Source organism: Streptomyces drozdowiczii (assembly GCF_026167665.1).
In the GTDB taxonomy this organism is placed as follows: Bacteria; Actinomycetota; Actinomycetes; order Streptomycetales; family Streptomycetaceae; genus Streptomyces; species Streptomyces drozdowiczii_A.
This window is the reverse complement of sequence record NZ_CP098740.1, coordinates 3260313-3721685: the sequence shown is the minus strand read 5'-3', so window position 1 is coordinate 3721685 and position 461373 is coordinate 3260313. Positions and strand designations below refer to the sequence as shown.

Sequence of the window (461373 nt, the reverse complement as noted above, 5' to 3'; positions counted from 1 at the left end):
AGACCGTGCCGCCGGCCTTGTAGGCGGTCGAGGAGTCCCACAGGGGCGCGCACGACGCGGAGTCCGCGGCGGCCGGTGCGGCGGTGGCGGCGCCGGGCAGGAAGGCTGCCGTGGCGACGACCGCGCTCAGTACGGTCAGGATGCTCTTGATGCGGTTCAGCGCTGCTCACTCCTTCGACAGGACGGGCATGGTGCGCCGCACACCTCGGCGGGCGGGCCGTGCGGGCATCCCTGCACCCAACCGTCGCTGGTCTGAACCTGTCAAGGTCTAGACCAGGCGGCCCCGTCGGGCGCGAACATGCCGGAGGGCCGGGGCTCAACCGCCGCCCCGGCCCTCCTGTGCGCCTGTACGACTACAGGAACGAGTTGATCTCGATGGTCTCGGTGCGGCCGGGGCCGACGCCGATCGCGGAGATCGGGGCGCCGGACATCTCCTCCAGCGCCTTCACGTACGCCTGCGCGTTCTTCGGCAGGTCGGCGAACGTCTTCGCCTTGGTGATGTCCTCGGACCAGCCCGGAAGCATCTCGTACACCGGCTTCGCGTGGTGGAAGTCGGTCTGGCTGTACGGGAGCTCCTCGACGCGCTTGCCGTCGATCTCGTACGCGACGCATACCGGGATCTGCTCCCAGCCGGTCAGCACGTCCAGCTTGGTGAGGAAGAAGTCGGTGAGGCCGTTGACCCGGGTCGCGTACCGCGCGATGACCGCGTCGAACCAGCCGCACCGGCGGTCACGGCCGGTGGTGACACCGCGCTCGCCGCCGATCCGCCGCAGCGCCTCGCCGTCCTCGTCGTGCAGCTCCGTCGGGAACGGGCCGGCGCCGACACGGGTCGTGTACGCCTTGAGGATGCCGATGACCCGGCTGATCTTGGTCGGCCCGACGCCGGCACCGGTGCAGGCGCCGCCCGCGGTCGGGTTCGAGGAGGTCACGAAGGGGTACGTGCCGTGGTCGACGTCGAGCAGCGTGCCCTGGCCGCCCTCGAACAGGACGACCTTGCCCGCGTCGATGGCGTTGTTCAGGACGAGCGTCGTGTCGGCCACGTAGGGCTTGAGCTGCTCCGCGTACTGGAGCATGTCCTCGACGACCTTGCCGGCCTCGATGGCGCGCCGGTTGAAGACCTTGGCCAGAAGCTGGTTCTTCTGCTCCAGGGCCGCCTCGACCTTCTGCTCCAGGATCGACTCGTCGTAGAGGTCCTGGACGCGGATGCCGACCCGGTTGATCTTGTCGGCGTACGTCGGGCCGATGCCGCGCCCGGTGGTGCCGATCTTGCGCTTCCCGAGGAACCGTTCCGTCACCTTGTCGACGGTGACGTTGTACGGGGTGATCAAATGAGCGTTGCCGCTGATCAGCAGCTTCGACGTGTCCACGCCGCGGTCGTTCAGCCCACTCAGCTCGGAGAGCAGGACCGCCGGGTCGACGACGACACCATTACCGATCACCGGAGTACATCCGGGTGACAGGATGCCGGAGGGGAGGAGATGCAGTGCGTACTTCTGGTCACCGACGACCACCGTGTGGCCGGCGTTGTTGCCGCCCTGGTAGCGCACCACATAGTCCACGGATCCACCGAGGAGGTCGGTGGCCTTTCCCTTGCCCTCGTCACCCCACTGAGCACCGAGCAGCACAAGTGCGGGCACAGGCGTACACCCCTTCCGGGCGGGGCATGTCCAAGGTCAGGGGGCGTACGAAAACGCCGTACATGCCGTACGTCGTTGTACGGCACAGTCCGAACCGTCGAACCGGGTGCCCCGGAATAGACGAAACCCCTGGCGCAATAGCGCAAGGGGCTCTTGCACCAAGATGCTACCCGAGGAAGGACCGAGGTGTCGGCTGCCCAGCCCCCCGGTAACGGTGCGCCCCACCTGCTGGTGGTGATCGATCCGGTCGCCCGCCGGACGGACGGCGAGTCCGTCCGCATCGCGAAGGACGTGCTGAGCGCGGGCTCGCACGCCAAGATCTGCCTCCCGGACAGCCCCGGCGAGTTCGCCCGGGCCCTGTCCCGCCGCGGCGGCCGGCGGCCGGTGGTGATCGGCGACGACCGGGCGCTGCGGCGCGCCGTGTCGCTGCTGCACCGGGAGCGGGAGCCCGCCATGAGCGCGCTGTCGCTCGTCCCCGTCGGCGCGTCGGGTGCGCTGGAACTCGCCCACTCGCTCGGCGTGCCGAACAGTGCCGTGGCGGCGGCGCGGACGGCGCTGGACGGGGCGGTACGGCGGCTCGACCTGCTCGTGGACGACAGCGACGGCGTGGTCCTGGGCGCGCTGCGCATCCCCGCGCTGAACGGCGCCCCCGGCACGGGCGCGGACCGCCCGGGCGTGTCCTCCGTCTGGGACGCCTGCCGCTCCCTGGTCCGCACCCTGGTGCGCCCCGCACCTCCGGAACCGCCCGCCGTGCCGCCGACGCACCGGCTGCGCGTGGAGGCCGACGGCGTCGTGCTGAACGACCTCGACCGCCCGGTCGCCTCCGTGACGGTGACGTCGGGCTGCGGCGACGACGGCTTGGCCGCCGTGACGATCGACGCGCCGGACACCGCCCCGGTCACCACGGAGGCCAAGGCGGTCACGGTCTCGGGGGCGGACTTCCGCTACCGGGCGGACATACAGGTCGCGGGGCCGGTGCGGACCCGGACGTGGACGGTCCGGGCCGGGGCCTGGGGGCTGATGCTCCCGGCGGGATAGCGGGCGCGGGCGGTCAGGTGCCCGCGCCGGGGCTGCCTGCCGGCAGGTCGAGGGTCTTGCGGTGCTCCTCCCAGCGACCCATCAGCCCCTCCAGCTCCGACTGCAGGAACTCGAAGAACGCCGCCGTCTCGGCGATCCGGGCGCCGGCCGGGGTGTGCTCGCCGAGCGTGCGCGCGCCTTCCTTGAGGGTGCGCTCCCAGCGGGTGAGGACCTGGTCGCGGCTGGCGAAGGTGGTGTACCAGATCTCGTTGTGCAGGCGGTACCGGTCGCGGCGCGAGCCCGGTTCGCGTTCGCGGCCGACCATGCTGACCTGCGTGAGGTAGTTGATCGCGCCGGATACGGCGGCGGGACTGATCTGCAGGGCCAGGGCCAGCTCCGCCGAGGTCATCGAGGCGTCGTCGTCCGCGAGCAGGGCCGCGAAGACGCGCGAGGCCATGCGCTGCATGCCCGCCTCGGTCATCTCGGACGCGAACCGCTCGACAAACCGGGCGACGGCCTCGGCGTCCCGGTCCCCGGGGCCCCGGACCGCGCCCTCGGCCGCGCTCTCCTCCGCGGATTCGCCGCTCATCCCACTCCTCTTCCTCCGTGCGCCAATGCATGTCACTCCTTCGAGTTTATACGGTTCTTTAACTTCACAATTTTGTGAAAGTAGCCTACGTTCAAAATCATGACGAAGGCAATCACCGTGGCCGGACTGTGCAAGTCGTTCGGCCGGACGCAAGCGCTGGACGGGCTCGACCTGGCCGTCGAGACCGGTGAGGTCCACGGCTTCCTCGGGCCGAACGGATCGGGGAAGTCCACCACCATCCGGGTCCTGCTGGGGCTGCTCAGAGCCGACTCCGGTGCGGCCCAGCTGCTCGGCGGCGACCCCTGGCGCGACGCGGTCGAGCTGCACCGGCGCGTGGCGTACGTGCCCGGGGACGTCACGCTGTGGCGCAACCTCTCCGGCGGCGAGGTGATCGACCTGTACGGGCGGCTGCGCGGCGGTCTCGACGGGGCCCGGCGGGCGGAGCTCGTGGACCGCTTCGAGCTCGACCCGACGAAGAAGGGGCGGACGTACTCCAAGGGGAACCGGCAGAAGGTGGCCCTGGTCGCGGCCTTCGCGTCGGAGGTCGATCTGCTGATCCTGGACGAACCGACCAGCGGGCTCGACCCGTTGATGGAGGAGGTGTTCCAGAGCTGCGTGGCCGAGGAGCGTGAGCGCGGCCGGACGGTGCTGCTCTCCAGCCACATCCTGAGCGAGGTCGAGTCGCTCTGCGACCGGGTCAGCATCATCCGCCAGGGCCGGACGGTGGAGACCGGATCGCTGGCGGACATGCGCCATCTGACACGGACGCACATCAGCGCCGAGCTGATACGCGATCCGGACGGCCTGACACGGCTCCCCGGTGTCCATGACCTCGATGTCGAAGGGCGGCGGGTCTCGCTCCAGGTGGACACGGACCAGCTGGACGCCGTCCTCAAGTCCCTCTCCACGTCCGGTGTCCGCTCACTGACGTGCACCCCGCCCACCCTGGAGGAGCTGTTCCTCCGCCACTACACGGCGGACGCCGGGCAGTCGTCGGGGGTGGTGGCGCGATGACCGCCGTACCTCTCGCGACGAAGGCGGGTGTGCGGCGCCGGGCCTCCACCGGGCAGCTCACCGGTACCTGGGCCCTGCTCAGGCTCGCCCTGCGGCGCGACCGCATCGTCGTCCCCGTCTGGGTGCTCGTTCTCGGCGGCTCCTTCTCCTCCGTCGGTACGTCCATCTCCTCGCTCTACGAATCCCCGGCCCAACGAGCCGAGCTCGCCGCGTCGATGAACGGCAACAGCTCCGTGCGGGTGATGTACGGGCCCGTGTTCGGCGACTCCGTCGGAGGGCTCGTCAGCTGGCGCATGCTCGCCTTCGGCGCGGCGCTGGCGGCGGTGATGAGCCTGGTCGTCGTCGTGCGCCACACCCGGGAGGAAGAGGAGACGGGTCGCCAGGAGATGCTCTCCTCGGCAATGGTGGGGCGCCGCGCTCCGCTCACCGCCGCACTGCTCACGGCGCTGATCGCCAACGCCGGGCTGGCACTGGTGATCGCGGCCGGAATGGCCGGCTCGGGTGCGGGGGGCGCGGGAGCGGTGGCGCTCGCGACGGCCGTCGCCGGGGTCGGGTTGCTGTTCGCCTGCACCGCTGCGATCGCCGCCCAGTTCACCGAGAGCGGGCGCCTCGCGAAGGGGGTCACGGCGGCGGTGGTGGGTGCCGCGTTCGTCCTGAAGGCGGCGGGCGACTCGGCGACGGACGACGGCTCCTCCCTCCTCACCTGGCTCTCCCCGCTCGGCTGGGCGGAGAACGTCCGGCCGTACGCGGACGAGCGCTGGTGGGTGCTCCTCCTGATCGGCGGCGCGGTGGCGGTGCAATGCCTCGTGGCGTACGCGCTGACCGGGCGACGGGACGTCGGCATGAGCTTCCTGGCGGCGCGTCCCGGGCCGGCGCGGGGACGGATGTCCACCGCCTGGGATCTCGCGATACGGCTGCAACGCGGTGCGCTCCTGGGGTGGACGGCGTCCTTCGCCGTGGTCGGCTTCGTCTTCGGCGGACTGGCCGACGGGGCGGCGGACCTGGTCGGGGACAACGAGAAGGCGCGGGACATCTTCGAGCGGATGGGTGGGCAGTCCGGCCTCACCGATGCGTTCCTCGCCTCGATGGTCTCCGTGCTCGGCACGGTCGCCGCTCTGTACATCGCCGCGTCGGTGCTCCGGCTGCACGGTGAGGAGACCGCCGGACGCGCGGAGCCGGTGCTCGCGGGCGGGGTCGGCCGGCTCCGCTGGGCGGGGGGCCATCTGCTCATCGCCTTCGGCGGGGCGGCCCTGATCATGGTGGTCGGCGGTCTCGGCCTGGCCGCGGGATACGGCCACGCGCTCCCGGCCGTGCTCGGCGCCTGTCTGGTGCAACTGCCCGCCGTCTGGCTGCTCGGCGGGATCACGGCCCTGCTCCACGGGGCGATACCGAAGGCGGCTCCGGCGAGCTGGGGCGTGGTGGGGCTCTGCCTGGCGCTCGGCTGGATCGGGCCCGCTCTGGACCTGCCGCAGCCGGTGATGGACGCCTCGCCGTTCACGCATCTGCCGAAGCTGCCGGGAGCGGGGATGGAGTGGGGGCCGGTGCTGCTCCTCACCGCGCTGTCGGCGGCGCTGGTGGCCGCGGCCTCGGCGGCGTTGCGCCGCCGGGACCTGGTGACGTGAGGCGGGGCGGGCGCGCACGCAAGGACCGCCCGCCCACGGCCTCACACCTCGACCCGCAGCTCCTTGAGGCCCCTGATGACATAGCCCGGGTTCCACTCGGGCTCCGAGGCCAGTCGCAGGCCGGGTGCCTTGCGCAGCAGCTCGCCGAAGGAGGCGGCCAGCTCGACCCGGGCGAGCGGGGCGCCCAGGCAGAAGTGGATACCGGCGCCGAAGGTGATGTGCGGGTTCTCCCGCCGGGCGAGGTCCAAGGTGTCCGGGGCCTCGAATCGGGCGGGATCGCGGTTGGCCGAGCCGAAGAGCAGGGCCACCTCGGAGCCCCGCGGAATGACCGTGCCGTCGATCTCGATGTCGTCCAGGACCCAGCGCTCGAACATCTGGAGGGGGGTGTCGTACCGCATCAGTTCTTCCAGCGCCGTGGGCAGAAGCCCGTGGTCGGCGCGGAGGGCGGCCAGCTGCTCGGGGTGGCGCAGCAGCGTCCACCAGCCGTTGACCGTGGTGTTGACGGTCGCCTCGTGCCCGGCATTCAGGAGGAGGACGCAGGTGGAGACCATCTCCTGCTCGGTCAGCCGCTCGCCCTCGTCGTGGGCGGCGACGAGGGCGGAAATGAGATCGGTGCCCGGGTGTGCGCGCCGCTCGGCGATCAGCTCGCGCAGATACGCGGAGAACTCGAGGGAGGCGCGGACGGCTGCGCGGGCGGTGTCCTCGGACGGGTTGAGCTCGAACATCCCGCAGATCGCCGCGGACCACGGCCGCAGCGGGGCCCGGTCGGACTCCGGGATGCCGAGCATCTCGGCGATCACGGCCACGGGCAGCGGCTCGGCGACGGCCGCCAGCAGGTCGCCTCCGCCCTGCTCGACGAAGTCGTCCACGAGTCCGGCGGCCAGTCGCTGGACGGTGGGGACGAGCTGTTCGACGGTGCGCGGGGTGAACGCCTTGGACACCAGGCGCCGGATGCGGGTGTGGTCCGGCGGTTCGAGGTCCAGCAGCCCCTGCCCGTTGAGCGTCTCGAACGGCTCGTGCTCCGGAGGCGGGGGCGTCCGGCCGAACTCCTCGTGCGTGAACCGGTGGAGGTAGGTGCGGCCCAGCCGCCGGTCCCGCAGCAGGGCCGACACGTCGGCGTAGTGCGGGACGAGCCATTGGTCGGTGGTCTCGAAGTAGTGCGCCCGGCCGGTGGCCCGCAGCTCGGCGTAGGCGGGGTACGGGTCGGCGACGAACGCCGCCGACCAGGGGTCGAACGGGGCGGGAGAGGTGGTGGGCTGGTCCATGGGCCGACGCTAGACCACGGTGCTCAGGAAGGGGTGACCAGGCGGGCCTCATAGGCGAAGACGGCGGCCTGGGTGCGGTCGCGGAGGCCGAGCTTCACCAGGATGCGGCTGACGTGGGTCTTGATGGTCGACTCGGCGACGACGAGGTGTCCGGCGATCTCCGCGTTCGACAGGCCCTGGGCGATGAGGACGAGCACCTCCGTCTCGCGCTCGGTGAGCTCGCCGACCCGGGCCAGGGCCGGAGGGCGGGGAGCGGAGGCGAGTCTGGAGAACTCGGTGATCAGGCGCCGGGTCACGGTGGGGGCCAGCAGCGCCTCGCCGGCGGCGACCACACGTACGCCGTCGGCGAGCTGGCGGGCCGAGGCGTCCTTGAGCAGGAAGCCGGAGGCTCCTGCCCGCAGGGCCTGGTAGACGTATTCGTCGAGATCGAAGGTGGTGAGCACCAGGACCTTCGCGTCCTCGTCCGCGGTGACGATCTCGCGGGTCGCCTCGATGCCGTTGAGCTCCGGCATGCGGATGTCCATCAGCACCACGTCGGGGCGGAGCGCGGCGACCTGGGAGACGGCCTCACGGCCGTTCACCGCCTCGCCGACGACCTCGATGCCCGGCATGGCGTTGAGCAGGACCGAGAAGCCCTCGCGGACCATCATCTGGTCGTCCACGATCAGGACCCGGATCGGCGGGGCGGCGGGCTGCGTGGTCATGCCTGCTCCTTGAAGGCGCCGGGCGCACCGGGCGCCGTCTGCTGGGCCGGGATGAAGGCCGTGACCTCGTAACCGCCCTCCTCGGTGGCCTCGGCGGTCATCTCGCCGTTCAGCATCGCGACCCGTTCCCGCATGCCGGTGATCCCGTGCCCGGCCCCCGGCGACGGCTTCACCGGAGCGGTCGGCGGCCCGTTGACCACGCGCAGGCCGAGCCCGCCGAGGACGTAGCCGATCTCGACCCTGGCCGTGGCGCCCGGGGCGTGCCGCAGGCTGTTGCTGAGCGCCTCCTGGATGATCCGGTACGCCGACAGCTCGACGCCCTGGGGGAGTTCGCGGACCGCGCCGGTCACCGCCTTCTCCGTCACCAGGCCCGCGTCCCCGACGTTGGCGAGCAGCCGGTCGAGGTCGGCGAGGGTGGGCTGCGGCGCGTCCGGTGCCTCGTAGTCGTCGGCCCGGACGACGCCGAGCACCCGGCGCAGTTCGGTGAGCGCGGCCACGGCGTTCTCGCGGATCGTGACGAACGCCTGCTCCAGCTCGGGTGGCGGGTTCTCCACCCGGTACGGGGCGGCCTCGGCCTGGATGGCGACGACGGACATGTGGTGGGCGACCACGTCGTGCAGTTCGCGGGCGATCGTGGTGCGCTCCTCCAGCAGCGTGCGCCGGTCGCGCTCGACGGCGGTGACGGTGCGCTGCACGGTGACCTCGTGCTGCGCCTCCCGCCGGACCTGGACCAGGCTCACCACGAGCAGCGCGAACGCCGAGACCACCGCCATGCCCGCGGTGTTCGGCCCGCCGGCCCCGCCGGTGACGACGCCCTCCACGACCAGGCCCAGCAGCAGTGTGAGCACCCACATCCAGGCGGCGGTGCGCGGCCGGGTCCTGGCCGCGACGACGAACAGCACCACCAGGTGGGAGACGAAGACGCTCGGCGACCACGGTTCGTAGCCGCCCACCACCACGCTCACCGGCATCAGGACCATCGACATCCAGAACGCCCCGACCGGCCTGATCAGCGTCGTCGCCACACAGACGGCGGGCAGCAGCCCGGACAGCAGGACCCCGGCGTTGCCGCTGACGGCGAACCCCGCCATGAAGGTGATCAGCGCGACGCCCAGCACCACCGCGTGCGGGGTCCACGCGGCCCGCGCCGCGAGCCGTCGCGGCAGCCGCCCGGTCAGCGGCCCGTCCGTGCGCATCGGTGACATCGGCCGGTAGGCGAAGGCGTCGTCGAAGAGGTCTTCCCAGAGGTCGTCCACCGCACGCGCGGCGAGCCGTAGCTCGGGGCTTCTGGTCTTGGTCTCGGTCACGCCTCAACGGTAGGCGGGGCGGCGGGCCGGGTCGTCAGCAGTGTTGCGGATTCCCGGCCGTCCGTCGCAAGTACTACGCGCCCGCCGCCACGCGGCTACCAGGCGAGCTGGGCGATCTCCTCCGCGACCACCGCGCACGCGTCGGCGGCCGGGTCGATCAGGGGGAAGTGGCCGACGTCCGGCAGCAGGGTCAGCCCCACCGTCTCGCCCTCCTTCGCCGCCGCGTCCACGAACGCCTCGGAGACGGCCGCCGGGACCGTGAGGTCCGTCGTGCCCTGGACGACCACGGTCGCGATGCCCGTGGGCAGCAGCCGGGACGGGTCGGCGTACGCGCTCCGCTCGGCGAAGTCCTCCGCCGCCCCCAGGAGCTGCCCGATCGCCCCCGAGCACACGTCGAGCGCGACCGCCGAGCCGAAGTCCGCGATCGGCGCCAGCGCCACCACGCCCCGCAGCGCGGGCGGCCTCGGGAGCCGCCACGGCGACCCCTCCGGCAGGACGTGCCGGGCGGCGGCCCACAGGGCCAGCTGCCCGCCCGCCGAGTGCCCGGTGACGACGATCCGGCGGACGTCCGCCGCGGGCAGCTCCCGCGCCAGCAGCTCCGGCAGCGCGTCCATCGCGGCGGCGACATCGTCGAAGGTCTCCGGCCAGCGCCCCGCCACCGGACCGGTCCCGCGCTGCTGCGGAAGCTCGCTGCCGCGCCGGTACTCGACACTGGCCACGGCGAACCCGCGCCGCGCCAGGAAGTCCGCGAACGGCGACACATGGGCCCGGTCGTACGGAGCCCGCCACGCGCCGCCGTGCAGCACCACCACGACCGGCGCGCCGGTGCGGCCCCCGCGCGGGGCGTAGAAGTCGATGACCTGGTCGGGATGGCTGCCGTAGGCGGCGGACGCGTCGGGGGCGACGGCCGGATGCGAGAAGGCCGACTCGGTCTCGGCGGCGTCCCGCTCGCGCGCGGCGGAATCCGACATCCTGCTCCCACCCTCCCTGTCGTCCGGCCCAACTGGCCTGACCTGCGGGGACGGTACCAGTACGGCGGAGCGCCCCGCCCACCGGGAATCGGCGCCCCGCGCACCGCGTCGGCCCCGCCCCGCGCGAGCCCCCGCACGGCGCCGTCCGGTGACCGGGGCGAGCCGGTCACCGGACGGATGCGGCAGCCTACGCCGCCGGAGCGCCCAGAACCTCCGCGAGCACCCGCGCCGCGCGTTCCGCGTCCGCGAACCCCACGTACAGCGGTGTGAAACCGAACCGCAGCACATCGGGCCGGCGCAGGTCCCCGACGACACCGCGCGCGATCAGTTCGGCCATCACGGGCTCGGCGTCGTCGCACCGCAGCGCGACCTGGCTGCCCCGTTCCGCGTGGGCGGCCGGGGTGACCGAGGTGACCCGCCCCTCGGGGGCGTACGCCTCGACGCACTCCAGGAAGAAGTCCGTCAGGGCCAGGGACTTGGCCCTGACCGCCTCGATCCCGACGCCGTCCCAGACGTCGAGGGACGCCTCCAGGGCCAGCATGGACAGGATGTCGGGCGTGCCGACCCGGCCCCGGACCGCACCGTCCGCCGGGCTGTACCCGGGCGTCATCGCGAACGGGTCCGCATGCGACGTCCACCCCGGAAGGGGCGAGTCGAAGGACGCCTGGTGGCGCTCGGCGACGTACAGGTAGGCGGGCGAACCGGGGCCGCCGTTGAGGTACTTGTACGTGCAGCCGACCGCCAGGTCCACGCCGTGCTCGTCCAGGCCGACGGGGAGCGCGCCCGCGCTGTGGCACAGGTCCCAGACGGCGATCGCGCCCGCGGCCCGCGCCGCGGCGGTCAGCCCCGGCAGGTCGTGCAGCCGGCCCGAGCGGTAGTCGACGTGGTTGAGCAGGACGGCGGCGGTCCGCGGACCGAGCGCGTCCGGCACGTCTGCGGGGGCGACCGGCACGATCCGGTGGCCGGTCATCCGGGCCGCCGAAGCGGCGATGTAGCCGTCGGTGGGGAACGTCCGCGCGTCGACCAGGATCTCGTCGCGGCCCTCCGGCGCCAGCCGGGTCGCGGCGACGAGCGCCTTGAAGACGTTCACGCTGGTCGAGTCCCCGACGACGATCTGGCCGGCCGCCGCACCGACGATCGGGGCGATGCGGTCACCGATCCGTTCCGGCGCCGTCCACCAGCCGCTCTCGCCCCAGGACCGGATGCGCAGCTCGCCCCACTCGCGGGTGATGACCTCCTGCACCCGGGCGGGCACATGGCGCGGCAGCGCGCCGAGCGAGTTGCCGTCGAGGTAGACGGTGTCGTCCAGGGTGAACAGCTCGCGCAGCGGTGCGAGAGCGTCCTCGGTGTCGAGCGCCTGTGCGCGCTCCCGCAGGTCAGACATGGCTGCGGGCCGTCCAGAGCTCGGGGAACACGTTCTTCGTGGCGCGCTTCTCCAGCCAGGCCACGCCCGCCGAGCCGCCGGTGCCGGTCTTGGAGCCCATGGCCCGCCGGGTCGCGAGGAGATGGTCGTTGCGCCATCGCCACACCAGCTCGCCCACATCGGTGAGCACCTCGCCGAGGCGGACCAGCTCGTCGTTCTGGTCCGGGTTGGCGTAGATCTCCGCCCAGACGGCCTCGACCTCGGGCGACGGCTCGTACTTCCGGGTCAGGTCACGGCCCAGCACGGATTCCGGGATCGCGTGCCCGCGCCGGGCGAGCAGGGCGAGGGCCTCGTCGTAGAGGCCGGGCTCCGCGAGGGCCTTCTCCAGCTCCGCGTGGACGCGGGGCGCGCCCCGGTGCGGCACCAGCATGGACGCGGACTTGTCGCCGAGCAGGAACTCCATCCGCCGGTACATCGCCGACTGGAAACCGGAACCCTCGCCGAGCGAGGACCGGTAGGAGTTGAACTGGGCGGGGGTGAGCTGGGCGAGCGGCGTCCACGAGGCGTTCAGGGCCTCCAGTTCGCGCAGCGACCGCTTCAGCGCGTCCTGCGCGACGTCCAGGCGGTCCTCGCGCATCGCGTGCGCGGCGGTCTCCCACTCATGGACGATGACGGTGAACCACAGCTCCATGACCTGGGTGGTGACCAGGAAGACCATCTCGCCGGGATCGTCCGAGCGGAGGTGCTGGAGGTGGGTCAGGACATCCGCCTGGACATAGTCCTCGTACGGAGTCGTGCCCGCGAAGTCGAGGTGCGGGGTCGCCGCACCGGTGGCTTCGGGGTCGGGGTGAATCGTCGACATCGCTGTCTCCTCGACACGAGCTTCCGGGTAGCGGTCCGCCCCTTCCCCTCGGAAGTGGAGCCCCGGTCCCCTGTTCGCATACTAAACGCCTGCTCCGGACGCGCGCAGGCCCCGCAGCCGCGGATGCGGAACTGCGGGGCCTGCGGTACGGCGTCGGCTAGCCGAGGGTTTCGGCGGCGGTCGGCGAGGAGTCGCGCAGGAACGTCGAGCAGCGCTCGTACTCCTCCTGCTCGCCGATGGCCTGCGCGGCCCGGGCGAGGGCGTGCAGGGCGCGGAGGAAGCCGCGGTTCGGCTCGTGCTCGAACGGCACGGGGCCGTGGCCCTTCCAGCCGGCCCGGCGCAGCGCGTCGAGGCCGCGGTGGTAGCCGGTGCGGGCGTAGGCGTACGACTCGATGACCCGGCCGCCCTCGAACGCCTCGTCGGCGAGCTGCGCCCAGGCCAGCGAGGAGGTCGGGTACTTCGCCGCGACGTCGGCGGGCGCGGTGCCGGCGGCGAGCAGTTCGCGCGGCTCCGGGTCGTCGGGCAGGTGGGTCGGGGGCGGGCCCCCGAGCAGGTTCTCGTGGATCGACATGCCCCCAGTGTGCCTGGCACGGGGCTCCGCCGAGGACCCGGTGGGCCCGAATCCGGCCCCGGCCCGTGCGGCCCACGGACCCGCCGCGTCCCTCAGGCCGTGGTGTCCGGCGGGGCGGCCTCCGGTGCGGGTTCCAGCGGCGGGCTCGTGACGCCGCAGTGCACCGCGCACTCGGGCCGCGCGGTGTCCTCCACGGGGGCGGGTGTGCGTACGGTCGCCCAGGCGATCAGCGCGCCGAGCACCAGCAGCCCGGCGCACATCGGCATCGCCCGCCGGAACGTCGCGGCGAACTCCCCGGCGTCCCGGTACGCCTCCGGCCCCATCCCGGCGAGCAGCGGCAGCGCGGCGACCGCGATCAGTCCGGCGGCGCGTGCGGCGGCGTTGTTGATGCCGCTCGCGAGCCCGGCCCTGCCCGTGTCCACGGAGGCCAGGACGGTCGCGGTGAGGGGCGCCACGACGGTGACGAGCCCGACGCCCAGGACGGCCACGGCGGGCAGAACGTCGGTCAGGTAGCCGGTGACGGAGTTCGAGCCCTCCCCCACCCGCAGCATCAGCAGCATGCCGACGGCGGCGATCAGCGGCCCTGCGGTGAGCGGGATACGCGGCCCGATGCGCTGGCCCAGCTCGCCCGAAGCGGCCGAGAACAGCAGCATCAGGAGGGTGGTCGGCAGCAGCGCGGTGCCGGCGCCCAGCGCCGAGTAGCCGGCGACGACCTGGAGCTGGATCGCCGAGAGGAAGAAGTAGCCGCCGAGCGCCGCGTACACGCACAGGGTGACGACGTTGACGGCGGTGAACTGCCGGGACGCGAACACCGACGGCGGCAGCATCGGATGGGCCCGCCGCCGTTCGAGCCGCACGAAGGCGGCACCGAGGAGCACCCCGCCCGCCGCCGACCCGATCACGGCCGGGGAGGCGCCCTGCCCCGGCGCGCCGATCAGCGCGTACGTCACCAGTGCGAGCGCGAGGGCGCCGAGGGCCGCCCCGGCGACGTCGAAGCGCCCCTGGGCATTCGGATCGCGGGACTCAGGTACGTGGCGCAGCGCGACGGGCACGCAGACGGCGGCGAGCGGCAGGTTGAGCAGGAACACCCAGCGCCAGCCCGGTCCGTCGACGAGCCAGCCGCCCAGGAACGGCCCGACAGCGGCGCCGACCCCGCCGAATCCGGACCACAGCCCGACCGCGCGGGCCCGGTCGTCGGGATGGAAGCTCGCCTGGATCAGGGCCAGCGAGCCCGGTGTGAGCAGTGCGCCGCCGACCCCCTGGAGGGCGCGGGCGGCGATGAGGACGGGGGCGTTCGGCGCGAGGCCGCAGACCAGCGAGGCGGCGGCGAACCAGATGACGCCGACCACGAAGACCCGCCTCCGCCCGTAGCGGTCGCCGAGCGCCCCGCCGAGCAGGATGAGCCCGGCGAGGGTCAGCATGTAGGCGTTGACGGTCCACTGGAGCGCGGCCAGATCGGTGCCCAGGTCGTCGCCGATGCGGGGCAGGGCGACGTTGATGACCGTGGAGTCGAGCATGGCCATGCTCGACCCGAGCACCGTCGTCAGGACGACCCAGCGCCCGGTTGCGGAGGCCACCCTGATCGCGGGCCCGTCCGCCTCGCTCTTCTCCATGGCCTCAGCATCGTCGGCACCCGGCCGAAGGGCCACCGGGAGCCCTCAATCGGCGGCCCGTACCGCCTCGATGCCCCGGATCAGCGCGTCGAGCCCCGCCTCGACCTTGCTCCGCGCGCACCCGACGTTCAGCCGCACGAAGCCCTCGGCCCCGTACGTGCTGCCCGGCATCACCGCGACGCGCTCCCGCTCGATCAGGACGCGCTGCAACGCCTCGTCGTCCCGGACGCCCGCGCGCCGCAGATCGATCCAGGCCAGGTACCCGGCCTGCGGTGGCTCCCACTCCAGGGCCGGGAACGCGGTGTTCAGCCGCTCTGCGACCAGGGCCAGGTTCTCCGCGACGTACGCACGCACCGCGTCCAGCCACGGCCCGCCCTCCCGGTACGCGGCGATGTGCGCGGTCAGCGAGAGCACCGCCGGTGAGGCGAGGCCCTCCGCCGTCTCCATCCGGCGCAGATACTCGGTCCGGTCCTCCGGCCGCCCGATGAGGCCGTACGAACCGGTCAGCGCGGGGAAGTTGAACGACTTCGAGGCCGAGCTGATGACCGCCCAGCGCGCGTCTCCGCCCACCCGGGTCCACGGGACGTGCGGGCGTCCGTCGTGCACGAAGTCCGCGTGGATCTCGTCGCTGATCACGGCCACGCCGTGGCGCGCGGCGCGCTCGGCCATCTCGGCCAGCTCCGCCTCCGTCCACACCCGGCCGGACGGATTGTGCGGGGAGCAGACCACGAGGACCTTGCTGTCCGGCCGCGCGAGCTCCCGCTCCAGCACCTCCGTGTCCCCCAGCGGCACGCCCCGCAGCTCCCGCCCGAGCCCGTGGATCGCCTTGCGGAAACCGTCGTACGTGGGCGTGTGCAGGACCACGCCGTCACCCTCGGCCGTCCACATCTGGAGCAGCTGCGAGAGCTGGCTGAGCACGGACGGCCCGTACACCAGGCTCCCGGTGTCGATCTCGGTGTCGTAGCGCGTCGCGTACCAGTGGGCGACGGCCGACCGGAAGTCGCCCAGCCGCCAGTCGGTGTAGCCGAGCACCCCGTGTTCGAGCCGCGTCCGCAGGGCGGCCAGCACCTCGGGGGCGGTCTCGAAGTCCATGTCGGAGATGGTGAACGGCAGCAGCCCGTCCACCCCGAAGCGGTCCGCGACCCCGTCCCACTGGACGCACCAGGTTCCGCGGCGGTCGATCACGGTGTCGAAGTCGTAGGACGTGCTCACAGCTGTTCCCTCGGGTCGTGCGTGACGGATCCGGACATGCCGTGGGCCCGGCACCCCGAGGGGTGACGGGCCCACGCCACACATCCGTACCGGATTACTTCAGCTTGGTGCCGGTGGAGCGCAGGTTGGCGCACGCCTCCGTGACGCGCTTGGCCATGCCGCCCTCGGCGGACTTGCCCCAGCTGCGCGGGTCGTAGACCTTCTTGTTGCCGACCTCGCCGTCGACCTTCAGCACACCGTCGTAGTTGCGGAACATGTGGTCCACGATCGGGCGGGTGAAGGCGTACTGGGTGTCGGTGTCGAGGTTCATCTTCACGACGCCGTTCTCCAGCGCGGTGGTGATCTCCTCGGCGGTGGAGCCGGAGCCGCCGTGGAAGACGAAGTCGAACGGCGACGTCTTGCCGTACTTGGCGCCGACGCCCTCCTGGAGGTCCTTGAGGAGCTCCGGACGCAGGACGACGTTGCCCGGCTTGTAGACGCCGTGCACGTTGCCGAACGAGGCGGCCAGCAGGTAACGGCCCTTCTCGCCCAGACCCAGCGCCTCGGCGGTGCGCAGCGCGTCGTCCACGGTCGTGTAGAGCTCGTCGTTGATCTCGTGGGTGACGCCGTCCTCCTCGCCACCGGTCGGGGTGATCTCGACCTCAAGGATGATCTTGGCGGCGGCGGCCTTGGCCAGCAGCTCCTGGCCGATGGCCAGGTTGTCGGCCAGCGTCTCGGCCGAGCCGTCCCACATGTGCGACTGGAACAGCGGGTTCAGACCCTTGGCGACGCGCTCGGCGGAGATGTCGAGCAGCGGGCGGACGTAGCCGTCCAGCTTGTCCTTGGGGCAGTGGTCGGTGTGCAGCGCGACGGTGACGTCGTACTTGGCGGCGACGATGTGCGCGAACTCGGCGAGGGCGACGGCGCCCGTGACCATGTCCTTGTTGTACTGGCCGCCCAGGAACTCCGCGCCGCCGGTCGAGATCTGCACGATGCCGTCGCTCTCGGCCTCCGCGAAGCCGCGCAGGGCGGCGTGCAGGGTCTGGGTCGACGTCACATTGATGGCCGGGTAGGCGAACTTGCCTGCCTTCGCCCGGTCGAGCATCTCGGCGTATGCCTCGGGGGTTGCGATGGGCATCTGTCCGCTCCTTGGGATGTGCGGGTGTGCGTTGCTGGGTCCCTGACCTGGGGGCGACGTCATCGTCGCCCCCATCTTCCCAGACTCTGGTTCCGGCTCCACCCGGCGGTGTCCCCCAGGATCGGCGGTGCCCCTTCGCAGGGATACGACAAAGGCGGTCGGTTTCACGTGAAACCGACCGCCTCCGAAGAAACCCGCAGGTCACGCCAGGTCGAGGTCCGGGACCGTGTAAACGTGGACGTACGGAAGGCCCGCCTCGGCGATGGCCGGGGCGGCACCGCGCTCCACGATCACGGCCACGGCCACGACCTCGCCACCGGCCTCGCGCACGGCCTCGACGGCGGTCAGCGGCGAGCCGCCGGTGGTCGAGGTGTCCTCGACGACGAGGCAGCGACGGCCCTTCACGTCCGCGCCCTCGATCCGGCGCTGCATCCCGTGGGCCTTCTGCGCCTTGCGGACGACGAAGGCGTCCAGCTCCTGGCCCCGGGCCGCGGAGGCGTGGAGCATCGACGTGGCGACCGGGTCGGCGCCGAGCGTCAGCCCGCCCACGCAGTCGTAGTCCAGCTCGGCCGTCGCGTCGAGCATGACCTGACCGACCATCGGGGCGGCCTTGCCGTCCAGCGTGATGCGGCGCAGATCGATGTACCAGTCGGCCTCCAGGCCGGAGGAGAGCGTCACCTTGCCGTGAACCACGGCCTTGTCCTTGATCTGCTGGAGCAGCTCAGCACGTACGTCAGTCATGGCTACGAGGATAAGGCGCGCGTTTTCCGCGGCGGCCCGCCCGAGGCTGAGACCCGCCCGCCGGCCGGGGCCCCGCGCTCAGAGCCGGCGCCAGCTCCAGGTGGTGGCGATCTCCAGCGGCTCGATCGGGGTGACATAGCGGGGGTCGGTGTTCAGCCCGTTCGGCGGGCCCGACTGCGGCTCCACGCAGACCGCCTCGTCCTGCTCGTCGTAGATCACGACCCACTCGGACCGGCTCTTCACCGTCAGCTCCAGGCGTTCCGGCCAGGTGAGCGTGACGTCGACACCGTCCGGCATCCCGAAGCAGTCGTCCCACGGGCCGGGCAGGGGCGGGATCCGGCGCCCGGTCGGCAGGTGGTTCTCGCCGCGCTCCTCCTGCCAGGCGGCGTCGAAGTCGATACGGACCTCCTCGCCGGTGTCGAGGTGGCGGCGGAACCACGGGTGCCAGCCCGCCTGGGCCGGGAAGGAGTCCCCGTACGTCTCGATGCCGAAGGCCAGCGTGAGGGACTCCTCGGCCAGTTCGAAGGTCTGGGTCACCCGGCCCGGGTACGGCCAGGGGTCCGTCAGGTCGTAATAGAACGACGCCTGGGTCCCGGTCGCCAGGGCGGTGTGCCACGCCGTGTCGCGGCCGGTGCCGTGGATGGCGTGCGGTGGGGCAGTCAGCGGCAGCTGATGGAGGACACCGCCGTCGCGGAACTGCCCGTTCTCGGTCCGCCCGCACCACGGCACCATCGGGAAGCAGCCGTACCGCTCCCCCTGCCGCAGCAGTTCGCTACCGCCGATCCGCAGGCTGCTGATCCGGCAGCCGTTGGCGGGGTTCACGGTCAACTCTGTGTCGCCGACGGAGAGCCGGACGTCCTTCTCGCTACTGCTCACGGGACGACCCTACTGGCGCCGCTACCTCCGGCGCCGCAACGCCCGGCTGACGACCACCGCCGAGGCGAGGGCCAGCGCGGCGGCCGGGGCGACCCAGCGCAACGTCGCACCCGCACCGCCCGAGTCCGGCGAGGGCACGGGGGCGTACCGGCCGCGCGGCGGAGCGTGGTCGACCTCCTCCGCACTGCGCCCGATCATGGTGCGCCGGGCATGCGCGGCCTCGGCCGGCGGCTCGTCCGGCACGGTGAACTCGATCCCGGCGACCGGGTCCAGCGACGACGGCGGGACGGGCGCGTCGAACAGGGACTCCTGGTCCTGCGACGGCTCCTCGTCGTCCTGCGCCCCTTCCGGCTCCGCGCCCCGCTGCCCCGGCTGCTCCACGCCCGGCGCCTCGTCGGGGGCGGCCTCGTGCGTCGGCAGCGACTCCTCGGCGCCGCTCAGCGGACCGGAGCCGCTGAGCGGGGAGCCGGCCGAGGGCTCGGGGCCGGTCTGGTCCGCCTCCTCGGCGGCCTCTTCGAGCGCCTTCTCCACGGCCTCCCCGACGGCCAGCTCGTCGGCGGTGACCTCGGCGGCGCCCGGCGTCCCGGGTGCACCGGCGGACGCCCCGGCGCCCTCCGCCCCGGCGTCTCCCGCCCCGGCGCCTCCCCACGCCTCGTCGGCCGCGCCCTCGCCCTGGGCGGCCAGCGACTCCGTCACGAGCTGCTGGGCGAACCGGTCCAGCAGGCGGTGGGCCGTCGACAGCGCCGCGGCCGGCTCCAGGTCCCGCAGGCGGCCGTCACCGGTCGCGCCGCCCTCGAAGGCGATCGATGTGCCCTCGTCGCCCTCCGTCAGCCGAAGGGTCAGGGACAGCTTCGCCGAGCCGCCGCCCCGGGCCTCCGTGCCCTCGCCCTCCACCAGGACGGCGTGCACGGAGTCCACGTCCGGGTCGCCCGGCAACGGCGTGAGGCGCAGGGTGCCCCGGTACGTGATGGTGTGGCCGCCGGCCCGGATTCTGAGCCGGCCCGCCAGGGGGCCCGCCGACGCGTCGGCGTCCTGCTGGAACCCCGGTACACAGCGGGCGACCCGGACGGGGTCGCCCAGCGTCCGCCGCAGGGCCGGGACCGGAACCGGAACGAACACCTCATGCTCCATGGTGAACGAGCCTACTCAGCCCCGGCCGTCCCGTCAGCGCTTCCGCGCCCGCGACCGCTCCCGCACCCCGTCACCGCCATCGCCCGTGAGCGCCCGCTCGCCGCACCTCACCGCTCCTCCCAGTAGCGCGGGTGCACCAGCGTCGACGGCGCGAGGCCGGACAGCCGCCCGGCCTCCGCCCCGCGCCCCGCATCCAGCAGCCCCGGCCCGCTCAGGGAGCGCAGCGCGGGCGCGTCCGGGGCCAGGCCGAGCGGAGGCGTCGCCGCCCTCCCGGCCAGCAGGAACCCCCAGCCGCGGTCCCCGTCCGAACCGCTCCCGGCCCGGTCGGGGCCGGGAGCGAAGCCCGTCCGGCGGCCGCTGATCCGATAGGGGCGCGGACGCAGCCCGGCGGCCCGCATGGACGCCTCGACCGTCCAGTAGGTGCGCGGCCGTACGACGGGCGGTCCCGCGTGCACCACGAGCCGTCCGCCGGGTGCCAGGGCCTCGGCGACCAGGCCGTAGAACTCCGCCGAGTAGAGCTTCGTGCTGGCGGAGATCCCGGGGTCGGGAAGGTCGGAGATCACCACGTCGTAGCGGCCGCGGGCGGTCCGCAGCCAGGTGAACGCGTCCCCGGTCACCGTCGTCACGCGGGGGTCGTCCAGTGCGTGCGCGTTCAGCGCGGAGAGCGCGCGGTCCGTACGGGCCAGTCGGGTGACGGCCGGGTCCAGCTCGACCAGGGTCACGCTCCGCACGTCCGGGTAGCGCAGCACCTCCCGCGCTGCCAGCCCGTCCCCGCCGCCCAGGATCAGCACCCGGGCGTGCGTCCCGTTCATCGCCGGGTGCACCAGCGCCTCGTGGTACCGGTACTCGTCGCGGGAGCTGACCCGCAGCCGCCCGTCCAGATAGAGGTCCAGGGAGCTGCGGCCTGCCCCGGTCAGCACGACCTCCTGCACATCGGTCTGCACGGCGACCCGCACCTGGTCCCCGTACACCGCGCGGCGCGCCGCGCGCTCGAAGTCGTCGGCCAACAGCGCGGCCGTGGCCAGCACCGCGATCACCGTGACGTTGGCGGCGATCAGCAGCCACCGGGTTCTCGGGGTCAGGTCCCGCCGGAACACCCACAGCACCAGCGCCCCGCCCGCCGCCGCGTTCACCGCGCCGGTCAGCAGCGCGCCGGTGAGCTGGCCCAGCATCGGCAGCAGTAGGAACGGGAAGGCCAGGCCGCCGACGAGCGCGCCCACGTAGTCCGCCGCGAACAGATCGGCGACGGCCCCGCCCGCGTCCTGCCGGTCCACCCGCTGGATCAGCGTCATCAGCAGGGGGATCTCCGCGCCGATCAGGATGCCGATCGTCAGCGAGAAACCGACCAGCGCGTACCGCGACTCTCCGAACCAGGCGAACGACGCGTAGAGCACCAGCGCCGAGAAGCCGCCCACCAGGGCGAGCGCCGCCTCGATCAGCCCGAACCCCACCGCCGCCCGGTTGCGTAAACGTTTCGCGAGCAGCGAGCCGATCCCCATCGCGAACACCATCACGGAGAGCACGACGGACGCCTGGGTGACCGAGTCACCGATCAGATAGGAGGCGAGCGCCACCAGTTCGAGTTCGTACACCAGTCCGCAGGCGGCACAGACGAAGACGGCGGCCAGCACGAGGTACCGACCTGTCCTCGGCCGGACGGGAAGCCGCGCCGCGCCCCCTCGCAGCGACACCTGCTGGTCGATCATGCCGCGAACGCTACGTCACTGATCGCTTGCCGCTTGTCACCCACAAGGGTGTAACTGGCGCACCCGAGGCGCAGCGGTTGTGCGTCACACCGCCACCGCGGGCGTCCGTACGCCCACCCGGGTCCGCGTCACGACGAGCTGGCCCTCCTGCGGGTACGCGTGCCAGGTGCGCCACCGCACCTGGCCCTCCGTCCGCTGGGCGAGCATGGCCGTGAAGGCGTCCGGGCTGCCCGGAAACGTTCCGGCCAGGCCGTGGGGGTGGTCGGCGACGAGCGCCAGCAACTCCTGTGCGCGCCCGGCGAACGAACCCGCGTTCAGCGTCTCGACGCGGGCCGCGAACTCGTACTCCCAGTCGCCGATCCGCTTGGCGACGCCCAGCGGCAGCGGGGTGCTGCTGCCGGGCATGCAGGCGACGGTCTCGGAACAGCTGCCCTGCTCCTCCTCGAGGAGCACCTGGTGGGAGGCGCCGAGCAGCCGCAGTTGCAGGGTGGCGCCGGCGAGTTCGAGGTCGAGGACGGCCAGCGCGGGGAGCGGCTCGCGCCCCAGCGCCCAGGCCAGATCGGCGGCACGGGTATCGGAATAGGCCGTATGAAGGGTCGTGAGCATGGGTCGGCTCCGCAAACACGCGTGGACACATGGACAGGGGACGCCCCCGCGTCGTACGCGTGGGAGGTGGGAAGCGCCCGATCAGGTCCAACTGGGGTCCGAGGGCTGGATGTTCTCTCCCATGAGGGAATCACGAACTACGCCGCACTCACAGCGTTTTTGCCCAACTTGCCGGGGTTTCCATCCCCCTCGGGGGGCCTTCCGCTCACCTGTTCACCGCAGACCCGTGGGAGGCCCCAACAAAAAGGAACCCGGCGGGACTTGGCGCGTGCGCCGTGCGTCCCGCCGGGCTCCGGGGCGTGTGCGGGACACGCCCTCGCGGACCAACTGCCCCGTGTCAGCTGCCTCCGCCGCATCCGCCTCCGCCGCCGCAGGAGGAACCCCCTCCGCACGAAGAACCCCCGCCGCAGGAGTGGCCGCCCGAGTGGCCGCCCGAGTGGCCGCCCGAGTGCCCCCCGCTCCCGCAGGACGAGCCGCCGCCGTCCCCGGCCCACCAGCTGCCCCCGGCGGCCGAGCCGCGCGCCGCACCCCGCCGCCTGCCGCGCGCCGGCGCACGCCCCCGTCCGCCGCCCTTCGACAGCACCGCGACGAGCGCGAACACCAGCACGATCAGCACCACCCCGACCACTGCACCGCCCATGACCTCACTCCCTTCCGTCCCCGAAGCGAGGCCCCCGCTCCGCGCCCTTCCGGCGTGCAGGGGAGATGCCCCAGCCGCCGTACGGCCAAAGCAGACTTGAGCAAGTCCAGAGCTTGCGCGCAGGATGGCGGCCATGACACACGGACGACCGCTGCTCAACCGCCGCCTCGCCGAGTTCGGCACGACGATCTTCGCGGAGATGTCCGCGCTGGCCGTCCGCACCGGAGCCATCAACCTCGGCCAGGGCTTCCCGGACACCGACGGCCCCGAGGAGGTCCGCGAGGCCGCGGTGCGTGCCCTGCGCGCCGGACACGGAAACCAGTACCCGCCCGGCCCCGGCGTCCCCGAGCTGCGCACCGCGATCACCGGCCACCAGCAGCGGCGCTACGGCCTGGCGTACGACCCCGACACGGAGGTACTGGTCACCGCGGGCGCCACCGAGGCCATCGCCGCCTCGCTCCTGGCGCTCCTGGAGCCCGGCGACGAGGTCATCGCGCTGGAGCCGTACTACGACTCGTACGCCGCCTGCATCGCGATGGCGGGCGCGACACGCGTTCCCGTCACCCTGCGCCCCGACACCTCCGCAGGCACCTATCGGCTGGATCTCGACGAACTGCGCGCGGCGGTCACCCGGCGTACCCGGCTGCTGCTGATCAACACCCCGCACAACCCCACCGGCACCGTCCTCAGCCGCGAGGAACTGCACGCGATCGCGGAGCTGGCCCGCGAGCACGACCTGCTCGTCGTCACCGACGAGGTGTACGAGCACCTGGTCTTCGAGGGCGAACACCTGCCACTGGCCGGCTTCCCCGGCATGCGCGACCGCACGGTCACCATTTCTTCCGCCGGCAAGACATTCTCGTACACCGGCTGGAAGATCGGCTGGGTCACCGGAAGCGCGGAGCTGGTGACGGCGGTGCGCTCGGCGAAGCAGTACCTGACGTACGTCTCCGGCGGCCCCCTCCAGTACGCCGTCGCCGAGGCGCTGCGGCTGCCCGACAGCTTCTACGAGGAGCTGCGCGCGGACCTGCGCGCCAAGCGGGACCTGCTCTGCACGGGCCTCGCCGAGGCCGGTTTCGCCGTGTACCGGCCGGCCGGCACGTACTTCGTCACCACCGACATCCGCCCGCTCGACGCGACCGGCGACGGCATCGCGTTCTGCCGGGCACTGCCGGAACGCTGCGGGGTGGTGGCCGTCCCCAACGCCGTCTTCTACGACCACCGCGACCAGGGCGCACCCTTCGTCCGCTTCACGTTCTGCAAGAGGACGGACGTGCTCGAAGAGGCCGTCACCCGGCTCAAGCAGCTGTGACGCACGACGAGGCCCGGTGCGGGATTCCCGCACCGGGCCTCGTCGAAACGCCTGCGGCTCAGGCGTCCGGAGCGGACTGCTCCGTGCCGTCCTCGGACTTCTGCTCGGCCGGGGCCAGGCCCAGGCGCTCCAGCAGCCACTTGTCGAACTCGATCGAGGCGCGCACCCAGCTGACCGTCGAGGAGACGAAGTGCTCCAGGGAGACGCCGGTGCCGATGAGCATCTGCGCCTCACCGATCAGGCGGACCGACGGGCCGGCCTCCTCGGAGCCCTCCTCGGGCTCGTGGGTGTGCGTGTAGACCTTGGGCCACAGGGTGCGGCGGTTCCAGTCGTCGATCGCGTCGAGGAGGACCGGACGCTGGTCCGTGGCGTGCGGGCGGTCGTAGAACGTACGGACCGAGAAGACCTGCTGCTCGCCCTCGCCGCGGAACATGAAGTACGTGCGGAATTCCTCCCACGGCGCGGCGAGGTCGCCCTCGTCGTCGACGACGTACTTCAGCTCCATCTGGTCCAGCAGCTGCTTGACGAGGTCCTGGTCAGGGACGACGGGGCCCTCCGGTCCTGCCGCCTGCGGTTCGGGCTGAGCCCCGAAGTTAGGAATCGAGGACGGATCGATGCTCACCGTTATTTCCCTTCGTGCGGTTGACTGCCATCCTCTCTTATCGCGGGCGGGGCATGGCAAGCCCGGAAGGCCCCGATCCGCCACAAGCTGATATTCAGCCGGCGGGGACCGGGGCCGGGGCGTTCCGACTACGCCGTACGGATTCCGCTTATGACGCGGCGGCTGCTGGTCTCAGCTCGCCGCGCCCACGATCAGGCCGTCCTCGAAGCGGTCCACGCGGACCGTGTCGCCGTCCCTGATCTCGCCCGCCAGGATCTCCTTCGCGAGGCGGTCGCCGATCGCCGTCTGGATGAGGCGGCGCAGCGGCCGGGCGCCGTACGCCGGGTCGTTGCCCTCCTCGGCCAGCCAGGCCAGGGCCTCCGGGGTGACGTCCAGGGTGAGCCGCCGGTCGGCCAGGCGCTTGGCGAGCCGGTCGATCTGGAGGCCCGCGATGTGCGCCAGCTCGTCGCCGGACAGCGCGGAGAAGACCACCAGGTCGTCAAGGCGGTTCAGGAACTCCGGCTTGAAGGAGGCCCGGACGACCTCCAGGACCTGGCTCTTCTTCTCTTCCGGTTTCGTCAGCGGATCGGTCAGGAACTGGCTGCCGAGGTTGGACGTCAGGATCAGGATGGTGTTCCGGAAGTCCACCGTCCGGCCCTGCCCGTCGGTGAGCCGGCCGTCGTCCAGGACCTGGAGCAGGATGTCGAAGACCTCGGGGTGGGCCTTCTCGACCTCGTCCAGCAGGACGACGGTGTACGGGCGGCGGCGGACCGCCTCCGTGAGCTGGCCGCCCTCCTCGTAACCGACGTAACCGGGCGGGGCGCCGACCAGCCGGGCGACGCTGTGCTTCTCGCTGTACTCGCTCATGTCGATGCGGACCATGGCCCGCTCGTCGTCGAAGAGGAAGTCCGCGAGGGCCTTCGCCAGCTCGGTCTTGCCGACACCGGTCGGGCCGAGGAACAGGAACGAGCCGGTGGGGCGGTCGGGGTCGGCGATGCCGGCGCGGGTGCGGCGTACCGCGTCCGAGACGGCCTGCACGGCCTCGGTCTGGCCGATCAGCCGCTTGCCCAGCTCCGACTCCATGCGCAGCAGCTTCTGCGTCTCGCCCTCCAGGAGGCGGCCGGCCGGGATGCCGGTCCAGGCGCCCACGACATCCGCGATGTCGTCCGGCCCGACCTCTTCCTTGACCAGGGTCTCCTTGGGCTCGCGGGCGGCCTCCTGCTCGGCCTCGTCGGCCTCGGCCAGCTCGCGTTCCAGGCCGGGGATCTCCCCGTACAGCAGCTTCGACGCGGTGTCGAAGTCGCCGTCGCGCTGGGCGCGTTCGGCCTGGCCGCGCAGGTCGTCCAGGCGTTCCTTCAGCTCACCGACCCGGTTGAGGCCCTGCTTCTCCTTCTCCCAGCGGGCGTTGAGGCCGCGCAGCTCCTCCTCCTTGTCGGCGAGGTCGCGGCGCAGCTTCTCCAGACGCTGCTTGGAGGCGGCGTCGGTCTCGTTCCGGAGGGCCAGCTCCTCCATGTGCAGCCGGTCGACGGAGCGCTGGAGCTCGTCGATCTCGACGGGCGAGGAATCGATCTCCATGCGCAGCCGGGAGGCCGCCTCGTCCACGAGGTCGATGGCCTTGTCGGGCAGGAAGCGGGAGGTGATGTACCGGTCGGACAGGGTCGCGGCGGCGACCAGGGACGCGTCCGCGATCTGGACCTTGTGGTGGGCCTCGTACCTCCCCTTGAGGCCGCGGAGGATCGCGATGGTGTCCTCGACGGACGGCTCGGCGACCAGCACCTGCTGGAAGCGGCGCTCCAGGGCGGGGTCCTTCTCGATCCGCTCGCGGTACTCGTCCAGCGTGGTCGCGCCGACCATCCGCAGCTCGCCGCGGGCCAGCATCGGCTTGAGCATGTTGCCCGCGTCCATCGCGGAGTCGCCGCCGGCGCCCGCGCCCACGACGGTGTGCAGCTCGTCGATGAACGTGATGATCTGGCCGTCGCTCTCCTTGATCTCGGAGAGGACGGTCTTCAGGCGCTCCTCGAACTCGCCGCGGTACTTCGCGCCCGCGACCATGGCGCCCAGGTCGAGCGAGACGAGCCGTTTGTCCTTGAGGGATTCGGGAACGTCGCCCTTCACGATGCGCTGGGCGAGCCCTTCGACCACGGCGGTCTTGCCGACGCCCGGCTCACCGATGAGCACCGGGTTGTTCTTGGTGCGCCGCGAGAGCACCTGGACGACGCGGCGGATCTCCTGGTCCCGGCCGATGACCGGGTCGAGCTTGCCCTCGCGCGCGGCGGCGGTGAAGTCCGTGCCGAATTTCTCCAGGGCCTTGTACTGGCCCTCCGGGTCGGGAGTGGTCACCCGGCGCCCTCCCCTGCTCTTCTCGAACGCGTCCAGCAGCTTCTTCGCACTGGCCCCCTGCCCGTCGAGGATCTCACCGGCACGGCCGCCCTTCGCGGCGATCCCGATCAGCAGGTGCTCGGTGGAGACGTAGTCGTCGCCCAGCTCCTTGGCGCGCTGCGCGGCGTCCGCGATGACGGCGAGCAGTTCGCGGTTGGGCTGGGGCGGTGCGACGGTCGACCCGGTCACGCTGGGCTGCGCGGCCAGGAGCCGTTCCGTCCCGGTGCGTACGGCGATCTGGTCGGCCTCGACGGCGGCCAGCAGATCGACCAGATTCTCGTTGTCCTCGCCCGAGAGCAGCGCCAGCAGCAGATGCCCCGGGGTCAGATCGGGGTGCCCGTCCTTCACGGCCCTGCTGGTGGCCGCGTTGATGGCGTCCCTGCTCCTGTTGGTCAGCTCGGCGTCCACGTGCGCTGTCTCCTCCTTGCGATGACGAGTCCGTTCCCACTACTGACACGGTCAACGTGTACAAAGTTGAGTCTATTCCACTCAAGGCTGGCCGCGGCCAAAGTTGAGCGCATCCCACTCAAGGCGAAACGCGCCCCTGCCCCTCTTCCGAGTGAACCGGCCGTCGCGGGCACCCGCCACCGCAGGCCGTTCCCGCCCGCATACGCTGGGGCGCATGGCAGTCGACGTACACCAGCCGAGCCCCGAGTACCTCGCGTTCTGGCGCGAGAGCCATGTGTGCACGCTCACGACACCCCGCCCGGACGGCACGCCGCACGTCGTCCCGGTGTGCGTGACGTACGACCCCGAGGCGGGCCTCGCCCGGGTCATCACCAACAAGAACAGCCGCAAGGTGGCCAACATCCTGGCCGCGGGCCCGGACGGCGCCCGGGTCGCGGCGTGCCAGGTGCACCGCCGCCGCTGGGCGACCCTGGAGGGCGTGGCCCGGATCAGCGCGGACCCGGAGCGGGTCGCGGAGGCCGTACGCCGCCACACGGAGCGCTACGACCGGGTGCCGTCGCCCAACCCGGACCGGGTCGTCATCGAGATCACCCTCGACCGGGCGCTCGGCCGGGGCTGAGCGTGGTGCCCCCGGGCACAGCACAACGGCGCCACCGTGTTCAGGTCACGGTGGCGCCGTTGTGTGGGGGAAGTGACTGAGCGACGTGGAACGACGGGGGATCGCTCAGGCACTGTGGGGGGTGGCGGCAATGGTTTCGGGCTCGAACAGCTGGTGGTCACGCTGTGCGAGATTCACAAAGATCATGTCGTAGCGGATGGCACAGCGCACCGGCTGCGGCGCGCCCCGCGGCTTGCGGAGGCACCGGTAGGCGCGGACCTCCCCGTCGTCCTCGCGGGCGACGACGACCGGGTCGCCGAACAGAGTGACCATCAACGAGTCACCACGGTGCGGCAGCGCCGTGACGAGATCGATGAAATGCCACCCTGACCGGTAGGCGGTCGCCATCTCACGCCGGAAGGTCCGGTCGTCCGGGGGGTGGTCATGCTTTGTCCTGCGGAATCGAGTAACCCCACCCCACATCAGCCTGCGGCAGATTACCGACGGCTGCAGAGTCGCGGCCCCACGCGAGGTCTGACGGAGAGACCTGCGCCATGAGCAGTAGCGCAGCAGCCGCAACGACAGTGCCAAGCACTGAGCGAAGCAATCTCTTGTACATAGCCGGCTTCGTCCTCACCTGATGGAATCGTCTCCCCCGCTCCACTTGAAGACGATGGCTCATTCGGACACGTCAAAGCCACAGAACCGATGCATCATGTTCCTGAATGTTCAGGACCCTGGGGGGTGGAGCTTTGCCCGCAATCGACGCCAAAACGGCACATACTCACTCGGTCGCGAATCTATGCACCGATGGGGTCAGGCTGTACTCGGCCGCGCTGGGCGTCGGACGCATCGCCCGAACCGAGGTGGAACCGGCTCCGTGCCTGCTCGAATTCGGCCTATTGCTGCCCGACCCCGACGATGATTCCTGGCTCCGGCCAGTGCCGCCGTCCGCCGCCCTCGCCCAGCGGCTTCATCCCCTGGAGCGCGAGATCCAGGACCGTAGGCGGACGTCGGTGGAACTGACCGACGCGTTCGAACCGTTCATGGCGATCAGCGCGCAGCGGCCTGCGGCCACCCATGCGATCACGGTGCTGGAAGGCATCGACCGGATCAACGGGGCTCTGGATCTGGCCATCTCCGAGAGTCGGACGGAAGTGCTGACCGTCCAGCCCGGCGGCAAGCGCAGCGAGGAGGTCCTGAGCGAGGCCCTGGCACGCAGCAAACCTCTCATCGATTCCGGGATCAGCGTACGCACGCTATACCAGCACACTGTCAGGCACAGTCAGCGCACCTACGCGTACGTGGACCTCATGGCCGGCGCGCGTATGGAGATCCGGACGCTGGAGGAACTCATCGAGCGCCTCATCATCTGCGATGACACTGTGGCGTTCATTCCGGCCAGGGACGATCCGCCCATCGCCCTGGAGCTGCGGCACCCCGGGCTGGTCGCGTACCTGACGAAGGTATTCGAACAGCTCTGGAGCAGGGCTGTCCCACTGAACGAGGCGGCGCCCTACGATCCAGCGCGCGACGGCATCACGGGCGTGCAGCGCTCCATCGCCCAACTCCTGGTGGAGGGCCACGTCGATGAAGCCATAGCCCGCCGTCTCGGCATGAATGTGCGTACCTGCCGTGCCCACGTCGCGAAGCTGTCCGCCGTTCTCGGCAGCACCAGTCGCGCCCAACTCGGCTATCTGATCGCCCGGTCAGGAATCCTGGACCAGGATTCCTGACCGGCCGGCCCCAAAGATCCCCACCCCCCGGGCCGGGCGGGCGTGCCACGCAATGGGGGAGAGCATGGCCACGCCCCAGATCAGCCGGGGGAGTTCCCGGCTCCCCCGACACGTCCACACTGGCCCGGGAACTAGGCTGGCACCACCGTCATCTTGCTGCATTGCCAAAAGTGGGGGGTCACAAATGGGCAAGCACGAGGGCATATCGCATCAGCCGCACGGTGATCTGGAACTGTGCGAGGCCGGCGTCACGACGTACAGCGAAGCGCTCAGAGCCGGCCGGCTGCCCCGCTACGCTCTCGAACCCGCCCCGTGCCTCATCGAGTTGGCTCTCGTCCATCCCGATCCACAGGACGATGGCTGGATCCGACCGGTGCCTCCGTCCGCGGCGCTCGCCCATCTGCTCCAGCCGGTCACCCGCGAGATCCACGAACGCATCCGGCTCTCCGCCGCCCTCGCCGACTCCCTGGCACCCCTGGCCTCCGTCGCCAGCACCGACCCCAACCTCGCGATCACCGTCCTCGAGGGCCTTCCACTGATCGACACGGCCATCGAGAACGCTCTGGGCAACACGCGGGAAGAGGTCCTGACGCTGCAACCCGGCGGGACCGGACGGGAGGAGGAGAGGCTCTCGAAGGCGCTGGGCCGTGCCCTCGCCATGGCCGAACGCGGCGTGTCTCTGCGCCACATCTACCAGCACCCCGCGCGCTACAACCAGCCCATCAAGGCGTATCTGGATGAGATCCCGCCCGCCAACATCCAGGTCCGCACCATCGAGCAGACGGCCGAACGGCTCATCATCTTCGACCGCGCCGTCGCCCTGATCCCCGCCAGCGCCAACCGCGACGCCGCCTTGGAGATCCGCCACCCCGCCCTCGTGCGCTACCTGATCCAGGTGTACGAGGTGCTGTGGGCCCAGGCCAAGCCGCTCACCTCTCCCCTTCAGGCGCCCGCGCACGATACCCCGGTCACCGCCGCCCAGCTGAGCGTCGCCCGCCTCCTCGTCGAGGGGAACACCGACCAGATGGTGGCCCGCAAGCTCGGCATCAGCGTCCGCACCTGCCGTGCCCACATCGCCAAACTCATGCACACCCTCGACGCCACCAGCCGCACCCACCTCGGCGCCCTGCTCGTCCGGTCCGGCATCGCGGAGCCCGCCCGATGACGGCGGACAACGCGAAGCGGCCCGCCGCCCCCGGTTGACCGGGGTGGCGGGCCGCCTGGGCGCGGGGTCAGTCCTTGGGGCGCTTGGGGCGCCAGACCACCAGGGCGCTGGTCTGCTGCACGTCCTGGTACGGGACCAGATCGCGCCGGTACGACGCGTGGACCTGGGCCTCGCGCTGCTGCATGGCCGCTGCGGCTCCGTCCACGGCCGCCGAGAGTTCGGCGACGCGCTGCTGGAGCGCCGCGACCTGGTTCTCCAGCTCGATGATGCGCTTGATGCCGGCGAGGTTGATGCCCTCGTCCTGCGACAGCTGCTGCACCGTACGCAGCAGCTCGATGTCGCGGGCCGAGTAGCGCCGGCCGCGTCCGGCCGTGCGGTCGGGCGACACCAGGCCGAGGCGGTCGTACTGGCGCAGTGTCTGCGGATGCAGGCCCGAGAGCTGGGCCGCGATCGAGATCACGTACACCGGGGACTCGTCGGTCAGTTCATAAGGATTACGCCGTCGGCCGTCCACCTCAAGCTCCCTTCGCCGCCTGGAACAGCTCCGCCCTCGGGTCATGCCCCGCGGTCGCCTTGCGGTATGCCTCCAGCGCGTCCCGGGCCTCGGTACCGAGGTCGGTCGGCACGGTCACCTCGACGGTGACCAGGAGGTCGCCCCGGGTGCCGTCCTTGCGGACCGCGCCCTTGCCGCGGGCCCGCATCGTACGCCCATTCGGCGTACCGGCCGGTAGCTTGAGCGTCACGGACGGTCCGCCGAGCGTCGGCACCTTCACCTCGCCGCCGAGCGCCGCCTCCGTGAAGGTGACGGGCACCGTGACGGTGAGGTTGTCGCCCTTGCGGCCGAAGACCGGGTGGGCGTCGACATGGACCACGACGTACAGATCGCCGGCCGGTCCGCCGCGCTCGCCGGGGGCGCCCTTGCCGCGCAGCCGGATGCGCTGCCCGTCCGAGACGCCCGCCGGGATGCGCACCTGCATGGTCTTCGAGGAGCGGGCCCGGCCGCTGCCCTTGCAGACGTCGCAGGGGTCCTGGGCGATGAGGCCGCGGCCCTTGCAGTCCACGCACGGGTCGGTCAGCGAGAAGCCGCCGCCGCTGCCGCGCGAGACCTGACCGGTGCCGACACAGGTCGGGCAGACCCTGGGGGTGCCGTTCTTGTCGCCGGTGCCGGAACACGCCTTGCAGGGGGCCTGGCTGGACATCCGGAGCGGGACCGTGGCCCCGTCGACCGCCTCGGTGAAGCTGAGCGTCACCTCGGACTCGATGTCCTGGCCGCGCCGCGGCTGCACCCTCGTACCGGCGCCGCCGCCGCGGTTGAAGAGGCCGCCGAACACGTCGCCGAGGCCGCCGCCGCCGAAACCGCCGGCGCCGCCGCCCTGGCCCCCGCCCGGGGCGCCTCCGAAGAGGTCCCCCAGGTCGAAGTTGAAGTTGCCCTGGGCGCCGCCCGGCCCGGCCCGGAAGCCGCCGTTGCCGAAGAGGGCGCGCGCCTCGTCGTACTCCTTGCGCCTCTTGGCGTCGCCGAGGACGTCATTCGCCTCGGAGATCTCCTTGAAGCGCTCCTCCGCCTTGTCGTCGCCCTTGTTGGCGTCCGGGTGGAACTCGCGGGCGAGCTTCCGGTACGCCTTCTTGATCTCGGCGTCGGTGGCGTCCTTGGGGACGCCGAGAACCTTGTAGTAGTCCTTCTCGACGAAGTCCTTCGTACTCATCGACGTCCCTCCTTCCGGACGACCGGCCGGGAGCCCCCCGTCCGGGCGGCGCCGGGCCCGCAGGCCCTGGCACCGGCCGGGCGGGAGGCCCTGGTGGCCAGGCGGTGTGTTGCCAGGTGATCGGACGGAATGTCAGACCTCCTCGCCGCCACCGCTCTCCTCGTCGTCTGCCTTCTCTTCCTTCGCGGCCGCGGGAGCCGCCCCCGGCTGGGGTTCGGCGACCGCGACCCGCGCGGGGCGGATGGTGCGCTCGCCGATCCGGTAACCGGGCTGCAGGATCGCCACGCAGGTCGTCTCCGTGACGTCCGGCGCGTAGCTGTGCATCAGGGCCTCGTGGACCGTCGGGTCGAAGGGCTCGCCCTCCTTGCCGAACTGCTGGAGGCCCAGCTTCGCGACGACCGTCTCCAGCGATTCGGCCACCGACTTGAACCCGCCCACGAGCTCGCCGTGCTCCCGGGCCCGGCCGACGTCGTCCAGGACGGGCAGCAGCTCGGACAGGAGGTTCGCGACGGCGATCTCCTTGACCGTGACCCGGTCCCGCTCCACACGGCGGCGGTAGTTCTGGTACTCGGCCTGAAGCCGCTGGAGGTCGCCGGTGCGCTCGTTGAGCGCGGTGCGGACCTGGTCCAGCTGCGCGGTCAGGGCCGTGGTCTCGTTCGCGTCCCCGGCCGGGGCCGCCGCCTCCTCCTCGGAGGGGGTGGCGGCCTTCGGCTCGGCGTCGTCAGAGGTGGCGCCGGAGGGGACGTCGGGCTTCTCCTCGAAGCCCGGAGTCTCCTCGGTCACGCCGCACCGCCCTTGGAGTCCTTCTCGTCGTCCACGATCTCGGCGTCGACGACATCGTCCTGGGCGTCGCCCTGGGCCTGCTCGGCACCGGGCTGCGCGTCACCCTGCGGGCCGCCCTCGGCCTGGGCGTTGGCGTACATCGCCTGGCCCAGCTTCTGGGAGACGGCCGCGACCTTCTCGGTGGCCGTGCGGATCTCGGCGGAGTCCTCGCCCTTGAGCTTCTCCTTCAGCTCGGTGACCGCGGTCTCCACCTCCGTCTTCACGTCGGCCGGGACCTTGTCCTCGTTGTCCTTGAGGAACTTCTCGGTCTGGTAGACGAGCTGCTCGCCCTGGTTGCGCGACTCGGCGGCCTCGCGGCGGGCGTGGTCCTCCTCCGCGTACTTCTCGGCCTCCTCACGCATCCGGTTGACCTCGTCCTTCGGCAGCGAGGAGCCGCCGGTGACGGTCATCTTCTGCTCCTTGCCGGTGCCGAGGTCCTTGGCCGTCACATGCATGATGCCGTTGGCGTCGATGTCGAAGGAGACCTCGATCTGCGGGACACCGCGCGGGGCCGGCGGCAGACCGGTCAGCTCGAACATCCCGAGCTTCTTGTTGTACGCCGCGATCTCGCGCTCGCCCTGGTAGACCTGGATCTGCACGGACGGCTGGTTGTCCTCGGCCGTCGTGAAGATCTCGGACCGCTTGGTCGGGATCGTGGTGTTGCGCTCGATGAGCTTGGTCATGATGCCGCCCTTGGTCTCGATACCGAGGGACAGCGGGGTGACGTCGAGGAGCAGGACGTCCTTGACCTCGCCCTTGAGGACACCGGCCTGGAGCGAGGCGCCGATGGCGACGACCTCGTCCGGGTTGACACCCTTGTTGGCCTCCTGGCCGCCGGTCAGCTCCTTGACGAGCTCGGCGACGGCCGGCATGCGGGTGGAGCCACCGACGAGAACGACGTGGTCGATCTCGGAGAGCTGGATGCCCGCGTCCTTGATGACGTTGTGGAACGGGGTCTTGCAGCGGTCCAGGAGGTCCGCGGTGAGCTGCTGGAACTGCGAGCGCGTGAGCTTCTCGTCCAGGTGCAGCGGGCCCTCGGCCGACGCCGTGATGTACGGCAGGTTGATCGTGGTCTCCGTCGAGGAGGACAGCTCGATCTTCGCCTTCTCCGCGGCCTCGCGGAGACGCTGGAGAGCCATCTTGTCCTTGGACAGGTCCACGCCGTGGCCGTTGGCGAACTGCTTCACCAGGTAGTCGACGACGCGCTGGTCCCAGTCGTCACCACCGAGGTGGTTGTCACCGTTGGTGGCCTTCACCTCGACGACGCCGTCGCCGATCTCCAGGAGCGACACGTCGAAGGTGCCGCCACCGAGGTCGAAGACGAGGATCGTCTGGTCGTCCTTGTCGAGCCCGTACGCCAGCGCGGCGGCGGTCGGCTCGTTGACGATGCGCAGGACGTTCAGGCCCGCGATCTCGCCGGCCTCCTTGGTCGCCTGACGCTCGGAGTCGTTGAAGTACGCCGGGACGGTGATCACCGCGTCGGTGACCTTCTCGCCCAGGTAGGACTCCGCGTCACGCTTCAGCTTCTGCAGGATGAAGGCGCTCATCTGCTGCGGGTTGAAGCTCTTGCCGTCCAGGTCGATCTTCCAGTCAGTGCCCATGTGGCGCTTGACGGAGCGGATGGTCCTGTCGACGTTGGTCACAGCCTGGCGCTTGGCGACCTCGCCGACCAGCACCTCGCCGTTCTTCGCGAAGGCGACGACGGACGGCGTGGTCCTGGCGCCCTCTGCGTTGGTGATGACGGTGGGCTCGCCGCCTTCGAGAACGCTGACGACGGAGTTAGTCGTGCCCAGGTCGATGCCGACCGCACGTGCCATTTCGATTCCTCCAACTGACTACTTGAGTGGATCTGACTCAAGGATGCACGACTCCCCTCCCGGAGTCAACAGACCTGAGTCGACTCGACTCAACTTACGTGCACCCGCCCCGCGCCACCGACGACACCAGGCGCCCCACGCGCCGCACAACCCTCCCCCATCATGGCCGCATGGGATCGTTCTGTCACAAAATGCCGCGAGCAGCACAAAAGTGGCATTCGGTCCGCCGATTGCAGGCAGGTGCGAACGATGCGTACGCAGAAGCAGTGGGGAAGAGGACCCCGGCCGCCCCTCTGGCGACCACCCCGGATCCCCCTCCCGAGCGCCGAACGCACCCTCGATCTGGCCCTCGGTTCGGTCCTGCTGCTCCTCGCCTCCCCTTTACTGGCCGCCGCCGCCCTCGCGCTGGCCGTACGGGGCCGCCGCGTGACGCGGCGCTCCACGCGCACCGGACTGCACGGCGCCCCCTTCGTCCTGCGCTCCCTGGACACCCGGTGGCTGAAGCTGGACGTGGTTTCGCGCCTACACCATGTGGTGCGCGGTGAGCTCTCGCTCGTCGGGCCCGCCCCGCTCGCCCCGGGCGACGCCCGGAACGGCACCGGGGGCGCCCGGCACTGGCGCCAGGAGCTGAAGCCCGGGCTGACCGGTCTCGCCCAGGTGCGGCACCGCTCGACGATGCCGTGGGACGAGGCGGACCTCCTGGACCAGCACTACGCCGAGCACCGAGGGCTGCGGCTGGACCTCGCGGTCCTCGCCGAGGCCGTACGCGTACCCCTGCGCGAGGCGGCCCACACCCTGCCGTGGCCCGGCAAGGCACGCCTGAGCGACACAGATCACCGCCTGCCCGGCTACAGCACAGCGGAATAAGTGGGTAGTGTCGGCACGGACTGATTAAGTTACTGCTTAGTAGTAGCGATACTCGTAGTCCCGGCGGTCACTGGAAGACGCTGGATCGATCCCACCTCGCAGGCCCGAGGAGCCCCCAATGCAACTCGCCGCGATCATCGTGTCGCTGGTGCTGACCGTGGTCGGCGTTGCGCTCATCGCCCGAGCCGTCGCGCAGATCTACCGGTTCGTCACGCTCGGACAGCCGGTCCCGGCCGGCAGCCGCACCGACTCCGTGAAACAGCGCACGATCACTTTGGCCAAGGAGTTCGTCGGCCACACCAGGATGAACCGATGGGGCATCATCGGCGTCGCCCACTGGTTCGTCGCCGTCGGCTTCCTGACCCTGGGCCTGACCATCGTCACGGCGTACGGTCAGCTGTTCAAGGCCGACTGGGTCCTGCCCGTCCTCGGCGGCTGGCTGCCGTACGAGGTGTACACGGAGTTCATCGCGCTCGCGACCACCGTGGGCATCCTCGTCCTCATCGCGATCCGCCAGCTGAACCTGCCCTCCCGGGCCGGCCGCAAGTCGCGTTTCGCGGGTTCGAAGATGGGCCAGGCGTACTTCGTCGAGGCCGTCATCCTCGTCATCGGTCTCGCGATCATGACGCTCCGCGGCCTCGAGGGCGCGCTGCACCACGTCGACGGTTACGAGGCCGCGTACTTCGCCTCGTACCCGCTGGTCGCGGCGTTCAAGGGGCTCAGCCTCGGCACCCTCCAGAACCTCGTCTACCTCACCGCCATGATCAAGCTCGGCGTCACCATGACCTGGGCGATCACCGTCGGCCTCAACACCAACATGGGTGTCGCCTGGCACCGCTTCCTGGCCTTCCCGAACATCTGGTTCAAGCGGAACGCCGACGGCGCGGTGGCGCTCGGCGCCCTCCAGCCGATGACGACCGGCGGCAAGGAGATCGACTGGGAGGACCCGGCCGAGGACGCCGTCTTCGGTGTCTCCCAGGTCGAGCAGTTCTCCTGGAAGGGCATCCTCGACTTCTCCACCTGCACCGAGTGCGGCCGCTGCCAGTCGCAGTGCCCCGCCTGGAACACCGGCAAGCCGCTCTCGCCGAAGCTCCTGATCATGTCGCTGCGCGACCACGCGCACGCCAAGGCCCCGTACCTGCTGGCCGGTGGCGGCAAGGACATGGAGGGCGAGGAGAAGGCGACCGAGGAGCAGCTGAAGGACGTCCCCGCGGCCGCCCTCGCGGAGGCCGAGCGCCCGCTGATCGGCACGGTCGAGGAGAACGGCGTCATCGACCCGGACGTCCTCTGGTCCTGCACCACCTGCGGTGCGTGCGTGGAGCAGTGCCCGGTCGACATCGAGCACATCGACCACATCGTCGACATGCGCCGCTACCAGGTGATGATCGAGTCGGCGTTCCCGTCCGAGGCGGGGACCATGCTCAAGAACCTGGAGAAGAAGGGCAACCCCTGGGGGCTCGCCAAGAAGCAGCGCGTCGAGTGGACCAAGGAGGTCGACTTCGAGGTCCCGATCGTCGGCAAGGACGTCGAGGACCTCACCGAGGTCGACTACCTCTACTGGGTCGGCTGCGCCGGCGCCCTGGAGGACCGCGCCAAGAAGACCACCAAGGCCTTCGCGGAGCTGCTGCACATCGCGGGCGTCAAGTTCGCGATCATGGGCGGCGACGAGAAGTGCACCGGTGACTCGGCCCGCCGTCTCGGCAACGAGCCGCTGTTCCAGCAGCTCGGCGCGGAGAACGTGGCGATGCTGAACATGGCCTTCGGCGAGGACGATGAGGACGACTCGACCAAGAAGGCCAAGGCCGCGAAGAAGATCGTCGCGACCTGCCCGCACTGCTTCAACACGATCGCGAACGAGTACCCGCAGCTCGGCGGCGAGTACGAGGTCATCCACCACACCCAGCTGCTCCAGCACCTCATCGACGAGGGCAAGCTGATCCCGGTGACCCCGGTCGAGGGCCTGATCACGTACCACGACCCCTGCTACCTGGGCCGTCACAACAAGATCTACACGCCCCCGCGCGAGATCATCGCGAAGGTGCCGGGCCTCCGGAACGAGGAGATGCACCGCCACAAGGAGCGCGGCTTCTGCTGCGGCGCCGGTGGTGCCCGGATGTGGATGGAGGAGCGGATCGGCAAGCGCATCAACAACGAGCGCGTGGACGAAGCCCTCTCCCTCAACCCGGACATCGTCTCGACGGCCTGCCCGTTCTGCCTGGTCATGCTGACCGACTCGGTCAACGGCAAGAAGAACGACGGCAAGGCGAAGGAGTCGGTCCAGGTCGTGGACGTCTCCCAGCTGCTGCTCGACTCCGTGAAGACCCCGGCCGATCCGGCGGGCGACCCGGAGACGGCGGACGAACCGGAGCCGGAACCGGCGAAGTAGCCGGACCGGCGTCACGGCGCGGTGAAGCGGTCGGACCTGCCTCGGGGGCAGGACCGGCCGCTTCCGCGTTTGCCCGCCGGGAGGGTGGGGAAAGCCCCCCGGGGTTCCCTTAGGGGATGTCACAGCTGGGCGTCAAAGGCCCGCACTTCCCCGGCCCCGGGCCCTCGTAACCGGCGGACCGGGTACGTTCGATGACGTGGCTGGATTCAGGATCGGACGCGGCCGGGACAACCGCACCCCGCAGCAAGGGCAACAGCAACCGCGGCAGCAGCCGTACGGCAATCAGGCACCGCCGCCGCCGTACGGGCAGCAGCAATGGCCGCCGTCGGGAGGACAGGGCGCCCCGCACCACGCCGCACCGGGCTACCACGGCGGGCACCAAGGGGGCGGCGGCCACCCGGGCGGCGGCTACACGGGCGCCGGCCCGGACGAGCCGGAGTACTTCACCGACCCGGCGCCGTACCCGTATCCCCAGAGCCCCAACCACGGCGACCCGTACGCGAACAACCCGGGGCACACGCAGGCGTTCCGCGTGGACGAGGAGCCGTACAGCGACGGCAGCGCCTACCGCGCCGGCCACGCGCCCGCGGCTCCCATGGGCCCGCGCCTGCACTGGAAGCAGCTGCTGAGCGGCATCGTGACGCGCCCCGGCCCGACGTTCTGGCAGATGCGCGACTACGCGGTCTGGGGCCCCGCCCTGATCGTGACGTTCCTCTACGGCCTGCTGGCGCTCTTCGGCTTCGACCAGGCGCGCGACGACGCGATCCACGCCCCGGTCTCCAGCGCCGTGCCCTACGTCGTCCTCACGGGCGTCTGCTTCGTGCTCGGCGGCCTGGTACTCGGCGCGGTCACCCACACGCTGGCCCGCCAGCTCGGCGGCGACGGCGCGTGGCAGCCGACGGTCGGCCTGTCCATGCTGATCATGTCGATCACGGACGTCCCGCGCCTGGTCTTCGCGATGTTCCTGGGCGGCGAGAACGCGCTGGTCGTCATCCTCGGCTGGGTCACCTGGCTGGCCGCGGCGGCGCTCCTCACCTCGATGGTGAGCAAGTCGCACGACCTGCCGTGGCCGAAGGCGCTGGGCGCGTCGGCGATCCAGCTGCTGGCGCTGGTGTCGATCCTGAAGCTGGGCACGATCTGACGGCCGCGCGGCGTACAGCGAAAAGGGCCCCGGGACGACCGGAGCCCTTTTCGCGCCGCACGCCTGTTGTCACGCGTCGAGAACCTGCCCACTGCGCCGCACGACGGGCTTCTCGACACTCCACGGGAAGTTGATCCAGCGGTCGGTCTTCTTCCACACGTACTCGCACTTCACGAGCGAGTGGGACTTCTCGTAGATGACCGCGGAGCGCACCTCGGCGACGTGGTCGATGCAGAAGTCGCGCACCAGCTTCAGCGTCTTGCCGGTGTCGGCGACGTCGTCGGCGATCAGGACCTTCTTGTCCGAGAAGTCGATCGCGTTGGGCACGGGTGCCAGCATGACCGGCATCTCCAGGGTGGTACCCACGCCGGTGTAGAACTCCACGTTCACCAGGTGGATGTTCTTGCAGTCCAGTGCGTACGCCAGCCCGCCCGCGACGAACACCCCGCCGCGCGCGATGCTCAGCACCACGTCCGGCTCGTACCCGTCGTCGGCCACGGCCTGCGCCAGCTCGCGTACGGCGTGGCCGAAGCCGTCGTACGTCAGATTCTCGCGTACATCGTCGGTCATCGGGCCCTCACACCTGCGTCCGGTGGAAATTCATGAAGGAGCGCGACGCGGTGGGACCGCGCTGCCCCTGATAGCGCGACCCGTACCGCTCGGAGCCGTAAGGGAACTCGGACGGAGAACTCAGCCGGAACATGCACAGCTGGCCGATCTTCATTCCCGGCCAGAGCTTTATCGGCAGCGTCGCGAGATTCGACAGCTCCAGGGTCACATGCCCGGAGAAGCCCGGGTCGATGAAGCCGGCCGTGGAATGCGTGACCAGCCCGAGCCGGCCGAGCGAGCTCTTCCCCTCCAGCCGCGACGCGAGATCGTCGGGCAGCGAGATGACCTCGTACGTCGACGCCAGCACGAACTCCCCGGGGTGCAGGATGAACGCGTCGTCCCCCTCCGGTTCGACGGTGCGGGTCAGGTCCACCTGCTCGACGGCGGGGTCGATGTGCGGGTAGCGGTGGTTCTCGAACACCCGGAAATAGCGGTCGAGCCGCACGTCGATGCTCGACGGCTGCACCATCGACGCGTCGAATGGATCAATGCGTACGCGTCCGGCGTCGATCTCGGCGCGGATGTCCTTGTCTGAGAGAAGCACCCACCGAGGATACGCAGAACGCGCGGACCCGCCCTCATCGGGCCGCCCGCGCGCCTGTCGTCCGTCACCCGCCGCCGCTACCGCTGCTCGAACACCACGGGCACGGCATGCCGCAACCGGGCGCACCGGGGACACCGGATGAGCCGCCCGGGCCCGATCCGCCCTGCCCCGAGCTGCTGCATCGGAAACGAGCTGGTAGCGAAAACGTGCCCTTCGGCACAGCGGACGACGGTGCGCTCCATGGAGTCCATCAAGTCCCTTCCCCATCAAGCCGTGGACGAGACCGCCACATTAGGGGATGAACAGGACGCCACTCCACGCGGCACTCCGACCACCCACGCTACGCCCCCAACTCCCGCCCCACGCACAGCGGATCCGGGACGTCTCCGCGAGCGGATCGCAATGGGGTACAGTGTCCGAGGATGCGCCGCTGGATACAGCGTCGGTCATTTTCGCGGGTGTAGTTTAATGGTAGAACATGAGCTTCCCAAGCTCAGAGCGCGAGTTCGATTCTCGTCACCCGCTCTTGAAACAAGCTCCCAGGTCAGAGACCTGGGAGCTTCGTTGTTACCCGAGCCGCGTGTCAGCTGTGCTTCTGGCGTAGGTGGCGGGAGGCAGCAAGGCACGAGGACAGCCACGTCGCCTCATGGCGATTTATGATCAAGTCGCCGACGGTGATCACTCCGTCCATCACGCTGCCGACCCGTACTGAGTGGTCGCCGACGCGGAACATCTGCCAGTCGGCGTCGCTGTGCCAGAACCGGGCGGTCTTCTCTCCCCGGCGCTGGGCGAAGACGAGTTCCTCTCCGTGCTCGTTGAGGAAGTAGCCGACGTAGTCCTTTCCTGTAATCGCACCCCCGCACAAGCGGGCCAACAGCCGCTCGATCGCAGGCTGGTTGTCTTCGGTCATGCCGTGGGCTCCTCGGCCTGGTCAGGATCCTGCTGCGCCGACGCGAGGGCCAGCATCCGGGCTGCTGACTCCAGCAGGGTCTCGTACGTGATCACTTCAATGCGTGCCGCGTGTGTGTTGTAGGTGCGGAGTGTCTCCGCGATCTCCTTGGGGGTAATGCCACCACTGACGAATCGCGGATGCCCGATCACAACCGTTGCCGAGGCCCTACGGGTATCGACTCCGTGGTCCGCGAGGATGGCCTCGCGGTTCTCATCCATGGTGCGGAGGTAGTTTTGGGCCTGCGACACCGCGTGGTGGGCCGGGGCGCCCAACATGAGGTGGCCACTGCGCCGGATCACCAGATCCTTGATGTTGGCACGCTTGAGTTCCACCACATGAAGGGATCCGTCACCCCGCAGAAGCGGGATATCCAGAATCGTGTCTGCGGTGTACTGCCGGCGTGCCAGCTCTGCCACGTAGGCACCGCCGAAAATCCACTCCTGATTCTTCAGACGGGCGTGGAGGGCACTCTCCGAGCTCGTCCCGTCCTCCACCACAGCACGCAGAGCGTCGAGACCCGCTCGCCGGGCCTTCAACTCCAGCAACTGAGCCAGCAACCCCGCGTCGGCATCCGCGAGGAAATCGCCCACCATCCGCGCCGCCTCGGCCGAGGCCGGTCGCGGCAGGTCCCTCAGGACAAGCTCCATGTGCCCGTACTGCTGGAGTCTCCTCCTTTCTCGAGTGGGAAGCCGGATCCCACCCTCCTCTGTACCGAGGCCCAAGTGGTCCACGGACAGGGCTATACCGTGAAAGAGGTCCCGCACATCGGCTACGGTCGCCTCCGGGTCGCTCTCGGAGAGAGCATCCAGAACGGCCACGGCTCGATCGGCGCCCATGGCCACCAGCCTCCGCATGCCCTCCTCGCTACTACGCCGAGCGTCCTCGTCGTAATAGTTCTCCAGAATTTCGAGGAACAGCTCACCACCGGCATAGGCGGCAAAGCGCTGGAACCGCTGCGCAAGAGCAAAGTCTCCGACTAGGAGCGATTCTTGGGCGACATCTTCCAAGGTGTCCACCAGGGGCCTGCCTTTGCCGTACCCGGTCCTGCCGAAGGCAGGGCCCATGACGCGCAGTACTGCATCGATGCGCTCCAGCACGCTCGGGTGCTTAGTGAGCTCCCGAGCCCCGCTGACCATCTCCCGGAGCGTGGAACTAGATCGGAATGTCGTCATGCGGTGACCTTAGAAGGAGGCACTGACAACGACCGGGTTCAGTAGATCGCGGCCGGCCGGACCGGCTCAAGCAGACAGCGGAGCGGTAGGCAGGTACGTGCATACTCCAGTATGCTTGGCTCATGTCCTCAACGACTCGCATCACCGTCACCCTCCCTAGCGACCAGGTGGCGGAGCTCCGCAAGCTCACGGACAACGTCTCCGGTTACGTGGCGGAAGCCGTGGCCCGTCAGATTCGGCACCAGCTCCTGGGCGGCGACCTCCGCCGCCACGAGGAAGATCACGGCCCCTTCAGCAACGAGGAGCTCGCTGAGGCCCGCGCAAAGATCTTCGACTCCGCTGGTTCCTCCCAGGACGCGGACGCCGCGTGAGCGAGCGCATCGAGACCGTCATCCTGGACTCGGAAGGGCTCTCCGCCTGGATCGCGCAGGATCGCAAGCTACTTGCGATGCTTCAGGTCTTCCATGACATGGGAGCCGACCTGGTTATCGGGGCCAACACCATCGTTGAAGTCAGCCACTCCCGCACCAATATGCCGCGCCTGAACTGGGCTCTGTCCCGCGTAAAGGTGGAGCCGGTCACCGAACAGGCGGCGAAGGCGGCGGCTGAGCTTCTCAAAGGTGCCGGACTTCACGGGCACAAGTACGCCATCGACGCCACGGTCGCCGAAGTCGCCCTGCGCCAGCCGAAACCCGTCGCTCTGCTGACCTCCGACAGCGACGACATGGCCAAGCTCTGCGGCAGCCAGGTTCGCATCATCCCTCTCTGACCAGTCGGGCCCACCCGGATCACGCGGCGCACTGTCGGCTCTCGTGCCCAGCGGAGCGGACAACAGCGGTCAGATACGGCTCCCAGAGAGCGGGAGCCGCCCACCTGGCCAATCCGAAACCGCAGGTCAGGGCCCCCTGCAACCACCTAGGAACCGTTGATTCCCAAGCCCAGAGCGCGAGTTCGATGCTCGTCACCCGCTCTTTGATGAAGGCCCTGGTCAGTGACCGGGGCCTTCTTTGTTGTCTGGGCCTTTCGGAATGCGTGTGTTATGCGCGTCCTGATGGGGCGCCAGAAGCGGCTCTCGTAGACCGTACCGCCGCATCCCTCAGGCCACTGCCTGGGCGGCGTAGAGCGTGCCGAGGGTGGCGGCTAGGGTGCCGAGCAGGAGGCGGAGCAGGGTTTCGGGCAGGCGGGGTTGAAGCCGGGCGCCGAGATAGCCGCCGATCAGGCCGCCGAGGCCGCAGGCCAGGCCCAGCCACCAGTGGGGTGCCACGGGGCCCGGGCTTGCCAGGGCCAGCACGGCGTACGCGGCGGCCCCGGCGATGGACGTGGTGAAGGTCGTGGCGAGCGTGGCCGGTGCGATACGGGTCATCGGCATGCCGCGCGCGGCGAGGACGGGGCCGAGCAGGGAACCGCCGCCGATCCCGTAGATCCCGCCCACCGTTCCGACCATCAGGGCGAGGGCCGCGAGGGCGGGGGCCGACGGTTCGGCCGCGTCGGGACGCTGCCGAACCGGGTGCAGTGTGCGCAGGCACAGCCATGTGCCCAGTGGCAGAAGGAGAGCGGCGACCAGCAGCCGGAAGACGCCCGGGCCGGGGAGGGCGAAGACGCGGACGGCGGCGCCGGCGACGACACCGGGCAGCGTCCACAGGACGAGGCGCCGGGCCAGGCCGTCGCGGAGGGCGCCGTCGCGGCGGTAGCGCCAGAGTGCGCCGGGCCCGGCCACTACGTTGAAGAGCAGGTTCGTCGGCGTGACGGCGGGGCTGGGCACTCCGAGAAGGCTGAGCTGGACCGGGAGGAGGAAGACCGCGCCGGACACACCGACCGGTGCGGTCACCACCGAGATCAGCAGACCGGCCGCGAGCCCTGCCCAGATCGTCCAGTCCACCGCCGCCCCCGTCCGCCCTCGATGGCCCGGTCAGTATCGATGGACCGGGCCACATGGGCGGGGGCGGGCAACGAGATGTTCACGAACAGCAGGTGCATCCCGGCTTGCAGCCGCACGCGTCCGCCTCGGCCGCCACCGCGGGGTCCGGGGTGTGCCCGTGGGCGGTGGGCGCGCAGCAGCCCTTGCCCTGCCAGGCGTCGCGGCCTTCCTTGACGGCGATGGCGGCGATGGCGAGGGCGGCGATGGGGTCGGCCCAGGACCAGCCGAGGGTGGCGTTGAGGACCAGGCCGACCAGGAGGACGCCTGAAAGGTAGGTGCACAGGAGGGTCTGCTTGGAATCGGCGACGGCGGAGGCGGAGCCGAGTTCGCGGCCGGCGCGGCGCTGGGCGGCGGAGAGGAACGGCATGATCGCGAGGGAGAGGGCCGCGATCACGATGCCGAGGATGGAGCGTTCGGCTTCGCCGGTGCCGGTCAGGGCGCGGACGGCGTCGACGGCTACGTACGCGGCGAGCGCGAAGAAGGAGACGGCGATGATGCGCAGGGTGCGCTGCTCCCGCGCTTCGCGGACGGCGTGGTCGCGGGCGGAGAACTCCAGGCGACCGCAGCGGCGGAGGAGACCTCGATGATCGAGTCGAGGCCGAAGCCGATCAGGGCGGTGGAGGAGGCGAGGCTGCCGGCCGTGAGGGCGACGACCGCCTCGATGACGTTGTAGGTGATCGTCGCCGCGACCAGCAGCCGTATCCGGCGGGTGAGCGCGTCGCGGCGGGCCGGGGAGGGACCGAGGGATATCGATATCTCGGCGGTCATGATCAGCAGCAACTCTTCTCGTCGGCATCCGGGCAGGTGCGGTCGGTCTCGACGGCCACGACGGCGGTGCGCAGGTCGTCCAGGGCGTGGCCGAGCCGTTCGTCGGCGAGCTCGTAGCGGGTGCGGCGGCCGTCGGGGATGGCGACGACCAGGCCGCAGTCGCGCAGGCACGCGAGGTGGTTCGACAGCCGGGTACGGGAGACGCCGATCGCATCGGCGAGGTCGGCCGGGTAGGCCGGAGACTCCCGGAGGGCGAGCAGGATGCGGCAGCGGATCGGATCGGCGAGGGCGCGGCCGAACCTGGCCAGCACTTCGATGTCGGAGGCAACAGTCAGCACACGCCGACAGTACAGGTGATCCTGAATTCACGGAAGCATGGATCGTGCCGGTCGGCCGACCGACAACTCCGGGCGCATCCTCGCCGCGCACGGCGGGGATCTTGGTCGCCGGGTCGATCGCGCCTGGGCAGGGGCGCCGACGGTTGTCGCCCCGGCCGCTACGACGTCATCGGCGCCCTGGTCCGTCTCGTCGGCATGGCCGTGATCACGTACGCCCCGCGCGGGCCGCTGAGCAGCCACGACAACGGCACATCTACGCTGCCCCGGGGCACGAACAGGAGGTCGAGGACCGTGGCGGACGAGCAGGAACTGGCCGAGATCCAGCAGCGGCACTGGCAGGACACCTACACAGCCCATCCGGGCATGTACGGAGAGCGGCCCTCCGTCCCGGCCGCGTGGGCGGCCGACGTGTTCCGTGCGGCCGGTGCCCGTGACGTGCTGGAACTCGGCGCCGGGCACGGCCGGGACGCCCTGCACTTCGCCCGCGAGGGGTTCACCGTCCGGGCCACCGACTTCTCCACCGTCGGCCTTGAACAGTTGCGAGCGTCCGCCCGCGCCCAGGACGTCGACGGCCGGGTCGGCACGGCGGTGCACGACGTACGTGACCCTCTGCCCCTGGCCGACGCCTCCGTGGACGGGGTCTTCGCCCACATGCTGCTGTGCATGGCTCTCTCCACGGAGGAGATCCACGCGGCGGTCCGCGAGGTCCGCCGCGTCCTGCGGCCCGGCGGCGTGTTCGTCTACACCGTCCGGCACACCGGCGACGCGCACTACGGCGCCGGCACCGCCCACGGTGACGACATCTACGAACACGGAGGCTTCGCCGTCCACTTCTTCGACCGCGCCCTGGTCGACGACCTCGCCGCAGGATGGGCCCTGGACGATGTCCACGCCTTCGAGGAGGGCGACCTGCCGCGTCGGCTCTGGCGCGTCACCCAGAGCGTGCCCCGATGAGCACCGCGCCCGTGCCCGCCCTCACCGTCGACGGCACGGGCATGCTCTGCGTCACCCTCCTGCTGAAGCTGCGCAAGGAGATCGACGGCGCGGAACCGGGCACCGTCGTCCACGTCATCGCCACCGACCCGGCCGCTCCGCTGGACCTGCCCGCCTGGTGCCACATGACCGGCCACCACTACCTCGGTGCGGTCCCCGACCCCTCCGGGCGGTCGGTCTACGCGCTGCGGCTCGCCGCCGACGCCCGCCGCACCAGGCCGGACGCCCCGTGGCACACCGTCGACCGCTGAGACATTCCGCATCGGCCCCCGCTGATGCGCCGACCACCCCGAGCAGAGCGGACGACGGCGGTCGGATACGGCTCCCGGACGAGGCTCAAGGCCCTGTTCGGTGACCGGGGCCCTTCTTTGTGCGGCTCAGCTCGTCGGCCAATGGGGGTTCGGCAGGCCGTCGGGGCCCATGTGGGCGCGCTGCCAGAGCCTTGTCCAGGTGATCGGTGTCTCCGGGACGACGCGGTGCTGCTGCCCGCACGGGCACGGTGAGAGTGTCCACGCGCAGCCGTGGCACCGTTCCACCCAGCCGTGACCCGTCGAGTTCGAGACCGGGGGTCTCTCGTCACCGCAGGCGGGGCAGCCCGGGAGGTCGGCGCCGTCCAGGATCGCGTTCTGGCGCCGGACGTACTCGGGCAGCCGCAGTGGCGGATGGCGGAGCGGGTCCTCGTACCAGGCGCGGTTCGGGGCCTCCCTGTGGTGCCGCAGCCACCACGGTCGCGGGTCCGCCGCTGCTCGCCTCCCCGCCCGCTTCTCCGCCCGGCGTTGCGTGGCGTACTCCTCGGCTCGTGCGAGCCACAGCACCCGCGCCTCGTGCAGTTCCTCCACCGCTCGTACCAGCGCGTCCGGGTCCGCCTCCAGCCGTCGGGGGATCGCGGCGCTGAGCGTGAGGTGGTGGTACGTGGCCCGTACACCGTAGGGAGCGAAGAGCGTGAGGCAGGTCCGTAGCGCGCTGTGCCGGCGGTGGAGGGGGAGGCGGGCGTCGTGCGTGTGTGCTCGGTGGGTCAGGAAGCTGGTCATGGCGTGGGCGCCAGGCGCGGGGCCCGTGTCGGGGCGGCGGTGACGGCGGTGGCGTGTTGCGGCGTCCAGGTGCGGTTCACAGTAACTTCCTCGATCCATTGGGTAGTTACGGATATGGTCTACGGCAGCATCGCGTGTCGGTCACCGGCTGGGTGAGGCATGGAGGTGTCGGGACATGCCTTTGGAGGCATTCCTTGTCAGTCGAGTTGAATCACACGATCGTCCACGCCCGGAACAACCGGGAATCCGCAGAGTTCTTCGCGAATCTGCTCAGCCTCGAGATCACCGCCGAGTGGGGCCCGTTCATCGCGGTCGGTCTCGCCAACGGCGTCACGCTGGATTTCGCCACCGTTCCGGTGGACAGCATCACGCCGCAGCACTACGCCTTCTTGGTCTCCGAGGAGGAGTTCGACGCGGCGTACGCGCAGATCGGACAGCGCGGCATCGAGCACTACGCCGACCCGCAGCGAAAGCAGCCGGGCGCGATCAATCACAACGACGGTGGTCGCGGCGTGTACTTCATGGACCCTTCGGGCCACGCCATGGAGCTCATCACCGTGCCGTACGGCGGCTGGGCCTCGTAACCGCACGCGCCGAGGACCGCACTCCGTGCGGAGCGCGGTCCTCGGGCGGTGCCTGTGACCCGGCCCGCGCGGTGCTTCAGCCCCGGGCTTCGTCGTCCGTCTGCCCCGTGCTCCCGGCCGCGCGAGTCTTCTCGCGCATCTTGCGTACCAGCTCCGCCTTGCGGTCGGCGGCACCCTGACGGTCGAGGTTGCGGTGCGGGCCGTTGTTCTGCCGTTCGGCCCGGGACAGCTTCTTGCGCTGGCCGCCGCCCTGGCCCACGGGGTTGTTGATGTTCTTGCTGTCGGTCACGGGTTCTCCCGGTGTGAAGGGATCCAAGGATCCACGGTGGGGACGGGGGCTGTGACGCAGGACGTCGGCGGGGCCCGTCACGCTCTCAGCCGTGAGTCGGCGCCTGGAAGAACGTGCCGAGGACGTTACCCGGTCCTGTCGGCCCCGCACGCCACGCCTTCGGCGGACGCCGGCGTCGGCTGGTCCGGGATGTCGGTGCCGCCGACCGGGACTGCCCGGGAACGGACCCGGCTACTCGGACCGGATCCGGCTGCGCGACATCCTCGGCGCGGTGGCCGTCCGATACCGGGCGCCCGGCGGGAAGCGCGGGCCGCGGCCTGAGCAGGCGGGAGGGCCCGACCGGCACACGCCGGTCGGGCCCTCCCGCGTACCCGGTGGGACCGTCAGTGCTCGGAGTACGTGAAGTCGCCCATGGTCCAGGCGCTGACGTCCGCGATCGCGACGCGGTACATCCCGCCCGTCTCCGGGATCCCCACCGTACCCTGGAGGATCCGCGCCATGTGGAAGTGCAGATACTCCGGCGGGCTCTCCTTGCGGGCCGTGGCGGTGAACACGGCGGAGAACTCGCCCAGCCGGGCCGAGTCCGTCAGGACCTCCGACACCCGCTGCCGCCACACGGCTTCGGGCGCCAGGCGGCCGGTGATGACGGCACCACCGGTGACCACGGTGAGGGACATCTGGTTGCTGTGCCCGGACTCCACTAGCGTGGCGACGTCTACGAGCAGCTCGTCAGGCTTCGACATGAGAGCCGATCTTATTCACGGGTCGGCCCGGCGTCCCCCGGCCGTCGGACAAGCCGGTCGGCCACGGGGCAGCCGACTCCTCCGGCGCGGTCGATTACCTCCTTGGAGTGAATCCGAAAATCTGTCGTGGCCACGGTAGACATTGCGCGCTGGCGTGGCTAGGGTTCCTTCCGTAACCCAGAGAGACAGTGATACCCGGCAGAGACGGACTGCCGGTGGTGGACGTAGTCGCAGGACGGTGCGGCGGTGGAGTTCCGAAGCCAGGGTTGTTGCGTGACGGCGACGGGACTGACAGCCGGACCGGGTGGCCCGCGGAGAGGGGCCGCCGAGCGGGACCGTCGACACGACAGTCGCGGTGCCCGTGCAAGCAGTAGGCAGTACCCGCTGGTAAGAGATTGATCACCGTAAGAAAGAACGGAGGAGCCCGCGCCATCAGGATCGCCCGGGGACGGAGCCTTCGGCCCTCCCGGGTACCGCAGGACATCGATAGTGAGGTGGTCTCCGGTCAAGCAACCGCGATCTCCGCACTTCCGACAGCAGCCGGGTCGGAGCCGCGGATACAGAAGGCCGGTGCCGTGTCCGGACCGGCAGGTGGTGTAGTAGTTCCTTCGGGGCCTTGGTGCCGTCTGGCGCCAGGGCCCCTCAACGCGTTCCAGCGGATCCACGCGTTCCACAAGAGAGGTGCAAGTGACAGCAGACGACTCGTACGGCCGTCTTGACGACGACGACTACCCCGCCTACACGATGGGCCGGGCCGCCGAGATGCTCGGCACGAGCCAAGGCTTCCTCCGCGCCATCGGCGAAGCCCGTCTGATCACCCCGCTGCGTTCGGATGGCGGCCACCGCCGCTACTCCCGCTACCAACTGCGCGTCGCCGCCCGCGCCCGCGAACTGGTCGACCAGGGCACGCCCATCGAGGCCGCCTGCCGCATCGTCGTACTGGAAGACCAGCTGGAAGAGGCGCAGCGCATCAACGCCGAGTACCGCCGCGCGGCGGAGTCGGCGGACCCGCCGCGCGAGGCCTGAGGCGGCGCGGCGGTCACGCCGCCGCCCCCCATCTGGTTTCCGAGACCGGATCCGGTCGGACGGATCGGACTCGGTGAAGAACAGCGCCCAGATCAGGGCGCGGTCGGCGGTCAGCCGCGCGAGGAAGCCCTCCGATCCGTACGGGCCCTCGCCGCCCTACAGTAACCAACCCCCGCTCCCCCAGGTCCGGGACGGCCAGACCGTCGACTGCGGAGACCCACGACGGACCGTCCTTCGTAGGAGCGTCCGTCGGTGTAGCGGAGTGCGTCCCGGACAGGGAGGGTCCCCTGTTCCCACCATCACTCGATCGCAGTCATCCGCGTCTTGTGCATTTCGTAGTAGGTCCTGCTGCCTCTGTGGGGTTTTCCGGGTCGGTGCAAGAATTGGGCACCATTTGAATGACGATCTTGGAAGGAGGCGCGTCCATGCTCAAATGCCTCACGGGACACGCCACATCCGTCAGACCCTCGCGGTCACGCAGAGCGGCCGGCCGTTCATGTCTCTGACTCGGCGGACCGTCCTGACCGCTGCGACCGCGGCCGTCGCCGCCCCGCTGTTCACGCGTCACGGCTCCGCGCAAGCACCCGAGCCGATCGCGCTCGCTGCCGACCCTGTCGCCGCTCAGCCGGCAGCAGCCGTGCACGCGCAGAACAGGTTCGACCTCACGGCCGAGCCCGTCGATCTGTTCGGCGGCGAACTGCGGCTGGCTCAGGGCAAGGTGCATCAGCAGGTCGCCTTCGATGCGGTGACCGGTCTGGCGTACGTGACGCAACTCATCAGCGACGGGCGCCAACTCGCCGATGAGCCCGCTGTCGTGCCCGGCGTCGAGCGCGACCACCGGGGTGATCTCTGCGTCAACGAGGTCACCCCCGACGGAACCGTCCGTGCCGTCATGTATCTGCGGGGCGTCGGCCACGGCGGTGGGCTCGGCGTCGAACACGTCGATGACCGGGTCTGGCTCTGGCTGGAGACCGACGCGGATCCTGTCACCAGCGGCTTCGCGTACGGCAAGCGCATCGGCCGTGTCGCCTTCACCCCCGGCGCCATCGTGGATGCCGGGAGTCCCGACATCGAGGTGTTCGATCCGACCCCGGGGGCCTCGCACGTCACTCCCTCCCTGGACCTCGAACACGGCCGCATCGGCGTACGTCAGAGGGTGCCCGATACCGAGGAATACCTCGTCTACGACCTCGAAGCGTTCAAACGGCGCAGCTTCACACCGCTGTTCCGCTTCCCGGCCGTCTACCGCACCCAGGCATGGTGCCTGTACGGGGATCTCCTCTACCAGAACGAGGGCAACCCCTACAGCGCCGCCAATCCGCTCCCCGGCAATTCCTGGTGGAACGTCTACGACATCACCACCGGGCACACGATCGAGCGACGCTTCAACACCACCGCGCTCGGCCTCTCCCACCGCGAGACCGAAGCCATCACCGTTCGCCGGACGCCTGACGGGCCGCAGCTCGTCTTCGGCTTCGCCACCCGAGAACCAGGACCGCGTCAGATGACTCTCTTCGGCATCACCGCCACCACCGACGGCACCGGCGACCACGTCCCGTGGACCGACCTGAATTACGAGTCCGAGATCTACACCCCGCCCAGGAGCACCTACGTCCCTCAGTACCGCCAGGTCGGCAATCGCGTCGACCTCCACCTTCGGCTGTCCCGCATCGACGGCGTCCCGTGGACCAGTGGCGAGAAGGTCCTCACTCTCCCGCCGCACATCCGTCCCAACCGCACCCAGGGCTTGGTCGGCCAAGTCACAGGTGCCGGGGTGTCCGGTTCCCTCACTGTTCGCTGGGAGGTCCTCAGCGACGGTTCGTTGCTGCTCTTCGACGAGCGCCAGATCACCGGCTGGGTCGGTCTCGACGGCGGCTACTTCACCAGCTGAGGGGCCTTCGGACAGGGGTCGCACCACGCGCTGCCGCACGGCGCTGGTGCGCCCGGCCGCTCACCGTGACTCGCGCGTGCGTGCGAGCATGAGGTGTTGGTCGTTGGGTGCTGGGGGTCATGTCGTCGTGTTCGTGTCGCACTTCACGCTGCCCGAGGAGTTGGTGTTGCTCGCGCACGACCCCGTCGAGGGGCGGGTCGTGTGCCGGCCGTATTCTCTGCGGCTCGGGATCGCGGGGGCCGTGGCCGCCGAGCTGGTGCTGGCCGGGCGGGTCGTCGTACAGGACGGGAAGATCAGCGCGACCGGTGCGCCGGCGCTCGGGGACTCGTTTCTGGACGCGGCCCTGGCCGGGGTCGCCGGCCGTCGTAAGGGGCACAAGCTCCAGCGGTGGGTGCGCGAGGCCGCGGGCGTGAAGACCACTGCGGGCAGGACGGACGAGGTGTGGCGCCACCGGCTCGTCGCGCGCGGGGCCCTGCGCGAGGAACGCACCCGGGCCCTGGGGGTCATCGCGCAGCGCCGCCACCTCGTGGGTCCGGACGACCGGACGTCCCCCGCGCGCGAACGGGTGTCCGCCGTGGGGCACGGGACGACCGACGACGAGCGGGCCCGGCTGCTGGCGGCGCTCGTCGGGGCGACGCGGCTGGCCGGAAACGTACTGCCGGGGGACGAACTCTCCGAGCCGCGCAGTGAGGTGACGGCTTCCGCAGGACGGGACCCCATAGCCCGGACCGTACGGGATCTGGTCCGCGAGCGGCAGGCCGCACCGGGGCGCACACGCGGGGCCGAGCCGCTGCCCGAGTCCTCGGGCTGGAACCCGCTGAGCTGGATCTTCGACGGGGACGGCGGCGACGGCGGCGGGGACTGAGGGCGCGCGGTCCGCGTCGTAGCCTCGCGTCCATGCACAGCAGCCTGACGGCACACGCGCGGTGCCTTTACGGGGACGAGTTCCGGCCCACGCCCGAGTGCGGGCTGGAGCACGACCAGCACTACTTCATCGAGGAGCTGACGTTCGCCGACGCGGGCGCCATCCTCGCCATGCTGCGTGAACTGGCCCCGAACATCGTGGATGGCCATCTGCCCGTGTGGGTACGCAACCTGGCTTACCGGCTCGTGCTGTTGCAGCGGCCGGACGAACCGGTGCTGCTGCGGGAGGCGGCTCGGAGCCTGTGGCTGCACGGTCCGGACTGGGACGGCGTGGCCGCCGGGCTGGTGGAGCGGGCCGATGCGTTGGAGGCGCCGCGGTGACGGCGGCTCATGACCCGTACAGACCAGCCTCATTCGTATCTAGTCATGATCACACCGGGCGTTTAGCCTACGGACATGGTGTTCAAGCGCCTGCGGCGCATAGGCGGGGGCGGCTCTGTGCCGCTGGAGGTCGACACGCAGGTGGCGGCCGGATTCGTACAGCCCGGTGGGCTGCTGGAGGGTGAAGTCCTCCTGCGCGCCCTCGATCGCGAGGTCGAGGTGGGCGGCATCGAGCTGAAGATGTTCGCCGAGGTGACGCCCTCCTACGAGGGAGGCGAGACCCAGGAGACGATCTGCTGGCCCGACGCCTCCGCCTACTTCACGCTGGCCAAGGGCGAGGAGCGCCGGGTGCCCTTCCAGCACCGGCTGCCCTGGGACGTCCCGGTGACCGAGGTGTCCGGACAGGCCGTCGGTGCCGTTCTCGGGCTCGGCACGAAGGTGCGGATCGGGGAGGACGAGGCGGTCGGCGACCACGACCTCGTCCATGTCGCCGCGCTCCCCCTGCACGAGGCGGTCTTCGACGCGTTCGCCGCCGAGGGGTACCTGTGCGACGCCTGCGAGGTCACGGACGACCGCATCCCCACGGTGGAGTACGGGCTGTACCTGACGCAGACCTTCCAGCTCGCCGACCGCGTCGGCACCGGGGACCGGCCGTCCCGGCTGGAACTGAGCTTCGTCACCAACCGGGTCGGCTGCGAGATCTATCTGCGCCGGGCCGCACCCGCCCAGGACGACTGGGAGGACAAGCCGCCGGCCGGCAGCTGGGTCGCGGCCCACCATGACATCGGGCGGGTGGACTTCGCGGCCGAGGCCCGGACATGGATCGACCTGGTCACGAAGATGCCGGCTGCCTGACGGGACGCATACGGACAACGCTCTACGGACAGCTCTCCTCGGACTTCCCCGCGTTGACCTCGACCGGCTGCCCGTTCGGCTTCGCGCCCACCTCCGGCACCTGGGCGCGGACCTTCCCGTTCCGGTCGAGCAGCTGCATCCGGTTCCGGCCCGCGCTGTCGTGCGAGGTCAGGACGCTGAAGTCCTTGGCCTGGGGGCCGGGCCGGGACCCAGGGTTGCTGGGTCGGAGCCGTGAAGACGGGGCCGGCCTCGGCCGACGGTCACCCGAACGAGGTAATTGACCGATCGTTCCAATATCGCCTACGATCTTGGATGTGGCCAGGACCAAGGAATTCGATCCGGAGGCCGCGCTTCAGGCGGCCCTTGAGCTGTTCTGGCAGCGCGGCTACGAAGCGACGTCGATGGCCGACCTCGTCGAGCACCTCGGCATCGGTCGGGCCAGCATCTATGCCACCTTCGGCAACAAGCACGAGCTGTTCCTGAAGGCCATGGACCGTTACGCGGAGGGGCGCGATCCGCTCCTTCTCGCCGAACTGTCCCAGCCGGGGCCCGCCCTGCCCGCGGTCCGGGCCGTGGTGCGCCGCATGGCCCAGGAGGCCACATCGCTGGAGGCGCGGCTGCACGGATGCCTCATCACCAACACCGCCGCCGAGCTGGCACCGCACGACCCGGCAGCGGCCCGCCGGGTCGAGATCAGCTGGGAGCACCTCGAAACCCCCCTGCACTCCGCGCTCGTACGGGCCCAGGCCCAGGGCGAGTTGCCGGAGGACCGCGACCCGCGCGCACTGGCCCGCATGCTGCTCGTCCTTCTCCAGGGCATACGGGTCGTCGGCAAGGCGTCCAGCGATCCCGCCCGCGTACGGGACGCCGCCGAGCAGGCCCTGTCACTGCTGGACTGAATCCTGCCGCCCGAACGGCCCGCCGCCCCCGGCGCGGGCCGAGCCGAGCCGAGCCGAGCCGGCACCGCTCTCGCATGGCCAAATAATGGAACGATCGATCCATTAAATCACTCGCGCTGTTCTCCAGAGGAGCTGTGGAAATGAACCTCTTCATCGGCAGGTCCGTCCTCGTCACGGGCGCCGGGACCGGCCTCGGCCGTGCCACCGCGCTCGCCTTCGCCGCCGAAGGCGCGTCGGTGGTGGTCGCGGGACGGACCCGGGCATCCCTCGACGAGACCGTGCGGCTCATCGAGGCGAGCGGGGGCACGGCCGCCCCGGTCGTCGCCGACGTCACCGAATCGGAGCAGCTCCGCCGCCTGGTCGAAGAGAGCGTGGACCGCTTCGGAGGGCTTCACATCGCGGTCAACAACGCCGGAATACTGCGGGGTTCCGGTCCGGCGGCGGACGTGAGCGAAGAGGACTGGGACGCGGTGCTGCGGACCAATGTCACCGGGGTCTGGCTGGCGATGAAGCACGAGATCGCCCACATGCGTGCCCATGGGGGCGGCGTCATCGTCAACATCGCCTCCAATCTCGGGGCGCACCTGCGGATACCGAATGCCGCCGCCTACATCACGTCGAAGGCCGCCGTCTCCGCGCTGAGCCGCGCCGCGGCGCTCGACCACATCCACGAGGGCGTCCGCATCAACGCCGTCAGCCCGGGAGCCTCCGACGCGCCGATGTCCCTCCGCCCGGGCGAGACGGAGGCCGACCGGGCGGAGCGGGTGAAGTCGCAGAACCCGCTCGGCAGGCTCGCGGGGGCCGAGGAGGTGGCGGCCGCGGTGCTGTATCTCGCCTCGCCCGCCGCTGGAGCGGTCGTCGGCACGGACCTGGTCGTCGACAGCGGGGCGGCGGCGTGAAGGGGTCGCCACAGGGGGTGCGGCCGACGGCAGGGCGGCGCTCCGGACGCCCGGGGCGGCGGCGCGCCCGCGGACAGGGCCTAGCATCGTGGCCCACCGATCACTGGAGTAAGCCGCCATGACCTTGTCGCCGCGTATCGGGGTTGTCATCGTGACCATGGGGACCCGGCCCCGGGAGTTGGAGGCGCTGCTCGCGTCCGTGGCGAAGCAGGATGTGCCGGCCGCCCGCGTGGTGCTGGTGGGCAACGCGACCCCGCTGGACGACGTATCGACCGATGTCCTCGGCGCGGCCGCCGCACCCGGAGCGACCGAGGTGACCAAGGTGCCGCTCACGGAGAACCTGGGGTGCCCCGGCGGGCGGAACGTGGGCCTTCGGATGCTCTGCGAGGCGGACGAGGTCGACGTCGTGGTCGAGTTGGACGACGACGGGCTGCTCATCGCGACGGACGTGTTCCGCGAGGTGCGGCGGCGGTTCGCGGAGGATCCGCGGCTGGGGATCATCGGCTTCCGGGTCGCCGACGAGCACGGGCGGACCGAGCGGCGCTGGGTGCCCCGGCTGCGGGCGGGCGATCCGATGCACGGGGGGCCGGTGACCGCGTTCCTGGGCGGCGGGCACGCCTTCTCGGTACCGATGCTCCGGCGGATCGGGCTGTGGCCGGGGAGTTCTTCTTCGGGCACGAGGAGTCGGACCTGGCGTGGCGGGCGCTGGACGGGGGGTGGGCCATCCATTACGTGCCGACGCTCGTCCTCCAGCATCCTCGGACGTCGCCGGCCCGGCACGCCGTCTACTACCGGTTCACCGCGCGGAACCGGGTGTGGCTCGCGCGCAGGCGGCTCCCGGCGCCGCTGATCCCGGTCTACCTCGGGGTGTGGATCACGCTGGCCATGCTGCGGATGCGCTCGCTGACCGGGTTGAAGGCGTGGTGGGGCGGGTTCGCGGAGGGGTGAGGACGCCGGCCGGGGAGCGGGCGCCGATGAGCTGGCGGACGGTGTGGCGGATGACCCGGCTGGGAAGGCCGCCGGTGCTGTGAGACAGGTGGACGGCGGAAGCGCTCCGGGGCGGCCGCCGCCACCCCGGAGCACCCGTTGGGTCACGCCTTGCAGGAGACCGTCGGCCAGGTCCAGCTGCCGTTGGACTGGATGGTGACGCCGAAGTTGTTGCCGCTGCCGTTGGGCTTGGCGGTCAGCACCTGGGCGCTGGGGTAACTGGCGCTGATGTTCCAGGTGGAGAGGATCTTCTCCGGGGAGGGGACGTTCATGGTCACGGTCCAGTTGCCGGCGCCGGAGACCGCCACGTTGAGGTTGTAGCGGTCGCCCCACTTCTCGCCCGCGGAGAGGGTCGCTGTGCAGCCGTTGTTGCCGCCGCCTCCGTTTCCGCCGCCCCCATTGTCACCGCCGGAGCCGCCGGAGCCGCCGCCGGACGTGCTGCCCAGCGTGATGCTGGAGCTGCCGCTGCTCTGGTAGCCCTCGGTGGCCATGATCATGTAGTTGAAGCTGCCGAGGTTCATCCCGTGCTGGGCCCAGGCGTCGAAGTGGTTGCCGGTGGTGATGGTGCCCCCGGTCCGCTTGGACTGGCGGACGCTCCAGTACTGCTTGAAGGTCTTGGTGCCCTCGATCGAGGGGGCGTTGGTCCGGGTCGTCTCGTAGATGTCGTACGTGCCGCCGTCGCTGGTGACCGTGCCCTTGAAGGTCCCGGTGGGCCGGTACGTGCCCCAGTTGTCGACGATGTAGTACTCGACCAGCGGGTTCTGCGACCAGCCGTAGAGGGCCAAGTAGGCGTTGCCGGACGGGTTGAAGGAGCCGGAGTACGTCACGGTGCGGCGGCCGCCCGTGCTCCAGCCCTTGCCGGCGACGAAGTTGCCGGTGTTGCTCCAGGACGTTCCGTAACTGCCGCCGGAGCCGAGGTTCATGGAGACGGTGCCGGGGCTGTCGGTCCAGAAGGAGTAGTAGTAGCCGTTGTTCGTCCCGGTCTGGTTCGAGGTGACGGTCGTGTCGGCGGTGGCCGTGCCGGGCAGGGCGATCGCCGCGACGACCGCGATCACCAGGGCGAAGGCGCTGCGGATGAACAGCCGTAGGCCGTTCGGGGGTCTGGTGCGGCTCGTCGGATGTGCGGGGCTTGCGTACATGGGGATGTCCTCCTCGTCCCGTGAGCAGGTGGGCGTCGGCGGGGGCCTGCCGACGGCGCTCAGTGTTGGACCGCCCCCTGGGGGTGTCAATAGTTTCGGCATGAGTTGCGAAAGCTTCGATTGCCTTACTTAGAAAGGGAGTTGAGGTTCTTCGCAGCTCAACGGCCGGTGCCTCACCAGTAACCCGGGCTCGATTCGAGCGGAAGCAGGTGATCCCGTCGAAGCGAATGGCCGTCATTTCGAAAGTTTCGGGTCGGCGTGGCCGTCGATCAGCCTCTAGGGTTTGGCAGGTGGTGGTCGGTGAAGAAGTACGGGCGGGCGCAAGCGAGTCGGTGTGCGAGCCGTGGTGGCGGGTCCACCGTGTCCCGCTGGTCTCCGTCGCGGCGGTCCTGCCGCTGTACGCCGTGTGGGCGGCCGTCCTGGCCACCGGCGGGGGCGACCTCGCCGCGCAGCTCGCCTGGTCCGGGTTCACCGCGCGCCACCCGGGATCGGCGTACAACCTGTCCTGGTACGGGGGGACGCACACCGCGAACTACAGCGTCTTCTCCTCGTACGTCATGGCCCTGGTCGGCGTCCGCACGGTCTCCGTTCTCTCCGGGCTCGCCGCCACCTGGCTGCTGGCCCGGCTCTTCGTCCGTAAGGGGATGCGCAGCCCGCTCCCGCCCGCGCTGCTCGGCGCGTTCGCGCTGTGGTGCAACGTCGCGTCGGGGCGTACGACCTTCGCGCTCGGCGTGGCCGTCGGGCTCGTCGCCTGCCGGTACGCGGACCGGGCCGCGGCGGCCGTCGTCGCGGGGGCGCTGGCCACCATGGCGAGCCCGGTGGCCGGGCTCTTCCTGGTCGTCGTGGGCGCGGCCCACCTGCTCGACCGGCGGTGGCGCACGGGCGCCGTCCTGACGGTCCCGTTCTTCGTGGTCGTCGGCGCGACGACGTGGCTGTTCCCGTTCCGGGGCGAGCAGCCCATCCACGCGGACCGGGTGTGGATGCCGGTCCTCGTCTGCGCGGTGCTCGCGGCGGCGGCGCCCCGGACGCGGGAGTGGCGGCTGACGCGGTACGGCGCCGTGGTGTACGCGGTCGGCGTGGTGCTGACGTTCCTCGTCGCGTCCCCCATCGGCACGAACGTCGAGCGGCTGCTCGGCCTGGTCGCCGTGCCCGTGCTGTGCGCGGCGGCCCTCGACACGCTCCGGGCCGGGGCCCGGGTGCGTACGGGGTTCCTGGCCGCCGTCCTCCTGCTCTCCGGGCTCTGGCTCGTCGACAAGACCGTGGACGACCTGCGCGTGTCCACCCCCGTGCCGGCCTGGGCGTCCCGCACCGAGGGCGTCGTCGCCGCGCTCGACCAGCTGGGGGCCGACCGGGTCCGCGTCGAGGTCGTCCCCGCGCGCAACCACCGCGAGGCCACCGTCCTCGCCCCGCATGTGAACATGGCCCGGGGCTGGAACCGCCAGCTGGACGTCGAGCGCGGGCGCCTCTTCTACGAGGGGCAGCTCACCCCGGACCGCTACCGCGCCTGGCTCGACCGCTGGGCCGTGGGCCTCGTCGTCCTGCACCACGGGCGCCCTGACGGACCCGCCGAGGCCGAAGCGGCCCTGGTCAGGGGCGGGTTGCCGTGGCTGGAGCAGGTGTGGGAGGACGACGGCTGGACGGTCTACCGGGTCCGGGAGGCCGCCCCGCTCGCGACCCCGCCCGCCACGGTCACCGGCGGCGGCGACGCGGAGCTGGTCCTGCGCATGGAGCGGGCCGGCTCGGCGACCGTACGGGTCGCGCATTCACCCTGGCTCCGGGTGCGCGGGCCGGGCGGGGCCTGTCTGCGGCAGGACGGCGAGTGGACGCGACTGACCGTGCGGAGGCCGGGGACGTACCGGCTGGACTCGGCGTACGGGCTCGCCCGCTTCACGGGGCACGGCTGCTGAGGCCGGGGCGGCCTCCACCCACCCCGCGCCCCGGGGGCGCCCCGTGAGATCCCGGCAACACCCGGGCAATGAAATACGGCGGAAACACACGGGGTCCCTCGTCGAAACGCGAGCCGGTCACGCTCGCAGTCGCTCCCACCGCTCCCCGCCCCGAGGAGGGACTCCCCCGTGACCCCCGTGACCGTGGCCGCGCCCGGCCTGGACACCGGCGACACCGCCTGGCTGCTCGCCGCCACCGCCCTCGTTCTGCTGATGACGCCCGGACTCGCGCTGTTCTACGGCGGCATGGTCCGCACGAAGAGCGTCCTCAACATGCTGATGATGAGCTTCGTCTCGATCGCGCTGGTCACGGTGGTCTGGCTGCTCGCGGGCTATTCGCTGGCCTTCGGGGACGACGCGTTCGGCGGGCTGGTGGGGAATCTGGACCATCTGGGCCTCGCGGACATCGGGCCGGACGCGCTGACCGGCGGGGTGCCGACCCTGCTGTTCACCACCTTCCAGCTCACCTTCGCGATCATCACGGCGGCGCTGATCAGCGGTGCGGTGGCGGACCGTACGAAGTTCGCCGCGTGGCTCGTCTTCGTACCGGTGTGGACGCTGCTCGTATACGTGCCCGTCGCGCACTGGGTCTGGGGGCCCGGCGGGTGGATCAAGGACGCGCTGGGGGCGCTGGACTTCGCGGGCGGGCTCGTGGTGGAGATCGCGTCCGGTGCCTCGGGGCTGGCGCTGGCGCTCGTGGTGGGGCCGCGCATCGGATTCCGGAAGGACGCGATGCGCCCGCACAACCTGCCGATGGTGATACTCGGCGCGGGTCTGCTCTGGTTCGGCTGGCTCGGCTTCAACGGCGGTTCCGCGCTCGCCGCGAACGGGCTGGCCGCCGCCTCGATGCTCAACACGCTCGTCGCGGGCTGCACGGGGCTGCTGGGCTGGCTCTTCGTGGAGCAGCAGCGCGACGGACACCCCACCACCTTCGGCGCGGCCTCGGGCGCGGTCGCCGGGCTGGTCGCGATCACCCCGGCCTGCGGCACGGTCGGCGTCGTGGGCGGCGCGGCGGTCGGGCTCGCGGCGGGTGTCGTCTGCTCGTACGCGGTCGCGTGGAAGTTCCGCTTCGGCTACGACGACGCGCTCGACGTCGTCGGGGTGCACTTCGTCGGGGGCGTCGTCGGCACCCTGCTCATCGGCCTGTTCGCGACCACCGCGATGACCGGCGGCGCGGAGGGCCTGCTGTACGGGGGCGGGGCGGGCCAGCTCCTGAAGCAGACGGTGGCCGTGGTCGCGGTGGCGGCGTACACCTTCCTCGTGACATACGGGATCGGCAAGGCGATCGACCGGCTGATGGGCCTGCGAGCCTCCGCCGAGGAGGAGGTCACGGGCCTCGACCAGACGCTGCACGCGGAGAGCGCCTACGATCACGGCGCGCTGGGTCACGCGGCCCCGCAGTCGGCGTCGCTCCCCAGGGACAGGAAGACCGCACCGTGAAGCTCATCACCGCCGTCATACGCCCGCACCGCCTCGACGAGGTCAAAACAGCGCTCCGGGAGGTCGGCGTCCAGGGCCTGACCGTCACCGAGGCCGGCGGTTACGGCCGCCAGCACGGGCACATCGAGGTGTACCGGGGCGCCGAATACCGCGTCGACCTGGTGCCCAAGATCCGCATCGAGGCGATCGTGGACGACGCGGACGAGGAGGCGGCCCTCGACGCGGTCGTCCGGGCCGCCCGCACGAACCGGATCGGTGACGGCAAGGTGTGGGTCCAGCACGTCGAGACGGTGATCCGGGTCCGCACGGGCGAGCGGGGTCCGGACGCGCTCTGAGGCGTCAACGGCGTTTCAGCAGGCCCGTGTCCAGGGCTACCACCACCGCGTGGGTGCGGTCGTTGACGTCGAGTTTGGCGAAGATGCGCAGGAGGTGGGTCTTCACCGTGGCCTCCCCGATGAACAGGCGGCGGCCGATCTCCGCGTTCGACAGGCCGTCCGCGACCGCTTCCAGGACGTCCGACTCGCGGGCGGTCAGGGCGACCGGAGCGGGCCGCCGCATCTTCGCCACCAGGCGCTGGGCGACGCGCGGGGCGAGGACCGTCTCGCCGCGTGAGGCCGCGTGGATGGCGTCCACCAGCTGTTCGCGGGTGGCGTCCTTGAGCAGATAGCCGGTGGCGCCCGCCTCCACGCCGCGTTCGATGTCCGCGTCCGTGTCGTACGTGGTGAGGATCAGCACCCGGGTCGGGGCGGGGCCCGCGACGATCTCCGTGGTGGCGCCGACGCCGTCGAGGACGGGCATGCGCAGGTCGAGCAGGGCGACGTCCGGGCGGAGGCGTCCGACCAGGTCGACCGCCTCGCGGCCGTTGCTCGCCTCGCCGACGATGTCGAGCGTCGGCTCGGAGCCGAGCAGGGCGACCAGCCCCGCACGCATCACGGTGTGGTCGTCGGCCAGGATGATCCGCAGGGGTGCGGGGGTGGGCGTCATGGCACCTGGGGCCTCTCGTGGAGCGGGATGGTGGCGAGCACGCGGGTGCCGTCGCCGAGCGAGCTGGTGACGGTGAGCCCGCCGCCGAACTCCGCGAGGCGGCGTCGCATGCCGTCCAGGCCGAAGCCCCGGGAGTCCGCCACGACGAAGCCGCAGCCGTCGTCGGTGATCTCCAGCTCGACGCCGCCGGGGTGTGCGGTGAGGACGACGCCCACGGTGGTGGCGGCGGCGTGTTTACGTATGTTGGCCAGGGACTCCTGGGTGCAGCGGAGCAGGGCGACCCGGGTCGGCTGGTCGCAGTCGATGTCCGCCAGCTCGGCGGTGACCGTGAGGCCGGTGTCCTCGGTGAAGCGGTCCAGGGTGCGGCGGAGCGTCGCGGCGACGGAGCCCGCGGCGACCCCGCTGCTGGGGGCGGACCCGACCAGGACCCGGGCCTCGGCCAGGTTCTCCCGGGCCGTCTGCTCGATGGACTGCAACTGCTGGGCGCTGCGCGCCGGGTCCGCGGCGAGCTGGGACCTGGCCGCCTCGGCGAGGACGATGATCGACGCGAAGCCCTGGGCGAGGGTGTCGTGGATCTCCCGGGCGAGGCGTTCGCGCTCCTCGGCCGCGCCCTGGCGCCGCTGGCTCTCGGCCAGTTCGAGCTGGGTGCTCTGCAACTCGGCGCGCAGCGCCGCCCGTTCGTCGCGCTGGGCCAGGGCCCTGGGGGTGAGCACGGCCATCAGGACGGCGACCGCCCAGACGCCCAGCGAGGAGTAGGTGTTGTGGAGGAAGACCTCCGGCTGTCCGCCCTCCCTGAGGCTCCCGCCGACCGTGATCCCCAAGGCCCGAGCCCCGTGAAGAGGACGGCGCCCCGGGGGCTGTCCACGAAGACGATGAACTGCGCGAGCATCACGGTGTAGAGGGCGCCGAACCCGTCGCCCAGGTAGGCGAGGAGCCCGAGCCCCGCGGTGAGCACCGACAGATAGCCGTACGGGCCGGGCACCCGGCTCTCGGGGCGCAGCCGCACCCGCGCGTAGCAGGCGGCGATGGCGACCGTCACGGCGAGGATGCCGAGCTTCCGGTCCCCGGGCGACCCGCCCGCCATCGTGATCAGGGTGATCAGGGCGACGAGGCCCCAGGACAGGGCCTCCCAGCCGTGGAGCACCCAGATCCAGAGCGGGTCGCCGCGTTGGGGCCGTTGAAGCATGTCCGTCAGCCTACGGGGAGGGGTTCGGCGGCGACTGTGGCTTGGCGCTTCCGGGGCCAGGCGCGTTCGCCGAGGAGCAGCAGGAGCGACGGCAGGATCATCATCCGGATCACCACGGCGTCCAGCAGGACCGCGACCGCGAGGCAGAAGCCCATCTGCTTCATCTCCGTGAGGTGCAGGAAGACGAAGGCCGCGAAGATCGTGACCATGACGAGGGCGGCGCTCGTGACGACCTTCGCCGAGCGGGCGATGCCTTCGAGGACGGCCTCCCGGGCCGTCATGCCGTGGTCCATGGCCTCCTTGATCCGGCTGACGACGAAGACCTGGTAGTCCATCGAGAGGCCGAAGAGCAGCACGAAGAGGAAGAGCGGGACGCGGGAGGCGATGGCGCCGAGCGAGTCGAAGTCCAGCAGTCCTTCGGCCCAGGTGCCCTGGAAGACGAGGACGAGCGCGCCGAGCGCGGCGGCTGCCGAGAGCAGGTTGAGGACGACGCCGATCAGGCCGATGGCCGCCGAGCGGAAGGCGACCGCGGTCGTGACGAAGGTGAACAGCAGCAGGAAGCCGATCACCAGCGGCAGTTTGCCGCGTTCGTGGTGCACGTAGTCCTGTCCGCGTGCCACGTCACCGCTGACCGCCGTGTCGGCGCCGGCCAGCTTGCCGACGGTGGCGGGGATGTAGCGGTCGCGCAGGTGGTCCAGGGACGCGATGGCCTCGTCGGAGGGCGCGGGGTGCGGGACGGCGAGTTCGAGCACGGTGACCCGGCCGTCGGCGGAGGTGCGCAGGACGGGCTTCCCGGTGCGGGCGAAGAGCGGGTCGGCCTGGGCGCGCCGCCCGAGCTCGGTCAGCGCCGCCCTGGCCTCGGGCGCCCGGTCGGGGCTCGTACGGGTCACCACCTCGTGTTTCACGAGGAGTTCGGGGTAGGCCGCAGTCAGCCGGTCGTACACCTGCATGGCCGGGATCGAGCGGGAGAAGGTGTCCTTGCCGGGGTCGACGAGCTTGAGGCCCAGGGCGGGCGCGGCGATGGCGAGCATGACCAGGACCGAGGCGCACAGGGTGGCCACGGGGTGGCGCTGCGCGGGGCGCAGGAGGGCGGTGAAGATCCGGCCGTTCTCGGGCTTCGGGCGCTTGGTGGTGACCGGGGCACCGCGCTTCGCCCGGCGGGCGGCCTTCCGGGCGGCGCGGCGTTCGGCGCGGTGGCCCAGCTTGACCAGCAGGGCGGGGAGCACGGTGAGCGAGCTGAGCACGGCCACGGCGACGACCAGGATCGTGCCGGTGGCCAGCGAGGAGAAGATGACGTCCGTGGCGAGGTAGAGGGTCGCGGTGCAGACGATCACCGCGAGCCCGGAGACCACCACGGCCCGGCCGGCGGTCGCCGCCGCCAGCTCCACCAGGGCCTCGGGGCCGAGGCGGCCGCCCGCGCGGGCCCGTTCCTCGCGTTCGCGCTTGAGGTAGAAGAGGGTGTAGTCGACGCCGACCGCGAGGCCCATGAGCAGGATCATGTTGGTGCCGACGCCCGGGTCGGGCAGCAGGTGCGAGGCCAGCATGGACAGGCCCATCGTCGCGGCGATGGAGGAGAGCGCCAGCAGCAGCGGCACCCCGGCCATGACGACCGAGCCGAAGACGGCCAGCAGGATGACGAGCGTGACCGGCAGGGAGAGCCGTTCGGAGAGCGCGAGGTCGTCGCCGCGCTGGTCGTTGACGCCCTTGCTGATGGCCGGAGAGCCGGTCTCCTCGACGACGAGTTCGGGGTGGGCGTCGGCCACCTCGGCGGTCTCCGCGAGGAGCGGGACGACGTTCTTCTTGCCGTCCAGCTCGGCGCCCTGCATGACGACGCTGACCCGCAGGGCGGTGCCGTCCGCGGAGGGGACCGGCGCCTCCACCGCGCGTACCTCGTCCAGGGCCCGCATGCGGGCGGTGAGTTGGCGGGCGGCCTCGTTCGCGCGGGCGGTGTCCAGGGGGCCGGAGGCGGAGCGGATCAGGATGTGTTCGGTGGGGCGGCGCTGGAGGCCGGCGTCGGTGGCCATCGACTCGGCGTGACCGGCCTCGCCGACCCAGAAGTCCTTGGTGGTGGCGGCGTTGGAGCCCGCCGCGATGCCGGCTCCGAGGCAGAGCAGGACGAAGAGGAACCATCCGGTGATCGCGCGCCAGGGGTGCCGGGCGCTCCACCGGGCCATGTGTACGGGTCGAAGTCTCATGCCCTCCATGCTGTTTGGGAGGGGGGTGCGCCCGGCAGCCTCGACCGGTGGAACCGGGGGTCCACCGGTCGGTGGACCCCGGCCCGGACAGGCCCTAGGGCTCGGGCGCGGTGAGGTAGCGCTGGACGGTGGCCCCGAGCCAGTCCACGATCTCGTCCCGGTCGAGCGCCACGCTCGCCGGGAAGCGCAGTACGTAACGCGTCAGCGCGAGTCCCAGCACCGCCGAGGCGCACAACGCTGCCCGTGTCGCGGCCTGTTCGGGGCCGTGGCCGAGGCGGCCGGCCAGCGGGATGAGCTGGTCGCGCAGCACGGTCTGCATGCGCTCGGCGGCGGCCGGATCGGTGGAGCCGACTCGCAGCAGCGCGGTCAGTTCGCCGTTCTCCTCCCAGAGGGTGAGGAAGTGGCGCACCAGCGTGCGGCCGATCTCGTCGTGCGGTTCGAGGGGCAGGCCGGGCAGTCCGGGGTCGATGGCGACGGCCGCCGCGAACAGGCCCGCCTTGTTGCCGTAGTAGCGCATCACCATCGACGGGTCGATGTTCGCGTCCCCCGCGATGGCCCGGATGGTCGCCTTCTGATAGCCGTCGGCCGCGAACCGCGCGCGGGCCGCGGCGAGGATCGCGGCGCGGGTGGCGTCGGAACGCCGCGCGCCCTGCTGGTTCTCCGTGGTGCCGGTCATGCCAACGAGCGTAGGCCAACAACCGTTGACATACCAGAAGCGGGGTCCTACGTTAGCCAACACGCGTTGGCCAACAACTGTTGGCAAAGCGGCGCGACCGCACCCCTGAGAGGGGACCACCATGTCCGTGGAGCTCAACCACACCATCGTTCCGGCCCGTGATCCGGAGGTCTCGGCGCACTTCCTGGCCGGCGTCCTCGGCCTGGACGTCGATCCCCCGCTGGCGCACTTCACCCCGGTCAGGCTGTCGAACCGGGTGACCCTGGACTACGACCGGGCAGAGCGATTCGAGCCGCACCACTACGCGTTCATGGTCGGCGAGCGGGAATTCGACGCCGCGTTCGCCCGTATCCGGGACGGCGGGATCACCCACTACGCCGACCCCGCATGCCGGGAGGCCGGGCGGATCTACGAGAGCAGGCAGGTCCCGGGCCGCCGGGGCACCTACTTCCGCGACCCCGACGGGCACCTGATGGAGATCCTCACGCCGGGCGACACCGAGCGCCGATGACCACCGCCGCACCCGAACGACGGAGAAGCGCCATGTCACTGAAGAACGTCAACACCGCCTTGATCACCGTCTGCACGCTGTTCGTCCTCTACCTCGGGCTGACCTTCGTCCTGGCCCCCGAGGCGTCCACGCACGGGGTCGGCCTGCCCACCTGGCCCTCCGGAAACGGGGACGGGTTCCTGATCATGAAGGGCACCCGGGAGCTGGCCATGGGTCTGGTCATCGGCGTCCTGCTGATCACGGGCCACCGCCGCGCCCTGGGACTGGTCCTGCTGATGGAGGCGGTCGCCCCGTTCGGCGACATGATCAATGTGCTGGCCCACGGCGGACCGCTCTCCGCCGCGTTCGGCATCCATGGACTGACCAGCGCGTTCATCGCGGCCACCGGGGTACTGGTGCTTCGCGAGACAAGCCCGGCGCGCACCGCCCCGGTCCCGCACCCCGCCTGACTGGCCGTCAGAGCCGTTCCGCCAGGCGCGCCTTCGCCTCCGGCCACTCGTCCGCGAGCAGCGAGAAGTACACCGTGTCGCGCCAACTCCCGTCCGGGCGGCGGCGGTGGCGGCGCAGGACGCCCTCGTGGCGGGCGCCGAGGCGGGCTATCGCCTTCTGGGAGCGCTCGTTGAGGTGGTCGGTCTTCAGCTGGACGCGGCCCATGCCCAGGTCCTCGAAGGCGTGGGTGAGCAGGAGCAGCTTGGTCTCCGTGTTGACGGCGGTCCGCCAGTACGCGCGGCCGTACCAGGTCGAGCCGATCTCCAGGCGCTCGTGCTCCACGTCGATGTCGAGGAAGGACGTCCAGCCGATGGCCCGCCCGGTGGCCCGGTGGACGACGGCGAACGGGACGTACGAGGCGTTGGCGAGCATGGCGGCGAGCGCGGCCTCCATGTCCTGGCGGGTGCGGGGCACCGGGCCGCCGAGCCAGCGCCAGACCTCGTCGTCGTCCCCGCCGGCGGCGAAGAGGTCGTCCAGGTGGGCGGTGGCGAGCGGTTCGACGCGGACATGGCGGCCGGTCAGGGTCACGGGGAGGGGGCGCGTGGCGGTCATGCCCTCAGCCTACCCTCGTACGCACTAGCGTCAAACAGTTTATGCACTAGTGCGTATTGCCCGCGTCCTCCGTGTTCGCCTCCCCCTCGCGCTCGGCCGCCGTGCGCATGGCCGCCGCCATGGACCGGATCTCTGGCAGCTCGTCGTACAGCGCCTGGCCGGGGCAGCTCGTCTGGTAGGTGTCGCGGTGGCCGGAGATGACGTTCAGCACGGCCACCTCGCCCTTGGGGTAGCGGCTGGCGTCGTTGGTCGAGCGCAGCTTCACCTTGCCGCGCGGGTCCTCGCCGGGGCGCAGCTTCCAGGCCGCGATCGAGGCCAGCGCCCGGACCACGGGGGCCGGGACCTTCTCGCCGTCGCGGTAGTCGCCGAGGACCGCGATGCCCACGCTGTCGGCGTTGAAGCCGGTGGTGTGGGCGCCGCGCACCGAGCGCGTGATGCCGCCGGCCCGGCCCTCGTAGATCGTGCCGCACCGGTCGACCAGGAAGTTGTAGCCGATGTCGTCCCAGCCGCGGCCCTTGATGTGGGCCTCCTCGACGTTCCGGATCAGCTCGGGCGCCTCGGCGCAGTCGTAGTCGTTCGTCTCGCCCGTGTGGTGGACGAAGACCGCGCGGACGGCGCCCGTGTAGGCGGCACGTTCCCGGACGATGGACTCGTCCGCGTGCCAGGCCGTCCTGCTGACGATCACGGGCTGCGGCGCGGCCACCGCCCGGGTGCGCGGGGCGGCGGGCGGCTCGGCCAGGATGTGGGGCACCGGGGCGTCCCGCGGCACCAGCAGAGCCAGCGGGAGGACCGCGGCACCCAGCCATATTCGGTGGGGCCACATGGCTCCACCCTGCGGCTATCCCGCCCGGCCCGCAGATGAGGTGGCCGATCGGGTGAAATCGGCCCGGGTGGGGAATAGCCCCGGGCCGCGTCCGGACGGGGCCGCTCCGGCGATATCCTGGGGGAAGCAGCGGACCGGTGCGCCGGTCCCCGCGCGGCGGTGGGGCCCGCCGTACCCGAACCGCGGACGGTGAAACGCCCGCCAACGGTCCCTACTTGCGCAGACGCGCGCCCGTATCCGGCGGGCGCCCCGGCAGGTAGGAGACGTATGCCCGGCATCCTCACGAAGAACCCGCAGACCGCGGTCGTCGCCGTGGTCGCGCTCGGCGGCGCGACCGGTGCCTGCGCCCGCTACGGCGCCGGGCTGCTGTGGCCCACCGCGGCCGGCGGCTTCCCCTGGACGACCCTCGTCGTCAACGTGACCGGCTGCGCGGTCATCGGCGTGTTCATGGTGGTGATCAGCGAGGTCTGGGCGGCACACCGGCTGGTGAGACCGTTCTTCGGGACCGGGCTCCTCGGCGGGTTCACCACCTTCTCGACGTACGCGGTCGATATCGAACAACTCGTGTCCAAGGGCCGGGCCGGCACCGGACTGGTCTATCTCGGAGTGACACTGCTCGCGGCCCTCGCGGCGGTGTGGAGCGCGGTGTGGCTGACGCGCCGCGCACTGGCGTGGAGGCAGGCATGACGACACCCGTGACCGAACCGGGGCTGCGGCTGACCGTGCTGGTCGGCGAGTCCGACAGCTGGCACCACCGGCCCGTCTACACGGAGATCGTGCACCGGGCGCACGCCGCCGGGCTCTCCGGCGCCAGCGTCTTCCGGGGCATCGAGGGCTTCGGCGCCTCCTCGATGATCCACACCCAGCGGCTGCTGTCCCTGAGCGAGGACCTGCCGGTGGCGGTGGTGATCGTGGACGCGGAGGAGGCGGTACGGGCCTTTCTGCCGGAGATCGCGGAGCTGACCCATGGCTGCCCGGTGACGCTGGACGCCTGCGAGATCGTACGGAGCCCGGGGATACAGGGGGAGCAGGAGTGAACTGGCTGCTCGTGATCGCCGGGGCGGCGGTCGGCGCCCCGATGCGCTACCTGACCGACCGGGCGGTGCAGTCCCGCCACGACACGCTCTTCCCGTGGGGGACGTTCACCGTCAACGTGACCGGCTGCCTGATCCTGGGCACGCTGACCGGCGCGGTGGCGGCCGGGGCGGCCTCCTCGCATCTTCAGCTGCTGCTCGGGACCGGGCTGTGCGGGGCGCTGACCACGTACTCCACGTTCAGCTACGAGACGCTGCGGCTGGCGGAGGACGGGGCCGGGTTCTACGCGGCGGCCAACGTCGTGGTGAGCGTCGTCGCGGGCCTCGGCGCGGCCTTCGCGGGCGTCACGCTCGCCGAGGCCCTCTGGGCCTGACCCGGCGCTCGGACGGCGGCGCGGTGATGGTGACGGGGACGCCGGAGGGGGTCCGCGCGCCGGTGATCCGGCTCAGCTCCTCCCCGCCGGAGCGGACCTCCGCGATCCGCGGGGTGATGCCCGCGTCGGCCATCAGCCGGGTCATGTCGCGGCGCTGGCTGGGCAGCACCAGCGTGACGACGCTGCCGGACTCGCCGGCCCGGGCGGTGCGGCCGCCCCGGTGCAGGTAGTCCTTGGGGTCGGCGGGCGGATCGACGTTGACGACGAGGTCCAGGCGGTCGATGTGGATGCCGCGCGCCGCGACGTTGGTCGCGACCAGGACCGTGACGTGCCCGGTCTTGAAGCGCTCCAGGGTGCGGTTGCGCTCCGGCTGCGCCTTCCCGCCGTGCAGCCCGGCCGCCCGGACCCCGCTGTCGAGGAGATGGGCCGTCAGCTCGTCCACCGCCTGCTTGGTGTCCAGGAACATGAGCACCCGCCCGTCGCGCGCCGCGATCTCCGTCGTGACGGCGAACTTGTCGGACGGCCGTACGTGGAGCACATGGTGCTCCATCGTCGTCACGGCGCCCGCGGCCGGGTCCACCGAGTGGACGACCGGGTCGTTCAGATAGCGCCGGACGAGCAGATCGACGTCCCGGTCCAGGGTCGCCGAGAACAGCATGCGCTGGCCGCCCACCGGGATCCGGTTGAGCAGCTGGGTCACCTGGGGCATGAACCCCAGGTCGGCCATCTGGTCCGCCTCGTCCAGCACCGTCACCTCGACCCGGTCCAGGACGCAGTCGCCGCGCTCGATGAGGTCCTGGAGGCGGCCCGGCGTGGCGACGACGACCTCGGTGCCCCCGCGCAGCGCGGCCGTCTGGCGGCCGATCGACATCCCGCCGACGACGGTCGCCAGGCGCACCCGCAGCGGCTTCGCGTACGGGGTCAGCGCGGCGGTCACCTGCTGGGCCAGCTCGCGGGTGGGGACCAGGATCAGGGCGCGCGGATGCCGGGCCTCCGCGCGGTGCCCCGCCGTGCGCGCCAGCACCGCGAGGCCGAAGGCGAGGGTCTTGCCCGAGCCGGTGCGGCCCCGGCCCAGCACATCGCGCCCGGCCAGTGAGTTCGGCAGGGTCGCCGCCTGGATCGGGAACGGCTCGGTGACGCCCTGCGCGGTCAGCGCCGCCAGCACGGCGTCGGGCAGGTCCAGGTCGCCGAAGGCGGCGACGGGGGGCAGCGGCGGGGTCTCGGTCCGCGGCAGCTCGTACTCGCCCTGCCGCGCCACGGGCTTGCGGCCCTTCCCGCCGAAGCGGCGGTCGGGGGCGGCGGAGCGGCCGGCGCCCCGGGTGCGGAAGCCGCCGCCCGCGCGGGAGCCCGCGGCGTTCTGGCCACGGGAGTGGGAGGAGCGGTCGTGGGGGCGGGGGGTGCGGTCGCGGCTCAAGCGGAACCTTTTCGTCTGGGGAGGCGCGGCGTTCCGCGGGTCTTTCCGATGGTAACCGGGGCGGGTGCGGGGCGCCGGGCCCGAAAAACCGGCCCCCGGCAAGGACACTGACCGGCCGGTCAGTTGATGACTACCCGGGCAGGGGCCATAATGTGCGGGTAGCCCTTCACGCATCCCCCGTCGTGAAGGGCTACACCCCTTTGCGGGGCGCGCGTGGCAGCAGCGCGCACCGGCGTCTTCACGGGCAAGGGACTCCCCTCGTGGCCCCCTGCCCATGTTTTTTCGAGTTAACAGTGACGTAGAGTGTTTGCGCAAGCCCGCTCCGGACAGGGGTTCCGCGGTGGACGTGAATGTGGGGGCCGGATGGACAACGGCGTAGAGCGCGCGCCGGAGCTGCGGACGCTGCGCCAGAAGGTCGAGTACATGGTCGAGAAGACCTTCCCCGGCCGCAGGATCTCGGGCCGGTTCTTCGCCGACCTGGTCAAGGAGCGCGGCGGATCGCTCTCCCACAGCTACTTCTCCAACATCCTGGCCGGCAAGGTGACCCAGCCGTCCGAGGAGATCCTGAAGGCGCTCGGCCTGGGCTTCGGCGTGGACTGGCGGTTCTTCAAGGAGGAGTCCGAGGTCGTGGACGACGTCGTGGCCGGGCTCCAGTTCCTCGCGAAGCGGCGGACGGGCGAGATCAGCGGACTCGCCGGACGCGGGCTCGACGAGGACGGACTGCCGCCGGAGCTGCTGCGGTTCGCGATGTCCCTGCTGCGGGACGCCGAGGAGCGCACGCCCCCGGCCGGCGGCGGACAGCAGGGCTGAGCCATGTCCCTGCGGAAGTTGCGGAGGGAGTGCGAGGAGGGTCTCGCGGAGCTGCCGCTGCCCTCGCCGTTCTCCATACCCGGCCTGGTGGCCAACATGGAGGCTGCCCGGGGCCGGACCATCGTGCTGCACGAGATGCCCGACCGGCTGGCACGCGTCAACGCCGCCTGCGGACTGCGCCTGAAGAGCGGGGACACCAGCTTCGTGCTGTACCGCCGGCGCCCCACCGCGTACCAGACCCAGCACGTCATCCTGCACGAGCTGTGCCACGAGTGGTTCGACCACGGCACCTCGCTCGACGCCCGGCAGCTCCAGCGGCTGCTGCCCGTCTTCGACACCTCGCTCATCTCCCGGATGGTCGGCCCGGACGCGGTGCTCGCCCCGGACGCCGTGCAGGCGCGCGCGCAGTACGACACCCACGACGAACGCATGGCCGAATTCGGTGCCTCGCTGATCCCCCGGATGGCCCGGGACGTCACGAGCGATGACATGGTGGGGCGGCTCGCCAACTCGCTCTCGCGCCCGGTCGCCCACCGCCGCGGCGGCCTGTTCCGGCGTCCGTAGGATCCGTACCGCCCGGCCCGAATCCCCCCACCCCGAGGACTTCTTCCGTGACCCCGCTCGACCTCGCCGGCTATCTCATAGCGGGCCTGATGACAGCCGTCGCCCTGTGGCGCATGCCGGCCGCGCTCTGGGGGACGAGGAGGACCGGCGGCGCCGGGCGCTGTGGGGGTGTTACGCGGGATTCGCGCTGGCGCTCTGGACGAAGACCCGGTTCGTGCGCGTCGGGCTCAACGACAGCCCGGTGACCGACCTGTCCGTCCTCATCAAGCACTACACCGCGACCATCGCGATTCTGGCCATTCTCAGTTACATCGTGGCGATCTACGGCCGGTACGCGGACGAGGGCGCCATCCCCCGGCACGTACGGTTCGCGCGGCTCATCCAGCAGGTCGCGGCCAAGGCGTCGGTCGCCACGCTGGTGCTGCTCACCGTGCTGTTCTTCACCGTGGTCGACCGCTCCACCCCCTCGGACCGCTTCGTCGCGGACCATGCCGGGCAGTGGGGTGCCACGCTGTACATGAGCGTCTTCTACCTCTACCTCGGCGCCGCGTCCGCCGTCTGCGCGTACCAGTGGGCGCTGGCCACCGGGAGCGCCCGGATGCGCCATCTGCGCGTCGGGCTCGGGATGATGACGTTCGCGATGTTCATCGGCGTCGGCTACACCGTCAGCCGGACGCTGTTCCTCTGGGTCAGCGTCGTGGACCGGCCGAGCGAGTCCTTCGCGCTGCGCTTCGACGAGGTCACCGAGGCCGCCCAGCTCGTCCTGTTCCTCTTCTTCGCGGTCGGCGCCTCCATCCCGGCCCTGAGCAACGTCCGCCGCCGCGCCAAGCTCTGGCGGGCGCAGGTCCGGCTGCACGCCCTCTGGTACGAGCTGATGACCGCCTTCCCGGACCAGCCCTTCGAGCCGCCGCGCCCGCTGCCGCGGGAGCTGACCCGCTTCGACACGCCCGCCGACCTGCGCGTCGACCGCTGGGCGGCGGACATCGCGGACGCGGTCGAGAAGCTGCGCCACTACGTGCCGGACACCCTGCTGCCCGCCGCCGAGGCCGCCGGGGGCGGTTCCGGTTCGCCGCTCGCGGACGCCTACTGGATCAAGGCGGCGCTGACCGCCCGGGACGGCGGGGCGGCGGCCGGTGAGGCGGCGGCCGTCTCCACCCAGCACGCCACCGACCAGGACGGCGAGGTCGCCCGGCTGGTCCGGGTCGCGGCGGCGTACCGCACGGTCACGCCGGAGCGGGCGCGTCAGATCCTCGACATGTGCGACACCACGGGCAAGGAGCAGCCGGCATGACCACCATCGACCCCGCCGACACGGCGGCGGCCCCCGACCACGCCCTCGCGCGGCGGGTGACCGACGTCCTCCAGCCGCGCAACGTGCTGCTCGTCGGCATGCTCGCCATCGGCCTCGCGGCGGCCGGGGAGTGGACCGGACTGCTCTGGGGGCTGCTCGGCGCGCTGTGCGCGGGGATCGTGCCCGCCGGGTACATCGAGTGGGAGCGGGGGCGCGGCACCTGGGGCGACCGCCATGTCGTGGACCGCACCAAGCGGGCGCCGATCTTCTTCGTGATCCTGGGCTCCATCGGCGCCGGTTCGGCGGTCATGGTGCTGGGCGGGGCGCCGACCGGCATCCTGGCCGCGATGCTCGCGCTCTGGGCGATGACGGTCGTGCTGCTGGCCGTCAACACGGTGTGGAAGATCTCCGTGGACGCCTCCGTCGCCTCGGCGGTGGTCGCCCTGCTGGCCGCCGTCCACTCGCCGTGGTGGCTCTGCGCGTACGCGATGGCGGCCGCCGTGTCCTGGTCGCGGGTGGCGCTCGGCTACCACACGGTGGGCCAGGTGACGGCGGGTACGGCGCTGGGCGCGGCGACGGCGGCGGCGTTCCTGTTCGTGTGATCCGGTTCAGGGCTCCGGGGCCGGGTCGTCCGGCTCGTCCCGGGTCCGTGAGGCCATGACCGCGATGTCGTCCTCGGCGCCGGGGCCGAAGCGTTCGAGCACCCGGTCCAGGAAGGTCTCCAGATCGCCGTTGTCCGGCAGGGTCAGCGCCCCCAGCCGGGCGACGCTCGCGTCGATGTCCTCGCCGCGCCGCTCCACGAGCCCGTCGGTGTACATGAAGAGCACCGTGCCCGGGCCGCACTCCATCACCGTGGACCGGTAGCCGCCGAACCCGGTGCCGAGCGGCGGGGCCGCCGGTACGTCGCAGATCCGGGTGCCCGCCGGGCCCGGGTCGAGGAAGACCGGCGGCAGGTGGCCCGCGCTCGCCACCTCGCACAGCCCGCCGTCCGCGTTGACCACGGTGAGCAGGCAGGTCGCCGCCCGGTCTATCCCGGACCGCTCCACCATCCGGTCCAGCTGTTCCAGGATGCGGTGCGGGGGCAGTTCCTCGTCGGCGAGGAGGCGCAGCAGCGAGCGGTAGTGGCTCATCGCGACGGCCGCCTCCACGCCGTGCCCCATGACGTCGCCCATCGCCTTGAGGTGCCGCCCGTCGGGCAGCGGGATGACGTCGAACCAGTCGCCGCCCACCAGGACGCTGCGGTCGGCCGGCAGATAGCGGGTGGCGACCTCGATGTGCGGGTGGGGCGGCCGGGGCTCGGAGAGCAGGGAGCGCTGGAGCTCCAGGGCGATGGTGTGCTCGTGGGTGAAGCGGCGGGCGTGGTCGAGATGGACGGCGGCCCGCCCGGCCAGCTCCCGGGCCACCACCACGTCGTCGTCCGAGAAGACGGGCGAGCCGCCGGCTCTGAGCAGGCCGAGCACGCCGATCGGGGCGCCGCGCACGGAGATGGGGACGGCCACGGACGAGTGCAGTCCGAGCTCCCGGTAAGCGGCGGCCCGGTCCGGATGGGGTGCGGACCGCCTCAGCCGCTCGGTGTCGGTGAGGTCCTCGACCACGGGCTGGTTGGTGGCCAGGCACCGCGATACGGCGGCCTCCTCCTGGTAGTCGATGTAGTCACCGGCCACCCCGAACCTGGTGACCCCACCGCTCAGCCCGCGCACCGCCGACATGGCCGCGCGCCGCAGCCGGACCACGTCGGGCGGCGCCGGGCGCACCGGCGGAGCCACATCCGGGGGGAAGACCTCGACGGCGGCGATGTCGGCGAGCCCGGGCACGACGAGGTCGGCCAGCTCGGCGCAGGTGGTGTCCATGTCGAGGGTGGTGCCGATGCGGGTGTTCGCGCTGTCGAGGAGGGAGAGGTGGCGCTGGGCCTGGGCGAACCGGCGCTGCTCGTCGTCGGCCATGACCTCCAGCACGATCCCGACGACGCCGAGGACCCGGCCGTCCGCCTCCAGGCGGTGGTAGGCCCCGTGCCAGTAGACCCGGGCGGTCCCGGACTCGGCGGGCAGCCGGCCGCTGGAGGTGACCTCGCGGGCCCGGCCGTCCGCGAGCACGGCGCGCATCAGGTCCTCGCGGGCGTCGATGTCGGGCAGCACCTCGCTGGGGCGGCGGCCGATGTGGGCGGCGGGCGGAAGGCCGTTGCGGCGTACGAGGGACGGGTTGACGTACAGGTAGCGCAGCTCGGTGTCGAACACGGCCACGCCCGCCGTCGTGCCGTCGAGCACGGCGGCGAGCGCCGTGACGTCGATGGACGGCGGATGGTCGGCGTGCACCGGCAAGACAAACCTCCTGAGGCAGGGCGCGGGCCGCCTGCTGCCCGGCCCTTCATCCTCGGTCGCCGGGACCGCTCCCGCATCCGCAGCGCTCCCTAGGGGGTGCCGGACGCGTACGAGCCGGGGGTCGTGCCGAAGGCGTGCCTGAAGGACTGGATGAAGGCGCTCGGGCCGCTGTAGCCGCAGGCCGCGGCCACCGAGGTGACCGAGCCGCCCGAGGCGAGCAGGGTCAGCGCGTGGTGCAGGCGGAGCTGGGTGCGCCACTGGGGGAAGGACATGCCGGTCTCCGCACGGAAGAGCCGGCTCAGGGTGCGGGGCGCCGCGCCGACGGCCGTGCCCAGTTCGGTGAGGGTCCGGCCGTCCGCCGGGTCGTCCTGGAGGATGCGGGCGATGTCGCGGAGCCGGGCGTCGGCCGGGGTGGGCAGGCAGACCCCGAGCGGTTCGACCCGGCGCAGCTGGTCGAGCGCGACGCGCTCCAGGTTGCGGCGGCGGCGCGCGTCGCCGGTCAGCTCCGTGTCGTCGGTCAGGCAGGCCACGACCTCGCGCAGCAGCGGGGTGACGGCGAGGACGGTCGGCCGGTCGAGCCGGAGCGGGTTGTCGGCCGGGGCGAAGCTGAGCGCCCGCAGCTCGGTCGGCCCGTACGCGAGGTGGGCGTGGACGACACCGGCCGGGATCCAGACCGCCCGGTGCGGGGGCACGGCCCAGACGCCGAGCGGGGTGGCGACCTCCAGGACCCCGCGCGAGGGGCAGACCAGCTGGTGCTCCAGGTGGTGGTGGCTCTCGATGCGTTCCTGGTGGGCGAGCGGGACGCGGGCGGGGCCGTGCAGAGTGCGGCCGGTCGGCGACATAACCAGGCAGATTATCGCTAGCCCGCTTCCCCGCGCGGCCGGAATCCTCGAAGGGACCTTCAGCGAGGAGCACCTTCATGACCACCGACAACGCCGCGCACGCGGACGCCCCGCCCGCCGCGGCCCCCGCCGCACCCGTCTCCGCCTGGCGGCGGATGCGGATGTGGGGCGCCGCGCACGCCGTGGACGACCTCTACCAGGGCCTCGTGCCCGCCTGCGTCCCGTACTTCGTGCTCGACCGGGGCTACAGCTATGTCGCCGCCTCCGGGCTGACCCTCGCGGCGGCCCTCGGCAGCTCGGTGCCGCAGCCGTTCATCGGCCTCGCGGTGGACCGCTACCGGCTGCCCCGGCTGGCGCCCGCCGGGCTCGCCGTCGCCGGGATCGGGCTCGGGCTGTCCGGTCTGGTGCGGCCGTACGCCGCGGTCTGGCTGCTGATCCTGCTCTCCGGGCTCGGCGTGGCGATGTTCCACCCGGCGGCGGGCAAGGCGGCCCGGGAGGCGGCGGGCGACAGCGCGTCCGCGATGAGCGTCTTCGCGGCGGGCGGCAGCGTCGGCTTCTTCCTGGCCCCGGTGCTGGCGACGCCGGCGCTCGTCGCGATGGGGGTCGGGGCGACGGCGCTGTTCATCCCGCCCGCCGTCCTGATGGCCTTCGTGCTGCTCCGGCACCGCCCGGCCGCCGCCCCGCGCGCAAGGCGGGCCGGGCGGGGCGGGACCGGTGGCGGCCGTTCCTCTTCCTCACCGGGATCGAGGTGGTGCGCTCGGTGGCGTTCTTCGGCGCGATCACCTTCATCGAGCTGTTCTGGATCCGCCACCTCCACTCGGGCCGGGGCGTGGCCGGGGTGGCGCTCGCCTGCTTCCTGGTCGGCGGGGTCGCCGGCACACTGCTCGGCGGCCGGATCGCGGACCGCGTCGGCATGGTCCGTACGGTGCAGCTGGGCGGTCTCGCCGCCGTGCCGGCCCTGGTCGCGCTGCGGCTGACCCCGGGCACCCTGCTGCCGCTGGTCTTCGCGGTCCTGGCGGGGCTGGCGCTCAACGTGCCGTTCGCCGTCCTGGTGAAGCTGGGTCAGGACTACCTGCCGGGGCGCCCGGGGACGGCGGCCGGGGTCACGCTGGGCCTCGCCGTCAGCATCGGGGGCCTGATCGCCCCGGCGCTGGGCGCGGCGGCGCAGGCGTACGGGCCGCAGGGCGTGTTCACGATCCTGTGCGCCATCCCCGTACTGGCCGTGCTCCTCGGGCTGTTCCTCACCGAGCCGGAACCGTCCCCGGGTGGCTGACCGTCCCCTGTGACGGAGGCATGCTGTAGGCGACACGGGCGGCACCACCGCCGCCCGGGCGCAGCACACCGAAGGGCACGCCATGGGATCGTCACCGCAACTGGGTTCAGTCGTACCGGACTTCACGCTTCCGGGTGGCGTGCTCACCGAGGACTCCTTCGAGCGGCGCGACTACAAGCTCGCGGAGGCGCGCGGCCGGGCCCTGGTCCTCGCCTTCTATCCGGGCGACAACACCACCGTGTGCACGAAGCAGTTGTGCGCGTACTCCTCGGGCATGGAGACCTTCGAGGCGCTGGACGCGGAGGTGTGGGGGATCAGCCCGCAGGGTGTGGACAGCCATGAGTCGTTCGCCCGCGCCCACGGGCTGCGCATGCCGCTGCTGGCGGACCCGGGCCGGGAGACCGCCCGGGCCTTCGGCGTCGCGGCGCCCGGGATCGGGGTGCGGCGCGCCGTCTTCCTGATCGACGCGGAGGGGGTGCTGCGGTGGAAGCACGTCGCGCTGCTGGGGGCGACGTTCCAGTCCCTGGACACCCTGTCCGACCAATTGTCCGGCATCAAGAACACGTAAAAGGTTGCCGGGTTCCGGCAATGTCGTGCGGGGGGTGCGTATGGGACCATCCAGCCAGTTCGGCGGAAGAACAGCACGGGGGTCGGCGGGGCCGGGAGGGGTGATCACATGACCTTGTTTCTCGGTCTCGGCATCGCGGGGGTCGCCCTGCTCGCCCTGTCGCTGGTCTTCGACGGGATTCTGGAGGGCCTTTTCGGGGGCCTGCTGGAGGGCCTGTTCGGCGGGCTCGTCTCCCTTCCGGTGATCGCGGGCTTCCTGTCGATGCTCGGCTTCGGCGGCGCCATCGTGCTCGGCACGACCGGTGCGGGCACCCTCGTCGCCACCGCGGCGGGGGCCGCGGCCGGGGTGGCCGCCGCCCTGCTGACCTGGAAGTTCAGCCGCGCCCTGATGCGGGACCAGACCGACGCGACGCCGCGCGGCGAGGACCTGGTCGGCACCTCGGGTTCCGTGGTCACCGCGATCCCGGCCGACGGCTACGGCGAGGTCCTGGTCCGCCTCGGCGGCCACCTCGTGAAGCTGTCCGCGAAGTGCACGGTGCCGGTCGCGCGCGGCGCCGAGGTCTGGGTCGAGGCGTCGCTCTCCAGCACATCGGTGTCGGTCCGTCCCGTCGAACGCTGACCGGTACGCCCGGCACCACCACCGCTCGTCTCACGACTGCCCCCGTCAGGAGGCAGAGGGGGAAACCGCATGAGTCCCGTAATGATCGCGATCGTCGGAGTCGTCGTACTCCTCTTCCTGCTCGCCCTCGCCGTGATCACCCGTTACAAGGTGGCCGGCCCGAGCCAGGCGTTCATCATCACCGGCCGCCGGGGCAAGAAGTCCGTCGACCCGGTGACCGGCCGGACCAGCATCGACAACAGCGGCCAGAAGGTCGTCGTCGGCGGCGGCGTCTTCGTCGTGCCGTTCGTCCAGCAGAAGTTCACCCTGGACCTGTCCAGCCGGCACATCCCGGTCGCCGTGCGCGGCGCCGTCACCCTGCGCGGGGTCAAGGCCCACCTCGAAGGCGTCGCGATCGTCAAGGTCGGCGGCAGCGAGGACGCCATCCGGGCCGCCGCCCAGCGCTTCCTGCGCCAGCAGGACGGAATCGTCGGCTTCACCCAGGAGGTGCTGTCCGGCGCGCTGCGCGCCATCGTCGGGCGGATGTCCGTGGAGGACATCATCCGCGACCGCGCCGCGTTCGCCGGGCAGGTGGCGGAGGAGGCCGAGGCGAGCCTGTCCGGCCAGGGCCTGATCCTGGACGCCTTCCAGATCCAGGACATCACCACCGAGGGCTCCTACCTGGAGGACCTGGGCCGCCCCGAGGCCGCCCGCGCCAAGCAGGAGGCCGACATCGCGGAGGCCATCGCCCGCCGCGCCTCGGAGCAGGCCCGGCTGAAGGCCGCCGAGGAGATCGCGATCGCCGAGCGGACCTTCTACCTGAAGCAGGCCGAGATCAAGGCCGAGACCGAGGCGGCCGCCGCCAAGGCCAACGCCGCCGGTCCGCTCGCCGAGGCCGCCCGCCAGCAGGAAGTGCTCACCGAGCAGGAGAAGGTCGCCGAGCGCCAGGCCGCGCTGACCGACCGCGAGCTGGACACCAAGGTCCGCAAGCCCGCCGACGCCGCCCGCTACCAGGCGGAGCAGGAGGCGGAGGCCCGCCGCATCGCCCAGGTCAAGGAGGCCGAGGCGGCCGCCGAGCGCGCCCGGCTGACCGGTCAGGGCGAGAAGCTGCACCGCTCCGCGCTCGCCGAGGCGGTGCGCATCGAGGGCGAGGCGGAGGCCGCCGCCATCGCGGCGCGCGGTTCGGCGGAGGCCGAGGCCATGCAGAAGAAGGCCGACGCCTTCGCGCAGTACGGTGACGCGGCCGTGCTCCAGATGCTCGTCGAGGTGCTGCCCCAGGTCGTCGCCAAGGCCGCCGAGCCGATGAGCGCGATCGACAAGATGACCGTCATCTCCACGGACGGCGCCAGTCAGCTGTCCCGTACGGTCACGGACAACGTCGCCCAGGGCATGGAGCTGCTCTCCTCCACCACCGGGGTCGACCTCGCCGCGCTGCTCCAGAACCTCAAGGGCGCGGTGCCGAAGCCGGCCGCCGCCGAGCCGGCGGTCCCGGCGGCTTCGACGGCCTCGGCCGAGAAGAACGGGAAGATCGAGATCGGCGACTGATCCCCCGTACGAACGGACCCGCGTGCCCGGCCGGTTGCGCAACCGGCCGGGCATTCGTGTGCCGGGCCCCGGACTGCACCGGGCCGGTGGCCGGAAAACGTCCCTCGGGGGTGGCGCATACCTCCGGATAAGGTAATGCGGGTCTAAAGAGATCGCCAAGTGCCTCGCGCGTACCGCGCTCCTCGGGAGGAAGCCATGGGAACCCACCGCACCACGCTGCCCGGAGTCGGCGTCCAGTACGACTACACCACCGAGTCGGGGCAGCACATCTCCGTCGTGGTCCACCACGACGGGCGGCGGTTCATCGGCTTCTACGACCAGGACGACCCTGATTCGTGCCGGCTCTCCGTACCCCTGACCCCACAGGAGGCGACCGGTCTCGCGCACCTCATCGACGCGGCGCCCATCGACGCCGTACGGACCGAGGGCATCGACCTGGTCACCGAGCACATCCCGCTCGGCACCCGCTCGCCGTACGGCGGCCGGCTGCTCGGCGACACCAAGGCGCGGACCCGGACCGGCGCCTCGATCGTGGCGGTGCTGCGCACCCACAGCGCGCACCCGTCCCCCGGGCCGGACTTCCGGCTGGCCATCGGCGACACGCTCATCGCCGTCGGAACACGCGAGGGCGTCGACACGCTCTCCGAGATCATCGCGGAGGGCTGACCGTGCACGACACGACCGCACTGCTCATGGAGCTCGGCTCCGTCATCCTGGGACTCGGCATCATCGGGCGGTTCGCCGGCCGGATAGGGCTCTCGCCGATCCCCCTCTATCTGCTGGCCGGGCTGGCCTTCGGCGAGGGCGGGCTGCTGCCGCTCGGGGCCAGCGAGGAGTTCACCGCCGTCGGCGCCGAGATCGGCGTCATCCTGCTGCTGCTCCTGCTCGGTCTCGAATACAGCGCGTCCGAGCTGGTGACCAGCCTGAAGACGCAGTACCCGTCCGGGGCCGTGGACTTCGTGCTCAACGCGACCCCGGGCGCGATCGCCGCGCTGATGCTCGGCTGGGGCCCGGTCGGGGCCGTCGCGCTCGCCGGTGTCACCTGGATCTCCTCGTCCGGCGTGATCGCGAAGGTCCTCACGGACCTGGGACGCCTCGGCAACCGGGAGACACCCGTCATCCTCGGGGTGCTGGTCATCGAGGACCTGTCGATGGCGGTCTATCTGCCCCTGCTCACCGCGATGCTCGCGGGCGTCGGGCTCGCCGGCGGCAGCATCGCGCTGCTCATCGCGCTCGGCACGGTCGGGTTCGTGCTCTATCTCGCGCTGCGGCACGGCCGGCTGATCAGCCGCGCGGTGTCCTCCGACAATCCGGAGATGCTGCTGCTCGTCGTGCTCGGGCTGACCGTCCTGGTCGCCGGGGTGGCCCAGCAGCTCCAGGTGTCGGCCGCCGTCGGCGCGTTCCTCGTCGGCATCGCGCTCTCGGGTGAGGTCGCGGAGGGTGCGCGCAAGCTGCTGACCCCGCTGCGGGACCTGTTCGCCGCCGTCTTCTTCGTGTTCTTCGGACTCTCCACCAACCCGGCCGAGATCCCGCCGGTGCTCCTGCCTGCCGCGCTGCTCGCGATCGTCACCGTCTTCACGAAGATCGGGACCGGCTGGTACGCCGCCCGGCGCGCCGGCATCGGACCGCGCGGGCGCTGGCGGGCGGGCGGCACGCTCGTCGCGCGCGGCGAGTTCTCCATCGTCATCGCGGGGCTGGCCGTGGCCACGGAGCCCCGCATCGGCCCCATCGCCACCGCGTACGTCCTGATCCTGGTCATCGTCGGCCCGCTCACCGCGCGCTGGACCCAGCCGGTGGTCGAGCGCGTCCAGAAGTGGCGCGGCAAGGACGGGGGCGCACCCGCGCCGGTCGCGAGCGGTGAAGCGGTGCCCGCAGCCCGGGAAGAGGTCTCGGCGTCCACCGAGTGACCGCGCGTCCGGGTGCGGGCGTCAGGGTGCGGGCGTCAGCCCTGGGGCCTGTCCGGCGGACAGGCCCTAAGCCCCCGCCGGCAGGTCCGGCGCCCAGCCCAGCGGGTAGGCGTCGGTCCCCTCGGCGGGGGCCGCCGCCTCGCCGCCCGCGTCGGTGAACGCGCGCAGCGCGTCGATCAGCGCGGCGCGCTGCGCGGGGGCGATGCGCTCCACGATCGAGGCGACCTCCCGGCGGCGGCCCGCCGTGACCTCCTCGACCAGGCGGTGGCCCTCGGGCGTCACCCGTAGCACCGTCTCGCGGCGGTTGGCCGGGTTGACCTGACGCTCCGCGAGGCCCGCCGCGATCAGCCGGTCGAGCATCCGCATCGCGGTCGAGGGGTTCACGCCGAGGCGCTCGGCGAGGGTGACGAGCTTGGCCTCCCCGTGTGTGGAGAGCACCACGAGCAGCCGGAACTGGGGCAGCGTCACCCGGTCCTCGACCGCCGCGAGCGACCGGGCGGACACCGCGACCAGCAGTCTCGACGCGGTCAGCACCGCGCCCGTCACCGCGTCGACGTCGTCCCCGTCGGGGGCGGTCGGGGGTCCATCGGGTGCCTGTCCGTGCGCGGCCATGCCCCTTTTTACCGCGCCCGGCCGGCTTACTCGAACCAGCGGCCATCCGATACGCAAACGCCGCCCAACCGGTACCGGACCGACGACGCCGACCACTGGCACCGACCTTTGGATTGTGCAACGTTTGCATAGTGACGCACGAATCCGCGGCTTCGCCCGCTCCCCGGCGCCCGGCCCCGCCGACCGGCTGGCGGCGCACCGCCTTCCGGCTGCCCGTCCATATGTTCCGCATGGGGCTCGGGCCGCTCTTCGGGGGCCGACTGCTGCTGCTCGTCCACACCGGCCGCGTCTCGGGCCTCCCCCGCCGGACCGCCGTCGAGGTCGTGGAGGCGGGCACCCACGAGGGCCGGGCCTGCTGGACCGTCGCCTCGGGTTTCGGCCCCGGCGCGGACTGGTTCCGCAACCTGGAGCGCACCCCGCACGCCACGGTGCAGGTCGGCCGCCGCTTCCACGCGGTGACCGCGCAGGTGCTGACCGCCGAGGAGGGCGGCGAGCTGATGGCCCGGTACGCGCCCCGCCACCCCAGGCTCGCCCGCCGGCTCAGCGCGTACCTGGGCTTCGAGGTGGACGGCGGTACGGAGGACTACCGGCGGGTGGGCGAGTCGATCCCGTTCGTCCGGCTGACGGAGGGCGCGAAGCGCTAGGGCGTGGCCGGTTCTCCCACGGGGTGCGGGCGGGGGGCTCCCGGGCGGTACAGGAACACGGTGACGACGAGGCCGAGGGCGAAGAAGCCCGCGGACCACCAGTACGCGGTGGCGTAGCTCTCCAGCTGGGCCTGGGCGAGGACGGGCGGGGTCGGTTTGCGGCCGACCAGGTAGTTCGTGGCGGCGGTGGTCGCGAGGGTGTTCAGCAGGGCCGTGCCGATGGAGCCGCCCACCTGCTGGCTGGTGTTCACCATCGCCGACGCCACCCCGGCGTCCCGCGGCCCGACGCCCGCGGTGGCCAGGTTCATCACCGTGGCGAAGACGGCGCCCAGGCCGATGCCCAGGCAGAGCAGCGGCGGCAGCACATGGGCGGCGTAACTGCTGTTCAGGTCCAGGGCGGTCAGCCACACCATCGCGGCGGCCGCGATGCCCATCCCGGTCGGGACGATCGGTTTCGCGCCGAACCGCAGCAGCAGCACATTCGTCGTCGTCACCGACGAGGCGATCATGCAGGCGACCATCGGGATGAAGGCGAGCCCCGTGGAGACCGGCGAATAGCCCAGGCCCTTCTGCAAGTAGTACGTGAGGAAGAGGAAGACGCCGAACATCCCGCCGCCGGAGATGAACATCGCGAGGAACGACGCCGCCCGGTCCCGGTCCAGCACCACCCGCAGCGGCAGCAGCGGATGCGCGGCCCTGGTCTGCCACCACGCGAACGCCGCCACCAGCACCGCGCCCGCCACCAGGAACCCCCAGGTCAGCGGCGAACTCCAGGCATGCGACTCGGCCTCCGAGAACCCGTAGACGATGCAGAAGAGACCGGCCGAGACCAGCAGCGTCCCCGGGATGTCGAGCCGGGGCCGGTCCGCCGGCGCCCCGGCGGTCAGCAGCCGCCAGCCGCCGACGAAGGCCAGGAACGCGAAGGCCAGGTTGACGTAGAGGCACCAGCGCCAGTCCAGGTACTCGGTGAGCACCCCGCCGAGCAGCAGCCCCACCGCACCGCCCGCCCCCGCGATGGCGCCGTAGATCCCGAACGCCTTGGCCCGCTCCTTGGGCACCGTGAACGTCGTGGTGAGCAGGGACAGCGCCGCCGGGGCGAGCAGCGCGCCGAACAGTCCCTGGAGGGCGCGGGCCAGCACCAGGACCTCGAAGCTCGGGGCGGCACCGCCGATCGCGGAGGCGCCCGCGAAGCCGACGAGGCCGGTCAGGAAGACCACCCGGCGGCCCACCAGGTCGGCGATGCGCCCGCCGAGCAGCAGCAGCGAGCCGAAGGCCAGGGCGTACGCCGTGACGATCCACTGCCGGTTGCCGTCGCTGAAGCCGAGGTCCTGCTGGGCGGAGGGCAGCGCGATGTTCACGATCGTCGCGTCGAGCACCACCATCAGCTGGGCGAGTCCGATCACCCCGAGCACCCACCAGCGGTGGGACGGATGGTCCTCGCGGGGGTTCGCCCGGCGGGTTCCTGCTGCTCGGGGACCTGCTTCACGGGCCATGGGGCGGATCTCCCTCGCTGCGCACACCGCCGGAATCCCCCGGCTGATCACGCTAGGCGGAGGACGCCGGTCCCGCATGTGGAAGCAGGGGCTCAGACCTCCTTGGCGGGCCAGTCGAGGAGCCGGGCGCCGATCACCGCGGTCTGGAGCGTGTAGCGGTGCTGGGGGTCCGCCGGGTCGGAGCCGGTCAGCTGGTGGATGCGTTCCAGGCGGTACGTGAGGGCCCGGACGCTCAGCGAGAGGCGGCGGGCGGTCTCGGCGGCGACACAGCCCGCGTCGAAGTACACCGACAGCGTCCTGAGGAGCGGTTCGGCGCCGCCCCTGGCCTTCTGGAGCGGGCCAAGCTCACTGCGGACGAGATCGGCCATGGCCTGCCGGTCCCGGGTCAGCACCGGATAGACCAGCAGGTCGGCGGCGAACAGCACGGGGTCGTCCAGGTCCATCCGGTCCGCCAGGTCCAGCGCTTCCAGGGCCTCGTCGTACGACTGGACGACGCCGCCGGGGCCCCGGTGGGCGCGGCCGATGGCGACCCGGCCGCCGTCCGTCGCCGCGTGCGCCTGCTTCGCGAAGTAGCGCAGGACGTCGGGCTGGCTGCCGGGCGCGACGCACACCATGCGCCCGTCCTTCGTGGTGAGCAGGATCTTGCGCCCGCCGAACCGGGCCAGCATCGCCGACTCCACCTGCCGGGGCACCGCCTCCGTCTCGGTGTACGCCTCCGGGCCGGTCGCGACCGCCACGGCGTGGGCGCGCGAGAGGCGCAGCCCGAAGCGGGTGGCCCGCTCGGCGAGCCGGCCGAGATCGCTGCGCCCGTACAGCAGGTCGTCGATGAACTCCCGTCTGGCGGCCTCCTCGCGGCGCACGGTGAGGCGCTGGGCGCGCTCGAAGCCGTCCGCGAACGCGTCGACCGCCTGCTCCATCGCGGCCAGCACGCTGTCCGCGGCGGCGGCCACGGCGGCCGGAGTCGCGCCGGGGGCGGGGGCGGGCCAGGCGGCGCGGGTCTCGGCGAGATGCATGCGGACCAGGGCGCGGAGCTGGTGGCCGGCCTCGGCGGCCTCCCGGCCCAGGGTGCGGCGGGAGTCCAGCTCCTCGCGGGTGAGCCGGCGGCCCGAGACGGCCGCCTCGCCGAGTATCCGTGCGTACCCCTCCAGAAAACTGTCGGGAATCACCGGTTCCGCCATGCGTCCGCCTCCGTTTCCATTCCGTACCGCCACCAGCCCCAACGCACGAGGGGCGGTGCCGGTGCCCGGCATCGGGGAGCGGCGAACGTTGCCGCATTCCGGCAATGCGATCGGGCGGGCCCGGATGACACGATCCGGTCAGCACCGACCGGGGGACCAACGGGGGAAACACGGGGGTGCACGGGGGATCGGGGGAAGACCCGGCTGCCGCGGTGTCGTCGAGGGCGACGCCGCGGCACCGGGGTCCCGACCGGTCCGCGCGGACGCCGGCGACACCGCCGACGGAACGGCAGGGGGTCGATACCGATGCGGGAATTCCTGGACGCGACGCTGTCCTTCCCGGCCGTACTCTTCGCCGCCGCGCTGGTCGTCGTCATCGCCTTCTGGCTGCTCGTCCTGGTCGGCGCGGCCGACCACCACTCCTTCGACGCCGACCTGGACGCCGATCTCGCGGGCGTCGGAGGCGTCCCGGTCACCGTCTCGGTGTCCCTGATGATCGCCGTCGGCTGGTTCTCCGCCCTGACCGGTTCGGTCCTGGTGCACCGCTCGGGCGCCACCGGACCGCTGCGCGCCGTGCTGGCCTGCGCGGTGCTCGCCGGGGCGCTGCTGCTCGCCTGGGGTGCGGTGCGGCTGCTCGTCCACCACTTCCGGCGCTACTTCCCCGACCAGCCTCCGCCATCGCGCCAGGACTTCCTGGGCCGCGTCTGCACGATCCGTACCGGCACGGTCTCCACGGACTTCGGCCAGGCCGAGGTCACCGCCGACGATGGGACCACCGCCACCGTCCAGGTGCGCCAGCTGGAGCCCGTCGACGCGGAGCTGACCTCCGGACGCTCCGGACTGCTGTACGCGTACGACGAGGCCGGGGAGTTCTTCTGGGTCGCGGCCTTCGACAAGGCGCTCGACCCGGGTCCGCCGCACGGCCGTACGGCCTCCGGCCCCGCCGTCTGAGCCACCGCCGCCAAGGGCGCGGTGTGCCCGTCCGGGCTGCCCGGACGCCGTGTGCCGCCGCGCCGTGTTTCACGTGAAACCACTCATTTCCGTACCACCTGCCGCCAAGGACTGTCATGGATGCCATCTCCTTGGGCCTCGGCCTGCTCGTCGCCGTGGTCCTCCTCATCGCCGTAGCCGTGCTGCTGATCATCACCCGGCTCTTCCGCAAGGTGGAGCAGGGCAAGGCGTTGATCATCTCCAAGACCAAGAAGGTCGACGTGACCTTCACCGGTGCCGTCGTCCTGCCGGTGCTGCACAAGGCCGAGTCCATGGATATCTCGGTCAAGACCATCGAGATCCGGCGCACCGGGCGCGAGGGTCTGATCTGCCAGGACAACATCCGCGCCGACATCCACATCACGTTCTTCGTGCGGGTCAACAAGACCGTCGAGGACGTCAAGAAGGTCGCCCAGTCCATCGGTACCGAGCGCGCCAGCGACAAGGTCGCCATCCAGGAGTTCTTCGCGGCGAAGTTCTCCGAGGCGCTGAAGACCGTCGGCAAGCAGCTGGACTTCGTGGACCTGTACACGAAGCGCGAGGAGTTCCGCGACCGGATCATCCGGGTCATCGGTACCGACCTGAACGGCTACCACCTGGACGACGCGGCGATCGACTTCCTGGAGCAGACCCCGATGGCGCAGCTCGACAGCGCCAACATCCTGGACGCCCAGGGCATCCGGAAGATCACCGAGCTGACCGCGATCGAGCACGTCCGCACCAACGAGTTCCAGCGCACCGAGCAGAAGGAGATCACCCGGCAGGACGTCGACGCCCGGGAGACCATCCTGGAGCTGGAGCGCCGGCAGGCCGAGGCGGAGATCAAGCAGCGCCGTGAGGTCGAGACGCTGCGGGCCCGCGAGGAGGCGGTGACCGCCCGGGTCCAGGAGGAGGAACGCCTGGGCGCCCAGGCCGCGTTCATCAGGACCGAGGAGCAGCTGGGCATCCAGCGGGAGAACCAGGCCCGGGAGATCGCCGTCGCGCAGAAGAACCGCGAGCGGGTCATCGCCGTGGAGAACGAGCGCATCGAGAAGGACCGGATGCTGGAGGTCATCGGGCGCGAGCGCGAGACCGAGCTGAACCGCATCGCCGCGACGAAGGAGGTCGAGGCGGAGCGCCGCGAGGTCGCCGATGTGATCCGCGAGCGGATCGCGGTGGACCGCACGGTCGCCGAGCAGGAGGAGTCCATCAAGACGCTCCGGTCCGTCGAGGAGTCCGAGCGCACCCGCAAGTCGGTCATCATCGCCGCCGAGGCGGAGGCGCAGGAGCGGCTGGTCAAGGACATCAAGGCCGCCGAGGCCGCGGAGGCCGCCGCCACCCACCGGGCGGCCGAGCAGCTGACGCTCGCGGAGGCCCGGCTGAAGACCGCCGACCTCGACGCGCAGGCCAAGCTGCGGCTCGCCGAGGGCATCCAGGCGGAGTCGGCGGCGCCCGGCCTCGCGGACGTCCAGGTGCGGGACGCGGCGGCGGAGGTGATCGAGAAAACGGGGCTCGCCGAGGCCGGGGCCACGTCCGCGCGGCTCAAGGCGGAGGCCGAGGGCGCCCGTCTCAAGGCCCTCGCGGACGCGGAGGGTACGCAGGCGCAGGCGTCGGCCGACGCGGCGGTGATCGGCGAGAAGCTGAAGGCGGAGGCCGCGGGCCTCACGGAGAAGGCGGCCGCGATGGCGGCGCTGGACGACGCGTCGCGCGGGCACGAGGAGTACCGGCTGCGGCTGGCCGCCGAGAAGGAGATCCGGCTCGCGGGTCTGGACGTGCAGCGGCAGGTCGCCGAGTCGCAGGCGGCGGTGCTCGCGACGGGGCTGGAGAACGCGGACATCGACATCGTCGGCGGCGAGTCGGTCTTCTTCGACCGGCTGGTGTCGTCCATCTCGATGGGCAAGAGCCTGGACGGCTTCGTGGGGAACTCCGATACGGCGAAGGCGCTTGCCGGTCCGTGGCTGAACGGCGAGTCCTCGTTCACGGAGGATCTGACGCGGGTGCTGTCGTCGGTCTCGACGGGCGATGTGCAGAACCTGACGGTGTCGGCGCTGCTCATGCGGATGATGGCTGCGCCATCGTCGGGGGTCGGTGCGGACCAGGTCCGGGCGCTGCTCGACCACGCGAAGTCGCTGGGCCTGGCGGACGTCCCGGTCAGCGGCTTGGCCCGGCCGGGCCTGAACGGCACGCCGGTGTCGTAGGGGTCCGCTGCCGAACGCCCCACCGGGCCCCGTCCGTCCTCAAACGCCGGACGGGCTGGGTGGGGCCCCGTCCACGACCTGAACGCCCACCCCAGCCCCGTCCGTCCTCAATCGCCGGACGGGCTGAGTGGGGCCGGGCTGGCCTTCAAGCCCCGCCCAGCGGTCACTTCCAGTCCGTCCGGCACACCTCCCAAGCCCGTCCGGCGATTGAGGACGCCTGGACGGCAAGTCCGAGCCCGTCCGGCGGTTGAGGACACCGCCGCAAGCCACACCGCAAGGAGCACCCAGTGGACACCGTGACCGCCCCGCCGCCGGGGACTACGACGTCCTGCGGCGCCGCCTCCGTACGCACGCAACCGAGCTCGCCCGCAGGGCCACCGACCTCAACGCCCGCCGCACCGAGGCGTTCGGCGCCACCGGCCTCACGCTCCTCCGCAGCGAGCAGATCCGGACGGACCGCCCCTCCACCCCCCGCGACCTCGTCGCACTCGGTGGCGAGCTGCTGTTCGGCTTCGAACGCGGCCCCGGCCGACAGGACGCCCCCGCCGTCGACGACGTGCTCGCGCTCTACGCCGCCGACCTCACCCCCGGCACCGGCACCCCCCTCACCGACGCCTCCTTCGTCCGTGAATTCGACGGCCTGCACCGCTACTTCCGCGACGCCCGCCTGCTGCGGCTGCGCCGGACCGAGGGCCGCCTGCTGGCGGTCTTCCGTACCGGCGACACCGCCGAGGACATCCGGGTCCTGCGCTGGGCCCTCAACCCCGACGGCTCCCCCGGCGCGTTCCTGGACGCGCGCGGCGAGCGCGACCACGTCTTCCCGCCGTCGCACGACTTCAGCTGGACGGCCGCCGGCCGCGAGGCCCACGTCGCGGGCCGCCACCCGCACATCGCCATCGGCTGCGAGGCCGAGCTGTACCTGGACACGCTGGGCGGCACGCTCACCGTGAAGACCGTCAACGACACGGAGACCCAGGAGGGGATCTACGAGGAGCCCGTCACCGAACCCCTCCAGTCGCTCGCGGACGCCGAGGTCGAGTACGCCGAGCTGGGCCCGCTCGTGCTGCTGCGGGTCCGCCCGTACAAGGAGGAGGCGAGGCGCTACCTCGTCTTCAACGCGCTCCTGTCCACCGTGACCCGCCTCGACGGCATCGGCCCGGCCTGCCAACGGCTCCCGGAGGACCAGGGGATCATCTTCCCCGGCGGCTTCTACCTGACGACCGGCGAGGCCAGGACCTTCGACATCGCGCAACCGCTCACCGACCCGGTCTTCGAGGAGGCCGTCCGCTCCCCGAACGGCGAGGACGTGCTGTACGTCTTCCGGTCCCGCCAGGACGGCCGCAGCCTGCTGCTTCCGTACAACGTGATCCGCCAGGAGGTGGCCACCCCGCTCCAGGGCCGGGGCCACGCGCTGCTGGACGACGGCACGCTGGTGGTTCTGCGTGACCAGGTGGAGGGCAGCGCCGCGCGCGTCCACCCCTTGCAGCGCTGGCAGACGCCGTACGTCTCCGACACCTACGCCGCGTCCCGCCCGGCGGGCGAAGGCCCCCTGGCCCGGGTCGGCAACGCCGACCTCGTGCGCGGGATCTCCGACTGCCTGGCCCTCGCGCACGCCGCGTCCGAGACGACGCCGACCGCCGCCGTGTACGACCGGCTGGTCGCGGACTGCGTACGGGCGGGCGACCGCTACCACTGGCTGGACGACGCCGAACTGGGCTCCCTCGCCGAGCCCTTGGACGAGCTGCGCGAGACCGCGCGCCAGGTCGTCGCGGAGTTCGAGGCGGTCCAGGCCCTCACCCGGCAGGCCGCCGACGCGCTCACCGAGACCGCCGACCGCATCACCACCCTGGTCCGCCGCGTCCGTGGCGAGGCCCCGCGCACCGCCGCCGAGTGGGTCGACCGCCTCACCGAACTGCGCGGCGCGCACGGCCGTCTGGCGACCCTCGCGGAGATGCGGCACGCGGACACCGAGCGCATCGCGGAGCTGACCGCCGCCACCGCCGAGGACATCGAGGCGGCCGCCCGCCGCGCGGTCGCCTTCCTGGCCGAGGACGACGCGTTCGCCGGCTACCACGAGGACATCGCCCGCCTCACCGAGGAGGCCGCCGAGATCGCCGCGGTCACCGACGCCGGAGCGCTCGGGGACCGGCTGGCCGCCATGACGGACGGCCTGAGCACCGTCACGGACGTCGTCGCCGGGCTCGACATCGGCGACGGAGTGGTCCGCACGTCGATCCTGGAACGCATCGCGGAGGTCCTGGGCGCCGTCAACCGCGCCCGCGCCACGCTCGACGCCCGCCGTCGCGCCCTCGCGGACCACGAGGGCCGGGCCGAGTTCGCCGCCGAGTCCGCGCTGCTCGGGCAGGCCGTCACGGCCGCGCTGGCCGCCGCCGACACGCCGGAGTCCTGCGACGGGCAGCTGGCCAGGCTACTGCTCCAGCTGGAGGACCTGGAGGCGCGGTTCGCGGAGTACGACGACTTCCTGGCGGAGCTGGGCGAGCGCCGGACCGAGGTGTACGAGGCGTTCTCGGCGCGCAGGCAGGGCCTCCAGGACGAGCTGGCCCGCCGCACCGAACGCCTCGCGGACTCCGCCGCCCGGGTCCTGGAGACGGTCGCCCGGCGCGGCGCCGCCCTCCCCGACGCGGACGCCGTCCACACCTACTTCGCCTCCGACCCGATGGTCGCCAAGATCCGCCGGACCGCCGAGGAGCTGCGGGCGCTCGGGGACACCGTGCGCGCGGAGGAGCTGGACGGGCAGCTGCTCGCCGCCCGCCAGGAGGCGGGGAGGGCCCTGCGCGACCGGGACGAGCTGTACGCGGACGGCGGGTCCGTGATCCGCCTCGGCCGGCACCGGTTCGCGGTGAACACCCAGCCGTTCGAGCTGACCCTCGTGCCGCAGGACGGCACGCTCGCGTTCGCCGTCACCGGGACCGACTACCGGATGCCGGTCACCGACCCGGAGTTCGCCGCGACCCGCCCGTACTGGGACCAGACGCTCCCGTCCGAGTCCCCGGCGGTCTACCGGGGCGAGCACCTGGCCGCCCGCCTCCTCGACGAGCACGGCGCGGACCGGCTCGCCTCCCTGGACGACGGCGAACTCGCGGCGCTCGTGCGGGAGTCGGCAGCCGCCGCGTACGACGAGGGCTACCAGCGCGGTGTCCACGACGAGGACGCGACCGCGATCCTGGCCGCGCTGCTGCGGCTGCACGCGGGCGCCGGGCTGCTGCGCTTCCCGCCCGCCGTCCGGGCCGCAGCCCAGCTGTTCTGGGCCCATGGGACGGACGAGGCCCGCCGCACCTCCTGGACGCGCCGCGCCCGCTCGCTGGCCCGCGCCCGGGAGACCTTCGGGCTCGCCCCGGCGGTCGACGCGCTCCAGGAGGAGTGGGCGGCGGTGATCGGCGGCGAGGGCGCGCGGTCCGTCGCCTCTTACCTCTTCGAGGAGCTGACCGGCGGGCCCGAGGGCTTCGCGACGGGCGCCTCCGTCCGCGCGTTCCTGGACAAGTTCCGCCACGCCACCGGCACGTCCGCGTACGACGACGACCTCGCGGCCCTCGCGGACGACCTGCCCGCCCGGCGCCAGCTCGTGGAGGGCTGGCTCACCTCGTACGCCGGGGCGAGCGGCACGGAGATCGACCCGGGCGACCTCGCGGAGGCCGTCGCCGTGGAGCTGTGCCCCGAGCCCCTGCTCGGCCGGTACGAGGCGGACGCGCCGCTCACCGAGACCGTCGACGGACTCCTCGGCGTCCACCCGCGCATCGAACGCGGCCGGCTCACCGTCCGCATCGATGAACTCCTCTCCCGGACCGAGGAGTTCCGCCGGGAAGTCGTCCCCGGATTCCGCGCCTACCAGCGCCGCCGCACCGCCCTGGTCGCCGCCGAGCGGACCCGGCTGCGGCTCGACGACCACCGCCCGCGCGTGATGTCGGCGTTCGTCCGCAACCAACTGCTCGACGAGGTCTACCTGCCGCTGATCGGGGACAGCCTCGCCAAGCAGCTCTCCACCGCCGACGCCGACCGCCGCACCGATTCGCAGGGCCTGCTGCTGCTCGTATCGCCGCCCGGCTACGGCAAGACGACGCTCATGGAGTACGTCGCCGACCGGCTCGGGCTCGTCCTCGTCAAGATCAGCGGGCCGAACCTGGGCCACGACGTGACCTCGCTCGACCCCGCGCGGGCGGGCAGCGCCACCGCGCGCCAGGAGATCGAGAAGATCAACTTCGCCCTGGAGGCGGGCAACAACACCCTGCTCTACCTGGACGACATCCAGCACACCTCGCCGGAACTCCTCCAGAAGTTCATCCCGCTCTGCGACGCCACGCGCCGCGTCGAGGGCGTACGGGACGGCGAGCCGCGCACGTACGACCTGCGGGGCAAGCGGTTCGCGGTGTGCATGGCGGGCAACCCGTACACCGAGTCCGGGGCGCGCTTCCAGGTGCCCGACATGCTCGCCAACCGGGCGGACGTGTGGAATCTGGGCGAGGTGCTGTCCGGCCGCGAGGACGTCTTCGCGCTGAGCTTCGTGGAGAACGCGCTGACCGCCAACCCGGTCCTCGCCCCGCTCGCCGGCCGCTCCCGCGAGGACCTGGCGCTGCTGCTGCGGCTCGCCTCCGACGACCCGGCGGCCCGCCCGGAACAGCTGGAACACCCCTACGCGCCCGCCGAGGTGGAGCGGATCACCGCCGTTCTGCGGCATCTGCTGCGGGCCCGGGAGACGGTGCTCGCGGTCAACGCCGCGTACATCGCCTCCGCCGCGCAGACCGACGCCACCCGCACCGAACCGCCGTTCCGGCTCCAGGGCTCGTACCGCAACATGAACCGGATCGCCGAGCGGATCGCGCCCGTGATGAACGACGCCGAGCTGTCCGCCGTCGTGGACGACCACTACGCGGGCGAGGCGCAGACCCTGACCAGCGGCGCCGAGGCCGCGCTCCTGAAGCTCGCCGCGCTGCGGGGCACGCTCACGCCCGCGCAGGCCGAGCGGTGGGCGGCGCTCTGCTCCTCGTACCTCCGCACCCAGGCGCTCGGCGGGCCCGAGGGCGATCCGATGACCCGCGCGGTGGCGGCGCTGGGGCTGCTCGCGGACCGGATCGCGGCCGTCGAGACGGCGATCGGGCGCGCCGCCGACCCGCGCCACCTGCTGGCGCGGCACCCCGAAGGCCGCTGACCGTCCTCGATCAACGGAAGGGAGCAAGGCATGCTGGGCCATGTGTCCTTCCCCCAGCAACCCCAACCCTCCCCGTTCACCGGCCACATGGTCGTCTGCGGAGACGACGCGCTCGCCCAGCGGCTCGCCGTGGAGCTGCGTTACGTGTACGGGGAGCGGGTCACCCTCGTCGTGCCGCCGGAGCCGGGCGCGGTCAGGCCGGACGAGCCGCTGAGCGGGCGCGGGCGCGCCGCCGCGCTGTTCGGGCGGATGGCGTCCGCGATGAACCGCAACGGCGGTGGGCTGCCGCACGGAGCGGACGGGGACTCCCTCGCGGGTGTCGAGGCGGTGCGCATCCTCCAGGCGGCCGAGCCGTCCGACGAGGCGCTGGCGGAGGCGGGCATCGCCCGGGCGTCGGCGGTCGCCCTCGTCTACGACGACGACGAGCGCAACATCCGGGCCGCGCTGACCGCGCGCCGGCTCAACCCCCGTGTGCGGCTGGTGATCCGGCTCTACAACCGGAAGCTGGGCCAGCATCTGGAGACCCTGCTCGACCAGGCGGCGGCCGTCGCGTCCCCCGGGCTCGACCCGGCCGCGATCGACGCCTCCACCACGGTGCTGTCCGACGCGGACACCGCCGCGCCGGCCCTCGCGGCCACCGCGCTCGCCGGTTCGACCCGGGTGATCCGGGCCGAGGGCCTGTTCCTGCGGGCCGCCGAGCGCACCCCGCCGCCGGGCGGCCAGGTGGCGAACCCCGGCCTGTGCACCCTGGCCCTGCTCTCCTCCACCACCCACGACCCGGCGGGCGCGGAGGGCTCCGACAGCAGCGGGGCGGAGGGACCGCAGCTGCTGCCCGGGCCTGCGGAGATCGCCGCCGCGACCGGGCGCGGCACGGTCGTCCTGGAGGCCGTCACGCAGTCCGGGCCCGCTGCCCCCAAGCCCCGGATGGGCGGCCGGGGCGCGCCGCTCAGCCAGTTCTTCTCGCGGCGGCTGCGGTGGTCGGCGCTGGGCGTCGGGCTGGCGGTGCTCGGGCTCGCGGTGGCGTCCTCGTTCACGACCGGCGACCATCCGCTGCACGCGGCCTACCTCACCCTGCTCGACCTCTTCGCGATGGGCGATCCGGCGATCGGTGAGCCCACCGCCCGCCAGGTGATCCAGATCCTCTCCGGCATCGCGGGCCTGATGCTCCTGCCGCTGCTGGTGGCGGGGGTCCTGGAGGCGTTCGGCTCGCTGCGCAGCGCGTCCTCGCTGCGGCGGCCGCCGCGCGGGCTCTCCGGGCACGTGGTGCTGCTCGGGCTCGGCAAGATCGGCACCCGGGTCCTGGTGCACCTGCGGGAGCTGGGCATCCCGGTGGTCTGCGTGGAGGAGGACCCGGACGCGCGGGGCATCCCCCTCGCCCGGCGGCTGCATGTGCCGGTGGTGCTCGGTGACGTCACGGACGAGGGGGTCCTGGAGGCGGCCAAGATCGGCCGCTCACGCGGGCTCCTCGCGCTGACCAGCATCGACACGACGAACCTGGAGGCGGCGCTGTACGCGCGCTCGCTGAAGCCGAATCTGCGGGTGACGGTGCGGTTGTTCGACGACGAGTTCGCCACGGCGGTCTACCGCACGCTGCGCACGGCGCACCCGCAGGCGATCACCCGCTCCCGCTCGGTCTCCCATCTGGCGGGCCCGTCCTTCGCGGTCGCCATGATGGGCCGGCAGATCCTGGGCGCGATCCCGGTCGAGCGCAAGGTGCTCCTGTTCGCGGCGGTGGAGGTGGGCGGCCACCCCCAGCTGGAAGGCCGCACGGTGGACCAGGCATTCCGCGAGGGCGCCTGGCGCGTCCTGGCCCTGGACGTGGCCCCCGGCTCCCTCGTCTGGAACCTCCACCCGGGCTACGTGCTCCGCCCGACGGACCGCGTCATCATCGCGGCCACACGCCGCGGCCTCGCGGAGCTGCTGGGCCGCCGCCGCGCGAGCCGTTCCGGCGTCTGAGGCCCAGACCTCCCACCCCGGACCGGGGCACAGGCTTCCGTCCTCAAACGCCGGACGGGCTTGAAATACCCGCGCACCCGGCCCATCCGGACAAACCCAGCCCGTCCGGCGCTTGAGGACGGAACCCTCCGCGCCGGACCGGGGCACGCGCCTTGTCCTCAAGCGCCGGACGGGCTGGGTATGCCGGGGTGCGCACGTACCTACGGCCGCCAGCCCCTCCGGCACAGGACCAGCCGGTATCCGTCCGGGTCCTCCACCGTCACCCCCCACTCGTTCCAGTACGGGTTCGGGGAGGCGACCCTCGTACCGCCGCAGGTGAGCAGCCGGGCCACCAGGTCCTCCGGGACCGGGCCGTCCAGGTACAGGACGAGCAGGTCCTCCTCGGTGGGCCGGGGGTCGACCGGCCCCCTGGTCAGCTCCAGATGCCAGGGGCCGCCGGGATGCCCCACCATGAGAAGGTCATGCGTTCCCGGCTCCCGCCCCGCGTCCGCGCGGAAGAGGACCGTCAGCCCCAGCCCCTCCACCCAGAACCGCTCGGCGGCGCCGAGATCGCGCGAGGGGCGGGCGAGGCGGACATGCGTCTCGGCGGTGAATGCCACGGGGGTCCCTTCGTCGGGCGGCGTCGGGCCGCGTCGCCGCAGCGTATGAGGGCCGCCGGGACGCGCGCATCGGCCATCGGTCCTGGTCCCCGAGGCGGAAGGAATACCCCGCCCCCGCCCCCCGTTGTACGGGGCGTTCAGATAGTTCAAGGTTCAACAACAGCGACCAGGAGGCGGACGCCATGCAGTTCGGGATCTTCACCGTCGGGGACGTCACCACCGACCCCACCACCGGTACGACGCCGAGCGAGCACGAGCGGATCAAGGCCACCGTCGCCATCGCGCGGAAGGCCGAGGAGGTCGGGCTCGACGTCTTCGCGACCGGTGAGCACCACAACCCGCCGTTCGTCCCCTCGTCGCCGACCACCACGCTCGGCTTCATCGCGGCGCAGACGAAGAACATCGTCCTGTCGACCTCGACCACGCTGATCACCACCAACGACCCGGTCAAGATCGCCGAGGACTACGCGACGCTCCAGCACCTCGCGGACGGCCGCGTGGACCTGATGATGGGGCGCGGGAACACCGGCCCGGTGTACCCGTGGTTCGGCAAGGACATCCGCCAGGGCATCCCGCTCGCCATCGAGAACTACGCCCTGCTGCACAAGCTGTGGCGGGAGGACGTCGTGGACTGGGAGGGCAAGTTCCGTACGCCGCTCCAGTCGTTCACCGCGACCCCGCGCCCCCTGGACGGCGTGCCGCCGTTCGTCTGGCACGGCTCCATCCGCTCGCCGGAGATCGCCGAGCAGGCCGCGTACTACGGCGACGGCTTCTTCCACAACAACATCTTCTGGCCCATGGAGCACACGAGGAAGATGGTGCGGCTGTACCGCCAGCGGTACGCGCACTACGGCCACGGCACCGCCGAGCAGGCGATCGTCGGCCTCGGCGGCCAGGTGTTCATGCGGAAGAACTCCCAGGACGCGGTACGCGAGTTCCGCCCGTACTTCGACAACGCGCCGGTCTACGGCCACGGACCGTCGATGGAGGACTTCACCGAGCAGACCCCGCTGACCGTGGGCTCGCCCCAGGAGGTCATCGAGCGGACCCTGTCCTTCCGCGACGCGGTCGGCGACTACCAGCGCCAGCTGTTCCTGATGGACCACGCGGGACTGCCGCTGAAGACGGTCCTGGAGCAGCTGGACATCCTCGGCGAGGAGGTCGTCCCCGTGCTGCGCAAGGAGTTCGCCGCCCTGCGCCCGGCCGGTGTCCCCGAGACCGCGCCGCTGCACCCCGCCTACGCCGCCACGAAGGAGAGCTGACCGTGTTCGCCACCGAACCCGTGAGGATCGTCGCCGTATCGGCGGGCCTCAGCAACCCGTCCTCGACCCGGCTGCTGGCCGACCGGCTGGCCGCCGCCGCCCGGGACCGGCTCGACGCCACGCAGGACCGCCCGGTCGACGTCCGGGTCGTCGAACTCCGCGACCTCGCCGGGGACATCGCGAGCCACCTGGTGTCCGGCTTCCCGCCGCCCGCCCTGGAGGACGCGCTCGCGGCGGTGACGGGCGCGGACGGCCTGATCGCGGTCACGCCGGTGTTCACCGCCTCCTACAGCGGTCTGTTCAAGTCCTTCTTCGACCTGGTCGAGAACACGGCGCTGACCGGCAAGCCCGTCCTCGTCGCCGCCACCGGCGGCACGCCCCGGCACTCGCTGGTCCTGGAGCACGCGATGCGCCCGCTCTTCGCCTACCTGCGCGCCGTCACCCTGCCGACCTCGGTCTACGCGGCGTCGGAGGACTGGGGCGCGTCCGGCGACGAGTACACCGAGGGCCTGCCCGCCCGCATCCGGCGCGCGGGCGGCGAGCTGGCCGACGCCGTCAGCGGCGGCCGGGCGGTCTCCGGCGCGTCCAGGACACCCGGCCTGGACGACGAGGTAGTCCCCTTCGAGCAGCAGCTCGCAGCCCTGCGCACGGCCTGACCGGCCCCGGAGATCGCCGTTTCGCCCGTTTTGACTAGAGTCGTACGGGAATACGTGACCCGAGCACAACCGCGGAACCGAGCTGGAGGCAGAGATGGGCAGGATCGTGGTGGGCGTCGACGGCTCCGAGTCGTCGGTCAAGGCACTGCACTGGGCCGTACGCCAGGCCAAGCTGACCGGTGACACGGTGGAGGCCGTCAACAGCTGGGAGTACCCCGCGACCAGCTGGGCGTCGATGATGCCGGGCCTCCCGGAGGACTTCGACCCCCAGGCCATGGCCACGGTGTCGCTCACCGAGACGCTGGAGGAGGCGCTGGGCGCCCAGGGCGCCGCCGCCGTCAGCAAGGTCGTCGTGATCGGCAATCCGGCACAGGCCCTGCTGGACCGGGCGGAGGGCGCGAACCTCCTGGTCGTGGGCGCGCGCGGCTACAGCGGCTTCAAGGCGACCCTGCTCGGCTCGGTCAGCCTGCACGTCACCCAGCACGCCTCGTGCCCGGTGACCGTCGTCCGCAACTGATCCGGTACGCAGGGCAGGGCCCCGCACCACGCGTGGTGCGGGGCCCTGCCGCGTCCTCACAGCTCCACGACGTCCGCCACCGCACACGCCACGTTGTCCGGCGCGCCGGCCGCCTCCGCCAGCTCGATCAGCGCGCCCACGGCGGTGGACGGCCCGTCCGCCCCGGCCAGCACCCGGGCCAGCTCCCCGCCGTCGACCACCGCCGAGAGCCCGTCCGAGCAGAGCAGATAGCGGTCGCCGGGCAGCGCGTCCCGCACGTCCACATCGGGCCCGGAGCCGTACGGGCCGTCCCCGGACAGCACCTTGAGGAGCATCGCCCGCTGCGGGTGCGAGAACGCCTCCTCCTCCGTCAGCGAACCGTCGTCGATCATCGACTGGACCAGGCTGTGGTCGTGCGTGATCCGGAACAGCTCGCCCCCGCGCAGCAGATAGGCCCGCGAGTCCCCGATGTGCACGAGCCCCAGCCGCGAGCCCGTCCACATCATCGCCGTCAGCGTCGTGCCGGACTCCTCCGGCGCCTCGCTCCCCGCCACCGCGTCCCGCACCGCGAGCGCCGCCCGCTCCGCCGCGTCGTGCAGGGTGTTCAGCAGCTCGCCCGCAGGCACCGCGCCCGGCGCGAGCGGCTTCAGGGCCTCGATCGCGGCCGTGCTGGCCCCCGCCCCGCCCGCGCCGAACCCGTCGGCGACCGCGAGCAGCCGGGCACCGGCGTAGACCGCGTCCTGGTTGGTCTCGCGCACCGCGCCCGTGTCCGTGCGGGCCGCGTAGCGGATTCCGAGTGTGCCCACCGATGTCATGACGTCCTCCGTCGACAGCTGGTCGATGAGGAAGGCCGCGAGGTCACGGCGGGCCGCCGTCTCCGTCTCGACGCGCGCCCAGTACGCCCGGATCGCCGCGGCGGCCGCGCCGGAGTCCAGCGCGATCACCTCCCTGATCCGGGCGAGCGGCATCCCGATCCGGCGCAGCCAGGCCACCAGCCGGGCCGCCCGCACCTGCGCCGGGTCGTAATACCGGTAGCCGTTCACCGGGTCGACCAGGGCCGGCGGGAGCAGACCGAGCTCGTCGTAGCGGCGCAGCGCCTTCGCGGACAGCCGGGAGAGCCGGGCGAACGCCCCGATCGTCACCAGCGCCGCGCCGGGGCCCCGCCCCTGCCCGTACTCCGTCACCGCACGCCTCCTCATACCGGGCGGACTTCCCGCCCCGGCACACTCGATCCTTGGCCTTCCCCCATGGAGAAGGTCAAGGATCGCCGACGTGCGGGTGGGCGCGGGCGTCACTCCCGCGTGTAGAAGTAGTAGTACGCGGCGAGCAGTCCGCCGGCTCCGAGGATCAGCCCGATCACCGACGCGGACAGGATGCTCGCTCCGGACAGGCTGTAGAGGAAGCCGATCGAGCCGCCGGTCAGCACCCCGTACGCGGCGGCCCGCAGCTCGCGCGGCAGCCGGTTCTGGATGCGGCCGAGCCCGAAGCAGAGCACCGCGAGCACGGCGCCCGAGACGAGCCCGAGGGCGAGCCGGGTGCCCGTGAGGACCCCGCCGCCGCGGACGATGGCGGTCGCGTAGCAGCCCATGATCACGCCCAGCGTGACCGGGATCGCCCAGCTGAGGACCGGGCGGTGCCGGGCGGGCATCGCGTGCCTCCCGCGTGCCGGCACCGAAGCTTGTGCGGCCATGGCAGAGAGCTCCTTCCGTCACCCCCGCTTTCCCTCCAGAGCACACCTGGTCGGGCCGCCCGGCAACTCGGATGGCCCACGGCCCGGGGCGCCCCGGCGCCATCCGGGATTCCCTGGAGGGGTGCGGACGTATTTCTCGGTGGCCCTGTCGGCGGTACTGCTGGTGCTGCTGGCCGTCCTGGTGCCGCTGAGCGCGCTGTCCGCCTGGGTCGACCTGGAGATCGACGACACGGACCGTTACGTCTCCGCCGTCGCTCCGCTCGCCGACGACCCGGACGTGCGGTCCACCGTCGCCGACCTGATCACCGACAACGCGATGAAGCAGATCGACGTCGGACCGCTCCAGAGCACCGTGCGCGACTTCCTCCACCAGGCCGTGGAGTCCTTCACCACCACGGAAGCCTTCCAGGACGCCTGGACCGCCGCCAACCGCACCGCGCACGAGACGGTCACCGCCGCGCTGGACGGGCAGAGCGGCGAGAGCGTCACGATCGACCTGGCGCCCGTGACGGAACAGGTGAAGCAGAACCTGGTGGACAACGGGGTGCCGTTCGCCGACCAGATCCCCGTCCAGCACACCGACATCCAGCTGGTCTCCGCCGACCGCGCCGACCAGCTGCGGCAGAGCTTCCGGTGGCTGCGCGCCGCGAGCGTGTGGCCGGCCGTCGGCACGGTCCTGTTCGCGCTGCTCGCCGTCGCGCTCGCCTGGCTGCGCGGCGGGCCAGGCCGCCGGGCCCGCGCCCTGGCCACGCTGTCCGGTACCGCCGTGGCCGGTGCGGGCTTCGCGCTCGGCGCGCTGGTGCTGCGCGGACTGCTCGCGCTGGCCCGCGACCGGGTGCTCGACGAGGTCCCGGACAGCGACACCGGCGCCGCCGCTGCCGTCTTCGACGCGCTGACCTCCTCGCTGCGCACCACGGTGTGGATCGTCTTCGGCCTGGGTCTGGCCGTCGCGGTGTGCGCGGTGGCGGCCCGGATCTGGGCCCAGCGGGTGCTGCCGGCCCCGGCGGAATGACGCGTCCGCTCCCGCCGGAGCGGCCCGACTGGGAGGTGTACGGATGCGAGCCATCGCCGTCAGCGCGCTGCGGGCCGACCCGGTGCTGGTCGAGCTGCCCAAGCCGGAGCCCCGGCCCGGCGAGGTCCGGGTGCGGGTCGAATACGCCTCGCTCAACCCGCTGGACTGGCAGGTCACGGACGGCTCCGCCGGTGGACTCGCCCCGGCGCCCCGGACCTTCCCGTTCGTCGTCGGCCTGGACTACGCGGGCCGCGTCGACATGATCGGCGGCGGCGAGAACCGCTTCCGGGTGGGCGACCCGGTCTTCGGCCGGGCGGCCGTGGCCGACGCGTGCGGCTCCTACGGGGAGTACCTGTGCGTGGAGCAGGACTCCGCCATCACCCTCGTCCCGCGCGGCCTCACCCCCCGGGCCGCCGCCGCGCTGCCGTCCGCCGGGATGGCCGCCGCCCAGATCCTGGAGGCGGTCGCCCTGCGCGGCCACGAGACCCTGCTGGTCGTCGGGGCGGCGGGCGGCGTCGGCTGCTGCCTGACCCAGCTCGCCCGGGCCCGCGACGTCCGGGTGATCGCGGCGGTGCGCGGTGACGAGCGGTCCAGAATGGGGTCGTTGGGCGCCGCCGCCTCGGTGGACCTGACGGACGGCCCGCCCGCCGACGCGCTGCGGAGGGCCTGCCCGGACGGCATCGACGCGCTGGCCGACCTGGCGTCGGCGGCCCCGGACGCGTTCGCGGCGCACGCGGCTGCGGCCCGGCCGGGCGGTGTCGCGCTCTCCACCCGGGGCGCCGCGGCCGGGGCCCGGCTGCCCGAGGGCGTCAGGGGCGTCGACTTCCGTCTCGACCCGAGCCCGGTCCTGCTGGACGTGCTGGCGGCGGGTGCGGCGGAGGGCATCCTGCGCGTGCCCGTCGACGCCGAAGTCCCGTTGGCGGATGCGCCGCTGGCCCTGGCGCGCAACCGGGCGGGCGGGGCGCGCGGCAAGACGGTGATCGTGCTGCGCGGCTGACGCGGGGCGTGACTGCCGTACGGGCGCGGCTACTCCGTGGGGCCGGGGCCCGTTCCGCGCAGCCGGTCCATCTCGCGGCGGTCCCGCTTCGTGGGCCGGCCCGCGCCCCGGTCGCGTACCGGGACCTGGATGGCGGCCTCGCGCGGCGGCGGGGGCGGGCTGTTGTCGACGAAGCACTCGGCGGCCACGGGCGGGCCCACCCGCTTCTTCACCAGCTTCGACACGACGACGACCCGGTCCCGGCCCGCGTGCCGGAGCCGTACCTCGTCGCCGACGCGCACCGACTGCGCGGGCTTGGCGCGTTCGCCCGCGACCTTCACATGACCCGCACGGCAGGCGGCAGCGGCCTGCGCCCGGGTCTTCGTGAGCCGGACCGACCAGATCCAGACATCGACCCGGACGCTGCCCTCCGCCTGCGGAGCCTCACCCGAAACCATGCGTCCGACTCTAGGCGGTGGGCCGGGACGGTACGCTCCCGCGTCAACTCGACGCCTACGCGGTGCAGGTGAAGTGGGGGCACGGTGAACGCCCCTACGGGGCCTCAGGACTCGGTCCGGGCTCGGTTCGCTCTCGGTTGTCCCACATGCGGGCCGTGCCGTCGAACGGCCTTATCCGGCCGCTAACCTTACGTATCCGCCCTGGCCAGGGATCAATTCCCGCAGTACGGACATTCATCGCACCCAACTCACGCGAAAGGCTCGCCCATGGGCATTCGGAGCTTGCTGCGCAAGGTGTTCGGCCGTGACCGCACGGAACAGGACGACCCGACGACGGCCACGGTCCCGCCCCAGGGCGCGCACGCGAGTGCCACGGAGCCGGAGCCGGACGAGGCACCCCTCAGGATCTCGGTGCCCGCCCCCGCGTCCTCGGACGAGGACACGGAGACGCCCTCGTCGGACGCCAAGGCGTCGGACCTGGTGGCCGCCGCCTTCGACAACCCGGCCACGCCCACGGTCCCGGCCCAGGGCAAGAGCCCGGACGCGGTGGCGCCGGAGGCGCCCGAGGCCCCGGTGACGGCCGCCGAGGCGGAGGCGCCCGAGCCGGAGGCGCCCGAGCCGGAGGCGCCCGAGCCGGAGGCGCCCGAGCCGGAGGCGCCCGAGCCGGAGGCGCCCGAACCGGTGGCGGACCCGAAGGCGTCGGAGGCCCCCGCGCCCGTCGTGGAGCCGGAGGCGCCGGAGGCCCCGAAGCCGGCCGCCGGGGCCATCGCGGAGCCCGAGCCCGTCGTGGCCTCGGAGACGCCCGAGCCCGAGCCGGTCGCGGCGAGCGGGACCCCGCAGCCGGAGCCGGTGGCCGAGCCCGAGCCGGTCGCGGAGACCCCCGCCCCCGTGGCGGAGCCGGAGCCGGTCGCCGAACCGGCCCCCGTCGCGCCCCCGGCGCCGGCCGTCGAGGCCACCGCGCCGATCATCATCGACATGGACCCGGAGCCCGAGGCGGCCCCGGCCGCCCCGGGCAAGCCCGCGCTCACCCTCGCCAAGGTCAAGGCGCGCGCGCCCGAGCTGGCGGGGGCGTACAAGGCGGCGCAGGCCGGGCTGAAGGCGCACGGGCTGACCGGGCTGCGCGCCACCGTCTACCTGGTCCTGGACCGCTCCGGCTCCATGCGCCCGTTCTACAAGGACGGCAGCGCCCAGCACCTGGGCGACCGCACGCTCGCGCTCGCCGCGCACCTGGACGAGAGCGCCACCGTGCGGGTCGTGTTCTTCTCGACCGACATCGACGGCACCGGCACGGTGGAGCTGGACGGCCACGAGGGCCGGATCGACGCCCTCAACGCGGGCCTCGGCCGGCTCGGCCGGACGAACTACCACCGCGCGGTCGAGGAGGTCGTCGCGCACTACGAGGCGTCCGGGTCGACCGGCCCCGCGCTGGTGGTCTTCCAGACGGACGGTCCCCCGGACGTCCGGCAGGCGGCCCGCCAGGCGATCGACGCGGCGGCCCGGCTGCCGCTGTTCTTCCAGTTCGTCGCGTTCGGCGAGACGGACTCCAAGGGCTTCGACTTCCTGCGGAAGCTGGACGCCCCGAACACCGGCTTCCTCCACGCGGGCCCCGCCCCCGCGAGGTCCCGGACGCCACGCTCTACCGCGAGCTGCTGGCCGCGCTCCCCGCATGGGTGGCCACGCGTTCCTGAGACGCCGGCAGACGGACGGTCACGGCGAGCCCGCCCCCGGGGCCCGGCACCGCCGTGACCGTACCGTCGTGGGCCAGCGCGATGGACCGCACGATCGACAGGCCGAGCCCGGAGCCCCGCCCCATCCGGTCCTTGCCCTCGCCCCGCCGGAACGGCTCGAACAGCCCGGGGATGTCCGCCGCGTCCACCACCGGCCCGGTGTTGCGGACCTCCAGCAGGACCCCGCCGCCGGCCGGGACGACCGACACGTCGACGCTTCCCCCGGGCACGTTGTACGTCACCGCGTTGGCCAGCAGGTTCGCCACCAGCTGGGCCAGCAGCAGCCGGTTCCCGCGCACCGGGCAGGGCCGGGTGTCGAGCCGGGCGCCCGGATGCCGGGCCGCCTCCTCCGCCACCACCCGGGCCAGGTCCACCGGTTCCCGCTCGCTCTTGTCGAGCCCCCGCTCGCTGCGGGCCAGGACGAGCAGCCCGTCGATGAGCCGTTCGCTGCGCCGGTTGTTGTCCAGCAGCGTCTGCCGGGTGCGGACCAGGTCCTCCGGCGTCGGATCGTCCAGGCCGACCTGGATCGCCGTGCGCTGGGTGGCCAGCGGGGTGCGCAGCTCGTGCGAGGCGTTGGCGATGAACCGGCGCTGGCTGTCGAAGGCCCGCTCCAGCCGGGCCAGCAGCGCGTCGAGCGTGTCGCCCAGCTCCTTCAGCTCGTCGTCGGGCCCGCTGGAGGCGATCCGCTCGTGGAGCGTGTGCGCGGAGAGCTTGCGCGCCTTGGCGGTCATGGCGTGGACGGGCCGCAGGACCCGGCCCGCCGTCCACCAGCCGACGCCCACCGCGCAGGCCGTCATCACCAGCAGCGCGGCGGCGGACCAGATGAGCAGCTGGTGGCCGGCCGCGTCGCTGACGTGGTCGGTGAGGTCGTAGACGGTCGGCGGCCCGAGCCGGTGGCGGCTGACGAGCGGACCGTTGACCGCGTACCCGGGCTGGACCACCACGGCGGTGTCCGCGATGGCCCGTGCCTGCGAGTCCGTACCGGCGCGGGAGGCCAGATTGACCGTGGCCAGCAGGGCCGTGCCGAGGACCAGGAAGACCCCGCCGTAGACGAGGGCGATGCGGGTCCTGATCGTGGAGTGCGGCAGCCGGGCCAGTCGCTTCACAGCGCGTACCCCACGCCCTGGACGGTACGGATCACGGCCGGTTCACCGAGCTTGCTCCGCAGCTTGCTCATGCAGACCCGGACGGCACCGGTGAAGGGGTCGGCGTTGGCGTCCCAGGCCCGTTCGAGCAGCTCCTCCGCGCTGACCGTCCCGCCGTCCGCCTCAAGGAGCAGCTGGAGCACGGTGAACTCCTTCGGGGACAGGTCCAGGTCCCGCCCGTCCCGGGTCGCCGAGCGCCGTACGGTGTCGAGCCGGATGCCGTACCGCTCCAGCTGCGGCGGCACGGGGCGGGCGCTGCGCCGCCGCAGGGCGCGTACGCGGGAGACCAGCTCGGGGAACTCGAAGGGCTTGCCGAGGTAGTCGTCGGCGCCCAGGTCGAGCCCGGCGACCCGGTCCTCCATGGAGCCGGCGGCCGTCAGCATCAGGATCCGGGTCCGGGAGCCGGAGGCGACGAGCCCGCGCGCCACGTCGTCGCCGTGCACCCGGGGCAGATCGCGGTCCAGGACGACCACGTCGTAGTCGTGCAGCCCCAGGTACGCCTGGGCGGCATCACCGCTGTACACCGTGTCGACGGCGAAGCCGGCGCGCCGCAGCCCGGTGGCGACCAGCTCCGCGAGGATTTCCTCGTCCTCGGCGACCAGTACCCGCATCGTGATGTCCCTCGCCTCGTGCATGCGTGTCCACTCCCTCCCAGGATGGGTCCTTGATACGGGAAGGGAGGTTTCGCAAAGCTCTCCGGCGGGGGCCGGTTCAGCGGCCCAGCGACTCCGCGTCGCCCATCACGATCACGGGCTCCATGGCCGGGTCGAGGGCGCCCAGGAGTTCCCTCATCCGGTCCTCGGTGACCGAGACACAGCCCTGGGTCGGCCCGCCGTGGTCCACATGCACCCAGATCCCGCCGCCGCGCTCCTCACCGAGGGGGCGGGTGTGGTCGAGCGGGGAGGTGCCGGGGAGGCGGTTGTAGTCGATGGCGACGACGTAGTCGAAGGAGCCCTCCAGCGGCTCGCCGTGGAACCCCTCGCCCGTCACGCGGAAGTCCGGGCTCAGGTCGTACGGGAGGGCCGTGTCCGGAGGCGCGAGGCGGCCGCCCGCCGCGGTCAGCGTGAAGACTCCGACCGGTGAGCGCAGATCGCCCTCCCAGTGCTCGTCGGTCCAGCCGTTGAGGGCGTTGTGGGCGGGCCAGGGGCCCAGCGTGGCCCGCCAGCCCGGCCCGGCGGGCCCGTCCCGGGTGTAGAGGACGGCGGTCGACCGGTTGGAGTCCACCGAGTCCCCGGTCACTACGAACGCCTGCCGGGCCGTGGCCGGGACCGCCGCCCGGGTCTTCGGCCCGAGGCCGGGCAGCTCCGTGGGCTGCGGCGAGGCGGCCGGCTCCGGCTCCACGGGTGTCCCCGGTGCCCCGGCGGCGGGGGCGGCGGCGGACGCGGCGGCCCCGGGCGGCCCCGGTACGCCGCTGATCCGTGCCTGCTCCGCGGCTCCACCGCTCGTCTCCGTACCGGCGAAGCCGCCCGCCCCGCAGCCGGCGATCAGCGCGAGCAGGACCAGGGAGCAGACGACGTGCGGCAGGCGCAGGGGCGCGCGCGAAGGGGGCACGGGCACGGAGGGCTCCTCAGCAGTGAATGCGCCGGTGTCGGCCCACCCAGTCATTGCCGCCCGCGTCACCCCCCAATCCGGGGCGGAGCCCATCCGGCCGTAGCCGTTCAGGTGATTCGTGTACTTAATCGGAACCGCTGAGGGCCCGTCACGCGAACAGCCCCCGGCCGGTGGCGGCCGGGGGCTGTTTCACGTGAAACCGCGAGACGCGGGGTGCGGTTACTTCTGCGCGTCCTTCGCCGGCGCGGCCGGCTTGCGGAGCTGGATGTTGAGCTCGCGGAGGCGGGTCTCCTCCAGGACGGTGGGCGCGCCCATCATCAGGTCCTGCGCGTTGCCGTTGAGCGGGAAGGCGATCGTCTCGCGGATGTTCGGCTCGTCGGCCAGCAGCATCACGATGCGGTCGACGCCCGGGGCGATGCCGCCGTGCGGCGGGGCGCCGAGGCGGAACGCCTTGAGCATGCCCGCGAACTCGCGCTCCACGGTCTCGCGGTCGTAGCCGGCGATCTCGAACGCCTTGATCATCAGCTCGGGCTCGTGGTTCCGGATGGCGCCGGAGGACAGCTCGATGCCGTTGCAGACGATGTCGTACTGCCAGGCGAGGATGTCCAGCGGGTCCTTCTCCTCCAGGTCCTTCAGGCCGCCCTGGGGCATCGAGAAGGGGTTGTGCGAGAAGTCGATCTTGCCGGTCTCCTCGTCCTTCTCGTACATCGGGAAGTCGACGACCCAGCAGAACCGGAAGACGCCCTCCTCGAAGTGGCCGGCCCGCTTGGCGGCCTCGACGCGGACGGCGGACATGATCTTGGAGACCTCGTCGAACTCGCCGGCGCCGAAGAAGACGGCGTGGCCCGGGACGAGCGAAAGGCGCTCGGTGAGCGTCTTGACGTCGGTCTCGGTGAGGAACTTGGCGATCGGGCCGGCCAGCGTGCCGTCCTCGCCGACGCGGACCCAGGCGAGGCCCTTGGCACCCTGCTGCACGGCGTAGTCGCCGAGGCCGTCGAAGAACTTACGGGACTGGCCCGCCGTGTCCGGCACCGGAAGGGCACGGACGTGCTTGCCGGCGAACGCCTTGAACTCCGAGTCCGCGAAGACGTCGGAGATGTCGACCAGCTCCAGCTTGGCGCGCAGGTCCGGCTTGTCGTTGCCGTACTTCAGCATCGACTCGCGGAACGGGATGCGCGGGAACGGCGAGGTGACGTGGCGGCCGTTGCCGAACTCCTCGAACAGCTCGGTCATCAGCTTCTCGATCGGCTGGAAGACGTCCTCCTGCTCCACGAAGGACATCTCGACGTCGAGCTGGTAGAACTCGCCGGGCGAACGGTCGGCGCGGGCGTCCTCGTCGCGGAAGCAGGGCGCGATCTGGAAGTAGCGGTCGAAGCCCGAGATCATCAGCAGCTGCTTGAACTGCTGCGGGGCCTGCGGCAGCGCGTAGAACTTGCCGGGGTTCAGCCGGGACGGGACGACGAAGTCACGGGCGCCCTCGGGGGAGGTCGCGGTGAGGATCGGCGTGGCCATCTCGTTGAAGCCGAGGGCGACCATCTTGGAGCGGATCGCGGCGATCACGGCGGAGCGCAGCATGATGTTGCGGTGCATGCGCTCGCGGCGCAGGTCCAGGAAGCGGTACTCCAGGCGCCGCTCCTCGTTCACGCCGTCCTCGGCGTTGATCGTGAAGGGCAGCGGGCCGGCCTCGCCCAGCACCTCGACCTCGGAGACCTCGATCTCGATCTCGCCGGTCGGCAGGTCCGGGTTGACGTTCTCGGCGCCGCGCGCGGAGACCTTGCCGTCGATCCGGACGACGGTCTCCTTGGTGAGCTTCGCCAGGGCCTCGTTGCCCGGCGTACCGGGGCGGGCGACGAGCTGCACGAGACCGTAGTGGTCGCGCAGATCGATGAAGAGGATGCCGCCCAGGTCTCGGCGATTGTGCAGCCAGCCGCTCAGCCGGACGTCGGTGCCGACGTCAGAGGCGCGGAGCTCGCCGCAGGTGTGGGACCTGTACCGATGCATCGTCGTTCATCCAGTCTTCGCGGTTGGGGGAGATTCAGCCCTCCCAGGCTACCGCCCGCGACCGGAGCGTTTCATTGTCATTGCCCGCGCCAAGATCGTCCGGGGACCGGCACCCGTGCCCTCGCCGCGCATGCCGGTTTAAAGTGGGGCAATGCGCACCGAGGATGTGCTGGCCGCGACCGCGACCGGGCTGTGGCGCTGGGACAACGGAGCCGGGACGGTCACGCTCGACGCGGAGGCCGCCCGTCTCCTGGAGCTGCCCGCCGAGCCCGGCGTCTTCCGCGAATCGGAGGTCCGCTCCCGCTTCCACCCCGTCGACTGGAACGAGATCGCCGGGGTGATCGGCCTTGCCGTGGCGGAGGGCACCCTGGCCGAGGCCCGGCTGCGCATCGTGGACGGCAGCGGCCGGGTCCTGCGCACCGTGCGCAGCCGCTCCAAGCCGGTCCCGGCCGGCGAGGGCCGCGAGGACTACGTGCTCATCGGCACCCTCCAGGAGGTGGCCGAGCCCCCGCCGGGCACGGCCGGTACGCACACCGCGATCACCGGCGACTGGCGGCGCTCCCGCGAGGCGTTCCTGCTGGACGCGGGGCGGGCCCTGGCGGAGGCCGGGTCGACCACGGAGGTGCTGCGGGTCGCCTATTCGCTCTCCATGCCCGGGTTCTCGCCGGACGGCCTGGCGGTCTTCGGCGTCGAGGGCGAGCGGCTGACGGTCGTCGGGCAGCACGGGCACTCCCTCAGCGACGAGGGTCCCTTCACCGACATGCCGCTGGACACGGACTACCCGGCCACCGAGGTCGTCCGGACGGGCCGCGCGATCTATCTGCCGACGCCGGAGGAGTACCGCGCCCGCTACCCCGCCACCTGGCCGCTGGCCCGGCGGTTCGGGCGCCGCTCCTGGGCCTTCCTGCCGCTGATCGTGGCCGGGCGCACGATAGGGACCTGGATGGCCGGCTTCCGGCACCCGGTGGCGTTCTCGCCGGACGAGCGGTCGGTGCTGACGACCGTGGCCCGGATGCTCGCCCAGGCGCTGGCCCGGGCGGGCGCGGCGGACACGGAGCGGGAGCTGTCGCTGGGCCTCCAGCGCACGATGATGCCCTCGCTCGGCCCGGGCATCCCGGGGATGACCGTGGCGGCGCGCTATGTGCCGACCGGCGGCGGCCTCCAGATCGGCGGCGACTGGTACGACCTGATCCCGCTGCCCAGCGGCCGCATCGCCCTCGTGATCGGCGACGTCCAGGGCCATGACGTGCGGGCGGCGGGCCTCATGGGCCAGCTCCGGATCGCGCTGCGCGCGTACGCCTCCGAGGGGCACCGCCCCGACGCGGTGCTGGCCCGCGCCTCGCGCTTCCTCTCCGGCCTCACCGACCCGGGCGAGGACGACGACTCGACGGCCGCGCGCTTCGCGACCTGCCTGTACGCGGAGGCGGACCCGGAGACCGGTGTGCTGGACATCGCGCGGGCGGGCCACCCGGACCCGGTGGTGATGACCGCCGACGGCACCGCGGTCATCCGGCAGACCGAGGGCGGGCTGCCGCTGGGCGTCGAGGCGGACGCGGACTATCCGACGACCCGGATCGTGCTGGAGGCCGGGGAAACGATCATGCTCTGCACGGATGGGCTGATCGAGACGGGCGGCCACGACCTGGCCACCGGCTGGGTCCGGCTCCGGCCGATCCTGGAACGGCACACCGGCGACCTGGAGAAGCTGGCGGACGCCCTGGTGCAGGCGGTGCACGGGCCGGGCTCGCACTACACGACCGGGCCGCTCGCGGACCGGCGCGAGGACGACGTCGCGGTGCTGCTGCTGCGGCGCGAGGGCTCCCTCACCTCCCCGCCCGCGCCCCGGCGGACCGCGCTGTCCATCGCCCAGGCCGAACCGGAGCGGATCTCCACGGCCCGGCAGCTGCTGCGGGAGCTGCTGCACGACTGGGCGGACCCGGACCAGGTCGACGCGGCGGTGCTGCTGCTCTCCGAGGTCGCCACGAACGTCCTGGTGCACACGGACGGGGACGCGCTGATGGTCGCCCAGGCGACCGGGACGCCGGGGAAGCGCTGTCTGCGGGTCGACGTGTCCGACGGCAGCGACGAGCTGCCGCACAAGCGGCGGCCCGGCGAGATGGCCTCCAGCGGCCGGGGCCTGGTGCTGATGGAGATGCTCGCGCACAAGTGGGGGGTCGATCCGCAGGGTGCGGGCAAGTCGATCTGGTTCGAGCTGAACGAGGCCGAGCACCCGGAACCGGCCTTCCCCGACCTGGATCTGGACTAGGCGCCGTCCTCCAGCCCGACGCGCCCCTTGCGGAGTTCGCCGATGATGCCGAAGGCCGCCGCGCAGAGCGGGACCGCGAGCAGCATCCCGAGGATGCCCGCGACGCTCGCGCCCGCCGTCAGGGCGATGAGGATCATCGCGGGGTGCATCTGGACCGTACGGCTCTGGATCATCGGCTGGAGGATGTGGCCCTCCAGCACCTGGACGGCGAGGACCACGCCGAGCGCCCAGAGCGCGATCGCGAACCCCCGGTCCGCGAGGGCCACCAGCACGGCGACGGCCCCGGAGATGAACGCCCCGAGGTACGGGATGTAGGCGCCGACCAGCACCAGCGCCCCGAGCCCCACCGCGCCCGGCACCCGCAGGATCAGCAGCCCGACCGTGATGCAGACGGCGTCGATCAGGGCGATGAGCGTCGTGCCGCGCATGAAGCCCTGGACGGCCTCGAAGGCCCGCCGGCCCATCGCCTCGACCATGTCGCCGGTGCCGCGCGGCGCGAGGGAGTGCGCGAGGTGCGCGGCCCGGTCCGCGTCGCGCAGGAAGAAGAAGGTCAGCAGCAGCGCCAGGACGCTGGTCGCGACGAGGGAGCCGAGGAGGCTGAGTCCGGTCAGGAGCCCGCCCGCGGCGGTCGCGCCGAACTTCTCGACCAGCTTGCGGCCGCTGGCCTCCAGGTCGTTCACATCGATGTCGTCCGCGACCTGGAAGTGGTCGACCACCCACTGCCCGGCGTCCTTCAGCGACTGGACGATCTGGTCACCGGTCTCGACCAGCGCGGCGACGACGATGTAGCCGGCGCCGCCGACCACGGCGAGCAGCACCGCGCAGGTGACCGCGGCGGCCAGCGAGCGGTTGACGCCGTGGGAGGTCATCCGGCGGTGGACGGGGCCGAGCAGCGCCGTACCGAGCAGGGCGAGCAGCACGGGTGTGACGGCGGTCTTGAAGACGATGCACAGCCAGACGGCGACGGCGGCGACACCGGTGACCAGCAGGACGACACCGCACCAGGCGGCGGTCCGCCGGGCGCCCTCGGGCAGGAGTGGCTTCGGGGTCTGCACCCTGCCAGCCGATCACGGCCGGGCGGCGGTGTCCCGCCCGCGCCGCCGTACGAGTGACGGAGCGTCACACACCGGCGGCGGGGGCGGGAGGGCGGGTCACATGCCGTGGACGGCGGGGACGGTGCCGAGGCGGCCGGCCTGGAAGTCCTCGAAGGCCTGCTTCAGTTCGGCCTGGCTGTTCATCACGAACGGCCCGTAGTGCGCCATCGGCTCGCGGATCGGACGGCCGCCGAGCAGGACGACCTCCAGGTCCGGGGTGTTGCCGTCCTGCTTCTCGTCGGCGCGCACGGTCAGCGAGGAGCCGGCGCCGAAGACGGCGGTCTGGCCCATGTGGACCGGGCGGCGCTCCGCACCGGCGGTGCCGCGCCCGGCGAGCACGTACGCGAGGCCGTTGAAGTCCTCGCGCCAGGGCAGTGTCACCTCGGCGCCGGGGCGCACGGTGGCGTGGATCATCGTGATGGGGGTGTGCGTGATGCCGGGGCCCTCGTGGCCGTCCAGCTCACCGGCGATCACCCGGAGCAGCGCGCCGCCGTCCGGGGACGCGAGCAGCTGGACCTGGCCGCCGCGGATGTCCTGGTAGCGCGGGGCCATCATCTTGTCGGCCTTCGGCAGGTTCACCCAGAGCTGGAGGCCGTGGAAGAGGCCGCCGGACATGACCAGGGACTCCGGCGGCGCCTCGATGTGCAGGAGCCCGGACCCGGCGGTCATCCACTGGGTGTCGCCGTTGCCGATGGTGCCGCCGCCACCGTGGGAGTCCTGGTGGATGAAGCTGCCGTCGATCAGATAGGTGACGGTCTCGAAGCCGCGGTGCGGGTGCCAGGGCGTGCCCTTCGGCTCGCCCGCCGCGTACTCCACCTCACCCATCTGGTCCATCATGATGAACGGGTCGAGGTACTTGTAGTTGATCCCCGCGAAGGCGCGGCGGACCGGGAAGCCCTCGCCCTCGAAGCCGCTCGGCGCCGTGGTCACGGCGAGCACGGGACGGGCCGCGGCGTCGCCGGAAGCGGCCACCTTGGGCAGGGTCAGCGGGTTCTCGACGGTCACTGCGGGCATGGGAGCCACCTCCGGGGGACGGTACTGCCATCAATTTAGTTGAACGGTGAACATCTTGCAAGGCGCCCCCATTCCCGCGCGCCCCCGGACAGCCGGAAGGGGCCCGTACCGAGAGCGGTACGGGCCCCTTCCGGAAGCTTCGAGCGACGATGTCTAGCCGTACATGCGGCGCATAGCGAAGTCGACCATCTGCTCGACGGCCTTGGCGTCGAAGACCATCCGGTGCTCGCCCTCCATGTCCAGGACGAAGCCGTAGCCGGTGGGCAGCAGGTCGATCACCTCGGCGCCGGTGATCACGAAGTACTTGGAGTCCTTGCCCGCGTACCGCCGCAGCTCCTTGAGCGTGGTGAACATCGGGATCACCGGCTGCTGGGTGTTGTGCAGCGCGAGGAAGCCCGGGTTGTCGCCGCGCGGGCAGTAGACCTTCGAGGTCGCGAAGATCTGCTGGAAGTCCTCGGCGGCCAGCGAGCCGGTCGTGAAGGCCCGTACCGCGTCACCCAGCGACGGCGGCGAGGGTTCGGGGTACAGCGGCTGCTCGCCGTAGCCGCCCCCCATCGGCTGCTGCGCGCCCTGGTTCTGGTCGTAGCCGTACATGGAACAAAGAGTAATCGGCCACATCCGGGGCTCAGGGGGTTGCGTCTTATTACTGACGGGTAGCATCATCGGAGAGGTCACCTGATAGGTCCGGGCCACCCCTCCACGGGGCGCTGCGCGCCACTGCTATTGATTACGGAGCCTTCCCATGGGGCACTACAAGTCGAATCTCCGCGACATCGAGTTCAACCTCTTCGAGGTCCTCGGGCGCGACAAGCTGTACGGCACCGGACCGTTCACGGAGATGGACGTCGACACCGCGAAGAGCATCCTCGAGGAGGTCGCCCGCCTCGCCGAGAACGAGCTCGCCGACTCCTACGCGGACGCCGACCGCAACCCGCCGGTCTTCGACCCGGAGACCAACACCGCGCCGGTCCCCGACACGTTCAAGAAGTCGTACCAGGCGTTCATGGAGTCCGAGTACTGGCGCCTGGGCCTGCCGGAGGAGATCGGCGGCACCACCTCGCCCCGCTCCCTGATCTGGGGTTACGCGGAGCTGCTGCTCGGCTCCAACCCGGCCGTCTGGATGTACTCCTCGGGCCCGGCGTTCGCCGGCATCCTCTTCGAGGAGGGCAACGAGGCGCAGAAGAAGGTCGCCGAGATCGCCGTCGAGAAGCAGTGGGGCTCGACGATGGTGCTGACCGAGCCGGACGCCGGCTCCGACGTCGGCGCCGGCCGCACCAAGGCCGTCGAGCAGGAGGACGGCTCCTGGCACATCGAGGGCGTGAAGCGCTTCATCACCTCGGGCGAGCACGACATGTCGGAGAACATCCTCCACTACGTGCTGGCGCGCCCCGAGGGCGCGGGCCCGGGCACCAAGGGCCTCTCCCTCTTCCTGGTCCCGAAGTACCACTTCGACTGGACCACCGGCGAGCTGGGCGAGCGCAACGGCGTGTACGCGACGAACGTCGAGCACAAGATGGGCCTCAAGGCGTCCAACACCTGCGAGATGACGTTCGGCGACCGCCACCCCGCCAAGGGCTGGCTCATCGGCGACAAGCACGACGGCATCCGCCAGATGTTCCGCATCATCGAGTTCGCCCGCATGATGGTCGGCACGAAGGCCATCGCCACGCTCTCCACGGGCTACCTGAACGCGCTGGAGTACGCCAAGGAGCGCGTCCAGGGCACCGACCTGTCGCAGTTCATGGACAAGGCCGCGCCGAAGGTCACCATCACGCACCACCCCGACGTGCGCCGCTCGCTGATGACGCAGAAGGCGTACGCGGAGGGCATGCGCGCCCTCGTTCTCTACACGGCCTCCGTCCAGGACGCGATCCAGGAGAAGGAGGCCGCGGGCGAGGACGCCAAGGCGCTGCACGGCCTCAACGACCTGCTCCTCCCGATCGTCAAGGGCTACGGCTCCGAGAAGTCGTACGAGCAGCTGGCGCAGTCGCTCCAGACGTTCGGCGGCTCCGGGTACCTCCAGGAGTACCCGGTCGAGCAGTACATCCGCGACGCCAAGATCGACACCCTGTACGAGGGCACCACGGCCATCCAGGGCCAGGACTTCTTCTTCCGGAAGATCGTCCGCGACCAGGGCGCCTCGCTCAACGCGCTCTCCGAGGAGATCAAGAAGTTCCTCGCGGGCGCCCAGGACCACGAGGAGCTGTCCGGCGCGCTGGACAGCCTCGCGAAGGCCGCGGTGGACCTGGAGGCGATCGTCGGCACGATGATCACCGACCTCACCGCGACCGGCGAGGACGTCAAGAACATCTACAAGGTGGGCCTCAACACCACCCGCCTGCTGCTGGCCTCCGGCGACGTCGTCGTCGGCTACCTGCTGCTCAAGGGCGCGGCCGTGGCCGCCGAGAAGCTGCCGACGGCCTCCGCGAAGGACGTCCCCTTCTACCAGGGCAAGATCGCCGCCGCGAAGTTCTTCGCCGCGAACGTCCTCCCGGGCGTCGGCGCCGAGCGCGCGCTCGCCGAGTCCGTCGACAACTCCCTGATGGAGCTGGACGAGGCGGCCTTCTAGGAGCCGTACCGCACGTCTGCCGGCCGCCGTCCCCGGATCCGTCTTCCGGGGACGGCGGCCGCATGATGGGCGCGGTGGGCCGGGGGGCGACAGGGAATCCTTTCGGCCACGTCTGGCTACAGTGAAGAACATGAGTTCCTCCCTCCGCTTCGACCGCGGGCACACCGACGATCTGATGGCCTTCCTGATGGCCTCGCCCTCCCCGTACCACGCCGTGGCCACCGCCGCCGCCCGGCTGGAGAAGGCCGGATTCCGGCAGGTGGAGGAGACAGCGGCGTGGGACGGGACCACCGGCGGCAAGTACGTCCTGCGCGGTGGCGCGATCGTCGCCTGGTACGTGCCGGAGGGCGCCGGGGCGCACACCCCGTTCCGGATCGCCGGCGCGCACACCGACTCGCCGAACCTGCGGGTCAAGCCGCTGCCGGACACCGGTGCGTACGGCTGGCGCCAGATCGCCGTGGAGGTCTACGGCGGCACCCTGCTCAACACCTGGCTGGATCGCGACCTCGGTCTCGCCGGCCGGATCTCGCTGCGCGACGGTACGGACCGGCTGGTTTCGATCGACCGGCCGCTGCTGCGCGTGCCGCAGCTCGCCGTGCACCTGGACCGGTCGGCCAACACCGACGGGCTCAAGCTGGACCGGCAGAAGCACATGCAGCCGATCTGGGGGCTCGGGGACGTCGAGGAGGGCGACCTCATCCGGTTCGTCGCCGAGGAGGCGGGCGTCGACGCCGAGGACATCACCGGCTGGGACCTGATGCCGCACCCCGTCGAGCCGCCGGCCTACCTGGGCCGCGACCGCGAGCTGCTGGCCGGGCCGCGCATGGACAACCTGCTCTCGGTGCACGCGGCGACCGCCGCGCTCGCCGCCGTCGCCGGACAGCCCGACTCCGAGCTGCCGTACATCCCGGTGATGGCCGCCTTCGACCACGAGGAGAACGGCTCGCAGTCGGACACCGGCGCGGACGGGCCGCTGCTCGGCACGGTCCTGGAGCGCTCGGTCTTCGCCCGGGGCGGCACTTACGAGGACCGCGCCCGCGCCTTCGCCGGCACGGTCTGCCTCTCCTCCGACACCGGGCACGCGATCCACCCGAACTACGCGGAGCGCCACGACCCCACGCACCACCCGGTCGTCAACGGCGGACCGATCCTCAAGGTCAACGTCAACATGCGGTACGCCACCGACGGCGGCGGCCGGTCCGTGTTCGCCGCGGCCTGCGAGAAGGCGGGCGTGCCGTGGCAGGCGTTCGTCTCCAACAACGCGATGCCCTGCGGCACGACGATCGGCCCGATCACCGCCGCCCGGCACGGCATCAAGACCGTCGACATCGGCGTCGCCATCCTGTCCATGCACAGCGCCCGCGAGCTGTGCGGCGCGGACGACCCGTACCTGCTGGCGAACGCGCTGGCGGCGTTCCTGACGGGCTGATCCCCGGGGCGGGAGGCCGCGTCAACCTCCCGCCCAGGCATGCTCGTTGCCGGGCCGGGTACGCGCTCCGTACACGGCCCGGAGGCCCCGGGCCGCCTAGGAGGCGGAACTCATGGGACTCGGCGGATGCATTCTCCTCATCGGGGTGGGGGCCATCCTGGCCTTCGCGACCGATTGGCACATGGACAGCGTCAACGTCGACCTGGTCGGCTGGATCATGATGATCGTCGGCGTGATCGGCGTCTTCGTCTACGCGAGCGTCATCCGGCGCCGCCGCATGGTCGTGCCGCCCACCACGACGGTCGTGTCCGACGACGAACGGCACCTGTGACCGGGGGCGATCCGGCCACACCCCCGGAACACCACGGCGGAATCCCCGATATTCTGGGCACTTGTCCGTGACCCGGAACCGGGCGCGTCAGACCCCGAAGGGGAGCCGCTCGTGGAGTTCCGGCTGCTCGGCACCGTCTGCGTCGACACGCTGACCGGGCCGCTGCCCCTCGGCCCCGCCAAGCGCCGCAGCCTGCTCGCCGCCCTGCTGCTGCACGCCAACACCCCCGTGTCGATGGCACGGCTGACCGACTGCCTGTGGGACGAGGAGCCGCCGCTCCACGCCCGCACGGTCATCCAGGGCCATGTCTCCCGGCTGCGCGCCCTGTTGGTCGGCGCGGACGCGCGGGCGTACGGGGTCGAGCTGGCGACGCTCGGCGACGCGTACGTCCTCCGGGCGCCCGAAACCCTGCTGGACTCCCAGCGGTTCGAGGAACTGCTGATGCTGGCCCGCGAGCAGCGGGAACCCGCCGACACGGTGCTGATGCTGAAGGAGGCCCTGTCGCTCTGGCAGGGGCCCGCCCTCACCGGCACCTTCGCGAGCGCCCCGCTCCAGGCGGCCGCCCACGCGCTGGAGGAGTCCCGCCTCTCGACGGTCGAGCAGCTGGCCGGTGCCTACGGGGAGCTGGGCGAACACCACCGCGCGGCGGCGGTCCTCCGCGCGGAGGCCGTCGCCCATCCCCTGCGCGAATCCCTGGCGGCGGCCCTGATGACCGCCCTGCACCGCTCGGGCCGCCAGTCCGAGGCCCTGGACTGCTTCCACCGCACCCGCCGCCTGCTCGCGGACGAACTGGGCATCGACCCGGGCCGCGAACTGGCGGACGCGTACGCGCGCGTTCTGCGCGGGGAGGGCGGGCCCGGCGGACCCGTCGCCCCGGAGCACGCCGCCGGGGCCGGTTCACCGCTGTCCGGTGCCGCATCCACCCGCGCCCGTCCCGGCGCGGCGCCCGGCGGACCGCAGTCGTTCGCCGGAACCGGCGCCGCGCGGGCCGTCCTGCCGGCGCAGGTGCCGCCCTCCCCGTACACCGCCGGAGGCGTACCCGCCGATCTGCTGCCGCGCGCGCCGCGCGGGTTCCACGGGCGGGGGGCCGAGCTGACCGCGTTGTCGCGGGCGGCGGCCGGGGAGGCGCCCGTGTGCCTGGTCACCGGTCCTGCCGGGGTCGGGAAGACCGCGCTGGCCCTCCACTGGGCGCGCCGGTCCCCCGCCGCCTTCCCGGACGGGCGGCTGTTCGCGGATCTGCGCGGGTTCGGGGAGACCGGCGAACCGACCCCGCTCGAAGTGCTGCGGGAGTTCCTGCTCGCGCTCGGCGTCGCGCCCCGCCGGGTGCCGGAGTCCGTGTCCGGCGCGGCGGCGCTGTTCCGCTCGCTCACCGACCGGCTCAGCCTCCTCGTCGTGCTGGACAACGCCCGGGACTCCGGGCAGGTCAGGCCGTTGCTGCCGGGCGGCGCGGACTGCGTCACGCTGGTCACCAGCCGGCACCGGCTCGACGGGCTGATCGCCTCGGACGCGGCCGTACCGGTCCCGGTGGACATACTGGAACCGACGGACGGCACCGCGCTGCTGGCCGGGGTGCTGGGCGAGGAACGGGTCCTCGCGGAACCGGTGGCGGCCCGGCGGCTCGCAGAACTCTGCGGCGGACTGCCCCTCGCGCTGCGGGTGACGGCGGCCCGGCTGGCGGGCCGCCCGCAGTGGACGCTGGCCGCCATGGCCGACGAACTCGCCGACGAGCGCAGCCGGCTGTCCTATCTGGACGTGGAGGACACCGGCGTCTCCGCCGCCCTGCGGCTCACCGTGCAGCAGCTGCCGCCGGACGCCGTCCACCACCTGGGCCGGCTCGGCCACCACCCGGGCAGCCACTTCGACCCGTACACCGCCGCCGCGCTCGCCGGCAGCGACCCGGTCACCGCGGGAGCCGCGCTGGAACGGCTGGCCGCCGCCCATCTGGTCACGGAGGCCGGCCCCGGGCGCTGGATACTGCACGACCTGGTGCGGCTGTACGCGCGGGGGCTCGACCCGGCGGGGGCGCCGGACGCGCTCATCGGGGTGCTGGACCACTACATCGCGACCGCGCTCGCCGCCGCCGACACGGCGGAACCGGGCGGCGAACCCTGCTTCGTGCTGCCCGACGACTTCCACGCGCCCACCGCGACCCGGGACTTCACGGACCGGGCGGAGGCGATGAGCTGGCTGGCCGCCGAGCGCGAGGACCTGACCCTGGCGGCCGCCGCGGCCCGGGCCGCCGGGCTGGACGACCGGGCGTGGCGGATCATCCTGCTCCAGTGGCCGCACGTCGTCTGGCGGGTCCGGGACGGCTGGGTCCCGATGCTGGAACTCGCCCTGGCGGCGGCCGTCGCCCGCGAGGACCCGTACGCCGAGTCCCGGGTCCGCAATCTGCTCGGCTGGGTCCTGACGGAAGAGGGCAGGACCGGTGAGGCGGTCGCCACGCTGGAGCCCTCGCCCGGACTCGCCCGGCAGGCCGGGGACCGGCTCGGCGAGGCGACGGCGCTGATCAACCTGGCCATCGTCCAGGCCGAGCAGGGCGGCCTGGACGTGGCGATGGAGGGCTGCGAGCGGGCCCTCGCGCTGGCCAGGAAGGAGCCCGACGCGCACACCGAGATGCTCGCGCTCCAGCACCTGGCCCGGATGCAGCTGACGGCGGGACGCCCGAGGGACGCCCTGGACTCCGCCCGGACCGCCTTCGACCTGGGCCCGGAGCACGAGGAGGCGGCCCGCCGGGTGCTGCTGCTGTCCGTCAGCGGCGAGGCCCGCCTCGCCCTGGGCGCGGAGGAGGAGGGCATCCGGCTCCTGGACGAGGCGGCCACGGAGGCGGAGCGCGCCGACTACGACGAGGGCGCGGTCCGGGCCCTGGAGGCGCTGCTCCGGGTGACGGCGAGCCCGGACCACGTACGCCGCCACACCGAGGCGACCCGCCGCCTGACGGCGGACGGCTGAGGCGGACGGCTGAGGCGCCTCGGCGCTTACGCGTCCATCCCCGCGAGGACCAGCGGCAGCCGGGCCGCGCCGCCCCCCGTGACGCGGACCGGTACGCCCCAGTCCTGCTGGTGGACGTGGCAGGCCGGGTACTCGTTCGCCGGGTCGTCGTCGCAGGACGCGGCCATCGCGGAGACGTGCAGGACGCCCTCGGTGACGCCGTCCGCGAGGACGAGGTCGCGGAAGAGGTCGATGCCGGCGCCCTCGCCCTCGGCCAGCAGCCCGGGCGGGGTCGAGGAGACCAGCAGCCGCGTCGAGGGACCGTACCGGGTGTCCAGCTTCTGCCCGGCCGGTGCCTGGAAGACGACGTCGAGCCGGAGCGCGCCGGGGGCGACCTCGGTCGCGGCCCGCTGCGTGCGGTGCGCCTGTTCGGCGACGCGTACCGCCTCCTCGGGCAGCCGCAGCCGGGTCAGCCGGTGGCGGGCGGACTCCACGACCACGAGGTCGCCGTCCACCAGCACGGCGTCGCTGGGCTCCCGCAGGTCCGTGGCCAGGGTGGTGACCTCGTCGCCCGCCGGGTCGTACCGGCGCAGGGCGTGGTTGTAGGTGTCGCAGACGGCGACGGACCCGTCGGGCAGGGCGGTGACGCCGAGGGGGTGCTGGAGCAGGGCCTGCCCGGCGGCGCCGTCCCGGTGGCCGAAGTCGAAGAGGCCGGTGCCCACGGCCGTGTGCACGGCGCCCTCGCGGTCGACCCAGCGCAGCGCGGACGTCTCCGAGTCGGCGACCCACAGCCGCTCCTCGGTCGCCGCGAGCCCGGACGGCTGGGCGAACCACGCCTCCGCGCCGGGCCCGTCGACCAGGCCCTCGTTGGTGGTCCCGGCGGCGACCCGTACGGTGCCGTCCTCGGGGTCGTACGTCCACAGCTGGTGCACCCCGGCCATGGCGATCCAGAGCCGGCCGTCGAACCAGGCGACGTCCCACGGCGAGGAGAGGTCCACCTCGCGGGCCGGGCCGCTGGTGGGCGCCCCCTGCCACCACTGGCGGCCGGTGCCGGCGAGGGTGGTGGTGGTCCCGGTCGCCAGGTCGAGGGCGCGGATGGCGTGGTTGACGGTGTCGGCGACCGCGATCCGCCCGTCGGGCAGCAGGGCGAGCCCCTGCGGTTCGCTGAAGCGGACCTGGTCGGGCCCGCCGTCCGTGAACCCGCGCTCGCCCGTCCCGAAGTACCGGCGGACGGTCTCGCCGTCCGGGTCCAGCTCGACCAGCCGGTGCCGGGTGGTGTCGGAGACCAGGAAGCCGCCGTCCGCGAGGAGCAGCGCCTTGCCGGGGAACCGCAGATGCGTGGCGACCGGCTCGGGTGCCACGTAGGGGCCGTCCCCGCGTCGCAGGGTGCCCTTCGCCGCGTGCTCCGCCTCCAGCTCCTCGACCAGCTTCTCGATGGCGTGGGCATGGCCCTCACCGGCGTGCTGGGCGACGACGTAGCCCTCGGGGTCGATGACGACGAGCGTGGGCCAGGCGCGTACGGCGTACTGCTTCCAGGTGGCCAGCTCGGGGTCGTCGAGGACCGGGTGGTGGACCTCGTACCGCTCGACCGCGTCCACGACCGCCTGGTGCTCCGCCTCGTGCACGAACTTCGGCGAGTGCACGCCGATGATCACGACGGTGTCGCGGTGCTTCTCCTCCAGCTCGCGCAGTTCGTCGAGAACATGCAGGCAGTTCACACAGCAGAAGGTCCAGAAGTCGAGGATGACGATGCGTCCTCGCAGGTCGGCGAGGGTGTACTGCCGGTCGCCTGTATTGAGCCAGCCGCCCTTGCCGATGAGTTCGGGGGCCCTGACGCGCGCTCGTGTTGCCATGGGACCAGTCAACAACACCGTGGCGTTCCCGCATTCCACAGGTGGCTCGGGGAACCTGTGAGCCATGAGACTTCTCGTGCGTGAGCGCATCTTCGGCATCGGTGACGACTACTGGATCGAGGACGCGGACGGCCGCAAGGTCTTCCTGGTCGACGGCAAGGCCATGCGGGTGCGCGACACCTTCGAGCTGAAGGACGCGCAGGGCCGGATCCTGGTGGAGATCCGCCAGAAGCTCCTGAGCCTCCGCGACACGATGCTGATCGAGCGGGACGGCGAACAGCTCGCCAAGGTCAAGAAGAAGCACCTGTCGCTGCTCCGCAACCACTACCGCGTGACCCTCGCGGACGGCACCGAGCTGGACGTCAGCGGGAAGATCCTGGACCGCGAGTTCGCGATCGACTACGACGGCGAGCTGCTGGCCCAGATCTCCCGCCGCTGGCTGTCCATCCGGGACACGTACGGCATCGACATCGTGCGGGACGACGCCGACGCGTCACTGCTGATCGCGGTGGCGGTGTGCGTGATCGTGCTCGCGGAGAAGGACCACGACGACTGACCGCGCCTACCGCGCCAAGGGCCCCTTGTTTCACGTGAAACCGTGGGACGAGGGCCCTTCGCACGTCAGATCCTCGGCGCGGGCACTCCGAGCCGCCGGTCCTTCAGCGCCGGGAACTGCTCCCGGGTCGCCGCGACCTTGGCCGGGTCCAGCTCCACGGTCAGCACCTCCTCGTCCGCGCCCGCCTCCGCGAGCACCTCGCCCCAGGGGTCCACGACGAGGGAGTGCCCGGCCTGCTGGATGCCCGCGTGGGTACCGGCCGAGCCGACGGCCAGGACGTACGCCTGGTTCTCGACGGCACGGGCCCGGGCGAGCAGGGTCCAGTGGGCGCGGCGGCGCTCCGGCCAGCCGGCCGCGACGACCAGGGTCTCGGCGCCGGCGTCGACCAGCCCCCGGAACAGCTCCGGGAAGCGGAGGTCGTAGCAGGTGGCGAGGCCGAGCGTGGTCTCCGGCAGGGGACGGTGACCAGGTCCTCGCCGGCGCCCATCATGACCGCCTCGCCCTGGTCGAAGCCGAAGCGGTGGATCTTGCGGTAGGCGGCGGCCCGCTCGCCCTCGGGGAGAAGACGAGCGTGGTGTTGTAGAGGGTGCCGTCCCCGGCCCGTTCCACGAAGGAGCCGGCGTGCAGCCAGACCCCGGCCTCGGCGGCGGCCTTGGCCATCACCTCGTGCGTGGGGCCCGTCAGCGGCTCCGCCTCGTCCTCGAAGGCCGTATAGGCGAAGGCTCCGACCGGCCACAGTTCGGGCAGGACCACCAGATCCGCGCCCCGCTGCGACGCCACCAGTGCGGCGGCGCGTTCCCTGCGGGAACCGGCGGGTTCGTCCGGGTCTACTGCGATCTGGATGAGGGAGGCGCGCACACTACCACCGTCCTGGCATTCGAGCCGTCAACACCGGCCTACGATCGTCACACGAAAGCACTGCCGGGGTGCCTGCTCGCAGCGTAACTTAGCCACCGAACCTCATTGCTGCCCGCAGCCAGCAGCCCGACCGTCCGCGCCCAGTTGCCCATGCACCGCAGAACCGCACGAGGGGTCCCGTGACCGTCCATCCCAGCCTCCAGACCTACGCCGATGCCTGGACCCACTCCATCGAGTCCATAGCCGAGCTGGTGAGCCCGCTCGCCGAGGGGGAGTGGAACGGCCGCACGCCCTGCCCCAACTGGTCCGTGCGCGACATCGTGTCGCACATCATCGGCATGGAGTGCGAACAGCTCGGCGACCCGCGCCCGATCCACACCCTTCCGCGCGACCTGTTCCACGTCCAGAGCGAGTTCGCCCGGTACATGGAGATGCAGGTCGACGTCAGGCGCCACCACACCGCGCCGGAGATGACCTCCGAGCTGGAGTACACGATCATCCGCCGCTCCCGGCAGCTGCGGAACGAGACGCGGGACCCGGAGACCATGGTGCGGGCGCCGCTGGGCGCCGAGCAGACTCTGGAGACGGCGCTGCGGATGCGCGCCTTCGACGTCTGGGTGCACGAGCAGGACCTGCGGACGGCCCTGGGCAGGCCGGGCAACCTGGACTCCCCCGGCGCCCTGGTCGCCCGCGACATCCTGCTGCTGGGGCTGCCGAAGGTGGTGGCCAAGAGCGCGGGCGCACCGGCCAACTCCGCCGTGGTGCTGGACGTCCACGGGCCGCTGGAGTTCATGCGCACCGTACGGGTCGACGCCGAGGGGCGCGGTTCGCTGGACGTCGCCCCGTCGCTCGGGCCCGCGGCGACGCTGTCGATGGACTGGGAGACGTACGTACGGCTGGCCTGCGGCCGGGTGCGGCCCGCCGCGGTGGCGGACCGGATCAAGACCGAGGGCGACCAGGAGCTGGCCGACGCCATCCTCCAGCACTTCGCCGTCACCCCGTAGCCCCGGGTCACACCGGTACGTGCACCGCCTCCACCCGGCTGATCACATGGTGGTCGCGCTCGCGGCGCGCCGCCCTCGCGCGCAGCCGCAGGATCTGCGCGACGCCCAGCGCCTCCAGGACGAAGACCGACGAGAACGCCACCCGGTAGTTGTCGCCGGTCGCGTCCAGCAGCACGCCGACCGCGAGCAGCGTGGTCATCGAGGCGACGAAGCCGCCCATGTTGACGATGCCGGACGCGGTGCCCTGGCGCTCCGGCGGGTTGGCCGGGCGGGAGAAGTCGAAGCCGATCATCGAGGCGGGCCCGCACGCCCCGAGCACCACGCACAGGACGACCAGCAGCCACATCGGCGCATGGTCCCCGGGGTGGAAGATCGTCACCGCCCACAGCGCGGCCGTCGTGCCCACCGTGCCGAGGGCGAGCGGGACGCGGGCCGCGTGGTGACGGGCGATCACCTGCCCGTAGACGAGCCCCAGCGTCATGTTCGAGAGCACCACCAGGGTCAGCAGCTCACCGGCGGTCCCCCGGCCGAGCCCCTGGTCCTCGACCAGGAACGGCATGCCCCACAGCAGCAGGAACACCATCGCCGGGAACTGCGTGGTGAAGTGCACCCACATCCCGAGCCGGGTCCCGGGCTCCCGCCAGGAGGCGGCGATCTGCTTGCGCACGTAGGCCCCGCCGGCGTGCTGTGCGGGCGGCGGCTCGTAGCCCTCGGGGTGGTCCTTGAGGAAGAGCAGGAGCAGCACCAGCACCACGACCCCGGCCAGCGAGCTGCCGACGAAGGTGGTCGTCCAGCCGAGGCCGTGCAGGGCGCGGGCGATGACCAGCGTGGAGATCAGGTTGCCCGCCATCCCGAAGAGGGCGGCGACCTGGCCGATCAGCGGTCCCCGCCGGGCCGGGAACCAGCGCGTCCCCAGCCGGAGCACGCTGATGAACGTCATCGCGTCGCCGCAGCCCAGCAGCGCGCGGGAGGCGAGCGCGGTGCCGTACGAGGGGGAGAGCGCGAAGCCGAGCTGGCCGAGGGTGAACAGGACGGCCCCGAGGGTCAGGACGCGCTTGGTGCCGAGCCGGTCGACCATCAGGCCGACGGGTATCTGCATGCCCGCGTACACGAGCAGTTGGAGGATGGAGAAGGTGGAGAGCGCCGAGGCGTTGACGTCGAACCGGTCGGCGGCGTCGAGTCCGGCGACGCCGAGGCTGGTCCGGAAGATGATGGCGACGAAGTAGACGGCGACGCCGATGCCCCAGATCCTGACGGCACGCCGGCCGCCGGGCGGGTCACCGGGCAGGGGCAGGGTGGGCGCGGCGGCGGAACTCACCGGTCCTCACCCCGGACCAGCACCTTGACCCGGCCGACGTGGCGGCGCACGACCTGCGCGGCGCCCTCCGCGTCACCGGACCTGATCGCCTCCAGCAGCTCGCCGTGCTCCGTGATGTTGGCGGCGATCCTGTCCGGGTGGGCTTCCATGACGGCGACGCCCATCCGCAGCTGGCGGTCGCGCAGCTGGTCGTAGAGGCGGGACAGGATCTCGTTGCCCGCGTGGCGGACGATCTCGGCGTGGAAGCAGCGGTCCTTCACGGAGACGGTGGCCAGGTCGCCGGCGTCGGAGTAGTGCCGCTGCTCCTCCAGGAGCGCTTCCAGCCGGCTGATCAGCTGCGGGGATGCGGGCACCGCCTTGCGGGCGGCGAACTCCTCGACCAGCAGCCGGGTCTCCACCACGTCCGCGATCTCCTGGGCGGAGACGGCGAGCACCAGGGCGCCCTTCTTCGGGTAGAGCTTGATCAGCCCCTCGACCTCCAGGCGCAGCAGCGCCTCGCGCACCGGCGTGCGCGAGACCCCCACGGCCTCGGCGAGGCCGCCCTCGGTGAGGAGGGTGCCGCCCTCGTAGCGGCGGTCCAGGACGGCGTCCTTGACGTGCGTGTAGACGCGCTCGGCGGCCGGGGGGCGCTTCGCGGGCGGGGTCACGGGTGCGGGTGCGGGGGCAGGCATGGACACAGCATAGATACAACATGCACGCAAGCACCGCCCCGTCCACGATGTGGGCGACGGAGCGGGGGCGCTACCGCGCGGCGGCCAGCAGCAGCGTCGTGCTGCCGTCCTCCTCGGTGATGTCCCTGACGTGCTCGAACCCCACCTTCCGCAGGGCCGCCAGCGAGGCCGTGTTCGGCTCGGCCACGGTCGCGTACACCTGGTCCAGGCCCAGCACCTCGAAGCCGTACGCGGTGATCGTCCGCGCCAGTTCGGTGCCGAGGCCCTGGCCCCACGCCTCGGGGGCGAGGCCGTAGATCAGCTCGTGCCCCTCCACGGCCTCGGCCGGTTTGATCTCCGCGTGGCCGACCGTCCGGCCGCCTTGGCGCACGGCCCAGACGTCGAAGCCCTCGGTGCCGTAGGCGTGCGTGAAGATGCGGGAGAACGTGGTGCGGTACCGCTCCTCCGGCCACGGCCCGTCGCCCATCCACCGGGAGACGCGGGGGTCCAGGAAGAGGGCGACGAACGCCTCCTCGTCGGCGGGCACATACGGTTCGAGGACCAGGCGTTCGCTGCGCAGGGAAGGGGTCATGCGGGGACGCTATCCCGGCCCCTACGCGGACGACCCGTCGTTTTCCACCAGGCGCAGCGTCGGGCGCTGGGGCGCGAACTCGCCGAGGCCGAGCGCCGCCTCGCGCCAGTGCGCGGCCAGTTCGAGCAGGCGCTCCTCGTCCTGGCGGTAGTCCGGCGACGGCACGTCCGGCACGGTCCGCCACAGGATCGTCGCGGCGAAGCGGACCGCGTGCAGCGCGGCCGTCGTATGGGCCTCGACGCCGTCCTCGCCCAGCTGCCGCAGCGCCTCCAGGCGCTCGGCGAGGGCCACGAGCTCGCCGTAAGCCCTGACGGACTCCTGCGCACGCACGACATCGTCCACGGTGACCTCCGGCCTCTGGGGCGCTCGGATGTGACGCCGATGGTAGCCCCTGGCCGCCGCGCGTCCTCGCCCCGCGAACGCCGCGGGCCGCCCCGCCGCCCCTGGATGTCGTAAAAAATCACCCATGAGTGGGCCCAACCATGCGGGGCAGTCGTTCGTCTTATCAGCGCGGCGGCACCCTCATGTGGCCGCCTTCCAGGGGCATTTGGAGCGTTCACTTTGAAACTCGGCATTAAGGGCATAAGGCGCGGTCCGGCGACCGTCACGGTGGCCCTCACCACGGGCGCCCTGATCGCGGGCGGCGCGTTCGCCTCCACGGCACAGGCCGCCGCGCCCAAGGCGCCCTACTTCGCCAAGGCACGGGCCGCCGCGCCCAAGGCGCCCTCGATCGTCGCCAAGGGCGGCTTCGTGATGAACAACGGCACCGGAACGACGCTGTTCACCAAGGCCGCGGACACCCGCCGCTCCACCGGTTCGACGACGAAGATCATGACCGCGCGCGTGGTGCTGGCCCAGAAGGGCCTGAACCTGGACTCGAAGGTCACGATCCAGAAGGCGTACAGCGACTACATCGTCTCCAAGGGCGCGTCCTCGGCGCGGCTGATCGTGGGCGACAAGGTCACCGTGCGCCAGCTGCTCTACGGCCTCATGCTGCCGTCGGGCTGCGACGCCGCGTACGCGCTGGCGGACAAGTTCGGCTCCGGTTCGACGCGCGCGGCGCGGGTGAAGTCGTTCATCGGCAAGATGAACAGCACCGCCAAGACCCTCGGCCTGAAGAACACGCACTTCGACTCGTTCGACGGCATAGGGAACGGGTCCAACTACTCGACCCCGCGCGACCTGACGAAGCTCGCCAGCAGCGCGATGAAGTACTCCACGTTCCGCTCGGTCGTGAAGACGAAGTCGACCAAGCAGAAGGTCACGACGAAGAGCGGCGGCTACCGCTACATGTCGTGGACCAACACGAACAAGCTGCTGGGCACCTACAGCGGCGCGATCGGCGTGAAGACGGGCTCCGGCCCGGCGTCCAAGTACTGCCTGGTCTTCGCCGCGACCCGCAACGGCAAGACGGTGATCGGCACGGTCCTGACCTCGACGTCGGAGGCGAACCGCACGTCGGACGCGAAGAAGCTGATGGACTACGGCTTCAAGAAGTAGACCTGTCGTACGGAGAGGGGCCCCGCACACCACGGTGTGCGGGGCCCTTTCCGCGTCCGGCCGAAATCCGGTGGCGCTCCGTCGGCCCACCCCACTACCGTCCGGCCGGGGCACCGCCGTTCGCGGCGCCACCCCTCATCTGCCGTCCCCCGGAAGGGCGTTCCGTTGTACATCGCGTGAGACCTCCCCACTGCTGACCGGCCGCGCGTCGCACCCTGTGCGCCGTGCCGCTTCCCGCTGCGGATTTCTCACACGGAAACCGGTGTACACCTGTGCTCACCCATTGGGCCGTCATGCCCACACGCCTGCCCCTCGTCCTGCGCCGCTGCCACGCCTGCGCGTCCGGCACCTTCCGGGCGCACGGCAAGTTCCGCGTCAACGCGAACCACAAGCTGCTCGACGCCTGGCTCCTCGCGCTCTGCACGGGGTGCGGGGACACCACCAAGGTCACAATCCTGGAGCGCGCGCACGTCCGCTCCGTACGGCCTGAACTGCTGGACCGGATGCACGCCAACGACCCGGCCCTGGCGGGCGAACTCCTCCGGGACGGCGTCGTGCGGCGCCGCAACCGCATCGCCCTGGACTGGACGGGCGCCTGGCGCCTGGACACCGGGGGCGCGGACCACCTGGACCGCGAGGTGGCCGAGGTGTCCGTACGCTTCGAGGCCCCCGTCCCGGTCCGCCCGCTGCGCCTGGTCGCGGACGGCTTCGGCCTCTCGCGGGGCGCGACGGAACGCCTGCTGGCGGAGGGGAAGCTCGTCTCGCCGGTCCGCCTGACCGGGCGGACGTCGACGGACTTCGGCTTCCTGCTGAAGCGATGAGCCGGCGGGGGCCGGTTCTCGACGGACCGGCCCCCGCACCCCGTCAGTGCGCGGCCAGCCGCCCGACGAGCCCGATCGCGCGGGCCAGCAACGCGCGCTCCTCCTCGCTGAGTTCCGCGTCGATCGCGCGGGCCAGCCAGTCGGCCCGGCGCTCCCGCTCCTCCTCCAGGAGGGCGCGGCCCGCCTCCGACAGCTCGACCAGGCTCTTGCGGCCGTCGGTGGGGTGGGCGCGGCGGGTGATCAGCCCCTGGTCCATCAGCAGCCCGACCGCGCGCGCCATGGACTGCGGCCGCACCCGCTGGTTGGCGGCGAGCTCGCTGGTGGTCAGGGCGCCGTTGCGGTCCAGCTCGCCGAGCACGGCCACCTGGCCGAGCGGCATCTGGTCCTCAAGCTTCACGCGGCGGGTGAGCTTGCCCATCGCTGTGCGCAGCTCGGCGGCGATGGAGGCGGATTCCGGGAGGGGCATACCGCACTTTAACGCGGGGTCGGAATCAGGACAGCGGCGCACACAGCAATGCTGTTCAGCACAACTGCACAGCTGCACTGAACAGCATTGCTGTAGAGTTATCGATGCCGGGTCCCGCGCCACTGTCGTCGCAGCCGGACCGCGGCACGCGACAACGGGAAGGACTCCCATGACCGCCATCACTTCCGTCACCGGCCGCCGCGTCCTGGACAGCCGGGGCAACCCCACCGTCGAGGTGGACGTGGTCCTGTCGGACGGCTCGCTGGGCCGGGCCGCGGTCCCCTCCGGGGCGTCGACCGGCGCCCGCGAGGCCGTGGAACTGCGCGACGGCGACCCGGCCCGCTGGCACGGCAAGGGCGTGGACCGGGCCGTGGGCCACGTCAACACCGAGCTGACCGAGGCCGTGCTCGGACGGGACGCGGAGGACCAGGCCGGGCTGGACGCCGCGCTCGTCGCGGCCGACGGCACCGCCTCGAAGTCCCGGCTCGGCGCCAACGCGATCCTGGGCGTCTCGCTGGCCGCCGCCAAGGCCGCGGCGGCGGCGCACCGCCTGCCGCTCTACCGGTACCTGGGCGGTTCGGACGCCCGGCTGCTGCCCGTCCCGATGATGAACATCGTCAACGGGGGCGCCCACGCGGACAATCCGCTGGACTTCCAGGAGTTCATGATCGCCCCGATCGGCGCGGAGACCTTCGCCGAGGCGGTCCGCATGGGCTCGGAGGTCTTCCACACCCTGCGCCGCGACCTGCTCGCCGCCGGCCACTCCACGGGCGTCGGCGACGAGGGCGGCTTCGCGCCGTCCCTCCGTACGGCGGAAGAGGCGCTGGACTTCGTCGTGGCGGCCGTCGAGCGCACGGGGTACCGGCCGGGCACGGACATCGGCCTGGTGATGGACCCGGCGACGTCGGAGTTCTTCCGCGACGGGGTCTACGACTACGCGGGCGAGGGCGTACGCCGGACCCCGGCGGAGCACGCGGACTACCTGGTGAAACTGATCGACGCCTACCCGGTCGTGTCGGTCGAGGACGCGATGGCCGAGGACGACCTCGACGGCTGGCGCGAGCTGACCGCCCGCGTCGGCGACCGCTGCCAGCTCACCGGCGACGACGTGTTCTGCACGAACGACGCGCTGCTGCGCGAGGGCATCGCCTCCGGGGTCGCCAACTCGATCCTGGTGAAGGTCAACCAGATCGGCACCCTGACGGAGGCGATGACCACGGTCTCCACCGCGCACCGCGCCGGCTACACGGTCGTCATGTCGCACCGCTCGGGCGAGACCGAGGACACCACGATCGCGGACCTGGCGGTCGCCACGGGCTGCGGCCAGATCAAGACGGGCTCCCTGTCCCGGTCCGACCGCACCGCGAAGTACAACCAGCTGATCCGCATCGAGGAGGAGTTGGGCACGAGTGCCCGGTACGCGGGCACGGAGGCGCTGCGCGCCCGGTAGGGGTCGGTACGCCGACGCGGGCTGCGTCCCGGACGCGCCGGCTTCCGCCTGAGCCGTAAGCCCCCGTTCCCGGGGCACACGCCTTCCATGACCTCATCGCGGAGTGGAGCGAAAAGCCTCGCGGTCCTGGCCGGGTGCGCGCTGCTGGTGCTGACCGCCTGCGGGCACGGTGGCGCGGACCCGCGGAGCGGGGACTTCCGGACGGCCTCCCTCGCGGAGGGTGCCCGGCTCGTCATCACCACCCAGGGCGGGGTGCGCGTCGTCGGGACGGACGGCGACCACGTCACGGTGGACGGATCGGTCCTCGCCCACGGGGACGACGGGGACGGGGACACGTACACGCTCGACCTGCCCTGCGACGAGGCCGACGACCGGGCCCGGGACAACTGCGGCGGCATGCCCCTCGTGCGCGTCCCCGCCGGCGTCACGCTCACCGTGCGGGCGCGCAACGCGGGCATCGACGTCAGCGATGTCCGGGGCGGGCTGAGCCTCAGCACCGTCAACGGCGACGTCACCGTGCAGGACGCGGGCACGAAGGACGCCCGCCAGCACCTCGTGACGCGTAACGGGTCCGTCCGGGCGACCGGCCTCAAGGGCGCCGGCGTCGAGGCGGAGACGGTCAACGGGGACGTCGACCTGGGGTGCGCCACCGCTCCGGACACCCTCAGCGGCGTGACCCGCAACGGCTCCGCGCGCGTCACGCTCCCGGCCGGCGCACCCCCGTACACCACCGAAGCGCACACCGTGAACGGCCGCTCCACCTCGGACGTCCCGGTCGCCGAGCGCTCGGACCACGCGCACCGGCTCACTCTGCGCACGGTCAACGGCGACACGGAGGTCCGGCGGGGCTAGGGGGCCGGCCGCAGGCCAGGACAGCGCGGACCATCGCCCTTATATTCGTAAAATGCGCTTTGTGGACATCGCGCCGTTCCCGCCCGCCCGGCCGGGGGCCGCGGGGTGAGGGACCCCGGGAGGCTTGAGGCGCTGCGGCTGGCGGGGCTGACCGCGGCCGCCGACCCCGGCATGGACCGGTTCGCGCGGCTGGTCACGCGCCTGCTGCGGGTGCCGGTGTCGCTGGTCTCGCTGCTGGAGCCCGACCGGCAGGTCTTTCCCGGCATGGTCGGGATGTCCGGCCACTGGGCGGCCCGGCGCGAGACCCCGCTCAGCCACTCCTTCTGCCAGCACGTCGTCGCGGACGGCGGTCCGCTGGTCCTCAACGACACCCGGGTGCACCCCCGGACCTGCGCCAGCCTCGCCATCCCCGATCTCGACGTGATCGCGTACGCCGGAATGCCGCTCACCGACGCCGACGGACACGTCCTGGGCTCGCTCTGCGCGATCGACCACCGGCCCCGGGAGTGGACGGCGGACGATCTGCACGACCTCGAGGACCTCACCGCCGCCTGCTCGATGGAACTGCGGCTGCGGATCGCGTCGGAGCTGCTCCAGCGGGACCGCGACCACGCCGGCCTTCTGCTGCGCGCCTCGGTCGAACTCGCCCACGCCCACGATCCGACCGACCTGACCCGCCGCCTCCGCCACCTTTTCAAGGGGCCCGCCGAGCCCGCGTTCGTGGGGCTGCTGCTGGCCGACGGCCCAGGGCTGTGGCGGGTCATCGACCCGGACGACGCGCGCCCGGTGGAGAGCGCCATCGACCGTCTCGACCGGGACGCGCCCTTCCCCAGCGCGCGGGCCATGCGGGAGCAGCGCACCGTCTTCGTCCCGGACCGCGCCGCGCTGGTGGCCGGCTTCGCGCCCGAGGCCGTCGCCGGATACGACTCGCTGGGCCTCCAGTCCGTGCTGTGCGTGCCGCTGCCGAACGGCCACGGCGTGCTGACCTGGTGCTGGTCCCGCCCGCACGTCATGGCGCCGACCGAGGAGGCGGTGCTCACCACGGTGGCCGGATATGTGAGCCAGGCCGTGGAGCGCACCCGCTTCGTGGCGAACCGGCTCAGCACCGCGGAGCAGCTCCAGGCCGCGATGCTGACGGAGCTGCCGGACGTGCCCGGTCTCGACATGGCGGCCCTGTATCTGCCCGCCGCCGACCAGGACATGGTGGGCGGGGACTGGTACGACGCGTATCCGCTGCCCGCGTCGCTCATGATCTCGATCGGTGACGTGATCGGCCACGACGTCCGGGCCGCCACCGTGATGGGCCAGATCCGCAGCATGCTCCGCCAGGCCAGCCTGGACGACCCGGCCCACTCGCCCGCCGCCGCCCTGCACGCCATCGACCAGGCCATCGGCGTCCTGCCCCTCGGCATGGGCGCCACGGCGGTCCACGCCCGCCTCGACCACGACGCCGGCCGCTGGCGCCTGACCTGGTCGAACGCGGGACACCCTCCGCCGCTCCTCTACACCCCGGGCGCGGGCGTCGCGCCCCTGTCCGGCCACGACCTCCTCCTGCTCGGCCTGCCGGACGCCCCGCCCCGCGAGGACCACACCCACGACCTGCCCCCGGGCAGCGTGCTCCTCCTCTACACGGACGGCCTGGTCGAACGCCGCGACGAGGACATCGAGGCGTGCACCGCCGACACGGCGGCCACCCTCGCCCGCCACTCCGACAAGCCCTTGCCCCTCCTCCTCCAGGCCCTCTCCGCCGGCCTCGCGGAGATCCCTCGGAGGGACGACGTGGCGGTGCTGGTGGTGCGGGTCACCGGGCCCGGTGGGTGATGGTCCCGCCAGGGACGGCCGCCGCCGGGTACGGGTGCTCGCGGCCGGGCGAGCGGGTGTTCCTAAACTCCCGTCACGTCCAGAGCCGTTCCGTACAGCCGGTCCGCCTTCAGCCGAATGACCACCCGGCGCTCGGCCACCAACTGCTCGAGGAACGCGTCCTCGTCCTCGGGTCGCGCGGCCGGCGGGATCATGGCGAGCAGTTCCCGCCCGACCGCGTCGCCCGGAGCGGTCGTGGCCTCGGAGACCTCTGCCGTGCCCTCCGCCACCGCGAACGACCACACGTCATCGCCTCGTACGTGCAGCGCCGCGTGCGGGTCGCGGCGCAGGTGCGCGACCTTGACCCGTTCCGCGGTCGTGGAGAACCGAGCGACGCGGGCCTCCGCGTCCCAGCTGTACAGCATGGTCGTCAGGTGCGGGTGGCCGCTGCGCTTGACGGTGGCAAGCGTGCCGAACTGCTGCGTGCGCAGCAGTTCGGACAGGGAGGCGTCGGACAGGGGCCGGGGCGCGGGTCCTTGAGTCATGACCGCGCCAACGCGTCGGGCTGCCGCCCCATTCCCGCCGAACTCCTCCTGCGGACACCGGAGAAGACGAGGGGTCAGCACCGGCCCGGCCCGGAGCCCTCGCAGCCGCCGGAGGCCGGGGCAGGCCCCCGTCAGGCGTCCGACCGGACGACCACCACCCGCCGCCCACGCGTGTGGCCCGCCCGGCTGTCGGCGTGCGCCTGGGCCGCCTCCGTGAGGGCGTACGACTTCTCGACCGGGATGTGGAGCCTCCCCCGCTCGATGAGGTCCACCGCCTCCGCGAGCGCGTCCGGCACGCTGCCGGCCACGCCGGAGAAGCGGACGCCGAATTCCGGGGCGCCGAGATCCGCGATGGTGATCACCTTGCCCGGATCGCCCGTCAGCGCGACGAGTTCGGGGATCACGCCCGAGCCGGCCAGATCGAGCGCCGCGTCGACCCGGCCGAGCCCGCGCACCCGCTCGACCCAGCCTTCTCCGTACGTCGTGGCGAGCGCGCCCAGCCCGCGCAGGTAGTCCTGGTTCGCGGCGCCGCCCGTGCCGATCACCGCGATGCCCCGGTCCCGGGCGATCTGGAGCACCGCCGACCCGACTCCGCCGGACGCCCCGCTCACCAGCAGCGTCTCGCCCGGCCGTACGCCGACCTGGCCGATGACGCGCAGAGCGGTCTCCACCACGGAGGGATACCCGGCCGCCTCCTCGAACGACAGCCCCTCGGGCATCCGGGCCCAGGCCGACAGCACGGCGAACTCGGCGTAGGTGTCGGCCCCTTCGCCGAACACGCGGTCCCCGATCTCCACGCCTTCGACGCCCTCACCGACCTCGTCCACGACCCCGGCGGCGTCCAGCCCGACGCCGGAGGGCAGCACGGTCGGATGGGCGCCCAGGACCTGGCCCTCGCGGACCCTCCAGTCGACGGGGTTCACGCCGGCCGCCCGCACGGCGATACGTATCCGGCCGGGACCGGCGTGGGGCTCCTCGGCGTCGATGAGGCGCAGGACATCGGGGCCGCCGAACTCGGCGAAGCTCACTTTCTTCATGCCGGGGACCGTAACACTAACGGTTAGCTTTTTGAAACGGTTGCGGATACGTACCTGCTAGCGTGAGCGCATGACCGTGCAGTCCGGGCGCCGCGAGCGCAAGAAGGCCGCGACCCGCCAGAAGATCGCCGACACCGCCCTGCGGCTCTTCCTGGACCGCGGATACGAGGCGGTGGGCATCCGGGAGATCGCCGCCGAGGCGGACGTGGCCGTCACCACGCTCTTCTCCCACTTCGCCTCGAAAGAGGCCCTGGTGTTCGAGCAGGACGCCGACTTCGAGCACCGGCTCGCGCAGGCGGTCTCCGGCCGCGCGCCGGACGAACCGCTCATGCCCGCGCTGCGCCGCGAGATCCACGCGATGGTCCGGCACTGCACGGCGGACGGCGCCGCCCCCCTCTGGCGCATGATCGACGGGTCGGCCCCGCTGCGGGAGTACGAGGGGGCGATGAGGCTGCGGCACGCGGAGTCGCTGGCGACGGCCATCGCCGCCGACCCCGGGCTGTCCCGGACCCCCACGGCCTGCCGGACGATCGCCAGGTTCGTGGTCGACGCGCACGCCCTGGCCCGTGAGGCGGCCGATCCGGAGGCCGCCGTGGACGAGATCTTCGGGATGATCGAGGCGGCCTGGGAGGCCACGGGCCCCTGAAGAGCCGGCCGCCGCCGCCCTCACCCCGCGAGGTCGCGCCGCAGCGTGAACCAGGCCGTCGGGAACGGATTCGTGCCGGGGGTCACGTCGGTCAGCCGCCATCCCGCGAACCGGCTCTCCAACTCGTCGGCGGTGACACCGGAGAACGGGTCGTCGAGCACGTCGGGGCCGTACCCGAACATCAGCAGCGTCGCCCCCGGCGCGGCCCGCTCCGTGAGGCCGGCGGCGTACGCGTCGCGGCGGTGCGCGGGGATGCCGCAGTAGCAACTCAGGTCGAAGAACAGGTCGTACGGGCCCGGCACCCCCAACTCGCTGAGCCGGGTGGCGTCCCCGCAGAGGAACTCGACATCGGCACCGGCCTCCTCGGCCCGCCCCCTCGCCCCCCGCACCGCGCGCTCGACCAGGTCGACGGCGGTCACCCGCCAGCCGTGCCGGGCCAGGTACACCGCGTTGGTCCCCATGCCGCAGCCCAGCTCCAGGGCGCGTCCCGGCTCCGGCGCGCCGACCCCCTCCACCAGGGCGACCAGCTCGGGCGGGGTGACGCCGGTGTCCCAGGGCGGGGTGCCGTCCCGGTAGTAGTCCTCCAGCATGCGTCGTACGGCGGCCTCCTGGCCGAGTTCGGCGGCCGAGCCGGGCTCACTCATCGCTCCTCCAGAATACTAGAGCTGAACTTTAGTGTTCGACTCCAGATATAGGCTCGGACCATGGACAGCGTCAAGGGACCCGGCTCGCGGAACGCCAAACGCCCCGACGGGCGGGCGGAGCGTTCGCGGCTCACCCGGGAGAAGATCGTCACGGCCGCACGGGAGCTGTTCGTCGCGCAGGGGTACGGGGCGACGAGCCTCCAGGAGGTGGCGGACCGCGCCGGCGTGGCCGTCCAGACCGTGTACTTCGTGTTCCGGAACAAGCGCGCGCTGTTCAAGGACGTCGTCGACACGACCATCGCGGGCGACGCCGAACCGGTCGCCACGATGAACCGGGACTGGTTCCGCGACGCCTGCGCCGCACGCACCGCGAGGGACCAAGTAGCCGCCCATGTGAGGGGCGTACGCGAGATCCTGGGCCGGGTCGCACCGATCATGCCGGTCATCGCGGCGGCCTCCGCGACCGATCCGGAGATCGCCGCGGAGTGGACCTCGGACCCGGACCCGCGTTACGTCGTCCAGCGCGCGGCGGCCGAGGAGCTGGTCCGTAAGCCCGGCATGCTCCCCGGCATCGACGCGGACCGCGCGGCGGACCTGCTGTACGGGCTGCTCAGCCCGGAGTTGTACCTGATCCTCGTCCGGGACCGGGGCTGGACGCCCGACGCCTGGGAGGAGTGGGCCCGTACGACCCTGACCGCCCAGCTCTGCGGCGGGGCCGGGTAACCGACCGGGCCGGGCGCCGCGCCCGTCGTACGGCTCAGCCGCCCTGGCCCGCGCTGCCGATCGGGCCGACCCTCACGGGCTCGCCGGACCCGTCCGTGACGGGCAGCGAGGGCTTGCCCGGCCAGGCGAGGGTGACCGACTTCGTCTCGTTGGGCGGGGTCACCACCAAGCCGGTGATGCGGACGCCGGAGCCGCCCGTCTCGTTGAGCGGGTAGGTGACGGAGAAGGCGATCTTCTTCCCGTTCTTGAGAACGTACGGGTCTCCGGGCGCACCCTTGCGGTCGGCGGAAATCGAGCCCGAGTCGGTCTTGAGGTCGACGCCCGCGAACCCCGCGACCACGCAGTCCCGGCCGCCGGTGTTCTCCATCTCCACCGCGACGGTCCCTCGCGGGTCGCCGTCGATGAAGTTGTCGATCGCCGTGATCTTCAGCCCGTCGGTGCGGCACTTGGCGGCCTGGCCGCTCGCGTCGGAGCCGGCTCCCGCGTCCGCGTCCTCTCCACCGGCGCCCGCATCCGAACCGCCGGAATCCGCACTGCTGCGGGACGGGGACGAGGTCGCCACCGGCGACGGGTCGGTCTGCGCCGCATCGTCGTCGTTCTGGCAGGCCGTGAGCGAGAGGCCCGCGGCGACGGCCAGGGCGGCGAAGGTGATCCTGTGAGAGCGCATCGTTTCGTCCTCGGTATCCGTTGACAGTTCCGATCAGCAAGAACCGTCCGGGACGGGGGTACGTTGCGCCCAACCGGTGTCTCATACACCCTTGTTACAAAGCAAAGGGGCCCGCGCGCACCTCGCGCGGGCCCCTCGTGCGGACGACTACGCCCAGGTGATCAGCCGCTTGGGCTGCTCCAGGATCGCGGCGATGTCCGCCAGGAACTTGGAGCCCAGCTCGCCGTCGATCAGCCGGTGGTCGAACGACAGGGCCAGCGTGGTCACCTGACGGGGCTTCACCTTGCTCTTGTGGACCCACGGCTGGAGCTTGATCGCGCCGACCGCCAGGATCGCGGACTCGCCCGGGTTGAGGATCGGCGTACCGGTGTCGACGCCGAAGACGCCCACGTTGGTGATGGTCACCGTGCCGCCCGCCATCGCGGCCGGGGACGTCCTGCCGTCCCGGGCCGTGGCGACCAGCTCACCCAGGGACGCGGCCAGCTGGGGCAGCGTCTGCTCCTGGGCGTCCTTGATGTTCGGGACGATCAGGCCGCGCGGAGTGGCGGCGGCGATGCCCAGGTTCACGTAGTGCTTCTGGACGATCTCCTGGTTCGCCTCGTCCCAGACCGCGTTGACCCCGGGGTTCCGCTTGATCGCGACCAGGAGGGCCTTGGCGATGACGAGGAGCGGGTTGACCCGCACCCCCGCCATGTCCTTGTCCTCCTTCAGCTCCGCCACGAGCTTCATCGTGCGCGTCACGTCGACGGTCACGAACTCGGTGACGTGCGGAGCGGTGAACGCGCTGCCGACCATCGCCTGGGCGATGGCCTTGCGGACGCCCTTGACCGGGATACGCGTCTCGCGGACGCCCTGCTGGACGGGAACCTCCGCTTCCGCGACCGCCGGCGCCACGGACGGGGCCTCCGGAGCCACCGGCTCCGACGGCGTCGCCGCCGCGTGCACGTCCTCGCGCGTGATGACACCGCCGACGCCGGTCGGGGTGACCGTCGCCAGGTCGATGCCCAGGTCCTTCGCGAGCTTGCGGACCGGCGGCTTGGCCAGCGGCCGGGCCTCCGGGATCGCGGCCGTGCCCTGGCCGTTCAGCTCGGCCTGCACGGCGGCGGGCGCGGCGGCCGGGGGCGCGGTCTCGGCGCCCTTGCGGGCCCGGCGCTTCGTGGAGGACTCGGACACGCCGTAACCCACCAGGACGGGCTGCCGGCCCTTGGGCTCCTCGGGAGCGGCCTCGGGGCCGGGGCGGCGGCGGGCTCCTCGGCGACGGGGTCGCCCGAGCCCGGCGCCACGTCCACCGCGATGATCACCTGGCCCACGTCGACCGTGGTGCCCTCGGGGAAGCGCAGTTCGTGGACGACGCCGTCGAACGGGATCGGCAGCTCGACGGCGGCCTTCGCGGTCTCGACCTCGCAGACGACCTGGCCGTCCGTGACGGTGTCGCCGGGCTGGACGTACCACTTGAGGATCTCGGCCTCGGTCAGTCCCTCGCCCACGTCGGGCATCTTGAACTCACGGAAGCGAGCAGCGTTGGAAGTGTCGGTCATCGTGGTCACGCTCCTCTCTCCTCAGTACGCCAGCGAGCGGTCGACGGCGTCGAGCACCCGGTCCAGGCCCGGCAGGTACTCCTCCTCCAGGCGCGCCGGCGGGTACGGCGCGTGGTAGCCGCCGACCCGCAGCACGGGCGCCTCCAGGTGGTAGAAGCACCGCTCCGTGATGCGGGCGGCGATCTCGGCCCCGGAGCCGTAGAAGACGGGTGCCTCGTGGACGACGACCAGGCGGCGGGTCTTCTCGACGGACGCCTGGATGGTGTCGAAGTCGATCGGGGACATCGAGCGCAGGTCCACGACCTCCACCGACTTGCCCTCCTCCTGGGCGGCCGCGGCGGCCTCCAGGCAGACCTTCACCATCGGGCCGTACGCGGCGAGCGTGAGGTCCGTGCCGGTGCGGGCGACGGCGGCCGCGTGCAGCGCGCCCGGGATGGACTCGGTGTCGACCTCGCCCTTGTCCCAGTAGCGCCGCTTCGGCTCGAAGAAGATGACCGGGTCGTCGCTCTGGACGGCCTGCTGCATCATCCAGTACGCGTCGGACGCGTTGGACGGGGAGACCACCTTCAACCCCGCGACGTGCGCGAACAGCGCCTCGGGGGACTCGCTGTGGTGCTCGACGGCGCCGATGCCGCCGCCGTACGGGATGCGCACGACGACGGGGAGCTTGATCTTGCCGAGCGCGCGGGCGTGCATCTTCGCGAGCTGCGTGACGATCTGGTCGTACGCGGGGAAGACGAAGCCGTCGAACTGGATCTCCACGACGGGCCGGTAGCCGCGCAGGGCGAGGCCGATCGCCGTACCGACGATGCCGGACTCGGCGAGCGGGGTGTCGATGACGCGGTCCTCGCCGAAGTCCTTCTGGAGGCCGTCGGTGATCCGGAAGACGCCGCCGAGCTTGCCGACGTCCTCACCCATGATGAGGACCTTCGGGTCGGTGTCGAGGGCCTTGCGCAGCGACTCGTTGAGCGCCTTCGCGAGGGACATCTTTTCCATGGCCATGGTTACTTGCCCTCCTCGGCGAACGAAGCCTGGTAGGCGGCGAACTCGGCGCGCTCCTCGTCGACGAGCGGGTTGCCGTCGGCGTAGACGTGGTCGAACATCGCCATCCGGTCCGGGTCGGGCATCGCCCGTACGGCCTCGCGGACGCGCTTGCCGAGGGCCTCGCTCTCCTCGTCCAGGGCGGTGAAGAACGCCTCGTCGGCCGCGCCCTGCTTCTCCAGGTACGTGCGCAGGCGCAGGATCGGGTCCTTGGCCTCCCAGGCCGCGCGCTCCTCGTCCGCCCGGTACTTCGTCGGGTCGTCGGACGTGGTGTGCGCGCCCATGCGGTACGTGAACGCCTCGACCAGGGTCGGGCCCTCGCCGCGCCGGGCCCGCTCCAGGGCGGACTTGGTGACGGCCAGGCAGGCCAGGACGTCGTTGCCGTCGACGCGGACGCCGGGGAAGCCGAAGCCCTGGGCGCGCTGGTAGAGCGGCACCCGCATCTGCTTCTCGGTGGGCTCGGAGATCGCCCACTGGTTGTTCTGGCAGAAGAAGACGACCGGGGCGTTGTAGACGGCGGAGAAGGTGAACGCCTCCGCGACGTCGCCCTGGCTGGAGGCGCCGTCGCCGAAGTACGCGACCACGGCCGAGTCCGCGCCGTCCTTGGCCACGCCCATGGCGTAGCCGGTGGCGTGCAGGGTCTGCGAGCCGATGACGATCGTGTACAGGTGGAAGTTGTTGCTGTTCGGGTCCCAGCCGCCGTGGTTCACACCGCGGAACATCCCGAGCAGATTGGTCGGGTCGACGCCCCGGCACCAGGCCACACCGTGCTCACGGTAGGTCGGGAAGACGTAGTCGTCGTCGCGCAGGGCCCGGCCGGAACCGATCTGGGCGGCCTCCTGGCCGAGCAGCGAGGCCCACAGGCCCAGCTCGCCCTGGCGCTGGAGTGCGGTGGCCTCGGCGTCGAAGCGGCGGGTGAGGACCATGTCCCGGTACAGGCCGCGCAGCTCTTCCGCGCTCAGGTCGATCGAGTAGTCCGGGTGCTCGACCCGCTCGCCCTCGGGCGTCAGCAGCTGTACCAGCTCGGGCGTCGAACCCTCCGGCGTCTTCGCGGGCGTCTTCGCGGCGCTGGTCCGCTTGCTGCTGCGTCGCGGTTTACGCGCGGCAGCAGTGCTCTCCACGGTCACGTGCGTGCTCCTCCGTCGGTCCGGCCCCCGGGGTCTGCCGGGAGACCAGTGCGGCTCGCCTGTGTCCGTACCCGTGCACGGGGTGGGTGCCGCTCGGTCCGGGAAACAGGCGTGACAGGTGCCCCGGCGAGCGCCCTGTCCAAGGCACGTTACCCAGTGGTTCCCGTATCTGCGAAACCCTCCCTGACCTGCGATTTTGCTTGGATATCCAAGTAAATCGAGGAATTCGGAAAGCCTCGCTGGTCACAGCACTGATCACAGCCTCGCAGGCCGCCGGAACAACGGCACGTTATCCCGCCCGACAGCGGCAGGGAAGGGGTGAGTGTGTGAGACTGCGATTGTGCGCGAAAAAGGAAAAATCACTGTATTCCTACTCGACGATCATGAAGTGGTCCGGCGCGGGGTGCATGAGCTGCTCTCGATGGAGGACGACATCGAGGTGGTCGGCGAGGCCGGTACGGCGGCCGACGCGCTGGTGCGGATTCCGGCGGTCCGCCCCGATGTGGCCGTGCTCGACGTACGGCTGCCGGACGGCAGCGGGGTCGAGGTCTGCCGGGAGATCCGGTCGCAGGACGACTCCATCCACTGCCTGATGCTGACCTCGTACGCGGATGACGAGGCCCTTTTCGACGCGATCATGGCGGGCGCGTCGGGTTACGTGCTCAAGGCGATCCGGGGCAACGAACTGCTGGCGGCGGTACGGGACGTGGCGGAGGGGAAGTCGCTGCTGGACCCGGTCGCGACCGCGCGCGTGCTGGAGCGGCTGCGCGACGGGAAGCGCGGGCAGGACGACGAGAAGCTGGCGAACCTCACGGACCAGGAGCGCAAGATCCTGGACCTGATCGGCGAGGGGCTGACCAACCGGGTGATCGGCGAACGGCTGCACCTCGCCGAGAAGACGATCAAGAACTACGTGTCCAGTCTGCTCTCCAAGCTGGGCATGGAGCGCCGCTCGCAGGCCGCCGCCTACGTGGCCCGGCTCCAGGCGGAGAAGCGCTAGGCCGGGTCCGGCCAGGGACTTTGGTCCCGGCGAAACGGGGGCCCCGGCCTCTTATCCGGCCCACACGCCCTGGCCGACAGTGGAAGGCATGTCCACCGAGGAACTCCACGCGATCGACCTGCTCGGCCGGGTCCCCTACGGCCGGCTGGCGACCAGCATGCGGGCCCTCCCGATGCTGACGGTGGCCCGGCACATCGTCATCGACGGCCGGGTCGTGCTGCGCATGCACAGCGGGCTCGGCCACCACGGCGCCTGCGACGGCGCGGTCGTGGCCTACGGCGCGGACAACTTCAACACCGCCCCCGTCGGCACCGAGGACCTGTGGTCCGTGCAGTTCACCGGCCCTGCCCGGGTCGTGGAGCCGACCCCCGCGCAGCGCGAGCGCTTCGGGCCGCCGCCCGTCGAGGTCAACGGCGAGCCCTTCGCCCCCTCGTACCTCTGGCTCGAACCTCACTTCGTCACCGTGCACACTCTGGACTTCCACGCAAGCCGGCAGATCAGCAACGCAGCGTGATCTAACATCTGACGCGTGTCGCGCTCATCTGTCGCCTCCCCGCCGGTTCCGCCGGTCGGCGAGGTGCTCCGCCGCTACCCGGACGCCGGTACGCCGCTCAGCTGCACCCCGCTCTCGCAGGGCCTGCTCAACCACGGTTACCGGGTGTCCACCACGCGGGGCTCGTACTTCCTCAAGCACCACTCGGACGACACCACCCGCGACCGCGCCACCATCGTCCGCCAGCACCGCGCGACCCGGCGCCTCCAGTCACTCGGAGTGCCCGTCGCCCCGCCCGTCCGGGCCCGCGACGGTGAGACCGTCACCGAGATCGCCGGCCGTTGCTACGCCCTCCACCCCTGGGTCGACGGCCTGCACCGGGGCGGCGCCCAGCTCACCCTCGCCCAGTCGACACGGCTCGGGACGCTCCTCGGAGCCGTACACACGGGTCTGGAGCGGGTCATGGCGGCCGAGCGCGACACGGGGAGCGGCGGCGGGCATCCGCCCGGGTACGCGAGCCCCGAGGCGGCCGACACCTTCGCGCTGATCGGCGACCTGCTCGCCGCCGCGCGCGGACGCGCCGGACGGGACGCCTTCGACGAGCTGGCCGAGCACCGGCTGCGCGAGCGGCGCACCCTGCTGGAACGGTACGCCGACCGGCGCCCGCCCGACCCGGGGGCGCCCGCGACCGGCTGGGTGCACGGCGACTTCCACCCGCTGAACGTGCTCTACCGGGGCGCCGACCCGGTCGCGATCCTGGACTGGGACCGGCTGGCCGTCCAGCCCCGGGCGGAGGAGGCGGTCCGGGCGGCGGCGATCTTCTTCGTGCAGCCGGCCGGCGCCCTGGACCTGGCGAAGGTGCGCGCCTACGCCCGGGCCTACCGGCGCGCGGCCGGGGCGGACGCCGGCGAGCTGGCGGCGGCGGTGCACCGGGTCTGGTGGGAACGGCTCAACGACTTCTGGATACTGCGCTGGCGCTACTGCCTGAACGACCGGAGGGCCGACCCGCAGTTCCCCGCGGTGTCGGCCCTGGCGGTCTGGTGGACCCGTGAGTACGAGGCGGTGCGCGCGGCCTTCACGGGGTGACCGGGCTCGGTGAGCGGGCTCAGTTGTTGCCCGTGCCCGTGCCCGCCGTGCCCGCCGTCGTTCCGGCGGAGGCGCCTTCGGCGACGCCGCCCGGGGCGCCCTCCGAACCCTCGGCCGCGCCCTCGCTGGTACCGGTGCTGCCGCCGTCGCTGGTGCCCGTGCTGCCGCCGTCGCTGGTGCCGGTGCTGCCGCCCTCGGTGGTCGTACCGGTGTCGCCGGTGTTCCCCGTACCGCCGTTGTTGGAACCGCTGCCGCTGTTCCCGCCGGCCCCGTTGCCGGTGCCGCCGTCGTCGGTGCCGCCGTTGTCCGTGCCGCCCGTGCCCGGCTGGGGCGAGCTGGCGGACGGGGACTCGGCGGTCTCGCTCGGCGTGGGCGACGGCGACCAGGTGTCGTCGTCCCAGCCGCCGCCGGTGCTGTCGCCCGGCTGCTGGGTGTTGTCCTGGGTGTCGTCGGGGGTCGGGGAGGGGGAGTCCTCGGTCGGCGTCGGCGCGCTGGAGGTCTTCGTGGGCTGCTTCTCGTGCTTCTGGCCGCCGCCGTTCGCCGCGTTGAGCGCGATGGCCACGCCCGCGCCGATCGCGATCAGGGCGAGCACGACGAACAGCCACAACTTGCCGCGCCCGCCGCCGCCCTGCCGGGTGGAGCCGCCGTCGTAACCCCCGTCGTCCGGGTTCATCGGCGGCAGGATCGGGGACTGCGAGGTGTCGCCGTGCTGCGGGTAGCCGCCCATGGCGCGGGTGGCGCCGGTCATGCCGCCGGGCGGGGTGCCGGGCCCGCCGCCCAGGACGACCGGGCCGGTGTTCCACGTACCGGTGTGGCCGCCCTGCACCTGGAGCATCTGGAGGCCGTACTGGACGAGCCCGCGCATCTCCTCGGCGCTCTGGAAGCGGTCGTCCGGGTCCTTCGCGAGCGAGCGCATGACGAGCCCGTCCAGCTCCGGCGGCACCGAGTCCAGGATCTGCGACGGCGGGACCGGGGTGTCCTGCACATGCTGGTACACCACGGACAGCGGCGTCTCGCCCGTGAACGGGGGCCGCAGCGCCAGCAGTTCGTACAGCAGGCAGCCGGTGGCGTACAGGTCGGAGCGGTGGTCGACGGCCTTGCCGAGCGCCTGCTCGGGGGAGAGGTACTGCGGCGTGCCCATGACCATGCCGGTCTGGGTCATCGTGGACTGCGCGCCGTGCAGCGCGCGGGCGATGCCGAAGTCCATCACCTTGACCGCGCCGGAGTTCGTGATGATCACGTTGGCGGGCTTGATGTCGCGGTGCACGATGCCGTGCTGGTGCGAGTAGGCCAGCGCCTCCAGGACCCCGGAGACGATGATCAGCGCCTGCTCCGGCGGCGGCGCCTCGGCGTTGATCAGCAGGTCGCGGATGGTGCGCCCCTCGACCAGCTCCATCACGATGTACGGGACGGTCTGGCCGGCGACGGTGTCCTCGCCGGAGTCGTACACGGCGACGACCGCGTGGTGGTTGAGCCCGGCGACCGACTGCGCCTCGCGCGTGAAGCGGGCCTTGGAGACCGGGTCCTCGGCGAGGTCGGAGCGCAGCAGCTTCACCGCGACGGTGCGCCCGAGCCGGACGTCCTCCGCCGCGAACACCTCGGCCATGCCGCCCCGGCCGAGCCGATGGGTCAGCCGGTAGCGTCCGTCGCCGACGACCCCGCCGATGCCCCAGGAATCGGTGCCATCCGGAACGCCGCCGCCGTTTGCTTCGGGTTCGGGTGCCATCAGTCCTCGCCGTCGTATCTGTCCGCGTCTGTTCGCGCGTCCGCGCGTCCGCGGGGGTCTCACGGTGCCTTGCCGCGTCGCCGGCTTCGCTGCCGGCCGCATTGCCCCGTCACGCTACAGCCTCGGTAGGACAGGCCGATTCGGCGCCGGACCGGCCATCCAATCGGCTGGCGCGCCGCCGACGCAAATTCCATGCTGATCCTGTAACGCTTCCGAGACGCTTCCAGCGCGTACGGTCACGGAACGGGCACCCGGCTTGACGTGTCGTACCCCTACGGCAGACTTGGCCGGTAATTACGGATGATCGCGTGAGTCGCGCGCCGAGTTCCCGGGAGTCGCGCGCCGAGGGGGAAGCAAGTCATGAGCCACGACGGCGGACACGGTTCGCAGGGTCGTTACGCGGGCGGGTCCGTCGCCGGCGGCCGCTACCAGCTGCGCGACCTGCTCGGCGAGGGCGGGATGGCGTCCGTATACCTGGCGTACGACTCCGCCCTCGACCGGCAGGTCGCGATCAAGACACTCCACACCGAGCTGGGCCGCGAGCAGTCGTTCCGCGAGCGCTTCCGCCGCGAGGCCCAGGCCGTCGCCAAGCTCCAGCACACCAACATCGTCTCGGTGTTCGACACGGGCGAGGACGAGCTCGGCGGCGCGCTGATGCCGTACATCGTCATGGAGTACGTCGAGGGGCAGCCGCTCGGCTCGGTGCTCGCGGCGGACATCCGCGCCCAGGGCGCGATGCCGGCCGACAAGGCGCTCAAGGTGACCTCGGACGTGCTGGCCGCGCTCGACACCAGCCACGAGATGGGCCTGGTGCACCGCGACATCAAGCCGGGCAACGTCATGGTGACCAAGCGCGGTGTCGTGAAGGTCATGGACTTCGGCATCGCCCGCGCCATGCAGTCGGGCGTGACCTCGATGACGCAGACCGGCATGGTCGTCGGCACCCCGCAGTACCTCTCCCCCGAGCAGGCCCTCGGCCGCGGCGTCGACGCCCGCTCCGACCTGTACTCGGTCGGCATCATGCTCTTCCAGCTGCTGACCGGGCGGCTCCCCTTCGACGCGGACTCCCCGCTCGCCATCGCGTACGCGCATGTGCAGGAGGAGCCGGTCGCCCCGTCCACCATCAACCGCTCGCTGACCCCGGCGATGGACGCCCTCGTCGCCCGCGCGCTCAAGAAGAACCCGAACGAGCGCTTCCCGAGCGCGGCGGCCATGCAGGACGAGATCGCCCGTGTGCTGAGCGCGAGCGGCCACACCGGCGCCCCGGTGATCGTCGGTGACGGCGGCGCCCCGGCCAACAGCGGCTCCGGCGTCGGCTCGGCGGTCTTCCCGCCCGTCGACCAGTCCGCGCCCGCCCCGCAGAGCGTCCAGACGCCGTACCAGCCGGGCCCGTACCAGTCCCCCGGCCCGTACGGCCCGGCGACTCCGGCGCCCGCCACGAATCCGTCGTACGGCTACCCGCAGACGGCCGCCCCGGCCTACCAGAGCCCGGCGCCGATGCAGCACCGGACGCCTGCGCCGTACACGGTGTCCCACCAGGCGCCCGCCTCGGGCGGCGGCTCCAAGCGGAACATGCCGGTGATCATCGGCTCGATCGTCGTGGCCCTGGTCGCGATCGGCGGCCTGATCACGGTCATCGCGATGAACGGCGACGACAAGGGCGGCACGGACGCCAAGGCCACCGAGTCCCCGTCCGGCGAGCACCGCGATCCGGAGCGGAACCGGACGATGAAGACGGAGGACTGCACGGACGCGTCGGAGGACACCGACGACCCGCAGAAGGTCGACGCCCCGAGCTTCATGTACAAGGACATCCTCTCGGTGCGCGCCTGCGCGGACGCGGCGGGCTGGACGCTCAAGGTGAAGAAGGTCCCGGGCAACGCGTACGCGGAGGACCAGGTCGTCAACCAGTTCCCGTCGTCCGGGACCGCGGTGCCCGAGGTCGGCGCGCACTTCGAGCTGGAGATCGCCACGGGGGACCCCGCGTAGTTCCCGCGCCCACGGGCGGGAGCGGGGTGGGGGCCATCCGTACGCCTCACCCGGGATGCCGGTCGTGCCGTCGCGTGTGACGGTGACCGCATGGCTTCGGGACGGCTCCGCGCGCGCTCCTCCCGGGGCGTGGCCTGCCTGGCGCTGACGGCGGCCGCGACCCTGGGGGCGGCGGCGCCGGGCGCGTCCGGGCAGCCTTCGCCGTCTGCTTCTCCCTCGCCCTCCGCTTCTCCTTCGCCGTCTGCTTCTCCTTCGCCGGGCGCGTCCCGGTCCGTGGACGCGCAGTCTCCACTTGCCGGGTGGCCCGCCGGGGCGGGCGGCAGCGGCCCGGCCGCTCGGCCGCCGAGGTGGCCCGGCAGGACGCGCTGGAGGACCGGGAGCCCCGGCCCTCGCCCTCCGAATCCGCCGCGGTGCCGGTCTTCACCCCCGACCCGGCCGACTTCCGCGATCCCCCGCCCGCAGGCCGGCAGGCCCTGAGCGGGACGGCCGTGCGCCGGGTCCAGCAGCTGTCGCTCGGCGCGGGAATCGCCCTGGTCGGGCTGGGTCTCGGCTTCCTCGCGCTGCGGATGCTCCGCGCCCGCTGACGTTCCGCCCTCCTTCCGAACCGCTTCCGAACCGCTCCCGAACCCTTCCGGACCGCTTCCGCGAAGACTTGCGGTGATCAACATACTCGGTATACATACTCAGTATGTCGATCCGTCACGGGCTCCTCGCCCTCCTGGAGCGCGGGCCGCGTTACGGCTCCCAGCTCCGCACCGAATTCGAATCGCGCACCGGCGCCACCTGGCCGCTCAACGTCGGGCAGGTGTACACGACGCTGAGCAGGCTGGAGCGCGACGGCCTGGTCGTCCAGGACGGCGAGGACGACCAGGGCCACGCCCTGTACTCGATCAGCGACGCCGGGCGCACCGAGCTGCGCGCCTGGTTCGAGACGCCGGTCGACCGCAGCAACCCGCCCCGTGACGAGCTGGCCATCAAGCTGGCCATGGCGGTCGGGGCGCCCGGCGTCGACATCAGGGCCGTCATCCAGGCCCAGCGCCACCACACGGTGAAGGCGATGCAGGACTACACCCGCCTCAAGGCGCGGTCCCTCGCCCAGGCCCCCGCCAACCGCGACGAGGTGGCCTGGCTGCTCGTCGTGGAGCAGCTGATCTTCCAGGCCGAGGCCGAGGCGCGCTGGCTCGACCACTGCGAGGCCCGGCTGACCCGCCTCGCCGAGGCCGCCGCCACGGAGCCGGAGCCCGGTCCGCCGCCGGGCCCGGCCGCCCGCTCCGCCGCGCGGCCCTCCGCCCGGTCCCGCACGCGCCGCTGAGTCCGGCGCCTCTCCATCCACCCGTTCCGAGAGGGAACCATGTCCCCGCACGTCCCGTCTCCGTCCGCCCCGCCCCTGCCGGTGGACGCACCGGTGCTCGAACTCCGCTCGCTCACCCGCACCCACGGCACCGGCATCGCCGAGGTGCAGGCGCTGCGCGGCATCAGCCTGTCGGTGCACGCCGGTGAGCTGGTCGCCGTCATGGGCCCGTCCGGCTCCGGCAAGTCCACCCTGCTCACCCTCGCCGGCGGTCTCGACACCGCGAGCGGCGGCCAGGTGATCATCGAGGGCCAGGACATCTCCACGCTCGGCCGCAAGGGCCTCGCCGCCCTGCGCCGCCGCAGCGTCGGCTACGTCTTCCAGGACTACAACCTGATCCCCGCCCTGACCGCCGCCGAGAACATCGCCCTGCCGCGCGAGCTGGACGGCGTCTCGGTCCGCAGGGCCCGCAAGGAGGCCCGCGCCGCGCTGGAGGAGATGAACCTCCTGGAGATCGCGGACCGCTTCCCGGACGAGATGTCCGGCGGCCAGCAGCAGCGCGTCGCCATCGCCCGCGCGCTGGTGGGGGACCGGCGCCTGGTCCTCGCCGACGAGCCGACCGGGGCGCTCGACTCCGAGACCGGCGAGGCCGTCCTCGCGCTCCTGCGCAACCGCTGCGACCAGGGCGCGGCCGGGGTGATGGTCACGCACGAACCGCGGTACGCGGCCTGGGCGGACCGGGTCGTCTTCCTCCGGGACGGTTCCATCGTGGACCAGACGCTGACGGTCGGGGCCGACTCGCTGCTGGCCGCCGGGGGAGCCGAGTGAGCCTCTTCACGGGGTGGCGCGCCGCCCTCCGGATAGCCCGCCGCGACGCCCTGCGCGCCAAGGGCCGCAGCGCCCTGGTGGTCGCGATGATCGCGCTGCCGGTCCTCGGGGTGACGGCCGCCGACATCACGTACCGCAGCGCGGAGCTGAGCCCGGCCGAGGAGCTGACGGCCGAGATCGGCTCGGCCGACGCGGTCTACAGCGACGTCGGCCTGGGCCCGATCCAGCAGATGCCCGACGGCGACATGTACGACAGGGCGAGCGGCAAGGAGCCCTCCGAGCCGCCGAAGCCGGTCGACATGCGCGCCGTGTTCCCGAAGGGCGTACGGGCGATCAGCGAGCAGTCCGTGTCCGCGACCGTCACCACCTCGTACGGCATCGCGAGCACCGAGATCACCGAGGTCAGGACCTCGGACCGGATGGCCCGTGGGCGGATCGCCCTCGTCGGGGGCGCGTTCCCGCGCTCCCCGGGCGAAGTGGTGGCCACCGAGGCGTTCCTGGAGTCGGCGGGTCTGCGTGTGGGCTCCGACGTCACGGTGACGACCTCCGGCGAGAAGTACACGATCACCGGCGCGGTGGAGCTGCCCGCCGATCTGAAGGCGAAACAGCTGTACGCGGAGCCGGGCGCGGTGATCGCCCCCTGGGCGGCCCTGGCGAAGCGCGACAAGAAGGTGCCGGCGCCCCAGCCCGGCGAGACGCGGTGGCTGGTCGAGGGGGCCGGGGAGGCCGGGATCGTCTGGCAGGACGTGCTGGCCGCCAACAAGGCCGGTGCCCTCGTCACCTCCCGGCAGGTCTTCGAGAACCCGCCGCCGGAATCCGAGATCCCGCTGCTGCGGACGAACCCGCAGTACGCCAACGACCGCAGCTACGAGTCCGACGAGACCGGCGCCGCCCTGATCACCGTCGTCGCGATGGCGCTCCTGGAGGTCGTGCTGCTGGCCGGTCCGGCGTTCGCCGTCGGCGCCCGCCGCTCCCGGCGCCAGCTGGGCCTGCTCGGCACCTGCGGCGGCGACCGGAGCCAGGTCCGCGCGGTGGTCCTCGGCGGCGGTCTCGTCCTCGGCGGCGTCGGCGCGGTCGCCGGTGTCGCGACCGGCCTGCTGCTGACGGCGGTCTTCCGGCCGTTGATCGAGGGCTGGGCCGGTCACCGCTTCGGCTCCCTCGCGCTCCACCCCGCCGAACTCGCGGTCATCGCCGTGCTCGGTCTGGTCACCGGCCTGCTGGCGGCGTTCGCCCCGGCGATCGTGGCCGGCCGGCAGTCCGTCCTGGAGTCGCTGACCGGCCGGCGCGGGGTGCGCCGCGGCTCCCGGGTGCTGCCGATCACCGGCGCCTGCGTGCTCGCGGTCGGTGTGCTCATCGCCGTGTACGGGGGCACCGGCGGCAACTCCACGCTGGTCGCCGGGGGCTCGGTCGTCGCCGAGCTGGGCCTGCTGGCCTGCATCCCGGTGATCGTCGGGCTGCTGGGCCGGCTCGGTCGCAGACTCCCCCTGTCGCCCCGGATGGCGCTGCGGGACGCGGCCCGCAACCGGGGCCGTACCGCTCCGGCGGTGGCCGCCGTGATGGCCGCGGTCGCGGGCTCCGTCGCCATCGCGACGTACATGTCCAGCAGCCTGGCCGAGTCCGACTACGCCTATATGCCGATGCTGACGAAGGGCACGATCGCCCTGACGGCCGGCGACTCCGAGGCCGCCGAGCGGCTTCCGGCGGCCCGTGCCGCCGTCGAGCACGACATGGCGGTGACCGGCGGCCGGGCCGACATCTCCCGGGTCTGGGCGGGCAGCGACTGCAACGCCTACTACGAGGACGAGAACGGCGGCTGCGGCTCCCTCTCGCTGGTCAAGCCGACCGGCAAGGGCCACACCTGCCCGCTCGCCACCAAGGGCGCCAAGGAGCTGGCCGCGCGGCTCTCCGCCGACGAGCACCGCGCGATGATGCGGACCCCCGCCTGCGTGGACGTGCACAACTCCACCGGCTCCTTCAGCTACGACTCCGACAACATCGTCGTCGGTGACGCGGCGCTGCTCGGCACGTACGTGAAGCTGGACGACCCGGCGGCGGCCGCCGCGCTGAAGGCCGGCACCCCGGTCCTGCTCAACGAGGCGTACGCGGAGAACGGCGAGGTCACCCTCAAGGCCGTCCACACCTACAACGCCGAGGACAAGAAGAACCGCAAGCTGCACCCCGGGCCCGCCCGGAAGACGACGGACCGGCTGAAGGTGTACATCGCGAAGGCCGAGTACGCCACGACGCCCGGCATCCGCATGATCCTCCCGCAGCCGACCGCCGAACGGCTCGGCCTGCACACGCAGCCGCTCGGCAGTGTGTACGCCGTCGCCCACGACCCCACCGAAGCGGAGAACCAGCGGGTCACGGCGGCCATCGACCAGGCGGGCGGCGGTCTCTGGGTGCAGACGAACTCCGGGCCCAACGACCGGGGCAGCACGATCCTGCTGATCCTCACCCTGTTCGCCGGGGTGGTCACGGTGGGCGCCGCCGCGATCACGACCGGCCTGGCCAAGGCGGACGCGGAGGCCGACCTCACCACGCTCAGCGCGGTCGGAGCGCCCCCGCTCGTGCGGCGCTCGCTCTCCGGATTCCAGTGTCTGGTGGTGGCGCTGACCGGGGTGCTGCTCGGCACGGCGGCGGGCCTGGTGCCCGCGGTGGCACTGCGGCTGGTCGATCTGCGCGAGGCGATGGAGTACATGCGGCAGCAGCCCATGGAGTCCGCGTACACGCCGATCGTGCTGCCCTGGGCGACCATCGGCCTGCTGGCCGTGGCGGTCCCGCTGCTGGCGGGCGGCCTGGCGGCGCTCTTCACCCGCTCCCGGGTGGCCCTGGCGCGGCGGGCCGGCTGAGAGGCTGAGCCGTTCGGTGCCCTCGGGGGCGGTGGATCAACCGTTTCCGGGGGCACCACAGTGTTGAAGACCATGTGTGCGAGACAATGGCGGCATGGAGATGCCGAGGAATGAACGGTCGCAGGAGCACCCCCAGGTCCTCGTTGTGGGGCAGGACGGAATGGCGATCGGCGGCGGTGGCACGGACGACGAGTCGCGGGAGGTCCCGGTGACGGAGATGGTCGAGCAGCCCGCGAAGGTCATGCGGATCGGCAGCATGATCAAGCAGCTCCTGGAGGAGGTGAGGGCCGCTCCTCTCGACGAGGCGAGCCGGGTGCGGCTCAAGGAGATCCACGCCGGTTCCGTCAAGGAGCTGGAGGACGGCCTCGCGCCGGAGCTGGTGGAGGAGCTGGAGCGGCTGTCCCTGCCGTTCACCGAGGACTCGGTCCCCTCCGAGGCGGAGCTGCGGATCGCCCAGGCCCAGCTGGTGGGCTGGCTGGAGGGCCTGTTCCACGGCATCCAGACCGCGCTGTTCGCCCAGCAGATGGCGGCCCGCGCCCAGCTGGAGCAGATGCGCCGCGCCCTGCCGCCCGGCAGCGGCCCGGAGGAGGACGGCGGAATCGACCCGCACGGCCCGGTCCGCTCGGGGCCGTACCTGTAACCGACCACGTACGAGAGAAGGGGCCCGGCACACCGCGGTGTGCCGGGCCCCTTCCGTACGCGTGTGCTCAGGCGGCCGTCGGCGGCTGGAGCAGCACCTTGCCGATGTGGGTGCTGGACTCCATGACGCGGTGGCCCTCGGCCGCGTCCCGCATCGGCACCGTCCGGTCGACCACCGGCTTCACGACGCCCTCCTCGATGAGCGGCCAGACGTGCTCGCGGACGGCCGCGACGATCGCCGCCTTCTCGGCGAGCGGGCGCCCGCGCAGCGAGGTCGCGGTGACGGCCGCCCGCTTGTTGAGCAGCATGCCGAGGTTCAGCTCGCCCTTGGCGCCGCCCTGGAGGCCGATGATCGCGAGCCGGCCGTTGACGGCGAGCGCCTGCACGTTCCGGTCGAGGTACTTCGCGCCCATGAGGTCGAGGATGACGTCCGCGCCGGCCCCGGCCGTGGTCTCGCGGATCTCCTCCACGAAGTCCTGCTCGTGGTAGTCGATGAGGATGTCCGCGCCCAGCTCGGCGCAGCGCGCGAGCTTGTCGGGGCTGCCGGCCGTCACGGCGACCCGTGCGCCGACGGCCTTGGCGAGCTGGATCGCCATCGTGCCGATGCCGCTGGACCCGCCGTGCACCAACAGGGTCTCGGCGGGCCGCAGATGGGCCACCATGAACACGTTGGACCAGACCGTGGCCGTCACCTCGGGCAGCGCCGCGGCCCGCACGAGGTCGAGACCCTTGGGTACGGGGAGGAGCTGGCCCGCCGGGACGGCGACCTTCTCCGCGTAACCGCCGCCCGCGAGGAGTGCGCACACCTCGTCGCCGACGGCCCAGCCGGTGACGCCGGGCCCGAGGGCCGAGACACGGCCGGAGCACTCCAGGCCCGGGTAGGGGGACGCTCCCGGCGGCGGGTCGTAGAAGCCCTGGCGCTGGAGCACATCGGCCCGGTTGACCGCGCTGGCCACGACGTCGACGAGGACTTCGCCGTCGCCGGGGACGGGATCGGGCACCTCGGCCCAGACGAGCGCCTCGGGGCCACCGGGTTCGGGGATCGTGATCGCATGCATGGCCGCGAGGCTACTCCGTGGGCGGGGCGGTCTCAGGAACGCGGGATGCCCTGGTGCGGCGGGTGGGCGGGCGGCTCGTTCGAGGCGCGGACGATGGTGATCAGGCGGTCCGTCAGCTGCAAGGGGCTCGCCGCCGGGTCGTCGTAGCCGAGCAGCCGGTGACCCCGCAGCACGTTGACGACCAGGTCCTCCGTCTCCCGCACGCTCTTGCCGACCTCGCTCTTTATCACCGGCCGTTCGACCAGGTCGAGGCCGCTGCCCTGCTGGATGAGGTCCTCCATGACCGTGCCCGCGCTGGGGCTGAGCACGGAGAGGCCGAGCAGCCGGCCCGCCGCGCTGGCACTGGTGATGACGGCGTCCGCCCCGGACTGCCGCAGCAGCGGGGCGTTCTCCTCCTCGCGGACCGCGGCGACGATCTTCGCGCCCCGGTTGAGCTGGCGGGCGGTCAGCGCGACCAGCACCGCGGTGTCGTCGCGCTGGGTGGCGATGATGACCTGACGGGCCTTCTGGAGTTCGGCCCGCAGCAGCACGTCGCTGCGCGTGGCGTCCCCGACGACACCCGTGAAGCCCTCGGCGTTGGCGACCTCTATCACCTTGGACTGCGGGTCGACGATGACGATCTGTTCCTTGCTCAGCCCGGTGGCGCGCAGGGTCTGGATGGCCGAGCGGCCCTTCGTGCCGAAGCCGACGACGACGGTGTGGTCACGCAAGTTGGTTCTCCAACGCTTCAGCCGGAAGTCCTCCCGGGTCCGCTCCGTGAGGACCTCAAGGGTGGTGCCGACCAGGATGATGAGGAAGAGCACGCGCAGCGGTGTCACGAGCACCACATTGATGAGACGGGCCCCGTCGCTGTACGGGGTGATGTCGCCGTACCCGGTGGTCGAGAGGGTGACCGTCGCGTAGTACACCGAGTCCAGCAGGTCGACCTTGCCGTCGGCGGCGTCGTGGTAGCCGACCCGGTCGACCCAGACGATGAACACCGTGATGGCCAGCACCATCAGAGCCATCATCAGCCGCTTGGCGACCTGGCGCGCCGGCCCGTCCACGACCCGGCGCGGAAGCATCACCCGGGTGGGGACGACCTGTTCGTCGGCCCGCCTGGCCATCGCGTCATGGCCGGGAAGTTTCACGTGAAACACCCTTCAGTCCACGGCGTCGCCGAGGCCCACGGTAGATCGAGGATCTCCACCTCGGTGCCGGACCGTACCCCGCCCGGCTCCACGACGGCCAACCCGTCTGCGGCGGCGATCCCGCGCAGCATGGCGGGACCGTTGTAGTGCAGTGGTACGACGTGCTCTGCCCCGCCCGCGGTTCCGGGTTCTCCGGACGCCCGGTGGACCACGGGCACCAGCCGGGTGTCATGTGGATGCCCGTGCACATCGTCGCGCACGGCCACCCGGTACGGATCGCCGGGGGTGCGTCCGGCCAGGCCGCCGAGGAGCGGCCCGGCCAGGGTGAGCAGTCCGGAGACGGCGGCCAGCGGGTTGCCGGGCAGCCCGACGAGCCAGGGCCCGTCGGAGGGGAGCCGGGCCAGCAGCATCGGATGGCCGGGGCGCACGGCGACCCCGTCGACCAGGAGCTCGGCCCCGATCCGGTCGAGGACGCGGTGGACGTGGTCGACGGGCCCGGCGGCGGTGCCACCGGTGGTGACGATCAGGTCGGCCTCGGAGCCGGTGAGCGCCTTCCACAGGGCCTCCGCGTCGTCGCCGAGGCGCTGCGGTGGCGTGACCTCGGCGCCCAGCGCGTGCACCCAGGGCCCGATCATGGGGCCCAGCGCATCGCGGATCAGGCCGTCGTGCGGCAGCCCGGCGGTCAGCAGTTCGTCGCCCAGCACGAGGACGTCGACGCGCGGCCGGGCGCGGACGGGCAGCTCGTCGTACCCGGCGGCCGCCGCGAGGCCGAGCACGGCGGGCGTGACGACCGTGCCGGCGGGAAGCAGGGCCTCCCCCGATCGGCATTCCTGGCCGCGCGGCCGGATGTCCTGCCCCTGGCTCACGGACCGCTGCGCGTGCAGCAGGCCCTTGGCCTCGTCGGCGTGTGCGTGCTCGCTGCGGATGACGGCGGTGGCCTCGGCGGGGATACGGGCACCCGTGGCGATGCGCACGGCCTCCCCGTCCGGCAGCGGAGCGGGCGCGCCGTGCCCGGCGAGGATGCCGCCCCCGTCCCGGATGCGCCAGGGCCCGGGCCCGGCGACGGCCCACCCGTCCATGGCCGAGGTGTCAAAGGGCGGCAAGTCGGTGAGCGCGGCCAGCGCCTCCCCCAGCACCCGCCCCAGCGCCGCGCCGAGCCCGAGCCATTCGATACGCACGGCGCCCCGCTGCCCGACCCGAGCCGCAACACCCCGGGCCACCCGCCAGGAGACCGCGGTGTGCCGGGGGCGGGGGGCCGGAGGTCGACCTGATCCCCGGCTGGGGTGCCTTCGGGGCCGGGGGCGCCGAGGGGGCGCTGGTTCGACACGCCTCCGGCGGGGTCGGTGCCGGGGTCGGCGCCCGTCGGCGTGGCGGGGAGGTCACCTCGCTCACCGGGGGCGGGGGCGTCCGGCCAGTCGTCGTGGAGGGTGGTGAGCCAGTCGCCCGGCGCGGGGTGTTGGTCGCCCGGCGGCCCGGCGGGCCTCTCGGACGGCGCGCCCGTCGGCGCGTCCTGCGCGTCGCGGGGCGCCTGTCGGCTCACGAGGGCCAGGGCCTGGGCGACGGCCCGCGCCTCGTCGGCCCGCGCCTCCGCCTCGGCGGCAGCCCGAGGCGCGCCCCCGGCGCGGGGGTCGTCCACGGAAGCCGCATCGCCGCCGAGGCCGCCGCAGCCTTCCGGCTCCACGGAATCCCCGGCCTCCTCGGAGCACCCGGCACCGCCGGCGCCTCCAGGAGCACCGGACCCCCGGACCCCGTCACGGTGTCCCGTTCTCGTCCGCCCAGCGGAGCGCGAGCGCGGTCGCCCTGCGGGCGGCCTCCGCCACGGCCTCGGGCCCTCCGCCTTCGCCGCTCGCCTTCGCCGCCGCGTATCCGACCAGGAAGGTCGTCAGGGGCGCGGCGGGCCGGGCGACGCCATGCGCGGCGTCACGGGCGAGGTCGAGCAGGAGGCCGGTGTCGACGTCGAGGTCGATGCCGAGTTCTTCCTTGACTGCGGTGATCCATTCGTCCAGCACCGTCCCATGTTCTCTGATCCGGGCCCGGGCCGAAGCGATGTCCTCCCAGGTGTCGCAGTCGAAGGAGGCGAGGGGGCCCGCCGCCACCCGGCACAGCGTCAGCTCCCGCGTGAGCAGCCGCAGCGGCAGCCCGGCGAGGCCCCCGTGCTCGGCGGCGAGACAGGCCAGTTCTCGGCGGAGCGGCTCGCCCCGGTAGACGGCGACGAGCGGCTGGTCGCGCCCGTCCTCGTCGGAACAGAGGGCACCCTCGACACCCTCCCGCGCCGAGGCGGCCAGCAGCGCCGCGACCGTATCGGCGCCCAGGAACGGCAGATCGGCGGAGAGCACGAGCACCCGCTCCGCCGAGGTGTGCCGGACGCCGGCCCCCAGCGCGGCCAACGGGCCGCCACCGGCCGGGACTTCGCGCGCCCAGGTCACCGCACGCGCGGTGGGCCGCCGGTCCCCCACCACCACGGTGGTCCCGGCGTCGGGGCAGGCGGCGAGGACCCGGTCGAGGAGCGGACGGCCGCCCACCCGCACGGCGGGCTTGTCGGCACCGCCCAGCCTCTTGGCGGCCCCTCCGGCCAGAACGATGGCGTCGTACGCGGTCATGCCCCGAGTATGCGGGGCCCGGGCGGCCGGGCCCCAGGCCCTACACGCTCCGCAGCAGCAGCGCCGGCTGCTCCACGCAGTCCGCCACGTACCGCAGGAAGCCCCCGGCGGTGCCGCCGTCGCAGACCCGGTGGTCGAAGGTCAGGGACAGCTGGACGACCTGGCGCACGGCGAGCTGCCCCTCGTGCACCCACGGCTTGGGGACGATCCGGCCGACGCCCAGCATCGCGGCCTCGGGGTGATTGATGATCGGCGTCGAGCCGTCCACCCCGAAGACCCCGTAGTTGTTGAGCGTGAACGTGCCGCCGGTCAGCTCGGCCGGCGTCAGCGTGCCCGTTCGGGCCGCCTCGGTCAGCCGGGCGATCTCGGCGCCGATCGACTCCGTGGTGCGGGCATGGGCGTCCCGTACGACGGGGACGACCAGGCCCCGGTCGGTCTGCGCCGCGAAGCCGAGGTGGACCTGCGGCAGCCGGACGATCTCGCGCGCCTCCTGGTCCACCGTGGAGTTCAGCTCCGGGTAGCGGGCCAGGGCTGCCGTGCAGACGCGGGCGAGGAGGGCGAGCACCGACACCTTGGCCGCACCGGCTCCGGCGGCGCTGTTCATCGCGGCGCGCGCGGCCATCAGCTCGGTCGCATCGGCGTCGACCCAGCAGGTGGCGTCGGGGATCTCCCTCCGGCTGCGGGCCAGCTTGTCGGCGACCGCTCCCCGGACCCCGCGCAGCGCGACCCGCTCACCGTCGGCGGCGGGCGAAGCGGCGGGGGAGGAGGCGGCGGCCTCCGGGCCGGGCGCCTCGGCGGCCGACCGGATCGCGGACTCGACGTCGGCGCGCAGGATCAGCCCGTCGGGCCCCGACCCGGCGAGCCGGCGCAGATCCAGATCGTGCTGCCGCGCGAGCCTGCGGACCAGCGGGGACACCACAGCGACCGGCCCCGGCGCGGGGCCGGGCACGGGGGACGGGGCCGGTGCCGGGGTAGCGGCCGCGACGGACGCCACGGGCACCGCGGCCGCCGCCTTCAGCCCCTCCGGCCGGACCCGCCGACGCCGCACCGGCGGCGCCCCGGTCCCGTACCCCACCAGCACGTTCCCGGACCCGGAATCCTCCGTACCGGAATCGGCGTCCGCGCCGCCCCCGGCGGATTCCACGGGCGATCCGACGGCCACGGTCAGCAGCGGCGCGCCCACCGGAAGTTCGCTGCCCTCGTCGCCGAAGCGGGCGGTCACCACACCCCCGTACGGGCAGGGCACCTCCACCATCGCCTTGGCCGTCTCGACCTCGACCACCGGTTGGTCGATGGCGACGACGTCCCCGACCTCCACCAGCCAGCGCACGATCTCGGCCTCGGTCAGGCCCTCGCCGAGATCCGGAAGCTTGAACTCAAGCACCTGAGGCATCAGTTGTCCGCCTCCCACTGGAGCCGCGCGACGGCGTCGAGGACCCGGTCCACACCGGGAAGGTGGTGCCGCTCCTGCATCGGCGGCGGATACGGGATGTCGAATCCGGCGACCCGCAGCACCGGCGCCTCCAGGTGGTGGAAACACTGCTCGGTGATCCGGGCCGCGATCTCGCCGCCGGGCCCGCCGAAGCCGGTGGACTCGTGGACGACGACCGCGCGCCCGGTGCGGCGGACGGAGGCGGCGACGGTCTCGTCGTCGAACGGCACCAGCGAGCGCAGATCGACCACTTCGAGGTCCCAGCCCTCCTCGACCGCCGCCTGCGCGGCCTCCATGCAGACCGGCAGGGACGGCCCGTACGTGATCAGCGTGGCGCTGCGGCCGGGGCGGCGCACGACGGCCCGGCCGATGGGCTCCACGGCGGTGGGGTGCTCCGGTGACCAGTCGGCCTTCGCCCAGTACAGCCGCTTCGGCTCCAGGAAGACCACCGGGTCGTCCGAGGCGATCGAGGCCCGCAGCAGCCCGTAGGCGTCCTCGACCGTGGCCGGGGTGACGACATGGAGACCGGGGGTCGCCATGTAGTACGCCTCCGAGGAGTCGCTGTGGTGCTCGACGCCCCCGATGCCGCCGCCGTACGGCACCCGGACGGTGATCGGCAGCGGCATCGCGCCACCGGTCCGGTTCCGCATCTTGGCGACGTGGCTGATGAGCTGCTCGAACGCCGGGTACGCGAACGCGTCGAACTGCATCTCGACCACGGGCCGCAGCCCGTACATCGCCATGCCGACCGCCGCCCCGAGGATGCCCGCCTCGGCGAGCGGGGTGTCCGTGCAGCGCTCGTCGCCGAACTCCTTCGCCAGGCCGTCGGTGATCCGGAAGACCCCGCCGAGCGTCCCGACGTCCTCCCCGAGGACGTGCACCGTGGGGTCCTCGGCCATCGAGTCGCGCAGCGCGCGTCCCAGCGCCTGCGCCATGGTGGCGGGCTTGGCCTTCGCCGTCCGTTCGCCGGCCGTCACCGCTGCCGTGGTCATCGCCCTGCTCCCCCGTCTTCCGTGCCGTGCTGGTCGTTCTCGGCGGCCAGCTCCTGGCTCAGCCGGGCCGCCTGCTCCCGCAACTGCGCCGTCTGCTCCGCGTACACATGGGTGAAGAGGTCCATCGGGTCGAGCACCGGGTCCGCGTTCATCCGCTCCCGCAGCGCCGCCGCCATCCGCTCGGCGGCCGCCCGTGCCTCTTCCACCCCCTCGTCGTCCAGCAGGCCGCGCCCGGTCAGCTCGCGCTCCAGGAGCTGGACGGGGTCGTGGTCCCGCCACGCCTCGACCTCGCTGTCGCCGCGATAGCGGGTGGCGTCGTCGGCGTTCGTATGGGCGTCCATGCGGTACGTGACCGCCTCGACCAGCGTCGGACCGCCACCGCTCCTGGCCCGGGCGACCGCCTCGGAGAGCACCTGGTGCACCGCCGCCGCGTCGTTCCCGTCGACCAGCCGGCCGGGCATGCCGTACCCCACGGCCTTGTGGGCCAGGGACGGCGCTGCCGTCTGCTTGGCCAGCGGTACGGAGATGGCGAAGCCGTTGTTCTGCACGAGGAAGACCACCGGCGCCTTCCAGACCGCCGCGAAGTTCAGCGCCTCGTGGAAATCGCCCTCGCTGGTGCCGCCGTCGCCGACCATCGCCAGCGCGACCACGTCGTCGCCCTTCAGCCGCGCCGCGTGGGCCAGGCCCACGGCGTGCGGCAACTGGGTGGCGAGCGGGGTGCAGAGCGGGGCGATGCGGTGCGCGCGCGGGTCGTAGCCGGTGTGCCGGTCGCCCCGCAGCAGCGTCAGCGCCTCGACCGGGTCGAGGCCCCGGGCCACCGCCGCGAGCGTGTCGCGGTAACTGGGGAAGAGCCAGTCCCGCTCCTCCAGGACCAGGGCGGCCGCGATCTCGCACGCCTCCTGGCCGGTGCTCGACGGGTAGACCGCCAGCCTGCCCTGCTTCGTCAGGGCCGTCGCCTGGGCGTTGTACCGCCGTCCGCGCACCAGCTCCGCGTAGAGCCGCCGCAGCAGCTCGGGGTCGGCGTCGGCCACCGCGTCCGTACCGAGGACCCGGTACGGCTCCGGGTCCGGGAGCAGCGGCGCGGGATCGGTCAGCGGCTTCCAGGCCGGGGGCGGCGTGGGCCGGTAGGCGGCCGCGCCGGGCAGCTCTTGGACCGTCATGACAGGCACCTCCGAGCATCGAGGGGTGTCGACATATGGTGATATATCGAAAACAGCGCGAGGCCCAGGTGTGGCGTGCCTCACCTACCGATTGTTCGGTCGCGAGCGCATTTTGGCTACAGGCGCCGCCAGCCTGTGGACAAACGGTTTTCCACAGCCTGGGATAGGGGCAGGTCGTCCAGGACGGGGAGGCGCGGGAACATGCCAGCTGAACAAATGGCCGACGGGGCCGAGGGGCCGGGCCATGTTCCACCGGCACGCCCGCTCGATTCCATCGACCACGCCATCCTGCGACTGCTCCAGACGGACGGACGCGCCTCGATACGGTCGGTGGCCGACCGGGTCCACGTCTCGCGCGCGAACGCGTACGCACGGATCAACCGGCTCATCGAGGACGGCGTGATCCGGGGCTTCGGCGCGCGGGTGAACCACGAGCGGGCGGGGCAGGGCGCCTCCGCGTACATCACGCTCAAGATCGTCCAGAATTCCTGGCGGACCGTCCGCGAACAGCTCCAGGCGCTGCCGGGAGCCACCCATATCGCGCTGGTCAGCGGCGACTTCGACGTCCTGCTCCTGGTGCACACGCCGGACAACCGGACGCTGCGCGAGCTGGTGCTGACCCGTATTCAGGCCATTCCGGAAGTGCTCTCCACGCGCACGCTGCTGGTGTTCGAGGAAACGGACCTGGCCCCGGGACCGGACCGCCCCACGGAACTCGCCTGAGCGGATACGGGCAGGTCAACGGCGGTCCGGACCGGCCTTCATACCGTCGAAGGCCAGCCGCACCACCGTGTCGGCGAGGCGGTCCCCGTCCGCGCCGCCGTCGGGCAGCGGCCGATACCACTCCACGAGCGAGTTGACCATCCCGAACAGCAGCCGCGTCGCGAGCCGTATGTCCACGTCGGAGCGGAGATCGCCGTCCGCGACGGCCGCCTTCAGCAGTTCGGCGACCCGCTGGTCGAACTCGCGCCGCCGCTCCAGGGCCCAGCGCTCGGTCTTGGTGTTGCCCCGCACCCGCAGCAGCAGCGTGACGTAGGGGAGTTCGGCTATCAGCACCTCGACGGTACGACGCGTGACGTACTCGACCCGCTCGATCGCGCGGCCCCGCGTCGCCCCCGGCTCGTCAAGGATCCCGAACAGCCCGTCGAGGGCCCGGCTGACCGCGCGGCGCAGCAGTTCTTCCTTGCCCGCGACGTGGTGGTAGATGGACGACTTGGAGATTCCGGCCGCCTTGGACAGGTGCTCCATCGACGTGCCGTCGTAGCCGCGCTCGTTGAACACACGGACGGCGACGGTCAGCAGAGTCTCCGGTGTGTACGTGTCCCGCTTGGCCGTGGTCATGTCCGCGATCCTCCCCTACGCGTTGTCCACAGGTTTCGTGGGCCCCCTTGTCCCGACCGATCGTTCGGTTACTCTAACTCTGTCCGCCCGTCCCTGCCCAGCTCGATGAGGAGTTGGTCCGCCATGGCCGCCGAGCTCTCCCCGCACCTGCTGTCCGAGAAGCACCGCCCCACGCTGGACCGGGCCCTCGAAGCGATCCGCACGCGTGACTACTGGTCCCCGCACCCCGAGCACCCGAAGGCGTACGGAGAGGGCGGCGCTCCGGGCAGCCTCGGCGCCGCCGAGGGCAAGGCCGCCTTCGACGCCGTGCTGCACGGCCGTCTCGACCTCGGGCAGCCGGGCACCGACGGCTGGACGGGCGGGGAGGTCTCTCCGTACGGCCCCGAACTCGGCGTCGAGTACCCGCACGCGGATCTGGACGTGCTGCTTCCGGCGATGCGCGCGGGCATGCCGGCCTGGCGCGAGGCGGGCCCCGAGACCAGGGCCCTGGTCTGCCTGGAGATCCTGGCGCGGATCAGCGCCCGCACCCATGAGTTCGCCCATGCGGTCATGCACACCAGCGGCCAGGCGTTCATGATGGCGTTCCAGGCCGGCGGCCCGCACGCCCAGGACCGCGGCCTCGAAGCCGTCGCCTACGCCTACGAGGAACAGCTCCGCGCGCCCGGGACGGCCGACTGGTCGAAGCCGCAGGGCAAGCGCGACCCGCTCGCGCTGCACAAGACGTTCGTCCCGGCGGGCCGCGGCATCTCGCTGCTGATCGGCTGCAACACCTTCCCCACCTGGAACGGCTACCCGGGCCTCTTCGCCTCCCTCGCCACGGGCAACCCGGTCCTGGTCAAGCCCCACCCCCGCGCGGTGCTCCCGCTCGCCCTCACGGTCCAGCTGGCGCGCGAGGTGCTCGCGGAGGCCGGTTTCGACCCCAATCTCGTCGCTTTGGCCGCCGAGCGCCCCGGCGAGGGCATCGCCAAGACGCTGGCGGTCCGCCCCGAGATCAAGATCATCGACTACACGGGCTCCACGGAGTTCGGCGACTGGCTGGAGGCCAACGCCCGCCAGGCCCAGGTCTACACGGAGAAGGCCGGCGTCAACACGGTCGTCGTGGACTCCACGGACGACTACCGCGGCATGCTCGCCAACCTGGCGTTCTCGTTCTCCCTGTACAGCGGCCAGATGTGCACCACCCCGCAGAACGTGCTCATCCCCCGCTCCGGCATCACCACGGACGCCGGTGACAAGTCGTACGACGACGTGGTCGGCGACATCGCCGCCGCCGTCACCGGCCTCCTGGGCGACGACGCCCGGGCGAACGGCCTGCTGGGTGCCCTGGTCAACGCGGATGTGAAGGCCCGCCTGGAGTCGGCGGCCCAGCTGGGCGAGGTCGCGCTCCCGTCCCGCGAGGTGACCAACCCGGACTTCCCGGACGCCACCGTCCGCACCCCCGTGATCGTCAAGCTCGACGCCGCCAAGACGGACGGCGAGGCCCCCTACCTCTCGGAGTGCTTCGGCCCGGTCTCCTTCGCGGTCGCGGTCGACTCGACGACGGACGCCCTGGAGCTGCTGCGCCGCACGATCCGCGAGAAGGGCGCGATGACGGTCGGCGCGTACACGACGTCCCCGGAGGTGGAGCGCGCGGTGGAGGACGTCTGCCTGGACGAGTCCGCCCAGCTCTCCCTCAACCTCACCGGCGGGGTGTACGTCAACCAGACGGCAGCGTTCTCCGACTACCACGGCTCAGGCGGCAACCCAGCCGCCAACGCGGCCCTCTGCGACGGCGCCTTCGTCTCGAACCGCTTCCGCACGATCGAAATCCGCCGCCAGAACTGATCCCCGTGAACCCCAGCCTGGCCGACGCCCATCCCAGCCTCGCCCCGTGAACCCCAGCCTCGCCGGCGTTTGAGGCGCGGGGTCCGGGGCGGAGCCGGCCCGGCAAACCCAGCCCGTCCGGCGCTTGAGGACCGGGGCCCGGGGGCAGAGCCCCCGGTTCCGGGAAGGGGCGGGTAGGGGAAAAGGCCCGCCGCAGGCGCCCCGCACCCGCACCCGCACCCGCACCCACCCCACCTCACCTCACCTCACCCAGGAATCACCGCATACCGCGCCACCCACGCATGCATGGCAATCGCCGCAGCCGCCCCCGCATTGATCGACCGCGTAGACCCGAACTGCGCAATGGAACACACCATCTCCGCACACCCCCGAGCCTCCTCCGTCAACCCGGGCCCCTCCTGCCCGAACAGGAGGACACACCGCCGAGGCAGCACCGTCCGCTCCAACGGCACCGCCCCCGGCAGGTTGTCGATCCCGACGATCGGCAGCCCCTCGGCCGCCGCCCAGGCGGTCAGGCTCGCGGTGTCGGGGTGGTGCCGGACATGCTGGTAGCGGTCGGTGACCATCGCCCCGCGCCGGTTCCAGCGCCGCCGCCCGACGATGTGCACCTCCTTGGCCAGGAACGCGTTCGCGGTCCGCACCACGGACCCGATGTTGAAGTCGTGGCCCCAGTTCTCCACCGCCACATGGAAGTCGTGGCGGCGCAGATCGAGGTCGGCGACGATCGCCTCACGGCTCCAGTACCGGTACTGGTCGCCCACGTTGCGCCGGTCGCCACCGGCCAGCAGCTCGGGGTCGTAACGCTCGTCCTCGGGCCAGGGCAGCGGATGCGGCCCGACACCGATCTCCGTCCCGAACCCCTCGTCGTACTGCGCGGGCTCATCGCCCGCGGGCGCGCCGCCGCCGCTGGTCTCACCGGTGCTGCCGGTCTCACTGCTCACCCGACGAGGGTATGGCTCCCGTCGCCGTCGGGCTCCGGTGCCTCCGGGCCACCGCCGGCGGCACGCGGCGCCGGCACCCGCCCCCGCCGCCGGAACACCCGCTCGCGCCCCGAGGCCACCCGCCCGCCGAGCCACGCCAGGAAGGCGGTCGGCAGGAAGACGGCGTCCGCGGCGATCATGGCCATCGAGAAGAACGGCAGCCCCAGCAGGAGCGCGATCCCCGCGTGCTCGCAGATCATCGCGCCGAGCAGGATGTTCTTCACGCGCCGGTTGAAGAGGGTGAACGGGAAGGCCACCTGCACGATGACCGTGGCGTACGACAGCACCATGACCATGACGCCGCTGGAGGCCAGGAGGTCCGACAGGGCGGGCCAGGGAGTGAAGTACTCCAGCTTGAGCGGGTAGTACAGCGCGGTCCCGTCCTGCCAGCGCGAGCCCTGGATCTTGTACCAGCCGGCCGTCGCGTAGATCAGGCAGACCTCGGCCATGATCACGACGAGGGTGGCGTTGTGGGCGAGGTTGGCGATGACGTCGAGCAGGGTACGCAGCTCGTGGCGCGGCAGGTACCGGTTCACGGCCCACCAGGCGCCCTGGCCGATCCACAGGCACCACAGAAGGAGCGGCAGCCACACGGTCCCGCCCAGACCGCCCGCCACCGAGGCCCCCACCAGGACGGCCCCGAGCACCACCCACAGCACGATCCCGGCCGCCTCCCCGGGCACCCGCCGCCCACCCGCCCCCTGGACGGCGTACTCCGCCGATCCGCGGCCCCGCGTCCGCCGGGCGTCCAGCGACCAGACCTGCCCGCAGCGGGTCAGCACCAGGTAGATGGCCATCAGGTGGATGACGTTGTCGCCGCCGTCGCCCATGAAGATGCTGCGGTTCTGCAGCGAGAGGACTCCGGCCATGAAGACCACGGAGACGGCGCGGGTGTGCCAGCCGAGCATCAGCAGGAGGGACGAGAGCAGCGCCAGCGCGTAGACGATCTCGAACCAGACCGTGCTGTCCGACCACATGAGGGTCGTGAACGCCTGGTTCCCGGATATCAGCTGCCGCGCCAGGTCCCAGCGCCAGGGCGCGTCGGGACCGTACATCTCGTGCCGGTGGGGCAGCTCACGGAGCAGGAACAGCAGGAAGGTGGCCGAGAAGCCGATGCGGATGACGGCACTCTGGTACGGGCCGAGGGCCGAGGCCGTGACGCGCTGGACGGCGCCGGCGAGGCCGCGGTCCGGACGGGGGGTGCTCACTGTCCCGCCTCCTCGGGCAGGTCGTCGGCGGTGACCTTCCACCAGGGCAGGACGCGATAGGACGGGCCGGTGCTGATCTTCTCGTCGCTCCACTCGGGGGCCGCGACGGCCCTGATCTCGGACCGGACCTGAATCCTCAGGACGGTCCCGCCGTCGGCCCGGCCGCCGATCCGCAGCATCACCAGACGGCGGACGTACTTCTCGGAGAGGGTGCCGCGCAGGCCGTTGGCCCGGTTCTTGTCGTCGTGCGATCCGACGTAGAAGTCCCAGGCCCGGCGGAGTTCGTTCTGCTGGACGTGGCTGGGCAGCGGATTGCCGCGTATCGCCCGGCCGTCCTCGGCGGAGAGATCCCGCCAGGCCGTCGTCCGGGGGCCGTCGGGACCGGATATCTCGGCGCGCACCTGGACGGACACGTTCTGCTGCAGCGGGTTGGGCGCGAAGAGCTTCCAGTTCTGCTCGAACTCGGGATACACCCAGTCGTCCACCGCCGCGCCGTGCTGCTTGGTCAGCGTGTTGGAGGGCGCGACGTGCAGGAAGACCATGGCCAGCTGCATGCAGGCGAGCACCCCGAAGGCGGCGAGCGCCACCGCGGCGACGATCTGGTACGGAAACGAGAGCCCGGCCATTCCGCCGGCCGCCGCGGGCGCCTCGACGGCGGGAACGGGTCCGCCCTCGCCGCGGGCGTCCCTGTCGTCGTCCGAATCCATCCCGCCCCGATCGCGTCGGTTATCCACAGGGTTGACACCCTACGGGCCCCGGACTCACCATTGAAGACATTGAACCGAACGATCGGTCGGTAGGGAGTCCGGGATGGCGGCAGTGACTGCGAGCCAGACAGCGCAGACGGCAGCGGGCGGCGAAGCGGGGCCCGACGCGGCGCTCCAGGCCGCCTTCGACGCGGCGGTGGCGGCCGACGAGCGCATCGAGCCGCGCGACTGGATGCCCGACGCGTACCGCGCCTCGCTGGTCAGGCAGATGGCCCAGCACGCCCACTCCGAGATCATCGGCATGCAGCCGGAGGCCAACTGGATCACCCGCGCCCCCTCGCTGCGCCGCAAGGCGATCCTCATGGCCAAGGTGCAGGACGAGGCCGGTCACGGCCTGTATCTGTACAGCGCGGCCGAGACCCTGGGCACCGGCCGCGAGGAGCTGCTCGACAAGCTGCACGCGGGGCGCCAGCGCTACTCCTCGATCTTCAACTACCCCACGCTGACCTGGGCGGACGTGGGCGCCATCGGCTGGCTCGTGGACGGCGCCGCGATCACCAACCAGGTGCCCCTCTGCCGCTGTTCCTACGGCCCGTACGCCCGCGCGATGGTCCGCATCTGCAAGGAGGAGTCCTTCCACCAGCGCCAGGGTTACGAACTGCTCCTCGCGCTGAGCAACGGCACACCCGCCCAGCACGAGATGGCCCAGGACGCGGTGAACCGCTGGTGGTGGCCCTCCCTGATGATGTTCGGCCCGCCGGACGACGCCTCGGCCCACTCGGCGCAGTCGATGGCCTGGAAGATCAAGCGGCATTCCAACGACGAGCTGCGGCAGCGGTTCGTGGACATCTGCGTCCCCCAGGCCGAGGCGCTCGGCCTGACCCTCCCCGACCCGGACCTCCGGTGGAACGAGGAGCGCGGCAGGCACGACTTCGGCGCGATCGACTGGACCGAGTTCCAGGAGGTCCTGAAGGGCAACGGACCGTGCAACGAGCAGCGCCTCACCCAGCGCCGCCGCGCGCACGAGGAAGGCGCCTGGGTGCGCGAAGCCGCCGCCGCATACGCCCGCAAGCACACCCCCGGCGCGGACCCGGCGGTACGGAACGGAAAGGCGACAGCATGAGCAGCTCGACGGACTGGCCGCTGTGGGAGGTGTTCGTCCGCTCGCGGCGCGGGCTCTCCCACACCCACGCCGGCAGCCTCCACGCGCCGGACGCCGAAATGGCCCTGCGCAACGCGCGCGACCTCTACACCCGCCGGTCCGAGGGGGTGTCCCTGTGGGTTGTGCCCTCCTCCCAGATCACGGCGTCCTCGCCGGACGAGAAGGACTCGTTCTTCGAGCCGGCCGGGGACAAGCCCTACCGGCACCCCACGTTCTACGAGATCCCGGACGGGGTGAAGCACCTGTGACCGCGGCCCTCGCCCTGGGCGACGACGCGCTGGTGCTGTCGCACCGGCTGGGGGAGTGGGCCGGCCACGCCCCGGTGCTGGAGGAGGAGGTCGCCCTCGCCAACATCGCCCTCGACCTGCTGGGCCAGGCCCGGCTGCTGCTCTCCCTCGTGGGCGACGAGGACGAACTGGCCTACCTGCGCGAGGAACGCGCCTTCCGCAACGTCCAGCTGGTCGAGCAGCCGAACGGCGACTTCGCCCACACCATCGCCCGGCAGCTCTACTTCTCGGTCCACCAGCAGGGCCTGTACGAGCAGCTGGCGGCCGGCGGCGGTCCGTTCGCGGGGCTGGCGGCCAAGGCGGTCAAGGAGGTCGCCTACCACCGGGACCACGCCGAGCAGTGGACGCTGCGCCTCGGCGACGGGACGGACGAGAGCCACGAGCGGACGCAGCGGGCGGTGGACGCGCTGTGGCGCTTCACCGGCGAGCTGTTCCAGCCGGTCGAAGGCGTCGACGTCGACTGGCAGGCGCTGCACAGCCGCTGGCTGGAGACCGTGACGGACGTCCTCGGCCGGGCCACCCTGGCCGTTCCGACGGGCCCGCAGACCGGCGCCTGGACGGCGGGCGCGGGCCGGCAGGGCATCCACACCGAGTCCTTCGGCCGGATGCTCGCCGAGATGCAGCACCTGCACCGCAGCCACCCGGGGGCGTCATGGTGACCTGGACCTCCGTCGAGGAGGAGCTGCTGAGCCTCGCGGGCTCCGTGCCGGACCCGGAGCTGCCCGTGCTGACGCTGGAGGACCTGGGGGTGGTCCGGGGCGTGGAAGTGCACGACCCGGACCATGTCACGGTCAGGCTCACGCCGACATACACCGGCTGCCCCGCGATCGAGGCGATGTCCGCGGACATCGAGCGCGTGCTGCACGACCACGGCGTGGCCCAGGTGTCCGTGGAGACGGTCCTGTCGCCCGCCTGGTCGACGGACGACATCAGCGCCGAAGGGCGCCGGAAGCTGACGGAGTTCGGCATAGCCCCGCCCCGCCCGCACGGCACCGCGTCCGGCGGTCCGGTGCCGCTGGCCCTGTCCGTGCGCTGCCCGCACTGCGGCTCCACCGAGACGGAGCTGCTGAGCCGGTTCTCCTCCACGGCGTGCAAGGCGCTCCGGCGCTGCGTGGCCTGCCAGGAGCCGTTCGACCACTTCAAGGAGTTGTAGATGTTCCATCCGCTCCGGGTCAGCGGGATCGAGCGGCTCACGGACGATTCGGTGGCCGTCACCCTCGCCGTCCCGCCCGGCCTGCACGAGACCTTCCGCCACAAGCCCGGTCAGCACCTCAACGTCCGCTACACCGTGGACGGCCAGGAGGTCCGCCGCTCGTACTCGATCTGCGCACCGGCCCCCGAGCCCTCGGCCGGTCCGGCGCTGCGGGTGGGCATCCGCCTCGTGGACGGCGGCGCCTTCTCCACGTACGCGCTCAAGGAGCTGCTGGTCGGGGACACGATCGAGGCGATGCCCCCGATGGGCCGCTTCGTCCTGACGCCCCGCGCCGGGCAGTTCGCGGCGATCGTCGGCGGGAGCGGCATCACCCCGGTGCTGTCCATGGCGGCCACCCTGCTCGCCCGGGAGCCGAACGCCACGTTCTGCCTGGTCCGCAGCGACCGGACGGCCGCCTCGACGATGTTCCTGGACGAGGTCGCCGACCTGAAGGACCGCTATCCGGACCGGTTCCAGCTGGTCACCGCCCTGTCCCGGGAGGAGCAGCAGGCCGGTCTGCCCTCGGGCCGGCTGGACGGCGAACGGCTCTCCGGGCTGCTCCCGGCGCTGCTGCCGGTGGCGGAGATCGACGGCTGGTTCCTGTGCGGGCCGCTGGGCCTGGTCCGGGCCGCCGAGGTCGCGCTGCACGGGCTGGGCGTGGACCGCTCGCGCATCCACCAGGAGATCTTCCATGTCGAGGAGACTCCCGCAGCGCCTGCGGGGCCCCGGGTCGAGACGCCGGTCGGCTCCGTCCTGACGGCCACGCTCGACGGCCGGTCGGGCACCTGGCCGGTGGAGGGGGGCGAATCGCTGCTGGAGACGGTGCTGCGCAGCCGCTCGGACGCTCCGTACGCGTGCAAGGGCGGCGTCTGCGGTACCTGCCGGGCGTTCCTGGTCTCCGGCGAGGTGCGGATGGACCGCAACTACGCCTTGGAGCCGGAGGAGACGGACGCGGGTTACGTGCTGGCCTGCCAGTCCCGTCCGGCCACCGAGGAGGTGGAGCTCGACTTCGACCGCTGACGCCCCCGGCGCCGGACGACCGGGGCGCGCGGCCGGGGCGGGTCGCGTCAGGCGACGAAGGCCGGGGAGCCGCTGTCGGTGACCATGGGGCGGCCCGCGCCGTCCCAGGCGAGCATGCCGCCGTCGATGTTGACGGCGTCGATCCCCTGCTGCACCAGGTACTGGGTGACCTGGGCTGACCGGCCGCCGACCCGGCACATCACATGCACGCGGCGGCCGTCCTCGACCGCCTCGGTCAGCTCACCGAAGCGGCCCACGAAGTCGCTCATGGGGATGTGCAGGGCGCCTTCGACGTGTCCGGCCGCCCACTCGTCGTTCTCCCGGACGTCCAGCACGAGGCCGTCCGCCGGAACGGACGCGACATCGACCGTGGGAAGCGGGCCGAAATTCATGGGACATGCCTTCTCTCGTCAGTGCGCTCGGGGGTCACCGGAGCAGTGCGCCCGGAGCCACCGAAAACGCTACTGCACCAGAGCCGCGAGCTCCGCCTCCCGCTGCGAGACCTCGCCCAGCAGCTGTTCGGCGATCTCCTCCAGCAGGTGGTCCGGGTCGTCCGGGGCCATCCGCAGCATGGCGCCGATCGCGCTCTCCTCCAGCTCCTGGGCCCACTCGGTCAGCAGTTCCTTGCGCCGGGTCAGCCAGTCCAGCCGGGCGTAGAGCTCGTCGGCCTCGCTCAGCTCCTGCCGGGGCGCGGCCGGTCCCGCCGCCCACTCCTCGGCCAGTTCATTGAGCAGGGCCTCGTCCCCGCGCCCGTAGGCGGCGTTGACGCGCGCGATGAACTCGTCGCGCCTGGCCCGCTCCTCCTCGTCCTGGGCCAAGTCCGGGTGCGCCTTGCGGACCAGGTCGCGGTACAGCTTGCGCGCCTCGTCGGTGGGCCGGACCCGCTTGGGCGGGCGCACCGTCTGATCGGTCAGCATGGCCGACGCCTCGGGGGACAGGCCCTCGGTGTCCATCCAGTCGTGGAACAGCTCGTCCACGCCGGGCATGGGCATCACGATGGACCGCGCCTCCTGCGCCTTGCGCAGGTCCTCGGGGTCACCGCTCTTCGCGGCCCGCGCCTCGGCAATCTGCGCGTCGAGCTCGTCCAGCCGCGCGTACATCGGGCCCAGCCGCTGATGGTGCAACCGGGAGAAGTTCTCCACCTCGACCCGGAACGTCTCCACCGCGATCTCGAACTCGATCAGCGCCTGCTCGGCCGCCCGCACCGCCTGTGCCAGCCGCGCCTCGGGCCGCTCCCGCGCACCGCTCCGGCCCCCGGACTCACCGGCACCGGCGCCGGCCTCCGCCTCGGCCCCGCGGTCGGCATCCCGCACCGCGTCGTCCGGCCGACCGGCGTCCGGCCGACCGGCGTCCGGCCGTGCCTCGTCCTGCGGGTCATCGTCGTTCCGGGAGATCGGCTCCCCGGCGGCTTCGTGGGTCACCCGCCCAGCGTATGGCCCCGGGTCCCGCCGAGGACACGCGGTCACCGCGGCAGGCGCCCCGGCCCGTGCCCGGGCAGCCGCCCAGCACCCCGCTACACCCCCCGCTCCGCGGCGATCCGCCCCGCCCCGATCGCCCGGACCAGCTCCCCGTGGTCCGCCTCCGTGCGGTCCGCGTAGCTCACCGCGAAGGCCGCCACCGCCTCGTCCAGCTCGTCGTTCTTGCCGCAGTAGCCCGCCAGCAGCCTCGGGTCCGCGCTGTGCGCGTGGGCCCGCGCCAGCAGCGCCCCGGTCATCCGGCCGTAGTCGTCGACCTGGTCGGCGGCCAGGGCGGCGGGGTCGACGCTCCCCTTGCGGTTCCGGAACTGCCGCACCTGGAAGGGCCGTCCGTCCACCGTCGTCCAGCCCAGCAGATGGTCGCTGACGACCTGCATCCGCTTCTGCCCGAGCACCACGCGCCGCCCCTCGTGCGCGGCCTCCGGCACCGCGAACCCCACGGCGGCCAGATGCGGCCCGAGCACCGAGGGCCTGGCCTCCTTCACCTGGAGCACCAGCGCCTCCCCGCGGTGGTCCAGCAGCAGCACCACGTACGAGCGGGTGCCCACGCTGCCGGTGCCGACCACCCGGAACGCCACGTCGTGGATCGCGTACCGGGCCAGCAGCGGCAGCCGGTCCTCGGAGACGGTCCCCAGGTAGTCCCCCAGACCCGCCGCCACCGCCGCGGCCTCCGCGTCCGGGACCCGGCGCAGCACGGGCGGCGCGTCCACGAAGCGGCGGCCGCCGTCCTCGCACTCCTCCGTGGACTTCGCCGCGAAGCGGGCGCCGGTGTTGTTGCGGGCCTTCTCGGAGACCCGCTCCAGGGTCCCCAGCAGGTCCCGCGCGTCGGTGTGGGAGACGAGCTCCTCGTCCGCGATGGCGTTCCACGCGTCGAGCGCGGGCATCCGGGCCAGCAGCCGCATCGTCCGCCGGTAGGCGCCCACGGTGTCGTACGCGCCCCTGCGGCAGGTGTCCTCGTCGGCCCCGGCCTCCCGGCCCGCGAGCACCAGCGAGGTCGCGAGGCGCTTGAGGTCCCACTCCCAGGGCCCGGCCACGGTCTCGTCGAAGTCGTTCAGGTCGATGACGAGGCCGCCCCGGGCATCGCCGTAGAGCCCGAAGTTGGCCGCGTGCGCGTCGCCGCAGAGCTGGGCGGCGACCCCGGTGACCGGGGTGCCCACCAGGTCATGGGCCATCAGCCCGGCCGAGCCGCGCAGAAAGGCGAAGGGGGTGGCGGCCATCCGGCCCACCCGTATCGGCGTCAGCTCCGCCACCCGGCCCTGGTTGGACTCCTCCACCGCGCGCACCGCGTCCGGTCGCCCGGCCGGCAGGTCCAGCGTGGCGTGCGCGGACCGGGGCACCCGCGCCCGCAACGCCTTGCCCCGCTCCTTCGACCGCTTCCCGGCCGCCGCGTAAGCCCCGTCGGCCTCCGCGTAAGCCCCGTCCGTACGGCGTGCGAACCCCGGCACGGACGGAATGCGCCGCGCACGCGCGTCCGTGGGGAGCATCCCGCCCCCGCCGCCGCGTTCGACGAGTCGCACCGGCGGCAGTCCCGTCCCGGTCGTTTCCATGGCGCGCAGCCTCCCCCGCCCCCGCCCGGCGCAGCCGCCGGGTACCTGCCCCCACATCAACTGCCGCTGACGGTACCGCCGCACGCCGATCGCCGTCTGCCCCTGTGGATGACCGGGGGGGGATGACTCCGGGGGCCGGACTCCCCCGCTGGTCAGCCGCTCAGACTCCGACCGCCTCCTCCATCTCCTCTTCCTCCTCGGCCGACGACCGCGCCGGGCCGGCGGAAGGGGCAGCGGAAGGGGCGGCAGGAGGGACGGCCGGAAGGGCGGCCGCCCTGCGCCGCCTCGCCTCCGCAAGGCCCGCGAGCCCCGTCAGCACCAGGCCCGCGACGAACCAGAGGGACAGCACCAGCAGGTTCCCGCCCAGCGCGTGGCCGCCGAAGTACACATGGCCGCGTACGCCCTCCACGAAGCCCGCCCCGTTCCAGAAGGAGTGCAGTGCCCCGAAGAAGCCGGGCTGGAGCTCGGGGCGGAAGATCCCGCCGGAGCTGGTGAAGTTGAGCATGACGAACAGCACCATCACGCCGAGCGTGGTCCACCGCTTGAGGAAGGTGTGCAAGCCCACACCGATCAGCAGGATGCCCGCCGAGTAGAGCCACGCCATGGCCCAGAGCCCCGCGAGCCCGTGATCCACGAGACCGAACAGCGGCCCCGCGAACACCGCCCCGATGGCGCTGACCACCAGCGAGGCGCCCAGCGCCAGCGCCGCCCGGACCCGCAGCCGCAGGACCGCGCCGGCTCCGCCGATCACGGCGACGGAGGCGTACGAGCCGATGCTCACGGCGACCAGCAGGAAGAAGATTCCCTGGCCGGTCGGGTCGCCGTCGGCCGTGGGCGCGGTGTCGGTCACCTTCAGCGGGGCGCCCTGGCCGGCCGCGACCTGGGTGAAGACCTTCTCGACCGCCGTCGCGCTGGTGTCGGAGGAGGCGGAGGCGACGAGCAGTTCGGGGGCCCTGCCGGGGATGTAGGCGCCGTAGCTGTCCTGCGTGCGCAGATGCTCGGCCGCGGTGGCGCGGTCGGCGACGGTACGCACGCTCAGTGCCCCGTCCCCCTTGTCCTGGAGGGTCTGCGCCAGCACCTGTGCGGACGGCCCCGAGCCGACCACGTCGACCCGCAGGTCGTGCGGCTCGGGGGCGTGGAAGGCGCCGAGGTAGGCGAGGCCCATGCCGATGCACATCAGCAGCGGGGTGACGAGGTGGCTCAGTACGTGACGCAGCGCGCCCGCCGGAGAGCCGGCGGCGGCGCTCGGGCCTGCGGACATGGGGGCTCCAGACGATTGGCCAGGTAGTTGGCTTTTACAACTCAACTGGTTGGCTTTTACAACTCCATTTCCGTTGTACTCTACAACTGAACTTTCGAGGAAGGCGAACCCGTGCCAGGCACCCCCGGAGAACGCGAGGAGTCGCTGGACGTGATCCAGCGCGAACTGACCGCCTTCGCCCGCCGCGCGCGGGCCGCCGCGGCCCGGCTCCACCCCGAGCTGCCGCTCGTCTCGTACACGCTGCTGGCGCACATCGACGACCAGCAGGGCTGCCGCGCGACCGATCTGGCGGCGCACTACATGCTCGACAAGTCCACGGTCAGCCGGCAGATCGGCGCCCTGGAGAAGCTCGGCCTGGTCGAGCGCCATCCCGACCCGGACGACCACCGCATCCAGGTTCTGCACCCCACCGAAGCCGGAACGCAGGCCCTCGCCGCCACCCAGGCCAGCCGGCGCGCGGCCTATCAGGAACGCCTCGCGGACTGGACCGAGGACGATCTCGCCCGGTTCGCCGCGTACCTGCTGCGCTACAACGCGGTGGGTGACACTCCGCACCCGTAAAACGGGCGTTTCACGTGAAACCAAGCACAGGGAGGGGCCGACCATGAACTACCGGCCCCGAACTGAAGAAGCCCCCCAGGCGATGCCTGGGGGCTTCCTTCTTGTGCGCGAGGGGGGATTTGAACCCCCACGTCCCTAAGGACACTGGCACCTGAAGCCAGCGCGTCTGCCGTTCCGCCACTCGCGCAAGAGTGGTGTTCCGGGCTCTCTCACTTTTCGGTGCGAGCGCCTGGCGACATCCGGAAGATTAGCACGCTGGACAGGGTGGATTCACATCCGTTGTTTCGCCGCCCGATCACCGGGCACTCGCCGCACGCTCGGCCCACGTACGCAGAACGTCCGAAAGGAACCGGGAACCCCCAAGGGTCGCCCCCCACTCCTCCTGAGTGCGCCCAAGGTGCGGGACACTGTGAGGAGGCCACCTCTACGATCCGTGTGAGGGGGGACACTCATCCACAGGGCAGACAAGGGGAACCAGCCGATTTCCCGACGCGTGGATACGATCAGTAAGCAGTACAGGGACGACGACACCGGAGGAGGTGCCCCATGGGAGTGATGAAGCGTTTCGAGCAGCGTCTCGAAGGTCTGGTCAACGGCACTTTCGCCAAGGTCTTCAAGTCCGAGGTCCAGCCGGTCGAGATCGCGGGTGCCCTCCAGCGGGAGTGCGACAACAACGCCACCATCTGGAACCGCGAGCGGACCGTCGTCCCCAACGACTTCATCGTCGAGCTCAGCGCGCCCGACTACGAGCGCCTGAGCCCGTACTCCGGCCAGCTCGGCGACGAGCTCTCCGGTCTCGTCCGGGACTACGCCAAGCAGCAGCGGTACACGTTCATGGGCCCCATCAAGGTCCACCTGGAGAAGGCCGAGGATCTCGACACCGGCCTCTACCGGGTCCGCAGCCGCACCCTGGCGTCGAGTTCGTCACAGGGCCAGGGCCAGGGCCCGGCACAGGGCCAGAGCTACGGCGGCCAGTCCCCCAGCAGGGGTACCCCGGCCCTCCCGCCCCGCAGGCACCCGGTGGTTACGGCTACCCGCCCACCTCCGCCCCGCCCATGCCCGCCGGCCCGCCGCCGGGCGCCGGGCGGCACGGCGGTCCGGACCGGCGTCCGCCGGCCACCCCCACCTCCCTGCCGAACGTGCAGGTACGGCGCTGGATCGAGATCAACGGCACCCGCCACCAGATCTCCCGCCCGACGCTGGTCATGGGCCGCAGCACCGACGCCGACGTACGGATCGACGACCCCGGCGTCTCCCGCCGGCACTGTGAGATCAGGACCGGAACGCCCTCGACGATCCAGGATCTCGGGTCTACCAACGGCATCGTGGTAGACGGGCAGCACACCACCCGCGCTACGCTCCGCGACGGCTCGCGGATCGTCGTGGGCAGCACCACCATCGTTTACCGGCAAGCCGAAGGGTGAAGCGGGGGCAATGTCAGAGCTGACCCTGACGGTCATGCGGCTAGGTTTCCTGGCTGTTCTGTGGCTGTTCGTGATCGTGGCCGTCCAGGTCATTCGCAGCGACCTGTTCGGAACGCGCGTCACGCAGCGCGGCTCACGCCGCACCGCCAACGACGCGCGTCCGCCCCAGGGACGCCAGAACGCGGCGCCGCCGCAGCAGCGCCAGCAGCCCGGCCGCCAGCGCCGGGGCGCACCGACCAAGCTGGTCGTCTCCGAAGGCACGCTCACCGGCACCACGGTGGCGCTCCAGGGGCAGACCATCACGCTCGGCCGTGCCCATGACTCAACGATCGTGCTGGACGACGACTACGCGTCCAGCAGGCATGCCAGGATCTACCCCGACCGTGACGGCCAGTGGATCGTCGAGGATCTCGGGTCCACCAACGGCACGTACCTGGACCGGACCCGCCTCACCACCCCGACGCCCGTTCCGCTGGGCGCGCCGATCCGGATCGGCAAGACCGTCATCGAGCTGCGGAAGTAGTACGAGAATGAGCGAGCGGAGCGAGCGAGCCGCGGGGGTCCGGGCATCGGACCCGGCCAGGCTCCCGACCGGAGGGTGGGCAGTGTGGCTCGAGACCGGCTGTACCCCGAACCGACGGGTGAGGTGCGCATGAGTCTGTCCCTGCGCTTCGCCGCCGGGTCGCACAAGGGCATGATCCGCGAGGGGAACGAGGACTCCGGTTACGCCGGCCCCCGCCTTCTCGCGATCGCCGACGGCATGGGCGGCCAGGCGGCCGGTGAGGTCGCCAGTTCCGAGGTGATCTCCACCCTCGTCCAGCTCGATGACGACGTCCCGGGCTCCGACATCCTCACCTCGCTCGGTACGGCGGTCCAGCGGGCCAACGACCAGCTGCGGATGATGGTCGAGGAGGACCCGCAGCTGGAGGGCATGGGCACCACGCTCACCGCCCTGCTCTGGACCGGCCAGCGCCTCGGCCTCGTGCACGTCGGCGACTCGCGCGCGTACCTGCTGCGCGACGGCGTGCTCACCCAGATCACGCAGGACCACACCTGGGTCCAGCGGCTGGTGGACGAGGGCCGGATCACCGAGGAGGAGGCCACCACCCACCCGCAGCGCTCCCTGCTGATGCGCGCGCTGGGCAGTGGCGACCACGTCGAACCCGACCTCTCCATCCGTGAGGTCCGGGCCGGCGACCGCTATCTGATCTGCTCCGACGGGCTCTCCGGCGTCGTCTCCCACCAGACGATGGAGGAGACGCTCGCCAGCTACCAGGGCCCGCAGGAGACCATCCAGGACCTGATCCAGCTCGCCCTGCGCGGCGGCGGACCGGACAACATCACCTGCATCGTCGCCGATGTCTTCGACGTCGACAGCAACGACACCCTGGCCGGGCAGCTCAATGACACCCCGGTCGTCGTCGGCGCGGTCGCCGAGAACCAGGCGGCCCAGCTGAACGACGGCGGCGCGATGCAGACGCCCGCGGGCCGTGCGGCCGGCCTCGGCCGTCCCGTACCGCCGCCCTCCGGCAGCTTCGGCCCGCCCGGCAGCGGCGACGACTCCGGCTACGACGGGATGCCCGAGGGGTCCTTCGGTTCGTACTCCGACGACGACTTCGTCAAGGGCGGCGGCGGCCGCAGGTGGCTCAAGCGCTCCCTGTACGTGGTGCTCGCCCTGGCCGTCGTCGGCGGCGGGCTCTACGGCGGCTACCGCTGGACCCAGACCCAGTTCTACGTCGGCGCGAAGAACGACAACGTCGCGCTGTACCGGGGCATCAGCCAGGACCTGGGCTGGCTCTCGCTCTCGAAGGTCGAGACGGACCATCCCGAGATCGAACTCAAGTACCTCCCCGCCTACCAGCGCAAGAAGGTCGAGGCGACGATCGCCGAGGGCAGCCTCGCCGACGCCCGCGAGAAGATCAGCGAGCTCTCCGTCCAGGCGTCCGCCTGCAAGAAGGACGAGCAGCGCCGCGCAGCCGAGAAGGCGCACGGCGACGAGGGTCAGGCGCAGGGCACGGACACGGACGCCACCAAGGCGTCCAAGTCCGCCAAGACATCCGGTGGCGACACCAAGTCCGAGCAGACTTCCACGACTCCCACTCCCGGGCCCAGCCTCTCGGAGGAAGAGAAGAAGCTGGTCCCGCAGTGCGGTAAGAAGTAGAGCCGTAGGGGGCCTTCAGCACCATGAGCGTTGTCACCAACACGACCACGATCGGCGCGATCGACGCACCGAGCAGGCGCAACACCGAACTGATGATGATGGTCTTCGCCATCGCCATCTCGGTGTTCGCCTACGCCAACGTGGGCCTGGCCATGGACGGCAAGCTGCCGTCCGGCATGTTCGGCTACGGGGCGGGGCTCGTCCTGCTCGGCGGTGTCGCCCATCTCGTGGTGCGGAAGTTCGCCCGGTACGCGGACCCGCTGCTGCTGCCGCTGGCCACGCTGCTCAACGGGCTGGGGCTGGTGCTGATCTGGCGGCTCGACCAGTCGCCGAAGCTGATCAGGGACGCGGAGAACTACTACGGGGTGTTCACCCCGTCCGCTCCCCGGCAGCTGATGTACTCGGCGGTCGGTGTGGCCCTCTTCGTCGGCGTGCTGCTGCTGCTGAAGGACCACCGCATCCTTCAGCGCTACACGTACATCTCGATGGTGGCCGCGCTGTTCCTGCTGATCCTTCCCATGTTCTTTCCGGCCAAGTTCGGCGCGAAGATCTGGATCAACATCGCCGGCTTCTCCATCCAGCCCGGGGAGTTCGCGAAGATCATCATCGCGGTCTTCTTCGCCGGGTACCTCATGGTCAAACGGGACGCGCTGGCGCTCGCCAGCCGCCGCTTCATGGGGCTGTACCTGCCGCGCGGGCGCGACCTGGGCCCCATCCTGGTCATCTGGGCGCTGTCGATCCTGATCCTGGTCTTCGAGACCGACCTCGGTACGTCGCTGCTGTTCTTCGGCCTCTTCGTGATCATGCTGTACGTCGCCACCGAGCGGACCAGCTGGATCGTCTTCGGTCTCCTGATGTCGGCGGCCGGAGCCGTGGGTGTCGCGAGCTTCGAGCCGCACGTCGAGGCCCGCGTGAATGCCTGGAAGGACCCGTTCAAGTGCTTCCAGACGGACGGCTCCTGCGAGCAGATCGGCAACGCCATCATGTCCTTCGGTTCGGGCGGCACGCTCGGTACCGGATGGGGCCAGGGCCACTCCGACCTGATCGGCTTCGCCGCCAACGCCGACTTCATCCTCTCCACCGTCGGTGAAGAGCTCGGCCTCGCCGGCATGATGGCCGTGCTGCTGGTCTACGGCCTCATCGTGGAACGCGGTGTCCGCACGGCGCTCGCCGCCCGCGATCCGTTCGGCAAGCTCCTCGCGATCGGCCTCTCCGGGGCCTTCGCGATCCAGGTCTTCGTCGTCGCCGGCGGCGTCATGGGCCTGATCCCGCTCACCGGTATGACGATGCCGTTCCTCGCGGCCGGCGGTTCGTCCGTGATCGCCAACTGGGCCCTGATCGGCATCCTCATCCGTATCAGCGACACCGCCCGCCGCCCCGCGCCGGCCCCCGCACCCTCGACCGACGCCGAGATGACCCAGGTGGTCCGCCCGTGAACAAGCCCCTGCGCCGGATCGCGATCTTCTGCGGCGTCCTGATCTTCGCCCTGCTCGCGCGGACCAACTACCTGCAGTACGTGAAGGCAGACGACCTCAACACCCGCGACGAGAACCGCCGCGTCCGCATCGAGCGGTACGCCCACGAGCGCGGCAACATCATCGTGGACGGCAAGTCGATCACCGGGTCCGCCGAGACCAAGGGCAGCGACTTCAAGTACAAGCGGGTCTGGAAGGACGGCCCCATGTGGGCCCCCGTGACCGGCTACTCCTCGCAGGCGTTCGGCGCCACCCAGCTGGAGAACCTCGAGGACGGCATCCTCACCGGCAACGACGACCAGCTCTTCTTCAACCGGACGATGTCGATGTTCACCGGTGAGGAGAGGACCGGCGGCAACGTCGTCACGACGCTCAACGGCGCGGCCCAGAAGGCCGCCTTCGAGGGCCTCGGCAAGAAGAAGGGCGCCGTCGCCGCCCTCGACCCGCGGACCGGCGCGATCCTGGCGCTCGCCAGCACCCCGTCGTACGACCCCTCGTCCTTCGCGGGCAACGGCCAGTCCGACAGCAAGGCGTGGACGGCCCTGAAGGACGACAAGAACAAGCCCCTGCTCAATCGGGCGCTGCGCGAGACCTACCCGCCCGGCTCGACGTTCAAGGTCGTCACCGCCGCCGCAGCCCTGGAGAACGGGCTCTACACCGACATCGACGAGGACACGAAGTCCCCGCTGCCCTGGCGCCTGCCGCAGACGAGCCAGGACCTGCCCAACGAGGGCAGCATCCCGTGCGAGAACGCCTCGCTCCGCAAGGCGCTGCGCTACTCCTGCAACACCGTCTTCGGCAAGATCAGCGATGACCTGGGCAACCAGAAGATGATCGACGAGGCCAACAAGTTCGGCTTCAACAAGGAGATCTTCACCCCGGTCCGCTCGAACGCCAGCGTGTACCCCGAGGACAACCGGCCGCAGAACGCCATGGCGGGCATCGGCCAGGCGTCCAACCGCGCCACCCCGCTCCAGATGGCGATGGTCGCCTCCGCCGTCGCCAACGACGGCAAGCTGATGCAGCCGTACATGGTCGCCGAGCGCAAGGCGCCCAACCTGGACGTGATCTACACGCACGAGAAGGAGGAGTTCAGCCAGCCCCTCTCGGCGGAGAACGCCCAGAAGCTCCAGCAGATGATGGAGACCGTCGTCAAGGAGGGCACCGGCACGAACGCCCAGATCCAGGGCGTCACGGTCGGCGGCAAGACCGGCACCGCCCAGCACGGCGTGAAGAACAGCGAGAACCCGTACGCGTGGTTCATCTCGTACGCGAAGACCGACAGCGGTTCTCCGGTGGCCGTGGCCGTCGTCGTCGAGGACAGCGACGCCACCCGCGACGACATCTCCGGTGGCGGCCTGGCCGCCCCGATCGCGAAGGCGGTCATGAAGGCGGTCATCGACAGCGAGAAGTGACACCGCTCACACCCGGCCGCGCAAGCGCCTTTGCGGATACCGGTCGGATATCAGGTACCGCCTCCGGGCCGATCAGCTGATGCGCGGCCGGTAGCGTATGCGCGAACAGCACACCGCCGGACCGCGCACCGGTGCGGTCAGGACTGACGGAGAGGGCTGGAACAGTTATGGAAGAGCCGCGTCGCCTCGGCGGCCGGTACGAGCTGGGCTCGGTGCTCGGCCGTGGTGGCATGGCCGAGGTCTACCTCGCCCACGACACCCGGCTCGGCCGCACCGTCGCCGTGAAGACGCTCCGGGCGGACCTCGCCCGCGACCCGTCCTTCCAGGCCCGGTTCCGCCGTGAGGCCCAGTCCGCCGCCTCGCTCAACCATCCGGCGATCGTCGCGGTGTACGACACCGGCGAGGACTACGTCGACGGGGTCTCCATCCCGTACATCGTCATGGAGTACGTCGACGGCTCGACGCTCCGCGAGCTGCTGCACTCCGGGCGCAGACTGCTGCCCGAGCGGACGCTCGAAATGACGGTGGGCATCCTCCAGGCGCTGGAGTACTCGCACCGCGCGGGCATCGTCCACCGGGACATCAAGCCGGCCAACGTCATGCTGACCCGGACCGGACAGGTCAAGGTCATGGACTTCGGCATCGCCCGCGCCATGGGCGACTCCGGTATGACGATGACCCAGACCGCGGCCGTCATCGGCACCGCCCAGTACCTCTCCCCGGAGCAGGCCAAGGGCGAGCAGGTCGACGCGCGGTCCGACCTCTACTCGACCGGCTGCCTGCTCTACGAGCTGCTGACCGTCCGGCCGCCGTTCGTCGGGGACTCCCCGGTGGCGGTCGCGTACCAGCACGTACGGGAAGAGCCGCAGCCGCCGAGCAACTTCGACCCCGAGATCACGCCCGCGATGGACGCGATCGTGCTGAAGGCGCTTACCAAGGACCCCGACTACCGCTACCAGTCCGCCGACGAGATGCGCGCCGACATCGAGGCGTGCCTCGACGGCCAGCCGGTCGCCGCGACGGCCGCGATGGGGGCGGCGGGCTACGGCGGCGGCTACCCCGGCGGGTACGACAACGACCAGCCCACCACCGCGCTGCGCGCCGCCGACCAGAGTGGCGAGCGCACGTCGATGCTGCCGCCGGTCAACCCGGACGACGGCGGCTACGGCTACGACGACCGCCCCGACCGCCGTCGGCAGAAGAAGAACAACACCTCGACGATCCTCCTGGTCGTCGCGGGCATCCTGGTGCTGATCGGCGCGATCCTCATCGGCAAGGCGGTCTTCGGGGGCGACGGCGGCGACGACGGCGCGTTCGACGTGCCCACCGTGGTCGGCACCACGGTGAAGGACGCCCAGAAGCTGGCCGACAACACCAACATCATTCTCAAGGTCGGTCCCAAGGAAGAGTGCAAGGACCAGCCCAAGGGCAAGATCTGCCGCCAGACGCCGGAGGACGGGACGATGAAGGAGCAGGAGACCCTCACGGTCTTCGTCTCCAGCGGCCCGCCGAAGGTCGATGTGCCGGACGTCACCGAGAAGTCCGAGGACAACGCCCGCGAGATCCTGGAGAAGCAGGGCTTCACCGTCAACGTCACCTCGGTCGAGTCCGACCAGGCCGACCCGGGCACCGTCCTGGAGCAGTCCCCGAAGGGCGGCGACAAGGCCGAGGAGAACTCCGAGGTCACGCTCAAGGTCGCCACGGAGAAGCTCCTCACGATGCCTCCGGTGACGGACCGCTCGTACGACGACGCGGTCGCCCAGCTGAAGGGGGTCGGCTTCAAGAACATCGGCCGCAGCGATGTCGACTCCGACAAGCCCGCGGGCACGGTGGTCGAGCAGACCCCCGTGGCCAACGAGAAGGTCGGCAAGGACACCTCGATCATCCTGAAGGTCTCCAAGGGCCCGGCCGAGCCGGAGAAGGTGACCGTCCCCGGTGACCTGCTCAACAAGAGCTACCAGGACGCGAAGGCGCAGCTGGAGGGCATGGGCCTGGTGGTCGCGCTCCAGCCCGGTTCGGTCGACAAGCCGGACGCCAAGGTGATCCTCAGCTCCCCGATGCCCAACCAGGAAGTGGACAAGGGCGGCACGGTCACCCTGACCACGGTCGAGGGCGGCAACATCTTCGGCGGGCCGAACGGCGGAGAGGGTCACTGACCCGCCCCACCCTGTACGGACAGAGGGCCCCGGTCACCGCGAAGGTGACCGGGGCCCTCTGCCGTAACGCCACCGGCGTCAGCGCAGCTCCACCGGCTTCGTGCGGTCGCGGTCGACCTTCTCCGTGCGGACCAGCTCACCCCACACGATGTAGCGGTACTTGGACGTGTAGACCGGGGTGCAGGTCGTGAGCGTGATGTAGCGGCCGGCCTTCTTCACACCCGAGTCCTTCGGGACGGCGCCCAGCACGTCGACGTTGTACTTGGACGTCTCCGGCAGCTCGCTGAAGACCTTGTAGACGTACCAGGTGTCCTTCGTCTCGAAGACGATCGCGTCCCCGGTCCTCACCTTGTCGATGTTGTGGAACTTCGCCCCGTGCCCGTCCCGGTGGGCGGCCAGCGCGAAGTTGCCCTCCTTGGCGGAGGGGAGCGCGGATTTCACCGGATCGGTGTAGTAGCCGGCGACGCCGTCGTTGAGGGTTTCGGTGTCGGTGCCCTTCTTGACGAGCACCTCGCCGTTCTTCATCGACGGGACGTGGAGGAAGCCGATGCCGTCCTTGGTGTCCAGCGCGCCGGGGCCGTCGGCCCACTTGTCGCGGACGGTGTGGCCCTGCTCGGCGGCCTCGCGGTCGGCGAGCACGTTCGTCCACCACAGCGAGTAGACGACGAAGAGGCCGAGCACCAGACCTGCGGTGATGAGCAGTTCACCGAAGACACTGACCGCCGTCGCGAGGGGATGGCGGCCGCCCTTCCGCGCGGGTGGGGCGGACTCGTCGGTCCGCTCCTGGTCCTCGGTCGTCGCTGTCATAGCACCGCCCTGTCGTCATGGCGTGGGGCCCGTTCAGTCCGCGAGCACGTCGGGCTTCCCCTCGCTGCGCGGCCGTTCGTCGACCATCTTGCCCCAGACGATCAAACGGTACGTACTCGTGAATTCCGGCGTACACGTCGTCAAGGTGATGTACCGGCCGGGCTTGGTGAAGCCGGACTGCTTCGGCACCGGCGCGATCACGGAGACGTTCGAGGGCGAGGTCTGCGCCAGCACGCTCGTCATCTCGTACGTGTAGTACGCCTCGCGGGTCTCGACCACGATCGGGTCACCCGGCTTCAGGCGGTTGATGTACCGGAACGGTTCGCCATGGGTGTTGCGGTGGCCGGCCAGCGCGAAGTTGCCCTCCTCGGCGGAGGGCATCGCCGTTTTCAGCGGCTTCTCGCTGTAGTGGCCGACCATGCCCCGGTCGAGGACCTTCTCCTTGCTGGTGCCCTCGGCGATCGGCGTGACGACATCCAGCTTGGGGATGTGGATGATGGCGAAGCCCTGCCCCGGCTCGAACGCCTCCTGCTTCTCAGGCGTGTTCTCGTTCTTGGCCCAGTCGTCCTGGATCTTGTGGGTCTCCCGGCCGGCGATCTGGTCGGCCCGCACATTCGTCCACCAGAGCTGGTAGGTGACGAACAGCAGCATCAGGACGCCCAGGGTGATGAAGATTTCGCCGATGCCCCGGCTGATGACGATCGCGGGGCTGTCCTTGGCGGCCTTGGCCGCGCGGCGCGCCTCCATGCGCGTCATGGGCTTCGCCGGGGCCGTGCTCCCAGGAGCGGGCCGCGGCGCGGGCCGCCTGCGGCCATGCCCCTTGGCGGCGCGCCTGCGCTCGGCGCGGCCCCCGGTGGGCGGCGGCGTGGCCGCGTCGGGTACGCCACCGGGCTCGTCGGCCTCGGTGGCCTCCCGCGGCTCCGGCACGACCGGGTCGCCCGCGTCTATTCGGCCGAGGATCTCGGTGGCCGGCTCCACGGCCTCCTCGGCCGTGGGCTGCGGTACGGCCTCGGGGCTCGGGTCGGGCAGGACGTACGGGTCGGGCACGGGCTGCGATGCCGTCAAGGGCGGCTGTACGGGCGCCTGGTGGCCGTACCAGTCGCGCTGGTACCCGTCGGGGTCGTACCACTCCTGCGGGGCCTGCTGGGGGCCTGTGGCTCGTAGGGCGCCTGCTGCTGCGGGACCACGGGCTCCGGGACGGGCTGCGGGGCTGCGGGCTCCGGCCCCGGCAGCGGGTCGTTCAACGGGTCCGCCAGCCGGTGGACCGCCGCCTCGAACGCGCTCGGGTCCTCGTACGCCCGCGGATCGTGCGGCTCGTCCTGCCCTGCCCCGGCTCCGTGGCGGGGTGGGGTCACGCGACGGCCTTGCCCACCACCGGAGCGAGCCCCGCCGACCTCTCGACGGCTCCGGTGTCCCCGCAGCGCACCAGCCAGTTGGCCAGCATCAGGTGGCCGTGCTCGGTGAGCACCGACTCCGGGTGGAACTGCACGCCCTCGACGGCCAGCTCGCGGTGGCGGAGGCCCATGATGATGCCGTCGGCGGTCCGCGCGGTGACCTCCAGCTCGTCGGGCACGGTGTCCGGCTCGGCGGCGAGCGAGTGGTAGCGGGTCGCGGTGAAGGGCGAGGGCAGCCCGGCGAACACGCCCGCGCCCTCGTGGAGCACCGGCGAGGTCTTGCCGTGCAGCAGCTCGGGGGCGCGGCCGACGACGCCGCCGTACGCCACGGCCATGGACTGCATGCCCAGGCAGACCCCGAAGACCGGGACGCCGGTCGCCGCGCAGTGCCGCACCATGTCGACGCAGACGCCCGCGTGCTCCGGGGTGCCGGGGCCGGGGGAGAGCAGGACGCCGTCGAAGCCGTCCTGCGCGTGGGCCGTGGTCACCTCGTCGTTGCGCAGCACCTCGCACTCGGCACCGAGCTGGTAGAGGTACTGGACGAGGTTGAAGACGAAGCTGTCGTAGTTGTCCACGACGAGGATGCGGGCGCTCATCGGGCGGCCCCCGCCGGCGCGCTCGCTCCGTCGACCGTCACGTCGCCGAACGGAAGCAGCGGCTCCGCCCACGGGAAGACGTACTGGAACAGCACATAGACGACCGCCAGGGCGAGCACGAGCGAAATGAACCCACGCACCCACACGTTGCCCGGCAGATGCCGCCAGATCCAGCTGTACATCCAGACCCTCCATTCGGTACCGGGTCCAGACTAAGGGGCTCGGGGCCCGGCGTGGGATGCCTGTGGAAAGCTGTGCGGCGCCTGTCGCCGTCTGCTACTTCACCGGCTCCGCGTAGTGCAGGTCCACCGCGCCCGAGTAGCCGGGAAGGGTCGCCGCCCCCTGCTCGTCCACCTTCCAGCCGAGCCCGTACGCCTGCACGTACAGCAGGTAGTTCTGGATGGCGGGCGAGGCATCCAGCGCGCGTCGCAGCGCATCGGGGTCACCGACCGCGGTGATCTTGTACGGGGGCGAGTAGACCCGGCCCTGGAGGATCAGGGTGTTGCCGACGCAGCGCACGGCGCTGGTGGAGATCAGCCGCTGGTCCATGACCTTGACGCCCTTGGCGCCGCCCTGCCAGAGGGCGTTGACGACCGCCTGGAGGTCCTGCTGGTGGATGACCAGGTCGTTGGGCTGCGGGTCGGGGTAGCCGGGGCTGGCGGTGGCGTTGGGCGGGGCGTCGTTGAGCGTCACGGAGACGGCGGGGCCGGACAGCGCGGTAGTGCCCGCGGTCCGCTCCAGCGCCCTGAGCTTGGCGGCCTCCGCCTTGGTGCTGCCGTTGTCGCGCTGGGCGAGGCTGTCGATGTCCCCGCGCACGGACGCGGCGGACTCCTCCAGGGCGGCGTTCTTCTCGCTGCGCTGCTGGATGAGGTCCGAAAGCTTCAGCAGCGAGGCGTCGGTGCGGATATTGGTGCCCTTCGCCGTATTCGCGCTGGTCACGAAGATGAGCCCGGCAAGGGCGAAAACGGCAGCCGTGAGCACTCTGGCCGGGTGCCGGAAGGTACGGCGGACCGGCCCGGGGGAGAGTCGGCAGAATTGCTCAACGTACCCTTATCTCCTTCGGTGCCACGGAAGGACTACGCTAACGGACGCCCGGGGGAGGCCACATTCCCCCTCGCGCCCCGCCCCGGCGCCAGCCACAGTTCCCTGCGCGGTCACGCAGCGCATCGACAGGAGAGTTCCTCGTGCCGAAGTCACGGATCCGCAAGAAGGCCGACTTCACGCCGCCCCCGGCGAAGCAGGCGACCAACATAAAGCTCACCAGCCGCAGCTGGGTGGCGCCCGTGATGCTGGCGCTCTTCCTGATCGGGCTGGCCTGGATCGTCGTTTTCTACGTGACCGACGGCGACCTGCCGATCAAGTCGCTGGGGAACTGGAACATCGTCGTCGGCTTCGGCTTCATCGCCGGCGGCTTCGGCGTCTCCACCCAGTGGAAGTAGCCCGCGCGACCGCGTAGAACCACACGCCGCACCCGCTCCGCAACCCCTGCCCTGAGTTACCCACAGCGTTATCCACAGGTGGGGGAAAAGGTCAGACGATCTGTGGATAACTCTCAGGCCGTTGACGCCGGTGTGACTGCAGCCGCCCCCGCCCGGGGGCGGGACGCCCCTTGTCCCGACTGGAAAAACCCAGCTCAGGGACAAGGGGCACAGTTGTACCCGCGCTATGCACAAGATCCGGATCAGGCTGTGGAACCCTGTGGACAACTTCGGTCACAAATGGTCCACACTCGCCCCGACAGCCGCTTCTACGTGAGGGCGGCCGTTCTCGTCACCACGATCAGGACGACGGCCGCGAGCACCAGTGCACAGGTCCCGAACTGCACCAGATCACGCCGCTCCCGCGGGGCGTGCACCATGCCGATCCCGATCAGCACCCCGGCGATCAGCCCGCCGATGTGCGCCTGCCAGGCGATCCCGCCCCAGGGGTTGAAGGTGAGAAGCAGGTTGATCGCGAGGAGCGCGAAGACCGGGCGCATGTCGTAGTTCAGCCGACGCATCAGTACGACGGTGGCGCCCAGGAGCCCGAAGATGGCTCCCGACGCACCCAGCGAGGGCTGGTTCGGCTCCGCCAGCCAGTACGTCAGGGCGCCGCCCGCCAGCCCCGAGAGCAGATAGAGCGCGAGGTAGCGGGCCCGGCCCAGCACCGCTTCCAGCGGTCCGCCCAGCCACCACAGGCTCAGCATGTTGAAGGCGATGTGCCACACCTCCTGGTGCAGGAACATCGACGTCACCAGCCGGTACCACTGGCCTTCCGCGATGCCCTCGGGCGGTCCGCCGTAGTAGAAGTTGGCACGGCCGAGCAGCACCAGGCGGTCGAGCAGCGCGTCGTCGGCCAGCACCGCGACGAACACCGCGAGATTGATCCCCAGCAGGATCTTGGTGATCAGCCGGGGGTCCGCCGCGACGACGCCCCCGGCCAGCGTGCGCGGCCGGGCGGCGGACGCGCCGTGCCCCGTACCGGACCCCTGGCGGACGCAGTCCGGGCACTGGAAGCCGACCGACGCGTCGACCATGCAGTCCGGGCAGATGGGCCGGTCGCAGCGGACGCACCGGACCGCCGTCTCCCGGTCCGGGTGGCGGTAGCAGTGGGCCGGCCCCTCGACGGGCGGGGGCGGCCCGGACGCGCCCGGCGGCTGCTGGTCCATCGGTCCCATGGCTTCCCGGTCCCCTCGGTCCTCGTCTTCGCACGGGTGCGCACGACACCGCCCGCGCATCCGTTCTGCCATGAGATACGGACGGGCGGGGCGGTTGGTTCCCGAACGGGAAATCGGAGAGTGAGCGAGCGGACGCGGAGGGCGATCAGCGCTTCTCGATGGCGACCGACTCGATGACGACGTCCTGCACCGGCCGGTCGGTACGCGCATTGGTCGCGGTGGTCGCGATGGCGTCCACCACCTCCCGGCTCTTCGCGTCCTCCACCTCACCGAAGATCGTGTGCTTGCCGGTCAGCCAGGCCGTCGGCGAGACGGTGATGAAGAACTGCGAGCCGTTGGTGCCCGGTCCGGCGTTGGCCATGGCCAGCAGATAGGGCTTGTTGAAGGCGAGGTCGGGGTGGAACTCGTCCGTGAACTCGTAACCCGGACCGCCGGTGCCGTTCCCCAGCGGGTCACCGCCCTGAATCATGAAACCGCTGATCACGCGGTGGAAGACGGTGCCGTCGTACAACCGGTCCTTCGACGTCTCCCCCGTGGCGGGATGGGTCCACTCACGCTCTCCGTTGGCGAGCTCGACGAAGTTCTTGACCGTCTTGGGGGCGTGGTTCGGCAGGAGCCGGATCTCGATGTCGCCCTTGTTGGTCTTCAAGGTGGCGTAAAGCTGCTCGGCCACGATCTGCCTTCCGTGAGTCTGCACATGTGCTCGCGCGACTGCGCCGCGCTCCGGCCCGCCCCGCTGACCGGACCGGTCCGACGCTCCGATCCTTGCACGCGCCGCCGCTCCACGGCCGCGGCACGACCGATGCGGCCAAGTGCGTGACGAACCGGCGCGATACCGGACGAACCATGGCATGGTCATCGGAAGGTACCGAATGACCCGGATGCCCGCCCCACATGCCGCAAAGGGCCCGCGCAGGCATGATCTCGAATTGGGCGGAAAGGCGGAGTACCTACCCGCCACCAAGGAGGAGGATCCCGTGACCCGCATCGACAGCGTGCGTGCCGCAACCGACTCGGCGAGGGACAGCGTGCAGCACGCCGCGGAAGTGGTGGCGCCCTACGCCGACTCGGCCAAGGACCAGGCCGTTCACTATGCGCACGAGGCCCGCACGCTGCTCGCACCGAAGGTGTCGAAGGCAGCCAAGCAGGCCCGTGTGCAGTACGGCGCGCACGTCGCCCCGCGTATCGAGCTCGCCCGCACGCACGTACCCCCAAGGTTGACGAGGTCGCCCAGCGCGCCGCGCTCCGCACCCGTCAGGCCGCCCGCAGCGCCGCGGACTACACCGTCCCGCGCATCGAGAGCGCCCGGGCCGCCGCCCAGCCGGTGGCCGAGGAAGCCGCGGCCCGCAGCGCCGCCGCGGTGGCCGCCCTGCGCGGCCAGGTCACGGCGAAGCAGATCCGCAAGCTGGCCCGGAAGCACGAGCGACGGGCCAGGGCGGGCAAGGCGTTCAAGGGCCTGGCCATCACCGGCGTCCTGGCAGGCGCCGGCTACGCGGTGTGGCGCTGGTGGGACAAGCAGGCGAACCCCGAGTGGCTGGTGGAGCCGCCCGCCCCCACCGAGGTGGACGACCGCGCCCCGCTGTCCTCCGTCGACGGCAGCCCGCACGCCTCGACGGTCCTGGACCCCGAGGTCGAGGCCAAGCAGGCCGACGCCGAGGCGGTCGGCGAGGACGGCCCGGAGGCCACGGGCCCGGACGACCGCGCCTGACCCGCGCACCCGCACGACAGCACGCGCACCAGGACGGGCGCCGGAGGACCGCGAGGTCTCCCGGCGCCCGTCGGCGCGCGCAAAGACCCCCCTGATCCGCGTTTCCGCAGTTCAGGGGGGTCTCGGGATGTGGAGCCTAGGAGATTCGAACTCCTGACATCTGCCTTGCAAAGGCAGCGCTCTACCAACTGAGCTAAGGCCCCGACAGCGCGCAGCCCGAACACTTCGATGTTCTGGCCACCGCCGCAGAACAGAGTACCGGCTCACCCCGGTGATCCTGCAAAAAATCAGGGACTCCCCGTGCGCGACCACGCTCCGTAAGATGCTGGTCGAGGTTCGCAGCAGCGAAGCCGATGCGAAGGGGAGACGCAATGGATGCAGCGCAGCAAGAGGCGACGGCCAGAGCCAGAGACCTCCAGCGCAGTTGGTACGGGGAGCCGTTGGGGGCGCTCTTCCGCCGGCTGATCGACGACCTCGGCCTCAACCAGGCCCGCCTCGCCGCGGCACTCGGACTGTCCGCTCCCATGCTCTCCCAGCTCATGAGCGGTCAGCGGGCGAAGATCGGCAACCCGGCGGTCGTCCAGCGCGTCCAGGCCCTTCAGGAGCTGGCCGGCCAGGTCGCCGACGGCAGCGTCAGCGCCGCCGAGGCCACGACCCGCATGGAGGAGATCAAGAAGTCCCAGGGCGGCTCGGTCCTCTCCGGCACCGGCCAGACCACGTCCAGCGGCGGGGCCCCCACGGTGCGCCGGGTGGTCCGGGAGATCCAGTCGCTGCTGCGCTCGGTCGCGGCCGCCGGTGACATCATCGACGCGGCGGACTCCCTCGCCCCGACGCACCCGGAACTGGCAGAGTTCCTCCGGGTGTACGGAGCGGGGCGCACCGCGGAAGCGGTGACGCACTACGAGAGCCACCAGAGCTAGGCCCGCGCGGTACGGGGGCAAGGGCCGGAACACGAACGGGGAGCGGGCGCAGCGCCATGGGTGAGGTCTTCGCCGGACGGTACGAACTGGTCGATCCGATCGGACGCGGTGGGGTCGGTGCCGTGTGGCGCGCCTGGGACCACCGGCGCCGCCGCTATGTGGCGGCCAAGGTGCTCCAGCAGAGCGACGCGCACACCTTGCTCCGCTTCGTCCGTGAACAGGCGCTGCGCATCGAGCACCCCCATGTGCTCGCTCCGGCCAGTTGGGCCGCCGACGACGACCAGGTCCTCTTCACCATGGACCTCGTCAGCGGCGGCTCGCTGGCCCATGTCATCGGCGACTACGGCCCGTTGCCCCCTCGATTCGTCTGCACCCTGCTCGACCAGCTGCTGTCCGGCCTCTCGACGGTGCACGCCGAAGGCGTCGTGCACCGGGACATCAAACCGGCCAACATCCTTATGGAGGCCACCGGTCGGGGCCGCCCGCATCTGCGGCTGTCCGACTTCGGCATCTCCATGCGCAAGGGCGAGCCCCGCCTCACCGAGACCAACTACGTGGTGGGGACGCTCGGTTACTTCGCTCCCGAGCAGATGATGGGCGCCGAACCGGACTTCCCGGCGGACCTCTTCGCGGTCGGCCTGGTCGCCCTCTATCTGCTCCAGGGCACCAAGCCCGACTCGCAGGATCTCATCGAGCACTTCGCCGAACACGGCACTCCCAGCGCCCCGGACGGCGTCCCGGAGCCGTTGTGGCAGGTCATCGCGGGGCTCCTGCAACCTGACCCGCAGGACCGTTTCCGTACGGCCACGGGTGCGCGCAAGGCGCTGAACGCCGCCGTCGAGATGCTTCCCGAGCCCTCGGAGGCCGAGGAGCCGGTGGAGGTCTTCGACCAGATCGGCCCGCTGCCCGAGGGCTTCGGCCCCGACGGCCCCCTGCGGTCCGGCGGGACGACGGCAGCGCACTCCCCGGGTCCTCGGACAACCGACCCCCGCACGGACGGGCAGTTCGCGCCGCAGCCCTCCCCCTCCGCCCCGGCTTCCATGTCCGAGACGGGCAGCTTCCACCTCCCGCCCCCCGGGCCGGCCGTTCCCGCGCCCCACGCCCCGCAAACCGCGGCACCCGCCGCTCCGTACGGCTATCCGAACCCGGTCGGCTACACCGCCCCGGCAGCGAGCCCCGTGCCCGCACCGGCCCCCGGCCCGCACGATCAGCCCTTCACCCACCCCTACACGGCCCCCAGCAAGGGGCAGCCCCCTTCCAGGCACCGGCGTCCTCCCCCGGAACGCGTCCGGGACCACCCCCGAAGGTGGCGGTCCCGGTCCTGCTGGTGGCCCTGGTCTGCTTCGCCGTGGGCATCTGGGCGCTGACCCAGTCCTGAGTACGAGGACGGCCGCCCCCGCCTACCAAGCCTGGGGCGGCCCTCCGTACGGGTACGGCCCGCCCGTGGGCGCGGCCGGTGCGGCGGCCGCGCGGCGTCGCGCGATCAGGGTCCACGCCCCCAGCCAGAGCACCAGCACGGTGCCGGCGCCGATCCCGGCCGCCGCGACCAGCTTCATCGTGTCGCGCTCGCCCGCGGCCTCAGCGGCCTGCGCGCCGCTCTGCCCCTGCCGCGCCGCGTCCTTGTCGCCCGGGGTCACGGCGAAGATCCCGGCATCGCCCTTGTACGGCGACTCCTCCGCCTCGCCCTTCACGCTGATCTTGAGGGTCAGCGCGATCGGCTTCTGCCCGTACGGCTTCGCGACCTCCGGGCTCAGCGAGACGGAGAGGTAGTACCAGCCCGCGAACCGCATCCCGCCGACATCGTCACTGGAGTCGTAGCGGTTCTCGTACGCCACCGGGGGCAGCGGGTCGAAGGGGACGGAGATCGGCTTTCCCGAATAGGACGTGGGCGACACCTCGGCGACGTGCCCCAGCGCGGGGTTCTCCAGCGACACCGCCAGCGCGCTGCTGACGTAGGCGCTCTTCTCGGAGGTGCTGTTGCTCAGCCCGGCCGTCGCGAAGAGCTGCTGGCCCCAGTCCACCGGCACCCGGTAGAAGAGGGTCTGCCCGGGCTCGATCCGGTCCTTCCACTCACCCGTCTCCAGGCTCGTGGCGTCGTAGTAACCGGCGCCCCCGCGCCGGGTGTTGTCCGTGGCGGCGGCGGGCGGCGGCGGGGACGCGGACGGCCAGGCCGTCGGGGCGGTGGTCGCCTCGGGGGAGGGCTTCGCGAGCTGCGGCTCGGAGGCGTAACGCAGCTCCAGGTCCCACTCCCCCTGGTCGGAGGTCTCCTTGGTCTCCCGCTCGATCAGCACGTAGTACGTGCCGGCGTCCTGGCAGCTGCCGTCCTTGTCGATCCGCCGGGAGGCGTACGCGGCGATGGGGCGGGGGTACTGCGCGGACCCGAACACGGCGTCCTGGGAGCTGCATTCGTCGTCCGAGCTGTCCCGGATGCTGACCGTGATCCCGTCCCCGTACGACACCTTGCCGCCGCTCTTCGGCACGACGACGGCGGAGACATAGGCGTTGGTCTTCGCGTCCAGGTCCAGCCGGTAGTACAGCTTCTGCCCGCTCCGGATCGCGCTCCTGTAGACCCCGCCCGGCTCCAGCTTCGACGCCTCGGCGCTGATGTCGGCGCCGACGGCCGACTCGGCGTCCGGATCGAAGGTGTACGAGCCGGGGGCACCGGCCGCGTACGCCTGTCCCGGCAGCGCCGCCACCGCGAACACCGCCGCCATCGTCGCGAGCGCCCCCCGCATCCTGCTGCGCCGCCTCATCACGCGCTTCCCCTCGTTATCCGTACGGCTGCCCCTCGGCGGCCGGGTACACAGACGAACACGGCCGGAATCGCGGCCATGGCGGCAGCCCCCGCGGCCGCAACGACCGCCCATCCTGCCCCTCAAGCACCGCCGCTGTCTGCGGCGGCGGCCGAATTGATTTACTCGCGCGAACCAAAAGCACGGCTGTCACGGTTCCGCAACAGCACGAAGCCCCGGCCGCGTCAGCGACCGGGGCTCGTACCAGGCTGTTCCGTCTCAGGCACCCGAACCCGCGGGCACGGAGTCGGTCGCCTCCGTCCACAGATCCTGCTCGGCGCGATCCGCCTGGATCTGGCGGTACACGAGGAGCCCGCCGATGGCGGCCAGTGCGACCAGGAGAAGCTTCTTCACCGCGCGACCTCGTCCTTCGTTGGCGTAGGGGACTTCTGCCGCCCGACTATACACACCGGCCGATATCGACCGGTGACCTCCCCGCAACCCAATTGGCGCCTGCCGACGTGCGGCCGGGGCCCCTCTGTGCGTGCCCCTCGGACGCCCTTACCGGAAGCCGGAGCGGGCCGGTTGAACCATACGAGTGGTGTTCATCTGAAGATCGGCGCATGCGCGGCGTCGGTCCACGAAATCGCGGGCCGGATCCACATCATCGGAAAGGTAAGCAAACCGGACCACCCGAAAGTGAGGGGCCATGAGCACCGTCTCGGCCAAGAACATCTGGACCGCCCTCGTCACCGCGTTCTTCGCACTCCTCGCGGCCCTGGGCTTCGCGAGCGCCACCGCCACCGCCGCGCAGGTCACGACCACGAACACGAACACGGAGCCGGCGGCCACGGCCCACGAGCACACGCCCGCCGCCCGCGCAACAGCGACCGGTCCTTCGGTGCGATGGACCCTTCCGCGTGACCGGGCGCTGCCGCCCACGATGAAGCAGCGCATCCGCGCCGAGGCCCACGGCTCCTCACCCGCCACCCGGCATCTGTCCTCGGACACCAGGAACACCGTGAACACCACGGGCTCCGCCCGCACCTCGCACGGCACCACGGCGCAGGACGCCTCGCTCCTGCCACCGTGACAGCGCCGCCGCACCTGATCCCCTGAGCCCCCGGGCCGGTTCACACCGGACGGGGGCTTTCCCGTGCACCCGGGCGTTCACACATGCCGGATGAGTAGGTGTACTCACGCCCGGAGCCCGACGCGCCACAAACATGGAGGGCACCAACTACCGCTGCTCCCGGGGGATCCCATGCACGCTCGCGCCCTGTTCCGTCTGACCTTCGCCAACCCCGTCTCCGCCGTCTACCTGGGGATCGTCGGGGCCTCCATCGTGTTCGAGGCGGCCGCCGCTACCTTCGGTGACCCCGGCTTCGTAGGGGTCTGGCCGTTCCTCCTCACCGCCCCGGCGTCCCTGCTGTTCTCCATGGTGGGCATGGAGATCGGGGGCCAGGGCGCCGTCTCGTACTGGTTCCTGGCCGGCGGAGTCGTCGTCAGCGCCCTGGTCCAGGCATTCGTCCTCGGCGCCCTCGCGCAGACGCTGCGCGGCCGCCTGCGGCGTACGGCCACGAGATGACGCCGCATCCGGGATGACATCCCGGAAACGCCGAAGGCCCCCACCGTTCCCGGTGGGGGCCTTCGCGCTGGTGGGGCTAACAGGATTTGAACCTGTGGCCTCATCCTTATCAGGGATGCGCTCTAACCAACTGAGCTATAGCCCCGCCGCGCTTTTCCGTCGCGCTGACTTCTGAAGATTAGCGCACGTCGGGGCCAGTCCCAAAATCGATACCCGCAGGGCTACTCGTCCTCGGCCAGCGTGAGCTCGACGCCGCCCACGAAGCCCGCCGACAGGTTGTAGATGAAGGCGCCCAGCGTCGCCAGCGCGGTGGCCAGGACCACGTCGATCACCGCGATGACCGAGGTGAAGACCAGGACCCGGGGCAGCGACAGGAACGCCTGGAGGTCGAAGCCGTTGCCCTCGTTGGAACCGGTCGCCTCGCTGATGGTGCCGCCCACGGTGGAGAAGACGCCCATCGCGTCCATCACCATCCACAGGACCGCCGACGCCACCACCGTGCAGATGCCGAGCGCGATGGACAGCAGGAAGCTGACCTTCATCACCGACCACGGATCGGCCTTGGACACCCGCAGGCGCGCCTTGCGGGTACGCGGAGTGGTCCGCGCCCCCGTCCGCGGCTTGCGGGCCGTCTGGGCCGGTCCCACGCCCTGCTGAGCGCCGTAGGGCCGCCCACCGCCCTGCGTCCCGCCCGGAGGCGAGGGGTAGGCCTGCGGCGGGTGGTACGGGCCCGCCTGCCCGGGTGCGGGTTCCCGCTCGCCGGGCAGCGGCCCGGTCGCGTAACCCTCGTACTGGGGCTGAGGGCCCCGTGTATCCGTCACAGTGCCCCCTTGGGAGTCCGTGGCGGGGCCACGGGCACCGTTACCTCCGGCTCCGGAAGCGGCCGAACCGGCGCCCGTGGCTCCACTCACGCTCTACTCCTCGTGCTCCCCGGTCGAGGACGACGTGTCCTCGACATTGCTGTCGACCGTGCTGCCGGCGGCCTCGTCGGCCGTGGTCGCCTCGGTCGTGCCGCCTTCGGCGTCGCCGTCGACGGGTCCGTCGACCTCGTCGGCCTCGCGGCCCGCCTCGGCGTTGCGGGCGATGCCGACGACGGCGTCCCGCTTGCCCAGATTGATCAGTTGGACGCCCATGGTGTCACGGCCCGTCTCCCTGACTTCGTTGACTCGCGTACGAATCACACCACCGCCGAGCGTGATGGCGAGGATCTCGTCCGTCTCCTCCACCACCAGCGCGCCGACCAGCGAGCCCCGGTCCTCCACGATCTTGGCGGCCTTGATACCGAGGCCACCGCGACCCTGGACGCGGTACTCGTCGACCGCGGTCCGCTTCGCGTAACCGCCGTCGGTTGCAGTGAACACGAAAGTACCGGGCCTGACGACATTCATCGAGAGCAGTTCGTCTCCCTCGCGGAAACTCATGCCCTTGACGCCCGAGGTGGCACGGCCCATCGGCCGCAGCGCCTCGTCCGTCGCGGTGAACCTGATCGACTGCGCCTTCTTGCTGATGAGCAGCAGATCGTCGTCGGCCGAGACCAGCTCCGCGCCGATCAGCTCGTCGTCCGCGCCGTCCTCCGTCTCGCGCAGGTTGATGGCGATGACGCCACCGGAGCGAGGGGAGTCGTAGTCCTTCAGCGCGGTCTTCTTCACCAGGCCGCCCTGGGTGGCGAGGATCAGGTAGGGCGCGGCGTCGTAGTCGCGGATCGCCAGGATCTGCGCGATCCGCTCGTCCGGCTGGAAGGCCAGCAGGTTCGCGACGTGCTGGCCGCGCGCGTCCCGGCCGGCGTCCGGCAGCTCGTACGCCTTGGCCCGGTAGACCCGGCCCTTGTTGGTGAAGAACAGCAGCCAGTGGTGCGTCGTGGACACGAAGAAGTGGTCGACGATGTCGTCTTCCCTGAGCTTCGTGCCGCGCACGCCCTTGCCGCCGCGCTTCTGCGAGCGGTAGTCGTCCGTCTTGGTGCGCTTCACATAGCCGCCGCGGGAGATCGTGACGACGATGTCCTCCTCGGCGATCAGGTCCTCGATGGACATGTCGCCCTCGAAGGGCACCAGCTTGGAGCGCCGGTCGTCGCCGAACTTGTCGACGATCGCCGCCAGCTCCTCGCTGACGATCTGCCGCTGCCGCGCGGGCGAGGCCAGGATCTCGTTGTACTCGTTGATCTTCGCCTGGAGCTCGTCGTGCTCGGCGGTGATCTTCTGGTGCTCCAGCGCGGCCAGCCGGCGCAGCTGCATCTCCAGGATCGCGTTCGCCTGGAGGTCGTCGATCTCCAGGAGGCCCATCAGGCCCTCACGCGCGATCTCGACGGTCTGGCTGCGCCGGATGAGGGCGATGACCTCGTCGATGGCGTTCAGGGCCTTCAGCAGGCCGCGCAGGATGTGCGCGCGCTCCTCGGCCTTGCGCAGCCGGAACTTCGTGCGCCGGACGATGACCTCGATCTGGTGCGTCACCCAGTGGCGGATGAACGCGTCGATCGACAGGGTGCGCGGCACCCCGTCCACCAGCGCCAGCATGTTGGCGCCGAAGTTGGTCTGGAGGTCGGTGTGCTTGTACAGGTTGTTCAGGACGACCTTGGCGACCGCGTCCCGCTTCAGTACGACGACCAGGCGCTGGCCGGTACGCGAGGAGGTCTCGTCGCGCACGTCGGCGATGCCGCCGATCTTGCCGTCCTTCACCAGGTCGGCGATCTTCTGCGCGAGGTTGTCGGGGTTGGTCTGGTACGGAAGCTCCGTGACGACCAGGCACTGGCGGTTCTGGATCTCCTCGACCGCCACGACCGCGCGCATCGTGATCGAGCCGCGGCCGGTGCGGTACGCCTCCTCGATGCCCTTGCGGCCGACGACCAGCGCGCCGGTCGGGAAGTCCGGGCCCTTGATCCGCTCGATCAGGGCGTCCAGCAGCTCCTCCTGGGAGGCCTCCGGATTCTCCAGGTACCACTGGGCACCCGAGGCGACCTCGCGCAGGTTGTGCGGCGGGATGTTGGTCGCCATGCCGACCGCGATGCCCGCGGAGCCGTTGACCAGCAGGTTCGGGAAGCGCGCCGGGAGGACCGTCGGCTCCTGGTTGCGGCCGTCGTAGTTGTCCTGGAAGTCGACGGTCTCCTCGTCGATGTCCCGGACCATCTCCATGGACAGCGGCATCATCTTGCACTCGGTGTACCGCATGGCGGCGGCCGGGTCGTTGCCCGGGGAACCGAAGTTGCCGTTGGAGTCCACCAGCGGCATGCGCATCGACCAGGGCTGGGCCAGGCGGACCAGGGCGTCGTAGATCGAGGAGTCGCCGTGCGGGTGGTACGTACCCATGACGTCACCGACGACACGGGCGCACTTGTAGAAGCCCTTCTCGGGCCGGTAGCCGCCGTCGTACATCGCGTACAGCACGCGGCGGTGGACGGGCTTGAGGCCGTCCCGCACGTCGGGCAGCGCACGCGAGACGATGACGGACATCGCGTAGTCGAGGTAGGAGCGCTGCATCTCCGTCTCGAGCCCGACGGGCTCGACACGCATGCCCACGCCCTCGACGGGCGGAACCTCTTCGGGCGTCACGGGTGCGGGGGTGTTCTCGTCGGCCATTGCTGGTCAAAGTCCTTTCGCGCTGCGGCTTGCTTGTACGGCCGACTCAGATGTCGAGGAAGCGGACGTCCTTGGCGTTGCGCTGGATGAACGAGCGCCGCGCCTCCACGTCCTCACCCATGAGCACCGAGAACAGGTCGTCGGCCTGCGCCGCGTCGTCCAGCGTGACCTGGCCGAGCACCCGGTGGTCGACGTCCATCGTGGTGACGCGCAGCTCCTCGGCGTTCATCTCGCCGAGACCCTTGAAGCGCTGGATCGAGTCTTCCTTGATCCGCTTGCCGTTCTGCTTGCCGAGCGCGACCAGGGCGTCCCGCTCGCGGTCCGAGTACGCGTACTCGGAGTCGTCGCGGCCCCACTTGATCTTGTACAGCGGGGGGCGCGACAGGTAGACGTGGCCGGCCTCGACCAGCGGACGCATGAAGCGGAACAGGAAGGTCAGCAGCAGGGTGTTGATGTGCTGGCCGTCGACGTCGGCGTCCGCCATCAGGATGATCTTGTGATAGCGGAGCTTCTCGATGTCGAAGTCCTCGTGGACCCCGGTGCCGAACGCCGAGATCAGCGCCTGGACCTCGGTGTTCTGGAGGATCTTGTCGACCCGGGCCTTCTCGACGTTCAGGATCTTGCCCCGGATCGGCAGGATCGCCTGGTACATCGGGTTGCGGCCGGACTTGGCCGAGCCGCCTGCGGAGTCACCCTCGACGATGAAGATCTCGCACTTGGTGGGGTCGTTCGACTGGCAGTCGCTGAGCTTGCCGGGGAGCGAGGCGCTCTCCAGCAGACCCTTGCGGCGGGTCAGGTCGCGCGCCTTGCGGGCCGCCACACGGGCGGTCGAGGCGGCGATGCCCTTGCGGATGATGTCGGCCGCCTCGTTCGGGTTGCGGTCGAACCAGTCCGTCAGCTGCTCGTGGACGACCTTCTGCACGAAGGTCTTGGCCTCCGTGTTGCCCAGCTTGGTCTTCGTCTGGCCCTCGAACTGCGGCTCGCCCAGCTTCACCGAGATGATCGCCGTCAAACCCTCGCGGACGTCCTCACCGGTGAGGTTGTCGTCCTTCTCGCGGAGCAGCTTCTTGTCGCGGGCGTACCGGTTGACCAGCGAGGTCAGCGCGGCACGGAAGCCTTCCTCGTGCGTACCGCCCTCATGCGTGTGGATCGCGTTGGCGAAGGAGTAGACACCCTCGCTGTACTGCGTGTTCCACTGCATGGCGATCTCGACCGAGAGCAGCCGGTCCTTGTCCTCCGCCGCGATGTCGATCACCGACTGGTGGATGACGTCGCCCTTGCGGGAGTTGAGGTACTTGACGAAGTCGACGATGCCGTTCTCGTAGTGGTACGTGACCGAGCGGGCCACTTCCTCCTCGGGAACGTCCGCCGCCTCCGCGCTGTCCGCACCGGCCGTCGCCTTCGCCGACTCGCGTTCGTCGGTCAGCTTGAGGGTGAGGCCCTTGTTGAGGAAGGCCATCTCCTGGAAGCGGCGCGAGAGCGTCTCGAAGGAGTACTCGGTCGTCTCGAAGATGTCGCCGTCGGCCCAGAAGGTGACGCTGGTGCCCGTCTCGTCGGTCTCCTCGTTACGCGCCAGCGGGGCGGTCGGCACGCCGAACTTGTAGTCCTGGGTCCACCGGTAGCCGTCGGTCTTCACCTCGACGGCGACCCGCGTGGACAGGGCGTTGACGACGGAGACACCGACGCCGTGCAGACCACCGGAGACGGCGTAACCGCCGCCCCCGAACTTGCCGCCCGCGTGCAGGACGGTGAGGACGACCTCTACGGCGGGCTTGCCCTCGGACGGCACGATGCCGACGGGGATGCCACGGCCGTTGTCGATCACGCGCACCCCGCCGTCGGCGAGGATCGTGACGTCGATGGAGTCCGCGTGCCCGGCCATGGCCTCGTCGACCGAGTTGTCCACGACCTCCTGCACGAGGTGGTGGAGACCGCGCTCACCGGTCGAGCCGATGTACATGCCGGGCCGCTTGCGGACCGCGTCCAGACCTTCCAGCACGGTGATCGCGCTGGCGTCGTACGAGGCCTGCGCCTCGGCCGGGACGGGAGCGGCGTCGCCCTCGCCCTGGGTGGACGGAATGTTCTCGTTGGGGTTGCCGGAATCGGCCACGAAGCGCCCTTTCTGGCACAGCACAGGCCGTTCTCCGGGCAGGCGGGAGCGGCTGCGTCGTTCGGCTTGTATCGACGAATCCCGCCAGACGCGGGATTGTTCATCAGTCTACCGGTAGCGCCGACCCGAATGGGGGTTTGCGGGCACCTGAGTACGCATGTGCCGCCCTGAATGAGCGGCTGACGACTCCCCATATCCGGGACGGGGCCTCAAGGGGCTCACGCAGGCGTTGAGCGCTTCGGCCTGTCAGCCTCCCGCTACGGTGAGGGACGCCCGCTCACCACGATCCGGTTTCAGGTGCCACGTAATCGGGTCCCCGGGCGGCCGGGACGCGGCGCGGGACCGGCCGCGGGTACGAAAAGCCCAGGTCGCGGCGGGTCAGCCGTAGGTGTCGCCGGGGCCCGTGCTCCCCGGGGCGCGCAGCGGGCCGAACCGGTGCTGTGGACCGCCGGGACCCAGCACCTTGATCATCCGCACCGTGCCGTTGCCCAGGTCCGCGTTGAGCCGGGCCACCAGTTGGGGAGCCAGCAGCCGCAGCTGTGTCGCCCAGGCCGTCGAATCGCACTGCACCGTCAGCACCCGCTGGTCCGGTTCCTCGTCGTACCGCACGGGCACGCAGTGCAGGGCGAGGTCGTCACCGACGATCTGCGGCCAGCGGCCCATCACCCCGCCCACCGCCGCCGGGGTCTCCCAACCGCGCTCGGTGATCAGCCGGTTGATCGCGGCGCCCAGCGGCAGCGGATCGCGGCCGTCCCGCCGCGCCCCGGAGCGCAGCCCGCCGCCGCGCCTGGCCTGCTTCTTCTGCTGCGCCGCCTCACCGCGCGCCCGCGCCTGCTCCTTCGCCGCGCGCAGGGCGACCCGGGCCAGGTCCACACCGGACGGCTCCGCCGGCTTCGCCCGGTCCTCGCCGCCCGGGGCCTTCCCCTCGCCGTCGCCGCTCACACCCGCTCCACCTCGCCGGCGGACACCGCGTACCGCGTCCCCGCGAGCGCCCCCGGCACGTCGTCGTCCACCGCCGCGGTCACCAGCACCTGCTCGGCCGACGCCACCAGCTCGGCCAGCCGCTCCCTGCGGCGGGCGTCCAGCTCGGCGAACACGTCGTCCAGCACCAGGACCGGTTCGTTGCCCTCGCCGCGCAGCAGCTCGTACGAGGCGAGGCGCAGCGCCAGCGCGTAGGACCAGGACTCCCCGTGGCTCGCGTATCCCTTGGCGGGCATTCCGCGCAGGCCGAGCACCAGGTCGTCGCGGTGCGGCCCGACCAGCGTGACCCCGCGCTCGATCTCCTGCTTGCGGACGCCGGCCAGGGCCTCGATGAGCTGCCCGTACAGCTCCTCGCGCGTGCGCTCGGGACCGGTCTCGTCGCCGACGGAGCTGCGGTAGTCGAGGGCCACCGGGCCGCCGCCGGGCGCCACGTCCCCGTACGCCTTGTCGGCCAGCGGCTGGAGCGTGGCGATCAGGTCCAGGCGCTGCGCCAGCAACTCCGCGCCCACCCCGGCCAGATGCTGGTCCCACACGTCGAGCGTCGACAGGTCCAGGGAGCGACCGCCGTGCCTGCGGGCCATGGCGGCGGACTTCAGCAGCGTGTTCCGCTGCTTGAGCACGCGCTCGTAGTCGGAGCGCACCCCGGCCATCCGCGGCGACCGCGCGGTGACCAGCTCGTCCAGGAACCGCCGGCGCTCGCCGGGGTCGCCCTTGACCAGGGCCAGATCCTCCGGCGCGAACAGCACCGTCCGTACGATGCCGAGCACGTCACGGGGTCTGACCTGGGACGATCTATTGATCCGGGCACGGTTCGCCTTGCCCGGGTTGAGTTCGAGCTCGACCAGCTGTGAGCGTTCGCCCTGGGTGACGGCCGCCCTGATCACCGCACGCTCAGCACCCATGCGGACGAGCGGGGCGTCGGAGGAGACGCGGTGGCTGCCGAGCGTGGCGAGATAGCCGACGGCCTCCACCAGATTCGTCTTGCCCTGGCCGTTGGCCCCCACGAACACGGTGACGCCCGGGTCGAGGGACACCTCGGCCCGGGCGTACGAGCGGAAGTCGGCCAGCGACAGATGCGTGACGTGCATGGTGTGCGCCGACCTTCCCGGCTTCCTGCTCCGTGCTCCACCGGGTGGGAGCGGGCTGGGCCCCTCCCACCCGGCGTCGCGGGGTTACTTCTTGTTCTCGACCGCGTGGCCGCCGAACTGGTTGCGCAGCGCGGCGATCATCTTCATCTGCGGGGAGTCGTCCTGGCGCGAGGCGAAGCGCGCGAAGAGCGACGCCGTGATCGCGGGCAGCGGCACCGCGTTGTCGATCGCGGCCTCGACCGTCCAGCGGCCCTCGCCCGAGTCGGCCGCGTAGCCGCGGAGCTTGTCGAGGTGCTCGTCGTCGTCCAGGGCGTTGACCGCCAGGTCGAGCAGCCAGGAACGGATGACCGTGCCCTGCTGCCAGGAGCGGAAGACCTCGCGCACGTCGGTGACGGAGTCGACCTTCTCCAGGAGCTCCCAGCCCTCGGCGTACGCCTGCATCATGGCGTACTCGATGCCGTTGTGGACCATCTTGGCGAAGTGGCCGGCGCCGACCTTGCCCGCGTGGACCGCGCCGAAGTCGCCCTCGGGCTTCAAGGCGTCGAAGATCGGCTGGACCTTCGCCACGTCCTCGGCGTCGCCGCCGTACATGAGCGCGTAGCCGTTCTCCAGGCCCCAGACGCCGCCGGAGACGCCGCAGTCCACGAAGCCGATGCCCTTGGCGCGCAGCTCCTCCGCGTGCTTCTCGTCGTCGGTCCAGCGGCTGTTGCCGCCGTCCACGACGACGTCGCCGGGCGAGAGCAGCTCGGCCAGCTCATCCACGGTGGACTGGGTCGCGGCTCCGGCCGGGACCATCACCCACACGACCCGGGGGCCCTTGAGGCTGCCCACAAGCTCTTCCAGGCTGTGGACATCGGCGAGATCCGCGTTGCGGTCGTACCCGATGACGGTGTGGCCTGCGCGGCGGATGCGCTCGCGCATGTTGCCGCCCATCTTGCCGAGGCCGACGAGACCGAGCTCCATCAGAGATTCCTTAGCGTTGTGCCGATTCGTACCCGCATCCGAGCCTACGCCCGGAAGGGGACAGGACGCCGGGCGTGCTCGGCGCTGAACACGCCCGCCGGGCCCCGCCGGGGCGGGGCCGGGGGAGGTCAGCCGGAGAGGCGGACCGGCATGATCAGGTACTTGTACGCGTCGTCCGCCTCGGCGTCCACGGCCGGGCGGCCGCTGAGCAGCGCCGGCTTCGTGGAGGTCGTGAACGAGAGCTGGGCGACCGGGGAGTCGATGGCGCTGAGGCCGTCGAGCAGGAAGGTCGGGTTGAAGGCGATCGAGATGTCGTCGCCCTCCAGCACGGCGTCGACCCTTTCCACAGCCTGTGCGTCGTCGCTGGAGCCGGCCTCCAGGATCAGGACGCCCTGCTCGAAGGTCAGCCGGACCGGGGTGTTGCGTTCGGCCACCAGGGCGACGCGCTTGACGGCCTCGACGAACGGGGCGGTCTCGATCACCGCGACCGAGTTGAACTCGGTGGGGAAGAGCGTCCGGTACTTCGGCAGGTCGCCTTCGAGCAGTCGGGTGGTCGTACGCCGTCCGGCGCCCTCGAACCCGATGAGTCCTTCGCCCGCGCCGGAGCCGGACAGCGCCAGGGTGACCGTGTCACCGCTGGTGAGGGCCTTGGCGGTGTCGAGCAGCGTCTTGGCGGGCACCAGGGCGACCGCGGAGGCCTCCGGGTCCTCCGGCTTCCACAGGAACTCGCGGACCGCGAAGCGGTAGCGGTCGGTGGAGGCGAGGGTGACGGTGTCGCCCTCGATCTCGATGCGGACGCCGGTCAGGACGGGCAGCGTGTCGTCGCGGCCGGCGGCGATGGCGACCTGGGCGGCGGCGGAGGCGAAGACCTCACCGGGCACGGTGCCGGTCGCGGTCGGCATCTGCGGGAGCGCCGGGTACTCCTCCACAGGAAGGGTGTGGAGTGTGAATCGCGAGGAGCCGCAGGAGACGGTCGCCCGTACACCGTCTGTGGAAATCTCCACCGGCCGGTTGGGCAGGGCGCGGCAGATGTCGGCGAGCAGCCGGCCGGATACGAGGACGGTGCCGTCCTCCTCGACCTCGGCCTCCACCGAGACCCGTGCCGAGACCTCGTAGTCGAAGCTGGAGAAGCTGAGCGCTCCGTCCTCGGCCTTCAGCAGAAGGCCCGCGAGAACGGGCGCCGGCGGACGGGCCGGGAGGCTGCGGGCCACCCAGGCCACCGCCTCCGCGAGTACATCGCGCTCCACCCGGATCTTCACCGGAACCGCCTCCTGCTGTTTTCGCCCTGTCGGCCTTCGTCGTCGTCGGCCTTCGTCGTCTGGTCGGGTCGCTCCGCCGATGACAGGGGGAGGACGCCGGGGACCAGTCTGACGCACCGCACCGACACTCGTTGCTGCTCGGGGTCAAATCGCGGCGAGCGGCCCGGAGCGCTCCGAGGGCGAGTTGTGCACAGGGCCCACTTCGAAACGGATTCCGGGCTAACTATGGGTGGTGGTAGTAGTAGGCCCTGTGGAAACCGTGGATAACCCCGTTTTCGCAGCTCAGAGCCTGTTTTTTATCCACCGACCCTGTGGGTGGAACCGGTGGACAACCCGGGCTTTCTGTGGACACCCGGAAGTTGTGCACAACCCGTACACAGGGGAGGGCAGTTTCTCCCCAGGTCTGTCCCCAGCTTTACCCCCGTTCCCCACAGGCCAACCCCGCCTCTTGGTGTGACGCCTTTCACTCGGGCCGGTGACGGGGCCTGTCGTGTTGCCGAACAGTGGACAGCGGTGTGGAGAAGCGGCCTCCTGCTGGGGAAAACGGCTCCGGACCTGTGGGCAGCCGGTGGACAACCTTGCGCACAGCCTGTGGACGAAGATCTTGTCCACAGGCTGTGGATCATCGTTGACCACAAATCCCCAACCCGCTGAGCTGGCCCGATGTCCTCCCGAGGGTTCTGCCTGTGGATGCAGTATGGACAACTTTTGGATCCCCAGGCTGTGGAGGGAAAAAAGTGCCCGGATCTGTGGAGAACACCCGTGACCTCGCGATTAATCGAACAGGCCGGGGGCTCCGGGAGCGGACCCGGCGGACGGCCGGCAGGCATCCGGAGCCGCGCGAAGGGGGTTGCGAGCCGCTTTTCGGGGAAGACGGAAGGGCGCTGTGCGGACTCCTGACGAGTCCGCACAGCGCCCTCCGGGTACGTGCGGGGATCGGCGCGGGGCGCCGTCAGCCGTTCTTGATGCGGTTGGTCAGCTCGGTGACCTGGTTGTAGATGGAGCGCCGCTCCGCCATCAGCGCCCGGATCTTGCGGTCCGCGTGCATCACCGTCGTATGGTCCCGGCCGCCGAACTGCGCGCCGATCTTCGGCAGCGAGAGATCGGTCAGCTCACGGCACAGGTACATGGCGATCTGCCGGGCCGTCACCAGCACCCGGCTGCGGGACGATCCGCAGAGGTCTTCCACCGTCAGGCCGAAGTAGTCCGCGGTCGCCGCCATGATGGCGGACGCCGTGATCTCGGGCGCCGTGTCCTCGCCGCCCGGGATCAGGTCCTTCAGCACGATCTCCGTGAGCCCCAGGTCCACGGGCTGCCGGTTGAGGCTCGCGAAGGCCGTCACCCGGATGAGCGCGCCCTCCAGCTCACGGATGTTGCGCGAGATGCGGGAGGCGATGAACTCCAGCACCTCCGGCGGGGCGTTGAGCTGCTCCTGCACCGCCTTCTTGCGCAGGATCGCGATCCGGGTCTCCAGCTCGGGAGGCTGTACGTCGGTGGTCAGTCCCCACTCGAAACGATTCCGCAACCGGTCCTCGAGAGTGACCAGTTGCTTGGGCGGCCGGTCGGAGGACAGCACGATCTGCTTGTTGGCGTTGTGGAGCGTATTGAAGGTGTGGAAGAACTCCTCCTGCGTCGACTCCTTGCTCGCCAGGAACTGGATGTCGTCCACGAGCAGGATGTCGACATCGCGGTACCGCTTGCGGAAGGTGTCGCCCTTGCCGTCGCGGATCGAGTTGATGAACTCGTTGGTGAACTCCTCGGAGCTCACGTACCGCACTCGGGTGCCCGGGTAGAGGCTTCGCGCGTAGTGCCCGATGGCGTGCAGCAGATGGGTCTTCCCGAGTCCCGACTCCCCGTAGACGAACAGCGGGTTGTACGCCTTCGCGGGCGCCTCGGCCACCGCCACGGCCGCGGCGTGCGCGAAGCGGTTCGAGGCCCCGATGACGAAGGTGTCGAAGAGGTACTTCGGGTTCAGCCGGGCGTGCGGCTCGCCGGGGCCGGGGGCCGGTGCGGGCTGTGCGCCCATCGGGCCCGGGACTCCCCCGGGCCGACCGGTGCCGGCGCCGGGGCGGTGCTGCGGCTCCGGGAGCTCGGGACGCTCGGAGCGGGGGCGCTCGGTGTGCTGGGGTTCGTACCCCTGGCGCTCGGGCGGCTGCTGTCGGTAGTCGTGCTGCGGGGAGCGGCCGCCGTACGGCTCGCGCCACTGGTCGGGCGCCGGCTCGCGGTCCTGGAATCCGCCGAGCCGGGGCTGCTGCCAGGACAGGTCCTCCTGGGTGCGCGGCCAGGCGCCGGGCTCCGGGCGCTGCTGCTGGTAGTCCGGGTAGGCGGGCCGCGCGGTGGGCATGCCGTCGTCCGCGGGCCGGCTCCCGTAGCCGTCGTACGCGTCGCCGTGCCGGCCCTCGTCGTGCTGCGGGCCCTGGTAGCGGTGGGGCGGCTGGGGGGACTGGTGCATCGGGGGCGCCGGCGGGCCCGACGGCTCGCCCGCGGAGTCGTCGACCGTGATCGCGATCCGGATGGGGCGCCCGCACTCGCGGCTCAGCGTCTCGCTGATGAGGGGGGCGAGCCGGCCTTCGAGGACCCGCTTGCCCCACTCATTGGGGACGGCGAGGAGCGCGGTGTCGGCGACCAGGGCGAGCGGCTGGCACCGCTCGATCCACTGCTTGTCCTTCGGCTCGATGCCCTGCTGCCCCTCCCCGAGGAGCTGCTCCAGCACTCGCGGCCACACTGCGGCAAGATCGGCAGGTACGTCAGCCACAGGGCACGCTCTCTCGCTGGTCCCACGAATGTGTGGTTCTCGGGACGGTATGGGTCGGGGTGGGTGAGGACCGGCAGGCGGGAAGAAAAAGAACCGGAGTTCAGCCACGGTAGTCAGCCCGACCCGCGACGTTCAAGTCGTTGTCCACAGCCTGTGCACAATGGGGGGTCCGACAGGGTCGGTTTGACCGGATGGCGTAGCCGCGCGTACCGTGACCAGGTCGAGTTGTCGATGGCTGCTGCCGCCTGCCTCCGATGGGCAAAGATCACGATCTGTGATTGTGAATGCGGTGCACTAGGGCGTTTACGCGAGTCTCTCGTGGGCGCACGGTGACAGCCAGGCGATGTCCCGCCAACACACGAGTCATTTCTGGAGCCCCCGAGTGAGCAAGCGCACCTTCCAGCCGAACAACCGTCGTCGCGCGAAGACCCACGGCTTCCGGCTGCGTATGCGCACCCGTGCCGGCCGCGCGATTCTCGCGTCCCGCCGTAGCAAGGGTCGCGCCAGCCTGTCCGCCTGATCGCGTACAGGTCGTCATGACGTGCTGCCTTCCGAGAATCGGCTGAGGCGGCGCGAGGACTTCGCGACCGCGGTACGACGAGGACGCCGGGCCGGTCGTCCGCTCCTCGTCGTCCATCTACGAAGCGGTGCAACCGACCCGCACGTGCCAGGGGAGAACGTTCCCCCGCCGCGTGCGGGTTTCGTTGTCAGCAAAGCCGTGGGTGGTGCGGTCGTCCGCACAGCGGTGAAGCGCAGGCTTCGCCACCTGGTCCGAGAACGGCTCGCCCTGCTTCCCCCCGGTAGCCTGGTTGTCGTACGAGCGTTGCCCGGAGCGGGCGACGCCGGCCATGAACAGCTGGCCCGAGACCTGGACGCCGCCTTGCAGCGGCTGCTGGGAGGGGGCGCGCGATGAAGTACCCGCTGCTGGCTCTCATCAAGCTGTACCAGTGGACGATCAGCCCACTTCTCGGGCCTGTCTGCCGTTACTACCCGTCGTGTTCCCACTATGGATATACGGCGATCGACCGGCACGGAGCGATCAAGGGAACGGCGCTGACGGCCTGGCGCATCCTGCGATGCAATCCGTGGTCACCCGGCGGCGTGGACTACGTACCACCACGCAAACGTCCGCGTTGGCACGAACTGCTGCGCAGCGCCATACGCGGCAGCAAGGGCGGGGACTCCGCCGCTGACGTGCCTCCCGGGGGTTCGGCCACCGAGCCTCCGAGTTCGGCCGCAGAGACTTCGCCCAATGCTCAAGGAGCCTGATTAGTGGACACGATTGCCAGTCTGTTCAGCTTCATCACCTGGCCCGTCTCCTGGGTCATCGTCCAGTTCCACAAGTTGTACGGGGCGATCTTCGGCCCTGACACGGGATGGGCCTGGGGTCTGTCCATCGTGTCCCTCGTGGTGCTCATCCGCATCTGCCTGATCCCGCTGTTCGTCAAGCAGATCAAGTCGACGCGGAACATGCAGCTGCTCCAGCCGAAGATGAAGGCGATCCAGGAGCGCTACAAGAGCGACAAGCAGCGTCAGTCCGAAGAGATGATGAAGCTGTACAAGGAGACGGGTACCAACCCGCTCTCCTCGTGCCTGCCGATCATCGCCCAGTCGCCGTTCTTCTTCGCGCTGTACCACGTACTCTCCGCGATCGCGTCGAACAAGAAGATCGGCGTCATCGACCAGTCGCTGCTGGACAGCGCCCGTCAGGCCCACATCTTCGGTGCCCCGCTGGCCGCCAAGTTCATGGACAGCGCGGAGAAGGTCGATGCCCTCGGCGCTTCGCTGACCGACGTCCGGGTCGTCACCGCGGTCATGATCGTCATGATGTCCGCCTCGCAGTTCTTCACGCAGCGCCAGCTGATGACGAAGAACGTCGACCTGACGGTCAAGACGCCGTACATGCAGCAGCAGAAGATGCTGATGTACATCTTCCCGCTGATCTTCGCGGTCATGGGCATCAACTTCCCCGTCGGTGTCCTCGTCTACTGGCTCACCACGAACGTCTGGACCATGGGTCAGCAGATGTACGTGATCAACCAGAACCCGACGCCGGGCAGCAAGGCCCAGGAGCAGTACCTCGGACGCGTGCTGAAGAGCGTCACCGCGCACGGCGAGGTCCGTGGCCGGACCCGTCGCAACACCGTCAAGCGGATCGTGGCCAAGGGCCCGGACCGCAACGACATCGAGCGGAAGTTCGTCGTCGGACTGGCCAAGCTGGGGCTCGCTCCCCAGGAGGACGGCACGGTGGTCAAGAGCGACACCGCCGTCGCCGAGGCCGAGGGCGGGGCCCCGCAGCGCCGCCAGCAGCCCAAGCGGCAGACGAAGGCACAGCGCCAGACCGGTGCGGCCCACCAGGGCGGAGCCAAGGACGACGACTCCGGCGAGTCGGCGTCCAAGCCCTCCCTGAAGAAGAGCACCGCGCAGGACGACAAGTCGAAGCCGGCGGGCAAGGCCGCGTCCGGCTCCTCACGCCAAGCCAAGTCCGGACAGCGCAAGGGCCCGCAGCGGCCCAAGCACCCGTCCAAGAAGTAAGAAGGAGTCCATCCGTGACGGAAGGCACCACCTCCACGGCCGTTGAGGGCAGCGACACCCTGACCCGCCTCGAGCAGGAAGGGGAGATCGCAGCGGACTACCTCGAGGGTCTGCTCGACATCGCCGATCTCGACGGCGACATCGACATGGACGTCGAGGCGGACCGGGCCGCGGTCTCGATCATCAGCGACTCCGCGCGTGAGCTGCAGAAGCTCGTGGGGCGCGACGGCGAGGTCCTGGAGGCGCTCCAGGAGCTGACGCGGCTCGCCGTGCACCGGGAGACCGGTGACCGCAGCCGTCTGATGCTGGACATCGCCGGATTCCGGGCCAAGAAGCGCACGGAACTCGCTGAGCTGGGTGCCAAGGCGGCGGACGAGGTCAAGAGCACCGGTGAGCCGGTGAAGCTGGACCCGATGACGCCGTTCGAGCGCAAGGTCGTGCATGACGCGGTCGCCGCGGCGGGCCTGCGCAGCGAATCGGAGGGCGAGGAGCCGCAGCGCTTCGTCGTCGTCCTGCCGGCCTGACCGGCTCCTTACCTGTCGGCCCCGTCTGTTCGCAGACGGGGCCGATCTTTGTCAGCCTGATAGACAGCCACCCATGGTGCGTAGTGCGGTATGGAAGGACGGTCCCCCGTGACGGAGGAAGTAGCGCTTCCCCAGGCGCCCGACGAGGCCCGGGAAGTGTTCGGTGAGTGCTTTCCCGAGGCTGTCCGGTACGCGGAACTGCTGGCGGACGCGGGGGTCACACGCGGACTGATCGGGCCGCGCGAGGTTCCGCGTCTGTGGGAGCGGCACCTGTTGAACTGCGCGGTGCTCTCCGAGGTCGTTCCCGAGGGGGTCACGGTCTGCGACGTGGGGTCGGGGGCCGGACTGCCGGGCATCCCCCTGGCGCTGGTGCGCCCGGACCTGAAGATCACCCTCCTGGAACCGCTGCTGCGTCGGACGAACTTCCTCCAGGAGGTCGTGGAGCTGCTGGGGCTCGACCATGTGACGGTTGTCCGCGGCCGGGCCGAGGAGGTCCTCGGCTCCCTGCAGCCCGTGCATGTGGTGACCGCCCGGGCGGTGGCCCCGCTGGACCGGCTGGCCGGCTGGGGTGTGCCCTTGCTGCGTCCGTACGGCGAGATGCTGGCGCTCAAGGGCGACACCGCCGAGGAAGAGATCAACGGTGCCCGGGCCGCGCTCAGCAAGCTGGGTGTGGTGGACACCGAGGTGCTGCATGTCGGCGAGGGCGTGGTCGACCCGACGTCCACCGTGGTCCGCGTGGTGGTCGGCGAGAGCCCGGGCGGTGTGAGGTTCGCCGCAAAGCGAGCCAAGGCGGCGCGGACCAGCCGGACGCGTCGTCGCCGCTGAGCCCTGCGCGGAGTGTCGTGTCTCCGTAGCTACGCTGCGAAGGCATCGTGTTTCACGTGAAACGTCGTTCTCTGCTGCATGGAATCATCGGCCGCGGTCATGAGGCGGCCGCCCTCCCCATCGCAGGCCCGTTAGGGCTACGGAGTTGTCCACAGAAGTGGTTTCATCCACAGAAGAGCGGGCCTCGCTGGTTCACGACCCCGAAACCATGACAGGCTCTGCTCATTGCGAGCCTGAAGTCGAGGAGAGTGAATCCTTGCGGTCCGACGCCAACATCGCGGGGCCGATGACCGATCCGGTCCCCGGCCCCCGAACCGAGTCGGTGGGGAACGGTGTTTCACGTGAAACACCGCCGCCGATGGACGACACACCCATCGGTCGAGCGGCCCAGCTGGCGGTGGAGGCCCTCGGCCGAGCCGGCGAGGGGCTGCCACGGCCCGAGCAGACCCGCGTCATGGTCGTGGCCAACCAGAAGGGCGGGGTGGGTAAGACCACCTCGACGGTCAACCTCGCCGCGTCGCTGGCACTGCACGGGGCACGGGTCCTGGTCGTGGACCTCGACCCGCAGGGCAACGCCTCGACGGCTCTGGGCATCGATCACCACGCCGAAGTTCCCTCGATCTATGACGTCCTGGTGGAGAGCAGGCCGCTCTCCGACGTGGTTCAGCCCGTCCCGGACGTCGAAGGTCTCTTCTGCGCCCCGGCCACCATCGATCTCGCCGGTGCGGAGATCGAGCTGGTGTCGCTGGTGGCGCGGGAGAGTCGACTCCAGCGCGCCATCCAGGCGTATGAGCAGCCGTTGGATTACATCCTGATCGACTGCCCGCCCTCACTGGGCCTGCTGACGGTCAACGCACTGGTGGCCGGTGCGGAGGTGCTGATCCCCATTCAGTGCGAGTACTACGCGCTGGAGGGTCTGGGGCAGCTCCTGCGGAACGTCGAGCTGGTGCGGGGCCACCTGAACCCCGATCTTCATGTCTCGACCATCCTGCTCACCATGTACGACGGCCGGACCCGGCTGGCGTCCCAGGTGGCGGAGGAGGTTCGCAGCCACTTCGGCAAGGAGGTGCTGAGGACCAGCATCCCCCGGTCGGTCCGCATCTCCGAGGCACCGAGTTACGGGCAGACCGTGCTCACGTACGACCCCGGGTCCAGTGGGTCGCTGTCCTACCTCGAAGCAGCTCGCGAGATCGCGCTGCGAGGGGTTGGGGTGCACTACGAGGGACAGCACGCCCACACGGGCGGTTCGATCAGTCAGCAGAGCAATTCGGAGGGGATCCAGTGAGTGAGCGTCGTCGAGGGTTGGGGCGAGGGCTCGGTGCCCTGATCCCAGCCGCTCCGCAGGAGAAGCAGCTGTCGTCCGCCGGTTCCGGGGCTTCCTCGCCCGTTCTGACCACCGAGCGGGGTGTGGCGGCCGCCAAGGTGGCCACGCTCGGGGCCAACCCCGTCGTGCCGGAGCCGAGCTCGCCGGTCTCGGGGGCCGAGCCGACGCTCACGGGCGATGTGGCCGGCGCCTACTTCGCCGAGGTGCCGCTCGACTCCATCACGCCGAACCCGCGTCAGCCGCGTGAGGTCTTTGACGAGGACGCGCTGGCGGAGCTGGTCACCTCCATCAAGGAGGTCGGTCTTCTCCAGCCGGTCGTGGTGCGCAAGCTCGGGACCGACCGGTTCGAACTCATCATGGGCGAGCGGCGTTGGAGGGCCTGCCGTGAGGCGGGCCTGGAGCGCATCCCGGCCATTGTCCGGGCCACGGACGACGAGAAGCTTCTCCTGGACGCGCTCCTGGAGAACCTGCACCGGGCTCAGCTGAACCCGCTGGAGGAGGCGGCCGCCTACGACCAGCTGCTCAAGGACTTCAAGTGCACGCATGACCAGCTGGCGGACCGGATCGGCCGTTCCCGGCCGCAGGTGTCCAACACCCTGCGTCTGCTGAGGCTGTCCCCTCCGGTGCAGCGCAGGGTCGCCGCCGGGGTGCTTTCGGCGGGCCACGCGCGCGCACTGCTGTCGGTGGACGACTCCGAGGAGCAGGACAAGCTGGCCCATCGCATCGTGGCCGAAGGGCTCTCGGTGCGTGCGGTCGAGGAGATCGTTACGCTGATGGGCTCCCGCTCCACGGGCGCCAAGAAGGCCAGGGGCCCCCGGGCCGGGGCGCGGCTTTCCCCGGCGCTCTCCGATCTGGCGACGCGGCTCTCCGATCGGTTCGAGACGAGGGTGAAGGTCGACCTCGGGCAGAAGAAGGGCAAGATCGTCGTCGAGTTCGCCTCGATGGAGGACCTGGACCGCATCCTGGGCAGTCTCGCCCCGGGCGAGGGCCGGGTGCTGGACCGCGCTGCCTCCGAGGAGTCGGCCGAGGACGACGAGAGCTGACACGCGCCGAACGACGCGAGGGTGGGCTGCTTCCGGTTACGGAATACAGCCCGCCCTTTGCTCTGTCACGGTGTCGGCTTGATCCGGCGGTGGTTACGATGCGTTCTGGCAGGGCATTTCCGTCCATGACGCAGTGGGCGAGAGAAGTGAGGAACAGCCTTCATGGGGCGTCGGCTCGTACCGCTCACGCTGGACAACCTTTCCGACCTTCCCCGGCGCTGCCGCTCCTGTGTCTTCTGGGAGCTCGACCCGGTCAGCGGAGAGGCCGCCGTCAAGAGCGGGACATCCGACCGGGAGAAGGAGGCGTGGATCTCCGGAGTCCTTCTGGAGTGGGGCTCCTGCGGGCGAGTGGTCTATGTCGATGACGTGCCGGCCGGCTTTGTGCTCTACGCACCCCCCGCATACGTTCCGCGCGCCACCGCCTTCCCGACGAGCCCCGTCTCCCCCGATGCCGTTCAGCTGATGACCGCGCTGATCATGCCGGGCTACCGAGGGCAGGGGTTGGGCCGGGTCATGGTGCAGACCGTTGCCAAGGACCTGATCCGCCGGGGCTTCAAGGCGATCGAAGCCTTCGGTGATGCCCGGTGGAAGGAGTCGGCCTGCGTGCTGCCCGCCGACCACCTTCTGGCGGTGGGGTTCAAGACGGTGCGCCCGCATCCGGTGCACCCCCGGCTGAGGCTGGAACTGCGTACGACGCTCTCCTGGAAGGAAGACGTCGAGTTGGCCCTGGACCGGCTTCTGGGAGCGGTACAGAAGGAGCCTGCGCTGCGGCCGTTGTGAGGCGCGCGCTCAATGGCGCATGCAAAACGGGCCCGTCCTGAGGAGGACGAGCCCGTTTCACGTGAAACAAGCGCAAGTAGCTTCTGCCCTACTGGGGCTTTTCAACGATGAAGCCCTCGAGGTCGCGGAGGATCGCGGCCTTCGGCTTGGCGCCGACGATGGTCTTGGCGACCTCGCCGCCCTGGTAGACGTTCAGCGTCGGGATGGACATGACGCCGTACTTGGCGGCGGTGGCCGGGTTCTCGTCGATGTTGAGCTTCACGATCTCGATCTCGTCGTGGTCGGCCGCAATGGCCTCCAGCGACGGGGCGATCTGGCGGCACGGGCCGCACCAGGCGGCCCAGAAGTCCACCAGCACGGGCTTGTCGCTCTTGAGGACGACCTCTTCGAAGGAGTCGTCGGTCACGTTCTTCAGGGCGCCGGCCACGGCGGCCTCCTAATTTCGCGGGGTGTGTGGGGATGTGAGTGAGGCGTGGGTCAGACGGCGGCTGCGGGGGCGGCCTTCTCGTCATCGGCGAGCGCGGCGAGGAAGCGCTCCGCGTCGAGAGCGGCGGAGCAACCGGTGCCGGCCGCGGTGATCGCCTGGCGGTAGGTGTGGTCGACAACGTCGCCGGCGCCGAAGACACCGGACAGGTTGGTGCGCGTCGAGGGCGCGGAGACCTTCAGGTAGCCCTCGTCGTCGAGGTCGAGCTGGCCCTTGAAGAGCTCGGTGCGCGGGTCATGGCCGACGGCGATGAACAGGCCGGTCACGGGCAGCTCGGAGGTCTCGCCGGTCTTGGTGTTGCGCAGGGTCACGCCCGAGAGCTTCTGCTCGCCGTTGACTCCGGCGACCTCGCTGTCCCAGGCGAACTTGATCTTCGGGTCCGCGAAGGCGCGGTCCTGCATGGTCTTGGAGGCGCGCAGGGTGTCGCGGCGGTGGATGATCGTGACCGACTTGGCGAAGCGCGAGAGGAAGGTGGCCTCCTCCATCGCGGTGTCGCCGCCGCCGACCACGGCGATGTCCTGGTCCTTGAAGAAGAAGCCGTCGCAGGTCGCGCACCAGGAGACGCCGCGTCCGGAGAGGGCGTCCTCGTTGGGGAGCCCGAGCTTGCGGTGCTGGGAGCCCGTGGTGACGATGACCGCCTTGGCGCGGTGGACAGTGCCTGCCGTGTCGGTGACGGTCTTGATGTCACCGGTGAGGTCGACGGAGACGACGTCGTCCGGGACCAGTTCGGCGCCGAAGCGCTCGGCCTGGGCGCGCATGTTGTCCATGAGCTCGGGGCCCATGATGCCGTCCTGGAAGCCCGGGAAGTTCTCCACGTCGGTGGTGTTCATGAGCGCGCCACCGGCGGTGACGGCTCCCTCGAAGACCAGCGGCTTCAGCGAGGCGCGCGCGGTGTAAAGGGCGGCTGTGTAGCCGGCCGGGCCGGAGCCGATGATGATCACATTACGCACGTCGCTCACGGGTTTCTTCCTCGTCTCTGCAGACTGCCTACTGTCCACGCCTACTGGGGCCGGTTCAACGACTCTCACCCCACCCAACGGATCCTACGGGGGATGCATTCCCGACGTGCCGGGGTGGCTTCAGGCCCGATTCTCAGGGGCGCGCGTAGACGTGTGTCAGCAGCAACTTCCCCTTGGCGGGAGGCTCGGCTCCTACGCAGGCCGCGTCGACGACATACGCCTGAACGCTGTCCGGGTCCGTGGGATGGGGCAGGACGACGAGGAACGCGTCGGTGCCCTCGTAGCTGCCCCTCTCGATGGCGAGGGCCGGGCTGTTCCGGCCGATGCCGGCTTCCACGCAAGCGGGGACGGTGACAGCGGGGGCCCGGAGGGGGGAGTCGGGGGACATGGAGTCCGAGGGGCTCGCTTGGAGCGAGGGCCGGGACTGGGGCGAGGACTGCGAGCCGATGGAGGGCGCCTCCCCCTCTTCCTTGGGAGCCTGCGAACTCTTTGTGCCGGCGCTCGGGCCCAGCAGCGTGTGTACCCGGTCCTTGAGGGTGGCTGCGGAGAACTCTTGCGAGCGGCTCTTCGGGGCTGTGGCCCCCGCGTCCTGGCTGACGCCGGCGGCGGAGGTGTCGCTTCGCTCCGCTCCCGGGATGTTCTGCAGCAGGAAGACGCTCATGCCGACCAGGGCAGCGGCTCCCAGTGCGGAGGCGAGCAGGGTGGTGCGGCGACGCCTCCGCCCGGGGTGTCGTCCCGGACCCGTGTTCGCCCGCGCGTATCCGGCCGGTCGGTCTGACGCATGCGACCGGGAGGGAGGGGTCCCTGCTATGTGCGCGGACTCTGTTTCACGTGAAACATCGGTTGCCGCATCCGGCTCCGCGCGATGAGCATGCGCCTCGGCGGCGAGAGCGGCATCGATGCGGTCGGCGATGTCTGCGGGCATGGGCTCGGGAGTCGGCAGGTTGCCGAGCAGCCCGCGGATCTCTTCCAAGGAAGCGAGGACATCGCTACAGGGCTCACAGGAGTCCATGTGACTGCGGATCTCGGCTGCTCGGGCTTCGGGAAGCAGATCCTCGGTGAGGTCGGAGATCTCCGAGACTTCCGGGTGCTGGGTCGTGCCGGGTGTTGACGTCATCGGTGTCCACCTCCGCCCTTCATCACAGTGGGGTCGCTCATGTCCGCGTCTCGTGGACCGGCTGCCGGTGGGACGGATGCCCTGGGCGTCCGGTTCCCTTCCGTGCCGGGCGCTTCGTCGGCGGGACCGCTGCTGCGGAGATGCCCCAGCAAGGGGGCGAGGCGGGCGCGGCCCCGTGCGCAGCGGCTCTTCACGGTGCCCACGGGCACATCGAGGATGCGAGCGGTCTCCGCCACCGGGTACCCCTGCATGTCCACGAGGACGAGCGCTGCGCGCTGCTCGGCGGGGAGGGTGGCCAGCGCCGCGAGGAGTTCCCGGTGGAGATCGTGGCGTTCTGCCGGGGCCTCTGCGGACTCATGCGGTTCCAGCAGTTGGTCGAGCCGTTCCGGGTCGTCGACGGGTGAGGTCTTCCGGGACGCGGCCTTGCGGACGCGGTCGAGGCAGGCGTTCACCGTGATGCGGTGCAGCCATGTGGTTACGGCGGACTGGCCCCGGAAGGTGTGGGCGGCGCGGAAGGCGGAGATCAGGGCGTCCTGTACGGCGTCGGCCGCTTCCTCCCGGTCGCCCAGGGTTCGCAGGGCCACGGCCCACAGTCGGTCGCGATGGCGTCGAGCCAGCTCGCCGAAAGCGTCGGGGTCGCCCTCCACATGCTGCGCGAGGAGGTCCGCGTCGCTCGGTGGATCGGCGGCATCGGCGCCGTAGCGCTCGCGGTCTCCCCCCTCAGCTGTCGCCATCCGTGCATTCAAACCGATCCACGCCGTGAAGTAAATGGTGAGGTCGGCTGGATTGTGTGAATGGTAAAAGGAGCGATTCGCTCGTACTTCGGGGGAAGGCGACCACCTATTCGATGAACCGGAAGGAACTCATTTCCCCCGGGTGCCCCGATGGCTTCTGAGCTGCGGTGCAGCGTCAGGGGGCCACATTTATGACTGCGCGAGCATTTCCTCTGGTTCGTGGCTCGGTACATATGCCTGCTGATCGACAAGTACCAGAAATGGGGCTGGGCGGGATCCTCGGATCCTGCCCAGCCCCATTTCTCGTGTTCGAAACTGTCAGCTGGTGACCTTGATGTCCGAGACCTTCCCCCGGAAGTTCCCCTCGCCACTGGGCGGGAGCTTGGTGAGCCAGACGAGCAGGTATCGGGCCTGCACAGGCTTGGAGGGCTTCAGCGATACCTGGGTTCCCGATCCCTGGGCGACCTTGTCGAAGCCGGTGGGACTGGTCGGCACCGTGGAGCCGTCGGCAGTCCGCAGCTCGACCGAGGTGGCGCCACCGAGGAAGGACACGTCCACCTTGCCGACGCGCTGTGTCTTGCCGAGGTCGAGGACGACGCCGACACCCTCCTTCAAATTGCCGAAGGCCGCCGACGCGTACCAGTCCGTGTACCAGTACGAACTCGGATCGTCGTCGTAGACGTTGCCTATGCTCTGCGGCTTCTCACTGCCGTCGGCGCTCAGGGGATCGTAGTCCTGGGCGGTGACGATCGGGACGGGCTTGCTCTTCTCGACCGGCGGGGCGTCGTTGTTCTCCGGATTGGACTGAGTGGTACCGGGGTCACCACCCGAGTTGTTGTCCCGGTCGATGAGCGTCTCGGCGAGCTGCCAGCTGCCCAGGCCCAGTGCGGCGATCAGCAGCGCGGACACTGCCCACTTCAGGGCCTTGCCGGTACGGCTCTGCAAGGGCGCGGGGGGCACCGGCACGACGGGCTGGGTGACGACGGGACCGGCCGCCGCCGGCCTTCCGTACGTGCCCTGCTGGTAGGTGGTCCGCTGGTACTCGGGCGGCGCGGTGAAGACGGGCTCGGGCGGGGGGATGCGGGGCATGGCCGCCACGGCCTTGGCGAGCTCGTCGGGGGTGGTGCACGGCTGCTCCTGGCGGGACGCCGTGGCACCGTCGTTGGCGAGAGCCCGCATGGCGATCTCGGAGAGGCCCCGGTGGACTCCGGCCCGCACCTGGTCGGGCGGGAGAAGCCCCATCCCCTTGGGCAGACCGGTAAGCCCGTAGGCATCGCTCTCGTACGGCCAGCGCTGGGTCAGCGCGGCGTACAGCAGGGCGCCGATGGCCTCCGTGTCGGCGCGCTGAGGGCCGTCGGCCGTGATGCCCCGCAGGGCGGCGTTCACCGCGAGGCCGCGGATGCGGTACTGGCCGGACGAGCTGCGCAGCACGGCCCCCGGCGTGAGCCTCAGGTGCGCCAGGCCCTCCCGGTGCGCGGCCGCCATGGCCTGGGAGACCTGGCTGACGAGCTGGTACGCGTCGTGGGCGTCCATCGGACCCGCGCTCAGCAGGGCCGTGAGCTCGGTGGCGTCGGGAAGCCATTCGTGGACGACGTAGACGAGCTCGTCCTCCTCGACGGCGTCGAGGACCTGCACGAAGCGCGGGTCGCCCAGCAGCGCGGAGGACCGGGCGGCGGCCAGAACCGAGCGCGCCCGCGGGTGGTCGGCCGGCAGGAGGTGGACCCCCACCGCGCGACGCAGCTTCTCGTCGACGGCACGCCAGCTGCTGAAACCGTCCAGACGGGTGACGCATTCCTCCAGCCGGTACCGGCCGGCCAGCTTGTGACCGCTGTGCAGATCCGGGGTGGCCGGGAAGGTCTTCGATGCGGTCTTCTCGTCGTTCTCCTCCTGGGAGCCCGTCTCCGCCGCGTCCTGCGCTTCTGCCGTACCGTCGGTCGTGGCCTCGTCCGCCTTGGCGGTCAGCGGCTTGTCCCCGCTGTTGTCGGCCACGTCGACGGCAGCCGTGCTACGTTCCGCCACCGTCGTTCCTGCCTCCCCATCCGTTGCGCGATGCCAGCCAGCTCTGCTCTGCACAGTCACGCCAATTGTGCCCACACTCCGGCGCTATGCACGACACGCGGAGACCGGCGATGGTTGTGCGGGCCGGCCGGCCTCAGCGGCCGAGCCGCCCCCTGACCATGCCGACCATGCCGTTGATCTCCTCGATCCGCATTCTCCTCGCCGCGACGAAGAACACTCCCAGGAGCAGGGCACCGCCGAAGACCAGGGCGACGAGCGAGCCGAAGGCGCCTTCCCCGAGCACTTGGAGAAGGCCGAAGCCCGCTGCTCCGCCGATGACGGTGGCGGGCAGTGCGGCGAGGCACAGCCTGGCGTACGTGCGGACCACGTGCGCGCCGTCCAGATCCCCGCCGAGTCGGTTGCGCAGTCGGCGCCAGGCGATCCCGACGCCGACGGCGTAGGCCAGGCCGTACGAGGCGGCCATGCCGACCACGGCCCACTGGGCGGGCAGCACGACGTAGCAGAGGGCGGAGGCCGCCGCGTTGACCAGGGCGACGATGACGGTGTTGTAGAAGGGCGTGCGGGTGTCCTCGTACGCGTAGAACCCGCGCAGCACCACGTACTGCACGGAGTAGGGGATCAGGCCTAGGCCGAAGGCCATCAGGATGAAGCCCATGGAGCGCGCGGCGTCGGGGCCGCTGGACGAGTAGAGCAGGGTGCACATCGGCACACCCAGGGCGAGGAACGCGAAGGCGACCGGGACGATGGCCACGGCGGAGTTCCGGAGCCCCTGCGAGATGTCGTCGCGGACGGCCCCCGGGTCGTTGTCGTGGGCGGCCCGGGAGATCCGCGGCAGCAGGGCTGCCATGACCGAGACGGTGATGATCGCCTGCGGCATGCCCCAGATCAGCTGGGCATTGGAGTAGGCGAGGAAACCCGCGCCGTTCTTCCCGGACGCCTTGCCGGCCGAGGTCGCGAGCTGGGTGACGACCAGCACACCGGCCTGGTTGGCGAAGACGAACAGCACCGTCCACTTCGCGAGCTTTATGGTCTTGCCCAGCCCGTGGCCCCTCCAGTCGAACCGCGGACGGAAGCGGAAGCCGGCCTCGCGCAGATACGGGATCATCGCCAGCGCCTGCACGACCAGACCGAGCAGGGTGCCGATGCCGAGGAGCCGCACGCCCTCCGGCGGGATCGTGTCCACGCCCATGTGGGACTCGTGGGACGTGCCGTAGACCCAGATGAACATCCCGAAGGTGAAGATCATGACGATGTTGTTCAGGACCGGGGTCCACATCATCGCGCCGAACTTTCCGCGGGCGTTGAGGATCTGCCCCATCACCACATGCACGCCCATGAAGAAGATGGTGGGCAGGCAGTAGCGGGCGAAGGTGACGGCGACGTTGTTGGCTGCCGGGTCGTCCGCGATCGTCGAGGACATCAGCCGGATCAGCCAGGGGGCCGCGAAGACCACCACGGCGACGATGAGGCCGAGGGCGACCATCACCAGAGTCAGGAGGCGGTTGGCGTATGCCTCGCCGCCGTCCTCGTCGTCCTTCATCGAGCGGACGAGCTGGGGGACGAAGACCGAGTTGAGGCCGCCGCCCACGGTGAGGATGTAGATCATCGTGGGCAGCGTGTAGGCGATGGTGAAGCTGTCGCCGAGCAGGGCCGCACCGAGTGCCGCGGTGATCACGAGGCTGCGGACGAAGCCGGTGAGGCGCGAGACGAGGGTGCCGGCCGCCATGACCGCGCTGGACTTCAGCAGGCTGGAGGCACGGCCGCCGGACTTGGCCGGCGCGGGAGCGGGCTCGGGCTGGGCCGGGGCCGGAGAGGCGCCCGGGTTCGCGGGACCCTCCTGGTCGCGGAAGAGGTGGGCGAAGGCGTCGGGCTCGTCGCGGTTCGCGGAAGCCTGGGTGACGAGGTCGTCCACGCCCACGAACTGGGTCGTCGCGGCGTTGTCGCCGTACGGGAGGTGGCGCGAGGGACCAGCGGGCTCGGGGGGCGGCGTCTGGGCCCAGATGCGGGGGTCGGGGGCGTACTGGGGCGACGGCGGCTGCTGATAGAGCGGCTGCGGCTGCTGGTAGGTGCCGGGAGGGGGCGGCGGATGCGCGGCGCGGTCGTACAGCGCCTCGTCCACCGGGTCCTGGGCGGAGAGGTCCTGCGCCCGGTACGGGTCGTAGTCGTACGCGGACTGCAGATACGGGTCCGGCGCCGGCTGCTGCTCGTCAGGGGGCACCGGAGGGCCGCCGGAGTACCCGGCCCCGCCCGTACCCTGACCGCGGTCACCGTCGTACGGCGCGTTCATCGAAACCCCACCTCATCGTCCCCGGCCGACCGGCCACGACAGACATCGCTCAACGGTCCACTTTCTCACCCGTGCCCGACGGCTCCGCGCTTTCGGGACCGGTGTCCGGCGTCGGGTCACTCGGCTGCTCGGGTTCACTGCCGTCGTCACCCGCCGCGCCGCCCGCATTGGCGCGCTTGCGATGTGCATACATCCTGATGCCGGCCAGCACCAGCAGCAGGAGCCCGCCGGCGATGACCAGCAGCACCGTCGGGGTGATCTCGGAGACCTTCACGGTGAAGGCCATCTCCTCGCCGTACGGAGTGCCGTCCTCCGTGTAGAGCTGCGCGGTCATCTGGACCTGGCCGTTGATGTTGGCCGCCGCGTCGAACTTCACGGACTGGCTGTGCCCGGCGCCGATCTGGATGGGCTGCTCCGCGATGCTGCCGCCGTCGTTCAGCTTGAGCCGGGTCGCGTTGTCCGACTTCAGCCGCAGCACCAGGTGGTCGACGTCCTGCAACAGCCTGTTCTGCACGGTCACGGGGATCGTGGCGCTCCGGCCGGACAGGGTGATGTCCGACTTCGGGACGAGCTGGACCTCGCCGACGAGCCCTTGCAGATAGGTGCGGACCGAGTCCCGATACTGCTGGGCCTTCAGCGGCTTTCCCCGCCATGAGGTCGACATGGAGCGGTTGACGGCGTTGCCGAAGGGGGTCACCACTCGCTCGGGATGGGTGAGGATGACCTGGAAATTGTTGAGCGAGGACTGGATGGACTTGATGTCCTGGAACGCCTGCGTGGGCAGCTCCTGGCGGCGCAGCTTCTTCGGGTACCGGGATGCCGGAGGCACCTGGGTGGTCGCCGCGGAGTCCGGCTTGGTCGCCGCCGCCTGAGCCAGCCCCTCGGACTTCGTCCAGCGGTCGTCGTCCAGTGCGTGGAGGGCGCGTGCCATCGACTGCGCCTGGGCGACCGTCGGGGTGCGCTGGGGTGCCACGACGACGGAACGGTCCTTGTCCGTGTCCTGCTCGGCGAGGCCGAGGGTGAGGGCGAGGAACTTCTGCACGGCGAGCGTGGAGCTCCCGGCGTTGCCCATGTCGCCCTGGAAGGCCGTGGAGAGCCTCGCGTCGGAGACGACCGCCGTGGTGCCGCCGCCGATCGGGCGGGCGGCAGAAGGCGTGTAGACCAGGTTTCCGGTCTCGTCGAGGCTGTCGCTGCGGGCGATGACGTGGTGGGCGCCGGCCGAGGTGGCGACGTCCACGATCGAGGGGTCCACCGCACCGTCGACCGGCCACGCGAAGTCGGTGGACGGCTTCAGGTGGAGGATCGTCTCCACCGTCATCCCGGCGACCTCACTGGCGGTCTGCAGGTGGCTGAGGGTGCCCGAGACGTTCTTGCCGCGGTGGGCGATCGAGGCCAGGTCGGGGTCGCCGAACGGCAGGGCCACGACCTTGCCCTCGGACACGGCCGCTTCCAGTGAGGTCAGCCACTTCTTGGCCACATCCTGGTTCGTACCGGCGACCGTGGTGTCGCCGGACTTGACCCGGTAGGGCTTGGTCATGGCGTCGACGCTGGCCAGGAGGTCCGGATCGATGACCCAGGTCACCGGCAGCCGGCTGCCCAGGGAGACCATCTGTTCGAGTCGGCCGCCCGGGGCGATCTCCGCCGCGAGGTCGTCATCGGCGAACACCGGGGTCTGCTGCTCGTCCGAGCCGGTCTCCGCAGTGAGGTGCGCGGATGCGATCAGCGGCCAGAGGTAGCTGATGCCGATCTTGGAGTCGCGGTCGCCGTCCTGCCAGGGCAGGAAGGTCCGCTTGATGCCGAGCACCTGGTCGTACACGGTGTGCGAGGTACGGCCCGACAGCGAGACGCCCAGCTGGTAGACCCCGTCGTCCCCGAGGTCCAGCTTGCTGACGGGTACGGACAGCGTGAAGTCCTGGCTGATTCCCGAGCGCAGCTTGTCGATCTCGACCGTGTACTTGCCCCCGATCGGATAGGGGTCGGTGCCGGGCAGGTATCCCGTGCGCCGAGCGGCCGTGTCGATGGCGGTCCTGCTGAAGAGGCGGGGGCCGACCCGCAGGTCTACCTGGGCGTCGGTGATCGTGTCCTTGCCCTTGTTGGTCAGCGTTCCGGAGATCCGCAGCGTGTCCCCCTTCTCCGGGGCGCTGGGGGTGATCTCGTCCAGGGACACCGACACCGTGCTGGAACCCGTGGGCGCCTTGGCCGGAGCGTCGGCCCGGGCCTGCGGGGCGGAGGCGCCTGCCAGCAGGGCGGCGACGAGCGGCGCCCCGGCGAGCACGGCGGCTGTGCGCCGCAGCCACCGGCGGGCAGGAGAGGGATTCATCCCCTGGATGTCTGCCGCCTCGGCCACGCGTACCCGTCCCTCGTCATCGTCAACTGCTGTCGATCGTCGTCCGCTGCTGCGTCCCCGCATGGTAACGAGGTGCGTCGGGGCTAAGTGCCGGGGAGTGTGCTGCATGATCGGGAGAGTCTCGCAGGGCCGGAGAAATGGGTGACGCCCGGACCGGTCCGTGCACGTACCCTTTTCTGTTGTGCCGAATGCCAACGAAGACAACCCCAGCGCCCTGACCCAGGTGCAGCACCGCGCAGTCAGCGAACTGCTGCGGGTCGCCCCGGTCGCCGACGATCTCGCCCGCCGATTCCAGGATGCCGGATTCAGTCTCGCACTGGTCGGCGGCTCGGTCCGTGACGCACTTCTCGGCAGGCTCGGGAACGACCTGGACTTCACGACCGACGCCCGCCCCGAGGACGTGCTGAAGATCGTCAGGCCGTGGGCCGACTCCGTGTGGGAGGTCGGGATCGCCTTCGGTACGGTGGGGGCGCAGAAGCACGGCTATCAGATCGAGGTCACGACGTACCGGTCGGAGGCGTACGACAGGACCTCGCGCAAGCCGGAGGTGTCCTACGGCGACTCCATCGAGGACGACCTCGTGCGGCGCGACTTCACGGTCAACGCCATGGCCGTCGCGTTGCCGGAGAAGGTCTTCATCGACCCTCACGACGGCCGGAAGGACCTGGCCGAGCGGGTCCTGCGTACGCCCGGGACTCCTGAGGCGTCGTTCTCCGACGACCCGCTGCGCATGCTGCGGGCGGCACGGTTCGCCGCGCAGCTCGACTTCGAGGTGGCACCCGAGGTCGTCAGCGCCATGACGGAGATGGCGGGCCGGATCGAGATCGTCTCGGCCGAGCGGGTGCGCGAGGAGCTGAACAAGCTCCTGCTCTCCGCGCATCCCCGGAAGGGCCTGTCCCTCCTCGTGGAGACCGGGCTGGCCGAGCAGGTCCTGCCCGAGTTGCCGGCGCTCCGGCTGGAGAGCGACGAACACCACCGGCACAAGGACGTCTACGAGCACTCTCTGACCGTCCTGGATCAGGCGATCGCCCTGGAGGAGGAGGGGCCGGACCTCGTTCTGCGTCTTGCCGCTCTGCTCCATGACATCGGCAAGCCGAGGACGCGGCGCTTCGAGAAGGACGGGCGGGTCTCCTTCCATCACCACGAGGTGGTGGGCGCCAAGATGACCAAGAAGCGCATGACGGCGCTCAAGTACTCCAACGAGATGGTCAAGGACGTCTCGAAGCTGGTGGAGCTGCATCTGCGCTTCCACGGCTACGGCGACGGCGAGTGGACCGACTCCGCCGTGCGCCGCTACGTACGGGATGCCGGCCCGCTCCTGGAACGGCTGCACAAGCTGACCCGGTCGGACTGCACCACGCGCAACAAGCGCAAGGCCGCGGCTCTCTCGCGTACTTACGACGGGCTTGAGGAGCGCATCGCCCAGCTGAAGAGCCAGGAGGAGCTGGACGCGATCCGGCCGGACCTGGACGGCAACGAGATCATGCAGATCCTGGGCGTGGGCCCGGGCCCGGTCATCGGCAAGGCGTACGCGTTCCTGCTGGAACTGCGCCTGGAGAACGGCCCGCTGGAGCATGACGCGGCGGTGGCGGAACTGAAGAAGTGGTGGGAGGCGCAGAGCTGACGCTCTCGCATCCGTTCAATGGGTCGGCGCTCATGTTTCACGTGAAACATGAGCGCCGACGCATACGCCGAGGGCGTTGTTTCACGTGAAACAACGCCCTCGATCGATCTGGGTGCTACGAGGTTCAGCCGACCGGCTTGAGCGGCGTCAGGCAGAGCACCACGCTGTTCCTGCTCTTACGGCGACCCGAGCTCTCGGTGTAGGCGGAGTACTTCTCCGGGTCGCAGAGGTCCGTGTCGGTGGTGTTGTCGTGCACCTCGGCGACCTTGTACTCGGCGGCGGACGAGCTGCAGTCGACGGAGTTCATGTCCGGGTCGTAGTTGGTGCCCTTGTTCTCGAAGCAGTCTCCGACCGCAGCGGCCTTGGCGTCGGACTCGAACATGTCGCCCAGCCCGAACTTCAGCCCGGCGAGCACGACGAGGCCCACGACGATGATGATGATGTTGCGGGTGGCGAGGAACGCCTTCTTGCCGCCCGAGGGCTGCGGAGGCCCCTGCGGAGGGGTGCCCCACCCCTGGGGCTGCTGCGGCTGCTGAGGAGCTCCCCAGCCCTGCGGCTGCTGCGGCTGCTGCGGGCCGCCCCACCCCTGCTGGGGCTGTTGCGGCGGGTAGCCGTATCCGCCCTGCTGCGGCGGGTAGGGCTGGGCCGGCTGCTGACCGTAGGGACCGCTGCCCTGCTGCGGCGGGTAAGTCATCTGATTGCCCCCGTGATTCGTGCGTCTTGTTTGACGCGGGCACGCTATAGGACATCGCCGCCTCGACTCCAATGCGCGAGGCACAGGGCAGAACTTGCGTAGAGAACCGCCACGCCGATCACCAGGACCGCGGACCGCCCGTCAGGTGGAAGCATCAGCGCGGCGACCGCCGCCGCGGCGACGAAAGCCACGTTGAACAGCACGTCGTAGAACGAGAACGCCCTGCCCCGGTAGACGTCGTCCACGGCGGTCTGCACCACGGTGTCCGTGGCGATCTTGGCCCCCTGGGTGACGAGTCCGAGGACGAAGGCGGCGACGAGCATCGGTGCCGGAGCGAACCACAGCCCCAGGGCCGGCTCGAGGATCGCGGCGGTGCCCGCACACACCACCATCCAACGGAGGCGCCCGAGCCGCCCAGCGGCCCAGGGGGTCAGTACGGCCGCCGCGAAGAACCCGGCACCGGAGATGACCACCGCGAGGCCGAGGAGGGCCAGACCGTCGTCCTCGCTGTCCGTCCAGGCGTACCGGCAGAGCATCAGGACCATGACGGTCAGCGCCCCGTAACAGAACCGGATCACCGTCATCGCGGCCAGCGCCCGGGACGCGACCCGATGTTGCAGCAAGTGCCGCAGTCCGTCGAGGAGTCCGCCGACCGCCGTAGCCAGCGCTGCCCGCAGCGACATGCGGCCGTCGTCGCGGTCCGGCCCGAGGAGTCCCGCCGCCAGGCTCAGCGCCGCCAGCGCCGAGGCGAGGTAGAGCGCCGCCCCGAGCAGCACCACGGCGGAGTCCGAAGCCGCCAGCAGCCGTACGAGGAAGGCGAGTCCGCCGCCCGCGGTGGCGGCGAGCGTGCCTGCGGTCGGGGAGAGCGAGTTGGCGAGTACCAGGTGCTTCCGCTCGACCACGCGCGGCAGAACGGCGGAGAGACCGGCGAGGACGAAGCGGTTGACGGCGGTGACGCACAGCGCGGAAGCGTAGAAGAGCCATGACGGAGCCGCGCCGAGGATCAGGAGGGCGGTGCAGCAGGCGAGCCCGGAGCGCAGCAGGTTGCCGTAGACGAATACCTGACGCCGGGGCCAGCGGTCCAGCAGCACACCGGCGAAGGGCCCGACAAGTGAATAGGGGAGGAGAAGCACGGCCATGGCGGAGGCGATCGCCCCGGCGGACGCCTGGTTCTCCGGCGCGAAGACCACATGCGTGGCCAGCGCCACCTGATAGACGCCGTCGGCCGACTGGGACAGGACCCGCACGGCCAGCAGGCGGCGGAAGTCCGGGAGGCGGAGAAGCATGCGCAGGTCGCGCGCGACGGGCATGGGAGCAAGGGTCACACACGACGAGGGCCCCCGGGCGGATTGCCCGGGGGCCCTCAACGGCGCGGCAGCCGAGAAGCGTTGCCGCTCCTCACCTGCGCGGCTGACTCACGGGAGTCAGTTGGAGACCTCACCGCGGATGAACTTCTCGACGTTCTCGCGGGCCTCGTCGTCGAAGTACTGGACCGGCGGGGACTTCATGAAGTACGAGGAGGCCGAGAGGATCGGGCCGCCGATGCCGCGGTCCTTGGCGATCTTCGCGGCACGGACGGCGTCGATGATGACACCGGCGGAGTTCGGGGAGTCCCAGACCTCGAGCTTGTACTCCAGGTTCAGCGGGACGTCGCCGAAGGCGCGGCCCTCGAGGCGCACGTACGCCCACTTGCGGTCGTCCAGCCAGGCCACGTAGTCCGACGGGCCGATGTGGACGTTGTCCGCGCCGAGCTCGCGGTCACGGATCTGCGAGGTGACGGCCTGCGTCTTGGAGATCTTCTTGGACTCCAGGCGCTCACGCTCGAGCATGTTCTTGAAGTCCATGTTGCCGCCGACGTTCAGCTGCATCGTGCGGTCCAGGATGACGCCCCGGTCCTCGAAGAGCTTCGCCATCACGCGGTGCGTGATGGTGGCGCCGACCTGCGACTTGATGTCGTCGCCGACGATCGGGACACCGGCCTCGGTGAACTTGTCCGCCCACTCCTTGGTGCCGGCGATGAAGACCGGGAGAGCGTTGACGAACGCGACCTTGGCGTCGATGGCGCACTGGGCGTAGAACTTCGCGGCCACCTCGGAACCCACCGGGAGGTAGCAGACGAGGACGTCGACCTTGCGGTCCTTGAGGACCTGGACGACGTCGACCGGGGCCTCGGCCGACTCCTCGATGGTCTGGCGGTAGTACTTGCCGAGCCCGTCGTGGGTGTGGCCGCGCTGGACGGTGACACCGGCGTGCGGCACGTCGCAGAGCTTGATGGTGTTGTTCTCGCTCGCACCGATGGCGTCCGAGAGGTCGAGGCCGACCTTCTTCGCGTCGACGTCGAAGGCGGCGACGAACTCGACGTCCCGCACGTGGTAGTCGCCGAACTGGACGTGCATCAGGCCGGGCACCTTGCCGGCCGGATCGGCGTCCTTGTAGTACTCGACGCCCTGGACCAGCGAGGCGGCGCAGTTGCCCACGCCGACGATGGCTACGCGAACCGAACCCATTCCGGTTGCTCCCTGTGTGTAATGGATGTTTCTGATGAGCCCGCCGCGGATCTGCGGCGAACTCACTTGGCGGTGTCGCCGGACGGATCCGGCGGGTTGTCTCCCCGCCGGGGCAGGCCGTCAGGCTCTCCTGCGGTCTTCTGCTGAGCTGAGCCCTCGGGCGAGGATCGTCGCTGATCCCGTCCCGACCGCTCGCTCTCGATGAGCTCGTTCAGCCAGCGCACTTCGCGCTCCACGGACTCCATGCCGTGTCGCTGCAGCTCAAGTGTGTAGTCGTCGAGGCGCTCACGGGTGCGGGCCAGAGAGGCGCTCATCTTCTCCAGGCGCTCCTCCAGCCGGCTGCGGCGGCCTTCCAGCACCCGCATACGCACGTCGTGCTCCGTCTGCCCGAAGAAGGCGAAGCGAGCCGCGAAGTGCTCGTCCTCCCAGGAGTCGGGGCCGGTGTGCGAGAGCAGCTCCTCGAAGTGCTCCTTACCTTCAGCCGTCAATCGGTAGACGATCTTGGCGCGCCGCCCTGCCAAGGACGAGGCGGGAGCGACGGGTCGGCCGGAGCCGGGTGTCGCCTCCGCCGGAGCAGTCCCCGGTTCCTCGATCAACCAGCCGTTGGCGACCAGCGTCTTGAGGCAGGGGTAGAGCGTCCCGTAACTGAAGGCACGGAAGATGCCCAACGAGGTGTTGAGGCGTTTGCGCAGCTCATAGCCGTGCATCGGGGATTCGCGGAGCAGTCCGAGGACGGCGAACTCGAGGATGCCGGAACGTCTGCTCAACCTCGCCCCTCCTTCTCCGAGTGCTCTCACGGTCCCTTGTACCGGGTCGATGTACCGAGCTGATGTATCGACTCGATACATCAGCACGATAGATCGGACCGGCGATGCCGACAAGGGGAGCCTCAGTGAGCGGCGTCACATCGACAATTCGTAGGAACCGACTTGCGTCATTTGGGGTGAAGTTCGGTCCCAGGGGGGTTTTGACCGTGCGTAGTCTGTGCGGCATGCAGACCACCGGGAACCGCGAGACGCGCGCGTGCGTCAGTGCTCGCGGGCCATCCGGACGCATTGCGGGCGAGCCCGTCGCCGGGCCGGCCCGTCATTCGGGGGACCGGATCTCACCTGCCGCTTCCAGGCGCTCTCGCCTGCCCGAGGAGTAGTCGTTCGATGAGCGAGCACCGTCGCAAAACGTCGCAACCGCAAGGTGGCGGACGTGCCGCGGCCCGACGAGCCGCCCAGCAGTCCTCAGGACGCCGCGCAGCACCGTCACGCGGAGTAACTTCAGCCTCACCTTCCGGCTCGCACGGCGAGGAGGCCCCGTACGAAGGCCGTGCGGCCGCCAGACGGGCGGCCCAGCGCGGCGGCGGAGGCCGTGGAGGTTCCGACGGCGGTGGCGGACGCCGTCGCGGCGGTGGGGACGGCGGGCACGAGGGCGGCGGGCGCGGTGGCCGGCGCCCGGCCAAGAAGCGCTTCATCGACTACCCGCGCGCCGGCCGCCAGGGTCTGCGCCGCTGGGTTCCGTCCTGGAAGCTGGTGTCCAGCCTGTGCATCGGCTTCCTCGGCCTGCTGATGGGCCTCGCCGGTCTCGCGTACGCGATGGTCGCCAAGCCGGAGGTCCAGGCCGCCGCGAAGGCGGAGAACAACGTCTATTTCTGGGCGGACGGCAGCCAGATGGTGGCCACCGGCGGTGAGGTCAACCGCCAGGTCATCGACTACGCGCAGATCCCCGAGGCGATGCGCAACGCCGTCATCTCGGCCGAGAACAAGTCCTTCGACACCGACCACGGCATCGACCCCATGGGTATCGCCCGCGCCGTGTTCAACATGGCCAAGGGTGGCGAGACCCAGGGCGGTTCGACGATCACCCAGCAGTACGTCAAGAACTCGCGGCTGTCACAGGAGCAGACCCTCAGCCGCAAGTTCGAGGAACTCTTCATCACGCTCAAGGTCGGCAGCGAGATGAAGAAGAACGACATCATGGCCGGGTACCTGAACGTCTCGTACTACGGGCGCGGCGCCTCCGGCATCCAGGCCGCGGCCCGTACGTACTACGGCGTGGACGCCAAGGACCTGAACGCGAGCCAGTGCGCCTTCCTGGCCAGCCTCCTCAAGGGCGCCAGCTATTACGACCCGGCCGGTGCGCCGGAGGTCGACTCGGTGCAGGCGACCGCTGCCAAAAACCGAGTGCGGGCGGAGAAGCGCTGGAAGTGGATCCTCGACGAGGAGGTGAAGGACGGCCGGATGTCCCAGGAGGAGCGGGCCAAGTACAAGACGTTCCCGATGCCCGACAAGCCGAAGCGGGCCGCGCAGCTGGGCGGCCAGATCGGCTACCTCGTCAACACCGCCAATGCCGAGATCTTCGAGCACACCAAGATCACCAAGGACATGCTCGACCAGGGCGGCTACGAGATCCACACGACCTTCGACCAGAAGAAGGTCAATCAGCTCAGCACGGCCGTGAAGCGCGTCTACGACGAGAACATCGACCCCAAGAAGCGCCCGGAAGACACCCATGTGCAGTTCGGTGGCTCGTCGGTCGACCCCAAGACCGGTGCGATCCAGGCGATCTACGGTGGGGTGGACGCGACCCGGCACTACCAGAGCAACGCCGGCCCCACCGGCGCCGCGGTCGGTTCGACCTTCAAGCCCTTCGTGCTGGCAGCCGCCATGGAGTACGGCAAGCGGGACCCGTCCGGCGGTGAGGATCAGGACGAGTCGCAGCGTACGAAGGTCTCGCCGCTCAGCATCTACAACGGCGCCAACAAGCTGAAGATCAAGAAGTACAACGGCGACATCTGGACCGACAAGGCGGGCAACGAGTGGCTGCAGACCAACGACGACCATGAGTCGTACGGCAACATCACCCTGCGTGAGGCCATGCAGTGGTCCGCCAACTCCCCCTACGTCCAGCTGGGTATGGACGTCGGCACGGACAAGGTGAAGAAGGCGGCCATAGCGGCGGGCCTGAAGGACGACCAGTACATGGCGGACGCCAGCGTGCCGTCCTTCTCGATCGGTACGTCCTCGCCCAGCGCGACGAGCATGGCCGGCGCCTACGCCACCTTCGCGGCCCGGGGCCAGCAGCGCGATCCGTTCTCCGTCACCGAGGTGAAGAAGCGCGGCAAGCCGGAGTACCAGCACAAGGCGGTCACCAAGAGCGCCTTCGACAGCGCCATCGCCGACAACGTCACGGACGTCCTCAAGAACGTCGTCGAGAAGGGGACCGGTACGTCCGCCCAGCTTCCCGGCCGTGAGGTCGCGGGCAAGACGGGTACGACCGACGACAACCTGTCGGCGTGGTTCGTCGGCTACACGCCGCAGCTGTCGACGGCGATCAGCATGTACCGGCTGGACGACAACGAGAAGCACAAGAACCGCGGGTTCGAGAAGATGTACGGCACCGGTGGCAAGGACAAGATCCACGGTGCCTCGTTCCCCGCGCAGGTCTGGCACGACTACATGGTCGAGGCGATGAAGAAGGAGAAGGCGGAGCCCTTCCCCAAGGCCGAGCCGATCGGGGACAAGGTCTACGGAGGCGGCGCGTCCAAGAAGCCCTCGCCCACGCCCACGCCGACGCCGACCGAGAGCGAGACGACGAAGCCGACCCCGACGCCCACCCCCACGCCCGACGTCCCGACTCCCGACCCGAGCGACACCTGCGGTACGTGGGACTGGAACTGCCAGAACAACAACGGCGGCGCCAACGCGGGCACCGTTCAGGGCAACGACGGCGGCACGGACACGGGCACGAGCCAGGGCAACGACGGCGGCACGGACACCGGCACCTCCACCGGCACGACGGGCGGAGACGACGGTTCGGACGGGGGCACCACCACCGGAAACGACAACGGCGCCACCGGCGGCAACACCAACGGCACCGGTAACAACAGCACCGGGAACAGCAACTGGTGGGGCGGTACGACCGGGTAGAGCCCGGGACGGCAGGCGATGAGGGCCGCGGCACCCCGGTGCGGCGGCCCTCGTCCTTTCCACAGCGCCGTACGGCAGGATGTGCGGCATGCCAAGCGCAGAGGACACGAGCGTGCACCAGGAACGGCCCGTCGTACGGCCCACGCACCGGGACGAGGTCGCGGCGGCCGGAAGCGAGCTGATCGGCGGGCGGTCGGGCCGCTGGTCGCGGCTCAGCAGCGCCGCACTCACCCCGGTGGGAGCGATCGCCCTGGTGGCCATCGGGATGTTCGCGCTCGGCATGGTGCAGAAGCTGCCCTGTTACAACTGGGCGTGGTTCAGGGGAGCCGGCTCCCAATACACGCACGCGTGCTACTCGGACATCCCGCACCTGTACTCGGGTCGTGGCTTCGCGGACGGACTGGTGCCGTACTTCGACCGGCTGCCCGGGGACATGCAGTTCCTGGAGTACCCCGTTCTCACCGGGGTGTTCATGCAGGTCGCGGCGTGGCTGACCCCGGGCGGGGGTTCCATCCAGGGGCAGGAGCAGACGTACTGGCTGGTCAACGCCGGGATGCTGATGATCTGCACCGCCGTGATCGCCGTCTGTGTCGCCCGGACGCACCGGCGGCGGCCCTGGGACGGACTGCTGATGGCGCTCGCGCCCGCCTTCGCGCTCACCGCCACGATCAACTGGGACCTGCTGGCCGTGGCGCTCACCGCCGGGGCGATGCTCATGTGGTCCCGGAGCCGCCCGCTGGCGTTCGGCATCCTCATCGGCCTGGCGACGGCCGCGAAGCTCTACCCCGTCCTGCTGCTGGGACCCGCGTTCGTCCTGTGCTGGCGGGCGGGCAAGTGGCGGGAGTTCGGGGCGGCGGCGCTGGGCACCGCCGGCTCCTGGCTGGTGGTCAATCTGCCGGTCATGGTCTTCGCGCCCGAGGGGTGGAAGAAGTTCTACACCTTCAGCGAGGAACGCGGCATCGACTTCGGGTCGTTCTGGCTGGTCATCACGCAGCGCACCGGTGAGTCCATCGACGTCGGCACGGTCAACACCGTCTCGACGGTGGCCACCATCGCCCTGTGCGCCGCGATCGGCGTCCTGACCCTGACGGCACCGCGCCGGCCGCGCTTCGCGCAGCTCGCGTTCCTTGTGGTCGCGGTGTTCATCCTCGTCAACAAGGTCTACTCACCGCAGTACGTCCTGTGGCTCATCCCGCTCGCCGCGCTGGCCAGGCCCCGCTGGCGGGACTTCCTGATCTGGCAGACGTGCGAGGTCCTGTACTTCCTCGGGATCTGGCTGTACCTCGCGTACACGACGAGCGGCGACAAGCACCAGGGGCTGCCGACGGAGGGCTATCAGCTGGCGATCGTGCTGCATCTGCTGGGCACGCTGTACCTGTGCGCCGTCGTCGTACGGGACATCGTGATGCCGGAACGCGACGGGGTGCGGCGCGACGGCTCGGACGATCCGTCGGGCGGGGTGCTCGACGGGGCCGAGGACGTGTTCGTCCTGTCCCACCTCATCGAGACCGGTGCCGCACGCCGCGATGCGCTGCCTTCGGCGCCCGGGCCGCGGGTGGAGTGGGGTACGGCCGGCACGCCCGCCGCCGACTGAGCGGGGCGGGCGCGCGGGCTCAGCGTTCGACGATGCGGTCGTACTGCGTGGTCGTGTGGCGCAGGTGGGCCACCAGTTCGTCGCCCACCCGGGGCTCCTCGGCGTCCGAGGGCACGAACAGGATCGACACCTGCATGTGCGGCGGTTCGGCGAACCAGCGCTGCTTGCCGGCCCAGACGAACGGGGACAGGTTGCGGTTCACCGTGGCCAGGCCCGCCCGGGCGACACCCTTGGCGCGCGGCATCACGCCGTGCAGCGCCTTCGGGGCCTCCAGGCCCACGCCGTGCGAGGTGCCGCCGGCGACGACGACCAGCCAGCCGTCGGAGGCCGCCTTCTGCTGCCGGTAGCCGAACCGGTCGCCCTTGACGACGCGGGTGACGTCGAGCACGGCCCCCCGGTACTCCGTCGCCTCGTGGTCCCCGAGCCAGAGCCGGGTGCCGATGCGGGCGCGGAACCTGGTCTGCGGGAACTGCTGCTGCAGCCGGGCGAGCTCGTCGGCGCGGAGGTGGCTTACGAACATCGTGTGCAGCGGGAGCCGGGCCGCCCGGAGGCGGTCCATCCACGCGATGACCTCCTCGACCGCGTCCGACCCGTCCGTACGGTCCAGCGGCAGGTGGAGGGCGAAGCCTTCGAGGCGTACGTCCTCGATGGCCGCGTGCAGCTGCCCGAGCTCCTCCTCCTTGACGCCGTGGCGCTTCATGGAGCTCATGCACTCGATGACGACCCGGGCGCCCACCAGGGCGTGCACCCCGTCCACGGAGGAGACGGACCGTACGACGCGGTCGGGCAGCGGCACCGGTTCCTCACCGCGCCGGAACGGCGTGAGGACCAGCAGGTCACCGCTGAACCAGTCCTTGATGCGGGCGGCCTCGTAGGTGGTGCCGACCGCGAGGATGTCGGACCCGAAGCGGATCGCCTCGTCGGCCAGCCGCTCGTGACCGAAGCCGTACCCGTTGCCCTTGCAGACCGGCACGATGCCGGGGAACTGGTCGATAACGGATTTCTGGTGCGCCCGCCAGCGCGCGGTGTCGACGTACAGGGAGAGCGCCATGGCCGGTCCGGAACCCTTCTGGTGGCTGCGGTGGATCAGGGAGGAGAAGCGTGTTCAGGCCCCATTGAAACCAATGGAGCCGGTTTCGTCAGCTGTGGGGCCCGGATCAGCGGCGTGACATGTAGATGTCGAGCGCCTTGTGCAGCAGCTTGTTGAGCGGGAAGTCCCACTCGCCGAGGTACTCCGCCGCCTGCCCGCCGGTGCCGACCTTGAACTGGATCAGGCCGAAGAGGTGGTCGGTCTCGTCCAGCGAGTCGGAGATGCCGCGCAGGTCGTAGACCGTGGCGCCCATGGCGTACGCGTCGCGCAGCATCCGCCACTGCATCGCGTTCGAGGGGCGGACCTCGCGCTTGTGGTTGGCCGAGGCGCCGTACGAGTACCAGACGTGTCCGCCGACGATCAGCATGGTCGCCGCCGCGACGTTCTCGCCCTCGTGACGGGCGAAGTAGAGCCGCATCCGGTTGGGGTCCTCGCTGTTGAGGGCCGTCCACATGCGCTGGAAGTAGCCGAGCGGGCGCGGGCGGAAGCGGTCGCGCTCCGCCGTGATCTCGTAGAGCCGCTGCCACTCCGAGAGCTCCGCGTAGCTGCCCTGGACGACCTCGACGCCGGCCTTCTCGGCCTTCTTGATGTTGCGCCGCCAGAGCTGGTTGAAGCCCTTGTGGACGTCCTCCAGCGAGCGGTTCGCCAGCGGCACCTGGAAGACGTAGCGGGGCTGTACGTCACCGAAGCCGGCGCCGCCGTCCTCGCCCTGCTGCCAGCCCATCTTCCGCAGCCGGTCGGCGACCTCGAAGGCGCGCGGCTCGATGTGCGTGGCCTCGACGTCGCGCAGGCGCTTCACGTCCGGGTCCTGGATGCCGGCCTTGATGGCCGCGGCGTCCCAGCGGCGGATGATCACCGGCGGGCCCATCTTCACGGAGAAGGCGCCCTGCTGCTTGAGGTGGGCGAGCATCGGCTCGAGCCAGTCGCTCAGGTTCGGGGCGTACCAGTTGATGACCGGGCCCTCGGGCAGGTACGCGAGATAGCGCTTGATCTTGGGGAGCTGCCGGTAGAGCACCAGGCCGGCGCCGACGAGCTGGCCGGTCTTGTCGAACCAGCCCAGGCTCTCGGAGCGCCACTCGGCCTTCACGTCCGCCCAGGCCGGGACCTGCATGTGGCTGGCCGCGGGCAGACTCTGGATGTACGCCAGATGCTGCTCTCGGCTGATGGTCCTCAGGGTCAGGCTCATGCGGGGCGCTCCTCGGCAGGTGTGTCCCCATCGGTCAGGGGCTCCGGCTCTCGCGCCGAAGCCTACTGTGGCCGTGGAGCGAGCGGTCTGGCCCCGTGTGCCTGTACGCGTGCGGGGGCGGCCCCGTCCGGTGACGGAGCCGCCCGGGCCGGACCCGAGGGGTCAGCCGATCACGCCGCCGAAGAGTCCGCCGTGGGCCATGCCGAGGAAGAACCCGAGGGCGGACGCGCCCATGCCGATGATCAGTGGGAACCTCTCGCGCGTGGTGACGGAGATGTACTGGCCGTACGCCCCCGTGAGGATCCCGATGAGGCCCGCCCATGAGCTGAGCAGGTGCAGGTTGTGGAACATCGCCGAGATGAAGGCGAGGGCGCCGAGGACGAGCGTGACCACCACGAGCGCGTCCTGCAGCGGATGGGGCCTGCCGTCCGTGGCGAAGAGGGAGACGGAGGGGCGGGTCCGCGTTACGTGTGCCATGGAGTACCTCCTGGCCGACATGCGGCGCGGTTGTGGCGCCGCTCACACCCGATGTGTACAGATTGCGTCCCCTGACCACCGGATTTCAACCGGAAGGCGGTCTACGGGTAGTCTGGACGGTCTGCACCGGTGTCTGCCCAGGCCCGCATGGACCGTCCCTCCTCATCGAGGGCGTTGTCAGTGGGGGCTGTTTTACTCGGGCACCGTTGCTCAACGCATCACGACCCTCCTGCCACGGAACGACCGTGGCCGCTGAGTCCAAAGGAGGTGGGTTCCACATGCGTCACTACGAGGTGATGGTCATCCTCGACCCCGATCTCGAGGAGCGAGCAGTCTCCCCGCTGATCGAGAACTTCCTCTCCGTCGTCCGTGAGGGCGAAGGAAAGGTTGAGAAGGTCGACACCTGGGGCCGTCGTCGTCTCGCTTACGAGATCAAGAAGAAGCCCGAGGGCATCTACTCGGTCATCGACCTGCAGGCCGAGCCTGCGGTCGTCAAGGAGCTCGACCGCCAGATGAACCTGAACGAGTCGGTCCTCCGGACCAAGGTCCTCCGTCCCGAGATCCACTGAGCTTCTAGCTCAGTGGTCATCGGGTTCGAGTAGCAGCAAGCAGCCAGAAGCAATCCCCGCCGAGAGGTTCACCCATGGCAGGCGAGACCGTCATCACGGTCGTCGGCAATCTCGTCGACGACCCCGAGCTGCGCTTCACCCCGTCCGGTGCGGCGGTCGCGAAGTTCCGTGTCGCGTCCACTCCCCGCATCTTCGACCGGCAGACCAATGAGTGGAAGGACGGCGAAGGCCTGTTCCTCACCTGCTCGGTCTGGCGGCAGGCGGCGGAGAACGTCGCCGAGTCGCTCACGCGAGGCATGCGCGTTGTCGTGCAGGGCCGGCTGAAGCAGCGGTCCTACGAGGACCGCGAGGGCGTCAAGCGCACGGTCTACGAGCTGGATGTCGAGGAAGTCGGCCCCAGCCTCAAGAACGCCACGGCCAAGGTCACCAAGACCACCGGTCGTGGTGGCCAGGGCGGCCAGGGTGGATACGGCGGCGGCCAGCAGGGCGGCGGAAACTGGGGCGGCGGTCCCGGTGGTGGCCAGCAGGGCGGCGGCGGTGCTCCCGCCGACGACCCGTGGGCCACGAGCGCTCCGGCCGGCGGCCAGGGCGGGGGCCAGCAAGGCGGAGGCGGCTGGGGCGGAAGCTCCGGCGGTTCCGGCGGCGGCTACTCGGACGAGCCCCCCTTCTAGGGCAGCTCGTACCCCCACTTCTTGATCACACAGGAGAAACACCATGGCGAAGCCGCCTGTGCGCAAGCCTAAGAAGAAGGTCTGCGCGTTCTGCAAGGACAAGACCCAGTACGTGGACTACAAGGACACGAACATGCTGCGGAAGTTCATTTCCGACCGCGGCAAGATCCGTGCCCGCCGCGTCACCGGCAACTGCACGCAGCACCAGCGTGACGTCGCCACGGCAGTCAAGAACAGCCGTGAGATGGCGCTGCTGCCCTACACGTCCACCGCGCGATAAGGGAAGGGTGACCGAATCATGAAGATCATCCTCACCCAGGAAGTCACCGGCCTCGGTGCCGCTGGCGACGTCGTCGACGTCAAGGACGGGTACGCCCGCAACTACCTGGTTCCGCGTGGCTTCGCCATCCGCTGGACCAAGGGCGGCGAGAAGGACGTGGCGCAGATCCGCCGCGCCCGCAAGATCCACGAGATCGCGACGATCGAGCAGGCCAACGAGGTCAAGGCCAAGCTCGAGGCCGTCAAGGTCCGTCTGGCCGTTCGCTCCGGCGACGCCGGTCGGCTCTTCGGCTCCGTCACGCCGGCCGACATCGCCTCGGCGATCAAGGCCGCCGGTGGCCCGGACGTCGACAAGCGTCGCGTCGAGCTCGGTTCGCCGATCAAGACGCTGGGTGGGCACCAGGTGTCCGTCCGTCTGCACCCCGAGGTCGCTGCGAAGCTCGGCGTCGAGGTCGTTGCTGCCTGATCGGGCCGCAACCTCAGCAGAACAGTGAAGGGCCGCACCCTCCGGGGTGCGGCCCTTCGCCGTTTCACGTGAAACATGCCGGGGTCGTCAGCGGGTCGCGCCGGTGACCAGCCACTTTCCCGAGCGGGTACGGAGCCATAGCGTCGCCATCCGGACGATCATCATCAGCGCCATCGCGCCCCACAGGGCGCCGAGCCCGCCGCCCAGGGTGGGGACCAGGAGCGCCGCAGGAGCGAAGACGGCCAGCGTCACGAGCATGGCCCACGCAAGGTACGGCCCGTCGCCGGCGCCCATGAGCACGCCGTCCAGGACGAAGACGACGCCGGCGATCGGCTGGGTGGCCGCCACCACCAGGAGGGCGGGCAGCAGCGCATCCTGGACCGCCGTGTCGCTGGTGAACAGCGGGACGAAGAGCGGGCGGGCCAGGACGATCAGTACGCCCAGGACCACACCGGACGCGATCCCCCACTCCACCATCCGGCGGCATGCCTCGCGTGCGCCCTGCGCGTCGTCCGCACCCAGGTATCGCCCGATGATGGCCTGCCCGGCGATGGCGATGGCGTCCAGGGCGAAGGCCATCAGGCTCCACAGGGAGAGGACGATCTGATGGGCGGCGATATCGGTGTCGCCGAGCCGGGCGGCGACCGCGGTGGCGATGAGCAGGACGGCCCGCAGCGACAGCGTCCGGACCAGGAGGGGCGCACCCGCCTGGGCGCAGGCCCTGATGCCCGCGGCGTCCGGGCGCAGCGACGCGCCGTGGCGCCGGGCGCCCCGCACGACGACGACCAGATATGCGACGGCCATCGCGAGCTGGGCGATGACGGTGCCCCAGGCCGATCCGGCGATGCCCAGACCGGCGCCGTATACGAGGCCGGCGTTGAGGGCCGCGTTGGCGGCGAAACCGCCGATGGCGACGTAGAGCGGGGTGCGGGTGTCCTGGAGGCCCCGGAGCACGCCGGTCGCGGCCAGCACCACCAGCATCGCGGGGATGCCGAGGCTGGAGATCCGGAGATAGGTGATGGCGTGGGGCGCCGCGGTGGAGGAGGCGCCGAACACGTCGACGAGCCAGGGAGCCAGGGGGAGCGTCAGGGCGATGACGGCGAGGCCGAGCAGGAGAGCCAGCCAGATGCCGTCCATGCCCTGCCGGATCGCCGAGGCCAGATCGCCGGCGCCCACCCGGCGGGCGACCGCTGCCGTGGTGGCGTACGCGAGGAAGACGAAGATGCTCACCGCGGTCGTCAGAAGGGCGGCGGCGACCGCCAGTCCTGCCAGCTGGGGGGTGCCGAGATGGCCGACGATCGCGCTGTCGACCATCACGAACAGCGGCTCGGCCACGAGCGCGCCGAAGGCCGGGACGGCGAGCGCGATGATCTCGCGGTCGTGCCGTCGGCGGCGGGAAGACGGGGTTCCCGGTGGCTGGATCATGGCAGTCAATCTAATCTTCCACAGGTAAGAGATGCAATCGGCTCTGGGTCCTTACATTTTCTTGCCTGTGGGCAACTCTTGCACCGGACACGCGATGATCTCGCCCCGACCGTTCAACTTTTTCTCCCCCACAGCCGGTGGATGGGAAAAGTGCAGGTCACGGCGGTATTTGCAGGTGGCCTATGAGTTTGTCCACAGTGCTGTCCCCCGGTCCGTGCACAGGTTCCGGGGGGTTCTCCACAGCATCTGGTCGCTCGTCCACAGGGCCTGTGGATAACCAGATTGGCTGACGGTGCCGAGCCGCCTACCGTAGTCCGGCGCCCCCACCCTGTTTCGGCTCTGCGAGACCGCAGAACTCGACACACCGGAACCGGAGTCGGGGCTCTTGTTTGTCGGTGCCGTGCCGTAAGAAAGAGGAGCACGGCTAGGTCCGCGGAGCGGACGGGAGGAGGTGGCCGGGTGAGCATTCCCGAACCCCTGGACGACCCCTGGGCGGACACCGGCCCCAGTGACCGGCTGCCCGTATCCCGCCAGCGCCGGGGTGAGGACCGGGACCGTGGCGACCGCCATGACCGCAGCCGGGAGTCCCATGACTGGGAAGGCGGTTCACCGGGCTTCGAGCGGGTGCCGCCCCAGGACCTGGACGCGGAGCAGTCCGTGCTCGGCGGCATGCTCCTGTCCAAGGACGCCATCGCCGACGTCGTGGAGATCATCAAGGGCCACGACTTCTACCGTCCCGCGCACGAGACCGTCTATCAGGCGATCCTCGACCTCTACGCCAAGGGTGAGCCGGCCGACCCGATCACCGTGGCCGCCGAGCTGGTCAAGCGCGGCGAGATCACCAAGGTGGGCGGGGCGCCGTATCTGCACACCCTGGTCCAGTCCGTGCCGACGGCGGCCAACGCCTCGTACTACGCGGAGATCGTCCACGAACGCGCGGTTCTGCGGCGGCTCGTGGAAGCCGGTACGAAGATCACGCAGATGGGATACGCGGCCGACGGCGATGTCGACGACATCGTGAACTCGGCCCAGGCGGAGATCTACGCCGTCACCGAGCAGCGGACCAGCGAGGACTACCTGCCGCTCGGCGACATCATGGAAGGCGCCCTCGACGAGATCGAGGCGATCGGGTCCCGCAGCGGCGAGATGACGGGCGTGCCCACCGGGTTCACCGATCTCGACGCCCTGACCAACGGTCTGCACCCCGGCCAGATGGTCGTCATCGCGGCCCGTCCCGCCATGGGTAAGTCGACCCTCGCCCTGGACTTCGCCCGTGCCTGCTCGATCAAGAGCAACATGCCCAGCGTGATCTTCTCCCTGGAAATGGGGCGGAACGAGATCGCGATGCGTCTGCTGTCCGCCGAGGCGCGGGTGGCCCTGCACCACATGCGCTCCGGCACGATGACCGACGAGGACTGGACGCGGCTGGCCCGGCGGATGCCCGACGTCTCCGCGGCCCCGCTCTACATCGACGACTCCCCCAACCTCTCCATGATGGAGATCCGGGCGAAGTGCCGTCGCCTCAAGCAGCGCAACGACCTCAAGCTGGTGGTCATCGACTATCTCCAGCTGATGCAGTCCGGCGGTTCGAAGCGCGCCGAGAGCCGCCAGCAGGAGGTCTCCGACATGTCGCGAAACCTCAAGCTCCTGGCCAAGGAGCTGCAGCTCCCGGTCATCGCGCTCTCCCAGCTGAACCGTGGCCCCGAGCAGCGCACGGACAAGAAGCCGATGGTCTCCGACCTCCGTGAGTCCGGCTCCATCGAGCAGGACGCCGACATGGTGATCCTGCTGCACCGTGAGGACGCGTACGAGAAGGAGTCGCCGCGCGCCGGCGAGGCGGACCTGATCGTGGCCAAGCACCGAAACGGCCCCACGGCGACGATCACCGTCGCCTTCCAGGGCCACTACTCCCGCTTCGTGGACATGGCGCAGACCTGACCGGTACCGGGCCGGGAAATGGAGTCGCCATCCGTCGGGGCGGACGGTAGTTGTTGACGATGACTTCTCCAGCTGAACAGTTGCTTCCCGGTACCCGGCGGGCCCTGCTGCACCGCGTCGCCACGGCTCAGGCCGAAGGGCGAACCCCCTCTCTGGTCGCCGCCGTACAACGGCAGGGGCAGGTGGTCTGGGAGGGTGCGCGCAGCTGTGTCGACGGCCATGCCCCGGACTCCGAGACGCAATTCAGGATCGGGTCCCTCACCAAGACCTTCACCGCCGTCCTGGTGATGCGGCTGCGTGACGAAGGGCTGCTCGACCTGGCGGATCCCCTGGAGAAGCACCTGCCCGGCACCGGCGCGGGGGACGTGACCATTCATCAGCTGCTCGGCCACAGCGCGGGGCTCGGCGCCGAGACGACCGCGCCCTGGTGGGAGCGGACCCCCGGCAGCTTGCGGCCCACGCTCGCGGACGTGCTCGATGAGCAGGTCGCGATGCATCCGCCCGGCAACCGGCACCACTACTCCAACCCGGGCTATACGCTGCTCGGTTCGCTGGTCGAGGCCGTGCGCGGTGCTTCCTGGGAAGAGGTGCTGCGCCGCGAGGTGCTGGAACCCCTCGGCCTGCACCGGACCAGCTCGCTCCCCCAGGCTCCGCACGCCGGCGGCTGGGCGGTGCATCCCTGGGCGGACGCCCTGCTCCCCGAACCGGCGGAGGACCTGGGCCTCATGGCGCCCGCCGGACAGCTCTGGTCCACGACCGCGGATCTGCTCCGCTTCGCGGCCTTCCTGGCCGAGGGCGACGACCGGGTGCTCGGCGCGGCCTCCGTGGAGGAGATGAAGCAGCCGTCGGCCGCTCCCGCGCCCGGTGAGTGGGTCGATCACTACGGCCTGGGACTGCAACTGGTCCGGCGCAAGGGCCGTACCTTCATCGGGCATACCGGCTCGCTTCCCGGGTTCCTGGCCGCCCTCTGGGTCAGCACCGAGGACGACGTGACGGCTGTGGTGCTCGTCAACGCGACATCAGGGGTCGCGATCGGCGAGGTGGCCGCAGACCTCGTGGACATCGTCGCCGAGGCCGAGCCGCGCATCCCCGAGCCGTGGCGCCCGCTGCCCGAGGTGGACGCGGAACTCCTCGCCCTGACCGGGCTCTGGTACTGGGCCACACGCCCCAACATCCTGACGCTGCACGCCGATCGCGGACTGGAGCTGCGGCCGGTCAACGGCCAGGGCCGGGGGGCCCGCTTCACGGCGCGCCCCGACGGAACCTGGGTCGGCCTGGACGGCTACTACGCGGGGGAGACGCTGCGGATCGTGCGGAACCCGGACGGCAGCGTGAACCACCTCGATCTGGGGTCCTTCGTCTTCACGCGTGAGCCGTACGACCCCGCGGCAGCGGTGCCCGGCGGCGTTGACGAGGCAGGGTGGCGCGGTCTGGGGGACTGAGCGCAGCGCACGGAAGCGGTGCTGCCTTGTTTCACGTGAAACGGGCAGCACCGCCGCTCAGGCCGCCAACTCCCGTTCCAGAGGGGTCCGGAAGCGCGGGGTGATCCGGGCTTCCCCCACCCAGCCGGCCAGCCGGGCCGCCTCGGCCTCGATCGCCGCCTTGGCCTCCCGGCCCGGATCGGTGAGCAGCCGCCAGGTGAGCTCACCGTCGTCTCGCTGGGCCCAGCCGCCTACGATCCGGCCGTCCCACCACACCGTGGGGCCGATGTTGCCCGAGCGGTCGAAGAGGGCTGCCCGGTGCTCGGCAGGCAGATGGAAGCCGCGGTCCGCCCAGCCCATGCCGCTCGGGTCCAGCCCGGGGAGCAGGGCCGCCCAGGGGCCTGGACGGGCTCGGGCTCTGTGTCCCCGGGGGCGACCCAGGCCGGCGCCCCGTTGTCGAGCAGCACCTCCACGGCTCCGACCGCCGCGAGAGCGGTACGGACCTCACGGGTGCCCCAGCCGGTCCACCACTTCAGGTCGGCTTCGGTGCCCGGGCCGTATGCCCGGAGCCAGCGCAGGGCCAGTTCCGCCTGGGCCGGAGCGGTCTCCTCGGCCGGCCGGGGGCGGGCCAGGGCCCAGCGGAACTGGCTGGAGGTCCAGGAGCCCCGTGGCCGGTCCCTGCGGATCCGGCCCTCGGCGGCCAGCACCCGGATCACCCGGGTCGCGACGCCCTGGACCGTTTCCTGCTTCTTCCCCGGGAAGACGGTGATCTTGGTGCGAAGGGCGGCCACCCCGGCGGCGAGTTCGCTGCCCGAGACGGGGCCGCTGCCGGCCAGGAAGGCGAGGGCGCTTTTCTCGGTCTCGTCGAGCCAGCGCTCGTCCAGGCCGTGGCCGTCCTCGCGGAGATGCTTGACCAGGTTGCGGCGCTCCTTGGCGGCCACAGCGCGCGCGTTCGCCGCCTCGACGTGCGGGGCCATCTCGGCCGACACGACGAAAAGGGTGTTGCGCATGGAGAGCATCCGCACCAGGGAGACGTCCTCGTAGAGCGACCGCTCCACCGCTGCCACGTCCGGCTCGGCGAGTCTGGCGCAGGCCGAGAGGAAGACGGTGGCGGCGTCGGTCGCGTGGAGCGCGACGACGGCGTCGGCCACCGCGACGGGCGACGAGACCCGTTCGTTGGGGGCCAGCAGATGGCGGCGGACGATCCGGGTGCGGCGCTGTTCGTCGCTGATGCGTTGCACGTCGGCTCCTCGGGAACGCGGCAGGCGGGTCAGAGGGCGAGCTTGAAGCCCACATGGCTGGCGATGAACCCCAGCCGCTCGTAGAAGCGGTGCGCGTCGGTGCGGGACACGTCGGAAGTGAGCTGGACGAGTTGGCAGCCCTGCCGGCGTGATTCGTCCACCGCCCACTGGATCAGCCGGGTGCCGAGACCGCTTCCCCGTTCGTCGGCGTGGATGCGGACACCTTCGATCACGGACCGGGTCGAACCGCGCCGGGACAGCCCCGGGATCACGGTCAGCTGCAGGGTCCCGACGACGCGCTCCTCGCGCACGGCGACCATCATGTGCTGATTCGGGTCGTCGGCCAGTCGGCGGAGCGCCGCTCGATAGGGCGCGAGGTCCTCCGGTGACTCGCGCTGGGCGCCCAGCGGGTCGTCGGCGAGCAGGGCCACGATCTCGGCCAGATCGTCAGCGGTCGCGCGGCGTATCTCCAGATCGCTCATGATCCGCAGCCTACGCAGTCGACAGGCCCTAGGCGGGAACGGCCTTCAGTTCCTCGACGGCTCGGACGAGCGGGGCCAGTTCGGGATTCTCGGCGGCTTCGTCGAGCGCGATGCGCAGAGCGCGGTCGTTGGTGGGGCGGGCCTCGGAGAGCAGAGTGAGCCCGTCGGGGGTGACGTCGGTGTAGATGCCTCTGCGGTCGGTGTCGCAGAGGTACCGGGTCAGCAGCCCGCGGTCTTCGAGGCGGGTGACCAGGCGCGTCGTGGCGCTCTGGCTCAGTCCGACGGCGTCCGCCACCTGCTTCATCTGCAGGTGTCCGCCCGGGCCGCTGTGCTGTCGGCTGAGCACGTCCAGCAGGGAGTACTCGCGCACGCTCAGATCGTGGCCGCTCTGCAGAGCCCGTTCGATGCGGGTCTCGATCCTGCCGTGGAGCAGGGACAGCGCGATCCAGCCCTGCGAGAGGGCGGTCAGGGCCGGGTCCGTGGCTGTCATGGTCTCTCCTCCGTGCCGGAGCTGCTTACGTCCAGAGTAGCCGACGTGCGCAATAGCCAGCGCTTGCAATTAAAGAGCGTCTGCAATTATTGTCTACGCATGTAAAGGGCAGTAGCAATCTTCTGGGAAGGGAACCCATGCCGCTCGCACTCCTCGCCCTGGCCATCGGGGCATTCGGTATCGGGACCACCGAGTTCGTGGTCATGGGGCTGCTTCCCGAGGTGGCCGCCGAGTTCCAGGTGTCCATCCCGGCCGCCGGCTTCCTGGCCACTGGCTACGCGCTCGGCGTCGTGCTCGGGGCGCCGCTGATGACCGCGCTCGGTACGAGAATCAGCCGCAAGCGGATGCTGATGATCCTCATGGGCCTGTTCATCGTCGGCAATGTGGTCACCGCGGCCGCCCCCGTCTTCGAAGTGATGGTCGTCGGCCGTGTGATCGCCTCGCTCGCCCACGGTGCCTTCTTCGGCATCGGAGCGGTCGTGGCGGCCGATCTGGTCGCCCCGCAGAAGAAGGCGGGTGCCATCGCCCTGATGTTCACCGGACTCACCGTCGCCAACGTCGTCGGGGTGCCGGTGGGCACCTACGTCGGGCAGCACGCCGGCTGGCGGGTCACGTTCTCCCTCGTTGCCGCGCTCGGCGTGCTCGGTCTGCTCGGCGTCGCCCGGCTCGTTCCCGAACAGCCCCGCGCCGAGGGTGTCAGGCTGCGGCAGGAAGTCGCCGCCTTCCGTAATGTGCAGGTCCTGCTCGCCATGGCGATGACGGTCCTCGGATTCGGTGGCGTCTTCGCGGCGATCACCTACATCACGCCGATGATGACGGAGACCGCCGGTTACTCGACCTCCGCCGTCACCTGGCTGCTGGTCCTCTTCGGTCTCGGCATGGTCGGCGGCAACCTGATCGGCGGCAGGTACGCCGACCGCCGCCCCACGCTCATGCTCGCCGTGTCGCTGGGCGGCCTCGCCCTGGTCCTGGCCCTCTTCACCGTGACCTCCCACCACAAGGTCGCGGCGGCGGTCACCCTCGTCCTCATCGGCGCCTTCGGCTTCGCGACCGTGCCCCCGCTCCAGAAGCGGGTGCTCGACCAGGCGGTGGACGCCCCGACGCTGGCCTCAGCGATGAACATCGGTGCCTTCAACCTCGGCAACGCGCTCGCGGCCTGGCTCGGCGGGCTCGTCATCGGTGCCGGTCTCGGCTACACAGCCCCCAACTGGGTCGGCGCGGCGCTCGCCGCATCGGCGCTGCTCCTCGCCTTCGCCTCCAGCGCGCTGGAGCGCCGTACGACCGCACCGAGCCGCCTCGTCGCCACGCACGCCCCGGAGCAGGCAGCGGTTCCCGAACCCCGGAGCTGATGCACAGGATCAGCCCGTGGCGAGGCTGAAGGGGGCGAAGTACCGAGGCCAGTCCGCGTGCTGCCGCCCGCCGAGCGTCATCACCGTGGTCTCGGTGTCCGACCGCAGCCCACAGCGCCCGAGCCAGCCCAGCAGGTCCTCGTGGCGGGCGTCGACGTCCACCCGCAGCGGTCGGTCCGTCGCCTCGGCCAGTGAGGCCACGAGCAGCTGCGCCGTGGCGGTGTCCTTGGCGATCAGCGGCCCGACCGCATGGTTCGCCGCGCTCGGCGAGAGCGCGGCGAACCCGGTCAGCTCCCCATCCTCCTCGGCGACCCGCAGGTGGTCGGCGAACGTCGGGAGCCGGGTCAGCAGATGCGTGCGGTCGAGCCCGAAGACGACCGAGTCCAGCTGCACCACAGCCCGCAGGTCGTGGGCGGAAGCAGACCGGATGACAGCCCCGGAGCCGCCGAAAGGCTTCGGCCCGGCTCCCGCAGCCGGCCGGAAGGTCCCGCTCAGCCGGACGGTCCGCCCCACCGGCGCGAATCCGAGTTCTTCGTAAAGAGGGCGGCCCGAGGCTGTCGCATGGAGGCTGAGCGGGGTGTCCCCGGCAGCCTCGATCACCCGCTGCATCAGATACCGGCCGACTCCGCGCCGGGCATGGCGCCCGGCGACGAGCAGCATGCCGACGGCGGCCAGCTCGGAGCCGTACGAGACCACCACACAGGACGCCATCAGGCCCTTGCTGTCGGGGTCATCGATGCCGTAGCCCGTGCCGGCGGCGAGCAGCAGCGTCCAGCGCTCCTCGTCGCGAGGCCAGCCCCGGTCCTCGCTGAGATCGGCGCAGACGACCAGGTCGTCCCGAGTGAGGCGCCGGATGGGGAGATCGGACAGCGGGCGGGGCAATGAGCTGGGCATACGGGCCAGGCTCTCCGACCGATGATCGCCCGTCCACCGCTTTACCGGAACTGGCCCGGTCCCGCAGCGAAAATTGGGCCGGGACCTCGGCCGCGAACGGTTTCACGTGAAACACGCGCAGGCGCGAGAACCGGCACCGTGCGAGCCGGCCGGCACTGACGCGAGAGCCGACACCGTACGGGCCGGCCGGTGCGTCAGCCCAGGTCGGCGGCGTGCAGGGCCCGGACTCCCTCGATATTGCCGTCCAGGTAGTGCCGCAACGACAGCGGCACGAGGTGCACCGCTGCGATCCCGACCCGGCTGAAGGGCACGCGTACGACGTCGTACTCGCCGCAGGGGGCGTCGATCTCGGGGCCGTGGCGCAGGGACAGGTCCATGGAGTCGAGGCGGCAGACGAAGAAGTGCTGGACCTTGACGCCCTTCACTCCGCCCTCCTCGATGTGTTCCACGGTGTCGACGAAGCAGGGCACCACGTCGGTGATCTTGGCGCCCAGCTCCTCGTCCACCTCGCGGTGCAGGGCGTCGACCACGGTGGCGTCCTCGGGCTCGACCCCGCCACCCGGCGTGAGCCAGTACGGGTCCACCCCGGGCTTGGTGCGCTTGATGAGGATGAGGTCGTCACCGTCGAGGAGGATGGCGCGTGCGGTGCGCTTGACCACAGGACGTTCGGTCATGGCTGAAGCGTGGCCCACGGGACCCGTTCTGAAACACCGGGACGCTGTCGGGCGCTCCTGCGGTCACCAGTCGGCCGCCGCCCGCAGCAGCCATTCGTGCGCCCGGGCGAGATGCGGAAGCGCGAGCGTGCCGGTCCGCGCGGCCAGGAAGTACGTGCGCAGGGGCGGGACCGGAGGATCGAGGAGCGCCACCACCTCGCCTCGTTCCAACGCGTCCTCGCACAGATAGCGCGGCAGCACGGCGAGCCCGGCACCGGCGGCCGCGCACTCCAGGACCGCCCGCAGGTCCGGGGCGATGACGGCGCCGGCGGCCGCGGGCGCACTGTCGAAGACGGCGGCCCAGTAGCGGGAGACGAGCGGCAGGCTTTCGTGCACCTCCACCACGGGCAGCTGCTCCAGGACCACGGGGCCGTTGCGTCGCAGCGTGCCGGGCCCCAGCCGGCCGGCCCAGCGCGGAGAGGCGACCAGGACGTGCTCCTCGTCGCAGAGCGGGGTGGCGGTGAGCAGTTCCCCGCGCGGTCGTGCCGTCACGACGGCCAGGTCGTGGTGACCGGCGGCCAGGCCCTCCAGGGCCTCGTCCGTGTCGGCGGAGAACGACCCGCGCAGCGCGAGGCCCTGGGCGATCAGCGGTGTGAGCGCGGGCAGGACGCGCAGGGAGAGGAATTCCGGCGGTCCCGCCAGATGCAGGGTCCGTACGCCCGACTCCTCGTCGAGGTCGGTCTCGGCGATCTCGACCAGCGCGTCCAGGTGCGGAGCGGCCCGGTGCGCGAGTTCGTCGCCGATGGTCGTCGGGGTCACGCCCCGGGCCCTGCGCAGGAACAGCGGGCGGCCGAGCTGCCGTTCCAGGGTGCGTATCTGGGAGGTCACGGCGGGCTGCGAGAGGCCCAGCAGCGCGGCGGCGCGGGTGAACGAGCCGGCCCGGTGGACCGTGACGAAGGTGCGCAGCAGGGCCAGATCCACGTCTCGTCCCTCCCGCCCTCACACAGTGACGTATCCGATTGGACCCCCGACAACTATAAATATGTCGATAGGTCGCTGTCGCTACTGTGATTGGACACTGACGCAGAGTCAACTAGCCTTGTCGAGGCGGCTCTTCACAAGGAGAACACGGAGGGCCGGGGCGGTCCGAGCCACGAGGGGGGAGGCTCGGACCGCCGTACCGCGCGGCGGGATCAGCTCCCCGCGGTGGCCGCGGCCAGCGCCTGTTCGACATCGGCCACCAGGTCGGCGGGGTTCTCGGCGCCGACGGAGAAGCGGATGAAGCCTTCCGGTACGGAATCGCCGCCCCAGCGGCCCCGGCGCTCGGCGGTGGAGCGTACGCCTCCGAAGCTGGTGGCGTCCTCGACCAGCCGCAGGGCGGCAAGGAAGCGCTCCGCGGTTTCCCGGTCGGCGAGCACGAACGACACCACCGAGCCGAAGCGCCGCATCTGGCGTACCGCGTTGGCGTACGAGGGGTCGGTGGGCAGGCCGGGGTAGCGCAGCCCGGAGACGGCCTGGTGCTTGGCGAGCACCTCGGCGAGCACGAGGGCGTTGGCGCACTGCCGCTCGATCCGCAGCTCCAGCGTCGCCAGGGACCGGTGCGCCAGCCATGCCTCCATCGGACCGGGGATCGCACCGGCGATCTTGCGCCAGCGCCGCACTCCGGCCGTGAGCTCGGGGTTGCGGCAGGTCACATGGCCGAGCAGCACGTCGCCGTGGCCCGTCATGCCCTTGGTGTCACTGGCCACGGAGAAGTCGGCGCCCAGCTCCAGCGGGCGCTGGCCGAGCGGGGTGGCGAGGGTGTTGTCGACGGCGACCAGCGTGCCGCCGGCGTGCGCGGCCTCGACGAGGCGCCGCACGTCGCAGACGTCGAGGCCCGGGTTGGAGGGCGTCTCCAGCCACAGGAGCTTCGCGCCCTCCAGGACGGCGAGCTGGGCGTCGCCGCCGGTCGGCGCGGTCCGCACCTCGACCCCGTACGCCTCCAGCTGCTCGCGCAGCAGGGGAAGTGCCTGGTAGCCGTCGTCGGGGAGGACGACGGCATCGCCGCTACGCGCCTGGGAGAACAGGACGGCCGAGATCGCCGCCATTCCGGAGGCGAAGACGGTGGTCTCCACGTCCTCGCCCGGTGCCTCGAGTTCCCCGATGGCCTGTTCCAGCCGGGTCCAGGTCGGGTTGCCGTCCCGCCCGTAGGTGTAGGGGCCGGTCGGCTCGCCGGACAGGTGGAAGTGCGCGGCGAAGACCGGTCCGGGGAGGGTGGGCTCGTACTGCTGCGGTTCCGGCAGTCCCGCGCGTACCGCGCGCGTTCCGTCGCCCTGGGTGCTCATGGTTCGTCCTCGCTTCTCTCCCCGGCCGGTCACCGGTCCTGGTCGCACTGTCTCAGGTGGACGCGGGTCGCTTCCCGCCGGACGGATCAGTCCTCGTCCGGGAGGACGACGTTCAGCGCCCAGGACACGATCGAGATGATCAGGCCACCGAGGACGGCGGTCCAGAAGCCTTCGACGTGGAAGCTCAGGTCGAGCACCCCGGCCAGCCACGAGGTGAGCAGCAGCATCAGGGCGTTCACCACGAGGGTGATCAGTCCCAGCGTGAGGATGAAGAGGGGCAGGGTGAGCAGCTTCACGATCGGCTTGACCACGACGTTGACCAGGCCGAAGACCAGCGCGACGAGGACCAGGGTCAGGGCCTTGCGGCCGGTGCTGCCGCCGGTCAGCGTGATGTCCTGGACCAGCCAGATGGCCACGGCCAGCGCACCCGCGTTGGCGATCGTCTTGACTACGAAATTCTTCATGTGTCTGATCGTGGCAGACATGATCGGTGGCGGACACCGGCTGGGCGAGGCAAGGGGCGGACGGTCCATGAAGGCATTCAGGCTGGACGAGCTGGAGGCGGAACGGGCCGCCAACGACGGTGCTTACCTGCAGTTCCTTCGCGAGCGGAACATGTCGGTCGGCCTGTACGCGCTGGACGCCGGCGACCTCGACCCGCAGAAGCCGCACAGCCAGGACGAGGTCTACTTCGTGGTCAGCGGTCGCGCCTCGATCACCGTCGGCATGGAAACGACACAGGTGGGAAGAGGGAGTGTCGTGTATGTACCCGCAGGCACGGCCCACAAGTTCCACCACATCACCGAGGACCTGCGCGTGATGGTGGTCTTCTCGCCGCCCGAGGGATGAGTCCGCGGCCAGTGCGTCCCAGGGTTCCCTAAGGGTTCGATCAGGGGAGGACAAGGGCTTCCCGGGGTCCGGCGGCCTTCTTTCGCCTCTAGCATCGAAGCAGGAACTCACAGAGACGAGGTAAGGACGATGGCCGTGCGGGAGATATTCGCTGGGATGCCCTGGTGGGTGAAGTGGATCGCGGTGCCCGTGATCGCGATCGTCGTGTTCGGTGGCCTGATCGCCAGCCTGGTCGCGTTCGTGGTCGGTCTGCTCTTCAAGATCCTGATCTTCGTGATCCTGGTCGGCGGCCTCGTCTTCCTCGTACGGAAGTTCATGTCGTCGTCCTCCGGAAACGGCTGGTGACCGCACGCCCGACGGGGGATTAGCCCAGCTGAGCTAAGGGAAAGGCGAATCGGCACCCGGTCACAGGGCGGCCGATACAGTGACAGTCCTCTGCCACCGCCTGGGAAAACACCGCAAGTCACCTCCCCGACCAGTGGTTTGTACGGGATCCGGCCTCCGGCGCCCCGGGTCCGCGGCAGACCTGTGGGGGCGGCCCCCACGGGCGGGCTGACCGCCCGTCACCACGCCTGGGGGTGACCGTTGACCGCGGCATCGAGTACGGCTGTTCCGACGCTCATCGGGTCGGTGCAGCGGGCGCTGAGACTGCTGGAGGCTGTGGGCACCCATCGCGACGGGGCCCCGGCCAAACAGCTCGCGAGGGAAGCGGGGCTTCCCCTTCCCACCGCCTACCACCTGCTGCGGACCTTGACCCACGAGGGGTATCTGCGCCGGGAGAACGGCGTCTTCCGCTTCGGCGCCGCCGCCGAACGGCTGATGGGCGATCGCGCCGCTCAGAGCCGCCGCAGCGTCATGGCCCGTTCGCTGGGCCGCTGGCGGGACATCGTCGGAGCCCCGGTGTACTGCGCCATCTATCGCGAGGGCGAGATCGAGCTCCTCGCCGTGGCGGACAGCCCCGAGCGGCCGGCGGTCGACGAGTGGGCGGCGTTCCGCGAGACCGGGCACGCGCACGCGATCGGCCAGTGTCTGCTGAGCCGGCTGGACGAGAAGGCGCGCGAGGACCACCTGGACCGGCACCCGGTGCGCCCGCTGACCCGGTACTCGGTGCGCGACCGTGCGGCGTTCCTCGCCCGGCTGCGGTCGCTGGAGCGTACGGAACCGGTCATCGAGCGACAGGAGTACGCGCTCGGGACCGTCTGCGCGGCCTTCCCCATCACGGCCGGATTCACCGCCGCCGCGATGGCCATTTCGGTACCCCTCCACGAGGAGGATCGGTTGCTGCCCGCAGTCGAACGACTACGCGGCGAAGTGTCGAGCCTCTTGCGTTCGTTCGTGTTCTCTATCAGTATCTGAAAAATCACTCCTTGTGATCTGCTATCGCGTGCACCACGATGGCGTCAATAGGGCCATGGGGGATCATTCCTGGCCAGATTCATCTACTGCGGGGTTGAACGATGCGCGAGTCGGTTCAAGCTGAGGTCATGATGAGCTTCCTCGTCTCCGAGGAGCTCTCATTCCGTATCCCGGTGGAGCTCCGGTACGAAGTGTGCGATCCGTACGCGATCCGGATGACCTTCCATCTGCCCGGCGACGCCCCCGTCACCTGGGCCTTCGGCCGTGAGCTGCTGCTCGACGGCCTCAACAGCCCCAGTGGTGACGGCGATGTCCACATCGCGCCGACCGAGCCCGAGGGGCTGTGCGATGTCCACATCCGGTTGCAGGTGGGCGCCGACCGTGCGCTCTTCCGGGCGGGCACGGCACCTCTCGTCGCCTTCCTCGACCGTACGGACAAGCTGGTGCCGCTCGGGCAGGAGTGCACGCTGGGTGACTTCGACGGCAATCTGGAGGAGGCGCTGGGGCGCATTCTGGCCGAAGAGCAGAACGCGGGCTGAAGTGGTGCACGGCCCGGGAGCCGTCTTGCCACTCGAACACGACACCTGCCGATCGGGTGAATCACGCTGCGTGTTCCGGTCACGACCTCGCCCGCCGTCGCCGGCCCCTGCCGCTCCGCACGGGTGCCGAAGCCCCGGCTTCCGCGCCGACCCCCGTGCGGTCCGCGGAGACGACCAGCGCCGCCAGCGCTGTCGTCACCGGCACGGAGGCGACCAGTCCGATCGAGCCGACGAGGGTGCGCACGATCTCCTCGGCCACCAGCTCGCTGTTGGCGACCGTCCCCACGCTGCTCTGCGCGACCGTGAACAGCAGCAGGAGGGGCAGCGCCGCGCCCGCATAGGCGAGCACCAGGGTGTTGACCACGGAGGCGATGTGATCGCGGCCGATTCTGATCCCTGCCCGGTAGAGCTGCTTCGCACTCATGGTGGGGTTCGCCTGGCGCAGCTCCCAGACCGCCGAGGTCTGGGTGACCGTGACGTCGTCGAGCACGCCAAGGGAGCCGATGATGACGCCGGCCAGCAGCAGTCCGCTCATGTCGATGTGCGGATACAGGCCGTGGATGAGGCCGGTGTTGTCGTCGGTGTTCCCGGTCAGGCTCGCCCAGCCGATGAAGAGCGAGCCGAGCAGCCCGATCAGGAGCAGTGAGATCAGGGTGCCGATGACGGCGACGGAGGTGCGGGCGGTCGGCCCGTGGCAGATGTAGAGCGCGATCAGCATGATCGCTCCGGCCCCGACGACCGCCACCAGCAGCGGATTCGAGCCCTGAAGTATGGCCGGAAGGATGAACAGGGTCAGTACGGCGAACGACAGGGCGAGCGCCACCAGGGCCATGACCCCGCGCATCCTGCCCACGAGCACCACCGCGAGGGCGAAGATCCCGGCCAGCAAATACAGAGGGAACTTCCGGTTCACGTCCGTCACGGAGTACTGGAGGTCATGGGGCGCGTCGGGGGCGTACGCCACCACCACCCCCTGGCCCTCCCGCAGTTGCCTCGGTGCGTCCGGCTGGACGACCTCGACGAACCGGCGCCCCGAGTCGGGGCCGGTCGTGACCTCGACGGTGGCCTTCTCGCAGAGGCCGCCGGATGCCGGCCGGTCCACGGGGGGTTGGGTCTCGCCGCTGACGGGAAGCTGGGCGGCGTTCACGTCCTTGCAGTCGGTCTCGACGACGCTCACCACCTTTCCCTGCTGGGTCTGCCGGTCGAATCCGACACCTGTCCGGTCGTGCGCCGGCGCGCCATTCGGCCAGAGCGCCACGAGGCCGACGAGTACGGCGGCCGCGAAGGGGATCAGCACGGCGGCGATCACCTTGCGCAGACGGGTGGAGACGGGTGCGGCCGGGCCATGGCTGTGCGTGTGCTGATGGCCCTGCGGTTCTGGGTCGCGATGAGGGGGCGTCACCGGCCGATCATCGCAAGAAGGAAGGGGCCCTCTGGTCAGGTCGCCCGTCCGGGGGCTAGCGTGGTGGCACCTTTGCACACGCGGGAGCTCGGAGCACCGGGCTGAGAGGGCGCTGACCGCCGTACGACCGTACGGGCACGCTGCGCCGACCGCCGAACCTGTTACCGGGTAATGCCGGCGTAGGGAGTAGGTCTCATGACCACATCGGACACACGCACGCCTGCCTCCAACCAGGGCGACGAGGCCGGGAAGTCCATCGGCTGGCACAAGGGATACGTCCAGGGGCCGCGCCCCGACATCCGGGTGCCGGTCCGCCAGGTGCACCTGACCAACGGCAAGGACGTGACGCTGTACGACACGTCCGGGCCGTACACCGACCCCGCGGCCGAGACCGACGTCCGGCGCGGCCTCGCACCGCTCCGGGAGAACTGGATCATCGCCCGCAGCGACACCGAGGAGTACGCGGGCCGCCCCGCCCGTCCCGAGGACGACGGGCTCAAGCACACCTCGCCGCGAGGTGGACTGCGCAATCTGGACGCGGTGTTCCCCGGCCGCCCGCGCCGCCCGCGGCGGAGCCGGGACGGACGGCCCGTCACCCAGCTCGCGTACGCCCGCAGGGGCGAGATCACGCCGGAGATGGAGTACGTCGCGGTCCGCGAGAACGTGCCGGCGGAGGTGGTGCGCGAGGAGATCGCGGCCGGCCGCGCGGTGCTGCCCGCCAACGTCAACCACCCGGAGACCGAGCCGATGATCATCGGAAAGCGGTTCCTGGTGAAGGTGAATGCCAACATCGGCAACTCCGCGGTGACGTCCTCCATCGAGGAGGAGGTGGACAAGATGACGTGGGCGACCCGGTGGGGTGCGGACACGGTCATGGACCTTTCCACCGGCCGCAACATCCACACCACCCGTGAGTGGGTTCTTCGCAATTCACCCGTACCGATCGGAACCGTCCCTCTCTACCAGGCCCTTGAGAAGGTCGACGGGCGGGCGGAGGAGCTGACCTGGGAGATCTACAAGGACACCGTCATCGAGCAGGCCGAGCAGGGCGTGGACTACATGACGGTGCACGCCGGCGTACGCCTGCCGTACGTGCCGCTGACCGCCCGGCGCAAGACCGGCATCGTCTCCCGGGGCGGCTCGATCATGGCGGCGTGGTGCCTGGCGCACCACAAGGAGTCCTTCCTGTACGAGCACTTCGAGGAACTCTGCGAGATCCTCGCCGCGTACGACGTGACGTACTCGCTGGGCGACGGGCTGCGGCCCGGGTCGATCGCGGACGCCAACGACGAGGCGCAGTTCGCCGAACTGCGCACGCTCGGCGAACTGAACACGGTCGCCAAGCGGTTCGGCGTGCAGACCATGATCGAGGGCCCGGGGCATGTCCCGATGCACAAGATCAAGGAGAACATCGACCTTCAGCAGGAGATCTGCGAGGAGGCGCCGTTCTACACGCTCGGACCGCTGACCACCGACATCGCGCCGGCGTACGACCACATCACCTCGGGCATCGGCGCCGCGATGATCGCCTGGTGGGGGACGGCGATGCTCTGCTACGTGACGCCCAAGGAGCACCTGGGGCTGCCGAACCGGGACGATGTGAAGACCGGGGTCATCACGTACAAGATCGCGGCCCACGCCGCCGACCTGGCCAAGGGGCACCCGGGGGCGCAGGAGTGGGACGACGCGCTGTCGGACGCCCGGTTCGAGTTCCGCTGGGAGGACCAGTTCAACCTGGCGCTCGACCCGGACACGGCACGGGAGTTCCACGACGAGACCCTGCCCGCCGAGCCCGCCAAGACGGCGCACTTCTGCTCGATGTGCGGCCCGAAGTTCTGTTCGATGAAGATCAGCCACAGCATCACCGAGCAGTTCGGCGGCGCGAACGGCGCGGAGGCCACGGCCGAGGAGATCGCCGAGGGGATGCTCGGCAAGTCGCGTGAATTCGCGGCGGGCGGGAACAGGGTCTATCTGCCGCTGGCCGACTGACCCGGACGCGCACGGCTCCGGCGTCTTCCGCCGGAGCCGTGGCGGTCAGTCCGGTTCGTGCTCGGGACCGCCGAAGTCGGGGCTGGTGAAGTCCGGGCTGCTGTACGTGGGACGGGGCGCCGCAGCCGGGCCCTCGTCCGGGCCGGCGAAGTCGGGCCTGCTGTAGCCGATCTTGGGGAGGCGGCCCGTCGGGCGGTGCGGGGCGGGGACCGCGGGCCCGGCGGGCTCTGCGAGGGCGTCGCGCAGGAAGGGCACGATGCCCCGCTCAAGGAGCGCCTGCCGCCAGGCGTCCTTGGCGCGGGCCACGTCGTCGGGCAGTTGCTCGCGGGCTTCCCGGGCGGACAGGGACGTCGAGCCGTTGCGCAGGGCGGCGATGAGCAGGCCGATGGCGGCGACGAAGATGGCGGCGGCGGTGACGGCGGCGAAGAACCAGCCCGCGTCCACCATGGGGCCGGCGAATGCCGGTGGTGGCTCCAGCATCTTCAGGAGGTAGCCGACCAGCAGGAATATGGCCGCCGCCGTACCCGCCAGCATCGGCGTCAGAACGGTGACGACCGCGCCTATGCCGGCGCCCGACTGGATGAGGCCGTCCGGCGCCGTGCCGGAAGCCGTGTCCCGGGCGGGGGCGCGTGCTTCGTCACGGGTCTTCACGTACTGCTCGTACTCGGGGGCGGCCGTGGCGGTGATCAGGGCGACGGCCGCCAGCGCCATGGTGCGCAGCTGGGCGGCGTTGAGGCGTTCGCCGACGGCGGCCAGTTCCGGTCGTTCGTGTGCGTGACGCAGTGCGTCGTCGAGGAGCCGTTCGTACTCGGGCCGGTCCTCGGTCAGCAGGTGCGGAGCGCTGTTCATCTGCATCCCCCGATGCTCCGTCGGGCCTGTGTGCCCGCTGGGTACGGGCAGTTCGGGCGGAAACGGAGGAGAGCCTGCTTACTGATAGGCCGATGGTAGAGCGCGCACGGTGCGGGGTGACAGAGGGTTTGCGGAAATAGCCCCTGTACTCGGCGTGGTCAGCTCGGGATGCGTCTTCCCCGCAGGGCGTCAGTCATGCAGGGGGAGTCGGACGACCAGTAGCTTTCCGGCCATGGTCACCCCGCCGTCCATGGCGATGGCGAGCCCGTCCGCGTACACATGCGGCCCGTCGACCTGAGGCCCGGCACCGTCCGCGCCGTCCTCGGAGCCGACCTCGCCGGTCAGGTACGGGATGGGGCTGTGGCCATGGACGACGCGCCGGCCGCCGTAGGCCGCCATCAGCTCCTGGACGGCCTGGGCGCCCGAGTCGTCGCGGAAGGCGAACCGCTTGGTGAGCTTGCGGAACAGGTCCCAGCACTCGTCGGCGTCGTTGCGCGTGAGGATGGCGTGCACCGTGTCGTTGACGTCCTCGATGGTGGAGCCGTAGTCGAGGTACGCCGTCGTGTCCGAGTGCATCAGGAGGTGCCCGTCCTCCTCGACGACGGCGTCGAGCCGGGACATCCACTGGAGGTGGACGTCCTGAAGGCGCTCCATGTCCGACTTCTGCCCGCCGTTGAGCAGCCAGGCCGCCTGGAAGGTGGCCGTTCCCGCGCCGGAGTTCACCGGGGTGTCGCCGAACCGCTTGGCGCCGATGAGCAGCAGCTCGTGGTTGCCCATCAGGGCCTTGCAGTATCCGCCGGCGGCCGCGGCCTCGGCGGAGAGCCGCATGACGAGGTCGATGACGCCGATGCCGTCGGGGCCCCGGTCCGTGAAGTCGCCGAGGAACCAGAGGCGCGCGTTGCCCGCCGCCCAGCGGCCTTCGGAGTCGATCAGGCCCTGCTCGGCGAGGGCCGCGAGCAGCTCGTCCAGGTAGCCGTGGACGTCACCGACCACGTAGAGGGGGCCGAGGCCCGGGCCGGCGGCGGGGCGTGGTTCGGGCACGGGCTGCACCTGGGCGGGTTCGTCGCGGCTGATGACGGGGAGATCGCGCGCCGTGGGGGTGTACCCCTCCGGAGTGCCGCCCTCGGGGAAGGCGTTCCCCGGGTGCGGCGACGCGGGCGGCGCGGGGGACTGCGCATAGGGCGGTACGCGGAAGTCGCGCAACGTCGCCGTCCGCACCACGGGTTCCTGACCGGCCCCCTGTGTCATCGACCCCTCCACACCACCGTCGCGCCGCCGTACACCTGACGGGCCCTGCTGGTCGGGTTGGTCCGCGGTGTCGTGCGCCCATCATAGGAATGCAGATCGTGCTCTGGGACGCACCAGGGGTGGTGAATCCTTCCGCATGCCAGGTTCGTCGGTCGATTGGTCCTAATTGGGATGATCAGTCCCCTGCCGGGGAACGCGGCGCACTGACCGTGGTGCGGGGCGGGCGGCGTTGCGAGGACGTCCGGACGATCAGCTCCGTCGGCACCACCCGTTCCACCGGGCCGTCCTGATCGACGCCCTCGATGGCGTCGATGAGCAGTTGGACGACCGCCGTGCCGATCCTCCGCGGCTTCAGCGAGAGCGTCGTGATGGGCGGCTCGGTCGTCGCGTACACCGTGGATTCGCTGCAGCAGACGAGGAGCAGGTCCTCGGGGACGCGCAGGCCGTAGCGGCGGGCAGCCGCCAGCAGGTCCGTGCCGTTGGGGTCGAAGAGCCCGTAGACGGCGTCGGGGCGGTCCGGACGGGCCAGCAGCCGGTCGGCGGCCACCGCCCCCGCGCACGGGTCGTGGGCGGGGTAGGACTCGTAGACCGGATCCTGTCCCACGCGCTCGCACCAGTGCAGGTAGGCGGTGGTGGAGAGTCGGGTGTACGTATCGGTGGTGGTGCCGGTGAGCAGTCCGATACGGCGGGCCCCGGCGGCGGCCAGATGGTCCAGGAGGTCGAGCACGGCCGCCCGGTGGTCGTTGTCCACCCAGGCGGTGACGGGCAGCGACCCGGCGGGGCGGCCGTCGGAGACGACGGGCAGTCCCTGACGGACCAGCTCGGAGACGACCGGGTCCTGGTCGGACGGATCGATGACGACGGTGCCGTCGAGCGCCACGTTGGACCAGACGTCGTGGCGCGAGGTGGCCGGCAGGATGACCAGGGCGTAGCCGCGCGCGAGGGCCGCCGAGGTGGCCGCCCTCGCCATTTCCGCGAAGTACGCGAACTCGGTGAAGGTGAAAGGTTCATCCCCGTACGTCGTCACGGTCAGGCCGATGAGGCCGGACTTGCCGGTACGGAGCGTGCGGGCCGCCGCGGAAGGGCGATAGCCCAGGCGCTCTGCGACCTCGCGGACATGGCGGCGGGTGGCGTCCGGGAGCCTGCCCTTGCCGTTGAGCGCGTCGGAGACGGTCGTGATGGAGACGCCGGCGGCGGCGGCCACATCCCGGATTCCGGCACGTCCCTGCCTGCCGCCGCGCCGGGGGGTCTCCGTCCGGCTCACCTGGTGCTTCCCTGCTGCTGTCATGGCGAGCCGATAGTAGGGGTCGGGCGGGGAATTGGTCCGGTCGCATATGCACGCGTTGACAGGCACGTTTCTGCAAGGTCATTGGGTGGCAACGGCCTTATGAAACAAGGTTGTTGGCCGGTCCCACCGTCATGTGTCATGCATCCGGCCGGATGGACCTGTCGAGGGGGCAAGGTCTCGAGGAGGTCTCAACTCACCTTTTCGAGGGACGCGCGCCACGGAGTGAGCCACCGGCGCGCGCCACTGCCGGTCGCGCTCCCCCTCATTCCGGGGTTCACCGGACGAATCCGCTGTCCACCCGTTCGCAGCGGCGCCCAATCCTCATAAGGTGAGCAGTATTGATGTGTACGGACGGTCGAGGAGGACCTGCGGTGAGCGAGACGAGCCCCAAGCTGCGCGCCGAACTGGACGGCGTTCCCGCCTATGTTCCGGGCAAACCGGCGTCGGCGGACGGACCCGCCGCTTTCAAGCTGTCCTCCAACGAGAACCCGTATCCGCCGCTGCCGGGCGTGATGGAGAGCGCGCTCGCGGCCGCTGAGCACTTCAACCGCTACCCGGACATGGCCTGCACCGGTCTGATGAACGAGCTGGCCGACCGTTTCGGTGTGCCCGTCTCGCACCTGGCCACCGGCACCGGTTCGGTCGGCGTGGCCCAGCAGCTGCTCCAGGCCACCTCGGGCCCGGGCGACGAAGTGATCTACGCCTGGCGCTCCTTCGAGGCGTACCCGATCATCACGCAGGTCAGCGGCGCGACCTCGGTCAAGGTGCCGCTGACCGACGGCGATGTGCACGACCTGGACGCGATGGCGGACGCGATCACCGACCGGACGCGGCTGATCTTCGTCTGCAACCCGAACAACCCCACCGGCACCGTCGTGCGCAGGGCCGAGCTGGAACGATTCCTCGACCGGGTGCCGAGCGATGTGCTCGTGGTGCTGGACGAGGCGTACAAGGAGTTCATCCGCGACGTCGAGGTCCCCGACGGCCTCGAGATCTACCGGGACCGCCCCAACGTGGCGGTGCTCCGGACGTTCTCCAAGGCGTACGGGCTCGCGGGTCTGCGGGTCGGCTTCGCGGTGGCCCACGAGCCGGTGGCGGCCGCGCTGCGCAAGACGGCGGTGCCGTTCGGCGTCAGCCAGCTCGCGCAGGACGCGGCGGTGGCCTCGCTGCGCGCCGAGGACGAGCTGCTGGGGCGGGTCGGCTCGCTGGTGTGCGAGCGGGACCGGGTCTCCGAGGCCCTGGCACGGCAGGGCTGGACGGTTCCCGAGTCCCAGGCGAACTTCGTCTGGCTGCGGCTGGGCGACCGCACCTTGGACTTCGCGGCGGCCTGCGAGAAGGCCGGTGTGGTGGTCCGGCCGTTCGCGGGCGAGGGCGTGCGCGTGACGATCGGCGAGAGCGAGGCGAACGACCTGTTCCTGAAGGTGACGGAGTCGTTCCGCCAGGAGCTGTAGCCGGCGTCGTCCGGCAGCCGGGCCCCGTATCTCGTGAGAGGTGCGGGGCCCTTTCGTATGCCCGGCTCCGCAGGCCCGGCGCGGGGGCGGCGGTGAGAGGGGACCCCGGGCGAAGGGCCCGAAAGCGTGTGCGCCATAATTGCTTGTGAATGTGAACGCGTTCACAAGCGTGTCCTGCTTCCTCCCGTGATCCGTTGGATTTCACGGACAAATCGCCGCTGCGGCGGCGATGACGTAAGGAGAAGACGACGTGGAGCTAGCTCTGGCGCCGGAGACCCTGGCGCGATGGCAGTTCGGTACGACGACCGTCTACCACTTCCTCTTCGTTCCTCTGACGATCTCTCTCGCGGCGCTCACTGCCGGCCTGCAGACCGCCTGGGTGCGGACGAACAAGGAGAAGTACCTCAGAGCCACCAAGTTCTGGGGAAAGCTCTTCCTGATCAACATCGCCATGGGTGTCGTCACCGGCATCGTCCAGGAGTTCCAGTTCGGGATGAACTGGTCCGACTACTCGCGGTTCGTCGGTGACATCTTCGGGGCTCCGCTAGCGTTCGAGGCCCTGATCGCGTTCTTCTTCGAGTCCACCTTCATCGGCCTGTGGATCTTCGGCTGGGACAAGCTTCCGAAGAAGATCCACCTCGCCTGCATCTGGATGGTGTCCGTCGGCACCATCCTCTCCGCCTACTTCATCCTGGCGGCCAACTCCTGGATGCAGCACCCGGTCGGTTACCGCATCAACAAGGAACGCGGCCGCGCCGAGCTGACCGCCTTCTGGCAGGTGCTCACGCAGAACACCGCGCTGACCCAGTTCTTCCACACCATCACGGCCGCCTTCCTGGTCGGTGGCGCGTTCATGGTCGGCATCGCGGCCTTCCACCTGGCCCGCAAGAAGCACATTCCGGTGATGCGGACCTCGCTGCGGCTGGGCCTGATCACCGTGGTGATCTCCGGCCTCCTGACCGCCGTCAGCGGTGACCAGCTCGGCAAGGTGATGTTCAAGCAGCAGCCGATGAAGATGGCGGCGGCCGAGGCGCTGTGGGACGGGCAGAACGCCGCGCCCTTCTCGATCTTCGCCTACGGGGACGTCAGCAAGGGCCACAACTCCGTCGAGATCTCCGTCCCCGGGGTGCTGTCCTTCCTCGCCGACGACGACTTCCACTCGTACGTGCCGGGCATCAACGACATCAACAAGGCGGAGCAGGAACGCTTCGGCCCCGGCGACTACCGGCCCAACATCCCCGTCGCCTTCTGGAGCTTCCGGTGGATGATCGGCTTCGGGATGGCCTCGTTCGGTCTCGGCATCCTCGGCCTGTGGCTCACGCGGAAGAAGTTCATGCTGCCCGAGGCGATGCGCACCGGTGAGGACGAGGTGCCGCATCTGGTCCTCTTCAAGACCAAGGCCCTCAGTCCACGCCTTGCCCGGTGCTACTGGATCGTCGCCCTGTGGACCTTGCTCTTCCCGCTGATCGCCAACTCCTGGGGCTGGATCTTCACCGAGATGGGTCGGCAGCCCTGGGTGGTCTACGGCGTACTCCGGACCCGTGACGCGGTCTCCCCCGGTGTCTCCCAGGGCGAGGTGCTGACCTCGCTGATCGTCTTCACCGTGCTGTACGCGGTGCTCGCCGTCATCGAGGTCCGGCTCCTCCTGAAGTACATCAAGGCCGGGCCGCCCGAGCTCACGGACGACGACCTCAACCCGCCCACCCGGATCGGCGGCGACCACGAAGACGCCGACCGGCCCATGGCCTTCTCCTACTGAGAGCGGGAGCCGAGAAATGGAACTCCACGACGTCTGGTTCGTGCTCATCGCCGTCCTGTGGACCGGCTACTTCTTCCTGGAGGGCTTCGACTTCGGGATCGGCGTCCTCACCAAGCTGCTGGCCCGGGACCGCACGGAACGGCGGGTGCTGATCAACACCATCGGCCCGGTCTGGGACGGCAACGAGGTCTGGCTGCTCAGCGCCGGCGGAGCGACCTTCGCCGCGTTCCCCGAGTGGTACGCCACGCTGTTCTCCGGCTTCTACCTGCCGCTGCTGCTCATCCTGCTCTGCCTGATCGTGCGCGGCGTCGCCTTCGAGTACCGGGCGAAGCGGCCCGAGGAGAAGTGGCAGACCAACTGGGAGCACGCGATCTTCTGGACCTCCCTGATCCCCGCCGTGCTGTGGGGCGTGGCTTTCGGCAACATCGTGCGCGGCGTGAAGATCGACGCGCACATGGAGTACACGGGGAGCGTCCTGGACCTGCTCAACCCCTACGCGCTCCTCGGCGGTCTGGTCACCCTCACCCTCTTCACCTTCCACGGCGCGGTGTTCGCCGGGCTGAAGACGGCCGGTGACATCCGGGCGCGGGCGCGCGGGCTGGCCCTGAAGCTGGGCGCCGTCACGGCCGTGCTGGCGCTCGCCTTCCTCGTCTGGACCCAGGCCGAGAACGGGGACGGACGGAGTCTGATCGCGATGATCGTCGCGGCGGCGGCGCTGGTCGGTGCGATCGCGATGGCCGCGGCAGGGCGTGAGGGGTGGTCCTTCGCGCTCTCCGGTGTGGCCATCGCGGCGACGGTCGCCATGTTGTTCCTGACGCTCTTCCCGAACGTCATGCCGTCCTCGCTGAACGACGCCTGGAGCCTCACGGTCACCAACGCCTCGTCCAGCCCGTACACGCTGAAGATCATGACCTGGTGCGCCGGTATCGCCACTCCGGTCGTGCTGCTCTACCAGGGGTGGACGTACTGGGTGTTCCGCAAGCGGATCGGCACCCAGCACATCGCCGAAGCGCACTGACGCAGTGAGTTCCCCGACCGAGCCGAGCCGCAAGGGATGTTTCACGTGAAACCGATCGACCCGCGTCTGCTCCGCCACGCCCGAGCCACCCGTCTGTTCATGGTGGCGGTGGTGGTTCTCGGCCTGGCCGGGGCGGCGCTGGTCATCGCCCAGGCCATGCTCATCGCCGAGATCGTGGTGGGCGGCTTCGAGGACGGGCTGACGGCGGGCGGGCTGCGCACCCCGCTTCTGCTGCTCGCGGCGGTCGCGCTCGGGCGGGCCCTGGTCGCCTGGCTCACCGAGCTGGCCGCCCACCGGGCCGGTGCGGCGGTCAAGTCCGCACTGCGCCGGCAGCTGCTCGACCGGGCCGCGCAGTTGGGGCCGGACTGGCTGAGCGGTCAGCGCACCGGCTCGCTGGTGACGCTGGCCACCCGGGGGATCGATGCCCTGGACGACTACTTCGCTCGGTATCTGCCGCAGCTGGGTCTCGCGGTGGTCGTGCCGGCGGCCGTGCTGGCAAGGGTCGTCACCGAGGACTGGGTGTCGGCGGCGATCATCGTGGTCACGCTGCCGCTCATCCCGCTCTTCATGATCCTGATCGGCTGGGCGACCCAGTCGCGCATGGACCGTCAGTGGCGGCTGCTCTCCCGGCTCTCCGGTCACTTCCTCGATGTGGTGGCCGGGCTGCCGACGCTGAAGGTGTTCGGCCGGGCCAAGGCCCAGGCCGAGTCGATCCGCAGGATCACCTCGCAGTACCGGCAGGCCACGCTGCGCACCCTGCGGATCGCCTTCCTGTCGTCCTTCGCCCTCGAACTCCTCGCCACACTCTCGGTGGCCCTCGTCGCGGTCACCATCGGCATGCGGCTCGTCCACGGTGAACTCGACCTCTACACCGGTCTGCTGGTCCTGATCCTCGCGCCCGAGGCATATCTGCCCATCCGGCAGGTGGGGGCGCAGTTCCATGCCGCCGCCGAGGGCCTTTCAGCGGCGGAGGAGGTCTTCGCGGTCCTGGAGACGGAGCCCCGCGCAAGCGGTACGGGGGAGGTGCCCGCGTCGCTGCGGCTGGAGCTGGACGGGGTGACGGTACGCCACGCGGGGCGGTCCGAGCCCTCGCTCGCCGCTGCCCGGCTGACTGTCGAGGAGGGGGAGACGGTCGCGCTGGTCGGCCCGAGCGGCGCCGGCAAGTCCACCCTGCTGAACGTGGTGCTGGGCTTCACCGCCCCCGACGAGGGCCGGGTACGGGTCGGTGGCACCGATCTGGCGGACGTCTCCCTCGAACGCTGGCGGGAGCACATCGCCTGGGTGCCGCAACGCCCCCATCTCTTCGCGGGCACCATCGCGGAGAACGTGAGGCTCGCCCGGCCCGCCGCCGACGACAGCGCGGTGACGGCGGCGCTGCGCGACGCGGGGGCGTACGAGTTCGTACGAGGGCTTCCGGACGGCGACCGCACGGTGCTCGGTGAGGACGGCGCCGGTCTCTCCGCAGGGCAGCGGCAGCGGATCGCGCTCGCCCGGGCGTTCCTCGCCGACCGCCCGGTGCTGCTGCTGGACGAGCCGACGGCGAGCCTGGACGGCGAGACGGAGGCGGGGATCGTCGAGGCCGTACGGAGGCTGGCGGCGGGCCGGACCGTACTGCTGGTGGTGCACCGGCCGGCGCTGCTGTCGGTCGCGGACCGGGTGGTGACGCTGACGGCCGTGGACGCCGTTGCGCAGGATGAGCCTGTGGCGCTGCCCAGCCCCGCGACCGCTGTTGGCTCCGCCAGTGCGTCCGGCGCCGTCCGGCCGACCGGGCCGGCGCCCGCAGCCGAAGCGCCCGAGGAGACCACGCCAGGGCGCAGGCACGTCCTGGCCCGGGTCCGGGATGCCGCAGGCTCCCAACGTGCCCGGTTCGGGCTCGCCCTGTTGCTCGGGAGCCTCGCCCTGGGGTCCGCCGTGGGGCTCATGGCGGTCTCCGGCTGGCTGATCTCCAGGGCGTCCGAGCAGCCGCCCGTCCTCTATCTGATGGTCGCGGTGACGGCCACCCGTGCGTTCGGTATCGGGCGGGCGGTCTTCCGCTACGCCGAGCGCCTCGTCTCGCACGACGCGGTCCTGAGGATGCTCGCCGAACTGCGCGTCGCCGTGTACCGCAGCCTGGAGCGCATCGCGCCCGGCGGCCTGCGCGGCGCCCGGCGCGGGGATCTGCTGTCACGGCTGGTCGCGGACGTGGACGCGCTCCAGGACTACTGGCTGCGGTGGCTGCTGCCCGTCGGCACCGCAGTCCTCGTGGGCACCGCGACCGTCGGCTTCACCGGCTGGCTGCTCCCCCAGGCGGGCCTGGTCCTGGCCGTGGGGCTGCTGCTGGCGGGCGTCGGGGTCCCGCTCGTCAGCGGTGCCTGCGCCCGCCGCGCGGAGCGCCGACTGGCCCCCGCCCGCGCCGATCTGGCCACCCGGATCACCGATCTGCTGGGCGGCACCGCCGAGCTGACCGTGACGGGGGCCCTGCCGGGACGTGCGGCCCGCACGCGTGCGGCCGATGTCGTCCTCACCCGGATCGCATCGCGTGCGGCGACCGCGACCGCGCTCGGGGGCGGCCTCACCGCTCTGATCGCCGGCCTCACCGTGGTGGCCGCGGCCCTGGTCGCCCTTCCGGCGGTGGCGGATGGCCGGCTTGCCGGCGTGGAGCTCGCCGTCGTCGTCCTCACCCCGCTGGCCGCCTTCGAGGCCGTGACCGGTCTGCCGTCGGCCGCCCAGTACCGGCAGCGGGTCAGGAGGAGCGCGGAGCGTGTGTACGAGGTGCTGGACGCCCCTGTGCCCGTACGGGAGCCCGAAGCGCCGGCCGCGACACCGGCGAACCCCTTCCCGCTGGAGGTGCGGGGTCTGTCGGCCCGGTACGCGGACACGGCCCACGACGCGCTCGCCTCCGTGGACCTCACGCTGGACGCGGGCCGCCGGATCGCCGTGGTGGGGCCCTCCGGGTCCGGCAAGACCACGCTGGCCCAGGTGCTTCTCCGCTTCCTGGACGCGCGGGCGGGCAGCTACCGGATCGGCGGCGTGAACGCCTCGGCGCTGGACGGGGACACCGTGCGGAGGTTCGTCGGGCTGTGCGCCCAGGACGCCCACATCTTCGACAGCTCGCTCCGGGAGAACCTGCGGCTCGCCCGCCCCGGCGCGACCGAGCCCGAACTGCGCGACGCTCTGGCGCGGGCCCGCCTGCTCGACTGGGCGGAAGCGCTGCCGGACGGGCTGGACACCCTCGTCGGGGAGCACGGCGCCCGCCTCTCCGGGGGGCAGCGGCAGCGGCTCGCGCTGGCCCGGGCCCTGCTCGCCGATTTCCCCGTCCTCGTGCTGGACGAGCCCGCCGAGCACCTGGACCTGCCGACGGCGGACGCCCTGACGGCGGACCTGCTGGAGGCGACCTCGGGGCGTGCGACGGTCCTGATCACGCACCGGCTCGCCGGTCTCGACGCCGTGGACGAGGTGGTGGTCCTGGAGGCGGGTGCGATCGTGCAGCGGGGCCCGTACGACGTACTGGCCTCGGTCGACGGGCCGCTGCGCCGGATGCTGGCGCGGGAACGGGAGAGCGTCGGGCAGCCGGAAGCGGCTGTGGCGGCCCGCGCATAGGTCCTCCCCACACGGGCTGCCGGATTCGGGATCCCGAATCCGGCAGCCCGACTTTCCAGGGCAAATGTGACTAATTACGCTCGCAGTATGTCTGAGGAGGATCCGGCCAGGAGCCTGCAGAGCCTTTCCACCGAGCTCACCGCCCAGGTGCCGCGCCTCTTGGAAGCCATGCGCTCCGTGGGGACCGGCCTCGAACTGCATTCCACGCTCGACCGGATCTGCGAGACGGCGGCGGAGCTGGCCCACGCCCGCTACGCCGCGATCGGGGTCGTGAACGAGGAGGGCGAGGGGCTCTCCGACTTCGTCACCTACGGGGTTCCCGACCCGGTGGCGCACGAGATCGGCCGGCGGCCCGACGGGCACCGCGGCCTGCTCGGTGCCCTCATCCACGACCCCCGCCCGCTGCGCCTCGCGGACCTCACCACCGATCCGAGGTTCGCCGGCTTTCCGCCCGGCCATCCGCTGATGCGGACGTTCCTCGGTGTTCCGATCAGGGTCCAGGGCGAGATTTTCGGCAATCTGTATCTCGCGGAGAAGGACGGCGGCGGCGAGTTCAGCGACTACGACCTGCACCTGGTGCGCGTACTGGCGACGGAGGCCGGGATCGCCATCGGCAACGCCCGGCTGTACGAGGCGGCCCGGCAGCGCGAGCGGTGGATCGACGGCTCGGTCGCCGTGACGACCGCCCTGCTCTCCGGGAGCGACGCCGACGAAGCGCTCACGGTCGTCGCGGAGCAGGCCCGCCGTCTCGCGGGTGCCGCCGCCGGCATCGTGCTGCTGCCGGCCGAGGGCGGTGGCCTGGAGATCGTCGCCGTCTCGGCGGACGATCCGACCGACTCGCTCGGGTTGATCATTCCGGCCCAGAGCCCCGTGGTGGGCATGCTGCTGAGCGGCGAGGCTGTCTTCGTGGACGACTCGGCCACCGACACCCGCCTGATCACCAGGCTGGCGGACCCGTTCGGCCCGAACATGCTGCTGCCCCTGCGCAGCGGGGGCCGGGTCCTGGGCGCCCTGGCCATGCCCCGGGCCCGGGGCGACCGGCCCTTCACGGAGACGGAACGGACGCTGGCCACCCAGTTCGCCTCGCAGGCCGCGCTGGCTCTGATGATGGCCGACGCCCAGCGCGACCGGGAACGCCTCGCGGTCTACGAGGACCGCGACCGGATCGCCCGCGACCTGCACGATCTGGTCATCCAGCGGCTGTTCGCGACCGGGATGATGCTGGAGAGCGCGCAGCGGCGGTCCGACGTGCCGGAGGTGCAGACCGGGGTCGGCCGGGCGGTGGACGAGCTGGACGTGACCATCCAGGAGATCCGGACCGCGATCTTCGCGCTCCAGCAGGAGCCGGCGGAGGCGCCGTCCGGGCTGCGCACCCGGGTCCTGCGCGAGATCAACATGGCGGCCGTGCCCCTGGGTTTCAAGCCGTCCCACCGCTTCGTCGGGGCGGTCGACTCGCTGGTCGGCGAGCTGACGGCCAAGAACCTGATCGCGGCGCTGCGGGAGGCGCTGTCCAACGCCTTCCGGCACGCCGGAGCCGCCCGCATCGAGGTGGTCGTGGACGCGACCGCCACCCAGGACGACGGGCGGGACGCGGTGCGGCTCTCGGTCGCCGACGACGGGGTGGGCATGCCGGAGGGCGGGCGCCGCAGCGGGCTGCGGAACCTGGCGCGCCGGGCGGAGTCGCTGGGCGGGGCCAGTTGGTTCGAGCGGGGGATCGGAGAGGGCGGCGGCGGTACGACGGTGGTGTGGCAGGCACCGCTGTGACCGCCGGCGCACGGTGTGAGGGCCCGGGCTGAACTATTCGGCGCCCGGCCTCGGGCCCCGGCTGGTTCAGCGTCCCGCGAGGCTCTTCGCTCGTTCGGCGAGGATGCGTTCGATGACCACGGCCACGCCGTCCTCGTTGTTGCTGACCGTACGGCCGGAGGCGGCGGCGAGGGCGGCCGGGTGGGCGTTGCCCATGGCGTACGAGGAGCCGGCCCAGCTCAGCATCTCCACGTCGTTGGGCATGTCGCCGAAGGCGACGACCTCGGCGGGCGCGATACCGCGCTCGGCGCAGCACAGTTCCAGGGTGCTGGCCTTGGAGACGCCCGGCCCGCTGATCTCGATGAGCGCGGTGGGGCTGGACCGGGTGAAGGTGGCCCGCTCCCCGGCGGCCGCCCGGGCCAGCGCCAGGAACTCGTCCGGGTCCAGCTCGCCGTGGCGGGCGAGGAGCTTCAGCACGGGGACGCCGTCGCCCGGGCCTTCCTCGTACAGGAGCTTCTCCGCGACCGCCACGGTGGCGCCCGGGTCGAGGTAGAAGGGCGGGTAGGCGGGCTCGTAGTGGATCCCGGTGGCCAGCTCGACGGCGAAGGACGTGCCGGGCGCGGCGGCGCGCAGCGTGCGAACGACGTCGAGGGCCGTCGCGCGCTCCAGGCCCCGGATCTTCAGCAGCTGTCCGCCGGCATGCAGATCGGCGACGGCCGCGCCGTTGGCGCAGATCGCCAGACCGTGTCCGTGGACGTGATCGCTGACGACGTCCATCCAGCGGGCGGGGCGACCGGTGACGAAGAAGACCTCGACCCCCGCCTCCTCGGCTGCGGCGAGCGCCCGGATCGTGCGGTCCGAGACGGTCTTGTCGTCGCGCAGGAGAGTGCCGTCCAGATCCGTGGCGATCAGCCGGGGAGCGACAGGAGCGGACTGCTCGATAACGGTAGTCACCCGTACATTCTCGCTCATGGAAGCGCACGGGCGTGCGAAGGGTTGCACATTTGAGAGAACTCGCCTCTGACCTGAGAACATGTCCTCGGCATATGCCGGACGTCGCCTCGGAGTCGCGGGAGGCGGACGGGGCAGGTGGTGGGGATGGGAGAGATCCGGGTCGGCACCTGCTCATGGACGGACAAGGCCCTGGTGGCCAGCGGCTGGTACCCGAGGGGCAGCCGCGACGCGGAGGGACGCCTCCGGCACTATGCCGCGCGCTTCCCGGTGGCCGAGGTGGACTCGACGTATTACGGGCTGCCCAGCACCCGCAACAGCCACCTGTGGATCGACCGCACCCCGGACGGTTTCCGGTTCGACGTGAAGGCGTTCTCCCTGTTCACCGGGCACCCCACCCGCCCCGAGGCGCTCCCCGCCGACCTGCGCCCGGCCTTCGTGCGCGGGCGGGCCGGTGCCGATCCGGGGCTGCTCGACGAGGTGTGGCAGCGGTACAGCGCCGCACTCGAACCGCTGCGGGCCGGCGGACGGCTGGGCACGCTGCTCTTCCAGTTTCCGACCGGGCTCGTACCGGGGCGGCCGGCGGAGGAGTTCCTGCGGCGGTGCCGTGAGCGTGCGACCGGATGGCCGGTGGCGGTGGAGTTCCGGCATCCGGGCTGGTGGGACGGGGCCCGGGTCGATGAGACGGCCGCCCTGCTGACGGAGCTGGACGCGGCTGCCGTGGCTGTGGACATGACCCAAACGCTGCCGTCCTCCGTGCCTCCCGTCGTACGAGTCACCCACCCGCGGCTCGCCCTGGTGCGCCTCCACGGCCGGTCCAGGTCCTGGGGGACCGGGACCAAGGAGGAGAGGTTCCGTCATGCCTACACGACTGAAGAACTCTCCGAGTGGGTGCCACGCGTCCGAGACATGGCCGAGCAGGCGCGCGAGGTGCATGTGCTCTTCAACAACTGCTGCGGCGACGCCGCCGTCCGCGCCGCGCAGGCGATGCGGCACCTCCTCACGCTCTCGTAGGGTCGCCCCATGCGACTGAGCACTGTGATTCTGCCGATCCACCGCTGGCATGAGGGCGGACGCGAACGCTGGCGGCGCGCCGAGGAGCTGGGGTTCCACGCCGCCTACACCTACGACCACCTGTCCTGGCGGGCCTTCCGGGACAGCCCGTGGTTCGGCGCGCTGCCGACGCTCACGGCAGCCGCGACAGCCACCACCCACCTCCGCCTCGGCACGCTCGTCACCTCGCCGAACTTCCGCCACCCGGTCACCCTCGCCAAGGAGCTGATCTCGCTCGACGACATCTCGGCGGGGCGGATCACGCTGGGCATCGGTGCGGGCGGCAACGGCTTCGACGCGACGACGCTGCTGCGGAGTGGCGAGGCGCCGTGGACGCCGCGGGAGCGCGCCGACCGCTTCGGCGAGTTCGTGACCCTGCTCGACGCCTTGTTGCGGGAGCCGGCCGGGAAGTCGTACGAGGGGGACTTCTACGCGGCCACCGAGGCGCGGAATCTGCCCGGCTGCGTGCAGCGGCCCCGCCTGCCGTTCGCCGTCGCCGCCACGGGGCCGCGCGGCCTGGCGCTGGCCGCGCGCCACGGTCAGGCGTGGGTGACCACGGGGGATCCGAAGTTGTACGAGGCGGGCAGCGGCGCGCAGTCGGTCGAGGCCCTTGGGCGGCAAATGGGCGGGCTGGGGCGCGCGTGCGCGGAGGCCGGGCGGGACGTGGCCGAGCTGGAGAAGGTCCTGCTGACCGGATTCACGCCGGAGTTCAACCCGGGTCTCGCCGCGGGCGGGGGTCGGCCGTTCGAGTCCGTCGACGCGTTCGTGGACTTCGCGGGCAGGCATGCGGAGCTGGGGTTCACGGAGATCGTCATCCACGCGCCGGTGCCGGCCGACGGGCCGGGGTTCGATGCGGCGGTGCCGGACGAGAAGCTGTTCGAGGAGATCGCGACGCGGGGCGCGGCCCAGCTGGCCGGCTGACGGCGGTCCGGGCCCGTGCGCTCTCGGGTCCCGGCTCAGCCCGGCAGGCGCAGGAACTCGGCGGGCACGGCATCCGTGAGCCACACCCCGTTGGCGCTGACCCAGAACGTGTGGCCCGCGCGGTGCATGGCGCCCGCCTCGACGGACAGCACGACGGGGCGCCCGCGCCGGGCCCCCACGCGGGTAGCGGTCTCGCGGTCGGGCGAGAGATGCACATGGGTCCGGTTCATCGGGCGCAGCCCCTCGGCTCGGATCGCGTCCAGGGAACGGCCGACCGTACCGTGGTAGAGGTACGCGGGCGGTTCGGCCGGCGGCAGCCCCAGGTCCACGGCCACGGTGTGTCCCTGGCTCGCCCGGATGCGGTCGGCGTCGACGGCGAAGCGCTGCTTGTCGTTGGAGGCGACCACATGGTCGAGCTCCGCCCTGCTGATCGGGAAGTGATGACGGGCCGCCGCGCTCAGCAGCTCCTCGATCGGCACCCAGCCGTGGGCGTCGAGCGTGAGCCCGATCCGCTCGGGCTGGTGCCGCAGGTGCTTGGAGACGTACTTGGACACCTTGACGGTGCGTCTTTCATCCATCCTTCCAGCGTGCTGCCGACGTGTCCCAGACGCATGCCCATTTCGCTCAGCCTTCACCGAAACGATTTCGGGCCCAAGGTTTGATCCACAGTCAGTTCGACTTATCCACAGGCGAATTGGCGGTACTGTGGACAACTAGTGTCCCTCATGGGTGTTTTGTGCAAGTTGTCACTTTCCGTGGGCTGGTGGGACGAGGGCGTCCAACGTCCTTTTGTTCACCTCCCGTTCCGAGGCGGCGGCGATGAAGGCGCCGACGCCGCCCGGCCCAACCAGGCGCTCGACCGCGTCGATTGTCGAGTACGGAAGGCTCACGGTCGCCTCGTCCCGGGCAGCGGCTACCGACCCGTCGGCTGCATCCGCGGCGAGATGTTCCTCCAGGTGTTGCGTCGCGAACATCCTCATCGCGCGAGCGAGTTCGACTTCCACGGCCTGCTGGGCGAGCGGTCTCAACCGCCTCACCATCGAGGCCGCGTCGTCGGCATCGGCGTCGGTCGGTGAGTTGTGGCCGAGGTACCGGGCGAAGACATGCTCAGTCGTGAACTCCAGGAAGCGCGAAGCTATCTGCTCGACCTGCCCGCGAAGTTCCCGCAGCTGCCCGGCAATCGCGGACAGCGGCACGCCCGCCGCGTACAACTCAGCCGCGACCGCGAGTTCCTGGGGGCTGGGCACGCCGAACTCGTCGTCGTTTCCCGGCAGGCGTTCGAGTACGCCGAGCTCGATCGCCTCGCCGATGGCCCGGTCATCGGCCACTCCCCCGAATGCGGAAGCGAGTTGGGCTCGGGTGATGCGACCGGCCCGCTCGTCGGTCCACGGACCGTGCACCTCGGCGACGAGCCCCAGCACACCGCCCAGACCGCGCCCCGTCTCCCAGGCGTCCAGCAACTCCTTGATGCTGACCAGGGTGTAGCCCCGGTCCAGCAGATCGGCGATCTGCCGGAGACGGCTGAGGTGGGCCGGTCCGTACACATTGGCCCGGCCCCGTCGCTCCGGGGCGGGCAGCAGTCCGCGGTCCTGGTAGCCGCGAATCGTGCGGACCGTGGCACCACTCGCGTGCGCGAGGTCCTCGATCCGGTACTCGGGTGCCGACGGAACTGCCGGAGAACCCCGTTCGCCCTCCGAGCCCCCAGCCTTCGCCCTGCTCACAGCGGCGGCTTCAGCCGGGCGATGCCCCGCAGCATCCCGGGGCCGACGCGGGACAGGAAGCGTACGGCGTGGGACTCCGGCGTCACCGGAACGACGGCCTGATTGCGCACGACCGCACGGAGAATCGCCTCCGCCACCTTCTCGGGCGGGTAGTTGCGCGCCCCGTAGAGCTTGCCGGCGCGCTTCCGCAGCCGCTGCTCCTCCGCCTCGTCCGTGCCGACGAACCGCGCCGTGGCGGTGATGCCGGTGTTGACGATCCCCGGGCAGATCGCGCTGACCCCGATCGACTTCTCGGCGAGCTCCGCGCGCAGGCACTCGCTGAGCATCAGCACGGCGGCCTTCGACGTGCTGTACGCGGGGAGCGCCCTGGACGGCTGGAAGGCGGCAGCGGAAGCGGTGTTGACGATATGGCCGCCCTGGCCGCGCTCCGCCATCTGGCGCCCGAAGAGCCGGCAGCCGTGGATGACCCCCCACAGGTTCACATCGAGGACGTTCCGCCAGTCCTCGGACGTCGTCTCCAGGAACGGGCCCGACAGCCCGATGCCCGCGTTGTTGACCAGCACATCGACGATGCCGTACTTATCGGCCACCCGGGCGGCCAGCTTCTCCATGGCCTGCTCGTCGCTCACGTCCACCGCCTCGGCCCAGGCCTCCGGAGCCCCGGCCAGCCGGGCCGACTCCGCAGTGCGCTCGGCCCCTTCGGCATCCCGGTCGACGGCCACCACCCGGGCCCCCGCCTCCGCGAAGGCCAGCGCCGTGGCGCGCCCTATCCCGCCCGCCGCGCCCGTCACCAGCACGAGCCGGCCGCCGAACCACTCCGCGTAGGGCCCACTCGCGCGGGTCTCCACCGCGGCGCCCGTCGTCCGGGCCGACTCGACGGCCGACACGAACTCCCCGACCCACGAAGCCAGCTGGTTCGGACGGGTCCGCGGCACCCAGTGCTTGGCCGGAAGCGAGCGACGGGTCAACTGCGGGACCCAGGAATCGAGGTCGTCGTAGAGCTGCTCCGAGAGGAACACGTCCCCGGTCGGCGTGATCAGCTGCACCGGCACATGCGCGTACGCGTCGTTACGCGGCCTGCGCAGCCGGGAACGGACGTTGTCCCGGTAGAGCCAGGCCCCGTGCGCCGCGTCGTTGGGCAGTGAGGACGTCGGGTAGTCGCCCGGGGGCACCTTCTCCAGCCGCTCCAGGATGCCCGGCCAGCGCTTGCCCAGCGGTCCGCGCCAGGCCAGCTCCGGCAGGACCGGGGTGTGCAGCATGTACACGTACCAGGACTTGGCGCCCTGTCCGAGGAGCTGACCGACGCGGCGCGGGGTCGGCCGGTTCACCCGGCGCTTGATCCAGTGCCCGAAATGGTCCAGGGAAGGACCGGACATCGAGGTGAAGGACGCGATCCGGCCCTCCGTGCGGCTCACCGTGGCGAACTCCCAGGACTGGACCGAACCCCAGTCGTGCCCCACCACATGCACAGGACGGTCCGGACTCACCGCGTCGGCCACGGCCAGGAAGTCATCGGTCAGCTTCTCCAGCGTGAAACCGCCGCGCAGGGGCTTCGGTGCCGTCGAACTTCCGTGTCCGCGCACGTCGTACAGGACGACGTGCCACGCGTCGGCCAGCTGAGCGGCGACCTGCGTCCAGACCTCCTTGCTGTCCGGATAGCCGTGCACCAGCACGATCGTCGGCCGCTGCGGATCCCCCAGCTCGACCAGGCACAGCTCGATGCCGCCCGTCGCCACCCGGCGCTCGCGCGCGCCCGGCAGATCGAGCAGACGCGGGCCTCCGTCCCCGCCGGACTGCCCCGTGCCCACGGGCCGTTCGCTCTTCCCTCGTGACGCCATGCCACCGTCCGTTCGCTGCTGTGTGCGGTACGTGCTCGTAACGTGACACTGATGAATGTGACAATGACCGGCGGCTGCGTCAAGGGGTGTGCGCGGCCTGTGGATAACTCTCTGTGCAGGCGATGACGGCTTCCAACCGGGGCTGCCGTGGTCCTCAATGAGGTCCCCTTACGGGTCCCCTACAACTCGAGGCTGACGCCGATCCAACCGTCAGGTCTGACGACCGCTGTGGTCCTCGCCACTACCGTCGTATCCGTGAATGTCATCGCTGCCGAAGGTCTGAGTAAACGGTTCCCCCGGGTGACCGCGCTTGACCGGCTCACCCTGGACATCGGCCCGGGTGTGACCGGGCTGGTGGGCGCCAACGGGGCCGGCAAGTCCACACTGATCAAGATCCTGCTGGGGCTGTCCCCCGCAACCGAGGGCAGGGCCGCCGTGCTCGGGCTCGACGTCTCGACCAGCGGTCCCGCCATCCGCGAGCGGGTCGGCTACATGCCGGAGCACGACTGCCTGCCGCCCGACGTCTCGGCCACCGAGTTCGTCGTGCACATGGCGCGCATGTCCGGTCTGCCACCGACGGCCGCCCGTGAACGCACGGCGGACACCCTGCGCCATGTCGGCCTGTACGAGGAGCGCTACCGCCCCATCGGCGGCTACTCGACGGGCATGAAGCAGCGGGTCAAGCTGGCCCAGGCGCTGGTGCACGACCCCCAGCTGGTCCTCCTCGACGAGCCGACGAACGGGCTCGACCCGGTCGGCCGCGACGAGATGCTCGGCCTGATCCGCCGGATCCACAGCGACTTCGGCATCTCGGTCCTGGTCACCTCGCACCTGCTCGGCGAGCTGGAGCGCACCTGCGACCACGTCGTCGTCATCGACGGCGGAAAGCTGCTGCGCTCCAGCTCCACCAGCGACTTCACCCAGACCACGACGACCCTCGCGGTCGAGGTCACCGACAGCGACACCCACCCGGACGGGACGGACGCCCTGCGCCGTTCCCTCACCGAGGCGGGCGTCAAACTCGTCGGCCTCGACGGACTGGACACCCAGGGACTGCCCGGTGCCGGTCACATCCTGCTGGTCGAGGCGACCGGCGAGGAGACGTACGACCTCGTGCGCGACAGCGTCGCGGGGCTCGGACTCGGCCTCGTACGGATGGAACAGCGCCGTCACCACATCGCCGAGGTGTTCCGCAGCGACGAGGCGCAGTCCGCGGCCGTGCCGGCCGGAGCCGTACTGCAGAAGGGGAGCGGACGCGATGAGCACTGAGACCGGCGCCGCCACCGGGAGCGAGACCTCCCGGATCCACAACATCGGCTACCGCTCCTACGACGGCCCGCGGCTCGGGCGCGCGTACGCCCGCCGCTCGCTGTACTCGCAGACCCTGCGGGGCTCCTTCGGGCTCGGCCGCTCGGCCAAGTCCAAGGTGCTCCCCATGCTGCTGTTCGGCGTGATGTGCCTCGTGGCGGCGATCATCGTCGCCGTCGCCATTGCCGCACCGGGGACGACGAAACTTCCGATCAAGTACACGTCGTTCGCGATCTATCTGCAGGCCGTCATCGGCCTGTTCATCGCCGCACAGGCACCGCAGGCGGTCTCCAGGGACCTGCGGTTCAAGACCGTACCGCTGTACTTCTCGCGGCCGATCGAGCACGGGGACTACGTTCTCGCCAAGTTCGCCGCCATGGCCTCCGCCGTCTTCGTGCTCACCGGTGCGCCGGTCGTGATCCTCTACATCGGGGCGCTGCTCGGGAAGTTCGACTTCGGCGACCAGACCAAGTGGTTCGCCCAGGGGATGGTGTCCGTGCTGCTGCTCTCCGTGCTCTTCGCCGGTCTCGGTCTCGTGATGGCCGCGCTGACGCCGCGCCGCGGCTTCGGCGTCGCGGCCGTCATCGCGCTGCTGACCATCACCTACGGCGCGGTCTCCACCATCCAGGGCATCGCCTGGTCGACCGGCTCCGAGGGCGCGGTGCCGTATCTCGGCCTGTTCTCCCCGATCACGCTGATCGACGGGGTGCAGACCGCGTTCCTCGGGGCGACCTCGGCCTTCCCCGGCGGCAACGGCCCGGGCGCCGGAATCGGCGTCATCTATCTGCTCGTTGTTCTCGCGCTGATCGCCGGTTCGTACGCCGTGCTCATGCGCCGCTACCGGAGGGTCGGGCTGTGACCACCATCGAGATCGACCACACCTCCCGCTGGTTCGGCAACGTGGTCGCCGTCAACGACGTCAGCATGACCGTGGGGCCCGGAGTCACCGGCCTGCTCGGACCCAACGGCGCCGGCAAGTCGACGCTGATCAACATGATGGCCGGATTCCTCGCCCCGTCGACGGGCACGGTCACGCTCGACGGGAAGCCGATCTGGCGCAACGAGGCGGTGTACCGGGAGATCGGCATCGTGCCCGAGCGGGAGGGGATGTACGACTTCCTGACCGGCCGCGAATTCGTGGTGGCCAACGCCGAACTGCACGGACTGGGCGACGCCGAGGCGGCCGCCGCGCTGGCCACGGTCGAGATGGAGTACGCGCAGGACCGCAAGATCGCGACGTACAGCAAGGGCATGCGTCAGCGCGTGAAGATGGCGTCCGCGCTGGTCCACAACCCTTCCGTGCTGCTGCTGGACGAGCCGTTCAACGGGATGGACCCGCGTCAGCGGATGCAGCTGATGGAGCTGCTGCGCCGGATGGGCGCGGAGGGGCGTACGGTCCTCTTCTCCTCGCACATCCTCGAAGAGGTCGAACAGCTCGCCTCGCACATCGAGGTGATCGTGGCGGGCCGGCACGCGGCGTCCGGGGACTTCCGCCGCATCCGCCGGCTGATGACGGACCGCCCGCACCGCTATCTCGTACGGTCCAGCGACGACCGGGCCCTGGCCGCCGCGCTGATCGCCGATCCGTCGACGGCCGGGATCGAAGTGGACCTGAAAGAGAACGCTCTGCTTATCCAGGCGATCGACTTCGGCCGCTTCACCACCCTGTTGCCCAAGGTCGCACGCGAGCAGGGCATTCGACTTCTGACCGTTTCACCGTCCGACGAGTCCCTCGAATCGGTCTTTTCCTATCTCGTAGCGGCCTGAGGCCGACAAGGAGCTGTGACGTCATGTACGACCCCACAGTCGCCCGGCTCACCTACCGGGCGCTGCTCGGCCGGCGCCGGGCCGCCATCCTCTTCGTCCTGCCCGCACTGCTGATCGTCATCGCGGTGGCGGTACGGATGTTCGCGGGGGCCGACGACCAGGTGGCCTCGGATGTCCTGGGCGGATTCGCCATCGCCACCATGGTGCCGTTGATCGGCGTCATCGCCGGGACGGGCGCCATCGGCCCGGAGATCGACGACGGCTCGATCGTCTACCTGCTGTCCAAGCCGGTGAGCCGGCCGACGATCATCTTCACCAAGCTGATCGTCGCGATCGCGGTGACCATGGTCTTCTCGGCGGTGCCGACGATGATCGCGGGCCTGATCCTCAACGGCAACGGCCAGCAGATCGCGGTGGCGTACACCATCGCCGCTCTGGTCGCCTCGATCGCCTACAGCGCGCTGTTCCTGCTGCTGGGCACGGTCAGCCGGCACGCGGTCGTGCTGGGTCTCGTCTACGCGCTGGTGTGGGAGGCCCTGTTCGGCAGCCTGGTGCCGGGTGCACGCACGCTCAGCGTGCAGCAGTGGTCGCTCGCGCTGGCGGAGAAGACCGGCGGCAACGGTGCGATCACCTCGGACGTCGGTCTGCCGCTCGCCACGGTCCTGCTGGCGGTGGTCACCGTCGCGGCGACCTGGTACGCGGGGCAGAAGCTGCGCACGCTGAAGCTGGCCGGCGAGGAGTGAGCGGACCGCTGTCCGACATGTGACAACCCCCGGTCATCGGCCGGGGGTTGTCACATGTCGGACAGTCTTACGCGTAACTGTACGTTTATCGGTGCGTTGTTCACGGCGCGTGGAGGCAACTGGAATCCGTGGCGTCGTAGCGTTCGTGAGAAGTGCAGATGGCCGATACGACGGGGGAGCCCTCCGTCGGTCGGTTCCTTGAGTGAGTGGCAACCGTGAGCGTCCTCCGCCCCTGAAGCCCGGGGAGAGGGCTGTCCATTTCCGCGAAGCTCTCACGAACGGAAGGCAGCTCATGCCGACGGAAGTCGCCCTACTCGAATCGCGCGCGCTGCGCGTCGAACAGATGGGGCGCGTCGACGCCCTGGACAAGGTGAAGTGCCTTGTCATGCTCCCGGACGGAATTCACGTTCGCACAGAGGATGTGGCACGTTACTTCGAAGTATCCACAGAGGCCGTCAAAAAGCTGACCCAGCGCCATCGGGCCGAGCTCGGAGAGAACGGACTCAGGCTGCTGCGAGGCTCTGAGCTGGCTATCTTTAATAGGGACATGTTGTCCCTATTGGGTGCGGGCCAGGGGGAAAGTTATCCACAGGCTCATGCTCAACTGACGCTCTACACCCGTCGGACCGTCCTCAACGTCGCCATGCTTCTTCGCGACAGCGACGTCGCCAGGTGCGTGCGTACGTATCTGCTCGACGCCGAGCAGGACCTGCGCGCGGGATACGCGTCGCTCGAACACCGCGTCACCCGGGTCGAAGGCCACCTGGCCGGCGTGGGCACCGCGCTCCAGGAGCTGGGCCCGGTCCTCAGCCGGATGTCGCACCGGCTGGACAGCCTCGACCGCAGGCTGGAGGCGACCCACCAGGTCGTCGGCGCCATGAGCGTGAGGCTCAGCGGGGTCTCCGAGGACGTGGTCCGGCTCGACGACCGCATGGACGCCCTGGCGCGCAATCTCAAGGAGCTGAACCGCCGCAACAGGCGCTGATCCGGAACCGGGAGGCGTAGAAAAAAGGCTCAGGGACCGAGGCGGTGCCCGGTCCCTGAGCCGTACGTACGAAGAGGAGCGTCCTACGACTCCCGCAGCAGCCGCTCCAGCACCACCGCGATCCCGTCGTTCTCGTTCGACGTGGTCGTCTCCTGGGCGACGGCCTTCAGATCGGCGTGGGCGTTGGCCATGGCCACGCCGTGCCGGGCCCAGGCGAACATGGGGATGTCGTTGGGCATGTCGCCGAAGGCGATCGTGTCCGCGGCCTTCACGCCCAGGCGGCGCGCGGCCAGCGAGAGGCCGGTGGCCTTGCTCAGCCCCAGCGGCAGGATCTCCACGACCCCCGGGCCCGCCATGACCACGTCCACCAGATTGCCGACCGCCACCCGCGCGGCCTTCGCCAGTGCGTCGTCGTCCAGGTCCGGATGCTGTATGTACACCTTGTTCAGCGGAGCGGCCCACATCTCGGCCGGGTCCTGCACGAAGACGGCCGGACGCGGCCCCTCCTGCACGCGGTAACCGGGCCCGACCAGCACCTCGCCGTCGAGCCCGTCGCGGCTCGCGGCCAGCGCCAGGGGGCCGACCTCCGCCTCGACCTTGGAGAGGGCGAGCCCGGCGAGCTGCCGGTCCAGGGTGAGCGACGTGAGCAGCCTCTGCTCACCCGCGTGGTAGACCTGAGCGCCCTGCGCGCAGACGGCCAGGCCGTCGTAGCCGAGGTCGTCCAGGATGTGCCGGGTCCACGGGACGGCGCGGCCGGTGACGACGATGTGCGCCGCGCCGGCACCGGCGGCGGCCTTCAGTGCCTCGCGGGTCCGCGCGGAGACGGTCTCGTCGTCGCGCAGGAGGGTGCCGTCGAGGTCGGTCGCGACAAGCTTGTACGGGAAGGTCACTTGGCGACCGGCTCCAGGATCTCGCGCCCGCCCAGGTAGGGGCGGAGCACCTCGGGCACCCGTACCGAACCGTCGGCCAGCTGGTGGTTCTCCAGGATGGCCACGATGGTGCGCGGGACGGCGCAGAGCGTGCCGTTCAGCGTGGCCAGGGGCCGCATGGTCTTCTTGCCGTCGCGGTTGTCCCGCATCCGGACCGAGAGCCGCCGCGCCTGGAACTCGCCGCAGTTGGACGCCGAGGTGAGCTCGCGGTACTTGCCCTGGGTCGGGATCCACGCCTCGCAGTCGTACTTCCTGGTGGCCGAGGCCCCCAGGTCGCCGCTGGCGACGTCGATGACCTGGAAGGGCAGTTCGAGGCCGGTGAGCCACTGCTTCTCCCAGTCCAGGAGGCGCAGGTGCTCGGCCTCCGCGTCCGCCGGGTCGACGTACGAGAACATCTCGACCTTGGTGAACTGGTGCACCCGGAAGATGCCGCGGGTGTCCTTGCCGTACGTCCCCGCCTCGCGGCGGTAGCAGGAGGAGTAGCCGGCGTAGCGCAGCGGCAGCTTCTCCGCGTCGATGATCTCGTCCATGTGGTACGCGGCGAGGGGGACCTCGGAGGTGCCGACCAGGTACTGGTCGTCCTTGTCCAGGTGGTAGACGTCCTCTGCGGCCTGGCCGAGGAAGCCGGTGCCCTCCATGGCGCGGGGGCGCACCAGAGTCGGGGTCAGCATCGGGGTGAAGCCGGCCTCGGTGGCCTGGGCGATCGCCGCGTTCACGAGGGCGAGCTCCAGGAGCGCACCGACGCCCGTCAGGTAGTAGAAGCGCGAGCCGGACACCTTGGCGCCGCGCTCCATGTCGATCGCACCGAGCGCCTCTCCGAGCTCCAGGTGGTCCTTGGGCTCGAATCCCTCGGCGCCGAAGTCGCGGATCGTCCCGTGCGTCTCCAGGACGACGAAGTCCTCCTCGCCGCCGACCGGCACGTCCGGGTGGACGATGTTGCCGAGCCGCAGCAGCAGATTCCGGGTCTCCGCGTCGGCCTCGTCCTGGGCGGCGTCGGCCGCCTTGACGTCGGCCTTGAGCTGCTCGGCGCGGCTCAGGAGTTCGGCGCGCTCCTCGGGAGAAGCCTTGGGGATGAGTTTGCCGAGCGATTTCTGCTCGGAACGGAGTTCATCGAAAGCGGCCCCGGACGACCTGCGCCGTTCGTCGGCGGAGAGCAGGGCATCGACGAGTGCGACGTCCTCTCCCCGGTTGCGCTGGGAGGCGCGAACACGGTCGGGGTCCTCACGAATCAGGCGAAGGTCAATCACTCCTCCAGGCTACCGGTGTCGGCTTCGCCCACTTGAACCGATAGGAACAAGCGTGGTGCTTTGCCCGAATTGCCAGTATTTGGCATTGTGGAGCGAGTCGGTCACGAGGCTTGCGCCATGGGGTAGTTGGGCGAAGTTTTTCCACAGGGGTGGCCGGACCGTCAAAGTTATCCACAGGCTGTGGGGGAAGTCTGTGGACGTGGAAGAGATCATTCCGGGGGGCTGGTGAATACAGGTGGATTCAAGGTTCAAACCCGTTTCGCGCGCTCGTTCGGGTGGAAATTGCTAGCCCTAAAGAGTTGATCAGCGGAATTGGGCTGACACAGGGCGAACGGATGCCCTGGGGATGGGTGTGAGCGAGCTGTGTCGGTTTGTCGACCATGTCGGATTGCGGTGTCGACTTGTCCCCAGGTGCAAACCCTTGCCTGTGGATAACTTTTCCCGACGCGGACAATCCTCTGATCCCACCAGACCTGTGGACACAGAGCAGCCCTGGGCCGCATGGCCCAGGGCTCGGTCAGGCCCGCCCGTCCTGGTTGCGTGCCAGCCAGTCTGACGCCTCGGTGAACTCCGCGTCGGACGTGCCCGCGCGCAGCGGGCGTACATCCTCCGGAGCCACACCGGCCCGCGGGTACGAGCCGAGGAATCGCACATTGGGGCAGATGCGCTTGAGCCCCATCAGCGCCTCGCCGACCCGGCGGTCGGAGATATGGCCCTCCGCGTCCACCGCGAAGCAGTAGTTGCCGATGCCGGCCCCGGTCGGCCGGGACTGGATCAGCATCAGGTTCACACCGCGCACCGCGAACTCCTGGAGCAGTTCGAGCAGGGCACCGGGGTGGTCGTCGCCCAGCCAGATCACCACGGAGGTCTTGTCCGCGCCGGTCGGCGCGGAGGGCCGGGCCGGACGGCCCACGAGCACGAAGCGGGTCTGCGCGTTCTCCGCGTCGTGGATCTCGGTGACCAGCGGTTCGAGTCCGTACCTCTCCGCCGCGAACTCCCCCGCGAAGGCGGCGTCGTAGCGGCCCTCCTGCACGAGCCGCGCGCCGTCCCCGTTGGATGCCGCCGACTCCCATACCGCCTGCGGGAGATGGGCGGCCATCCAGTTGCGCACCTGCGGCTGCGCGGCCGGGTGTGCGGTGACCGTCTTGATGTCGGACAGCTCGGTGCCGGGCCGTACGAGCAGCGCGAAGGTGATGGAGAGCAGCACCTCGCGGTAGATCATCAGCGGCTCGCCACTGGTGAGTTGGTCGAGGGTGGTGGTGATGCCGCCCTCGACGGAGTTCTCGATCGGTACGAGTGCCGCGGCGGCCGTTCCGTTGCGCACCGCGTCCAGAGCCGCCGGTACGGAGACCATCGGGACGAGTTCGCGGGTGGCGGCTTCCGGGAGCGTACGGAGGGCGACCTCGGTGAAGGTGCCTTCGGGGCCGAGATAGGCGTAGCGCGTGGCGGACATACCGTCACCCTAATGCGCGGTGGCGGCGCGGAAGGCCCGTACGGGCGGGCCTCCGCGGCTCAGGACTCCAGAAGCCGCTGGCCCACGTACTCACCGGCCGCCGCCCCGCCCGGCACCGCGAACAGCCCGCTCGCCTCGTGGCGGATGAAGGGGGAGAGCGCGTCCCCCCGGTCCAGCTTGCGCTGCACCGGGACGAAGCCGCGCAGCGGGTCGGCCTGCCAGCAGATGAACAGCAGCCCGGCGTCCGGCGTGCCGTCCCGGGAGATCCCGTCGTGGTACGAGAACGGCCGGCGCAGCATCGCCGCACCGCTGTTGCGTTCGGGCGACGAGATCCGGGCGTGCGCGTTGTCCGGGATCAGCGGCTTGCCGTCCGGGCCCGCCTTGTCGAGGTCCATCGCGGTGGTCTCGGTGCCGCCGCTGAGCGGGGCGCCGTCCGCCTTGCGCCGGCCGATGACCCGCTCCTGGCGTTCCACCGGAAGCTTCTCCCAGTCGTCCAGGAGCATCCGGATCCGCCGGACCACCGCGTACGAGCCGCCCGTGAGCCAGTCGTACGCCGGGTCCTGGCCGCCGGGCACGAACACGCGCGTGGCGAAGTCGTCGTCCGTGGGCTTCGGATTGCCGGTGCCGTCGATCTGGCCCATCAGGTTGCGGGCGGTCATCGGCTTCGCCGTCGCGCCGGGCGTGCGGTTGAAGCCGTTCATCTGCCAGCGCACGGTGGCCGTCGAGGCGGCCTCCTTCTGTACGGCCCGCAGCGCGTGGAAGGCCACGAGCGCGTCGTCGGCGCCGATCTGGACCCACAGGTCCCCGTTGGACCGGCCGGCGTCGAGGTGGTCGGAGGAGAACGGCGGCAGCGGGTCGAGCCCCGGCGGGCGGTGCGCGGTGAGGCCCGTGCGTTCGAAGAAGGTGGCGCCGAAGCCGAAGGTGACGGTGAGCGAGGACGGGCCCGCGTCCAGCGCGACTCCGGTGTCGTGTCCAGGGCCGTCCGCCGCGCCCTCGGTGGGTTCACCGGACATCAGCCGCTGGGCCACCGCGGACCACCGGCGCATCAGGGCGGCGGCCTGCTTGCGCCCGGCCCCGGGGGCGAGGTCGAAGGCGATCAGATGACCGGATGCCTGAAGCGGAGTGGTGATCCCCGGTTGATGTTTCCCGTGAAACATCACCTCGGTGGAGCCGACCGTGGTCAGCGCGGCCGGTGCCTCGTCCCGGGTCGCGGCATAGCCGGTGGCGCCGCCGGCCGCGCCGAGGACCAGCCCGGTCGCCCCGGCGGCGCCCGCGGTGGAGAGCAGCCGCCGCCGGGAGAGGGCAGGGGTGTTGCTGGTGTCGCTGTTCTTGCTTTTTCCGCTCACGGTCCTGCTCAGCCGATCTTCACGTTCTTGTCGACCGTCGTCTGGTCGATGTCGGAGGTCCGCACCGTCACCGCGACCTTCCAGTCGCCCGCGATCGGGAGCTGGAGGCCGGTGGCGGTCCAGTGCCCCTCGGTCAGCCGGACCGGGACGACCGGCAGGGGGCCGATGTCCTTGGACTCCAGGGTGAAGGCGATCTTCACCTCGGGGACGTCCATGGGCTTCTTGGCGGGGTCCTCGATCCACAGGTGGATCACGTTGGCGCCGGTGCGGCCCGGGTCGATGTCCATCCGTACCGTGCCCTTGCCGTTCGCACCGCCCGTGTCGAAGGGCAGCGCGAGGTTGACGGGGCCGCTGTCCACGGGCCCGGCCGCCGCCGACGTGGAGCGTGCCGCCTCTTCCTGCGTACGGCCCGGCTCGGTCGACGTGAGGACGGTGGTCACCGCGAGCAGCGCCACGGCGACGCCGACCTCGGCCAGTACGGAGCGGCGCAGGCCCGACCGGCCGGGGTCGGCGTCGCGTATCCGCTTCTTCTCGGCGGTGGCCACTGCGGCCCGCTGCCGGGCGAGCTGAGCGGCCCGCGCGGGGTCCTCGGCGGTGTCCGGTTCGGCCTCGGGCTCCTCGTCGGCCTCGGGCGTGACCGCGGCCGGGGCATCGCCGCCCTCCGCGAGCTTCCCCGTCCACCGGCGCGACATCGACGCGATGCCCACCAGGACGGCGACGAGCCCCACCTTGACCAGCAGCAGCTGCCCGTAACCCGTACCGGTCAGCGCCGACCACGTACCGACCTGGCGCCACGACTGGTAGACGCCCGTCGCGACGAGGACGACCACGCTGACGAAGGCGATCGTGGAGAAGCGGCGTACGGCCGCCGACGTCAGGTCGGGCGTGCGGTACAAGGCGGTCAGCAGCGCCACGAGCCCGCCCAGCCAGGCGGCGACGGCCAGCAGGTGGAGCACGTCCACGGGCATGGCGATGCCGGGCTGGATGCCGGTCGACGCGTGCTCGGCGAGCGCCCAGGTGCCGGCGATACCGGCGGCGATGACCGCGCCGCCGATGGCGAGGCCGAAGGTGAGGTCCCTCTTCTCGCGCGGGTCCTCGCGCTTGGCGTACGTGCCGAAGAGCACCGCCACGAACAGCGCGCCGGCGCCGAGCAGCAGGAGCCGCGAGACCAGGGCGGCACCGGGCTTGGTGTCGAGGACTGCCTTGAGGCCGTCCAGGTCGAGGACGTCGCCGAGCTTTCCGGAGCCGGTGTACGAGCTGCGCAGGAGCAGCATCGCGATCGTCGCCGCGGTGAGCGTCAGCCAGCCGCGTACCACCAGACGTTGCAGCGGTCGCGCACCCGCACCGCGCTGCCAGCAGGCCAGGACGAAGGCGGCGCCGCCCGCGAGCACGATGAAGCCGGCGTACGCGGCGTAGCGCGCGATGTCGTAGAGCGTGCCGACGAGCCCGCCGCCGGCCTCGCTGTCGGGGAGGGCGACGGTGGTCTCGGAGGGCGCTCCGATGGAGAAGGTGAAGGCCCCGGAGACCGGGTGGCTGTCGGCGGAGACCGCCTGCCAGGCCACGGTGTACGTGCCGTCGTCGAGGCCGCCGCGCAGGGCGACGCCGTATCTCACGGTGGACCCGCTGTGCAGGTCGCGCGGGGCGGCCTTGGTGTCGGCGCGCTTGCCCGAGGGGTCCAGGACGCGGATGGAGTCCGGACCGAGGGCGACCTGTTCGGAGAAGGTGAGGGTGACCTGCGTGGGTGCCGTGGCGACCACCGCCCCGTCCTGCGGATCGCTCCCGGTGAGCGCGGCGTGGGCCGACGCGGGGGCCGCGACGGCCAGCAGCAGGCCGAGTACCGCGCCGAGCAGCGCGGTGAGGAGTCCGGCCGCGGCGAGCGGCCGGCGCAAGGCGGACGGGGGCGGCCCGAAGGGCGGGGCGGTGGCTGTCATGGCGTGTCAGTCCCTCACTGCTTCTTCGGGTTGTGGGTGGTCTCCTTCACGGGAAGGTCGACCTCGATCGCGCCGGCCTTCTCGAAGTGCAGTTCCACGGACACCTTCTGGCCCTGCTTGGGCTGCTTCTTGAGCTTCATGAACATGATGTGGTTGCCACCACGTTCGAGGTCCAGCTCACCGCCCGCGGGCACGTCGAAGGACGTCACCTTCCGCATGACATCGTTCTTCGTCTCGTGGATCGTGACGTCGTCCGAGAGCGGGCTGGTGACCGAGGTGAGGCGGTCGTCGCCGGTGCCGTTGTTCCGCACGACGAGGAAGCCGGCCGCCATGTCGTTGACGGGCTGCGGCATGAACCCGCCGACGACCTTGAGCGCGGGCTTGTCCGAGGAGGTCGAGCACCCCGCCAGCGTCAGGCCCGCGGTCACGGCCAGGACGGCGGCGAGGGTGGTGCGGTGGTTCACGGGTTCTCCCCCTTGACGATCTTGGGGAGGTCCTTGGTGTAGTCGTCGGGCGTGGTGTCCTCGCTGTACAGCACGTAGCCCTTGTCGGTCTTCGGGGAGAAGGCGATGACCTGCGAGCCGTGCATCGAGACGACCGTGCCGTCCTTCTCCTTCTTCGGCGCGGAGATGCCGATGCCGATCTGCCGGGCGCCCGCCTGGATGGCCGGGAAGTCGCCGGTGAGACCGATGAAGGAGGGGTCCTGCGCCTTGAGCCAGCTGCCGAGGGAGGCCGGGGTGTCGCGCTCCGGGTCGGTGGTGACGAAGACGACCCGGAGATTGTCCTGGTCGGCCTTGGGCAGGGACTTCTTGGCGATGGCGATGTTGCTCATGATGAGCGGGCAGACGTCGGGGCAGTTGGTGTAGCCGAAGTAGATGAGCGTCGGCTTGCCCTTGGTCTCCTTGCGCAGGTCGTACTTCTTGCCGTGCGTGTCGGTCAGGACGAGGTCGGGCTTGGTGAACGGCTGGTCGAGCACCGTCGCGGCCTGCGTCTTGGTCTGCATCGACACGTCGGCCACGGGCTTCTTGCTGTCGTTGTCGCTGCCGCCGCAGGCGGACAGGGTGAGCGCGGCCGCGACGACGAGCGCCGCGGCCGGAACGATCTTCTTAACCATGGAGCACTGTTCCTGAGGGGTCGGTGGAGCGGGTGGGGGCCAGGAACAGCCTGGCCCCCGTGGGGGCCGGTCAGGCCGTACGACGGCGCCCGGCCAGAACGCCGAAGGCGACGCCGGCGACGCCGATGACGATGCCGACGATGCCGAGCACCCGGGCGGTGTTGTCCTCGGAGTCGGAGGAGGACGCCGAAGCGGCGGTGGTCTCGCCGCTCTTCTCAGCCGCGTCCGAGGGCTTCGCGTCCGCGCCGGCCGCCCCGTGCGCGTCGTCGGCCGCAGCCGTCAGCTTGAGGACGGGCGCGGGGGTCTCGGGCTCGTCGGCGCCTTCCTTGGGCTCCTCGATCCAGCGCACGACCTCCTTGTTGGAGTACGTCTGGATCGCCTTGAACACCAGCTGGTCGGCGTCCTCCGGGAGCTGGCCGACGGAGAGCGGGAACTGCTGGAAGCGGCCGGGCTCGATCTTGCCGCCGGTCCAGGTGACCTTGGAGACGGCCTCGTCGATCGTCTTGCCGTGCATCTCCAGCGGCTTGGCCAGCTTGCTCTTCGTCACCTTGATGTCCCAGCCGGGCACCGGCTGCGGCATGACGGACGCCAGCGGGTGGTCGGTCGGGAAGTTCACTTCGAGCTTGGTCGTCGAGGCGTTGTCACGCTCGTTGGGGACCTTGAAGTTGATGACGGCGTAGCCGCCCTTGGCGGCCTCGCCCTGGGGCTGGACGCTGACGTGGGCGGAGGCCGTGCCGGCGAGCAGCAGCACGGTGGAGGCGGCGACGCCGCCGACGAGGGCGATACGGGAAACGTTCATGACAGGGATCACTCCACAGGGCACGAAGGGAAGGTGCTCCGGCGCACGGGTGCGCACCGGCATCGCGACGCCACTTCCGAACGGACCGAGTGCGCGCCGAAGCCCGAAGGGGCGGGGGCGCATCGCGTGGAGGGCGTCGCGTCAGGCTGCGAGGGCGAGCACGGAGGGCGGCCCGCGCCTGATCACCAGGTGCTGCAACGGATCCCCGGTGGCCGGGCGCGGTGCGTCCACGGCGGTACGAGGGGTGCGCGGCCCGGTCGCGGCCTCGCCGGCCAGGCCGCTGCGCAGAGCGGCGACGAGCCGGAACGCGTCCCGCAGCGCCCGGAGCCGCGCCCCGGCCGCGACCTGCTGGGCACCGTGCGCCGAGAGCCGGGCGAGCCGGAAGAGGGCGACCTCGCCCCGCCGCAGCAGCCAGCCGGTGGCCAGGGCGGCCAGCAGGTGCCCGAGGAGCATGGGCAGGCTGGGAAGCGTGTGGAGGAGGCCGGCCGGGGTGGCCCAGGCGGGGCCGGAAGGGGCGGCGGCCAGATGCTGGTGCGCCTGAGCGGTCACCGCCGCCGGGTCGATGCCCGCGGTGCCGACGATGTGCCGCGCGTCGGCGGCGTTCAGCTGCTGGGGTCCGGCGCCGCAGACGAGGCCCGCCGCGAACCGGATCAGCGCGTCGTCGCCGCCGCTCGCCCCGGGGGACATGGTGTGCGTGCCCAGCCCGAACAGGGTGTGCAGGGCGAGCTGTCCACCGGCCAGGGCCGCGGCGATGGAGGGCAGTGAGCGTTCGCGTCCGGCGAGGGGGACGGCCACCGCGAGGACGCCGAGGAATCCGGCGAGCAGGGTCCACCAGGGGACGGTCGCGCAGGCGGCCAGCGCGTGCCCGGCCGCGGACAACGCGACGCAGACCGCGGCGAACACCGCGGCCCTCAGTAGCCGTAGACCGGCTCCGGCGCGTCCCACAGACACAGACATGGCGGGCCCATCATCGCACCCGGCACCCCGCCTCCGTACGGCAGGTCCGGAAGGTCGTCTTCCGGCCGGAATGGGCGTGAGCAGGGCCGTTCGCGCGGGTTCCGGCGGCTCCCGGGTCGGGTGTAACGGGCATGGGGGACCGGGATACACCGGTGTGGCCGCATCCGGCTATCCGCCGAATGAGCGGCAACAGAGCACGCGCGTGCTTACGACCGCCCCGGTGCGGCAATACGTAGCGGTATGTCTAGCCGCAACCAGGAGGCCGGAGCATGAGCATCTGGTGGTCACTCCATTTGCGGCGCGACGCTGCGAGCGTCCCGCTCGCCCGTCGGTTTCTGGTCGGCACGATGGAATCCGCGGGCGTGGATCCGGACATCTGCTTCGACCTGTCTCTCGCGCTCAGCGAAGCCTGTGCGAACGCGGTCGAGCACGGCGGCGAGCACGACGCCATCTCCGACGGCGCCGGAAGGGATCCGGATGTCTGGGAGGATCCGTCGGCCACGCCCAGTGGCCAGTACCGGGTCACCGCGTATCTGGACGGCGAGAAGTGCCGCATCGAAGTCGCCGATTCGGGGCCCGGTTTCCCCACCCGGGGCGGGCCCCACACGTCGGAGCGGCAGCCCGGGAGCGGACTGCCGGACCCGCAGTGCGCGTCGCATCCGCCCGTCACCGCCGAGGAGGGACGGGGCCTGTGCCTGATCGAACAGCTCGCCGACCACGTCCATTTCGGCAACCGCCCGGGGTGCACCGGCGCGGTCGTGAGCTTCGACAAGGTCCTGAAATGGCGGAAGGACGCCCTGCTCATGGTGTCCTGAGCGGGGCGCCCTTCCGTACGTAGGCCAGGCGGCGGGTCAGCCCTTGAGCCGGGCCATCCACGCCTCGACCTCGTCGGCGCTCCGGGGCAGCTTGTCCGAGAGGTTCCGGTTGCCGTCCTCGGTGACGAGGATGTCGTCCTCGATCCGGACGCCGATGCCGCGGTACTCCTCGGGCACGGTCAGGTCGTCGGCCTGGAAATAGAGACCGGGCTCGACGGTGAGGCAGACACCCGGCTCGAGCGTGCCGTTCACGTACGCCTCGGTGCGCGCGGCGGCGCAGTCGTGGACGTCCATCCCGAGCATGTGGCCGGTGCCGTGCAGGGTCCAGCGGCGCTGGAGGCCCAGCTCCAGGACCTTCTCCACCGACAGGTCGCCGAGCAGGCCCCACTCGACGAGCTTCTCGGTGAGCACCCGCTGTGCGGCGTCGTGGAAGTCGCGGAAGTCGGCGCCGGGCTTGACCGCGGCGATACCCGCCTCCTGCGCCTCGTACACCGCGTCGTAGATCTTGCGCTGGAGCGGAGTGAACGTCCCGCTGATGGGAAGGGTGCGGGTCACGTCGGCCGTGTAGAGGTCGTTGGTCTCCACCCCGGCGTCCAGCAGCAGCAGCTCGCCCGAGCGGACGGCACCGTCGTTGCGCACCCAGTGCAGGGTGGTGGCGTGCGGGCCGGCGGCGCAGATCGAGCCGTACCCGATGTCGTTGCCCTCGATGCGGGCGCGCAGGAAGAACGTTCCCTCGATGTAGCGCTCGCTGGTGGCCTCGGCCTTGTCGAGGACCTTCACGACGTCCTCGAAGCCGCGTGCGGTGATGTCGCACGCCTTCTCCAGCTCGGCGATCTCGAAGGCGTCCTTCACCAGGCGCGCCTCGGAGAGGTAGACCCGCAGCTCCTCGTCGCGCTCGGCGGTGACCTTGTCGGTGAGGGCGGCCTCGATGCCGGCGTCGTGGCCGCGGACGTTGCGGACGGGGCCGGTGGCCTCGGCCAGCGCGGCGGGCAGCTCGCGCACGTCCTTGGCGGGGATGCCCAGCAGCTGTTCGGCCTCGGCGAGGGAGTGGCGGCGGCCGACCCACAGCTCGCCCTGGCCGTCGAGCCAGAACTCGCCGTTCTCCCGGTTCGAGCGGGGCAGCAGGTAGATGGTGGCCTCGTGGCCGTCGTCCGTCGGCTCCAGGACGAGGACGCCGTCCTGCGTCTGGTCACCGGTGAGGTACGCGTACTCGGTGGAGGCGCGGAAGGCGTACTCGGTGTCATTGGAACGGGTCTTCAGCCGGCCGGCGGGAATGACCAGCCGCTCGCCGGGGAAGCGCGCGGACAGTGCGGCGCGGCGGTCGGCCGTGTGACCGGCCTGGGCGATCGGCTCCAGGCCGTGCAGCTCGGTGTCGGCCCAGCCGGACTTCATGCTGGCGGCGAGCTCGTCGGACACGCCCGGGTACAGGCCGTTCTTCCGCTGCTTGACCGGCTCTGTCTCTTCGGTCTCCGGGGTCTCCGGGAACTCCTCAGACACGACTGTTCTCCTTGATACGACACTGGACCTCCTCCATCGTACGGGCGTACGGAAGGGGGCCCAGGGCCGGAAGACCTCTTACACAGGAAGGTCCCGGCTCAGTCGAACCGGGCCGCGAGCACGACCACGTCCTCGGTGCGGTGCGCCCGCCCGGCCCCGTCCGGCAGCACCGTGCGCACCACATGGTCGGCCACCGCGGCGGCGTCCCCGCGCAGCGCCCTCGGGACGCTCGCCGCCGCCGAGAGGAGGCGGGCGTACGCCCGGTCCATCGAGTCGCCGGCCCGGCGCAGGAGGCCGTCGGTGTACAGCAGAACCGTCTCGCCGGGTGCGGGCGTGATGTCCACACTGGGCGCCTCCCAGCAGGACAGCATGCCCAGCGGGGCGGAGAGCGTGGTCTCCACGTACGCGGTGCGGCGCTCGCCGATGATCAGGGCGGGGTGTGTCCGGCCCCGGCGAGCAGGAGCCTGCGGCGGGCCGGTTCGCAGTACGCGAAGAGGGCGGTCGCGGAACGGGCCGGCTCGGTCAGCCGGAGCAGCAGTTCGAGGTCGGAGAGGACCGCGACGGGGTCCTCGCCCTCCATCACGGCGTACGCGCGCAGCCCGGCGCGCAGCCGCCCCGTGGCGGCCAGCGCGCTGGGGCCCGAGCCGCCGACCGATCCGACGGCGAGCCCGAGGCCGCCCTCCGGCAGGGCCAGGGCGTCGTACCAGTCGCCGCCGCCCTGGGGGGCCACCTCGTGGCGCACGGCGAGCTGGACGCCGGGGATCCGGGGCAGCCGGGTGGGCAGCAGTTCCTCGGTCACGGTGGCGACATCCGCCCTGGCCCGTTCCAGTTCCAGCAGGCGGGCCAGGTGCTCGGAGGCGTATCCGGCGTACAGGCCGACGAGGTGGCGCTGGCGTTCCAGGGGTTCGGCAGGCTCGTCGTAGAGCCAGACGGCGGCGCCGAGCCGTCCGGTCGTCGCGTGGGCGAGGGGCAGGGCGTAGCTGGCGGCGTAGCCGAGGCGGGCGGCGACCTCGCGTCTGCGGGGGTCCAGACCGGTGTCGCCGAGCAGATCGGGGGTGGTGAGCGGGCCGTCCGGGTTGGGCAGGCCCTCCAGGATGCGTCCGTACGAGGTGGCGCTGCGCGGCACGGTCTCGATCTGGCCCAGTTCGGCGTGGGCCAGCCCGAGCCCGATGGTGCTGACGGGGCCGCGCCGGTCGGACGGTTCGAAGGCGACCAGGCCCCGGCGGGCGCCGACCAGGGCGGCCCCGGCGTCGAGGAACTCGTGCAGTGCGTCGTCCAGGGTGCTGGTTCCGGCCAGGCGCTCGGTGAGCTCGTGGAGCGTGGTGAGGTCGGAGACCCAGCCGGCGAGCCGGTCCTGGATGTAGGCACCGGGTGCGGCGGGCAGTGCCTCGATCGGCCCGGCAGTCTCATCCGAAACCGGAACTGTTGGATCGATTCCAGCCACTTTTGGCAGGTGCGGAGCGCTCATGGTCGCCGGCTTTCCGAGCGGTCTGTTCCGTCGAATAGCATCGCAAACCCCCATGTCATTCTGCGCCGCTACCAGTGCATCCACATGTACACGCACAAGTGAGGCGATGTCCAGCATTGTCCCCCCGGAAAACCCGGTGTCCGCGCCTTAATCAACTTGGCCAAAAAACGCACCTCGTCGTGTGCATTAGCGGTCGACTGGGTCTGCCCGACGGGGGTGCACCTCCGGGTGAAGTCCCAGGGGCGCGTCATTCCGGGCATGCTGGGTACGTAATTCTTTGGATGGCCAGGGGTGGCCCCGCCCGCCCCCGGAACCCGGCAGCAGGTCCGGACGTCCTCTCTTGTGACGGCCGCGCCCCACCCCCGAGTGGCGAGGCCGCACGCACGGACAGCAGGAGCGCCGTGCGTCCCGCACCTCGCCACGATGCCGACCGCAAGCAGCTCGATCCGGCTCAGCACGGCTCACGCTCGGTACCGACGAACGACCCGTACCGCAGGCTCGACGAGCACGTACACCCAGAAGATCCGCAGGCATGGTGTGACCGCGCACGATGCGAGGCGGACCCTCGGCGTTCAACGGAAAGGAACGAGCGCTCATGCGCGAGATCCTCGGAAGGCGACGCAGGCTCGGCCGCAGGGGCGGCTCCGCCCGGCTCGACGCGGCCCTGACCTGTGCCACGGAGTGGCAGTGGCCCGTGCTCCCCGGAGCGGGGCTGCGTGAGGGCGGCGACCTCGGCCGCCGCTGCGCGTGCCCCGATCCCGAGTGCGCGGTGCCCGGCGCGCACCCCTTCGACCCCGGGCTGCTCGCCGCGACCACCGATGCCCGGATGGTGCGCTGGTGGTGGACGAACCGGCCGACCGCGCCGGTGCTGCTCGCCACGGGCGGCCGTGCGCCGTGCGCCCTGAGCCTGCCGGCGGTGGCCGGTGCCCGCGCGCTGGCCGCGCTCGACCGGGCGGGCCTGCGCCTGGGCCCCGTGGTGGCGACGCCTACCCGGTGGGCGCTGCTGGTCGCCCCGTACACCCTGGAGCGGCTCGGCGAGCTGCTGTACGCACAGGACCGGGTGCCGAGCTCGCTGCGATTCCACGGGGAGGGCGGCTATGTGGTCCTGCCGCCGTCGGAGATCGGCACGGGGCAGGTCCGCTGGGAGCGCGCGCCGGAGCGCACTCCGGGTTCACGCCCCAAGGGCGCCGCCGCCACGCCGGTCGTGGCGCCCTGGCTGCCCGATGTCGAGGCCGTGCTGGACGCCCTGGTCGAGGCGAGCACGAGTGCCCCGGACGGCGGTAGCAGACTTACGCACTGAACGGTTGAGGGCAGGGTTGGCCAGATTCTGATGCGCGCGTGTTCTTTCGGACGGCATTCATTACGGAGTTCTGTCGCTTCTCTGTCCGGTCTCCGGTGAATCCCTTCCGTTCTTCCTCACTCCTCCCACTTCCTTCCGTCTCGCTTCACGATTTCCGGGTAAGCGCCGGGGTTGCTTGTGGCGCATCCGTTTGTCCGGAGGTGTCGGTGATGCCGCGGAATTCGGGCGCCGCAAAACCCGGCGGGGCGAGGCTTTCTGATGGCGGCTCGGGGGCGTTCCCGTCCCGGCGCAGGTCCAACCGGCTGCCTCGGCCGCAGGGCTGACGCCGGGCCATCGCGCGGAGGGGCTGGGGCGGGGTGAGGGCGGGGCGGTCCTGGAGAGGCCGTACGCGGGCCTGTGCGCCCCGGGGGCGCGGAGCGCGCCGTACCCGGAAATGAGGATGCCCGATCGCTGGCGACGGGGGATGCACCAGCGACCGGGCTTCTTGAACCGTAACAAGAGATCTGCCGTTCGCAAATTCGATCTCGCGTATTCGGACAGCGATTTACCTGCCAGTACGGCGAGTTGTGACGGGAGTCACCGTCCGGGTCGAGCGGCGGTCACGGTCAGCTGAGCGTCACCTGGCGGTTGGTGAGGCCGCCGCGCGCCCGCCGCTCCTCGGCGGTGAGCGGCGCGTCCGACGCGAGCGCCGTCGCGAGCCGTTCCGCGAACGCGGCGGCGGGCTTCTCGCAGTCCTCGGCGCCCATCGCGCTCGGCAGGTCCCAGACCGGGACCATCAGCCCGTGCGCCCGGAACGAGCCGACCAGCCGGGTGGACTCGCCGAGCGAGGACTCGCCCGCCGCGTGCAGCCGGGCGAGCGCGTCGAGCAGCTGCTCCTCGGCGTGCGGCATGACCCAGCGCAGGTGGTTCTTCTCCGGCGTCTCGCACCAGTAGGCGGCGTCCACGCCCGACAGCAGCGCGGTGGGGATCGCCGCCTCGTTCGCACGTTCGAGCGAGGCGGACACCTCGGCCGTGGCGTTCTCCGAGTCCGGCACCCAGAACTCGAAGCCGGAGTGGACGACCGGCTCGAAGGGCGCCTCGTCGTCCAGGAGGTCCTGCAACCGGGGGCCGTCGGCCGGCACCCGGCGGGCGGCCACGGGCGAACCGGGCTCGGCCTCCAGCGCGCGGCTCAGCGTGTCCGCGAGGTCCCGGCTGAGGTCGCCGGAGGAGGTGTCGTTCTGGAGGGCGAGCAGGACGGACCCGTCGTCACGGCGCAGCGCGGGCCAGGCCATCGGCAGGACCGTCGCGAGCGTCACCGACGGCACGCCCTCGGGCAGGCCGCCCTTGAGCGTCAGCGCGGCCGTGGCCGCCGGGACCAGCTCGCGCAGCGCGACCCAGTCGCACTCGCCGGCCAGGCCCTCGAACGGACGCTGGACCAGCTCGGTCACCGCCTGTGCCGCGGCGCGGCCGTGACACGCCTTGTAGCGGCGGCCCGAACCGCACGGGCAGGGTTCGCGAGCCCCGACCACCGGGATCTCGGCGTCCTTGAGCTGCTGCTTCCCGGCCTTGGTCTGAGGGCGCTTCTTCGCCATGGTGGGCTTACTCCCGAGTGCGACGGTGCGGTCTGGCCCGCGAGCCTAGTCGCCCCGGGCGTCACCGCGCGTACGGCCGACCCGGTCCGCGTACGCGACCCGCACGGCCCCGCCCGGGTGTTCAGCCCGCGTCATCGAACGCGTCGTCGAACGCACCGCTGAAATCCAGCCCTTCGAGCCCCGGCACGACGGCGGCCCTCGGTGTGCCCGGCAGTCCGGTCATCCCGGCCGGCCGGCCGCTGCCCCGCGCACTGCGGGAGCCGCGGCCCCCGTCGACCAGCACCCAGACGGTGACCTCGCCCGGCGCGTCGTCCCGTACGCCCCACTCCTGGGCCAGGGCACTGATGATGTTGAGCCCCCGGCCGCCGCGAGCGGTCACCGAGGGGGTGGCCGGAATCGGCCGGGTCGGGCCGCCGCCGTCCGTCACCTCGACGGTCAGCCCGCCCGTCCTGTCGACACGCCAGGCGGCGCGCACGTCGCCGTCTCCCGCCTCGGTCTGCCGGCCCAGCGGCCTGCCGTGCCGGCAGGCATTGCTGAGCAGCTCGGAAAGAATCAGCACCGCATCGTCGACGACCGAATCCGGCACCCCATGGCTGCGCAACTGCTCGCGCATCCGGTGCCGCGCCTGGCCCACGCCCGCAGGGCCATGGGGAACGGCCATGCTCGACGACGTGGGCACCTCCTGTGCCACCACCAACGCCACCCCCGAGACCTCCTTTGCCCCCACGCCACGGAGTGGATGCCCTCCTGGGCTGTGCCGGAAACCGGCCAAGGGGCTGTCAGTGACGCACTCGTCACGAACAGGCACAGTCCGAGTGCGCCGGTGTACTCCCTGTAGTTGATCTCCTGATGAGCAGATGAGCTGATGCGTTCATACGCAGAGACGCGCCGCTGTCACGAACGGCCGAGCTGGGCCAGGACCTGCTTGGGCCGGTTGGTGATGATCGCCTCGACGCCGAGCCGTACGCAGAGGTCGACGTCCTCCGGCTCGTTGACCGTCCAGACGTGCGCCCGGTGCCCGGCCCGGTGGAGCCGCTCGATGTAGCCGGGATGGCTGCGCACGATCCGGACGCTGGGCCCGGCCACCCGCGCCCCGGCGGGCAGCCGTCCGTCGCGCAGCCGGGGCGACACGAACTGCATCAGGTAGACGGTGGGCAGATGGGGCACGGCCGCCCGGACGCGGTGCAGCGAGCGGGCCGAGAAGCTCATGACGCGTACCGGCGCAGGGGTGCCGGCCGGTGGCGGGGCGTCGAGCTCGAAGCGTTTCAGCAGGTGCAGGAGGCGTTCCTCGACCTGTCCCGCCCAGCGGGTCGGGTGCTTGGTCTCGATGGCCAGCTGGAGCGGCCGCCCGGACGCCCGCGTCTCCACGAGGAGTTCCAGCAGCCGTTCCAGGGTGAGTACGGAGGTGAGCTCGCCGGGCACCGGGTCCCAGTCCGGGGACTCCGTGTCGTCGCGGTCCTTCCAGGAGCCGAAGTCGAGGGCGGCGAGGGCGTTGAGCTCCAGGGCGGAGACCGCGCCACGTCCGTTGGACGTACGGTTCACCCTGCGGTCGTGTACGCAGACGAGGTGGCCGTCGGCGGTGAGGCGTACGTCGCACTCCAGGGCGTCGGCACCGTCCTCGATCGCCTTCCGGTACGCGGCGAGGGTGTGCTCGGGGGCGTCGTCGGACGCGCCCCGGTGGGCGATGACCTGGATGGGATGCTGCATGGGGTGCTGCTTCCGTGCTCGGTTCACCCGGGTCATGGTGTCACCGCGGGAACACGGCCGTGCACACCTTGCGACGCGGGGCCGTTTTGTCCGATGTAAGGGTCGTGCGCAGATGCACAGCTCCTGCTTACAGTGGCCTGACGTGTCGTGGGAAAAGCTGACTGCGGACACGTACACAGCGGATCTCTTGCCGAATGACTGATGTGGAACCGAGGAGTAAAGAGCTGTGAGCACCGAGAACGAGGGCAACGAGGGCAACGCGGCCGAGGCCGCCCCGTCCGTACCTCCCGTGCCGGCCGACGCTCCCCAGGCGCACCCCGAGGACGCGCCCCCTGCCGCCTCCCACCCGGACGAGACGGCCACGAGGCAGCAGCCGGTCGCGCAGGCGCCGGACCAGCAGGCCGCCCCCGTCCCCTCCGCGCCGGACCCCGGGACCGCGCAGACGGCCGCCTACCCGACGAACCCCCAGTACGCGCCCCCGCCCCCGCCGCAGTCCGCGGCCGACGCGGGCTGGCCTCCGCCGCCGCCCGCCGTCCCGGCGTACGCCCAGGGGGCGCACGGCAGCGGCGGCGGTCCGGTGTGGGGTCCGCCCGGCGGGACGCACACGCCCGAGGCGCCGCGCAAGCGCGGTGCGGGCGGTCTGGTGGCCGCCGTGGTGGTGGCGGCGCTCGTGGCGGGCGGCATCGGCGGTGCCCTCGGCTACTGGGCCGCGGACCGCAACGACGACGCCGGCTCGACCACGGTCTCCGCGTCGGCGAACCCGCAGGACCTCAAGCGCGACCCGGGCACGGTCGCCGGAGTCGCCGCGAAGGCGCTGCCGAGCGTCGTGACGATCGAGGCACAAGGGGGCGACGGCGAGGGCGGCACGGGCACCGGCTTCGTGTACGACAAGGAAGGCCACATCCTCACGAACAACCATGTGGTGGCCTCGGCGGCGGACAGCGGCCAGCTCACGGCGACGTTCTCCAACGGCAAGAAGTACGACGCCGAGGTGGTCGGCCGGGCCCAGGGCTACGACGTCGCCGTCATCAAGCTGAAGAACCCGCCGCAGTCCCTGGCCCCGCTGCCGCTGGGCAACTCGGACAAGGTGGCGGTCGGCGACTCGACGATCGCCATCGGCGCCCCGTTCGGCCTGTCCAACACGGTCACCACGGGCATCATCAGCGCGAAGAACCGCCCGGTCGCCTCCGGTGACGGCAACGGCGGCAGCAACTCGTACATGAGCGCCCTCCAGACCGACGCCTCGATCAACCCGGGCAACTCCGGCGGCCCGCTGCTCAGCTCGGGCGGCGCGGTCATCGGCATCAACTCCGCGATCCAGTCGACCGGCAGCTCCGGCCAGAGCCAGGCGGGCTCGATCGGCCTCGGCTTCGCGATCCCGATCAACCAGGCGACGACCGTCGCCCAGCAGCTCATCAAGACCGGCCAGCCGGTCTACCCGGTCATCGGCGCCACGGTGACGATGGACGAGCAGAGCGGCGGCGCCGCCATCGCGGAGCGGGGCACGGGCGGCACGGAGGCGGTCACGAAGGACGGCCCGGCGGCCAAGGCGGGGCTGCGCGCGGGCGACGTCATCACGAAGTTCAACGACACCGTCGTCGACAGCGGCCCCACCCTGATCGGCGAGATCTGGACCCACAAGCCGGGCGACCGGGTCACCCTGACCTACGAGCGCGACGGCAAGACGGCGACGGCCGAAGTCACCCTGGGGGAGCGCAAGGGCGACAGCTGACCGGCTAGGCTGTCCCCGCGCCGAACCGGTCCTCACCGACCGCACCGGCGCGGGGTGGGTTGCCCGAGCGGCCTAAGGGAACGGTCTTGAAAACCGTCGTGACGCGAGTCACCGTGGGTTCAAATCCCACACCCACCGCGGTGAACGGCCCCCGACCGGGCGAATCGGTCGGGGGCCGTTCGTATGGGTGCGGGGCTCCTAGGATGGCCGGTGGGGGCGGGGTCGTAGCGCAGAGGTCGTCGCGCGCGGTCTCCAAAGCCGTGAGGACGCCGGTTCGAATCCGGTCGGGTCCGCCTCCGCCTTTCCCTCGTTCGAGGTCGCTCATGCGGGCGCTGGGCGCATAGTTCGCCCCAGGTCAGGGGTTTGGCCGGGGTTCCTCACGCTTGCGGGGGAATCGGAAGCTGTGGGTGGTTCGGCGGTAGGGCGGTGGGCAGCTTTGGTCCGCGACGTCGTGATCAGTACCGGGCGGTCGGCCGCCGGCCCGGGTTCAGCCTCAGCCCTACTTCCGGTTCCTGGAGGAACAGACATGGCAAGCATCCGTACCGCTCGTGTCCTCGCCGTCGCTGCCGCGCTGCCGCTGGCCGCCGTTCTCCTCGGCGGAGTGGCCCAGGCGGACAACGGCTCGTTCGCGAGCAGCGGGTCGAACGCGGGCGTGGCCACGATCAGCGGCAGCGGGGTCGGCCGGGACAACGCGGGCAACTCCTCGACCTCGCAGCAGCAGGCGACGGGCGCCGGAGCGTCGAACCAGTCCACCTCCGCGCAGGTGAACGGGTCCGCCTTCACCAACATCGACCAGTCCACGCACAACCTGGCGGTGAACTTCACGAACCTGTGGTGAGCCCGCCTCAGGGGTGACCCCGAGGCCCCGGGTACACCCCCCTCCACCTACAGGAGGTGGAGGGGGGCCCGGTCCTACACCCTGAGGCGGACCCGGTTTCGGGACCTGGGGGCGATTTGGGATGCGGGCCCCGCTCCTAGCGTGGAGCCATGACCACGCCAGTCCGCACGAGCACCCGCAGGGGAGCCGCACCGGTACGCACGTACGCGTCGGCGCGCACGCCGGGCGCCTCCGGCCGCGCCGGGCACGCCGCGCGCACGTCGGCGGCGCCGCATCTCCCGTACCCCTCCTTCACGTCGTTCGTGCAGGCGCGCGGCCCGGTGCTGCTGCGGGCGGCGCGCTCGCTCACCGCCAACCCGAGCGACGCCGAGGACCTGCTGCAGACCGCGCTCACGAAGACCTACGTCGCCTGGGACCGGATCGAGGACCACCGCGCCCTCGACGGCTATGTCCGCCGGGCCCTGCTGAACACCAGGACCTCGCAGTGGCGCAAGCGCAAGGTCGACGAGTTCGCCTGCGACGAACTGCCCGAGCCGGAGGCCGTCCCCGGCCCCGACCCCGCGGAGCGGCAGTCGCTGCACGACGCGATGTGGCGCGCGGTTCTGAAGCTGCCCACCCGCCAGCGGGCGATGGTCGTCCTGCGCTATTACGAGGACCTGAGCGAGGCGCAGACCGCCGAGGTGCTCGGGGTGTCCGTCGGCACGGTCAAGAGCGCCGTCTCCCGTGCGCTCGGCAAGCTCCGCGAGGACCCGGAGCTGACCTCGGACCACTGAACGGTGGCCTCCGTAGTGGCGGAACAGGGTGATCCGGCCCGGTCCCGGGCGGTGTGACATTGCGGGGCGACACCGATTCGTACCCCCGGAAGTAGTGACATACCAAGCGGTATGTGCGCAGAATCAGCGGAACCCTACTGCCGCGTAGCGCCCACCGGGAGGACGCCGTGCTCAGCACCATGCAGGACGTACCGCTGACTGTCACCCGCATCCTGACGCATGGGATGACGATTCATGGGAAGTCGCAGGTCACGACCTGGACCGGAGAGCCGGAGCCGCACCGGCGGAGCTTCGCGGACATCGGCCGGCGCGCCACCCAGCTCGCCAACGCGCTGCGCGACGAACTCGGCATCGACGCCGATCAGCGAGTCGCGACGCTCATGTGGAACAACGCGGAGCATGTGGAGGCGTACCTCGCCATCCCCTCCATGGGCGCCGTCCTCCACACGCTGAACCTCCGTCTTCCCGCCGAGCAGCTGGTCTGGGTCGTCAAGCACGCCGACGACAAGGTCGTCATCGTCAACGGCTCCCTGCTGCCGCTCATCGCGCCGCTGCTTTCCCAGCTGACGTCGGTGGAACACCTGATCGTCTCGGGACCCGGGGACCGTTCCGTCCTGGACGGCGCGACGGTGCGCGTGCACGACTACGAGGAGCTGCTCGCCGGCCGTCCCACCAGCTTCGACTGGCCGGAGCTGGACGAGCGCCAGGCCGCCGCGATGTGCTACACCTCCGGCACCACGGGGGACCCGAAGGGCGTCGTCTACTCGCACCGTTCGATCTACCTGCACTCCATGCAGGTCAACATGTCCGAGTCGATGGGCCTGACGGACAAGGACACCACCCTCGTCGTAGTTCCGCAGTTTCACGTAAACGCTTGGGGACTGCCGCACGCCACGTTCATGTCCGGCGTCAACATGCTGATGCCGGACCGTTTCCTCCAGCCCGCCCCGCTCGCCGACATGATCGAGCGCGAGCGCCCGACGCACGCGGCCGCGGTGCCCACCATCTGGCAGGGACTGCTCGCCGAGGTCACCGCCAACCCGCGTGACCTCACCTCCATGGCCAACGTGACGATCGGCGGCGCCGCCTGCCCGCCCTCCCTCATGGAGGCGTACGACAAGCTGGGCGTGCGCCTCTGTCACGCCTGGGGCATGACGGAGACCTCGCCGCTCGGCACCATGGCCAACCCGCCCGCCGGACTGGGCCCCGAGGAGGAGTGGCCCTACCGCGTCACCCAGGGCCGCTTCCCGGCCGGCGTCGAGGCGCGGCTGGTCGGCCCGGCCGGCGAGCACCTGCCGTGGGACGGCGAGTCGGCCGGTGAGCTGGAGGTACGCGGCGCCTGGATCGCCGGTGCGTACTATGGCGGCGCGGACGGCGAGGCGCTGCGGCCCGCGGACAAGTTCAGCGAGGACGGCTGGCTGAAGACCGGTGACGTCGGTGTGATCAGCGAGGACGGCTTCCTCACGCTCACCGACCGCGCGAAGGACGTCATCAAGTCCGGTGGCGAGTGGATCTCCAGCGTCGAGCTGGAGAACGCGCTGATGGCCCACCCGGACGTCGCGGAGGCCGCCGTCGTCGCCGTCCCGGACGAGAAATGGGGTGAGCGTCCGCTCGCCACCGTCGTCCTCAAGGAGGGCGCCACCGCCGACTACGAGGCGCTGCGGGCGTTCCTCGCCGAGTCCGGCATCGCGAAGTGGCAGCTGCCGGAGCGGTGGTCGGTCATCCCGTCCGTGCCGAAGACGAGCGTCGGCAAGTTCGACAAGAAGGTCATCCGCAAGCAGTACGCGCAGGGCGAGCTGGACATCACTCAGCTCTGAGTCCCTAGTACTGAAAGGGCGAGGGCGGTACGGGTGCGTTCCCGTACCGCCCTCGTCGTATGCCTCTGTACGCCGGTTGGTTGTGCGCCGGTCAGTTCGTGCCGATCTTCGCGAGCAGGTCGACGATGCGGGACTGCACCTCGTCGCTCGTGGAGCGCTCCGCGAGGAACAGCACGGTCTCGCCGGAGCCGAGGCGCGACAGCTCCGCCTCGTCGATGTCGGCCGAGGTGTACACGACCAGCGGCGTGCGGTTCAGCTGGCCGTTGGCGCGCAGCCAGTCCACGATCCCGGCCCGGCGGCGGCGTACCTGCATCAGGTCCATCACCACCAGATTCGGCCGCATCCGGGTCGCCAGCGCCACGGCCTCGCTGTCCGTCGCGGCGCAGGCGACCTGCATGCCCCGCCGTTCCAGCGTCTCCGTGAGCGCGGCCGCGATGTCCTGGTGCTCCTCGATCAGCAGGACGCGCGGCGGGTGCTGTTCGCTGTCGCGCGGTGCGAGCGCCTTCAGGAGTACGGCCGGGTCGGCACCGTACGCAGCCTCCCGCGACGCCTGTCCCAGGCCGGCGGTCACCAGTACGGGCACCTCGGCGGCGACCGCCGCCTGCCGAAGGGACTGGAGCGCCTTTCGGGTGATGGGCCCGGTCAGCGGGTCTACGAAGAGCGCGGCGGGGAACGCCGCGATCTGCGCGTCCACCTCCTCGCGCGAGTGCACGATCACCGGCCGGTAACCGCGGTCGCTCAGCGCCTGCTGCGTGGAGACGTCGGGCGCGGGCCAGACGAGCAGCCGGCGCGGGTTGTCCAGCGGCTCGGGAGGCAGCTCGTCGTCGACCGGCTGCGGGGACGGCCGGTTGGCGACCTCGACCGCGCCGCCGGGGCCGTCCAGCGGCTCCGGCCCCTCGGCCGCGCCCTCGTCGGGCGCCCCGATGGCGTACGCGCGCCCCTCGGCCGCGGGCGCGGAGAGCAGCTGCCCCGATCCCTGCCCGTGCACGGTGGGGGCGGGGGGCGTGGCGGCGGATGCCGAGGGCGCGGGCGGCGCGGGGGCGGGGGCCGGAGCCGGGGCGGGCGGTGCGGGGCGTGCGTCCTGGCCGGGCTCGGGCTCCGGCGGCGCGGCCAGCTTGCGGCGCCTGCCGACGCTGCTGCCGCCGCCCAGCGTCTGGTTCTGCTGGTGGGCGATGTGCTGGGCGAACGGCACGCCCTGCCCCAGCGTGCGCACGCTGAACGCGCGCCCCTGCGTCGAGTCGGACGCCCCCGGCATCGGCGCCTCGGCGGGCAGCGGCTGCCGCCGCGCGTCGGGCGCGGGGGCCAGCGTGCGGGGACGGGCCGGGGGCCGGCGGGGGTGGCCGTGCCGGTGGTGTGGGTCGTACGCCTGGTGCTCTGCGTCTCCGGCGCGGCGGCGGGTGCGGGGCGGCGGGGCCCTGCCCGGAGGAGTCGTCGTCGCCCCAGCCGCCGGGGTGCTGCTCCGGGGACGTCGGGGGCGCGAAGGGGGCGTCGGAGGGTGCGCCGGGGGCGCCGAGCCTGGGGTCGGCGACGGGGCCGTCGGGGGCGGGCGGCGCGGTTTCGGCGGGCGGTGCGGTCCGCACCGGCGGTGCGGCCTGGGCGGGCAGCGCGAACGGTGCGGGCTGCGCCTCCTGCGGGCCCGTGTCCCCGTGGCGGGCGCGGCGCCGACCGGTGGGAGCGGGCGGGGCCTGCGGCGGCACGGGGGCGTGCTCCGGCGCGCCGGCCGGGGAGTCGGAGGGGGTGGCGCCGGGGGCACCGGGGTCGGCGTCCGGCGCGCCCGGCAGCCCGGCCCCGGGCTGGTACGCGGCGGACCCGGCCGCGTCCGTACCCGCGCCGACGCTGTGTGAACCGGTCGGGTCCGTACCCGCGCCGACGCCGTGCGAACCGGCCGTGGCGGCCGTGTCCGTACCCGCGCCGAAGCCGTTCGAACCGGCCGTGTCCGTACCCGCGCCGAAGCCGTTCGAACCGGCCGTGTCCGTACCCGCGCCGAAGCCGTACGCATCGGGCGCGGCGCCCTTCCGCGTACCCACACCGACGTCGTACGAACCGGACGCGTGGCCCTCGTCCGTACCCGCGCCGACGTCAAACGAACCCGACTCGGCGGAACCCGGCACGCCACCCCCACCCGCGACCCCCGCACCCAGGGACGCGTCCGGACCCCCGGCAGCAGGAGCCGCCCGGTCCGCGTCGGCGGGCGGGAGGGCGAAGGGGACGCGCGGGCCGGCCTCGGCGGCGGCGGCCCGTTCCTGGGCGGCGGCCAGGGCGCGGCGGCGTCGCCCGGTCGGCTGCGGTGCCGGGACGGGCAGCTCCGCCGACGGGTCCCCCGGGGCGGGCGCCGGGCGGGCGGCGTCATCGAGGTTCGAGAAGGCGGCGGGTGCCGTGGACTCGACGGCGTTCACGACGGGGGGCAGGGCGAGGCGGCCCTCGTCACCCGCGTTCCCCCGGTGTCCGCCGGCCGCGACCGGCACCTGCGCCCCGGCCGGAACGCCCTGCGGGGGCACCGTCTGCCCGAGCTGCGGCCGCCCACCCTGCGCGCCCTCGGCGGCGGTCACCACGGACCCCTCCGACGGGGCGGCCGCGGGCAGCGCGAGGGCCTGCCCCGGGGCGCCCGTCTCGGCGGGGCTGGGCCGCCCGCGACGGCGTCCGGAGCCCTCGGTGACCTGCTGGGCGGGGATCAGCTCGTTCGGGGCTTCGGGCGCGGGGGCCGCACGGCGCGCACGCCGGCGCCCGGTCGGAGCGGCCGCGCCGGTGTCCCCGGAGGCCGCTTCCAGCTCGCCGCTGCCGTCGGAGCCGCCCATGGGGCTGTCCAGGAAGGCGTCGGTGGAGGAGCGCCGCGCACGGCGCCGGCCCCTGCCGGCCTCCGGTGCGTCAGTCGGCGCAGGGCCGGCATGATCGGGCTCCCCGAGGGGAACGGACTCGGGCGCCACCGGAGGCGCCGCCTCCACCTGCGGCACGGCGGGCGGCTCCGGGGGCGCCACGGTCCCCGCACCCGCGCCGATCGGCACCTCGAGCACGTACGCACTGCCGCTCATGCCCGGCATCTCGTGCGTCTGGAGCACTCCGCCGTGCGCGCGGACGATGCCGCTGACGATCGGCACATGCACCGGGTCTCCCCCGGCGAACGGTCCGCGCACCTCGATGCGTACGACGTCACCGCGCTGGGCGGCGGCGACCACGACGGTCGAGTCGACGTAACCGCCCCCGGGCACGACCCGCGCCTTGCCGGTCGAGTCGACACCGGCGACGTCCGCGACGAGGTGCGCGAGGGCGGTCACCAGGCGTCCGGCGTCGACCTCCGCCTCGATCGGCGGGGCGTGCACGGCGAACTGCGCGCGGCCGGGACCGATCAGCTCGACCGAGGCGTCGATACCGGCCGTGACGACGCCGTCGAGCAGCACACGCGTCTTGACCAGGGACTCGGCCCCGGCGTCGAGGCGCTGGTAGCCGAGCACGTTGTCGATGAGCGTCGTCATGCGCGCGTAGCCGGCGGCCAGGTGGTGCAGGATCTGGTTCGCCTCGGGCCACAGCTGGCCGGCCGGGTCGGCGGCGAGGGCGGAGAGTTCGCCGCGCAGTTCCTCCAGGGGGCCGCGCAGCGATTCGCCGAGCACGGCGGTCAGCTGGGTGTGCCGGGCGGTGAGGTCGGTCAGCCGCTCGGACTGCTCCTCCAGCTCGGAGGCGTAACGCTCGGTGCGATCGGCCAGCTCGGCGGCGTGCGCTTCCTCGAGAGCCGCAAGTTCGGCGGTGTGCCGCTCGGTGAGCTGGCTGACGGCCGCGGTGTGGCTCGCGGTCAGCTCGGCGATCTCGTCCTTGCGCCGCTTGTCCAGCTCCTCGTAGGGGCGGCGGTCGGTGAACGTCATCACGGCGCCGACGAGCTGGTCGCCGTCGCGGACGGGGGCGGTGGTCAGGTCGACCGGCACCTGTTCCCCGCTCTTGGACCACAGAACCTGCCCGCGCACCCGGTGTTTGCGTCCCGACTTCAGCGTGTCGGCGAGTGGGGACTCCTCGTACGGGAAGGGCTCGCCCTCCGCGCGCGAGTGCAGGATCAGCGGATGCAGCTCCTGGCCGCCGAGATCGCTGGCCCGGAAGCCGAGGATCTGCGCGGCGGCGGGGTTGACCAGGACGACCCGGCCGTCCGTGTCCGTACCGACGACGCCCTCGGCGGCGGCGCGCAGGATCATCTCGGTCTGGCGCTGCGAGCGGGCCAGCTCGGCCTCGGTGTCGACGGTGCCGGAGAGGTCGCGCACGACGAGCATCAGCAGCTCGTCACCGGTGTAGCTGCCGCCGTACGAGCCCTGGACGTCCTTGTAGGCCGCCTGCCCGTCCTCCAGGCTGGCGCTGGTCACCTCGACGGGGTACTCGTTGCCGTCGGTACGCCGCGCGATCATGCGCGTGGGCTTCGTACGGCCCCGCTCGTCCGCGGCCTCGGGCCGGCGCATCGACCCTGGGATCAGCTTGGAGTCGAACTCCGGCAGCAGATCGAGCAGCCCGCGGCCGACGAGCGCGGTGCCCGGCGACTCGAACATTTCGAGGGCGATGGTGTTGGCGTTGACGACCGTACCGTTGCAGTTGACGAGCAGAAGCCCGTCCGGAAGGGCATCGAGTATGGCTGCGAGGCGAGCAGCGCCTCGGGATGGCCTGCTGCTCACGACGACGCTTCCTCCCTGATTACTGCACCTTGCCGACAGCGGGCCCCATCTTGCCCCTCGGGCCTCAGGCTGTCACTGAAGGAGTCTAAAGGCAGGGGAGGGGCGTGGGGCTGCGGATGAGGGGGAGCTCTCACCAAGGTTTCGTGCGTACGTTGTACGGCTCCGAGTCGCATCGCGCACCGCGGCGACCCGCCGAGGGGTCCCCGGACCGGTCACCGGGGCCGGTCACCGCACGTTCGGCAGGACCGGCCGCAGACCGTTCCACCGGCCGATCTCGCAGCCGTTGGTCCGCCGGAACGACGCGTCGACCTGGCGGCCGTGCCAGGTGCCGGTGACGCGGGCGGTGGCTTCCCCGCCGTACTGCTGCGTACACATCGCGTCCCGGGGAACCGGCGCGAAGGGGTCCACCCCCTCCCCCTCCAGCTGGTCCAGCCGCTCGCACGCCTGCGCCGCGACCGGGTGGCTCCCTCCGGCCGGCCCGCACTCCAGCTCGTACCTGCCGTCCGCCTCCGGGTTCCCCGATCCCGAGACGACCACGGTGAGCCGCGTCCCCGCGCCGTCGTCCTGGAGGAGCGGCAGGGACAGTGGCAACGGGAGGGGCCCGGACGCGGCGGTGGCGGCGGGCGCGGCGGCGGACAGCGCGGCGAGGGACGCGACAGCGGTGAGAGCGAGACGGCGCATCATGCGGACTCCTGTGGCGGAAGAACCTGCGGGGGCGGCGCCCCCGCCCTGCCTAACGCGCCACACGCCCCGGCGTTGCGCACCGCAACCGCTTTGCCCTCGCGGCCGACCGCCTAGTACCGTAGGCCGCGATTGGTGGCGCAGCGTGCAGCTGTGTCATCATCTGCACGCACCACTCGCGCTCGCGCGGGCGTTGCGGATGGAGGCGTCGCCTAGTCCGGTCTATGGCGCCGCACTGCTAATGCGGTTTGGGGCTTACCCCCCATCGAGGGTTCAAATCCCTCCGCCTCCGCACCACCCCGAAGCCCCGGTCCCCAGGACCGGGGCTTCGTCCGTTCCCGGCATCTGCCCAGCTCAGGCCGGTGCGGCCAATGGATTTCGCGTCCCGGCGCAGTTCATGTAATGTTGTTCTCGCAACGCCGACGGGGCAGAAAAAACCCCGGAAGCACAAGCACTCGTAGCTTAACGGATAGAGCATCTGACTACGGATCAGAAGGTTGCAGGTTCGAATCCTGCCGAGTGCACAGCAGATGAGAGGCCCCGGAGAGATCCGGGGCCTTTCGCCTTTCGCGCTGCGTGGTCCGAAGCCGCCGAACTTCTCCTGCGCGGGGCCGCATTGGCCGAGGGCCTGGTGCGGCCCCCCGCCCAGGCCCTACGCACCCCTCACCGCTCCGCAGCGGCCACCCGGGTCGTTTCGGGCTGCTGGGTGGCCGTGACCGGGCGGCGGCGGGACGGCAGGCCGGCCGTCGGGTTGGCCACGCCCCAGGCGGCGCCCTTGCAGACCAGTTCCTTGTAGATCGCGGCGATGCGGCCCTTCAGTGCTGCCTTGACCGCGCGGTCGTCGGCGGTGACGTACTGGATGAGGCCGTCCTTGCGGCCCAGTGAGACGCACTGGTTGAAGTAGCGCAGCGGGGTGGACGGGATCTTGGTGCCGGTGAGGCGGGCCGCGAGGGCGTCGGCCGCCTGCCAGGCGGTGGGGACGCCCGAGGCGCAGGACATCCGCAGCGGCTTGCCGCCGGGGCCCGCGACGAGGGCCGCGTCGCCGATCGCGTACACATCGGGGTGCGAGACCGAGCGCATGGTCGCGTCGACCACGATCTGGCCGCTCGTAGAGGTCTTCAGGGCGGTGGCCGCCGTGAGCGGGTGGACCGCGAAGCCGGTCGTCCAGACGGTGACCGCCGCCTGGAACGAGGTGCCCTCGGCCGTGGTGACGTAACCACCGCCGACCTCCGCGACGGCGGCGTTCTCGTGGACGGTGATCCCGAGCCGGTCGAAGACCTTGCGGACGTGCGCGCGGCCGCTGGGGGAGAGCCAGTCGCCTAGGCCGCCGCGCGCGGCGAGGGCGATGTCGAGGTCCGGGCGGGCCTCCGCGAACTCGGTCGCCGCCTCCAGGCCGGTCAGGCCGCCGCCGACGATCAGGACGGACTGGCCGGGCGCGAGGGCGGCCAGCCGTGCGCGCAGCCGGAGCGCTCCGGGGCGGCTCGCGATCTCGTGGGCGTGCTCGGCGGTCCCGGGGACGCCCTGGGTGTTCCAGGCGCTGCCGAGGGCGTAGACGAGGGAGTCGTACGCCAGCTCCTCCGTGCCGTCCCCGCTCTCGACGGTGACCGCCTTGCGGTCGACGTCCACGGCGGTGACCCGGCCGACCTTCAGCTCCACGCCCGTCCCGGCGAACATCTCGCTGAAGGGGCGGGGCTTGAGGTCCTGGCCGGCCGCGAGCTGGTGCATGCGGACGCGCTCCACGAAGTCGGGCTCCGCGTTGACGAGGGTGACGGTGACATCCTCGCGGCGCAGCCGCTTGGCGACGCGGCCCGCCGCGATGGCTCCGGCGTATCCGGCTCCGAGGACGATGATGCGGTGCTGCTGCATGTGCCTGCTCCTGTCTCGCGCGGGTTCGCCCCTGCGGGGTGGTTTCTCGCCCCTTGAACCGGGTAGCCCACGCTTTCCTGACAGGAGAGTGATGTGACCTGCGTCACTCAGCACTCAGAAGGCCGTGAGCAGCGGCTTTCCGTGTTCCATGGCCGCCCATCGCCGGGTCGCGCGTTCCAGCTTGTCCGGGTTGACCTGGTTGCGGAACGAGGCGATTCCCTCCGGAGTGACTTCTACGCACATGACGCCGATGACCCGTTCGCCGACGACCGCCAGAACGGCGGTGGAGCCGTTCGCGTGGGTCATGTGCAGTTCGACGGAACCGCCGGTGACCGCGGTCTTCGCCTTGCCCGGCTTGAGCAGGCCGCGCATGAACGTCGCCACGGCCTTCGCACCCTCGAACGCCTTGGCGCGCGCGGGCACCTTCCCGCCGCCGTCCCCGATGGAGATCGCGTCGGAGGTCAGCAGCTCCACGAGCGGTTCGGTACGGCCTCCGGCGGCGGCGAGCAGGAACTCCTCGATGACCCGGCGGGCGGCGGCCTCGTCCACTTCGGTGCGCGTCCGGCCGTCGGCGATGTGCTTCTTCGCCCGGTGGTACACCTGCTGCACGGCGGATTCGCTCAGCTCCAGGATCTCCGCGATCTCCCGGTGCGGATAGCCGAACGCTTCGCGCAGCACGTACACGGCCCGCTCGCCCGGTGTCAGCCGCTCCATGAGCGTGAGCACGGCGTACGAGACCGACTCGCGCTGCTCCACCGTGTCGGCGGGGCCGAGCATGGGGTCCCCGGCGAGCAGCGGTTCGGGCAGCCAGGCGCCCACGTACGTCTCGCGGCGGGCGCGGGCTGAGGTGAGCTGGTTGAGGCAGAGGTTGGTGAGGACCTTCGTCAGCCACGCCTCGGGGACCTCGATCCGCCCGGTGTCGGCGGCCTGCCAGCGCAGATAGGTGTCCTGCACGGCGTCCTCGGCCTCGCTCGCCGAGCCCAGGAGGCGATAGGCGATGGCCTCCAGCCGGGGCCTGGCCGCTTCGAACCGGTCCACGTCCTGCACCGTCGTCATGCCCGGAATCGTAGCCCCGGGCCCGTTGTCAGTGCCCGCCCGTACGCTGCGGTCATGGACTGGCAGTGCACCGGCCTCCGTTGGCCCGAGGGCTCCGACGGCCCCGCGCTGGGCTGGCGCAAGGGGGCGCGGACGCGGGCGAGCGTCCTGGCGTACGGAACGGAGTTCGGCTTCCGGGCGTCCGGCGAGCGGCGCTGCTCCGGGGCCCGGGGCAACGCCTGCCCGCTGGGTGCCGTGGTGCCGGCGACGAGCACGGGCGGCCGCTGCCCTGAGTGCGGGCGGCTCGACCGGGCGCATTCGGTGGCCGCCGACACGGTCCCGGACGACCCGCGCACGTACCGGGTGTATCTCGCGTGGTTCGGGCCAGGCATGGTGAAGGTCGGGATCACCGCCGAGGAGCGGGGCGCGGCGCGGCTGCGGGAGCAGGGGGCGGTGGTCTTCAGCTGGCTGGGCCGGGGGCCGCTGATGGCGGCGCGCCGGGCGGAGGAGGTGCTGCGGGCGGCCCTCGGGGTCCCGGACCGCATTCCGTACGCCCGCAAGCGGGAGGTGCGGGCGGCCCTCCCGGACCCGGCGGAGCGGGCCGCCGAGGTCGCGGAGCTGTACGGCAGGGCGGCGGCCCTGGAGGGCGCCGGCCTGCCGGAGGCGCTGGAGCGGCTGCCGTTCGCGGCGGTGGACCATGCGGAGGTGTTCCGGCTGGGGGTGGCGGGGGCCGGTGCGGGCGCGATACCCCGGCCCGGGCCGGGCCACGCGCTACCTCGCTCCGGTTCCGTCCGCGCGGTGGCCGGTCTGGTGGACGGGGGCGCGGTGGCGGGGAGGCTCGTCGCGGCGGCCGGACCCGATCTCCACTTGGACGCGGGCGCGCAGGGCCTCGTCATCGTGGACACCCGGCTGATGACCGGCTGGACGCTGACGGCGGCCGGGCCGGGCGCGGCCGGGGTGAGCGTGCCGACCGTCGTGGTGGGGGGTGGGGCGGCGCAGGACGGGCTGTTCTGAGATGGTCGCCCGTATGGGTGACGATCACGACGACGTGGTGCGGTTCCGGCAGCGGCTCGGGCTGCCCGGGCTCATCGACGTACACACGCATTTCATGCCGGAGCGGGTGCTGCGCAAGGTGTGGGCGTACTTCGACTCGGCGGGCCCGCTGACCGGCCTGGAGTGGCCGATCGCCTACCGGCACGAGGAGGCGGAACGGCTCGCCGTGCTCCGCTCGTTCGGGGTGCTCCGCTTCACGTCGATGCTGTATCCGCACAAGCCGGGGATGGCGGCCTGGCTGAACGACTGGGCGGCCGGTTTCGCCGCCCGGACGCCGGACTGCCTGCACACCGCGACGTTCTTCCCGGAACCGGACGCCGGACGCTATGTGCGGGAGGCCGTCGAGGCGGGGGCCCGGGTCTTCAAGGCGCACCTCCAGGTCGGCGCGTACGACCCGAACGACCCCCTGCTCGACCCGGTGTGGGGGCTGCTCGCGGAGGCGGGCATCCCGGTCGTGACGCACTGCGGCTCGGGTCCGGCGCCCGGCGAGCACACCGGCCCCGGTCCCATCGGGCGCGTCCTCGCCCGCCATCCCCGGCTGCCGCTGATCGTGGCGCACATGGGGATGCCGGAGTACGCGGAGTTCCTGACGCTCGCGGAGACGTATCCGGAGGTCAGGCTCGACACGACGATGGCGTTCACGGACTTCGTCGAGGAGTTCAGCCCGTTCCCTCCGGCGGAGCACGGGCGCCTCGCGGACCTCGGCGACCGCGTCCTGCTGGGCACGGACTTCCCGAACATCCCGTACCCGTACGCCCACCAACTGCACGCCCTGGAGAGGCTCGGCCTGGGCGACGACTGGCTGCGGGCGGTCTGCCACGACAACGCGAAGGCGCTGTTCGGCGTCTGAGATCCCCGTCGCGGCTTTCTCAGGGAATTCACAGAAACGGAAAAGGACTCTCTCAGAGCCGCCCCGGAGGCTGGCGTCATGACGACGACGACCTCGCCCCAGGGGCGTACCGAACTGCTCAGGCCGGACCGCACCCCCGTGCGGGTGCTGGTCGTGGACGACGAGGCTTCGCTCACGGAGCTGCTGTCGATGGCGCTTCGCTACGAGGGCTGGGAGGTGCGCAGCGCGGGGGACGGTGCGGCCGCCGTGCGCACGGCCCGCGCGTTCCGGCCCGATGTGGTGATTCTCGACGTGATGCTGCCCGACATGGACGGGCTCGCCGTCCTCGGCAGGCTGCGGCGCGAACTGTCCGACGTGCCGGTGCTGTTCCTGACCGCGCGGGACTCCGTGGAGGACCGGATCGCCGGGCTCACGGCGGGCGGCGACGACTACGTCACCAAGCCGTTCAGCCTGGAGGAGGTCGTGGCCCGGCTGCGCGGCCTGATCCGGCGGTCGGGGACGGCGGCGGCGGCGCGCGGCGAGTCGCAGCTCGTCGTGGGCGACCTGATGCTGGACGAGGACAGCCACGAGGTGAGCCGGGGCGGGAAGAACATCCACCTGACGGCGACCGAGTTCGAGCTGCTGCGGTTCCTGATGCGCAATCCGCGCCGGGTGCTCAGCAAGGCGCAGATCCTGGACCGGGTCTGGAACTACGACTTCGGCGGCCAGGCCAACGTGGTCGAGCTGTACATCTCCTACCTGCGCAAGAAGATCGACGCGGGCCGTACGCCCATGATCCACACCCGGCGCGGGGCGGGATATCTGATCAAGCCCGGTGAGTAGCGGGGTGCGGCGGCCGTGGACCCTGCGCACCCGCCTCGTGGTCTCGGCGGTGGCGCTGATCGCCGTGGTCGCCGCCGTGATCGGTTCGGTGACCGCGATCGCCTTCCACAGCTACATGTACGGGAAACTCGACGACCAGCTGCGGGACATAGCGGTCCGGGCGCAGCGGGCCCCCGGTCTTCCCGCGCCCGGGGGCCGAAAACGTCCCCGGAGCGTGATCCGCTGGGTTTCATCGGCATGGGCGGCCAGCCGCTGGAGACCTTCGGCGCGCTGGTCGAGCGGGGGGAGATCACGGACTCGGCCGTCGTGAAGGACGGCGGGTTCGACGCGGGCGAGAACACCGAACCGCTGACCACCGCCCAGCGGGACGCGGTGACGGCGGCCGGTGTCACGGCGGACGACCGCGCGCACGACGTCGAGCTGCCCGGCCTGGGCGGCTACCGGGTGCGGGCCGTGCCCGCGGGCGACGGCGGCACGGTCCTCGTCGGCATCCCCACCAGCGAGGTGAGCCGGGCGCTGGGCACCCTGATCCTGGTGGAGGTCTGCGTGACCGGTGCGGGGCTCGTCGCGGCGGGGATCGCGGGCGCCGCGATGGTCGGTGTGGCGCTGCGGCCGTTGCGCCGGGTGGCGGCGACCGCGACCCGGGTCTCCGAACTCCCGCTGCACAGCGGCGAGGTAGCCCTCCTCGAACGGGTCCCGGACGCCGAGGCGGACCCGCGCACGGAGGTCGGCCAGGTCGGCGCGGCGCTCAACCGGATGCTGGGGCACGTCGGTTCGGCCCTGGACGCGCGGCAGCGAAGTGAGACACGGGTGCGCCAGTTCGTCGCGGACGCCAGCCACGAGCTGCGGACGCCGCTGGCCTCGATACGCGGCTACGCCGAACTCACCCGGCGCGGCCGGGAGGAGCCGGGCCCGGACACCCGGCACGCGCTCGGCCGCATCGAGTCCGAGGCGCAGCGGATGACGGGGATGGTCGAGGACCTGCTCCTCCTCGCCCGCCTGGACGCGGGCCGCCCGCTCTCGTACGAGAGCACCGATCTCTCGCCGCTCGTCGTGGACGCGGTGAGCGATGCCCGCGCGGCGGACCGGGCCGAGCCCGCCCGGCGGTGGCGCCTGGACCTGCCGGACGCCCCGGCGGCGGTCCGCGCCGACCCGACCCGCATCCACCAGGTCCTGGTCAACCTCCTGGCCAACGCCCGTACTCACACCCCGCCCGGCACCACGGTCACCGCGCGTGTCCTGGCCGGTCCCGGCGACCCCTGGGTCACCGTGGAGGTCCGGGACGACGGCCCCGGCATCCCTCCGGACCTCCTCCCCCACGTCTTCGAACGCTTCGCCCGGGGCGACGCCTCCCGCTCCCGCCACGCCGGCTCCACGGGCCTCGGCCTGGCGATCGTCCAGGCGGTGGTGGCGGCCCACGGCGGGACGGTGGAGGTGCGGTCGGTGCCGGGCGAGACGGTGTTCGCGGTGCGGCTGCCCGCGGAACGGGCGGAGACCGGAAAGCCGCGTGACACGGCCGGTCGGGCGCCTCGATCATGAGCGGATGGCGCGACTCCACGACATCGTCTTCGACTGTGCCCACCCGGCGTCCGCAGCCCGCTTCTGGGCCGCGGCACTGGACGGCTACGCCGTCGCGCCCTACGACGAGGCGGAGCTGGCGCGCCTGCGCTCCCTCGGAATCCACAGCGCCGAGGACGATCCCACGGTGCTCGTCGAGCCGGCGGGGGCGGGGCCCCGGCTGTGGTTCCAGCGCGTGCCGGAGGGCAAGCGCGTGAAGAACCGCGTGCACCTGGATCTCCGGGCGACGGACCCGGAGGCGGAGATACGGCGCCTGACCGCGCTCGGGGCGACCGTCAGGGACCGGCACGCGGACAACGTCGTGCTGGCGGATCCCGAGGGCAACGAGTTCTGCCTGTCCTGAGCCACGGCTCGCAGATGCCTGTCCGGCGCGGGCCGTCGGGGCGGTGGAGCGTGGCGACCGGCAGCCGCCCATAGTGGTCGCAGACCGGAGGGAGCGGCGCATGGCAAGGGTGACGGAACTGATCTGCTACCCCGTCAAGGGGTGCGCGGGTACGTCGGTGAGCGAGGCGGTCCTGACACCGGCGGGGCTCGCGCACGACCGCGGCTTCATGGTCGTCAGCGAGGACGGGGTCTTCCGCACGCAGCGCCGGCACCCCCGTCTCGCCCTGATCCGGCCCACTGTCAGCGCCGACGGGACCCGCCTGGCCCTCGGCACGGACGGGCACGGCACGGTGAGCCTCGATGTGACGACGTCCGCGCCGCGCCGTGACGTCGATCTGTTCGGCGACACGTTTCGGGGGATCGACCAGGGGGAAGAGGCCGCCGCCTGGCTCTCGGACGTGCTCGGCGCCCCCAGCCGTCTGGTCCGGGTGCCGCCGGAGCACGACCGGATCGCCGATGGTTTGATCCCCGGTCCGTCCGGATACGCCGACAGCAGCGCCGTGCACCTGCTCTCCGTCGCCTCCCTCGACCTCCTCAACCGGCGGATGGCGGAGCGGGGCGCCCCGCCCCTGCCGATGGACCGCTTCCGCCCGAACATCGTCGTCGACGGCGGCTGGGCGGCCGAACCGCACGCCGAGGACCGCGCACGCCGCGTCGTCGTCGGCGGCGCCGAGCTGGGTTACGCGAAGCTCGCGGTGCGCTGTGCCGTCACCCTGGTCGCGCAGGAGGCCGGAGCCCGGCGGGGCCCTGAGCCCTTGCGCACGCTCGCCGGCTATCGGAGGGCGGCGAGCGGGGGCGTCGTGTTCGGCGCGAAGTTCTCCGTGGTCGCGCCGGGGAAGCTGTCGGCCGGCGACGAGGTCGCCGTCACGGAGTGGGGCGAAGCCGAGCTCTGAGAGCGGGCGCCCGGGGTCACTCACATCTGGGCCACAGCCTCAGCACATGGCCGTGACAGCGGCGTTGGCGACTGTCGACGGCATGCGAACAGAGACTCCTTGGAGCACCCTGCCGGCCCGGGACCACCTCCTCGCCGGAGCGGGCGGTGCGGCGGGTGCGCCCGTCCTCGACGTGGTGGTACCCGTCTACAACGAGGAGAAGGACCTCGAACCGTGCGTGCTGCGGCTGCACGAGCACCTGGCCCGCACCTTCCCGTACGCCTTCCGGATCACCGTCGCCGACAACGCCAGCACCGACCGGACGCCCGAGGTGGCGGAGCGGCTGGCGCGGTCGCTGCCGGGGGTGCGGTCCTTCCGGCTGGAGGAGAAGGGGCGCGGGCGTGCGCTGCGTACCGTCTGGACCCACTCGGACGCGCCGGTGCTCGCGTACATGGACGTGGACCTGTCCACCGACCTCAACGCGCTGCTCCCGCTGGTGGCGCCGCTGATCTCCGGGCACTCCGACCTCGCCATCGGCTCGCGGCTGGCACGGAGTTCGCGGGTGGTGCGGGGGACGAAGCGTGAGTTCATCTCGCGGGCCTACAACATCATCCTGCGCTCCTCGCTCGCCGCCCGGTTCAGTGACGCGCAGTGCGGTTTCAAGGCGATCCGGCGGGAGGTCGCGCAGCGGCTGCTGCCGATGGTGGAGGACACCGGCTGGTTCTTCGACACCGAGATGCTGGTGCTCGCCGAGCGGGCCGGGCTGCGCATCCACGAGGTGCCCGTGGACTGGGTGGACGACCCCGACTCCACGGTCCACATCGTCCGGACCGCCACCGAGGACCTGAAGGGCGTGTGGCGGGTGGGGCGGGCGCTGGCCGTAGGCGCGCTGCCGCTGGACCGGCTGGCGCGGCCCTTCGGGGACGATCCGCGCGACCGGGCGATCGGCGGGGTGCCGGGCGGGCTGGCCCGTCAGCTCGTCGGGTTCTGCGTCGTGGGCGCCCTGTCCACGCTGTTCTACCTGGCGCTGTACTCCCTCTTCCGGCTCGGCGCGGGGCCCCAGCTCGCCAACGGGGCCGCGCTGCTGGTCTCGGCCGTCGCGAACACCGCCGCCAACCGGAGGCTCACCTTCGGGGTACGCGGCCGGGGCGGCGCGGTCCGTCACCAGGCGCAGGGCCTCGTGGTCTTCGCCATCGGGCTCGCCCTGACCAGCGGCTCGCTGGCGGCCCTGGGCGCGGCCTCCGGATCGCCCTCCCACAGCACCGAACTCGCGGTGCTCATCGCGGCGAACCTCGCGGCGACGGTGCTGCGCTTCCTGCTGTTCCGCGCGTGGGTCTTCCCGGACCGGGAGCGGGGAAACGCGGCGCCGGCTTCTGAGCCTGCTGCGACGTTCCCCGGCACCGACCCGGAAAACCCCGCACCGGCTCCCGCTCCGGCCGTGCCCTTCCCGGCCGCCGACCCCGCAAACCCCGTGCGCGAGCCCGCCGTTCCCGCGCCGCATGCCACCGAAACCACCCACGACCTGAGGAACGCCCGATGACCACGCTCGACCCCGCATACGCTCCGGCCGCCCGGCCGGACACGCCCCCGGGGCACGCACGGGCCGGTGCCTCCCTGCCCCGCCGCATCTGGCGGGGCCGGGCCGAGGACGCCCCCTGGGTACGCCCCGCCTTCCTGGCCCTCCTGCTCGCCATCATGCTGGCGTACCTCTGGAACCTCAGCGCCTCCGGCTACGCCAACTCCTTCTACTCCGCCGCCGTGCAGGCCGGCAGCCGCAGCTGGAAGGCGTTCTTCTTCGGCTCGCTCGACGCGGGCAACGCGATCACCGTGGACAAGCCGCCGGCCACCCTGTGGCCCATGGCCCTTTCGGTGCGGGTCTTCGGGCTCAGCTCCTGGGCGATCCTCGCGCCGCAGGTGGTGATGGCCGCCGCGACGGCCGGGGTGCTGTACGCGGCCGTGCGCCGCCGGTTCAGCGCCGCCGCCGGACTCCTCACCATGGCGGTGTTCGCGCTGACGCCGGTCGCTGCGCTGATGTTCCGCTTCAACAACCCTGACGCGCTGCTCGCGCTGCTGATGACGGTCACCGTCTACTGCGTACTGCGCGCGATGGAGAACGGCCGCACGAAGTGGCTGGTGTGGGCGGGCGTCGCGGTGGGAATCGCGTTCCTGTCGAAGACCCTCCAGGCGTTCCTGATCCTGCCGCCGCTGGCCGTGCTGTACGCGGTGTGCGCGCCGGTCCCCGTACGCAGGAGGTTCGGGCAGCTCGGTCTGTCCGCGCTCGCCATGGTCGTCGCGGGCGGCTGGTGGGTAGCGGCCGTCGAACTGTGGCCCGCCTCCTCACGCCCGTACATCGGCGGTTCGCAGAACAACTCGTTCCTCGAGCTGACCTTCGGCTACAACGGGCTCGGCCGGATCAACGGCGAGGAGACCGGCAGCGTCGGCGGCGGAGGCGGCCCGGGCGGCGGTCAGTGGGGCGAGACCGGCATCGGCCGGATGTTCAACTCCGAGGTGGGCGCCCAGATCTCGTGGCTGCTGCCCGCCGCCCTGATCCTGCTCGTCGCCGGACTCTGGCTGACCTGGCGAGCGAAGCGGACGGACACCGCGCGGGCCGCGTTCCTCGCGTGGGGCAGTTCGCTGCTGATGACGGCCGCCGTGTTCAGCTTCATGGCCGGGATCTTCCACCAGTACTACACGGTCGCCCTGGCCCCCTATCTGGCCGCGCTGATCGGCATGGGCGCCACGGTCCTGTGGGAGGAACGGGCCCGCTGGTGGGCGGGCGCCGCGCTCGCGGGGACCGTCGCGGTGACGGCGTACTGGGCGTACGTCCTCCTCGGCCGCACCCCGGACTACCAGCCGTGGCTGCGGACGGCCGTGCTCGTCACCGGCCTCGTGGCGGCTGTGGGCCTGGTGCTCGTGGCCCGGCTGGGCCGTCAACTGGCCCTCGTCGCGGTGGCCCTGGGCTTCGCCGCGTCGCTCGCCGGTCCGGCCGCGTACACCGTGAGCACGCTGAACACGGGCCACCAGGGCTCCATCGTCACGGCCGGCCCGTCCTCGGGCGGCATGGGCGGCGGGCCTGGCGGCCCCGGCGGCGGCCGGGGTGGCGGACCGGGCGGCGGCATGCCCCCGGGCCAGGGCGGCACCAACCAGCAGGGCACCGGCACGGGCCAACCCCCCACCGGCATGGGCCAACCCCCACCGGCACCGCGCCCAACCAAGGTCGGAGCCAGGGTCAACCCCCCACCCAGAACGGCCGACGCGGCACCCCGCCCACCATGGGCGAACGCGGAGCCGGTGGCATGGGCGGCCTCCTCAACGGCGCGTCCGTCGGCTCCGAGGCCAAGGCGCTCCTGGAGAAGAACGCCGAGGATTACACCTGGGCCGCCGCGGCCATCGGCTCGCAGAACGCCGCCAGTTACCAACTCGCCACCGAGAAGCCCGTCATGGCGATCGGCGGCTTCAACGGAAGCGACCCGTCCCCGACGCTCGCGCAGTTCGAGAAGTACGTCGAGGACGGTCGCATCCACTACTTCGTCTCGGGCGGCGGCATGGGCGGAGGCGGCGGCATGGGCGGCAGCGGCACCGCCTCGCAGATCTCCTCCTGGGTGGAGGAGAACTTCACGGAGGTGACGGCGGGCAGCGCCACCTTCTACGACCTCACCCAGCCGAAGACGGACAGCTGACGACCGGAGAAGTCAGCGCCGCAGCAACAGATCGGCCACGACAGGGCGGTGGTCCGAGGCAGTCGTCTCCTCGGCCACCGCCGCGCGGCGTACCCGAACGGTGTCCTTCGAAACGGCCACGTAGTCGATCCGCTGCACCGGATTCTGCGCCGGGTACGTCGGCCCGCCCGGCTCGACGTCGGTCAGCTCCTTCCACAGCGGCGCCAGCTCCGGCGCGGTCGGCGGGGCGTTGAAGTCGCCGAGCAGGATCTGCCGCACCGGCCGCCGCTCGTGCGCCTGGTCCTCCGCCATGATCCGCCGGGTGTCCGCGACCTGGGCGATCCGGACGGACGGGTCGCCCCGGTAGTCGAGATGTGTCGCGTACACATGGACGGGCAGCCCGCGCACCTTCAGCACCACCTCGCCGAAGCCGGGCGCGGGCGCCGGGACCGGGTTCGGGTCCTGCGTGGAGAGCCGGGTCAGATCGTGGTTCTCGGCGCTCACGATCCTGTACCGGGACAGCACGGCGACGCCGAACTCCCGCCGGGGACCGCCCTCCTCCACCGGGTCGAAACTGTAGATCGGCGCGAAGGAGACGTGCATCCGCAGCCGCCGGCCCAGCTCGGCCGCCAGGTCCCGCCACTGGCTGCGGTCGCCCCAGCGGACGTCCACCTCCTGGAGCCCGATGACATCCGCGTCCAGGGCGCGCAGCGCGGCGACCTGCCGGTCGAGATCAAAGACGTTGTCCATGCCGGCCCCGGCATGGATGTTGTACGTGGCGACGCGCAGCGGCACCGACTGCCCGGGCGCCCGCCCGTGCCCCGCCGCCGTCGCGGGAGGCGCGAGCGCGGCCCCCAACAACCCTGCGGCCACCAGGACTTCCACCGTACGACGACGCAGTGACATATCACTCCAGCTTCCGGGGCAGGTCGTATCCGATGCGGCGACCGGCACCGTACCCACGCGAAGACACTTGTACGCCCCAACCACCCCGATCCACGGCCGACCTGGCCGCGACAGCGGCATAGCATCGGGCGGGACCTGCCGGACCGTATGCCTCCGTTTCCGGGGTACGCGGTATGCCGAGACGAGGGAGTGCGCCATGGTGTCCGCGGCCGACCGCGTGAAGGACCCCGTCCGGTCCAGCGTGTGGCTGAAGACCCGGCAGCCCTCGCGCTCCCGCCGCACGGACCAGCCGGCCGGGCTCGACCGGGAACGGATCACCGCGGCCTCGGTCCGGCTGCTGGACGCCGAGGGCCTGGCGAAGTTCTCCATGCGCCGACTGGCCGCCGAGCTGAACGTGACGGCGATGTCCCTGTACTGGTACGTGGACACCAAGGACGACCTGCTGGAACTGGCCCTCGACGCGGTCTACAGCGAGATCGCGCCTCCGCCCGACGAGGCCCCCTGGCAGGACCGGCTGCGGGCGGTCGCGGCCGCGTACCGGGTGCTGCTCGTGCGGCACGTCTGGGTCTCACCGCTCGCGGGCCGCTTCCTCAACCTCGGCCCGCACGCGCTCCTGGTGACCGGCACCGTGCGGGACGTCATCCGGGCGACCGGGCTGCCGCCGGAGAGCCGGGGCGGGGCGCTGTCCGCGGTCTTCCAGTTCGTGTACGGATTCGGCACGGCCGAGGGCCGGTTCGCGCGGCGCAGCGCGGAGGCGGGGCTCAGCCAGGACGAGTACGTAAGGCAGGCGAGGGCGGCGATCCAGGAGCAGCCCCGGCTCGACGGCCTCGCGGACGACTCTCCGGGCCTGCCGGCGGCACGCGACGGGGCCACCGTGGAGGAGACTCGCGAGCGCGAATTCACCTTCGCGCTGGACCTGCTGATCGCGGGGATCGAGGCGATGCGGGAGCGCGCCCAGGGCGCGTAGGGCGCGTTTCGAGGGGCTGCCCGCCGGGTAGCGCCTCGCGGCCGGACACGCCTCAGTAACCCCGCCCCGTGTCCACCGTGAGCGCCGGGACCCGCCCCGCCGACAGCTCCCGCAGGCACGCCGCGAAGTCCGTGACGATGTCCTCGTCCGCGGTGATCCCCGCGGAGTGCGAGGTGACGACCGTACGCGGCAGCCGCCAGCACGCGTCCCCGGGCACCGCCGGCTCATCGGCCAGCACATCGAGCACCGCCCGCCCCACCGCCCCGGAGCGCAGCGCGCCTTCCAGCGCCCCCAGATCCACCGTCGCGCCGCGCCCCACGTTGAGGAAGGTCGCCCCACCCATCGCCGCGAACCGGTCCGCCCCGAAATAGCCGGTGGTCGCCCCGGTCAGCGGCAGCGCGGCGACCACCCAGCGGGCGGCCACCGGTTCGTCCGCCGGGACCACCGCGTCGAAGCCGGGCGGCACCGGGCGCGGGGTGCGGGCGGCGGCCACGGTCCGGATGCCGCAGGCTCCGAGCAGCGTGGCGACGGCGGAGCCGATGCGGCCGATGCCGTGCACCACGGCGGTCTGTCCGGCGACGAGTTCGGAGTCGATGCGGCGCCACTCGGCGCGGGCGTGCTGCGCGGCGAACTCCGGGACCGACTGGCACTCCGCGAGCACCCAGCCCAGCACGTACTGCGCGATCCGCTCGCCCATCCGCCCCACGGTCCGGGTCAGCGGCACGCCGTCCGGCCAGGTCCCGGAGCGCAGCAGGGCGTCCGTGCCCGCGTTGACGCTGTGGAACCAGACCAGGTCCGCCCCGCGCACCGCGTCTGGCAGCGAGGCACCCACGTACACGAAGGGGCCCTCGACGGGGCCGCGTTCGACGGGGCGACCGGTGGCCGCCGCGAGGCCGCGCACGGCGGCCTCGCCGACCTCGGGCCCGGCGACGATCCGGGCCCGGTCGAGCAGGGCAGGGGCGATCACGGGGCGAGGTGGGCCGGGAAGCCGCCGGTGGCGACGGGGCCCCAGCGCTCCGGGGTGATCCGGATGATCGACTTCCCCTGCTTCACCATCGCCGCCCGGTACTCGTCCCAGTCGGGGTGCTCGCCGGAGATGTTCCGGAAGTACTCGACGAGCGGCTCGACCGAGTCCGGCGCGTCGATGACCTCGGCGGACCCGTCGATCTGGACCCAGGGCCCGTTCCAGTCGTCGGAGAGCACGATCACGCTGACCCGTGCGTCGCGCTTGGCGTTACGGGTCTTGGCGCGCTCGGGGTACGTGGAGACGACGATCCGGCCCGCGTCGTCCACGCCACAGGTGAGCGGGGAGCCCTGCGGGCGGCCGTCGGCCCGGGTGGTCAGCAGGATCGCCCGGTGCCGGGGCCGTACGAAGTCCAGCAGGGCGTCGAGTTCCACGGCGGTGTTCGTTGCGATGTTGGGTGCCATGGAACCGACCCTACGGCGGCGGACCGTCAGACGGTGGGCAGGGAATCGCCCTGCACGGCCTGGATGTCCAGCTCGACGCGGAGCGTGGTGCCGATCGCCGCGATGCCCGCCTGGACGACCTGGTTGTAGTTCATGGCGAAGTCCTCGCGGCGCAGTTCGGCCGTCGCGTTGAACGCCGCGCGCACCCCGCCCCACGGGTCCGGGCCGGTGCCGAGGTAGCTCAGGTCGAGGTCGACGGGCCGCCGCACGCCGCGCATCGTCAGCTCGCCGTGCACGGTCCAGCGGTCGGGCCCGGCCGGGGTCAGTCCGCTGGAGCGGTAGGTGATCTCGGGGAACCGGTCGGTGTCCAGGAAGTCGGGGGAGCGCAGGTGCTTGTCCCGCATGCCGTTGCCGGTGTCGATGCTCGCCGCGTCGATGACCGCCTCGACCCGGGAGCCCTGGAGGTCCTCGGAGATCTCGATGCGCCCGCCGAACTCGGTGAACCGGCCGTGCACGCTGGAGATCCCCAGGTGCTGCGCGACCGCGCCCACCGAGGAGTGCGCCGGGTCCAGCGACCAGGCACCGGGCGGCGGCAGCTCCACGCCGCCCTGGCGGTTGAGCACCACCGTGCCCGCCTCGACCGTGCCGCTCGCCGTGACGAGGGCGGTGGAGGCGGCGGGGGCGTACCCGACCGCCGTCACGATCACCGTGTACGCGCCCGCGGACAGCGGGGTGTCGGCCCGTACCGCCCCGGACTCGTCGGCGGCGGCGCGCAGCACCTGGGTGCCGGTCATGTCGGTGACCGTCACGACCGCGTGCTGCACGGCCCAGCCGTCCCGCGTCCGTACCTGTGCGCGAAGTCCCATCCCGTTCTCTCTCCTTGCTCATGACCCGCCCGTCCACCGGACCGGGTCATTCAATGAGTCGGGCCCCGGGGCGGGGACGGCAGGCCGTCCCCTGCCTGCCGTCCCCGCCGCCGGGGCCCATTTCCACCGGCCGGTGCCGCGCATCCGCTCGAAAAACGCCGCCCCCGCCAGGGGTCTTGTACGGGCCCGGGATCCACCCCGGACCGCGTGGGTTACTCGCCCGGGTGGACGAGCTCGATGTCGTGGCCGTCGACCCCGTGACCGGCCACCGTCAGGGCACCGGCCACCGGCGGGTAGCCGGTCGCGATGACCGTGTACTCGCCCGCGTCCAGGTCGGCGAAGGCGTACGCCCCGTCCTCCCCGGTCGTCGAGTTGGCGATCACGTTGCCGGCCGCGTCGACCAGCGTGACCCGGGCGTCGGGCAGCGGGCGGCGGCTCGCACCGGCCCGCACGACGCCCTGGACCAGCGCACCGGCCTGGAGGGCGGCGTCGACCCGGGTGACCCCCTGGCCGCCGATCTCGACGGGCAGGGCCAGCGGGCGGAAGCCGGCCGCGTTGACCGCGACGGTCACCGCGCCGGGGACCAGCTCGCCGAAGGCGAAGTCGCCGGTCTCGGCGGACTTGCCGGTGGCCAGGACGTCGCCGCGCACATCGGTCACGATGACCATGGCGTCCGCGACCGGCGTGCCGGTCTCGGCGGCGCGCACGGTGCCGGCCAGGCCGCTCGTACCGGAGAGCAGGATGTCGTACGCCAGCGGCTCGTCGCCGACGACCACGGTGGATGCCTGCGGCTGGAAGCCGTCGGCGGACGCGATCAGGACGTACGAACCGGCGCCCGGAGCGGCCAGCGCGTAACTCCCGTCGGCCTGCGCGGCGGCGATGCCCAGCTGCCGGCCGCCGAGCGAGATCAGCGTGACGGCCGCCCGGGCCACGGGCGCGCCCTCGGCGCCCCGGACCACACCGCGCACGGGGGTGCCGTCCTCGGTGAAGTCCACGGGGGCCTCGGCGGGAGCCTCCACCGTGGCGACGGCGGTGACTCCGGCGGCGCCCTCGGCGACCAGCTCGGTGACGGTGTCGGCGGGGGCCTCGGCGGGCGCGTCGCCCTGCGCCGGGGCGTCGTTGCCGGCCCGGGTCTTGAGCGCGACCTCCTTGATGAACAGCGTGATCAGGAAGGCGAGCAGCGCGGCCGGAGCGGCGTACAGGAAGACGTCACCGACGCCGTGCCCGTAGGCGGCCTCCATGACCGTGCGGAACGGGGCGGGCAGCTTGTCCAGGTCGGGGATGCCCCCGCCGCCGGTGCCGCCGTGGCCCAGGGCCGCGCCCTGCGGGCCGAGGTCCGCGAGGCCGTCCTTCACGTAGTGGGTGACGCGGTTCGCCATGACGGCGCCCAGCGCCGAGACGCCGATCGCACCACCGAGGGAACGGAAGAAGGTGACGACGGAGCTGGCCGAACCGAGGTCCTTCGGGTCCACCTGGTTCTGCGTGGCGAGCACCAGGTTCTGCATCATCATGCCGATGCCGAGACCCATCAGGAACATGAAGACCGCGATGTGCCAGTACGTCGTGTCGTAGCGGATCGTGCCGAGCAGGCCGAGGCCCGCGGTCACCAGGAAGCCACCGGTGACGAGCCATGCCTTCCAGCGGCCGGTGCGGGTGATGACCTGGCCGGAGATCGTCGAGGAGAGGAACAGCCCGCCGATCATCGGGATCGTCATGACACCGGACATCGTCGGCGACTTGCCGCGCGCCAGCTGGAAGTACTGGCTGAAGAAGACGGTGCCGGCGAACATCGCGACACCGACGAACAGCGAGGCGAGCGAGGCGAGCGTGATGGTCCGGTTGCGGAAGAGCCGCAGCGGGATGATCGGCTCGCTGGCGCGGGACTCGGTGAAGACGAAGAGCAGCGCGAGGACCAGGGAGCCCGCGAGCATCACACCGGTCTGCCAGGACATCCAGTCGTACTTGTCGCCCGCGAACGTCACCCACAGGAGGAGCAGCGAGACGGCGGCGCTGATGAAGAAGGCGCCGGTCCAGTCGACCTTGACCTCGCGCTTCACGACCGGGAGCTTCAGGGTCTTCTGGAGCACGATCAGGGCGATGACCGCGAACGGCACACCCACGTAGAAGCACCAGCGCCAGCCCATCCAGCTGGTGTCGGTGATGACGCCGCCGAGCAGCGGGCCGCCGACGGTGGCGACGGCGAAGACCGCGCCGATGTAGCCGCTGTAACGGCCGCGCTCGCGCGGGGCGATCATGGCGGCCATGACGATCTGGGCGAGGGCGGAGAGGCCGCCGACGCCGATGCCCTGCACCACACGGCAGGCGATCAGCATGCCCGAGCTGGTCGAGAGACCGGCGACGACCGATCCGGCGACGTAGATGACCAGGGCTATCTGGACCAGCAGCTTCTTGCTGAACAGGTCGGAGAGCTTGCCCCACAGGGGGGTGGTCGCGGTCATCGCCAGCAGCGAGGCGGTGACGACCCAGGTGTAGGCGCTCTGTCCGCCGCCCAGGTCCGAGATGATCTCCGGAAGGGCGTTGGAGACGACGGTGGACGACAGTATCGCGACGAACATGCCGAGCAGCAGCCCGGCAAGTGCCTCCATGATCTGCCGGTGTGTCATCGGCGTGCCGTCGGAGGCGTCGTGGCCTCCGTGCTTGGCGTGGCCGCCCCGCACACCGGTTGGTGTGGTCGTAGCCATGTAAGTCCTTGTCTTTGCTTCTGTTACGCGGGTGTACGGGTGTACGAGCCGTCTTGGCTGTCGGCCCGGCGGGAGTGGCACTCGCCGCTGTGCTTCCCGGAGGCGCACCCTCCGGTGCCGCGAGACGAGAAGCTGTCGCGCAGCCGGGCCAGCAACGTGTTGAGCTGTCCGACCTCGTCGTCGGACCAATCCTGAAGATGGCAGGCGAACATCTCGGTCGACCGGCGGTAGAGGTCCTCCAGCACCCCTTCTCCCGCGGGGGTCAGCCGCAGGATGCGGGAGCGCTTGTCCGCCGGGTCCGGGAACCGTTCGATCCAGCCCCGTTCCGCCACATGGGCGACGTGCCGGCTGGTCACCGACATGTCGACCGCGAGGAGCTCGGCCAGCCGGCTGATCCGCATCTCCCCGTGCCGGCTCAGCAGAGTCAGCACGGCGGCGGAGCCACCGGGGCACTCGGCGGGCAGGATGCGGGCGAGACCCCGTTTGACGGCCCCGATGGCGCTCAGCTGCCGGGCCAGTTCTTCGTACTGACTCCGTGCGGCCACGGGACCCCCAGACAATCTCACCGGTCATCTTGTTGCTTAGGGCAACCATAGAAGCCGTTGGTTGCTGCAGGCAAACGAAAAGGGGCTTGGGGGAGTAAAGGAACGCAAAAGGCTGCGCCGGGTCCTGGTCAAACCCGCAGTGTCTGCGGTAGTGGAGGGCGCGGTGTGGTACGTGCCACATCGGCCGTGGATCGGCGGGCAGCGTCCGGGGTTGGGCCGTTGGCCCGAGTTCGCTAGGGTCCTGCGACATGGCACACAATCCCCACGCACCGCAGGGTCCCGAGGGCTCCCACGACCCGGCCGGCAGCACCCAGATGTTCCGCGCCTTCGTCGACGAGGGCGAGCCGCAGCGCGCACAGCAGCCCGCCGCCGCCTCCTCCGGCCCGAGGACCGGACTGATCGTCGGAATCGTCGCGGTGGTCATCGTGCTGGGCGCGGTCGCCTGGCTCGCACTCGGCTGACGAGCCCGTCACGCGTCCCGTCCCGCATCCGTCTTCGCGCCGCCCCTCGCCGATCCGCTGATCCGCGAGGGGCGGCGCTTCGGTTTGCGGCCGCCGCCGTACGGGAACGCGCACCGGCCGCCGAGGGGGCCCCGGCGGCCGGCGGTGAGGCGGGTGCGGACTCAGTCCGCGATGAGCCCTTCCCTGAGCTGGGCGAGCGTACGCGTCAGCAGTCGGGAGACGTGCATCTGCGAGATGCCGACCTCCTCGCCGATCTGCGACTGGGTCATGTTGGCGAAGAACCGCAGCATGATGATCTGGCGCTCGCGCGGCGGGAGCTTGGCCAGCAGCGGCTTGAGCGATTCGCGGTACTCGACGCCTTCCAGCGCCGTGTCCTCGTAACCCAGCCGGTCGGCCAGCGAGCCCTCGCCGCCGTCGTCCTCGGGAGCGGGGGAGTCCAGCGACGAGGCGGTGTAGGCGTTGCCCACGGCCAGACCGTCGACCACCTCCTCCTCGGTGACCCCGAGCGCCCGGGCCAGCTCCGGGACGGTCGGCGAGCGGTCCAGCTTCTGCGCGAGCTCGTCGCTGGTCCGGGTGAGGGCGAGCCGCAGCTCCTGGAGCCGGCGCGGCACCCGCACCGACCACGAGGTGTCCCGGAAGAACCGCTTGATCTCGCCCACGACGGTGGGCATCGCGAACGTCGGGAACTCGACGCCCCGCTCGCAGTCGAAGCGGTCGATCGCCTTGATCAGGCCGATGGTGCCGACCTGGACGATGTCCTCCATCGGTTCGTTGCGGCTCCGGAACCGGGCCGCCGCGTACCGCACGAGGGGCAGGTTGAGCTCGATGAGTGTGTCCCGCACATAGGCACGCTCCGGGCTGTCGGTCCCGCCGGGCCCCGGGGCGGGGCCCAGCGCGGCGAGCCGCAGGAACAGGGAGCGGGAGAGCGTGCGGGTGTCGATGGCTTCCGGCGAGCTGGTGAGCGCAACGGGTGCGGGCTCGCTCTTCTCGAGCGTGAGCACCTTCGAGCTGCCCTGTTCTTCGGACATGCCACCCCCTTGAGGTCGCGGACGGTCGCGGTGGCCACGACCATCGGAGGAACGCAGCCTCCACCTGAATACCGGAGGTGGGGCTGCGGCAAACTCACTTCCCGCAGAATGTCACATGTCGGCAACACGCTGTAGTGACTTGTCGACAAGTCCAGGGGGAGTCTGCGCAGTTAACAAGGGGTGTGAGGCTTTTGGCCCCGGGGAAACGCCCCGGGAACGGTCTACCCGTTTCGGTTACGCCTCGATCCTGTTTGCGGATCGGAGTCTGGCGAAACTCCGGGCCAGGAGCCTTGACACATGCATCTGGGAGACCCCCAGTTCGGCACTGATCTGGGACTGCGTCAGATTGCTGTAGTACCGCAGCAGCAGGATCCGCTGTTCCCGCTCGGGCAGTTGTACGAGGAGGTGCCGGACCAGGTCCCGGTGCTCGACGCCGGCGAGCGCCGGGTCCTCGTAGCCGAGCCGGTCGAGGAGGCCGGGGAGCCCGTCGCCCTCCTGGGCGGCCTCCAGCGAGGTCGCGTGGTACGAGCGCCCGGCCTCGATGCAGGCCAGCACCTCGTCCTCGGAGATCTTCAGCCGCTCGGCGATCTCCGCGGTGGTGGGCGACCGGCCGTGCGCGGTCGTCAGGTCCTCGGTGGCGCCGGTGACCTGCACCCAGAGCTCGTGCAGCCGGCGCGGGACGTGGACGGTGCGCACGTTGTCCCGGAAGTACCGCTTGATCTCGCCGACCACGGTGGGCATCGCGAACGTCGGGAACTGGACGCCGCGTTCGGGGTCGAAGCGGTCGATCGCGTTGATCAGCCCGATGGTGCCGACCTGGACGACGTCCTCCATCGGCTCGTTCCGGCTGCGGAACCGCGCGGCGGCGTACCGCACGAGCGGGAGGTTGGCTTCGATCAGCGCGGTGCGCACCCGGTCGTGCTCCGCGGTGCCCGGCTCCAGGTTCTTGAGCTGTCCGAAGAGCACCTGGGTGAGCGCCCTGGTGTCGGCGGTCCGCGACCGGGCGGGGGCGGCCGTCTCGTCCGGGGTCTCGTGGACGGTCGTCTGCACCTGGCCCGGCGGCGGCGGGGCGGGCGGGGCGGCGGGTGCCGCCTGGTGGACCTGGGGCGGCACTTGAGGCGCTGTACTGGCCGGCACGATGACGCCACCCCTTCGCGGTCAACAACTACGGTTTGCGGTCAACTTCGGTCAATCCGTCCGTCAAAAGCGGTCATAGCATCACAAGACATGACCACTATGTGCAAGCACCCCATAGCGCCGTGTTGACCTCCCCCGGGTTTAAAACCTGCGCCGGGCGTCCATCGGGTCTGGGACAAAGAAAAGCCCCTCACCGTCGCGGTGAGGGGCTCGCAGGGCCGATGGCGTCAGAACGGGTAGTCGGCGATCACCCAGGTGGCGAATTCACGCCACTGACCGGCGGCCGCCTGATGGTCCGGGTGCTCGATGTAACGCTTCAGCGCGGCCTCGTCCGCGACCGCCGAGTTGATGGCGAAGTCGTACGCGATCGGCCGGTCGGTGATGTTCCAGGCGCACTCCCAGAACTCCAGCTCAGGGATGGTCCCCTCCAGCGCCCGGAACGCCTCCGCACCCGCGACGACCCTCGGGTCGTCCCGCTCGACGCCGTCGTTCAGCTTGAACAGGACCAGATGGCGGATCACGCGGTACCCCTAGTTGACGAGCTCGGACATGAAGTCGCCGACGCCCTGCGCGGCGTCCGCAATGCCCTCGAACCCTACTTGCACCAGGTCCGCGGCCCGGGCGGGGGAGTTGATGATCGTGTAGAGCACGAAGACGACAATCACGTAGAGAGCTATCTTCTTCGCTTGCACCATCAGCCCCTGACTCCCCTTCGATCCCCTGAGGTTTCGATCCCCTGTGCGGTCGGGCGAGTCTATCCACACGCATGCTCGGATCCGCCGGTCGTTTCCGTCGCAGACCGTGACCGCGGCACCCGGGGGCCAGGGACCAACGTCCCGCGCATCGGGGCCCTTGGTCCGCCCGCGAGGGTGCCCCGGCGAGGCAGGATGGAAGGTGAGCCCCTCGGACTCCGAGGGGCCGGGAACGGGACCCCTGCCGGGGACCCATGCCGTGGCCTCCCCCGACCGCGGCAAGGAGCGGCAGGCCCCGTGACCGGGGGAAGCGGCACATCCCCCGATGCCGCTTCCCCCTCCTCCTACTTCTTCTCGCGCCCCTTGTCGCGCGAGCCCTTGTTTCGCGGGCCCGCGCCCTGGGAAGCCGACGCGCTCCGATCAGCCGGCGCATCCCCCAACGCGTCGTACAGCTCCCGCCGGCTGATCCCGAACGGCCGGAGCACCGTACTGAGGGTGCGCGCGGTGACCCCCTGCTCCACCAGCAGCGGGAGCAGCGGCCGCAGGTCCACGTTCCAGGCCGCGCGCTCCGGGGGCGCCAGGACGAACACGCGCTCGTCCTCCTCGCCCCCCACGGCCCCGACCGCCTCGGAGAGCGGCAGCCACGCAACCCCGTGCCCGAGGTCGGGATGCCCGTCCGGCACCGCGATACGGCGGTCCTCGGCGGACCCGGCCAGCACCTCCGCGAGCACGCCGAGATCGGCGGCGGACGCCCGGAACACCACGGGCGCCGGTGCGGTCCGCGCCAGCTCCGCCTGGGCCGGGGCCGCGAGCGCCCGGCGGTCGGTCCGGCCGAGGTGGACCGCCGGCGCGACCGGCAGGCCCGCGGCGAGCAGCGCAGACACGGTCCCGGTCGCGTCGCCCGTCACGTCGAACCGGGCCCCCTGAGCCGCCGCGTCGGCCAGCCACGCCCCGGCCGTCTGCGAGACGCCCTCCAGTGCGCCGGAGACGGACGCGGCGATCACCCCGCCGTCCGCGAGGGCCGCGCGCGCCTCGTCCGGGACGCGCGCCGCGTCCAGGTCCACCGAGGCGTCGGCCGCGCGCCACAGCAGTCCCGGGCGCCCCTCCGGCTCCGGCAGGCCGCGGCGGTGGACGAGGACCAGCGGCCGGCGCGGCCCGGTCTCGGTGAGCGTCAGGGTCACCTCGGTCTCCGGGTCGCCCAGCGCGGCCACGAAGTCCGGGTCGAGGTCGCTCGCCACCAGGGTGCTGCGGAAGGCGAAGGTGTCCGGTGAGGCGTGGTCGCTGCGCCGGAGCACCAGGCGGTCGGTCACCTCGTGGTGTGGGTTGACGACGGCGGTGCCGGTGGCGACATGGGGCCCGGCCGCGAGGCGGACGGCGACCGGGCCGCGCAGGAGGGCCAGCCCCTCCTCGTCGAAGGCGGCGGCCACCCCTACGACACAGGTCGCCCGGGGCGTGATCTCCCGCTCGCCGGTGAACTCAAGGGTCTTGGCGTGGGTCGCGCGGACGTGTGCGTGCCCCTTGGCGTGGATCTTCATTGCCTTCTCCAGGCCCTAGGTGCGTTGTCCGGACCGGTCATGGTAGTCCGCGCCCGCATGCGCGGAGCCGGTCGGCCGGGGCCCAGTAGACTTCCCGGCATGTTCGAACACCTCCGCCATAAGCCGGGCACCCCTCTGCTCCGTAACCGCGAGCTGGTCATCGCGTGCTCGGCGTTCCGCAGCCGCGTGAATCTTTCCAGCGTGGTGCGGACGGCGGGGTGCTGCGGAGTCGAGCGGATCATCGCCTGCGGCAATGTGAAACTCGACCCGAAGATCGCGCGCGACGGTGCCGACAACGTCGAGATCGAAATGCGCCGGAGCCTTCCGCCGGTGCTGAAGAAGATGCGCGAGGACGGTTACACCATCATCGCGCTCGAACAGGCCACCAATTCGAAGAGCCTGCACGAGATCAGCTTCCCCCGGAAGTCGGTCATCGTCCTCGGAAACGAGCGGACCGGCCTCAAGGAGGACGAGCTCGCGTGCGTGGACGAGTGCGTGGAGATCCCGGTCTGGGGCTCCCCGCACAGCTACAACGTCGCCACCGCAGGCGCCATGGCCATGTACGAGTACTGCAGGCAGTTCCCGACGGGCTGACCGGCCGGGCTCACTCCTCCGGCCCGGCGGTGACCGCCGTCAGGGTCGCGATGACCTCGGTGCTGTCCGAGTCCAGCCTGCGCGCCCACGAGGAGGAGACGGCGGCGGCCTCCTCGGCCTTCGTGAGCTGGAAACCGGTGACCTTCCAGCCGGCGGCGAGCGCCTTTCCGGTGAGCACCTCATCGACGTACGAAGGGGTCAGCTCCGGAAGCCCCTGGATGTCCCGCGGTACGGGCTCCCGCCAAATGCTGGTGCCGACCGTCGCCGTGAGCGGCGCATTCGGCTTGGCGACGGTACGAAGGCCGCTCCAGATGTCCTCGTCGCCGCGCACCAGACCGTGCAGCAATTTCCCCCACGGCATCAGGACCAGCAATTCATCGGCGGCCCCCCGCAGCTCCTCCGGGGCATTCTCGATCGACGCGTTCACGAGCAGCAGATTGGGTACGCCGCCCTTGGCGGGTTTGCGACGGCTGCGAATGCTCGTCTGCGTCATCCGCTGCCAGGCCGGGTCCACGCCCACGACCAGCCAGTCCGGATTCTCCTTGGCGATGCGGTAGGACGCCCGGGCGTCCCCCGTACCGACATCGACGACGACCCGGGAACTCTCCTCGACCAGCCGCTCGAATTCACCCTCGGCGGCCTTTTCGAGCTTCTTGCCCCGCACGATCTGCATAACGGCCAGTGCTTTCTTCTCTCGGCTGCCCGACCGGCGGTGGCCGGCCCCGGCGGGCGTCCCGCCGCCCCCGGCATGATCCCCCAGCGCGGGGCGCGATGACCAACCGGCACCGGGCGCGGGCACACGTAAAACCGCCCCCGATCCGTTCGCACGGTTCGGGGGCGGTTCTCGCTGGCGGTAGCGGAGGGATTTGAACCCTCGGTGAGTTTCCCCACACTCGCTTTCGAGGCGAGCTCCTTCGGCCGCTCGGACACGCTACCGAGAGAGAGCTTAGACCATGTTGGCCGTACGCCGAAATCCGTTACGGGACGGCGCCCGGTGCCCCGCCCGTGCCAGGTCAGCGGTCCCGGAAGAAGGCCGTCAGCGGGGCCGCGCACTCGGCCTCCAGGACCCCGGCGACCACCTCGGGGCGGTGGTTGAGGCGGCGGTCGCGTACGACGTCCCAGAGCGAACCGGCGGCACCGGCCTTCTCGTCCCGGGCGCCGTAGACCACCCGGTCCACCCGGGCCTGCACCAGGGCGCCCGCGCACATCGTGCAGGGCTCCAGGGTGACCACCAGGGTGCAGCCGGACAGGCGCCACTCACCGAGCGCGGCGGCGGCCCGGCGCAGCGCCAGGACCTCGGCGTGCGCGGTCGGGTCGCCGGTCGCCTCGCGTTCGTTGTGCCCGGTGGCGAGCAGCGTGCCGTTCGGGCCGAGGACGACGGCGCCGACCGGCACGTCACCGGTCGCCGCCGCCCGGTCGGCCTCGGCCAGGGCCCGACGCATCACCGCCCGCCAGGGGTCCCGTACGGGATCGGGCAGGTCCGAGGCGTACGGACGGAATGCTTCAGTCACCCGCGGACCCTAGCGGACGGTCTCCAGCACCTCGGCCGCTCCCAGCGCGTCCGCGATCTCGGCCAGGGCGTCCGTCCGCAGCATCAGCAGCTCGGCCTCGGGGAGCCCGAGGTCGGACAGGACCCCGGAGTCGCCGATCGGGCCGGCCGGGACGACGCCCGCGGAGGGCCCGTCGTCGTCCTCGTCGTCGTTGTTGTCGGCGGTGGTCTCGGGCTCGCCGTCCTCTGTGCCGTCGAGGCCGACGAGCTCCTCCAGGGCGGCGATCGTGTCCTCGGCCCCTGGTTCGCGGCCGAGCAGTTCGTCGGTGAGCAGGATCTCCCCGTACGAGGAGCGGGCGGCGGCGGAGGCGTCCGAGACGTAGATCCGGGGGTCCTCCTCACCGTCCACCCGGACGACGCCGAACCAGGCGTCCTCCTGTTCGATGAATACGAGCACCGTGTCCTCGTCAACCGAGGCGTCACGGGCCAGATCCGTCAGGTCGGACAGGGTCTCCACATCGTCGAGCTCCGTGTCGCTCGCTTCCCACCCGTCTTCGGTGCGCGCGAGCAGTGCGGCGAAGTACACCGTGACTCTCCCACTGGTCTCGGGGCCAAGGGCCGGTCCGGGCGGGGAGCAGTCGGTGGTCCGGCTGCCCTGCGTCCCGCCCATTCGGCATCGTGACAGAAACCGGCGCTTCGCGAGAGCAGTTCGACGGTTGAGTCGGCCATCAGTTCTCTCCACCACCGTCACCAGCGGCTTCTTCGCAGGCCGGAGGGGCTACCAGCGGAACGTACGCATCCGCATGGCCTGGCGCATTCGGGCGGCTTTGACCCGCCGCGGCTGGACCCGGTCGCGCAGCGCCTTCGCCTCGTGGAGCTCGCGGAGGAACTGGGCGCGCCGCCGACGGCGCTGTGCGTCGGTCTCAGGCGTGTCGGGTGAGGCCGGTGCGTCGGGGGTGTCCGGTGTGCTCCGGGGGTTCCGCGCGTTCCCGGGGTTCTCGGCGCTCTGTGCCCCGTCGGCCATCGGCTCTTCACCCCCAAGGCTGGCTACGTCGCTGGGTCCGTATGCCACCACCTTCCCCCGAACGTGTGGATGATGCCAGCGCACGGGTGCGGGAGGCGCGGCTACGCTGGGAGTCATGCGGATCCACGTCGTCGACCACCCGCTGGTCGCGCACAAACTCACCACCCTGCGCGACAAGCGCACCGACTCCCCGACCTTCCGGCGCCTCGCCGACGAGCTGGTGACCCTGCTCGCGTACGAGGCCACCCGCGATGTGCGCACCGAACAGGTCGACATCGAGACCCCGGTGACACCCACCACCGGCGTGAAGCTGTCGCACCCCCGCCCCCTGGTCGTCCCGATCCTGCGGGCCGGTCTCGGCATGCTCGACGGCATGGTCCGGCTGCTGCCGACCGCCGAGGTGGGCTTCCTGGGCATGATCCGCGACGAGGAGACGCTCAAGGCGTCCACGTACGCGAGCCGGATGCCCGACGACCTCTCGGGCCGCCAGGTCTATGTGCTCGACCCGATGCTGGCCACCGGAGGCACGCTCGTCGCGGCCATCCAGGAGCTGATCAGGCGCGGCGCCGACGACGTCACCGCGGTCGTGCTCCTCGCCGCCCCCGAGGGCGTCGAGGTCATGGAGCGCGAGCTCGCCGGGACGCCGGTCACCGTGGTCACCGCCTCGGTCGACGAGCGGCTCAACGAGAACGGCTACATCGTGCCGGGCCTCGGCGACGCGGGCGACCGCATGTACGGCACCGCCGACTAGGCATCCACCGCGCGAACGCCCCCGCTCGGCGCCGTCCTCAACAGGAGGAGGGCGCCGGCGCGGGCTTCGTCAGCGCGGACAGCGCGGCCGCTGCCGCCTGCGGCTTGCTGAACGCGGTGAACTTCTTGCCGATGATCAGATCGACCTCCCCGTTCTTGCGGGCGTCGGTCTTGGTCGCGGCCCCGGGGAGCTGGGCGCCCAGCACCGGGAACGTGCCATCGGCGGCGGCCGGGGCGCCGAGCAGAATGCCCGTACCCGGCACCTTCTTGTCGTACGCGGCGGTGGCGTTCCCCACCTCGCCGATCTTGAACCCGCGCTTCTTCAGCTCGTCGGCGGCCGCCTTGGCGAGACCGCCGCGCGTGGTCGCGTTGTAGACGTTGACCGTGATCTTCGCGGGCTGCGGCAGCACCTTGGCGGGTTTCGACGCCTTGGGGGACGGGCAGCGCTCGTTCCGGTCGGCGGCGCTGGCCGTCTTGTCGCCGCCCGTGAAGACATCGATGAGCTGGAGCGTGCCCCATCCGGCCAGCCCGAGGGCGACCACGGAGGCGATGGCCGCGAGGACCACTTTGCTACGGCGGCGGGGGCGGCGCATGCGGGGGTACTTGTCACCCGTGATGCGATACTTTCCGCCCATGCCGGGGGGAGTGAGCATGCTCATGGGCGCAGCGTAGTGCGACCCGGTGATGATGCCTACTAAATGATCAATGGATCGCACCCGTCCGGGTGGGAAAACACCCGAACGAACCCCGTACGGGCTCCGAGGCGTCAGCCGAGTTCGAGCACGCGGGCGTGCAGCACCTGGCGCTGCTGGAGCGCGGCACGGACCGCGCGGTGCAGCCCGTCCTCCAGATAGAGGTCGCCCTGCCACTTCACGACGTGCGCGAAGAGGTCGCCGTAGAACGTGGAGTCCTCGGCGAGCAGGGTTTCGAGGTCCAGCTGGCCCTTGGTGGTGACGAGCTGGTCGAGGCGGACCGGGCGCGGCGCGACGTCCGCCCACTGCCGGGTGCTTTCCCGGCCGTGGTCGGGATAAGGCCGCCCATTTCCGATGCGCTTGAAGATCACACGGAAAGCCTACCGGTCAAGAGCCACCGGGCGCAGCCATGATTGCCACCACGCCGCGTACGAGAAGGCTCACTTGCCCTTCGCCGCGGCTTTCGCGGCCTTCGCCGCCTGCTTGGCCTCCTGCTTGTACGCGCGCACCTCCGCCAGTGACTCGGGGCCGGTGATGTCCGCCACGGACCGGTGCGAGCCCTCCTCCCCGTACGGCCCCGCCGCCTCCCGCCAGCCCGGCGGGCGGACCCCGAACTGCTTGCCGAGGAGCGCGAGGAAGATCTGCGCCTTCTGCGTACCGAACCCGGGCAGGGCGTTGAGCCGCCGGCGCAGCTCCGCCCCGGTCGCGGCGTCGTTCCACACGGCGGCCGCCTCGCCGTCGTACTGCGCCACCAGGAACTGGCACAGCTGCTGCACCCGCTTGGCCATCGAGCCCGGATAGCGGTGCAGCGCGGGTTTGGCGGTGAACAGTGCGGTGAACGCCTCCGGGTCGTACGCGGCGATCTCATGGGCGTCCAGATCGTCCTTGCCCATGCGCTGCGCCAGGGCGTGCGGGCCCGCGAAGGCCCACTCCATGGGCACCTGCTGGTCGAGCAGCATGCCCACCAGGGCGGCGAGCGGACTGCGTGCGAGAAGCTCGTCCGCCGCCGGCTCCTGGGCGATCCGGAGGGTGATGTCTCGGCCTTCGTCGCTCTTGGTCATGGGCGGCATCATGGCGAGCGCCGGGGGCGACGGCCAGCACAACCACCGCCGACCGTGCGGTTTGCAGCCGTTTGCCGGTCTCCGGGGCCGGTTCAGGCCCCCGCGGGCGCCGGGACCGGGGCACTTCCCGGCTCCGGGGCCGACGTGCGGCGGGTGCGGCGCTCGGCCTGCGCGAGGTGGGCGATCACATGCGAGTGAAAGCGGTCCACGGCGTTGTCGACGCTGCGGATGAACCCGGTCTCCGCATTGCCCCGTGTGGCGCCCATGCTCTTGAAGAGGGAGAGCCGGAATCCGGTGATCCGGCTGCCGTCGCGGGGAAGCACGTCGCCCGGCTCCGGGCGCAGGCGCTCCAGGGTGCCGCGCGGCCCGCTCTGGCCCTCGACCAGCGTCTCGACGTGCAGATCGGCGGGTGCCTCGGCGAGCTGCCGCATGAGGCGCTTGGCCGACGTCAGCGGATAGGCCCCCTCGGGCACCGGGATCTCCACCGAGGTGCGCAGCTTCCCGGTCCGCAGGTCGGCGACGATCGTGATGGTGCCGGGCGAGCCGTCCACCCGCAGTTCGGCGGCGAGCCGGCCCTCCTCGCAGAGCCGGTCCGCGTGCGCCGCGCGCCGGGAGAGGGCGGTGGTGCCGCGCTGGGTGCGCTGGACGGGCAGGGCCTTCTGCCCGAGTTCGCCGCCGAGCCGCAGGCAGACCTGGCGGATGAGCCGTTCCCAGCTCTCCACGACCTCCACGGCGCGCGGGTCGCCCTGGCTGAGCGTCTCCTCGTCGATGCCGTTGCGCACGGGCACCCAGGAGGGGCCCATGTTCTGGAAGCCGTGGCAGCCGGAGTTCTCGTGCTGGAGGTAGTGCAGCAGCTCCTGGAGGAGCCAGGCGTGGGCGGCGTTGCCCACGCCCTCGTGCCGGATGAGCATCTGGGCCTGGTGCGCCACCTCCGCCCACGACAGGTGCCACAGGGCCACCTTGTGCTTGCGCCGCCCGTCGGTCTTGACCTCGACCAGCGGGCTGCCCTCCAGCGCCACGTCGTTGGAGAGGGTGATCACCGCCTCGTAGCCGCGGCGGGCGGCGATGTCCATGTAGTTCTGGACCTGCTCCGACTTCAGCGCGTTCCCGTTGGTCTTCGTCTCCACGAGCGCGGTCCACAGCTTCCCGGCGCGCTCGACCCGGATCACCCCGTCGGGGCGCTTCGGGTCTCGCCGTGCGGGAGGGAGACCTCGGTGAAGGTCTGCATGCGCCCGGCGGGGGCGCCGAAGGCGGCGGTGAGTCGACGGCCGAACTCCGGCACCTGCGCCATCACGGACAGCAGCACCGAGGTCGCCCGGACCTCGCGCTCCTTGTCGCTCTTGAGGTTCGAGGCGGGGAAGAGCCGGGCGGCTCGCCAGGAGTCGTTCTCGGCGAGCGACTTCGTGGCGAGGGCGGGCAGGGTCACCTTCTTCTTCGCCGTACGGGCGCGGGGCCTCTTGGGCGCGGGGGCGGGGACGGCCGGCTGCTCCTCTGCCGCCGAGGTTTTCGGGCCTGGCTGCGCGGGAACGGCGGGGAGCGGCTCGGCGGCACCGGGGGACTCGACGGCGGTCGCGGCGCCTTCCCCGCCACCCGGGTCCGCAACCGCGTCCGCGGCCTCGTTCTCGCCCTCGTCGTCCACATCGATGCCGAAGTCCGTGGCGAGGCCGGCGAGCCCGGTCTCGTAACCCTGGCCGACGGCCCGGTACTTCCACTCCGTGCCGCGCCGGTACAGCTCGCCGAAGATGAAGGCGCTCTCCACGGAGGCGTCGCCGATCGAGAAGCCGAGCAGCACCTCGCCGGACCGGTCGGCGACGGTCATCCGCAGGTCGTCCAGATCGCCGAAGCGGGAGCCGCCGTACCGGCTCGCGGCGACGACCAGGCGCTCGACGTCCTCGGGGACGGCGGTCAGGTCGAGGCTGATGCGGTCCTCGCTGCCGCCGTCCGTCGGCGTCTTGCCCAGCAGCTGCACGCTGCCGTCGACCGCGGCGGGGTTGTTGTAGTAGAAGAAGTCCGCGTCGCCGCGGACCTTGCCGCCCGCGTCCAGCAGGAGCACGGACACGTCCGCGTCACCGTCCCCGGCGGTGCTGCTCCAGCTCAGGCTCGCGATGACCGTGCCGGCATCGTCGCTGAGGTCCGCCAGCCCGACGTTGGCACCCTTGGTCATCTCACGCATGCAGTCCCCCAGACACGCGGCCGCGTCGGGCGGCGCCCCGGCGACGGCAGCAGGTTGTTCCGTGACACAGCGCAACTCGCCGCACACGGGAGAACCGTATCCCCCGGATGGACTACCCGTGAAGGAATCGTGAACTCCGTATGCGGCCGACGCCGAACCGCCGGGACCGCACCGCCGATAAAGCGGAACCCGCGAGGTCCGCTGATTGCTACCGTCGGTGCCGCAACGCACCGACCCACCCGCCGGACCAGAAGGACCCCTCATGCATGATGCCCGCGCCCTGATCGACATGGGTGCCGAAGCGGTACGCCGGCTCGCTCGTCGCGGTTACACGCTGGACCTGTCCGCACTGGAGGACCTCCAGTCCCGGCGCAACCAGAACATCCGCTCGGCCGACGAGCTGCGTGCGGAGTCCAAGCGGGTGGCGAGCGAGGTCCAGCAGACGGCACGTCAGGGCGGTGACATCACCAAGCTGAAGGAGCGGGCCCGCGAGCTGAAGGACGAGATCCGGAACATCGACGCGGACCAGGAGCAGGTCCAGGAGCAGCTGAACGACCTCCTCCTCGGCATCCCCAACCTCCCGTCCGACGAGGCCCCGGAGGGCGACAGCGACGCCGACGCGGTCGAGGTCAGGCGCGTGGGCACGCCGCCGGTGTTCTCCTTCGAGCCGAAGGACCACGTCGACCTCGGCGAGGCGACGGGCATCCTCGACTTCGCCCGGGCGACCAAGCTCTCGGGCCCCCGCTTCGCGGTCACGCGCGGCGCGGGCGCGGCCCTGGAACGCGCCCTGGCGACCCTCTTCCTCGACCTGCACACCCGCCGCCACGGCTACGTGGAGCACGCGGTCCCGTACCTGGTCACCCGTAAGACGATGACCGGCACCGGACAGCTCCCGAAGTTCGAGGAGGACCTGTTCAAGACGGGTGTGGCCGACCGCGAGCTGTTCCTCATCCCGACGGCCGAGGTCCCGCTGACCAACCTGTACGCGGACGAGATCATCCCGCCCGCCGAGCTTCCCCTCGCCCTGACCGCGCAAACCCCGTGCTTCCGGTCCGAGGCGGGTTCGTACGGCCGGGACACCCGGGGCCTGATCCGCCAGCACCAGTTCTCCAAGGTGGAGATGGTCCGCATCGTCGACCCGGCGGAGGCCGACGCGGAGCTGGAGCAGATGGTCGGCCATGCCGAGGCGTGCCTGAAGGAGCTCGGCCTCGCCTACCGCGTGGTCATGCTCGCCGCCGGCGACACGGGCTTCTCGGCGCAGCTCACGTACGACATCGAGGTCTGGATCCCGAGCCAGAACACGTACCGCGAGATCTCCTCGGTCTCCAACTTCGGTACGTTCCAGGCCCGTCGCGCCCACATCCGCACCCGCGACGAGAACGGCAAGCCCAAGCTCGTCGCCACCCTCAACGGCTCCGGCCTCCCCATCGGCCGCACCCTGGCGGCCCTCCTCGAACAGTGCCAGCAGGAGGACGGCTCCCTCGTCCTGCCCGAGGCCCTGACCCCGTACCTCGGCTTCCGCCGGATCGCGGCGGACGGGACGCCGGAGGCGTAGAGGCGCCTCAGCCGGCCGCCGCGCGCGGCACGCCGTGGAACACCTCGCGCGCGTGCCAGGCGCGGTGGTCCGGGGCGACCGGGGCGGCGGAGGGCTGCGGCCCGATGAGCGGGCGGCCGGCGAGCGCTATGACGTGCGCGCCGGCCGCCGCGCTGTGGCCGACGAAGCTCTGCGACACGAGGATGCGGTCGTCGGCACCGAGGCCGAGGACGCCCTTGTCGAGCAGCTTGTGGTGCAGGGAGCAGAGGCAGAGCCCGTTCTCCACCTCGTCCGGCCCGTCGAACGCCCACCACCGCACATGCGCGGCCTCGAGTCCTACGGGGACCGCGCCGATGCGCCCGTCGTACCCGCAGAACGCGCACCGGTACTCGTACGCCGTCAGCACCCGCTCCCGCATCCGCGGATCCCGCCCGCGACGCACGGCCGTCCCCGCCTCCGCGATCTCGGCCGGTTGGAGCTCCAGCCCGACCGCCTCGCACAACTCCTCGTGCAGGGAGGGCGGGAAGTTGAGGTCGAGCAGCACCCGCGCCATCCGCCCGAGCAAGGACGGCTCCCGCCGCAACGCGTCCCGCAACTCCGGCACCAGCCGCCCGGTCGCCCCCGTCGCCCGCAACTCCCGTACGCCGGTGCCGGGACTCCCCGCCCCGCGATCGGTGCGCACCTCCCACACCCCGTCACTCACGAGGTGGTGGAACGGGTACGCGGGCGTCGTCGGGCGCCCCGGCCCGTACTCGTCGAGCAGCCGCTTGAGCTCCGCCTCCACGGAGCTGTACCGGAGTTCCCCCGAGCCATCCCGCTGAAACCGCGCAAGCGCGTACAACACCAACAACGGCTTGTGCGGCGCCCGAGCCCCATTCCGACTCCACTGCCGCAGGGTCGCGGTCCGTTCCAGCCAGTCCATGCCGCCAGTTTGCAGTACGCGTCCGGACTGCTGACCTTCCGGACGTCACGCTTTTCCGTTGGGTGCGTTGGGTAGAGCGTGAATGAGATGCTTTCCCGCAGGTATGCGACGAGCGGTGGTCCGAACCTGCTCCTGCGGCCTCTGGCCGCGGTCCGATGGGCACGTTCCGTCGCGTTTGAGGTGCCGGCCGTGGAGCTGGTGCAACTGGTGGTCGGAGCCGGTGCGGCCCGCCGTCTGAAGGTCGCACGCTGGTACTTGGACGACGCTCCCGAAACCCTCGCGTTGGAGGAACTGGCCCGCAAGGCTCCGGAGGACTTCGGTCTGATCGGGTCGATCACTCTGGGCGCGGACGTGATCTATCCCGAGCGATCCAGCGAACCGTTCGCCGATCGGCTCTGGATCCATGGCATCGATCTCATTGACGGCTACCAGCGACTCAAGGCAATTGCCGTCGTACTCGATGAAATAGGGCCCGCGCACCTGGCGGATATGTTGCTGAAGGTCGAGGTGTACTGCGGTGCGGAACGTGAGCGGGCACGCAGACTGCATGGGTACGCGGACACCTATCAGAGTTTTCGGGACGCCCAGGACAGACTGAGTCTGTGTCCCAATATCCGGCGATTGACGGAGGCCGATTGGGAAAGGTGGTCCTTCGATGTCCGGCGGGGGGTTACGACGAGGCCGAGCCAGGTCGCCTATTCCATGGCCGAGGTGACCCGAGCGCTCGCCTGCGTGTCCGGACCGGGGCCGGGGCACGTCCACCGGGTCGTGAGTGCTGACGGTCTGATGGGCCTGTGGGACGACAGGAACTCATTCTCCTACCGGACGCTTTTCCACTCTCGAATGAGCCCACTGGGCGTCATGCGGGCAGTCGCGGTGAAGAGGGCTGCGCAAGGCGCTTTGGAGGAGATCCCGAAGAGTCGGCAAAAGGGCCACGGCCTTCTCATCAAGTACGCTCCCGATCTGCTGCATTGGGCTAGCTGTCGCTTCCTCCCGCTGGATCGATTGCATGATGAATCGTTCCCGTTCGACTGGCACGAAACCCTGCAACAGGAGATCAGGAAAAGGACCCAGGTCGCTGTGAGCGAGCTGATTCGACGCTACGAGGAACTTGTTCCGGCTTCGAACAAGAAAGGTACCTACAGCGAAACTGCCCCGGTGTTGTCTCTGTGGACCGAACTGACCGACGGTCTCTGATACCCGAAGCAGTCAGCCACGGCTCCAATCAAGGGTCCCGGGAATCTCGTCCTGGTCCGACGCCATGCGCTGGCCTGGCATGCCGAGGATGTTCTCCACATCGGAGCTGGTGATGCTTTTGAGGTTCAGCCCCGAGGCCGCGACCAGGACGATGTGCGCCTTGCGCAGGACATCGCGTGGCTTCCGGGTGGACCGCTCGAAGAGGCTGTCGACCGCCTCGGCGGTAAACGGAAGCAGATCGTCCTCCCGTTGCGCGCCCTCCTTGGTGGCCGCGGCGAGATAGGGCTTGAGTAGTTGGGCCGCTTGGGTCGCGTCGCGCAGTGGCGGAAGTTCCAGGGTGCTGAACCGGTTGCTGGGTGTGAGATCGAAGCTGGGCAGATCGGCGAGGGCCCAGGCGTGCTTCATTGTCAAGGAAGCCCTGGGGTGCATGGTGGCGATGAGAGTCAGCATGTCCGCCATCGGAAGCGTCTCCACGATGACGTCGCGGAACCGCTCCACCTCCAGTTCGCGCTTCGCCTTCGCGGTTGTGCTGCTCGCCAGGTCCTCCAACTGGTCGCAACAGAGGAGAACGTGCTTCATGCCGGCCGCTGCGGCGAAGATCAGAAACGTGGCCATGTGCACCGCCCCGTTGCGGGAGCGCGAGATAGGAGAGATCTTCGTCAGATAGTCAGCGGCAGCACCGGAGTCCTCGTCGCACAGTGCGACGATCAGCTTGTCGTCGGGCGGGCCCAGGGTGCGGCCCCGCAACGCGCGATGGGTATCGGCGACTGCTTTGGTCAGAGCCTTCACGTCGGGGTCGCCGATCTGCTCGGCCAGCCGGTCTCGCAGACGTTTGGCCAAGGGTGCCGTGCCGTCCGACCGGAACTTCACCGCGTACTCGACGGCAGCGAAGAGAGCGGCACCCAGTGATCTGACATGGGCGGTGTCAAAGCTCGTGAAGAGCGAGCAGATGGGGACCTCGGCAGCGTCGGCGGAGTCCAGCCCCGCCTCCCGGTAGACGTCGACGCCGAAGTCCGCGTTGATCCGCCCCACCAGATGCTGCATGAATACGGACTTTCCGAACCCTCGGGCGTCGGAGTCGTTCCGGCTGACGCCGGCCGACCACAGGTAGCCGAACTTGAGTCCCGAGAACGCCATGCCCAGGACGAACTTCTCAATGGCTTCCCGGAGTTCTTCTGCGTGTACGTCCGGTTCGTAGAGCAGGCCGTTCTCGCGGTCGTCCGTCCCGCCGATCCGGGCCATGCCCGTGGCTGGAAAGGGATTGGTACGGAATTTCCATTCACGCTTGACCCAGACGACGCCGGGAACGCGGGCAGGGGTACTCATCCGACGGGCACCTCCTCGCTACGGCGCGGACGGAAGAGAGTCATCACATGGAACACGCGGTTTCTGCCGCTTCCCTGGCCCAGCACGAGCGGGCGGACGGAGCCGGGTGTCCTCAGCTGGGTTGCCTCGTCCAGGTGGACCCGGAACTCGAGGTCGGGCAGCTCGCCGCGGTAGGCCGCGCCGATGGCAGCGTCGAACTCCTCGTCGCTGATCCGTAGCTTCCAGCAGACCGCTGCTCGAATGCGCCACACCGGGTGGTACGAGGCGTCGTCCAGATGTCCGTCCGGGGTGCTCCAGATCTGCGGGAGGGTCTGGAGGACTGAGAGCCGGACATCCGGGCCGACCGAGCGGTGGAAGTCCACCTGTTCACCCGTGCCCACGACCCGGCCCGTGCCCCAGAGCCGCAGGGCGGAGGGCCCGGGGCGTAATAGCTGAAGTTCGCGAGGCCGAGGAACCTGGTCCAGCGCCGCAGCAGTTCGTGGCTGATGTAGTCCATCGTGCAACCGGCCGACGTGAACGCGAGCCGGACTGCTGCCTCCTCGCACAACAGCATGAACCGCTTCCGAGTGACCGGAGGATCGGCTGGGCTCGTGTTGTCGGTCGGCCGCTGTCTGGCCCGGGCATCGGCCCGGTGGACAGCGCGGGTCACGTAGTCGCGAAGGCTCTCTTCAATGACCTTCGGAGGTGCCGTCCAACCCAGGTCGCCGGCTCGGCATGCGTCTGTCACATGAGCCACGAATGCGGTGAGGTAGCGCTCGTAGTCGCCGGCTGAGCTCCCGTCATTGCGCAGCAGCGGCACAGTGAGGTGATCGGTCGTGCTGTCCGGTCGTGCGCCGACCAGGCGCAGGTATCCGTCGAACTGCGGGTGTGCCCGCAGCAGCGCGCCGACCAGGGCGTTGTAGCCGTCCAGCCTGTTGCGCTGGATCAGGTCCGTCCAGGCGAGTCCGGAGGGGGTCACCTCGTACGTCACGTCGGCATGGGCGTAGGCGGATCGCGGGGTCGAGGGCAGCACATGACGCTCCACCCAGCCCAGCCGCATCAGTTCCTTGAGGACGTCCACGGTGTTGTGCACATAGGTGGTCGAATCGATGCGTCGGCGGTGCCACTTCGCCGAGTCGAAGGAGCCGTCGTGGTCGGTGCTGCGCGCCAGCGCTTCGGCGCGGTCGAGGATGGCCAGGCGAATCCGTTCGAAGGTTTCGCCCCGGGCGACTGCCAGGGCGGCGGATTCGATGTACGTCAGTTCTTGCAGCCGCGGGATCCCGGCGCCTCCCACACTCATCGGGCAGTGCCCCCCTTTTGCACACTCGAACAGCTAATCGCATTATCGGGACGGCTCATTTGATTCCTTTTCGAGGTCTTCGCTGGCCTCATAGGGCATGAGGCCAGTATGCGCGTTCCGAACGGCTTTCGGGTGAGCGGGGCGTCCGCGGGCCGGCTGCGGGCCGGGAAGATATTTGTATATCGGGCTCTCATGGGGCATGAGACCGGCACCCAGAAAATTTATTTCGCTGAGCTTCCGGAGTCGCTGTGCGGAATGTCGGGTTCGCCTACAGTTCATCCCGATCTCCACTCCGGGGCCCAGGAGAATGGTTGATCGAATCTTTACGAGCAGGTGTTCGAGGCCGACTTGCCTCGTGACGCCCGGGCATTCCTTTGCCCGCATCCGGTTGGAAAGGAAATAAAGCAATGTGTGAAACGAATCTCGCGGTGGCCGACGTCATCGAAGTGACCCTTCCCACCGAGTTCCACCCCGGTTGGAACCGCCTTCCGGGTATCCAGGTCGTGGGGCGGACCCTCACCATCGACCCGGCCGAGTACTTCTTCCGGCTCGAGTCGCACAGCTGGCTGGTGGCTGACTGGGAGAAGGTCCGGACGGGGCTTCTGCCCATTCACGAAACGACCGGCAGCGCGGTCGAGCAGCTGGCCCTGGACTTCATCAAGGAGCACGCGAAGCCGACCGCCGACCCGGCACTTGTGCTGCGCACCGCCTACGAGGTCTACGCCTATCTCTTCCGGAGTGAACTGCTCGAGTCCGCCGGTCTGCCGAACGTCACGGCGGACCACCTGCGGATGCTGTGCGAGGCGGCCACTCTGATGGCGCTCAACAAGGTCGAGCTGGACGGCCACATTTCGAACATCGGTCCGTGCTGGTTCTTCCCTGCGGCGACCTCGGTGGTCTTCGGACTGGACGAGGAAGAGGGCCGGATGCTCGATGAGCTGTACCACGGCGGCTGGTTCAACGAGCATCGCCGCATCGAGTCCGTGAAGGCCCATGCGGCCCTGGGCGGGCGTCTTGTGCACGGTTGCCAGGCAGCGGCGGACCAGTCCGGCGGTGTAGTGGCGCCGTACGGCACCACCATGTCCACTTTCCGTCAGGACCTGGAGACGTTCAAGGCGGAGTGGATCGCTCGCGTATACGCACACTCGGTCGAGTTCTCTGGCTGACCACCCCGCCGCCGGGGCGCTCCCGCGCCCCGGCGGCGGTACCCGTTTCGGCGTAGCTGTAGGCCCCGACCCAGCGCATCGGAGATCAGCGTGATCAGCAAGTGCTCCCCTTGGTACGACTACGCCGTGCAGGCCCGGCCGATCGCCGGCGAGCCGTCACCCCCGCCCGCTCGCCTTGAGTGGGGTACGTATCCGGGAATCGGACCGGGTGCCGAGCTGCTGGGTCGCGCGCTCCGGGGCCGTCGGATTCTGGAACTCGGTTGCGGCGACGGACGGAACGCCGCCCACCTCGCGGGTCGTCACCATGCCCAGGTGACCGCGATCGACCTCATCGACCTGCAGACCCAACACGCCCTCGAGCAGTACGGTCTTCTGCCCGGGCTGACCTTCCTCACATGCGACGCGATGCGGTACCTGCGACAGACCTCGACGGTCTTCGACATCGTCTATTCGATCTTCGGCGCGGTCGGGCTGGTCGATCCCCGGCTTCTGCTCACCGCGATCGCCCTTCGCCTCCGGCCGCACGGCATCCTGGCCTTCTCGATTCCCCACCCGCAGCGCGCAGGCACCGCGGCAGCCAGTGGTGCCCAACCACGCCACAGTCCCCTCCACCTGCCCGACGGCAGTCGACGCCTGGTCGCTCGCTGGGAGTTGGACGCCGCCGGCTGGCGTAGAGCCCTGGCCCAGGCCGATATGCGCATCACCGCCGCTACGGAGCTGGGTCATCCCGGTAGGGACAGGCCTACCGCCCTCGTGATCACCGCGCGACGGAACTGATCGCCGGAGGCCCAGATCGCACATGCGGTCCCGGCCTCCGGGCATTCAAGAGAATCTGGCTAGCGGTTCTTCCGGCGTGATGCCTTCGCCTGCTTTTGCTGCCGCTTCCGCGCTTGCCCGGCCTGTTTCTGAGCTGCCAGAACCCGGCGCTCTGCTGGGGAGAGCATGGCTCGGCGAAAGGCCGACTCCACCAGTTGCTCATTCTCTCCAAGCCACTCAGGAGCCTTCCCGGCCGTTGTCTCGTCGACGGCAAGTGCGGCGGTAAGCGCCTCTTGCAAATCAGCGGCCCGGTTGTAATTGATGATGTCGATGGGTGCGCCGTAGACGACTCCCGGGCCCACCGCGGTCTGCTCGAACGAGAAGTCGTTGTAGGCGACGATCGCCCCTCCGCTGCCACGGGCATCCCCCTTGGGCAGTCCGGCCCCGTACATGTCCGAGGCTTCGCCGCGGCGGCCTTCAGGACTGCTCAAGAAGGGGCAGACCATCGCTGCGTAGATCATGCAGGTCCGATGACCCGGGGCCTCGGCTGTCGGTGCCGCGTTGAGGTACTCCTTCTCGATGCCCAGGAGCGCGTTTATGATCTCGGCTTCGTCTCCGTTGACGACCCGCCAAACGGGGCCCGGCTGCATCTTCTTACCGCAGACTGTGCATCGCCGTTCCTCCACGCACAGAAATACCCGACGCATGCTGGTGCTGGCGAACTGCGGAGTTCCGTTCTCCCACGGCGTGATCGCCGGAACGGGGTACCCGCGGCTGTCCAGGGGGCGGGCTGCAATGCCAGTAGGCATGGAGATGTCAGTCGTTCGCATCAGGTGACTATATGGCTCGGGCGCGTTGACCTGTACGCAACTGCGTCGGCGACATGACCAGGATCGCCGGACAGTGCCTTAGCGGCCTGGCGCCGTATGCAGCGCGATCGCGGTCAGGTGTGGCAGTGCTTCCGGCGCGGTGCTGGGCAGTGCGGGGAACGCGCGCGTCCAGCCGCCTGTCCCGAGCAGTCGGTGCACCGTGTGCCGGGCCGTCTCCGGCCTCGACGGGGTATCCCTGGAGGCGGCTCGGGCGAGGGCGAGGCAGAGCCGGACAGTGCGGTCGTCTGCCTGTGGGTCGGTGGTCGGCGGAATCTCAACCCCCGCCAGGTGAGCCGCGACGGCGCCGAGAGCCAGTGACTGTTCCGCCGGGGTGGAGAGTGATTCGGCGTGACGCCATGCCAGCTCGGTGTCGCCGTCCACGGCGGCGAGCAGGGCGATCTCGGGTGCGGAACCGGGCCCCGGCCGGAGCGAACGACGCCATCGGCTGACGGTGGTTTCGGCGGTTTCGGCGGTTTCCTCGGAGAGGACGCCGAGTCGCCCGAGGAGAGCGAGGACCGTCATCGTCGGCGCATGCTGCGGCGCGGGTGAGCCAGTCACCTCCCGCACGGCCTGGTGCAGGGAATTCCTCAGAGGCGAGTCGGGCGCCAGCACGTCCGGGGCTGCGAGCAGCAGGGCCGCCAGCTCCGGGAGGACCCGGAACGGGCCGGTCCGGTTCGGCGCCGCGATCCGTCGGGCCAGTTGCGCGGCGAGGCTTTCGGCGAGACGCGCCGCCTCCTCGGGGCGGTGCCGGGCGAGGCCGACGGCGACTGCCCCGCCTGCCTGCCGCCTCTGCGTACTGGTACCACCCTTGATCGGAGCCAGGGCGGCGCTGTCGGCGCCGGCGTAGGCGAGGGCTTGATTCACCCGGGCGGCCAGGACGGGATCAGCGTCGTCCGGGAGCAGTTTGCGCGCCGCATGGGCGTATTCGGCCCCGGCGGCGTCGTGCCCACTGAGGCAGGAGCCCACGGAGAGGGCTGCCAGGTGCCTTGCCCGGTCTACCGGTTCGGCAAACCGGGTCACCAGAGCCGTTGCGTCGTCGAATGCGCCGATCGTGCCGAGGGCCTGGCAGAGATCCGCAGTCCAGGGATTCTGATTGCCGGGGGCGTTGGGGGCGGTCGGAGTCTGGAGAAGGGGTGCCGCCCGTAGCGCTGTGTCCAGAAGGTCGCGGCTCGCCTCATGGTTCCCCGCGCGGAGGAGGTCCTCCGCCTCCTGGAGCAGGAGGCGGTGCGGGGGCATGTCCCGCGGATCACCGGTAGGTGTGGGGAGGCCCCAGGTTCTGCGGTGCGGGGGTGTACGGCGAGGGGCCGGAGGAAGCGGTACATGCGGCTTCGGAGCGGGGTCGGGGACCGGCACGGGACCTTCCCGGCCGCCGGCCTTCCACTCGTCCATGGCCCGCTTGTGCCGATCGTTCTTCCGGTCTTGCCGCCGCCGTCGCTCCTGCTTCAGCGCGCGCCGTTGTCCCTCCCGCTCCGCCTCCTTATCGGCCAGCTCACGTTCCTGATGGGCCAGGCGCTCTTCGGCCCTGTGGATGACCCACTTGCCGCGTTCCGCCATGAGTTCCCCGAGTACGCCGGTGCTCAGGGGCTCCGGCAGGGAGTCCAGTTGCTGATCGAGGCGGCGCAGGTCCCCCGGCGTCGCCTTGGTGTCCGCCAGGGCGTGCGCGAGGCGGGCCAGCGCTCCCTTCAGTACAGGTCGCATGCGGGCCTGTTCCTCATCCGGTAGCCCGGTACGCGCGACGGACAGAAATCCGGAGGAGAGTGCCTGGGCTTCTCTCACCAGGACGGCCGCCTTACGCGGCCTTGGGGCGGGAAACCGTACGAGCGCCGATGCCGACGCCGCCAGCACCTCCACCGCTCCGAGGGCGTCGTCACGTTCCACCTCGGCGCAGATCTCCTCGATCCGGTCTCCCGCCAGGCTGCTGTCCACGCCCTTCGCCCGCGCCAGCGCCGCCCAGATGTCCACCGAGGCCGCCTGAGCCCGCGGAGGTCCGGCGCTCAGCGTCTCGGCGCGTGCGATCAGCGCCGGTACGAGATCGAGGTCGCCGAACTCGGCCAGCAGCCGGCCCGCGTCGGCGATTTCACCGACCCCCGCACCGTGGCCGTCGACCACGGCAAGGAGCAGCGGTTTGGCCGCACGGGAACCGGCGGCTCTGTGAACTTCGACCGCGGAGGCCAGGAGCCGGGCCCAGACGTCGATCGGTGGGTGGCCCCCGGAGGAGGTTTGGGCGCCCCGGTTCCGCGGCAGGCATTCGGCTGCCTCCCGGACCACGGCGTCCGCACAGGGCCGCTTGGCGAGCGCCAACTCCACGGCCAGGTCCGCGAGATGGACCGCTCGGACAATCGGGTCGGATGCGCTCAAGGCGTGTCCGCGTGCCCGCGCGACCTCCCCCAGGCGGGCCAGGAGCGGGGGAGCTCCTTCGGGCACCTCGCGGGCTCCCCGTCGCACCATGTCCCGTGCGGCCGCCAGTGGGACCAGCGCCGCCAGATCGTCGGAGGTGCCGGTGAAGGTCGCCTCGAAGAAGCTGAGTTGGTCCAGTGCGGCTCCCACGCCGGCCGCTTCGGAAAGGCGGTGCAGCCGGGCGGGATCAAGGACGTACGCCGTACGCGCGGAGAGGGCGGAGAAGAGGACCGGCGGCGCCGCGAGCGCAAACGGCGGTGTGGCAGTCGGCCAGTCCGCAGCCTGCCAATTCTGTATCCAGGCAACAAGCTGGTGGGTGCACTGGGCGACCCCCGCGTCCCCCAGCTCCTCCCACACTTCGCGTTCGAGCTGTGGACCGGCCAGGCGGTACGCCCCGGCGACCCGGTCGTCCAGGACCAGGGAACGTCCGGCAGGACCTTGGAACAGCCGGTCCAGCCGATCGCGCGCCACTCCGACCAGGTCCGCCAGGTCCTCCGTACGCAGGCCACCGCCCGATACAGCCAGCATCCCGGCCACCGATCTGCCCAATGCGGTGGGGTCCGGGCGCGGTTGCCGGTCATGGGCAGCGCCCTCGACGTGCCCGAGAACGTGCCGGTACGCGATGTCGCGCAGTGGATGCGCGGACGGCAGGTCGTCCGGAGGGCGTACGCAACTGCGCAGCGAGACGAGGACGCGCATACCCCGGGGCGGGGCGGGCGGCAGCAGCCCGGCGATGCTGTCGGCGGCGGCGCCGGGCCAGGCCGCGTCATCGTCCAGCCCATCGACCACGAGCAGAAGGTTCCGCTTCTCCCGACGGCTCTTCGCCGCGGCCCGGGCGAAGAGCCTGTGCCACTCGGCCGCCCCGTGCGGCGGCTGCACCGGATGCTCACCGAGGAACGTACCCACTTGGCGGGCCATTTCGGACTCGAACGCGGCCAGGGTGTCGGTGTGGTGCGCCGAAGAGACGAAGTAGCTCAGGATGTCGACCTTGTCCGGCCGGTGGCGCAGCACGTAGTCGGCGAGCAGCGAGGTCTTCCCCGTAGGGGCGTCCGCGCACCAGCACAGATAGGCCGCTGCTCCGGCACGGGTCTCCCGCGCGAAGGCGTTCATGACCGCGCGCTCGGCGGTGCGGTCCCGTGGCGGTGTGGTGGGCGCCTCGTGAGCCGGGCGATGCACACCGACGTAACGCTGTTGTGCCTGACCGGCCGCGCTCTCCCCTTGAGCGGCGCGCAGAGCTTCCGCCCACTGGGCGTCGGTGGGGCCCTCCTGGTCTGCGGTCTCCCTCAGTAGCTCCACGACGGACCAGAAGGCATCCTCGTCGCCGGTGACCGGTGCTGACCTTCCGTTCATCCAACCTTGGAGAGTGCTGCGGGCGACGCCGGTCCTCTTCGACAGTTCCCTGAGGGCAAGGTCAGGGTTGAGCAGACCGCTCAACATCGAGCCCAGCCTGCCGCGTGCCGTCTCCACCTCGGTCACCGCATCGCCCCCACCTGCGCCGTCCGAAGGCCGAACCGTTCTCTTGTGACTCGCTGAGCTGCGGAAATCGCTGATTCGGGCTCGCTGCTGGTGGTGGGCCACCCGCTGTTTTCCCGAAGCTGAGCCCCTGACCGCAGCAGCCGGTGGCCGGCTCCCAACCGAAGGATGGCACATGTTCCCGATCTCCCAAATGCTTTCCAGCACCACGCTGTTGAGTGGTTACGCCGTCCTGATCTACATGGGTGCCCTCTTCGTCGTCGTCCTCGTCTCAGTCCTCGCGCCCAGCCGGGAACGACGCGCGGACGCCCACAAGACGCTCGGCATCCTGGTTCGACTGCGAAGGCGGTGAGGGGCGTGTGCCGGGTCCGTAACGCGACACGGTCATGGTTAGAGATGGGGCCGAATTCCCGAAACGGCTGCGGCAGGGCGCCGCCGTCGGTTTCACTGGTTCTCGAACGGCCCGCTTCATCGGCCGTGTTGACGCCCCCTGCTCTGACGGGTGGGGGCGCGAGGCGTCGATACGGAAGGTTGATTCATGGGCAGGTTCATGTGGGGATGGCTGCGACGGCGTGGAGGCGATCTGGTACTCATCGTGATCGCCGCAGTGGTCGGGGGAGTTGCCGACCGCGTCTTCCAGGTGGCTGTTCTTGACTCCAGGAGCGGCACAACGCCTCATCCCGCGTGTGCGGGAGTGTCCCCGCGACTCGGTCGGACTTTTCTGGAAGCCCCTTCCTCCCCGCGCGTGCGGGGACGTCACCTCCCGGAATGACCTCATGCGTTCCCGGGTTCGCCGCTCACGCACCAAGGACGGTGGTGGAGAAGCATGTCCGATGACCCGTTCCCCCTTCCCGCTTCCGCGTTCCGTCCCTTCGCCTGGGACCCCCGGTACTCCCCCTGCGTTCCCACCGTCACGCTCGACGGTCACTCCGCGCATCACTCGCTCTGCGCCCTGCTCCGGCACGCCGACGAGCTGTTCACGGTCGAGTGCTCGTCGCCGGGCGAGGCGGTGTCGGTTATCGAGTACCTGCTGGCGATCTGCTTCGCTGCCGGAGTCTGCCCGGGCTCGGACGAGGAGTGGCGGGACTGGATCGAGAGCGGCCGGGATCTCTCGCCGGCCGCCGACTGGCTGGACAGGCGTCCCGATGACGACTGGGACCTGTTCCACCCGAGTGCCCCTTGGGCCAGAGCAGCGAGCTGGCCGGTGACTTCGGCGAATCCAGTACAGGGACAGCCCAGTTGGTCATCGAGCATGCCGGGGACTACAACCAGCATTTCGACCACCACCATCTCGAACGGGCCCACCCTCTTCCGGCCGCCGAAGCATTTCGGGCGATGCTCACCCAGCATGCGTACGGCCTCTACGGGCGGGCAAGGATCTCCGGGAAGCGGCTCGGCGCGAAGGTGACCAACCTCGCCGCCGGCCGGCTCAACGGCCGTATCCGGGTCGTCGCCCTGGGCCGGACGCTCGGTGAGACGCTGCGTCTCAACCTTTACCCGTCCGACGGGCCGACCGGCACGCTCAACACTTCCTGGACGACTCCGGACGGATTCCGGCGTCGGCGCTTCGAGGGCCCGTCCGAGCCCCGCACGCCAGAGGGCCCGGCCGATCTGCACAGCGCGCTGGGGCGTTCGGTGCTGCTGCACCCCGCAGCCGGTCCGGGCGGGCAGACCATGGTGGACCGAGTGCTGATCGGCGCCGGTGAAGTCCTTGCCATCGACCAGGAACGCCACTCCCAGGACGCCGTGTTCGCCACCACCGCGGGCGGTGTACGCAAGCCGCTGTGGCCCTCGCCCACCAGAGCGCTCTGGCAGGACGCCCACGCTCTCTACGGGGCGGTCCGCGACGACCGTACGGGGCTGTACGCGCGGCTCCGTTCGCTCCGGCTCCGGAGCGACGACGCCGGAGCCCCCTACCAGCTGTGGGCCGTGGGGCTGCTGGCGAACAAGACGCTGCCGGTCATCTGGACGTACGGCTCCTACCCGTACGCCCCGCACATGGAACGGCACCTCTACCAGGCGTCCTACCGGGGCTCCGTCCTCGCCGAGTACCTGGCGTGGTCCCTGAGGAAGGCGGCCGTCATCGCGGCCGAGACGGCGTTTCCGGCGATGCGCACGGCGGACGAGGCGGGCCAGGTGGCGAGGCTCGACGCCCGGCAGATGTTCTGGCCCGCCGCCGAGGAGCCCTTCTACGCCTTGCTGGACGAGGTGATCGACCGGGGGCCGGAGGAGGACGACCCGGTCTCCGAGCCGTGCATCGCGTACGCGGCACTCCTCCTGAAGACCGCCCGGGCCCACCTGCTGCAACGCCTGGACGCACTCCACCTCCTCAGCGCCGACAACAACCTCGCCCGGGCCCGTGCCGTACAGCTCTTCGAAAACCTCGTCACCGCACGGAAAGCGCCCGCCGAACTCCGAGGGGAGACCGCCCATGGATGAACTTCCCGGCCGGCCCGGGTCCGAGCCTGCGCGGCCTCCGTTCCCGCACGACAGCGCGGCGCTCACCGCCTGGCTCGCGGCCCTCGTCCGCAACCGCGAATACGGCACCCTGGCCGAACTGCGCCGGGCCCGCGGCGGCACCAGCGCCCACATCCGGGCCGGCTGGTACGGCGGTGACGACCATCGTGACCTGTTCGAGCGGGTGGCCTTTCTCTTCGCCGTCTATCACCAGGGCCGTTCCGTCGTGTCGTACGGCGGCGGGAGCCTGGGCGCGGCGGCCCGACGGATCGGGGACGGGGGCGGACGCGGTCCCGACAATCCCGGTGCCCGGCGGTTGCTGGACAGGGTCGTCGCCAGCCGCCGCATCCCTTGGCGCCACCTCCAGCACGCGGTCGCTCGCCTCAGGTCCTGTGAGCAGCCACCGCCTTCCTGGACCGGGTTGACCGACGACCTGATCAAGTGGAACGACCGGCAGGCGCGCGTCACGTACCAATGGTCGGTCGAGTTCTACATGCCCGCGTCGATGGCCAGGGGCGCCCTACCGGAACCGGCCGTCCCGCCCGGAGCCGACACTCAGAACGAACTGAACGCGCGGAAGGACTCCACCTCGTGACCGAGCCACTCAGCAGGAGCCAGTTCCTCTCCCTCCACCTCATCGAGACCCTGGCCGCCGTCCTGCCCGTCCGAGATGAGAACGGTCAGCCCAAGACGCTGGTCTTCGGCGGTGTGGAACGGCATATGATCACCAGCCAGGCCCGTCGTCGCGCCGAGCGGGTCCACGCACGCAACCGGGCCAACGCCGGTCGCGGAGCCCTGAGCGGGCGCAGCATGGGGGTCCGTACCCGTGAGTGGGCGCTGCTGACCGGCCGTGAACTGGAGTCGGCGCACGGATGGGACCGCGAACACGCGGTGGCCGTCGCCCGGGCGGTCATGGAGGGGTGCGGGCTCAAGTTCGGCGACCCGCAGAAGAAGACCGTCGCCAATCTGACCAAGGTGCTCGTCTTCGCGCCGTCGGACACGGCGACGCGGATCGCCGCCCACCTCGCCGCCCACGAGGCCGAGACCGAGGAGTGGTACGCCGAGTACACCGAGGCCCTGGCCCGGGCCGAGGCGGCGAAGAAGGCCCGCCGGGCCGCCTCCAGGAAGAAGGCCGACGCAGCGGCGCCGGAAGCACCGGCCGAAGACGCGGCGGCCGGTTCCGTGACCCCGCCGCCCCTGCCCAAGGCCACCCGTGACGCCGTTCTGCTCGCCCTGGCCCCTCGTGACGCCGTGGACATCGCTCTCTACGGCCGCTTCCTCGCCGAGATCCCCGACTCCCCGAACGTCGACGGCGCGGTGCAGACCGGGCATGCCTTCACCGTGCATGAGTCCGAACAGATCGAGGACTTCTACGCGGCCGCGGACGACGCCAAGCTCGACCGTAAACGCAACGCCCTCGACTTCCTCGACGCCGCCGACGACGCCGGCGCCGGAATGACCGGCTATCAGTCCCTCATCTCCGGCACGTTCTACCGGCATGCCGTTCTCGACCGCGTACAGCTCCGCACCAACCTGCGGGTGGCCGGGATGGCGGAGGAAGAAGCTGAGCAGGCCGCATCCGAGGCCGAACGGGAGTTCGTCAACGCGTTTGTGGAGGCTTTCCCGGAGGCGAAGAAGAACTCGACCGCCTCCACCGGCTCCCTGCCCGTGCTCGTCCTCGCGTTCGAGGGCGAGCGCCCTTACAACTACGCGTCCGCGTTCCAACGGCCGGTGGACGAAGGGGCCGAAGGTCCGGCCGGACCCGTCGCCGTGCGGAGACTGCTGCGCCACCACGACTTCGTCAGCGGCCGTCGCGACGATCTTCGTGCTGCCAAGCTCCTCACCTACGACCCCGAAATCGACTCGCTGCTGGAAGAGCTGGGGCTTCCGGCTTCCCTCGAAAGGGTTACGCGAGCCGAGGGACTCACTTCGTGACGGGCCGCCACGTCCTGCTCATCCGATTGGCCGCGCCTCTCCAGTCCTGGGGCATCGCCGGCCGGTTCGCCCACCGGGACACCCACAGCCGACCCACCAAATCGGGAGTGATCGGCCTCTGTGCGGCGGCCCTGGGCCTGGACCGCGAGGCTCCGCTGGGAGAACTTTCCGAAGTCCGCTACGGCGTTCGCGCCGACCGTCCCGGAGTCCGCGTCCGTGACTATCAGACGGTTGGCGGTGGCACCTTCCCGCTGCGTCCGCGTGATCTGGTCACCGACCACCAGCGCGCGGCGAAAGCCACCGCAACCGCGCCACCCGGTGTCTTCGGCCGAGTCGACCTGTCGGCCTGGTACGGCTCCCCCAAGTACGTCACCACCGATCCGGCATCCGGCGCGCTCGTTTCCAAGGAGGTCCGTCGCCATGCCCTGATCACCGAGCGCTGGTACCTCGCCGACGCTGCCTTCCTGGTCGGCCTGGAACATGCGGACCAGGTGCTTCTGATGCGGGTCGCCCATGCCTTGGAGCATCCGAAGCGCCTGCTCTGGCTGGGCCGCAAGGCATGCCCGCCGACGGGCGACCTGGCCCTCAGGGTCGTGCCGGGGACGCTGCGGGAAGCATTCGAGTCGCATGCCCTGCTTCCCGACGCAGCCGTCCCACAGGGCGCCACGGGCGCCCGCCCCTGGGCATGGATCGAGAGCCCCCGGCCGCTGCCCGGCGCCGGTGTGCCGGACCAGCCCGTCCGCTTCGACACGGACGGTGGCGTCCACGGCCTCCGCTGGGAGACCCGCCACCGCATCACGATCACCCCGCACGCCCACGGATGGGACATCATCCTGTGAACACGACCCCAGCTGCCTCCCCTGCAACCCCGGCACCCGCACCGGGCCCCGCCAGGTTCGTGGCCACCCAGACGCTGCTGACCCTGGAGGCCCGGCACCCCTTCGCCGCGAAGTCGCTCGTTGACGCTCAGGACATGCACCGGACGGTGATGAGCGGATTCCCCGGCTGGGTGGACGACGGCAGCCCCGACCCACGGGCACAGATGAGTGTCCTGTCGACCTGGACCGTCGATCTCCGTCAGGCCCGGCTCAGCCTGGTGGTCCAGTCATCGGTCCCCGCCGACTGGACTGGCCTGCCCAGCGCGGCCCTGGCCGAGGCTCCGCACACCCTCACGCTCGACCGCACCTTCCGTCCGGGCGACCGCGTCGACTTCCGTACGATCGTCAACCCGGTCCGCACGCTGCCGCCGCCGCCCGGCTCCCCGCCGAAGACCCGCGGTGCCCGCGTCCCGCACACCCGCCCGGAGCATGTGAAGCGTTGGTTCGCCCGCCGTCTGCAACCGCTCGGCCGACCCCCGACGGCTCAGGACGGGGTTGTACGCATCGGCGCCGACACAGACCTGGAAAGGCTGGCCGTACGCATGCTGCCGCGGGTCTCCAGCCCCGCCCCGCACAAGGGCCTGCGCATCGCCCGAGCAGAACTCAAGGGCACCCTCACCGTTACCGACCCCACCGCCTTCGTCGCCGCCCTCACCCGGGGCATCGGCCACGCCAGGGCGTATAGCTGCGGACTGCTGCTGGTGCGGTGAACCCGAGGTCGGTGGCGCCCGAAGGGCAACTGCAACCACACACGTCGAAGGGCCCCACCGCGAGCGGTGGGGCCCTTCGACATCGTGCCCGGTGAGGCACTGGCGGAGGATACGAGATTCGAACTCGTGAGGGGTTGCCCCCAACACGCTTTCCAAGCGTGCGCCCTAGGCCACTAGGCGAATCCTCCGCCGCAAACAATACAAGACGTTGAGGAGTGCTCGCGAACCCGTTCCCCGGGGAGGGGTCGGGGTGGTGGTCGAGGTGGACTTGTGGGGGTGGGGATCGGCTAAGGTGGGCGTCAGCCCCTCACGTGGCGCTATCTGACTGAACTCCCCCAGGGCCGGAAGGCAGCAAGGGTAGGTTGGCTCTGGCGGGTGCGTGGGGGGCCCTTGCGTGTGCGGGTGGTGCCCGTCACGGTCGGAGCCGGTTGTCAGTGCGCCCCGATAACCTCGTAGGTGTGTCGTCCCTTGCGCTGTACCGCCGCTACCGCCCCGAGTCGTTCGCCGAGGTCATCGGTCAGGAGCATGTCACTGACCCGCTCCAGCAGGCCCTGCGGAACAACCGGGTCAATCACGCGTACCTGTTCAGCGGCCCGCGAGGCTGCGGCAAGACGACCAGTGCGCGCATCCTGGCCCGCTGTCTGAACTGCGAGCAGGGGCCCACGCCCACGCCCTGCGGGGAGTGCCAGTCCTGCCAGGACCTGGCGCGCAACGGGCCGGGGTCCATCGACGTGATCGAGATCGACGCCGCTTCGCACGGTGGCGTGGACGACGCCCGTGATCTGCGGGAGAAGGCGTTCTTCGGGCCCGCGTCGAGTCGTTACAAGATCTACATCATCGACGAGGCGCACATGGTGACGTCGGCGGGGTTCAACGCCCTGCTGAAGGTGGTGGAGGAGCCGCCGGAGCACCTGAAGTTCATCTTCGCGACCACGGAGCCCGAGAAGGTCATCGGGACCATCCGGTCGCGTACGCACCACTATCCGTTCCGCCTCGTGCCCCCCGGGACCCTGCGCGACTACCTCGCCGAGGTCTGCGGCCGGGAGAACAGCCATGTGGACGACGGCGTCCTGCCGCTCGTCGTGCGCGCCGGGGCCGGGTCCGTGCGTGACTCGATGTCCGTCATGGACCAGCTGCTCGCCGGCGCGGGCGACGAGGGCGTGACGTACGCCATGGCGACGGCACTCCTCGGCTATACGGACGGCTCCCTGCTCGACTCGATCGTGGACGCCTTCGCGGCGGGCGACGGGGCCGCCGCCTTCGAGGTCGTGGACCGGGTCATCGAGGGGGGCAACGACCCGCGCCGGTTCGTCGCCGACCTGCTGGAGCGGCTGCGCGACCTGGTGATCCTGGCCGCCGTCCCGGACGCCGGCGAGAAGGGGCTGATCGACGCGCCCGCCGACGTCGTGGAGCGGATGCAGGCCCAGGCGTCCGTGTTCGGGGCCGCCGAGTTGAGCCGCGCCGCCGACCTGGTCAACGAGGGGCTTACGGAGATGCGCGGCGCCACCTCGCCGCGCCTCCAGGTCGAGCTCATCTGCGCCCGGGTCCTGCTGCCCGCCGCCTTCGACGACGAGCGCTCCCTGCAGGCCCGGCTGGACCGGCTGGAGCGGGGCGCCTCCTTCGCCACCACCGGCCCCGGCCCCGCCATGGGGTACGTGCCCGGCCCCGAGGCCCTCGCCCACGCACCGGTCCCGCCCGCCCCCAGCCGGACACCGGGCCCGCCGCCGCCCGGGGCGACGCGCAGCCTCCCGCCCCGGCCCCGGTCGCGCCCCAGGCCCCGCCCCCCGCCCCCGTGCCGACACCGCCGCCCGCCGAGGCGCCCGCCGCCGGGCAGCGGCCAGGTGCCTGGCCCGCTGCGGCGTCCGCCCCGTCCGCCCCGGACCAGGGGCGCCGACCCGGTGGCTGGCCCACCGCGGCCGCGCCCGGCCGCACCCCCGCACCGGCCCCGCAGAGCGCCCCCGCCGGGCCCCCGCCCCGCCGGGCCCCCCGCCGCGGTGCCCGAGACCGCTCCCGGCATGGCGCAGGGCGCCGGCCAGGTGCGCACCATGTGGCCCGACATCCTGGAGGCGGTGAAGAACCGCCGACGTTTCACATGGATCCTCCTCAGCCAGAACGCCCAGGTGACCGGGTTCGACGGCAGCACCCTGCAGATCGGCTTCCTCAACGCCGGTGCGCGGGACAACTTCACGAGCAGCGGCAGCGAGGACGTGCTGCGGCAGGCGCTGGCGGAGCAGTTCAACGCCCAGTGGAAGATCGAGGCGATCGTCGACCCGTCGGGCGGCGCCGGGCAGCCCGCACAGCCCCCGTCCGGCGGCGGCCAGCGCCCCTACAGCCCACCGCCCGCCGCGCCGCAGCGCCCCGCCGTCCCCGCGCCGCAGCCATACGAGCGGCCCGCAGCCCCCGCGCCCGCCCCGGCCCCGTCGCCCGCGTCCGCCCCGCAGCAGCCGGGCCCCGGCTCCGGCTCCCCGGCCGGGCCGCCGCCCGCCTCCTACGCGGCCCCCGAGGCGCCCCAGCCGGTCGCCCCCGAGGACGACATCCCGGAGGCCGACGACCCCGACCTGGTCGACTCCGCCCTCTCCGGACACGAGCTGATCGTCCGCGAGCTGGGTGCCACGGTGGTCGAGGAGTACAACAACGAGTAGACGGGCCGCCGCCCTGTCCACGGACCGGCGGCCGTCAAGGGTGCCGCGCCCCGGCGGCTAGGCTGCACCCCGTGAAGGTCCTCGTCATCGGCGGCGGCGCCCGCGAACACGCCCTGTGCCGCTCTCTGTCCCTCGACCCCGACGTCACCGATCTGTACTGCGCCCCCGGCAACGCCGGCATCGCAGAGGTGGCCGAACTGCACCCGGTCGACGCCCTCAACGGCGTCGCCGTCGCGCGCCTCGCCGCCGAGCTGGGCGTCGGGCTGGTGGTCGTCGGCCCGGAGGCGCCGCTCGTCGCCGGTGTCGCCGACTCGGTGCGCGCCGCGGGCATCCCGTGCTTCGGCCCGTCCGCCGCCGCCGCGCAGCTGGAGGGCTCGAAGGCGTTCGCCAAGGACGTCATGGCCGGGGCGGGCGTGCCCACCGCCCGCAGCTACGTGTGCACCACGCCCGCCGAGATCGACAGCGCCCTCGACGCGTTCGGCGCCCCCTACGTGGTCAAGGACGACGGTCTGGCCGCGGGCAAGGGCGTCGTCGTGACCGAGGACGTCGAGGTGGCCCGCGCCCACGCGCTGGCCTGCGACCGGGTGGTCATCGAGGAGTTCCTCGACGGCCCCGAGGTGAGCCTCTTCGCCATCACCGACGGCACCACCGTGCTGCCTCTCCAGCCCGCCCAGGACTTCAAGCGCGCGCTCGACGGCGACGAGGGCCCGAACACCGGCGGCATGGGCGCGTACTCCCCTCTGCCGTGGGCCGACCCCAAGCTGGTCGACGAGGTCATGGAATCGGTGCTCCAGCCGACCGTGGACGAGCTGCGCAGGCGCGGTACGCCGTTCTCGGGGCTGCTGTACGCGGGCCTCGCGATCACCTCGCGCGGGGTGCGGGTCATCGAGTTCAACGCCCGGTTCGGCGACCCGGAGACCCAGGTCGTCCTGGCGCGCCTGCGCACGCCGCTCGCCGGTGTGCTGCTCGGTTCCGCCAACGGCACCCTGGACGAGCTGCCGCCCCTGGCATGGCGCGACGAGGCCGCCGTCACCGTGGTCATCGCCTCGCACAACTACCCGGACACCCCGCGCACGGGCGACCCGATCGAGGGGCTGGACGAGGTCGCGGCGCAGGACGCCCCGCACGCGTATGTGCTGCACGCCGGCACCAAGCGCGACGGCGACACGATCGTCAGCGCGGGCGGCCGGGTGCTGTCCGTGACGGCGACCGCCGACGACCTCGCGGGCGCCCGTGAGCGCGCATACGCGGCGGCGGCGCGGATCCGGCTCGACGGTTCCCAGCTCCGCTCGGACATCGCGAAGAAGGCCGCGGAGGACGCGGCGGCCGCCGGAGCCTGAGCCGGGCGCGCGGCGGGCTCAGGCCCGTACCCCGCTGACCCCTCACACCTCAACACCTTTGACCAAAGCCATTCCATCGAGTGACGGCTGAGCCATCCGGATGACGCCCGCCGCACCCCCAACTAGGGTGCGGCGCAAGCGTTCCGGCACTTGGCCCACCGGCATTGCGATGTCAGTGGCGGGTGCCACAGTGGGGGAGTGAGCAACACCGCCGTGGGGGCAGAGGGGGTGAGGTCCAGCCGTGTCCGGTACCGGTACGGGTGAGGAGCCGGGTGCGCGGGCAGCGCGGGCCCGGGCGCTCGTCCTGCTGCGCATCCGCGGCAGGGCGGCGGCGGTCGCGCTGCTGCCCTGCCGCGCTGGCCGTGGTGCTGTTCGCCGCGGGCGCGCGAGGGTTCGCGGACGGCGACGGCTGGGACGCGGCGCGCTGGGCCGTGGCCGTCTGCGCGGTCGTGGTCCTGCTGGTCGCGGGAGCCGTCGCGCTCGCGGTCATACGGGCGAAGCCCGCGGTCAGCCCGACCGTCCCGCTGAGCGAGTCGGCGGCGCCCGACCTCTACCGCCTGGTCCGCGAGCTGGCGGAGCGGCTCGACGTGCCGGCGCCCTCGGCCATAGCCCTCACACCCGACTGCGACAGCTGGCTCGAGGACCGCTCCCACCCGGCGGCCGGCGGCCCGGCCCGGCGGGTGGCGGCGGCCCCCGTGCTGGTCATCGGCTCACCGTTCCTGTGGTGGATGCGGGTCGCCGAGCTGCGCGCCCTGCTCGCCCCGGTCGTGGCGGGCACCAGCGCCTCCGCCCAGCCCGACATAGCCGCCGCCCGGCGCTTCGTCCGGGGCCTGGACGGGGCGGTCGCCGATGGCGCCGCGCCCGCCCGGGGGCGGTGAGCCGGGCCCTGCGGCTGCCGCGCGTCTTCGTCGGGCGGATCGCCCGGATACTGCTGCGCAGCTGTCGGGGTCATGCCGCGGAGATGGAGCGGGGGGTCGCCGCCGCCGCGTCCTCGCGCGCCCGGGAAGTGGACTACGGGCTGCGGATCGTCGCGCAGGAGCAGGTGGGCCTCGCCTACGCCGGCTGGGACCGGCTGCTGACCCGGGTCGCGCTGCCCGCCTGGCGGATGGGCCGCTGGCCCTCGCAGCTGGACGCGGGCGTCGTCGCCGCGCTCACCGAGCTGTCCCGCCGCGACCGGCTGGCCGAGGGGTACGCCTCCCGGCTCGGCGAGCGGCCCGCCTGCGACCTCCTGGAGGAGCCGGGAGCGGCCGACGAGGCGGCGTCCCTGCTGGCGGCCCGGCTCTTCCACGGCGGGCCCGCCGGGACCGGCCCCGACTGGTCCCCGGTGGACTGGCAGCAGTATCCGGACGAGGTGGTCGACCGGAAGTGGCGCTCGGAGGCGGCCCGGCTGCACCGCGTCCTGGACGCCATGGGCGTTCCGCCCGCCGCCGCCGTCGGCGGGGTGCCCACGCTGGCCCGTGTGGTCGAGCACCTGGAGGCGGGGGAGGCCGGAGGCGAGGAGCTGGCGGCCGGGATCCTCGCGGCCGTGGCCCGCGAGGAGGCCGCGGCGCAGGAGCGGGTCAATCCGTCCGGCCAGGACGTGGGCGTGGGCGGCGCGAGCGGCCCCGGTGCCTCAGCGGGCCCGGGCGACGCGGGCCCGGGCGGCCCTGGCGCGGAGGCCCTCAGCCCGGGCCCCGCACCGAGCCCCGCCCCCGGCGACGACCTCCTCGCGCTCTGGGGCCCCGACCCGCTCCCCCTCTTCCCGCTCCAGCCGCCCCGTACCGGCACCGAACTGCTCGCCGACCACGTCGCGGCCATGGTCTGCTGCGCCGCCGTGGACACGGCGGGCGCGGCGCCCGGCCTGGACTGGCTCGACGGGCCCACGCTGCTGGTCGACGGCGAGCGCCGCGCGGACCTGGGCAGCCCCGTCCTCAGCCTGATCGAGGACGGCGACGCCGGGCCGCTGCGGTCCTGGCTCGCCTCGGTCGGGGTACGCACCGACAAGCCCGTCCGCCTCGTCTGAAACGGGCCCCGCCGACAACTGACGCGGCGGACGGGATGGCCGAGAACAACCGCATAACCGGAGGCTCGGCTTCCGTTCACGTCAATTCACGACGAACGGTGACGGACTGCGTGCGTCATGTGATGTGCTGGGGAACGGCGCTGACTGACGGCGCACCACAGTTGATCCGGGGGCCTGAGGGAGGGGGAGCGTGATGGGGGCGGAACAGATCCGTCGGTGGGAATCGGGTGCTCTGGCGCATGCCGTGACCGACCCTTTCGGCCAGGGGCCGCTGCCGTGGCTGCGCGGCAGCGAGAACTACTTCGACGACACCGGCCAGGTCGTGCCCTGGTACGCGGACCCCACCCTGTCCGGTGGCGGCACGCGCACCGCCGACGACGTGCGCCGGCAGATCAAGGGCTTCACCTCCACGGGCGCCGCGGCCCCCGGTGAGGCGATCGACTTCCACATCACGGTGGACCCGCCGCAGCAGTTCTCCGTGGACGTCTACCGGATCGGCCACTACGGGGGCGACGGCGCCTCGAAGATCACCACGAGTCCCCGCCTGTCGGGCATCGTCCAGCCGGCGCCCCTCACCGCCGACCGCACGGTCTCCTGCCACCACTGGTGGCTGTCCTGGCGCATGCAGGTCCCCAGCTACTGGTCGCTCGGGGCGTATGTCGCCGTGCTCACCACGCTCGACGGCCACCGCTCGCACATCCCGTTCACGATCCGCGACAACCACCCGGCGGACCTGCTCCTCGTCCTCCCGGACGTCACCTGGCAGGCGTACAACCTCTATCCGGAGGACGGCCGGACCGGCGCCAGCCTCTACCACGCCTGGGACGAGGAGGGCCGGCTGCTGGGGGAGGAGGACGCGGCGGTCACCGTCTCCTTCGACCGCCCCTACGCGGGCGCCGGCCTCCCGCTGCACGTCGGGCACGCGTACGACTTCATCCGCTGGGCCGAGCGCTACGGCTACGACCTCGCCTACGCCGACACCCGCGACCTGCACGCGGGCCGGGTCGACCCCACCCGCTACCGGGGCCTGGTCTTCCCCGGCCACGACGAGTACTGGTCGGTGCCGATGCGGCGGGCCGCCGAGCGCGCCCGCGAGCACGGCACCTCGCTGGTCTACCTCTCCGCCAACACCATGTACTGGCAGGTCAGCCTGGGGCCTTCGGCGTCCGGGGTGCCGGACCGGCTGCTCACCTGCCGCAAGCGCCGGGGGCCCGGCAAGCCGGCGCTCTGGCGCGAGATCGACCGCCCGGAGCAGCAGCTGCTCGGCATCCAGTACGCGGGCCGGGTCCCCGAGCCCCACCCCCTGGTCGTGCGGAACGCGGAGCACTGGCTGTGGGACGCGACGGGCGCCCGTGAGGGCGACGAGATCGAGGGACTGGTGGCGGGCGAGGCCGACCGCTACTTCCCGCGCACCACGCTGCCGGAGCACGACAACCGCATCCTGCTCGCCCACTCCCCGTACCAGGACAGCGAGGGTGTGATGCGGCACCAGGAGACCTCGCTGTACCGGGCCCCGTCCGGCGCGCTGGTCTTCGCCTCGGGCACCTTCGCCTGGTCCCCGGCCCTGGACCGCCCCGGCCATGTGGACCCCCGCATCCAGAAGGCCACCGCCAACCTCCTCGACCGGATCTGCAAGCGCGCCTGACCGGAGGCCGCCCGCCCCGGCCACCCGGACGCCACCCCTCCGCAGCCCGCCGCCCCCGGATACGGGACAATCGGAACGGTTCTTGGAACAACGTACGCGGAGGCAGCGTGTCCGGATTCGTAGAAAAGCCCGAGCCGGTGCAGGTGCCGGGACTCACCCACCTGCACACCGGCAAGGTGCGCGACCTGTACCGGAACGAGGCCGGTGACCTCGTCATGGTCGCCAGCGACCGGATGTCCGCGTACGACTGGGTGCTGCCGACCGAGATCCCGGACAAGGGCCGCGTCCTGACCCGCCTCTCGATGTGGTGGTTCGACCAGCTCGCCGACCTCGTGCCGAACCACGTCCTGTCGACCGAGGTGCCCGCCGGCGCCCCCGACGACTGGGAGGGCCGCACGATGATCTGCACGTCGCTGCGGATGGTCCCGGTCGAGTGCGTCGCCCGCGGCTACCTGGCGGGCTCCGGCCTCGTCGAGTACAACGCCTCGCGCACCGTCTGCGGCATCGGGCTCCCCGAGGGCCTGGTCGACGGCTCCGAGCTCCCGGGCGCGATCTTCACCCCCGCCACCAAGGCCGCCGTCGGTGACCACGACGAGAACGTGAGTTACGAGGAGGTGGCCCGCCAGGTCGGTACGGAGACCGCCGTCGCGCTGCGCCGGACCACCCTGGACGTCTATGGCCGGGCCCGCGACATCGCCCGCGAGCGCGGGATCATCCTCGCGGACACGAAGTTCGAGTTCGGCTACGCGCCCACCGCCGACGGCGGCGAGGAACTGATCATCGCCGACGAGGTCCTGACCCCGGACTCCTCCCGCTTCTGGCCGGCCGCCTCCTGGGAGCCGGGCCACGCCCAGCCGTCGTACGACAAGCAGTTCGTCCGCGACTGGCTGACCTCCCCGGCCTCCGGCTGGGACCGCAAGAGCGAGCAGCCTCCGCCGCCGCTGCCGCAGGAGATCGTGGACGCGACCCGCGCCAAGTACATCGAGGCGTACGAACTCCTCACCGGCACGCCCTGGCAGTGACGCCACACGAAGAAGCCCCCGGCCGAAAGGCCGGGGGCTTCTTCTCGTCTGAGCGGACGACCAGGTTCGAACTGGCGACCTCAACCTTGGCAAGGTTGCGCTCTACCAACTGAGCTACGTCCGCAAGCGCCGAAGCGCGAGACCTACTATACCCAACCCCGCTCGCGTGCGAGACGCACTGCCGCGTGACGGTTCTCCGCCCCGAGCTTCGACGCCGCCGACGAGAGGTAGTTCCGCACGGTCCCCTGCGAGAGCGAGGCCCGCTCGGCGATCTCCGCGACCGGCGCCCCGTCGACCGCGAGCTCCAGCACCTCGGTCTCGCGCACGGTCAGCGGCGAGTCCCCGGCGGCGATCGCGTCGGCCGCCAACTCCGGGTCCACGTAACGGTTCCCGGCCCGTACGGTGCGGATGATGTCGGCCAATTGGCGGGCGCTCACGGTCTTGGGCACGAAGCCCCGCACGCCCGCCGCGAGGGCCCGCTTGAGATGGCCCGGCCGGCCGTGGCTGGTCACGATCATGGTCCGGCAGTCCGGCAGTTCGGCCCGCAGCGATGTGGCCACGCTCACACCGTCCGACCCGGGCATCTCCAGGTCGAGCACCGCGACATCCGGGCGGTGGGCCCGTGCCATGGCGAGCGCCTCCGGACCCGTCGCCGCCTCCGCGACCACCACCAGGTCCTCCTCCAGCGCGAGGAGGGCGGCGAGCGCGCCCCGGATCAGATGCTCGTCATCGGCGAGCAGTACCCGTACCGCGGTCATCGTCATTCCTCCACGAGGCCGGATCCCGGCCTCACCATCACACCCGGGGCCACCATGGCCGCGGGACGCAGGACCTGGGGCGCGCGGCGTGCCGACGGGACCGTCGCCAGCGGGACCGTCGCCGTCAGCCGGAACAGGCCGCCCTTCACCGGGCCCGCCTCCAGCGAGCCGTCCAGCGCGGCGAGCCGTTCGCGGAGACCGGCCAGCCCGGAGCCCGGTCCGTCGGAGGCGGGCGGGGGCGCCGTCCCGGAGGGCGTCGCGCCGTCGTTCTCCACCTGGCACACCACGGCGTCGGCGGTGACCTCCACCCGGATCAGGCAGCGGCTCGGGTCGCCGTGGCGCAGCACGTTGGTGGCCGCCTCCCGGACGACCCACCCGAGCGCCGACTGCACGGGCGCGGGCAGGTCGTCCCCGCTGTCGCCGGTCACCGCGCACTCGATCCCGGCGGCGCTCAACACACCCTGCGCGCCGGCCAGTTCCGTGCCGAGGTCGGCTTCGCGGTAGCCGCGCACCACATCGCGCACCTCCTGTTGCGAGGCGCGCGCTATCCGCTGCACCTCGACCATCTGGTCCACCGCCTCGGGCCTTCCGCGCTGGGCGAGCTCCACCGCCAGCTCGCTCTTGAGCGCGATCACCGCGAGGTTGCGGCCCAGCACGTCGTGCATGTCCCGCCCGAACCGCAGCCGTTCCTCCGCCACGGCGAGCCTGGCCTGTATGCCCCGGGCCTGCTCGGCCTGCCACATGACGCTCATGCTCCAGGCGCTGGGCCGGACCGAGATCAGGACCAGCACACAGCCGAAGAGGCTGCAGGGCACCACTCCGGCCAGGGTGACGCCCCGGACGCCGGCCACGGCGAGGGCGCCGGTGATCAGGGCGGTGAGGCAGAGGGACTCGACCAGGAAGCGGCGGACCGGCACCAGGAGCACCCGCGTGATCACGAGGGCCATCGGCGCGTTCAACGTCATGAGCAGCAGCCCCGAGCCGTGGACGCCGTCCACCCCGGCCAGCGCCGCCAGGAGCCCGACGGCCACGACCAGCAGCACCGCGGGGGCCAGCAGGCGCCGCCCCGGGAAGACGGAGCTGCCCAGGTAGTGCTCGTAGGAGGCGTGCAGGTTGCGGTTGCTCAGCAGGCACTGCGCGAGGCTCACCAGGAGCAGCGCCAGGCCGAGGGCCAGCGGAAGCGGTTCGTGGCGGATGTCGTGGTCGAAGGGCGTCCCCTGCCAGGCCAGGGCGAAGAGCCAGGGGAGGCAGGAGATGGTGAACCGCGAGTACAGGTCGATCCGCTCCATCTTGCCGCGCTCCTGCCAGCCGCGGTACCAACCCCGTACGCGCATCACGGCCCAACCTCCTTGTCAGCGGCGGGGGTCCCAGCGGAACCACCGCTGCACAGCAAACACGGCCAGCGCCGTCCAGACCAGCCCGGTCAGCGCGGCGCCGAGCAGGTCGGAGCCCTCGGGGCCGCCGAACCAGCCGGCCCGGACCAGGGTCATCACACCGGTCAGCGGAAGGTATTCGCAGACCGCCGCGAGCCGGTCGGGGAATATGTCCAGCGGGATGAAGAGGCCCGAGCCCATCATCGAGACGAGGAACAGGGGCAGCGTCGTCAGCTGCGCGGTCTGCACGGTTCGGGTGATCACCGAGGTGACGGCGGCCAGGGCCGTCAGCAGCACCACGCCCAACAGCAGTCCCGCCACCAGCAGTTCGGGGCGCTCCGGTGCGCCGAGCCCGAAGAAGGCGATTCCGGCGCCGACGATCACCGCGCTCTGGGCCAGGGCGAGGGCGCCGGCCGGAAGGGCGGTCCCCGCCAGGATCTCCGCGTCGGTGACCTCGCCGGTGCGCAACCGCTTCAGGACCAGCTCCTCGCGCCGGGCGACGTAGGCGGCGACCAGGTTCATGTAGACGGCCTGGATGAGTACCGTCCCGACACCGCCCATGAGCGCGGCTCCGGCGACGGTCAGGCCCGTGCCGTCGAGGTCGACCTTCTCGAACGCCGACCTCATCGCCATGATCATGGCCGCCGGCATGAGGAGCGCGACGAATATCGCCGTTCTGTTCCGGGCGAGCAGCGACAGCTCGGCCCGGCCGAGGGACGTCAGCCGGCTCACGGCCGTCGTGCGCGCGGGGCCGGCGGCGGGGGTGGTGGCGGTGGTCATGGGACGGGCACCTCTTCGGTTTCGGCGGCGGACTGCGCGATGTCGAGGAACGCCTCTTCGAGGGAGGCGGAGCGGGCGTCGAGCCCATGGAGCCGGACGCCCGACTCGGCGGCCCAGCGGAGCAGTTCGGTCAGGGTGTCCTGGAGGCCGTGCGTCCGTATCTCGACCCGGGGGCCCTCGGCGGCGGCGCGGAGATCCAGGGGCAGCCGTGCCGCCGGAACGCCCTCGGGCAGTTCGAAGCGGATGCGGGCGGGGCGGGCCGCCGTCACCTCGGCCGTGGTGCCCGCGGTCACGATCCGGCCGCGGTGCATGATCACCAGCCGGTCCGCGAGGGCTTCGGCCTCCTCCAGGTAGTGCGTGGTGAGCAGCACGGTGGTGCCGTCCTCCTGGAGGCGGCGCACCAGGGCCCAGGTGTCGCGGCGGCCCTCCGCGTCGAGACCGGTGGTCGGCTCGTCGAGGAAGAGCACCTCGGGCCGGCCGAGGAGCGCCAGCGCCAGGTCGAGCCGCCGCCGCTCACCGCCCGAGAGCTGCTTGACCCGGACGCGGGCGCGGTGGCCGAGCCCCACCAGCTCCAGGGCCTCGCCGGTGGGCCGGGCGCCGCTGGTGCAGCCCGCCCACATCCGTACCGTCTCGGTGACCGACAACTCGGACGGGAAGCCGCCCTCCTGGAGCATCACGCCTATGCGCGGGCGGACCTGCGAGCGGTCACCGTAGGGGGCGTGGCCCAGTACGCGGACCGTGCCGCCGTCGGGCCGGGCGAGGCCCTCCAGCAGCTCGACGGTGGAGGTCTTGCCGGCCCCGTTCGTACCGAGGAGGGCGAAGAGCTCGCCGCGGGCCACGGAGAAGGAGACGCCGGACACGGCCTCGAAACCGCCGGCGTAGCTGCGCCGGACGTCTTCCGCCTGGATCACGCACTCACGGGACATGTCGTCGCTGGTCATGTCCTCAGCTTTCCGCCCGCCCCGGGCCCGGGCAGTGCGGCCTGTCATCACCACCCATGACAAACGTCATGGGTGGCTCCCCCGGAAGCGGGGAAGACACCTGAAGACCCGGGACACGACGAAGGCCCCGGTCGAAATCGACCGGGGCCTTCGTATTCTGAGCGGACGACCAGGTTCGAACTGGCGACCTCAACCTTGGCAAGGTTGCGCTCTACCAACTGAGCTACGTCCGCATTGCACCCACTCGGCTTTCACCGGTGGAGCGAGCACTACTCTACCTGATCCACCGGAGTGGTCCTGCGAGTCGTGCAGAGCGGGTGACAGGAATTGCACACTGCGCCTTCCCCCTGGAAGGGGGATGTTCTACTACTGAACTACACCCGCACGCTGCGTGGGGTTCGGCCTTTTCGGCCTCGCCCCTCGGCGTGTTCCAGACTCTATCCGACCTGCGGGGGTGTCGCGCAAGTCGGCTCCTCCGCGGACCCCCCGCCGGCGCCCCGCCGGACCTGTCGCCGGGTCAACTCGCTTCCTGGAACGCCTCGTACACGCTCTTCGGGATGCGGCCCCGGGCGGGCACGTCCATCCGGTGCGAGCGCGCCCAGGCGCGCACCGCCGCCGGGTCGGGCGCGAGCGAGGTGTGCCGGTACGGAACGGGGGTCTTGCCGTGCTTGCCGGCATTTGTCTGCTTGCGGCCGGCCGCCATGTACGGGGCCAGGGCGTTCCGCAGTTTCTTTGCGTTGGACGGATTGAGGTCGATCTCGTACGACTTCCCGTCCAGGGCGAAGGTGACCGTTTCCGCCGCCGTGCCCCCGTCGATGTCGTCGGAGAGTGTGACCACTACGCGCTGCGCCACGGATATCGGTCCTTTCCTACGGCATCGACGCGTCTGACATGCGCCGATGCCGGCCTTCCGGCTGTGAGCGCGGATGCGGGCCGACTGTTGTCGGTGCTCCGGGGCAATGCTGCATTCCCCGGTAATCATTTGTACAGCGAGTGGTACCGCATTGTGAAGCCCGTCCAATTACTTCCGCGTGTCCGCCCGCTATGTGTGCCGCTCGTGGGCATTTGTTTCGCGGCTTTTCCGCCGTCCGGTGATCGGCCGATATCCGGACGTGATCTATCCCGTTTGATATCTACCCGCGTAGAATTTCCGGCCAGGTACGCTGAGTGGACCCGCGGGGGTCCGGGGTACCCCCTCCGGAGAAACAGCCGCACCACACCACCACACCGGGAGTGCCAGTGGCACGCGTCGTAGTCGACGTCATGCTCAAGCCCGAGATCCTCGACCCGCAGGGACAGGCGGTGCAGCGCGCACTGCCCCGTCTCGGCTTCGAGGGAATCGCGGACGTACGTCAGGGAAAGCGTTTCGAGCTGGAGGTCGAGGGGCCGGTCGATGACGCCGCCCTCGCCCGTATTCACGAGATGGCGGAGACGTTCCTCGCCAACACCGTGATCGAGGACTTCACCGTGAAGGTGGAGAACGCCGAGGAGTCGAAGTGACTGCTCGTATCGGAGTCGTCACCTTTCCGGGCACGCTCGACGACCAGGACGCCCTCCGGGCCGTTCGCGTCGCGGGCGCCGAACCCGTATCGCTGTGGCACCGCGACAAGGACCTGCACCAGGTCGACGCGGTGATCCTGGCGGGCGGTTTCTCGTACGGCGACTATCTGCGCGCCGGAGCCATCTCCCGGTTCTCGCCGGTCATGGAGACGGTGATTGAGCAGGCGAAGGCGGGCATGCCGGTCCTCGGCATCTGCAACGGCTTCCAGATCCTGACCGAGGCGCACCTGCTGCCCGGCGCGATGCTGCGCAACAACCACCTGCACTTCATCTGCCGCGACCAGACCCTGCGCGTCGAGAACGCGGAGACCGCCTGGACCTCGGACTACTCCGCGGGCCAGGAGATCTCCGTACCGCTCAAGAACATGGACGGCCGCTACACCGCCGACGAGCACACGCTCGACGCGCTGGAGGCCGAGGGCCGCGTCGCCTTCCGCTACGTGGGCCGCAACCCGAACGGCTCGCTGCGCGACATCGCCGGCATCACCAACGCCGCGGGCAACGTCGTCGGCCTGATGCCGCACCCGGAGCACGCCGTGGAGCCGCTGATCGGCACCGGTCGCACCGACGGTCTCGGTTTCTTCACCTCGATCATCAAGAAGCTGGTCAACGCATGAGCCTGGACACGGTCAAGCACGCGGCCGAAACCCCGGACACCGCGCAGCCCTGGAAGGAACTCGGCCTCAAGGAGGACGAGTACGCGCGCATCCGCGAGATCCTGGGCCGCCGTCCCACCGGCGCCGAACTCGCCATGTACTCCGTGATGTGGTCCGAGCACTGCTCGTACAAGAGCAGCAAGGTCCACCTCAAGCAGTTCGGCGAGAAGGTCCCCGCCAACGACGCCATGCTCGTCGGCATCGGTGAGAACGCCGGTGTGGTCGACGTCGGACAGGGGTACGCGGTCACCTTCAAGGTCGAGTCGCACAACCACCCCTCCTACATCGAGCCCTACCAGGGCGCGGCGACCGGCGTCGGCGGCATCGTCCGCGACATCCTCGCCATGGGCGCCCGCCCGGTCGCCGTCGTGGACCCGCTGCGCTTCGGCGCGGCCGACCACCCGGACACCAAGCGGGTGCTGCCGGGTGTGGTCGCGGGCATCGGCGGGTACGGCAACTGCCTCGGCCTGCCGAACATCGGCGGCGAGGTCGTTTTCGACGCCTGCTATCAGGGAAACCCGCTCGTCAACGCCGGTTGCATCGGTGTGATGAAGCACGAGGACATCCACCTCGCGAAGGCTTCGGGACCCGGCAACAAGGTCATCCTGTACGGCGCCCGCACCGGCGGCGACGGCATCGGCGGCGTCTCCGTGCTGGCCTCGGAGACCTTCGAGTCGACCGGCCCGGCCAAGCGCCCGGCCGTCCAGGTCGGCGACCCGTTCCAGGAGAAGCTCCTCATCGAGTGCACCCTGGAGATCTTCAAGGAGAAGCTCGTCGCGGGCATCCAGGACCTCGGCGGCGCCGGGCTCTCCTGCGCCACGTCCGAGCTGGCCTCCGCGGGTTCCGGCGGCATGCGCGTCGAGCTGGACACCGTGCCGCTGCGCGACTCCTCCCTCTCGCCCGAGGAAATCCTCATGAGCGAGTCGCAGGAGCGCATGTGCGCGATCGTGGAGCCGCAGCACGTCGACCGCTTCCTGGAGATCTGCGAGAAGTGGGACGTCATCGCCACCGTCATCGGTGAGGTGACCGAGGGCTCGCAGCTGGAGATCTTCTGGCACGGCGAGCAGATCGTGGACGTGCCGCCGCGGTCCGTCGCCCACGAGGGCCCGACGTACCACCGCCCGTTCGCCCGCCCGTCCTGGCAGGACGCGCTCCAGGCCGACGACGCCGGCAAGCTGGCCCGCCCGGCGAACGGCGCGGAGCTGCGCGAGCAGGTCCTCAAGCTGGTCGCCTCGCCGAACCAGGCGTCGAAGTCCTGGATCACGGACCAGTACGACCGGTTCGTGCAGGGCAACACCGTGCTCGCGATGCCCGAGGACGCCGGCATGGTCCGCATCGACGAGGAGTCCAACCTCGGCGTGGCCATGGCGACCGACGGCAACGGCCGGTACGCGAAGCTCGACCCGTACACCGGTGCGCAGCTCGCGCTGGCGGAGTCGTACCGGAACGTGGCCGCGACCGGTGCGAAGCCGCTCGCGATCTCGGACTGCCTGAACTTCGGTTCGCCCGAGGACCCGGACGTCATGTGGCAGTTCGCCGAGGCCACCCGCGGTCTCGCGGACGGCTGCCTGGAGCTGGGCACCCCGGTCACCGGCGGCAACGTCTCGCTGTACAACCAGACCGGTGAGACGGCGATCCACCCGACGCCGGTCGTGGCCGTGCTCGGTGTGATCGACGACGTCACGCGGCGTACGCCGGTCGCCTTCGGGGAAGAGGGCCAGCTCCTCTACCTGCTGGGTGACACGCGTGAGGAGTTCGGCGGCTCGGCCTGGTCCGAGGTCGTCCACAACCACCTCGGCGGGATGCCGCCCAAGGTGGACCTGGGCCGTGAGAAGCTGCTCGCCGAGATCCTGATCTCGGCCTCCCGCGACGGCATGATCGACGCGGCGCACGACCTGTCGGACGGCGGTCTGATCCAGGCGGTCACCGAGTCCTGCCTGCGCGGCGGGAAGGGTGCCCGGCTGGTCGTGCCGGACGGCCTCGACGCGTTCACGCTGCTGTTCTCCGAGTCCGCGGGCCGCGCGGTCGTCTCGGTGCCGCGCAGCGAGGAGCTGCGGTTCAACGACATGTGCGGGGCGCGCGGTCTGCCCGTGACCCGCATCGGTGTCGTGGACGGCGACGCGATCGAGATCCAGGGCGAGTTCAGCATCCCGCTGAGCGAGCTGCGCACGGCGCACGAGGAGACGATCCCGGCGCTGCTCGCGTAGTTCCCGGACAGCACACGCCGAAACCCCCGACCGGTTCCGCCCGGTCGGGGGTTTTCGCGTGGTGCGTACGGGGAACTGCGCGGCCCCGGTGGGGGGTTCGGCCCTTGCCCGTACGGGGAAGAGTCAGGCGCTCGTACGGGTGCCGGGCAGCCGGGTCGCCAGGAGCAGGGCGAGGACCATCGCGCCGGTGGCGCAGGCGAAGACCACGTCCGTCGAGGAGACGAAGGCGTCCAGGGCGTGGACGTGGGCGGTCCCGGTGAGGCGGCCGATGTCGCTGGTCGTTCCGCCGGGGCCCTGGGCGGCGTAGACCCTGCTGAGTACGGCTCCGAAGAGGGAGGCGCCCAGGGCGGTGCCGAGGGTCTGGAAGAAGCGGACGCCCGTGGTGGCGACGCCCAGTCGGGCCGGAGGGGCTGCGTCCTGCACGAGCTCGATCAACTGGCCGATGAGCTGGCCGAAGCCGATGCCCATGAGCAGCAGCGCGCCGCGCACGGTCCACAGGCCGGTGTCCGTGTCGAGCGTGGACAGCAGGGCGAGAGCGGCCGAGGCGAAGACCGTGCCGCTGACGACGAACGTCTTCTGCGACCAGCCGGCCGCGACCAGGCGTCCCGAGACGAGCCCGACGACGGTCATCCCGATCGCCATCGGGACCAGGAAGAGACCGGCCGAGGTCGCGGCGACCCCGCGGACCACCTGGAGGTAGATCATCACGTAGACGATCGACCCCATCATCGCGACGCCGACCAGGCCCTGGATGGCGAAGCCGTACCGCATGAGCCGCAGGCGGAAGAGCGAGAGCGGCAGGATCGGTTCGGCGGCCGTGGCCTGGCGCCACAGGAACAGGCCGAGCGCGACGACGGCGGCGACGGCGAGGCCGACGATCACCGGCGAGGTCCACGCGTAGTCCTCGCCGCCCCACTCGGTGACCAGGAGCAGCGCGGTGGAGAAGGCGGCGGCGAGGCCGGCGCCGAGGAAGTCGATGCGGTGGCGCGTCGTGCGGACGGGGAGCCTCACCGTGAACAGCGCGGCGATCAGGACGGCGATGCCGACGGGCAGGTTGACGTAGAAGATCCAGCGCCAGCCCGCGTGGTCGGCCAGGGCGCCGCCCAGCCAGGGGCCGAGCGCCATGCCCGCACCGGCGATGATCCCGCCGATGCTGCCCTTCCGGTCGTCGCCCTTGGCCTTGGAGCCCTTGCCCTCCTGCGCGTCGTCGCCCTCCTTCGGGCCCGCCGTGCCGAGTTCACGGAGGACGACCATGGTCACGCTCATCAGCCCGCCGCCGCCGATGCCCTGGAAGGCGCGTGCGGCGATCAGTTCGCCCATGGACTGGGCCATTCCGCACAGCGCGGACCCGGTGAGGAAGGCGGCGAGCGCCCCGATGAAGACCTTCTTCGAGCCGAGGGTGTCGCAGAGCTTGCCGTACAGGGGCAGCGCGGCGGTCGCGGCGAGCTGGTAGGCGGCGATCAGCCATGGGATCCGGTCGACGCCGTGGACCGGATCGAGGTCGCGGACGATCGGGACGGTCGCCGAGGACACGATGTTCGAGTCCAGAACGGCCAGCAGGATCGTGACGATGCAGAGTGCCACGGCGATCGTGACGCTCCGGCCGCCGGGCGGCCCTTCGGTGGCGGTCGTCCCTCGTGGGGCGGGCGCTGTGGCTGTTCCGGGCATGACGGGACCCCCCTCCTGGGCGGTGCTGACGTGCACCGCTGTGGTGGCCCCACTGTCCATCTCATTCATGTACCGAGTCAAGTTTTAATCCCGGATTATTTTTCATCCTGGTACAGTGAGGCCATGACCGAGGGTATGGGCCTGCGCGAGCGCAAGAAGAGGGAAACCCGGCGGCGGCTGCTGGAAACGGCCACCAGGCTCTTTTCCGAGCGCGGGTTCGATCAGGTCTCCGTCGCGGAGATCGCCGACGCGGCCGATGTGTCGAAGATGACCGTCTTCAACTACTTCGACAGCAAGGAAGACCTGGTCTTCGCGCCGCTGGAGGAGCACGTCGGCGACGCCGCCCGGATCGTGCGGGAGCGCGCGCCCGGTGAATCGGCGGTCGCGGCGCTGCGAAGGCAGTTCGTGGCGGCGGTCGAACGGCACGACCCCGCGGTGGGCATGGGGGACTCGCCGGTGGCGCTCGGCATCGTGCGGCTCATCCTGGAGACGCCCGCCCTGCTCACCCGCGCCCACTCCTACTTCGTGCGTACGCAGGACCAGCTCACCGAGGCCCTGATCGAGGAGGGCGAGGAACCGGTCATCGCGCGCATCGTCGCTTCCCAACTGCTCGGTACGCGAAACGCGCTGCTCACCGAGAACCGCAGGCGCCTGCTGGCCGGCGAACCGGCCGCCGCGGTCGTCCCCGACGCCGTCGCCCTCGCCCACCGGGGCTTCGACCTGCTGGAGAAGGGCCTCGGCGACTACGCGACGCGCACCTGATCCGGGGCTGCCCGCACGCGGGCGGACGCCTGTCCGTGCACCCGGGGCCGACGCCCTGTCAGTGGCGCGTCGTAGGCTCCCCGACATGCCGCCCTCGCAGAAGCGCCCCCGCCGTTACGACCCGGCCAGGACCCGCACCGCGGTCCTCGCCCAGTTCGCCCACGTCCGGGACGCCGTGCGCACGCTGACCCCGCAGCAGCTGGCCGCGCCGAGCGGACTCGGTGACTGGACGGTGCGCGAGCTCGCCGCGCACATCACCATGGCCCTCTCGCACGTCAACCAGACGCTGGGGCTTCCCGCGCCGGCCCTCGCCAAACCCGAGGTCTCCCTCCTGGAGTGGCCGTTCACCACAGCGGCCCGCGCCCCCAGGATCGCGGACGACACCGCCGAGCGGGCCGCCGCCGCCCCCGACCTGGACGCGCTCTACGCGGAGGTCGCCGCCCGCTTCGAGGCCCTGGTGCCCGGCGCCTCCGAGGACCGCCTGCTGGCCACCCGGGTCGGGGCGATGCGCCTCGGCGACTTCCTGGTCACCCGCACCGTGGAGCTGGTCGTCCACACCTGGGACCTCAACGAGGCGACCGGGCTCTCCGTCCCGTACGACCGGCAGGCGCTCGCCGCGTGCAGCCGCCTCCTGGCCGACGCGCTGGCCGAGCGGGCGCCCGGCGGTTCGGTCGAGGTCCGGGTGCCGCCCTTCGCGGTGGTGCAGTGTGTCCAGGGGCCGCGCCACACCCGGGGCACCCCGCCCAACGTCGTCGAGACCGACCCGCTCACCTGGATCCGGCTCGCGACCGGGCGCACGGAGTGGGCGCGAGAGGTCGAAGCGGCGAAGGTGGCCGCGAGCGGTGAGCGCGCGGACCTCTCCGAACTGCTGCCGCTGATGGGCTGACCGCGTCCCGGACGTCCGGCGGGCGCCCCGAGATGCCGCATACCGGGCGCCTCCGGTGTGAGGCTCGCCACGAAACGACCGGTCGGGCTGCTCGCTCCCGGCACCCGCTCAACGGCTCACGCAGCGCCACGACGGGTCTCCGCGTGGGGCGTTCCGGGTGGCCGGAACCAGTCGGTCGATGGCCGGTGATCCGGGCGTCGCCTGCCCTGGGGCGGTTGCCGCGCGTAGATCGGGGAAGGGCTGCGGTGACTGTGCGTAACTGATCCGGAGGGTCCGGGAGCGTGCTCCGGGGGCGCTTCGCCGGTGGTGGGGCGGGGGATCCCCAATTCGGACCAGTGGTCGATCTCCCCTACACTCGATGGCGTGCCTCGTGGTGATGGACGACTCAACCACGACCTGCTCCCCGGAGAGAAAGGCCCCCAGGACGCTTGCGGCGTCTTCGGTGTCTGGGCTCCGGGCGAAGAGGTCGCCAAGCTCACCTATTTCGGACTGTATGCCCTGCAGCACCGTGGACAGGAGTCCGCGGGCATCGCAGTGAGCAACGGGTCCCAGATCCTGGTCTTCAAGGACATGGGACTGGTCTCGCAGGTCTTCGACGAAACCTCCCTGGGATCGCTCCAGGGCCATATCGCGGTCGGTCATGCCCGCTACTCCACCACCGGTGCCTCGGTGTGGGAGAACGCGCAGCCGACGTTCCGTGCGACTGCGCACGGCTCGATCGCCCTCGGTCACAACGGGAACCTGGTCAACACGGCCCAGCTCGCGGAGATGGTCGCCGACCTCCCGCGCAAGGACGGCCGCGCCACCCAGGTCGCCGCGACCAACGACACCGATCTGGTGACCGCGCTGCTCGCCGGCCAGACCGACGACGACGGCAAGCCGCTGACCATCGAGGAGGCCGCCGCCAAGGTGCTTCCCGAGGTGCGGGGCGCCTTCTCCCTGGTCTTCATGGACGAGCACACGCTCTACGCCGCCCGTGACCCGCAGGGCATCCGCCCGCTGGTCCTCGGCCGCCTGGAGCGCGGCTGGGTCGTCGCCTCGGAGTCCGCCGCCCTCGACATCTGCGGCGCCAGCTTCGTGCGCGAGATCGAGCCGGGCGAGATGGTCGCCATCGACGAGAACGGTCTGCGTACCTCGCGATTCGCGGAAGCGAAGCCCAAGGGCTGTGTCTTCGAGTACGTCTACCTGGCGCGCCCCGACACCGACATCGCGGGCCGCAACGTCTACCTCTCCCGGGTGGAGATGGGCCGCAAGCTGGCCGCCGAGGCGCCCGTCGAGGCGGATCTGGTCATAGCGACGCCGGAGTCCGGCACCCCGGCCGCCATCGGTTACGCGGAGGCCAGCGGGATTCCGTTCGGCGCCGGTCTGGTGAAGAACGCCTACGTCGGCCGGACCTTCATCCAGCCCTCCCAGACCATCCGCCAGCTGGGCATCCGCCTCAAGCTGAACCCGCTCAAGGAAGTCATCAAGGGCAAGCGCCTGGTGGTCGTGGACGACTCGATCGTCCGCGGCAACACCCAGCGCGCACTGGTCCGGATGCTCCGTGAGGCCGGCGCCGCCGAGATCCACATCCGGATCTCGTCCCCGCCGGTGAAGTGGCCCTGCTTCTTCGGCATCGACTTCGCGACCCGCGCCGAGCTGATCGCCAACGGCATGTCCGTCGAGGAGATCGGCACGTCGATGGGCGCCGACTCGCTCGCGTACATCTCGATCGACTCGATGATCGAGGCGACGACGATCGACAAGCCGAACCTGTGCCGCGCCTGCTTCGACGGCGAGTACCCGATGGAGCTCCCGGACCCGGAGCTGCTCGGCAAGCAGCTGCTGGAGACCGAGCTGGCGGCGGGCCCCGCGGCGACCGCGGCGTCCGACGCGCTGCGGCGTCCGTGACCCGGACCGTCCGGCAGCCCTTCCCCCAGCCCCGTATCTCCACACGAAAGATCCCAGGCAATGTCTGAGACAACAGGTGCTTCCTACGCGGCAGCGGGCGTCGACATCGAGGCCGGCGACCGCGCCGTCGAGCTGATGAAGGAGTGGGTGAAGAAGACGCAGCGCCCCGAGGTCGCGGGTCTCGGCGGCCTCGGCGGCTTCGCCGGCCTCTTCGACGCCTCGGCGCTCAAGCGCTACGAGCGCCCGCTCCTGGCCTCCGCCACGGACGGCGTCGGCACCAAGGTCGACCTCGCCCGCCAGATGGGCGTGTACGACACGATCGGTCACGACCTCGTCGGCATGGTCGTGGACGACCTCGTCGTCTGCGGCGCCGAGCCGCTGTTCATGACCGACTACATCTGTGTCGGCAAGGTGCACCCCGAGCGTGTCGCGGCCATCGTCAAGGGCATCGCCGAGGGCTGTGTACTGGCCGGCTGCGCGCTGGTCGGCGGCGAGACCGCCGAGCACCCGGGTCTGCTGGGCGCGGACGATTTCGACGTGGCCGGAGCGGGTACGGGCGTGGTCGAGGCCGACCGCCTGCTGGGCCCCGACCGCATCCGCGAGGGCGACACCGTGATCGCCATGGCGTCCTCCGGGCTTCACTCGAACGGGTACTCGCTCGTCCGCCACGTCGTGTTCGACCGGGCCGGCTGGACGCTGGACCGCCAGGTCGAGGAGTTCGGCCGGACCCTGGGCGAGGAGCTCCTGGAGCCGACCCGGATCTACTCGCTGGACTGCCTGGCCCTCACCCGTACGACCGAGGTGCACGGCTTCAGCCACGTCACCGGCGGCGGCCTGGCCAACAACCTGGCCCGGGTCATCCCGGACGACCTGCACGCGACGGTGGACCGCTCGACGTGGACCCCGGGCGCGGTGTTCGACCTCGTCGGCAAGGCCGGCCGGGTCGAGCAGCTGGAGCTGGAGAAGACGCTCAACATGGGCGTCGGCATGATCGCGGTCGTCCCCGCCGAGTCCGTGGACGCGGCCCTGACGACGCTGGCCGACCGGGGTGTCGACTCCTGGGTCGCCGGCGAGATCACCGCCCGGGGCGACCACGCGACCGGCGCCGAGCTGGTGGGTTCGTACGCACGCTGATCGGGGACACCGGTCGGGCCGAGGGGCCCGGCCGGTCACCGGCGGCCGCCTCGCCCTTCCCGTACGCAGACAGCACAAAACCCGGTCCGGAGAAGCTCCGAACCGGGGTGATGTGTCAGCGCGAGGTCAAGCGCCGCGGCGCTTGGACGACGGACCGGACTGGTCGTTCTCGTCCTCGTCCTCGTCGTTGTTGTACAGATCCGCGTACTGTGCGTACGGGTCATCTTCTTCGTCGTCGTCCTCGAACGGCTCCGCGTTCGGTGGCTGACTCGAAGTCGATGCGCCCAGCTCACTGGCCAGACGCGACAGGTCCGTCCCGCCGGTGCTGTATTTCAGCTGGCGGGCGACCTTGGTCTGCTTGGCCTTTGCCCGGCCGCGCCCCATGGCTCGACCCCCTCGGTGACGGGGCTCGACGGCCCCAGAGTCTTGACACGCGTTCATGTTTCAGGACGGACTCTCGGCAGAGAGACCGTGCCTGTAGAGCTTTAACGGTACCTGCTTCCGCGGCCATACGGTACGCCGCCCGCATCACGCGCCACGGAAGAGGACCCTCGAGACGCCCCGTCCTCGCTGGTCAACTGCGATTTTAACCTCTTATCGGCAGGCGACCCGCCGACCGGCGTGAGTCTTGTCTCGCCGGTCGGCGGGCCGCCGCCCCACGGAGGGGTGCCGGCTCAGCGGCGACGCGCATCCGCCATCCGCTGTTCGGCGATCCGGTCGGCCGCCGCGGCCGGCGGAATGCCGTCCTCCTTTGCGCGTGCGAATATGGCCAGCGTGGTGTCGAAGATCCTCGTGGCCTTCGCCTTGCACCGGTCGAAGTCGAAGCCGTGCAGCTCGTCGGCGACCTGGATGACCCCGCCCGCGTTCACCACGTAGTCGGGCGCGTACAGGATCGCGCGGTCGGCGAGGTCCTTCTCGACGCCCGGGTGCGCGAGCTGGTTGTTGGCCGCGCCGCACACCACCTTCGCGGTGAGCACCGGCACGGTCTCGTCGTTGAGCGCGCCGCCCAGCGCGCACGGGGCGTAGATGTCCAGGCCCTCGGTACGGATCAGCGCCGCGGTGTCCGCCGCGACGGCGACCTCGGGGTGCTTGTCGGTGATCCGGCGCACGGACTCCTCGCGCACATCGGTGATCACGACCTCGGCGCCGTCCGCGAGCAGGTGCTCGACCAGGTAGTGGCCGACCTTGCCGACACCGGCGACCCCCACTTTTCGGCCACGCAGCGTCGGGTCCCCCCAGAGGTGCTGGGCCGAGGCCCGCATGCCCTGGAAGACGCCGTACGCGGTGAGCACCGACGAGTCGCCGGCGCCGCCGTTCTCGGGGGAGCGGCCGGTGGTCCAGCGGCACTCGCGCGCCACGACGTCCATGTCGGCGACGTAGGTGCCGACGTCGCAGGCCGTCACGTACCGGCCGCCGAGCGAGGCGACGAACCGGCCGTAGGCCAGCAGCAGTTCCTCGCTCTTGATCTGCTCGGGGTCGCCGATGATGACGGCCTTGCCGCCGCCGTGGTCGAGCCCGGCCAGGGCGTTCTTGTACGACATGCCGCGCGCGAGGTTCAGCGCGTCGGCGACGGCCTCGGCCTCGGAGGCGTACGGGTAGAAGCGGGTGCCGCCGAGAGCGGGGCCCAGGGCGGTGGAGTGGAGGGCGATGACGGCCTTGAGGCCGCTGGCCCGGTCCTGGCAGAGGACGACTTGTTCGTGTCCGCCCTGGTCCGAGTGGAACAGGGTGTGCAGGACATCGACAGGCGCGCCGGTCACATCGGTCACTGTGGTGACTCCCAAGTACGAAGCGGCGGAAAGACCCTCCTGAAGGTGGGGAGAGCCCGCCGGACCGGCCGTACGGACGGCCCGGCTGGGCAAGAGCGTAAGTCCTACCCCCACGTAGATCTGTTCCAGTGCCAAGGATCACCCCCTACCGGGGGACAGGCGTGACACGATCACCGCATGTCGGTGGTGTCTTCGGTGCTGGTTCCCTACGCGTCCTACCTCCGGGTGTACGAGCCACTGGCGGCCTTCCCGGAGGGCGAGCGCGCCCACTGGGCCCGCTACGCGGCCCGCGACCGGATGCCCACGGCACAGGACGAACTCAGGCGCTCGCTGGCCGACTTGGTGGCGACCCCGCCCGCCGGTGTGCCGGCGCACGAGAGCGCCGACGCGTTCGTGGCCGAGGTGGACGGCGTGGTGTGCGTGTGTCCGTGGCGGACCCGGCTGCGCGGCTGGCTGGCGCTGGACGGGCTGGCGGAGCTGTTCCCCGGGCCGGTGCTCGACGCGGTGCTGCCGCCGGTGGTGCGGGGCCAGGCGCTGGCCGACCACGAGCGGTGGGCGGAGCGCAATCCGGACGCCCGGCCGTGGATCAGGACGGCGGTGTGGCAGGTTCCGGTGCGCTGGTTCGTGCTCTTCGCGGACGAAGAGCGGGAGCATGTGGTGGCCGGACCGGACGGGGAGCCTCCGGTGTTCCGGTACCGGACGCCGATGGTCGAGGCGCGGCGCCGTCTCGCCAGGTCGCTGCGGACGCTGCGGGAGACGATGGACGAGGGCCCGCTGACGGCGGGGCTCGTGGACATCGGGCGGTGGCTGGAGGAGTTCCACCCGCGCTCGCTCGTGGAGCTGGACTACGGCGGGCTCGTGCACGCGCTGCCGGAGCGGGAGCTCAGCGTCGACCGGAGCGCCGCCGACGTGGCGGAGGGGATCGCCGCGCTGCGGGCGGGGGACGCGGAGCGGGCCGCCGAGGCGTATGCGCGGCTCGCGGAGCGCTGGCGGGCCGTAAGGGACCGTCAGTTCGCCAACTGACCGCCGGGACGCCCTGGACGGACGGCTCGTGAACCGGTGTCGGGTGTGACGCGTGTGAGTGAAGGGGCGGAAGCGTCCGGAGGGGCGGCGGGACCTACGTCCCGAACCGGGCCTTTGCCTCAACCGTGATGGATAGCACTTACGGGGCCCTTGCGCCCTTCCCCACCCCTCGTGCCAAAATAGGACAAGGAGTCCGGCGAGGACTCCATCCGTCCATGTATGGGCGGATCGCTCAGCATTGCACGCTATGGGGGGTCTGATGGCTCCTGATCGCTCTGTGACTGATCGTCACGGTGGTGTGACTGTCCGCTATGGCATGGTCCATCGGCTTTCCGTCGCTGATGAACACCTGGGAGGGCAATTCCATCGGTTTGGCCGACGTGGCTGGACGGATGGTGTAGTTGTAGTGCCGAGGACAAGCCGTTCGTCCTATAACCGACTCGGCCCGCGTCCGCCATTTCGGGCAACGTGGGTCAAGGTGCAGAATTTAGAGGAAAGAACCGAGATGGTTCGGTTCTCCCGAGGAGGCCGCTCATGACCGCTCGCACCCCTGATGCCGAGCCGCTGCTGACCCCGGCTGAGGTTGCCACGATGTTCCGCGTGGACCCGAAGACGGTTACCCGTTGGGCGAAGGCAGGCAAGCTCACGTCCATCCGCACGCTCGGTGGGCATCGCCGGTACCGCGAGGCAGAGGTCCGCGCACTGCTTGCGGGTATTCCGCAGCAGCGCAGCGAGGCCTGACAAACCCCCTGTCACCCCGTCACACCTGGGCTTTTGGGTCCCCCAACCCACTTGCTCACCCATAGCTCCATATGACGGGCGCCCGCCCCAACGGGCGCCATACCTGTGTCACACGGGTCATGTCATCCGATCGCGCTGGACTCCGCCGGGTCCAGCGCGATTTTTTTGCGCCCGGACCGGCTCCGCCTTGCACCCGCTCCCCGTCGGCTTACGGCGCCGTTTGCGCAGCCCGGCCCGGCGGCCGGGCGCCGCGCCGACGGGGTCGCCCGAGGTGTCCGCAGGCGGTGCGGGGGTAATCGGAGGACATCCCTCCGGGAGGTGCAATTGCACATATTAAATTCGCTAGTTGTAGGAAGGGTGTAAAGGCCCCCCTTCTCAAAACTGATTCAGTGACACCCGTCACACCGCACGAGTGTTGCCAACTACGAGCCTGTCACTGTGAGGAAGCCGACGGCGGCGCCGAAAGTCATGTCGTGGGAGGACTTACGTCCCCGCCTCGCGAAGGCCGTACGGGGGCCCACCGGTGCCTCGTGGGCGGCTCGGGTGGTCCGGCGGGCCGGACGGGCGTCCGGGCGGCCTGCGAGGCCGTCACGGGCTCCGCGGTGAGCCTCAGCAGCCGGGTGCCCGCTCGCGCCGGCTCTCGCCCGTGGATGCCCCCATCGCGCCACCTCCCGGTGGATGCGCGCCGCCCCGCTCCGTGAATCCGGGGGCGGCCCCTGGGTTCTGAGTACTCGTCGGCGGACACTGCGGTCAAGACGCGCGAAAGCCCGGATCGATGCGATCCGGGCTTTCGTTCTGCGGTCCTGACGGGATTTGAACCCGCGGCCTCCACCTTGACAGGGTGGCGAGCACTCCTAACTGCTCCACAGGACCAGGTTTCGCTGCCTTCCTCGCGTCCGGCTGCGAGACCAGACTGTACAGGAGTTCAGCGGTTGCGGTCGAACTCACCGCGGGTGGCGGTCCCGTTACGGATGTGCGTTAGGGCGCGGCGGCGTCGATCGCCTTCACGATGCGCTTGTCCGAGACGGGGAACGCGGTGCCGAGGGCGTGCGCGAAGTAGCTCACCCGCAGCTCCTCGATCATCCACCGGATGTCCAGCACCTCCTGCGGGACGGGGCGGCCCTTGGGCAGCTGCTCCAGCAGCCAGGCGTACTCGTCCTGCATCTCGTGGACCTTCTCCATGCGCGTGGTGTCGCGCTGGACGTTGGTCGGCATCTGCTGGAGCCGGCGGTCCTCCGCGACCAGGTAGCGCATCAGGTCGGGCAGCCGGCGCAGTCCGGTCGCGGTGACGAAGCCGGGCGGCATCAGGCGCGCCAGGTGGTCGCGTACGTCCGTGACGTTGTTGATCAGGACCAGGCTGTTGGTGGCCTTCAGCCGGCGCTCGCACGCCTGCCAGGCCGCCAGGATCTGCTGCACCTGGCCGATCGTGCGCACGGTCAGGTCCACCAGGTCCGCGCGCACCTTGTCGTAGAGCGCCCGGAACGACGCCTCGTCCCAGGCCGGGCCGCCGTGCGCCGCGATCAGCCGGTCGGCGGCCGCCGTCGCGCAGTCGTCGAACAGGGCCTGGATCGAGCCGTGCGGATTGCGGGACAGGGCCAGCTTCTGCTGGTTCGTCAGCTTGTCCGAGGCGAACTTCGCCGGGTTCACCGGGATGTTCAGCAGGATCAGCTTCCGGGTGCCCCGCCACATCGCCTGCGCCTGCTCGGCCTCCGTGTCGAAGAGGTGTACGGCGACGGTCTCGCCCTGGTCGACGAGCGCGGGATACGCCTTGACCGGCTGGCCGGCCCGCCGGGTCTCGAAGACCTTGTTCAGCGTGCCGATCGTCCAGTCCTTCAGGCCCGAACGCTCGATGGACTCGCCGGAGGGCCCCGCGGTGGCCGCGGCGGCCTTGGAGAGGGCCTGCCGGGCCTTCGGGCGCAGCCGGAGCTTCAGGGCCTCCAGGTCCTTGTCCTCGGCGACCCTGCGGCGCCGCTCGTCCACGATCCGGAAGGTGATCTTGAGGTGGTCCGGGACCCGGCTCAGGTCGAAGTCGTCCGCGGTGACCGGGACCCCCACCATCCGCTGGAGCTCCCGGGCCAGCGTCACCGGCAGCGGCTCCTGGAGGGGCACGGCCCGGTCCAGGAACTTGTCCGCGTAGTTCGGCGCGGGCACGTAGTGCCGGCGGATCGGCTTCGGCAGCGAGCGGATCAGCTCGGTGACGACCTCCTCGCGCAGGCCCGGGATCTGCCAGTCGAAGCCCTCCGACGTGACCTGGTTCAGCACCTGGAGCGGAATGTGGACGGTCACCCCGTCGGCGTCCGCGCCCGGCTCGAACTGATAGGTCACCCGGAACTTGAGCTTCCCCTGCCGCCAGGAGTCCGGGTAGTCGTCCTTGGTGACGGCCCCGGCCTTCTCGTTGATGAGCATCGAGCGCTCGAAGTCGAGCGCGTCCGGCTCGTCGCGCCGCTTGTGCTTCCACCAGGAGTCGAAGTGGGCGCCGGAGACGATGTGTTCGGGGATGCGCTGGTCGTAGAAGTCGAACAGCGTCTCGTCGTCCACGAGGATGTCGCGGCGCCGGGCGCGGTGCTCCAGCTCCTCGACCTCGCCGAGCAGTTTGCGGTTGTCGTGGAAGAACTGGTGGTGCGTGCGCCAGTCGCCCTCGACCAGGGCGTTGCGGATGAAGAGGTCCCGCGAGGTCTCCTGGTCGATCCGGCCGAAATTGATCTTGCGCTGGGCGACGATCGGCACGCCGTACAGCGTGACCCGCTCGTACGCCATCACCGCGGCCTGGTCCTTCTCCCAGTGCGGCTCGCTGTAGGTGCGCTTCAGCAGATGCTGGGCCAGCGGCTCGATCCACTCCGGCTCGACCTTGGCGTTGACCCGCGCCCAGAGCCGGGACGTCTCCACCAGCTCCGCCGACATCACGAACCGCGGCTGCTTCTTGAACAGCGCGGAACCGGGGAAGATCGCGAACTTGGCGCTGCGAGCGCCCAGGTACTCGTTCTTCTCGGTGTCCTTGAGACCGATGTGCGACAGCAGACCGGCGAGCAGCGAGGTGTGCACCGACTGCTCGGGGGCGTCCTCTTCGTTGAGCTCGATGCCCATCTGCTTGGCGACGGACCGCAGCTGGGCGTAGATGTCCTGCCACTCGCGGATGCGGAGGAAGTTCAGATACTCCTGCTTGCACATCCGGCGGAAGCTGGAGGAGCCGCGCTCCTTCTGCTGCTCGCGGATGTAGCGCCACAGGTTCAGGAAGGCCAGGAAGTCGGAGGTCTCGTCCTTGAACCGGGCGTGCTGCTGGTCGGCCTGCGTCTGCTTGTCGGAGGGCCGCTCGCGCGGGTCCTGGATGGAGAGCGCGGCGGCGATGACCATGACCTCGCGTACGCAGCCGTTGCGGTCGGCCTCCACGACCATACGGGCCAGGCGCGGGTCCACCGGCAGCTGCGAGAGCTTGCGGCCGAGCGGGGTGAGCCGCTTCTTCGGGTCCTTCTCCGCGGGGTCGAGCGCGCCGAGCTCCTGGAGGAGCTGCACGCCGTCGCGGATGTTGCGGTGGTCCGGCGGGTCGATGAAGGGGAACTTCTCGATGTCACCGAGGCCGGCGGCGGTCATCTGGAGGATGACGGAGGCCAGGTTCGTCCGCAGGATCTCCGCGTCGGTGAACTCCGGGCGGGTCAGGAAGTCGTCCTCGGAGTACAGCCGGATGCAGATGCCGTCCGAGGTGCGGCCGCAGCGGCCCTTGCGCTGGTTGGCGCTGGCCTGCGAGATCCGCTCGATCGGCAGCCGCTGCACCTTGGTGCGGTGGCTGTAGCGGGAGATGCGGGCGGTGCCCGGGTCGATCACGTACTTGATGCCCGGGACGGTCAGCGAGGTCTCGGCGACGTTGGTGGCCAGCACGATCCTGCGGCCGGTGTGGCGCTGGAACACCCGGTGCTGCTCGGCGTGCGACAGGCGCGCGTAGAGGGGGAGTACCTCGGTGTTGCGCAGGTTCCGTTTGCCGAGCGCGTCAGCGGTGTCGCGGATCTCGCGCTCGCCGGAGAGGAAGACCAGGACGTCGCCGGGGCCCTCGCCCTGGAGCTCGTCCACGGCGTCGCAGATCGCGGTGATCTGGTCCCGGTCGGCGTCGTCGCCGTCTTCTTCGAGCAACGGTCGGTAGCGCACCTCGACCGGGTACGTACGCCCGCTGACCTCGATGATCGGGGCGTCGCCGAAATGGCGCGAGAAGCGTTCCGGGTCGATGGTCGCGGAGGTGACGACGACCTTCAGATCGGGGCGCCTGGGCAGCAGCCGGGCCAGATAGCCGAGCAGGAAGTCGATGTTCAGGGACCGCTCGTGGGCCTCGTCGATGATGATCGTGTCGTAGGCGAGCAGCTCGCGGTCCGTCTGGATCTCGGCGAGCAGGATGCCGTCCGTCATCAGCTTGACGAAGGTCGCGTCCGGGTTCACCTGGTCGGTGAAGCGGACCTTCCAGCCGACGGTCTCGCCGAGCGGTGTCTTCAACTCGTCGGCGATCCGCTCGGCCACCGTGCGCGCGGCGATCCGGCGCGGCTGGGTGTGCCCGATCATGCCCCGGAGGCCCCGGCCCAGCTCCATGCAGATCTTGGGGATCTGGGTGGTCTTGCCGGAGCCGGTCTCACCGGCGACGATCACGACCTGGTGGTCGCGTATCGCCTCCAGGATCTCGTCCTTCTTCTGGCTGACCGGAAGCTGTTCGGGGTACGAGAGGGCGGGCATCCGGCCGGCCCGCTGTTCGAGCCGCCCGGCTGACTTGTCCGCCTGGGCGGCGATCTCGTCCAGCACGGCCCGCTGGGCCTCGGGCTTGCGGATGCGGCGGGCGCCTTCGAGGCGGCGGCCGAGCCGGTTCGCGTCGCGGAGCGAGAGCTGCGCGAGCCGGGACTGGAGATCGGCGAAGGAAGTAGACATACGGATCCCAGGATCTCACCCGGGCCGGACGAAGGGCGAACCCATTTCGGGCGGCCGTCCGGAACGGCGAAGACCCCGTCCGATGGACGGGGTCTTCGGGAAGTGGCTGGGGCCGGGATCGAACCGGCGACCTATCGCTTTTCAGGCGATCGCTCGTACCAACTGAGCTACCCAGCCACAAGGTTTCACGTGAAACCTCAGCGGTCCTGACGGGATTTGAACCCGCGGCCTCCACCTTGACAGGGTGGCGAGCACTCCTAACTGCTCCACAGGACCAAGCAATGTGCGAGACAAGTCTCGCACACGTTCAAGCGTGCCCCCAACGGGATTCGAACCCGTGCTACCGCCTTGAAAGGGCGGCGTCCTGGGCCACTAGACGATGAGGGCTAAGGGCCCACCTGCGCGCCTTGCAGCGCGTCGGGGACGTGAGAAGCATATGGGATGCCGGGGGCGTTCGCCAAAACGGTTTACGGGGACGGGGTGGGGCCGGTCGGGGACGGGCTCGTGAGGGCGGGCTTCCGCTCCGGCAGATGGCGGCTGACCTCGGCCGTCGTCAGTCCGAGACCGCCCAGGGTGATCTCGTCCCAGGCTTGCAGGCGGCGGGTGGAGCGGTCCAGGTAGAGCACCGACGCGAGCACCTGTTCCGGCTTCTTGTTCTGGACGGCCCGCAGCCCGCCGCCGCCCGTGGAGCCCTCGATCATCAGCCGGGTGCCGCCCTTCAGGACCTCGTTCTGCCGGTGGTGCACATGGCCCGCCAGCGCCAGCGGCACCTCGCCGTCCGTCTCCTTCACCGCCTCCGGCTCATGGGCGACGGCGATGTCGACGGGGGTGCCGGACCGCTGCTGCTCGCGCAGGGCGGCGGCGAGCGTGCGACCGGCCACGCTCTGGACGTCCGCCGCCTGCTCGGGGCCCGTCCGGTCCGGGGTGAACTGCGGGTCCCCGATCCCGGCGACCCGCAGCCCGCCGACGGTCACGGCCCGGCCCTGGTCCAGGACGTGGACGTTCGGGAAGCGCTTCTTGTCGGACAGGTACTTCTGCGTCACCGGGGAGTCGTGGTTCCCGCGCACCCAGACATAGGGGGCGCCGAGGTCGGCGATGGGGTCCAGGAAGCTGTTCTCGACGGCGGTGCCGTGGTCCATCGTGTCGCCGGAGTCGATGATCACGTCGATGTCGTACTGCTCCACGAGCGAGCCGATGATGTGCCACGCGGCCGGGTTCAGATGGACGTCCGAGACGTGCAGGACGCGCAGGGTCGCCGGGTCCGGGCTGTAGACGGGGAGCGTCGAGGTGGCGTCGTACAGCTTGGTGACGTTGGTGACCAGGCGGGCCAGTTCCTGCTGGTAGACGTCGAAGTCGCTGACGATCGAGCGGGCGTCGCCGACGACCGAAGGAGCGCTGGAGAGCAGCCCGGAGAACTTGGGCTCCAGGACCGACTTCGGGTTCCAGGTGGCGTACGCGCCGACGCCGGACGCGGCCAGCAGCGCGAGGGCCAGGCCCCCGGCGGCCAGGGCCCGGCGCGGCCGGCGGTAGACCGCGAGGCCCAGCGCCGTCGCCCCGGTCACCACCGCCACGCAGGAGCGCAGGGCCAGCTCTCGGGTGCCCGACGTGACGTCCGACGTGACCTCGTCCTCCAGCCCGGCCAGCCGTTCGGGGTGCTGGACCAGGGCCTGGGAGCGGACCGGGTCGAGCCGGTCCACGTCCACGTCGAGGCGGACCGGGGCGTGGTGCGAGTCCAGCTCCAGGGCGCCGAGCGGGGAGACGTTGATCTTGGTGCCGCCGCTGAGCGAGGGCCGCAGGGTCATCGTCGTGTCCATCGGCCCCACGGTCGTCCGGACGCTGCCCACCGCGAGCAGCCCGAGCCAGGCGCCGAACAGCACCACGACGACCATGCCGAACGGGCGGGAGGCGGCGAAGGGTCCCTCGGTGGCGCGGCGGGGTATCGGGCGGCGGAAGGGGAGTCGGGCGCGGGCCATTGGGTGCCCCTGCCCCAGTCGCCGTGCGGGTATGCCCGGGTGCGGGGCCTGGGCGGGCCGGGTGGCGGTACGGGACAATGGCCGGGTGCTGGAGATGACGCGGGAAGCGTTCGAGGAACTGGTCGCCGAGGCACTGGACCGGATTCCGCCGGAGCTGACCCGGCTGATGGACAACGTCGCGGTCTTCGTCGAGGACGAGCCGGAGTCCGACGACCCGGAGCTGCTCGGGCTCTACGAGGGCACGCCGCTGACCGAGCGCGGTGAGTGGTACGCGGGCGTGCTGCCGGACCGGATCACGATCTACCGGGGTCCGACGCTGCGGATGTGCGAGACGCGCGAGGACGTGGTGGCCGAGACGGAGATCACCGTCGTCCACGAGATCGCCCACCACTTCGGCATCGACGACGAGAGGCTGCACGCGCTCGGCTACGGGTGAGCCGGGTGCGGGGCGCCCGTGGGAAAGGTGTCGGCCCGGCGGGCGTGTCCCGGGCGGGGTCAAGGGAGTTGGGCACAACGCACCCGGCTCGTTCATGTCAGGCCCCGTCCTTCTCGCGTCCCCGGAGGTGCCCCCGTGCGCCAGTTCCCCGCCCCCGTCCGCTGGGCAGCGGTCACCGCTGTCACGCTCGCCACGTCCACCGGCTGTATGAGCGTCGGCTCCGACGGGGCGGAACCGGCGCCCTCGCGGTCCGCCGCGCCGAAGGGCACCGCGGTCGAGCCGAACGGCTCCACGGTGACGGGGACCGGGCACTCCCGGTACGGCGGCGCCGGTGCGCAGTCGGAGCGCCGGGGTGCCGGGGCGAGCGCATCCGCGTCGCCCTCCGGGAGCGCGCCGGCCGCCGACGGGGCGGGCGGGGCGGAGAAGGGGGCCGGCCGGAACCGACCCGCCCGTCCCTCCGTACCGGCGGGGCCGGCCGAGTCCGCGCCGCCGGAGCCCTCGGCGCCGGCCGACCCCGATCCCGTACCCGGTCCGCAGGACCCGGCGGACACGCCCGCGCCGCCGGACCCGCAGGAGCCCGAGCCGGAGCCCTCGGAGCCCGCGCCTCCGGCGCCCTCGGCGTCTCCGGCCGCTCAGTTCCGTACCGACGCCCTGGGGTGGCCGGACGAGGTGGCGGAGCTGCGTACGCCGGAGGCATCACCCCAGGTGGGACCGGCCTGAGGGGAGGGCGGAAGGGGGCGGCTTGCGCGATGGGGGTGGGAGTGCGTATGGTGGTAGATCGTTTGATCCCATTGCCCGGCGCCGACACAGAAGAGCGCCGTGTGGCGCGTACTCTCCCTTGCCGTGGCTGGACCGCATTGAGGCGGTCGACATTGCGAAATCACGGAGTTATGGGCGCGTGCCGAGACTCCGGAAGGTTTCGCATTTCGCATGTCAATTTCCAGTTCTGACCACACCGTCATGCCCGAGAACGTCGAGAACGACGAGCTCACCGCTGTCGCCGAGGCCGTCGTGGCCGAGACCGCCGAGGCTTCCGAGCCGACCGTCACCTTCGCCGACCTGGGCCTGCCCGAGGGCATCGTCCGCAAGCTCGCGCAGAACGGTGTGACCACGCCCTTCCCGATCCAGGCGGCGACCATCCCGGACGCCCTGGCCGGCAAGGACATCCTCGGCCGTGGCCGTACCGGCTCCGGCAAGACCCTCTCCTTCGGTCTGCCGACCCTCTCCGCCCTGGCGGACGGCCACACCGAGAAGAAGAAGCCCCGCGCGATCATCCTCACCCCGACCCGTGAGCTCGCGATGCAGGTCGCGGACGCGCTTCAGCCGTACGGCGACGTGCTCGGCCTGAAGATGAAGGTCGTCTGCGGCGGTACGTCGATGGGCAACCAGATCTACGCGCTGGAGCGCGGCGTCGACATCCTCGTCGCCACCCCGGGCCGGCTGCGCGACATCATCAACCGCGGCGCGTGCTCGCTGGAGAACGTCCAGGTCGCCGTCCTCGACGAGGCCGACCAGATGTCCGACCTGGGCTTCCTGCCCGAGGTCACCGAGCTGCTGGACCAGATCCCCGAGGGCGGCCAGCGCATGCTCTTCTCCGCCACCATGGAGAACGAGATCGGCACGCTGGTCAAGCGCTACCTGAGCAACCCGGTCACCCACGAGGTCGACTCCGCCCAGGGCAACGTCTCGACGATGTCGCACCACGTCCTCGTCGTGAAGCCGAAGGACAAGGCGCCGGTCACCTCCGCGATCGCCGCCCGCAAGGGCCGCACGATCATCTTCGTCCGCACCCAGCTGGGCGCCGACCGCATCGCCGAGCAGCTCGTCGACGCGGGCGTCAAGGCGGACGCGCTGCACGGCGGCATGACGCAGGGCGCGCGCACCCGGGTCCTGGAGGACTTCAAGAAGGGTTACGTCAACGCGCTCGTCGCGACCGACGTCGCCGCGCGCGGTATCCACGTCGACGGCATCGACCTGGTCCTGAACGTGGACCCGGCCGGTGACCACAAGGACTACCTGCACCGCTCGGGCCGTACCGCCCGGGCCGGCAAGTCCGGTGTGGTCGTCTCGCTGGCCCTGCCGCACCAGCGCCGCCAGATCTTCCGCCTGATGGAGGACGCGGGCGTCGACGCCTCGCGCCACATCGTGCAGGGCGCGGGCGTCTTCGAGCCGGAGGTCGCCGAGATCACCGGCGCCCGTTCGCTCACCGAGGTCCAGGCCGACTCCGCGAACAACGCCGCGAAGCAGGCCGAGCGCGAGGCCGCCGAGCTGACCAAGCAGCTGGAGCGCGCCCAGCGCCGCGCCGTCGAGCTCCGCGAGGAGGCCGACCGCCTGGTGGCGCGTGCCGCCCGTGAGCGCGGCGACGACCCCGAGGCCGCCGTGGCCGAGGTCACCGCCGAGGCCGAGGCCGCCCTCGCGGCTGCCGCCGCCTCCGTGCCGGAGCAGCCGGCCGTGCGCGAGGACCGCCGCGACGAGCGGGGCAACTACGAGCGCCGCGACAACCGCGGTGGCTACCGGGGCAACGACCGCCGCGACGACCGGGGCGACCGGGGCGACCGTCCGTTCCGCCGCGACGACCGCCCGTCGGGCGGCTACCGGGGCAACGACCGTCGCGACGAGCGCCCGTCGTTCAACCGCGACCGCCGGGACGACCGCGGCGGCCGTCCCTTCGAGCGCCGTGACGACCGTCCTTCGTTCAACCGCGACCGTCGTGACGACCGTCCGTCCGGTGGCTTCCGCTCCGGCGGCGACCGCCGGGACGACCGCGGCGGCCGCTCCTTCGAGCGCCGTGACGACCGCGGTGGCTTCCAGCGCCGTGACGACCGCCCCTCGGGTGGCTTCCGCTCCGGCGGCGGCGACCGTCCGTTCAACCGCGACCGCCGTGACGACCGTCCGTCGGGCGGCTTCCGCTCCGGCGGCGACCGCCCGAACGGCCGCCGCGACGACCACCGTTCGACCGGCACCAGCACCGGCTCCTTCGGCCGCCGCGACGACAAGCCGCGCTGGAAGCGCAACGGCTGATCGACCGTAGGTCTCTGACCTGATGAAGCGGGCCCGTCCTTCGAGGACGGGCCCGCTTTCGTTTGTTCGCGGCATTGTTCTTTGAACGAGTTCGAATCTGGCTACCGGTGCATGCGCGGCTGCTGTTAATGTCACCTGAATCGCATGGGGGTTGGGGCCGGGGGGCTTTCACTTCGCACAGACCGCGGCACATGCTGCCGCGTCCTCCTCATGCTCTTGAAGCACCCAGGAGGGGCTCGTCTTGAGACGCCGTACGGCCGTGAGAAGTGCTGTAGCGATGATCGCGGCGCTGGGGATCGGGGCGGCGTTCGTGCCTCCCTCCGCCGGCGCGGAGGCTGCACCGCCCGCCGGGCTCGTCATCCCCGCGGAGCAGAACCAGAACCCCAACGCGGGCCGCCTCGTGGGCGCCGGGGCGACCGGGTATCTGTGGGGGCAGGCAGGAGAGGGCTACAACTGGACCTCGTACGCCGACGGGTCCACGCGAGCTGTCCCGGTGCCGGACAAGCAGCGGGTCGCCGCAGTGGCGGGCACGGACGTCGTGACCTTCACCGGTTTGGTGTCGCCCGTCCAGCGGGACATGCGGACCGGGCAGGAGTGGTCCCTGCCGATCCCCTCGGGGTGGCGCTACGCCGGCACCTACGGCGCCACGGTCGTCACGACCGCCACCACCGAGGGCAAGCCGGGACTGCGTCAGCTGTCCTGGGAGAACGGCCAGGTGGTGGAGACCCCGGTGGCCGGACTGCCGGACGGGGCCAGGTCGCTGTACGTCCAGGAGCACGGCAGCGCGGACGGCGTGTTCGTCGAGGCGACTGTGAACAGCCGACGGGTCGTGTACCGGCTGGACGGGTCGGGACTGCACCCGACGGCCCTCCTCGACAGCTGGGTGGCGCCCGGAGGACAGCGGGTGGTCCAGCGGTTCGGCAACACGGGTACCTACCGCGTGTGGGACCTGACGGACCTCTCGAAGCCCGCCCACGAGATCACCCTCACAGATGGGGGTGACGAGAAACTGCTCGGCGTGGTCGGCGACGAGGTCCTGTACACCCGGCCGTCGGCGACCGGCGGGGATACCGCGACCGACCACACCGTCCTCGCGGTCCCGGTGACCGGTGGCCCGGAGCGCGTGGTCCTCGACCGTGCCGCGGCGATCCCGGTGGTCGAGCCCGACGGAACGATGCTGCTGGGCAGGGCGAGCGGGAGTCAGGACGCGACCAGTTCCGTGTACGCGCTGCGGGCGGGCGCGGAAGGCAGGGTCACCACGGCGAAGGTGGCCGACGTCGCCGCGATCGCCACCGTCGTCGAAGGCATGAGCATGGCTCAGGGGCGCCTGCACACCGTCGACAGGATCCCGTTCGGCCAGGCGCGGCTGCGCCGGACCGACGTCTCGCCGAGCGGCGGTCCGACGGCCGGTCCGCGCGTGGACCGGGGGCTGTTCAACCAGTACGCGGGCTGTGACTGGGACTGGTGCGAGGAGGTCCAGTCCACCGGTGACGGCCGGCTGGCGTACCAGGGCATCAACGGCACGGGGCTGAGCGTCCTCGACGAGTCGGCGTCCCTGCCGGCCCGGAAGGTCAACGACCAGCCCACGTACCAGCAGCCGCACGACACGATGCAGGCTTCCGGCCGCTACACCGTGGCACGGATTCCCGGACCGTCTTCGGAGGACCACAGCCCGCGCCTGCAGGTCATCGATCTGGACAGCGGGAAGCCGGTCTACACGGGCCCCGCCCAGAACGCGTACATGCCGGCGTTCGCGATCGACGGATCCACGCTGTGGGTGGAGGGTGCCTCGCAGGGCGTCGTCCAAGCGCTCGACGTACGCACCGGAGAGAACGTCCGCAGCGTCGACGTCGGCGACTGCGACCTCACGGATCTTCGCGCCAACGGCACCGACCTCTACTGGGAGTGCGCGACCGGCACCTCCGGCGTCTACGGCACCGTCACGAAGAAGTCGGTCCGCCTCCCCGCCCACGGGGACGCGATGCTCGGTGACGGCTACGTCGGATGGGAGAAGGACGGGGTCCTCTCCGTCACCGATGTGCGGGGCACGACGGGCACCCACGTCGTCGGGCGGCCGGCCAATCCCGCGCAGGGCGAGGGCTGGACCGTCGACCGGTTCGGCGGCCCGCTCGCCTTCGCCGACACGGACGGCAGGGTGCATGTGGTCCCGTCCGGTGTGACGGCCTCCGCACTGTCCGTCCGCGACGTCGACGCCGCGGCATCGGTGAACGTCGCGAGCGCTCCCTGGTCACCCCGCTGGTGGCTGTCGAAGCCCGCGTCGTCCTGGCAGCTGACGCTGCGGAACGCCGCGACGGGGACCACGGTCCGCACGCTGGCCGGTGGTGAGGTGCGGGGCCTGGTGAAGGCCGGGTGGGACGGCAAGGACGCGGGTGGCCGGTTCGCGGCCAATGGCGCGTACAGCTGGACGCTGACCGCGAAGCCCGCCGACGGCCGGGGTGCCGCCCTGACCGCTTCCGGGACGGTGAAGGTCTCCGGAGCGGCAGCCGTGGCACGGGACTACGTGGGGAACGACGGGTACGGGGACCTGCTCGCGTTCACCTCGGCGGGGCAGGCCGACTGGCGGGCCGGTACCGGGACCGGGGCCGGGCGGGTCGAGGACAAGGTGTCGGGCACCGGCTGGACGGGCGGCAACACCGTGACCGCCGCCGTGCCGTTCGAGGACATCAGCGGCGACCGGTGCAACGACGTGCTGGTCCGTACGAAGGCGGGCGAGCTGCGCGCGTACAAGCCGGGCTGCGGGGCAGCGCTCAAGCCCACCACGCCGTACACGAAGATCGGCACCGGCTGGAACATGTTCGACGCCCTGACCTCGCCCGGCGACATGTCGGGTGACGGGCGCGCCGACCTGCTCGGCCGGACGCCCGCGGGCGACCTGTACTTCTACCAGGGCAAGGGCAACGGCCTCTTCGAGCCCCGGGTCAAGATCGGCTACGGCTGGCAGGGGTACCTCCTGGCCGGCATGGGCGACCTGGACGGCGACGGCAAGGGCGACCTGGTGGCCCGCGACCGCTCGGGCGACGTGTGGCGCTACCCGGCCACCGGCAAGGGCACACTCGGCACCCGTACCAAGATCGGGTACGGCTGGACCATGTACGACACGATGGTCGGCTCCGGCGACCTGAACGGCGACGGCCGCGCGGACCTGCTGGCCCGCGACACGTCCGGCGTGCTGTGGAGCTACCGCGGCGACGGCAAGGGCGCGCTGGCAGCGCGTACCAAGGTCGGCGGCAGCTGGCAGATGTACAAGAACCTCTTCTGATCAATTGCTCGACATCCGGGCTTCCCGGAAAGGAACTTCTCTTGACCGTGTTCATACGCGGGCGCGTCGCGCTCGTGGGCGCCGTGGCCGGGGCGACCGTCCTCGCCACGGCCGCCGTACCGGCGAGCGCCGCCGACCCCGCCCCGGCCACCGTGGCGACGACCGGGGTCTACGGCCTCGACTTCGCGGGCGGACGGCTGGTGACGGCGGAGCAGAGCCCCTCCGGCGACCGCATGGTGTACGACCGGCAGGTGTCCGCCGACGCCACGACCGTGGGGGCGCGCGAGAGCCGTGTCTTCGCCGGGACGTACGCCAACGGCGCGTACCTCAGGACGGTGCCCTGCGACAACGGCGCATGCGTCTACCTCATGGCCTCGGGCCACGGTGACGTCGGCACGGTGTCCGTCGACGGCGACGACGCCGGCACCGAGTCGGTGAAGTTCTGGGCTCCCGGGAACGCGTACCGCGGCGGTGACGTCAAGTACCCCGCGGGCACCGCCAAGGTCGTGGACATGACCGGGCGCGCCTACGTCGTCAACGGCGGTTCCCCCGCCAAGCAGCGCGCGGCCATGTACCCGGGCTACACCTCGACCGCCGACCCCATCGTCCGCACCCCGAGCGCGGCCTCCGTCTGGGGGACCGCGCTGTGGGCGGCGACCACCGCCACCGGGGCGCTCACCGCGACCGACCTGCAGACGAAGAAGGTCGTGGAGACGGCGGCCACCGGCGCTCCGTGCGTGATCAAGGAGGTGCACGCGGTCGGCCGCTGGGTGTACTGGAACTGCGGGACGACCGGTGCCGCGGGCGTGTACGACCGTACGGCGAAGAAGTCGTTCACCGTGCCGTCCGGGCCCGCCCTCGTCGGCGACGGCTACCTCGTCCGGCACGACCGGAGCGCGGGCGAGCTGCTGCTCACCGACTTCCACACGGGCAAGGCGGCCGCCCCGCGCGCGATTGCGGCGCTCCCCGCAGGGAAGACCGCCGACCAGCGACGGCTGACCTGGGCCGTGGACAAATTCGGCGGCGACATCGCGTATCTCGACGCCGCGCAGACCCTGCACATCGTGAACAGCGGAGTGCCCGCGCAGCCCCTCGCGAAGATCGCCTCCGATGTCGGCGACGCGTACATGGACATCAAGGGTGTGAACGGCCTCGAGGCGTGGAACAGCACCTGGCAGTTCAACAAGCCCGTCACCTGGACGTACACCGTCAAGGACTGGACGGGCCGCACGGTGCGCACCCTCAAGGGGGTGACGGGACCGAGGCGGACGTCAACTGGGACGGCCTGACGGACGCGGGCAAGTACACGGGCAACGGCCGGCACACCTGGACCCTGACGGCGACGCCCGAGGACGGTTCGGCGAAGTACACCACCACCGGGACCATCACGGTCGACGGCGGCACGCCGGGCTTCCACGACCAGGGTCGTTACGGCAACGGAGACCTGGTCACCCTCAACTCCTCCGGCGACCTGACCATCCAGTTCGGCCAGCCCGGTGGCGCCTTCAGCGGCAAGGCGTCCGGTTCCGGCTGGCCGGCCGGCACCCTCGCCGTGCCCGTCGCGGACACCGGCAGCGATCGCTGCTCCGAGCTGTTCGTCCGGATGCCCGGCGGCGAACTGCGCCGGTACGAGGGCAACTGCGGGACCTCCGGCTACAAGCCGACCGGCAAGCACACCGTGATCGGCGGCGGCTGGCAGCAGTACGACGTGCTGACGTCGCCCGGCGACCTGAACGGAGACGGGCGGGCCGACCTCGTGGCCCGTCAGACGTCCACCGGCGACATCTACTTCTACGCGGGCACGGCCGCCGGGAAGTTCCTCCCGAAGACGAGGATCAACACCGACTGGCGGACGTACGCCCAGATCACCGGCGTGGGCGACATCACCGGCGACGGCATCCCCGACCTGCTCGGCCACGACCGCAACGGCGGCCTGTGGCGCTACAACGGCCTCGGCAACGGCCGCTTCGCCGCGCGCGTGAAGGTGTTCACCGACTGGGGCCGCTCGTACAACACGATGGTCGGCGTCGGCGACCTGAACGGCGACGGCCGGAACGACATCGTCGTACGCGACTCGGCGGGCAAGCTGTTCCGGAACAACGGCAACGGCAAGGGCTCATTCGGAGCCCGTACGCAGATCGCCACCGGCTGGCAGACGTACAAGGGGATCTTCTGACCCTCTGAGCCCGCCCCCACCCCGGCGACGGGGCCGCGCCGCCGATACCCGATCGGCTGCGCGGCCGGGGCGGGCTATGCTCGGGGGTGATGTAGCGAGGGCCGTTAGCTCAATTGGTCAGAGCAGCGGACTTTTAATCCGTTGGTTGTGGGTTCGAGTCCCACACGGCCTACGTGTTGCGGGGAAGGGTGTGAACCCTTCGGCCCGTGGGAAGGGCCCCGGCCGGGGTGTTCGGGCCGGGGCCCTTGTCGTGCCCGTTCAGCCGTCGGTGCGTTCGATGTCCCAGACCACGCGCTTCTTGCGCGGGCCGCCGATCAGGCCCCGGGCCTGGGAGGTGAGGGCGGCGCAGGCGTTGAGGGTCCAGTACGCCAGCGGGTAGACCGGCAGCGGCAGGCAGGCCAGGGGGAGTTGGCGGTCCAGGCGCAGGTCGACCAGGGTGCGGAGGTTCTGCGGGACCTGCATGCCGACCAGGGCGTTGGGCGCGAAGCCGGTGAGGTGGCCGGCCTGGAGCAGGCGCCAGGTGAGTTCGATGTCCTCGGTGGCCATCGTGGCGTCGTAGCCGCCCACGGCGAGGACGGCGTCGCGGCGGAACAGCCCCAGCACCCCGGCCACGGTCCCGACCCGACCGGCCAGCGCGTGGGTGCGGCGCATCAGGCCGATCAGGGAGGCGGTCTCCAGCATCTGCATCACGGTGATCAGGCCGCGCCGGTTGGTGACGCGTGGGCTGCCCGCGATCGCGGCGTAGCGCGGGGAACGCAGCATGCGGACGACCAGGTACCGGACGGCGGCCGGGTGCACATGGGTAGGCCGGTACGAGGACGGTCACGGCGGGCCATCCGCCGGGCGGGGCGGAGGGGCGGGCTTCTCCTCCAGCAGCCGGAAGATCACTCCGCCCGCCATCCACGCGGCCCCGGTGACGACCGGGTAGAAGGCGAGGAAGACGAGCAGGAGGTCAATCGGGCGCACGGCGCTCCTCCCCGCGTCTGACGGCGACGGCCCAGGCCGGCGCGAGTGCGAAGAACACGCAGGACGCGCCGGTGACGACGGCCAGGCGCCACAGGATGTAGGTGTGTCCCAGCAGCACGACGCCGATCCACCCCGCGGCGATCCACACCGCCGAGCCCAGCAAGACGGCGGCCGTCGTGCGGGCCCGGGAGGCGGGCCGGGCCGGCCGGAAGGTGACCGGTGGAGGGCTCTGCCGTGATCCCATGACCCGCTCCCTGATCGACTGCGCCGGGTGGTGGAGATACGCCGGTGCCGACCCCCGGAAGGGCCGGCACCGGCGCGGAGGAGCCGTCAGACCAGGAGCTTCGACTTCGCCCGCTGGTACTCCTCCTCGGTGATCGCGCCCTTGTCCTTGAGGTCGGCGAGCTTCGACAGGTCCTCGACATGGCCGCCGCTCTTGTGGCTGCCGCCGCCCTCCGTACCCGCCGCGTCCCTGATGTACGCCTTGAAGGCGGCGTCACGTTCCTTCGCCTCCTGGACGTCACGCTTGCCCATGGACTTGCCGCGAGCGATCACGTAGACCAGCACGCCCACATAGGGCAGCACCAGAGCCAGGATCAGCCAGCCGGCCTTGCCCCAGCCGCTCAGGTCATCGCTGCGGAAGATGTCCATGATGACCCGGAAGAGGAGGAAGAGCCACATGATCCAGAGGAAGAACCAGAGCATCGTCCAGAACAGGTTGAGCAGGGGATAGTCGTCCATCGTCCACTCCCGGAGCCTCGAAATGGCTGAGTCTGAAATCAGTCATATCGCCATATGGGTCCGTGCGCCCGTTGGAGGGAGTGCGCTGTGGAGCGGGGCGGCTATTTCTTCGGCTCGGAAGCGTCGGCGGCGGTGGCCGAGGCCGCGGACGTCTTCCTGCTGTGGGCCATGATGCCGATGAAGCCGGCGAGGAATCCGCTGATCAGGCCCGATATCGCGTGGTTCACCGCGTTGACGGACGCGCTGCCCGGGAGGCCGATCGCCAGGTAGTTCACTGCCGCGCTCATCGCCGCGCCCATCACGCCGCCGATGAGGCCGCTCCTGGCGGCAGCGCGTACGGGTGACGGCGGGGCGGTCGAGGGGCCGGGGGTGCGATCGGAGGCGGCGAGCGGTGCGGCCATGGTCGAGAGCCCTCCAGGGAGGCTGCGATCAGAGACCGGGAGCGGCGCTCCGGCATGCGCGGTCGGGGGCCTGCTCACACGGGCAGCCCACCGAGCCGGGGGGTGCAGCAGATACCTTGCGCCAGAACACATGTTCCCCGCAACACCTTCTCGTTTTCCGCACGTTGGCGTGCGGATCGAGGTCGGCCGTCGCCCGGGCCGTCGCTGCGCCCGGGGCGGGTGGTCATGAGAGCCCCGAATATGACGTAGAGTTGGGTTCACCGACGCGGGGTGGAGCAGCTCGGTAGCTCGCTGGGCTCATAACCCAGAGGTCGCAGGTTCAAATCCTGTCCCCGCTACTGAAGGATCAGGCCCGGTACGCAGACAGCGTGCCGGGCCTGATGCGTTGCCGACGTACACGCGTTCGCCCCATCGGCGGTCGAGGAGTCGCCCGCCGGCCGGGCGGGCGCGAGGCTGGGGGAGATGCGCGGTACCGGCCGCGGCTGCACCGGGCAGGAGACCGCAGGTGGGGAAGTGGACGCGACGGTGGCGAGGGCCCGACGGCGCACGGGGCCGCCGGTTCGTCCGGGTGCTGCCGGTGGCGATGATCGTCGTGGGGGTGGTGTTCGACCTCTTCACGCCGCCCTCCTTCACGGCCGTCCCGATATTCGCTGCCGCCCCGCTGATCGCGGCGCCCTTCTTCGGCCTGGGCACCACGATTCGGATCGGGATCGCCGCGGTGCTCGCCCTCGCGGGCATCCGGCTCTACACCGGCGACCTGGTCGAGGTGGTCTCGTTCATCGAGATGCTCACCGTGCTCACGGTCGCCGTCCAGGCGTGTGTGATCAACCGCGTCGTGCGGCGCGGGAACGAGCAGCTGGCCTCCGCCCGGATCATCGCCGAGACGGCCATGCGGGCCGTGCTGCCCACCCCGCCCGAGCGGATCGGCGGGCTCCAGGTGGCCGCGCGGTACGAGGCGGCGCAGGCCGACGAGTTCGTCGGGGGAGACCTCTTCGCGGCCGCCGACACTCCGTACGGCGTACGGCTGGTGCTGGGCGATGTGCGCGGCAAGGGGCTGGAGGCGGTCGGCGCGGTGGCGGTGGTGATCGGGGCGTTCCGGGAGGCGGCCGAGCAGGAGAAGTCGCTGGAGGGCGTGGCGCAGCGGCTGGAGCGCGCACTGGCGCGTGAGTCGGTGCGGCGGAGCAATCTGGACGCGTTCGAGGGGTTCGTGACCGCCGTGCTCGCGGAGATCCCGCCGGGCGCGGAGCGCGTACGGATGGTGAACCGCGGCCACCCGGACCCGCTGCTGCTGCACGGGGACGGGGCGGTGGAGGCGTTGACGCCCTCGGAGCCCGCGCTTCCGCTGGGCATGGACCTGGGGGTGCGGCCGGACCGCTCGGACGAGTGGGAGCTGCCGGCCGGCGGGACGCTGCTGTTCTACACGGACGGCCTGTCGGAGGCCCGTGACGCCGACGGCGTCTTCTACGACCCCGCGGAGCGGCTGAGCGGGCGGCTCTTCCCGGGCCCGGAGGAGCTGCTGTCCGCGCTGACCGACGACGTCCGGCTGCATACGGGGGGCGAGTCGACGGACGACATGGCGCTGCTCGCGGTGGCCCGGCCGGCGAGGGGGCAGCCCGACCGGCGCAGGACGGTGAAGATCGTCAAGCGGGGTGCCACGCTCAGTGATTGAGGGGCGCCGCTCCGCATAACAGTTGACGCAACGTCAGAAAACGCGTAGTGGCTGAGCGCCGATCAAGTCGCCCGATTCCACCCGTTTGTGTCGCGTAAGTCCAGGCCGGGCGCGTGAACGATCGGGGGAACGGCTTGGAATCGGAGGCGTCTGTCTATTAACGTTCGATAACGCAGCGCGGTTGTCCCAGCCGTCGTCAGGACGGCGCCGCGCGCGTGCGCCGAATTCCGCAAGGGAACCGGGGAACCACCTACATGGGGTGAATCGGGCGTCTTCGTCTTCACAAGAGGCGGAGGAACCCGTAGGAGACCTTCCTGCTCCGAACCCGTCAGCTAACCCGGTAGGCGAGAAGGAAGGAAAGGAGTGCGCCCGCGTGGCGTCCAACAAGCCTGCCCCCGAATCACCTTCCCGGTTCGTGCCCGAGTACGGCGCCGACTTCGCGTCCGGCCCCGGCACCGCCCACCTCCCGGAACAGGGCGGCGACTACGCGACCGATCGGGGCAACGCCTTCGCCACCGGCGCCGGTTTCGGCAGCGGCTTCCGCGCCGACGACGCCGACTCCGAGCGGACCTGGGAGGAATGGAACCCCACCGAGGAGTCTGTCCGCCCCGTCCGCGGCAAGCACCGTGTCGCCAAGCAGCGCAATGGTCTGGCCCGTAGCTCCACCGTCCTCGGCGTCGGTGTCATCGCGGCCGTCGGCGCGGGCGGCATGGCCACCGCGCAGAGCAAACCGCCGGTCTCCATCTCTCTTCCCGATTCCCTCGCGGACAATCTCCCCGACGCCAAGTCCCTCCCCGGCGTGGGTGCGTTGTTCTCCGGCGAGAGCCGGGCCGAAGCCCCCGCCACCGCGACCGCCGCAGCCCCGCTGACCACCGCCGGCATCACCACCGCCGAGGCCGAGCAGGGCACCACGGACGCCGGTGAGGCGCTGCGCGCCCGCATCCTCCAGCAGGCCGAGCAGCAGCAGGGCGCCGCCGACGCCGAGGCGAAGGCGGCCGAGGAGAAGGCCGCTGCCGAGAAGGCGGCCGCCGAGGCGAAGAAGCAGCAGGACGAGGCCGAGGCCAAGGCCGCCGCCGAGAAGAAGAAGGCGGAGGAGGCGGCGAAGAAGAAGGCCGAGGCCCTGCGCCTGGCCAAGCTCGCCGCCGGCTACGCGATCCCCACCTCCTCGTACACGATCACCTCGACGTTCGGCGAGGCCGGCTCGATGTGGTCCTCCGGCTACCACACGGGCCTCGACTTCGCGGCCCCGACCGGCACCCCGATCAAGGCCATCCACACCGGCACCATCAAGTCGGCCGGCTGGTCCGGCGCCTACGGCTACCGCACGGTGCTGGAGCTGGAGGACGGCACCGAGCTGTGGTTCTGCCACCAGTCCTCGATCGGCGTCACGGTCGGCCAGAAGGTCACCACCGGCGACACCATCGGCCGCGTCGGTGCGACCGGCAACGTGACCGGTCCGCACCTCCACCTGGAGGTCCACACCCCGGACGGCACCGGTATCGACCCGATGGACTGGCTGCGCGCCCGCGGCCTGACCGTCTGAGGTCTCCTCCTCCGACGCCGCGGCCCTTCCCCGTACGCGGCCTTACGAACCCCGGCAGCCCTGACGCACACCCCCCGACGTCAGGGCTGCCGGTTCGCGTGCGGCGGCAGCCTGCCGGATGTAGGTGGCACGGAATAGCGGGTGGCCCGGAAGCTGTTGTTCCACCTATGACTTCACTGCGCAATCTCGGCCCGTCGGGCCTCCAGGTCTTCCCGCTCTGCCTCGGTGGAAACGTCTTCGGCTGGACCGCTGACGAGGACCAGTCCTTCGCCGTTCTCGACGCGTACGCGGCGGCCGGCGGCAACTTCGTGGACACCGCCGACGCCTACTCGCACTGGGTCCCCGGCAACGAGGGCGGCGAGTCCGAGACGGTCATCGGCAAGTGGCTCGCCTCGCGCGGCAACCGGTCCGATGTCGTGGTGGCCACCAAGGTCGGTGCCCTCCCCGGCTACAAGGGCCTCTCGGCGCCCACGATCAAGTCGGCCGCCGAGGAGTCGCTGCGCCGGCTCGGCACGGACCACATCGACCTGTACTACACGCACTTCGACGACGAGACCGTCCCGGTCGAGGAGATCATCACCGCCCTCGACGAGCTGGTGAAGGAGGGCAAGGTCCGCGAGATCGCCGCCTCCAACATCAGCGCCGCGCGACTGCGCGCCTCGCTGGAATTCTCCGAACGCGAGGGTCTGGCCCGCTATGTGGCGCTCCAGCCGCACTACAACCTCGTCTCCCGGGACACCTATGAGGGCGAACTCCAGGACACCGCCGCCGGTGCCGGGCTCGCCGCTGTCCCGTATTACGCGCTGGCCTCCGGCTTCCTCACCGGCAAGTACCGCCCGGGGGCGACGGTGGACAGCGCCCGCGCCGGGAGCGCGGCCGGCCACCTGGAGTCCGAGCGCGGCCGGCGGGTGCTCGCCGCGCTCGACACGGTGGCGCGGGACCGGGACGCCGAGATCGCGACGGTGGCCCTGGCCTGGCTCGCCTCCCGCCCGACGGTGGCCGCGCCGATCGCCTCCGCCCGCACGGTCGACCAGCTGCCCGCCCTGCTGGCGGTCGCCGGGCTCCGGCTGACGGACGAGGAGCTGTCGGCGCTGACGGCGGCTTCCGCGTAGGCGTCAGGCCGGCGGCCCGCCGGTGTAGGGCTGTTGACCGTAGGGCTGCGTCGTCGGGTACGGGGGCGGGCTGCTGTACGGGTTCGCGCTGCCGTACGGGCCCGGGCTGCCGTACGGGTTCGGATTGCCGTTGTACGGGGCCGGGTTGCCGTACGCGTACGGGGTCGGCCCGCCCGCGTACGGCCTGGGCCCGGCCGCGTACGGCTGTCGGGGCGGCCAGGCGGCCGTGTAGCCCGGCGGCCGCCGGTGCGTGGCCCGGGCCGCGTACGCGAGGGCGGGGCCCGCGATCTCGCGGCGCTGCCAGAGGTGGTGCAGCAGCTCCAGCTCGCGCGCGGCGAAGTCCGGGTCTGCCCTGCCCCGCCCGGCCTGCCGGCGCAGGGAGGCGAGGGACGTCGCGAACGCCTCGTACTCGGCGACCGCACGCGCCGCCGCCCTGCCGCGCTCCTTCGCCTCCTTGGCGCGGACCCTCGCGTAGTCCGGGTGGTACGGATGGCCGAGGGCGCTCACCGCGTACCTCCGGCGGGCCGCGTTCCTGGCGAGGGCGCGGGCCCGCATGGAGGCGAGGGCACGGGGCTCGTCGGGGGTGAGCCAGCCGGCCTCGGCGTACGCGGGGAGCTCGACGGCCAGGGAGCGCAGCTCCTTGCGGCGGGCCCGGACCACCTGCCAGGTCACCAGGGAGAAGACCGGGACCATGAACGCCCCGTACACGATGTAGAAGCCGTACCGGCCGAAGGTCGCCGAGCCGTTCCACAGGGCGTGCATGCCCATCGCGAGGACCAGGCCGAGCAGCGGGACGGCGATGAGCCGCACCCGGCGGCCGGGCGCGCTGCTCGCGGCGATCCCGAGGCCGATGCCGGTCAGGACGGTGAAGAGCGGGTGGGCGAAGGGCGTCATCACGGCCCGGACCAGGAACGTCATCACGGTCACCGCCGCGAAGCCGGAGTCCATCTGCTGGTCCTCGCCGAAGGCGTTGCCCAGGTAGAGGATGTTCTCGGTGAAGGCGAACCCCGTCGCGGTGAAGCCGGCGGCGACGGCTCCGTCCACGATCCCGGTGAACTCCCGCCTGCGGAAGAGGAAGAGCAGCAGGACGGCCGCCGCCTTGGCGCTCTCCTCGACCACCGGTGCGATGACGGTGGCGCCGAGGGTGTCGGCGTTCCCCGGATCGCTGCCGGCTATCCACCGGGTGGCGAACGAGTTGGCGAGGATGGCGACCAGGGCCGCCGCGCACGCGCCCCAGGCGAAGGCGAACAGCAGATTCCGCCACGGGGTCGGCTCAACCCGGTCCAGCCAGCGGAAGGCGGTCATCAGCACCGGGACGGGCAGGACGGCCAGACCCAGGCCGACGAGGAAGCCCTCGGTGCCGGTCTGATCGCGGACCAGGGCGAGGATCACCACCCCGCAGAGCGCCAGCACCGTGAAGACGGCGACCACTCGGAACGTCCGGTTCCGCCAGAGCGTGCCGACGCGGCGCGGCCGGTAGCGCCACTGGGCCCGCGCCGGAACGGCGGCCAGGATCTCGCCGACCCGCTGCTCCTGGAGCACCGGGACGGCCGGCTGATCCTGCCGTTGTCGCTGAACAGACCCGTCGGACACCCCTCGACCCTAACGAGCGGGTCCGACAACGGCCATGGTGCCCGTCGGGCTCAGACGCGCGCGAAGAGCAGGTCGTGCACCACATGGCCCTTCCCCAGGCCCTGGCCCTCGAACCGGGTCCGCGGGCGGAACGCGGGGCGCGGGGCGTATCCGCCGTCGGCCACCGTGTTCTCGAAGAGGGGGTGCGCGGTCAGCACCTCGAGCATCTGCTCGGCGTACGGCTCCCAGTCGGTCGCGCAGTGCACGATCGCCCCGGACTTCAGCGGGCCCGCCACCAGGTCCAGGAACTCCGGCTGGATCAGTCGGCGCTTGTGGTGGCGGGACTTGGGCCAGGGGTCGGGGAAGTAGACCCGCAGCCCGTCCAGCGAATCCGGCTCCAGCATCTCGCGCAGCAGGATGATCGCGTCACCGTTGGCGACCCGGACGTTGGTCGAGCCGTTCCGGTCGGCGAGGCCGAGCAGGTTGCCCTGGCCGGGCGTGTGCACGTCGACGGCGAGGATGCCGGTCCCCGGATCGTCGGCCGCCATCTGCGCGGTGGCCTCACCCATGCCGAAGCCGATCTCCAGGACCACCGGGAGCCCGTCGAACAGGGCGGGCAGGTCGAGGACGCTCAGCCCGTCGATGTCCAGGCCCCACTTGGGCCAGAGCCGTTCCAGGGCGTTCTGCTGGCCGGGCGTGACCCGGCTGCGGCGCGGCTGGAAGCTGCGGATGCGGCGCTCGTGGTGCGAGCCGGCCGGGTCGGCCGCGGGGCCGCCGGGGAAGCGGGGCTGCTGGCGCATCCGGCGCGCGCGCTCCAGGGACGCGGCCCGCACGTCGTCGGGGATTCCGGCGGTGGTGGGCACGGTGCCGTCGGGCGTCGGGCGGGAGGGTTCTTGGGCTCAGACACAATGCCCTGATTCTACGGGGCCTGGCGTCCCACGGCGGCGGGCGCGGGGGTCACCCCGCCGCCGCCCGCTCCGGTGGCTTCCAGCCGGCCGCCCGGGCCCGGAGCAGGGCGCGGCGGGCCACCTCGCGGCCGATGGGCAGCGAGGCGGTGGCGGCGGGCGACGGGGCATTCAGCACATGCACCGTGTGCGGGGCCTCGCGGATCAGGAAGTCGTCCACCAAGGTGCCGTCCCGCAGCACGGCCTGGGCGCGGACCCCGGCCGGCGAAGGAAGCAGGTCCTCCTCCGTGACCTCGGGCAGGAGGCGGCGGACCGCCTCCGTGAACGCGTGCTTCGAGAGGGAGCGGTGCACCTCGCCCGCCCCGTACCGCCAGTGTCTGCGGGCGATGCGCCACGAGCCCGGCCAGCTGAGCGTGTCCATCAGCTCGCGGGGCCGGACGACGGGCCAGCCGTAGCCCTCGCGGGCGGCGGCGGGCACCGCGTTGGGGCCGACGTGGACCGAGCCGTCGAAGCCCCGGGTCAGATGGACGCCGAGGAACGGGAACGCCGGGTCGGGCACCGGATAGACGAGCCCGCGCACCAGCTCGGGGCGCGCCAGCTCGTAGTACTCGCCCCGGAACGGCACGATCCGCATCCCCGGGTCGTCGCCGGCCAGCCGGGCGATCCGGTCGCAGTGCAGCCCGGCGCAGTTGACGAGCACCCTGGCCCGGACCACCAGTCCGTCGGCCGTGCGCACGGCCACACCCCAGGGGCGGCGGTCGATCGCCGTGACCTCGGCGCCGAAACGGATCACGCCGCCCGCGCCGCGCACCTCGTCGGCGAGGCGCCCGGCGACCGCCCGGAAGTCGCACACGCCCGTCGTGCCGACCCTGATCGCGGCCAGGCCCCGCACCTTCGGCTCGTACTCGGCGATCTGCGCGGGCCCCAGCTCGCGCACCGGCAGCCCGTGCTCGCGGCCGCGCTGGACCAGGGCGTGCAGCCGGGGCAGCTCGGCGCGGTCCGTGGCGACGATCAGCTTGCCGGTCACCGCGTGGGGGATGGAGTGCTCCCGGCAGAAGTCGGTCATCTCGGCGCTGCCGCGCAGCGCGTACCGCGCCTTGAGCGAGCCCGGCGGGTAGTAGATCCCGCTGTGGATCACCCCGCTGTTGCGCCCCGTCTGGTGGCGCGCCGGGCCCCGCTCCTTCTCCAGCACGGTCACGCGGGTGCCCGGCGCGGTGCGCGTGAGCGCGTACGCGGCCGACAGGCCGACGATCCCGCCGCCGATCACCAGCACATCGCAGTCGTACGCCGCGTGCGTCATCATCACGCCACCTCCCACCCCGATAGTGCACTGACCCACTGACAACGCACTCAAACGCGTGCGGTCAGCGTGGCGGTTCCCAGGAAGCGGCACTTCCATGCCGAAGTCGTGACTTCTATGCCGGGGCGACCAGGAGAGGACGGGCGCGCTCGCGCAGCTCCACGACGCGCGGCTCGTCCCCGTACGGTTCCAGGCGGTGCAGCAGGTCGCGTACGTACTCCGTGGTCCGAGCCGATGAAATGCGGCCCGCCACCTCCACGGCCCGGGTGCCCGCCGCGCAGGCGGCATCCAGATTCCCCGACTCCAGCTCGGCGACCGCCGACACGACGAGCCGCAGGCCGTGCGAGCGGACGAACTCCTCGGTGGGCCGGGACAGCGCCTGCTCGGTGAAGCGCCGGACCTGGCGGGGCGCCTTCAGGTCGAGATGGCACTCGGCGGCGTCGGCCGCGAACCGGTCGTACGAGTAGAAGCCGAGCCACGCCGGGTCGGCGTCGCCGTCCCGGGAGCGTTCGAGCCAGCTCTCGGACGCCTTGAGCGCGGCCCCCGCGGCCGGCGCGTCGTTCGCCTTCGCGTGCGCGCGGGCCTCGACCAGGCGGAAGAAGCTCATCGTGCGGGCGGTCGCGAGGCCCCGGTTGCGCTCGACGGCGGCCTGCGCGAGGTCGACGCCCTCGTCGGCGAAGCCGCGGTAGGTCGCCTGGAGCGACATCGACGCCAGGACGTACCCGCCGAGCGGCACGTCGGCCGCCGCACGCGCGAGCCGCAGCGCCTGGATGTAATACCGCTGGGCCGCTTCCTGCTGGCCGGTGTCGAAGGCCATCCAGCCGGCGAGCCGGGTCAGCTCGGCCGCCGCGCCGAACAGCGCACGGCCGACCTCGTCGCTGTACGAGCCGAGCAGGAGCGGGGCCGCGTCCACACGTAAGCACTCGGGGACCATCGAGGAGCGCCAGTCGCCGCCGCCGTATTTGGAGTCCCAGCGGCGCGCGTCCTGGGCGGCCTCGCGGAGTTTGGAGACGTCGCTGTGGCCGACGCGCAGTGCGGAGGCATCGCCTCCGGATTCGGGGCCGGGCTGGGCCGGGATCAGCAGGCTGTGGCCGGTGGCCGTGCCGGTCGCCTGGGCCGGTGACGCGGGTGTGCCCGGCTGGGCGGGCGCGCCGGCCGGGCCGTGCGCCCCCGGTGCGCCGTGCGCGCCGGGCGGCTGCCCCCGGCCGCGGCCGCAGTCCGTGCGACCGACGGGTCGGCGGGGGATATCAGCCAGCGGGACGCGGGGGTGGCGTAGGCGCTCACCGAGAACGAGCCCGCGAGCGACTGCCAGATCCCGCCGCTGCCCGCGCGCCGCCCGGCCAGATCCAGCCGGTACAGCTCCGTCGCGGACCGGACGGCCGCGTCCACGTCACGCGGGAACGCCAGGCCGACCTCCGGCGCCGGATCGGCGTCGGCGAGCCCGATCTCGTGCAGCGGGACGGGCCGGCCCAGCTTGGCGCCGATCGCCGCGGCGATGAGATGGGGCGCGGCGCCCTGGGGCACCATGCCCTTGGAGACCCACCGGGCGACCGATGTCTTGTCGTAGCGGAGGGTCAGTCCGCGCTGCGCCCCGAGGTCGTTGACCCGCCGGGCGAGCCCGGCGTTACTGATTCCCGCGAGGGCGAGAACGGTGCCGAGCTTCTCGTTCGGTCCTCGTTGCTCCCTGGACATGGCCACCCCTCGACACACAGACGGCAGCCGCGTCACCGACTCGGCGCGCGGCATTCGTACCGTGTTCTCCCCAGGGACGAACCCTGTCACTCCGCCCGCACACGCATTTGGCCGTGCCCCGGGGAATATGCCGCCCTGTCGAGAACATCAGTGCACCCAGCGTAGTTCGTCGCATCCCTACCGTTAAGGGCCGGACGTCCGTATGGCGGGATTGTTGTCCGTCCCGGCCACGCGCGGAGTGCTGTGGGGCGGAAGGTGACGGGAGAGGCGTACGGGACGGTGGAGGCGAACACGCGGCGGAGGAAGGGAAAAGGAAGAGCGGGGGAATGGCGGGGGTGCCGGGGAGGGGGAGTGGAGATCGCCGGGGCGGGGCGCGGGCCGGTAGGTGAGGGTGTGCGATTCCGCTTCGCGGTGGCGGCGTGCGGGTGGCGTTCCGCCGCTTCTCCCGCCGCTCTTCCCGCCCGCCGACCAGCGCGGACCGGCGCGCGGGGTGTACATGCCCGCTGTCGCCCCGCTCGCCCCGGCCCGGTTCGGCCGGGGTCCGCCGAGGGCTCCGCGCGTGCACCCCGGCGTGTGGCCGTGCGCCCGCATGTGCGCTCTGGCCCGGTCCCCGGGGGCGGCGCTTGCATGGGTGCTGCGTGGATCGGCCCGCTGCGTTCCGGCGCAGAGGGCTGGGGGAGATCGCCGCCTCATTCCCCGCAGGCGGTGGACCGGTCCGGGGGGCGAGGCCCGCCTCCCGGGCCGTGTGTTCCCGCGGGCCCCGGGGGCGGGCCGGCGGTGCGGCGGGTGCGTGGCCGGGCGGAGGCGCTGACCGGGCCGACGTGCGCCGAGTGTGGGCGAATACGGGTAAAACGACCAATGGATCATGTGGTCAACGGTTCCGTTCCGCCCCGAGATTGGCCGGATGTCGACGGTCGGACGAGGCCGGTCCTGGGGAGGCGCGAGCCGTTCGGCCGTCCTGGGATCCGGCTGCGGGGATTGGCCGGAAGCGGGTCGTTCGCGCGGGACCGGACCGGGGAACGCAACGCCCGGAATTCGCAATCCCGTTGACCTCTCGGGCGACGCGCGCGAGTGCTGCGCGGAGTGCGCGTCCCGATGTCCGCCTCGGGGCCTTTGCCAGGGGCGCATGCGCTCACGACGTGCGCCGTCCGTAGCCACTCCTGCGCGCCGTTGTCGTGGCAGCATGTCCGCAACGGCGCCGATCGTCACCGGAGTTCTCCGGCTGCTTGCCTGCCGCGCCGTTTTTGTCCACAGCCTGTGGAGGCGGCGATGCGTTGGTTGGTGGGTTGGAGCAGTATCGCCGCGAGCTTCGGCACGGCCGGGGCGGTCGGCGGCAGCGACGACGGGCGCACGATGCACCCCGTGGGCTCCCAACTCCTGTGGGGCGACCCCGATCCGCTCTGGGCGGTCGGCGACTGGCGGCCCGACGAGATCCGCACCGTCCGGGTGGACACCGCCGAGGGTGCCCCGATGGTCCGGCTCGCCGTCCTCGGCTGCTGCGGGGCCACCGACGAACAGCTGCGCGTCGGCCTGCTCGCCGCCCGGGGCGGCGCCCTGCGCCACCTCACCGCGTGGACCGGCAGCTACACGGTCGTCGTCCAGATCGGCCGCCGGATCACCGTCGTCGGCGACCTCGCCGGGGCCCGCCCGGTCTTCTACACACCCTGGGCAGGAGGCACGGCATACGCCACCGCCGCGCTGCCGCTGGCCGACCTCATCGAGGCCCAGCTCGACATCGGCCACCTGGCCGCCCTGCTGGCCTGCCCCGAGACCCCGGAGGCGCTGCGCGACGGCACCCCCTACGCGGGCGTGAAGCGCATCCCGCCCGGGCACGCCCTGATCCTGCGCGAGGGCTCGCGGGAGATCACCGGTTACGAGGCGGTGGCCTCCCTCGCCGTCGCGGCGCCCGAGCTGGACCCGGTGAGCGCCGTCGACGGGGTGCGCGACGCCCTGGTCGAAGCGGTACGCGCCCGGCTCCTGGCCCCGCGCCACGCGCCGGAGACCCTGCCGCCCGACCCCGGCCCGGTCCCCGGCATGGGTCCGGCCGAACGCCGAGCCGCCCGGGGCGCCCCCGTGCCCGGCATCGGCGCCGACCTCTCCGGGGGCAGCGCCTCCGCGACCCTCGCCCTGCTCGCCGCCGGTCTCCCCGGGCTGCCCGGCACGATCCTGGGCCACGGCACCGGGGCGGGGGAGCGGCTGCTCGCCGTCACCTTCAACGACCTGACGACCCGCGCCCACGAACCCGAACTGGAACGCGCCCGCGCCATCGCGGCCAACCCCCGGCTCCACCACGTCGTCGTCGCGGCGGGCGAAGAGGCCCTGCCCTACGCCGAGCTGGGGGCCGGACCGCTCACCGACGAGCCGGCCCCCTCCCTCGTCCTCGCCGAACGGCACCGGCGGCGGCTCTCCGCGGGCAGCGCCGACCACTTCGTGGGCGCCGGTGCCCGGCAGGTGCTCGACGCCCACCCGGCCCGCCTCGCCGACCTGCTGATGGACCGGCGCCGCCGCCACCTGCTGCGCCCGGTGGCCGCCCTCGCCAAGGCCGAAGGCCCCTCCGCGCACTCGCTGTTCGTGCCGCTGACGGTGTACCGGGCGGCCCGCAAGCTGGCCCGCACGTCGTACCGCACCGGCCTCGAAACGGCCGCCGGACGGCTGCCCGACGCCAACCGCCTCGCGCCCGGCCTCGACACCCCGGCCGATGCCTCGCTCGCCGCGCTCGCCTGGTCGAGACCGGGCCCGGCCGCCCGGTGGCTGACCGGGGAGGCGCTGGCAGAAGTATCGGTTCGCCTTCAGGAGGCGGCGATCCGCCCCTCCTCGGTCCAGCGCCCCGGCGAGGCCCGGGCGAGGGCCGCCCTCGCCCGCAGCGCCGCCGACCACCGCGTTCTGGAGCAGGCCGCCGAGATCCGCAGCCAGCGGTTGCACGCCCCCTTCCTGGACAACCAGGTCGTACGCGCGGCCCGTGCGCTCCCGGAGTCCCTGCGGGTCCAGCCGGGCGCCCGTGCGGCGATCCTGCGCCGTGTGCTGGCCGGCGCGGGCATCCACGAACTGCCTCCCGGCTGGGGCGCCCCCTCGCAGCACACCTCGACGGCGGTGACCCGGACCGGGCTGCGCGCCGCCCTGCCCGAGCTGATCGCGCTCTTCGACGCCCCGCTGCTCGCCGACGCCGGCCTGGTGGAGGCCCGCGTCGTACGGAAGGCCCTGCGCGCGGCCTCCGAGGGGGAGCCGCTGCCCCTGGACGGCCTCGCCGAGCTGGCTTCCACGGAGCTGTGGCTGCGCCGCCTCGTCTCCCGGCGCGGCACCTGCTGGACCGGCACGGCGGCCCCCCGGCAGCGCGCGGTGGCGGGGGGTGTGGTCCCGGCCCGGCGCTCGCTTCAGGGCTGAGGGGCGAGTCAGCCGGAGGTACGGCCCCGCCGGGGCCGGTTCGTCCCCAGGCGTCCCGGTCCGTCCGACCGCTGCTCACCGGCACTTCCGCCGGGACACAATGGTGCCGTGCGGTATCTGATCCTGGGCGCCACCGAGGCGCGAGACGAGAACGGTGGCGTGCTGCCCCTCGGCGGCAGCAGGCTGCGTGCCCTTCTCGCCGCCCTCGCCCTGCGGCCGGGACGCCCCGTGCCCGTGGCCGACCTCGTGGACGACGTCTGGGCGGACGATCCCCCGCCGACGCGCCCGCCGCGCTCCAGGCCCTCGTCGGGCGGCTGCGCAGGGTGCTGGGCCGGGAGGCGCTGGCCAGTACGCCGGGCGGTTACCGCCTGACGGCGGGGCCGGACGACGTCGACCTCTATGTGTTCGAGCGGCTGGCCCGGCAGGGCGGGGCCGAACTGGAAGCGGGCGCGCCGGACCGGGCCGCACGCACCCTGCGGACCGCCCTCGCCCTCTGGCGCGGCCCCGCCCTGGCCGATCTGCCCGACGGCGACCAGGGCCACGCGCTCCGCCCGGAGGCCCACCGCCTCGCCGCCCTGGAACGCCGCATCGAGGCGGACCTGCGCCGCGCGACGGGCGGCACCGGGGGCGGGGGCGCGGGCGGCGCCGGGGACGCGGGCTGCGGCGACGCGCATACGGCTCCGCGTGCGGGGCACACCGCGGTCACCACTGCGGCCGGGGGCCTGGGAGCCACCGCCGCCGAGGTCTCCGGCCTCGCGCGAACCACGGGGGCCGGGGACGGGCCCAATGCCACGGCGTCCGCCCGCCCCGCCGAGCCCCGCGAGGCCCCCGCCCCGCCCGTCGCCGCCCTGGTCGCCGAGCTGACCGAGCTGACCGCCGCCCACCCGTACGACGAGCGCTTCCGGGCCCAGCTGATACGGGCCCTGCGCGCCGACGGGCGGCAGGCCGACGCGCTCGCCGCGTACGAGGACGCGCGCCGGGCCCTCGCCGACGGGCTCGGCACCGATCCCGGCCCCGAACTGGCGGCCCTGCACCGCGAACTCCTCGCCCCGGTGCCGGAGCCGACGGAAACCGGGTTGTTTCACGTGAAACCCGGTCGGAGCAATCTGCGCCCCCGGCTGACCTCCTTCGTGGGGCGCGAGCCCGAACTGCGCGCCATCCGCGACGACCTGACCCGGTCGAGGCTGGTCACTCTCACCGGTCCCGGCGGCTCCGGGAAGACCCGCCTCGCCGAGGAGTCCGCCGCCCAGCCGGCCCCCGCCCCGGGCGCCGCTCCGCCGGACGTCTGGATCGCCGAACTCGCCCCCGTCGAGGACCCCGATGCCGTCCCCGGCGCCGTGCTCTCCGCGCTCGGGCTGCGCGAGACCGCCCTGCTGAGGGACACCGCCCTGGATACCGCACCCCCGCGCACGGACCCGGTCGACCTGCTGGTCGACCGTCTGGGCCACGGCGCCCGCCCCGCGCCCGTACTCCTCGTCCTCGACAACTGCGAGCACGTTATCGGCGCGGCCGCCGCGCTGGCCGAGACCCTGCTGACCCGCTGCCCGCATCTGCGCATCCTCGCCACCAGCCGCGAACCGCTCGCGGTCCCCGGCGAGTCCGTGCGACCGGTCGGCCCCCTCCCCGCCGACCCCGCGCACCGCCTGTTCACGGAACGCGCCAGGGCCGTGCGCCCCGGCTTCGACCCCGGCCAGGGGCCCGCGCACGACGCGGACGCCGTCGCGGAGATCTGCCGCCGGCTGGACGGGCTGCCGCTCGCGATCGAACTGGCCGCCGCCCGGCTGCGGCTGCTCGGACCGCGTCAGATCGCGGACCGGCTCGACGACAGGTTTCGCCTGCTGACGGGCGGCAGCCGGACCGTACTGCCCCGCCAGCAGACGCTGCGCGCGGTGGTCGACTGGTCCTGGGACCTCCTGGACGAGGACGAGCGCACCGCCCTGCGCCAGGTCTCCGTCTTCGCGGGCGGCTGGGACCTGGCCGCCGCCGAAGCGGTCATCAGGACACCGGCCGACCGGGGCGGGCCCGCCGCCGACACCGCCGACCTGCTCGGCGCGCTGGTCGACAAGTCCCTGGTGGTGGCCGCCCCGGGCGCGGACGGCGCGATGCGCTACCGGCTCCTGGAGACGATCCACGAGTACGCCACCGAGCGGTGCGCCGAGGCCCCGGAGGTGCGCGCCGCCGCCGAGAGCGCGCACATCGCGTACTTCCTCGCCCTGGTCGAGGAGGCCGATCCGCTCCTGCGCTCCGGTGACCAGCTGCCCTGGATCCAGCGTCTGGAGACCGACCTCGACAACATCCGGGCCGCCCTCCAGCGCACCACCTCGCCCACCACCACCTCCGAAGCGGAGGCGGCCCGCCTGGTGCTGGGCATGGGCTGGTTCTGGTGGCTGCGCAACTACCGCTCCGAGGGCCTGTCCTGGACCCGTAAGGCCCGCGCGCTCGGCCCCGAGCCCACCGACGAGTCGGACCCCAGGTACTGGCCCCGGATGAACCTGCACATGCTGTGGTTCTTCTTCGCGGCGGAGAGCGGCCAGTCAGCGATGGCGCACGACGACACCGCGCTCCGCGCGCTCGTGATCCGGGTGGCCGACGCGTTCGCCGCCTCGCTCACTCACAGCGTCCGGTTCCCTGGACTGCTCTGGCCGATGACCGCGTATCTCACCGGTACGCCGGAGAACGCCCGGGAGAAGATCGACGCGGCGGTCGACAACGCCCGCGAGCACGGTGGCCCCTGGGAGTACGGCGTCATCCTGATGTTCCGCGCGCACATGATGGTCGACATGCCGGGCGGCATGCCGGGGATCGATGACGATCTGGACGAGCTGCGCGCCCTGAGCCGCCGCGTCGGCGACCGCTGGATGCGCGCCCAGGTGGCGAGCGCCGCAGCCGAGGCGGGCATGATGCGCGGACGCTATGCCGAGGCCCGCACCGCGTACGAGGAGGCGCTGCTGCTCGCCCGCGAGGTCGGCGCCCACGCCGAGGCCCCGTTCCTCCTGGCACGGCTCGCGGAGCTCTCGTACCGTACCGGCGATCTGGAGGGCGCCCAGCAGCGGCTGGACAGCTCGGAGGCCGAGGCCGAACGCCACCAGGCCCACGACGCCACCGCGTACATCCACTACCTGCGCGCCACGATGGCGTTCTACCGGGGTGACATCGCGGACGCCCGGCGGCTGCTCACGGTCGCGCTGGACGAGGCCGGGCGCGGCGGCCCGCCGTCGCACTTCACCGTGGCGATGGCCGGCCTGTCGGCCCGGATCTCGGTGTACGAGCCGGGGCCCGACGGCGGCCTCGTCGCGGGGGCGCGCGGGCTGTCCGGGGCCCTCGTCGCGGCCAAGGAGGCGCAGTGCGCCGAGATCGTCACGGGCCATCTGGCGGACGGCGCGGCGTCGGTCCTGGCGAGGCTCGGCCATCACGCGGCGGCCGCCCGGGTGTCCGCCGCCGCCGACGACTGGCGGCGGACGTCGAGCCCGCGGACCGAGGGGGAGCAGGCCGAGACCGATGCGGCCGAGCACCTGTGCCGCGAGGCGCTGGGCCCCGCGCGCTACGAGGAGGAGCGCGCCGCAGGCCACGGGCTGTCTCTGGACGAGGTCATCGCCCTGGTGCAGGAGATCGTCGCGGACCTGCCGTGAGAAGCGCGTGCCGGTCGGGAGGTGCGGGTTCTTCCGATGCTCAGCGGCAGCTGATGCGTGACTCGGCCCAGTCCGCGAGGGCGGCCCCGCCGAACGGCTGCTCCGGCTCGACCACCAGCCGAATCCGCTGCTGGCCCGCCACATTCACCCCGACCGGCACGGCAGGGTCGTTGCCCCGGACCACCGGGGACTGCCACAGCCGCTTCCCGTCCCCGCCGAACACTGAGAACCGCACCGCGCCGAGCCCCAGGGTGAGGTCGTCCACCCCGGCCATGGCCTCGTAACGGGTGCACTGGCGGTTCAGCTGGATCACCACCGAGGAACGGCCGTTGACGGTCACCCCGTGCGCGTACCGCGAGCCGCCGATCGACATGCCGGAGCGCTGCCAGACCCAGCCGCTCTCCCGAGCACCACCTCGGGCGCGGTGTGGTCGCCGAGAAGGGTGTAGTCCAGCTCGCTGACCTGGTAGACGTCCGGCGCGGGAGGCGGCGGAGGCGGGGCGGGCGTGGTGGGGGTCGGCTTCCGCGTCGGTGGTGTGGTCGGCGTCGGCGTGGGCCTCGGCTCAGGAGGTGGTGTCGGCGTGGGCGTGGGTGCGGGAGTCGGTGTGGGCGTCGGTGTGGGCGTGGGCTTCGGCGGTGTGGGGGCCGGCGGCACGGGCTTCGGGGGCGTCGGCTTCGGCGGGGTCGGCTTCGGTGGTGTGGGCGAGGGCACCGCGGGCGCCACGGCCGGGGGTTTGGGGGCCGGTTTCGCCTCGGGCCGGGGGCTGTCGTCGCCCACCAGGGCCCAGACGAGCCCGGCCGCCGCCGCGACGGCCACCGCCGCGGCGATGCCGGCCTTCGCGGGTGCGCCGAGCCCCTCCGAGGCCGCCGCACCACCCGCCGAACCCGCGGACGAGCCCCCTCCGGTCGCCGCCGCCGCGGCACTCGCCCCGGCGGCGCCGACCGCGCCTCCCGCCACGATCCCGGCGGCCTTGAGGGTGTATCCGGCGGCGAACCAGCCGATGACCGCGACCGGGAGCAGCGCGGGGATACCGGAGTTGACCTGGGCCAGCTCGCCCGCCGCGACCCGGCACTTCGCGCACTCGTCCAGATGCCCCCGCAGCCCGCGCTCGGCCCGCATCCGCAATCCGCCCCGGGCATACGCGCCGAGCCGGTCGGCGTACCGCGCGCAGTCGCCGCCGGAGGTGAGCGCCTGGCTCACGTGGGCCTGGAGATACGCCTGCTTGAGCCCTTCACGGGCCCGGCTGGCCAGCACCGACGTGGCGTTGGCGGTCAGCCCGAACAGGGGCGCGATGTCGCTGGGCGACTCCTCCTCGACGGTGGTGTGCCACAGGACCGCCTGCCAGCGCTCCGGGAGGCTGCGGAACGCCTGCATGGCCATCGACTGCTCGGCCTCGTGCATCGCGAGCACGTCCGCGCCGAGGTCCAGGGTGTCGTCGTCGGACACCTCGGACGACCGTGCGGCCTGGGCGGCGAACGCGGCGAAGTCGTCCACCAGTTGCTCGCGCTTCGCGGTTCTGGTCCAGGCGGCGGCCACATGCCGGACCGCCGTCATCAGGTAGGCGCGCACCGCCTCCTCGGGCCCCTTGCCGCCCCGTACCGCCTGCAAGGTCCGGGCGAAGACCTCGGCGGTGAGGTCGTCGGCGGTGTGCGCGTCCCGGCAGCAGGTGCGGGCGTAGCGGCGCACGGCGTGCGAGTGGCGCCGGAACAGCTCGTCGTAGGCGAGGTTGTCGCCCTCCCGCATGCGTTGGATCAACTGCGCGTCCGACGGCCCCGCCGCCGCGCCGTCCGCCCCGCCGGAGCCCCGCCCCGCGCGCTGCATCGGTACAGCGGGAACCGTCTCGGCGGGACCCGCCCCGGGGCTCTCGGCAGCGCTCCCGGCGCCGCCGTCCTCGGCCTGCGCGGGCGGCCAGGGCCCCGGCAGGACCGTTCCGCCTGGGGCGTCCGCCTCCGCGTCGCCGCCCTGATGGCCGGGGGCGGCCTGGCTCGGCACCTGGTGCCCGGGTGAGCCGGCCGGCTCCGTACCGCCGCCGGCGGTGGACACACCGTCGTACGACTCTTCCCTCTGCCCGTCACCGCTCATCGCGGACGCCCCCGTATGCGCCATCGGACCCGAATACCGGGCAAGCGTGCCACAGAGCGCCCATGCGGCGTGCCCTCAGTCGCGGCAACCACTCATCCGGGGCGTCCTCGCCGAATGTGAGCACTAGCGGGCACTCATTCGGGGAAGGAGCGAGGGGTTGCGTTGACGTGACGGCGGGCGGGAGGCAGAGCACCGAGGCCCTGCCCCGCCCCCGGCGCACGTCACTCGGGCCGCGAGCGCAACCCCTCCAGCAGGATGTCCAGCAGCCGGGAGGAGGCCGCCGCCTGCTGCGCCGCGTCCGGCAGCGAAGGGGCGGCCGTCGCGATGACCAGCAGGACGTCGGACACCGTCACATCGTGGCGCAGCTCGCCCGAGGTCCGCGCCCGGTCGACCAGCCGCCCCACGACCTCCAGCAGCTCGGCGGCGCCGGCGCCCAGGTCCTCGCCGCCGGTCTCCGGACCGGTCCGCTGCCGGGCCACCGCCCGGGGCGCGGCCGTGCCCGCCTCCTGCCGCTGCTGGGGCACCCGGGGCTCGTCCTCCACGGTCTCGCCGGCCTCACCGACCACGGTCGTGTCCTCGGCATCCACACCGACCCGCAGTATCTGCGGGGGCAGGAGCCGCCCCGCTCCCGAGGCCACGGAGGTCCGCAGGAAGCGCGAGAGCGCCGACCACGGCTCGTCCTCCTGCCCGAGCGCGGAACGCGCCTGGTCGGTCAGCCGGGAGGTCTCCTCCTCGGCTATCCGGCGCACCAGCACGTCCTTGCTGGGAAAGCGGCGGTAGACCGTACCGACGCCGACCCTGGCCCGGCGGGCCACGTCCTCCATCGGGGCGCCGTACCCCAGCTCCCCGAACACCTCGCGCGCGGCGCGCAGTACGTGTTCCAGATTGCGCTGCGCGTCCACCCGCAACGGGGCCGACCGTGCGTGCGCCGCCGCACCAGCGGACTGGGCACCGAGTCCGTTGCCCAGGGCGCTCACCGCCGCCGGAGGTGCGGTCGTGGTGGTCGCACCCGTTCCATTGAGGGTGCCGACTGTCCCGATGTGCCCGCTTCCTTCAGGCGCGACAGCAGTGGTCGGCCAATGCGATTCCTGAATGTCCATAACTGTTCCCCCGGTTATGACGTCTCCCCCGGAGACTCCCGCCGTGTCCGTCGAGGGTGGACCGATCGTCACCGTCCGACCACCCCGACGACATACGAACATAGTTGAGCCCGGGTCAATTCAGAAGGGGCAGTTCCGCCCGGAGCGCCCCCCGATCGGCGCAAGGACCGGTTGGTCACCACTTGGTCCCCGTCCCGGTCCCGTGCCGCAATGCCTGACCTGCGGGGCTTGGGTCCCAATGGTCCGTCGGGCACCACCGGCCCGTCCACGACCTCCGGTCACACAATTTGCCGGGGCTGTGGACAAATTCCGGTGCACGTTGCGTCATGGGGTGGTGATGGCTTCAGCTTCCGGGGGCACACCCCCGGCCCTCCGCCGGGTGCGCGCATCCTCGTCGTCGGCGGAGGCTACGTCGGGATGTACACCGCGCTGCGTCTCCAGCGGAAGCTGAAGCAGAGACTGAGAAGCGGCGAGGCCGAGATCGTGGTGGTCGCGCCCGAGCCCTATATGACGTACCAGCCGTTCCTCCCCGAGGCCGCCGCCGGATCGATCTCACCGCGCCATGTCGTCGTACCGCTGCGCCGCGTCCTGCCGCACTGCACCATCGTCATCGGCGAGGCCGAGTCCATCGACCACACCAAGCGCACCGCGACCGTCACCACCCTCGCCAGCGGCGAGGACGGCACCGGCGCCCTGGAGATCCCGTACGACGAGCTCGTCCTCGCCCCCGGTTCCGTCTCGCGCACCCTCCCGGTCCCCGGCCTCGCCGACCACGGTGTGGGTTTCAAGACGATCGAGGAGGCCATCGGGCTGCGCAACCACGTCATCGAGCAGATGGACATCGCCTCCGCCACCCGCGACCCGGCCGTCCGTGACGCCGCCCTGACCTTCGTCTTCGTCGGCGGCGGCTACGCGGGCGTGGAAGCGCTCGCGGAACTGGAGGACATGGCCCGCTACACCTCGCGGTACTACCACAACATCAAGGCCGATGACCTGAAGTGGATCCTCGTGGAGGCCACCGGCCGCATCCTGCCCGAGGTCGGCGAATCCCTCGGCCGGTACGCCGTACGGGAATTGAGGGGGCGCAACATCGACGTACGCCTCGACACCCGGCTGGACTCCTGCGAGGACCGCGTCGCCGTCCTCAGCGACGGCTCCCGCTTCCCCACCCGCACCCTGGTGTGGACGGCCGGCGTCAAACCGGCCCCGCTCCTCGCCGCCACCGGCCTCCCCCTGGACGAACGCGGCAGGCTCGTCTGCACCGCGAAGCTCACCGTCCAGGGCACCGAGCACGCCTGGTCAGCGGGCGACGCCGCGGCCGTACCCGACCTCACCGCCGCCGAAACCGGGCGCACGACCGCCCCAACGCCCAGCACGCCGTCCGCCAGGCGAAGGTCCTCGCGGACAACGTCGTCGCCGCGCTCGACGGGGCACCGCTCACCGAATACCGCCACAGCTACGCGGGCTCCGTCGCCTCGCTCGGGCTCCACAAGGGCGTCGCGCACATCTACGGGCGGCGGCTGAAGGGCTACCCGGCCTGGCTGATACACCGCATGTACCACCTGAGCCGCGTCCCCACCTTCAACCGGAAGGCACGCGTCCTGGCCGAATGGACACTCGCGGGCCTCTTCAAACGCGAGATCGTCTCCCTGGGCTCCCTGGAGCATCCCAGGGCCGAGTTCGAACTCGCCGCCGGACGCCGGCCGCGGCCCGACGGGGACGACTGTCAGTAGGGTCCGACACACTGGACGTGTGACCATGGGTGGGCCCACATCTGCACAGAGTGACCCGGCCGGCAGCAACCGACAGTGACCAGCGAAGACCGCCCCAGGAGCGTCGAACGCGCCCGACCCCCTGGCAGAGGAAGCACCCGCCCGAGCGGACCAGACCGACACACGAGGCCAGAAATTCCGTGAACTTCACGCGTTGGAGCGCCCGCCTCCCCGGTACGCAGCGTCGCGCCGCCCGGGAGGACCACAGCTCCGTACCGGCGGCCCGCGCCGAGTACGCCCGGGCCGAACCGGGCACCGCCCCGCCGCAGGGCGGGTCCGTCGGCGTTCCCCTGCCCTCGGCGCCCGACCTGGAGGACCTCTCCGCCCGCGACATCCTGGGCCGCCTGCCCGCCCTCGTCGCCCTGGTGCACGGCCCCGACCACCACGTCGCCTATGTCAACGACGCGTACACCGCCGCCTTCGGCCCCCGCCCCTGCGGCGTCCCGGCCGCCGAGGTGATGCCCGAGCTGACCGAGATCGGCCTGCTGCCCCTCATGGACCAGGTCCTGCGCAGCGGCACCCCGCGCACGGTCAAGTCCCGCAAGGCCGCCGACGGCCGCTCGTACACCGTGACCTGCACCCCCGTGCGCCCCGACAAGGAGAAGGGCCGCGACAGCGGAGTCCTCGTGTACGCGGCCGACGTCACCGATCACGCCGAGGCCGCCGAGCGGCTGCGCGCCAGCGAGGGCCGCCACCGCGAAACCGCCGTCACGCTCCAGCGCTCGCTGCTTCCGCAGGAGCTGGAACAGCCCGACGACCTGCGGATCGCCGCCACCTACCAGCCGGGCGGCACGGACGCCGCGGTCGGCGGCGACTGGTACGACGTCATCACCCTGGGCGCGGGCCGCACCGCGCTGGTCATCGGGGACGTGATGGGGCGCGGGGTGCGCGCCGCCGCCGTCATGGGCCAGCTCCGCACCGCCGTACGGGCCTACGCCCGCCTGGACCTCCCGCCGCACGAGGTCCTTCAGCTGCTCGACGGGCTCGCCGCCGAGATCGACGCCAGCCAGATCGCCACCTGCGCCTACGCCGTGCACGACCCCAACGAGGGGCTGCTCGTCTACTCCTCCGCCGGCCATCTGCCGATCCTGGTCCGGGACGAGGACGGCACGGTCCGCCGCGCGGAGGACCCGATCGGTCCGCCGCTCGGCACCGGCGGCTGGATCCACACCTCGGGCACGATCCCGCTGCCGCCCGGTTCCACCGCCGTCCTCTACACGGACGGGCTGGTCGAGCGGCGCAGCGAGGACATCGACGAGGGCGTGGGCGCGCTGGAGCGGGCGCTGTCCGGCGCGACGGGCGCGCCGCAGGTCGTCTGCGACCGGCTGATCCGCTCCCTCAACGTCACCGCGGAGCACGACGACGACGTGGCGGTCCTGGTCGTGCAGCATCCGGCGCGCACGGGAGCCGCTGCCGAGCTGTTCCACAACGCCTCGCTCGAACTGCTCGGCGGCATCGAGGCGGCCCCCCGCGCCCGCGCCTTCGCGACGGGCGTGCTCGCCTCGTGGCGCTTCCCGGTGGAGCTGTGCGACCTCGGGGTGCTCGCCGCCGGGGAGCTCGTCGCGAACTCGCTCCAGCACGGCACCCCGCCGATGCGCCTCGGCCTGCGCCGCACCGACCGCCGCCTGATCATCGAGGTGACCGACGGCGACGACCATCTGCCGCGCCGCCGCCGCGCCGAACCGGCGGACGAGGCGGGCCGGGGCATCTCGATCGTCGCCTCGATCGCCACGTCGTGGGGGAGCCGCCGCACACCCGGCGGCGGCAAGGCGGTCTGGTGCGAGTTCGTCCTGCCGCGGTAGCGGCCGGGCTCAGCGCGCGGTGGCCATGGGCTCCGGCGCGCTCTCCGGAACGGAGACGGCCACCACCCGCGACGGCATGTGCGCGAGCGCGGGCTGGTCCTGTACGGGGGTGAGCCGTCGGCCGAGCCGCAGCGCGAGCGCGGTGATGCCCAGCGAGAACAGCACGAACGTCACGATGTACGGGCCGTGCAGCGAGGCCCCCATCGGACCGCCCACGGCCGGACCGACGGCCAGCGCGAGCTGCTTGCAGAGCGCGAACGCCGAGTTGTACTGGCCCACCATCGACTCCGGCGCCAGGTCCGCGACGAGCGGCGCGACGGTCGGCGACAGCATGGACTCGCCGAGCCCGAACAGCGCGTACGTGGAGATCATCGCGGCCGTCGCCATGGTCTGGCTGCCGTGCCCGAGGCCCGCGTAACCGGCCACGATCCAGGCGAAGGCCCAGATCAGGCCGACCGCCGCGATGACCCGGGTACGCCGCCGGCGCTCCACGAGACGCAGGACGACGAACTGGGCGACGACGATGACGGCGGTGTTGGCGGCCAGCGCGATGCCGAGGGTGGAGGGCTCGATGCCGGCGGCCTCGGTGCCGTACGCCGCGAGCCCGGACTCGAACTGCCCGTAGCAGGCGAAGAACAGCACGAACCCCAGCACGCACAGCTGCACCATCGCGCGGTGCGAGAGCAGCGCCCGCACCCCGCCGCGCGGGGCCGGCGCCCCGGCCACCGTCTCCGGCGTGCCGACGGGGGCGCCCGGCATCCGCACGGTCGCCGCGATGACGCCGAGTACCAGGAACATCACCGCCTCGATCAGGAACAGCAGCGTGAACGACGCCGGGCTGCTCGTGTCGACGATCTGCCCGCCGACCAGACCGCCGATCCCCAGGCCCAGGTTCTGCAGGAAGAACTGCATGGCGAAGGCGCGGGTGCGGGTGGCGGGACCGGTGCACCGGACGAGCATGGTGGCGAGCGCGGGCTGCATGACGGCGGTGCCCGCGCCGAGCACGGCCGCCGCCAGGACGGCGGTGGTGACCTGCGAGGACACACCGAGCGCGATGGCGCCCAGGGAAGCGACGGCCGAGGCGGCGATCAGCACGGGCAGCGGCCCGCGACGGTCGATGGCCCGGCCGGTGAACGGCAGGACGGCGAGCGCCGCCATGGCGAAGACCGCCAGCACGATCCCGGCCGTACCGGCGCCCAGATCCCGTACCTGCGCCACGTAGACGTACAGATACGGAACGGTGAACCCGAGCCCGAACGCGCTCAGCGCGCTCCCCAGCTGGATCCGCCGCAGTGCTGCGCCCATTTCCCTGGTCACACTCACCTTCCTCAGGTCTCGAAGTCTCTGAGTCGTACCGATCGAACGACTCGAACCCGAAGACTTTATCACTAAAGTTAGATGTTGAACACTACGACTCGAAGGACTTCGACGGCTATGGGTGGCGTGCCATACTGCGCGCCATGTCCGACACCACCGAGCCCGGACTCGATGAGCCGAGCCTCGACGAGCAGATCGCCGCCTACCAGCGCGAGTACCGCGACCTCGACCCCCAGGTCGAACAGGTCGTCTCCGCGCTCGGCCGGCTGAACCGCCGGATGAACGTCGCGTACGGGAGACAGCTCGCCGCACTCGGCATCAGCAACGCGGAGTGGGAGGTCCTGAAGACCCTCGTCCTGGGAGGGGAGCCCTACCGCCTCGGCCCCGGCGAACTCGCCAAGCGGCTCGGTCTCACCCCGGCCGCGATGACGCACCGGATCGACCGCATGGCCGGTGAGGGCCTGGTGACCCGCGACCGCGACGAGAACAACCGCGTCCGCGTCATCGTGGAGCTGACGGACGAGGGCCGTACGAAGTGGCTGGAGGCGATGCGGATGGCCACGGACTTCGAGGCGGACCTGCTCCAGGACCTCGACGGCGAGGAGCGCGGGGTGCTCGGCGCGATGCTGACCCGTCTGCTGCGGAGGGTGGAGCACGCCCAGCCGGACGCCGGCGGCCGACTCACCGACCTGGACTGAGTGGCCCGGCCGGGCAGCCGGGGGAGGGGGTTGACACGCCCCTGGGTGATCCGTAAGGTTCTTCGGGTTGCCACGGAGCCTGAACGGTTCTGCGGCAGCCGATCCCGCCGCAGACGCGGCACACCAAACTCAGCACGATCTCCCGTTCGGGGAAATTTCGGCATGCCGAAATTCATTTCGAAGGCCCGATTATGAGCCGCCGGGAAAATCCGCTAGAGTTTTGGACGTCGGAAGGGCCCAACAGCCCGGAGGACAAGCCCCGCTGACTGGGAATCAGGCCCGAAAGGATCTGATAGAGTCGGACTCGCCGGAAAGAGAAACGCGAAAGCGAAGAACTGGAAAGCGAAACCCGCTTCGACCGGGAATCGGACACGAAAGAGTCTGATAGAGTCGGAAACGCAAGACCGAAGGGAAGCGCCCGGAGGAAAGCCCCAGAAAATGTTCTGCGGGTGAGTACAAAGGAAGCGTCCGTTCCTTGAGAACTCAACAGCGTGCCAAAAGTCAACGCCAGATATGTTGATACCCCGGCCTGCTTTAGCAGGTTGGTGGTTCCTTTGAAAAGTCCTGCACGGTCCTTCGGGTCCGGGTAGGCAAAACACAGCGAGGACGCAGTGGACGACGGGTCTTATTCCGACCTGGTTGTTCCGCTCTCGTGATGTGTGTCCCGATTACGGGAAAACATTCACGGAGAGTTTGATCCTGGCTCAGGACGAACGCTGGCGGCGTGCTTAACACATGCAAGTCGAACGATGAAGCCCTTCGGGGTGGATTAGTGGCGAACGGGTGAGTAACACGTGGGCAATCTGCCCTTCACTCTGGGACAAGCCCTGGAAACGGGGTCTAATACCGGATAATACTTTCTTCCTCCTGGGAGAAGGTTGAAAGCTCCGGCGGTGAAGGATGAGCCCGCGGCCTATCAGCTAGTTGGTGGGGTAATGGCCTACCAAGGCGACGACGGGTAGCCGGCCTGAGAGGGCGACCGGCCACACTGGGACTGAGACACGGCCCAGACTCCTACGGGAGGCAGCAGTGGGGAATATTGCACAATGGGCGAAAGCCTGATGCAGCGACGCCGCGTGAGGGATGACGGCCTTCGGGTTGTAAACCTCTTTCAGCAGGGAAGAAGCGAAAGTGACGGTACCTGCAGAAGAAGCGCCGGCTAACTACGTGCCAGCAGCCGCGGTAATACGTAGGGCGCAAGCGTTGTCCGGAATTATTGGGCGTAAAGAGCTCGTAGGCGGCTTGTCACGTCGGTTGTGAAAGCCCGGGGCTTAACCCCGGGTCTGCAGTCGATACGGGCAGGCTAGAGTGTGGTAGGGGAGATCGGAATTCCTGGTGTAGCGGTGAAATGCGCAGATATCAGGAGGAACACCGGTGGCGAAGGCGGATCTCTGGGCCATTACTGACGCTGAGGAGCGAAAGCGTGGGGAGCGAACAGGATTAGATACCCTGGTAGTCCACGCCGTAAACGTTGGGAACTAGGTGTTGGCGACATTCCACGTCGTCGGTGCCGCAGCTAACGCATTAAGTTCCCCGCCTGGGGAGTACGGCCGCAAGGCTAAAACTCAAAGGAATTGACGGGGGCCCGCACAAGCAGCGGAGCATGTGGCTTAATTCGACGCAACGCGAAGAACCTTACCAAGGCTTGACATACACCGGAAAGCATCAGAGATGGTGCCCCCCTTGTGGTCGGTGTACAGGTGGTGCATGGCTGTCGTCAGCTCGTGTCGTGAGATGTTGGGTTAAGTCCCGCAACGAGCGCAACCCTTGTTCTGTGTTGCCAGCATGCCCTTCGGGGTGATGGGGACTCACAGGAGACTGCCGGGGTCAACTCGGAGGAAGGTGGGGACGACGTCAAGTCATCATGCCCCTTATGTCTTGGGCTGCACACGTGCTACAATGGCCGGTACAATGAGCTGCGATGCCGCGAGGCGGAGCGAATCTCAAAAAGCCGGTCTCAGTTCGGATTGGGGTCTGCAACTCGACCCCATGAAGTCGGAGTTGCTAGTAATCGCAGATCAGCATTGCTGCGGTGAATACGTTCCCGGGCCTTGTACACACCGCCCGTCACGTCACGAAAGTCGGTAACACCCGAAGCCGGTGGCCCAACCCCTTGTGGGAGGGAGCTGTCGAAGGTGGGACTGGCGATTGGGACGAAGTCGTAACAAGGTAGCCGTACCGGAAGGTGCGGCTGGATCACCTCCTTTCTAAGGAGCATCTAGACCCTCTCGGGGGTCCAGAGCCACTACGTCGGCAAATGTTCGACGGTGGTCAGCTCATGGGTGGAACGTTGACTACTCGGCACGGCACATGAGTCTTCACTAGTACTGCTTCGGCGTGGAACGTGAGGGTGAATGGGCTGGGTCGGGCACGCTGTTGGGTATCTGAAGGTACGGGCTCGTTTGAGTCTGTCCTTCGGTTGCCGGCCCCAGTGAACTCGCCCGGTATGGGTGGGGTGGTGGGTGGCTGGTCGTTGTTTGAGAACTGCACAGTGGACGCGAGCATCTGTGGCCAAGTTTTTAAGGGCGCACGGTGGATGCCTTGGCACCAGGAACCGATGAAGGACGTGGGAGGCCACGATAGGCCCCGGGGAGCTGTCAACCGAGCTTTGATCCGGGGGTGTCCGAATGGGGAAACCCGGCAGTCGTCATGGGCTGTCACCCGCTGCTGAACACATAGGCAGTGTGGAGGGAACGAGGGGAAGTGAAACATCTCAGTACCCTCAGGAAGAGAAAACAACCGTGATTCCGGGAGTAGTGGCGAGCGAAACCGGATGAGGCCAAACCGTATGCGTGTGATACCCGGCAGGGGTTGCGCATGCGGGGTTGTGGGATCTCTCTTTTGCGGTCTGCCGGCCGTGAGACGAGTCAGAAACCGTTGGTGTAGGCGAAGGACATGCGAAAGGTCCGGCGTAGAGGGTAAGACCCCCGTAGCTGAAACATCAACGGCTTGTTTGAGAGACACCCAAGTAGCACGGGGCCCGAGAAATCCCGTGTGAATCTGGCGGGACCACCCGTTAAGCCTAAATATTCCCTGGTGACCGATAGCGGATAGTACCGTGAGGGAATGGTGAAAAGTACCGCGGGAGCGGAGTGAAATAGTACCTGAAACCGTGTGCCTACAAGCCGTGGGAGCGTCGCGCATCGAGCTTGCTCGGTGCGTCGTGACTGCGTGCCTTTTGAAGAATGAGCCTGCGAGTTAGCGGTGTGTAGCGAGGTTAACCCGTGTGGGGAAGCCGTAGCGAAAGCGAGTCCGAACAGGGCGATTTGAGTTGCACGCTCTAGACCCGAAGCGGAGTGATCTAGCCATGGGCAGGTTGAAGCGGAGGTAAGACTTCGTGGAGGACCGAACCCACCAGGGTTGAAAACCTGGGGGATGACCTGTGGTTAGGGGTGAAAGGCCAATCAAACTCCGTGATAGCTGGTTCTCCCCGAAATGCATTTAGGTGCAGCGTCGTGTGTTTCTTGCCGGAGGTAGAGCACTGGATAGGCGATGGGCCCTACCGGGTTACTGACCTTAGCCAAACTCCGAATGCCGGTAAGTGAGAGCGCGGCAGTGAGACTGTGGGGGATAAGCTCCATGGTCGAGAGGGAAACAGCCCAGAGCATCGACTAAGGCCCCTAAGCGTACGCTAAGTGGGAAAGGATGTGGAGTCGCAGAGACAACCAGGAGGTTGGCTTAGAAGCAGCCACCCTTGAAAGAGTGCGTAATAGCTCACTGGTCAAGTGATTCCGCGCCGACAATGTAGCGGGGCTCAAGCGTACCGCCGAAGTCGTGTCATTCATACACATAGGGCCAACGCCTGTATGGATGGGTAGGGGAGCGTCGTGTGCCGGGTGAAGCAGCCGTGGAAGCGAGTTGTGGACGGTTCACGAGTGAGAATGCAGGCATGAGTAGCGATACACACGTGAGAAACGTGTGCGCCGATTGACTAAGGGTTCCTGGGTCAAGCTGATCTGCCCAGGGTAAGTCGGGACCTAAGGCGAGGCCGACAGGCGTAGTCGATGGACAACCGGTTGATATTCCGGTACCCGCTTTGAAACGCCCAATACTGAATCAGGCGATGCTTAGTCCGTGAAGCCGGCCCGATCTCTTCGGAGTTGAGGGTAGTGGTGGAGCCGACGAACCAGACTTGTAGTAGGTAAGCGATGGGGTGACGCAGGAAGGTAGTCCAGCCCGGGCGGTGGTTGTCCCGGGGTAAGGGTGTAGGACGCACGGTAGGCAAATCCGTCGTGCATGAAGTCTGAGACCTGATGCCGAGCCGATTGTGGTGAAGTGGATGATCCTATGCTGTCGAGAAAAGCCTCTAGCGAGTTTCATGGCGGCCCGTACCCTAAACCGACTCAGGTGGTCAGGTAGAGAATACCGAGGCGTTCGGGTGAACTATGGTTAAGGAACTCGGCAAAATGCCCCCGTAACTTCGGGAGAAGGGGGGCCATCACTGGTGATCCGATTTACTCGGTGAGCTGGGGGTGGCCGCAGAGACCAGCGAGAAGCGACTGTTTACTAAAAACACAGGTCCGTGCGAAGCCGTAAGGCGATGTATACGGACTGACGCCTGCCCGGTGCTGGAACGTTAAGGGGACCGGTTAGCTGCTCTTCGGGGTGGCGAAGCTGAGAACTTAAGCGCCAGTAAACGGCGGTGGTAACTATAACCATCCTAAGGTAGCGAAATTCCTTGTCGGGTAAGTTCCGACCTGCACGAATGGCGTAACGACTTCTCGACTGTCTCAACCATAGGCCCGGTGAAATTGCACTACGAGTAAAGATGCTCGTTTCGCGCAGCAGGACGGAAAGACCCCGGGACCTTTACTATAGTTTGATATTGGTGTTCGGTTCGGCTTGTGTAGGATAGGTGGGAGACTTTGAAGCGGCCACGCCAGTGGTTGTGGAGTCGTCGTTGAAATACCACTCTGGTCGTGCTGGATGTCTAACCTGGGTCCGTGATCCGGATCAGGGACAGTGTCTGATGGGTAGTTTAACTGGGGCGGTTGCCTCCTAAAGGGTAACGGAGGCGCCCAAAGGTTCCCTCAGCCTGGTTGGCAATCAGGTGTTGAGTGTAAGTGCACAAGGGAGCTTGACTGTGAGACCGACGGGTCGAGCAGGGACGAAAGTCGGGACTAGTGATCCGGCAGTGGCTTGTGGAAGCGCTGTCGCTCAACGGATAAAAGGTACCCCGGGGATAACAGGCTGATCTTCCCCAAGAGTCCATATCGACGGGATGGTTTGGCACCTCGATGTCGGCTCGTCGCATCCTGGGGCTGGAGTCGGTCCCAAGGGTTGGGCTGTTCGCCCATTAAAGCGGTACGCGAGCTGGGTTTAGAACGTCGTGAGACAGTTCGGTCCCTATCCGCTGTGCGCGTAGGAATATTGAGAAGGGCTGTCCCTAGTACGAGAGGACCGGGACGGACGAACCTCTGGTGTGCCAGTTGTTCTGCCAAGGGCATGGCTGGTTGGCTACGTTCGGAAAGGATAACCGCTGAAAGCATCTAAGCGGGAAGCCTGCTTCGAGATGAGTATTCCCACCCTCTTGAAGGGTTAAGGCTCCCAGTAGACGACTGGGTTGATAGGCCAGATGTGGAAGCCCGGTAACGGGTGGAGCTGACTGGTACTAATAGGCCGAGGGCTTGTCCTCAGTTGCTCGCGTCCACTGTGTTAGTTCTGAAATAACGAACAGCCGTGTTGTTGCCCGGTTGGTTCAAATTTCATAGTGTTTCGGTGGTCATTGCGTTAGGGAAACGCCCGGTTACATTCCGAACCCGGAAGCTAAGCCTTTCAGCGCCGATGGTACTGCAGGGGGGACCCTGTGGGAGAGTAGGACGCCGCCGAACAATCATTGTGGGAAAGCCCCGTGCCATTGGCACGGGGCTTTTCTGCGTTTTCAGCCCGGGGAGACCAGCCGGGTGTCGTATGCCAGGATCACCGCCTGGACGCGGTCCCTGGCTCCCGTCTTGGCGAGAATCCGGGAGACATGGGTCTTCACCGTTGATTCCGCGAGATGAAGGCGTTCGGAGATCTCCGCATTGGTCCAGCCCCGGCCGATCACCGTCAGGATTTCCCGTTCCCGGCCGGTGAGGCCGGCGATGCGCGGATCCTGGACGGCCGGTTCGCCCGGGTCCGCCGGCAAGTGCTGAACGTACGCGTCCAGGAGACGGCGGGTCAGGCTCGGGGCGACCACCGCGTCGCCGAGGGCCACGGCCCGGATGCCGGACAGCATCTCCTCCGGCAACGCGTCCTTGATCAGGAAGCCGCTGGCGCCGGCGCGGAGGCCGTCGTACGCGTACCGGTCCAGGTCGAACGTGGTGACGATCAGGACGCGGGTGCGTGAGCCCGCCCTGATGATGCGGCGCGTCGCCTCTATGCCGTCCAGGAGCGGCATGCGGATGTCCATCAGGGCCACGTCCGGCTGGTGCCGGGCGACGAGCTGGAGCGCTTCGTGGCCGTTGGCGGCCTCGCCGACGACCGTCATGTCGTCCTGGCTCTCCAGCAGCATGCGGAAGCCGAAGCGTTGCATCGGCTGGTCGTCCGCGATGAGCACGGTCGTCACGAGGGGGAGTCCTCCAGGGGGAGCCGGAGCCGTACCTGCCAGCCGCCTCCGGCGGACGGTCCGGCGTCGAGTGTGCCGTCGTACAAGGACGCGCGGGCGCGCATCCCGGTGATGCCCTGTCCGGTACCCGCGGAGGTCCGCTCGCCCGGGGGCGGGGTGCCATTGTCGGTGACGAGGGCTTCGAGTGTGCCCGGCCGGTAGGTGAGAGTGACCTTGGCCGCGAGCGACGGCGAAGTTCCCGCGTGCTTCAGCGTGTTCGTCAGGGACTCCTGCACCACCCGGTAGGCCGTCAGCTGGCGTCCTGGTGTGGGCGGACGGGTCGGAGGCGTACCCCGTACATCGAGACGTACCGGCAGACCTGCCCGGCGTACGCCCTCCAGAAGGGCGTCGATGTCGTCGAGCGTGGGCTGCGGGGTGCGGTCCGCGTCCTCGGGCTGGTCGCGCAGTACACCGAGCAGGCGGCGGAGTTCGGCGAGGGCCTGGCGGCTGGTGGTGCCGATGGCTTCCAGCGCCTGGGCCGCGCGTTCCGGGCTGCGGGCCGCCGCGTACGAGCCGCCGTCGGCCAGGCCCGTGATGACGGAGAGGTTGTGGCCGATGATGTCGTGCATCTCCCGGGCGATCCGGGTCCGTTCGGCGGCAGCGGCCAGGCGGGCCTGCTGGTCGCGTTCGCGTTCCAGGCGGTCGGCCCGGTCGAGAAGGGCCTCGGTGTACTCCTTGCGCGTACGCACCAGGATGCCCGCCAGGGCGGCGATGGCGAACATCCAGACGTGGGGGAGGAGGAGACGGCTCCATACCTCCGGGAAGCGGCCGGAGGCGATCACCAGCGGTGCGGCGACCAGGGCACCGGACCAGGCGAGGGTGCGCATCGGGAGGCGTACCGCGATGTTGAAGACCACGATCTCCTGGAGCAGCGACGCCTGGATGACCGCACCCGTCCACACATTGGCCAGCGAGAACGGGGCCATGAGGGCGAGCACGGCCAGGGGGTGGGTGCGGCGCCACAGCAGCGGGGCGGAGAAGGCCGCGCTCATGGCGAAGACCAGCGGCTCCGGTACGTCCGGGTCGACGGCGACCGTGCGCCAGCCGCCGGTGGAGACGTCGAGGACGGCGAACAGCACCCAGAACGCGGTCAGGACGCCGTTCCAGGCCGACGGCCGGCGGCGGTCGAAGGCGCGGATGCGCTGGAAGAGGCGCTGTATGTGCCCGGTGAGCGGGGTGGGGGCGGTCGGTGGAGCCGGTGCCCCGGTCTCGGTGGTGTCCGTCATCCGTGGCTCCCCCGCGCCCGGCCGCGTACGGCTCATGCGTCCCGGCGCCGCAGGAGTACGGCCGCCGCGACCAGTGTGGCCGAGGCCCACAGGGCCAGGGCGAGCAGGGCCGGGCCCGGGGACGCGGCGTCCGGAAGCGGGGTGGCCGAGCCGAGGACGCCCGCGGCCTGGGTGGGGAAGTAGCGGACGGCGGTCTCCACCGTGTCGTACGGGAGCATGGTCAGCACCTCGGGGAGGATCATCACACCGCCGATGAACGCGCCGATCGCTCCGGGGACCGAGCGCAGGAGTGCGCCGAGGCCCAGGGCGATGAGGCCGAGGAGGGTGGTTCCGGCGGCGTTCCCCGCCACGGCGCGCAGTACACCCGGGTCGGAGAGGGAAGCAGCCTGGTCCGTGTCGTGCAGGAAGAGCTGGGCGACGACGAAGGTGGCGAGCGCGGTCGCGAACATGGCGGTGAACACGGTGACCGTGAAGACGGCGGCCTTCGCCCACAGCACCGGGAGGCGGCGTGGGACGGCGGTGAGCGAGGCGCGGATCAGGCCCGAGGAGTATTCGCCCGCCGTGACGAGGATGCCGAGGACCACCGTGCAGAGCGAGGCGAGGAGCGAGCCGTAGAGGACGAGGATGACGGTGTCGATGTCCGAGTCGCCGCCGTCGGAGGTGTAGGTGGTGCCCATGAGGATGCCGACGCCGAGGATGAGGACGACGGCCAGGCCCAGGGTGATCCAGCTGGAGCGGAGGGTGCGCAGCTTGTGCCATTCGGAGCGCAGGACCCGGGCAGGTGTGACGCGGTAGGGATGGGGAAGGGCCGTGGTGGTCATGCGAGGGCTCCGGTCGGTGCGGCGGTGGTGGTCCGGTAGTCGACGGACTCCTGGGTGAGGTCCATGAACGCCTGTTCCAGGGATGCGGTGTGCGGGGTGAGTTCGTAGAGGGGGATGGCGTGGGCGGCGGCGGTGCGGCCGATGCGTTCGGCGTCTGTGCCGCGCACCTCCAGTCGGTCGGAGCCCGGCGTGGTGGTGATGTCGATGCCGGGGCCCCTCAGTAGTTCGGACAGTGCGGTGGCCCGGGGGGTGAGGACGGTGACGGAGCCGCCGCCGGCCGTGGTGGTGAACTCGGTGACGGTGGTGTCGGCGAGGAGCCGGCCGCGGCCGATGATGACCAGGTGGTCGGCGGTGAGGGCCATCTCGCTCATCAGGTGCGAGGAGACCAGGACCGTGCGGCCCTGTGCGGCGAGGTCGCGGAGGAGGGTGCGGATCCAGAGGACGCCCTCCGGGTCCAGGCCGTTGACGGGCTCGTCCAGGATGACGACGGCCGGGTCGCCGAGGAGGGCGGCGGCGATGCCCAGACGCTGTCCCATGCCGAGCGAGAAGCCCTTGACGCGTTTCCCGGCGACGGCGGTGAGACCGGCGAGGTCCAGGACGTGTTCGACGCGGGTGCGCGGGATGCCGTGGGTGTGGGCGAGCGCCATCAGGTGATGGAAGGCGGTCCGGCCGGGGTGGACGGAGCGCGCTTCCAGCAGGGCGCCGACCTCGGTGAGGGGAGCGCTGTGGGAGGTGTACGCGCGTCCGCCGATCGTGGCGCGGCCCCGGGTGGGGGCGTCCAGGCCGAGGAGCATGCGCATGGTGGTGGATTTGCCGGCGCCGTTGGGGCCGAGGAAGCCGGTGACCGTGCCCGGGTGGACGGTGAAGTCGAGGTCCTGGACGACGGTGGTGTCCCCGTAGCGTTTGGTGAGTGCGTGTGCCCTGATCATGCGGTCGACGCTACGGAGCCGGCGCGGGCCGGTCGTCGGACCGGGGGCGGGATGTGCGGGGGAGTGTAGTACCGGGGTACGACTCCGGGCGGACGGGCCGAATCCGTTTGCGGGGTCGCAGGAGCGCAGGTCAGGATCGGTGCATGGACTACGTGATACGGCCGGTGCGCGCCGGCGAGTGGCGGTCGGTGAAGGAGCTGCGGCTGGCCGCCTTGCAGGATCCGGCCGCCCCGGTGGCGTTCCTGGAGACGTACGAGCAGGGGCTGAAGCGGTCCGACGAGGCGTGGCGGGAGCGGACGGTGGACGCCTCGGAGGACGGTGCGGGCGAGGTGCGGCAGTTCGTCGCGGAGGGCCCGGACGGTGCCTGGGCGGGCTCGGTGACGGTGCTCGTGGAGGGGCCGGACGTCGAGGCGCGGTTCGGTGAGGTGGCGTCGGTGAACCAGGGGCACCTGGTCGGTGTGTTCGTACGGCCGGAGGCGCGGGGCTCGGGGGTGGCGGACGGGCTGTTCCGGGCGGCTGTGGAGTGGGCGTGGTCGTTGGAGGCGCCGCGGCTGGAGCGCGTACGGCTGTATGTGCACGAGGACAACCCGCGGGCCGCGGCGTTCTACCGGCGTTTCGGCTTCGTGCCGACCGGGGAGACGGTGCCGATGCCGGGCGATCCGGATGCCCGTGAGCTGGAGTACGCGGTGGCGCGGCCCTGAGGCCGTGCCCGCCCCTCAGAGGCTGCTGGGGGTCCGGAGCTGTTGCGTCCAGTGTGAGCGGGCCTGTTCCGGGGAACGGAGCAGGGCGATGGTGGACAGGCCCTGGGTCTGGCCGGATCTCAGCAGCTCGGGCAGCCGGGGCAGGGGGGCGACGGCCGCGACGTCGTCGAGGACGAGCGTCATTGGTGGGTCGAGCCGGCCGTCGGATGACCGTGCGGCCATGCGGCGGCCGTGCTCGACCACGTCTGAGGCGAGCGCGGTGAGCAGGGGCATCGTCCCTGGACCGGATCGCGGGGTCTCGATGGCTTCACCCACCACATAGAGGCTGCCCCCTTCGTCCGCAAAGGAATCCAGTGCGAGCGCATCTGCTCGATTTGGTGTGCAGGCGTCCCGGACGTGGACGGAGGAGAGGGCGCCGAACGCGCGCACCGTCAGTTCCTGTGCCATCTCGCGGCGTTCGGGATGGCCGGTGAGCGCGGACTCCAGCAGTCCGGCGAGCCCGGGGGCCGCCTTGGGGTGGGTGCGCAGCAGGCGGACCGGTTCGTGGGCGTTGCCGCCGATGGCCCAGCGGTGGACCTGGCGGAAGGGGCGGCCGTCGATGGCGGCGGCGTGCAGCCAGCAGCGCAGGAGGGTCTCGGCGAGGTCGGCCGTCGCCGAGTCGACGCGGGCCTGGGGGCGGACGGGGGCGAGCAGCGCGCTTGCGCGGGCGGTGGCCCGGTCGGCCTGTTCGCAGCCGGTGGTGGGGGCCCAGTGCAGCCGGGCCGGGGTGTCGCAGAGGTGGCCGGGGTCGTAGACGAGGACGGGGCCGAGCTTGGCGCGGGCGTCCTTGGTCTCGGCCCAGAGGGTGGGGTCGGAGGTCACGACGAGCACGGGGCCGTCGGCCTCGCGGATGGCCTGGACCGCGGTGGCCCGGCGGGTGGCGGCGGGGCCGTAGAGGACGAGGGGGGTGCGCGGGGAGGGGACGGTCGCGGGGAGGGGGTGGTGGCGCGGGTCGGCTCGATGGTTGCCGGTTCGGTCGGTACGTGCCGTGTGTCTCGGGTGGTGCGTGCTTCGGGGGCGGCTTCGGTGGGAAGGGCTGTCGGCTGCACTGTGGTTTCGCTGAGGTGTTCGGCGGGAACGGGGGTGGCCGGTGCGGGGACGGGGGTCGTCTTGCGCAAGGTGTCGGGGGTGGGCCCGGTGGCCGTTTCCGGTTCGGGGAGCGCCGACTCGTACGCGTAGTCCTGCTGTTTGTTCCGCCGGCCGGTCTTCCGGCCCTTGCCCTGGGCCGTCTTGCGTCGGGCGCGCTGCTCGCGGTGGGCCTGTTCGAGGAGGGCCAGCCGTTCCGTGCGTTCCGCGCGGCGGCGGGCCTGTACGGCGCGCCAGCGGGTGATGACGCCCATGACGAAGACCGTCAGCACCACGAGCACCATCAGTTCGCCGATGAGCAGGCCCCAGAACAGTCCGTAGCCGGAGAGCTGGCCGGGCGGTGTGTTGGGCCAGGCGGAGGGGAGGTCGTGCGGGGCCTCCAGCAGGCGGCGGAGGGCGAGTGGTGTCTCGGTCGGGGTGACGCCGTCGGGCCAGGCGCCGTGGGCGAGGAGGCCGGCGAATCCGGTGGCCGCCCAGGCCAGCAGTGTCAGGCCGAGGAGGAAGGCCAGCAGTCCGACGAGCAGGCCGTCGGGGATGCCGCCCCCCTTGCCGTCGCCGGACCGTCCCCCGTCGCTGCCTGCCATGTCATGCCACCGTTGACTCGGACGACTCGTTCAGTCGCTGCTGGTTCTCGATCCTGGCCGCGCGTTCCTCCGCTTCGAGGTCGGCGGCTCTTACGTCGTCCGGGAGGAGGTCGCTCACGGACGACTCGGTCATGGCGCGGTCGGTGAAGACGAGGGGGCGTTCGGCCTCGGTGATCAGGTGTTTGACGACCTGTACGTTGCCGTTCACGTCCCAGACCGCGATGCCCGGGGTGAGGGTGGGGATGATTTCGACGGCCCAGCGGGGCAGGCCGAGGACCCGTCCGGTGGCTCTGGCCTCGTCGGCCTTCTGGGCGTAGATGGTGCGGGTGGAGGCCATTTTGAGGATGGCGGCGGCTTCGCGTGCGGCGGCGCCGTCGACCACGTCGCTGAGGTGGTGGACGACGGCGACGAAGGAGAGGCCTAGGCGGCGGCCGAACTTCAGCAGGCGCTGGAAGAGCTGGGCGACGAAGGGCGAGTTGATGATGTGCCACGCCTCTTCGACCAGGAAGATGCGCTTCTTGCGGTCGGGCCTGATCCAGGTGTGTTCGAGCCAGACGCCGACGATCGCCATCAGGATGGGCATGGCGATGGAGTTGCGGTCGATGTGCGAGAGGTCGAAGACGATCAGGGGGGCGTCCAGGTCGATGCCGAAGGACGTGGGGCCGTCGAACATGCCGCGCAGGTCGCCGTCGACGAGCCGGTCGAGGACGAGGGCGACGTCCAGGCCCCAGGCGCGTACGTCGTCTATGTCGACGTTCATCGCCTGGGCGGATTCCGGTTCGGGGTGGCGCAGCTGCTCGACGATGTCCGTGAGGACGGGCTGGCGGTCGGTCGTCGTGGCGTTGACGTAGGCGTGGGCGACCTTGAGGGCGAAGCCGGAGCGTTCGTCGAGGCCGTGGCCCATGGCGACTTCGATGATGGTGCGGAGCAGGGCGAGCTGGCCGGTGGTGGTGATGGCCGGGTCGAGCGGGTTGAGCCGGATGCCGCCGTTGAGCGCGGAGGTGGGGTCCAGGCGGATGGGGGTGAGGCCGAGCTCCTGCGCGATGAGGTTCCACTCGCCGACGCCGTCCTCGCCCTGGGCGTCGAGGACGACGACCTGGCGGTCGCGGAAGCGGAGCTGGCGGAGCACGTACGTCTTCTCCAGCGCGGACTTGCCGTTCCCGGACTCGCCGAGGACCAGCCAGTGCGGGGCGGGGAGCTGTTGTCCGTAGAGCTGGAAGGGGTCGTAGATGTAGCCCTTGCCGGAGTAGACCTCGCGGCCGATGATCACACCGGAGTCGCCGAGGCCGGGGGCGGCGGTGGGCAGGTAGACGGCCTGGGCCTGGCCGGTCGAGGTGCGGACGGGCAGCCGGGTGGTCTCCACCTTCCCGAAGAGGAAGGCGGTAAAGGCGTCCGACAACGCGGACAGCGGATCTCGCATGGCGTGACTGACCTCCCTCTCGGTGTCGCGGACTGGCGGTTAGCGGCGGATGCCGGTGGCGAACGGCAGGGTGTTGACGAAGGCGCGGTGGTGCTCGCGGTCGCACCATTCGAGCTTGAGGTACGACTTTCCGGCGGAGGCGCGGATGGTCCGCTTGTCGCGGGCGAGGGCTTCGGGGGAGCGGGACGACACGGTGATGTACCCCACGAGGTTGACGCCGGCGGCGCCGCTGGCGAGGTCTTCACCCCGTTGGTCGAGCCGGCCGTGGGCGGCGATGTCGCGGGGGTCGACGGTGCGGTTCATCTTGGCCTGGCGACTGGCTTCGGCGTCGTCGTTGGTCTTCTCGGTGAGCATGCGCTCGATGGCGATCTCGGTGGGTTCCAGGTCCATGCAGACGGCGACGGTGCGGATGACGTCGGGGGTGTGGACGAGGAGGGGGGCCAGGAAGTTGACGCCGACGGGGGTCATCGGCCACTCCTTCACCCAGGCGGTGGAGTGGCACCAGGGGGCGCGGGTGGACGATTCGCGGGTCTTGGCCTGGAGGTACGTCGGCTCGACGGCGTCGAGTTCGGCGGGCCAGGCGTTGCGCTTCGTCATGGCCTGGATGTGGTCGATGGGGTGGTCGGGGTCGTACATGGAGTGCACGAGGGAGGCCAGGCGGCTCTGGCCGAGGGGCTGGCGGACCCGGATGTCGGCCTCGGCGAGGCGGGCGCAGATGTCGGTGAGCTCGCGGGCCATGACGACGGCGAGGCCGGCGTCGCGGTCGAGCTTGCGGCCGGAGTGCGGGCGGGCGGCGCGGGCCATGGCGTTGGCCTCGGCGGAGAGCTCGCGGTTGAAGTGCATGCAGGCGACGAGGTAGGCGCGGTGCTGCTCGCTGGAGGTGGAGACCATGGACTGGAGCTGGTCGTAGGAGTCCTGGAGCCAGCGGGGGGACGCCTTGTCGCCGCGCTGGGCGACGTCCTTGGCGTGGGCGTCGGGGTCGGCGGGGAGGGTGCGGGCGAGCATCTGGAGGCGGGTGACGAAGCCGTCTCCGTTGGCGACGTGCTTGAGGAGGGTGCCGAAGCGGTCGACGAGGGCTTCCTGGTCCTCGCTGTCGCGCAGGCCGACGCCGGGGCCCTCGATCTCGATGGCGGCGGTGACGGTGCGGCGGTCGGCGTGGAGGAGGACGGCGATCTCGTCGGGGCCGAAGGGGGCGGAGAGCCAGTTGATGCGGCCGATGCCGGGGGGCGGGCCGATCTCGATCTCGCGGCCGTCGGCGCGGGTGCCGGCTTCCATGGCGGTGGAGCGGTAGGTGGTGCCGCGGCGGAGGGAGCGCTTGTAGCTGCGGTTGATCTCGAACCACTTGTAGAAGGTCCGGTGCCGGTACGGGACGTAGACCATGGCGATGGCGAGCAGCGGGAAGCCGGTGAGCAGCACGATGCGGAGGGAGAGGACGGGGACGAGCAGGCCGCTCATCATGCCGAGGAACGCGCCGGCGATGATCAGGGCGATCTCGCCCGTCTCGCGGTTCTTGCCGACGATCGCGTTCGGCCGGGCGCGGCCGATGAGATACGTACGGCGGGGCGCGATCGGATGGGACTGTGTGCTCAACGCCCGCCACCTCCTGTGCGGTTGTTACCTGTGCTGCCTGGTCCGCCGCGGGTGCCGCGGCTGCTGTGGGGGTGCCGGCGGTCGGGGCGGAGCCGCTGCGGGGCGGGGGTGCGGCGGAGGGGGTGGATCCGCCGCCGGTTCCGCCGCCGGGGTTACGGGAGCTGTGGGCGGCGACTCCGCCGCTGAGCGGGTTGGCGGGGCGGCTGCCGCCGCTGCTGGTGTCGCCGCTGTTCTGGCCGCCGCGGCTGCTGTGGGTCTTGATGCCCTGGGAGACGAGGGCGGCGGGGGAGCTGATCATGGCGGCGGCCTGGGAGCCGTCGGTGGCCTGTTTGCGGTTGGTGCGGGCGCCTTGGATCTCGTCGCCGAAGCCGGGGACGAAGCGGTAGATCATGGCGGAGGCGAAGATGGCCAGCAGGATGATGGCGAGGCCGGAGACGACGGCGGAGAAGGCGTCGGGGCCGTCGTCGGAGGAGAGGGCGCCGGCGAGGCCGAGTACGACGACGATGACGGGTTTGACCATGATCACCGCGATCATGATGCCTGCCCAGCGGCGTACGTGTCCCCACATGTTCTTGTCGACGAGTCCGGCGTAGACGGCGGTTCCCAGGAGGGCGCCGACGTAGAGCAGGGCGGCGCGGATGACGAGTTCGAGCCAGAGGATGCCGGCGGCGAGGATGGAGACGAGGGAGACGACGATCAGCATGATCGGGCCGCCGCCGATGTCGGAGTCCTTCTTGAGGGCTTGGGCGAAGGAGCCGAAGAAGACGTCGGTCTGGCCGCCGGAGGAGGAGGCGATGACTTCGGTGACGCCGTCGGTGGCGGAGACGATGGTGTAGAGGATGAGGGGGGTGAAGGCGGAGGCGAGGACGGTGAGCCAGAGGAAGCCGATGGCTTCGGAGATGGCGGTGGTGAGGGGGACGCCGCGGATGGCGCGCTTGGCTACGGCGAGGAGCCAGAGGACGAGCGTGAGGACGGTGGAGGCGGCGAAGACGATGGCGTACTGCTGGAGGAAGCGGGTGTTCGTGAAGTCGACGTTGGCGGTGTCCTTGACCGCGTCGCTGAGCTTGCCCACGATCCACGCGGCGGCGTCGGCGCATCCTCGCCCGAGCGAGGTGAGGGGGTCGAGGGCGGGGTCGGTGCTTGGGGCGGGGTGGACCTGGAGGAGCTGGAGCTTCCGCCTTCGCAGTAGTCCTTGGCGAGCCCCACGATGAGGTCGCATGCGTCGTCGCCCTGTTTGCTGGGCGAAGGGGACGGTGATGGCGCTGCTGCGGCCCGTGAGGCCAGCAGGACCATCGCGGGAAGGACGCTCAGGGTGGTCAGGGAGCGCATGCTCCGGCGACGGCTAGCGGGCATAGACGAATCCTCCGTATCCCTCTACCGCGCCGGCGATCTCGTCGGCAGAGGAAGCCCGGTTGTCACCGCTGACGGGAGTTGGCCCCTCTGTCTGACTCGACGACTCGATCTTCCAGTCGTTGCCGATCCACCTGAGCTTCTCCGAGATCGTGAACCAGGTCTCGGTCACTGGCTTCGTGGACCCCTCGCCGGCCATTCCGACGAGACCGGTGCACCAGACCTCGATCGTTGCTGAGTCCGCGGTGTGTTCGACCACCTTTGTTCCCACCGGGACCGTGCGAGAGACGAACGTCAAGCCATCGGGAGCAGCGCCGTCTGCGTTCAGACCGACATTCTTGAGGAAGTCCGGCGAGTAGGCGGCATCGAGATCTTCAGTCAGCTTCCCGACGACGGCCGGGTCGTGAGTGGCCTGCACGATGGCCTGGCGGGATGAGGCGACGAACATGTCGGCAGACCCCAGGGCCACCGCGAAGTTGGAGGCCGCGCTTTCCGCCCCCTGTTGGTCGTGGGCGAAGCCTGCGGGGATTGTGCCGTTTTTGCCTGTTACCGGCTTGGTGCCCGTGGGTGAGGTCGGCGCGGCGTCCGCCTTGGCGCCGGAGGTCGTGTCGGACTTGCCGTTCGAGCCGTCCTTGTCGCCGCCCATATTGGCGAAGGCGATCGCGCCCAGCAGGAGGATCACCACGCCGGCGAACGTGATGAGGGAGCGGGAGTTGCGGGCCGGGCGGCGGGGGCCGTAGGGGTCGCCGGTGGGGCCGTCGGGCAGGCGGGTGCGGGTCTGGCGGGTGCCGCCGATCGTGCTGTAGGCGTCGCTCGTGCGTCCCGCGTCGTTGCCGTAGCCGTCCTCGTCGCCGAGACTCATGCCGCGTACGCCCCCTCAACCGTTGCTTGAACCACGTCGTAGTACGACGGTAGCCGTGCTGCTCTCCGCGCGGACGCGGTGTGGTGACTCGACATCAGGGGTACGCAACCTCTGCCGGTGGGCACGACGGACGGATGGGAGGGGTGGGGCGGCCGCGCCCCGCTTCGGGGATGACGCCCGGTCAGACGGCCATCCCGTACACAATGGTGAACAGGGTGCCGAGCGATCCGATGATGAACACACCGGTCAGACCGGCCACGATCAGTCCCTTGCCTTGTTCCGCGCTGAACGTGTCGCGCAGAGCCGTCGCGCCGATCCGCTGCTTGGCCGCGCCCCAGACCGCGATGCCGAGGCACAGCAGGATGGCGATCGCCATCACGACCTCGATCATCACGCGGGCCTCGTTGCCCAGGGTCCCGAACGGCCCCCAGTTCGGGGCGATTCCGCCGATGATGGTGGTGATGTCGCCCTTTTCAGCTGCCAGGATCATGTAAGTCACCGCCCCAGTTGGGTAGTTCACCGCCCGTACCGCATGGCACGGGTCACTCTCTATCTTCGCTGATGAAACTGGATTCGTACGACGGCTTCACGGCTCTCTTTACCCGGATCTCGCACATTTGACCGGTCTGACCGCCCTGACCTGCGGATCGAATCGGTGTGTGGGCGAAATGCGTATGGTTACTCTGTGTATCACGGAGAGTGACGCCGGGCAATGATCGTCATCGCGCCAGGCTGGCCGAGATGTCCCCCGGGGGCCGAATCACGCACTTCAGGGCGGCGGAGGCGAGGTCGGAGCGCCCATCGGGCGCAGCAGCGGGTGGCGCGGAGTCGGCGGGCGGGCCGGGGTTTTCCAGTACGACGGTGGCCGGAAGTCGCACCAAGAGCCGTCGAAGGGAAAGGTTCCGGCCTCGGCGAGCTGTGCGACTGTCGCTCCTTCGGACCGGATCGCGAGCGCTTCCTCGGCCGTCCAGTACGCCGGGTGGCCGGTCTTCTCGGCGAAGGACTGCTCGTCCTTCCAGCTCCAGGTCCGGTCCGGGGCGACGTTGATGTCCAGCTCGTGGTCGGCGATGTCGATGTCCGTGCCGTGATGCACGCGTCGTTCGAGGTTGACGTACCAGCCGCGGAACTTGTGTCTGCGGCCGAAGAGCCACAGCACCGAGTAGGCCGCCCCCGTCGGCTGGTAGAAGAGGGCGTCGCCCATCGGCCAGCGGCCCGCGACGACCGGGAAGCCCTCGGCCGGGCGCTCGTGCGGGTCGATGTCGCGCAGGTGGGAGACGCCGCGCGGGAGGGCGGTGTGCCACATCGGGGTGCCCGATTTCATCCAGACCAGTTGTCCGGCGCCGGTTCGTTCTACCAGTCGCACGGGTACGGAGGCGCTGAGGTGGCCGCCTATGAACAGGTTCCAGTGCAGGATCTCGCCCGGTGTGCCGCTTGCGGTGTCCCTGTTGTCCTCTTTCATGCGATTGATCATTCCCGCCGCGCGTGCGCCGGACACGTACGGGCCGAGCGGGGTACGTCCCTGACGGGGCGTCGGCCGGTCAGTCGGTGGTGATGCCCCGGCTCGCGAGGACGTCCGTGTCGAACGACATGCCGATTCCGCAGTCGTCCACGCCCTCGATCAGCCGCAGGTTCGGCAGCAGGTCCAGGTCGTCGAGCGAGCCGATGTCGAAGAGGTCGTCCTCCCCGTCCCAGACCGGCGCGCACTCCTGGTACACCTCCAGACCGCCGTCGACGGTCAGCGTCTCCACGGTGGCCAGCAGCTCCGTGCTGATCTCCAGCGCCTCGAAGTGGGCGCGGGCCTCGTCCAGAACGGTGAAGGCGAGGTCGTTCTCGTACGCGTACGTCTGCGGGTCCTGGTCGATGCCCTTGGCCTTGAGGCAGTCGGCTATGCGGAACGCCGGGGTGAGCGTCTCGTCGGTGTACATGAGCTGTTCGATGACGAGCAGCTTGAAGTTGAAGTCGCGGAAGGCAGGCATGCCACGGATCGTAACGGTGCCCTCGGACAGACCGTCGTGGTCCGTCCGAGGGCACCGTAACCACGGCCCGGTACGGGTCAGGGCTTCGTGTTCGCCTGCTTCATGGAGGCCACCGCGTCGGCGACTGTGCGCTCGTACAGGCCCAGCTTCGGGGTGCCGACCTTCACGTCGGGGCCGAGCGGGAAGTTGAGCTGCTCGGCGTTGGCCATGTGGTCGCCGTCGGCGAGTACGTTCAGCTCGTCCACCCAGGTCACGCCGTTCCCGCCGCCCGGGTTGAGGTCGACCACCGCGATCGCGGCGGTCTTGGGCTTCACCGGGTACGCCGGCGCCCCGCCGAGGCCGCCCGGGACCAGCGGAATGATGTCGCCGCTGTGGTCCGATGCGTTCGCCGCGCCCAGGCTGACGCGCGGGAAGTAGCTCAGGCCGCAGGAGTTCCTGCCGGTGTTGTTGACCTCGATCATGTGCTGGGTGGCCGAACCCTCGCGTGCGTACACGCGCACCGACAGGTCGCCGCTCTTGCAGGGGTGCTTGTACGCGTAGGAGTCGCTGGTGTCGCCGGCGGCGGCCCCGCCCGTCTTGGCGGCGGCCCCCTTGGAGCTGCCGGTGCTGGAGGTGACCGCGTCGGTGGAACCGCCGCCCGTCTTCGCGCCGTCGCCGGACGTGCTGCCCTGGTCCTGGGCGGCGTCGCCCGCGGCGTCCTCGGCGGTGTTCTTCGCGGCCACGGTGGCTTCGGCCGAGGCGGAGTTGTCGGCCGGGCCGGCCGCCTTCGTGCCCCCGCCGTCCCCGCCGCAGGCGGTGAGGGTGAGGGCGAGGGCGGCGGTGGCGGCGGCGCCGAGGACGGCGGTGCGCTTGCGGATAGTACGCATGGGATTCCCCGAGGTGTGTGGCGGTCGATTGGTCGGATCGGTGCAGACAGGGCCCGGATCTGCGGCGAACCGCTCCCCCTCCGGACCGTCTGACAGGGGAAGCCTCCCGCGGGCGGCTCATGTTCTGCTAACGCCTGCCTGACGTCCCGCTGACGTCACCCGAAGGAGGGCTTCGGCTCACGCATGACCCGGTGTCCGGGCGGGAAAGGCGCGTCCGCGCGTGACTTCGGCGGTCCGATCACCGTTAGATGTGATGTGCCCAAGCCTGCCGTGTCCGCCGTGCCGCCCGTGACGACCGCTTCCGCCGGAGACGGTGGCGCCGCCTCGCCGCCGCCCTTCCTGCTCACACCGCGCCAGGGAGAGGGCGCCCGCGCGCTCCTCTCGTACGTGGCCGGCCTGCCGTTGGACTCCGCCGACGCACGGCTCCTCGCAGTCGTCGTGGGCATCCGGGCCGCGCGGACGGGCGCCGGCAACCTCACGGGGACCGACCTGCGGTCGTTGCGGCTGGACGACCCGGAGGGCGCCCTGGCCGAGCTGAGAGCGGCCGGATGGGAGGTGCCCGGGCAGCTCATCGGCGGGGAGCCGGATGTGCCGTACGCCATCGTGGTGCCGGAGCTGGCCCCGGGGCCCGATCGCGCACTGCGCCTCGGCAAGGACGCGCGGTCGCGGGTCTCGGGCTGGTCCATGCGCACGAGGCTGGCCAAGCCGGTGCGGAAGGGGACGTCGGGGGCCCGGCTGGCGGCGCTGTTCCTGGCGGCCCACTGCTCCGACGAGCTGGTCGGCCGGGCGCCGGACGAACTGCCCGCGGTCTGTTACGGGTCGGTGCCCGTGCTCCTGGAGAAGGGGTTCCTCGCCGAGGTGTCCGGGCAGACCTACCGGCTCGGTGAAGCGATGAGGCACCTCGCGGGCCGGTTCCGTACCCCGGAGGAGTTTGCCGCGATGGCGCGGGAGGAGGAGGAACGGCGGGCGGCCCGGGCGGCGGCGGCCGCCGCCGAGCCCACCCCGGAGAGCTGGGCGGCCTGGAAGACCGGCGTCAGCCCCGCGCTGCTGCGGCATGTGGAGGCGGTCGAGGCGTGCGCGCTCTGCCACCTTCCCTTCGTACGGCTCGTTCCGCCGTTCATGTCCGGGCCGTCCCCGCTGCCCGCGCCCCGGGCGGCTCTCGACGCGTACGAGGTGTGGCGGGCCGCCCACCCGGACTGCGGGCGCGAGGCGGCCCTGTTCACCGTCGAGTTCCGGGCGGAGCACGGCCACGGGCCGTCGTACAGCCAGCTCTGCAAGGGCCTGCGGTGGAAGAAGCTCGGGCGGGAGCTGCGCGGGGTCATCGTGCACACCCTCATCGCGGAGGGCTGGCTGACGTCCACGCCTCCGGTCCCGTGGACCCTGCGGCCGGGAGGACCGCCCAGGCGCAGGGGATCGCCCTGCCCGGACAGGCGGTGCGGGCCGGCCGCTGAGGTCAGCGCGCGGGCTCGGTGCCGCCGTCCGCGTGCCGGGCGGCCAGGAGCAGGGTCGCCGCGATGAGCAGGGCGGTGACGATGCCCGTGGTCAGGATGGGGGACGGGGCGAAGGTGGCCGCCAGGACCGCGAGCACCGCCACCGGGTGGAGCACGTCGGCCGTGCGGCGGAGTTCCGCGGTGCGGTGGTGCAGCAGCCAGACGAGGGTGATGAACACGGCGACCGGGACGGTGTAGACGGCCGCCGCCGTCCGGTCGGAGATGTGGCCGTGGCCCGCGGTGTGCGCGACGTTGAGGGCGAGCCCGGCGCCGACCGCGGCCGCCGACGCGAAGACGAGGTAGTGGCCGTACCCCCACAGCAGCGCCGTACGCAGGCTGGTCAGCAGCCGGGGTGCGCTCTGCGCGAAGTACAGCCACCACAGGGCGAACACCGTCAGGAGACCGCCCGCGACCAGTGCGGCGAGGTCGCCGAGCGCCGCGTGCGTGTCCAGTGCGGCGCGTACGGCACCGGTGGCGGCGGTGATGGACTCACCGAGCACGATCAGCGTGAACAGGCCGTACCGTTCGGCGATGTGGTGCGGGTGCCAGGTGGTGGTGGTTTTGCGTTCCGCCAGTGCGGGAACGGCGATCTCCGCCAGGACGAGGACCGCGAAGGTGGCCAGGCCGGTGTCCTCGGGCAGGGCCAGCCGTACGACCCAGCCGATCTGCACCAGGAAGATCCCGGCGGCGTACCCCAGGCAGGTGCGGCGCCGCTCCGGGTCCGAGCGGGCGGCGCGCAGCCACTGCGTGACCATGGCGAGCCGCATGATCACATAGCCCCAGGTGATGACGGTGAAGTCCTCGTGCTCCAGCGCCTCGGTCGCGCCCGCCGCGAGGACGAGCGCGCCGGTGATCTGTACGAGCGTCAGCAGCCGGTACGGGACGTCGTCGGTGTCGTACGCGGAGGCGAACCAGGTGAAGTTCATCCACGCCCACCAGATCGCGAAGAACACCATCGCGTAGCCGAGGACGCCGTGGCCGATGCGGCCCGCGGCGAGTTCGTGCTCGAAGGCGGAGGCCGCCTGGGCGACCGCGGCCACGAAACAGAGGTCGAAGAAGAGTTCCAGCATCGTCGAGGCGCGGTGCTGCTCGTCGGCGCTGCGCGCCACCATGGGCCGGTGCCAGAAGCTGGGGGAGGAGGACGATGAGCTCATGGGGGCGCATTCTTCCGGCTCGGCGGGGTAAGGGCGCGTGAACCGCGCCCGGCGGAAAAGCGATGGCGTGGTGCGGCGGGGCTCTGCCACACTCCGCGCCATGACCTATGGAATCGAGAACCACCCCGCCCGTTGAGCGCCCCGGAAGAGCGCGGAGCGCTCACTCCCCGGCCCTCCTCCCTGTACGCGTGCGCATCGCGTGTCGAGCACGCCGAGCCCGAGGGGCCGTGGTGCCTGGCGGACGCGGCACCGCCCGTACCCCGCCGTGTCCCGTCCAACCGGGTCAGCCGGGATTTCACACAGACCAGGGACGAGCTGACCCGTCTTCTCGGGCCGTTGCTGGTCGCCCCCGATCCCGTCGAGGCGGCGGAAGAGGCGCACCGGCGGCTCGACGCCCTGGACCCTCCCGTCAGGCACCGCACTCTGCGCCTTCTCGTCGCCGGGATGCCGGTGGAGAACGAGGAACGGGCGCGGGCGTTGGCGCGGGTGCTCGTGCGTACGGGGACCGGCTACCTGGCCGTCTGCGCCGGGCTTGCCCTCCTCGCCGAGCTGGGCGGGCCGCAGGATGTGCCGTATCTCCGGACCCTCGGTCGGCTGCGCTCCCTCGTGCGCCCGGTCGTCCACGCACTCGACGCGCTCGACCGGCCGGCCGGCGCGCTGCTCGAACTCCGCAACCACCGCGAGCCCGTGCGCTTCGGGCCGCTGCTCGCCG

382 protein-coding genes, 18 tRNA genes, 3 rRNA genes, 1 other RNA gene, 27 pseudogenes and 1 riboswitch (2 of these 432 running past the window's edge) are annotated in these 461373 nt (G+C 71.2%); of the genes and pseudogenes, 202 read left to right on the top strand and 229 right to left on the bottom strand.

All coding sequences use genetic code 11. From position 1 onward, the window contains the following. Together NEH16_RS16940 and NEH16_RS16935 are read right to left on the bottom strand one after the other, a co-directional pair. Positions 1 to 160, bottom strand: partial view of a glycoside hydrolase family 19 protein gene (locus tag NEH16_RS16940; RefSeq protein WP_374215648.1) — the 5' portion only. The gene continues 722 nt to the left of window position 1, outside the view; 160 of the gene's 882 nt are visible here — the first part of the coding sequence; the start codon lies at positions 158 to 160; the stop codon falls past the left edge of the window. Positions 161 to 353: 193 nt separating this feature from the next. Next, positions 354 to 1637 (bottom strand): adenylosuccinate synthase, encoded by a 1284-nt coding sequence (locus NEH16_RS16935; protein WP_073966464.1) that lies wholly within the window; start codon positions 1635 to 1637, stop codon positions 354 to 356. 186 nt (positions 1638 to 1823) lie between these two features. On the opposite strand from NEH16_RS16935, the gene NEH16_RS16930 reads away from it, so the two are divergent. Next, positions 1824 to 2675 carry a diacylglycerol kinase gene (locus tag NEH16_RS16930; protein ID WP_073966465.1) on the top strand — a complete coding sequence of 284 codons (852 nt, stop codon included), beginning with the start codon at positions 1824 to 1826 and terminating at the stop codon, positions 2673 to 2675. Positions 2676 to 2688: 13 nt separating this feature from the next. Here the strand turns inward: NEH16_RS16930 and NEH16_RS16925 are convergent, their stop codons facing one another. Then, positions 2689 to 3243, bottom strand: coding sequence for a GbsR/MarR family transcriptional regulator (locus tag NEH16_RS16925; RefSeq protein WP_265543345.1), 555 nt, complete (start codon positions 3241 to 3243; stop codon positions 2689 to 2691). 99 nt (positions 3244 to 3342) lie between these two features. Between NEH16_RS16925 and NEH16_RS16920 the strand changes: the two genes are divergently transcribed. Beyond that, positions 3343 to 4257: an ABC transporter ATP-binding protein gene (locus NEH16_RS16920; RefSeq protein ID WP_265543344.1), complete on the top strand. Its 915-nt coding sequence runs from the start codon at positions 3343 to 3345 to the stop codon at positions 4255 to 4257. Further along, positions 4254 to 5879: an ABC transporter permease gene (locus tag NEH16_RS16915; RefSeq protein WP_265543343.1), complete on the top strand. Its 1626-nt coding sequence runs from the start codon at positions 4254 to 4256 to the stop codon at positions 5877 to 5879. The genes NEH16_RS16920 and NEH16_RS16915 overlap by 4 nt, the downstream gene beginning before the upstream one ends. 41 nt (positions 5880 to 5920) lie before the next feature. On the opposite strand, the gene NEH16_RS16910 is transcribed toward NEH16_RS16915, so the two are convergent. From NEH16_RS16910 to NEH16_RS16835, 16 genes are all read right to left on the bottom strand, one after another. Next, on the bottom strand, positions 5921 to 7144 hold the full coding sequence (locus NEH16_RS16910; protein WP_265543342.1) for a cytochrome P450: 1224 nt from the start codon (positions 7142 to 7144) through the stop codon (positions 5921 to 5923). 23 nt (positions 7145 to 7167) lie between these two features. After that, positions 7168 to 7848 (bottom strand): response regulator, encoded by a 681-nt coding sequence (locus tag NEH16_RS16905; RefSeq protein ID WP_073966470.1) that lies wholly within the window; start codon positions 7846 to 7848, stop codon positions 7168 to 7170. Further along, a complete protein-coding gene (locus NEH16_RS16900) occupies positions 7845 to 9155 on the bottom strand; it encodes a sensor histidine kinase (protein ID WP_265543340.1) in 1311 nt (436 codons plus the stop codon). Before NEH16_RS16900 ends, NEH16_RS16905 begins: the two co-directional genes overlap by 4 nt. 95 nt (positions 9156 to 9250) lie before the next feature. After that, a complete protein-coding gene (locus NEH16_RS16895; protein WP_265543338.1) occupies positions 9251 to 10126 on the bottom strand; it encodes an alpha/beta hydrolase family protein in 876 nt (291 codons plus the stop codon). Between the two features lie 187 nt (positions 10127 to 10313). Beyond that, the gene (kynU, locus tag NEH16_RS16890) at positions 10314 to 11510 is read right to left on the bottom strand and encodes a kynureninase (RefSeq protein ID WP_265543337.1); all 1197 of its coding nucleotides are present in this window, start codon (positions 11508 to 11510) and stop codon (positions 10314 to 10316) included. Next, complete coding sequence (locus NEH16_RS16885; protein WP_073863994.1) at positions 11503 to 12351, bottom strand: tryptophan 2,3-dioxygenase family protein; 849 nt, start codon at positions 12349 to 12351, stop codon at positions 11503 to 11505. Before NEH16_RS16885 ends, kynU begins: the two co-directional genes overlap by 8 nt. A 157-nt stretch (positions 12352 to 12508) precedes the next feature. Further along, entirely contained in the window at positions 12509 to 12922 is a 414-nt protein-coding gene (locus NEH16_RS16880; RefSeq protein WP_073966474.1) for a DUF3151 domain-containing protein, read from the bottom strand. A 92-nt stretch (positions 12923 to 13014) separates the two neighbouring features. Then, positions 13015 to 14535, bottom strand: a complete 1521-nt coding sequence (locus NEH16_RS16875) for an MFS transporter (protein ID WP_265543334.1) — start codon at positions 14533 to 14535, stop codon at positions 13015 to 13017. 45 nt (positions 14536 to 14580) lie between these two features. Next, positions 14581 to 15747, bottom strand: coding sequence for a MalY/PatB family protein (locus tag NEH16_RS16870; RefSeq protein WP_265543332.1), 1167 nt, complete (start codon positions 15745 to 15747; stop codon positions 14581 to 14583). 94 nt (positions 15748 to 15841) lie between these two features. Beyond that, positions 15842 to 16864, bottom strand: coding sequence for a class II fructose-bisphosphate aldolase (gene fbaA, locus NEH16_RS16865; RefSeq protein ID WP_073966477.1), 1023 nt, complete (start codon positions 16862 to 16864; stop codon positions 15842 to 15844). A gap of 201 nt (positions 16865 to 17065) precedes the next feature. Then, a complete protein-coding gene (gene pyrE / locus NEH16_RS16860) occupies positions 17066 to 17605 on the bottom strand; it encodes an orotate phosphoribosyltransferase (protein ID WP_018102092.1) in 540 nt (179 codons plus the stop codon). A 78-nt stretch (positions 17606 to 17683) separates the two neighbouring features. Next, positions 17684 to 18481, bottom strand: a complete 798-nt coding sequence (locus NEH16_RS16855; protein WP_265543330.1) for an aldose 1-epimerase — start codon at positions 18479 to 18481, stop codon at positions 17684 to 17686. 21 nt (positions 18482 to 18502) lie between these two features. Next, entirely contained in the window at positions 18503 to 19600 is a 1098-nt protein-coding gene (locus NEH16_RS16850) for an SRPBCC domain-containing protein (RefSeq protein WP_265547223.1), read from the bottom strand. A gap of 119 nt (positions 19601 to 19719) precedes the next feature. Continuing rightward, positions 19720 to 21318, bottom strand: a complete 1599-nt coding sequence (locus NEH16_RS16845; RefSeq protein ID WP_265543328.1) for a polyamine aminopropyltransferase — start codon at positions 21316 to 21318, stop codon at positions 19720 to 19722. An 84-nt stretch (positions 21319 to 21402) separates the two neighbouring features. Continuing rightward, on the bottom strand, positions 21403 to 21924 hold the full coding sequence (locus NEH16_RS16840; protein ID WP_265543326.1) for a DUF2617 family protein: 522 nt from the start codon (positions 21922 to 21924) through the stop codon (positions 21403 to 21405). A 337-nt stretch (positions 21925 to 22261) separates the two neighbouring features. Further along, positions 22262 to 22564 carry a hypothetical protein gene (locus NEH16_RS16835; RefSeq protein ID WP_265543324.1) on the bottom strand — a complete coding sequence of 101 codons (303 nt, stop codon included), beginning with the start codon at positions 22562 to 22564 and terminating at the stop codon, positions 22262 to 22264. A 133-nt stretch (positions 22565 to 22697) separates the two neighbouring features. Here NEH16_RS16835 and NEH16_RS16830 point away from each other — a divergent pair, with 133 nt between their 5' ends. Then, positions 22698 to 23876 (top strand): pyridoxal phosphate-dependent aminotransferase, encoded by a 1179-nt coding sequence (locus NEH16_RS16830; RefSeq protein WP_073966483.1) that lies wholly within the window; start codon positions 22698 to 22700, stop codon positions 23874 to 23876. A gap of 58 nt (positions 23877 to 23934) precedes the next feature. Here the strand turns inward: NEH16_RS16830 and NEH16_RS16825 are convergent, their stop codons facing one another. Next, the gene (locus NEH16_RS16825) at positions 23935 to 24498 is read right to left on the bottom strand and encodes a YbjN domain-containing protein (protein ID WP_265543320.1); all 564 of its coding nucleotides are present in this window, start codon (positions 24496 to 24498) and stop codon (positions 23935 to 23937) included. A gap of 171 nt (positions 24499 to 24669) precedes the next feature. After that, positions 24670 to 27264, bottom strand: a complete 2595-nt coding sequence (clpB, locus tag NEH16_RS16820; RefSeq protein WP_265543319.1) for an ATP-dependent chaperone ClpB — start codon at positions 27262 to 27264, stop codon at positions 24670 to 24672. A 214-nt stretch (positions 27265 to 27478) separates the two neighbouring features. Here clpB and NEH16_RS16815 point away from each other — a divergent pair, with 214 nt between their 5' ends. After that, a complete protein-coding gene (locus NEH16_RS16815; RefSeq protein WP_265543317.1) occupies positions 27479 to 27883 on the top strand; it encodes a pyridoxamine 5'-phosphate oxidase family protein in 405 nt (134 codons plus the stop codon). Positions 27884 to 27988: 105 nt separating this feature from the next. On the opposite strand, the gene NEH16_RS16810 is transcribed toward NEH16_RS16815, so the two are convergent. Continuing rightward, positions 27989 to 28345, bottom strand: coding sequence for a (2Fe-2S)-binding protein (locus NEH16_RS16810; protein WP_265547221.1), 357 nt, complete (start codon positions 28343 to 28345; stop codon positions 27989 to 27991). Between the two features lie 242 nt (positions 28346 to 28587). Between NEH16_RS16810 and NEH16_RS16805 the strand changes: the two genes are divergently transcribed. Together NEH16_RS16805 and NEH16_RS16800 are read left to right on the top strand one after the other, a co-directional pair. Then, positions 28588 to 29598 carry a response regulator transcription factor gene (locus NEH16_RS16805; RefSeq protein ID WP_079192931.1) on the top strand — a complete coding sequence of 337 codons (1011 nt, stop codon included), beginning with the start codon at positions 28588 to 28590 and terminating at the stop codon, positions 29596 to 29598. 184 nt (positions 29599 to 29782) lie between these two features. Next, entirely contained in the window at positions 29783 to 30763 is a 981-nt protein-coding gene (locus NEH16_RS16800) for a helix-turn-helix transcriptional regulator (RefSeq protein WP_265543313.1), read from the top strand. A gap of 67 nt (positions 30764 to 30830) precedes the next feature. On the opposite strand, the gene NEH16_RS16795 is transcribed toward NEH16_RS16800, so the two are convergent. The 4 genes from NEH16_RS16795 to dnaK form a co-directional block, all read right to left on the bottom strand. Continuing rightward, positions 30831 to 31277, bottom strand: a complete 447-nt coding sequence (locus tag NEH16_RS16795) for a heat shock protein transcriptional repressor HspR (protein WP_018522258.1) — start codon at positions 31275 to 31277, stop codon at positions 30831 to 30833. A gap of 1 nt (position 31278) precedes the next feature. Further along, positions 31279 to 32466, bottom strand: a complete 1188-nt coding sequence (dnaJ, locus tag NEH16_RS16790) for a molecular chaperone DnaJ (protein WP_073966490.1) — start codon at positions 32464 to 32466, stop codon at positions 31279 to 31281. Positions 32467 to 32598: 132 nt separating this feature from the next. Beyond that, positions 32599 to 33249 (bottom strand): nucleotide exchange factor GrpE, encoded by a 651-nt coding sequence (gene grpE / locus NEH16_RS16785; protein WP_073966491.1) that lies wholly within the window; start codon positions 33247 to 33249, stop codon positions 32599 to 32601. After that, positions 33246 to 35105 (bottom strand): molecular chaperone DnaK, encoded by a 1860-nt coding sequence (gene dnaK, locus NEH16_RS16780; RefSeq protein ID WP_265543311.1) that lies wholly within the window; start codon positions 35103 to 35105, stop codon positions 33246 to 33248. The genes grpE and dnaK overlap by 4 nt, the downstream gene beginning before the upstream one ends. 249 nt (positions 35106 to 35354) lie before the next feature. Here dnaK and NEH16_RS16775 point away from each other — a divergent pair, with 249 nt between their 5' ends. The 3 genes from NEH16_RS16775 (at position 35355) to NEH16_RS16765 (ending at position 39499) form a co-directional block, all read left to right on the top strand. Next, on the top strand, positions 35355 to 35972 hold the full coding sequence (locus NEH16_RS16775) for a sugar transferase (protein ID WP_265543310.1): 618 nt from the start codon (positions 35355 to 35357) through the stop codon (positions 35970 to 35972). 118 nt (positions 35973 to 36090) lie between these two features. Beyond that, complete coding sequence (locus NEH16_RS16770) at positions 36091 to 38358, top strand: (Fe-S)-binding protein (RefSeq protein WP_265543308.1); 2268 nt, start codon at positions 36091 to 36093, stop codon at positions 38356 to 38358. Between the two features lie 196 nt (positions 38359 to 38554). Next, entirely contained in the window at positions 38555 to 39499 is a 945-nt protein-coding gene (locus tag NEH16_RS16765; protein ID WP_265543305.1) for a Yip1 family protein, read from the top strand. 69 nt (positions 39500 to 39568) lie between these two features. Here the strand turns inward: NEH16_RS16765 and NEH16_RS16760 are convergent, their stop codons facing one another. Continuing rightward, the gene (locus tag NEH16_RS16760; protein WP_073966496.1) at positions 39569 to 40069 is read right to left on the bottom strand and encodes a phosphoribosyltransferase; all 501 of its coding nucleotides are present in this window, start codon (positions 40067 to 40069) and stop codon (positions 39569 to 39571) included. Between the two features lie 7 nt (positions 40070 to 40076). Beyond that, on the bottom strand, positions 40077 to 40652 hold the full coding sequence (dcd, locus tag NEH16_RS16755) for a dCTP deaminase (protein WP_018102070.1): 576 nt from the start codon (positions 40650 to 40652) through the stop codon (positions 40077 to 40079). A 454-nt stretch (positions 40653 to 41106) separates the two neighbouring features. Between dcd and NEH16_RS16750 the strand changes: the two genes are divergently transcribed. Beyond that, a tRNA-Gly gene (locus tag NEH16_RS16750) sits at positions 41107 to 41177 on the top strand. Between the two features lie 58 nt (positions 41178 to 41235). Here the strand turns inward: NEH16_RS16750 and NEH16_RS16745 are convergent. Beyond that, positions 41236 to 41562 carry a hypothetical protein gene (locus tag NEH16_RS16745; protein ID WP_265543303.1) on the bottom strand — a complete coding sequence of 109 codons (327 nt, stop codon included), beginning with the start codon at positions 41560 to 41562 and terminating at the stop codon, positions 41236 to 41238. Then, entirely contained in the window at positions 41559 to 42776 is a 1218-nt protein-coding gene (locus NEH16_RS16740; RefSeq protein ID WP_265543301.1) for a Shedu anti-phage system protein SduA domain-containing protein, read from the bottom strand. Before NEH16_RS16740 ends, NEH16_RS16745 begins: the two co-directional genes overlap by 4 nt. A gap of 122 nt (positions 42777 to 42898) precedes the next feature. Here NEH16_RS16740 and NEH16_RS16735 point away from each other — a divergent pair, with 122 nt between their 5' ends. Together NEH16_RS16735 and NEH16_RS16730 are read left to right on the top strand one after the other, a co-directional pair. Beyond that, the gene (locus NEH16_RS16735; RefSeq protein ID WP_265543299.1) at positions 42899 to 43147 is read left to right on the top strand and encodes a type II toxin-antitoxin system CcdA family antitoxin; all 249 of its coding nucleotides are present in this window, start codon (positions 42899 to 42901) and stop codon (positions 43145 to 43147) included. Then, positions 43144 to 43545 carry a DNA-binding protein gene (locus NEH16_RS16730; RefSeq protein WP_265543296.1) on the top strand — a complete coding sequence of 134 codons (402 nt, stop codon included), beginning with the start codon at positions 43144 to 43146 and terminating at the stop codon, positions 43543 to 43545. Before NEH16_RS16735 ends, NEH16_RS16730 begins: the two co-directional genes overlap by 4 nt. A 327-nt stretch (positions 43546 to 43872) precedes the next feature. On the opposite strand, the gene NEH16_RS16725 is transcribed toward NEH16_RS16730, so the two are convergent. The 3 genes and pseudogenes from NEH16_RS16725 to NEH16_RS16715 form a co-directional block, all read right to left on the bottom strand. Next, positions 43873 to 44655 (bottom strand): sulfite exporter TauE/SafE family protein, encoded by a 783-nt coding sequence (locus tag NEH16_RS16725; protein ID WP_265543294.1) that lies wholly within the window; start codon positions 44653 to 44655, stop codon positions 43873 to 43875. Between the two features lie 79 nt (positions 44656 to 44734). Further along, positions 44735 to 45462, bottom strand: a pseudogene (locus NEH16_RS16720) (cation transporter). Between the two features lie 2 nt (positions 45463 to 45464). Continuing rightward, entirely contained in the window at positions 45465 to 45800 is a 336-nt protein-coding gene (locus NEH16_RS16715) for an ArsR/SmtB family transcription factor (protein ID WP_265543290.1), read from the bottom strand. 61 nt (positions 45801 to 45861) lie between these two features. Between NEH16_RS16715 and NEH16_RS33915 the strand changes: the two are divergent. The 3 genes and pseudogenes from NEH16_RS33915 to NEH16_RS16705 all read left to right on the top strand — a co-directional run. Continuing rightward, positions 45862 to 46025 (top strand): annotated as a pseudogene (locus NEH16_RS33915) (YnfA family protein); the annotation flags it as partial. Between the two features lie 66 nt (positions 46026 to 46091). Beyond that, positions 46092 to 46754 carry a class I SAM-dependent methyltransferase gene (locus NEH16_RS16710; protein WP_265547220.1) on the top strand — a complete coding sequence of 221 codons (663 nt, stop codon included), beginning with the start codon at positions 46092 to 46094 and terminating at the stop codon, positions 46752 to 46754. Beyond that, entirely contained in the window at positions 46751 to 47044 is a 294-nt protein-coding gene (locus NEH16_RS16705) for a sulfurtransferase TusA family protein (RefSeq protein ID WP_265543288.1), read from the top strand. Before NEH16_RS16710 ends, NEH16_RS16705 begins: the two co-directional genes overlap by 4 nt. 126 nt (positions 47045 to 47170) lie before the next feature. Here the strand turns inward: NEH16_RS16705 and NEH16_RS16700 are convergent, their stop codons facing one another. After that, a complete protein-coding gene (locus tag NEH16_RS16700; RefSeq protein ID WP_265543286.1) occupies positions 47171 to 47824 on the bottom strand; it encodes a hypothetical protein in 654 nt (217 codons plus the stop codon). A 194-nt stretch (positions 47825 to 48018) separates the two neighbouring features. On the opposite strand from NEH16_RS16700, the gene NEH16_RS16695 reads away from it, so the two are divergent. Continuing rightward, positions 48019 to 48408 carry a VOC family protein gene (locus NEH16_RS16695; RefSeq protein ID WP_265543284.1) on the top strand — a complete coding sequence of 130 codons (390 nt, stop codon included), beginning with the start codon at positions 48019 to 48021 and terminating at the stop codon, positions 48406 to 48408. 76 nt (positions 48409 to 48484) lie between these two features. On the opposite strand, the gene NEH16_RS16690 is transcribed toward NEH16_RS16695, so the two are convergent. Next, complete coding sequence (locus tag NEH16_RS16690) at positions 48485 to 48697, bottom strand: DUF6243 family protein (RefSeq protein WP_265543282.1); 213 nt, start codon at positions 48695 to 48697, stop codon at positions 48485 to 48487. Between the two features lie 383 nt (positions 48698 to 49080). Then, positions 49081 to 49440 carry a hypothetical protein gene (locus NEH16_RS16685; protein WP_265543280.1) on the bottom strand — a complete coding sequence of 120 codons (360 nt, stop codon included), beginning with the start codon at positions 49438 to 49440 and terminating at the stop codon, positions 49081 to 49083. Between the two features lie 687 nt (positions 49441 to 50127). Here NEH16_RS16685 and NEH16_RS16680 point away from each other — a divergent pair. The 8 genes and pseudogenes from NEH16_RS16680 (at position 50128) to NEH16_RS16645 (ending at position 57286) form a co-directional block, all read left to right on the top strand. Then, positions 50128 to 50466, top strand: coding sequence for a MerR family transcriptional regulator (locus NEH16_RS16680; protein WP_265543278.1), 339 nt, complete (start codon positions 50128 to 50130; stop codon positions 50464 to 50466). A 496-nt stretch (positions 50467 to 50962) separates the two neighbouring features. Beyond that, positions 50963 to 52357: a signaling protein gene (locus NEH16_RS16675; RefSeq protein WP_265543276.1), complete on the top strand. Its 1395-nt coding sequence runs from the start codon at positions 50963 to 50965 to the stop codon at positions 52355 to 52357. Between the two features lie 133 nt (positions 52358 to 52490). Continuing rightward, positions 52491 to 53222, top strand: coding sequence for a GOLPH3/VPS74 family protein (locus tag NEH16_RS16670; RefSeq protein WP_265543274.1), 732 nt, complete (start codon positions 52491 to 52493; stop codon positions 53220 to 53222). A 32-nt stretch (positions 53223 to 53254) separates the two neighbouring features. Then, the gene (locus NEH16_RS16665; RefSeq protein ID WP_265543272.1) at positions 53255 to 53602 is read left to right on the top strand and encodes a hypothetical protein; all 348 of its coding nucleotides are present in this window, start codon (positions 53255 to 53257) and stop codon (positions 53600 to 53602) included. Between the two features lie 75 nt (positions 53603 to 53677). Further along, the gene (locus NEH16_RS16660; protein WP_265543271.1) at positions 53678 to 54457 is read left to right on the top strand and encodes a sporulation protein; all 780 of its coding nucleotides are present in this window, start codon (positions 53678 to 53680) and stop codon (positions 54455 to 54457) included. Positions 54458 to 54771: 314 nt separating this feature from the next. Next, positions 54772 to 55356, top strand: a complete 585-nt coding sequence (locus NEH16_RS16655) for a TetR/AcrR family transcriptional regulator (RefSeq protein WP_265543269.1) — start codon at positions 54772 to 54774, stop codon at positions 55354 to 55356. 140 nt (positions 55357 to 55496) lie between these two features. Beyond that, positions 55497 to 56255 carry an SDR family NAD(P)-dependent oxidoreductase gene (locus tag NEH16_RS16650; RefSeq protein WP_265543266.1) on the top strand — a complete coding sequence of 253 codons (759 nt, stop codon included), beginning with the start codon at positions 55497 to 55499 and terminating at the stop codon, positions 56253 to 56255. A gap of 118 nt (positions 56256 to 56373) precedes the next feature. Then, positions 56374 to 57286 (top strand): annotated as a pseudogene (locus NEH16_RS16645) (glycosyltransferase family 2 protein). A 60-nt stretch (positions 57287 to 57346) separates the two neighbouring features. Here NEH16_RS16645 and NEH16_RS16640 read toward each other — a convergent pair. Beyond that, complete coding sequence (locus NEH16_RS16640) at positions 57347 to 58381, bottom strand: glycoside hydrolase family 11 protein (protein WP_265543264.1); 1035 nt, start codon at positions 58379 to 58381, stop codon at positions 57347 to 57349. A 332-nt stretch (positions 58382 to 58713) separates the two neighbouring features. Between NEH16_RS16640 and NEH16_RS16635 the strand changes: the two genes are divergently transcribed. From NEH16_RS16635 to NEH16_RS16625, 3 genes are all read left to right on the top strand, one after another. Continuing rightward, positions 58714 to 60288 carry a hypothetical protein gene (locus NEH16_RS16635; RefSeq protein ID WP_265547218.1) on the top strand — a complete coding sequence of 525 codons (1575 nt, stop codon included), beginning with the start codon at positions 58714 to 58716 and terminating at the stop codon, positions 60286 to 60288. A gap of 168 nt (positions 60289 to 60456) precedes the next feature. Beyond that, the gene (locus NEH16_RS16630; RefSeq protein WP_276598409.1) at positions 60457 to 61767 is read left to right on the top strand and encodes an ammonium transporter; all 1311 of its coding nucleotides are present in this window, start codon (positions 60457 to 60459) and stop codon (positions 61765 to 61767) included. After that, positions 61764 to 62102: a P-II family nitrogen regulator gene (locus NEH16_RS16625; protein ID WP_265543261.1), complete on the top strand. Its 339-nt coding sequence runs from the start codon at positions 61764 to 61766 to the stop codon at positions 62100 to 62102. The genes NEH16_RS16630 and NEH16_RS16625 overlap by 4 nt, the downstream gene beginning before the upstream one ends. 4 nt (positions 62103 to 62106) lie before the next feature. On the opposite strand, the gene NEH16_RS16620 is transcribed toward NEH16_RS16625, so the two are convergent. The 4 genes and pseudogenes from NEH16_RS16620 to NEH16_RS16605 form a co-directional block, all read right to left on the bottom strand. Beyond that, positions 62107 to 62751, bottom strand: a complete 645-nt coding sequence (locus NEH16_RS16620; RefSeq protein WP_265543259.1) for a response regulator — start codon at positions 62749 to 62751, stop codon at positions 62107 to 62109. Then, positions 62748 to 63937: pseudogene (locus tag NEH16_RS16615) on the bottom strand (sensor histidine kinase). The gene NEH16_RS16620 and the pseudogene NEH16_RS16615 overlap by 4 nt, the downstream one beginning before the upstream one ends. 5 nt (positions 63938 to 63942) lie before the next feature. Next, entirely contained in the window at positions 63943 to 66132 is a 2190-nt protein-coding gene (locus tag NEH16_RS16610; RefSeq protein ID WP_265543257.1) for an MMPL family transporter, read from the bottom strand. Between the two features lie 94 nt (positions 66133 to 66226). Continuing rightward, a complete protein-coding gene (locus NEH16_RS16605; protein WP_265543255.1) occupies positions 66227 to 66808 on the bottom strand; it encodes a TetR family transcriptional regulator in 582 nt (193 codons plus the stop codon). Positions 66809 to 66929: 121 nt separating this feature from the next. Between NEH16_RS16605 and NEH16_RS16600 the strand changes: the two genes are divergently transcribed. Next, on the top strand, positions 66930 to 67319 hold the full coding sequence (locus tag NEH16_RS16600; RefSeq protein ID WP_265543252.1) for a VOC family protein: 390 nt from the start codon (positions 66930 to 66932) through the stop codon (positions 67317 to 67319). 32 nt (positions 67320 to 67351) lie between these two features. Next, positions 67352 to 67768, top strand: coding sequence for a DUF4267 domain-containing protein (locus NEH16_RS16595; protein WP_265543250.1), 417 nt, complete (start codon positions 67352 to 67354; stop codon positions 67766 to 67768). Positions 67769 to 67775: 7 nt separating this feature from the next. On the opposite strand, the gene NEH16_RS16590 is transcribed toward NEH16_RS16595, so the two are convergent. Beyond that, complete coding sequence (locus tag NEH16_RS16590; RefSeq protein WP_265543248.1) at positions 67776 to 68360, bottom strand: GNAT family N-acetyltransferase; 585 nt, start codon at positions 68358 to 68360, stop codon at positions 67776 to 67778. A 46-nt stretch (positions 68361 to 68406) separates the two neighbouring features. Next, entirely contained in the window at positions 68407 to 69183 is a 777-nt protein-coding gene (locus tag NEH16_RS16585) for a peptidoglycan recognition protein family protein (protein WP_265543246.1), read from the bottom strand. 267 nt (positions 69184 to 69450) lie between these two features. On the opposite strand from NEH16_RS16585, the gene crcB (NEH16_RS16580) reads away from it, so the two are divergent. From crcB (NEH16_RS16580) to crcB (NEH16_RS16570), 3 genes are read left to right on the top strand one after another with little or no spacing between them, the layout of a single operon-like run. After that, positions 69451 to 69870, top strand: a complete 420-nt coding sequence (crcB, locus tag NEH16_RS16580; protein ID WP_265543244.1) for a fluoride efflux transporter CrcB — start codon at positions 69451 to 69453, stop codon at positions 69868 to 69870. Further along, positions 69867 to 70220 carry a DUF190 domain-containing protein gene (locus NEH16_RS16575; protein ID WP_265543242.1) on the top strand — a complete coding sequence of 118 codons (354 nt, stop codon included), beginning with the start codon at positions 69867 to 69869 and terminating at the stop codon, positions 70218 to 70220. The genes crcB (NEH16_RS16580) and NEH16_RS16575 overlap by 4 nt, the downstream gene beginning before the upstream one ends. Then, positions 70217 to 70591: a fluoride efflux transporter CrcB gene (gene crcB / locus NEH16_RS16570; RefSeq protein WP_265543240.1), complete on the top strand. Its 375-nt coding sequence runs from the start codon at positions 70217 to 70219 to the stop codon at positions 70589 to 70591. The genes NEH16_RS16575 and crcB (NEH16_RS16570) overlap by 4 nt, the downstream gene beginning before the upstream one ends. On the opposite strand, the gene NEH16_RS16565 is transcribed toward crcB (NEH16_RS16570), so the two are convergent. After that, positions 70563 to 72005, bottom strand: coding sequence for a DEAD/DEAH box helicase (locus NEH16_RS16565; RefSeq protein ID WP_265543238.1), 1443 nt, complete (start codon positions 72003 to 72005; stop codon positions 70563 to 70565). The two genes, crcB (NEH16_RS16570) and NEH16_RS16565, sit on opposite strands and share 29 nt — an antisense overlap. Positions 72006 to 72368: 363 nt before the next feature. Between NEH16_RS16565 and NEH16_RS16560 the strand changes: the two genes are divergently transcribed. The 4 genes and pseudogenes from NEH16_RS16560 to NEH16_RS16545 all read left to right on the top strand — a co-directional run bounded on the left by NEH16_RS16560 (position 72369) and on the right by NEH16_RS16545 (position 75272). Next, complete coding sequence (locus NEH16_RS16560; protein ID WP_073966530.1) at positions 72369 to 72815, top strand: hypothetical protein; 447 nt, start codon at positions 72369 to 72371, stop codon at positions 72813 to 72815. A 3-nt stretch (positions 72816 to 72818) separates the two neighbouring features. After that, a complete protein-coding gene (locus tag NEH16_RS16555; RefSeq protein WP_073966531.1) occupies positions 72819 to 73379 on the top strand; it encodes a toxin in 561 nt (186 codons plus the stop codon). 47 nt (positions 73380 to 73426) lie between these two features. Then, positions 73427 to 74670: pseudogene (locus NEH16_RS16550) on the top strand (MAB_1171c family putative transporter). Beyond that, complete coding sequence (locus tag NEH16_RS16545) at positions 74667 to 75272, top strand: hypothetical protein (RefSeq protein ID WP_265543235.1); 606 nt, start codon at positions 74667 to 74669, stop codon at positions 75270 to 75272. Before NEH16_RS16550 ends, NEH16_RS16545 begins: the two are co-directional and overlap by 4 nt. A gap of 6 nt (positions 75273 to 75278) precedes the next feature. On the opposite strand, the gene NEH16_RS16540 is transcribed toward NEH16_RS16545, so the two are convergent. Both NEH16_RS16540 and NEH16_RS16535 read right to left on the bottom strand, forming a co-directional pair. Next, positions 75279 to 76988: a SpoIIE family protein phosphatase gene (locus tag NEH16_RS16540; protein WP_276104175.1), complete on the bottom strand. Its 1710-nt coding sequence runs from the start codon at positions 76986 to 76988 to the stop codon at positions 75279 to 75281. An 89-nt stretch (positions 76989 to 77077) separates the two neighbouring features. Next, positions 77078 to 77830 carry an AraC family transcriptional regulator gene (locus NEH16_RS16535; protein ID WP_265543234.1) on the bottom strand — a complete coding sequence of 251 codons (753 nt, stop codon included), beginning with the start codon at positions 77828 to 77830 and terminating at the stop codon, positions 77078 to 77080. A gap of 77 nt (positions 77831 to 77907) precedes the next feature. Here NEH16_RS16535 and NEH16_RS33690 point away from each other — a divergent pair. The 6 genes and pseudogenes from NEH16_RS33690 (at position 77908) to NEH16_RS16500 (ending at position 83720) form a co-directional block, all read left to right on the top strand. Further along, positions 77908 to 79103, top strand: a pseudogene (locus tag NEH16_RS33690) (MFS transporter). An 82-nt stretch (positions 79104 to 79185) separates the two neighbouring features. Beyond that, the gene (locus NEH16_RS16520; protein WP_265543230.1) at positions 79186 to 79671 is read left to right on the top strand and encodes a peroxiredoxin family protein; all 486 of its coding nucleotides are present in this window, start codon (positions 79186 to 79188) and stop codon (positions 79669 to 79671) included. Positions 79672 to 79779: 108 nt separating this feature from the next. After that, positions 79780 to 80289: a hypothetical protein gene (locus tag NEH16_RS16515; protein ID WP_073966538.1), complete on the top strand. Its 510-nt coding sequence runs from the start codon at positions 79780 to 79782 to the stop codon at positions 80287 to 80289. A 69-nt stretch (positions 80290 to 80358) separates the two neighbouring features. Beyond that, complete coding sequence (locus NEH16_RS16510; protein ID WP_265543228.1) at positions 80359 to 81813, top strand: flotillin family protein; 1455 nt, start codon at positions 80359 to 80361, stop codon at positions 81811 to 81813. Positions 81814 to 82008: 195 nt separating this feature from the next. Further along, a complete protein-coding gene (locus NEH16_RS16505) occupies positions 82009 to 82479 on the top strand; it encodes a cation:proton antiporter regulatory subunit (RefSeq protein ID WP_018102023.1) in 471 nt (156 codons plus the stop codon). A gap of 2 nt (positions 82480 to 82481) precedes the next feature. Beyond that, positions 82482 to 83720, top strand: coding sequence for a cation:proton antiporter (locus NEH16_RS16500; protein ID WP_265543223.1), 1239 nt, complete (start codon positions 82482 to 82484; stop codon positions 83718 to 83720). A gap of 66 nt (positions 83721 to 83786) precedes the next feature. On the opposite strand, the gene NEH16_RS16495 is transcribed toward NEH16_RS16500, so the two are convergent. Further along, positions 83787 to 84332 (bottom strand): MarR family winged helix-turn-helix transcriptional regulator, encoded by a 546-nt coding sequence (locus tag NEH16_RS16495; RefSeq protein ID WP_265543221.1) that lies wholly within the window; start codon positions 84330 to 84332, stop codon positions 83787 to 83789. Positions 84333 to 84463: 131 nt separating this feature from the next. On the opposite strand from NEH16_RS16495, the gene NEH16_RS16490 reads away from it, so the two are divergent. Continuing rightward, positions 84464 to 84976 carry a nitroreductase family deazaflavin-dependent oxidoreductase gene (locus NEH16_RS16490; RefSeq protein WP_265543219.1) on the top strand — a complete coding sequence of 171 codons (513 nt, stop codon included), beginning with the start codon at positions 84464 to 84466 and terminating at the stop codon, positions 84974 to 84976. Here NEH16_RS16490 and NEH16_RS16485 read toward each other — a convergent pair. Both NEH16_RS16485 and NEH16_RS16480 read right to left on the bottom strand, forming a co-directional pair. Continuing rightward, the gene (locus tag NEH16_RS16485) at positions 84973 to 86469 is read right to left on the bottom strand and encodes an MFS transporter (RefSeq protein WP_265543217.1); all 1497 of its coding nucleotides are present in this window, start codon (positions 86467 to 86469) and stop codon (positions 84973 to 84975) included. The two genes, NEH16_RS16490 and NEH16_RS16485, sit on opposite strands and share 4 nt — an antisense overlap. 92 nt (positions 86470 to 86561) lie before the next feature. Next, the gene (locus NEH16_RS16480) at positions 86562 to 87647 is read right to left on the bottom strand and encodes a PucR family transcriptional regulator (RefSeq protein ID WP_265543215.1); all 1086 of its coding nucleotides are present in this window, start codon (positions 87645 to 87647) and stop codon (positions 86562 to 86564) included. Between the two features lie 306 nt (positions 87648 to 87953). On the opposite strand from NEH16_RS16480, the gene NEH16_RS16475 reads away from it, so the two are divergent. The 4 genes from NEH16_RS16475 (at position 87954) to NEH16_RS16460 (ending at position 97934) form a co-directional block, all read left to right on the top strand. Continuing rightward, positions 87954 to 88598 carry a hypothetical protein gene (locus tag NEH16_RS16475; RefSeq protein ID WP_265543213.1) on the top strand — a complete coding sequence of 215 codons (645 nt, stop codon included), beginning with the start codon at positions 87954 to 87956 and terminating at the stop codon, positions 88596 to 88598. Positions 88599 to 88714: 116 nt separating this feature from the next. Further along, positions 88715 to 90814, top strand: a complete 2100-nt coding sequence (locus NEH16_RS16470; protein ID WP_265543211.1) for a flotillin family protein — start codon at positions 88715 to 88717, stop codon at positions 90812 to 90814. 247 nt (positions 90815 to 91061) lie between these two features. Beyond that, positions 91062 to 95978, top strand: a complete 4917-nt coding sequence (locus NEH16_RS16465; RefSeq protein WP_430523754.1) for a DNA repair ATPase — start codon at positions 91062 to 91064, stop codon at positions 95976 to 95978. Between the two features lie 30 nt (positions 95979 to 96008). Beyond that, positions 96009 to 97934, top strand: a complete 1926-nt coding sequence (locus tag NEH16_RS16460; RefSeq protein ID WP_265543209.1) for an NAD-binding protein — start codon at positions 96009 to 96011, stop codon at positions 97932 to 97934. A gap of 200 nt (positions 97935 to 98134) precedes the next feature. Here NEH16_RS16460 and NEH16_RS16455 read toward each other — a convergent pair whose 3' ends face one another. Beyond that, positions 98135 to 98533, bottom strand: a complete 399-nt coding sequence (locus NEH16_RS16455) for a VOC family protein (protein WP_265543207.1) — start codon at positions 98531 to 98533, stop codon at positions 98135 to 98137. 182 nt (positions 98534 to 98715) lie between these two features. Here NEH16_RS16455 and NEH16_RS16450 point away from each other — a divergent pair, with 182 nt between their 5' ends. The 3 genes from NEH16_RS16450 (at position 98716) to NEH16_RS16440 (ending at position 100968) form a co-directional block, all read left to right on the top strand. Then, entirely contained in the window at positions 98716 to 99795 is a 1080-nt protein-coding gene (locus NEH16_RS16450; protein ID WP_073966550.1) for an LLM class flavin-dependent oxidoreductase, read from the top strand. Positions 99796 to 99797: 2 nt separating this feature from the next. Further along, positions 99798 to 100451, top strand: a complete 654-nt coding sequence (locus tag NEH16_RS16445) for a CE1759 family FMN reductase (protein ID WP_265543204.1) — start codon at positions 99798 to 99800, stop codon at positions 100449 to 100451. A gap of 94 nt (positions 100452 to 100545) precedes the next feature. Further along, positions 100546 to 100968, top strand: a complete 423-nt coding sequence (locus NEH16_RS16440) for a universal stress protein (protein WP_265543202.1) — start codon at positions 100546 to 100548, stop codon at positions 100966 to 100968. Between the two features lie 56 nt (positions 100969 to 101024). Here the strand turns inward: NEH16_RS16440 and NEH16_RS16435 are convergent, their stop codons facing one another. Both NEH16_RS16435 and NEH16_RS16430 read right to left on the bottom strand, forming a co-directional pair. Further along, the gene (locus tag NEH16_RS16435; protein ID WP_265543200.1) at positions 101025 to 102146 is read right to left on the bottom strand and encodes a MerR family transcriptional regulator; all 1122 of its coding nucleotides are present in this window, start codon (positions 102144 to 102146) and stop codon (positions 101025 to 101027) included. A 92-nt stretch (positions 102147 to 102238) separates the two neighbouring features. Next, positions 102239 to 102637 carry a hypothetical protein gene (locus NEH16_RS16430; RefSeq protein WP_073966554.1) on the bottom strand — a complete coding sequence of 133 codons (399 nt, stop codon included), beginning with the start codon at positions 102635 to 102637 and terminating at the stop codon, positions 102239 to 102241. Positions 102638 to 102758: 121 nt separating this feature from the next. Between NEH16_RS16430 and NEH16_RS16425 the strand changes: the two genes are divergently transcribed. Both NEH16_RS16425 and NEH16_RS16420 read left to right on the top strand, forming a co-directional pair. After that, on the top strand, positions 102759 to 103649 hold the full coding sequence (locus tag NEH16_RS16425) for a hypothetical protein (RefSeq protein WP_073966555.1): 891 nt from the start codon (positions 102759 to 102761) through the stop codon (positions 103647 to 103649). A 43-nt stretch (positions 103650 to 103692) separates the two neighbouring features. Beyond that, the gene (locus tag NEH16_RS16420) at positions 103693 to 104646 is read left to right on the top strand and encodes an NADP-dependent oxidoreductase (protein ID WP_265543198.1); all 954 of its coding nucleotides are present in this window, start codon (positions 103693 to 103695) and stop codon (positions 104644 to 104646) included. Positions 104647 to 104675: 29 nt separating this feature from the next. Here the strand turns inward: NEH16_RS16420 and NEH16_RS16415 are convergent, their stop codons facing one another. Further along, on the bottom strand, positions 104676 to 105083 hold the full coding sequence (locus tag NEH16_RS16415; RefSeq protein ID WP_265543197.1) for an RNA-binding S4 domain-containing protein: 408 nt from the start codon (positions 105081 to 105083) through the stop codon (positions 104676 to 104678). A gap of 267 nt (positions 105084 to 105350) precedes the next feature. On the opposite strand from NEH16_RS16415, the pseudogene NEH16_RS16410 reads away from it, so the two are divergent. After that, positions 105351 to 106771, top strand: a pseudogene (locus tag NEH16_RS16410) (VWA domain-containing protein). On the opposite strand, the gene NEH16_RS16405 reads toward NEH16_RS16410, so the two are convergent. The 4 genes from NEH16_RS16405 to aspS all read right to left on the bottom strand — a co-directional run bounded on the left by NEH16_RS16405 (position 106720) and on the right by aspS (position 111507). Continuing rightward, complete coding sequence (locus NEH16_RS16405; protein ID WP_265543195.1) at positions 106720 to 107916, bottom strand: sensor histidine kinase; 1197 nt, start codon at positions 107914 to 107916, stop codon at positions 106720 to 106722. The pseudogene NEH16_RS16410 and the gene NEH16_RS16405 overlap by 52 nt on opposite strands. Continuing rightward, positions 107913 to 108566, bottom strand: coding sequence for a response regulator transcription factor (locus NEH16_RS16400; protein WP_073966851.1), 654 nt, complete (start codon positions 108564 to 108566; stop codon positions 107913 to 107915). Before NEH16_RS16400 ends, NEH16_RS16405 begins: the two co-directional genes overlap by 4 nt. Positions 108567 to 108666: 100 nt before the next feature. After that, positions 108667 to 109512 (bottom strand): L,D-transpeptidase family protein, encoded by an 846-nt coding sequence (locus NEH16_RS16395; RefSeq protein WP_265543193.1) that lies wholly within the window; start codon positions 109510 to 109512, stop codon positions 108667 to 108669. Positions 109513 to 109725: 213 nt separating this feature from the next. After that, positions 109726 to 111507: an aspartate--tRNA ligase gene (gene aspS / locus NEH16_RS16390; RefSeq protein ID WP_073966560.1), complete on the bottom strand. Its 1782-nt coding sequence runs from the start codon at positions 111505 to 111507 to the stop codon at positions 109726 to 109728. A gap of 151 nt (positions 111508 to 111658) precedes the next feature. Here aspS and NEH16_RS16385 point away from each other — a divergent pair, with 151 nt between their 5' ends. Next, positions 111659 to 113773, top strand: a complete 2115-nt coding sequence (locus NEH16_RS16385) for an ATP-binding SpoIIE family protein phosphatase (RefSeq protein ID WP_265543191.1) — start codon at positions 111659 to 111661, stop codon at positions 113771 to 113773. Here the strand turns inward: NEH16_RS16385 and NEH16_RS16380 are convergent. From NEH16_RS16380 to NEH16_RS16370, 3 genes are all read right to left on the bottom strand, one after another. Next, entirely contained in the window at positions 113770 to 114828 is a 1059-nt protein-coding gene (locus NEH16_RS16380) for an AI-2E family transporter (RefSeq protein ID WP_073966562.1), read from the bottom strand. The two genes, NEH16_RS16385 and NEH16_RS16380, sit on opposite strands and share 4 nt — an antisense overlap. A gap of 96 nt (positions 114829 to 114924) precedes the next feature. Beyond that, positions 114925 to 115881 (bottom strand): pirin family protein, encoded by a 957-nt coding sequence (locus NEH16_RS16375; RefSeq protein WP_073966563.1) that lies wholly within the window; start codon positions 115879 to 115881, stop codon positions 114925 to 114927. 153 nt (positions 115882 to 116034) lie between these two features. Further along, on the bottom strand, positions 116035 to 116475 hold the full coding sequence (locus tag NEH16_RS16370; RefSeq protein WP_073966564.1) for an SseB family protein: 441 nt from the start codon (positions 116473 to 116475) through the stop codon (positions 116035 to 116037). 148 nt (positions 116476 to 116623) lie between these two features. On the opposite strand from NEH16_RS16370, the gene NEH16_RS16365 reads away from it, so the two are divergent. The 4 genes from NEH16_RS16365 (at position 116624) to NEH16_RS16350 (ending at position 123162) form a co-directional block, all read left to right on the top strand. Beyond that, entirely contained in the window at positions 116624 to 118450 is a 1827-nt protein-coding gene (locus tag NEH16_RS16365; RefSeq protein WP_073966565.1) for an acyl-CoA dehydrogenase, read from the top strand. A 130-nt stretch (positions 118451 to 118580) separates the two neighbouring features. Further along, positions 118581 to 119879 carry a M18 family aminopeptidase gene (locus NEH16_RS16360; RefSeq protein WP_265543187.1) on the top strand — a complete coding sequence of 433 codons (1299 nt, stop codon included), beginning with the start codon at positions 118581 to 118583 and terminating at the stop codon, positions 119877 to 119879. A 112-nt stretch (positions 119880 to 119991) separates the two neighbouring features. Further along, the gene (locus NEH16_RS16355; protein ID WP_073966566.1) at positions 119992 to 120210 is read left to right on the top strand and encodes a DUF6458 family protein; all 219 of its coding nucleotides are present in this window, start codon (positions 119992 to 119994) and stop codon (positions 120208 to 120210) included. 111 nt (positions 120211 to 120321) lie between these two features. After that, the gene (locus NEH16_RS16350; RefSeq protein ID WP_265543185.1) at positions 120322 to 123162 is read left to right on the top strand and encodes an AfsR/SARP family transcriptional regulator; all 2841 of its coding nucleotides are present in this window, start codon (positions 120322 to 120324) and stop codon (positions 123160 to 123162) included. Between the two features lie 26 nt (positions 123163 to 123188). Here NEH16_RS16350 and NEH16_RS16345 read toward each other — a convergent pair whose 3' ends face one another. Beyond that, entirely contained in the window at positions 123189 to 124994 is a 1806-nt protein-coding gene (locus NEH16_RS16345) for an NHL domain-containing thioredoxin family protein (protein WP_265543183.1), read from the bottom strand. 64 nt (positions 124995 to 125058) lie between these two features. Here NEH16_RS16345 and NEH16_RS16340 point away from each other — a divergent pair, with 64 nt between their 5' ends. Next, a complete protein-coding gene (locus NEH16_RS16340) occupies positions 125059 to 125550 on the top strand; it encodes an LURP-one-related/scramblase family protein (RefSeq protein ID WP_265543181.1) in 492 nt (163 codons plus the stop codon). A 65-nt stretch (positions 125551 to 125615) separates the two neighbouring features. On the opposite strand, the pseudogene NEH16_RS16335 reads toward NEH16_RS16340, so the two are convergent. Further along, positions 125616 to 126408 (bottom strand): annotated as a pseudogene (locus NEH16_RS16335) (carbon-nitrogen family hydrolase). Between the two features lie 179 nt (positions 126409 to 126587). Here NEH16_RS16335 and NEH16_RS16330 point away from each other — a divergent pair. Next, the gene (locus NEH16_RS16330; RefSeq protein ID WP_073966571.1) at positions 126588 to 127412 is read left to right on the top strand and encodes a maleylpyruvate isomerase family mycothiol-dependent enzyme; all 825 of its coding nucleotides are present in this window, start codon (positions 126588 to 126590) and stop codon (positions 127410 to 127412) included. A 7-nt stretch (positions 127413 to 127419) separates the two neighbouring features. Here NEH16_RS16330 and NEH16_RS16325 read toward each other — a convergent pair whose 3' ends face one another. The 4 genes from NEH16_RS16325 to NEH16_RS16310 form a co-directional block, all read right to left on the bottom strand. Next, positions 127420 to 128730 (bottom strand): MFS transporter, encoded by a 1311-nt coding sequence (locus NEH16_RS16325; protein WP_073966572.1) that lies wholly within the window; start codon positions 128728 to 128730, stop codon positions 127420 to 127422. Continuing rightward, positions 128727 to 129401: a GntR family transcriptional regulator gene (locus tag NEH16_RS16320; protein ID WP_265543178.1), complete on the bottom strand. Its 675-nt coding sequence runs from the start codon at positions 129399 to 129401 to the stop codon at positions 128727 to 128729. Before NEH16_RS16320 ends, NEH16_RS16325 begins: the two co-directional genes overlap by 4 nt. 70 nt (positions 129402 to 129471) lie before the next feature. After that, positions 129472 to 129972, bottom strand: a complete 501-nt coding sequence (locus NEH16_RS16315; RefSeq protein ID WP_265543176.1) for a GNAT family N-acetyltransferase — start codon at positions 129970 to 129972, stop codon at positions 129472 to 129474. Between the two features lie 21 nt (positions 129973 to 129993). Beyond that, the gene (locus NEH16_RS16310; protein WP_265543174.1) at positions 129994 to 130314 is read right to left on the bottom strand and encodes a hypothetical protein; all 321 of its coding nucleotides are present in this window, start codon (positions 130312 to 130314) and stop codon (positions 129994 to 129996) included. A gap of 219 nt (positions 130315 to 130533) precedes the next feature. On the opposite strand from NEH16_RS16310, the gene NEH16_RS16305 reads away from it, so the two are divergent. Further along, entirely contained in the window at positions 130534 to 131472 is a 939-nt protein-coding gene (locus tag NEH16_RS16305; protein WP_199879105.1) for a D-alanyl-D-alanine carboxypeptidase family protein, read from the top strand. A gap of 272 nt (positions 131473 to 131744) precedes the next feature. Beyond that, positions 131745 to 132293: a DUF1062 domain-containing protein gene (locus NEH16_RS16300; protein ID WP_265543172.1), complete on the top strand. Its 549-nt coding sequence runs from the start codon at positions 131745 to 131747 to the stop codon at positions 132291 to 132293. A gap of 43 nt (positions 132294 to 132336) precedes the next feature. Here NEH16_RS16300 and NEH16_RS16295 read toward each other — a convergent pair whose 3' ends face one another. Further along, the gene (locus NEH16_RS16295; RefSeq protein ID WP_018101980.1) at positions 132337 to 132759 is read right to left on the bottom strand and encodes a MarR family winged helix-turn-helix transcriptional regulator; all 423 of its coding nucleotides are present in this window, start codon (positions 132757 to 132759) and stop codon (positions 132337 to 132339) included. A 169-nt stretch (positions 132760 to 132928) separates the two neighbouring features. Here NEH16_RS16295 and eno point away from each other — a divergent pair, with 169 nt between their 5' ends. The 3 genes from eno to NEH16_RS16280 all read left to right on the top strand — a co-directional run bounded on the left by eno (position 132929) and on the right by NEH16_RS16280 (position 136882). Next, entirely contained in the window at positions 132929 to 134209 is a 1281-nt protein-coding gene (gene eno / locus NEH16_RS16290) for a phosphopyruvate hydratase (RefSeq protein WP_265543170.1), read from the top strand. A gap of 87 nt (positions 134210 to 134296) precedes the next feature. After that, positions 134297 to 135061: a DUF4097 family beta strand repeat-containing protein gene (locus NEH16_RS16285; RefSeq protein WP_265543168.1), complete on the top strand. Its 765-nt coding sequence runs from the start codon at positions 134297 to 134299 to the stop codon at positions 135059 to 135061. A 105-nt stretch (positions 135062 to 135166) separates the two neighbouring features. Beyond that, a complete protein-coding gene (locus NEH16_RS16280; RefSeq protein ID WP_265543167.1) occupies positions 135167 to 136882 on the top strand; it encodes a GAF domain-containing SpoIIE family protein phosphatase in 1716 nt (571 codons plus the stop codon). A 62-nt stretch (positions 136883 to 136944) separates the two neighbouring features. Here the strand turns inward: NEH16_RS16280 and NEH16_RS16275 are convergent, their stop codons facing one another. Then, complete coding sequence (locus tag NEH16_RS16275) at positions 136945 to 137406, bottom strand: PPOX class F420-dependent oxidoreductase (RefSeq protein WP_265543165.1); 462 nt, start codon at positions 137404 to 137406, stop codon at positions 136945 to 136947. Between the two features lie 131 nt (positions 137407 to 137537). Continuing rightward, the gene (locus NEH16_RS16270) at positions 137538 to 138443 is read right to left on the bottom strand and encodes an NADP-dependent oxidoreductase (RefSeq protein ID WP_265543163.1); all 906 of its coding nucleotides are present in this window, start codon (positions 138441 to 138443) and stop codon (positions 137538 to 137540) included. A gap of 70 nt (positions 138444 to 138513) precedes the next feature. On the opposite strand from NEH16_RS16270, the gene NEH16_RS16265 reads away from it, so the two are divergent. Beyond that, positions 138514 to 139089: a TetR/AcrR family transcriptional regulator gene (locus tag NEH16_RS16265; protein WP_265543161.1), complete on the top strand. Its 576-nt coding sequence runs from the start codon at positions 138514 to 138516 to the stop codon at positions 139087 to 139089. Between the two features lie 20 nt (positions 139090 to 139109). On the opposite strand, the gene NEH16_RS16260 is transcribed toward NEH16_RS16265, so the two are convergent. Further along, positions 139110 to 139733 (bottom strand): class I SAM-dependent methyltransferase, encoded by a 624-nt coding sequence (locus tag NEH16_RS16260; protein ID WP_265543159.1) that lies wholly within the window; start codon positions 139731 to 139733, stop codon positions 139110 to 139112. A 60-nt stretch (positions 139734 to 139793) separates the two neighbouring features. On the opposite strand from NEH16_RS16260, the gene NEH16_RS16255 reads away from it, so the two are divergent. Beyond that, positions 139794 to 140456 carry a TetR/AcrR family transcriptional regulator gene (locus NEH16_RS16255; RefSeq protein WP_265543157.1) on the top strand — a complete coding sequence of 221 codons (663 nt, stop codon included), beginning with the start codon at positions 139794 to 139796 and terminating at the stop codon, positions 140454 to 140456. Positions 140457 to 140490: 34 nt separating this feature from the next. Here the strand turns inward: NEH16_RS16255 and NEH16_RS16250 are convergent, their stop codons facing one another. The 4 genes and pseudogenes from NEH16_RS16250 to pdhA (NEH16_RS16235) all read right to left on the bottom strand — a co-directional run bounded on the left by NEH16_RS16250 (position 140491) and on the right by pdhA (NEH16_RS16235) (position 144829). Further along, complete coding sequence (locus tag NEH16_RS16250; RefSeq protein ID WP_265543155.1) at positions 140491 to 141123, bottom strand: DUF4232 domain-containing protein; 633 nt, start codon at positions 141121 to 141123, stop codon at positions 140491 to 140493. A 147-nt stretch (positions 141124 to 141270) separates the two neighbouring features. Then, positions 141271 to 142670, bottom strand: a pseudogene (locus NEH16_RS16245) (dihydrolipoamide acetyltransferase family protein). Between the two features lie 12 nt (positions 142671 to 142682). Beyond that, on the bottom strand, positions 142683 to 143663 hold the full coding sequence (locus tag NEH16_RS16240; RefSeq protein ID WP_073966587.1) for an alpha-ketoacid dehydrogenase subunit beta: 981 nt from the start codon (positions 143661 to 143663) through the stop codon (positions 142683 to 142685). 2 nt (positions 143664 to 143665) lie between these two features. Continuing rightward, positions 143666 to 144829 carry a pyruvate dehydrogenase (acetyl-transferring) E1 component subunit alpha gene (gene pdhA, locus NEH16_RS16235; protein WP_265543153.1) on the bottom strand — a complete coding sequence of 388 codons (1164 nt, stop codon included), beginning with the start codon at positions 144827 to 144829 and terminating at the stop codon, positions 143666 to 143668. Between the two features lie 340 nt (positions 144830 to 145169). On the opposite strand from pdhA (NEH16_RS16235), the gene NEH16_RS16230 reads away from it, so the two are divergent. The 3 genes from NEH16_RS16230 (at position 145170) to NEH16_RS16220 (ending at position 147408) form a co-directional block, all read left to right on the top strand. Beyond that, positions 145170 to 145829, top strand: a complete 660-nt coding sequence (locus NEH16_RS16230) for a response regulator (protein ID WP_073966589.1) — start codon at positions 145170 to 145172, stop codon at positions 145827 to 145829. A gap of 88 nt (positions 145830 to 145917) precedes the next feature. After that, a complete protein-coding gene (locus NEH16_RS16225; protein ID WP_073966590.1) occupies positions 145918 to 146343 on the top strand; it encodes a pyridoxamine 5'-phosphate oxidase family protein in 426 nt (141 codons plus the stop codon). 63 nt (positions 146344 to 146406) lie between these two features. Next, entirely contained in the window at positions 146407 to 147408 is a 1002-nt protein-coding gene (locus NEH16_RS16220; RefSeq protein ID WP_265547210.1) for a phosphotransferase, read from the top strand. 19 nt (positions 147409 to 147427) lie between these two features. Here NEH16_RS16220 and NEH16_RS16215 read toward each other — a convergent pair whose 3' ends face one another. Then, positions 147428 to 149134 (bottom strand): protein kinase domain-containing protein, encoded by a 1707-nt coding sequence (locus tag NEH16_RS16215; RefSeq protein WP_265543151.1) that lies wholly within the window; start codon positions 149132 to 149134, stop codon positions 147428 to 147430. 360 nt (positions 149135 to 149494) lie between these two features. On the opposite strand from NEH16_RS16215, the gene NEH16_RS16210 reads away from it, so the two are divergent. The 6 genes from NEH16_RS16210 to NEH16_RS16185 all read left to right on the top strand — a co-directional run bounded on the left by NEH16_RS16210 (position 149495) and on the right by NEH16_RS16185 (position 156734). Beyond that, positions 149495 to 151123: a protein kinase domain-containing protein gene (locus NEH16_RS16210; RefSeq protein WP_265543149.1), complete on the top strand. Its 1629-nt coding sequence runs from the start codon at positions 149495 to 149497 to the stop codon at positions 151121 to 151123. 299 nt (positions 151124 to 151422) lie between these two features. Further along, positions 151423 to 151707 (top strand): hypothetical protein, encoded by a 285-nt coding sequence (locus NEH16_RS16205; RefSeq protein WP_265543147.1) that lies wholly within the window; start codon positions 151423 to 151425, stop codon positions 151705 to 151707. 104 nt (positions 151708 to 151811) lie between these two features. Then, on the top strand, positions 151812 to 152435 hold the full coding sequence (locus tag NEH16_RS16200; RefSeq protein WP_073966595.1) for a PadR family transcriptional regulator: 624 nt from the start codon (positions 151812 to 151814) through the stop codon (positions 152433 to 152435). A gap of 39 nt (positions 152436 to 152474) precedes the next feature. Further along, positions 152475 to 153242 (top strand): ABC transporter ATP-binding protein, encoded by a 768-nt coding sequence (locus tag NEH16_RS16195; RefSeq protein WP_073966596.1) that lies wholly within the window; start codon positions 152475 to 152477, stop codon positions 153240 to 153242. Continuing rightward, positions 153239 to 156094: an FtsX-like permease family protein gene (locus NEH16_RS16190; protein WP_265543145.1), complete on the top strand. Its 2856-nt coding sequence runs from the start codon at positions 153239 to 153241 to the stop codon at positions 156092 to 156094. Before NEH16_RS16195 ends, NEH16_RS16190 begins: the two co-directional genes overlap by 4 nt. A gap of 94 nt (positions 156095 to 156188) precedes the next feature. After that, entirely contained in the window at positions 156189 to 156734 is a 546-nt protein-coding gene (locus NEH16_RS16185; protein ID WP_073966598.1) for a bacterial proteasome activator family protein, read from the top strand. Between the two features lie 67 nt (positions 156735 to 156801). Here the strand turns inward: NEH16_RS16185 and NEH16_RS16180 are convergent, their stop codons facing one another. The 7 genes from NEH16_RS16180 to pdhA (NEH16_RS16150) all read right to left on the bottom strand — a co-directional run bounded on the left by NEH16_RS16180 (position 156802) and on the right by pdhA (NEH16_RS16150) (position 165105). Next, positions 156802 to 157791: an NAD(P)H-quinone oxidoreductase gene (locus tag NEH16_RS16180; RefSeq protein WP_073966599.1), complete on the bottom strand. Its 990-nt coding sequence runs from the start codon at positions 157789 to 157791 to the stop codon at positions 156802 to 156804. A gap of 32 nt (positions 157792 to 157823) precedes the next feature. Beyond that, on the bottom strand, positions 157824 to 158897 hold the full coding sequence (locus NEH16_RS16175; RefSeq protein ID WP_073966600.1) for a potassium channel family protein: 1074 nt from the start codon (positions 158895 to 158897) through the stop codon (positions 157824 to 157826). 20 nt (positions 158898 to 158917) lie between these two features. After that, the gene (locus NEH16_RS16170; protein ID WP_265543143.1) at positions 158918 to 160099 is read right to left on the bottom strand and encodes a molybdopterin molybdotransferase MoeA; all 1182 of its coding nucleotides are present in this window, start codon (positions 160097 to 160099) and stop codon (positions 158918 to 158920) included. A 573-nt stretch (positions 160100 to 160672) separates the two neighbouring features. Then, on the bottom strand, positions 160673 to 161521 hold the full coding sequence (locus NEH16_RS16165; RefSeq protein WP_265543142.1) for an NTP transferase domain-containing protein: 849 nt from the start codon (positions 161519 to 161521) through the stop codon (positions 160673 to 160675). 40 nt (positions 161522 to 161561) lie between these two features. Continuing rightward, a complete protein-coding gene (locus NEH16_RS16160) occupies positions 161562 to 162914 on the bottom strand; it encodes a dihydrolipoamide acetyltransferase family protein (protein ID WP_265543140.1) in 1353 nt (450 codons plus the stop codon). Continuing rightward, on the bottom strand, positions 162914 to 163945 hold the full coding sequence (locus NEH16_RS16155) for an alpha-ketoacid dehydrogenase subunit beta (protein ID WP_073966604.1): 1032 nt from the start codon (positions 163943 to 163945) through the stop codon (positions 162914 to 162916). Before NEH16_RS16155 ends, NEH16_RS16160 begins: the two co-directional genes overlap by 1 nt. Beyond that, positions 163942 to 165105, bottom strand: coding sequence for a pyruvate dehydrogenase (acetyl-transferring) E1 component subunit alpha (gene pdhA / locus NEH16_RS16150; protein WP_073966605.1), 1164 nt, complete (start codon positions 165103 to 165105; stop codon positions 163942 to 163944). The genes NEH16_RS16155 and pdhA (NEH16_RS16150) overlap by 4 nt, the downstream gene beginning before the upstream one ends. 216 nt (positions 165106 to 165321) lie before the next feature. Between pdhA (NEH16_RS16150) and NEH16_RS16145 the strand changes: the two genes are divergently transcribed. Beyond that, positions 165322 to 165828 (top strand): Lrp/AsnC family transcriptional regulator, encoded by a 507-nt coding sequence (locus NEH16_RS16145; protein ID WP_374215649.1) that lies wholly within the window; start codon positions 165322 to 165324, stop codon positions 165826 to 165828. Between the two features lie 15 nt (positions 165829 to 165843). Here the strand turns inward: NEH16_RS16145 and NEH16_RS16140 are convergent, their stop codons facing one another. Continuing rightward, the gene (locus NEH16_RS16140; RefSeq protein ID WP_073966607.1) at positions 165844 to 166446 is read right to left on the bottom strand and encodes a TetR/AcrR family transcriptional regulator; all 603 of its coding nucleotides are present in this window, start codon (positions 166444 to 166446) and stop codon (positions 165844 to 165846) included. 123 nt (positions 166447 to 166569) lie between these two features. On the opposite strand from NEH16_RS16140, the gene paaN reads away from it, so the two are divergent. Beyond that, positions 166570 to 168270: a phenylacetic acid degradation protein PaaN gene (gene paaN / locus NEH16_RS16135; RefSeq protein ID WP_073966608.1), complete on the top strand. Its 1701-nt coding sequence runs from the start codon at positions 166570 to 166572 to the stop codon at positions 168268 to 168270. Positions 168271 to 168515: 245 nt separating this feature from the next. Here paaN and NEH16_RS16130 read toward each other — a convergent pair whose 3' ends face one another. From NEH16_RS16130 to NEH16_RS16120, 3 genes are read right to left on the bottom strand one after another with little or no spacing between them, the layout of a single operon-like run. Continuing rightward, positions 168516 to 169211, bottom strand: coding sequence for a TrmH family RNA methyltransferase (locus tag NEH16_RS16130; RefSeq protein ID WP_073966609.1), 696 nt, complete (start codon positions 169209 to 169211; stop codon positions 168516 to 168518). Continuing rightward, positions 169208 to 170458, bottom strand: a complete 1251-nt coding sequence (locus tag NEH16_RS16125; protein WP_265543136.1) for an HTTM domain-containing protein — start codon at positions 170456 to 170458, stop codon at positions 169208 to 169210. Before NEH16_RS16125 ends, NEH16_RS16130 begins: the two co-directional genes overlap by 4 nt. Next, positions 170455 to 171165 carry a DUF5819 family protein gene (locus NEH16_RS16120; protein ID WP_265543134.1) on the bottom strand — a complete coding sequence of 237 codons (711 nt, stop codon included), beginning with the start codon at positions 171163 to 171165 and terminating at the stop codon, positions 170455 to 170457. Before NEH16_RS16120 ends, NEH16_RS16125 begins: the two co-directional genes overlap by 4 nt. A gap of 103 nt (positions 171166 to 171268) precedes the next feature. Between NEH16_RS16120 and paaA the strand changes: the two genes are divergently transcribed. Genes paaA through NEH16_RS16095 form a run of 5 tightly spaced genes read left to right on the top strand, consistent with a single transcriptional unit; the run spans position 171269 to position 174826 of the window. Next, complete coding sequence (gene paaA / locus NEH16_RS16115; protein ID WP_265543132.1) at positions 171269 to 172288, top strand: 1,2-phenylacetyl-CoA epoxidase subunit PaaA; 1020 nt, start codon at positions 171269 to 171271, stop codon at positions 172286 to 172288. Beyond that, positions 172285 to 172575, top strand: a complete 291-nt coding sequence (gene paaB, locus NEH16_RS16110; RefSeq protein WP_073966613.1) for a 1,2-phenylacetyl-CoA epoxidase subunit PaaB — start codon at positions 172285 to 172287, stop codon at positions 172573 to 172575. Before paaA ends, paaB begins: the two co-directional genes overlap by 4 nt. Continuing rightward, positions 172572 to 173273: a 1,2-phenylacetyl-CoA epoxidase subunit PaaC gene (gene paaC / locus NEH16_RS16105; RefSeq protein ID WP_265543130.1), complete on the top strand. Its 702-nt coding sequence runs from the start codon at positions 172572 to 172574 to the stop codon at positions 173271 to 173273. The genes paaB and paaC overlap by 4 nt, the downstream gene beginning before the upstream one ends. Beyond that, on the top strand, positions 173267 to 173767 hold the full coding sequence (gene paaD / locus NEH16_RS16100; RefSeq protein WP_073966615.1) for a 1,2-phenylacetyl-CoA epoxidase subunit PaaD: 501 nt from the start codon (positions 173267 to 173269) through the stop codon (positions 173765 to 173767). Before paaC ends, paaD begins: the two co-directional genes overlap by 7 nt. Next, positions 173768 to 174826 carry a 2Fe-2S iron-sulfur cluster-binding protein gene (locus NEH16_RS16095; RefSeq protein ID WP_265543127.1) on the top strand — a complete coding sequence of 353 codons (1059 nt, stop codon included), beginning with the start codon at positions 173768 to 173770 and terminating at the stop codon, positions 174824 to 174826. A gap of 47 nt (positions 174827 to 174873) precedes the next feature. Here the strand turns inward: NEH16_RS16095 and NEH16_RS16090 are convergent, their stop codons facing one another. The 4 genes from NEH16_RS16090 to NEH16_RS16075 all read right to left on the bottom strand — a co-directional run bounded on the left by NEH16_RS16090 (position 174874) and on the right by NEH16_RS16075 (position 179109). Then, the gene (locus NEH16_RS16090; protein ID WP_073966617.1) at positions 174874 to 175218 is read right to left on the bottom strand and encodes a rhodanese-like domain-containing protein; all 345 of its coding nucleotides are present in this window, start codon (positions 175216 to 175218) and stop codon (positions 174874 to 174876) included. Positions 175219 to 175287: 69 nt separating this feature from the next. After that, positions 175288 to 176247: a hypothetical protein gene (locus NEH16_RS16085; protein WP_265543125.1), complete on the bottom strand. Its 960-nt coding sequence runs from the start codon at positions 176245 to 176247 to the stop codon at positions 175288 to 175290. A gap of 92 nt (positions 176248 to 176339) precedes the next feature. Beyond that, positions 176340 to 177848, bottom strand: coding sequence for a DUF2252 domain-containing protein (locus tag NEH16_RS16080; RefSeq protein ID WP_265543123.1), 1509 nt, complete (start codon positions 177846 to 177848; stop codon positions 176340 to 176342). A 160-nt stretch (positions 177849 to 178008) separates the two neighbouring features. Further along, positions 178009 to 179109: a hypothetical protein gene (locus NEH16_RS16075; protein ID WP_265543121.1), complete on the bottom strand. Its 1101-nt coding sequence runs from the start codon at positions 179107 to 179109 to the stop codon at positions 178009 to 178011. A gap of 111 nt (positions 179110 to 179220) precedes the next feature. On the opposite strand from NEH16_RS16075, the gene NEH16_RS16070 reads away from it, so the two are divergent. After that, on the top strand, positions 179221 to 179670 hold the full coding sequence (locus NEH16_RS16070) for a MarR family winged helix-turn-helix transcriptional regulator (RefSeq protein WP_073966621.1): 450 nt from the start codon (positions 179221 to 179223) through the stop codon (positions 179668 to 179670). Between the two features lie 104 nt (positions 179671 to 179774). Here the strand turns inward: NEH16_RS16070 and NEH16_RS16065 are convergent. Continuing rightward, a tRNA-Leu gene (locus NEH16_RS16065) sits at positions 179775 to 179857 on the bottom strand. Between the two features lie 359 nt (positions 179858 to 180216). Here NEH16_RS16065 and NEH16_RS16060 point away from each other — a divergent pair. The 6 genes and pseudogenes from NEH16_RS16060 (at position 180217) to pknB (ending at position 188301) form a co-directional block, all read left to right on the top strand. Continuing rightward, positions 180217 to 181094: pseudogene (locus tag NEH16_RS16060) on the top strand (FhaA domain-containing protein). A gap of 10 nt (positions 181095 to 181104) precedes the next feature. Next, positions 181105 to 181617, top strand: coding sequence for an FHA domain-containing protein FhaB/FipA (locus NEH16_RS16055; protein ID WP_018101923.1), 513 nt, complete (start codon positions 181105 to 181107; stop codon positions 181615 to 181617). 129 nt (positions 181618 to 181746) lie between these two features. Further along, the gene (locus tag NEH16_RS16050) at positions 181747 to 183255 is read left to right on the top strand and encodes a Stp1/IreP family PP2C-type Ser/Thr phosphatase (RefSeq protein WP_265543119.1); all 1509 of its coding nucleotides are present in this window, start codon (positions 181747 to 181749) and stop codon (positions 183253 to 183255) included. A 23-nt stretch (positions 183256 to 183278) separates the two neighbouring features. Then, positions 183279 to 184691, top strand: coding sequence for an FtsW/RodA/SpoVE family cell cycle protein (locus tag NEH16_RS16045; RefSeq protein ID WP_265543116.1), 1413 nt, complete (start codon positions 183279 to 183281; stop codon positions 184689 to 184691). Further along, positions 184688 to 186145: a peptidoglycan D,D-transpeptidase FtsI family protein gene (locus NEH16_RS16040; protein WP_265543115.1), complete on the top strand. Its 1458-nt coding sequence runs from the start codon at positions 184688 to 184690 to the stop codon at positions 186143 to 186145. Before NEH16_RS16045 ends, NEH16_RS16040 begins: the two co-directional genes overlap by 4 nt. A gap of 167 nt (positions 186146 to 186312) precedes the next feature. Next, positions 186313 to 188301: a Stk1 family PASTA domain-containing Ser/Thr kinase gene (gene pknB / locus NEH16_RS16035; protein WP_265543113.1), complete on the top strand. Its 1989-nt coding sequence runs from the start codon at positions 186313 to 186315 to the stop codon at positions 188299 to 188301. Positions 188302 to 188379: 78 nt separating this feature from the next. On the opposite strand, the gene NEH16_RS16030 is transcribed toward pknB, so the two are convergent. The 5 genes and pseudogenes from NEH16_RS16030 to NEH16_RS16010 form a co-directional block, all read right to left on the bottom strand. Next, the gene (locus NEH16_RS16030) at positions 188380 to 189108 is read right to left on the bottom strand and encodes a class E sortase (protein WP_265543111.1); all 729 of its coding nucleotides are present in this window, start codon (positions 189106 to 189108) and stop codon (positions 188380 to 188382) included. A gap of 33 nt (positions 189109 to 189141) precedes the next feature. Then, positions 189142 to 190463: pseudogene (locus tag NEH16_RS16025) on the bottom strand (class E sortase). Beyond that, positions 190460 to 191098, bottom strand: a complete 639-nt coding sequence (locus NEH16_RS16020) for an aminodeoxychorismate/anthranilate synthase component II (RefSeq protein WP_018101916.1) — start codon at positions 191096 to 191098, stop codon at positions 190460 to 190462. The pseudogene NEH16_RS16025 and the gene NEH16_RS16020 overlap by 4 nt, the downstream one beginning before the upstream one ends. Further along, positions 191095 to 191280, bottom strand: coding sequence for a hypothetical protein (locus tag NEH16_RS16015; protein ID WP_265543108.1), 186 nt, complete (start codon positions 191278 to 191280; stop codon positions 191095 to 191097). Before NEH16_RS16015 ends, NEH16_RS16020 begins: the two co-directional genes overlap by 4 nt. A gap of 94 nt (positions 191281 to 191374) precedes the next feature. Continuing rightward, the gene (locus NEH16_RS16010; protein WP_343299517.1) at positions 191375 to 192079 is read right to left on the bottom strand and encodes a DUF881 domain-containing protein; all 705 of its coding nucleotides are present in this window, start codon (positions 192077 to 192079) and stop codon (positions 191375 to 191377) included. Between the two features lie 203 nt (positions 192080 to 192282). Here NEH16_RS16010 and crgA point away from each other — a divergent pair, with 203 nt between their 5' ends. Then, positions 192283 to 192537, top strand: a complete 255-nt coding sequence (crgA, locus tag NEH16_RS16005; protein ID WP_265543105.1) for a cell division protein CrgA — start codon at positions 192283 to 192285, stop codon at positions 192535 to 192537. Positions 192538 to 192845: 308 nt separating this feature from the next. Here the strand turns inward: crgA and NEH16_RS16000 are convergent, their stop codons facing one another. Next, positions 192846 to 193745: a rhomboid family intramembrane serine protease gene (locus NEH16_RS16000; protein WP_265547208.1), complete on the bottom strand. Its 900-nt coding sequence runs from the start codon at positions 193743 to 193745 to the stop codon at positions 192846 to 192848. Positions 193746 to 193899: 154 nt separating this feature from the next. Then, positions 193900 to 194427, bottom strand: coding sequence for a peptidylprolyl isomerase (locus NEH16_RS15995; protein ID WP_073966633.1), 528 nt, complete (start codon positions 194425 to 194427; stop codon positions 193900 to 193902). 304 nt (positions 194428 to 194731) lie between these two features. Between NEH16_RS15995 and NEH16_RS15990 the strand changes: the two are divergent. Next, positions 194732 to 195462 (top strand): annotated as a pseudogene (locus tag NEH16_RS15990) (DUF5324 family protein). Positions 195463 to 195592: 130 nt separating this feature from the next. Here the strand turns inward: NEH16_RS15990 and NEH16_RS15985 are convergent. Then, positions 195593 to 195665, bottom strand: a tRNA-Ala gene (locus NEH16_RS15985). 168 nt (positions 195666 to 195833) lie between these two features. On the opposite strand from NEH16_RS15985, the gene NEH16_RS15980 reads away from it, so the two are divergent. Both NEH16_RS15980 and NEH16_RS15975 read left to right on the top strand, forming a co-directional pair. Continuing rightward, positions 195834 to 196382, top strand: a complete 549-nt coding sequence (locus NEH16_RS15980) for a helix-turn-helix domain-containing protein (RefSeq protein ID WP_073966635.1) — start codon at positions 195834 to 195836, stop codon at positions 196380 to 196382. A gap of 56 nt (positions 196383 to 196438) precedes the next feature. Next, a pseudogene (locus NEH16_RS15975) lies at positions 196439 to 197760 on the top strand (serine/threonine protein kinase). 22 nt (positions 197761 to 197782) lie between these two features. On the opposite strand, the gene NEH16_RS15970 reads toward NEH16_RS15975, so the two are convergent. Both NEH16_RS15970 and NEH16_RS15965 read right to left on the bottom strand, forming a co-directional pair. Next, positions 197783 to 199117: a hypothetical protein gene (locus tag NEH16_RS15970; protein ID WP_265547206.1), complete on the bottom strand. Its 1335-nt coding sequence runs from the start codon at positions 199115 to 199117 to the stop codon at positions 197783 to 197785. Positions 199118 to 199393: 276 nt separating this feature from the next. Then, positions 199394 to 199528 (bottom strand): DLW-39 family protein, encoded by a 135-nt coding sequence (locus NEH16_RS15965; protein WP_221939369.1) that lies wholly within the window; start codon positions 199526 to 199528, stop codon positions 199394 to 199396. 295 nt (positions 199529 to 199823) lie between these two features. On the opposite strand from NEH16_RS15965, the gene NEH16_RS15960 reads away from it, so the two are divergent. Then, positions 199824 to 200207 carry a DUF6344 domain-containing protein gene (locus NEH16_RS15960; protein WP_265543099.1) on the top strand — a complete coding sequence of 128 codons (384 nt, stop codon included), beginning with the start codon at positions 199824 to 199826 and terminating at the stop codon, positions 200205 to 200207. Between the two features lie 171 nt (positions 200208 to 200378). Then, the gene (locus NEH16_RS15955; RefSeq protein ID WP_265543097.1) at positions 200379 to 200702 is read left to right on the top strand and encodes an SCO4225 family membrane protein; all 324 of its coding nucleotides are present in this window, start codon (positions 200379 to 200381) and stop codon (positions 200700 to 200702) included. A 68-nt stretch (positions 200703 to 200770) separates the two neighbouring features. Here the strand turns inward: NEH16_RS15955 and NEH16_RS15950 are convergent. The 9 genes from NEH16_RS15950 to dnaA form a co-directional block, all read right to left on the bottom strand. Further along, positions 200771 to 200847 (bottom strand) — tRNA-Ile (locus NEH16_RS15950). 76 nt (positions 200848 to 200923) lie between these two features. Then, complete coding sequence (locus tag NEH16_RS15945) at positions 200924 to 201523, bottom strand: DUF3566 domain-containing protein (protein WP_073966641.1); 600 nt, start codon at positions 201521 to 201523, stop codon at positions 200924 to 200926. A 93-nt stretch (positions 201524 to 201616) separates the two neighbouring features. Continuing rightward, positions 201617 to 204271 carry a DNA gyrase subunit A gene (gyrA, locus tag NEH16_RS15940; protein ID WP_073966642.1) on the bottom strand — a complete coding sequence of 885 codons (2655 nt, stop codon included), beginning with the start codon at positions 204269 to 204271 and terminating at the stop codon, positions 201617 to 201619. 46 nt (positions 204272 to 204317) lie between these two features. Further along, positions 204318 to 206405, bottom strand: coding sequence for a DNA topoisomerase (ATP-hydrolyzing) subunit B (gene gyrB, locus NEH16_RS15935; RefSeq protein ID WP_073966643.1), 2088 nt, complete (start codon positions 206403 to 206405; stop codon positions 204318 to 204320). 354 nt (positions 206406 to 206759) lie between these two features. Further along, entirely contained in the window at positions 206760 to 207323 is a 564-nt protein-coding gene (locus NEH16_RS15930) for a DUF721 domain-containing protein (RefSeq protein ID WP_073966644.1), read from the bottom strand. Then, the gene (recF, locus tag NEH16_RS15925; RefSeq protein WP_265543092.1) at positions 207320 to 208450 is read right to left on the bottom strand and encodes a DNA replication/repair protein RecF; all 1131 of its coding nucleotides are present in this window, start codon (positions 208448 to 208450) and stop codon (positions 207320 to 207322) included. The genes NEH16_RS15930 and recF overlap by 4 nt, the downstream gene beginning before the upstream one ends. Positions 208451 to 208534: 84 nt before the next feature. Then, on the bottom strand, positions 208535 to 209413 hold the full coding sequence (gene gnd, locus NEH16_RS15920; RefSeq protein WP_073966646.1) for a phosphogluconate dehydrogenase (NAD(+)-dependent, decarboxylating): 879 nt from the start codon (positions 209411 to 209413) through the stop codon (positions 208535 to 208537). 128 nt (positions 209414 to 209541) lie between these two features. Further along, positions 209542 to 210672: a DNA polymerase III subunit beta gene (gene dnaN / locus NEH16_RS15915; protein WP_073966647.1), complete on the bottom strand. Its 1131-nt coding sequence runs from the start codon at positions 210670 to 210672 to the stop codon at positions 209542 to 209544. Positions 210673 to 211624: 952 nt separating this feature from the next. Beyond that, positions 211625 to 213427, bottom strand: a complete 1803-nt coding sequence (gene dnaA / locus NEH16_RS15910; protein WP_265543089.1) for a chromosomal replication initiator protein DnaA — start codon at positions 213425 to 213427, stop codon at positions 211625 to 211627. A 382-nt stretch (positions 213428 to 213809) separates the two neighbouring features. Between dnaA and rpmH the strand changes: the two genes are divergently transcribed. The 9 genes from rpmH to NEH16_RS15865 all read left to right on the top strand — a co-directional run bounded on the left by rpmH (position 213810) and on the right by NEH16_RS15865 (position 220458). Further along, positions 213810 to 213947 (top strand): 50S ribosomal protein L34, encoded by a 138-nt coding sequence (gene rpmH, locus NEH16_RS15905; RefSeq protein WP_006348049.1) that lies wholly within the window; start codon positions 213810 to 213812, stop codon positions 213945 to 213947. Between the two features lie 21 nt (positions 213948 to 213968). Further along, complete coding sequence (gene rnpA, locus NEH16_RS15900; protein ID WP_073966650.1) at positions 213969 to 214340, top strand: ribonuclease P protein component; 372 nt, start codon at positions 213969 to 213971, stop codon at positions 214338 to 214340. Beyond that, complete coding sequence (gene yidD / locus NEH16_RS15895; protein ID WP_073966651.1) at positions 214337 to 214696, top strand: membrane protein insertion efficiency factor YidD; 360 nt, start codon at positions 214337 to 214339, stop codon at positions 214694 to 214696. Before rnpA ends, yidD begins: the two co-directional genes overlap by 4 nt. 3 nt (positions 214697 to 214699) lie before the next feature. Next, on the top strand, positions 214700 to 215962 hold the full coding sequence (gene yidC / locus NEH16_RS15890; RefSeq protein WP_073966652.1) for a membrane protein insertase YidC: 1263 nt from the start codon (positions 214700 to 214702) through the stop codon (positions 215960 to 215962). 14 nt (positions 215963 to 215976) lie between these two features. Then, positions 215977 to 216486: a protein jag gene (locus NEH16_RS15885; protein WP_073966653.1), complete on the top strand. Its 510-nt coding sequence runs from the start codon at positions 215977 to 215979 to the stop codon at positions 216484 to 216486. Positions 216487 to 216594: 108 nt separating this feature from the next. Then, positions 216595 to 217311, top strand: coding sequence for a 16S rRNA (guanine(527)-N(7))-methyltransferase RsmG (gene rsmG / locus NEH16_RS15880; protein WP_073966654.1), 717 nt, complete (start codon positions 216595 to 216597; stop codon positions 217309 to 217311). Positions 217312 to 217519: 208 nt separating this feature from the next. Continuing rightward, positions 217520 to 218596, top strand: coding sequence for a ParA family protein (locus tag NEH16_RS15875; protein WP_073966854.1), 1077 nt, complete (start codon positions 217520 to 217522; stop codon positions 218594 to 218596). Next, entirely contained in the window at positions 218593 to 219678 is a 1086-nt protein-coding gene (locus NEH16_RS15870; RefSeq protein ID WP_265543077.1) for a ParB/RepB/Spo0J family partition protein, read from the top strand. The genes NEH16_RS15875 and NEH16_RS15870 overlap by 4 nt, the downstream gene beginning before the upstream one ends. Before the next feature lie 162 nt (positions 219679 to 219840). Then, a complete protein-coding gene (locus NEH16_RS15865) occupies positions 219841 to 220458 on the top strand; it encodes a GNAT family N-acetyltransferase (protein ID WP_073966656.1) in 618 nt (205 codons plus the stop codon). A gap of 88 nt (positions 220459 to 220546) precedes the next feature. On the opposite strand, the gene trxA is transcribed toward NEH16_RS15865, so the two are convergent. The 7 genes from trxA to NEH16_RS15830 all read right to left on the bottom strand — a co-directional run bounded on the left by trxA (position 220547) and on the right by NEH16_RS15830 (position 230405). Then, positions 220547 to 220885, bottom strand: a complete 339-nt coding sequence (trxA, locus tag NEH16_RS15860; RefSeq protein ID WP_073966657.1) for a thioredoxin — start codon at positions 220883 to 220885, stop codon at positions 220547 to 220549. 50 nt (positions 220886 to 220935) lie between these two features. Next, the gene (gene trxB, locus NEH16_RS15855) at positions 220936 to 221901 is read right to left on the bottom strand and encodes a thioredoxin-disulfide reductase (protein ID WP_073966658.1); all 966 of its coding nucleotides are present in this window, start codon (positions 221899 to 221901) and stop codon (positions 220936 to 220938) included. 133 nt (positions 221902 to 222034) lie between these two features. Continuing rightward, entirely contained in the window at positions 222035 to 223018 is a 984-nt protein-coding gene (locus NEH16_RS15850; protein ID WP_265543074.1) for an anti-sigma factor family protein, read from the bottom strand. Next, positions 223015 to 223752: an RNA polymerase sigma factor SigM gene (gene sigM / locus NEH16_RS15845; RefSeq protein ID WP_265543073.1), complete on the bottom strand. Its 738-nt coding sequence runs from the start codon at positions 223750 to 223752 to the stop codon at positions 223015 to 223017. Before sigM ends, NEH16_RS15850 begins: the two co-directional genes overlap by 4 nt. Before the next feature lie 318 nt (positions 223753 to 224070). Further along, on the bottom strand, positions 224071 to 225771 hold the full coding sequence (locus tag NEH16_RS15840; protein WP_265543071.1) for a protein kinase family protein: 1701 nt from the start codon (positions 225769 to 225771) through the stop codon (positions 224071 to 224073). A gap of 133 nt (positions 225772 to 225904) precedes the next feature. Beyond that, the gene (gene murJ / locus NEH16_RS15835) at positions 225905 to 228058 is read right to left on the bottom strand and encodes a murein biosynthesis integral membrane protein MurJ (protein WP_265543069.1); all 2154 of its coding nucleotides are present in this window, start codon (positions 228056 to 228058) and stop codon (positions 225905 to 225907) included. Positions 228059 to 228107: 49 nt separating this feature from the next. After that, positions 228108 to 230405, bottom strand: coding sequence for a DUF6049 family protein (locus NEH16_RS15830; protein WP_265543067.1), 2298 nt, complete (start codon positions 230403 to 230405; stop codon positions 228108 to 228110). Between the two features lie 181 nt (positions 230406 to 230586). On the opposite strand from NEH16_RS15830, the gene NEH16_RS15825 reads away from it, so the two are divergent. Next, on the top strand, positions 230587 to 232029 hold the full coding sequence (locus NEH16_RS15825; RefSeq protein ID WP_265543065.1) for a CCA tRNA nucleotidyltransferase: 1443 nt from the start codon (positions 230587 to 230589) through the stop codon (positions 232027 to 232029). A 124-nt stretch (positions 232030 to 232153) separates the two neighbouring features. Here NEH16_RS15825 and NEH16_RS15820 read toward each other — a convergent pair whose 3' ends face one another. From NEH16_RS15820 to NEH16_RS15805, 4 genes are all read right to left on the bottom strand, one after another. Beyond that, positions 232154 to 232723 carry an LppU/SCO3897 family protein gene (locus tag NEH16_RS15820; protein ID WP_265543063.1) on the bottom strand — a complete coding sequence of 190 codons (570 nt, stop codon included), beginning with the start codon at positions 232721 to 232723 and terminating at the stop codon, positions 232154 to 232156. A 44-nt stretch (positions 232724 to 232767) separates the two neighbouring features. Then, entirely contained in the window at positions 232768 to 234033 is a 1266-nt protein-coding gene (locus NEH16_RS15815; RefSeq protein ID WP_265543061.1) for an MFS transporter, read from the bottom strand. A gap of 114 nt (positions 234034 to 234147) precedes the next feature. Further along, positions 234148 to 235230 (bottom strand): inositol-3-phosphate synthase, encoded by a 1083-nt coding sequence (locus tag NEH16_RS15810; RefSeq protein ID WP_073966667.1) that lies wholly within the window; start codon positions 235228 to 235230, stop codon positions 234148 to 234150. 62 nt (positions 235231 to 235292) lie between these two features. Next, positions 235293 to 235997 carry a PadR family transcriptional regulator gene (locus tag NEH16_RS15805; RefSeq protein WP_073966668.1) on the bottom strand — a complete coding sequence of 235 codons (705 nt, stop codon included), beginning with the start codon at positions 235995 to 235997 and terminating at the stop codon, positions 235293 to 235295. Between the two features lie 387 nt (positions 235998 to 236384). Between NEH16_RS15805 and NEH16_RS15800 the strand changes: the two genes are divergently transcribed. Further along, positions 236385 to 239147, top strand: a complete 2763-nt coding sequence (locus tag NEH16_RS15800) for a transglycosylase domain-containing protein (protein ID WP_265543058.1) — start codon at positions 236385 to 236387, stop codon at positions 239145 to 239147. A gap of 88 nt (positions 239148 to 239235) precedes the next feature. Then, positions 239236 to 240741: a glycosyltransferase family 87 protein gene (locus tag NEH16_RS15795; RefSeq protein ID WP_265543056.1), complete on the top strand. Its 1506-nt coding sequence runs from the start codon at positions 239236 to 239238 to the stop codon at positions 240739 to 240741. Positions 240742 to 240760: 19 nt separating this feature from the next. On the opposite strand, the gene NEH16_RS15790 is transcribed toward NEH16_RS15795, so the two are convergent. The 3 genes from NEH16_RS15790 to NEH16_RS15780 all read right to left on the bottom strand — a co-directional run bounded on the left by NEH16_RS15790 (position 240761) and on the right by NEH16_RS15780 (position 243494). Continuing rightward, positions 240761 to 241792: an alanine racemase gene (locus NEH16_RS15790; RefSeq protein WP_018101875.1), complete on the bottom strand. Its 1032-nt coding sequence runs from the start codon at positions 241790 to 241792 to the stop codon at positions 240761 to 240763. Between the two features lie 106 nt (positions 241793 to 241898). Next, entirely contained in the window at positions 241899 to 243017 is a 1119-nt protein-coding gene (locus NEH16_RS15785; protein WP_073966670.1) for a lipid II:glycine glycyltransferase FemX, read from the bottom strand. Between the two features lie 162 nt (positions 243018 to 243179). After that, positions 243180 to 243494 carry a hypothetical protein gene (locus NEH16_RS15780; RefSeq protein WP_265543054.1) on the bottom strand — a complete coding sequence of 105 codons (315 nt, stop codon included), beginning with the start codon at positions 243492 to 243494 and terminating at the stop codon, positions 243180 to 243182. Positions 243495 to 243772: 278 nt separating this feature from the next. On the opposite strand from NEH16_RS15780, the gene rpsF reads away from it, so the two are divergent. The 4 genes from rpsF to rplI all read left to right on the top strand — a co-directional run bounded on the left by rpsF (position 243773) and on the right by rplI (position 245479). After that, positions 243773 to 244063 carry a 30S ribosomal protein S6 gene (gene rpsF / locus NEH16_RS15775; protein ID WP_018101872.1) on the top strand — a complete coding sequence of 97 codons (291 nt, stop codon included), beginning with the start codon at positions 243773 to 243775 and terminating at the stop codon, positions 244061 to 244063. A gap of 74 nt (positions 244064 to 244137) precedes the next feature. Further along, positions 244138 to 244734: a single-stranded DNA-binding protein gene (locus NEH16_RS15770; protein ID WP_018522065.1), complete on the top strand. Its 597-nt coding sequence runs from the start codon at positions 244138 to 244140 to the stop codon at positions 244732 to 244734. Positions 244735 to 244777: 43 nt separating this feature from the next. Further along, the gene (gene rpsR / locus NEH16_RS15765) at positions 244778 to 245014 is read left to right on the top strand and encodes a 30S ribosomal protein S18 (RefSeq protein WP_003967857.1); all 237 of its coding nucleotides are present in this window, start codon (positions 244778 to 244780) and stop codon (positions 245012 to 245014) included. Positions 245015 to 245032: 18 nt separating this feature from the next. After that, entirely contained in the window at positions 245033 to 245479 is a 447-nt protein-coding gene (gene rplI / locus NEH16_RS15760) for a 50S ribosomal protein L9 (RefSeq protein WP_018101870.1), read from the top strand. Positions 245480 to 245566: 87 nt separating this feature from the next. Here rplI and NEH16_RS15755 read toward each other — a convergent pair whose 3' ends face one another. Next, positions 245567 to 246904 (bottom strand): MATE family efflux transporter, encoded by a 1338-nt coding sequence (locus NEH16_RS15755; protein WP_265543006.1) that lies wholly within the window; start codon positions 246902 to 246904, stop codon positions 245567 to 245569. Positions 246905 to 247381: 477 nt separating this feature from the next. On the opposite strand from NEH16_RS15755, the gene dnaB reads away from it, so the two are divergent. Beyond that, the gene (gene dnaB, locus NEH16_RS15750) at positions 247382 to 248842 is read left to right on the top strand and encodes a replicative DNA helicase (RefSeq protein ID WP_199879121.1); all 1461 of its coding nucleotides are present in this window, start codon (positions 247382 to 247384) and stop codon (positions 248840 to 248842) included. Between the two features lie 59 nt (positions 248843 to 248901). Next, positions 248902 to 250284, top strand: coding sequence for a serine hydrolase domain-containing protein (locus NEH16_RS15745; RefSeq protein ID WP_265543004.1), 1383 nt, complete (start codon positions 248902 to 248904; stop codon positions 250282 to 250284). A gap of 57 nt (positions 250285 to 250341) precedes the next feature. On the opposite strand, the pseudogene NEH16_RS15740 reads toward NEH16_RS15745, so the two are convergent. From NEH16_RS15740 to NEH16_RS15730, 3 genes and pseudogenes are all read right to left on the bottom strand, one after another. Further along, positions 250342 to 251504, bottom strand: a pseudogene (locus NEH16_RS15740) (winged helix DNA-binding domain-containing protein). A 29-nt stretch (positions 251505 to 251533) separates the two neighbouring features. Next, entirely contained in the window at positions 251534 to 251986 is a 453-nt protein-coding gene (locus NEH16_RS15735) for a GNAT family N-acetyltransferase (RefSeq protein WP_073966676.1), read from the bottom strand. Between the two features lie 28 nt (positions 251987 to 252014). Continuing rightward, on the bottom strand, positions 252015 to 252476 hold the full coding sequence (locus NEH16_RS15730) for a MarR family winged helix-turn-helix transcriptional regulator (protein ID WP_073966677.1): 462 nt from the start codon (positions 252474 to 252476) through the stop codon (positions 252015 to 252017). A gap of 137 nt (positions 252477 to 252613) precedes the next feature. Between NEH16_RS15730 and NEH16_RS15725 the strand changes: the two genes are divergently transcribed. Beyond that, positions 252614 to 253825, top strand: coding sequence for an MFS transporter (locus tag NEH16_RS15725; protein WP_073966678.1), 1212 nt, complete (start codon positions 252614 to 252616; stop codon positions 253823 to 253825). A 9-nt stretch (positions 253826 to 253834) separates the two neighbouring features. On the opposite strand, the gene NEH16_RS15720 is transcribed toward NEH16_RS15725, so the two are convergent. The 5 genes from NEH16_RS15720 to NEH16_RS15700 form a co-directional block, all read right to left on the bottom strand. Next, on the bottom strand, positions 253835 to 254719 hold the full coding sequence (locus NEH16_RS15720) for a GNAT family N-acetyltransferase (protein ID WP_265543000.1): 885 nt from the start codon (positions 254717 to 254719) through the stop codon (positions 253835 to 253837). 194 nt (positions 254720 to 254913) lie between these two features. Then, the gene (locus NEH16_RS15715) at positions 254914 to 255393 is read right to left on the bottom strand and encodes an NUDIX domain-containing protein (RefSeq protein WP_073966680.1); all 480 of its coding nucleotides are present in this window, start codon (positions 255391 to 255393) and stop codon (positions 254914 to 254916) included. Between the two features lie 63 nt (positions 255394 to 255456). Beyond that, positions 255457 to 256353 carry a LysR family transcriptional regulator gene (locus NEH16_RS15710; protein WP_265542998.1) on the bottom strand — a complete coding sequence of 299 codons (897 nt, stop codon included), beginning with the start codon at positions 256351 to 256353 and terminating at the stop codon, positions 255457 to 255459. Between the two features lie 212 nt (positions 256354 to 256565). Next, positions 256566 to 257696, bottom strand: a complete 1131-nt coding sequence (locus NEH16_RS15705) for a cystathionine gamma-lyase (protein WP_265542996.1) — start codon at positions 257694 to 257696, stop codon at positions 256566 to 256568. Positions 257697 to 257782: 86 nt separating this feature from the next. Next, a complete protein-coding gene (locus NEH16_RS15700) occupies positions 257783 to 258160 on the bottom strand; it encodes a phage holin family protein (RefSeq protein WP_073966683.1) in 378 nt (125 codons plus the stop codon). A gap of 67 nt (positions 258161 to 258227) precedes the next feature. On the opposite strand from NEH16_RS15700, the gene NEH16_RS15695 reads away from it, so the two are divergent. The 4 genes from NEH16_RS15695 (at position 258228) to NEH16_RS15680 (ending at position 260440) form a co-directional block, all read left to right on the top strand. Then, the gene (locus NEH16_RS15695; RefSeq protein WP_073966684.1) at positions 258228 to 258545 is read left to right on the top strand and encodes a cupin domain-containing protein; all 318 of its coding nucleotides are present in this window, start codon (positions 258228 to 258230) and stop codon (positions 258543 to 258545) included. 129 nt (positions 258546 to 258674) lie between these two features. Next, positions 258675 to 258890, top strand: coding sequence for a DUF5326 family protein (locus tag NEH16_RS15690; protein ID WP_073966685.1), 216 nt, complete (start codon positions 258675 to 258677; stop codon positions 258888 to 258890). Between the two features lie 240 nt (positions 258891 to 259130). Beyond that, a complete protein-coding gene (locus NEH16_RS15685; protein WP_276104182.1) occupies positions 259131 to 259901 on the top strand; it encodes an IclR family transcriptional regulator in 771 nt (256 codons plus the stop codon). Between the two features lie 101 nt (positions 259902 to 260002). Then, the gene (locus NEH16_RS15680; RefSeq protein WP_018101854.1) at positions 260003 to 260440 is read left to right on the top strand and encodes an SsgA family sporulation/cell division regulator; all 438 of its coding nucleotides are present in this window, start codon (positions 260003 to 260005) and stop codon (positions 260438 to 260440) included. A gap of 79 nt (positions 260441 to 260519) precedes the next feature. On the opposite strand, the gene NEH16_RS15675 is transcribed toward NEH16_RS15680, so the two are convergent. Continuing rightward, on the bottom strand, positions 260520 to 261842 hold the full coding sequence (locus tag NEH16_RS15675) for a YibE/F family protein (protein ID WP_265542992.1): 1323 nt from the start codon (positions 261840 to 261842) through the stop codon (positions 260520 to 260522). Between the two features lie 195 nt (positions 261843 to 262037). Between NEH16_RS15675 and thiC the strand changes: the two genes are divergently transcribed. Then, on the top strand, positions 262038 to 263831 hold the full coding sequence (thiC, locus tag NEH16_RS15670; protein ID WP_073966687.1) for a phosphomethylpyrimidine synthase ThiC: 1794 nt from the start codon (positions 262038 to 262040) through the stop codon (positions 263829 to 263831). A gap of 45 nt (positions 263832 to 263876) precedes the next feature. On the opposite strand, the gene NEH16_RS15665 is transcribed toward thiC, so the two are convergent. From NEH16_RS15665 to NEH16_RS15655, 3 genes are all read right to left on the bottom strand, one after another. Continuing rightward, positions 263877 to 264686, bottom strand: coding sequence for a hypothetical protein (locus NEH16_RS15665; RefSeq protein WP_265542989.1), 810 nt, complete (start codon positions 264684 to 264686; stop codon positions 263877 to 263879). A 183-nt stretch (positions 264687 to 264869) separates the two neighbouring features. Then, entirely contained in the window at positions 264870 to 265928 is a 1059-nt protein-coding gene (locus NEH16_RS15660) for a metallophosphoesterase (RefSeq protein WP_265542986.1), read from the bottom strand. A 175-nt stretch (positions 265929 to 266103) separates the two neighbouring features. Then, positions 266104 to 267216, bottom strand: coding sequence for a LacI family DNA-binding transcriptional regulator (locus tag NEH16_RS15655; protein ID WP_026171354.1), 1113 nt, complete (start codon positions 267214 to 267216; stop codon positions 266104 to 266106). Positions 267217 to 267587: 371 nt separating this feature from the next. Between NEH16_RS15655 and hisC the strand changes: the two genes are divergently transcribed. The 5 genes from hisC (at position 267588) to NEH16_RS15630 (ending at position 276787) form a co-directional block, all read left to right on the top strand. After that, a complete protein-coding gene (hisC, locus tag NEH16_RS15650) occupies positions 267588 to 268667 on the top strand; it encodes a histidinol-phosphate transaminase (protein ID WP_073966690.1) in 1080 nt (359 codons plus the stop codon). Between the two features lie 250 nt (positions 268668 to 268917). Further along, complete coding sequence (locus tag NEH16_RS15645) at positions 268918 to 270426, top strand: cytochrome ubiquinol oxidase subunit I (protein ID WP_265542984.1); 1509 nt, start codon at positions 268918 to 268920, stop codon at positions 270424 to 270426. A gap of 16 nt (positions 270427 to 270442) precedes the next feature. Further along, positions 270443 to 271444, top strand: coding sequence for a cytochrome d ubiquinol oxidase subunit II (gene cydB / locus NEH16_RS15640; protein ID WP_265542982.1), 1002 nt, complete (start codon positions 270443 to 270445; stop codon positions 271442 to 271444). A 45-nt stretch (positions 271445 to 271489) separates the two neighbouring features. Continuing rightward, entirely contained in the window at positions 271490 to 275023 is a 3534-nt protein-coding gene (gene cydD / locus NEH16_RS15635) for a thiol reductant ABC exporter subunit CydD (RefSeq protein ID WP_265542980.1), read from the top strand. A gap of 87 nt (positions 275024 to 275110) precedes the next feature. Next, the gene (locus NEH16_RS15630; RefSeq protein ID WP_265542978.1) at positions 275111 to 276787 is read left to right on the top strand and encodes a GAF domain-containing sensor histidine kinase; all 1677 of its coding nucleotides are present in this window, start codon (positions 275111 to 275113) and stop codon (positions 276785 to 276787) included. Between the two features lie 66 nt (positions 276788 to 276853). Here the strand turns inward: NEH16_RS15630 and NEH16_RS15625 are convergent, their stop codons facing one another. Beyond that, positions 276854 to 277738, bottom strand: coding sequence for a Cof-type HAD-IIB family hydrolase (locus NEH16_RS15625; RefSeq protein WP_265542976.1), 885 nt, complete (start codon positions 277736 to 277738; stop codon positions 276854 to 276856). Between the two features lie 126 nt (positions 277739 to 277864). Here NEH16_RS15625 and NEH16_RS15620 point away from each other — a divergent pair, with 126 nt between their 5' ends. Together NEH16_RS15620 and NEH16_RS15615 are read left to right on the top strand one after the other, a co-directional pair. Continuing rightward, positions 277865 to 278731, top strand: coding sequence for a DUF72 domain-containing protein (locus tag NEH16_RS15620; RefSeq protein ID WP_265542973.1), 867 nt, complete (start codon positions 277865 to 277867; stop codon positions 278729 to 278731). Positions 278732 to 278740: 9 nt separating this feature from the next. Beyond that, on the top strand, positions 278741 to 279691 hold the full coding sequence (locus NEH16_RS15615) for an LLM class flavin-dependent oxidoreductase (protein ID WP_265542972.1): 951 nt from the start codon (positions 278741 to 278743) through the stop codon (positions 279689 to 279691). Positions 279692 to 279726: 35 nt separating this feature from the next. Here the strand turns inward: NEH16_RS15615 and NEH16_RS15610 are convergent, their stop codons facing one another. From NEH16_RS15610 to NEH16_RS15600, 3 genes are all read right to left on the bottom strand, one after another. Then, positions 279727 to 280269 carry an RNA 2'-phosphotransferase gene (locus NEH16_RS15610; RefSeq protein WP_265542970.1) on the bottom strand — a complete coding sequence of 181 codons (543 nt, stop codon included), beginning with the start codon at positions 280267 to 280269 and terminating at the stop codon, positions 279727 to 279729. A gap of 168 nt (positions 280270 to 280437) precedes the next feature. Next, positions 280438 to 281412, bottom strand: coding sequence for a MerR family transcriptional regulator (locus NEH16_RS15605; RefSeq protein WP_374215622.1), 975 nt, complete (start codon positions 281410 to 281412; stop codon positions 280438 to 280440). Next, the gene (locus NEH16_RS15600; protein WP_265547202.1) at positions 281409 to 283181 is read right to left on the bottom strand and encodes an SDR family oxidoreductase; all 1773 of its coding nucleotides are present in this window, start codon (positions 283179 to 283181) and stop codon (positions 281409 to 281411) included. Before NEH16_RS15600 ends, NEH16_RS15605 begins: the two co-directional genes overlap by 4 nt. Before the next feature lie 369 nt (positions 283182 to 283550). Here NEH16_RS15600 and NEH16_RS15595 point away from each other — a divergent pair, with 369 nt between their 5' ends. From NEH16_RS15595 to NEH16_RS15575, 5 genes are all read left to right on the top strand, one after another. Further along, complete coding sequence (locus NEH16_RS15595) at positions 283551 to 284519, top strand: ABC transporter ATP-binding protein (RefSeq protein ID WP_265542968.1); 969 nt, start codon at positions 283551 to 283553, stop codon at positions 284517 to 284519. After that, the gene (locus NEH16_RS15590; RefSeq protein ID WP_265542967.1) at positions 284509 to 285417 is read left to right on the top strand and encodes an ABC transporter permease; all 909 of its coding nucleotides are present in this window, start codon (positions 284509 to 284511) and stop codon (positions 285415 to 285417) included. The genes NEH16_RS15595 and NEH16_RS15590 overlap by 11 nt, the downstream gene beginning before the upstream one ends. Then, the gene (locus NEH16_RS15585; RefSeq protein ID WP_073966700.1) at positions 285414 to 286325 is read left to right on the top strand and encodes an ABC transporter ATP-binding protein; all 912 of its coding nucleotides are present in this window, start codon (positions 285414 to 285416) and stop codon (positions 286323 to 286325) included. Before NEH16_RS15590 ends, NEH16_RS15585 begins: the two co-directional genes overlap by 4 nt. 23 nt (positions 286326 to 286348) lie before the next feature. Next, the gene (locus NEH16_RS15580) at positions 286349 to 287068 is read left to right on the top strand and encodes an ABC transporter permease (RefSeq protein WP_073966701.1); all 720 of its coding nucleotides are present in this window, start codon (positions 286349 to 286351) and stop codon (positions 287066 to 287068) included. 292 nt (positions 287069 to 287360) lie between these two features. After that, positions 287361 to 288053 (top strand): hypothetical protein, encoded by a 693-nt coding sequence (locus NEH16_RS15575; protein ID WP_265542965.1) that lies wholly within the window; start codon positions 287361 to 287363, stop codon positions 288051 to 288053. Positions 288054 to 288136: 83 nt separating this feature from the next. Here NEH16_RS15575 and NEH16_RS15570 read toward each other — a convergent pair whose 3' ends face one another. From NEH16_RS15570 to NEH16_RS15530, 9 genes are all read right to left on the bottom strand, one after another. Next, complete coding sequence (locus NEH16_RS15570) at positions 288137 to 288943, bottom strand: HAD family hydrolase (protein WP_265542963.1); 807 nt, start codon at positions 288941 to 288943, stop codon at positions 288137 to 288139. Next, complete coding sequence (gene serS, locus NEH16_RS15565; RefSeq protein ID WP_265542961.1) at positions 288940 to 290229, bottom strand: serine--tRNA ligase; 1290 nt, start codon at positions 290227 to 290229, stop codon at positions 288940 to 288942. The genes NEH16_RS15570 and serS (NEH16_RS15565) overlap by 4 nt, the downstream gene beginning before the upstream one ends. 517 nt (positions 290230 to 290746) lie before the next feature. Further along, complete coding sequence (gene pheA / locus NEH16_RS15560) at positions 290747 to 291682, bottom strand: prephenate dehydratase (protein ID WP_265542959.1); 936 nt, start codon at positions 291680 to 291682, stop codon at positions 290747 to 290749. Positions 291683 to 291741: 59 nt separating this feature from the next. Beyond that, positions 291742 to 293028 (bottom strand): iron uptake transporter deferrochelatase/peroxidase subunit, encoded by a 1287-nt coding sequence (gene efeB, locus NEH16_RS15555; RefSeq protein WP_265542956.1) that lies wholly within the window; start codon positions 293026 to 293028, stop codon positions 291742 to 291744. A gap of 8 nt (positions 293029 to 293036) precedes the next feature. Beyond that, positions 293037 to 294959 (bottom strand): copper resistance protein CopC, encoded by a 1923-nt coding sequence (locus tag NEH16_RS15550; protein ID WP_265542954.1) that lies wholly within the window; start codon positions 294957 to 294959, stop codon positions 293037 to 293039. 14 nt (positions 294960 to 294973) lie between these two features. Then, positions 294974 to 295423, bottom strand: coding sequence for a copper chaperone PCu(A)C (locus tag NEH16_RS15545; RefSeq protein WP_073966708.1), 450 nt, complete (start codon positions 295421 to 295423; stop codon positions 294974 to 294976). Next, positions 295420 to 296073 (bottom strand): SCO family protein, encoded by a 654-nt coding sequence (locus NEH16_RS15540; RefSeq protein WP_073966709.1) that lies wholly within the window; start codon positions 296071 to 296073, stop codon positions 295420 to 295422. The genes NEH16_RS15545 and NEH16_RS15540 overlap by 4 nt, the downstream gene beginning before the upstream one ends. A 70-nt stretch (positions 296074 to 296143) precedes the next feature. Continuing rightward, positions 296144 to 296872, bottom strand: a complete 729-nt coding sequence (locus NEH16_RS15535) for a YcnI family protein (RefSeq protein WP_265542953.1) — start codon at positions 296870 to 296872, stop codon at positions 296144 to 296146. A gap of 141 nt (positions 296873 to 297013) precedes the next feature. Further along, on the bottom strand, positions 297014 to 297829 hold the full coding sequence (locus tag NEH16_RS15530) for a hypothetical protein (protein WP_265542952.1): 816 nt from the start codon (positions 297827 to 297829) through the stop codon (positions 297014 to 297016). Between the two features lie 269 nt (positions 297830 to 298098). Between NEH16_RS15530 and NEH16_RS15525 the strand changes: the two genes are divergently transcribed. Continuing rightward, a complete protein-coding gene (locus NEH16_RS15525; protein ID WP_265542951.1) occupies positions 298099 to 298644 on the top strand; it encodes an ATP-binding protein in 546 nt (181 codons plus the stop codon). Positions 298645 to 298680: 36 nt separating this feature from the next. Here NEH16_RS15525 and NEH16_RS15520 read toward each other — a convergent pair whose 3' ends face one another. Beyond that, entirely contained in the window at positions 298681 to 300141 is a 1461-nt protein-coding gene (locus NEH16_RS15520) for an aminopeptidase P family protein (RefSeq protein WP_265542950.1), read from the bottom strand. 98 nt (positions 300142 to 300239) lie between these two features. Beyond that, a pseudogene (locus NEH16_RS15515) lies at positions 300240 to 301609 on the bottom strand (PP2C family protein-serine/threonine phosphatase). A 595-nt stretch (positions 301610 to 302204) separates the two neighbouring features. Between NEH16_RS15515 and NEH16_RS15510 the strand changes: the two are divergent. Beyond that, complete coding sequence (locus NEH16_RS15510) at positions 302205 to 302909, top strand: bifunctional DNA primase/polymerase (protein ID WP_265542949.1); 705 nt, start codon at positions 302205 to 302207, stop codon at positions 302907 to 302909. Positions 302910 to 303514: 605 nt separating this feature from the next. Here the strand turns inward: NEH16_RS15510 and NEH16_RS15505 are convergent. The 3 genes from NEH16_RS15505 to NEH16_RS15495 all read right to left on the bottom strand — a co-directional run bounded on the left by NEH16_RS15505 (position 303515) and on the right by NEH16_RS15495 (position 306223). Next, positions 303515 to 304480, bottom strand: a complete 966-nt coding sequence (locus NEH16_RS15505) for a DUF5926 family protein (RefSeq protein ID WP_073966716.1) — start codon at positions 304478 to 304480, stop codon at positions 303515 to 303517. Positions 304481 to 304601: 121 nt separating this feature from the next. Continuing rightward, entirely contained in the window at positions 304602 to 305066 is a 465-nt protein-coding gene (locus tag NEH16_RS15500) for an ATP-binding protein (RefSeq protein ID WP_374215650.1), read from the bottom strand. A gap of 308 nt (positions 305067 to 305374) precedes the next feature. Further along, entirely contained in the window at positions 305375 to 306223 is an 849-nt protein-coding gene (locus NEH16_RS15495) for a glycerophosphodiester phosphodiesterase family protein (protein WP_265542947.1), read from the bottom strand. A 190-nt stretch (positions 306224 to 306413) separates the two neighbouring features. Here NEH16_RS15495 and NEH16_RS15490 point away from each other — a divergent pair, with 190 nt between their 5' ends. From NEH16_RS15490 to NEH16_RS15470, 5 genes are all read left to right on the top strand, one after another. Next, positions 306414 to 307919 (top strand): S1C family serine protease, encoded by a 1506-nt coding sequence (locus NEH16_RS15490; RefSeq protein WP_265542946.1) that lies wholly within the window; start codon positions 306414 to 306416, stop codon positions 307917 to 307919. Between the two features lie 53 nt (positions 307920 to 307972). Beyond that, a tRNA-Ser gene (locus tag NEH16_RS15485) sits at positions 307973 to 308057 on the top strand. Between the two features lie 388 nt (positions 308058 to 308445). Next, positions 308446 to 308757, top strand: coding sequence for a hypothetical protein (locus NEH16_RS15480; protein WP_265542945.1), 312 nt, complete (start codon positions 308446 to 308448; stop codon positions 308755 to 308757). A gap of 149 nt (positions 308758 to 308906) precedes the next feature. Beyond that, positions 308907 to 309530 carry a SigE family RNA polymerase sigma factor gene (locus tag NEH16_RS15475; RefSeq protein WP_265542944.1) on the top strand — a complete coding sequence of 208 codons (624 nt, stop codon included), beginning with the start codon at positions 308907 to 308909 and terminating at the stop codon, positions 309528 to 309530. A 167-nt stretch (positions 309531 to 309697) separates the two neighbouring features. After that, positions 309698 to 311347, top strand: a complete 1650-nt coding sequence (locus NEH16_RS15470) for a long-chain fatty acid--CoA ligase (protein WP_265542943.1) — start codon at positions 309698 to 309700, stop codon at positions 311345 to 311347. 91 nt (positions 311348 to 311438) lie between these two features. Here NEH16_RS15470 and NEH16_RS33910 read toward each other — a convergent pair. Together NEH16_RS33910 and NEH16_RS15455 are read right to left on the bottom strand one after the other, a co-directional pair. Continuing rightward, positions 311439 to 315990 (bottom strand): annotated as a pseudogene (locus NEH16_RS33910) (PAS domain-containing protein). A 225-nt stretch (positions 315991 to 316215) separates the two neighbouring features. Then, entirely contained in the window at positions 316216 to 316674 is a 459-nt protein-coding gene (locus NEH16_RS15455; protein ID WP_073966725.1) for an SSI family serine proteinase inhibitor, read from the bottom strand. Between the two features lie 198 nt (positions 316675 to 316872). On the opposite strand from NEH16_RS15455, the gene NEH16_RS15450 reads away from it, so the two are divergent. After that, positions 316873 to 316963, top strand: a tRNA-Ser gene (locus NEH16_RS15450). Positions 316964 to 317122: 159 nt separating this feature from the next. After that, positions 317123 to 317195, top strand: a tRNA-Arg gene (locus NEH16_RS15445). A gap of 139 nt (positions 317196 to 317334) precedes the next feature. On the opposite strand, the gene NEH16_RS15440 is transcribed toward NEH16_RS15445, so the two are convergent. Further along, positions 317335 to 318537, bottom strand: coding sequence for an NAD(P)/FAD-dependent oxidoreductase (locus tag NEH16_RS15440; protein ID WP_265542941.1), 1203 nt, complete (start codon positions 318535 to 318537; stop codon positions 317335 to 317337). Positions 318538 to 318651: 114 nt separating this feature from the next. Further along, a complete protein-coding gene (gene sigJ, locus NEH16_RS15435; RefSeq protein WP_265542940.1) occupies positions 318652 to 319593 on the bottom strand; it encodes an RNA polymerase sigma factor SigJ in 942 nt (313 codons plus the stop codon). Between the two features lie 54 nt (positions 319594 to 319647). Here sigJ and NEH16_RS15430 point away from each other — a divergent pair, with 54 nt between their 5' ends. The 8 genes and pseudogenes from NEH16_RS15430 (at position 319648) to NEH16_RS15395 (ending at position 328811) form a co-directional block, all read left to right on the top strand. Next, a complete protein-coding gene (locus tag NEH16_RS15430) occupies positions 319648 to 320586 on the top strand; it encodes a DUF2797 domain-containing protein (RefSeq protein WP_265542939.1) in 939 nt (312 codons plus the stop codon). 13 nt (positions 320587 to 320599) lie between these two features. Beyond that, complete coding sequence (locus tag NEH16_RS15425) at positions 320600 to 321475, top strand: amidohydrolase family protein (RefSeq protein ID WP_265542938.1); 876 nt, start codon at positions 320600 to 320602, stop codon at positions 321473 to 321475. A gap of 78 nt (positions 321476 to 321553) precedes the next feature. Beyond that, positions 321554 to 322297: a response regulator transcription factor gene (locus NEH16_RS15420; RefSeq protein WP_265542937.1), complete on the top strand. Its 744-nt coding sequence runs from the start codon at positions 321554 to 321556 to the stop codon at positions 322295 to 322297. A 4-nt stretch (positions 322298 to 322301) separates the two neighbouring features. After that, positions 322302 to 323836: pseudogene (locus NEH16_RS15415) on the top strand (sensor histidine kinase). 4 nt (positions 323837 to 323840) lie between these two features. After that, complete coding sequence (locus NEH16_RS15410) at positions 323841 to 324218, top strand: VOC family protein (protein ID WP_073966732.1); 378 nt, start codon at positions 323841 to 323843, stop codon at positions 324216 to 324218. Positions 324219 to 324318: 100 nt separating this feature from the next. After that, the gene (locus NEH16_RS15405; protein WP_073966733.1) at positions 324319 to 325152 is read left to right on the top strand and encodes an MOSC domain-containing protein; all 834 of its coding nucleotides are present in this window, start codon (positions 324319 to 324321) and stop codon (positions 325150 to 325152) included. An 82-nt stretch (positions 325153 to 325234) separates the two neighbouring features. Continuing rightward, positions 325235 to 326671, top strand: coding sequence for a bifunctional glycosyltransferase family 2/GtrA family protein (locus NEH16_RS15400; protein ID WP_265542935.1), 1437 nt, complete (start codon positions 325235 to 325237; stop codon positions 326669 to 326671). Then, positions 326668 to 328811 (top strand): annotated as a pseudogene (locus NEH16_RS15395) (glycosyltransferase family 39 protein). The gene NEH16_RS15400 and the pseudogene NEH16_RS15395 overlap by 4 nt, the downstream one beginning before the upstream one ends. Positions 328812 to 328823: 12 nt before the next feature. Here the strand turns inward: NEH16_RS15395 and NEH16_RS15390 are convergent. Beyond that, positions 328824 to 329696 (bottom strand): endonuclease/exonuclease/phosphatase family protein, encoded by an 873-nt coding sequence (locus NEH16_RS15390; RefSeq protein WP_265542933.1) that lies wholly within the window; start codon positions 329694 to 329696, stop codon positions 328824 to 328826. Between the two features lie 196 nt (positions 329697 to 329892). Between NEH16_RS15390 and NEH16_RS15385 the strand changes: the two genes are divergently transcribed. Further along, positions 329893 to 330663 (top strand): TetR/AcrR family transcriptional regulator, encoded by a 771-nt coding sequence (locus NEH16_RS15385; RefSeq protein WP_265542931.1) that lies wholly within the window; start codon positions 329893 to 329895, stop codon positions 330661 to 330663. A gap of 52 nt (positions 330664 to 330715) precedes the next feature. On the opposite strand, the gene NEH16_RS15380 is transcribed toward NEH16_RS15385, so the two are convergent. From NEH16_RS15380 to NEH16_RS15360, 5 genes are all read right to left on the bottom strand, one after another. Beyond that, the gene (locus NEH16_RS15380) at positions 330716 to 331630 is read right to left on the bottom strand and encodes an NAD(P)-dependent oxidoreductase (protein ID WP_265542929.1); all 915 of its coding nucleotides are present in this window, start codon (positions 331628 to 331630) and stop codon (positions 330716 to 330718) included. Further along, positions 331627 to 332091, bottom strand: a complete 465-nt coding sequence (locus tag NEH16_RS15375) for a PPOX class F420-dependent oxidoreductase (protein WP_026171349.1) — start codon at positions 332089 to 332091, stop codon at positions 331627 to 331629. Before NEH16_RS15375 ends, NEH16_RS15380 begins: the two co-directional genes overlap by 4 nt. 26 nt (positions 332092 to 332117) lie before the next feature. Continuing rightward, on the bottom strand, positions 332118 to 332936 hold the full coding sequence (locus NEH16_RS15370) for a YceI family protein (protein WP_265542927.1): 819 nt from the start codon (positions 332934 to 332936) through the stop codon (positions 332118 to 332120). Between the two features lie 212 nt (positions 332937 to 333148). Further along, positions 333149 to 335638 carry an MFS transporter gene (locus NEH16_RS15365; RefSeq protein WP_265542925.1) on the bottom strand — a complete coding sequence of 830 codons (2490 nt, stop codon included), beginning with the start codon at positions 335636 to 335638 and terminating at the stop codon, positions 333149 to 333151. Between the two features lie 23 nt (positions 335639 to 335661). Continuing rightward, on the bottom strand, positions 335662 to 336183 hold the full coding sequence (locus NEH16_RS15360; RefSeq protein ID WP_265542923.1) for a MarR family winged helix-turn-helix transcriptional regulator: 522 nt from the start codon (positions 336181 to 336183) through the stop codon (positions 335662 to 335664). A 248-nt stretch (positions 336184 to 336431) separates the two neighbouring features. On the opposite strand from NEH16_RS15360, the gene NEH16_RS15355 reads away from it, so the two are divergent. Further along, complete coding sequence (locus NEH16_RS15355) at positions 336432 to 336644, top strand: hypothetical protein (RefSeq protein WP_073966742.1); 213 nt, start codon at positions 336432 to 336434, stop codon at positions 336642 to 336644. A 161-nt stretch (positions 336645 to 336805) separates the two neighbouring features. On the opposite strand, the gene NEH16_RS15350 is transcribed toward NEH16_RS15355, so the two are convergent. From NEH16_RS15350 to NEH16_RS15330, 5 genes are all read right to left on the bottom strand, one after another. Next, positions 336806 to 337672 (bottom strand): RNA polymerase sigma factor SigF, encoded by an 867-nt coding sequence (locus tag NEH16_RS15350; RefSeq protein ID WP_073966743.1) that lies wholly within the window; start codon positions 337670 to 337672, stop codon positions 336806 to 336808. A gap of 234 nt (positions 337673 to 337906) precedes the next feature. Then, complete coding sequence (locus NEH16_RS15345) at positions 337907 to 338785, bottom strand: RNA polymerase sigma factor SigF (protein ID WP_265542921.1); 879 nt, start codon at positions 338783 to 338785, stop codon at positions 337907 to 337909. A 251-nt stretch (positions 338786 to 339036) separates the two neighbouring features. Continuing rightward, a complete protein-coding gene (locus NEH16_RS15340; RefSeq protein ID WP_018101787.1) occupies positions 339037 to 339330 on the bottom strand; it encodes a Dabb family protein in 294 nt (97 codons plus the stop codon). A gap of 9 nt (positions 339331 to 339339) precedes the next feature. Further along, positions 339340 to 339474, bottom strand: a complete 135-nt coding sequence (locus tag NEH16_RS15335; RefSeq protein ID WP_265547500.1) for a hypothetical protein — start codon at positions 339472 to 339474, stop codon at positions 339340 to 339342. A 371-nt stretch (positions 339475 to 339845) separates the two neighbouring features. Next, complete coding sequence (locus NEH16_RS15330) at positions 339846 to 341036, bottom strand: DUF371 domain-containing protein (RefSeq protein WP_265542916.1); 1191 nt, start codon at positions 341034 to 341036, stop codon at positions 339846 to 339848. 99 nt (positions 341037 to 341135) lie between these two features. On the opposite strand from NEH16_RS15330, the gene NEH16_RS15325 reads away from it, so the two are divergent. Beyond that, positions 341136 to 341630 carry a TrmH family RNA methyltransferase gene (locus NEH16_RS15325; RefSeq protein WP_073966747.1) on the top strand — a complete coding sequence of 165 codons (495 nt, stop codon included), beginning with the start codon at positions 341136 to 341138 and terminating at the stop codon, positions 341628 to 341630. Positions 341631 to 341640: 10 nt separating this feature from the next. Here NEH16_RS15325 and NEH16_RS15320 read toward each other — a convergent pair whose 3' ends face one another. The 5 genes from NEH16_RS15320 to NEH16_RS15300 form a co-directional block, all read right to left on the bottom strand. After that, positions 341641 to 342303: a class I SAM-dependent methyltransferase gene (locus tag NEH16_RS15320; RefSeq protein WP_073966748.1), complete on the bottom strand. Its 663-nt coding sequence runs from the start codon at positions 342301 to 342303 to the stop codon at positions 341641 to 341643. A 175-nt stretch (positions 342304 to 342478) separates the two neighbouring features. Continuing rightward, positions 342479 to 342566, bottom strand: a tRNA-Ser gene (locus NEH16_RS15315). A gap of 77 nt (positions 342567 to 342643) precedes the next feature. Then, entirely contained in the window at positions 342644 to 343141 is a 498-nt protein-coding gene (gene tadA / locus NEH16_RS15310; RefSeq protein WP_265542914.1) for a tRNA adenosine(34) deaminase TadA, read from the bottom strand. Between the two features lie 9 nt (positions 343142 to 343150). After that, positions 343151 to 343705, bottom strand: a complete 555-nt coding sequence (locus NEH16_RS15305; RefSeq protein WP_073966750.1) for a hypothetical protein — start codon at positions 343703 to 343705, stop codon at positions 343151 to 343153. Between the two features lie 192 nt (positions 343706 to 343897). Further along, positions 343898 to 344143, bottom strand: a complete 246-nt coding sequence (locus NEH16_RS15300; RefSeq protein WP_265542913.1) for a hypothetical protein — start codon at positions 344141 to 344143, stop codon at positions 343898 to 343900. A gap of 115 nt (positions 344144 to 344258) precedes the next feature. On the opposite strand from NEH16_RS15300, the gene upp reads away from it, so the two are divergent. After that, a complete protein-coding gene (upp, locus tag NEH16_RS15295) occupies positions 344259 to 344894 on the top strand; it encodes a uracil phosphoribosyltransferase (protein ID WP_073966752.1) in 636 nt (211 codons plus the stop codon). A 37-nt stretch (positions 344895 to 344931) separates the two neighbouring features. Here upp and NEH16_RS15290 read toward each other — a convergent pair whose 3' ends face one another. The 4 genes and pseudogenes from NEH16_RS15290 to NEH16_RS15275 all read right to left on the bottom strand — a co-directional run bounded on the left by NEH16_RS15290 (position 344932) and on the right by NEH16_RS15275 (position 348819). Further along, a complete protein-coding gene (locus tag NEH16_RS15290; RefSeq protein ID WP_265547200.1) occupies positions 344932 to 345528 on the bottom strand; it encodes a LytR C-terminal domain-containing protein in 597 nt (198 codons plus the stop codon). A 131-nt stretch (positions 345529 to 345659) separates the two neighbouring features. Further along, on the bottom strand, positions 345660 to 345956 hold the full coding sequence (locus NEH16_RS15285) for a type II toxin-antitoxin system VapB family antitoxin (protein ID WP_003955420.1): 297 nt from the start codon (positions 345954 to 345956) through the stop codon (positions 345660 to 345662). Between the two features lie 69 nt (positions 345957 to 346025). Then, entirely contained in the window at positions 346026 to 346646 is a 621-nt protein-coding gene (locus tag NEH16_RS15280; protein ID WP_073966754.1) for an HhH-GPD-type base excision DNA repair protein, read from the bottom strand. A gap of 92 nt (positions 346647 to 346738) precedes the next feature. Beyond that, positions 346739 to 348819, bottom strand: a pseudogene (locus tag NEH16_RS15275) (TerD family protein). Positions 348820 to 349081: 262 nt separating this feature from the next. Between NEH16_RS15275 and serS (NEH16_RS15270) the strand changes: the two are divergent. Then, positions 349082 to 350374 (top strand): serine--tRNA ligase, encoded by a 1293-nt coding sequence (gene serS / locus NEH16_RS15270; protein WP_265542889.1) that lies wholly within the window; start codon positions 349082 to 349084, stop codon positions 350372 to 350374. 7 nt (positions 350375 to 350381) lie between these two features. Here serS (NEH16_RS15270) and NEH16_RS15265 read toward each other — a convergent pair whose 3' ends face one another. Beyond that, the gene (locus NEH16_RS15265) at positions 350382 to 351275 is read right to left on the bottom strand and encodes a phosphorothioated DNA-binding restriction endonuclease (RefSeq protein ID WP_265542888.1); all 894 of its coding nucleotides are present in this window, start codon (positions 351273 to 351275) and stop codon (positions 350382 to 350384) included. Between the two features lie 189 nt (positions 351276 to 351464). On the opposite strand from NEH16_RS15265, the gene NEH16_RS15260 reads away from it, so the two are divergent. Then, on the top strand, positions 351465 to 352472 hold the full coding sequence (locus NEH16_RS15260) for a hypothetical protein (protein WP_265542886.1): 1008 nt from the start codon (positions 351465 to 351467) through the stop codon (positions 352470 to 352472). A gap of 12 nt (positions 352473 to 352484) precedes the next feature. On the opposite strand, the gene NEH16_RS15255 is transcribed toward NEH16_RS15260, so the two are convergent. Both NEH16_RS15255 and NEH16_RS15250 read right to left on the bottom strand, forming a co-directional pair. Then, the gene (locus tag NEH16_RS15255; protein ID WP_242442100.1) at positions 352485 to 353798 is read right to left on the bottom strand and encodes a hypothetical protein; all 1314 of its coding nucleotides are present in this window, start codon (positions 353796 to 353798) and stop codon (positions 352485 to 352487) included. A gap of 112 nt (positions 353799 to 353910) precedes the next feature. Continuing rightward, complete coding sequence (locus NEH16_RS15250) at positions 353911 to 355077, bottom strand: hypothetical protein (RefSeq protein ID WP_265542883.1); 1167 nt, start codon at positions 355075 to 355077, stop codon at positions 353911 to 353913. Positions 355078 to 355505: 428 nt separating this feature from the next. On the opposite strand from NEH16_RS15250, the gene NEH16_RS15245 reads away from it, so the two are divergent. Both NEH16_RS15245 and NEH16_RS15240 read left to right on the top strand, forming a co-directional pair. Continuing rightward, complete coding sequence (locus NEH16_RS15245) at positions 355506 to 356243, top strand: hypothetical protein (RefSeq protein ID WP_265542881.1); 738 nt, start codon at positions 355506 to 355508, stop codon at positions 356241 to 356243. Between the two features lie 90 nt (positions 356244 to 356333). Beyond that, the gene (locus tag NEH16_RS15240) at positions 356334 to 357020 is read left to right on the top strand and encodes an SAM-dependent methyltransferase (RefSeq protein ID WP_343299516.1); all 687 of its coding nucleotides are present in this window, start codon (positions 356334 to 356336) and stop codon (positions 357018 to 357020) included. Between the two features lie 59 nt (positions 357021 to 357079). On the opposite strand, the gene NEH16_RS15235 is transcribed toward NEH16_RS15240, so the two are convergent. Further along, positions 357080 to 357829, bottom strand: coding sequence for a hypothetical protein (locus NEH16_RS15235; RefSeq protein WP_265542879.1), 750 nt, complete (start codon positions 357827 to 357829; stop codon positions 357080 to 357082). A gap of 78 nt (positions 357830 to 357907) precedes the next feature. Next, entirely contained in the window at positions 357908 to 361741 is a 3834-nt protein-coding gene (locus NEH16_RS15230; protein WP_265542877.1) for a hypothetical protein, read from the bottom strand. A 190-nt stretch (positions 361742 to 361931) separates the two neighbouring features. Here NEH16_RS15230 and NEH16_RS15225 point away from each other — a divergent pair, with 190 nt between their 5' ends. The 6 genes and pseudogenes from NEH16_RS15225 to NEH16_RS15195 all read left to right on the top strand — a co-directional run bounded on the left by NEH16_RS15225 (position 361932) and on the right by NEH16_RS15195 (position 367718). Continuing rightward, on the top strand, positions 361932 to 362090 hold the full coding sequence (locus NEH16_RS15225; RefSeq protein ID WP_199879125.1) for a hypothetical protein: 159 nt from the start codon (positions 361932 to 361934) through the stop codon (positions 362088 to 362090). A 474-nt stretch (positions 362091 to 362564) separates the two neighbouring features. Further along, a pseudogene (locus NEH16_RS15215) lies at positions 362565 to 364177 on the top strand (type I-E CRISPR-associated protein Cse1/CasA). Then, on the top strand, positions 364170 to 364790 hold the full coding sequence (gene casB / locus NEH16_RS15210; RefSeq protein ID WP_265542872.1) for a type I-E CRISPR-associated protein Cse2/CasB: 621 nt from the start codon (positions 364170 to 364172) through the stop codon (positions 364788 to 364790). Before NEH16_RS15215 ends, casB begins: the two are co-directional and overlap by 8 nt. Further along, entirely contained in the window at positions 364787 to 366130 is a 1344-nt protein-coding gene (locus NEH16_RS15205) for a type I-E CRISPR-associated protein Cas7/Cse4/CasC (RefSeq protein ID WP_265542871.1), read from the top strand. Before casB ends, NEH16_RS15205 begins: the two co-directional genes overlap by 4 nt. Then, positions 366127 to 366969, top strand: coding sequence for a type I-E CRISPR-associated protein Cas5/CasD (cas5e, locus tag NEH16_RS15200; RefSeq protein WP_265542868.1), 843 nt, complete (start codon positions 366127 to 366129; stop codon positions 366967 to 366969). The genes NEH16_RS15205 and cas5e overlap by 4 nt, the downstream gene beginning before the upstream one ends. A 59-nt stretch (positions 366970 to 367028) precedes the next feature. Then, a complete protein-coding gene (locus NEH16_RS15195) occupies positions 367029 to 367718 on the top strand; it encodes a type I-E CRISPR-associated protein Cas6/Cse3/CasE (RefSeq protein ID WP_265542865.1) in 690 nt (229 codons plus the stop codon). Positions 367719 to 367818: 100 nt separating this feature from the next. Here NEH16_RS15195 and NEH16_RS15190 read toward each other — a convergent pair. Then, positions 367819 to 367906 (bottom strand) — tRNA-Ser (locus NEH16_RS15190). 111 nt (positions 367907 to 368017) lie between these two features. On the opposite strand from NEH16_RS15190, the gene ffs reads away from it, so the two are divergent. From ffs to NEH16_RS15160, 6 genes and pseudogenes are all read left to right on the top strand, one after another. Beyond that, positions 368018 to 368112: signal recognition particle sRNA small type (ffs, locus tag NEH16_RS15185), an RNA gene on the top strand. Positions 368113 to 368176: 64 nt separating this feature from the next. After that, a complete protein-coding gene (locus NEH16_RS15180; protein WP_265542863.1) occupies positions 368177 to 370360 on the top strand; it encodes a DNA polymerase III subunit gamma and tau in 2184 nt (727 codons plus the stop codon). A gap of 71 nt (positions 370361 to 370431) precedes the next feature. Next, on the top strand, positions 370432 to 371700 hold the full coding sequence (gene purD / locus NEH16_RS15175) for a phosphoribosylamine--glycine ligase (protein WP_073966768.1): 1269 nt from the start codon (positions 370432 to 370434) through the stop codon (positions 371698 to 371700). Positions 371701 to 371941: 241 nt separating this feature from the next. Beyond that, positions 371942 to 373702, top strand: a pseudogene (locus NEH16_RS15170) (hypothetical protein). Between the two features lie 193 nt (positions 373703 to 373895). Continuing rightward, positions 373896 to 375347, top strand: a complete 1452-nt coding sequence (locus NEH16_RS15165; RefSeq protein ID WP_073966770.1) for a N,N-dimethylformamidase beta subunit family domain-containing protein — start codon at positions 373896 to 373898, stop codon at positions 375345 to 375347. A 107-nt stretch (positions 375348 to 375454) separates the two neighbouring features. After that, positions 375455 to 376369: a phosphoribosylaminoimidazolesuccinocarboxamide synthase gene (locus tag NEH16_RS15160; protein ID WP_265542860.1), complete on the top strand. Its 915-nt coding sequence runs from the start codon at positions 375455 to 375457 to the stop codon at positions 376367 to 376369. Between the two features lie 51 nt (positions 376370 to 376420). On the opposite strand, the gene NEH16_RS15155 is transcribed toward NEH16_RS15160, so the two are convergent. From NEH16_RS15155 to NEH16_RS15120, 8 genes are all read right to left on the bottom strand, one after another. Further along, positions 376421 to 376493: transfer RNA gene (locus tag NEH16_RS15155), tRNA-Gly, on the bottom strand. A gap of 22 nt (positions 376494 to 376515) precedes the next feature. Continuing rightward, positions 376516 to 377127 carry a response regulator transcription factor gene (locus tag NEH16_RS15150; protein ID WP_265542858.1) on the bottom strand — a complete coding sequence of 204 codons (612 nt, stop codon included), beginning with the start codon at positions 377125 to 377127 and terminating at the stop codon, positions 376516 to 376518. Positions 377128 to 377129: 2 nt separating this feature from the next. After that, a complete protein-coding gene (locus NEH16_RS15145; protein ID WP_265542857.1) occupies positions 377130 to 378461 on the bottom strand; it encodes a sensor histidine kinase in 1332 nt (443 codons plus the stop codon). Between the two features lie 18 nt (positions 378462 to 378479). Next, positions 378480 to 379280: an ABC transporter permease gene (locus NEH16_RS15140; RefSeq protein WP_265542855.1), complete on the bottom strand. Its 801-nt coding sequence runs from the start codon at positions 379278 to 379280 to the stop codon at positions 378480 to 378482. Then, positions 379277 to 380221 (bottom strand): ABC transporter ATP-binding protein, encoded by a 945-nt coding sequence (locus NEH16_RS15135; RefSeq protein ID WP_265542853.1) that lies wholly within the window; start codon positions 380219 to 380221, stop codon positions 379277 to 379279. Before NEH16_RS15135 ends, NEH16_RS15140 begins: the two co-directional genes overlap by 4 nt. A gap of 160 nt (positions 380222 to 380381) precedes the next feature. Continuing rightward, positions 380382 to 380454: transfer RNA gene (locus tag NEH16_RS15130), tRNA-Gly, on the bottom strand. A gap of 79 nt (positions 380455 to 380533) precedes the next feature. Next, positions 380534 to 380605: transfer RNA gene (locus tag NEH16_RS15125), tRNA-Gly, on the bottom strand. A gap of 133 nt (positions 380606 to 380738) precedes the next feature. Further along, on the bottom strand, positions 380739 to 381074 hold the full coding sequence (locus tag NEH16_RS15120) for a histone-like nucleoid-structuring protein Lsr2 (RefSeq protein WP_198957044.1): 336 nt from the start codon (positions 381072 to 381074) through the stop codon (positions 380739 to 380741). Positions 381075 to 381460: 386 nt separating this feature from the next. Between NEH16_RS15120 and purS the strand changes: the two genes are divergently transcribed. Genes purS through purL form a run of 3 tightly spaced genes read left to right on the top strand, consistent with a single transcriptional unit; the run spans position 381461 to position 384644 of the window. Beyond that, positions 381461 to 381721: a phosphoribosylformylglycinamidine synthase subunit PurS gene (gene purS / locus NEH16_RS15115; protein WP_018521910.1), complete on the top strand. Its 261-nt coding sequence runs from the start codon at positions 381461 to 381463 to the stop codon at positions 381719 to 381721. Next, positions 381718 to 382398 (top strand): phosphoribosylformylglycinamidine synthase subunit PurQ, encoded by a 681-nt coding sequence (purQ, locus tag NEH16_RS15110; RefSeq protein WP_018101737.1) that lies wholly within the window; start codon positions 381718 to 381720, stop codon positions 382396 to 382398. Before purS ends, purQ begins: the two co-directional genes overlap by 4 nt. Continuing rightward, a complete protein-coding gene (gene purL, locus NEH16_RS15105) occupies positions 382395 to 384644 on the top strand; it encodes a phosphoribosylformylglycinamidine synthase subunit PurL (protein ID WP_265542848.1) in 2250 nt (749 codons plus the stop codon). Before purQ ends, purL begins: the two co-directional genes overlap by 4 nt. Positions 384645 to 384767: 123 nt before the next feature. Here the strand turns inward: purL and NEH16_RS15100 are convergent, their stop codons facing one another. Further along, a complete protein-coding gene (locus NEH16_RS15100) occupies positions 384768 to 386312 on the bottom strand; it encodes an MFS transporter (protein WP_265542847.1) in 1545 nt (514 codons plus the stop codon). Positions 386313 to 386435: 123 nt separating this feature from the next. Here NEH16_RS15100 and NEH16_RS15095 point away from each other — a divergent pair, with 123 nt between their 5' ends. The 4 genes from NEH16_RS15095 to purM all read left to right on the top strand — a co-directional run bounded on the left by NEH16_RS15095 (position 386436) and on the right by purM (position 390984). Then, positions 386436 to 387074, top strand: a complete 639-nt coding sequence (locus NEH16_RS15095; RefSeq protein WP_073966779.1) for a TetR/AcrR family transcriptional regulator — start codon at positions 386436 to 386438, stop codon at positions 387072 to 387074. A gap of 85 nt (positions 387075 to 387159) precedes the next feature. After that, positions 387160 to 387960: a maleylpyruvate isomerase family mycothiol-dependent enzyme gene (locus tag NEH16_RS15090; protein WP_265542844.1), complete on the top strand. Its 801-nt coding sequence runs from the start codon at positions 387160 to 387162 to the stop codon at positions 387958 to 387960. A 363-nt stretch (positions 387961 to 388323) separates the two neighbouring features. Beyond that, the gene (purF, locus tag NEH16_RS15085; RefSeq protein WP_073966781.1) at positions 388324 to 389850 is read left to right on the top strand and encodes an amidophosphoribosyltransferase; all 1527 of its coding nucleotides are present in this window, start codon (positions 388324 to 388326) and stop codon (positions 389848 to 389850) included. A gap of 60 nt (positions 389851 to 389910) precedes the next feature. After that, complete coding sequence (gene purM / locus NEH16_RS15080) at positions 389911 to 390984, top strand: phosphoribosylformylglycinamidine cyclo-ligase (RefSeq protein ID WP_265542842.1); 1074 nt, start codon at positions 389911 to 389913, stop codon at positions 390982 to 390984. A 126-nt stretch (positions 390985 to 391110) separates the two neighbouring features. Here the strand turns inward: purM and NEH16_RS15075 are convergent, their stop codons facing one another. Together NEH16_RS15075 and NEH16_RS15070 are read right to left on the bottom strand one after the other, a co-directional pair. Continuing rightward, the gene (locus NEH16_RS15075; RefSeq protein WP_073966783.1) at positions 391111 to 391368 is read right to left on the bottom strand and encodes a DUF3073 domain-containing protein; all 258 of its coding nucleotides are present in this window, start codon (positions 391366 to 391368) and stop codon (positions 391111 to 391113) included. Positions 391369 to 391658: 290 nt separating this feature from the next. Beyond that, positions 391659 to 392750, bottom strand: coding sequence for a Leu/Phe/Val dehydrogenase (locus NEH16_RS15070; RefSeq protein WP_073966784.1), 1092 nt, complete (start codon positions 392748 to 392750; stop codon positions 391659 to 391661). Between the two features lie 177 nt (positions 392751 to 392927). Here NEH16_RS15070 and NEH16_RS15065 point away from each other — a divergent pair, with 177 nt between their 5' ends. After that, positions 392928 to 393773 carry a hypothetical protein gene (locus NEH16_RS15065; RefSeq protein ID WP_073966785.1) on the top strand — a complete coding sequence of 282 codons (846 nt, stop codon included), beginning with the start codon at positions 392928 to 392930 and terminating at the stop codon, positions 393771 to 393773. Positions 393774 to 394307: 534 nt separating this feature from the next. After that, positions 394308 to 394514: a developmental transcriptional regulator BldC gene (gene bldC / locus NEH16_RS15060; RefSeq protein WP_003949541.1), complete on the top strand. Its 207-nt coding sequence runs from the start codon at positions 394308 to 394310 to the stop codon at positions 394512 to 394514. A 798-nt stretch (positions 394515 to 395312) separates the two neighbouring features. Here bldC and NEH16_RS15055 read toward each other — a convergent pair. The 6 genes from NEH16_RS15055 to NEH16_RS15030 form a co-directional block, all read right to left on the bottom strand. Then, positions 395313 to 395387: transfer RNA gene (locus NEH16_RS15055), tRNA-Asp, on the bottom strand. A 105-nt stretch (positions 395388 to 395492) separates the two neighbouring features. After that, a complete protein-coding gene (gene hrpA / locus NEH16_RS15050; RefSeq protein WP_265542836.1) occupies positions 395493 to 399413 on the bottom strand; it encodes an ATP-dependent RNA helicase HrpA in 3921 nt (1306 codons plus the stop codon). Positions 399414 to 399516: 103 nt separating this feature from the next. Continuing rightward, positions 399517 to 399590: transfer RNA gene (locus tag NEH16_RS15045), tRNA-Phe, on the bottom strand. Positions 399591 to 399614: 24 nt separating this feature from the next. After that, positions 399615 to 399689, bottom strand: a tRNA-Asp gene (locus NEH16_RS15040). Positions 399690 to 399727: 38 nt separating this feature from the next. Continuing rightward, positions 399728 to 399800, bottom strand: a tRNA-Glu gene (locus NEH16_RS15035). Between the two features lie 80 nt (positions 399801 to 399880). Beyond that, positions 399881 to 401386, bottom strand: a complete 1506-nt coding sequence (locus NEH16_RS15030; protein ID WP_265542834.1) for a metallophosphoesterase family protein — start codon at positions 401384 to 401386, stop codon at positions 399881 to 399883. Between the two features lie 85 nt (positions 401387 to 401471). On the opposite strand from NEH16_RS15030, the gene NEH16_RS15025 reads away from it, so the two are divergent. The 7 genes from NEH16_RS15025 to NEH16_RS14995 all read left to right on the top strand — a co-directional run bounded on the left by NEH16_RS15025 (position 401472) and on the right by NEH16_RS14995 (position 410471). Next, positions 401472 to 401822, top strand: coding sequence for a metallopeptidase family protein (locus NEH16_RS15025; RefSeq protein ID WP_018101725.1), 351 nt, complete (start codon positions 401472 to 401474; stop codon positions 401820 to 401822). Positions 401823 to 401957: 135 nt separating this feature from the next. Next, positions 401958 to 402542 (top strand): hypothetical protein, encoded by a 585-nt coding sequence (locus tag NEH16_RS15020; RefSeq protein WP_265542832.1) that lies wholly within the window; start codon positions 401958 to 401960, stop codon positions 402540 to 402542. Positions 402543 to 402782: 240 nt separating this feature from the next. Beyond that, entirely contained in the window at positions 402783 to 404843 is a 2061-nt protein-coding gene (locus tag NEH16_RS15015) for a DEAD/DEAH box helicase (RefSeq protein WP_265542831.1), read from the top strand. Positions 404844 to 405102: 259 nt separating this feature from the next. Then, positions 405103 to 408123: an FG-GAP-like repeat-containing protein gene (locus tag NEH16_RS15010; RefSeq protein ID WP_265542829.1), complete on the top strand. Its 3021-nt coding sequence runs from the start codon at positions 405103 to 405105 to the stop codon at positions 408121 to 408123. A gap of 41 nt (positions 408124 to 408164) precedes the next feature. Next, on the top strand, positions 408165 to 409412 hold the full coding sequence (locus tag NEH16_RS15005) for a hypothetical protein (RefSeq protein WP_265542827.1): 1248 nt from the start codon (positions 408165 to 408167) through the stop codon (positions 409410 to 409412). A 314-nt stretch (positions 409413 to 409726) separates the two neighbouring features. Beyond that, positions 409727 to 410299 carry an FG-GAP repeat domain-containing protein gene (locus tag NEH16_RS15000; protein WP_265547197.1) on the top strand — a complete coding sequence of 191 codons (573 nt, stop codon included), beginning with the start codon at positions 409727 to 409729 and terminating at the stop codon, positions 410297 to 410299. 98 nt (positions 410300 to 410397) lie between these two features. Then, positions 410398 to 410471 (top strand) — tRNA-Lys (locus NEH16_RS14995). 86 nt (positions 410472 to 410557) lie between these two features. Here the strand turns inward: NEH16_RS14995 and NEH16_RS14990 are convergent. The 5 genes from NEH16_RS14990 to NEH16_RS14970 form a co-directional block, all read right to left on the bottom strand. Next, positions 410558 to 411097 (bottom strand): glycosyltransferase family 2 protein, encoded by a 540-nt coding sequence (locus NEH16_RS14990; RefSeq protein WP_265542825.1) that lies wholly within the window; start codon positions 411095 to 411097, stop codon positions 410558 to 410560. A gap of 24 nt (positions 411098 to 411121) precedes the next feature. Beyond that, on the bottom strand, positions 411122 to 411265 hold the full coding sequence (locus tag NEH16_RS14985) for a hypothetical protein (RefSeq protein WP_265542822.1): 144 nt from the start codon (positions 411263 to 411265) through the stop codon (positions 411122 to 411124). Next, positions 411252 to 411509 carry a hypothetical protein gene (locus NEH16_RS14980; protein ID WP_265542820.1) on the bottom strand — a complete coding sequence of 86 codons (258 nt, stop codon included), beginning with the start codon at positions 411507 to 411509 and terminating at the stop codon, positions 411252 to 411254. The genes NEH16_RS14985 and NEH16_RS14980 overlap by 14 nt, the downstream gene beginning before the upstream one ends. 86 nt (positions 411510 to 411595) lie before the next feature. Next, complete coding sequence (locus NEH16_RS14975; RefSeq protein WP_073966814.1) at positions 411596 to 412006, bottom strand: SHOCT domain-containing protein; 411 nt, start codon at positions 412004 to 412006, stop codon at positions 411596 to 411598. A 101-nt stretch (positions 412007 to 412107) separates the two neighbouring features. After that, a complete protein-coding gene (locus NEH16_RS14970) occupies positions 412108 to 412407 on the bottom strand; it encodes a hypothetical protein (RefSeq protein WP_265542818.1) in 300 nt (99 codons plus the stop codon). A gap of 264 nt (positions 412408 to 412671) precedes the next feature. Here NEH16_RS14970 and NEH16_RS14965 point away from each other — a divergent pair. The 4 genes from NEH16_RS14965 (at position 412672) to NEH16_RS14950 (ending at position 416731) form a co-directional block, all read left to right on the top strand. After that, positions 412672 to 412745, top strand: a tRNA-Met gene (locus NEH16_RS14965). A gap of 167 nt (positions 412746 to 412912) precedes the next feature. Beyond that, positions 412913 to 414076 carry a PP2C family protein-serine/threonine phosphatase gene (locus NEH16_RS14960; RefSeq protein WP_265542816.1) on the top strand — a complete coding sequence of 388 codons (1164 nt, stop codon included), beginning with the start codon at positions 412913 to 412915 and terminating at the stop codon, positions 414074 to 414076. A 208-nt stretch (positions 414077 to 414284) separates the two neighbouring features. Further along, positions 414285 to 414438, top strand: a riboswitch (cyclic di-AMP (ydaO/yuaA leader). An 11-nt stretch (positions 414439 to 414449) separates the two neighbouring features. Continuing rightward, positions 414450 to 415619 (top strand): M23 family metallopeptidase, encoded by a 1170-nt coding sequence (locus NEH16_RS14955; RefSeq protein ID WP_265542814.1) that lies wholly within the window; start codon positions 414450 to 414452, stop codon positions 415617 to 415619. 167 nt (positions 415620 to 415786) lie between these two features. Next, the gene (locus NEH16_RS14950) at positions 415787 to 416731 is read left to right on the top strand and encodes an aldo/keto reductase (RefSeq protein WP_265542812.1); all 945 of its coding nucleotides are present in this window, start codon (positions 415787 to 415789) and stop codon (positions 416729 to 416731) included. Positions 416732 to 416734: 3 nt separating this feature from the next. On the opposite strand, the gene NEH16_RS14945 is transcribed toward NEH16_RS14950, so the two are convergent. The 5 genes and pseudogenes from NEH16_RS14945 to NEH16_RS33680 all read right to left on the bottom strand — a co-directional run. Next, positions 416735 to 418324, bottom strand: coding sequence for a PrsW family glutamic-type intramembrane protease (locus NEH16_RS14945; protein ID WP_265542809.1), 1590 nt, complete (start codon positions 418322 to 418324; stop codon positions 416735 to 416737). Between the two features lie 50 nt (positions 418325 to 418374). Further along, the gene (gene trmB, locus NEH16_RS14940; RefSeq protein ID WP_265542807.1) at positions 418375 to 419166 is read right to left on the bottom strand and encodes a tRNA (guanosine(46)-N7)-methyltransferase TrmB; all 792 of its coding nucleotides are present in this window, start codon (positions 419164 to 419166) and stop codon (positions 418375 to 418377) included. 94 nt (positions 419167 to 419260) lie between these two features. Further along, positions 419261 to 420511: an L-2-hydroxyglutarate oxidase gene (gene lhgO / locus NEH16_RS14935; RefSeq protein ID WP_265542805.1), complete on the bottom strand. Its 1251-nt coding sequence runs from the start codon at positions 420509 to 420511 to the stop codon at positions 419261 to 419263. A gap of 112 nt (positions 420512 to 420623) precedes the next feature. Beyond that, positions 420624 to 421541, bottom strand: a pseudogene (locus NEH16_RS33685) (sporulation protein); the annotation flags it as partial. 111 nt (positions 421542 to 421652) lie between these two features. Continuing rightward, positions 421653 to 422200: pseudogene (locus NEH16_RS33680) on the bottom strand (sporulation protein); the annotation flags it as partial. A gap of 1269 nt (positions 422201 to 423469) precedes the next feature. Here NEH16_RS33680 and NEH16_RS14925 point away from each other — a divergent pair. The 3 genes from NEH16_RS14925 to NEH16_RS14915 all read left to right on the top strand — a co-directional run bounded on the left by NEH16_RS14925 (position 423470) and on the right by NEH16_RS14915 (position 429210). Continuing rightward, a complete protein-coding gene (locus NEH16_RS14925; RefSeq protein WP_107426831.1) occupies positions 423470 to 425581 on the top strand; it encodes an asparagine synthase-related protein in 2112 nt (703 codons plus the stop codon). Between the two features lie 108 nt (positions 425582 to 425689). Continuing rightward, positions 425690 to 425953, top strand: coding sequence for a hypothetical protein (locus NEH16_RS14920; RefSeq protein WP_265542802.1), 264 nt, complete (start codon positions 425690 to 425692; stop codon positions 425951 to 425953). After that, the gene (locus NEH16_RS14915; protein WP_265542800.1) at positions 425905 to 429210 is read left to right on the top strand and encodes an AfsR/SARP family transcriptional regulator; all 3306 of its coding nucleotides are present in this window, start codon (positions 425905 to 425907) and stop codon (positions 429208 to 429210) included. The genes NEH16_RS14920 and NEH16_RS14915 overlap by 49 nt, the downstream gene beginning before the upstream one ends. 40 nt (positions 429211 to 429250) lie before the next feature. Here NEH16_RS14915 and NEH16_RS14910 read toward each other — a convergent pair. Then, positions 429251 to 431292 (bottom strand): annotated as a pseudogene (locus NEH16_RS14910) (sigma-70 family RNA polymerase sigma factor). 221 nt (positions 431293 to 431513) lie between these two features. Then, complete coding sequence (locus NEH16_RS14905; protein WP_265542798.1) at positions 431514 to 432269, bottom strand: TetR/AcrR family transcriptional regulator; 756 nt, start codon at positions 432267 to 432269, stop codon at positions 431514 to 431516. Between the two features lie 540 nt (positions 432270 to 432809). Here NEH16_RS14905 and NEH16_RS14900 point away from each other — a divergent pair. Together NEH16_RS14900 and NEH16_RS14895 are read left to right on the top strand one after the other, a co-directional pair. Then, positions 432810 to 434125, top strand: a pseudogene (locus tag NEH16_RS14900) (NAD(P)/FAD-dependent oxidoreductase). 179 nt (positions 434126 to 434304) lie between these two features. Next, a complete protein-coding gene (locus NEH16_RS14895; protein WP_073966828.1) occupies positions 434305 to 435966 on the top strand; it encodes an ATP-binding SpoIIE family protein phosphatase in 1662 nt (553 codons plus the stop codon). Between the two features lie 9 nt (positions 435967 to 435975). On the opposite strand, the gene NEH16_RS14890 is transcribed toward NEH16_RS14895, so the two are convergent. Beyond that, positions 435976 to 437271, bottom strand: coding sequence for an MFS transporter (locus tag NEH16_RS14890; RefSeq protein ID WP_073966829.1), 1296 nt, complete (start codon positions 437269 to 437271; stop codon positions 435976 to 435978). Between the two features lie 155 nt (positions 437272 to 437426). Between NEH16_RS14890 and NEH16_RS14885 the strand changes: the two genes are divergently transcribed. The 4 genes from NEH16_RS14885 to rrf all read left to right on the top strand — a co-directional run bounded on the left by NEH16_RS14885 (position 437427) and on the right by rrf (position 443812). Then, on the top strand, positions 437427 to 437981 hold the full coding sequence (locus tag NEH16_RS14885) for a MarR family winged helix-turn-helix transcriptional regulator (RefSeq protein ID WP_018101704.1): 555 nt from the start codon (positions 437427 to 437429) through the stop codon (positions 437979 to 437981). 681 nt (positions 437982 to 438662) lie between these two features. After that, positions 438663 to 440188: ribosomal RNA gene (locus NEH16_RS14880) — 16S ribosomal RNA — on the top strand. 302 nt (positions 440189 to 440490) lie between these two features. Next, positions 440491 to 443616 (top strand): 23S ribosomal RNA (locus NEH16_RS14875). Positions 443617 to 443695: 79 nt separating this feature from the next. Continuing rightward, a 5S ribosomal RNA gene (gene rrf / locus NEH16_RS14870) occupies positions 443696 to 443812 on the top strand. Together the 16S, 23S and 5S rRNA genes form the textbook arrangement of a ribosomal RNA operon. 50 nt (positions 443813 to 443862) lie before the next feature. Here rrf and NEH16_RS14865 read toward each other — a convergent pair. The 4 genes from NEH16_RS14865 to NEH16_RS14850 are packed head-to-tail and all read right to left on the bottom strand — an operon-like array spanning position 443863 to position 447543. Continuing rightward, positions 443863 to 444528, bottom strand: coding sequence for a response regulator (locus NEH16_RS14865; RefSeq protein ID WP_073964833.1), 666 nt, complete (start codon positions 444526 to 444528; stop codon positions 443863 to 443865). Further along, positions 444525 to 445793, bottom strand: a complete 1269-nt coding sequence (locus tag NEH16_RS14860) for a sensor histidine kinase (protein WP_265542792.1) — start codon at positions 445791 to 445793, stop codon at positions 444525 to 444527. Before NEH16_RS14860 ends, NEH16_RS14865 begins: the two co-directional genes overlap by 4 nt. 32 nt (positions 445794 to 445825) lie before the next feature. Further along, the gene (locus NEH16_RS14855; protein WP_265542790.1) at positions 445826 to 446614 is read right to left on the bottom strand and encodes an ABC transporter permease; all 789 of its coding nucleotides are present in this window, start codon (positions 446612 to 446614) and stop codon (positions 445826 to 445828) included. After that, positions 446611 to 447543, bottom strand: coding sequence for an ATP-binding cassette domain-containing protein (locus tag NEH16_RS14850; protein WP_265542788.1), 933 nt, complete (start codon positions 447541 to 447543; stop codon positions 446611 to 446613). Before NEH16_RS14850 ends, NEH16_RS14855 begins: the two co-directional genes overlap by 4 nt. Positions 447544 to 447686: 143 nt before the next feature. Between NEH16_RS14850 and NEH16_RS14845 the strand changes: the two genes are divergently transcribed. After that, complete coding sequence (locus NEH16_RS14845) at positions 447687 to 448244, top strand: GNAT family N-acetyltransferase (RefSeq protein ID WP_265542786.1); 558 nt, start codon at positions 447687 to 447689, stop codon at positions 448242 to 448244. A 15-nt stretch (positions 448245 to 448259) separates the two neighbouring features. On the opposite strand, the pseudogene NEH16_RS14840 reads toward NEH16_RS14845, so the two are convergent. The 9 genes and pseudogenes from NEH16_RS14840 to NEH16_RS14800 form a co-directional block, all read right to left on the bottom strand. Then, a pseudogene (locus NEH16_RS14840) lies at positions 448260 to 449953 on the bottom strand (type VI secretion protein). A 1-nt stretch (position 449954) separates the two neighbouring features. Further along, positions 449955 to 451373 (bottom strand): ATP-binding protein, encoded by a 1419-nt coding sequence (locus tag NEH16_RS14835; RefSeq protein WP_026171334.1) that lies wholly within the window; start codon positions 451371 to 451373, stop codon positions 449955 to 449957. A 39-nt stretch (positions 451374 to 451412) separates the two neighbouring features. Beyond that, on the bottom strand, positions 451413 to 452963 hold the full coding sequence (locus tag NEH16_RS14830; RefSeq protein ID WP_073964827.1) for an SCO6880 family protein: 1551 nt from the start codon (positions 452961 to 452963) through the stop codon (positions 451413 to 451415). Next, a pseudogene (locus NEH16_RS14825) lies at positions 452960 to 454316 on the bottom strand (hypothetical protein). The gene NEH16_RS14830 and the pseudogene NEH16_RS14825 overlap by 4 nt, the downstream one beginning before the upstream one ends. Further along, positions 454306 to 455175, bottom strand: coding sequence for a hypothetical protein (locus NEH16_RS14820; RefSeq protein WP_265542783.1), 870 nt, complete (start codon positions 455173 to 455175; stop codon positions 454306 to 454308). Before NEH16_RS14820 ends, NEH16_RS14825 begins: the two are co-directional and overlap by 11 nt. Before the next feature lie 181 nt (positions 455176 to 455356). Next, positions 455357 to 455665 (bottom strand): hypothetical protein, encoded by a 309-nt coding sequence (locus NEH16_RS14815; protein WP_018101695.1) that lies wholly within the window; start codon positions 455663 to 455665, stop codon positions 455357 to 455359. 279 nt (positions 455666 to 455944) lie between these two features. Then, entirely contained in the window at positions 455945 to 456634 is a 690-nt protein-coding gene (locus NEH16_RS14810; protein WP_265542780.1) for a DUF402 domain-containing protein, read from the bottom strand. Positions 456635 to 456713: 79 nt separating this feature from the next. Next, positions 456714 to 457151, bottom strand: a complete 438-nt coding sequence (locus NEH16_RS14805; protein ID WP_265542779.1) for a DUF6892 domain-containing protein — start codon at positions 457149 to 457151, stop codon at positions 456714 to 456716. Between the two features lie 77 nt (positions 457152 to 457228). Continuing rightward, positions 457229 to 458017 (bottom strand): DUF4232 domain-containing protein, encoded by a 789-nt coding sequence (locus tag NEH16_RS14800; protein WP_265542776.1) that lies wholly within the window; start codon positions 458015 to 458017, stop codon positions 457229 to 457231. A gap of 288 nt (positions 458018 to 458305) precedes the next feature. Between NEH16_RS14800 and NEH16_RS14795 the strand changes: the two genes are divergently transcribed. Further along, positions 458306 to 459535 (top strand): hypothetical protein, encoded by a 1230-nt coding sequence (locus NEH16_RS14795; RefSeq protein WP_265542774.1) that lies wholly within the window; start codon positions 458306 to 458308, stop codon positions 459533 to 459535. Here NEH16_RS14795 and NEH16_RS14790 read toward each other — a convergent pair. Beyond that, positions 459471 to 460661, bottom strand: coding sequence for a low temperature requirement protein A (locus tag NEH16_RS14790; RefSeq protein WP_265542772.1), 1191 nt, complete (start codon positions 460659 to 460661; stop codon positions 459471 to 459473). The two genes, NEH16_RS14795 and NEH16_RS14790, sit on opposite strands and share 65 nt — an antisense overlap. 132 nt (positions 460662 to 460793) lie before the next feature. Here NEH16_RS14790 and NEH16_RS14785 point away from each other — a divergent pair, with 132 nt between their 5' ends. Continuing rightward, a protein-coding gene (locus NEH16_RS14785) for a hypothetical protein (protein WP_265542770.1) crosses the window boundary here: on the top strand, positions 460794 to 461373 show its start. Its footprint extends 1178 nt past the window's final position; only the first 580 of its 1758 coding nucleotides appear in the window; its start codon is at positions 460794 to 460796; its stop codon lies beyond the right edge, outside the window.

Excerpts from the sequence above, each read along its gene's own strand:
- NEH16_RS15550 (WP_265542954.1), bottom strand. The coding sequence starts at position 294,959 with ATGACAGCCACCGCCCCGCCCTTCGGGCCGCCCCCGTCCGCCTTGCGC.
- NEH16_RS15100 (WP_265542847.1), bottom strand. The coding sequence starts at position 386,312 with ATGCCCGGAACAGCCACAGCGCCCGCCCCACGAGGGACGACCGCCACC.
- NEH16_RS16210 (WP_265543149.1), top strand. The coding sequence starts at position 149,495 with ATGAGCCACGACGGCGGACACGGTTCGCAGGGTCGTTACGCGGGCGGG.
- NEH16_RS14860 (WP_265542792.1), bottom strand. The coding sequence starts at position 445,793 with ATGACGGACACCACCGAGACCGGGGCACCGGCTCCACCGACCGCCCCC.
- NEH16_RS16555 (WP_073966531.1), top strand. The coding sequence starts at position 72,819 with ATGTCCCTGCGGAAGTTGCGGAGGGAGTGCGAGGAGGGTCTCGCGGAG.
- NEH16_RS16345 (WP_265543183.1), bottom strand. The coding sequence starts at position 124,994 with ATGGCAACACGAGCGCGCGTCAGGGCCCCCGAACTCATCGGCAAGGGC.
- NEH16_RS15865 (WP_073966656.1), top strand. The coding sequence starts at position 219,841 with ATGGGGCGTCGGCTCGTACCGCTCACGCTGGACAACCTTTCCGACCTT.
- NEH16_RS15390 (WP_265542933.1), bottom strand. The coding sequence starts at position 329,696 with ATGTCACTGCGTCGTCGTACGGTGGAAGTCCTGGTGGCCGCAGGGTTG.
- NEH16_RS16440 (WP_265543202.1), top strand. The coding sequence starts at position 100,546 with ATGGGCAGGATCGTGGTGGGCGTCGACGGCTCCGAGTCGTCGGTCAAG.
- NEH16_RS16590 (WP_265543248.1), bottom strand. The coding sequence starts at position 68,360 with ATGACCGCCACGCGCCCCCTCCCCGTGACCCTGACCGGCCGCCATGTC.
- NEH16_RS15495 (WP_265542947.1), bottom strand. The coding sequence starts at position 306,223 with ATGACCCGGGTGAACCGAGCACGGAAGCAGCACCCCATGCAGCATCCC.
- NEH16_RS16260 (WP_265543159.1), bottom strand. The coding sequence starts at position 139,733 with ATGAGTGAGCCCGGCTCGGCCGCCGAACTCGGCCAGGAGGCCGCCGTA.
- NEH16_RS16595 (WP_265543250.1), top strand. The coding sequence starts at position 67,352 with ATGTCACTGAAGAACGTCAACACCGCCTTGATCACCGTCTGCACGCTG.
- NEH16_RS14810 (WP_265542780.1), bottom strand. The coding sequence starts at position 456,634 with ATGAAAGAGGACAACAGGGACACCGCAAGCGGCACACCGGGCGAGATC.
- NEH16_RS15810 (WP_073966667.1), bottom strand. The coding sequence starts at position 235,230 with ATGGGTTCGGTTCGCGTAGCCATCGTCGGCGTGGGCAACTGCGCCGCC.
- NEH16_RS16215 (WP_265543151.1), bottom strand. The coding sequence starts at position 149,134 with ATGGCACCCGAACCCGAAGCAAACGGCGGCGGCGTTCCGGATGGCACC.
- NEH16_RS16910 (WP_265543342.1), bottom strand. The coding sequence starts at position 7,144 with ATGGACCAGCCCACCACCTCTCCCGCCCCGTTCGACCCCTGGTCGGCG.
- NEH16_RS15625 (WP_265542976.1), bottom strand. The coding sequence starts at position 277,738 with ATGAGCGAGAATGTACGGGTGACTACCGTTATCGAGCAGTCCGCTCCT.
- NEH16_RS16080 (WP_265543123.1), bottom strand. The coding sequence starts at position 177,848 with ATGGAAACGACCGGGACGGGACTGCCGCCGGTGCGACTCGTCGAACGC.
- pyrE (WP_018102092.1), bottom strand. The coding sequence starts at position 17,605 with ATGACTGACGTACGTGCTGAGCTGCTCCAGCAGATCAAGGACAAGGCC.
- NEH16_RS15400 (WP_265542935.1), top strand. The coding sequence starts at position 325,235 with ATGCGAACAGAGACTCCTTGGAGCACCCTGCCGGCCCGGGACCACCTC.
- NEH16_RS15370 (WP_265542927.1), bottom strand. The coding sequence starts at position 332,936 with ATGGGACTTCGCGCACAGGTACGGACGCGGGACGGCTGGGCCGTGCAG.
- NEH16_RS16450 (WP_073966550.1), top strand. The coding sequence starts at position 98,716 with ATGCAGTTCGGGATCTTCACCGTCGGGGACGTCACCACCGACCCCACC.
- NEH16_RS15700 (WP_073966683.1), bottom strand. The coding sequence starts at position 258,160 with ATGAAGAATTTCGTAGTCAAGACGATCGCCAACGCGGGTGCGCTGGCC.
- NEH16_RS15690 (WP_073966685.1), top strand. The coding sequence starts at position 258,675 with ATGGCCGTGCGGGAGATATTCGCTGGGATGCCCTGGTGGGTGAAGTGG.
- NEH16_RS15820 (WP_265543063.1), bottom strand. The coding sequence starts at position 232,723 with ATGACTTACCCGCCGCAGCAGGGCAGCGGTCCCTACGGTCAGCAGCCG.
- NEH16_RS16885 (WP_073863994.1), bottom strand. The coding sequence starts at position 12,351 with ATGTCGACGATTCACCCCGACCCCGAAGCCACCGGTGCGGCGACCCCG.
- NEH16_RS14975 (WP_073966814.1), bottom strand. The coding sequence starts at position 412,006 with ATGGACGACTATCCCCTGCTCAACCTGTTCTGGACGATGCTCTGGTTC.
- NEH16_RS15095 (WP_073966779.1), top strand. The coding sequence starts at position 386,436 with ATGACCGAGGGTATGGGCCTGCGCGAGCGCAAGAAGAGGGAAACCCGG.
- NEH16_RS16610 (WP_265543257.1), bottom strand. The coding sequence starts at position 66,132 with ATGAGACTTCGACCCGTACACATGGCCCGGTGGAGCGCCCGGCACCCC.
- hrpA (WP_265542836.1), bottom strand. The coding sequence starts at position 399,413 with ATGTCTACTTCCTTCGCCGATCTCCAGTCCCGGCTCGCGCAGCTCTCG.
- NEH16_RS14855 (WP_265542790.1), bottom strand. The coding sequence starts at position 446,614 with ATGACCACCACGGCCCTTCCCCATCCCTACCGCGTCACACCTGCCCGG.
- NEH16_RS16225 (WP_073966590.1), top strand. The coding sequence starts at position 145,918 with ATGTCCACCGAGGAACTCCACGCGATCGACCTGCTCGGCCGGGTCCCC.
- NEH16_RS15730 (WP_073966677.1), bottom strand. The coding sequence starts at position 252,476 with ATGACAGCCACGGACCCGGCCCTGACCGCCCTCTCGCAGGGCTGGATC.
- paaA (WP_265543132.1), top strand. The coding sequence starts at position 171,269 with ATGGCGGCAGTGACTGCGAGCCAGACAGCGCAGACGGCAGCGGGCGGC.
- NEH16_RS16830 (WP_073966483.1), top strand. The coding sequence starts at position 22,698 with ATGACACACGGACGACCGCTGCTCAACCGCCGCCTCGCCGAGTTCGGC.
- NEH16_RS16700 (WP_265543286.1), bottom strand. The coding sequence starts at position 47,824 with ATGACCAGCTTCCTGACCCACCGAGCACACACGCACGACGCCCGCCTC.
- NEH16_RS15145 (WP_265542857.1), bottom strand. The coding sequence starts at position 378,461 with ATGCGCGTACGGGGTTGGTACCGCGGCTGGCAGGAGCGCGGCAAGATG.
- NEH16_RS14820 (WP_265542783.1), bottom strand. The coding sequence starts at position 455,175 with ATGAGTCTCGGCGACGAGGACGGCTACGGCAACGACGCGGGACGCACG.
- NEH16_RS15455 (WP_073966725.1), bottom strand. The coding sequence starts at position 316,674 with ATGATGCGCCGTCTCGCTCTCACCGCTGTCGCGTCCCTCGCCGCGCTG.
- NEH16_RS15065 (WP_073966785.1), top strand. The coding sequence starts at position 392,928 with ATGTCGGTGGTGTCTTCGGTGCTGGTTCCCTACGCGTCCTACCTCCGG.
- NEH16_RS16560 (WP_073966530.1), top strand. The coding sequence starts at position 72,369 with ATGGACAACGGCGTAGAGCGCGCGCCGGAGCTGCGGACGCTGCGCCAG.
- gyrA (WP_073966642.1), bottom strand. The coding sequence starts at position 204,271 with ATGGCCGACGAGAACACCCCCGCACCCGTGACGCCCGAAGAGGTTCCG.
- NEH16_RS16415 (WP_265543197.1), bottom strand. The coding sequence starts at position 105,083 with ATGGTTTCGGGTGAGGCTCCGCAGGCGGAGGGCAGCGTCCGGGTCGAT.
- NEH16_RS16120 (WP_265543134.1), bottom strand. The coding sequence starts at position 171,165 with ATGGATTCGGACGACGACAGGGACGCCCGCGGCGAGGGCGGACCCGTT.
- NEH16_RS15355 (WP_073966742.1), top strand. The coding sequence starts at position 336,432 with ATGGCACACAATCCCCACGCACCGCAGGGTCCCGAGGGCTCCCACGAC.
- NEH16_RS15655 (WP_026171354.1), bottom strand. The coding sequence starts at position 267,216 with ATGACAGCAGCAGGGAAGCACCAGGTGAGCCGGACGGAGACCCCCCGG.
- NEH16_RS16365 (WP_073966565.1), top strand. The coding sequence starts at position 116,624 with ATGGGGCACTACAAGTCGAATCTCCGCGACATCGAGTTCAACCTCTTC.
- NEH16_RS16240 (WP_073966587.1), bottom strand. The coding sequence starts at position 143,663 with ATGGCCATGGAAAAGATGTCCCTCGCGAAGGCGCTCAACGAGTCGCTG.
- NEH16_RS14845 (WP_265542786.1), top strand. The coding sequence starts at position 447,687 with ATGGACTACGTGATACGGCCGGTGCGCGCCGGCGAGTGGCGGTCGGTG.
- NEH16_RS15590 (WP_265542967.1), top strand. The coding sequence starts at position 284,509 with ATGAGCACTGAGACCGGCGCCGCCACCGGGAGCGAGACCTCCCGGATC.
- NEH16_RS16800 (WP_265543313.1), top strand. The coding sequence starts at position 29,783 with ATGGGCAAGCACGAGGGCATATCGCATCAGCCGCACGGTGATCTGGAA.
- NEH16_RS16355 (WP_073966566.1), top strand. The coding sequence starts at position 119,992 with ATGGGACTCGGCGGATGCATTCTCCTCATCGGGGTGGGGGCCATCCTG.
- serS (WP_265542889.1), top strand. The coding sequence starts at position 349,082 with ATGCATGATGCCCGCGCCCTGATCGACATGGGTGCCGAAGCGGTACGC.
- NEH16_RS16015 (WP_265543108.1), bottom strand. The coding sequence starts at position 191,280 with ATGTACAGCTGGATCTGGCGGCATCTGCCGGGCAACGTGTGGGTGCGT.
- NEH16_RS15955 (WP_265543097.1), top strand. The coding sequence starts at position 200,379 with ATGCACGCTCGCGCCCTGTTCCGTCTGACCTTCGCCAACCCCGTCTCC.
- NEH16_RS16435 (WP_265543200.1), bottom strand. The coding sequence starts at position 102,146 with ATGAGGAGGCGTGCGGTGACGGAGTACGGGCAGGGGCGGGGCCCCGGC.
- NEH16_RS15015 (WP_265542831.1), top strand. The coding sequence starts at position 402,783 with ATGCCCGAGAACGTCGAGAACGACGAGCTCACCGCTGTCGCCGAGGCC.
- NEH16_RS15800 (WP_265543058.1), top strand. The coding sequence starts at position 236,385 with ATGAGCGAGCACCGTCGCAAAACGTCGCAACCGCAAGGTGGCGGACGT.
- NEH16_RS14815 (WP_018101695.1), bottom strand. The coding sequence starts at position 455,665 with ATGATCCTGGCAGCTGAAAAGGGCGACATCACCACCATCATCGGCGGA.
- NEH16_RS15850 (WP_265543074.1), bottom strand. The coding sequence starts at position 223,018 with ATGACGTCAACACCCGGCACGACCCAGCACCCGGAAGTCTCGGAGATC.
- NEH16_RS16905 (WP_073966470.1), bottom strand. The coding sequence starts at position 7,848 with ATGACCACGCAGCCCGCCGCCCCGCCGATCCGGGTCCTGATCGTGGAC.
- NEH16_RS16375 (WP_073966563.1), bottom strand. The coding sequence starts at position 115,881 with ATGCCCGCAGTGACCGTCGAGAACCCGCTGACCCTGCCCAAGGTGGCC.
- NEH16_RS16535 (WP_265543234.1), bottom strand. The coding sequence starts at position 77,830 with ATGTCGCCGACCGGCCGCACTCTGCACGGCCCCGCCCGCGTCCCGCTC.
- NEH16_RS14805 (WP_265542779.1), bottom strand. The coding sequence starts at position 457,151 with ATGCCTGCCTTCCGCGACTTCAACTTCAAGCTGCTCGTCATCGAACAG.
- lhgO (WP_265542805.1), bottom strand. The coding sequence starts at position 420,511 with ATGATGACGCACGCGGCGTACGACTGCGATGTGCTGGTGATCGGCGGC.
- NEH16_RS16665 (WP_265543272.1), top strand. The coding sequence starts at position 53,255 with ATGCACAGCAGCCTGACGGCACACGCGCGGTGCCTTTACGGGGACGAG.
- purM (WP_265542842.1), top strand. The coding sequence starts at position 389,911 with ATGTCTGAGACAACAGGTGCTTCCTACGCGGCAGCGGGCGTCGACATC.
- gnd (WP_073966646.1), bottom strand. The coding sequence starts at position 209,413 with ATGGAGCTCGGTCTCGTCGGCCTCGGCAAGATGGGCGGCAACATGCGC.
- NEH16_RS16165 (WP_265543142.1), bottom strand. The coding sequence starts at position 161,521 with ATGACCGCGTACGACGCCATCGTTCTGGCCGGAGGGGCCGCCAAGAGG.
- rplI (WP_018101870.1), top strand. The coding sequence starts at position 245,033 with ATGAAGATCATCCTCACCCAGGAAGTCACCGGCCTCGGTGCCGCTGGC.
- NEH16_RS15150 (WP_265542858.1), bottom strand. The coding sequence starts at position 377,127 with ATGACCGCGGTACGGGTACTGCTCGCCGATGACGAGCATCTGATCCGG.
- NEH16_RS16050 (WP_265543119.1), top strand. The coding sequence starts at position 181,747 with ATGAGTCTGTCCCTGCGCTTCGCCGCCGGGTCGCACAAGGGCATGATC.
- NEH16_RS16430 (WP_073966554.1), bottom strand. The coding sequence starts at position 102,637 with ATGGCCGCACAAGCTTCGGTGCCGGCACGCGGGAGGCACGCGATGCCC.
- NEH16_RS15875 (WP_073966854.1), top strand. The coding sequence starts at position 217,520 with ATGACAGGCTCTGCTCATTGCGAGCCTGAAGTCGAGGAGAGTGAATCC.
- NEH16_RS15795 (WP_265543056.1), top strand. The coding sequence starts at position 239,236 with ATGCCAAGCGCAGAGGACACGAGCGTGCACCAGGAACGGCCCGTCGTA.
- NEH16_RS16250 (WP_265543155.1), bottom strand. The coding sequence starts at position 141,123 with ATGCGCTCTCACAGGATCACCTTCGCCGCCCTGGCCGTCGCCGCGGGC.
- NEH16_RS15680 (WP_018101854.1), top strand. The coding sequence starts at position 260,003 with ATGCGCGAGTCGGTTCAAGCTGAGGTCATGATGAGCTTCCTCGTCTCC.
- NEH16_RS15165 (WP_073966770.1), top strand. The coding sequence starts at position 373,896 with ATGGGGGCGGAACAGATCCGTCGGTGGGAATCGGGTGCTCTGGCGCAT.
- NEH16_RS16295 (WP_018101980.1), bottom strand. The coding sequence starts at position 132,759 with ATGCCCCTCCCGGAATCCGCCTCCATCGCCGCCGAGCTGCGCACAGCG.
- recF (WP_265543092.1), bottom strand. The coding sequence starts at position 208,450 with ATGCACGTCACGCATCTGTCGCTGGCCGACTTCCGCTCGTACGCCCGG.
- yidD (WP_073966651.1), top strand. The coding sequence starts at position 214,337 with ATGAAGTACCCGCTGCTGGCTCTCATCAAGCTGTACCAGTGGACGATC.
- NEH16_RS16020 (WP_018101916.1), bottom strand. The coding sequence starts at position 191,098 with ATGAGCGCCCGCATCCTCGTCGTGGACAACTACGACAGCTTCGTCTTC.
- NEH16_RS16745 (WP_265543303.1), bottom strand. The coding sequence starts at position 41,562 with ATGACCGAAGACAACCAGCCTGCGATCGAGCGGCTGTTGGCCCGCTTG.
- NEH16_RS16845 (WP_265543328.1), bottom strand. The coding sequence starts at position 21,318 with ATGATCGACCAGCAGGTGTCGCTGCGAGGGGGCGCGGCGCGGCTTCCC.
- NEH16_RS15745 (WP_265543004.1), top strand. The coding sequence starts at position 248,902 with ATGACTTCTCCAGCTGAACAGTTGCTTCCCGGTACCCGGCGGGCCCTG.
- eno (WP_265543170.1), top strand. The coding sequence starts at position 132,929 with ATGACCGCCATCACTTCCGTCACCGGCCGCCGCGTCCTGGACAGCCGG.
- NEH16_RS15960 (WP_265543099.1), top strand. The coding sequence starts at position 199,824 with ATGAGCACCGTCTCGGCCAAGAACATCTGGACCGCCCTCGTCACCGCG.
- NEH16_RS15425 (WP_265542938.1), top strand. The coding sequence starts at position 320,600 with ATGGGTGACGATCACGACGACGTGGTGCGGTTCCGGCAGCGGCTCGGG.
- NEH16_RS15725 (WP_073966678.1), top strand. The coding sequence starts at position 252,614 with ATGCCGCTCGCACTCCTCGCCCTGGCCATCGGGGCATTCGGTATCGGG.
- NEH16_RS15780 (WP_265543054.1), bottom strand. The coding sequence starts at position 243,494 with ATGGCACACGTAACGCGGACCCGCCCCTCCGTCTCCCTCTTCGCCACG.
- NEH16_RS16175 (WP_073966600.1), bottom strand. The coding sequence starts at position 158,897 with ATGGCCAGGCGGGCCGACGAACAGGTCGTCCCCACCCGGGTGATGCTT.
- NEH16_RS16740 (WP_265543301.1), bottom strand. The coding sequence starts at position 42,776 with ATGACGACATTCCGATCTAGTTCCACGCTCCGGGAGATGGTCAGCGGG.
- NEH16_RS16915 (WP_265543343.1), top strand. The coding sequence starts at position 4,254 with ATGACCGCCGTACCTCTCGCGACGAAGGCGGGTGTGCGGCGCCGGGCC.
- NEH16_RS15280 (WP_073966754.1), bottom strand. The coding sequence starts at position 346,646 with ATGACCAAGAGCGACGAAGGCCGAGACATCACCCTCCGGATCGCCCAG.
- NEH16_RS14850 (WP_265542788.1), bottom strand. The coding sequence starts at position 447,543 with ATGATCAGGGCACACGCACTCACCAAACGCTACGGGGACACCACCGTC.
- NEH16_RS16685 (WP_265543280.1), bottom strand. The coding sequence starts at position 49,440 with ATGTCGAAGCCTGACGAGCTGCTCGTAGACGTCGCCACGCTAGTGGAG.
- NEH16_RS16185 (WP_073966598.1), top strand. The coding sequence starts at position 156,189 with ATGGAGATGCCGAGGAATGAACGGTCGCAGGAGCACCCCCAGGTCCTC.
- NEH16_RS16920 (WP_265543344.1), top strand. The coding sequence starts at position 3,343 with ATGACGAAGGCAATCACCGTGGCCGGACTGTGCAAGTCGTTCGGCCGG.
- NEH16_RS16360 (WP_265543187.1), top strand. The coding sequence starts at position 118,581 with ATGAGTTCCTCCCTCCGCTTCGACCGCGGGCACACCGACGATCTGATG.
- NEH16_RS16485 (WP_265543217.1), bottom strand. The coding sequence starts at position 86,469 with ATGGCCCGTGAAGCAGGTCCCCGAGCAGCAGGAACCCGCCGGGCGAAC.
- crcB (WP_265543244.1), top strand. The coding sequence starts at position 69,451 with ATGCCCGGCATCCTCACGAAGAACCCGCAGACCGCGGTCGTCGCCGTG.
- NEH16_RS15510 (WP_265542949.1), top strand. The coding sequence starts at position 302,205 with ATGCGCGAGATCCTCGGAAGGCGACGCAGGCTCGGCCGCAGGGGCGGC.
- NEH16_RS16340 (WP_265543181.1), top strand. The coding sequence starts at position 125,059 with ATGAGACTTCTCGTGCGTGAGCGCATCTTCGGCATCGGTGACGACTAC.
- NEH16_RS15405 (WP_073966733.1), top strand. The coding sequence starts at position 324,319 with ATGGCAAGGGTGACGGAACTGATCTGCTACCCCGTCAAGGGGTGCGCG.
- NEH16_RS15030 (WP_265542834.1), bottom strand. The coding sequence starts at position 401,386 with ATGGCCCGCGCCCGACTCCCCTTCCGCCGCCCGATACCCCGCCGCGCC.
- NEH16_RS16760 (WP_073966496.1), bottom strand. The coding sequence starts at position 40,069 with ATGACCGACGATGTACGCGAGAATCTGACGTACGACGGCTTCGGCCAC.
- sigJ (WP_265542940.1), bottom strand. The coding sequence starts at position 319,593 with ATGACGACGGTGCAGGACGTGGACCGGTTCGAAGCGGCCAGGCCCCGG.
- NEH16_RS15135 (WP_265542853.1), bottom strand. The coding sequence starts at position 380,221 with ATGACCAGCGACGACATGTCCCGTGAGTGCGTGATCCAGGCGGAAGAC.
- NEH16_RS16520 (WP_265543230.1), top strand. The coding sequence starts at position 79,186 with ATGGGATCGTCACCGCAACTGGGTTCAGTCGTACCGGACTTCACGCTT.
- NEH16_RS15580 (WP_073966701.1), top strand. The coding sequence starts at position 286,349 with ATGTACGACCCCACAGTCGCCCGGCTCACCTACCGGGCGCTGCTCGGC.
- NEH16_RS16095 (WP_265543127.1), top strand. The coding sequence starts at position 173,768 with ATGTTCCATCCGCTCCGGGTCAGCGGGATCGAGCGGCTCACGGACGAT.
- NEH16_RS16315 (WP_265543176.1), bottom strand. The coding sequence starts at position 129,972 with ATGACCCCTTCCCTGCGCAGCGAACGCCTGGTCCTCGAACCGTATGTG.
- NEH16_RS16195 (WP_073966596.1), top strand. The coding sequence starts at position 152,475 with ATGTCCCCGCACGTCCCGTCTCCGTCCGCCCCGCCCCTGCCGGTGGAC.
- NEH16_RS16090 (WP_073966617.1), bottom strand. The coding sequence starts at position 175,218 with ATGAATTTCGGCCCGCTTCCCACGGTCGATGTCGCGTCCGTTCCGGCG.
- NEH16_RS16545 (WP_265543235.1), top strand. The coding sequence starts at position 74,667 with ATGACCACCATCGACCCCGCCGACACGGCGGCGGCCCCCGACCACGCC.
- NEH16_RS16030 (WP_265543111.1), bottom strand. The coding sequence starts at position 189,108 with ATGACAGCGACGACCGAGGACCAGGAGCGGACCGACGAGTCCGCCCCA.
- paaN (WP_073966608.1), top strand. The coding sequence starts at position 166,570 with ATGGCCGCCGAGCTCTCCCCGCACCTGCTGTCCGAGAAGCACCGCCCC.
- NEH16_RS14980 (WP_265542820.1), bottom strand. The coding sequence starts at position 411,509 with ATGGGATCACGGCAGAGCCCTCCACCGGTCACCTTCCGGCCGGCCCGG.
- NEH16_RS16255 (WP_265543157.1), top strand. The coding sequence starts at position 139,794 with ATGGACAGCGTCAAGGGACCCGGCTCGCGGAACGCCAAACGCCCCGAC.
- NEH16_RS15665 (WP_265542989.1), bottom strand. The coding sequence starts at position 264,686 with ATGCAGATGAACAGCGCTCCGCACCTGCTGACCGAGGACCGGCCCGAG.
- NEH16_RS15075 (WP_073966783.1), bottom strand. The coding sequence starts at position 391,368 with ATGGGGCGCGGCCGGGCAAAGGCCAAGCAGACCAAGGTCGCCCGCCAG.
- bldC (WP_003949541.1), top strand. The coding sequence starts at position 394,308 with ATGACCGCTCGCACCCCTGATGCCGAGCCGCTGCTGACCCCGGCTGAG.
- NEH16_RS16875 (WP_265543334.1), bottom strand. The coding sequence starts at position 14,535 with ATGGAGAAGAGCGAGGCGGACGGGCCCGCGATCAGGGTGGCCTCCGCA.
- NEH16_RS16585 (WP_265543246.1), bottom strand. The coding sequence starts at position 69,183 with ATGTGGCCCCACCGAATATGGCTGGGTGCCGCGGTCCTCCCGCTGGCT.
- casB (WP_265542872.1), top strand. The coding sequence starts at position 364,170 with ATGGATGAACTTCCCGGCCGGCCCGGGTCCGAGCCTGCGCGGCCTCCG.
- NEH16_RS16140 (WP_073966607.1), bottom strand. The coding sequence starts at position 166,446 with ATGACCACGGCCAAGCGGGACACGTACACACCGGAGACTCTGCTGACC.
- NEH16_RS16495 (WP_265543221.1), bottom strand. The coding sequence starts at position 84,332 with ATGGCCGCGCACGGACAGGCACCCGATGGACCCCCGACCGCCCCCGAC.
- NEH16_RS15505 (WP_073966716.1), bottom strand. The coding sequence starts at position 304,480 with ATGGCGAAGAAGCGCCCTCAGACCAAGGCCGGGAAGCAGCAGCTCAAG.
- NEH16_RS16155 (WP_073966604.1), bottom strand. The coding sequence starts at position 163,945 with ATGACCACGGCAGCGGTGACGGCCGGCGAACGGACGGCGAAGGCCAAG.
- NEH16_RS16265 (WP_265543161.1), top strand. The coding sequence starts at position 138,514 with ATGACCGTGCAGTCCGGGCGCCGCGAGCGCAAGAAGGCCGCGACCCGC.
- NEH16_RS16480 (WP_265543215.1), bottom strand. The coding sequence starts at position 87,647 with ATGGCGGAACCGGTGATTCCCGACAGTTTTCTGGAGGGGTACGCACGG.
- NEH16_RS16470 (WP_265543211.1), top strand. The coding sequence starts at position 88,715 with ATGGATGCCATCTCCTTGGGCCTCGGCCTGCTCGTCGCCGTGGTCCTC.
- NEH16_RS16160 (WP_265543140.1), bottom strand. The coding sequence starts at position 162,914 with ATGCCTCAGGTGCTTGAGTTCAAGCTTCCGGATCTCGGCGAGGGCCTG.
- paaB (WP_073966613.1), top strand. The coding sequence starts at position 172,285 with ATGAGCAGCTCGACGGACTGGCCGCTGTGGGAGGTGTTCGTCCGCTCG.
- NEH16_RS16775 (WP_265543310.1), top strand. The coding sequence starts at position 35,355 with ATGCGTACGCAGAAGCAGTGGGGAAGAGGACCCCGGCCGCCCCTCTGG.
- NEH16_RS14800 (WP_265542776.1), bottom strand. The coding sequence starts at position 458,017 with ATGCGTACTATCCGCAAGCGCACCGCCGTCCTCGGCGCCGCCGCCACC.
- NEH16_RS14925 (WP_107426831.1), top strand. The coding sequence starts at position 423,470 with ATGCGTTGGTTGGTGGGTTGGAGCAGTATCGCCGCGAGCTTCGGCACG.
- NEH16_RS16605 (WP_265543255.1), bottom strand. The coding sequence starts at position 66,808 with ATGACCGGCACCACGGAGAACCAGCAGGGCGCGCGGCGTTCCGACGCC.
- NEH16_RS16640 (WP_265543264.1), bottom strand. The coding sequence starts at position 58,381 with ATGTACGCAAGCCCCGCACATCCGACGAGCCGCACCAGACCCCCGAAC.
- NEH16_RS15385 (WP_265542931.1), top strand. The coding sequence starts at position 329,893 with ATGGTGTCCGCGGCCGACCGCGTGAAGGACCCCGTCCGGTCCAGCGTG.
- NEH16_RS15815 (WP_265543061.1), bottom strand. The coding sequence starts at position 234,033 with ATGCCCGTCGCGCGCGACCTGCGCATGCTTCTCCGCCTCCCGGACTTC.
- NEH16_RS15430 (WP_265542939.1), top strand. The coding sequence starts at position 319,648 with ATGGACTGGCAGTGCACCGGCCTCCGTTGGCCCGAGGGCTCCGACGGC.
- NEH16_RS15290 (WP_265547200.1), bottom strand. The coding sequence starts at position 345,528 with ATGGGCGGAAAGTATCGCATCACGGGTGACAAGTACCCCCGCATGCGC.
- NEH16_RS14890 (WP_073966829.1), bottom strand. The coding sequence starts at position 437,271 with ATGGGCGCAGCACTGCGGCGGATCCAGCTGGGGAGCGCGCTGAGCGCG.
- NEH16_RS16815 (WP_265543317.1), top strand. The coding sequence starts at position 27,479 with ATGGCAGTCGACGTACACCAGCCGAGCCCCGAGTACCTCGCGTTCTGG.
- NEH16_RS15630 (WP_265542978.1), top strand. The coding sequence starts at position 275,111 with ATGTCTGAGGAGGATCCGGCCAGGAGCCTGCAGAGCCTTTCCACCGAG.
- NEH16_RS16770 (WP_265543308.1), top strand. The coding sequence starts at position 36,091 with ATGCAACTCGCCGCGATCATCGTGTCGCTGGTGCTGACCGTGGTCGGC.
- NEH16_RS16505 (WP_018102023.1), top strand. The coding sequence starts at position 82,009 with ATGGGAACCCACCGCACCACGCTGCCCGGAGTCGGCGTCCAGTACGAC.
- NEH16_RS16370 (WP_073966564.1), bottom strand. The coding sequence starts at position 116,475 with ATGTACGGCTACGACCAGAACCAGGGCGCGCAGCAGCCGATGGGGGGC.
- NEH16_RS15365 (WP_265542925.1), bottom strand. The coding sequence starts at position 335,638 with ATGGCTACGACCACACCAACCGGTGTGCGGGGCGGCCACGCCAAGCAC.
- NEH16_RS15420 (WP_265542937.1), top strand. The coding sequence starts at position 321,554 with ATGACGACGACGACCTCGCCCCAGGGGCGTACCGAACTGCTCAGGCCG.
- NEH16_RS16460 (WP_265543209.1), top strand. The coding sequence starts at position 96,009 with ATGCTGGGCCATGTGTCCTTCCCCCAGCAACCCCAACCCTCCCCGTTC.
- NEH16_RS15970 (WP_265547206.1), bottom strand. The coding sequence starts at position 199,117 with ATGCGGGGGGCGCTCGCGACGATGGCGGCGGTGTTCGCGGTGGCGGCG.
- NEH16_RS16385 (WP_265543191.1), top strand. The coding sequence starts at position 111,659 with ATGCGCACCGAGGATGTGCTGGCCGCGACCGCGACCGGGCTGTGGCGC.
- purL (WP_265542848.1), top strand. The coding sequence starts at position 382,395 with ATGAGCCTGGACACGGTCAAGCACGCGGCCGAAACCCCGGACACCGCG.
- NEH16_RS16705 (WP_265543288.1), top strand. The coding sequence starts at position 46,751 with ATGAGCACCGCGCCCGTGCCCGCCCTCACCGTCGACGGCACGGGCATG.
- NEH16_RS15475 (WP_265542944.1), top strand. The coding sequence starts at position 308,907 with ATGACCACGCCAGTCCGCACGAGCACCCGCAGGGGAGCCGCACCGGTA.
- NEH16_RS16000 (WP_265547208.1), bottom strand. The coding sequence starts at position 193,745 with ATGGACCAGCAGCCGCCGGGCGCGTCCGGGCCGCCCCCGCCCGTCGAG.
- NEH16_RS16510 (WP_265543228.1), top strand. The coding sequence starts at position 80,359 with ATGAGTCCCGTAATGATCGCGATCGTCGGAGTCGTCGTACTCCTCTTC.
- NEH16_RS16925 (WP_265543345.1), bottom strand. The coding sequence starts at position 3,243 with ATGAGCGGCGAATCCGCGGAGGAGAGCGCGGCCGAGGGCGCGGTCCGG.
- NEH16_RS15000 (WP_265547197.1), top strand. The coding sequence starts at position 409,727 with ATGCCCGGCGGCGAACTGCGCCGGTACGAGGGCAACTGCGGGACCTCC.
- thiC (WP_073966687.1), top strand. The coding sequence starts at position 262,038 with ATGACCACATCGGACACACGCACGCCTGCCTCCAACCAGGGCGACGAG.
- NEH16_RS16055 (WP_018101923.1), top strand. The coding sequence starts at position 181,105 with ATGTCAGAGCTGACCCTGACGGTCATGCGGCTAGGTTTCCTGGCTGTT.
- dnaK (WP_265543311.1), bottom strand. The coding sequence starts at position 35,105 with ATGGCACGTGCGGTCGGCATCGACCTGGGCACGACTAACTCCGTCGTC.
- NEH16_RS15540 (WP_073966709.1), bottom strand. The coding sequence starts at position 296,073 with ATGGTTAAGAAGATCGTTCCGGCCGCGGCGCTCGTCGTCGCGGCCGCG.
- NEH16_RS15615 (WP_265542972.1), top strand. The coding sequence starts at position 278,741 with ATGCGACTGAGCACTGTGATTCTGCCGATCCACCGCTGGCATGAGGGC.
- NEH16_RS16660 (WP_265543271.1), top strand. The coding sequence starts at position 53,678 with ATGGTGTTCAAGCGCCTGCGGCGCATAGGCGGGGGCGGCTCTGTGCCG.
- NEH16_RS15790 (WP_018101875.1), bottom strand. The coding sequence starts at position 241,792 with ATGGCGCTCTCCCTGTACGTCGACACCGCGCGCTGGCGGGCGCACCAG.
- NEH16_RS16810 (WP_265547221.1), bottom strand. The coding sequence starts at position 28,345 with ATGTGGGGTGGGGTTACTCGATTCCGCAGGACAAAGCATGACCACCCC.
- NEH16_RS16400 (WP_073966851.1), bottom strand. The coding sequence starts at position 108,566 with ATGCGGGTACTGGTCGCCGAGGACGAGGAAATCCTCGCGGAGCTGGTC.
- NEH16_RS15480 (WP_265542945.1), top strand. The coding sequence starts at position 308,446 with ATGGCAAGCATCCGTACCGCTCGTGTCCTCGCCGTCGCTGCCGCGCTG.
- NEH16_RS14790 (WP_265542772.1), bottom strand. The coding sequence starts at position 460,661 with ATGAGCTCATCGTCCTCCTCCCCCAGCTTCTGGCACCGGCCCATGGTG.
- NEH16_RS16145 (WP_374215649.1), top strand. The coding sequence starts at position 165,322 with ATGGCCGACGGGGCCGAGGGGCCGGGCCATGTTCCACCGGCACGCCCG.
- NEH16_RS15325 (WP_073966747.1), top strand. The coding sequence starts at position 341,136 with ATGTTCGAACACCTCCGCCATAAGCCGGGCACCCCTCTGCTCCGTAAC.
- NEH16_RS16575 (WP_265543242.1), top strand. The coding sequence starts at position 69,867 with ATGACGACACCCGTGACCGAACCGGGGCTGCGGCTGACCGTGCTGGTC.
- NEH16_RS15440 (WP_265542941.1), bottom strand. The coding sequence starts at position 318,537 with ATGCAGCAGCACCGCATCATCGTCCTCGGAGCCGGATACGCCGGAGCC.
- pheA (WP_265542959.1), bottom strand. The coding sequence starts at position 291,682 with ATGTCCGCCACGCGCTACGCCTATCTCGGCCCCGAAGGCACCTTCACC.
- NEH16_RS15755 (WP_265543006.1), bottom strand. The coding sequence starts at position 246,904 with ATGATCCAGCCACCGGGAACCCCGTCTTCCCGCCGCCGACGGCACGAC.
- NEH16_RS16475 (WP_265543213.1), top strand. The coding sequence starts at position 87,954 with ATGCGGGAATTCCTGGACGCGACGCTGTCCTTCCCGGCCGTACTCTTC.
- cydB (WP_265542982.1), top strand. The coding sequence starts at position 270,443 with ATGGAACTCCACGACGTCTGGTTCGTGCTCATCGCCGTCCTGTGGACC.
- NEH16_RS15265 (WP_265542888.1), bottom strand. The coding sequence starts at position 351,275 with ATGGACTGGCTGGAACGGACCGCGACCCTGCGGCAGTGGAGTCGGAAT.
- NEH16_RS15255 (WP_242442100.1), bottom strand. The coding sequence starts at position 353,798 with ATGAGTACCCCTGCCCGCGTTCCCGGCGTCGTCTGGGTCAAGCGTGAA.
- NEH16_RS15785 (WP_073966670.1), bottom strand. The coding sequence starts at position 243,017 with ATGAGCCTGACCCTGAGGACCATCAGCCGAGAGCAGCATCTGGCGTAC.
- NEH16_RS16600 (WP_265543252.1), top strand. The coding sequence starts at position 66,930 with ATGTCCGTGGAGCTCAACCACACCATCGTTCCGGCCCGTGATCCGGAG.
- NEH16_RS15575 (WP_265542965.1), top strand. The coding sequence starts at position 287,361 with ATGCCGACGGAAGTCGCCCTACTCGAATCGCGCGCGCTGCGCGTCGAA.
- NEH16_RS15375 (WP_026171349.1), bottom strand. The coding sequence starts at position 332,091 with ATGGCACCCAACATCGCAACGAACACCGCCGTGGAACTCGACGCCCTG.
- NEH16_RS15300 (WP_265542913.1), bottom strand. The coding sequence starts at position 344,143 with ATGGCCGACGGGGCACAGAGCGCCGAGAACCCCGGGAACGCGCGGAAC.
- NEH16_RS16805 (WP_079192931.1), top strand. The coding sequence starts at position 28,588 with ATGTTCAGGACCCTGGGGGGTGGAGCTTTGCCCGCAATCGACGCCAAA.
- NEH16_RS15535 (WP_265542953.1), bottom strand. The coding sequence starts at position 296,872 with ATGAACGTTTCCCGTATCGCCCTCGTCGGCGGCGTCGCCGCCTCCACC.
- dnaJ (WP_073966490.1), bottom strand. The coding sequence starts at position 32,466 with ATGAGTACGAAGGACTTCGTCGAGAAGGACTACTACAAGGTTCTCGGC.
- paaD (WP_073966615.1), top strand. The coding sequence starts at position 173,267 with ATGGTGACCTGGACCTCCGTCGAGGAGGAGCTGCTGAGCCTCGCGGGC.
- sigM (WP_265543073.1), bottom strand. The coding sequence starts at position 223,752 with ATGGCGACAGCTGAGGGGGGAGACCGCGAGCGCTACGGCGCCGATGCC.
- NEH16_RS16515 (WP_073966538.1), top strand. The coding sequence starts at position 79,780 with ATGACCTTGTTTCTCGGTCTCGGCATCGCGGGGGTCGCCCTGCTCGCC.
- NEH16_RS15695 (WP_073966684.1), top strand. The coding sequence starts at position 258,228 with ATGAAGGCATTCAGGCTGGACGAGCTGGAGGCGGAACGGGCCGCCAAC.
- rpsR (WP_003967857.1), top strand. The coding sequence starts at position 244,778 with ATGGCGAAGCCGCCTGTGCGCAAGCCTAAGAAGAAGGTCTGCGCGTTC.
- NEH16_RS15525 (WP_265542951.1), top strand. The coding sequence starts at position 298,099 with ATGAGCATCTGGTGGTCACTCCATTTGCGGCGCGACGCTGCGAGCGTC.
- NEH16_RS16275 (WP_265543165.1), bottom strand. The coding sequence starts at position 137,406 with ATGACTCAAGGACCCGCGCCCCGGCCCCTGTCCGACGCCTCCCTGTCC.
- NEH16_RS15090 (WP_265542844.1), top strand. The coding sequence starts at position 387,160 with ATGCCGCCCTCGCAGAAGCGCCCCCGCCGTTACGACCCGGCCAGGACC.
- NEH16_RS14835 (WP_026171334.1), bottom strand. The coding sequence starts at position 451,373 with ATGCGAGATCCGCTGTCCGCGTTGTCGGACGCCTTTACCGCCTTCCTC.
- NEH16_RS15660 (WP_265542986.1), bottom strand. The coding sequence starts at position 265,928 with ATGACACAGGGGGCCGGTCAGGAACCCGTGGTGCGGACGGCGACGTTG.
- NEH16_RS16735 (WP_265543299.1), top strand. The coding sequence starts at position 42,899 with ATGTCCTCAACGACTCGCATCACCGTCACCCTCCCTAGCGACCAGGTG.
- NEH16_RS16880 (WP_073966474.1), bottom strand. The coding sequence starts at position 12,922 with ATGTCGATCCACGAGAACCTGCTCGGGGGCCCGCCCCCGACCCACCTG.
- NEH16_RS15720 (WP_265543000.1), bottom strand. The coding sequence starts at position 254,719 with ATGCCCAGCTCATTGCCCCGCCCGCTGTCCGATCTCCCCATCCGGCGC.
- NEH16_RS15250 (WP_265542883.1), bottom strand. The coding sequence starts at position 355,077 with ATGAGTGTGGGAGGCGCCGGGATCCCGCGGCTGCAAGAACTGACGTAC.
- NEH16_RS14950 (WP_265542812.1), top strand. The coding sequence starts at position 415,787 with ATGACTTCACTGCGCAATCTCGGCCCGTCGGGCCTCCAGGTCTTCCCG.
- NEH16_RS16075 (WP_265543121.1), bottom strand. The coding sequence starts at position 179,109 with ATGTCCGCAGGCCCGAGCGCCGCCGCCGGCTCTCCGGCGGGCGCGCTG.
- NEH16_RS16650 (WP_265543266.1), top strand. The coding sequence starts at position 55,497 with ATGAACCTCTTCATCGGCAGGTCCGTCCTCGTCACGGGCGCCGGGACC.
- NEH16_RS15610 (WP_265542970.1), bottom strand. The coding sequence starts at position 280,269 with ATGGATGAAAGACGCACCGTCAAGGTGTCCAAGTACGTCTCCAAGCAC.
- NEH16_RS16200 (WP_073966595.1), top strand. The coding sequence starts at position 151,812 with ATGTCGATCCGTCACGGGCTCCTCGCCCTCCTGGAGCGCGGGCCGCGT.
- NEH16_RS15410 (WP_073966732.1), top strand. The coding sequence starts at position 323,841 with ATGGCGCGACTCCACGACATCGTCTTCGACTGTGCCCACCCGGCGTCC.
- NEH16_RS16285 (WP_265543168.1), top strand. The coding sequence starts at position 134,297 with ATGACCTCATCGCGGAGTGGAGCGAAAAGCCTCGCGGTCCTGGCCGGG.
- murJ (WP_265543069.1), bottom strand. The coding sequence starts at position 228,058 with ATGAACGCGCCGTACGACGGTGACCGCGGTCAGGGTACGGGCGGGGCC.
- upp (WP_073966752.1), top strand. The coding sequence starts at position 344,259 with ATGCGGATCCACGTCGTCGACCACCCGCTGGTCGCGCACAAACTCACC.
- NEH16_RS15620 (WP_265542973.1), top strand. The coding sequence starts at position 277,865 with ATGGGAGAGATCCGGGTCGGCACCTGCTCATGGACGGACAAGGCCCTG.
- NEH16_RS16420 (WP_265543198.1), top strand. The coding sequence starts at position 103,693 with ATGCGAGCCATCGCCGTCAGCGCGCTGCGGGCCGACCCGGTGCTGGTC.
- NEH16_RS15140 (WP_265542855.1), bottom strand. The coding sequence starts at position 379,280 with ATGACCACCGCCACCACCCCCGCCGCCGGCCCCGCGCGCACGACGGCC.
- NEH16_RS14885 (WP_018101704.1), top strand. The coding sequence starts at position 437,427 with ATGTCCGACACCACCGAGCCCGGACTCGATGAGCCGAGCCTCGACGAG.
- NEH16_RS16620 (WP_265543259.1), bottom strand. The coding sequence starts at position 62,751 with ATGACGCCCACCCCCGCACCCCTGCGGATCATCCTGGCCGACGACCAC.
- NEH16_RS15350 (WP_073966743.1), bottom strand. The coding sequence starts at position 337,672 with ATGTCCGAAGAACAGGGCAGCTCGAAGGTGCTCACGCTCGAGAAGAGC.
- NEH16_RS15330 (WP_265542916.1), bottom strand. The coding sequence starts at position 341,036 with ATGAAGATCCACGCCAAGGGGCACGCACACGTCCGCGCGACCCACGCC.
- NEH16_RS16320 (WP_265543178.1), bottom strand. The coding sequence starts at position 129,401 with ATGCCTGCCCCCGCACCCGCACCCGTGACCCCGCCCGCGAAGCGCCCC.
- kynU (WP_265543337.1), bottom strand. The coding sequence starts at position 11,510 with ATGTCTGACCTGCGGGAGCGCGCACAGGCGCTCGACACCGAGGACGCT.
- aspS (WP_073966560.1), bottom strand. The coding sequence starts at position 111,507 with ATGCATCGGTACAGGTCCCACACCTGCGGCGAGCTCCGCGCCTCTGAC.
- NEH16_RS15980 (WP_073966635.1), top strand. The coding sequence starts at position 195,834 with ATGGATGCAGCGCAGCAAGAGGCGACGGCCAGAGCCAGAGACCTCCAG.
- NEH16_RS15735 (WP_073966676.1), bottom strand. The coding sequence starts at position 251,986 with ATGAGCGATCTGGAGATACGCCGCGCGACCGCTGACGATCTGGCCGAG.
- NEH16_RS16895 (WP_265543338.1), bottom strand. The coding sequence starts at position 10,126 with ATGTCGGATTCCGCCGCGCGCGAGCGGGACGCCGCCGAGACCGAGTCG.
- fbaA (WP_073966477.1), bottom strand. The coding sequence starts at position 16,864 with ATGCCCATCGCAACCCCCGAGGCATACGCCGAGATGCTCGACCGGGCG.
- NEH16_RS16270 (WP_265543163.1), bottom strand. The coding sequence starts at position 138,443 with ATGAAGAAAGTGAGCTTCGCCGAGTTCGGCGGCCCCGATGTCCTGCGC.
- NEH16_RS16675 (WP_265543276.1), top strand. The coding sequence starts at position 50,963 with ATGTCTCTGACTCGGCGGACCGTCCTGACCGCTGCGACCGCGGCCGTC.
- NEH16_RS15235 (WP_265542879.1), bottom strand. The coding sequence starts at position 357,829 with ATGCGAACGACTGACATCTCCATGCCTACTGGCATTGCAGCCCGCCCC.
- NEH16_RS16835 (WP_265543324.1), bottom strand. The coding sequence starts at position 22,564 with ATGGGCGGTGCAGTGGTCGGGGTGGTGCTGATCGTGCTGGTGTTCGCG.
- NEH16_RS14970 (WP_265542818.1), bottom strand. The coding sequence starts at position 412,407 with ATGGCCGCACCGCTCGCCGCCTCCGATCGCACCCCCGGCCCCTCGACC.
- pdhA (WP_073966605.1), bottom strand. The coding sequence starts at position 165,105 with ATGACGGTCCAAGAGCTGCCCGGCGCGGCCGCCTACCGGCCCACGCCG.
- pknB (WP_265543113.1), top strand. The coding sequence starts at position 186,313 with ATGGAAGAGCCGCGTCGCCTCGGCGGCCGGTACGAGCTGGGCTCGGTG.
- NEH16_RS15705 (WP_265542996.1), bottom strand. The coding sequence starts at position 257,696 with ATGAGCACCCAGGGCGACGGAACGCGCGCGGTACGCGCGGGACTGCCG.
- NEH16_RS15715 (WP_073966680.1), bottom strand. The coding sequence starts at position 255,393 with ATGACCGAACGTCCTGTGGTCAAGCGCACCGCACGCGCCATCCTCCTC.
- rpsF (WP_018101872.1), top strand. The coding sequence starts at position 243,773 with ATGCGTCACTACGAGGTGATGGTCATCCTCGACCCCGATCTCGAGGAG.
- NEH16_RS15320 (WP_073966748.1), bottom strand. The coding sequence starts at position 342,303 with ATGCAGATCGTGCGGGGCAAGAAGCTCGAAAAGGCCGCCGAGGGTGAA.
- NEH16_RS15770 (WP_018522065.1), top strand. The coding sequence starts at position 244,138 with ATGGCAGGCGAGACCGTCATCACGGTCGTCGGCAATCTCGTCGACGAC.
- NEH16_RS16840 (WP_265543326.1), bottom strand. The coding sequence starts at position 21,924 with ATGCTCACGACCCTTCATACGGCCTATTCCGATACCCGTGCCGCCGAT.
- NEH16_RS15530 (WP_265542952.1), bottom strand. The coding sequence starts at position 297,829 with ATGTCTGTGTCTGTGGGACGCGCCGGAGCCGGTCTACGGCTACTGAGG.
- NEH16_RS15225 (WP_199879125.1), top strand. The coding sequence starts at position 361,932 with ATGCTTTCCAGCACCACGCTGTTGAGTGGTTACGCCGTCCTGATCTAC.
- NEH16_RS16045 (WP_265543116.1), top strand. The coding sequence starts at position 183,279 with ATGAGCGTTGTCACCAACACGACCACGATCGGCGCGATCGACGCACCG.
- NEH16_RS16180 (WP_073966599.1), bottom strand. The coding sequence starts at position 157,791 with ATGCATGCGATCACGATCCCCGAACCCGGTGGCCCCGAGGCGCTCGTC.